The 404,039-nt window shown below is 70.6% G+C and carries 367 protein-coding genes, 10 tRNA genes, 1 other RNA gene, 3 pseudogenes, 1 CRISPR repeat array and 2 riboswitches (1 of these 384 running past the window's edge); of the genes and pseudogenes, 128 read left to right on the top strand and 253 right to left on the bottom strand.

What is annotated here, in order from left to right:
* Nucleotides 1–95: 95 nt before the first annotated feature.
* The 9 genes from B0I28_RS08800 to B0I28_RS08760 all read right to left on the bottom strand — a co-directional run bounded on the left by B0I28_RS08800 (nt 96) and on the right by B0I28_RS08760 (nt 9,308).
* Complete coding sequence (locus B0I28_RS08800; protein ID WP_106363380.1) at nt 96–476, bottom strand: YbaB/EbfC family nucleoid-associated protein; 381 nt, start codon at nt 474–476, stop codon at nt 96–98.
* Nucleotides 473–766 (bottom strand): YbaB/EbfC family nucleoid-associated protein, encoded by a 294-nt coding sequence (locus tag B0I28_RS08795; protein WP_181245707.1) that lies wholly within the window; start codon nt 764–766, stop codon nt 473–475. The genes B0I28_RS08800 and B0I28_RS08795 overlap by 4 nt, the downstream gene beginning before the upstream one ends.
* A gap of 38 nt (nt 767–804) precedes the next feature.
* Complete coding sequence (locus B0I28_RS08790; protein WP_106363378.1) at nt 805–1,980, bottom strand: Ig-like domain repeat protein; 1,176 nt, start codon at nt 1,978–1,980, stop codon at nt 805–807.
* Complete coding sequence (locus tag B0I28_RS08785; RefSeq protein WP_106363377.1) at nt 1,980–3,203, bottom strand: hypothetical protein; 1,224 nt, start codon at nt 3,201–3,203, stop codon at nt 1,980–1,982. Before B0I28_RS08785 ends, B0I28_RS08790 begins: the two co-directional genes overlap by 1 nt.
* 137 nt (nt 3,204–3,340) lie before the next feature.
* Nucleotides 3,341–4,153, bottom strand: a complete 813-nt coding sequence (locus tag B0I28_RS08780) for a sugar phosphate isomerase/epimerase family protein (RefSeq protein WP_106363376.1) — start codon at nt 4,151–4,153, stop codon at nt 3,341–3,343.
* The gene (locus tag B0I28_RS08775) at nt 4,150–5,241 is read right to left on the bottom strand and encodes a dihydrodipicolinate synthase family protein (protein ID WP_106363375.1); all 1,092 of its coding nucleotides are present in this window, start codon (nt 5,239–5,241) and stop codon (nt 4,150–4,152) included. The genes B0I28_RS08780 and B0I28_RS08775 overlap by 4 nt, the downstream gene beginning before the upstream one ends.
* On the bottom strand, nt 5,238–6,395 hold the full coding sequence (locus tag B0I28_RS08770) for a Gfo/Idh/MocA family protein (RefSeq protein ID WP_106363374.1): 1,158 nt from the start codon (nt 6,393–6,395) through the stop codon (nt 5,238–5,240). Before B0I28_RS08770 ends, B0I28_RS08775 begins: the two co-directional genes overlap by 4 nt.
* 178 nt (nt 6,396–6,573) lie before the next feature.
* Nucleotides 6,574–6,939, bottom strand: a complete 366-nt coding sequence (locus B0I28_RS08765) for a hypothetical protein (protein WP_106363373.1) — start codon at nt 6,937–6,939, stop codon at nt 6,574–6,576.
* Complete coding sequence (locus tag B0I28_RS08760) at nt 6,936–9,308, bottom strand: SseB family protein (RefSeq protein WP_146148021.1); 2,373 nt, start codon at nt 9,306–9,308, stop codon at nt 6,936–6,938. Before B0I28_RS08760 ends, B0I28_RS08765 begins: the two co-directional genes overlap by 4 nt.
* 258 nt (nt 9,309–9,566) lie before the next feature.
* On the opposite strand from B0I28_RS08760, the gene B0I28_RS08755 reads away from it, so the two are divergent.
* The 8 genes from B0I28_RS08755 to B0I28_RS08720 all read left to right on the top strand — a co-directional run bounded on the left by B0I28_RS08755 (nt 9,567) and on the right by B0I28_RS08720 (nt 15,851).
* Nucleotides 9,567–10,628, top strand: a complete 1,062-nt coding sequence (locus tag B0I28_RS08755) for a S8 family peptidase (RefSeq protein WP_181245706.1) — start codon at nt 9,567–9,569, stop codon at nt 10,626–10,628.
* Complete coding sequence (gene nth, locus B0I28_RS08750) at nt 10,625–11,389, top strand: endonuclease III (protein WP_106363370.1); 765 nt, start codon at nt 10,625–10,627, stop codon at nt 11,387–11,389. Before B0I28_RS08755 ends, nth begins: the two co-directional genes overlap by 4 nt.
* Complete coding sequence (locus B0I28_RS08745) at nt 11,386–11,943, top strand: TlpA family protein disulfide reductase (RefSeq protein WP_181245704.1); 558 nt, start codon at nt 11,386–11,388, stop codon at nt 11,941–11,943. Before nth ends, B0I28_RS08745 begins: the two co-directional genes overlap by 4 nt.
* The gene (locus tag B0I28_RS08740) at nt 11,940–12,596 is read left to right on the top strand and encodes an NUDIX hydrolase (protein WP_219926633.1); all 657 of its coding nucleotides are present in this window, start codon (nt 11,940–11,942) and stop codon (nt 12,594–12,596) included. Before B0I28_RS08745 ends, B0I28_RS08740 begins: the two co-directional genes overlap by 4 nt.
* Before the next feature lie 24 nt (nt 12,597–12,620).
* Complete coding sequence (locus B0I28_RS08735) at nt 12,621–13,817, top strand: MarP family serine protease (RefSeq protein WP_106363456.1); 1,197 nt, start codon at nt 12,621–12,623, stop codon at nt 13,815–13,817.
* A 305-nt stretch (nt 13,818–14,122) separates the two neighbouring features.
* Nucleotides 14,123–14,800 (top strand): Crp/Fnr family transcriptional regulator, encoded by a 678-nt coding sequence (locus B0I28_RS08730; protein ID WP_026924818.1) that lies wholly within the window; start codon nt 14,123–14,125, stop codon nt 14,798–14,800.
* Between the two features lie 329 nt (nt 14,801–15,129).
* Nucleotides 15,130–15,411: a F0F1 ATP synthase subunit epsilon gene (locus B0I28_RS08725; protein WP_106363368.1), complete on the top strand. Its 282-nt coding sequence runs from the start codon at nt 15,130–15,132 to the stop codon at nt 15,409–15,411.
* 2 nt (nt 15,412–15,413) lie between these two features.
* Entirely contained in the window at nt 15,414–15,851 is a 438-nt protein-coding gene (locus B0I28_RS08720) for a DUF2550 domain-containing protein (protein ID WP_106363367.1), read from the top strand.
* Between the two features lie 43 nt (nt 15,852–15,894).
* Here the strand turns inward: B0I28_RS08720 and B0I28_RS08715 are convergent, their stop codons facing one another.
* The 7 genes from B0I28_RS08715 to B0I28_RS08685 all read right to left on the bottom strand — a co-directional run bounded on the left by B0I28_RS08715 (nt 15,895) and on the right by B0I28_RS08685 (nt 20,956).
* Nucleotides 15,895–17,433, bottom strand: coding sequence for an alkaline phosphatase D family protein (locus tag B0I28_RS08715; protein WP_245888921.1), 1,539 nt, complete (start codon nt 17,431–17,433; stop codon nt 15,895–15,897).
* A 60-nt stretch (nt 17,434–17,493) separates the two neighbouring features.
* The gene (locus tag B0I28_RS08710) at nt 17,494–17,916 is read right to left on the bottom strand and encodes a type II toxin-antitoxin system VapC family toxin (RefSeq protein ID WP_181245703.1); all 423 of its coding nucleotides are present in this window, start codon (nt 17,914–17,916) and stop codon (nt 17,494–17,496) included.
* Nucleotides 17,913–18,137, bottom strand: coding sequence for a ribbon-helix-helix domain-containing protein (locus tag B0I28_RS08705; RefSeq protein WP_106363365.1), 225 nt, complete (start codon nt 18,135–18,137; stop codon nt 17,913–17,915). Before B0I28_RS08705 ends, B0I28_RS08710 begins: the two co-directional genes overlap by 4 nt.
* Nucleotides 18,138–18,240: 103 nt before the next feature.
* Entirely contained in the window at nt 18,241–18,435 is a 195-nt protein-coding gene (locus B0I28_RS08700) for a helix-turn-helix domain-containing protein (RefSeq protein WP_106363454.1), read from the bottom strand.
* Between the two features lie 40 nt (nt 18,436–18,475).
* Nucleotides 18,476–19,327: an ABC transporter permease gene (locus B0I28_RS08695; RefSeq protein ID WP_106363364.1), complete on the bottom strand. Its 852-nt coding sequence runs from the start codon at nt 19,325–19,327 to the stop codon at nt 18,476–18,478.
* Nucleotides 19,324–20,247, bottom strand: coding sequence for an ABC transporter ATP-binding protein (locus B0I28_RS08690; protein ID WP_219926632.1), 924 nt, complete (start codon nt 20,245–20,247; stop codon nt 19,324–19,326). The genes B0I28_RS08695 and B0I28_RS08690 overlap by 4 nt, the downstream gene beginning before the upstream one ends.
* Before the next feature lie 127 nt (nt 20,248–20,374).
* Entirely contained in the window at nt 20,375–20,956 is a 582-nt protein-coding gene (locus B0I28_RS08685; RefSeq protein ID WP_106363363.1) for a cob(I)yrinic acid a,c-diamide adenosyltransferase, read from the bottom strand.
* A 25-nt stretch (nt 20,957–20,981) separates the two neighbouring features.
* Between B0I28_RS08685 and B0I28_RS08680 the strand changes: the two genes are divergently transcribed.
* A complete protein-coding gene (locus B0I28_RS08680) occupies nt 20,982–21,914 on the top strand; it encodes a 3-hydroxyacyl-CoA dehydrogenase family protein (protein WP_106363362.1) in 933 nt (310 codons plus the stop codon).
* Nucleotides 21,915–21,969: 55 nt separating this feature from the next.
* Here the strand turns inward: B0I28_RS08680 and B0I28_RS28230 are convergent.
* From B0I28_RS28230 to B0I28_RS08645, 7 genes and pseudogenes are all read right to left on the bottom strand, one after another.
* Nucleotides 21,970–22,233, bottom strand: a pseudogene (locus tag B0I28_RS28230) (MaoC/PaaZ C-terminal domain-containing protein); the annotation flags it as partial.
* 29 nt (nt 22,234–22,262) lie between these two features.
* Nucleotides 22,263–22,643 (bottom strand): FAS1-like dehydratase domain-containing protein, encoded by a 381-nt coding sequence (locus B0I28_RS27855; RefSeq protein ID WP_245888919.1) that lies wholly within the window; start codon nt 22,641–22,643, stop codon nt 22,263–22,265.
* Between the two features lie 37 nt (nt 22,644–22,680).
* A complete protein-coding gene (gene rpmG, locus B0I28_RS08665; protein WP_181245701.1) occupies nt 22,681–22,848 on the bottom strand; it encodes a 50S ribosomal protein L33 in 168 nt (55 codons plus the stop codon).
* A 98-nt stretch (nt 22,849–22,946) separates the two neighbouring features.
* Nucleotides 22,947–23,018: transfer RNA gene (locus B0I28_RS08660), tRNA-Met, on the bottom strand.
* A gap of 74 nt (nt 23,019–23,092) precedes the next feature.
* Nucleotides 23,093–23,165, bottom strand: a tRNA-Thr gene (locus tag B0I28_RS08655).
* A 97-nt stretch (nt 23,166–23,262) separates the two neighbouring features.
* Nucleotides 23,263–25,788, bottom strand: coding sequence for an EAL domain-containing protein (locus tag B0I28_RS08650; RefSeq protein ID WP_106363359.1), 2,526 nt, complete (start codon nt 25,786–25,788; stop codon nt 23,263–23,265).
* Between the two features lie 23 nt (nt 25,789–25,811).
* Nucleotides 25,812–26,126, bottom strand: a complete 315-nt coding sequence (locus tag B0I28_RS08645; RefSeq protein WP_146148019.1) for a hypothetical protein — start codon at nt 26,124–26,126, stop codon at nt 25,812–25,814.
* 274 nt (nt 26,127–26,400) lie between these two features.
* Between B0I28_RS08645 and B0I28_RS08640 the strand changes: the two genes are divergently transcribed.
* Nucleotides 26,401–27,354, top strand: a complete 954-nt coding sequence (locus B0I28_RS08640; protein ID WP_106363357.1) for a biliverdin-producing heme oxygenase — start codon at nt 26,401–26,403, stop codon at nt 27,352–27,354.
* A 183-nt stretch (nt 27,355–27,537) separates the two neighbouring features.
* On the top strand, nt 27,538–28,326 hold the full coding sequence (locus B0I28_RS26855; RefSeq protein WP_219926631.1) for a M23 family metallopeptidase: 789 nt from the start codon (nt 27,538–27,540) through the stop codon (nt 28,324–28,326).
* On the opposite strand, the gene pcrA is transcribed toward B0I28_RS26855, so the two are convergent.
* The 4 genes from pcrA to B0I28_RS08615 all read right to left on the bottom strand — a co-directional run bounded on the left by pcrA (nt 28,323) and on the right by B0I28_RS08615 (nt 33,755).
* On the bottom strand, nt 28,323–30,548 hold the full coding sequence (gene pcrA / locus B0I28_RS08630) for a DNA helicase PcrA (RefSeq protein WP_106363356.1): 2,226 nt from the start codon (nt 30,546–30,548) through the stop codon (nt 28,323–28,325). The two genes, B0I28_RS26855 and pcrA, sit on opposite strands and share 4 nt — an antisense overlap.
* Before the next feature lie 54 nt (nt 30,549–30,602).
* Nucleotides 30,603–30,866, bottom strand: a complete 264-nt coding sequence (locus B0I28_RS08625; protein WP_106363355.1) for a chorismate mutase — start codon at nt 30,864–30,866, stop codon at nt 30,603–30,605.
* A gap of 253 nt (nt 30,867–31,119) precedes the next feature.
* Complete coding sequence (locus B0I28_RS08620; RefSeq protein ID WP_106363354.1) at nt 31,120–32,232, bottom strand: Cys-Gln thioester bond-forming surface protein; 1,113 nt, start codon at nt 32,230–32,232, stop codon at nt 31,120–31,122.
* Nucleotides 32,233–32,636: 404 nt separating this feature from the next.
* Nucleotides 32,637–33,755, bottom strand: a complete 1,119-nt coding sequence (locus B0I28_RS08615; protein ID WP_106363353.1) for a Cys-Gln thioester bond-forming surface protein — start codon at nt 33,753–33,755, stop codon at nt 32,637–32,639.
* Between the two features lie 222 nt (nt 33,756–33,977).
* Here B0I28_RS08615 and B0I28_RS08610 point away from each other — a divergent pair, with 222 nt between their 5' ends.
* Complete coding sequence (locus B0I28_RS08610; protein ID WP_106363352.1) at nt 33,978–35,228, top strand: phosphatidylserine decarboxylase; 1,251 nt, start codon at nt 33,978–33,980, stop codon at nt 35,226–35,228.
* On the opposite strand, the gene B0I28_RS08605 is transcribed toward B0I28_RS08610, so the two are convergent.
* Nucleotides 35,225–36,145 (bottom strand): NUDIX hydrolase, encoded by a 921-nt coding sequence (locus B0I28_RS08605; RefSeq protein WP_106363351.1) that lies wholly within the window; start codon nt 36,143–36,145, stop codon nt 35,225–35,227. The two genes, B0I28_RS08610 and B0I28_RS08605, sit on opposite strands and share 4 nt — an antisense overlap.
* A 31-nt stretch (nt 36,146–36,176) precedes the next feature.
* Nucleotides 36,177–37,721 carry a glutamine-hydrolyzing GMP synthase gene (gene guaA / locus B0I28_RS08600; RefSeq protein WP_106363350.1) on the bottom strand — a complete coding sequence of 515 codons (1,545 nt, stop codon included), beginning with the start codon at nt 37,719–37,721 and terminating at the stop codon, nt 36,177–36,179.
* Between the two features lie 57 nt (nt 37,722–37,778).
* Between guaA and B0I28_RS08595 the strand changes: the two genes are divergently transcribed.
* On the top strand, nt 37,779–39,860 hold the full coding sequence (locus B0I28_RS08595; RefSeq protein ID WP_106363349.1) for an FUSC family protein: 2,082 nt from the start codon (nt 37,779–37,781) through the stop codon (nt 39,858–39,860).
* Here B0I28_RS08595 and B0I28_RS08590 read toward each other — a convergent pair.
* From B0I28_RS08590 to B0I28_RS08580, 3 genes are all read right to left on the bottom strand, one after another.
* A complete protein-coding gene (locus B0I28_RS08590) occupies nt 39,857–40,156 on the bottom strand; it encodes a hypothetical protein (protein ID WP_106363348.1) in 300 nt (99 codons plus the stop codon). The two genes, B0I28_RS08595 and B0I28_RS08590, sit on opposite strands and share 4 nt — an antisense overlap.
* 5 nt (nt 40,157–40,161) lie before the next feature.
* Nucleotides 40,162–40,950, bottom strand: coding sequence for a Bax inhibitor-1/YccA family protein (locus tag B0I28_RS08585; RefSeq protein ID WP_181245700.1), 789 nt, complete (start codon nt 40,948–40,950; stop codon nt 40,162–40,164).
* 151 nt (nt 40,951–41,101) lie between these two features.
* Nucleotides 41,102–42,820: a bifunctional metallophosphatase/5'-nucleotidase gene (locus B0I28_RS08580; protein WP_219926630.1), complete on the bottom strand. Its 1,719-nt coding sequence runs from the start codon at nt 42,818–42,820 to the stop codon at nt 41,102–41,104.
* A 360-nt stretch (nt 42,821–43,180) separates the two neighbouring features.
* On the opposite strand from B0I28_RS08580, the gene B0I28_RS08575 reads away from it, so the two are divergent.
* Nucleotides 43,181–44,377, top strand: a complete 1,197-nt coding sequence (locus B0I28_RS08575) for an acyl-CoA dehydrogenase family protein (protein ID WP_219926629.1) — start codon at nt 43,181–43,183, stop codon at nt 44,375–44,377.
* A 68-nt stretch (nt 44,378–44,445) separates the two neighbouring features.
* On the opposite strand, the gene B0I28_RS08570 is transcribed toward B0I28_RS08575, so the two are convergent.
* From B0I28_RS08570 to B0I28_RS08545, 6 genes are all read right to left on the bottom strand, one after another.
* Nucleotides 44,446–45,051: a GAF domain-containing protein gene (locus B0I28_RS08570; protein WP_106363345.1), complete on the bottom strand. Its 606-nt coding sequence runs from the start codon at nt 45,049–45,051 to the stop codon at nt 44,446–44,448.
* Between the two features lie 11 nt (nt 45,052–45,062).
* Nucleotides 45,063–45,665: a GTP-binding protein gene (locus B0I28_RS08565; protein WP_106363344.1), complete on the bottom strand. Its 603-nt coding sequence runs from the start codon at nt 45,663–45,665 to the stop codon at nt 45,063–45,065.
* Nucleotides 45,643–46,014, bottom strand: coding sequence for a DUF742 domain-containing protein (locus tag B0I28_RS08560; RefSeq protein WP_106363343.1), 372 nt, complete (start codon nt 46,012–46,014; stop codon nt 45,643–45,645). Before B0I28_RS08560 ends, B0I28_RS08565 begins: the two co-directional genes overlap by 23 nt.
* Entirely contained in the window at nt 46,014–46,436 is a 423-nt protein-coding gene (locus tag B0I28_RS08555) for a roadblock/LC7 domain-containing protein (protein ID WP_106363342.1), read from the bottom strand. Before B0I28_RS08555 ends, B0I28_RS08560 begins: the two co-directional genes overlap by 1 nt.
* Nucleotides 46,436–48,163 carry a sensor histidine kinase gene (locus B0I28_RS08550; protein WP_219926628.1) on the bottom strand — a complete coding sequence of 576 codons (1,728 nt, stop codon included), beginning with the start codon at nt 48,161–48,163 and terminating at the stop codon, nt 46,436–46,438. The genes B0I28_RS08555 and B0I28_RS08550 overlap by 1 nt, the downstream gene beginning before the upstream one ends.
* A gap of 475 nt (nt 48,164–48,638) precedes the next feature.
* Nucleotides 48,639–48,721 (bottom strand) — tRNA-Leu (locus B0I28_RS08545).
* A gap of 359 nt (nt 48,722–49,080) precedes the next feature.
* Here B0I28_RS08545 and B0I28_RS08540 point away from each other — a divergent pair.
* The 4 genes from B0I28_RS08540 (at nt 49,081) to B0I28_RS08525 (ending at nt 52,349) form a co-directional block, all read left to right on the top strand.
* A complete protein-coding gene (locus B0I28_RS08540; RefSeq protein ID WP_106363341.1) occupies nt 49,081–50,871 on the top strand; it encodes an HNH endonuclease signature motif containing protein in 1,791 nt (596 codons plus the stop codon).
* Nucleotides 50,834–51,721, top strand: a complete 888-nt coding sequence (locus B0I28_RS08535; RefSeq protein ID WP_106363340.1) for a Scr1 family TA system antitoxin-like transcriptional regulator — start codon at nt 50,834–50,836, stop codon at nt 51,719–51,721. Before B0I28_RS08540 ends, B0I28_RS08535 begins: the two co-directional genes overlap by 38 nt.
* Nucleotides 51,615–51,881, top strand: a complete 267-nt coding sequence (locus tag B0I28_RS08530; protein ID WP_342761194.1) for a DUF397 domain-containing protein — start codon at nt 51,615–51,617, stop codon at nt 51,879–51,881. Before B0I28_RS08535 ends, B0I28_RS08530 begins: the two co-directional genes overlap by 107 nt.
* Nucleotides 51,882–52,010: 129 nt before the next feature.
* A complete protein-coding gene (locus B0I28_RS08525; RefSeq protein ID WP_146148017.1) occupies nt 52,011–52,349 on the top strand; it encodes a hypothetical protein in 339 nt (112 codons plus the stop codon).
* Between the two features lie 50 nt (nt 52,350–52,399).
* Here the strand turns inward: B0I28_RS08525 and B0I28_RS08520 are convergent, their stop codons facing one another.
* The 18 genes from B0I28_RS08520 to B0I28_RS08440 all read right to left on the bottom strand — a co-directional run bounded on the left by B0I28_RS08520 (nt 52,400) and on the right by B0I28_RS08440 (nt 75,231).
* Nucleotides 52,400–52,861 carry a hypothetical protein gene (locus B0I28_RS08520; protein WP_106363337.1) on the bottom strand — a complete coding sequence of 154 codons (462 nt, stop codon included), beginning with the start codon at nt 52,859–52,861 and terminating at the stop codon, nt 52,400–52,402.
* Between the two features lie 90 nt (nt 52,862–52,951).
* Nucleotides 52,952–53,986: an ABC transporter ATP-binding protein gene (locus B0I28_RS27175; RefSeq protein ID WP_181245714.1), complete on the bottom strand. Its 1,035-nt coding sequence runs from the start codon at nt 53,984–53,986 to the stop codon at nt 52,952–52,954.
* Between the two features lie 5 nt (nt 53,987–53,991).
* Nucleotides 53,992–55,134: an ABC transporter ATP-binding protein gene (locus tag B0I28_RS27170; protein ID WP_181245698.1), complete on the bottom strand. Its 1,143-nt coding sequence runs from the start codon at nt 55,132–55,134 to the stop codon at nt 53,992–53,994.
* Between the two features lie 2 nt (nt 55,135–55,136).
* Nucleotides 55,137–56,048, bottom strand: coding sequence for an ABC transporter permease (locus B0I28_RS08510; protein ID WP_106363336.1), 912 nt, complete (start codon nt 56,046–56,048; stop codon nt 55,137–55,139).
* Nucleotides 56,041–57,066 carry an ABC transporter permease gene (locus B0I28_RS08505; RefSeq protein WP_106363335.1) on the bottom strand — a complete coding sequence of 342 codons (1,026 nt, stop codon included), beginning with the start codon at nt 57,064–57,066 and terminating at the stop codon, nt 56,041–56,043. Before B0I28_RS08505 ends, B0I28_RS08510 begins: the two co-directional genes overlap by 8 nt.
* A 172-nt stretch (nt 57,067–57,238) precedes the next feature.
* Nucleotides 57,239–58,975, bottom strand: a complete 1,737-nt coding sequence (locus tag B0I28_RS08500; RefSeq protein WP_106363334.1) for an ABC transporter family substrate-binding protein — start codon at nt 58,973–58,975, stop codon at nt 57,239–57,241.
* Between the two features lie 418 nt (nt 58,976–59,393).
* Nucleotides 59,394–61,109 carry an ABC transporter family substrate-binding protein gene (locus tag B0I28_RS08495; protein ID WP_106363333.1) on the bottom strand — a complete coding sequence of 572 codons (1,716 nt, stop codon included), beginning with the start codon at nt 61,107–61,109 and terminating at the stop codon, nt 59,394–59,396.
* A 334-nt stretch (nt 61,110–61,443) separates the two neighbouring features.
* A complete protein-coding gene (locus B0I28_RS08490; RefSeq protein ID WP_106363332.1) occupies nt 61,444–63,150 on the bottom strand; it encodes an ABC transporter substrate-binding protein in 1,707 nt (568 codons plus the stop codon).
* A gap of 246 nt (nt 63,151–63,396) precedes the next feature.
* The gene (locus B0I28_RS08485; protein WP_106363331.1) at nt 63,397–65,082 is read right to left on the bottom strand and encodes an ABC transporter family substrate-binding protein; all 1,686 of its coding nucleotides are present in this window, start codon (nt 65,080–65,082) and stop codon (nt 63,397–63,399) included.
* Between the two features lie 145 nt (nt 65,083–65,227).
* Nucleotides 65,228–66,985 carry an ABC transporter family substrate-binding protein gene (locus B0I28_RS08480; RefSeq protein ID WP_106363330.1) on the bottom strand — a complete coding sequence of 586 codons (1,758 nt, stop codon included), beginning with the start codon at nt 66,983–66,985 and terminating at the stop codon, nt 65,228–65,230.
* A gap of 297 nt (nt 66,986–67,282) precedes the next feature.
* Nucleotides 67,283–69,304, bottom strand: a complete 2,022-nt coding sequence (locus B0I28_RS08475) for a HelD family protein (RefSeq protein ID WP_106363329.1) — start codon at nt 69,302–69,304, stop codon at nt 67,283–67,285.
* 116 nt (nt 69,305–69,420) lie between these two features.
* Nucleotides 69,421–69,954, bottom strand: coding sequence for a histidine phosphatase family protein (locus tag B0I28_RS08470; protein WP_146148016.1), 534 nt, complete (start codon nt 69,952–69,954; stop codon nt 69,421–69,423).
* A gap of 84 nt (nt 69,955–70,038) precedes the next feature.
* Complete coding sequence (locus tag B0I28_RS08465; RefSeq protein ID WP_106363327.1) at nt 70,039–70,332, bottom strand: GNAT family N-acetyltransferase; 294 nt, start codon at nt 70,330–70,332, stop codon at nt 70,039–70,041.
* A 38-nt stretch (nt 70,333–70,370) separates the two neighbouring features.
* Nucleotides 70,371–71,843 (bottom strand): MFS transporter, encoded by a 1,473-nt coding sequence (locus B0I28_RS08460; RefSeq protein ID WP_219926626.1) that lies wholly within the window; start codon nt 71,841–71,843, stop codon nt 70,371–70,373.
* Nucleotides 71,830–72,492, bottom strand: coding sequence for an LppX_LprAFG lipoprotein (locus B0I28_RS08455; RefSeq protein ID WP_106363326.1), 663 nt, complete (start codon nt 72,490–72,492; stop codon nt 71,830–71,832). The genes B0I28_RS08460 and B0I28_RS08455 overlap by 14 nt, the downstream gene beginning before the upstream one ends.
* Before the next feature lie 79 nt (nt 72,493–72,571).
* Nucleotides 72,572–73,555, bottom strand: coding sequence for a glycoside hydrolase family 11 protein (locus B0I28_RS08450; RefSeq protein ID WP_106363325.1), 984 nt, complete (start codon nt 73,553–73,555; stop codon nt 72,572–72,574).
* A 232-nt stretch (nt 73,556–73,787) separates the two neighbouring features.
* Nucleotides 73,788–74,993, bottom strand: coding sequence for an MFS transporter (locus B0I28_RS08445; RefSeq protein WP_245888918.1), 1,206 nt, complete (start codon nt 74,991–74,993; stop codon nt 73,788–73,790).
* Between the two features lie 165 nt (nt 74,994–75,158).
* A tRNA-Arg gene (locus tag B0I28_RS08440) sits at nt 75,159–75,231 on the bottom strand.
* Between the two features lie 286 nt (nt 75,232–75,517).
* On the opposite strand from B0I28_RS08440, the gene B0I28_RS08435 reads away from it, so the two are divergent.
* Together B0I28_RS08435 and B0I28_RS08430 are read left to right on the top strand one after the other, a co-directional pair.
* The gene (locus tag B0I28_RS08435; protein WP_219926625.1) at nt 75,518–77,890 is read left to right on the top strand and encodes a ribonucleoside-diphosphate reductase subunit alpha; all 2,373 of its coding nucleotides are present in this window, start codon (nt 75,518–75,520) and stop codon (nt 77,888–77,890) included.
* 94 nt (nt 77,891–77,984) lie between these two features.
* Nucleotides 77,985–78,980 carry a ribonucleotide-diphosphate reductase subunit beta gene (locus tag B0I28_RS08430; protein WP_106363323.1) on the top strand — a complete coding sequence of 332 codons (996 nt, stop codon included), beginning with the start codon at nt 77,985–77,987 and terminating at the stop codon, nt 78,978–78,980.
* Nucleotides 78,981–79,108: 128 nt separating this feature from the next.
* On the opposite strand, the gene B0I28_RS08425 is transcribed toward B0I28_RS08430, so the two are convergent.
* Nucleotides 79,109–80,965, bottom strand: coding sequence for a serine/threonine-protein kinase (locus B0I28_RS08425; protein WP_245888925.1), 1,857 nt, complete (start codon nt 80,963–80,965; stop codon nt 79,109–79,111).
* Between the two features lie 368 nt (nt 80,966–81,333).
* Complete coding sequence (locus B0I28_RS08420; protein WP_181245695.1) at nt 81,334–84,738, bottom strand: adenylate/guanylate cyclase domain-containing protein; 3,405 nt, start codon at nt 84,736–84,738, stop codon at nt 81,334–81,336.
* Nucleotides 84,739–85,006: 268 nt separating this feature from the next.
* Between B0I28_RS08420 and B0I28_RS08415 the strand changes: the two genes are divergently transcribed.
* Entirely contained in the window at nt 85,007–85,903 is an 897-nt protein-coding gene (locus B0I28_RS08415; protein WP_106363320.1) for a hypothetical protein, read from the top strand.
* Nucleotides 85,904–85,956: 53 nt separating this feature from the next.
* Here the strand turns inward: B0I28_RS08415 and B0I28_RS08410 are convergent, their stop codons facing one another.
* From B0I28_RS08410 to B0I28_RS08400, 3 genes are all read right to left on the bottom strand, one after another.
* On the bottom strand, nt 85,957–87,078 hold the full coding sequence (locus B0I28_RS08410; protein ID WP_106363319.1) for a GuaB3 family IMP dehydrogenase-related protein: 1,122 nt from the start codon (nt 87,076–87,078) through the stop codon (nt 85,957–85,959).
* Nucleotides 87,079–87,102: 24 nt separating this feature from the next.
* Entirely contained in the window at nt 87,103–88,593 is a 1,491-nt protein-coding gene (gene guaB, locus B0I28_RS08405; protein ID WP_106363318.1) for an IMP dehydrogenase, read from the bottom strand.
* A gap of 263 nt (nt 88,594–88,856) precedes the next feature.
* Entirely contained in the window at nt 88,857–89,051 is a 195-nt protein-coding gene (locus B0I28_RS08400) for a hypothetical protein (RefSeq protein ID WP_106363317.1), read from the bottom strand.
* Nucleotides 89,052–89,236: 185 nt separating this feature from the next.
* On the opposite strand from B0I28_RS08400, the gene B0I28_RS08395 reads away from it, so the two are divergent.
* Nucleotides 89,237–89,605 (top strand): DUF5319 family protein, encoded by a 369-nt coding sequence (locus B0I28_RS08395; RefSeq protein WP_106363316.1) that lies wholly within the window; start codon nt 89,237–89,239, stop codon nt 89,603–89,605.
* Here B0I28_RS08395 and B0I28_RS08390 read toward each other — a convergent pair.
* From B0I28_RS08390 to B0I28_RS08360, 7 genes are all read right to left on the bottom strand, one after another.
* Nucleotides 89,602–90,930 (bottom strand): amidohydrolase family protein, encoded by a 1,329-nt coding sequence (locus B0I28_RS08390; protein WP_181245693.1) that lies wholly within the window; start codon nt 90,928–90,930, stop codon nt 89,602–89,604. The genes B0I28_RS08395 and B0I28_RS08390 overlap by 4 nt on opposite strands.
* A 110-nt stretch (nt 90,931–91,040) precedes the next feature.
* Nucleotides 91,041–92,183 (bottom strand): nitrate ABC transporter substrate-binding protein, encoded by a 1,143-nt coding sequence (locus B0I28_RS08385; RefSeq protein WP_106363314.1) that lies wholly within the window; start codon nt 92,181–92,183, stop codon nt 91,041–91,043.
* 27 nt (nt 92,184–92,210) lie between these two features.
* Entirely contained in the window at nt 92,211–93,047 is an 837-nt protein-coding gene (locus B0I28_RS08380; RefSeq protein WP_106363313.1) for an ABC transporter permease, read from the bottom strand.
* On the bottom strand, nt 93,044–93,796 hold the full coding sequence (locus B0I28_RS08375; RefSeq protein ID WP_106363312.1) for an ABC transporter ATP-binding protein: 753 nt from the start codon (nt 93,794–93,796) through the stop codon (nt 93,044–93,046). Before B0I28_RS08375 ends, B0I28_RS08380 begins: the two co-directional genes overlap by 4 nt.
* Before the next feature lie 140 nt (nt 93,797–93,936).
* A complete protein-coding gene (locus B0I28_RS08370; RefSeq protein ID WP_106363311.1) occupies nt 93,937–95,133 on the bottom strand; it encodes an amidohydrolase in 1,197 nt (398 codons plus the stop codon).
* 15 nt (nt 95,134–95,148) lie between these two features.
* Nucleotides 95,149–95,895, bottom strand: coding sequence for a sulfite exporter TauE/SafE family protein (locus tag B0I28_RS08365; RefSeq protein ID WP_106363310.1), 747 nt, complete (start codon nt 95,893–95,895; stop codon nt 95,149–95,151).
* Between the two features lie 65 nt (nt 95,896–95,960).
* Nucleotides 95,961–96,614: a GntR family transcriptional regulator gene (locus B0I28_RS08360; RefSeq protein WP_106363309.1), complete on the bottom strand. Its 654-nt coding sequence runs from the start codon at nt 96,612–96,614 to the stop codon at nt 95,961–95,963.
* 70 nt (nt 96,615–96,684) lie between these two features.
* Between B0I28_RS08360 and B0I28_RS08355 the strand changes: the two genes are divergently transcribed.
* Together B0I28_RS08355 and B0I28_RS08350 are read left to right on the top strand one after the other, a co-directional pair.
* The gene (locus B0I28_RS08355) at nt 96,685–97,734 is read left to right on the top strand and encodes an acetamidase/formamidase family protein (RefSeq protein WP_106363308.1); all 1,050 of its coding nucleotides are present in this window, start codon (nt 96,685–96,687) and stop codon (nt 97,732–97,734) included.
* Entirely contained in the window at nt 97,727–98,893 is a 1,167-nt protein-coding gene (locus B0I28_RS08350) for an amidase (protein WP_219926624.1), read from the top strand. The genes B0I28_RS08355 and B0I28_RS08350 overlap by 8 nt, the downstream gene beginning before the upstream one ends.
* A gap of 81 nt (nt 98,894–98,974) precedes the next feature.
* Here the strand turns inward: B0I28_RS08350 and B0I28_RS27850 are convergent, their stop codons facing one another.
* Nucleotides 98,975–99,595: a helix-turn-helix transcriptional regulator gene (locus B0I28_RS27850; RefSeq protein WP_091052314.1), complete on the bottom strand. Its 621-nt coding sequence runs from the start codon at nt 99,593–99,595 to the stop codon at nt 98,975–98,977.
* 190 nt (nt 99,596–99,785) lie between these two features.
* Between B0I28_RS27850 and B0I28_RS08340 the strand changes: the two genes are divergently transcribed.
* On the top strand, nt 99,786–101,519 hold the full coding sequence (locus tag B0I28_RS08340; RefSeq protein ID WP_106363306.1) for an ABC-ATPase domain-containing protein: 1,734 nt from the start codon (nt 99,786–99,788) through the stop codon (nt 101,517–101,519).
* 230 nt (nt 101,520–101,749) lie between these two features.
* Here the strand turns inward: B0I28_RS08340 and groL (B0I28_RS08335) are convergent, their stop codons facing one another.
* Nucleotides 101,750–103,378 carry a chaperonin GroEL gene (gene groL / locus B0I28_RS08335; protein WP_106363305.1) on the bottom strand — a complete coding sequence of 543 codons (1,629 nt, stop codon included), beginning with the start codon at nt 103,376–103,378 and terminating at the stop codon, nt 101,750–101,752.
* A gap of 56 nt (nt 103,379–103,434) precedes the next feature.
* A complete protein-coding gene (gene groES / locus B0I28_RS08330) occupies nt 103,435–103,734 on the bottom strand; it encodes a co-chaperone GroES (RefSeq protein ID WP_106363304.1) in 300 nt (99 codons plus the stop codon).
* A 221-nt stretch (nt 103,735–103,955) separates the two neighbouring features.
* Between groES and B0I28_RS08325 the strand changes: the two genes are divergently transcribed.
* Nucleotides 103,956–105,110: a class I SAM-dependent methyltransferase gene (locus B0I28_RS08325; protein ID WP_106363303.1), complete on the top strand. Its 1,155-nt coding sequence runs from the start codon at nt 103,956–103,958 to the stop codon at nt 105,108–105,110.
* Here the strand turns inward: B0I28_RS08325 and B0I28_RS08320 are convergent.
* The 6 genes from B0I28_RS08320 to B0I28_RS08295 all read right to left on the bottom strand — a co-directional run bounded on the left by B0I28_RS08320 (nt 105,107) and on the right by B0I28_RS08295 (nt 107,860).
* Nucleotides 105,107–105,391: a HigA family addiction module antitoxin gene (locus B0I28_RS08320; protein WP_106363302.1), complete on the bottom strand. Its 285-nt coding sequence runs from the start codon at nt 105,389–105,391 to the stop codon at nt 105,107–105,109. The two genes, B0I28_RS08325 and B0I28_RS08320, sit on opposite strands and share 4 nt — an antisense overlap.
* Before the next feature lie 8 nt (nt 105,392–105,399).
* Nucleotides 105,400–105,603 (bottom strand): type II toxin-antitoxin system HicB family antitoxin, encoded by a 204-nt coding sequence (locus tag B0I28_RS08315; RefSeq protein ID WP_219926623.1) that lies wholly within the window; start codon nt 105,601–105,603, stop codon nt 105,400–105,402.
* Nucleotide 105,604: 1 nt separating this feature from the next.
* Nucleotides 105,605–105,796, bottom strand: coding sequence for a type II toxin-antitoxin system HicA family toxin (locus B0I28_RS28435; RefSeq protein ID WP_106363301.1), 192 nt, complete (start codon nt 105,794–105,796; stop codon nt 105,605–105,607).
* A 99-nt stretch (nt 105,797–105,895) separates the two neighbouring features.
* Nucleotides 105,896–106,408 carry a 5-(carboxyamino)imidazole ribonucleotide mutase gene (purE, locus tag B0I28_RS08305; protein WP_106363300.1) on the bottom strand — a complete coding sequence of 171 codons (513 nt, stop codon included), beginning with the start codon at nt 106,406–106,408 and terminating at the stop codon, nt 105,896–105,898.
* The gene (locus tag B0I28_RS08300) at nt 106,408–107,541 is read right to left on the bottom strand and encodes a 5-(carboxyamino)imidazole ribonucleotide synthase (protein ID WP_106363299.1); all 1,134 of its coding nucleotides are present in this window, start codon (nt 107,539–107,541) and stop codon (nt 106,408–106,410) included. The genes purE and B0I28_RS08300 overlap by 1 nt, the downstream gene beginning before the upstream one ends.
* 64 nt (nt 107,542–107,605) lie before the next feature.
* On the bottom strand, nt 107,606–107,860 hold the full coding sequence (locus B0I28_RS08295; protein ID WP_106363298.1) for a helix-turn-helix domain-containing protein: 255 nt from the start codon (nt 107,858–107,860) through the stop codon (nt 107,606–107,608).
* A gap of 53 nt (nt 107,861–107,913) precedes the next feature.
* On the opposite strand from B0I28_RS08295, the gene map reads away from it, so the two are divergent.
* Complete coding sequence (gene map / locus B0I28_RS08290) at nt 107,914–108,681, top strand: type I methionyl aminopeptidase (protein ID WP_106363297.1); 768 nt, start codon at nt 107,914–107,916, stop codon at nt 108,679–108,681.
* A gap of 6 nt (nt 108,682–108,687) precedes the next feature.
* On the opposite strand, the gene B0I28_RS08285 is transcribed toward map, so the two are convergent.
* From B0I28_RS08285 to B0I28_RS08270, 4 genes are all read right to left on the bottom strand, one after another.
* Nucleotides 108,688–109,323 (bottom strand): GNAT family N-acetyltransferase, encoded by a 636-nt coding sequence (locus B0I28_RS08285; protein WP_106363296.1) that lies wholly within the window; start codon nt 109,321–109,323, stop codon nt 108,688–108,690.
* A 66-nt stretch (nt 109,324–109,389) separates the two neighbouring features.
* Complete coding sequence (locus B0I28_RS08280) at nt 109,390–110,625, bottom strand: molybdopterin molybdotransferase MoeA (protein WP_106363295.1); 1,236 nt, start codon at nt 110,623–110,625, stop codon at nt 109,390–109,392.
* A 58-nt stretch (nt 110,626–110,683) separates the two neighbouring features.
* Nucleotides 110,684–111,574 (bottom strand): UTP--glucose-1-phosphate uridylyltransferase, encoded by an 891-nt coding sequence (locus tag B0I28_RS08275; RefSeq protein WP_106363294.1) that lies wholly within the window; start codon nt 111,572–111,574, stop codon nt 110,684–110,686.
* A 69-nt stretch (nt 111,575–111,643) separates the two neighbouring features.
* Complete coding sequence (locus B0I28_RS08270) at nt 111,644–113,593, bottom strand: diguanylate cyclase (protein ID WP_106363293.1); 1,950 nt, start codon at nt 113,591–113,593, stop codon at nt 111,644–111,646.
* A 158-nt stretch (nt 113,594–113,751) separates the two neighbouring features.
* On the opposite strand from B0I28_RS08270, the gene B0I28_RS08265 reads away from it, so the two are divergent.
* The 4 genes from B0I28_RS08265 (at nt 113,752) to B0I28_RS08250 (ending at nt 115,507) form a co-directional block, all read left to right on the top strand.
* Complete coding sequence (locus B0I28_RS08265) at nt 113,752–114,297, top strand: 5-formyltetrahydrofolate cyclo-ligase (protein WP_106363292.1); 546 nt, start codon at nt 113,752–113,754, stop codon at nt 114,295–114,297.
* Nucleotides 114,298–114,395: 98 nt separating this feature from the next.
* Entirely contained in the window at nt 114,396–114,710 is a 315-nt protein-coding gene (locus B0I28_RS08260; RefSeq protein ID WP_106363291.1) for an FmdB family zinc ribbon protein, read from the top strand.
* 96 nt (nt 114,711–114,806) lie between these two features.
* Nucleotides 114,807–115,073: a ribbon-helix-helix domain-containing protein gene (locus tag B0I28_RS08255; RefSeq protein ID WP_106363290.1), complete on the top strand. Its 267-nt coding sequence runs from the start codon at nt 114,807–114,809 to the stop codon at nt 115,071–115,073.
* Nucleotides 115,070–115,507 (top strand): PIN domain-containing protein, encoded by a 438-nt coding sequence (locus tag B0I28_RS08250; RefSeq protein WP_106363289.1) that lies wholly within the window; start codon nt 115,070–115,072, stop codon nt 115,505–115,507. Before B0I28_RS08255 ends, B0I28_RS08250 begins: the two co-directional genes overlap by 4 nt.
* 3 nt (nt 115,508–115,510) lie before the next feature.
* Here B0I28_RS08250 and B0I28_RS08245 read toward each other — a convergent pair whose 3' ends face one another.
* Genes B0I28_RS08245 through B0I28_RS08230 form a run of 4 tightly spaced genes read right to left on the bottom strand, consistent with a single transcriptional unit; the run spans nt 115,511 to nt 117,876 of the window.
* Complete coding sequence (locus tag B0I28_RS08245; RefSeq protein WP_106363288.1) at nt 115,511–116,464, bottom strand: complex I subunit 1/NuoH family protein; 954 nt, start codon at nt 116,462–116,464, stop codon at nt 115,511–115,513.
* Complete coding sequence (locus B0I28_RS08240) at nt 116,454–116,993, bottom strand: NADH-quinone oxidoreductase subunit C (RefSeq protein ID WP_106363287.1); 540 nt, start codon at nt 116,991–116,993, stop codon at nt 116,454–116,456. The genes B0I28_RS08245 and B0I28_RS08240 overlap by 11 nt, the downstream gene beginning before the upstream one ends.
* Complete coding sequence (locus B0I28_RS08235) at nt 116,990–117,469, bottom strand: NADH-quinone oxidoreductase subunit B (RefSeq protein WP_106363446.1); 480 nt, start codon at nt 117,467–117,469, stop codon at nt 116,990–116,992. Before B0I28_RS08235 ends, B0I28_RS08240 begins: the two co-directional genes overlap by 4 nt.
* Nucleotides 117,470–117,507: 38 nt before the next feature.
* Nucleotides 117,508–117,876 (bottom strand): NADH-quinone oxidoreductase subunit A, encoded by a 369-nt coding sequence (locus B0I28_RS08230; protein ID WP_106363286.1) that lies wholly within the window; start codon nt 117,874–117,876, stop codon nt 117,508–117,510.
* A 465-nt stretch (nt 117,877–118,341) separates the two neighbouring features.
* Here B0I28_RS08230 and B0I28_RS08225 point away from each other — a divergent pair, with 465 nt between their 5' ends.
* From B0I28_RS08225 to B0I28_RS08210, 4 genes are all read left to right on the top strand, one after another.
* Complete coding sequence (locus B0I28_RS08225; protein ID WP_219926621.1) at nt 118,342–118,968, top strand: RNA polymerase sigma factor; 627 nt, start codon at nt 118,342–118,344, stop codon at nt 118,966–118,968.
* Complete coding sequence (locus B0I28_RS08220) at nt 118,965–119,870, top strand: hypothetical protein (RefSeq protein WP_106363285.1); 906 nt, start codon at nt 118,965–118,967, stop codon at nt 119,868–119,870. Before B0I28_RS08225 ends, B0I28_RS08220 begins: the two co-directional genes overlap by 4 nt.
* A gap of 330 nt (nt 119,871–120,200) precedes the next feature.
* Nucleotides 120,201–122,057, top strand: a complete 1,857-nt coding sequence (locus B0I28_RS08215) for a 2-oxoacid:acceptor oxidoreductase subunit alpha (protein WP_106363284.1) — start codon at nt 120,201–120,203, stop codon at nt 122,055–122,057.
* Complete coding sequence (locus B0I28_RS08210; RefSeq protein WP_106363283.1) at nt 122,050–123,072, top strand: 2-oxoacid:ferredoxin oxidoreductase subunit beta; 1,023 nt, start codon at nt 122,050–122,052, stop codon at nt 123,070–123,072. The genes B0I28_RS08215 and B0I28_RS08210 overlap by 8 nt, the downstream gene beginning before the upstream one ends.
* Before the next feature lie 58 nt (nt 123,073–123,130).
* On the opposite strand, the gene B0I28_RS08205 is transcribed toward B0I28_RS08210, so the two are convergent.
* Entirely contained in the window at nt 123,131–123,871 is a 741-nt protein-coding gene (locus B0I28_RS08205; protein ID WP_245888917.1) for an IclR family transcriptional regulator, read from the bottom strand.
* Between the two features lie 556 nt (nt 123,872–124,427).
* Between B0I28_RS08205 and B0I28_RS08200 the strand changes: the two genes are divergently transcribed.
* From B0I28_RS08200 to B0I28_RS08190, 3 genes are all read left to right on the top strand, one after another.
* Nucleotides 124,428–125,600 carry an MFS transporter gene (locus B0I28_RS08200; RefSeq protein WP_146148015.1) on the top strand — a complete coding sequence of 391 codons (1,173 nt, stop codon included), beginning with the start codon at nt 124,428–124,430 and terminating at the stop codon, nt 125,598–125,600.
* Nucleotides 125,601–125,739: 139 nt separating this feature from the next.
* Complete coding sequence (locus B0I28_RS08195; protein ID WP_106363444.1) at nt 125,740–126,672, top strand: polyprenyl synthetase family protein; 933 nt, start codon at nt 125,740–125,742, stop codon at nt 126,670–126,672.
* Between the two features lie 151 nt (nt 126,673–126,823).
* On the top strand, nt 126,824–127,363 hold the full coding sequence (locus B0I28_RS08190; RefSeq protein ID WP_146148014.1) for a hypothetical protein: 540 nt from the start codon (nt 126,824–126,826) through the stop codon (nt 127,361–127,363).
* Nucleotides 127,364–127,399: 36 nt separating this feature from the next.
* Here the strand turns inward: B0I28_RS08190 and B0I28_RS08185 are convergent, their stop codons facing one another.
* The 18 genes from B0I28_RS08185 to B0I28_RS08100 all read right to left on the bottom strand — a co-directional run bounded on the left by B0I28_RS08185 (nt 127,400) and on the right by B0I28_RS08100 (nt 146,411).
* On the bottom strand, nt 127,400–128,005 hold the full coding sequence (locus B0I28_RS08185; protein ID WP_146148013.1) for a hypothetical protein: 606 nt from the start codon (nt 128,003–128,005) through the stop codon (nt 127,400–127,402).
* A gap of 40 nt (nt 128,006–128,045) precedes the next feature.
* Nucleotides 128,046–129,044, bottom strand: coding sequence for a hypothetical protein (locus B0I28_RS08180; RefSeq protein ID WP_106363278.1), 999 nt, complete (start codon nt 129,042–129,044; stop codon nt 128,046–128,048).
* 1 nt (nt 129,045) lies between these two features.
* Nucleotides 129,046–129,522: a hypothetical protein gene (locus tag B0I28_RS08175; RefSeq protein WP_106363277.1), complete on the bottom strand. Its 477-nt coding sequence runs from the start codon at nt 129,520–129,522 to the stop codon at nt 129,046–129,048.
* Nucleotides 129,523–129,651: 129 nt separating this feature from the next.
* Entirely contained in the window at nt 129,652–131,199 is a 1,548-nt protein-coding gene (gene nuoN, locus B0I28_RS08170) for an NADH-quinone oxidoreductase subunit NuoN (RefSeq protein WP_106363276.1), read from the bottom strand.
* Complete coding sequence (locus B0I28_RS08165; RefSeq protein WP_106363275.1) at nt 131,192–132,736, bottom strand: NADH-quinone oxidoreductase subunit M; 1,545 nt, start codon at nt 132,734–132,736, stop codon at nt 131,192–131,194. Before B0I28_RS08165 ends, nuoN begins: the two co-directional genes overlap by 8 nt.
* Nucleotides 132,733–134,634 (bottom strand): NADH-quinone oxidoreductase subunit L, encoded by a 1,902-nt coding sequence (gene nuoL, locus B0I28_RS08160; RefSeq protein WP_106363274.1) that lies wholly within the window; start codon nt 134,632–134,634, stop codon nt 132,733–132,735. Before nuoL ends, B0I28_RS08165 begins: the two co-directional genes overlap by 4 nt.
* 10 nt (nt 134,635–134,644) lie before the next feature.
* The gene (gene nuoK / locus B0I28_RS08155; RefSeq protein WP_106363273.1) at nt 134,645–134,944 is read right to left on the bottom strand and encodes an NADH-quinone oxidoreductase subunit NuoK; all 300 of its coding nucleotides are present in this window, start codon (nt 134,942–134,944) and stop codon (nt 134,645–134,647) included.
* Nucleotides 134,941–135,702, bottom strand: a complete 762-nt coding sequence (locus B0I28_RS08150; RefSeq protein WP_106363272.1) for an NADH-quinone oxidoreductase subunit J — start codon at nt 135,700–135,702, stop codon at nt 134,941–134,943. Before B0I28_RS08150 ends, nuoK begins: the two co-directional genes overlap by 4 nt.
* Nucleotides 135,699–136,265: an NADH-quinone oxidoreductase subunit NuoI gene (gene nuoI, locus B0I28_RS08145; RefSeq protein ID WP_106363271.1), complete on the bottom strand. Its 567-nt coding sequence runs from the start codon at nt 136,263–136,265 to the stop codon at nt 135,699–135,701. Before nuoI ends, B0I28_RS08150 begins: the two co-directional genes overlap by 4 nt.
* Nucleotides 136,265–137,581, bottom strand: coding sequence for an NADH-quinone oxidoreductase subunit NuoH (gene nuoH / locus B0I28_RS08140; protein WP_106363270.1), 1,317 nt, complete (start codon nt 137,579–137,581; stop codon nt 136,265–136,267). The genes nuoI and nuoH overlap by 1 nt, the downstream gene beginning before the upstream one ends.
* A complete protein-coding gene (locus tag B0I28_RS08135; RefSeq protein ID WP_106363269.1) occupies nt 137,578–140,034 on the bottom strand; it encodes an NADH-quinone oxidoreductase subunit G in 2,457 nt (818 codons plus the stop codon). The genes nuoH and B0I28_RS08135 overlap by 4 nt, the downstream gene beginning before the upstream one ends.
* 2 nt (nt 140,035–140,036) lie before the next feature.
* Nucleotides 140,037–141,368, bottom strand: coding sequence for an NADH-quinone oxidoreductase subunit NuoF (gene nuoF, locus B0I28_RS08130; protein ID WP_245888915.1), 1,332 nt, complete (start codon nt 141,366–141,368; stop codon nt 140,037–140,039).
* Nucleotides 141,365–142,063, bottom strand: coding sequence for an NADH-quinone oxidoreductase subunit NuoE (nuoE, locus tag B0I28_RS08125; RefSeq protein WP_106363268.1), 699 nt, complete (start codon nt 142,061–142,063; stop codon nt 141,365–141,367). The genes nuoF and nuoE overlap by 4 nt, the downstream gene beginning before the upstream one ends.
* Nucleotides 142,060–143,397 (bottom strand): NADH-quinone oxidoreductase subunit D, encoded by a 1,338-nt coding sequence (locus B0I28_RS08120; RefSeq protein ID WP_106363267.1) that lies wholly within the window; start codon nt 143,395–143,397, stop codon nt 142,060–142,062. Before B0I28_RS08120 ends, nuoE begins: the two co-directional genes overlap by 4 nt.
* On the bottom strand, nt 143,394–144,086 hold the full coding sequence (locus tag B0I28_RS08115) for an NADH-quinone oxidoreductase subunit C (protein WP_106363266.1): 693 nt from the start codon (nt 144,084–144,086) through the stop codon (nt 143,394–143,396). The genes B0I28_RS08120 and B0I28_RS08115 overlap by 4 nt, the downstream gene beginning before the upstream one ends.
* Nucleotides 144,083–144,718: a NuoB/complex I 20 kDa subunit family protein gene (locus B0I28_RS08110; RefSeq protein WP_106363265.1), complete on the bottom strand. Its 636-nt coding sequence runs from the start codon at nt 144,716–144,718 to the stop codon at nt 144,083–144,085. Before B0I28_RS08110 ends, B0I28_RS08115 begins: the two co-directional genes overlap by 4 nt.
* Before the next feature lie 5 nt (nt 144,719–144,723).
* Entirely contained in the window at nt 144,724–145,083 is a 360-nt protein-coding gene (locus B0I28_RS08105; protein WP_181245692.1) for an NADH-quinone oxidoreductase subunit A, read from the bottom strand.
* A gap of 8 nt (nt 145,084–145,091) precedes the next feature.
* Nucleotides 145,092–146,411, bottom strand: a complete 1,320-nt coding sequence (locus B0I28_RS08100) for a geranylgeranyl reductase family protein (protein ID WP_106363263.1) — start codon at nt 146,409–146,411, stop codon at nt 145,092–145,094.
* 449 nt (nt 146,412–146,860) lie between these two features.
* On the opposite strand from B0I28_RS08100, the gene wrbA reads away from it, so the two are divergent.
* On the top strand, nt 146,861–147,481 hold the full coding sequence (wrbA, locus tag B0I28_RS08095; protein WP_106363262.1) for an NAD(P)H:quinone oxidoreductase: 621 nt from the start codon (nt 146,861–146,863) through the stop codon (nt 147,479–147,481).
* A gap of 87 nt (nt 147,482–147,568) precedes the next feature.
* Here the strand turns inward: wrbA and B0I28_RS08090 are convergent, their stop codons facing one another.
* On the bottom strand, nt 147,569–148,030 hold the full coding sequence (locus B0I28_RS08090) for a MarR family winged helix-turn-helix transcriptional regulator (RefSeq protein ID WP_106363261.1): 462 nt from the start codon (nt 148,028–148,030) through the stop codon (nt 147,569–147,571).
* 83 nt (nt 148,031–148,113) lie between these two features.
* Here B0I28_RS08090 and B0I28_RS08085 point away from each other — a divergent pair, with 83 nt between their 5' ends.
* Nucleotides 148,114–148,974, top strand: coding sequence for a dioxygenase family protein (locus B0I28_RS08085; RefSeq protein WP_106363260.1), 861 nt, complete (start codon nt 148,114–148,116; stop codon nt 148,972–148,974).
* Between the two features lie 57 nt (nt 148,975–149,031).
* Here B0I28_RS08085 and B0I28_RS08080 read toward each other — a convergent pair whose 3' ends face one another.
* From B0I28_RS08080 to B0I28_RS08065, 4 genes are all read right to left on the bottom strand, one after another.
* Nucleotides 149,032–149,670 (bottom strand): ubiquinone/menaquinone biosynthesis methyltransferase, encoded by a 639-nt coding sequence (locus tag B0I28_RS08080; RefSeq protein WP_106363442.1) that lies wholly within the window; start codon nt 149,668–149,670, stop codon nt 149,032–149,034.
* A gap of 660 nt (nt 149,671–150,330) precedes the next feature.
* A complete protein-coding gene (locus B0I28_RS08075; protein WP_106363259.1) occupies nt 150,331–151,569 on the bottom strand; it encodes an amidohydrolase family protein in 1,239 nt (412 codons plus the stop codon).
* A 23-nt stretch (nt 151,570–151,592) separates the two neighbouring features.
* On the bottom strand, nt 151,593–152,678 hold the full coding sequence (locus B0I28_RS08070) for an adenosine deaminase (protein ID WP_106363258.1): 1,086 nt from the start codon (nt 152,676–152,678) through the stop codon (nt 151,593–151,595).
* Between the two features lie 36 nt (nt 152,679–152,714).
* Nucleotides 152,715–153,344 carry a DUF4272 domain-containing protein gene (locus tag B0I28_RS08065; protein ID WP_181245690.1) on the bottom strand — a complete coding sequence of 210 codons (630 nt, stop codon included), beginning with the start codon at nt 153,342–153,344 and terminating at the stop codon, nt 152,715–152,717.
* A gap of 347 nt (nt 153,345–153,691) precedes the next feature.
* On the opposite strand from B0I28_RS08065, the gene B0I28_RS08060 reads away from it, so the two are divergent.
* Together B0I28_RS08060 and B0I28_RS08055 are read left to right on the top strand one after the other, a co-directional pair.
* Nucleotides 153,692–155,131, top strand: coding sequence for a serine/threonine-protein kinase (locus B0I28_RS08060; protein WP_106363256.1), 1,440 nt, complete (start codon nt 153,692–153,694; stop codon nt 155,129–155,131).
* The gene (locus tag B0I28_RS08055; RefSeq protein WP_106363255.1) at nt 155,086–155,838 is read left to right on the top strand and encodes a ComEA family DNA-binding protein; all 753 of its coding nucleotides are present in this window, start codon (nt 155,086–155,088) and stop codon (nt 155,836–155,838) included. The genes B0I28_RS08060 and B0I28_RS08055 overlap by 46 nt, the downstream gene beginning before the upstream one ends.
* Here the strand turns inward: B0I28_RS08055 and B0I28_RS08050 are convergent.
* From B0I28_RS08050 to B0I28_RS08040, 3 genes are all read right to left on the bottom strand, one after another.
* A complete protein-coding gene (locus tag B0I28_RS08050; RefSeq protein WP_106363254.1) occupies nt 155,835–158,540 on the bottom strand; it encodes an AAA domain-containing protein in 2,706 nt (901 codons plus the stop codon). The two genes, B0I28_RS08055 and B0I28_RS08050, sit on opposite strands and share 4 nt — an antisense overlap.
* Nucleotides 158,541–158,643: 103 nt before the next feature.
* Entirely contained in the window at nt 158,644–159,342 is a 699-nt protein-coding gene (locus B0I28_RS08045; protein ID WP_106363253.1) for a hypothetical protein, read from the bottom strand.
* Nucleotides 159,343–159,690: 348 nt separating this feature from the next.
* Nucleotides 159,691–160,302, bottom strand: coding sequence for a hypothetical protein (locus tag B0I28_RS08040; protein ID WP_106363252.1), 612 nt, complete (start codon nt 160,300–160,302; stop codon nt 159,691–159,693).
* A gap of 130 nt (nt 160,303–160,432) precedes the next feature.
* On the opposite strand from B0I28_RS08040, the gene B0I28_RS08035 reads away from it, so the two are divergent.
* Nucleotides 160,433–162,181, top strand: coding sequence for an N-6 DNA methylase (locus B0I28_RS08035; RefSeq protein ID WP_106363251.1), 1,749 nt, complete (start codon nt 160,433–160,435; stop codon nt 162,179–162,181).
* An 86-nt stretch (nt 162,182–162,267) separates the two neighbouring features.
* Here B0I28_RS08035 and B0I28_RS08030 read toward each other — a convergent pair.
* A tRNA-Thr gene (locus B0I28_RS08030) sits at nt 162,268–162,340 on the bottom strand.
* A gap of 172 nt (nt 162,341–162,512) precedes the next feature.
* Between B0I28_RS08030 and B0I28_RS08025 the strand changes: the two genes are divergently transcribed.
* The gene (locus B0I28_RS08025; RefSeq protein ID WP_146148012.1) at nt 162,513–163,337 is read left to right on the top strand and encodes a hypothetical protein; all 825 of its coding nucleotides are present in this window, start codon (nt 162,513–162,515) and stop codon (nt 163,335–163,337) included.
* Nucleotides 163,338–163,377: 40 nt separating this feature from the next.
* On the opposite strand, the gene B0I28_RS08020 is transcribed toward B0I28_RS08025, so the two are convergent.
* The 4 genes from B0I28_RS08020 to B0I28_RS08005 all read right to left on the bottom strand — a co-directional run bounded on the left by B0I28_RS08020 (nt 163,378) and on the right by B0I28_RS08005 (nt 170,327).
* A complete protein-coding gene (locus B0I28_RS08020) occupies nt 163,378–165,957 on the bottom strand; it encodes an Hsp70 family protein (RefSeq protein ID WP_106363249.1) in 2,580 nt (859 codons plus the stop codon).
* A gap of 58 nt (nt 165,958–166,015) precedes the next feature.
* Nucleotides 166,016–167,023: a 23S rRNA (guanosine(2251)-2'-O)-methyltransferase RlmB gene (rlmB, locus tag B0I28_RS08015; RefSeq protein ID WP_106363248.1), complete on the bottom strand. Its 1,008-nt coding sequence runs from the start codon at nt 167,021–167,023 to the stop codon at nt 166,016–166,018.
* A 48-nt stretch (nt 167,024–167,071) separates the two neighbouring features.
* Nucleotides 167,072–168,469, bottom strand: a complete 1,398-nt coding sequence (gene cysS, locus B0I28_RS08010) for a cysteine--tRNA ligase (RefSeq protein ID WP_106363247.1) — start codon at nt 168,467–168,469, stop codon at nt 167,072–167,074.
* A gap of 121 nt (nt 168,470–168,590) precedes the next feature.
* Entirely contained in the window at nt 168,591–170,327 is a 1,737-nt protein-coding gene (locus tag B0I28_RS08005; RefSeq protein WP_106363246.1) for a choice-of-anchor I family protein, read from the bottom strand.
* A 264-nt stretch (nt 170,328–170,591) separates the two neighbouring features.
* Here B0I28_RS08005 and B0I28_RS08000 point away from each other — a divergent pair, with 264 nt between their 5' ends.
* Entirely contained in the window at nt 170,592–171,524 is a 933-nt protein-coding gene (locus B0I28_RS08000; protein WP_106363245.1) for an ATP-binding cassette domain-containing protein, read from the top strand.
* A complete protein-coding gene (locus tag B0I28_RS07995) occupies nt 171,517–172,302 on the top strand; it encodes an ABC-2 family transporter permease (RefSeq protein ID WP_106363244.1) in 786 nt (261 codons plus the stop codon). Before B0I28_RS08000 ends, B0I28_RS07995 begins: the two co-directional genes overlap by 8 nt.
* Nucleotides 172,303–172,435: 133 nt before the next feature.
* On the opposite strand, the gene B0I28_RS07990 is transcribed toward B0I28_RS07995, so the two are convergent.
* Both B0I28_RS07990 and B0I28_RS07985 read right to left on the bottom strand, forming a co-directional pair.
* On the bottom strand, nt 172,436–173,506 hold the full coding sequence (locus B0I28_RS07990; protein WP_106363243.1) for an aspartate-semialdehyde dehydrogenase: 1,071 nt from the start codon (nt 173,504–173,506) through the stop codon (nt 172,436–172,438).
* A gap of 2 nt (nt 173,507–173,508) precedes the next feature.
* A complete protein-coding gene (locus B0I28_RS07985) occupies nt 173,509–174,774 on the bottom strand; it encodes an aspartate kinase (protein WP_106363242.1) in 1,266 nt (421 codons plus the stop codon).
* A gap of 130 nt (nt 174,775–174,904) precedes the next feature.
* On the opposite strand from B0I28_RS07985, the gene B0I28_RS07980 reads away from it, so the two are divergent.
* The 3 genes from B0I28_RS07980 (at nt 174,905) to leuA (ending at nt 178,392) form a co-directional block, all read left to right on the top strand.
* Nucleotides 174,905–175,708: a hypothetical protein gene (locus B0I28_RS07980; RefSeq protein WP_146148011.1), complete on the top strand. Its 804-nt coding sequence runs from the start codon at nt 174,905–174,907 to the stop codon at nt 175,706–175,708.
* A gap of 134 nt (nt 175,709–175,842) precedes the next feature.
* Complete coding sequence (locus B0I28_RS07975; RefSeq protein WP_181245689.1) at nt 175,843–176,421, top strand: nitroreductase family protein; 579 nt, start codon at nt 175,843–175,845, stop codon at nt 176,419–176,421.
* A 192-nt stretch (nt 176,422–176,613) separates the two neighbouring features.
* Nucleotides 176,614–178,392, top strand: a complete 1,779-nt coding sequence (leuA, locus tag B0I28_RS07970) for a 2-isopropylmalate synthase (protein ID WP_106363239.1) — start codon at nt 176,614–176,616, stop codon at nt 178,390–178,392.
* A gap of 553 nt (nt 178,393–178,945) precedes the next feature.
* Here the strand turns inward: leuA and B0I28_RS07965 are convergent.
* On the bottom strand, nt 178,946–179,236 hold the full coding sequence (locus tag B0I28_RS07965) for a DUF1905 domain-containing protein (protein WP_106363238.1): 291 nt from the start codon (nt 179,234–179,236) through the stop codon (nt 178,946–178,948).
* Between the two features lie 144 nt (nt 179,237–179,380).
* Entirely contained in the window at nt 179,381–179,716 is a 336-nt protein-coding gene (locus B0I28_RS07960; RefSeq protein ID WP_146148010.1) for a pirin family protein, read from the bottom strand.
* Nucleotides 179,717–179,786: 70 nt separating this feature from the next.
* Between B0I28_RS07960 and B0I28_RS07955 the strand changes: the two genes are divergently transcribed.
* The 3 genes from B0I28_RS07955 to B0I28_RS07945 are packed head-to-tail and all read left to right on the top strand — an operon-like array spanning nt 179,787 to nt 182,772.
* Nucleotides 179,787–180,761, top strand: a complete 975-nt coding sequence (locus tag B0I28_RS07955; RefSeq protein WP_106363441.1) for a GlxA family transcriptional regulator — start codon at nt 179,787–179,789, stop codon at nt 180,759–180,761.
* Nucleotides 180,762–180,808: 47 nt separating this feature from the next.
* Nucleotides 180,809–181,978 carry a pentapeptide repeat-containing protein gene (locus B0I28_RS07950; RefSeq protein ID WP_146148009.1) on the top strand — a complete coding sequence of 390 codons (1,170 nt, stop codon included), beginning with the start codon at nt 180,809–180,811 and terminating at the stop codon, nt 181,976–181,978.
* Complete coding sequence (locus B0I28_RS07945) at nt 181,975–182,772, top strand: hypothetical protein (RefSeq protein WP_106363235.1); 798 nt, start codon at nt 181,975–181,977, stop codon at nt 182,770–182,772. The genes B0I28_RS07950 and B0I28_RS07945 overlap by 4 nt, the downstream gene beginning before the upstream one ends.
* Nucleotides 182,773–182,785: 13 nt before the next feature.
* Here B0I28_RS07945 and B0I28_RS07940 read toward each other — a convergent pair whose 3' ends face one another.
* The 4 genes from B0I28_RS07940 to B0I28_RS07925 all read right to left on the bottom strand — a co-directional run bounded on the left by B0I28_RS07940 (nt 182,786) and on the right by B0I28_RS07925 (nt 188,513).
* Nucleotides 182,786–183,940, bottom strand: coding sequence for a hypothetical protein (locus B0I28_RS07940; RefSeq protein WP_106363234.1), 1,155 nt, complete (start codon nt 183,938–183,940; stop codon nt 182,786–182,788).
* A gap of 87 nt (nt 183,941–184,027) precedes the next feature.
* Complete coding sequence (locus tag B0I28_RS07935; protein ID WP_106363233.1) at nt 184,028–184,783, bottom strand: hypothetical protein; 756 nt, start codon at nt 184,781–184,783, stop codon at nt 184,028–184,030.
* An 89-nt stretch (nt 184,784–184,872) separates the two neighbouring features.
* Nucleotides 184,873–186,666: an ABC transporter ATP-binding protein gene (locus tag B0I28_RS07930; protein ID WP_106363232.1), complete on the bottom strand. Its 1,794-nt coding sequence runs from the start codon at nt 186,664–186,666 to the stop codon at nt 184,873–184,875.
* Nucleotides 186,663–188,513 carry an ABC transporter ATP-binding protein gene (locus B0I28_RS07925; protein WP_106363231.1) on the bottom strand — a complete coding sequence of 617 codons (1,851 nt, stop codon included), beginning with the start codon at nt 188,511–188,513 and terminating at the stop codon, nt 186,663–186,665. Before B0I28_RS07925 ends, B0I28_RS07930 begins: the two co-directional genes overlap by 4 nt.
* Nucleotides 188,514–188,725: 212 nt before the next feature.
* Between B0I28_RS07925 and B0I28_RS07920 the strand changes: the two genes are divergently transcribed.
* Nucleotides 188,726–190,549 carry an ABC-F family ATP-binding cassette domain-containing protein gene (locus B0I28_RS07920; protein ID WP_106363440.1) on the top strand — a complete coding sequence of 608 codons (1,824 nt, stop codon included), beginning with the start codon at nt 188,726–188,728 and terminating at the stop codon, nt 190,547–190,549.
* A gap of 36 nt (nt 190,550–190,585) precedes the next feature.
* Here the strand turns inward: B0I28_RS07920 and B0I28_RS07915 are convergent, their stop codons facing one another.
* Nucleotides 190,586–191,845, bottom strand: a complete 1,260-nt coding sequence (locus B0I28_RS07915) for an RNA-guided endonuclease InsQ/TnpB family protein (RefSeq protein ID WP_106363230.1) — start codon at nt 191,843–191,845, stop codon at nt 190,586–190,588.
* A gap of 356 nt (nt 191,846–192,201) precedes the next feature.
* On the opposite strand from B0I28_RS07915, the gene B0I28_RS07910 reads away from it, so the two are divergent.
* The 3 genes from B0I28_RS07910 (at nt 192,202) to B0I28_RS07900 (ending at nt 196,834) form a co-directional block, all read left to right on the top strand.
* Entirely contained in the window at nt 192,202–193,755 is a 1,554-nt protein-coding gene (locus B0I28_RS07910) for a S8 family serine peptidase (protein WP_106363229.1), read from the top strand.
* Between the two features lie 276 nt (nt 193,756–194,031).
* Nucleotides 194,032–195,213, top strand: coding sequence for a S8 family peptidase (locus tag B0I28_RS07905; RefSeq protein ID WP_219926620.1), 1,182 nt, complete (start codon nt 194,032–194,034; stop codon nt 195,211–195,213).
* A 403-nt stretch (nt 195,214–195,616) separates the two neighbouring features.
* Nucleotides 195,617–196,834 (top strand): S8 family peptidase, encoded by a 1,218-nt coding sequence (locus B0I28_RS07900; RefSeq protein ID WP_146148008.1) that lies wholly within the window; start codon nt 195,617–195,619, stop codon nt 196,832–196,834.
* A 427-nt stretch (nt 196,835–197,261) separates the two neighbouring features.
* Here B0I28_RS07900 and B0I28_RS07895 read toward each other — a convergent pair whose 3' ends face one another.
* Nucleotides 197,262–198,779, bottom strand: a complete 1,518-nt coding sequence (locus tag B0I28_RS07895) for a serine/threonine protein kinase (protein ID WP_106363226.1) — start codon at nt 198,777–198,779, stop codon at nt 197,262–197,264.
* Between the two features lie 219 nt (nt 198,780–198,998).
* On the opposite strand from B0I28_RS07895, the gene B0I28_RS07890 reads away from it, so the two are divergent.
* Nucleotides 198,999–200,201, top strand: a complete 1,203-nt coding sequence (locus B0I28_RS07890; protein WP_342761198.1) for a M20 metallopeptidase family protein — start codon at nt 198,999–199,001, stop codon at nt 200,199–200,201.
* A 105-nt stretch (nt 200,202–200,306) separates the two neighbouring features.
* Here B0I28_RS07890 and B0I28_RS07885 read toward each other — a convergent pair whose 3' ends face one another.
* The 13 genes from B0I28_RS07885 to B0I28_RS07825 form a co-directional block, all read right to left on the bottom strand.
* Complete coding sequence (locus tag B0I28_RS07885) at nt 200,307–202,964, bottom strand: FG-GAP repeat domain-containing protein (RefSeq protein ID WP_106363224.1); 2,658 nt, start codon at nt 202,962–202,964, stop codon at nt 200,307–200,309.
* Between the two features lie 145 nt (nt 202,965–203,109).
* Nucleotides 203,110–204,777, bottom strand: coding sequence for an FG-GAP repeat domain-containing protein (locus B0I28_RS07880; RefSeq protein ID WP_106363223.1), 1,668 nt, complete (start codon nt 204,775–204,777; stop codon nt 203,110–203,112).
* 132 nt (nt 204,778–204,909) lie between these two features.
* A complete protein-coding gene (locus tag B0I28_RS07875; protein WP_106363222.1) occupies nt 204,910–206,187 on the bottom strand; it encodes a thymidine phosphorylase in 1,278 nt (425 codons plus the stop codon).
* A gap of 27 nt (nt 206,188–206,214) precedes the next feature.
* The gene (locus tag B0I28_RS07870; protein ID WP_106363221.1) at nt 206,215–206,610 is read right to left on the bottom strand and encodes a cytidine deaminase; all 396 of its coding nucleotides are present in this window, start codon (nt 206,608–206,610) and stop codon (nt 206,215–206,217) included.
* A 2-nt stretch (nt 206,611–206,612) separates the two neighbouring features.
* On the bottom strand, nt 206,613–207,875 hold the full coding sequence (locus tag B0I28_RS07865) for an ABC transporter permease (RefSeq protein ID WP_219926619.1): 1,263 nt from the start codon (nt 207,873–207,875) through the stop codon (nt 206,613–206,615).
* Nucleotides 207,876–207,880: 5 nt separating this feature from the next.
* Nucleotides 207,881–209,167, bottom strand: coding sequence for an ABC transporter permease (locus B0I28_RS07860; RefSeq protein WP_106363219.1), 1,287 nt, complete (start codon nt 209,165–209,167; stop codon nt 207,881–207,883).
* The gene (locus B0I28_RS07855) at nt 209,164–210,720 is read right to left on the bottom strand and encodes an ABC transporter ATP-binding protein (RefSeq protein ID WP_106363218.1); all 1,557 of its coding nucleotides are present in this window, start codon (nt 210,718–210,720) and stop codon (nt 209,164–209,166) included. Before B0I28_RS07855 ends, B0I28_RS07860 begins: the two co-directional genes overlap by 4 nt.
* A gap of 37 nt (nt 210,721–210,757) precedes the next feature.
* Nucleotides 210,758–211,837, bottom strand: coding sequence for a BMP family ABC transporter substrate-binding protein (locus B0I28_RS07850; protein WP_181245712.1), 1,080 nt, complete (start codon nt 211,835–211,837; stop codon nt 210,758–210,760).
* Nucleotides 211,838–212,055: 218 nt separating this feature from the next.
* Nucleotides 212,056–212,403 carry a hypothetical protein gene (locus B0I28_RS07845; protein WP_106363216.1) on the bottom strand — a complete coding sequence of 116 codons (348 nt, stop codon included), beginning with the start codon at nt 212,401–212,403 and terminating at the stop codon, nt 212,056–212,058.
* A gap of 803 nt (nt 212,404–213,206) precedes the next feature.
* On the bottom strand, nt 213,207–214,349 hold the full coding sequence (galK, locus tag B0I28_RS07840; RefSeq protein ID WP_106363215.1) for a galactokinase: 1,143 nt from the start codon (nt 214,347–214,349) through the stop codon (nt 213,207–213,209).
* A gap of 42 nt (nt 214,350–214,391) precedes the next feature.
* Nucleotides 214,392–215,417: a UDP-glucose 4-epimerase GalE gene (galE, locus tag B0I28_RS07835; RefSeq protein WP_106363214.1), complete on the bottom strand. Its 1,026-nt coding sequence runs from the start codon at nt 215,415–215,417 to the stop codon at nt 214,392–214,394.
* Nucleotides 215,360–216,454 carry a galactose-1-phosphate uridylyltransferase gene (gene galT, locus B0I28_RS07830; protein WP_106363213.1) on the bottom strand — a complete coding sequence of 365 codons (1,095 nt, stop codon included), beginning with the start codon at nt 216,452–216,454 and terminating at the stop codon, nt 215,360–215,362. Before galT ends, galE begins: the two co-directional genes overlap by 58 nt.
* Nucleotides 216,451–217,242, bottom strand: a complete 792-nt coding sequence (locus B0I28_RS07825) for a DeoR/GlpR family DNA-binding transcription regulator (protein WP_106363212.1) — start codon at nt 217,240–217,242, stop codon at nt 216,451–216,453. The genes galT and B0I28_RS07825 overlap by 4 nt, the downstream gene beginning before the upstream one ends.
* A gap of 104 nt (nt 217,243–217,346) precedes the next feature.
* On the opposite strand from B0I28_RS07825, the gene trpS reads away from it, so the two are divergent.
* From trpS to B0I28_RS07805, 4 genes are read left to right on the top strand one after another with little or no spacing between them, the layout of a single operon-like run.
* Complete coding sequence (gene trpS / locus B0I28_RS07820; RefSeq protein WP_106363211.1) at nt 217,347–218,363, top strand: tryptophan--tRNA ligase; 1,017 nt, start codon at nt 217,347–217,349, stop codon at nt 218,361–218,363.
* A complete protein-coding gene (locus B0I28_RS07815; RefSeq protein ID WP_106363210.1) occupies nt 218,363–218,953 on the top strand; it encodes a 2'-5' RNA ligase family protein in 591 nt (196 codons plus the stop codon). Before trpS ends, B0I28_RS07815 begins: the two co-directional genes overlap by 1 nt.
* Before the next feature lie 12 nt (nt 218,954–218,965).
* A complete protein-coding gene (locus B0I28_RS07810; protein WP_245888910.1) occupies nt 218,966–219,190 on the top strand; it encodes a hypothetical protein in 225 nt (74 codons plus the stop codon).
* Nucleotides 219,187–219,507: a type II toxin-antitoxin system PemK/MazF family toxin gene (locus B0I28_RS07805; RefSeq protein ID WP_106363209.1), complete on the top strand. Its 321-nt coding sequence runs from the start codon at nt 219,187–219,189 to the stop codon at nt 219,505–219,507. The genes B0I28_RS07810 and B0I28_RS07805 overlap by 4 nt, the downstream gene beginning before the upstream one ends.
* Nucleotides 219,508–219,511: 4 nt before the next feature.
* On the opposite strand, the gene B0I28_RS07800 is transcribed toward B0I28_RS07805, so the two are convergent.
* Complete coding sequence (locus B0I28_RS07800) at nt 219,512–219,886, bottom strand: TFIIB-type zinc ribbon-containing protein (RefSeq protein WP_245888909.1); 375 nt, start codon at nt 219,884–219,886, stop codon at nt 219,512–219,514.
* Nucleotides 219,887–220,081: 195 nt separating this feature from the next.
* Here B0I28_RS07800 and B0I28_RS07795 point away from each other — a divergent pair, with 195 nt between their 5' ends.
* On the top strand, nt 220,082–220,408 hold the full coding sequence (locus B0I28_RS07795; RefSeq protein WP_146148007.1) for a hypothetical protein: 327 nt from the start codon (nt 220,082–220,084) through the stop codon (nt 220,406–220,408).
* A 51-nt stretch (nt 220,409–220,459) separates the two neighbouring features.
* On the opposite strand, the gene purH is transcribed toward B0I28_RS07795, so the two are convergent.
* The 4 genes and pseudogenes from purH to B0I28_RS07775 all read right to left on the bottom strand — a co-directional run bounded on the left by purH (nt 220,460) and on the right by B0I28_RS07775 (nt 224,728).
* Nucleotides 220,460–222,001 carry a bifunctional phosphoribosylaminoimidazolecarboxamide formyltransferase/IMP cyclohydrolase gene (purH, locus tag B0I28_RS07790; protein WP_106363207.1) on the bottom strand — a complete coding sequence of 514 codons (1,542 nt, stop codon included), beginning with the start codon at nt 221,999–222,001 and terminating at the stop codon, nt 220,460–220,462.
* Nucleotides 222,002–222,026: 25 nt separating this feature from the next.
* Nucleotides 222,027–222,190: riboswitch (ZMP/ZTP riboswitch) on the bottom strand.
* 78 nt (nt 222,191–222,268) lie between these two features.
* Nucleotides 222,269–222,757: pseudogene (locus tag B0I28_RS07785) on the bottom strand (VanZ family protein); the annotation flags it as partial.
* Nucleotides 222,758–222,767: 10 nt separating this feature from the next.
* A complete protein-coding gene (gene purN / locus B0I28_RS07780) occupies nt 222,768–223,373 on the bottom strand; it encodes a phosphoribosylglycinamide formyltransferase (protein ID WP_106363205.1) in 606 nt (201 codons plus the stop codon).
* Complete coding sequence (locus tag B0I28_RS07775; protein WP_146148006.1) at nt 223,370–224,728, bottom strand: cell division protein PerM; 1,359 nt, start codon at nt 224,726–224,728, stop codon at nt 223,370–223,372. Before B0I28_RS07775 ends, purN begins: the two co-directional genes overlap by 4 nt.
* Before the next feature lie 114 nt (nt 224,729–224,842).
* Here B0I28_RS07775 and B0I28_RS07770 point away from each other — a divergent pair, with 114 nt between their 5' ends.
* Nucleotides 224,843–225,280 carry a thermonuclease family protein gene (locus B0I28_RS07770; protein ID WP_181245687.1) on the top strand — a complete coding sequence of 146 codons (438 nt, stop codon included), beginning with the start codon at nt 224,843–224,845 and terminating at the stop codon, nt 225,278–225,280.
* A 33-nt stretch (nt 225,281–225,313) separates the two neighbouring features.
* Here the strand turns inward: B0I28_RS07770 and B0I28_RS07765 are convergent, their stop codons facing one another.
* The 3 genes from B0I28_RS07765 to B0I28_RS07755 all read right to left on the bottom strand — a co-directional run bounded on the left by B0I28_RS07765 (nt 225,314) and on the right by B0I28_RS07755 (nt 228,073).
* Entirely contained in the window at nt 225,314–226,024 is a 711-nt protein-coding gene (locus tag B0I28_RS07765; protein ID WP_106363202.1) for an MIP/aquaporin family protein, read from the bottom strand.
* 103 nt (nt 226,025–226,127) lie between these two features.
* Nucleotides 226,128–226,775: a response regulator transcription factor gene (locus B0I28_RS07760; protein ID WP_106363201.1), complete on the bottom strand. Its 648-nt coding sequence runs from the start codon at nt 226,773–226,775 to the stop codon at nt 226,128–226,130.
* Entirely contained in the window at nt 226,763–228,073 is a 1,311-nt protein-coding gene (locus tag B0I28_RS07755; protein ID WP_106363200.1) for a sensor histidine kinase, read from the bottom strand. Before B0I28_RS07755 ends, B0I28_RS07760 begins: the two co-directional genes overlap by 13 nt.
* A 212-nt stretch (nt 228,074–228,285) precedes the next feature.
* On the opposite strand from B0I28_RS07755, the gene B0I28_RS07750 reads away from it, so the two are divergent.
* Nucleotides 228,286–229,011: an ABC transporter ATP-binding protein gene (locus tag B0I28_RS07750; RefSeq protein ID WP_106363199.1), complete on the top strand. Its 726-nt coding sequence runs from the start codon at nt 228,286–228,288 to the stop codon at nt 229,009–229,011.
* 104 nt (nt 229,012–229,115) lie between these two features.
* Here B0I28_RS07750 and B0I28_RS07745 read toward each other — a convergent pair whose 3' ends face one another.
* A complete protein-coding gene (locus B0I28_RS07745) occupies nt 229,116–230,570 on the bottom strand; it encodes an MFS transporter (protein WP_106363198.1) in 1,455 nt (484 codons plus the stop codon).
* 86 nt (nt 230,571–230,656) lie between these two features.
* On the opposite strand from B0I28_RS07745, the gene B0I28_RS07740 reads away from it, so the two are divergent.
* The 6 genes from B0I28_RS07740 to B0I28_RS07715 all read left to right on the top strand — a co-directional run bounded on the left by B0I28_RS07740 (nt 230,657) and on the right by B0I28_RS07715 (nt 236,380).
* Nucleotides 230,657–231,043: a MarR family winged helix-turn-helix transcriptional regulator gene (locus B0I28_RS07740; RefSeq protein WP_106363197.1), complete on the top strand. Its 387-nt coding sequence runs from the start codon at nt 230,657–230,659 to the stop codon at nt 231,041–231,043.
* Nucleotides 231,044–231,186: 143 nt separating this feature from the next.
* Nucleotides 231,187–232,254, top strand: a complete 1,068-nt coding sequence (locus tag B0I28_RS07735) for a hypothetical protein (RefSeq protein ID WP_106363196.1) — start codon at nt 231,187–231,189, stop codon at nt 232,252–232,254.
* Between the two features lie 111 nt (nt 232,255–232,365).
* Entirely contained in the window at nt 232,366–232,797 is a 432-nt protein-coding gene (gene icmB / locus B0I28_RS07730; protein WP_106363195.1) for a coenzyme B12-dependent isobutyryl CoA mutase small subunit, read from the top strand.
* A 609-nt stretch (nt 232,798–233,406) separates the two neighbouring features.
* Complete coding sequence (sucC, locus tag B0I28_RS07725) at nt 233,407–234,585, top strand: ADP-forming succinate--CoA ligase subunit beta (RefSeq protein ID WP_106363194.1); 1,179 nt, start codon at nt 233,407–233,409, stop codon at nt 234,583–234,585.
* Between the two features lie 4 nt (nt 234,586–234,589).
* The gene (gene sucD, locus B0I28_RS07720) at nt 234,590–235,477 is read left to right on the top strand and encodes a succinate--CoA ligase subunit alpha (RefSeq protein WP_106363193.1); all 888 of its coding nucleotides are present in this window, start codon (nt 234,590–234,592) and stop codon (nt 235,475–235,477) included.
* Between the two features lie 180 nt (nt 235,478–235,657).
* On the top strand, nt 235,658–236,380 hold the full coding sequence (locus B0I28_RS07715) for a ComEA family DNA-binding protein (protein ID WP_146148005.1): 723 nt from the start codon (nt 235,658–235,660) through the stop codon (nt 236,378–236,380).
* 5 nt (nt 236,381–236,385) lie between these two features.
* Here B0I28_RS07715 and B0I28_RS07710 read toward each other — a convergent pair whose 3' ends face one another.
* Nucleotides 236,386–236,874, bottom strand: coding sequence for a cupin domain-containing protein (locus B0I28_RS07710; RefSeq protein ID WP_106363191.1), 489 nt, complete (start codon nt 236,872–236,874; stop codon nt 236,386–236,388).
* A 110-nt stretch (nt 236,875–236,984) separates the two neighbouring features.
* Between B0I28_RS07710 and B0I28_RS07705 the strand changes: the two genes are divergently transcribed.
* From B0I28_RS07705 to B0I28_RS07680, 6 genes are all read left to right on the top strand, one after another.
* Nucleotides 236,985–238,214 (top strand): metal-dependent hydrolase family protein, encoded by a 1,230-nt coding sequence (locus B0I28_RS07705; protein WP_106363190.1) that lies wholly within the window; start codon nt 236,985–236,987, stop codon nt 238,212–238,214.
* A 75-nt stretch (nt 238,215–238,289) separates the two neighbouring features.
* Entirely contained in the window at nt 238,290–238,712 is a 423-nt protein-coding gene (locus tag B0I28_RS07700; protein WP_106363189.1) for a YbaB/EbfC family nucleoid-associated protein, read from the top strand.
* Entirely contained in the window at nt 238,712–239,044 is a 333-nt protein-coding gene (locus B0I28_RS07695) for a hypothetical protein (RefSeq protein ID WP_106363188.1), read from the top strand. Before B0I28_RS07700 ends, B0I28_RS07695 begins: the two co-directional genes overlap by 1 nt.
* Entirely contained in the window at nt 239,044–239,538 is a 495-nt protein-coding gene (locus B0I28_RS07690) for a WXG100-like domain-containing protein (protein WP_106363187.1), read from the top strand. Before B0I28_RS07695 ends, B0I28_RS07690 begins: the two co-directional genes overlap by 1 nt.
* The gene (locus B0I28_RS07685) at nt 239,538–240,095 is read left to right on the top strand and encodes an EndoU domain-containing protein (protein WP_106363186.1); all 558 of its coding nucleotides are present in this window, start codon (nt 239,538–239,540) and stop codon (nt 240,093–240,095) included. Before B0I28_RS07690 ends, B0I28_RS07685 begins: the two co-directional genes overlap by 1 nt.
* A 10-nt stretch (nt 240,096–240,105) precedes the next feature.
* Nucleotides 240,106–240,567, top strand: coding sequence for a hypothetical protein (locus tag B0I28_RS07680; protein ID WP_106363185.1), 462 nt, complete (start codon nt 240,106–240,108; stop codon nt 240,565–240,567).
* Between the two features lie 44 nt (nt 240,568–240,611).
* On the opposite strand, the gene B0I28_RS07675 is transcribed toward B0I28_RS07680, so the two are convergent.
* The 8 genes from B0I28_RS07675 to B0I28_RS07640 form a co-directional block, all read right to left on the bottom strand.
* Nucleotides 240,612–241,676, bottom strand: a complete 1,065-nt coding sequence (locus tag B0I28_RS07675) for an ABC transporter ATP-binding protein (protein WP_106363184.1) — start codon at nt 241,674–241,676, stop codon at nt 240,612–240,614.
* Nucleotides 241,673–242,758, bottom strand: coding sequence for an ABC transporter ATP-binding protein (locus tag B0I28_RS07670; RefSeq protein WP_219926616.1), 1,086 nt, complete (start codon nt 242,756–242,758; stop codon nt 241,673–241,675). Before B0I28_RS07670 ends, B0I28_RS07675 begins: the two co-directional genes overlap by 4 nt.
* Nucleotides 242,758–243,720 (bottom strand): ABC transporter permease, encoded by a 963-nt coding sequence (locus B0I28_RS07665; protein WP_106363183.1) that lies wholly within the window; start codon nt 243,718–243,720, stop codon nt 242,758–242,760. Before B0I28_RS07665 ends, B0I28_RS07670 begins: the two co-directional genes overlap by 1 nt.
* Nucleotides 243,717–244,724 carry an ABC transporter permease gene (locus tag B0I28_RS07660; RefSeq protein ID WP_106363182.1) on the bottom strand — a complete coding sequence of 336 codons (1,008 nt, stop codon included), beginning with the start codon at nt 244,722–244,724 and terminating at the stop codon, nt 243,717–243,719. Before B0I28_RS07660 ends, B0I28_RS07665 begins: the two co-directional genes overlap by 4 nt.
* Nucleotides 244,725–244,745: 21 nt before the next feature.
* Nucleotides 244,746–246,488 (bottom strand): ABC transporter substrate-binding protein, encoded by a 1,743-nt coding sequence (locus B0I28_RS07655; protein WP_219926615.1) that lies wholly within the window; start codon nt 246,486–246,488, stop codon nt 244,746–244,748.
* Nucleotides 246,489–246,700: 212 nt separating this feature from the next.
* The gene (gene recR / locus B0I28_RS07650; protein WP_106363180.1) at nt 246,701–247,297 is read right to left on the bottom strand and encodes a recombination mediator RecR; all 597 of its coding nucleotides are present in this window, start codon (nt 247,295–247,297) and stop codon (nt 246,701–246,703) included.
* A 39-nt stretch (nt 247,298–247,336) separates the two neighbouring features.
* A complete protein-coding gene (locus B0I28_RS07645; protein ID WP_219926649.1) occupies nt 247,337–247,663 on the bottom strand; it encodes a YbaB/EbfC family nucleoid-associated protein in 327 nt (108 codons plus the stop codon).
* 125 nt (nt 247,664–247,788) lie between these two features.
* Nucleotides 247,789–249,750 carry a DNA polymerase III subunit gamma and tau gene (locus tag B0I28_RS07640; RefSeq protein ID WP_181245686.1) on the bottom strand — a complete coding sequence of 654 codons (1,962 nt, stop codon included), beginning with the start codon at nt 249,748–249,750 and terminating at the stop codon, nt 247,789–247,791.
* Between the two features lie 212 nt (nt 249,751–249,962).
* Between B0I28_RS07640 and B0I28_RS07635 the strand changes: the two genes are divergently transcribed.
* On the top strand, nt 249,963–251,447 hold the full coding sequence (locus B0I28_RS07635) for an RICIN domain-containing protein (RefSeq protein WP_106363177.1): 1,485 nt from the start codon (nt 249,963–249,965) through the stop codon (nt 251,445–251,447).
* A 92-nt stretch (nt 251,448–251,539) separates the two neighbouring features.
* Here B0I28_RS07635 and B0I28_RS07630 read toward each other — a convergent pair whose 3' ends face one another.
* The 4 genes from B0I28_RS07630 to B0I28_RS27165 all read right to left on the bottom strand — a co-directional run bounded on the left by B0I28_RS07630 (nt 251,540) and on the right by B0I28_RS27165 (nt 255,179).
* Nucleotides 251,540–252,718: an ABC transporter permease gene (locus tag B0I28_RS07630; RefSeq protein ID WP_342761197.1), complete on the bottom strand. Its 1,179-nt coding sequence runs from the start codon at nt 252,716–252,718 to the stop codon at nt 251,540–251,542.
* Nucleotides 252,719–252,832: 114 nt separating this feature from the next.
* On the bottom strand, nt 252,833–253,537 hold the full coding sequence (locus B0I28_RS07625; protein ID WP_106363175.1) for an ABC transporter ATP-binding protein: 705 nt from the start codon (nt 253,535–253,537) through the stop codon (nt 252,833–252,835).
* On the bottom strand, nt 253,534–254,613 hold the full coding sequence (locus B0I28_RS07620; RefSeq protein ID WP_106363174.1) for a peptidoglycan-binding protein: 1,080 nt from the start codon (nt 254,611–254,613) through the stop codon (nt 253,534–253,536). Before B0I28_RS07620 ends, B0I28_RS07625 begins: the two co-directional genes overlap by 4 nt.
* Nucleotides 254,613–255,179 (bottom strand): hypothetical protein, encoded by a 567-nt coding sequence (locus B0I28_RS27165; protein ID WP_181245685.1) that lies wholly within the window; start codon nt 255,177–255,179, stop codon nt 254,613–254,615. Before B0I28_RS27165 ends, B0I28_RS07620 begins: the two co-directional genes overlap by 1 nt.
* 143 nt (nt 255,180–255,322) lie before the next feature.
* On the opposite strand from B0I28_RS27165, the gene B0I28_RS07610 reads away from it, so the two are divergent.
* Both B0I28_RS07610 and B0I28_RS07605 read left to right on the top strand, forming a co-directional pair.
* Complete coding sequence (locus tag B0I28_RS07610; RefSeq protein WP_106363436.1) at nt 255,323–255,979, top strand: response regulator transcription factor; 657 nt, start codon at nt 255,323–255,325, stop codon at nt 255,977–255,979.
* Nucleotides 255,976–257,118, top strand: a complete 1,143-nt coding sequence (locus B0I28_RS07605) for a sensor histidine kinase (RefSeq protein ID WP_106363173.1) — start codon at nt 255,976–255,978, stop codon at nt 257,116–257,118. Before B0I28_RS07610 ends, B0I28_RS07605 begins: the two co-directional genes overlap by 4 nt.
* 43 nt (nt 257,119–257,161) lie before the next feature.
* Here B0I28_RS07605 and B0I28_RS07600 read toward each other — a convergent pair.
* Together B0I28_RS07600 and ffs are read right to left on the bottom strand one after the other, a co-directional pair.
* Nucleotides 257,162–257,237, bottom strand: a tRNA-Thr gene (locus B0I28_RS07600).
* Nucleotides 257,235–257,328, bottom strand: an RNA gene (gene ffs, locus B0I28_RS07595) — signal recognition particle sRNA small type. Before ffs ends, B0I28_RS07600 begins: the two co-directional genes overlap by 3 nt.
* A gap of 125 nt (nt 257,329–257,453) precedes the next feature.
* On the opposite strand from ffs, the gene B0I28_RS07590 reads away from it, so the two are divergent.
* Nucleotides 257,454–257,541 (top strand) — tRNA-Ser (locus B0I28_RS07590).
* A gap of 354 nt (nt 257,542–257,895) precedes the next feature.
* On the opposite strand, the pseudogene B0I28_RS07585 reads toward B0I28_RS07590, so the two are convergent.
* The 7 genes and pseudogenes from B0I28_RS07585 to B0I28_RS07555 all read right to left on the bottom strand — a co-directional run.
* Nucleotides 257,896–260,406: pseudogene (locus tag B0I28_RS07585) on the bottom strand (ATP-dependent Clp protease ATP-binding subunit); the annotation flags it as partial.
* A gap of 282 nt (nt 260,407–260,688) precedes the next feature.
* A complete protein-coding gene (locus B0I28_RS07580) occupies nt 260,689–261,048 on the bottom strand; it encodes a histone-like nucleoid-structuring protein Lsr2 (protein WP_106363171.1) in 360 nt (119 codons plus the stop codon).
* Between the two features lie 265 nt (nt 261,049–261,313).
* Complete coding sequence (lysS, locus tag B0I28_RS07575; protein ID WP_106363435.1) at nt 261,314–262,768, bottom strand: lysine--tRNA ligase; 1,455 nt, start codon at nt 262,766–262,768, stop codon at nt 261,314–261,316.
* A gap of 117 nt (nt 262,769–262,885) precedes the next feature.
* The gene (amrB, locus tag B0I28_RS07570) at nt 262,886–263,686 is read right to left on the bottom strand and encodes an AmmeMemoRadiSam system protein B (RefSeq protein WP_106363170.1); all 801 of its coding nucleotides are present in this window, start codon (nt 263,684–263,686) and stop codon (nt 262,886–262,888) included.
* Nucleotides 263,687–263,707: 21 nt separating this feature from the next.
* Complete coding sequence (amrS, locus tag B0I28_RS07565; RefSeq protein WP_106363169.1) at nt 263,708–264,838, bottom strand: AmmeMemoRadiSam system radical SAM enzyme; 1,131 nt, start codon at nt 264,836–264,838, stop codon at nt 263,708–263,710.
* 92 nt (nt 264,839–264,930) lie between these two features.
* Nucleotides 264,931–266,025, bottom strand: coding sequence for an ABC transporter ATP-binding protein (locus tag B0I28_RS07560; RefSeq protein WP_106363434.1), 1,095 nt, complete (start codon nt 266,023–266,025; stop codon nt 264,931–264,933).
* 227 nt (nt 266,026–266,252) lie between these two features.
* Nucleotides 266,253–266,999 carry a hypothetical protein gene (locus tag B0I28_RS07555; RefSeq protein ID WP_106363168.1) on the bottom strand — a complete coding sequence of 249 codons (747 nt, stop codon included), beginning with the start codon at nt 266,997–266,999 and terminating at the stop codon, nt 266,253–266,255.
* A 47-nt stretch (nt 267,000–267,046) separates the two neighbouring features.
* Between B0I28_RS07555 and B0I28_RS07550 the strand changes: the two genes are divergently transcribed.
* From B0I28_RS07550 to B0I28_RS07540, 3 genes are all read left to right on the top strand, one after another.
* Nucleotides 267,047–268,225, top strand: coding sequence for a UDP-N-acetylmuramate dehydrogenase (locus tag B0I28_RS07550; RefSeq protein ID WP_106363167.1), 1,179 nt, complete (start codon nt 267,047–267,049; stop codon nt 268,223–268,225).
* A gap of 97 nt (nt 268,226–268,322) precedes the next feature.
* Nucleotides 268,323–268,562 (top strand): type II toxin-antitoxin system VapB family antitoxin, encoded by a 240-nt coding sequence (locus tag B0I28_RS07545; RefSeq protein WP_181245684.1) that lies wholly within the window; start codon nt 268,323–268,325, stop codon nt 268,560–268,562.
* On the top strand, nt 268,559–268,990 hold the full coding sequence (locus tag B0I28_RS07540) for a PIN domain-containing protein (protein ID WP_106363165.1): 432 nt from the start codon (nt 268,559–268,561) through the stop codon (nt 268,988–268,990). The genes B0I28_RS07545 and B0I28_RS07540 overlap by 4 nt, the downstream gene beginning before the upstream one ends.
* Here B0I28_RS07540 and hemB read toward each other — a convergent pair.
* The 6 genes from hemB to B0I28_RS07510 all read right to left on the bottom strand — a co-directional run bounded on the left by hemB (nt 268,987) and on the right by B0I28_RS07510 (nt 275,199).
* Nucleotides 268,987–269,973: a porphobilinogen synthase gene (gene hemB, locus B0I28_RS07535; RefSeq protein WP_106363164.1), complete on the bottom strand. Its 987-nt coding sequence runs from the start codon at nt 269,971–269,973 to the stop codon at nt 268,987–268,989. The genes B0I28_RS07540 and hemB overlap by 4 nt on opposite strands.
* Nucleotides 269,974–270,005: 32 nt before the next feature.
* Nucleotides 270,006–271,586 carry a bifunctional uroporphyrinogen-III C-methyltransferase/uroporphyrinogen-III synthase gene (locus B0I28_RS07530; RefSeq protein WP_106363163.1) on the bottom strand — a complete coding sequence of 527 codons (1,581 nt, stop codon included), beginning with the start codon at nt 271,584–271,586 and terminating at the stop codon, nt 270,006–270,008.
* Between the two features lie 32 nt (nt 271,587–271,618).
* Complete coding sequence (gene hemC, locus B0I28_RS07525; protein WP_106363162.1) at nt 271,619–272,551, bottom strand: hydroxymethylbilane synthase; 933 nt, start codon at nt 272,549–272,551, stop codon at nt 271,619–271,621.
* A gap of 16 nt (nt 272,552–272,567) precedes the next feature.
* Entirely contained in the window at nt 272,568–273,977 is a 1,410-nt protein-coding gene (locus B0I28_RS07520; protein ID WP_106363161.1) for a glutamyl-tRNA reductase, read from the bottom strand.
* Between the two features lie 16 nt (nt 273,978–273,993).
* Complete coding sequence (locus B0I28_RS07515; protein ID WP_106363160.1) at nt 273,994–274,698, bottom strand: redox-sensing transcriptional repressor Rex; 705 nt, start codon at nt 274,696–274,698, stop codon at nt 273,994–273,996.
* 255 nt (nt 274,699–274,953) lie between these two features.
* Nucleotides 274,954–275,199: a glutaredoxin family protein gene (locus B0I28_RS07510; protein ID WP_219926613.1), complete on the bottom strand. Its 246-nt coding sequence runs from the start codon at nt 275,197–275,199 to the stop codon at nt 274,954–274,956.
* Between the two features lie 387 nt (nt 275,200–275,586).
* Between B0I28_RS07510 and B0I28_RS07505 the strand changes: the two genes are divergently transcribed.
* From B0I28_RS07505 to B0I28_RS07475, 7 genes are all read left to right on the top strand, one after another.
* The gene (locus B0I28_RS07505) at nt 275,587–276,393 is read left to right on the top strand and encodes a sigma-70 family RNA polymerase sigma factor (RefSeq protein ID WP_245888908.1); all 807 of its coding nucleotides are present in this window, start codon (nt 275,587–275,589) and stop codon (nt 276,391–276,393) included.
* Between the two features lie 310 nt (nt 276,394–276,703).
* Nucleotides 276,704–277,852, top strand: a complete 1,149-nt coding sequence (locus B0I28_RS26845; RefSeq protein ID WP_146148004.1) for a DUF5667 domain-containing protein — start codon at nt 276,704–276,706, stop codon at nt 277,850–277,852.
* Nucleotides 277,853–278,144: 292 nt separating this feature from the next.
* On the top strand, nt 278,145–279,050 hold the full coding sequence (locus tag B0I28_RS07495) for an HAD family hydrolase (protein ID WP_219926612.1): 906 nt from the start codon (nt 278,145–278,147) through the stop codon (nt 279,048–279,050).
* Nucleotides 279,051–279,058: 8 nt separating this feature from the next.
* Nucleotides 279,059–280,144, top strand: a complete 1,086-nt coding sequence (locus tag B0I28_RS07490; RefSeq protein WP_106363156.1) for a hypothetical protein — start codon at nt 279,059–279,061, stop codon at nt 280,142–280,144.
* Nucleotides 280,145–280,233: 89 nt separating this feature from the next.
* A complete protein-coding gene (folP, locus tag B0I28_RS07485; protein ID WP_106363433.1) occupies nt 280,234–281,031 on the top strand; it encodes a dihydropteroate synthase in 798 nt (265 codons plus the stop codon).
* Nucleotides 281,032–281,109: 78 nt separating this feature from the next.
* Nucleotides 281,110–281,226, top strand: a riboswitch (SAM riboswitch).
* A gap of 14 nt (nt 281,227–281,240) precedes the next feature.
* A complete protein-coding gene (gene thrC, locus B0I28_RS07480) occupies nt 281,241–282,503 on the top strand; it encodes a threonine synthase (RefSeq protein WP_106363155.1) in 1,263 nt (420 codons plus the stop codon).
* Nucleotides 282,504–282,878: 375 nt separating this feature from the next.
* On the top strand, nt 282,879–283,919 hold the full coding sequence (locus B0I28_RS07475) for a GNAT family N-acetyltransferase (RefSeq protein WP_106363154.1): 1,041 nt from the start codon (nt 282,879–282,881) through the stop codon (nt 283,917–283,919).
* A gap of 9 nt (nt 283,920–283,928) precedes the next feature.
* Here B0I28_RS07475 and B0I28_RS07470 read toward each other — a convergent pair whose 3' ends face one another.
* From B0I28_RS07470 to B0I28_RS07440, 7 genes are all read right to left on the bottom strand, one after another.
* Nucleotides 283,929–284,945 carry a glycosyltransferase gene (locus tag B0I28_RS07470; protein WP_106363153.1) on the bottom strand — a complete coding sequence of 339 codons (1,017 nt, stop codon included), beginning with the start codon at nt 284,943–284,945 and terminating at the stop codon, nt 283,929–283,931.
* 102 nt (nt 284,946–285,047) lie between these two features.
* Nucleotides 285,048–285,989: an NAD-dependent epimerase/dehydratase family protein gene (locus tag B0I28_RS07465; RefSeq protein ID WP_106363152.1), complete on the bottom strand. Its 942-nt coding sequence runs from the start codon at nt 285,987–285,989 to the stop codon at nt 285,048–285,050.
* Nucleotides 285,990–286,165: 176 nt separating this feature from the next.
* A complete protein-coding gene (locus B0I28_RS07460) occupies nt 286,166–288,460 on the bottom strand; it encodes an AAA family ATPase (RefSeq protein WP_106363151.1) in 2,295 nt (764 codons plus the stop codon).
* Between the two features lie 287 nt (nt 288,461–288,747).
* Nucleotides 288,748–288,948, bottom strand: coding sequence for a hypothetical protein (locus B0I28_RS07455; protein WP_106363150.1), 201 nt, complete (start codon nt 288,946–288,948; stop codon nt 288,748–288,750).
* A 71-nt stretch (nt 288,949–289,019) separates the two neighbouring features.
* Nucleotides 289,020–290,918, bottom strand: coding sequence for a right-handed parallel beta-helix repeat-containing protein (locus tag B0I28_RS07450; protein WP_146148003.1), 1,899 nt, complete (start codon nt 290,916–290,918; stop codon nt 289,020–289,022).
* 238 nt (nt 290,919–291,156) lie between these two features.
* The gene (gene groL, locus B0I28_RS07445; protein WP_106363148.1) at nt 291,157–292,782 is read right to left on the bottom strand and encodes a chaperonin GroEL; all 1,626 of its coding nucleotides are present in this window, start codon (nt 292,780–292,782) and stop codon (nt 291,157–291,159) included.
* 234 nt (nt 292,783–293,016) lie between these two features.
* Nucleotides 293,017–293,970: a hypothetical protein gene (locus B0I28_RS07440; protein ID WP_106363147.1), complete on the bottom strand. Its 954-nt coding sequence runs from the start codon at nt 293,968–293,970 to the stop codon at nt 293,017–293,019.
* Between the two features lie 188 nt (nt 293,971–294,158).
* Between B0I28_RS07440 and B0I28_RS07435 the strand changes: the two genes are divergently transcribed.
* On the top strand, nt 294,159–295,700 hold the full coding sequence (locus tag B0I28_RS07435) for a peptide MFS transporter (RefSeq protein ID WP_106363146.1): 1,542 nt from the start codon (nt 294,159–294,161) through the stop codon (nt 295,698–295,700).
* Nucleotide 295,701: 1 nt separating this feature from the next.
* On the opposite strand, the gene B0I28_RS07430 is transcribed toward B0I28_RS07435, so the two are convergent.
* A complete protein-coding gene (locus B0I28_RS07430) occupies nt 295,702–297,381 on the bottom strand; it encodes a metallophosphoesterase family protein (protein ID WP_106363145.1) in 1,680 nt (559 codons plus the stop codon).
* 86 nt (nt 297,382–297,467) lie between these two features.
* Here B0I28_RS07430 and B0I28_RS07425 point away from each other — a divergent pair, with 86 nt between their 5' ends.
* Entirely contained in the window at nt 297,468–297,938 is a 471-nt protein-coding gene (locus tag B0I28_RS07425; protein ID WP_106363144.1) for a GNAT family N-acetyltransferase, read from the top strand.
* Here B0I28_RS07425 and B0I28_RS07420 read toward each other — a convergent pair.
* Nucleotides 297,895–298,200: a hypothetical protein gene (locus B0I28_RS07420; RefSeq protein ID WP_106363143.1), complete on the bottom strand. Its 306-nt coding sequence runs from the start codon at nt 298,198–298,200 to the stop codon at nt 297,895–297,897. The two genes, B0I28_RS07425 and B0I28_RS07420, sit on opposite strands and share 44 nt — an antisense overlap.
* A 1-nt stretch (nt 298,201) precedes the next feature.
* Nucleotides 298,202–298,660 (bottom strand): hypothetical protein, encoded by a 459-nt coding sequence (locus B0I28_RS07415; RefSeq protein WP_146148001.1) that lies wholly within the window; start codon nt 298,658–298,660, stop codon nt 298,202–298,204.
* Between the two features lie 334 nt (nt 298,661–298,994).
* On the opposite strand from B0I28_RS07415, the gene B0I28_RS26840 reads away from it, so the two are divergent.
* Entirely contained in the window at nt 298,995–300,638 is a 1,644-nt protein-coding gene (locus B0I28_RS26840) for a hypothetical protein (protein WP_146148000.1), read from the top strand.
* On the opposite strand, the gene B0I28_RS07410 is transcribed toward B0I28_RS26840, so the two are convergent.
* From B0I28_RS07410 to B0I28_RS07395, 4 genes are all read right to left on the bottom strand, one after another.
* Nucleotides 300,525–302,507: a tetratricopeptide repeat protein gene (locus B0I28_RS07410; RefSeq protein WP_106363141.1), complete on the bottom strand. Its 1,983-nt coding sequence runs from the start codon at nt 302,505–302,507 to the stop codon at nt 300,525–300,527. The genes B0I28_RS26840 and B0I28_RS07410 overlap by 114 nt on opposite strands.
* Before the next feature lie 537 nt (nt 302,508–303,044).
* Nucleotides 303,045–303,440 carry a VOC family protein gene (locus B0I28_RS07405; protein ID WP_106363140.1) on the bottom strand — a complete coding sequence of 132 codons (396 nt, stop codon included), beginning with the start codon at nt 303,438–303,440 and terminating at the stop codon, nt 303,045–303,047.
* A 61-nt stretch (nt 303,441–303,501) separates the two neighbouring features.
* Entirely contained in the window at nt 303,502–303,909 is a 408-nt protein-coding gene (locus B0I28_RS07400) for a hypothetical protein (protein WP_106363139.1), read from the bottom strand.
* 199 nt (nt 303,910–304,108) lie between these two features.
* Entirely contained in the window at nt 304,109–308,350 is a 4,242-nt protein-coding gene (locus B0I28_RS07395) for a putative Ig domain-containing protein (RefSeq protein ID WP_106363138.1), read from the bottom strand.
* A 350-nt stretch (nt 308,351–308,700) separates the two neighbouring features.
* Here B0I28_RS07395 and B0I28_RS07390 point away from each other — a divergent pair, with 350 nt between their 5' ends.
* The 8 genes from B0I28_RS07390 to B0I28_RS27160 all read left to right on the top strand — a co-directional run bounded on the left by B0I28_RS07390 (nt 308,701) and on the right by B0I28_RS27160 (nt 316,292).
* Complete coding sequence (locus B0I28_RS07390) at nt 308,701–309,708, top strand: hydroxyacid dehydrogenase (protein ID WP_106363137.1); 1,008 nt, start codon at nt 308,701–308,703, stop codon at nt 309,706–309,708.
* 146 nt (nt 309,709–309,854) lie between these two features.
* A complete protein-coding gene (locus B0I28_RS07385; protein WP_106363136.1) occupies nt 309,855–311,513 on the top strand; it encodes an extracellular solute-binding protein in 1,659 nt (552 codons plus the stop codon).
* Complete coding sequence (locus tag B0I28_RS07380; protein WP_219926610.1) at nt 311,510–312,490, top strand: ABC transporter permease; 981 nt, start codon at nt 311,510–311,512, stop codon at nt 312,488–312,490. Before B0I28_RS07385 ends, B0I28_RS07380 begins: the two co-directional genes overlap by 4 nt.
* Entirely contained in the window at nt 312,490–313,401 is a 912-nt protein-coding gene (locus B0I28_RS07375; RefSeq protein WP_106363135.1) for a carbohydrate ABC transporter permease, read from the top strand. Before B0I28_RS07380 ends, B0I28_RS07375 begins: the two co-directional genes overlap by 1 nt.
* A 137-nt stretch (nt 313,402–313,538) precedes the next feature.
* The gene (locus B0I28_RS07370) at nt 313,539–313,979 is read left to right on the top strand and encodes a hypothetical protein (protein WP_106363134.1); all 441 of its coding nucleotides are present in this window, start codon (nt 313,539–313,541) and stop codon (nt 313,977–313,979) included.
* A 27-nt stretch (nt 313,980–314,006) separates the two neighbouring features.
* On the top strand, nt 314,007–314,960 hold the full coding sequence (locus B0I28_RS07365) for a hypothetical protein (protein ID WP_106363133.1): 954 nt from the start codon (nt 314,007–314,009) through the stop codon (nt 314,958–314,960).
* A gap of 52 nt (nt 314,961–315,012) precedes the next feature.
* Nucleotides 315,013–315,606 (top strand): hypothetical protein, encoded by a 594-nt coding sequence (locus B0I28_RS07360; protein ID WP_106363132.1) that lies wholly within the window; start codon nt 315,013–315,015, stop codon nt 315,604–315,606.
* A gap of 113 nt (nt 315,607–315,719) precedes the next feature.
* Nucleotides 315,720–316,292, top strand: coding sequence for a hypothetical protein (locus B0I28_RS27160; protein ID WP_181245683.1), 573 nt, complete (start codon nt 315,720–315,722; stop codon nt 316,290–316,292).
* A gap of 80 nt (nt 316,293–316,372) precedes the next feature.
* Here B0I28_RS27160 and B0I28_RS07355 read toward each other — a convergent pair whose 3' ends face one another.
* Nucleotides 316,373–316,855: a hypothetical protein gene (locus tag B0I28_RS07355; RefSeq protein ID WP_106363131.1), complete on the bottom strand. Its 483-nt coding sequence runs from the start codon at nt 316,853–316,855 to the stop codon at nt 316,373–316,375.
* A 164-nt stretch (nt 316,856–317,019) separates the two neighbouring features.
* Complete coding sequence (locus tag B0I28_RS07350; RefSeq protein ID WP_106363431.1) at nt 317,020–317,421, bottom strand: hypothetical protein; 402 nt, start codon at nt 317,419–317,421, stop codon at nt 317,020–317,022.
* Between the two features lie 148 nt (nt 317,422–317,569).
* On the opposite strand from B0I28_RS07350, the gene B0I28_RS07345 reads away from it, so the two are divergent.
* On the top strand, nt 317,570–318,412 hold the full coding sequence (locus B0I28_RS07345; RefSeq protein ID WP_106363130.1) for a hypothetical protein: 843 nt from the start codon (nt 317,570–317,572) through the stop codon (nt 318,410–318,412).
* 50 nt (nt 318,413–318,462) lie between these two features.
* On the top strand, nt 318,463–319,158 hold the full coding sequence (locus B0I28_RS07340; RefSeq protein WP_106363129.1) for a hypothetical protein: 696 nt from the start codon (nt 318,463–318,465) through the stop codon (nt 319,156–319,158).
* Between the two features lie 70 nt (nt 319,159–319,228).
* On the opposite strand, the gene B0I28_RS07335 is transcribed toward B0I28_RS07340, so the two are convergent.
* On the bottom strand, nt 319,229–319,543 hold the full coding sequence (locus tag B0I28_RS07335) for a hypothetical protein (protein ID WP_106363128.1): 315 nt from the start codon (nt 319,541–319,543) through the stop codon (nt 319,229–319,231).
* Nucleotides 319,536–319,826: a hypothetical protein gene (locus B0I28_RS07330; protein ID WP_106363127.1), complete on the bottom strand. Its 291-nt coding sequence runs from the start codon at nt 319,824–319,826 to the stop codon at nt 319,536–319,538. The genes B0I28_RS07335 and B0I28_RS07330 overlap by 8 nt, the downstream gene beginning before the upstream one ends.
* A 354-nt stretch (nt 319,827–320,180) precedes the next feature.
* Here B0I28_RS07330 and B0I28_RS07325 point away from each other — a divergent pair, with 354 nt between their 5' ends.
* From B0I28_RS07325 to B0I28_RS07315, 3 genes are all read left to right on the top strand, one after another.
* Entirely contained in the window at nt 320,181–321,014 is an 834-nt protein-coding gene (locus tag B0I28_RS07325) for a Scr1 family TA system antitoxin-like transcriptional regulator (RefSeq protein ID WP_106363126.1), read from the top strand.
* Nucleotides 320,989–321,177: a DUF397 domain-containing protein gene (locus B0I28_RS07320; protein WP_106363125.1), complete on the top strand. Its 189-nt coding sequence runs from the start codon at nt 320,989–320,991 to the stop codon at nt 321,175–321,177. The genes B0I28_RS07325 and B0I28_RS07320 overlap by 26 nt, the downstream gene beginning before the upstream one ends.
* A gap of 676 nt (nt 321,178–321,853) precedes the next feature.
* Entirely contained in the window at nt 321,854–322,225 is a 372-nt protein-coding gene (locus B0I28_RS07315) for an HXXEE domain-containing protein (RefSeq protein WP_106363124.1), read from the top strand.
* A 127-nt stretch (nt 322,226–322,352) separates the two neighbouring features.
* Nucleotides 322,353–324,332: direct repeats of the CRISPR family, unit length 28 nt; unit sequence GGCTCATCCCCGCGGGTGCGGGGCTTGC.
* Between the two features lie 100 nt (nt 324,333–324,432).
* On the opposite strand, the gene cas2e is transcribed toward B0I28_RS07315, so the two are convergent.
* From cas2e to B0I28_RS07265, 10 genes are all read right to left on the bottom strand, one after another.
* Complete coding sequence (gene cas2e, locus B0I28_RS07310) at nt 324,433–324,789, bottom strand: type I-E CRISPR-associated endoribonuclease Cas2e (RefSeq protein ID WP_106363123.1); 357 nt, start codon at nt 324,787–324,789, stop codon at nt 324,433–324,435.
* The gene (gene cas1e, locus B0I28_RS07305) at nt 324,789–325,781 is read right to left on the bottom strand and encodes a type I-E CRISPR-associated endonuclease Cas1e (RefSeq protein ID WP_106363122.1); all 993 of its coding nucleotides are present in this window, start codon (nt 325,779–325,781) and stop codon (nt 324,789–324,791) included. The genes cas2e and cas1e overlap by 1 nt, the downstream gene beginning before the upstream one ends.
* Nucleotides 325,781–326,458, bottom strand: coding sequence for a type I-E CRISPR-associated protein Cas6/Cse3/CasE (gene cas6e, locus B0I28_RS07300; protein ID WP_106363121.1), 678 nt, complete (start codon nt 326,456–326,458; stop codon nt 325,781–325,783). Before cas6e ends, cas1e begins: the two co-directional genes overlap by 1 nt.
* Nucleotide 326,459: 1 nt before the next feature.
* Nucleotides 326,460–327,158 (bottom strand): type I-E CRISPR-associated protein Cas5/CasD, encoded by a 699-nt coding sequence (gene cas5e / locus B0I28_RS07295; RefSeq protein ID WP_106363120.1) that lies wholly within the window; start codon nt 327,156–327,158, stop codon nt 326,460–326,462.
* Nucleotides 327,158–328,267, bottom strand: a complete 1,110-nt coding sequence (gene cas7e / locus B0I28_RS07290; RefSeq protein ID WP_106363119.1) for a type I-E CRISPR-associated protein Cas7/Cse4/CasC — start codon at nt 328,265–328,267, stop codon at nt 327,158–327,160. Before cas7e ends, cas5e begins: the two co-directional genes overlap by 1 nt.
* A 2-nt stretch (nt 328,268–328,269) precedes the next feature.
* On the bottom strand, nt 328,270–328,971 hold the full coding sequence (gene casB / locus B0I28_RS07285) for a type I-E CRISPR-associated protein Cse2/CasB (RefSeq protein ID WP_181245681.1): 702 nt from the start codon (nt 328,969–328,971) through the stop codon (nt 328,270–328,272).
* Nucleotides 328,968–330,602, bottom strand: coding sequence for a type I-E CRISPR-associated protein Cse1/CasA (gene casA, locus B0I28_RS07280; RefSeq protein ID WP_181245679.1), 1,635 nt, complete (start codon nt 330,600–330,602; stop codon nt 328,968–328,970). Before casA ends, casB begins: the two co-directional genes overlap by 4 nt.
* Nucleotides 330,599–333,478, bottom strand: a complete 2,880-nt coding sequence (gene cas3 / locus B0I28_RS07275; protein WP_425433434.1) for a CRISPR-associated helicase Cas3' — start codon at nt 333,476–333,478, stop codon at nt 330,599–330,601. The genes casA and cas3 overlap by 4 nt, the downstream gene beginning before the upstream one ends.
* 410 nt (nt 333,479–333,888) lie before the next feature.
* A complete protein-coding gene (locus B0I28_RS07270) occupies nt 333,889–334,680 on the bottom strand; it encodes a transglutaminase-like domain-containing protein (RefSeq protein ID WP_106363115.1) in 792 nt (263 codons plus the stop codon).
* Between the two features lie 56 nt (nt 334,681–334,736).
* Complete coding sequence (locus B0I28_RS07265) at nt 334,737–335,369, bottom strand: TetR/AcrR family transcriptional regulator (RefSeq protein ID WP_106363114.1); 633 nt, start codon at nt 335,367–335,369, stop codon at nt 334,737–334,739.
* Nucleotides 335,370–335,455: 86 nt separating this feature from the next.
* Between B0I28_RS07265 and B0I28_RS07260 the strand changes: the two genes are divergently transcribed.
* Nucleotides 335,456–336,205: an SDR family oxidoreductase gene (locus B0I28_RS07260; RefSeq protein ID WP_219926608.1), complete on the top strand. Its 750-nt coding sequence runs from the start codon at nt 335,456–335,458 to the stop codon at nt 336,203–336,205.
* 143 nt (nt 336,206–336,348) lie between these two features.
* Nucleotides 336,349–337,008 (top strand): TMEM175 family protein, encoded by a 660-nt coding sequence (locus B0I28_RS07255; protein ID WP_181245677.1) that lies wholly within the window; start codon nt 336,349–336,351, stop codon nt 337,006–337,008.
* 4 nt (nt 337,009–337,012) lie between these two features.
* On the opposite strand, the gene B0I28_RS07250 is transcribed toward B0I28_RS07255, so the two are convergent.
* From B0I28_RS07250 to B0I28_RS07230, 5 genes are all read right to left on the bottom strand, one after another.
* Entirely contained in the window at nt 337,013–337,753 is a 741-nt protein-coding gene (locus B0I28_RS07250) for an FAD-binding oxidoreductase (protein ID WP_106363430.1), read from the bottom strand.
* Nucleotides 337,720–338,322, bottom strand: coding sequence for a molybdopterin-dependent oxidoreductase (locus B0I28_RS07245; protein ID WP_106363111.1), 603 nt, complete (start codon nt 338,320–338,322; stop codon nt 337,720–337,722). The genes B0I28_RS07250 and B0I28_RS07245 overlap by 34 nt, the downstream gene beginning before the upstream one ends.
* A gap of 50 nt (nt 338,323–338,372) precedes the next feature.
* Nucleotides 338,373–339,575 carry a sulfotransferase family protein gene (locus tag B0I28_RS07240; protein WP_106363110.1) on the bottom strand — a complete coding sequence of 401 codons (1,203 nt, stop codon included), beginning with the start codon at nt 339,573–339,575 and terminating at the stop codon, nt 338,373–338,375.
* A 126-nt stretch (nt 339,576–339,701) separates the two neighbouring features.
* The gene (locus B0I28_RS07235) at nt 339,702–340,496 is read right to left on the bottom strand and encodes an NADPH-dependent oxidoreductase (RefSeq protein ID WP_106363109.1); all 795 of its coding nucleotides are present in this window, start codon (nt 340,494–340,496) and stop codon (nt 339,702–339,704) included.
* Between the two features lies 1 nt (nt 340,497).
* Entirely contained in the window at nt 340,498–341,529 is a 1,032-nt protein-coding gene (locus tag B0I28_RS07230; protein ID WP_106363108.1) for an aldo/keto reductase, read from the bottom strand.
* Between the two features lie 102 nt (nt 341,530–341,631).
* Here B0I28_RS07230 and B0I28_RS07225 point away from each other — a divergent pair, with 102 nt between their 5' ends.
* Entirely contained in the window at nt 341,632–342,696 is a 1,065-nt protein-coding gene (locus B0I28_RS07225; RefSeq protein ID WP_106363107.1) for an LLM class flavin-dependent oxidoreductase, read from the top strand.
* Between the two features lie 54 nt (nt 342,697–342,750).
* Here the strand turns inward: B0I28_RS07225 and B0I28_RS07220 are convergent, their stop codons facing one another.
* The 7 genes from B0I28_RS07220 to B0I28_RS07190 form a co-directional block, all read right to left on the bottom strand.
* Nucleotides 342,751–343,152 (bottom strand): hypothetical protein, encoded by a 402-nt coding sequence (locus B0I28_RS07220; RefSeq protein ID WP_106363106.1) that lies wholly within the window; start codon nt 343,150–343,152, stop codon nt 342,751–342,753.
* 136 nt (nt 343,153–343,288) lie between these two features.
* Complete coding sequence (locus B0I28_RS07215; protein ID WP_106363105.1) at nt 343,289–343,849, bottom strand: hypothetical protein; 561 nt, start codon at nt 343,847–343,849, stop codon at nt 343,289–343,291.
* Nucleotides 343,846–344,928, bottom strand: a complete 1,083-nt coding sequence (locus B0I28_RS07210) for a WXG100 family type VII secretion target (RefSeq protein ID WP_106363104.1) — start codon at nt 344,926–344,928, stop codon at nt 343,846–343,848. The genes B0I28_RS07215 and B0I28_RS07210 overlap by 4 nt, the downstream gene beginning before the upstream one ends.
* Nucleotides 344,928–345,251, bottom strand: coding sequence for a hypothetical protein (locus B0I28_RS07205; protein WP_106363103.1), 324 nt, complete (start codon nt 345,249–345,251; stop codon nt 344,928–344,930). The genes B0I28_RS07210 and B0I28_RS07205 overlap by 1 nt, the downstream gene beginning before the upstream one ends.
* A gap of 2 nt (nt 345,252–345,253) precedes the next feature.
* Nucleotides 345,254–345,604: a YbaB/EbfC family nucleoid-associated protein gene (locus B0I28_RS07200; protein WP_106363102.1), complete on the bottom strand. Its 351-nt coding sequence runs from the start codon at nt 345,602–345,604 to the stop codon at nt 345,254–345,256.
* Between the two features lie 397 nt (nt 345,605–346,001).
* Entirely contained in the window at nt 346,002–346,328 is a 327-nt protein-coding gene (locus B0I28_RS07195) for a nuclear transport factor 2 family protein (protein WP_106363101.1), read from the bottom strand.
* 77 nt (nt 346,329–346,405) lie between these two features.
* On the bottom strand, nt 346,406–347,479 hold the full coding sequence (locus B0I28_RS07190; RefSeq protein WP_106363100.1) for a TetR/AcrR family transcriptional regulator: 1,074 nt from the start codon (nt 347,477–347,479) through the stop codon (nt 346,406–346,408).
* A 131-nt stretch (nt 347,480–347,610) separates the two neighbouring features.
* On the opposite strand from B0I28_RS07190, the gene B0I28_RS07185 reads away from it, so the two are divergent.
* Nucleotides 347,611–347,970, top strand: a complete 360-nt coding sequence (locus B0I28_RS07185; protein ID WP_106363099.1) for a hypothetical protein — start codon at nt 347,611–347,613, stop codon at nt 347,968–347,970.
* A gap of 267 nt (nt 347,971–348,237) precedes the next feature.
* Entirely contained in the window at nt 348,238–348,444 is a 207-nt protein-coding gene (locus B0I28_RS07180; protein WP_106363098.1) for a cold-shock protein, read from the top strand.
* A 59-nt stretch (nt 348,445–348,503) separates the two neighbouring features.
* Here the strand turns inward: B0I28_RS07180 and B0I28_RS07175 are convergent, their stop codons facing one another.
* The 10 genes from B0I28_RS07175 to B0I28_RS27845 form a co-directional block, all read right to left on the bottom strand.
* Nucleotides 348,504–348,908, bottom strand: coding sequence for a hypothetical protein (locus tag B0I28_RS07175; RefSeq protein WP_106363097.1), 405 nt, complete (start codon nt 348,906–348,908; stop codon nt 348,504–348,506).
* 132 nt (nt 348,909–349,040) lie between these two features.
* Nucleotides 349,041–349,841 (bottom strand): SDR family oxidoreductase, encoded by an 801-nt coding sequence (locus tag B0I28_RS07170; RefSeq protein ID WP_106363096.1) that lies wholly within the window; start codon nt 349,839–349,841, stop codon nt 349,041–349,043.
* Nucleotides 349,838–350,494 (bottom strand): TetR/AcrR family transcriptional regulator, encoded by a 657-nt coding sequence (locus tag B0I28_RS07165; RefSeq protein WP_106363095.1) that lies wholly within the window; start codon nt 350,492–350,494, stop codon nt 349,838–349,840. The genes B0I28_RS07170 and B0I28_RS07165 overlap by 4 nt, the downstream gene beginning before the upstream one ends.
* A 58-nt stretch (nt 350,495–350,552) precedes the next feature.
* Nucleotides 350,553–351,227: a dihydrofolate reductase family protein gene (locus tag B0I28_RS07160; RefSeq protein ID WP_106363094.1), complete on the bottom strand. Its 675-nt coding sequence runs from the start codon at nt 351,225–351,227 to the stop codon at nt 350,553–350,555.
* Nucleotides 351,227–351,700 (bottom strand): SRPBCC family protein, encoded by a 474-nt coding sequence (locus tag B0I28_RS07155; protein ID WP_106363093.1) that lies wholly within the window; start codon nt 351,698–351,700, stop codon nt 351,227–351,229. Before B0I28_RS07155 ends, B0I28_RS07160 begins: the two co-directional genes overlap by 1 nt.
* Nucleotides 351,690–352,037, bottom strand: coding sequence for an ArsR/SmtB family transcription factor (locus B0I28_RS07150; protein WP_106363092.1), 348 nt, complete (start codon nt 352,035–352,037; stop codon nt 351,690–351,692). The genes B0I28_RS07155 and B0I28_RS07150 overlap by 11 nt, the downstream gene beginning before the upstream one ends.
* A gap of 44 nt (nt 352,038–352,081) precedes the next feature.
* Nucleotides 352,082–354,001 carry an FtsX-like permease family protein gene (locus B0I28_RS07145; RefSeq protein ID WP_106363091.1) on the bottom strand — a complete coding sequence of 640 codons (1,920 nt, stop codon included), beginning with the start codon at nt 353,999–354,001 and terminating at the stop codon, nt 352,082–352,084.
* Entirely contained in the window at nt 354,001–354,735 is a 735-nt protein-coding gene (locus tag B0I28_RS07140; protein WP_106363090.1) for an ABC transporter ATP-binding protein, read from the bottom strand. Before B0I28_RS07140 ends, B0I28_RS07145 begins: the two co-directional genes overlap by 1 nt.
* A gap of 57 nt (nt 354,736–354,792) precedes the next feature.
* Complete coding sequence (locus tag B0I28_RS07135) at nt 354,793–355,611, bottom strand: alpha/beta hydrolase (RefSeq protein WP_106363089.1); 819 nt, start codon at nt 355,609–355,611, stop codon at nt 354,793–354,795.
* Between the two features lie 44 nt (nt 355,612–355,655).
* Nucleotides 355,656–356,264, bottom strand: a complete 609-nt coding sequence (locus B0I28_RS27845) for a helix-turn-helix transcriptional regulator (protein ID WP_106363088.1) — start codon at nt 356,262–356,264, stop codon at nt 355,656–355,658.
* Between the two features lie 218 nt (nt 356,265–356,482).
* Here B0I28_RS27845 and B0I28_RS07125 point away from each other — a divergent pair, with 218 nt between their 5' ends.
* On the top strand, nt 356,483–357,676 hold the full coding sequence (locus tag B0I28_RS07125) for a PucR family transcriptional regulator (RefSeq protein WP_106363087.1): 1,194 nt from the start codon (nt 356,483–356,485) through the stop codon (nt 357,674–357,676).
* Nucleotides 357,677–357,741: 65 nt separating this feature from the next.
* Here B0I28_RS07125 and B0I28_RS07120 read toward each other — a convergent pair whose 3' ends face one another.
* Both B0I28_RS07120 and B0I28_RS07115 read right to left on the bottom strand, forming a co-directional pair.
* On the bottom strand, nt 357,742–358,701 hold the full coding sequence (locus tag B0I28_RS07120; protein ID WP_106363086.1) for a C40 family peptidase: 960 nt from the start codon (nt 358,699–358,701) through the stop codon (nt 357,742–357,744).
* Between the two features lie 150 nt (nt 358,702–358,851).
* Nucleotides 358,852–360,270: an MFS transporter gene (locus B0I28_RS07115; RefSeq protein ID WP_106363085.1), complete on the bottom strand. Its 1,419-nt coding sequence runs from the start codon at nt 360,268–360,270 to the stop codon at nt 358,852–358,854.
* Between the two features lie 169 nt (nt 360,271–360,439).
* Between B0I28_RS07115 and B0I28_RS07110 the strand changes: the two genes are divergently transcribed.
* Nucleotides 360,440–360,829, top strand: a complete 390-nt coding sequence (locus B0I28_RS07110; RefSeq protein ID WP_146147997.1) for a hypothetical protein — start codon at nt 360,440–360,442, stop codon at nt 360,827–360,829.
* A gap of 74 nt (nt 360,830–360,903) precedes the next feature.
* Complete coding sequence (locus tag B0I28_RS07105; RefSeq protein WP_106363083.1) at nt 360,904–361,512, top strand: DUF305 domain-containing protein; 609 nt, start codon at nt 360,904–360,906, stop codon at nt 361,510–361,512.
* 68 nt (nt 361,513–361,580) lie between these two features.
* On the opposite strand, the gene B0I28_RS07100 is transcribed toward B0I28_RS07105, so the two are convergent.
* The 4 genes from B0I28_RS07100 to B0I28_RS07085 all read right to left on the bottom strand — a co-directional run bounded on the left by B0I28_RS07100 (nt 361,581) and on the right by B0I28_RS07085 (nt 364,626).
* Nucleotides 361,581–362,684, bottom strand: coding sequence for a ricin-type beta-trefoil lectin domain protein (locus B0I28_RS07100; protein WP_106363082.1), 1,104 nt, complete (start codon nt 362,682–362,684; stop codon nt 361,581–361,583).
* Between the two features lie 249 nt (nt 362,685–362,933).
* Nucleotides 362,934–363,428, bottom strand: a complete 495-nt coding sequence (locus B0I28_RS07095) for a hypothetical protein (RefSeq protein WP_106363429.1) — start codon at nt 363,426–363,428, stop codon at nt 362,934–362,936.
* A gap of 253 nt (nt 363,429–363,681) precedes the next feature.
* Nucleotides 363,682–363,772, bottom strand: a tRNA-Ser gene (locus B0I28_RS07090).
* Between the two features lie 74 nt (nt 363,773–363,846).
* A complete protein-coding gene (locus tag B0I28_RS07085) occupies nt 363,847–364,626 on the bottom strand; it encodes a CPBP family intramembrane glutamic endopeptidase (RefSeq protein WP_106363081.1) in 780 nt (259 codons plus the stop codon).
* 261 nt (nt 364,627–364,887) lie between these two features.
* Between B0I28_RS07085 and B0I28_RS07080 the strand changes: the two genes are divergently transcribed.
* The 3 genes from B0I28_RS07080 (at nt 364,888) to mshD (ending at nt 366,885) form a co-directional block, all read left to right on the top strand.
* Entirely contained in the window at nt 364,888–365,721 is an 834-nt protein-coding gene (locus tag B0I28_RS07080) for a (2Fe-2S)-binding protein (RefSeq protein WP_106363080.1), read from the top strand.
* Nucleotides 365,722–365,762: 41 nt separating this feature from the next.
* A tRNA-Ser gene (locus B0I28_RS07075) sits at nt 365,763–365,854 on the top strand.
* 146 nt (nt 365,855–366,000) lie between these two features.
* Nucleotides 366,001–366,885 carry a mycothiol synthase gene (mshD, locus tag B0I28_RS07070; RefSeq protein ID WP_181245675.1) on the top strand — a complete coding sequence of 295 codons (885 nt, stop codon included), beginning with the start codon at nt 366,001–366,003 and terminating at the stop codon, nt 366,883–366,885.
* Here mshD and B0I28_RS07065 read toward each other — a convergent pair.
* The 5 genes from B0I28_RS07065 to B0I28_RS07045 form a co-directional block, all read right to left on the bottom strand.
* Complete coding sequence (locus B0I28_RS07065) at nt 366,822–367,652, bottom strand: NUDIX hydrolase (protein WP_106363078.1); 831 nt, start codon at nt 367,650–367,652, stop codon at nt 366,822–366,824. The genes mshD and B0I28_RS07065 overlap by 64 nt on opposite strands.
* 94 nt (nt 367,653–367,746) lie before the next feature.
* Nucleotides 367,747–368,772 carry an inorganic phosphate transporter gene (locus B0I28_RS07060; protein WP_106363077.1) on the bottom strand — a complete coding sequence of 342 codons (1,026 nt, stop codon included), beginning with the start codon at nt 368,770–368,772 and terminating at the stop codon, nt 367,747–367,749.
* A 2-nt stretch (nt 368,773–368,774) separates the two neighbouring features.
* Nucleotides 368,775–369,404, bottom strand: a complete 630-nt coding sequence (locus tag B0I28_RS07055; protein ID WP_106363076.1) for a DUF47 domain-containing protein — start codon at nt 369,402–369,404, stop codon at nt 368,775–368,777.
* A gap of 192 nt (nt 369,405–369,596) precedes the next feature.
* Nucleotides 369,597–371,546 carry an ATP-dependent DNA helicase gene (locus B0I28_RS07050; protein WP_106363075.1) on the bottom strand — a complete coding sequence of 650 codons (1,950 nt, stop codon included), beginning with the start codon at nt 371,544–371,546 and terminating at the stop codon, nt 369,597–369,599.
* A complete protein-coding gene (locus tag B0I28_RS07045) occupies nt 371,543–372,901 on the bottom strand; it encodes an AI-2E family transporter (RefSeq protein WP_219926605.1) in 1,359 nt (452 codons plus the stop codon). The genes B0I28_RS07050 and B0I28_RS07045 overlap by 4 nt, the downstream gene beginning before the upstream one ends.
* Nucleotides 372,902–373,052: 151 nt before the next feature.
* On the opposite strand from B0I28_RS07045, the gene B0I28_RS27840 reads away from it, so the two are divergent.
* Genes B0I28_RS27840 through B0I28_RS07030 form a run of 3 tightly spaced genes read left to right on the top strand, consistent with a single transcriptional unit; the run spans nt 373,053 to nt 376,020 of the window.
* Nucleotides 373,053–373,391, top strand: coding sequence for a GroES family chaperonin (locus B0I28_RS27840; protein ID WP_245888906.1), 339 nt, complete (start codon nt 373,053–373,055; stop codon nt 373,389–373,391).
* The gene (locus B0I28_RS07035; RefSeq protein WP_106363073.1) at nt 373,391–374,326 is read left to right on the top strand and encodes a prephenate dehydrogenase; all 936 of its coding nucleotides are present in this window, start codon (nt 373,391–373,393) and stop codon (nt 374,324–374,326) included. The genes B0I28_RS27840 and B0I28_RS07035 overlap by 1 nt, the downstream gene beginning before the upstream one ends.
* Nucleotides 374,323–376,020 carry a DUF885 domain-containing protein gene (locus B0I28_RS07030; protein ID WP_106363072.1) on the top strand — a complete coding sequence of 566 codons (1,698 nt, stop codon included), beginning with the start codon at nt 374,323–374,325 and terminating at the stop codon, nt 376,018–376,020. Before B0I28_RS07035 ends, B0I28_RS07030 begins: the two co-directional genes overlap by 4 nt.
* A 27-nt stretch (nt 376,021–376,047) precedes the next feature.
* Here the strand turns inward: B0I28_RS07030 and B0I28_RS07025 are convergent, their stop codons facing one another.
* Nucleotides 376,048–377,190, bottom strand: a complete 1,143-nt coding sequence (locus B0I28_RS07025) for a winged helix DNA-binding domain-containing protein (RefSeq protein WP_106363071.1) — start codon at nt 377,188–377,190, stop codon at nt 376,048–376,050.
* 138 nt (nt 377,191–377,328) lie between these two features.
* Between B0I28_RS07025 and B0I28_RS07020 the strand changes: the two genes are divergently transcribed.
* Nucleotides 377,329–378,000: a hypothetical protein gene (locus B0I28_RS07020; RefSeq protein WP_106363070.1), complete on the top strand. Its 672-nt coding sequence runs from the start codon at nt 377,329–377,331 to the stop codon at nt 377,998–378,000.
* Between the two features lie 94 nt (nt 378,001–378,094).
* Nucleotides 378,095–378,170 (top strand) — tRNA-Arg (locus tag B0I28_RS07015).
* A gap of 72 nt (nt 378,171–378,242) precedes the next feature.
* Here B0I28_RS07015 and B0I28_RS07010 read toward each other — a convergent pair.
* The gene (locus B0I28_RS07010; protein ID WP_106363428.1) at nt 378,243–379,214 is read right to left on the bottom strand and encodes an aldo/keto reductase; all 972 of its coding nucleotides are present in this window, start codon (nt 379,212–379,214) and stop codon (nt 378,243–378,245) included.
* Nucleotides 379,215–379,444: 230 nt separating this feature from the next.
* Here B0I28_RS07010 and B0I28_RS07005 point away from each other — a divergent pair, with 230 nt between their 5' ends.
* A complete protein-coding gene (locus B0I28_RS07005) occupies nt 379,445–380,644 on the top strand; it encodes a chymotrypsin family serine protease (RefSeq protein ID WP_106363069.1) in 1,200 nt (399 codons plus the stop codon).
* Nucleotides 380,645–380,691: 47 nt separating this feature from the next.
* Here the strand turns inward: B0I28_RS07005 and B0I28_RS07000 are convergent, their stop codons facing one another.
* Entirely contained in the window at nt 380,692–382,302 is a 1,611-nt protein-coding gene (locus tag B0I28_RS07000; RefSeq protein ID WP_106363068.1) for a cellulase family glycosylhydrolase, read from the bottom strand.
* Nucleotides 382,303–382,403: 101 nt separating this feature from the next.
* Between B0I28_RS07000 and B0I28_RS06995 the strand changes: the two genes are divergently transcribed.
* Nucleotides 382,404–383,744 carry a cellulose binding domain-containing protein gene (locus B0I28_RS06995; protein ID WP_106363067.1) on the top strand — a complete coding sequence of 447 codons (1,341 nt, stop codon included), beginning with the start codon at nt 382,404–382,406 and terminating at the stop codon, nt 383,742–383,744.
* Here B0I28_RS06995 and B0I28_RS06990 read toward each other — a convergent pair.
* Both B0I28_RS06990 and B0I28_RS06985 read right to left on the bottom strand, forming a co-directional pair.
* Nucleotides 383,723–384,298 carry a DUF4291 domain-containing protein gene (locus tag B0I28_RS06990; protein ID WP_219926604.1) on the bottom strand — a complete coding sequence of 192 codons (576 nt, stop codon included), beginning with the start codon at nt 384,296–384,298 and terminating at the stop codon, nt 383,723–383,725. The two genes, B0I28_RS06995 and B0I28_RS06990, sit on opposite strands and share 22 nt — an antisense overlap.
* A gap of 52 nt (nt 384,299–384,350) precedes the next feature.
* Complete coding sequence (locus tag B0I28_RS06985) at nt 384,351–386,540, bottom strand: DEAD/DEAH box helicase (protein WP_106363065.1); 2,190 nt, start codon at nt 386,538–386,540, stop codon at nt 384,351–384,353.
* 93 nt (nt 386,541–386,633) lie between these two features.
* On the opposite strand from B0I28_RS06985, the gene B0I28_RS06980 reads away from it, so the two are divergent.
* Nucleotides 386,634–387,824, top strand: a complete 1,191-nt coding sequence (locus B0I28_RS06980; RefSeq protein ID WP_106363064.1) for an LppU/SCO3897 family protein — start codon at nt 386,634–386,636, stop codon at nt 387,822–387,824.
* A 19-nt stretch (nt 387,825–387,843) separates the two neighbouring features.
* Here B0I28_RS06980 and B0I28_RS06975 read toward each other — a convergent pair whose 3' ends face one another.
* A complete protein-coding gene (locus tag B0I28_RS06975; RefSeq protein ID WP_146147996.1) occupies nt 387,844–388,362 on the bottom strand; it encodes a hypothetical protein in 519 nt (172 codons plus the stop codon).
* Nucleotides 388,363–388,634: 272 nt separating this feature from the next.
* Between B0I28_RS06975 and B0I28_RS06970 the strand changes: the two genes are divergently transcribed.
* Entirely contained in the window at nt 388,635–389,573 is a 939-nt protein-coding gene (locus B0I28_RS06970; protein WP_106363062.1) for a DUF6528 family protein, read from the top strand.
* Here B0I28_RS06970 and B0I28_RS06965 read toward each other — a convergent pair.
* Nucleotides 389,570–390,319, bottom strand: a complete 750-nt coding sequence (locus B0I28_RS06965) for a TetR/AcrR family transcriptional regulator (RefSeq protein ID WP_181245674.1) — start codon at nt 390,317–390,319, stop codon at nt 389,570–389,572. The genes B0I28_RS06970 and B0I28_RS06965 overlap by 4 nt on opposite strands.
* Before the next feature lie 121 nt (nt 390,320–390,440).
* Here B0I28_RS06965 and B0I28_RS06960 point away from each other — a divergent pair, with 121 nt between their 5' ends.
* Entirely contained in the window at nt 390,441–391,109 is a 669-nt protein-coding gene (locus B0I28_RS06960) for a DUF998 domain-containing protein (protein WP_181245673.1), read from the top strand.
* Between the two features lie 51 nt (nt 391,110–391,160).
* Here B0I28_RS06960 and B0I28_RS06955 read toward each other — a convergent pair whose 3' ends face one another.
* The 7 genes from B0I28_RS06955 to B0I28_RS06925 form a co-directional block, all read right to left on the bottom strand.
* On the bottom strand, nt 391,161–391,976 hold the full coding sequence (locus tag B0I28_RS06955) for an MOSC domain-containing protein (protein ID WP_106363059.1): 816 nt from the start codon (nt 391,974–391,976) through the stop codon (nt 391,161–391,163).
* A 19-nt stretch (nt 391,977–391,995) separates the two neighbouring features.
* Nucleotides 391,996–393,105 carry a transcriptional regulator domain-containing protein gene (locus tag B0I28_RS06950; RefSeq protein ID WP_146147995.1) on the bottom strand — a complete coding sequence of 370 codons (1,110 nt, stop codon included), beginning with the start codon at nt 393,103–393,105 and terminating at the stop codon, nt 391,996–391,998.
* 14 nt (nt 393,106–393,119) lie between these two features.
* The gene (locus tag B0I28_RS06945) at nt 393,120–393,899 is read right to left on the bottom strand and encodes a hypothetical protein (protein ID WP_106363057.1); all 780 of its coding nucleotides are present in this window, start codon (nt 393,897–393,899) and stop codon (nt 393,120–393,122) included.
* A 15-nt stretch (nt 393,900–393,914) separates the two neighbouring features.
* Nucleotides 393,915–394,910, bottom strand: coding sequence for a hypothetical protein (locus B0I28_RS06940; protein ID WP_106363056.1), 996 nt, complete (start codon nt 394,908–394,910; stop codon nt 393,915–393,917).
* Between the two features lie 90 nt (nt 394,911–395,000).
* Nucleotides 395,001–396,230, bottom strand: a complete 1,230-nt coding sequence (locus tag B0I28_RS06935) for an SLC13 family permease (protein WP_219926603.1) — start codon at nt 396,228–396,230, stop codon at nt 395,001–395,003.
* A 365-nt stretch (nt 396,231–396,595) separates the two neighbouring features.
* On the bottom strand, nt 396,596–399,199 hold the full coding sequence (gene clpB, locus B0I28_RS06930; RefSeq protein WP_106363054.1) for an ATP-dependent chaperone ClpB: 2,604 nt from the start codon (nt 399,197–399,199) through the stop codon (nt 396,596–396,598).
* A 140-nt stretch (nt 399,200–399,339) separates the two neighbouring features.
* Entirely contained in the window at nt 399,340–400,068 is a 729-nt protein-coding gene (locus B0I28_RS06925) for a hypothetical protein (protein WP_106363053.1), read from the bottom strand.
* 298 nt (nt 400,069–400,366) lie between these two features.
* Here B0I28_RS06925 and tnpB point away from each other — a divergent pair, with 298 nt between their 5' ends.
* On the top strand, nt 400,367–401,719 hold the full coding sequence (gene tnpB / locus B0I28_RS06920) for an IS607 family element RNA-guided endonuclease TnpB (RefSeq protein WP_181245671.1): 1,353 nt from the start codon (nt 400,367–400,369) through the stop codon (nt 401,717–401,719).
* A gap of 13 nt (nt 401,720–401,732) precedes the next feature.
* Here the strand turns inward: tnpB and B0I28_RS06915 are convergent, their stop codons facing one another.
* Nucleotides 401,733–404,039: the 3' end of a DNA repair ATPase gene (locus B0I28_RS06915; RefSeq protein ID WP_106363051.1), read on the bottom strand. The gene runs 2,661 nt beyond the window's last position; the window shows 2,307 of its 4,968 coding nt (coding positions 2,662–4,968); its start codon lies beyond the right edge, outside the window — the gene reads right to left on this strand; its stop codon occupies nt 401,733–401,735.

The raw sequence follows: 404,039 nt of genomic DNA, 5'->3' as shown, positions 1-404,039 counted from the left end.
GCCCTGATAGGCTCGACACAGAAGCCTCCTATTGAAATCCGTTGCAGCACAACAGATTCAACAGGAGGCTTCCTCAGTTCGTAAACACGACCTAGTCAGCGGGCGTCGGGGCGCTTCGGCGGCAGGTACCGGCCGAGGATCGCATCGACGTCCATGCGGTCGCCGAGCAGGCGGCGGGCCATCTCGGCGGACTTGAGCGCGTACTCGTCGCGGGCCTGGCGGATGAGGGCGACGAGGTTCGGGCCGAGGGACTGCCGGTACCGCATCGCGGCCTCGTTGACGGTGATCTCGTCGACCTTGCCGTTGGCGTCGAGCTTCACGTGCAGGAGCCCGTCGTCGGAGGCGACCTCGACGGCGTCGGCGCCGAACTCGGCGCTGACCTCCTCGTACCTGGCGAGCGTGGCCTCGGCCTCGCTGCGCATCCGCTCGAACTGCTCCATGATCTGCTCGGGGGTGAGGCGCTGCCCGTCGCTCATCGGTCCTTCTCCTGCCGCTCGGCGCTGAACATGCCGGCGAGGGTCTGCCGGATCGCCTCGGACAGCTCGCGGTCGGCCTCGTCGGCGGCGGCCTTGACGAGGGCGGTGACGGTCTCGCCGAGTTCGACGCCGCTGAGGTCGAAGGCGCTCATGCTCAGGTCGATCCGCCTGATGTCGCCTCCGGGTCCGGCGGTGACCCGGACGGTGCCGTCCTCGGACTCGACCTCGGCGGTGACCTCGGCGGCGAGCCGCTGCGCCTCGGCCAGCCTGCTGTGTATGTCGCCGTGCACGACGGCTCTCCTTCCTGTGGCGGGTGCGCGGGCGGCGGTCAGCTCCAGTATTCGAGCCGGCGCGCCGGGTCGCCCATCCATTCGGGGCGGAACTCCTCCGCGTCGAGGACCAGCCGCGGTTCGTCGCTGACGATGCCGCGGTCGTCGCCGCGGCGGGTGTACAGGTGGGCGTCGGCGCGGATCGCGGTGGCCTCGCCTTCGCGCACGTCGAATTCGACGCTGGAGCGCGCCGTCTCGACCTCGACTTCCACGGTGTGCTTCCCGGGCGGCAGCGGGTACCACCAGTTGCCCCAGGTCGCGGGGAGTTCGAGGCCGTCGATGCGGACGGCGGGGGGTGCGGCGCGCCGCGACGCGAGTTCGGCGTCGCGGGGCACGACGCCGTCGCCGCCCTTCCAGAGGTGGCGGTGCCCTCGCGCGCGCAGCAGGAGCGCTCCGCGGCCGGGGGCGAACTCCGGCAGGGCCTCGGGGCGGTCGCCGACGAGCGCGGGCCGGTCGGCGGCGTCGGGGCCGCCCCACGGGTAGTGCACGGGCCGGGCGAGGCCGGGGCCCTCGTTCGCGAGGCGGAGCGCGGCGAGGCGCTCGCGTTCGCGCCGGCGCCACGGTGCGAACGGGAGCAGGGCGAGTGCGAGGACCGCGACGGCGCCGAGGGCGATCCGGCTGCCGGTCTCGTCGAGGCTGAACGCGTTCACCAGCGCCAGCGGCACGCCGCAGACGAGGAGGACGATGACCGCCCACTCGTAGAGGTAGACCTTCGAGCGGGGCGGGAGCGGGTCGACGGCCTTGGGGCCGAAGCGGACCGTGGCGCGGTCGACCTCTTCGCGCCAGACCAGTGCCGCGGTGGCGCCGGCGCTGACGTCGACGACGACGGGGCTCGCGGTCGCCCCGCTCTGGACGTCGACTTCGTGGGGCCCGGCCGGCAGGACCACGTAGACGGTGCCGTCGCCGACGGCCACCGGGGTCCCGTCGACGGCCGCGACCGGCATGGTCGCGGCCGAGTCGAGGACGAGTTCGAGCACGCCCGACCCGTCCGGCGGGACCGGACGGGCCGTGGCCGTCTCGTACGGCGAGGGCAGGACCGCGACCGCGGGATCGCGGTGGAGCAGCGGCTTCGAGCGCAGGGGCCGTCCCAGCGGGTCCGTGTAGTGGCCCGCGTTGTTCCCGTAGGACCGGGCGAGGTCCTTCGGGATGGCCTTGCGGTCGAGGTCGTGCAGCACTACTTGCCTCCGGCCGCCGTGATGTCCTTGGCGGCCTGGATGTCGGCGTCCTCGTAGGCCTGCTTCACCTCGTCGAACCGGGTGGCGTTGCCTTCGAGGGCGGGCGAGATGAGGGCGACGTCGCCGGCGAGTTCGGACCGCTGCTCGTTGTAGCCCTCGACCCAGCCCTGGCAGGCCAGGCCCCAGGTGAAGAAGTCGGTCTCGGTGTCGCTGTTGACGGCCTGCGACAGGGAGTCCGCGTTGGTCTGGAGCCGCCGCAGCTCCGCCGCCGCCACGCCGAACTCCTCGGGGTCGACGCTGGTGTACGTCGCCATGTCGCCCGAGGGGTTCGTGGAGGCGGGCGTGGGGTTGCCCTTGGCGGGGACGCCGGTGCCCTGGATGGCGCCGGCCCAGTTCGAGGCGATGCCGCCGGCCCATTCGAGCATCTCGGCGGAGGACTGCCGGAACGTCGAGTCGAGGACCTCGGTGCCGAGGTGCGCGAGCTGCTTGCCGGTGAACTGCGCGAGCGAGACGCGCAGGAACATCGTCGCGGTGTCGATAGCGCTCTTCTGGGTCGCCCACATCAGGAACGTCGCGATCGAGGACCCGGCGCTGACCCATGCGGTCGCGAGCGCGGTCAGGCCGTAGATGATGAGCTGCTCGATGAGCGCCGACAGGAGGGCCTTGACGAGTTCGTAGACCGCGGTCGACAGCATCTGGGCCATGCCGATGTGCGACTCGATCTGCGCGATCGCGGAGGCGATCCCGGCGATGGCCGCGGCCATGCCGTTGACCTTGTCCTTGGCGGCGTCGGTGGTCGGCGACTGGGAGGTGGCGAGCGAGGACTCCCACGCGGCGTCGACCTCGTCGCGCATGACGATGAGCGCCTCTTTGAACTGGCGCCAGCGGCCCTGGAGGTCGCCCATCGCCCCGGGGTCGCCGGAGAGCCAGGTGAGGAGCTTGTTCGCGGGTTCGACCAGGTTGAGGAGGAAGTCGAGGCCCACGTTCACGAGCATCCCGAGCGGGTTCGTGTACGCGCCCCACGCCTCCAGGCCGATGCTCGCGATGTCGGCGACGACCGTGGCGGCGGCGTTCGAGGCGGTGACCTCGTCGGACTCGATCGCGTCGTAGATCATCTTGCCGCTGTTGAGGACCTGCTTGACGCCGGGAATCGAGCTCCCGACCTTCTCCAACGTGCTGTCGCCAGGCGGCTCGTCATTGGTGATGTCCGAGTCTTCGGCCATGCTCTGGTACTCCCGAGAGGAGGTGCGGAAAGGTTCGAAGACCGAAGATATAAGAGATCCGCCACCGCGTCGACAGCCCCACGCCACTTGAAATACACCGAAAGGCGCCGGGGCCGCCCGGAGGCGGCCCCGGACCGCTAGGCGACGACGCGTTCGAAGGCGGCTCTGGTCTCTTGGAAGACCTCGGCGCCGGGGCGGGCCCAGAGGGCGTCGTTGAAGAGTTCCACTTCGATGGGGCCGGTGAAGCCGGCGGCGTCGACTTCGGCGAGGTAGCGCTTGAAGTCGATGCAGCCGTCGCCGAGCTGGCCGCGGCCGGTGAGGACGCCCGCGGGGAGCGGGGTGATCCAGTCGGCGAACTGGAACGAGGCGATGCGGCCTTCGCGTCCGGCGCGCGCGATTCCTTGCCACACTTGCGGGTCCCACCAGATGTGGTAGGTGTCGACGACGACGCCGACCGCTTCGGGGGCGAAGGGCGCGGCGAGGTCGAGGGCCTCGGCGAGCGTCGTCACGACGCAGCGGTCGCTGGCGAACATCGGGTGCAGCGGCTCGATCGCGAGCGTGACGCCGCGTTCGAGCGCGTAGGGCGCGAGCTGCGCGAGCGCTTCCTTCACGCCTTCGCGGGCCGAGTCGATGGTGCCGTTCTCCGGGATGCCGCCGGAGACGAGGACGAGCGTCGGGGCGCCGACGGCCGCGGCCTCGTCGATCGCCCTGCGGTTGTCCTCCAGCGCTGCGGCGGTCGGGTCGGTGAAGAACCCGGCGCGGCACAGGCTCGTGACCTCGACGCCCGCGTCCTGCACGAGCTTCGCCGTGGCCTCGACGCCCATCTCCTGCAACGGCTCCCGCCACAGGCCGATCCCGGCGCCGGCCCGCGCGCAGGCCTCGACGGCCTCGCGCTGGTCCCAGAACTTCGCGGTGGCGTGGTTGAAGGAGAACCGTGCCGCGGCGCTCACGCGAGGGTCCTCGGGGGCTGGCCCGCGGTCTTGAGCAGGGCGTTGAACCGGTCGATGGCGAGGGCCTCGTCGGGGAACAGCTTCACTTCGAGCGCGAGGTCCACGATCTGTCCGAAGTGCTCGATCGAACGCGCGGATTCGAGGCCGCCGACCATCTTGAAGTGGTCCTGGTACCCCGAGAGCCACGCGAGGAACACCACGCCGGTCTTGTAGTTGAACGTGGGGGCCTCGAAGACCTTGCGCGCCAGAGGCACCGTCGGGTCGAGGATCGCGTGGAACCCGGCCACGTCGCCCTCGTCGAGCCGCTTGACGGCCTGCGAGGCGAGCGGCGCGAGCGGGTCGAAGATCCCCAGGAGCGCGTCGGAGTGCCCGAACTCGTCCCCGGCGATGAGCCGCGGGTAGTTGAAGTCGTCGCCGGTGTAGCAGCGGACCCCCTCGGGGAGCCTGCGGCGCAGCGCGATCTCGGCGTCGGCGTCGAGGAGGCTCATCTTGATGCCGTCCACTTTGGCCGCGTTCTCGGTGATGATCTCGACGAACGTGTCGGCGGCGGCTTCGAGGTCCGTCGACCCCCAGTAGCCTTCGAGCGCCGGGTCGAACATCGGGCCGAGCCAGTGGAGGATCGCCTTGCCGCTCACCTCGCCGAGGAGCTCGGCGTAGAGGGCCTTGTACTCGTCCGGCCCCTTCGCCGAAGCCGCGAGGGCCCTGGAGCACATGAGGATCGTGCCCGCGCCCGCGTCCTCGACGACCCCGAGCTGCTCCAGGTACGTCGCCCGGATCTCGTCCAGCGTGGACGGCCGTGCGCCGAGCTGGTCGGTGCCGACGCCGCACGCCAGGAGGTCGTCGGGCCCGGCGGCCTCCGCAGAGCGCTTGATGAGCTGCTTGGTGGCCTCCCAGTCGAGGCCCATGCCGCGCTGGGCGGTGTCCATGGCGTCGGCGACGCCGAGGCCGAGGTCCCACAGGTGGCGGCGGAACCCGATGGTCGCGTCCCAGTCCACCGTCGCCGGGCGGCCGGGGCCGTTGTCGGCCAAGGGGTCCGCGACGACGTGCGCGGCGGAGTAGATGACGCGGGAGGTGAACTCGCGGGTCACAGGACCAGCTCCTCAAGGTCGATGCGGCGGCCCTCGCGGGCCGAGCGGTAGCCCGCCTCGGCGAGCTGCACGCCGCGGGCGGCGGCGAGGAAGTCATGGTGCCACGGCTCGTCGTCCACCACGTGGCGGAGGAACTCCTCCCACTGGAGTTTGAAGCCGTTGTCGAACACCTCGTTGTCGGGCACCTCGTGCCACTGCTGCCGGAACGGGATCGGCTGGTCGATGTCGGGGTTCCACACGGGCTTGGGGGTGTGCGCGCGGTGCTGCGCGCGGGCCTTGCGGAGCCCGGCGATCGCGGAGCCCTCGGTGCCGTCCACGTGGAACTCCACGAGCTCCTCGCGGTCGACGCGGGTGGCCCACGAGGAGTTCATCTGCACGACGGTGCCGTCGGCGAGCTCGAAGATCGCGTACGCGGCGTCGTCGGCGGTCGCCGCGTAGGCGTTGCCCTGCTCGTCGAAGCGCTCGGGGATGTGGGTCGTGACGTTCGCGATCACGGACTTGATCGGCGAGCCGAACGTGCCTTCGAGCAGGTAGGACCAGTGCGGGAACATGTCGAGGACCATGCCGCCGCCGTCTTCGGCGCGGTAGTTCCAGGAGGGGCGCTGGGCCTCCTGCCAGTCGCCTTCGAAGACCCAGTAGCCGAACTCGCCGCGCACGGACAGGACCCGCCCGAAGAAGCGGGAGTCGACCAGGCGCTTGAGCTTGCGCAGGCCGGGCAGGTAGAGCTTGTCGGCGACCGCGCCGTTCTTGACGCCGGCGTCGCGCGCGGTGCGGGCCAGCGCGAGCGCGTCCTCCAGGCTGGTGGCGATCGGCTTCTCGGTGTACACGTGCTTGCCGGCCTTGACGGCGGCGGTGACGGCCGCGAGGCGGTGCCGCGTCGTCAGCGCGTCGAAGTAGACGCCGATCGAGTCGTCGCTCAGCGCCTCGTCGAGGCTCGTCGTGTACTTGTCGAGGCCGTGGCGCTCGGCGACCGCCTTGAGCTTGTCCTCGCTGCGGCCGACCAGGGTGAGCTCGGGCCAGATGACGCCGCCGTCGGCGCGGGGGACGCCGCCCTGCTCGCGGATCGCCAGGAGCGACCGCACGAGGTGCTGCCGGTAGCCCATGCGTCCGGTCACCCCGTTGAGGGCGATGCCGACGGTGATTCTCTCTGCCATAGGGATCTGCTCCAGACGATTCAGGCAAGCGCTTTCATACAGTCTTGTGAAGCATACAGCAAACACGGTCGCATTTGAAAGCGGTCTCTACACAGATTTACACACGTGAATACGTTGCGTCCAGGTCCGGACACGGCGAAAGCCCCGGCCCGTCCGGACCGGGGCTTTCACATGCGTTCTAGAGGTACTGCTCGCTGATGTCGGTGACCTCTTCGGCGGGCGCCCAGATCTGGTACACGCCGTTGTCGTAGGGCTCCAGGCCCAGCGAGCGCGCCACGTCGGAGCGGCCGCCGGAGTACTCCAGGCGGTACCACTCGCCGGACGCGCCGAGCAGCAGGAACGGCTCCCCGCGCCAGGTGCAGACCGTGCGCACGTAGAAGAAGTCCTCCAGCTCGCCGATCGGCACGCCGCGGCGGTACCGGCCCTCGGCGACCTGCACGAACCCGTCGCCGCCGGTGGGCGAGTAGAGCCGCACGTGGGCCCCGTCGGGGCTGGAGTCGTACTCGGCGCCCTTCCAGCGGGCGATGTAGCCGTCGCGCATCAGGCGTCCTTCCAGTCGCTGGTCCGGTTGTCGAGCACGGACGCGGCCCGGTCCTCAGGAGTCGGCCGCACCAGGTCGTAGTGGCCGTCGGCGTCGCCCCAGGCGTCGCCGAGCGCGCTGTCGTAGCCGCCGGACGCGCCGCCGCCGTAGCCGAACGCCTCGCCCATCGGCCCGGCGGGCGGCGGGCCCGAGGACTCGGGGGCGGACGGCAGGGCCGGGACGGAGGACGCCTCGATCGCGGCGGGGCCGCCGAACGCGCCGTCCACGGGCGCCCATTCGCGGGTGTCCGAGTCGTACTGCGCGATCTCGGTGACCTCGCCGCGGGAGTCGATGCGGAGGATCTTCGCGCCGTGCGGGAGCCGCACCGAGTCGACCTTGTGCTCGGGGATGCGGTCCTCGGGGGACTCCGAGGGCGCGAACCCGTCGCCGCGGAACGGGCCGGGCTCGACGACGGTGCCGCCGCGGGACTGCGCGGTCGGGAAGTCGTTGCCGCCGATGGCCGCCGGGTACAGGTCGGTGCGGTAGCCGGTCCAGCGGAGCACGTGCACCGAGTCGTCGGTGGGGCTGAAGTCCTCGCTGGAGCGGATGAGCCCGAGCGCGAGGTACAGCTGCGCGGGCGTGCGCAGGTGGTCCACGGCCTCGGCCGGGTGCACGAACCCGCCGACGCGGTCGTAGCCGCGCTCCAGGTAGAACGGCACCTGGTGGTGCGGGATGGTCTTCTGCCACAGCACGGGCTGCACGCGGTGCGCGGGCGAGGCCGCGCGCGCGGCGGCGGCGTGGCGCTTCTCCATCTCGCGGGCGAAGACCAGGAGGTCCTTCGCCTCGGCCCACTTCAGGAGCGGTTCGATCTCGGGGCCGGACATGTTCGCCCCGACCTCGGTGCCGGGGTTGACGTACAGCGCGTAGTCCTGGCCCGGCCAGTGCTGGATGAGCCACCCGAACGGGACGGTGGTGTGCGGCGTGCCCTCGCCCGCGCGCTCGGCCATGCGGGCCTCGGTGGTGTACACCGTGATCCCGATGTTGCCGTCGACGATGTCGCTGGCCCACCGGAACGCCGGGTCGCCGACGCGCAGGTGCGCGGCCTCGGGGTCGGCGATCGGGAGGATCACGCTGGCGCACAGCAGGGTCTGGAGGAACCCGGCGGTGTCGCCGGAGGTGGCGGCCTCGGCCAGGAGCGGCTCGGCGGCCTCGCCGGAGAGCTCCACGGGCTGCGGCGCGGCCGCCGCCTGCGGGGCCGGCTCGGGCGCGGCGGGGCGGCGCCCGAAGGCGCTCGACATCGACGCGAACGACTCGGCGGTGCGCGGCGGCTCCTCCTCGTGCGATGCGGGCGTGCCGAACGCGTCGCCGGAGGAGTAGGTCTCGGGGTACGCGACGGGCGCGGGCTCGCGGGTCGGCAGCGCCTGCGACTCGGCCTGCTGGTCGCGCAGCCAGTCCGGCGCGTCGGGCCACTGGTCCTGCGGGGACGGCCGGTGCGGCTCGGCCGGGAAGGCTCCTTCGCGCGGCTGCGACCCGTAACCCTGCGGCTGCGAGAACTGCTGCGGCTGGGACCCGAAGCCCTGGGGCTGGGACGTGTAGTGCTGCGGCTGCGAGCCGAAGCCCTGGGGCTGGGACCCGAAGTCCTGCTGCGGCGTGTACGACTGGTCCTGCTGCGACTGGAACGGGGCTCTGAAGCCCTCGGGCTCGGCGTCCTCGCGCGGCGGCTGGCGCAGCGGCAGGCCCGCCGAGGTGGTCCCGGCGACCGTCGAGCCCGGCTGCCCGGTGCTGCCGTTCAGGTCCGAGGAGCGGCGCGGCGCGGGCGGCACGTCGGGGATCGGCGGCGGCGGGGGCATGAAGCTCTCGCGCTGCGGCGGGGGCGCCTGGGGGGACGCGATCGGGTTCGCGAACGGGTCGGCCTGGCCGTCCCCGAACGGGTCCCGGCGGGTCGCGCCCGCGAAGCGGTCCTCCCGGTACGGCTCCGGCGCGGGCGGCGCCGGGGGCTCGGGGTCGGCGGGGACGGTCGTCATGCCCTGGGCCACTTGGGAGACGAACCACGCGGGCAGGTAGCCCTCGATCGGGAGGCCCGGGTTGACCGCCAGCCACCACTCCTCGTCGGGCCACGCCTCGGCGAGCGACTGGAACGTCACCCTCCGCGACGATCCCGCGTTGTCGCGCAAGCAGACCTGGAGCGCCGATTCCGACGTGAACGCGAGGATATGGGTGCGGTCGTCCGTGGTCCATGTGGCCCACGTGTCGGCGCCCGTGCCGTTCACTCCCTCATAGGACAGTGGGAGCACAAGTTCGATCTGCGCCAGGATCCGGAAGTATCCGTCCTGGTCCTCGGCTCGCAGTGCTTCTCGGAGTCGGTGCTCGATCTCGTTACTGGGTTCCCACATCGATCCCACTCAGCCCTTCCCCCCTACCGGTCTTGGATGGGGCGGTGTCGAGCGAACGCGGCGTCCCCTCGCGATGGTCACCGTAACGCGAGGGCGTTGTCAAGCTTCGTTCAGTAGGCCAAAAATAACGAAATCATAAAGGCGAACGCGTGTCATTCCCACGCTGTGGGCCTGCCGCTGTGTAACGATCCCGCTCTGATGGGGAACCGCGCTGCTCGATACGTGATGGCCTGCGTCTGCTCGACGCTGTTGGCGCTCTTGCTGTCCGCACCCGTCGGGGGCGCCGCGCCGGTCCCCTGGCAGGTCGCCGCGGCCGGAGCGCCCGCGGCGTGGGCCACCGCGACCGGGACCGGGGTCGTCGTGGCCGTGATCGACTCCGGCGTCGACGCCGACCACCCCGACCTCGCCGGGGCGGTCCTCCCGGGCCGCAGCTACGTCGACGTCGACCCCGGCGCCGAACCGCGGCTCCTCGCGTTCGGCTCCGAGGAGTCCCCGGTCTACGAGCGGGCCTTCGGCCAGGCCGACCCGGTCGGCCACGGCACCGCCGTCGCGAGCCTCATCGCCGGGCGCGGCGCCGACGGCCACCCCGGGATGGCCCCGGGCGCGGCGATCCTCCCCGTGCGGGTCCTCGACGACGAGAACAAGTACCACGACTCGGCGATGGTCGGCGCGGCCGTGAAGTGGGCCGTCGACAACGGCGCGAACGTGATCAACCTGTCCCTCGGCGGCCACTACGAGTCCGCGCCGTTCGCCGAGGCCATCGCCTACGCCGAGCGCAACGACGTGGTCGTGGTGGCGTGCACCGGGAACCGCGGACAGGACGACACCGGAGAAGAAGAGGTGTGGTTCCCCGCGCGCATCGACGAGGTCCTCGCGGTCACCGGCACCGACGAGCGCGGCGAGCACTGGCGCACCGCGGTCACCGGCGCGGGCACCGACCTCGCGGCCCCCGGCGCGGACCTGAGCGCCGCCGACGCCTCCGGCGGGCACAAGACCGTCACCGGCACCTCGTTCGCGTCGGCGATCGTCGCGGGCGCCGCAGCGCTCGTGCGCTCGGCCCACCCGGACTGGTCCGCCGACCAGGTCCGGCGGGCGCTCACCTCGACCGCGACCCCCGGGAGCGCGGACCTCGGAGCCGGGATCGTGGACGCGGGCGCGGCCGTCGCCGCCGACGTCGCCCCGGAAGAGGAGTCGGAACCGCTGCCGACGATCTGGAGCGCCGCCGCGACCGCCGCGGGCGGCGGGCTCATCGGCGCGACCGCGCTGCTGCTGCGAGGCCGCAGGCGGCTCACGGTGCGCGCGCGTACCATGGCGGGGTGACCGCCGCCGACGCCAAAAAGGGCAAAGAAACCGAACTGGCCAAGAAGCGCCGGGCCCGCGTGATCGACCGCCTCCTCGCCGCGGCCCACCCCGACGCCCACTGCGAGCTCGACTACTCCAACCCCCTCGAACTCGCGGTCGCCACGATCCTCTCGGCGCAGTGCACCGACGTCCGCGTCAACCTCACCACCCCGGCGCTGTTCGCGCGCTACCGCGACGCCGCGGACTACGCCGACGCGAACCCCGAGGACGTCGAGGAGATCATCCGCCCGACGGGCTTCTACCGCAACAAGACCCGCTCGATCATCGGCCTCGGCAAAGCCCTCGTGGAGCACCACGGCGGCAAGCTCCCCGAAGGCATGGACGACCTCGTGAAGCTCCCCGGGATCGGCCGCAAGACCGCGAACGTCATCCGCGGCAACGCCTTCGGCGTCCCGGGCATCACGGTCGACACCCATATGATCCGGATTACGAACCGCCTGAAGCTCGTGGACGGCAAGGACCCGGTGAAACTGGAGTTCCAACTTCAGAAGCTCGTCGAGCCCCGCGAGTGGACCATGTTCTCCCACCGCATCATCTTCCACGGCCGCCGCGTCTGCATCGCCCGCAAGCCCGCGTGCGGGGCGTGCACGCTCGCCGCGCAGTGCCCCTCCTTCGGCGAGGGCCCCACGGACCCGGCCGAGGCCGCGAAGCTCCTCAAGGGCGACAACGTGGACGAGCTCATCAGGCTCGCGGGCATCGAACACGCGGTGGGCGCGTGAGAAGGCTCCTCGCGGCACTGCCGCTGCTGCTGCTCGCCGCCTGCACCCCGAACACCGCCGACGACGCCGAGACGCCGCGCAGCGCCGACGAGCCGACCTGGTCCGTCGCCTGCTCCTCCGGCACGACGCCCGTGGACGGGATCGGCGACCTCGAACTCGACTGCCTCGGCGACGGGACCGCGACCGCCGTGGGCACCGCGGACAAGCCGCTCGTAGTGGTCCTGTGGGCCAGCTGGTGCGTCCCGTGCCAGCAGGAGGCCCCCGAGATCGAGGCGTTCTTCCAAGCCAACGGCGACCAAGTGGACATCCTCGGCGTCGACACCGCGGACACCGACGACGCCGGACGCTGGTTCGCCGACGACTTCGGCATGACCTTCCCGTCCGTCGCCGACCCCGACGAAGCGGTGCGCATCGGCCTCGGCGTGCCCGCGCTCCCCGGTGTCGCGCTCGTGGACACCGACGGCACGGTCGCCGACCTCATCGTCCAGCCCGGCGTCACCGCCGAGAGCCTCGCCGAAGCCGCGAGCGCCGCGTTCGGCCTGGAGCTGGCGTGACCGCGGCCCCCGAGCCCGACTGGTGGCGCCCGCTGCTCAAAGCGGCCGCAGAGGCCCAGGGCCCCACCGCAGAGCGCGTCATCGAAGGCCACCTGCGGCCCTATAGCGAGGAGCACGCCCGGACCGCGTCGGTCCTGGTCCTCCTCGCCGACACCGACACCGGACCCTCGGTCCTCCTCCAGCAGCGCGCCGCCACCCTGCGCCACCATCCCGGCGAGGTCGCGTTCCCCGGCGGCGCGGCCGACCCCGGCGACGCCGACAGCGCCGCCACGGCCCTGCGCGAAGCCGCCGAAGAACTCGCCGTCGACCCGGCCACCGTGCTCGTCGGCGCGACCCTCCCGCCGCTGTGGATCCCCGTCTCCGGCTTCGCCGTCACACCCGTGCTCGCACTGTGGCGCCGGCCCCACACCGTCGCCCCGCAGGCGGCCTCGGAAGTGGCCGCCGCGCACCAGGTCCCGTTGCAGGTCCTCGCCGATCCGGACGCGCGCGGCACCGTCGGCTACCCCTCGGGGCGCAGCGGCCCGGGGTTCCAGGTCGCTGGCGTGCCGCTGATTTGGGGGTTCACCGCCGGGGTACTGTCGTGGCTACTGGACCTGGGCGGCTGGTCCCGCCCCTGGGACCGCAGCCGCACGATGGAACTCGAAGGGCGCTAGCGCTCAAGCGATTGCGGGGTGGCGATGAGTCCGAGCGGATCCGGCCTCCTGGTCGACGTGATCATCGTGCTCCTCGCCCTCCTGTTCGCGATCAACGGCTACCGGCAGGGCTTCATCCTCTCCGCGGCCACGTTCTTCGGCTTCCTCGGCGGCGCGCTCCTCGGCATCCAGATCGCCCCCTGGGCCGCCGACTTCTACCAGGAGCCCCTCGCGAAACTCGTCGTCGCGCTCGTCGTCGTCTTCGCGCTCGCCCTCGGCGGGCAGGCCCTCATGACCGCGATCGGCTACCGGCTCCGCCGGAAGCTGAAGTCCAACGGCTCCAGGCGCCTCGACCGCTCCCTCGGCCCGGTCATCTCCATCGCCGCGGTCCTCCTCGTCACGTGGATGGCCGCCGCGCCGCTCGCGAGCCTGCCGCTCCCGGCCATCGCGGGCGCCGTCCGCAACTCCTCGATCGTCGGCGGCATCGACGACAACATGCCCGAGGCGGTCCGCGGCGTCTACGACCGGCTCCGCGAGTCCCTGAACACCACCGGCATGCCGAACATCTTCTACGGCATCGACCCGACCCAGGTCCGCGACGTCCCCGCCCCCGACCCCGAGCTCGCCGCGTCCTCCGTCGTCCGCAACGCCGAGGACTCCGTCCTGAAGGTCCACGGCTCGGCCCCCTCCTGCGACCGCCAGATCGAGGGCTCCAGCTTCGTGTACGCGGACGGCCTCGTCGTCACCAACGCGCACGTCGTCGCCGGGACCGAGGACGTGCGCGTCGAGTCCGACGGCGACCTCCTCGACGCCGAGGTGATCGTCTTCGAGCCCGAGAAGGACCTCGCGATCCTCCACGTCCCCGACCTCGACGCCGACCCGCTCCCCGTCGACGAGGACACCGCCGCGTCCGGCGCCGACGCGATCGTCCTCGGCTACCCCGGCGGCGGCCCCTACACCGCGACCGCCGCCCGCGTCCGCGAAGCGCGCGTCGTCACCGGCCCCGACATCTACGACGACGGCACCGTCACCCGCGAGGTCTACCAGCTGTACGCCACGATCATCGGCGGCAACTCCGGCGGCCCGCTCCTCAACCCCGACGGCGAAGTCATCGGCGTCGTCTTCGCCGCCGCCGTCGACGACCCCGAGACCGGATACGCGCTCACCATGGACGAGTCCGCCTCCGTCCTCGACGCCGGGCGCACCGCGAGCGGGTCCGTGGGGACCGGTTCGTGCACGTGAGATGTGCGATCTTGGGGATTCTCTCCATTGCCTGATGTTGGGCTTGACGTCACAATGCGGGTAGGCTGTAGCGGTCGCCGTCGACGCTTTCCGCTCCCCGGAACGAAACCCCTGCTGAGACGGCGCGGCGAGTCTCACGCGGTGACGCTCGGAACGGACGGAGGGCATTCATTCGGATACGAATGTCGATTCCGGCGGCGACGGTGCGCATGTGGATTTACGGGGGTCTCGCTCCCGCAATGCGGACAAGAGGCATAGACTCAGTACTTGCACTAGCGGTGCGTTGAAGAAAGGTGCGAACGGACATGGAAGACGTATTGGCGAGGGCCGCCCTGTTCAAGGGGGTCGACCCCGAAGCTGTCGAGTCGCTCATCAAAGAGATGGAGTACGTCGACGTCAACAAGGGCCAGACCGTCTTCACCGAGAACGAGCCGGGCGACAGTCTGTACATCGTCATGTCCGGCAAGGTGAAGCTCGGGCGCCGCTCCGCCGACGGCCGCCAGAACCTGATCGCCGTGATGGGCCCGTCCGACATGGTCGGCGAGCTCGCGCTCTTCGACCCGGGACCCCGCACCGCCACCGCCACCGCTCTCACCGACACCCGCATGGCCCGCCTGTCCAAGACCGCCCTGCGGCCCTGGCTCGCGAACCGGCCCGAGATCGCCGAGCAGCTGCTCCGGGTGATAGCGCGCCGGCTGCGCCGCACGAACGACTCGATGGCGGACCTCATCTTCACCGACGTCCCCGGCCGCGTCGCCAAGGCCCTGCTGCACATGGCGAGCCGCTTCGGCACCCGCGACGGCGGCGTCCTGCGCGTCACCCACGACCTCACCCAGGAGGAGCTGGCCCAGCTCGTCGGCGCCTCCCGCGAGACCGTGAACAAGGCCCTCGCCGACTTCGCGGGCCGCGGCTGGCTGCGCCTGGACGGCAAGAGCGTCATCATCATGGACCCGGAGCGCCTCGCCCGCCGCGCGCGCGTGTAACACTCCCGGTCGAACTTCGAGGCCCCCGGCGATGCCGGGGGCCTTCGTCGTCCCCCAGGTAGGGGCCCGCCGAACACCCCCTGCGAGTCGATATCCGAGTCCGTCTGTTCGCTCGCAAGGCGGAAGGGCTCCCAGATACCGGGGTTGTATCTGGGAGCCCGACAACGAAGCGAGCGGGCAGACGGGCCGGATAGCGGCCGCTGGGGGTGTTCGGCGGGCCCCTAGGTGCGCCTCATCACCTCCCGTAGCGCCCTTGGCCGCATGGACGCCCGCAGGTCCAGCCGTTTAGACTTCCCGTAACCATCCCGGAGTCCGACAGAAGGAGCGTTGTGGCAGGGCAACTGAACGTCGAAGTCGTGGCAGTCGACTCGAAGGTGTGGTCCGGCACGGCCGAAGCCGTCTACGCCCGCACCACCGAAGGCGAGCTGGGCATTCTGCCCCACCACCAGCCGCTCCTCGGCGAACTCCGCGTCGACAGCACCGTCCGCGTGCAGCCGGTCGGCGGCGGCGAGCTCGCCTGGAAGATCGAAGGCGGCTTCCTGTCGGTCACCACCGACGGCGTGACCATCCTCGCAGAGACCGCCGAAGCGGTCGCCCCCGCTTCGGCCTAGACATGCTGAAGGCACTGCTGATCGTCGCCGCGCTGGCGGCGGCCGTCGCGGTGTTCCTCGTGCTGACCTACGTCCGCCGCTCGATCCTGTCCCGCTCCGGCTCGGTCGCCATGGCCGCCCGCCTGTCGCGGCACATGGAGGGCCGCGGCTGGGCCCCCGGCTTCGGCGTCTACGAGCGGGGCACGCTCCGCTGGTACCGGATGTTCTCCCTCGCGCTCGGGCCGCGCTACTCGCTCTCGCGCCAGGACCTCCAGATCGCCGACCGCCGCGTCCCGGCCGGTCCGGAGGCCCAGATCTTCCCCCCGGAGGTGGCGATCCTCCGCTGCAAGAACGCCGCCGGCGACGTCGAGCTCGCGATGACGACCTCCGCCGTCACCGGCTTCCTCTCCTGGCTCGAAGCCGCTCCCCCGGGAGCGGCTTTCTACTCTGACCGGGACTGAACCACCCGATGCCCGCCTCCTGCCGGAGGCGGGCATCGTCGTTCTACGCGGCCGGTTCGAGGGCCTGGGTGAAGAGGACTTCGCCGTCGAGGTCCTTGAGGGACACGGTGAGGACCTCGGTCTCGGCGTCGATGTGGACTTCGCCGAAGAACTGGTAGCCGACCGCCGGGGAGGTGTTGGCGGCGGGCGGGGCCTTGACGAAGACGGCTTCGGGGCCGAAGGTCGGGTCGAGCTGGTTGGGGCCGAAGGCGCCCGCGTTCAAGGGCCCGGAGACGAACTCCCAGAACGGGTCGAAGTCCTGGAACGCGGCGCGGTCGGGGCTGTAGTGGTGGGCCGCGGTGTAGTGGACGTCGGCGGTGAGCCACACCATGTTCGCGACCTCCTCGCGCTTGCAGTAGGACAGGAGGTCGGCGATCTCGGTCTCGCGGCCCATCGGGGCGCCGCCGGTGCCTTCGGCGATGCCCTCCCAGGCGCCCGCGCCGTCGCCGACGAGGAGGCCGATCGGGAGGTCCGCGGCGATGGCCTTCCATGTCGCGTTCGAGCGGCGCAGTTCGCGCTTGAGCCACGCGAGCTGGCGTTCGCCGAGGATCTGCCCGGTGGGCCCGTCGGCGTCCGGGTTGGCGCTCTTGTAGGTCCGCATGTCGAGGACGAACAGGTCGAGGAGCGGCCCGTACGAGATCTTCCGGTAGATGCGGCCCTCGGCGTCGAAGCCGCCGGGCGTGTACTCGGCGAACGCCCGGCGGGCCCGCGCGGCGAGGACGTCGACGTTCTTCTCGGTGTACTGCGGCAGGTCGAGGATCTCGCCGGGGTACCAGTTGTTGGTGACCTCGTGGTCGTCCCACTGGTTCACCATCGGCACCCGCGCGAGGTACGCCCGCAGGTTCTCGTCGAGCAGGTTGTACTTGAACTGCCCGCGGTACTCGTCGAGCGTCTCGGCGACCTTCGACTTCTCCTCCACGACCGTGTTGCGCCACGTGGTCCCGTCGGGGAGCGCGACGGTCTCCACGAGCGGCCCGTCGGAGTAGACGAAGTCGCCCGAGCACAGGAAGAAGTCCGGCTCCGAGTCGGCCATGGCCTGGAAGATCCGGTACCCGCCGAACTCGGGGTTGATCCCCCAGCCCTGCCCGGCGAGGTCCCCGGACCACTGGAACGTGATGTCGCGGCACTCGTCCGAAGCGGTCGTGAACGAGCCTTCGAGGGCGTCGGAGGCGCGCTCGCCCTCGGCGCGCACCCGGTAGTGGTAGGTCTGCCCGGGCCGCAGGCCGCTGAGCCGCAGCTTCCCGGTGAAGTCCGAGTCCGCGGTGAGCGCGGGACCGCGCAGTTCCCTGGCGTGCTTGAAGTCCGGGCGGGTCGCGAGTTCGACGCGCATCCGGGAGCCGCGGTCGGCGCGGGTCCACAGGACCGCGCCGCGCTCGGTGACGTCCCCGGACTGGACGCCGTGCGTGAGCAAAGGCCGGGACGCGGCGTACGAGATGCCGGGCGTGCCCAGGAGGACGGCGCCTCCGGCTCCGGCGGCGAGCAGTTTCCTACGGTCGATCGGCACGGGGGCCTCCAGTGTCAGCGGGGTGTCGGCGGTCGCCACTCACGCTCGCAGACCCCGGTGGCACCGGAGTGGCCCGAAGGTGAACAGAAGGCCCCGCTCTCAGGCGTCCTTGGGCAGCAGTCGGAACGCCCCGCCTTGGAGCGGGGTGACCGGGCGGAAGTCGCGTTCGTCCCGAGTGAGGAGGTCGACGGTGCCGTACCGGTAGGCGAGGACGACGAGGCTCGCATCGGTGAGGCCGAGGTCGAGTGCCGCGTACTTGGCGTCGATCTTGACCGCTGTGAGCAGATCGGTGTGGGACAGGGCCGGGACTTCGATCATGCGGCCCTGGAGCAGCCGCGCGAGGATCGCCCGGACCGCCTTGGCGCTCTCGATCTTCCGCACGAGGTAGTCGAACTCGGCGAGCACGAGCGGGCTCACGATGAGCGGCTGCGGCTGCGCCACCGCGATCGCGCGGATCGCGGCGTGGTCGGGGTCGGCATCGTTGACGAGGCTGATCAGGCAGTTCGTGTCGCAGACGATCAACGGTCGAAACCGTCCAGCCGCAGGAACTCCTCTTCGTCGTCGATCGCCGCGAGCTCCGGACTGTGGATCACCGGCAGCAGGTCCCACTGCGGGGCCTTCGACGCCAGCCCGGCGTCGATGAACTCGCGGATCAGCTCGGCCTCGGAGATCCCCCGTTCGGCGGCGCTGCGGCGCAGGCCGTCCTTCTCGTCGTCCGTCAGGTAGACCGTCGTCTTGAACATGCCCTCATTGTGCCATACGTATGGCACGGCGCGGCGCAAAAAAGGCCCCGCGCTCCGGACGGCCTGGGGCCGGGGTGTCTCCGGAGCGCGGGGCGGGGAAGCCCTAAGCGCCGAGGCGCGGGAAGGGCTTGGTGGAGAAGACCACTTCTACGGGCACCTCGAAGTACTCGGAGAGCTTCAGCGCCAGGTAGAGGCTGGGGCTGTACTCGCCGCGTTCGAGGTAGCCGACGGTCTGGTAGTGGACGCCGAGGGCCTCCGCGAGCTGGCGGCGCGAGACGCCCCGCTCGGCGCGCAGCATCGCGATCCGGTTGTAGACCTCGTCCCCGGCCACGGCTCGATCACCAGTCCCTCTGCATGTCGGCGCGGCGGGCCGCCACGGCCGAACCCGACTCGCGGCGCGACATCCGCCGCAGGAGCCTGGGCGCCAAGGCCATCGAGACCACCGCCCAGACCGCGAGCACGGCGAACATGGTAACGGTCCGCCATTCGCCGCCGATCTCCACGGCGGCCATGGAGTCCGGGAGCAGCGCGTGCCGCATCCCCAGGCCCATCCAGTACATCGGGAAGACCTGCCCGACGCCCTGGAGCCAGCCGGGGAGCGCGGTGATCGGGTAGAAGATCCCCGAGACCGCGACCAGGCCCATGACCGGGAGCATGACCAGGCCCATGTTGCGGGGGTTGTCGAGGATCGCGCCGAGGACGGCGCCGATCGGGAGGGTCGCGACGACGCCCATGACGAGGACCGCCAGGAACGTCATCCACCGGTCGGGGGTCGCGAACGAGAGGCCGTCGAACAGCGGCAGGCCCACGGCCAGGAGCGCGACCGCGCTGGCGCCGATGAACATCGCGGTGGACGCGAGGTGCCCGACGAGGTAGCCGGTCATGCCGCCGGGCATGGACTTGGCGCGCAGGAGCGTGCCGTTGGTGCGGTCCATGGCGAGCGCGCCGACCATGCCCATGATGCCGCCGAAGACGACGTTCATGCCGATGAGGCTCGGCATGTTCATGGAGCCCAGGGAGACCGGGGCCCCTTCGAAGTCGGCGTTCTGCATGAACAGGAGGACGACGATGGCGATGCCGGTGGGCATGATGAAGCCCATGAGGTCGCCGATGGACGTCAGCGAGACCTTGGTCTCGATGAGGGCCCGCTTCCAGCCGGTGCGGTACTCGTGGAGGGTGTTGGTGCTCATCGGGTCACTTCCTTGAAGGCGTCGACGGCCGTCGCGGCCTCCCCGGCCTCGAACTGGGCGACGAGTTCGAGGTAGGCGTCCTCCAGGCTCGCGCGGTGGATCTCCAGTTCGGTGACCTTGCCGTCGTCGGTGGCGAGGAGCTTGCGCACGAAGTCGGTGGCGTCCTCGGTGGCGTGGATCTGGAGCTTGCCGTCCTGGATCCACTTCACCTCGGCGGTGGTGGACGCGGCGCGGGCGAGCTGGTCGGGCGAGCCGTCGGCGATGATGCGGCCGCCCGCGAGGATGAGGATCCGCTCGGCGAGCTTCTCGGCCTCGTCGAGGTCGTGGGTGGTGAGCAGGATCGTGGTCCCGTCGAGGTCGGTGAGCCGGTGGATGAGCTCGTGGAACTCCCTGCGGGCGTGGGGGTCGAAGCCGGTGGTCGGCTCGTCGAGGAACAGCAGGGCCGGGCGGCCGATGATGCCCAGCGCGACGTCGAGGCGGCGGCGCTGCCCGCCGGAGAGGGTCCGCACGCGCTGCCCGGCCTGCTCGGCGAGGCCGACCATGTCGAGCAGTTCGTCCGCGCCCCAGGGGTTCGTGTACGGCTTGTAGTACTCGGCGAAGTGCGTGACGATGTCGCGCACCTTCCACTTGCCGTTGTCGCGCCACTCCTGGAGGACCACGCCGAGCTGCGCCCGCCACCGCTCGTCGCCGTGCGCGGGGTCGACGCCGAGGACGCTGACGTCTCCGGCGGAGCGGCCGCGGAAGCCTTCGAGGATCTCGATGGTGGTGGTCTTGCCGGCCCCGTTGGGCCCGAGGAGGGCGGTGACGCCTCCCGCTTCGATCTCCAGGTCGAGACCGGTGAGCACGTCCTTGTCGCCGTAGCGCATGCGCAGGTCGGACACCGCGATGGCGGGTCCGGCGTGCGTTCGGGGGTGTCCCATGGATCGCTCCGTTGTATGTTTCCGATCGTTGATAGCACTCATACTACAACTCGCGGGAGAGTTCCGCCAACCCGTATAACACCGAGGGCCGTCCACCAGCGTGAACGGCCCTCGCGAAGCGAAACGGCTACTCCTGCGACCCCCGCGGGGCCCACAGCACGTCGCCGCCGGGGTTCGCCTTGCGCGCCAGCACGAACAGCAGGTCCGAGAGCCGGTTCAGGTACGTCACGGGCACCGCGTGCGTGGTGTCGGGCTCGGCCTCCAGCAGCGCCCACACCGACCGCTCGGCCCGCCGCACCACCGTGCACGCCTGGTGCAGCAGCGCCGCGCCGGGCGTGCCGCCGCGCAGGATGAACGACCGGAGGTTCTCCAGATCGGCGTTGGCCTCGTCGATCCAGCCCTCCAAACGAGTCACATAGGACTCGTCGATGCGCAGCGGCGGGTACTTCGGGTCCGCCGCCACGGGAGTGGAGAGGTCCGCGCCGACGTCGAACATGTCGTTCTGGACCGCGAGCAGCATCTCCCGCTCGCGCTCGCCGATCTCCCCCGTGTGCAGCGCGAGGGCCGTGCCGATCACGGCGCCTGCCTCGTCCACGTCGCCGTACGCGGCGAGCCGGAGGTGGGTCTTGGGGACGCGGGAGAAGTCGGCGAGCCCGGTCGTGCCGTCGTCGCCCGTCTTCGTGTAGATCCTGGTGAGATTGACCGCCATACCCCCGACCATATAGCCTCCCCCCATGACACAAGTCGCGGTAATCGGTTCGGGACTCATGGGTTCCGGGATCGCTCAGGTCACAAGCCTCGGCGGTTCCGACGTCACGCTGATCGACACGGACGAGGGGGCGCTCGACCGGGCGCTGGCGGCGATCCGCTCGTCCCTCGACCGCTTCGTCGCCAAGGAGAAGACCACCCCGGAGGCCGCTGACGCGGCCCTCGCGCGGATCGCGGTCTCCACCGACCTCAAGGCCGCCGCGGGCGCGGACATCGCCGTCGAAGCGGTCTTCGAGCGCCTCCCGGTCAAGCAGGAGGTCTTCCGTCAGCTCTCGGCGATCGTCGCCCCGGAGACCGTGCTCGCCACGAACACCTCGGCGATCCCGATCACGGAGATCGCCGCCGCGGCCACGCACCCGGAGCGCGTGGTCGGCACCCACTTCTTCTCGCCGGTCCCGATGATGAAGCTCTGCGAGCTCGTGCGCGGCCTGCACACCAGCGACGAGGCCCTGGCGACCGCGCGTTCGTTCGCGGAGGCCGCGGGCAAGACCTGCGTGGTCGTGAACCGGGACGTCGCGGGCTTCGCCACGACCCGCCTGATCTGCGCGCTCGTGAACGAGGCGGCGCGGCTCGTGGAGGACGGCGTGATCTCCGCCGAGGACCTCGACACGGCCTGCAGGCTCGGCTTCGGCCACCCGATGGGCCCGCTGGCGACCGCCGACCTCACCGGCATCGACGTGATCACGCACGCCACGGAGAACATCTACGAGGACACCGCGGACCCGCAGTTCTTCCCGCCGGCGCTGCTGCGCCGCATGGTCGCGTCGGGCGCGATCGGCCGCAAGAGCGGCAAGGGGTTCTACGACTACGCGGAGTTATCCACAGGGTTGTGGATAAGTGCTGGATCAATGTGGCGCGGGCGGGTGCCAGCACCCGCTCGCCGCCGCTGGTCGCGGTGATCGCCAGCTCCACGGTGCCGTCCTCGGCCTTGCGGACCTTGCCCTCGACCTCGACGGCCGTCCCGGCCTCGGGCACGACGACGGGCTTGGCGAAGCGGGCGGTGAAGTCGGCGAGGCGGGCGTCGATCCCGTTCGCGGCGGTCCATTCGAGGATCGCGCGGGAGACCAGGCCCATCGTGTACATGCCGTGGGCGATGACGTCGGGGAGCCCGGCGGCCTTCGCGGCGGCCTCGTCCAGGTGGATCGGGTTGTGGTCCCCGGAGGCGTCGGCGTACGCCGCGAGGTTGTCGCGGCCGACAGGGTAGGAGGCGGTGAACACGGTCTCGCCGACCGCGAGGTCCGAGAGGTTCACTGCGGGTCTCCTGCGACGAACAGTGTGGTCCACACCTCGGCGGCGAGGCCCTGGGCGTCGTCGACGGCGGTGCGGAGCGAGAGCAGGTCGTTCCCGGCGACGGTCTTGATCGACTCGACGGTGACGGTGCACGTCACCGCGTCCCCGGCCTTGAGGTCCCGGTGGTACGCGAAACGCTGCTCGCGGTGGAGGACGCGGCCCCAGTCGAGCCCGAAGTCCGGGTCGTCGATGAGGCGGTCCGCCGCGGGCAGCGTCAGCGAGATCAAGTAGGTAGGGGGGACCGCACCGGTGTCGGGGAGGCCGACGGCCTCGGCGAAGCGGGTCACCGACTCGGCGGTGACCACCACCGGCTCGGTGGTCGGCAAGGACCGTCCCACATACGAAGCGTTGAGCATGTACCGGGGGCGGGGAAGACTAGCGGGTCTCTTTGTGGACCTGCGAGGTCTTGCAGCGCGGGCAGTACTTCTTGAGTTCGAGCCGGTCGGGGTCGTTCCGCCGGTTCTTCTTCGTGATGTAGTTGCGCTCCTTGCACTCCGTGCACGCCAAGGTGATCTTGGGGCGGACGTCGGTAGCCTTGGCCACGATGAGTGCCTTCCTCTAGCGGAACCCGCCGCTCGGCGGGCTCTCCCTGCAAAACAAAACGGCGACCAGCGTAACGCAGTGGTCGCCGATTGCCAAAGTAGCGATGGGCAGGATCGAACTGCCGACACAACGATTATGAGTCGTTTGCTCTACCACTGAGCTACACCGCCGTGTGCTCACTGCCGCCAGATGGCTCTGGGTGAGCAGTACAACACCAGTCCGCTTCCGCTTCGAGGTGTCTCCGAGCCCCCTTACGGAATCGAACCGTAGACCTTCTCCTTACCATGGAGACGCTCTGCCGACTGAGCTAAGGGGGCGTTCGCGGGGCTTCCCCCGCGGCCTTGACAAGAGTACATGACCGGGCCCGGACCGCCGAACCGGGGCCCGCCTTGCGGTGCGGGCCACAGGCCCGGTTCAGACCACCCGCAGCCGGGCCTGGCCGCGGTTCCAGCCGCGCCCGTCGAGCCAGGCCGCGAAGCGGTCCGGCGGCAGCGGCCGCGAGAAGTAGTACCCCTGCCCGGCCTCGCAGTGGAGCCCGCGGAGCTGCTCGACGGTCTGGTGCGTCTCGATGCCCTCGGCGACCACGTCGATCGCGAAGTGCCGGGCCAGGCCCAGCACGGCCTCGACGATCGCGCGGTCGTCGTCGTCGGTCGCCATGCCCTGCACGAACCGCAGGTCGATCTTGATCTCCTGCACGGGCAGCCGCCGCAGGTACGCGAGCGAGGAGTACCCGGCCCCGAAGTCGTCCACGGACAGGCGCACGCCCATCTCGTGGAGCCGCTCCAGCGCGGGCGTGAGCCGCGGCTCGCCGGACACCACGTCGTCCTCGGTGATCTCGAACGTGAGCCGGTCCCCGGGGACGCCGTGGCGCTCCAGGAGCGCGGCGACCCGGTCGGGGAACTCGTTGTCCGACAGCGTGCGCGGCGACAGGTTCACCGACATCGGCAGCGGCCCGTCCTCCCCGGCCCACTCGGCCGAGCGGCGCAGCGCCTCGTCCAGGACGGTGTCGGTGAGCCGCCCGAGCTGGCCCGTGGACGCCGCGATCGGGATGAACTCCTCGGGCGCGACGGCCCCGTACGTCGGGTGGGACCAGCGCACGAGCGCTTCGGCGCCGACGACGGCCCCGTCCGCGTCGAGCTCCCGGTCGAGCCGGACCTTCGGCTGGAAGTGGACTTCGAGGCGTCCCCGGTCGAGGGCCTTGCGCAGGTCCGCGGCGAGGCCGATGCGCCGCAGGGACTCCGATTCGAGCCCCGCGTGGTACAGCTGCACGCCGTCCGCGGAGTCCTTCGCCTGCCTGGTGGCGCCGTCGGCGCGCTTGAGGAGCTCGTCGGCGTCGGCCGCGAAGTCCGGGTGCGTGACCACGCCCACGGCCGCCGAGAGGCTCACGGCGACGCCGCCGACCTCGAACGGCCCCTGCACCTCCTCGCGGAGGCGCCGCGCGGTCTCCACGGCCGCGTCGGTGGACGCCAGGCGGGTCTGGAGGATGAACTCGTCGGAGTCGATGCGCCCGATGAACGACGCGGCGGGCGAGTGCTCCTTGAGCCGCCGCGCGAACTCCCGCAGCGCGGTGTCCCCGGCCTCGTGGCCGAGCGCGTCGTTGATCTCGTGCAGCGAGTCCATGTCGAACATGAACACGGCGACCACTTCGCCGGGCACGGTGATCGACAGGGCCTCCTGGAGCGCCGCCAGGGACCGGCGCCGGCTCGGCAGGCCCGTGAGCGGGTCGTGGTAGGCGTCGTAGCGGAGCTGGTCCAGCAGCCGCTCGTTCTGGACCGCGATGCCGACGCTCCCCGCGATCGTCTCCAGCAGTTGCAGGTCCACGGGCACGAAGTGCGAGATCTCCCCGCCGATCCGGTCGGCGACCGACAGGCACCCGTACACCTCGTCGCCCGAGCGCAGCGGCACGAGCATGGCCCCGCGCAGGCCCGCGGCCTCCAGTTCGGCGAGCTGCTCGGCGGTGCCGTGCTTGGGGCTGAGGAGGACGCCGGTCCCCGATTCCATGACCTGGCGCTGGAGCGAGTCGGGGATGGGGTCGAGGTCGGTGAGCCCGGCGTCGTCGACCGCGGAGGTGAGGCGGATCTGCGCGTACCGGCCGGAGGCGGGGACCCAGACGGTCGCGGACTCGGCGGAGAGGATGTCGCGCAGGCGTCCGAGCATGGCGTCGATGAGCCGCTTGGAGCTGACGGAGTCGACCACGAGCTGGGTGAAGTCGTTGAGCTCGCGCAGGACCTGCCGCTGCCGCCGCAGGGTCATGTAGCTGCGGGTGAGGTACACGAGCGCGAGGACGACGAGTCCGATGAGGATTCCGGACCAGAGGGTCGCGTCGAGGAGCACGAGGAAGATGACGCCGACGCACGCGGCGAGGACGGGCCCGACCATGGTGAGCAGGAACCCGCTCCAGGCCCTGACGACGGCGGCCCAGCCCGACAGGAAGTACAGCATCGCCGACATGAAGACGGTGGAGACCACGCCCATGAACAGGATCGCGGAGACCAGGACGAGCCAGGTCCGCGGGTCGGCGGCGGGGCCGAGTCCCATGTACTGCACGTAGAGCGCCGCGAACACGGTCCCGGCGGCGGTCAGGCCGGTGTTGAACGTGGGCTTGAGGAGGCCGATGTCCTCGCGGACGTAGCGGCGTCCGAAGAAGAGGGCCGCGGCGAGGAACTTGGTCGCGACGACCCAGAACGGCGGCAGGTAGAACAGCGCGATGACCATGGGGATGTCGGTGAGGTTGAACGAGATCCCCAGACCGCGCGCGTGGTGCTGGACGAGCAGGCCCTGGCACAGGAAGAACCCGGCGACGAACAGCAGGAGCTGCGCCACCGGGTAGGTGTCGGGCGGGCCGAACAGGAGGAGCCCGGACAGGCCCGTCGCCATCACGATGCCGGTCACGATCCTCGGCATGATCCGGAGCAGTGCGGTCCGGCGCTCCCCTGTCATCGGCGTCTCATCGGGGCCCGGGTCTAGCTGATCTCGCCCGAGCCGCGGGTGGAGGCCAGGCTGATCTCGCCCGAGCCGCCCCCGAGCGCGGAGACGTCGCTGATCTCGCCGGAGCCGGCGGTGCCCTCGTCGTCGCTGATCTCGCCGGAACCGCCGTCGGTGCCGCCGTCGTCGGCGACGGAGCTGATCTCGCCCGAGCCGCCGCCGTCTTCGTGGGCGCTGATCTCGCCGGAGCCGCCGCCGAGCGAGGCGGCGGAGAAACCGGCGACGATGCCGAGCGCGATGAGGCCCGCGGCGACGGCGGCGCCGAGCTTCTTCAAGATTCTGGCCGGTTTCACAGGGCCTCCCGTGAGTGGTGGGTACGTTCAGTCAAGGGGACCAGTTGAGCCCATGGTGCCACAGTCGGATCGCACTAGGGAAGGCTTGCGACCGTGATTCTCGCGCTCTTTCTGGTTCAGCCCTACGAGTGAGTAGGGTCCGTGACCATTGTCGCCGATGACCGCGCGGCGTTCGCCCACGGGTCGGTCGTTCGCCACAATGACACGGACCACGTCAGTAGGTTAGGCTTGCCTTACTCTCGAAGACGGCCACAACTCGACAAGGAATTCGCCCATGTCTGCTGACACCGCTGCCGCGACGTCGTTCTCGGCCCGGATCCGCGAGGCGTCGTGGTCTCGCCACCAGGGCCTCGACCCCTCCGCCGAAGCGACGCGCGAACCGGGCCTGTTCGACCGGCTCTTCGACGGAACGCTCAGTGTGGACGACTACACCCGCTGGCACGCGCAGCAGTTCTTCGTCTACGAGGCCATCGAGGCCGCGGGCGACCGCCTCGCCGACGACCCCGTCGCGAGGCCGTTCGTGTTCGCGGAACTCGCCCGGCGTCACTCGATCGAGGCGGACCTGCGGTTCCTCATGGGCCCCAAGTGGCGCTCGGGCGCCGAGCCCCTCCCCGCGACGCGCGCCTATGTGGACCGCATCACCGAGGCCGCGGCGGAGCCCGCCGGGTACGTGGCGCACGCCTACACCCGCTACCTCGGGGACCTCTCCGGCGGCCAGGCGTTCGGGAAGGCCGCGCGCCGCAACTACGGCTTCGACGGCGAGGGCGCCTCGTTCTACGACTTCACCGGGATCGGCAGCCCGAAGGCGTTCAAAGCGGAGTACCGCTCGCGCCTGGACGCGATCGACCTGGACGAGGACGCGAAGGCCCGCCTCGTCGACGAAGTGCTCCTCGCCTACGACCACAACGGCGCGGTGCTCTCCGAGCTCGGCGCGAACCTGGGCCGCAACCCCTTCGAGCCCAAGGTGGTCGCGGCGATCTGCCACCACATGAACCACGACCACGCCGCCGACACGCTCGTCATCTGCCGCGGCGCGGGCGGCCGGCCGGAGGCGCACGCGGCCCGCATGACCGGCTTCGACGGCGACGGCGCGGACTTCGCGGCGTCCGTCGGCGACGAGGAGGTGCCGCTCCGCGTCGACTGGGCCCGCCCGCTGACCGAGCGCGCGGAGGTCCGGCCCGAGATCGTGCGGCTCTTCACCGAGTCCAAGGAGCAGCTGGGCGGCTGACCTTTACCGGTCGGCGATGTCCTGATTGTCGCGACACGCCGGGCGGTGACGAATCTCCCCCGCCCGGCGCCGTCGGCGCTACCGTGTCCCGGTTGCCAAGCTCACGGACGGCCCCCCGGAGCCCGCACTCGACTGCGGCCCGCCGTCCCGTCCGATGAGTCAGTTCCGGACCCGGAGGAATCGTTGTCCGACACCGGACCGGTAGGCGCCCAAGCGATTCGGCGCCACGCCGCCCGGCCGCACCGCACGAGGGGCCAGCACCGCGCCTCGTGGGCCGCAGAACTCTCCCCGCTGCTGGCGGGGACCCAGCGCCGCTACACCGCCGTCGTCGGCTCGGCAGTGGCGGGCGCTTCCATCGTCGCGATGGCGACCGCCGCGGGGATGCCCTCGGGCGAGGACCCCGCGCCGTCGCGGGCCGTGAGCGACATCGCCGCGCTCGCCGCGGAGGCGAGCGTCCCGGAGGACGCGCTCCCCGCGAACGCGTCCGAAGGCGAGGCCGTCCCGGCCGGATCCGTTCCCGGCGAGACCGTCGCCGCGGCCGAGACCGGGCGGGTCTCGCCGGTGACCGCGCAGGACGCGCAGGTGAAGTGGCGGCCGATGCTCGACCACATCACGATCACGTCGCTGTTCGGCCAGCGCTGGGGCCGCAACCACAACGGCGTCGACTTCGACGCCGAGACCGGCGACCCGGTCTACGCGGCCTACCCGGGCACCGTGAAGCACGCGGGCTGGGAGACGGGGTTCGGGAACCTCGTCGTCATCGACCACGGCGGCGGCATCGAGACCTACTACGCGCACAACTCGAAGATCGTCGTCTCCGAGGGCCAGTGGGTCGACGGCGGCGAGCAGATCTCCGAGGCCGGGAACACCGGCCGCTCCTTCGGCTCCCACTGCCACTTCGAGGTCCACGTGGACGGGGAGCCGGTGGAGCCGCTGAACTACCTGTCGAGTGTGGGCCTGGACCTGCGCTAGAGCTTCGTCACCGGGGCCAGGCGCAGGATCACCCATTTCGGCTCGCCGTCGCCGAAGTCGATGCGCGCCTGGGCCCGCGGGCCCGAGCCTTTGAGTTCGACGACGCGGCCGAGGCCCCACTTGTCGTGCGTGACACGGTCACCCACGTCCAGAACGGGGACATCGCCGGAATTGCGCATGACGATCGGCTGCCCGAACGAGGGCGCCTTCGTCTTCACGACGCGCGGCGGCGGCGCGGACTCGGACCATTCGATGAGGTCCCCGGGGATCTCGGCGAGGAACCGGCTGGCCGCGTAGTACTGCGGCTGCCCGAAGACGTTCCGGGTCCCGGCCCGCGTCAGGTGCAGGTGCTTGCGCGCCCTGGTGAGGCCCACGTACGCGAGGCGCCGCTCCTCCTCCATGTCGCCGGGTTTGCTCATGGACCGCTCGTGCGGGAACAGGCCGTCGTCGAGCCCGGTGAGGAACACCGTGTCGAACTCCAGGCCCTTCGCGGTGTGGAGGGTCATGAGCGTGACGACCCCGCCCTCCTGCGACTCGGGGTCGGGGATCGAGTCGGCGTCGGAGACGAGCGCGACGTGCTCCAGGAACGACGGCACGTCCGCCGCCAGGTCCTGCTCGTCGTCGTCCGTCGTCCCCCGCATCACCGACTCGGTGAACTCGTGCGCCACGGCGACGAGCTCCTGGAGGTTCTCGATGCGCCCCTCGTCCTGCGGGTCCTTGGACTGCTCCAGCCCGTCGAGGTACCCGGTGTCGGCGATGAGCTTGTCGAGGACCTCTTCCGGCGGCGCGGTCTTCGCGAGTTCCGTTGCGGCGTCGATGATCTCGCAGAACCGCTTGATCCCGGGCCTGGCCCGCCCGGAGATCCCGGCGGACTCGTCGGCGCGGTGCAGCGCCTCGGGGAACGACACTTTCAGCCGTGCCGCGAGCGCCTCGACCTCCGCGACGGCCCGGTCGCCGACGCCGCGCTTGGGCGTGTTCACCACGCGCATCGCCGAGACCGTGTCGTCGGGGTTCGCCGTGAGCTTGAGGTACGCGAGCATGTCGCGGACCTCTTTGCGCTCGTAGAAGCGGACGCCGCCGACGACCTTGTACGGGATGCCGCGGCGCACGAACACTTCTTCGAACGCGCGGGACTGGGCGTTGGTGCGGTAGAAGATCGCGGTGTCGCCGAAGCTGGTGTCCCCGGCGTCGACGAGCTCGTCGATGCGCCCGGCGACCCATGCGGCCTCGTCGTGCTCGTTGTCCCCGGTGTGCCCGAGGATGCGGCCGCCGGGGCCCTCGTCGCTCCACAGGCGCTTCTCGCGGCCGCGCTCGGTGTTGTTGCGGATGACGCCGTTGGCGGCGTCGAGGATCGTCTGCGTGGACCGGTAGTTCTGCTCCAGCAGGATCGTCTTCGCGTCGGGGAAGTCCCGCTCGAACTCGATGATGTTGCGGATCGTGGCGCCGCGGAACGCGTAGATCGACTGGTCGGCGTCGCCGACCACGCACAGCTCGGCCCGGTCGTCGCCGGTGCCGACGAGTTCGCGCACGAGCGTGTACTGGGCGTGGTTGGTGTCCTGGTACTCGTCGACCATGACGTGGCGGAAGCGCATCCGGTAGGACTTCGCGACGTCGGGGAACGCCCGGAACAGGTGCACGGTGGACCCGATGATGTCGTCGAAGTCGACGGCCTGCGCGAGGCGCAGCCGCTCGTCGTACTGCGAGTAGACGTCGGCGACGAGCTTCGCGCGGGCGTCGTCGGCGCTGGACGCGGCCTGGTCGGGGCCGACGAGCTCGTTCTTGAGCCGGGAGATCTCGGCGGCGAGCCAGCGCGGCGAGTGCTTCTTGGAGTCGAGGCCGAGGTCCTTGACGATCTGGGTGAGCAGCCGCCGGGCGTCGTCGGTGTCGTAGATCGTGAAGGACTGCTTCCAGCCGAGCCGGTGGGCTTCGCGGCGGAGGATGCGCAGGCACGCGGAGTGGAACGTGAGGACCCACATGGCCCGCGAGCGCGGCCCGATGAGGCCGTCGACGCGTTCGCGCATCTCGGCGGCGGCCTTGTTCGTGAAGGTGATCGCGAGGATCTCGCCCGGGTGGACGCCCCGCTCCCCCAGGAGGTAGGCGATGCGGTGGGTGAGGACGCGGGTCTTGCCCGAGCCCGCGCCCGCCACGATGAGCAGCGGCGATCCGGCGTGCTCGACGGCTTGGCGTTGCGGTTCGTTGAGGCCGGTCAGGAGGTCGTTCATCGCTGCCAATTATGCCGCGCCGGGTACGACACTCGACCGGCGCGGCGTCACCCTTTAGAGCGGTCCGCGGCCGGCTCGCAGGACCAGCATCGCGATCTGGACGCCGTCCTCGCCGAGGGCCGTGCGGTACTTCTCCAGGATGGCGCGCTCGCGGTCGAGGACGAGGCGGGTGCCGCCGTTGGCCATGCGGATCTCGCCGATGCGCTTCGAGACGGCGGCGCGGCGCTGCCAGAGGCGGATGAGCTCGTCGTCGAGCCCGTTGATCTCCTTGCGGAGGCTGTCGAGCTCGTCGGTGGTGACTTCGGTCGTGGCGGCCATCAGGGCTTCTCCTTGCGAACGGATGCGGATCGATGTCCGGGCGGTGGCCCTAGGCGACGAAAAAAGCCCCGGGCGATCCGCCCGGGGCTGTAGGTCTGAGCTCAGCGCGACCTACGGCTCGGGTGGTCCGTGCCGTAGTAAAAGTAAAATCGCGCGCTCTGAGTCACGCCGCAAGTATGCCACACGCCCGCCGGTCGGACCAGCGGGCGTGTGGCGCATAACGCAGTGTTCGCCTGGTGTTCAGGCGTGGCGTCTAGGCGTCCGAGCCCCAGTCGGCGCGGGCGGCGCGGCGGCGCATGAGCACCATCGCGATGACGCCGGCGACCAGGACCGCGCCCCCGATGGAGGCGACGGTGGTCAGGCTGGAGCCGGTGACGGGGAGCTGCGGCTTGGGCGACTCGGAGGGGGTCTCCTCGACGACGATCTCGAATTCGAGCTCGGCGGCGTACTCGGAGGAGTGCTCCTCGGCGAGGATGAGGCGCTGGCCGACGACGTCGGCGCCCTCGGCGTCGACGGGCACGAAGGTGCGCCCGGCGGGGGTGGTCCAGATGATCGAGTCGGTGACGAGCTTGACGCTGGCGGAGACCGCCTCGTCGAACTCGACGTAGAACGTCTGGCCGTCGGCGAAGGAGGTGACCTCGTCGCCGTTCTCGTCGACGACGGTGGCGCCCTCGGGCTGGCTGAAGGTCAGCTCGTCGAAGTTGGTGGAGACGGTGAAGGGGCCGACCTTGGTGCCGTCGGTGACGGCCTCGGAGTCGTCGACCTCGAAGTAGGGCTCGAAGTCGGGCTCGTCGACCGGCTCGGCGATCTCCAGGAGGTAGTCGTGCACGGCCAGGACCGCGGTGTCGACGCCGGCTTCGCCCTCAGTGGGGTCGGAGGCGTTGATCTCGAAGCCGTCGGTGAGCTCCCAGATGGCGGCCTGGGTGCCGGCGTAGGCGACCTCGTCCTGCGAGAACGGGTCGATGGTCTCGCCGTCGACGCCGGCGGCGGCGAGGAGGTCGGCGGCGTTGTTGCCGTTGTAGCCCTCCAGGAGGACGCCGAGCACGAGCGGCAGGGCGTCGGGGTTGTCGAGCTCGATCGAGTCCCAGGGGCGCTCGGCGTGGATCAGGTCGCTTTCGAGGCCCACTTCGATCTGGATGCAGTAGACGGTGCGGGCTTCGCCGTCACCGAGGTCGATGCCCATGACGACGGCCTGCGGGTTCTGGTTGCCGTGCAGGCGGATGCCGTCGGACTCGAAGACGATCGAGCCGGACGCACCCGACGGGGTGGGTTCCTCGTCCTGCGCTTGGGCTGCGGCGACACCGCTGAGGCCGAGCATGACGCCCGCCGCAGCGGCGAACGTCCCTTTCAGGGCTTTGCTCATCATTGGTAGAAGTCCCTTTGCTTTTCCGAGGGATTGACGCGTTGAATCTTCCTTCCGACACGTTAGCGGCCTCCCGCCGGTTGCATCAGGGGGCTCGAATTCCGTGACCTGGGGATCGCTTGCGGGGCAACGAAAGCGGCGCGACCTCGGAGAGGTGCGCCACTATAACGATTCGGTATCGACTCACGCTGTGCGATCAGGACGGTGACGGGGGGCGACCACCGTGGCCGGTGGTGCGCACGCGAGTGGCCGGAACCGGGGCGGATCGCTTGCCCCGGTTCCGGCCGCACCATGCGCCGGGCTGAAGGAGAGCCGAGGAGCGCGCCCGGCCGGACCGGTCGGAGATGGTCCGGATCGCTCCTGCGGCAGCGGGTCCGGCCTGGGGGACCGCCCGCGTCAGTGCCGTCTTAGTACGCCGTCGTCTTGCGGCGCTTGGCGAGCACGGTGACCGTGAGGCCGCCGATGAGCAGCGCCAGGCCCGCCGCGAACGCGACGGTGAGGCTGGTGCCGGTCTTGGGGAGCTGCGCGCCGCCGGCCTCGGAGGGCCGGTCGGTGGGCGCGTCGAGCGCGAAGCGCCACTCGGCGGGGACCTCCCCTTCGCGCGGCTGCGCGAGGATGAGCTTCTGCGAGTCGCCGGAGATGACGCGGTTCGCGGCGCCGCCCGACAGGGACGCCTCGGTGGTCGCCAGGAACACCCGGCCCACCGGCAGGTCGTATGCGGCCGTGCCGGTCACGGTGATCTCGCTGCTGCCGTCGTCGAGGGCGATCCAGAACTCCTCGCCGTCGTCGAGGGACTCCACGATGTCGCCGTTCTCCTTCTCCAGGCGGCCGCCGTCGGCTTCGAGCTCGACGGGGCCGGCGTTGGACCGCACCGTGTACGGGCCGAAGCGCCCGTCGACGTACGCGGCGTCCTCCTCGCCTTCGAGGTCCACGATGTACTCGGAGGGGTCGGGCACGCGCCCGGGCTCCTCGGTGAGGTGCTCGTAGACCGCGAGGACCGCCTCGTCCTCGCCGTTGTTGCCGCCCTTGACCGGGTTGTCCTCCAACAGGTCCCAGTCGTCGGTGAAGTGCCAGACGGCGGCCTGCGTGCCCGCGTAGGCGACCTTCAGGACCTCCTCGTCGGTCCAGTCGGGGTTCACCTCACCGCCGGCGTCCTCGATGAGGTCCTCGGCGCCGACGTTCGGGTACCCGTTGAACAGGACCCACCGCACCGCTTCGAGGTTCGCGACGCCCGACTCCTCCCAGTACCCCTCCTGGTAGGGGGACTCGGTGTCGAGCGGGGTGCGGATGTCGATGCAGTAGACGGTGTAGGTCTCCTCGGCGCCGCGCGGCGTGAGCCCGAGGACGTTGGCCCACACGTCGTACCGGTCGCCGTCGAGGCGGCCGCGCAGCTCCAGGCCCGGCTCGGCGACGGGGTCGCCGGTGATCGGCGCAGGCTCCTCCTGCGCGAAGACGGGCCCGCCGGTGAGGACGGCGGCCATGACCGCGGCGGCGGCGAGCGGAGTGCGGATCGTGTTGCGTCTCATCGTGATTCGGTCCTCCTGGGAGTGGACGTGAGGTGAGCGGCCGCGGCGCCTGTCACTGAGGGAAACGAGGCCCCCGCTCCGGCGGGCGCGGCCACTCCACCGAACGATGTGGAGAATCCTCCGAAAGTACGAGGACGAATCGGGGCAAGGGCCGCTCACGGCACTTCCGCAACACGCAAGCAGGGGCCGGAGCACCCCGCGGCGCGCTCTATAGTCGGAGTCATGCCGATCTCGAAAGCCGCCGCTCGCGGCATCACCGACGAATTCGCCCGGCGGAGGGGCCCCAAGACCGGGCTGGTCGTGGGCGCGTCCTGGGGGAACCCGGTGCTGACGGCCGCGCTCGAAGCGCTCATGCCCGCCGACCGGCTCACCGTCGTCGCCGACCGGACCTCCATTGAGGACCTCAGCGCGTCGCTGGCCGCCGAGGGCTCCTGGACCGCCGGGAACGTCACCGCCGTCGCGGACCTCAGCGAAGCCGAGCCCGCCGAGGAGGTCATGCTCGCCGAGGCCGTCACCGTCGAGGCCGAGGCGTTCATCGACCGCATCGCCCTCCTGCGCGAGAAGGTCGCCCCCGGCGGGGTCCTGTCCTTCGCCGCCACCCTCACCGCGCCCGCGCGCGAGGAGATCGCCGAACTGGTCGCCGACTACGGCATCGGCACCGACCTGATCGTCAGATCCCTCCCGCCCGTCCGCATCCACAAGCTCCGCATCGGCTCCGCGTCCAAGCACGACGGCGAGCCCCGCGCCATCGCCCCCGCCGAGGACCTCGCCCCCGCCTGGCGCGCCTCCTCCGTCGCGATCACCCCGAGCACCCACCTCGACTCCAACGGCGTCATCGCCGCCGGGCTCCTCCTCGGCACCGCCTGGGCCGCCAAGAAGATCCGGCCCTCCTCGAAGGCCTGGCTCCTGCCCGCGCTCGCCGCCGCCCCCGTCGCCGCGTTCTTCCGCGACCCTGTGCGCGAGGCCGATCTCCGCGGCGAAGACGACGAGCCCGAAGCGGTGCTCGCCGCCTCCGACGGCCGCATCATGGCCGTCGAGACCGTCGTCGACGAGCGCTTCGGCGCCGCCACCGGCGCCGCCGGGGCCGAATGGCTCCGCATCGCCGCGTACCTGTCGATCACCGACGTGCACATCAACCGCTCCCCCGTCGCGGGCGAGGTCGTCGACGTGTTCACCGAGCGCGGCGGCTACGCGAAGGTCTCCGCCCCCGAAGCCGAGCACAACGCCGCCTGCTACACCGTCGTCGCGACCCGCCGCGGCCGCGTCGTCGTCGCCCAGCGCACCGGCGCGGTCCTGCGCCGCATCGTCAACCGCACCAAACCCGGCGCGTCCCTCGCCAAGGGCGAGCGCTACGGCCTCATCCGCTTCGGCTCCCGCACCGACGTGTACCTCCCCGCCGGAGCCGCCGAAGCGGCAGTCGTCCCCGGCGACCCGGTCAGAGCAGGGGAAACGGTCATCGCGCGCTGGCGCTAAGCCTGCGCCGCGAGATTCTTCAGGTCCACGACCTGGAGCGCGTCCTCGACGGCCGCCGACAGCGGCAGGTCGTCGAGGGCCTCGGCGTCCCACCAGCGCGACTCGCTCGTCGACCCGCCCGCGGCCTCCACGACCTGCGCGGCCGACGGGTCGGGCACGGTGGCCGAGTAGATCGCGCGCACGCCGTGCCAGTCCAGCGGGTACCCCTCGGGGCCGATCGCGCGGCGGTGCCGGAACGACGTGACGTTCAGCAGCCCGCCGACCAGGGCGTCCTGCCCGGTCTCCTCGTAGATCTCCCGCGCGACCGCGGCCTCCGGGGACTCCCCGAAGTCCACGCCGCCGCCGGGCAGGTGCCAGGTCCCGCCGCCGGGGTAGCCCTCGGCGATCCGGGCCAGGAGGATGCGGCCGTCGACGTCGGCGACGACCCCGTACGCGCCGAAGCGCTGGCCGCGGCGCCTGCGGCCCTTCTTGGCCTTCGCGGGCGGGACGGGCCGGGTCTCCTGCGGGGCCTTGTCGACGCGCCCGGCGAGCCGGTCGTCGGCGAGCCCGAGGGCCGCCGACACGAACGGCGAGTGGGCCTCCCCGGCGGCGCGGGCCGGGTCGATCCACTCAGCGGCCTCACCTGCGAAATCGCCGGCGGGCCCGCTCTTGACGTCGGCGGCGTAGATGATCGCGTTCGTGTGGACGCCGCGGCGGGCGACCGCGACGGCCTCCAGGGGCCGCCCCACGGTCACCTCGTAGCCGGTGTGCTCCCCCACGAGCCGCCCGGCGGCCCGCTTCGGGGGCTCGCCGTGGTCGATGACCCCGCCCGGCAGGTGCCACGGCCCCGCATCTCTCCCCGCGCGCTTCCGGCGCGTCAGCAGGACCAGGCCGTTCTCGTCACGTACCTCCCCGTACGCAGCTATCCGGAATTGCATCCCTCAACTGTACGGCGTGTTCACGTGGCGACTACTCCCATTCGATCGTGCCCGGGGGCTTCGAGGTGACATCGAGCACGACGCGGTTGACGTCGGCGACCTCGTTGGTGATCCGGGTGGAGATCTTCGCGAGCAGCTCGTAGGGCAGGCGCGACCAGTCCGCGGTCATCGCGTCCTCGGACGAGACCGGGCGCAGCACGACCGGGTGGCCGTAGGTGCGGCCGTCGCCCTGGACGCCCACGGACCTGACGTCGGCGAGGAGCACCACCGGGAACTGCCACACGGACCGGTCGAGCCCTGCGGCGGTCAGCTCGGCGCGGGCGATCGCGTCGGCGGCCTTGAGCAGGTCGAGGCGCTCCTTCGTGACCTCACCGACAATGCGGATGCCCAGGCCGGGGCCGGGGAACGGGTGGCGCCAGATCATCGCCTCGGGCAGGCCCAGCTCCAGGCCGATCGCCCGGACCTCGTCCTTGAAGAGGGTCCGCAGCGGCTCGACCAGCGCGAACTGGAGGTCGTCGGGGAGCCCGCCGACGTTGTGGTGGCTCTTGATGTTCGCGGTGCCGGTGCCGCCTCCGGACTCGACCACGTCCGGGTACAGGGTCCCCTGCACGAGGAAGTCGACGCCCTGCTCCTCGGCGAGCCCGCGCGCCGCGGCCTCGAAGGTGCGGATGAACTCGCGGCCGATGATCTTCCGCTTCTCCTCGGGGTCCGTGACGCCCTTCAGGGCGGTGAGGAACTGCTCCGAGGCGTCCACGGTGCGCACGTCGATGCCGGTGAGCTGCGCGTAGTCCTTCTCGACCTGCTCGGCCTCGCCCGCGCGCAGCAGCCCGTGGTCCACGAACACGCACGTGAGCTGGTCGCCGACGGCCCGGTGCACGAGCGCCGCCGCGACCGAGGAGTCCACGCCGCCCGACAGCGCGCACAGGACCCGCTTGTCGCCGACCTGCGCCTTGATGGCCGCGACCTGCTCGTCGATGATCGCCGAGTTCGTCCAGTTCGGCTTGATCCCGGCGATGTCGTGCAGGAAGTGCCGGATCACGGCCTGGCCGTGCGGGGTGTGCGCGACCTCCGGGTGGTACTGGACGCCCGCGAGCCGCGACTCCAGGTTCTCGAACGCCGCCACCGGGGCGCCGCCCGTGCGCGCGACGACCTCGAAGCCCGCGGGGGCCTCGGTCACCGAGTCGCCGTGGCTCATCCACACCGACTGGTGCTCGGGCAGCCCGTCGAGGAGCTTCGACGCGCACAGCACGTCGAGCTCGGTCCCGCCGTACTCCGACAGGCCGGTCTTCGCGACCGTCCCGCCCAGGGCCTTCGCCATCGCCTGGAACCCGTAGCAGATCCCCAGCACCGGCACCCCGGCCGCGAACAGCGCCGGGTCCACCTGCGGGGCGCCCTCGGCGTACACGCTCGAAGGCCCGCCCGACAGGATGATCGCCGCGGGCTCCTTCGCGAGCATCTCCTCCGCGGGCATCGAGGACGGGACGATCTCCGAGTAGACGTGGGCCTCCCGGACGCGGCGAGCGATGAGCTGCGCGTATTGGGCCCCGAAGTCGACCACCAGCACCGTTTGTCGCATGCCACCAGCGTAACCGGTAGCGGTCCTCACACCCGTAGGCGCGGCTACCCTTTTGACGTGCTCAACAACCCGGGCGTCGACGAGTCGGTCCGCCGGGTCGGCGACGACCTGAAGTCGTGGACCCCAGGCGAGGCCGCGCCGGTGCTCGCCGTGCGCGCGGCCTGCGGGATCGCCGTCGCGATGGCCGCCGTCGCGCTCCTCGGGCACCCGGGCTGGGGGCAGGCCGCGATCATGGGCGCATGGCTCGGCGGAGTCGCGCTGCTCACGCCCGGGACGCGGACCGGGCCCTCGCTGCCGCTGCTCGTCGGCTTCGCCGGTGCCCTCGGGGTCGTCCTCGGCGCGATCGACAACCCGGCGCTGCTGGTGGCCGCCGCCGCGGTGTACGCGTTCACGCTGACGTTCACCGGCTCGGTGACGCACGTCGCGGGCGTGACGTTCACCGTCTCCGGCATCATGTTCTTCCTCGCCGAGCACATCACCGTCGGGACGACGCCGCACGTCGCCGCGATCGCGGTCCTCGCCGGCGGGACGCTCCAGGCACTCATGGCGCTGCTGCCGCCGTACTTCCGGTGGGCCGAGGACCGGCGCACCCTCGCCGAGGCGTGGCTCGCGCTCGCCGCCGAAGCGGAGGCGCTCGCCTCGAACCCGGACGCGCCCTTCGACACCGAGGCCCTCCACGAGGCCGCGCGCGAACTCGACCGGCGCCGGGTCCTGCCCGCCGCGATCCTCGACGCGCGCCGCCAGATCTACGCCGTCTCGGCCGCGATCGGCCGCACCGCCTCCGCGCGGGCCCGCGCCGACGCGCAGGACCGCGACACCGTCGCGTTCTACTCCGAGGCGCTGGAGATGGCCGCGCGGCTCCTCACCCACTTCGCGGGCCGGATCACCGCGCGCCGCCCCGCCGAGCTCGACTGGGACGACCTCCTCGCGGGCCTCTCGCAGAACCCGATGGCGACCGCGACGGGCACGATGCCCACCGAGATCGGCGGGCTCCTGCGCACCCTCCACGAGACCGGCGGGTTCGCCGAGCGCATCACCTCCGGCGGCGACTCCGTGGTCGCCGATCCCGCGCTCGCGCATGCCACTTCGACCGTGCGCCAGGCGGCCGGGCAGCTGCGCGCCCGCCTCCACCGGCACGATCCGGTCGTCCACCACGCGCTGCGCCGCGCCGGGGTCATCGCGCTCGCGATGACCATCGGCCTGCTGTGGCCCACCGGCCACGGCTACTGGATCCCCTTGACCGCGTGGCTGGTCCTGCAAGCGGACTTCTCGGGGACGCTCACCCGCGGCGTGACCCGCGCGGCCGGGACGACCGGCGGCGTCGTCCTCGCCTCGCTTCTCGGGCTCCTGATCCCGCAGGGGCAGGTGTGGATCAGCCTGACGATCCTCGTGTGCGCGCTGCTCGCGTACCTGATGCGGCCGGTGTCGATGCTCGTGTTCACCGCGGCGGTCTCGGGGTTCACGGTGTTCCAGATCGACCTCACCGGCGAGAACCCGCTGTCGGCGGCCCTCGACCGGGGCGCCTGCACGCTCGTGGGCGCGGCGCTCGCGATCGGCTTCTACGTGCTGGTCCCGACGTGGCAGACCCGGCGCCTCGGCGACCTCCTCGGGGACCTCGTGGACGCCTACCGCGACTACGCGCGCCTGGTCCTGGACCGCCAGGCCCACCCGGACGACTACGACCGCAAGACGATGCACGCCGCGATCGACCAGGTGCGGGCCCGCCGGGCCGCGCTCACGCAGGCCGCGGACCAGGCGAAGGCGGAGCCGATCGGCGGCCCGGGACCCTTGTCAGGAGACGTGCTCGGCGCGGAGGCGGCTCTGTCGCGGGCCGCTCGGGCCCTGGTCGCGGTGAACGCGACCCTCGGCCGCGAGGAGGACGCGCCGGGCCTGGGCTGCGTCGACGAGTTCGCGGACGCGCTGGACGCGGCCTACATGCGGCTGGCGGCCCTCGCGCGGAACGCGGCGCCGCCGCGCGGCGTGGACCTGAGCGACGCCACCGAGCGGCTCGACAGAGCCCTTGGCGCCATTGAGGACCGCGGGACCCGCACGCGGCGCAACGTGCTCCGCTGGGAGTCGGACAACCTCGTGGACGCCCTCGACGACGCGGCGCACGTCATGACCGGCTGGGTCGACTAGAACAGGGCCGCGCGGGCTTGGGCTATCGCGCGCTCGGCGGCTTCCTGCCGCTGCGGCGCAAGGGGTTCGAGCTCGATGAGGTCGAGCCCGACGACCTGGAGCTGGTCGGGCAGGTGCAGGTCGTTGGGGAGGCGCGGAACGGGACGGCGGGGGCGGTCCTCCGCGTCGGCGGCGAGGTCGGCGATCTCCTGCACGAGGGCGTGCATCGCGTCGGCCCGCGGAGACCAGCGAGCGGGCGACCAGTGGCGCGTGCCTTCGACGACGCGCCCGATCGCCCGCTCGATGTCGGAGCTCAAAACCGTTACTCGCCTTGGAAGTAGGACAGCAGGCGCAGCAGGTTCCAGTACAGGAAGATGAGGCCCGCGGTGAGGCCGAAGGCCCCGGCCCACGCGTACTTCTTCGGGGCGCCGTTGTTCGCCGACCACTCGATCATGTCGAAGTCGAGGATGAAGGAGAACGCGGCCCAGAGGGTGATGCCGATGGCGATGATCCACTGGAGGGCGTTCGGGTCGCCGCCCGCGGGGGCGAACAGGCCGAGGTTGACCCCGAAGAGGCCCGCGACCAGGTTGACCATGAGCAGGCCGAAGATGCCGAAGCCCGCGCCGACCATGACCTTGGTGAACACCGGCGAGTTCTTGAGGATGCGGAACTTGTAGAGCGCGAGCATCCCGAAGAACACGAGGATGGTCGCGACGAGCGCGTTCACGACGATGCCCTCGAACCGGGCCTCGAACACGGCGGAGACGCCGCCGAGGACGAAGCCCTGGCCGATCGCGTACGCGAAGGCCACGAACGGGTTCGTGACCGGCTTGAACATCGAGAAGATGATGACGCCGAGGCTGATGACCGTGCCGACGATGGAGAGCATCGAGGCGGTGCCGAGGGAGGCGCTGTCGCCGGTCTGGATGCCCTCTGCGACGAGGCCGAAGGTGACGAGCGCGGCCACGAAGGTCGCGCCGACGAGGGCGACGGTGCGGACGATGACGTTGTCGATCGTCATGGTCTGGACCTGCGGGGCCTGCGTCATCTGCCCGTAAGGCCCGTAGGCGGCACCCATGTGCTGCTGCTCGCCGTACTGGGTCTTCACCATGTTCCGTAGGGATGAGTTCCTGCTCTGGATTGCCATGACCTGCGGTCCTCCGTCGAATGTTCAGGGTGGTACCAGACTATCCGGTACGGGCTGGGAATACGAGAAGCGGCGGGGGCATTCCGCCCCCGCCGCCTGTGAATGTGCTCAGGAACTACTTGACGACCGTGATGCGACCGAGCTCGGGGGCCTCCAGCGGCGCCGCGCTGGTGCCGAACTCGGTGATGTAGTCCTCGAACGCGTCGACGTCGAGCGCCCCGAAGAGGCGGTTCTCGCCCTCGGCGAACGCGGCGAAGGAGTCGCCGCCGTCGGCGAGGAAGGAGTTGACGGTGACGCGGTAGACCTGGTCGGCGACGATCGGCTCGCCGTTGAGCGACAGCGAGTCGGCGACGATCTGGTCAGTGCCGGTCTTGGTCTTGTCCCAGGTGTAGGTGAAGCCCTCGGAGACCTGGAGGACCAGGGTCGTGGAGCGGCCTTCACTCGGGAGCTGCTGTTGCAGGGCCTGGAGGATCTGCGCGCCCGTCAGGTCGAGGGTCACCACGTAGTTCGCGAAGGGCTGCACGGTGAACACCTCCGCGTAGGTCGCCTCGCCGGGCGTCCCCTGCGCGTACAGCAGGTCGGCTCTGACGCCGCCCGGGTTCATGAACGCGATCTCCGCGCCCCCGGTCTCCGCACTGGAGGTGTCCCACAGCTGCGCGTCGGCGATGAGGCTCCCGAGCGGGAACTCCTCCGCCCTCGTGGCGCCCCGCTTGATGTCCTCGGCGATGTAGCCGACGACGCGGCCCCCGGCCTCGGCCGCGAGGGGCCCGTAATGGTCGAGGATCGCGGTCTGGTCCTCGTCGGGGTCGACGTCGCGGGTGACGACCGTGTTGGAGCCGACGACGGTGGAGCGCACGATGTCCTTGGTGCGCTTGTCGTACGTGGCGTCGATCTCGGTGAAGACGCGGCCGTAGTTGGACGCGGAGGTGACCAGGCGCGGGTTGCCGTTCGGGTCGGGCACCGAGCAGACGTACTCCTGGTGGGTGTGGCCGGTGACGAGCACGTCGACGAGCGGGGTCATGGTCTCGGCGATGTCCACGATCGGGCCGGACATGCCGGTGGCGGTGCCGTCGGCGGACTCGCAGTCGTGGCCGGTGTCCTCGGCGACGGGGACGCCGCCTTCGTGGAGGAGGACCACGATCGCGTTGACGCCCTGGCGCTTGAGCTCGCGGGCGTACTTGTTGGCGGTCTCGACCTCGTCCTTGAAGACGAGGCCCTCGATGCCGGACTTGGAGACGATGTCGCCGGTGCCTTCGAGGGTCATGCCGATGAAGCCGACCTTGACGCCGCCGCCGAAGTTCTTGACCCAGTAGGGGTCGAGGACGGGCTGCCCGGTGGTCTCGTCGACGACGTTCGCGCCGAGGTAGGGGAAGTCGGCGCCTTCGAAGTCCTCGTCGCCGTCGATGATGCGGTTGAGTTCCTCGAAGCCGTCGTCGAACTCGTGATTGCCGACGGAGGAGACCTCGACGCCCATGGCGTTGAGGGACTCGATGGTCGGCTCGTCCTGGAAGACCGCGGACATGAAGGGGCTGGCGCCGATGAGGTCGCCGGCGGCCACGGTGGTGGAGTAGCGCTCGCCTTCGCGGGCCTGCTCCAGGTGGGTGGCGAGGTACTCGGCGCCGCCGACCGGCTCGGTGTGGCCGGGCCAGGTGAGGCTGGAGGCGGCTTCGATGTTGCCGTGGAAGTCGTTGATCGCCAGCAGCTGGAGGTCGACCTCGCGGCCGTGGCCGTTGCCGTGGCCGGGCCCGAAGGACCAGCCGCCGACCGCGAGCGTGGTCGCCGCGAGGGCGAGCGCTCCTGCCGCCGCGACGGCGCGGCGTTTGAAGTTGAACATGGCTCTCCGTACGGATGGGGGGTCGATGGGCAGGGCAGACACCCCAGATCCAATCATGGGACGATTGCCCGCGAGTCAACGCAGCATAACGGCTCGGCGAAGGTGCAGCAACGTAGCACGCGGTCACCGTTCGCACACCCTCACTCCCGGGATTTGGGATTATTTGGTTTCGTTGGGCCCCAACGGTTCGTTACCGCCACGTAACCGGCTTACGTCCACTTTGCTGACGCTTGCCCCATGCGACTCGCGTTGCTACAGTCACTGCGAGAACATTTCGCATATACAGCTTGTCACTTGGTGGGGACCACCGCACCAACGTGCGGACATCGACGAGCGACACGCCCACAGGGGGGTTACCCGTTGACGACCGGCTACTTCACGACCGAACAGCATGACGCCCTCAGAGCCCGGGTGCGGGCCTTCGCCGAAAGCGAAGTGCGCCCGCACATCCCCGAAATGGAATCCACGAAGACCGTCCACACCGGGCTGTCCCGGCGCATCGCAGCGCAGGGCTGGCTCGGCGTCACCGTGCCGACCGAGTACGGCGGCATGGGCATGGGCCACTTGGCGAAGACCATCATCATCGAGGAGCTCGCCCGCGTCTCCGGCGCCATGGGCGCGATGGTCCAGGCCTCCCAGCTCGGGGTCGCCAAGATCCTCCACTTCGGATCCGATGAGCAGAAGAAGACCTGGCTCCCCAAGGTCGCCGACGGGTCCTGCCTCCCCACCATCGCCGTCACCGAGACCGCCTCGGGCGGCCACGTCCTCGGCATGCGCGCCAGGGCCGTCCGCGACGGCGACGACTACATCCTCAACGGCCACAAGGTGTTCGTCGGCAACAGCCACGTCGGCGACCTCCACGGCGTGGTCGTGCGGACCGGCCTGGGCCCCAAGGGGCTCACGGCCTTCCTCGTCGAATCGGACCGGCCCGGGTTCGCCGTCGCCCCGCAGCAGTCCACGATGGGCCTCCACGGCTTCTCCTTCGGGGAGCTGCTCTTCGAGAACTGCCGCATCCCCGCCGCCAACCGCCTCGGCGACGAGGGGGACGGCCTCGCCGTCGCCTACTCCTCGTCGATCCTCTACGGCCGGGCCAACCTCACCGCCGTCGCACTCGGCATCCACCAGGCGATCCTCGACGAGACCGTCAAGTACGCCACGGAGCGCGAGCTGTACGGCAAGCCCATCGCCGAACTCGACAACATCAAGCAGAAAATCGGGCAGATCACCTCGCGGCTCATGACCGCCCGCATCACCGCCTACCACGCCGCGCACCTGCTCGACCAGGGCGTGCCCTGCGACATCGAGCTGATGAACGCCAAGCTCGTCAACGTCGAGTCCTCGCTCGACTCGGCGCGCGAGGCCATGGAGATCCACGCCGGCATCGGCCTCACCACCGAGCGCCCCGTCGAGCGGTTCCTGCGGGACGCGTACCACATATACGCGCCGGCGGGCACCTCCGACGTGCAGCGGCTCCGATTGGCCGAGGCCGCGATGGGACGGACCAAGGGCCAGTGGTCCGAGCGCATCGCGGCCGGGACGGTCACGGCGAGGGGTTAGCGCTCACCTTCCGGAGGGATCGGCCGGATGGTGGAAGAGGAGGCGGCTTCGGCCGCCTCCTCTGCTGTTCACCCCTGAAGAGGGTTGTCGCCCCCGTACGGGTCGCGCTCGGCCTCGTTGCGCTCGCGGATGCGGTCCATCACCTTGGCGGCCATGCCCTTGATGATGTCCAGGCCCGGACGGCCCCAGTCGTGCGTCTCGGTGTCGACCACGCACACCGTCCCGAGGGTGTTGCCGTCGTCGTCGATGAGCGGCGCCCCCAGGTAGGAGCGGATGCCGATCTTGTCGACCACCGGGTTCCCCGCGAACCTCGGGTAGTCGCACACGTCGCCGAGCACGAGCGCCTTGCCGCGGACCACCACGTGCGGGCAGTACCCGTGGTCGCGGTCCATCTCGCGGCCCACCTCGACCGCCTCCCCCGCGCCCACGACGGCCTGGTTCCCGGCGGTCGCGTCCGGGGCCGCCAGCCCTGCGAAGTACTGGCGGTCCTCGTCGATGAAGTTCACCATCGCGTAGGGCGCGCCCGTGAGCTCGGTGAGCTCCTTGGCGAGCGAATCGAACTCGGGGTCCGGCAGGTCGCCGATCCCGAGTTTGCGCAGGCGTTCGACCCGTTCTTTTGCGCCCGGGTCGTCGGGCGTGATCGTGAGACGGAACTCGTTCTCGGACATGGACATTGCAGGCTCCTTTACCGGACGCTCGAAGCAGCGGCCGACATCAGGTGCTTCGTCAGAGTGACCAGCACCAAGGTTGCGGAACGTGGATCGCGTGCGTCGCAGCAGACGATCGGGATATTCGGTTTGAGGTCCAGAGCGGCCCTGACTTCGTCCGGCTCGTAGTGGAACCCGGTCTCGAACTCGTTCACCGCCACGATGAACTGCGTCCCCCGCCGCTCGAAGAAGTCGAGCGCCGGGAAGCAGTCCTCCAGGCGGCGCGTGTCCGCGAGCACCACCGCGCCGAACGCGCCGTCCGACAGCTCGTTCCACATGAACCAGAACCGGTCCTGCCCGGGGGTGCCGAACAGGTACAGGATGTGCTGCGGGTCGAGCGTGATCCGGCCGAAGTCCAGGGCGACCGTGGTGGTCGTCTTGTCCCCGACGCCCGTGAGGTCGTCGGTCCCGATCGAGGCCGTGGTGATGGTCTCCTCGGTGCTCAGCGGCTCGATCTCCGAGACCGCTCCTACGAAGGTGGTCTTGCCGACCCCGAAGCCCCCGGCGACGAGCAGCTTGATGGCGGTGGGCAGGGCTGGTTGTTGTGCGGGCGCTCGGTCAGAGTCGCCGTTGTAGGCCATTGAGGAGTGCCTCCAATACGGTTCGGTCAGTGGGATCGACGGCGGGGTCGGGGGCGTGGGCGGTGACGGCCCCGCAGTCCACGAGATCGGACAGCAGGACCTTGATGACCATGGCGGGCAGCCGCAGATGGGCCGAGACCTCCGCGACCGAGATGGGCTCCCGGCACAGGATCAGCGCCTCGGCGTGCTCGGCCTCCAGCTGCGAGGGACGCATCTGGCCGGTGGAGCGGACCAGCGACAAGAGGTCCAGCTTCGCCGTGGGTGCGGTGCGCCCGTTGCTGACGGTGTACGGCCGGACCAGCGGGCCCGCGTCCTCGTCGAGCAGTGGCCGGTGCTCGAAGTCGGCCATCAACTCACCATTTCGCCGCTCGGTCTCCGGACCGGTGTCTCCAGGTACGGCCGCACGCTCTTCACGAGGATCGACATCTCGTAGCCGAGCACCCCCGCGTCCGCCTCCCGCCCGGCCGCCACGGCCAGGACCGCGCCCTGCCCCGCGGTCGACACGAACAGCAGCGTGTCGTCCAGCTCCGCGACCACCTGCCGGACCCCTCCCTGGGACCCGAACTGGGCCCCGGCGCTGCGCGCCAGCGAGAACATCCCCGACGCGATCGCCGAGAGCTGGTCCGCCTGGTCCGTCCCCATGCCGTGGAACGCCTTCTTGATGCCGTCCGAGGACAGCAGCAGTGCGCTGCGCGTGTGCGGGACCTTCCTGATGAGGCCCGCCAGCAGCCAGCTGAGATCCGTGTGGGCGCCTGCCTCGTCGCCTGCCATTAGAACTCCTCATTCCTGTACGGAGAAGAAACGGAATCGTTGGGGATCTGCGGACTCCCGTCCGCGCGCTGCTGGCCCTGCTGGAACGCCGCCATGAGCCCGGGGTCGTGCCCCGCCTCCGACCCGCGGGCGGGGCGGCCCGGGTCGTCCCGCAGCTGCGGCGCGAGGTGCGTCTGCTTGGTGCGCTTGGGAAGCGCGGGGCGACCGTCCGGGCCGTAGCCGTTCGTCGGGGACTCGACCGCCTGCATTTCGGCGGTCACCGGCAGGGCGCCGGTGTCCACTGCGACGCTCGCAGGGGTGTACGACGGGTTCTCCTGATACGACGCCGCCTCCGCGTACACGGGCGCCGGGGCGGCGTCCATCCGCGGCTGCGGCATCGGTGCGGACCGCGGGGTCGCACCCGCCGAAGGGAGCGGACGGAGCTGGACCGACGGCAGCTGCGGCGGCGTCTGCGAACCCGGCTGGCGCACCGGCATCGCCTGCGGCGCGGCGGGAATCTCCCGCGGGGCCGCCTGCGGCGCGGGCGGCGTGTCGTCGCCGAGGAGCTCCTCGGGGACCACCAGGACCGCCTGCGTGCCGCCGAAGATGTTCGACTGCAACTGGACCGTCAGCGTGTGGCGGCGGGCCAGCGACGAGACCACGTACAGGCCGATGCGGCCGTCCGCGAGCAGCTCGTCCAGGTCGACGCGGTCCGGCGTCGCCAGCATCGTGTTGTACCGGTTCCGCTCGTGGTTCTCCATGCCCAGACCGCGGTCCTCGACCTCGACCGCGAGGCCGGTGCGCACGCGCTGGACCCGGATGAGCACCTGCGTGCCCGGGGCCGAGAACGTCGTCGCGTTCTCCACCAGCTCGGCGACCAGGTGGATGATGTCCGCGACCGCGTGGCCCTTCAGCGTGCCCTCGATGGGGCGCACCAGCTTCACGCGCGCGTACTGCTCCACCTCGGCGACCGCGGAGCGCAGCGCCTCGTAGACGTTGACCGGGCGCGACCACTGCCGGTGCGAGGTCGCCCCGCCGAGGACCGCCAGGTTCTCGGCGTGGCGGCGGATCCGCGTCGCCAGGTGGTCGACCGAGAACAGGCCCTTGAGCAGGTCCGGGTCCTCGACCTGGTTCTCCAGCTCGTCGAGCTGCTCGATCTCCCTGTGCACCAGGGATTGCAGGCGCCGAGCCAGGTTCACGAAGATGCCCACGCGGGCCTGGACGTCCACCGTGTCGATGGGACCGGAGGTGACCATCTGCGGCGGGACCTTGGCCGGGAGCTGCGGCTGCTGCTGGGGCTGCGTCGGGCGGACGCCTCTCGCGGCGACCGCTTCCGCGGCGGCGCGCAGGTGGCGGGCCTCGGAGGCGAGGAGGCGCAGGGCCTCTTCGGTGGAGGCGGCGCTGGCGCCGGGGTTGGGGAGGGGAACGGACCAGCGCTGGTCCTGCGGGAGCTCGCGCTGGAGGTCGTCCAGGATCTGCCAGACCTTGTAGTGGGTTTCCACTGTGGAGCGCCGGACGGTCTGGACCTGGCGGGTGAGATCGGCTTCGGCCTTCGAGGCGGCCGAGGACGCGAAGTACGCGACCACCGCGATCAGCACGACCGCCGAGCCGAGGACCGCCGGGACCATCCACGAAGGACGGCTCGCGGCATCGGTGGCCGCGAACACGACCGCCGCACCCGCGCCGAGGAGCGCCGCCGCCGTCAGGGGCAGCAGCGCGATGCGCATCAATCGGGGTTTGAGTTCCACCGGGGCGCCGGCGTCTTCGCCGGAGAAGCCTTGGGGCGCTGGCCCGGAGGGTTGAAACGTATGAGTTGTGGACCGAGGTGTTTCGGGCATCGCCATCCTCACGACACTGGCCTATCGGCTTCCGCGATACCGGGAAGTGACAAAGTCGTTGCAGCAGAAGGGAAGGCATTAGCCCCCACCGGCTTGCTCGACAGAATGGTATCAGCGCTCGCCTCCCTGGATAGCACGGCGGCCCTGTGCAGTCAACCTGCCGATGCATTTGGCCCCGACCGCGAAACGAGCCGTTCACAGTGGTAGTTGAGCAGCTCAGGGGTCATGCGGTTGCAGAGCGTGAGCACTTGCATAGGAGCAGTGGCGGCTCACCCGTTCGGGCGGAACGTGCAGGATGCGCGCGAATGCGAGGAACGACACCCCGGGACCGGACGGTCCCGTACCGTCCGATCCCGTTGGCCGACAAGACGAGGGCTGTGCCCGGTGCCCGAGACGGGACTTGAACCCGCAAGTCTCCCGACGGCCGGTTTTAAGCCGACTGTGTCTACCAGATTCCACCACTCGGGCCCGTATGCTGCCACGCTATCGGCTTCCAGGGGTGCCACGGGGGCTTGGATTTACGGGTATACCGCTTCTAGCTGCGGAGACGGCGAAGTGTCAGCATCCCGACACAAGACAGGATTTTTCCCGCCCGTTCGTTGGCCTCGTTCGGCATGACTGTCCACAAGGTTCAATCGGCGGCGACAGAGAGGCGAGTGTTTGCCCTTGTCAGACTTGGGCTTTGAGGTCCGCTTTGGTCGGCGCGGGCGGATCTGTTAAGTCTACTTAGCACTAACTTTCACTCGATTGGGTGATGACACCAGCCTCACTACCTGTCACAATTGAACTACCGCAACAGAAGTCACAACAGGAGAGGAGAAGATCAGATGTCCGCAGCCGTTATCGACAGAGACCGCGAAGCCTCCCTTCTCCACTCCGACATCGAATCCCTGGCTTCTCAGGCCCGCGCTCTTGAGGCCGCGGCCCTCCGGGCGGTCATCGCGTACACCTCCGCCGGTCTCCACAAGACCCGCGACGGCTTCTCCGGCATCCGCGACTGGATCATGGAGACCTACTCCTTCAATGCTTCCAGCGCCGGGCAGATGGCCTCGATTGCACGCCTCGCCCCCAAGTTCAAGCACCTGGCGGAGGCGGCCACCTCTGGCACTGCCAGCCTCGATGCCATCGCATATGCCATGCGGCGCATCGAGAGAGAAGGTCTGGCGGTTCACTGCCGGGTCCCCTATCCCGAGCCGGTCGAGTCCCCCTACTCCTCCACCCTTTGTCGGACTCCCGAGGAACTGATCCGGGAGTACTGCATCCATGCGGTCCGATCCGAACTCGCTGAGCACTTCGACCGGATCTGCGCAGAACTCTTCGACCAGCAGTCGATGCTTGACGAGATGAGCCAGCAGTCCCTTGCCTGGCTGGAAGTCAGCGAGCGTCCTGATGGCATGTGGGACTTGGACGGCCGCCTCACCGGTGACACCGGGAAGCTCCTGAGCAACGCACTCCGGACCGCGGTTCCCCCGCCCCGCCAGGACCAGGCCGACGATGACGGCCTCCTCCCCCGGGTGTCCGGTCGGAACGCTGAGGCCCTGCACCAGATGGTGGCGGCCTACGGGACTTCTCCTGACGCCCCGCGGCGGCACGGCCACACGGCCACTCTGAACCTCCTGTGCGACATCGAGACCCTTCGCGGGGCTGCGACTGGCCGCCTCCCGATCCTCGACGGCCGCCCGATCTCGGTCTCCAAGGCCCGCTTCCTCGCCTGCGAGGCCGGGATCCTCCCCTCGGTCTTCGACTTCAAGACCGGCGAAGCCCTCGAACTGGGCCGGGAGAAGCGACTCCCCAACACGGCCCTCCGCCACAAGCTGGAACTCGAACAACCCGACGGTTGCGCCTGGTCCGGTTGCCGAGCCCCGGTCAGTTGGACCGAGGCCCATCACATCACCCACTGGGCAGATGGTGGCAAAACGGACGCAGACAATCTGATCCTCCTTTGCCGATTCCATCACGGGCGCATCCACACTGGGAAGTGGGAAGTGGTGAAGACCGGTCCCGGCAAGGCAAGCATCGTTCACCTCAACGGCGTCACCGACGAGGAATGGGAAGCAGATCCCTTCAAAGACTTGCCAAATGGTCATGATTCGGGCGAATGGTCGCCAGCCTATAAACGGGAGCTGACCGACATCGCACTCTGGTACGCCCAGAAGCAGATGCAGGCCGCCATTGTCAAAGCCCGAGAGCGATTCAAAGTCCCGCCCGGCTTACTCCGGCCCTCCCGGGGAGGGCGTCGCCTCCCCGACCCGGCCTTGCCCGGGTACCCCATCGGGCCCCATGGACCAAGTCCCGGCCCCGCCCGCCCCTCCACCTCTTTGTCGCTGCCTCAAGACCTGCACCGGAATGGACTTGAAGGACTGTCGGATACCCGACTCTTTGCGGCGCTGGTCAGTTCATCCAACCCCCTTTCGGCTTCAGTTCACGCCTGGCAACCTGGAGAGCGTGAGAAATCGGAAGTGGATTTCTCACCCCTTCGGTTCTCCCGCAATGAATTCCACGCAATCAGTGAAGTTGATTTCGTTAGTGCTCATGGGATAGTGGAAATCCACCAAGTACAGCGGTTTGTGGGAGGCATCGATGACCGAGCACCGGCAGGGCGAAGACGGGCAGGATGAGGAACAGCAGGGCGAGAGCCAGATCAATTGGTTCAAGCGCAAGATGATGCACAAGTACCGGACGATGCGGGGACTCACGCAGCAGATGGTCAGCGACGGCGTCTACAAGTCCAAGGACACGATCCGCGCCTACGAGCGCGGACGGTCGCCGATCCCGGCGAGCATCATCAACAACCTCATCGATGTACTGGCGATCCCGCCGGATGTCGCCGACTACCTCAAGATCATCGCTCCGCTCAAGGGAGACGAGCCGCCCATCGAGGCGGACGGGCGATTCAACGCGCTGTACCTGTCGCTCTGCGAGCAGTACATGGGCGAGATCTTCGAGTGGGCACCGGTGTTGATCCCGGCCCCGCTCCAGACGTACTCGTACTACGACGGTCCGGCCTGTGCAGTCGACATCTTGACTACGGATGAGCGCCGGAAGTCTGGCTGGACCTTCAGGTCTGAGCGAGAGAAGGAGCTGGCCGGGCGGAACGGCGAGCCCACGATCCAGTACTTGCTCGGAGAGGCAGCGTTCTTCTTTCTCAGCAAGGAGTCTCGAAAGCTTCAGATCGAGCAGCTCGACTTCCTGAGTGCCCACGATGAGCTTCCGGGCTGGGAGATCCGAGTGCTCCCCGAACCTTGGATCAATGTCATGGGCTCGTTCAGCCACTACGGTCCCGGCGATCCTAAGAAGTTCCCGGATGCCGGGCCGGAAGTCGTGTACACGGCACTCGCGCACACGAGCTGGGTCTTCCAGGATGAAGATCGGATCGCATTCTACGATGGGTGGCGCCACGAGAAGTGGCTCCGCTCGATCCGATTCAAGGAGTACCGCGATGAATACTGGCGTAACCACCTGGCGTAAGAGCTCCCGTAGCGGCGGTTCGGGCAACGACAACAACTGTGTCGAGGTCCGGCGGTCCACGAACGCGGATTTCCATCTCAGGGACTCGAAGCTCAAGTCTGGCTCCCCGGTGTTCGCCCTGTCTGCCGACGACTTTGCCGCCCTCGCCAAGACCCTCTGAACTATCAGGTTTCCGACATTCGCGACTTAAGTCCACTCCGGAGTCGCCAGAGCTGCCAGCATGAGTCGGCAACCCTGGCACTACTCACCAGAAGGTGGACAAATGCGAAGAGTTCTTGCAGCTTCGGCGATGGCACTCATGATCGGCGCAGGATGGGCAGCCCCCGCGATGGCCGAGCAGCAGCCCGAGACCGACCGGATCGCGCCGGACACCGCAGCGGAAAGCGTCTCGTGCGCGGTGAAGTTCATGAACGACACCAAGGTCCGCGAGATCCCCTACGCCGACTCCGCAGTCCTCGGAGTGATCCCGGCCGACACCTGGGCCGACGGCGCCTGGTGCATCCCGCTCACCACAGGCGGCAAGCACACCACCTGTGCGCAGTACTCCAACATCTGGGTGGCCGTCGACGTGGACGACACCTGGGGCTTCGCCCACGTCGGCTGCATGAACGACTACTACCTGCACTAACCGCAGAGGCAGAACGGCCGGGTGGAAGACCACCCGGCCGTTTCCGCGCCTCAGACCAAGGCGCGCAAGGAGGTCACCGCGGGATCGTCGGAGTCGTCGCTCAGCTCCCCCACGAAGACCATGCGAGCCGCAGCCCCCGGGACAAGCGCCTCCCGGACCTCCCGCCAAGTGGCCAAGTTGGGGTGCTCGTACGCCGTGCACGCCTCGGCCGGAGCCAGCAGCCTGATCGCGAGGGCGAGCAGTTCCGAGTCGACCTCGTACGAGGCAGACCCGCCCGAGTGGCCGAGCACCGTCGCCATGACCACCGCCGGAAGCGGATTCACGCCGGCGTTGACACGCGGGAAGTCGAAACCCTCGGGCCCCTCGACGGCAAGCCCATGGGCCGCAGGCAGCGTCCAGCCCGGAATGCGGGCGATCATGGCCGCTCGGGCAGTGGCGATGGCTTCGGGAGTCGGCCACTCGGGGCCGAGCTCGGCCAGCAGCGCTTCAACGGTCGCAAGGGAATCGCTCATGCCGGAAGTCTCCCAGCCACGCCGCTCCCCCGGCAAACGAGAAAGGCCGCCCCACCAGCAGGTGGGACGGCCGATCTCGATCAGCAGCGATTAAACGAGCTGCTTCTTCTTCGCGTAGTGGCACGCCGCGCGGGTCAGGCCGTCGTGGTCGGACCGCAGGAGCGGCTCGACGTCGATGCACTTGGCCTGCTGGTCCTCGGACAGCGTCTTGAACAGCGGGCAGCGCGTGCGGAACCGGCAGCCCGAAGGCGGGTTCGACGGGCTCGGCACGTCGCCCTGGAGGACGATCCGCTCGCGGGTCCGCTCCTTGCGCGGGTCCGGGAGCGGGATCGCGGACATGAGGGCCTGGGTGTACGGGTGGGCCGGACCGGCGAAGAGCTGGTCGGTGGTCCCCTCCTCGACGATCTTGCCCAGGTACATGACCGCGACCTTGTCCGCGATGTGCCGCACCACCGAGAGGTCGTGCGACACGAACAGGTAAGACAGGCCCAACTCGTCCTGAAGGTCCTCAAGCAGGTTGATGACACCCGCCTGAATGGAGACGTCCAGGGCCGACACCGGCTCGTCCAGCATGAGCACGCGCGGCTGGAGCGCCAGGGCCCGGGCGATGCCGATGCGCTGGCGCTGGCCGCCCGAGAACTCGTGCGGGTACCGGTTGCGGTGCTCGGGGTTCAGGCCGACGATCTCGATCAGGCTGTTGACCCGGTCGCGGCCGCCGTTCTTGAACAGGCCGTGCACGCGCAGGGGCTCGGCGATGATCTCGAAGACCGTCATGCGCGGGTCGAGCGAGGCCATCGGGTCCTGGAAGACCAGCTGGATGTCGCGGCGCATCGGGCGCATCTGGGCGCGCGAGAGCTTCGTCAGGTCCTTGCCCTCGTAGAGGACCTGGCCCGAGGTCGGCTCGATGAGGTTCATCATCAGCCGCGCCGTGGTGGACTTGCCGCAGCCGGACTCGCCGACCAGGGCGAGGGTCTCGTTCGCGCCGATCTCCAGGTTCACCCCGGAGACGGCGTGGACCGCGCCCACCTTGCGCCGCAGGATCCCCTTGGAGCGCACGGGGAACTCCTTGACCAGGTCCTTCCCGGCGATGACCGGGTTGGCCGCGGTCTGCGGAGTGTCGAGCATGGCGTTCACTTGTCCTCCTCGTCGGCGGCCGCGGCGCCTTCGGCGTCCATGGCTTCCACCTCGGCCTCGACGGACAGGTCCGTGGCGACGGGCGCGAACACGTCGTCGGGGGCCTTGCCTTCGAGCTGGTCCGAGAAGTGGCAGGCGGCCACGTGGCCGGAGCCGTTGATGGGCAGCAGGTCGGGTTCGACCTCCGCGCAGATGTCCTGGTGCATGGGGCAGCGGGCCCGGAACGGGCAGCCCGGCGCCAGGTTGAGCATCGACGGCGGGGTCCCGTGGATGGGCGTGAGGCGCTGGTCGCGGCTCTCGTCCATGCGCGGGAGCGAGCCGATGAGGCCCAGCGTGTACGGCATGCGCGGCTGGTAGAAGATCTCGTCGACCGAGCCGTGCTCGACGGGGCGCCCGGCGTACATGACCAGGACCTCGTCGGTGTGCCCGGCGATGACGCCCAGGTCGTGCGTGATCAGGATGAGCGCCGCGTTGACCTCTTCGCGGGCCTTCTCCAGGGCTTCGAGGACCTGCGCCTGGACGGTCACGTCGAGGGCCGTGGTGGGCTCGTCGGCGATGATGACGTCCGGGTTGTTCGCCATCGCGATGGCGATGACGACGCGCTGGCGCATGCCGCCCGACAGCTCGTGCGGGTAGGCGTCGACCCGCTGCTGCGGGTTCGGGATGCCGACCGAGTCGAGCAGGTCGATGCAGCGGGCCCGCGCCTCGGACTTGGAGATGTCCGAGTAGTGGGTCCGGATCGCCTCGGCGAGCTGGTAGCCCACCGTGTAGACCGGGTTGAGGCTGGTCAGCGGGTCCTGGAAGATCATGGAGATCTTCTTGCCGCGGATGCGCGACAGTTCGGCGTCGCCGAGGCCGAGGAGCTCCTCGCCTTCGAGCTTCGCCGAGCCGGTGATCTGGGCGGTCTTGGGCAGCAGGCCCATGATCGCCATGGAGGTCACCGACTTGCCCGAGCCCGACTCGCCCACGATGCCGAGGCTCTGGCCGCGGCGCAGCTCGTAGGAGACGCCGCGGACGGCGTTGACGAGGCCGTCGTCGGTCGGGAAGCCGACCGCGAGGTCCTTCACCGCCAGGACGGTGTCGCCCTTGGTGCCCGTGGCGCGGCCCTTGTCGCTGGTGGAGACCGAGATGTTCGCCATGCCTATCGCCTCACCATCGTCTGTCGCGGGTCCATCGCGTCGCGCATGCCGTCGCCGATGAAGTTGATGGTCAGCGCGATCAGGATGATCATGACACCCGGGATGTAGAACAGGTACCAGTGCTCGTTGAAAGCCGACGCGCCCGCCGCGTCGATGAGCAGGCCCAGCGACGTGTCGGGGCTCTGGATGCCCAGGCCGAGGAACGACAGGGTCGTCTCGGACAGGATGGCGAAGGCGATCTGGAGCGTCGCGGACACGATGATGACGCTCATCGTGTTCGGGATCAGGTGCTTGGTGATGATGTGCCAGTCGGAGCCGCCCGCCGAGCGGGCCGCCTCGATGAACTCCTTCTCGCGCAGGGACAGGACTTCGGCGCGCACGGCGCGCGCGATGGAGGTCCAGCCGAACACGGCGAGGATGATGGCCATGTGGTACCAGCGCACGGAGGTGTCGATGGCCCCGGCGAGCGCGCCCGTGATGACCAGGAACGGGATCACGAACATGATGTCGAGGAAGCGCATGAGCACCGAGTCGACCCAGCCGCGGTAGAACCCGGCGACGGCGCCGTAGAGCGCGCCGATGACCGTGGAGCCGATCGCGACGACGAGGGCGACGTTCAGGGACTGCTTCGTCGCCTGCATCATCGCGCCGAGCATGTCGCGGCCGGCCTTGTCGGTGCCGAACGGGTGGGCGAGGCTCGGGGCGGCCCACGAGGGGATCTCCGAGTGGATCTTGTAGTCCCACTTCCACAGGAAGGGCCCGACGTACGCGAACAGGACGACCACCACGAAGATCACGAGGCTGACGACCGCGGCGCGGTGGCGGAAGAAGCGGCGGAACACCAGCTCCCACTGGCCGCGCTCCTTGCTGGTGATGGCCTCGGCGTCGAGGCGCGGGGCAGCGGTGTTACTCATAGCGGATCCTCGGGTCGAGCACGCCGTACAGGATGTCGGAGATCAGGACGCCGATCAGGACGACGACGCCGGAGATGAGCACGTAGGCCATGACGGCGAAGGTGTCGCCCGCGTTGATCGCGTCGAGCGAGTACACGCCCAGGCCCCTCCAGCCGAAGATGGACTCGGTGACCATCGCGCCGCCCATGGCGCCGGACAGGGCCAGGGGCGCGAAGGTCGCGACCGGGATGAGGGCGGTCCGCAGGGCGTGGCGCCGCATGACGGTGCCGTTGCGGACGCCCTTGGCCCGGGCGAGGCGCACGTAGTCGGAGTTCATGACTTCGAGCATGCTGGCGCGCTGGTAGCGGGAGATGGCCGCGTAGCCGCCGAGCATGAGCACCAGGGTGGGCACGATCAGGTAGGGCAGGGAGTCGACGAAGACCGCCCAGCCGTTGCCCTGGAAGCCGGTGGTGCCGGAGCCGTAGGTCTGGAAGACCGTGGAGCCCAGGATCTTGTTGAGCTGGACGGCGCCCTCCTTGAAGAGGGAGCCGAGCCAGAAGATGGGCATGGCGAGGAACAGGAAGCCGAGGAACGTCAGCGTGTAGTCCGTCCTCGAATACTGTTTGACGGCGCTGACGACACCCGCGAGAATGGCGATGCCGATCGACGCGATGGTGGCGAACAGGACCAGCCGGAGCGTGATCCAGAACCTGCTGGAGATCTCAGTGCCGATGTCCATGGCCGAACCCTCGATGGAGGGGCCCCACTTGCCCTGGAGCAGGCCGATGTCGTCGTTGGTGTCGCCCAGCCCGGTGAGCCAGATCCAGTACCGCTCGGGGACCGAGCGGTCGTAGTACCAGGACGCTTCGAGGGCGTCGATGGTGCTCTGGGGGACCGGTTCGCCGGTGGACTGCTCGATCTCGAAGACCCTGTCCTGTACCGGGTCGTTCGACAAGTCGACCAGGGCGAAACACAGGATAGTGGCCCCCAGCAGCACCGGGATCATCATCAGGGTGCGCCGGATTATGAATACAACCATAATGCCTCGTTAACGGTTTCTCTACTGTGGCCCGGTCCGCCTGCCGACCGGCCCCGCCGCGCTGTCGCGCGGCTCCTCATTGGGCTCACTGACTCCCCATTCTGCGGCCTCAAAGCTCCGGCCTCACCAGCGAGCGGGTTCTCGCCCGGAATGGGCGACTCGAAGGTAAAAACTACTCAGTGTCTGCCACACCCCATTCTGCGATGTTGTAGGCCGCTCGTTGCTGGGAAGCCCAATTGTCCCGGACGTTGACCAAGTTATCGGAGACCATCACCGCCACCGGTGAGTCCACGATCGGGAGGACGTAGGCGTCCTCGATGACGCGCTTGACGGCCTCGTTGGCGCGCGCGGCGGCGTCGTCCATGTCCAGGGTGCCGTTGATCTCCTCGATGAGGGCGTCCAGCTCCGGGTCGTTCAGGTTGCCGAAGTTCGAACCCGACGCGGAGGACCAGTACTGGGACGCGGAGCCCACGAACAGCGGGTCCGAGCTCCAGCCGAAGTTGATCATGTCGAAGTCGCTCTCGGCGAGGACCGTGCCCAGGTCCTCGTCGGGGATCGGCTTGAGCTCGACGTCGATGCCGAGGTCGGCGAGGGTCGCCTGGGTGAGCTCGCCGGTGATCTTGCGCGACTCGCGGGACTCGATGTAGCGGAAGTTCAGCTTCACTTCCTCGCCGTCCGGGGTGAGCAGGGCGCCGTCGGCGCTCCACTCGTACCCGGCGTCCACGAGGGTGTCGCGGGCCATCTCGATGTCGCCCGCGCCCTGGCCGGTGGAGGTCAGGTAGTCGGTGAAGTACTCCGAGCCGTTGCGGAAGAGGTGGTTGTTCTTCCGCTCGATGTCGGACTGCACGAACGCGTAGGTGCGGGAGATGATGCTCTCCAGGTCGATGGCCTGGAACACCGCGGTGCGCAGCTTGACGTCGGAGAGGAACTCGTTGTTGGTGTTCAGGTCGATGTGCTCCCACGAGGGGCCGCCCGCGACCGAGTAGGAGAGGCCGTCGGCGCTCTCCAGCTGGGTGATCGCCTCGGCGTTGACCGAGAAGGGGGAGGCGCCGTCGATCTCGCCGTTGCGCAGGGCGGTGACGATGTTGTCGAGGCCCTCGATGACCTGGAAGGTGAGCTTGTCGAGGGTGACCTCGGTGTCGCCGGCCCAGTCGGGGTTCGGCTCGTAGATCACGTACTCGCCCATGGCCGCCGAGGCGACCTTGTAGGGGCCGGTGGTCCAGGTGGGGGTCGTCTCGGAGAAGTACAGCTCGGCCGCGGCCATGGCGGCCGGGTCGTTCTTCCAGTCGAAGCCCTGCTCCTCGGCGATGTGGGCGGGCTCGGAGAGCACTTCCTCGTACTTCCACTCGGCGGAGTGGTACGAGTCGACGTAGGTGACGGTGACGGTGTTCCCGTCGCCCTCGATGCCGGCGACCTGGGAGCCGTAGGTGGTGGTCGCGGGGGTGCACTCGGCGCACAGGTCGTTGTTGCCGGACCTGGCGTACCAGTGGTAGATGAAGTCGTCGACGGTGATGTCGGTGCCGTCGCCCCAGTTCGCGCCCTCTTTGAGGGTGTACTCGACGGTCACGGGGCTCTCGCTCACGAGCTTCGGCTCGGAGGCGAACAGGCCCTCGTTGACGATGAAGTTGTTGTCCTGGTCCCACTGGCCGGTGTACGGCCACATGCCTGCGAGGGCGATGCTCACGTACGCGTTGTTGCCGTCGGCCGTGTTCTGGTTCCAGCTGCTCCATCCGGCGTCGATGGCCCACGTGATCTCGCCGCCGTCCGCGCGCTCGCCGGCGTTGCACCCGGCGGCATCGGTGACGCAGTCGTCCAGGCTGGACGAGCTCGCGTTCCCCTGGCCGCAGCCCGCAAGGGCCAGGGTGGTGCAGGCGAAGGCGGCGACGGCCGCCATGTGGTGTCGCTTCATGGTTCCTCTCGTGGGTTTGCGCCGCCGGACCGGTCGGCGGGGAGGGCACCGTGGTGGGGGCGGTGTGCCTGCCTGGCCGATTCGCCGCCGGGGGCCGCGGGAGGGCCCCGTGTGACGGCGGTCGGGTGACGCGAGGTACAGCCTTCCACGGGAATCGCAGGTTTCGGACAGCCGAACCAGAGATGAGCTTCGTTCGTTACAGTCCCGTGATGTTCATTCCCTGAATGGCTGCGAAAGGTGGGATTTTCACAGTCCACCAGGGGAAACCCGTCGCGACAGTGAGACCGGGCCGGGGTCCGGGCGGGCCGCCCGCGGCGGTGCGTCATCGCCTCGCCACCGGATCGGAACCCGCTCAGAAACCATGCGAGCGGCGGAGCCCCGGAAAGGGGCTCCGCCGCTCGGGCTCAGCGAGCCCTGACTACTTGAGCTTCCACTCGCGGATGTTGAAGAGCGGTCCGGCCTGGGTGTAGCCGTTGACGACCGGGCCCTCCAGGACCTGCGGGTTGTTGTAGAACGCCTGCGGCTCGTCGAAGATCGGCAGGGTGTAGGCGTCCGGGACGACGATCGCGTCGACCTCGTTGGCGGCGGCGGCGGCCTCGTCGATGTCGAAGGTCGCGCGAACCTTCGCGATCGCCTCGTCGGCGGCCGGGTTGTTGTACTTGCCGTAGTTCGAGCCGGAGTCCGACTGGAAGTACTGCGACGGCGCGACGGTGAAGGCGGCCGAGCCGGACCAGCCGAAGATGATCAGGTCGAAGTCGCCCTCGGCGAGCACGTTGCCGAGCTCGCCGTCCGGGATCGCGACGAGTTCGAGCGCGATGCCGATGGAGGCGAGGGAGGCCTGCGCCAGCTCGGCGGCGAGCTTGCGGACCGGGTCCGACTCCGCGTAGCGGATGCGGAAGGTCACGGCCTTGCCGTCGGGCGTGGTCAGGGTGCCGCCCTCTTCGGCGCCGGTGTAGCCGGCGGTGGTGAGGATCTCGGCGGCCTTGGCGACGTCGCCGGAGCCCTGGCCCGTCGGGCCGATGATGTCCTGGAAGTACTCGTTGTCGTTGGAGAAGAAGTGGTTCAGCTTCTGCTGGACGCCGCTCTCCGGGTAGTTCTTGGCCGAGATGTCCGGGATGTTGATGGCGGTGAAGACCGCCTGGCGCAGCGGGACGTCCTTGAGGAACTCGTTCTGCACGTTGGTGTCGAAGTGCAGCCACACCGAGCCCGCGTAGGTCTCGATCTGCATGTTCGGGTCCTCGGCGAGCTTGGCGTTCTCCTCCTCGGAGAACTCGCTCGGCCAGGCGCCGTCGATGGTGCCCTGGCGCATCTCGGTGACGATGTTGGCGGTGCCCTCGACGACCTTGAGCGTGATCTTCTCGATGGTGGGCTTGACGGAGCCCTGGTAGTTCTCGTTGATCTCGTAGACCACGTACTCGCCGAGCTTGGCGTCGACGACCTTGTACGGGCCGGTGCCGAGCACGCCCTGGCCGTCGGCGGTCGGGGCGGTGGTCTCGAAGTACTGGATCGCGTCGCCCATGACCTCGGGGTCGGTCTGCCAGTCGGCGAAGCCGTTGGCCTCGGCGATGTGCGAGGGGAGGTAGATCGTGGAGGCGTAGAGCCACTCGGGGTCGGAGTAGCCCTCGACGTAGGTGACGACGATCGAGCCGTCCTCGGCCTGCTCGATGGAGGCGACCTGGGAGCCCCAGTCGATGGAGGCCGGGAGGGCCTTCTCCTGGTTGGCGTGCTCAGGGTTGCCGGACATCGAGTACCACTGGAAGATGAAGTCCTCGACGCGGACGGGGTTGCCGTCCGACCACTGGGCGTTCTCGTTCAGCGTGTACTTGATGGTCATCGGGGCTTCGGAGACGAGCTCCGGCTCCGAGGCGAAGATGGCGTCGTCGTAGACCCACTTGGCGTTGGGGTCGAAGTCGCCGGAGCCGGCGGCCATCGGCACCATGGCCTGGTGGCCGTAGGAGTTGTTGCCGGCCTGGGTGTTCTCGTTCCAGGAGGCCCAGGCGGAGGAGATCGCCCAGACGACCTCAGTCTTGCCGGAACCGCCGCCGTCGCCGTCGTTGCCGCCGCAGGCAGCGAGCGTGAGGGCGGCGCCGCCGCCGAGGGACAGGCCGCCGAGAGCTCTACGGGTAAGAGCCATTTGTGTTTCTCCTCCAGATATCGATGCCGAGGGGCCTCCGGTCGGCCGCGAAAGCGCCGATGCCTCGCGTCCGGACGAAACGGTTTGGGGGAAGGCGTGCGTCCCTCGGCGGTGTTGTGACAAACACTGGCACAGACGTGAGCGGATTGACACGGCGGAGGGCCCAACTGGAGTTTATTCGTGATGCATTCGTGACTTTGCGCCCTGGAGCGTGTGGTCTGAATGGACCGTGGGGCCGATGTGGCATCGGCCCCACGGGGGAATTCAGTGAATTATCGGGATGCAGTATCGCGAATCGGCGCGCGGATTCCACGCGCCGTTCGGCGCGGGTTCGCTACGGCTTGCTCCACTCGCGGAGGTTCCACGCCATGGCGGCCTGGCTGTTCGGGTTCACCGGCTCGGGGAGGTCGACGAGCTTCGAGTTCCAGATGACCGACAGCGGGCTGGAGTACAGCGGCAGGGTGTAGGCCTGCGCGACCGCCTGGGCGCTGATCTGGTTCGCGAATTCGGCCGCCTCGGCGAGGTCGAACGTGCCGCGGACCTTCGGGAGCAGCTCGTTGATGACCGGGTCGTCGTAGCCGCCGTAGTTGGAGGCCGAGTCCGTCGAGAAGTACTGGTTCGGGCTGCCCGTGAACGCCGGGGAGCCGACCCACGAGAACACGATCATGTCGAAGTCCGCGGACGCGAGCGTCGCCGAGAAGTCCTCGTCGCCGAAGCCCTTCAGCTCCAGGTCGATGCCGAGCGGCTCCAGCTGGGCCTGGATGATCTCGCCGGTGAGCTTGCGGATCTCGTTGGAGGTCGCGAAGCGGAAGTTGAAGACGACCTGCTCGCCGTCCTTCTCCAGCTTGCCCTCGGCGTTCCAGGTGTACCCGGCCGCGGTGAGGATCGCCTTGGCGGCGTCGATGTCGCCGAGGCCGTAGTTCGCCGGGGTCAGGTAGTCCTCGTAGTAGGAGCTCTCCTCGGTGAAGAAGTGGTTGCCGAGCCACGGGACCTCGGTGCCGGGGAACGCCCGCTCCTTGATCTCGTTGATGTCGACCGTCGTGAAGACGGCCTTGCGGAGCTCGACGTCCTTGAGGAAGCCGTTGCGCACGTTGATGTCGAAGTGCGACCAGGTCGCGCCCGCGTACGTCTCGTACTTCCACTCCTCGGGGTTCTCGTCGAGCTCCTGGAGGATCTCCAGCGAGAAGTCGTTCGGCCAGCAGCCCGCGATGGTGCCCTGGCGCAGCTCGGTCACCTCGGCCTCGATGCCCGTCACCGGCTTCATCGTGAGCTTGGTGAACTTGGCCTTCTTCGAGCCCTGGTAGTTCTCGTTGGGCTCGTAGACGATGTACTCGCCGAGCTTGGAGTCCACGGGCTTGTACGGGCCGGAGCCGACCGTCGCCAGGTTCTCGTTGAACCAGGTGATCGCGTCGCCCATGACCTCGGGGTCGGTCGCCCAGTTCGCGAAGCCGCCCTCTTCCTCGGCGTAGTGGCTGGGCAGGTAGACGCCGCCCGTGAAGGTCCACTCCGGGTCGACGTTGCCCTCGGTGAACGTGAAGACGATGACGCCGGGTTCGGTCTCCTCGATCGAGGCGACCGTGGCGCCCCAGGCGGTGGAGGCCGGGAGGGCCTTCTCCTGGTTGGCGTGCTCGGGGTTGCCCGACAGCGAGTACCACTGGAAGATGAAGTCCTCCAGGCGGATCGGCTTGCCGTCCGACCACTGGGCGCCCTCCTTGAGGGTCACCTGGATCTGCATCGGGGCCTCGCTGATGAGCTGCGGCTCGCCCTCGAAGATGGCGTCGTCGTAGAAGACGTTGCCCTCGGGGTCGAAGTCGTAGCCGATGGCGCCCATCGGGTTCTGCGGGGCCATGGCGATGTGCCCGGCGATGTTGTTGCCGGTGCTGGTGTTCTCGTTCCAGGCTTCCCACGGGTACGCGATCGCCCAGACCAGCTCGCCGCTGGGCTCGCCGCCGTCCTCTTCGTTGCCGCCGCAGGCCGCCAGCATGAGTGCAGACGACCCGCCGATGGTCAGTCCGCCGAGTGCTCTACGGGTAAGAGCCATTGCTGTGTCTCCTCCATTGGGTGTGTCGACCGAGGGATCGCCCGTTCGCGGACCGCGGGGATGCGGCGTCGGTGCCGCGCGCGGGCGCAGAGGGGGCGGACGGCCGCCTCGGCAGTACTGGGTCACAGGCTTCCACGGAGCCGGGACGAATGGAATGTCTCGGTACGGATTTGGCGGATCATTGTTACCCGACCGATACGCGGAAGGGGCGGCCCGCTCGGGCCGCCCCTTCCCACTCGCCTGCTGTTAGGCGGGCTTCCAGTTCTGGACGTCCCACAGCGGGCCGGACTGGCTGTTGCCGTTCGCGGTGACCCCGCCGAGGTTGTTCTGGTTGTAGATCGTCGACTGCGGCTCGTCGAACAGCGGCAGCGTGAACGCCGCGGGCATGACCATGGCGTCGACGTCGTTGGCGAACCCGGCGGCCTCGTCGAGCGAGGTCGTCGAGGTGACCTTGGCGATGGCCTCGTCGAGCCCGTCGAGGGCGTAGCCGCCGAAGTTCGAGCCCGAGGTGGAGCCGAAGTACTGGTACGGCGCGGTCGTGAACGCGGGCGTGCCCGACCAGCCGTAGACGATGAGGTCGAAGTCCGCTTCGGACAGGACCGGGCCGAGCTGGCCGTCCGGGATCGCCGTGAGCGTCACGTCGACGCCGATCGCGGCGAGCCGGGACTGGACGACCTCGCCGATGAGCGTGCGGGTCGGGTCCCCGTCGCCGTAGCGGAAGACCAGCGTGACCGGGTCGCCGTCGGGCGTCATGAGCGTGTCGCCGGTGGTGTACCCGGCCGCCTCCAGCGCGGCGTTGGCGGCGTCGGCGTCGCCCGAGCCCTGCTGCGGGTCGGTCGGGCTGAGGTTGTCCTGGAAGTACTGGCTGGTCTGGCTGAAGAAGTGGTTCTGCCGCAGCGCCACCTCGGTGTCGGGGTAGGCGCGGTCGATGAGCTCCTGGTTGTCGATGGCGGTGAACACGGCCTGGCGCAGCACCTCGTCGGACAGGAACTGGTTCTTGGTGTTCGTGTCGATGTGGAGCCAGACGTTGCCCTCGTAGACCTCGGTCTTGATCGCGTCGTCGCCGTCGAGCTTGTCGAGCTCCTCCTGGCTGAACTCGCTGGGCCAGGAGCCGTCGATCTCGCCGTTGCGCAGGGCGGTGACGATCGCGTCGGTGCCCTCGACGACCCTGAGGGTGAGCTTGTCGAGGCCGGGGTCGACGCTGCCCTGGTAGTTCTCGTTGGGCTCGTAGATGACGTACTCGCCGACCTTCGCGTCGGTGGGCTTGTAGGGCCCGGCCGACCAGGTGGGCGCGGTGGTGGAGAGCCAGTCGGCGCTGTTGCCCATGACGGCCGGGTCGCTCTGCCAGTCGGCGAAGCCGTTGTCCTCGATGACGTGGCTGGGCTGGAGGTTCGGGTAGGCGAACTGCCATTCGGGGTTGAGGTAGCCGTCGATGTAGGTGACGGTGACGACGCCGTCGGCCTCGGCGACGGAGGCGACGTTGGCGCCCCAGTCGGTGGTGGCGGGCGCGCACTGCTCCTGGTTGCAGTAGTCGGCGTTGCCCGACATCTGGTACCAGACGTAGATGAAGTCCTCGGCGCGGATCGGCTTGCCGTCGGACCACTGGGCGTTCTCGTTGAGGGTGTACTCCACGGTGAGCGGGGCCTCGGAGGTCAGCTCGGGCGCCTTGGAGAGGACCGCGTCGTTGAACACGAAGTCGCCGTCCGGGTTGAAGTCGCCCAGGGACGCGGCCAGCGGGGTGAGCACCTGGTTGAGGTAGCTGTTGTTGCCTTCGCTGGTGTTCGGGTTCCACGAGTCCCAGCCCGAGCTGATCGCCCAGGTGACGTCGCTGTCGCCGCCGCTCGACGAGCCGCCGCCGCAGGCGCCGAGCGCCCCCGCCGCGAGCGCCGCCGCACCGGCGACCGCCAGCGCGGTTGCCCTTGCAGGTCGCATATGACCACTCCCCCTGTTGCTCCCTTGTGGGCCGCGCCGAGGGGCGCGACTGGAACATCGTTACACCTGGGGGGTCCGTTTTCGGGGAGTTTCCGGCAAAGAACGGGGCCGGAGTCGCGGACTCCGGCCCCGTTGCGCGTGAACATTATTCGGCTCTGATGCCCCATTCGGCGACGTTGTAGAGGGCGCGCTGCTGGGAGGCCCAGTTGTCGCGGACGTTGACGAGTTCGGGGGTGGCGATGATGGCGACGGGGGTGTTCACCAGGGGGAGCTGGTAGGCGTCCTGGACGACGCGCTCGGCGATCTGGTTGCCGATCTCGGCGGCCTCGGCAGGGTCGGGTTCGAGGGCGAGGGCGTCGATGAGGGCGTCGAGTTCGGGGTCGTCGAGGCGGCCGTAGTTGGTGGGCGCGTCGGAGGCCCAGAACTGGCGGGCGGAGTTGACGATGACGGGCTGGGAGGTCCAGCCGAAGGCGACCATGTCGAAGTTCGACTGGTCGAGCGTCGGCCCGAGGTCGGCGGCGGGGAAGGGCTTGAGCTCGACGTCGATGCCGATGTCGGCGAGGTTGAAGGCGACGAGGTCGGCCATGGTCTGGCGGTCGTCGGAGCCGTCGGCGTACCGGTAGTTGAAGGTCACCTGCTCGCCCTCGGGGTCGAGGAGCTTGCCGTCGGAGTTCCAGGAGTAGTCGGCGTCGAGGAGGGCGTCGCGGGCCTGCTCGGTGTCGCCGGCGCCCTGGCCGGTGGCGGTGAGGTGGTCCTGGAAGTTGGCGGAGTCGTTGCGGTACAGGTGGTTGAGTTTGCGGGCGGCGTCGGACTGGACGTTGGCGTAGGTGCGGGCGATGATCTCTTCGACGTCGATGGCCTGGAAGACGGCGGTGCGCAGGACGGGGTCGGAGAGGAACTCGTTGTTGACGTTGATGTCGATGTGGTGCCAGAGGGGGCCGCGGTCGACGTTGAAGTTGATGCCGTCCTCGCTCACGAGCTGGACGACGTTCTCGGCGCTGATGTTGCCGGGGCTGGAGCCGTCGACGGTGCCCTGGCGGATCTCGGTGATGATCGATTCGAGGGAGTCGAAGGACTTGAGGGTGAGCTTGTCGAGGGTGACCTCGGTGGAGCCGGCCCAGTCCTCGTTGGGGGTGAAGATCGCGTAGTCGCCGGTGGCGGCGTCGTCGATCTTGAAGGGGCCGGCCGACCAGGTGGGGACCGTCTGGGAGAAGTAGGTCTCGGCGGCGGCCATGTCGGCGGGGTCGTGCTTCCAGTCGAGGCCCTGCTCGTCGGCGATGTGGGCGGGGTTGGAGAGGACGGGTTCGTACTTCCATTCGGAGGAGGCGTACTCGTCGTTGTAGGTGATGACGATCTTGTCGGCGGTGGCGCCCTCTTCGATGGAGACGACGTCGGCGGCGGTGGCCGCGGCGGGGGTGCAGTCCTTGCAGAGGTCGCCGTTCCCGGAGCGGGCGTACCAGGTGTAGGTGAAGTCGTCGAGGCCGATGGGGTTGCCGTCGCCCCAGTTGGCGTCGGGGTTGAGGGTGTACTCGACCTGCATGGGGGTCTGGTTGATGAGTTCGGGCTCGCCGGCGAATATGGCGTCGTTGACGACGAAGTCGGCGTTCTGGTCGAACTGGCCGACGGCGGGCCAGTAGGGGGCGGTGACCTGGAGGGTGTAGACGGTGTACTCGGCGGACAGGTTGGGGTTCCATCCGGTCCAGGACCCGTCGATGCCCCAGGTGATCTCGCCGCCGTCGGCGCGTTCGCCGGAGTTGCAGGAGACGGGGTCGGTGGCGCAGTCCTCGAAGCCGGGGTCGCCGGCCGCCTGTCCTTGTCCGCAGGCGGTGGTGCCGCCCAGGATCATGACCAGGGCGGCGCCGATGCCGATGGCGCCGGTTGCGGGTCGTCGTGCTCGCAACATCGTTCTCCTCGTATTCCGGGCCGCGCGGGCATATCAGATGTCGCGGCGCTATGGGGAATATGAGCATGCAGTGCCACTGCGCCCCAAGTGTCCTCATTGACCGTCCAATGGGTACTCTTGAGGGGCTTGGGGCGGGCATATCCGCAGGTTGAGGCGATTGTGGAGCGTATCCGTAAAGGACCCGTAGATTTCATCGCTTTCACCGACAATCCCGGCGTTCGCCTCGGCGTCAGCATATTGTGACCAAATCGGTATGAGCCCGGAGGCGGGCGCCACGGCCGACCCGGCCACGTCCGGTCACGAGGCCATCTGGGGCGGCAGGTCCCGGGCGTGGACCACGGTGAGGCGCGAGACGGCGCGGGTGAGCGCGACGTAGAGGTGGCGCAGTCCGACGCCTTCGACGGTCGCTCCTCCGGTGGCCGGGGCCTCGACGATCTCGACGGGTTCGACGACCACCACGTGGTCGTATTCGAGGCCCTTCGCGAGGCTCGCGGCGACGAGCTCGACCCGCTCGGCCCCTTCGAGGACCGGCCGCAGCGCCTCGGCGCGTGCGTCCGCGGCGATGACGCCGACGAGGCCTTCCTCCTGGAGGGCCTTGGCGACCGCTTCACGAACGCCCGCTTCGAGGTCCGCAGTCCTGACGTGGTCGAGGGACCCGTCCGAGCGGATCGACCGGGCGGGGGCGACGCCGACGCCGAGGTGCGGCAGGACCCGGTTGGCGAGCTCGATGATGACGGCGGGCACGCGGAACCCGGTGGTCAGCTCGGTGTGCTCAGCCTGGTCCTTGCCCAAGTGCCGCATCTGGTCCGTCCACGAGGAGGCGGCCCACGGCGTGGTCCCCTGCGCGAGGTCGCCGAGGACGGTGACCGAGCCCTTTCCGGAGCGGCGGGCGATGGCCCTGCACTGCATCGGGGACAGGTCCTGGGCCTCGTCGATCACGATGTGCCCGAAGGACGCCGACGGGTCGCGCAGTTTGAGGTGCGACTCCACCTCGTCGACGATGAGCAGGTCGGCGGCGCTGGGCTTGGCGAGCTTCCCGGTGAGCAGCGCTGCCTCGTCCTCGGAGAGGATGCCGCGGGTCGCGTCCGCGCGGAACGCCGCGTCCGTGTACAGCTTCTTCATGACGGTCTTGGCGTTGAGCCCCGGCCACACCGCGTCCATGAACTGCCGGACCGCGGGGGTCCGCTTGATCCTGGTGCCCCACTTGGCGTCCGGGGAGTGACCGGAGCGGATCTCGGCCTGGCGGCGCACGCCCTGCACGATCGCGTCCTCCAGGGCCTTGCGCCCGGCCGTGTAGGTGCGGGTGTGCTTGCGGGCGTTCGCGAGCGCCTCCTCCAGGAACCCCAGGCCCAGGCGCCAGCGCCATCCGGCGTCGGCGATGAGGAGGCCCTCGTCGGCCGTCACGCCGCCGTCGAGGGCGGTGCCGATGTGGCCCCAGACGGCGCGCTCGCAGACCAGGGCGATGCGCTCGTCGTGCTTGACGAGCGCGGCCTCGTGCGTGTCGGTCCCGGTGGCGGTGTGGGCGCCGGTGAGCTGCTGGACGGTGACCTGCCAGACGGAGGTCTCGCCGAGGGTGGGGAGGACTCCGGCGATGTAGTTGAGGAAGCCCTCGTTGGGGCCGACGACGAGGACGCCGGACTTGTTGAGCTTGTCGGTGTAGTTGTAGAGCAGCCAGGCGGCGCGGTGGAGGCCGACGGCGGTCTTGCCGGTGCCGGGGGCGCCTTGGACGCACAGGTTCGTAGTGGCGTCGCGGCGGATGAGCTCGTCCTGCTCGGGCTGGATGGTGGCGACGATGTCGCGCATCGGGCCGGTGCGGGGGCGCTCGATCTCGGCGGTGAGGATGTCGGAGGCGACTTCTTCACCGAAGACGAGGTTCTCGTCCTCGAAGCCGGTGAGGGTGCCGTTGTTGAAGCCGAAGCGGCGGCGCTTGGCGACGTCGCGGCGGTCGTGGGCGGAGGCGCGGTAGTACTGCTCGGAGAGGGGCGCGCGCCAGTCGAGGACGAGCGGGTCGCGGTTGCCGTCGAGGATGTGGCGGCGGCCGATGTGGAAGTCCTCGCCGTCGTCCATCCAGATGCGGCCGAAGAAGAGTGCGATGCCGCGGTCGGTGAGGTCGGCGAGGCGGGGCACGGTGTAGTTGGCCATGGCCCAGCCGAAGAGGTGGTCGGAGCGGACGTCGCCGAGGCCGAGGTTCCGGGTGGACTCGTCGAAGTCCCCGGAGTAGATGTTGTGGATGCCCTCGGTGAGCTCGCGCATCGCGGCCATGGCGGCGCGGGCGCGCTCGTGGTGGTCGATTTCTGCCTGGAGTTCGGTTTCTGACACAGGAGTCTCCCCGGTGGATTTGTCAGACGATTCTTTCTGACGCGCGGAGCGCGGTGCTGGAGCCTGAAAGGCGAACCGTCGACCCTACCCGGGGTTGACCTGGGACTGCAATCGAATTAGCGCACGCTGAGCGGCTTGACATCGACGAGCCGCCCGTCGTCGCGGTGGAGGACCCAGCCGCCGCCGGGCGCGAGGTCGCCGTCCGGTTCCTGCGCGCGCTCGGCCAGGTCGTGGCCGTCGAGCGCGGCGGCGCCGACCAGGAGCGCGCACAGCACGGGGGCCTCGGCGCACACGACGGCGGTGCGGCGCGGGTCCGGGAGGGCCCGCAGGGCGCGGGCGGCCAGCCAGACGGCGGCGTGCGCGGGGCTGAGCGCGGGCGCGTCCCTCGCCAGGTCCGGGGAGGCGAGCGCCTGGAGGTCGAGGCGGCTCGCGAGCGGCGCGAGCGTGTCGGCGCAGGCGCGGCCGGGCCCCGACAGCAGGGTCGTCGGGTTGTACAGCTGGAGGAAGTCGGCGAGCGCCCAGGCGCGCCGCGACTGCGCGTCGGTGAGCCGGTCGCCGGGGTCGTCGGCGACGTGCCGGAGCAGGATGAGCGCCGAGAGCATCAGCGGCCTCGCAGGGCAGGGGGTCGTCGCATATCGACGATGCTTCATCCCTTGATGAACGGCAGTTGAACCCGCAGTTTGCGCAGAGGTGAACAGTCCGCAGCGGTGCGGCCTAATGCCCCTGAACGGCCGCTACCGCGGCACGTAGCGCAGGTCCTCGTACTCGTCGTGGCGCTGCATCCACCGGTCCACGAACGGGCAGGTCGGGTACGCCTTCGCGCCCTTCTCCCGCAGGTCGTCGAGCGCGAACCTGACGAGCCGGTCCCCCCATCCCTGCCCGCGCAGGGACCGGTCGACCTCCGTGTGCGGCAGCACGATGAAGTCCTCGCCCTGCATGTACTCCAGGTACCCCAGCACCTCGCCGGCGTCGTTGCGCAGCTCGTACCGCTGCTCGCCCGCATTCTCCACAACCGAAAGATCCGCCATGCGGCAACCATATCCGGCCGGGCGGCTCCGAAGCCCGGCTAAACGGCGCTCGTCACTCTCACCCGGCCCGGGAGCGCCGCGGAGGCGACCGCGCCCGCGAGGCAGATGAAGGCGGCGGCGGTGAAGACGTCGGCGTACTGGGCGGCGAGGGCGCGGTCGATCGCCTCCAGGTAGGCCTCCTGGCGGGAGAGGAAGACCGACTCGGAGATGCCGAAGGGGAGGGGCGTGTCGAGGTCGGCCGTGGACTCCTGGAAGCGGTGGAGGCTCCAGGAGGTGAGGGCGGCGACGCCGATGAGCATCCCCATCATGCGGGCGACGACGGCGAGCGCGGCGGCCGTGCCGTGGCGGTCCTCGGGGACGACGCGCAGCGCCGCCGAGGAGAGGGGCGCGACGGTGAGGCCGAGGGCGGCCCCGGCCAGGCCGAGGCCGAGGGCGATGTGCGGGACGGCGTCGGCGATCCACACGTACGCCAAAGCGGCCGTGGCGAACCCGGCGAGGGCCGGGACGCGCTCGCCGTAGCGGGACGCGAGCGCCCCGCCAGCGACCGCGCCGAGCGGCAGGCCGACGAGGAACCACATGAGCAGCAGCGCGCCGCCCGCGGAGTCCAGGCCCAGAAGCGTCTGGGCGAGCAGCTGCGTGTCGACGAGCGTGACCATGAGGACCGCACCCGCGGCGGCGCTCGCGGCGAGCACGGCGGCGTAGGGGCGCCATTTGACGCCGTCGGGTTCGAGGAGGCGCACCGCGGAGCGGCGCTGCTGGAGGACGAACAGGGCGAGGACCACGGCCCCGGCGACGATCGCGACCGGGCCCCACGGCGGCAGCACCGCGTCCTCCGGCTCGGGGTTGTACAGGCCGATCGTGAACAGCCCCAAGGCGACCGCGAGGAGCGCGCCGCCGAGGAAGTCGATGCGGCCTTCTCGGCGCGCCGTGTCGCGCGGGAGCGCGAAGTGGACGGCCAGTGCCGCGAGGACCGCGAGGGGCACGTTGATCCAGAAGATCCCGCGCCAGCCGACGACCGCCGCGATCCCGGCGCCCGCGAGCGGCCCCAGGACCGCGCCGAGCTCCTGCGCGGCGCCGATCCACCCGAGGACCACGGCGCGGCGCTCGGCCGCGAACAGGTCCGCGGCGAGGGCCATCGTCACCGGCAGGAGCGCCCCGCCCGCGAGGCCCTGGAGGGCCCGGCCCGCGACGAGCGGCGCGAGGTCGAGGGAGACGGCCGAGATGACCGAGCCGATCGCGAAGGCCGCCAGGCACACGTGGATGACGATGCGCCGCCCGAACCGGTCCGAGACGCGGCCCAGCAGCGGCATGCCCGCGATGTAGCCGAGGAGGTATCCGGTGACCAGGGGCGTGGCGCGTTCCAGGTGGTTCGCGGGGATGTCGAGGTCGCCGATCATGTCGACCAGGACGCTCACGAGGACGTACGCGTCGATCGAGCCGAGCAGGACGGCTGCGCCCGCGGCGGTCAGGGCCGGGCCGCGGCGGGGGGCCGGCAGGTCAGGGGACCGCAATGTCCACCGGCTCGTTGTAGTCGTCGAGCAGCAGCGTCACGGTCGCGTCCCCTTGGGCGAACTCGGCTTTCACGACCCGGAGGGTCTCCTCGTCGAACCACACCGTCGCCGTGTTCCACTCCCCCGCGGCGGGCAGGAACTCCGCGAACGCCGCCGGGTCGAACACCACCTCGTACCGGTACGTGTCGAACCCGCCGACCGCCTCGGTGTCCTCCGGGGTCGCCGTCTCGACCGCGTTCAGCAGCGCCGCGATCCCCGCGCCCGGGTCGAGCAGCACCGTCGGGTCGTACGGGAGCATCTCGTCCCCCACCGGGATCTCCTGGTAGCCGCCGGTGACGCCCTTGACGTAGGCGCTGTCCCCGACGATCGTGTAGTCCACTTCCAGGTCCATGCCGAGCGCGGTGATCGTGCCCGTGCCCTCGGCCTCGCCGTCGGCGGTGACGACCCCGTCGGCGCTCTTGACCGACAGGCCCTCGACCTCCCCGTCGACCGTCAGTTCGAAGTGGACGGACTCGACCTCGGCCATCACCTCCGACGCGCTGGGCAGCACCTCGTCCGCGGCGGGCACCTCGTCGGCGCCGTCCGAACAGGCCGCGAGGGCCGAGAGCACGAGGGCGGCGGCGCCGATCACGGGGAGTTTCGATCGCATAGGGCGATCCTATGCCCCGCGGTTTCGGGCGGGAAACCGAGAAAGACCGCCCGCTCGCGCGGGCGGTCCTCCAGGGGGGTCAGGCGCAGCCGACGGTCGGCCAGTTCCAGTTCCCGTTGGCCTGGATCGTCAGGCCGAACGTGTTCCCGGCGCCGTTCGGGGTGGCGACGAGCGTCTGCGCGTTGGGGTACGACGCGTTGCAGTTCCACGTCGCGAGGACCTTCGCGGGCGAGGGGATGTTCAGCGTCGTCCGCCAGTCGCTCTTGCCGGAGACGGTGACGTTGAGGTTGTACCGGTCGCCCCAGCTCTGGCCCGCGGACAGGACCGCGGTGCAGGCGCCGCCGCCACCGCCCCCGCCGCCTCCGCCGGAGCTGTCGAGGGTGATGTTGGAGCTGCCGGTGGACTGGTAGCCCTCGGTCGCCATGATCATGTAGTAGCTGAAGGCGCCGAGGTTCATGCCCGCGCGGGCCCAGGCGTCGAAGTGTTCGCCGGTGTTGATGGTCCCCGAGGTGCGGTTGCCCTGGCGGACGCTCCAGTACTGGTTGAAGGTCTTGGTGCCCTCCACCGACGGGGCGTTGTAGCGGGTGGACTGGCCGAGCCAGTAGGTGCCGCCGCTGGTGGTGAGCGTGCCGCGCTGCGAGGCGCCGCTGCTGGGGTTGTAGGGGCCGTGCGACTCGACGATGTAGTACTCGACCAGCGGATTCGACGTCCAGCCGTACAGGGCCAGGTAGCCGTTGCTGCCGTGGTTGACCGAGCCGCTGTAGGTGACGGTCCGGCGCCCGCCGTTGGCCCAGCCCTTGCCGCCGACCCAGTTGTTGGCGCCGTTCCACTGGGAGCTGTAGTTCCCGCCGGTGCCGAGGGTCATCGACGCGCGGCCCTGGGTGTCGGTCCAGAACGAGTAGTAGTAGCCGTTGTGGGTGCCCTCCTGGTTGGTGGTGATGACCTGCTGCGCCAGTGCGGCCTCGGGCAAGACCAGCCCGGAGGCCCCGAGCGCGAGCGCGCCCGCGCCGCCGAGCAGGAGGCTCCTGCGGCTGAAGAGGCTGGGGGGAGGGTTGAACTTCATCCTGTCTCCTCGGAAGGGTGCGAACCGGTCCGCCGAACGCCGACCGTATCGAGAGGCATCTATTTCTCGATAGAGACCATCGTGGACCCCGCCTCCCGACGTGTCAATAACTTCCGGAAAACTATCGGAACTTTCTTGATCCATGCCTCCGAAACTTCCGGAACCAGGGCAGCGAGAAGGCCACCGTCAACCGCCAACACCCCGGCCCGGCCCGGGTGCTCGCGATATTCGGTCAGTCGCCCTCTGCGGCGACGCCGACCGAATCGTCGGAAGGCGTTGCCGCAGGCGAGCGGCGGGTCAGCAGGAGTCCGACCGCTGCTGCGGCGAGACCTGCGATGCCCGCCGCCGCGAAGCCGCCTGCCGGGGCGGTGAGGTCGATCGCGAATCCGGCGAGTGGGGCGCCGAGGGCGAGGCCCGCGCTCTGTGCCGAGGACTGGAGGCCGGTCGCCTCGCCGCGGACGGGGGCCGGTGCCAGCGCGCTCACTGCGTCGGCCACTGTGGAGAGCGTTGGGGCGGTGAGGAGGCCGGCGATGACGGCGGCTGCGGCGAGCCAGCGCCAGTCCGCGGCGAGGCCGAGGGGGATCGTCGCGAGCCCGAGCAGGCCGAGCAGCAGCCAGGTCGGCAGCGACCGGGCCTGCGAGCCGTAGATGAGCCCGCCGGTGACGGACGCGATGCCGAGGACCGCCACGACCAGGGCCGCCCGGGACACCTGGCCGGCTTCTTCGAGGGTGGCGATGACCGCGAGGTCGATGCCGCCGAGCAGCGTCGTGACGCCGACGGCCATCGTCAGGACCGCGATCATGCGCAGGTTCAGCCATTCCCGGCGCGGGGGCCGCGGGCCGGTGTCGGCATCCGCTTCGTCGGCGGTGCGCAGCGGCGGGTTCAGCAGGCCGATCCATGCGCCGCCGACTGCGATGGCGGCGCCGACGCCCCACGCCACCGCTTCGGGAGACGTGTTGGCCGCGAAGAGGATCACGACAGCCGGGCCCACGAGGTACGACAGTTCGCCTTGCACCGCTTCGAGTGCGAACGCCGCCCGGCGCTGCGGCACGGTCGTCATCGCGGCGATCGCCTGCCGCGTCACCGACTGCGCCGGGACCATCAGCAGCCCCGCCGCGAGCGCGGCGACCAGCAGGACGCTGTAGGACATGAGCGGCACGCTCAGCCAGAACACCGCCTGCGCGGCCACAGTCGTCAGCACCACCGTGCGCAGTCCGCGCCAGTCGATGAGGCGGCCGAGCAGCGGCCCGCTCAACGCGACCCCGGCGGTCAGCGCCGCCGCGACGCCGCCCGCCGCCGCGTAGCTCAGGTCGAGGGCCAGCACGACGAACATGATCAGCGCAGTCGCATTGGCGGTGATCGCGGTGCGGGCGAGCAGCGAGGATCCCATGAGCGATGCCATCCCCGGCACCGCGAGCACTTCTCGGTATCGGGTCACCCGAGCGATGCTAGAACACCAATGCGGCTGGTGAACCGCCGCGGCATGGGGAACGCCGGCGGTCGAGTCCATAGGCCCCCTTGTGGCTCCATGGCTACCCGCAGGCAGGCAGGATTCCTTCATGATTTTGAATGGAATGCGCCCTCTAGCTGGGCTGATGCAGAGTGCCCCCGGCAGGATTCGAACCTGCGACACCTGGTCCCGGAAACCAGTGCTCTATCCACTGAGCTACGGAGGCGCGCCCGACGAGTCGGACGGAACGATGCTATCAGCCCCCGGACGGGGGGTCGAACGCGGTTTGGCCGGTGAGGATCACACCTTCGTTTCGTCCTGCGATTCGGCGCGGCGAGTGTCGGAGGGCGGGCATAGGCTGACTCCGCCGAAACCTGTGAGCCTAGCGGACACGCTGCGGTTTCGCCGTGCGAATCACCGGAAAAACACATCATCTTGGGGCGACCCCAAGGGCCGACCACAACATGTATGATTCCCCTCTGTCAGAACCAACAGCACGAGGGGATGCAGAGATGACCGGGCTCGCCACCACGCCATCCGCCACCACCACCGCTCCGCAGCAGCGGGAGCCCGAGCAGGGCCCCGCGGCGCTGATCGCCGAGCGCATTCGCGTCCATGCCGCCGGACTGCCCGACGTGGACGGCGAGAAGGTCATCGCCCAGATCGAGGCGGGCCTGTGGCCCGGCGCGACCGAGAAGGCGCTGCGCGAGCGCGCCGTCGAGATCACCTCGTCGAGCGTCGCCTCCGAGCCGACCTACTCCAAGCTCGCGGCCCGGCTCCTCGCCGAGCACATCGCGGAGGAGACCGCGGGCGAGGGCGTCACCTCGTTCACGACCTCGATCGCCGCGTGCCGCGACAACGGCCTGCTCGCGGACGACCTCGTCGCCTTCGTCGACGCCAACGCCGCCGCGCTCGACGCCGTCATCGACGACGCCGCCGACGACCGCTTCGAGTACTTCGGCCTGCGCACCGTCTACGACCGCTACCTGCTGCGCCACCCCGAGCACCGCACGGTCCTCGAACGGCCCCAGTACTTCATGCTCCGCGTCGCGTGCGGCCTGAGCCAGTCCGTCGAGGAGGCCGCCGAGCTGTACCGGCTCATGTCGGCCCTCGCGTACCTGCCGTCCTCGCCGACCCTGTTCAACTCCGGCACCAAGCGCGCGCAGCTGTCCTCGTGCTTCCTGCTCGACTCCCCGAAGGACGAGCTCGACTCGATCTACGAGCGCTACAGCCAGGTCGCGCGCCTCTCGAAGTACGCGGGCGGCATCGGCATCGCCTGGTCGCGCGTGCGCTCGCGCGGCTCGCTCATCCGCGGCACCAACGGCCACTCGAACGGGATCGTGCCGTGGCTGCGGACCCTCGACTCGTCCGTGGCCGCGGTGAACCAGGGCGGGCGCCGCAAGGGCGCCGCATGCGTGTACCTCGCGACCTGGCACGCCGACATCGAGGAGTTCCTGGAGCTGCGCGACAACACCGGCGACGTCGAGCGCCGCACGCACAACCTGAACCTCGCCAACTGGATCCCCGACGAGTTCATGCGCCGCGTCGAGAACGACGCCACCTGGTCGCTGTTCGACCCCAAGGAGACCCCCGAGCTGGTCGACCTGTGGGGCGAGGAGTTCGACGAGGCGTACAAGGCCGCCGAGAACGCCGGGAAGGCCCGCAAGACCGTGCCGGCCCGCGAGCTGTACGGCCGCATGATGCGCACCCTCGCGCAGACCGGCAACGGCTGGATGACCTTCTCCGACACCGCGAACCGGACCTCGAACCAGACCGCGCGCAAAGAGAACGTCATCCACCTCTCGAACCTGTGCACCGAGATCCTGGAGGTCACGAACGACTCCGAGACCGCCGTGTGCAACCTCGGGTCCGTGAACCTCGCCGAGCACTGCTCGCCCGAGGGCTTCGACTTCGAGCGGCTGGAGACCACGGTCCGCAGCGCCGTCAAGTTCCTCGACCGCACCATCGACCTGGGCTTCTATCCGACCGCCGAGGCCGAGAAGGCCAACCGCAAGTGGCGCCCGATCGGCCTGGGCTGCATGGGCCTCGCCGACGTGTTCTTCAAGCTGAAGCTCGCGTTCGACTCCGAGGAGGCGCTCGCGCTGTCGACGGCGATCGCCGAGCGGATCGCGCTGGTGGCGTTCGAGACCTCCGCGGGCCTCGCGGCCTCCCTCGGGGCGCACCCGAACTTCGCGGAGACCCGCGCCGCCGAGGGCGTGCTCCACCTCGACCACTACCCGAACGCGCGGATCACGCTCACCGAGCGCTGGGACGCCGTCCGCGGGCAGGTCGCCGAGCACGGCCTGCGCAACTCGCTCATGATCGCCATCGCGCCGACCGCCACGATCGCGTCGATCGCCGGGTGCGCCGAGTGCATCGAGCCGGTCGTCTCCAACGTGTTCAAGCGCGAGACGCTGTCGGGCGAGTTCCTCCAGGTCAACCGCCACTTGATCGCCGAGCTCAAGGAGCGCGGCATCTGGAACGAGCAGCTGCGCCAGGCCATCGTCGTCGCCGAGGGCTCCGTCCAGGGCATCGACGCGATCCCGGCCGACCTCCAGGAGCGGTACCGCACCGCCTGGGAGCTGCCGCAGCGCGCCCTGATCGACCTCGCGGCGGCCCGCACGCCGTTCATCGACCAGGCCCAGTCGCTCAACCTGTTCCAGGCCAGCCCGACCATCGGCAAGCTCTCGTCGATGTACCGGTACGCGTGGCAGCAGGGCCTCAAGACCACGTACTACCTGCGCAGCCGCCCGGCGACGCGCATCAACCAGACGACCGTGAGCGCCGCGCCCGCCGCACAGGCGCAGCCGACCGAGCTGGAGGTCATCCCGGCCGACATCGCGTGCTCCCTGGAGAACCCGGAGAGCTGCGAAGCCTGCCAGTAGGACCGCCGGAGGCGGGCCCGGCCGGGCCCGCCTCCCTCTTTGACTTCGAACTGCCGCCCGCCCCTAAGCGAACCGACTACCGAGAGGACGCCCAATGCTGCTCGACCCAGGCATGGACCTGACACTGCGACCGATGAAGTACCCGGACTTCTACGACCAGTACCGGGCCGCCATCAAGAACACCTGGACCGTCGAGGAGGTCGACCTCGCCTCCGACCTGACCGACCTGGCGAAGTTCACGCCGCAGGAGCAGCACCTCATCCACCGCCTCGTGGCCTTCTTCGCCACCGGCGACACGATCGTCGCGAACAACCTGGTGCTCAACCTGTACCAGCACGTCAACTCCCCCGAAGGGCGGCTCTACCTCTCGCGCCAGCTCTTCGAGGAGGCCGTGCACGTGCAGTTCTACCTGACGCTGCTCGACACGTACCTGCCCGACCCCGACGAGCGCGCGAAGGCGTTCGACGCGGTCAACAACATCCCGTCGATCAAGCGCAAGGCCGACTTCTGCTTCAAGTGGATCGACTCGGTCTTCGACATGCAGGAGCTCAAGACCGCCGAGGACCGCCGGACGTTCCTGCTCAACCTCATCTGCTTCGCCGCGTGCATCGAGGGCCTGTTCTTCTACGGCGCCTTCGCGTACGTGTACTGGCTGCGCAGCCGCGGCCTCCTCGACGGCCTCGCCACCGGCACCAACTGGGTGTTCCGCGACGAGTCCTGCCACATGAACTTCGCGTTCAGCGTCGTCGACGTCGTGCGCCAGGAGGAGCCCGAGCTGTTCGACGAGCGGATGCGCCGGCAGGTCACCGACATGCTGGAGGAGGCCGTGGAGGCCGAGCTCCAGTTCGCCGAGGACCTCATCGGCGAGGGCATGCCCGGCATGACCGTCAAGGACATGAAGTCGTACCTGGAGTACGCCGCCGACCAGCGCCTCGTGCGCCTCGGCATGCCGAAGAAGTGGGGCTCGGAGAACCCGTTCCCCTTCATGGCGCTCCAGGACGTGCAGGAGCTGACGAACTTCTTCGAGCGCAGGCCGACCGCCTACCAAGTGGCCGTGGAAGGCAAGGTCGACCTCGACGAGGAGTTCTGATCCCGGGCCGCAGGGTGTCTCCCGCCTGCGGCTGAACGAGGAGGGGCCCGGCGCACCAGCGCCGGGCCCCTCTTTGTCGCTTCTTGTCGCTCGCTCAGGATTCCCGAAGCGGCTCGCTTCGCTTGCCGCTAACCGGCCCTGGCGAACGTCGAGCCCGAAGCCTCGGTGCCGTCGCTGAGCTGGGCGACGCACAGGAACGTGCCGTCGCCGGGGACGTACACGTCCGTGGTCCAGTCGACCGCGTCGCTGGAGACGAGCTGCGAGAGCGGGCCGCCGTCGGCCTGGCCGTTCACGCAGGCCGCGGCCACGGTCGGATCGGCCCTCGCCGCTTCGACGTCGGCGACGCCCTCGGGGAGCTGGCCGGTCGCGTAGGCCTCCCACAGGTGGTTGCCTTCGCAGCCGGTCGCGGCGAACGCGGCGTCGAAGCAGGCCGGTTCGGCGACGCAGCCCGCGCCCTCGACGGTGAGCGTGCATTCGCCGACGTAGTCGTCGGCCATGGACTGGGACGCGAGGTCGGCGGGTTCCTCGCCGCCGCCGAAGAGCCACACGCCGCCCGCGATGAGGAGGCCGAGGATGACCAGGCCGACCGCCCCCATGCCGATGAGGCGGCCGATCTCGGAGCCGCCGCCGCCCTCTTTGAGGCGGCGCTCGCGGCGGGTCAGGCCGGTCTCGTTGCGGGGCACGGGGACCGGGAGGCGGGAGTCGTGGTCGTCGTCGCGTCCGCCGCTGAAGGCCTCCCAGCGGCCCGTCTCGCCCGCGAAGTCCGCGGGGGGAACCGGGGCCGGGGCGGGGCTCACCGGGGGGCTCACGGGCGGGCTGGGCATGCGCGCGGGGCCCGCTGCGGGGGCCGCGGCGCGGCGCATCGGCGCGGTGGCGGGGGCCGGGGGCTCCTCGGCCGCGGGGCCGCGGCGCTTGGCCGGGGCGAGGCGGAGCGTGGACGGCGAGTCGGGCAGGCCGCCGAGCTCGGCGTAGCCGGGGGCCGCGGGCTCGTGGAACTCCGTGGGGGCCGCGTTCAGGGGCGGCGAGGTGTAGGCGCCGTAGAGCCCTTGGGACGCAGGCGAAGGCGCGTGCGGGAGGTCGTCGGTGACGCGCGGGATGATGCCGGTGGACGCCTCGGGGATGCTCGCGAGGAACTCGCGGAACTCGACCGCGGTGGGGCGCCCGTCGGGGTTGTTGATGAGCGCGGTGCGCAGCATCTCCAGGAGCAGGGGCGATATGCCGGGGATCGCCGGGATCGGCTGGTCGAACAGGGCCGCGACCTCGTTGATGTCGAGGCCCCCTTCGGCGGGGAAGCGCGGCGGGTTGCCGCTGAGCATCGCGTAGAGGGTGGCCGCGAGCGAGTAGACGTCGGCGCTCGGGCCGACGTGCTGCATCTGGAAGACCTCAAGGGGCGCGTAGGCGGGGGTCGCCATCATCGAGAACCGCTCCCCCGGGCGGGGGGTCGGGATGAGGCTGGAGAGGCCGAAGTCGGCGAGCACGGCGTGGCCGTGGTGGTCGATGAGGAGGTTCGCGGGCTTGATGTCGCGGTGGACGATCCCGGCCTCGTGGGCCGCGGCGAGCGCGTCGGCGATGCGGATGCCGATCTCGATCGTGCGGTGCGGGGGGATCGTGGTGTGGCGGTCGAGCAGGTCGGCGACGGAGCCGCGGCAGCGCTCCATGACGACGTACGGGTTCGCCTGGTGGGTGAGGCCGGCCGAGAGCATCTTGACGACGCAGGGGTGGTCGGAGAGGCGCCCGGCGGTCTGGACCTCGTGGCGGAAGCGCTCGCGGGAGGCGTCGTCGGTGAGGGGGCGGGCCTCGATCTTCACGGCCACTTCGGCGCCGTCGTCGAAGCGCGTGGCGCTGTAGACGGTGGAGTAGGCGCCGCGGTCGATCTCGGTGAACCCGGTGAGGCGCTCGATGCCGTGCAGGAGCGACTCGGGGTCGGCCTCGGGGCGGGCTCTCGGCGGGGAGAGGGGAGCGGTTGGAGCACCGTAGGACGACATGGTGTCCACTGGAAACTGCCTCCGTTCTCGGCCGACGTGCAAGCCGAAAGGTCGCTCGGTGTCGAGCCTGTTCAGGTCGGGTGCGCGGGTCAGCGCCGGGGTGCGCGCCGCTGCGTTGCGAGAGCGACTCGGGCCTGGGGGATCCGAGTCATGGGACCTATCGGATAACGGTACGGCAACGCGCCCACGATTCTGTATACCCCTAGACGAAAAGCCAGCGAGAACTGGCCGAACGGTTGATATGTCGCTTCCCGAGGGCGAAGTAGCGGTGGCGCATAGTGAACGCATCCCCCGTGTAGCGCGCGGGAGGACGGGTGTTCCGGCGGCCTCCGCGGGGATGCCCGTCCGCCCGCCGCGTCCTCCGATCATCAGGCTCCCGCCACCCGGTCGCCGTCGAGTTCCATCGCGTCGGCGAGGTATCCGGCGGCCCAGGCGGTGGACTCCGGGTCCTCGCCGAAGGACTTGAGCGCGATCCCGGCCCACTTCGCCGCTTCCTCGGGGCGGCCGTCCTCGTCGAGCAGGCGTGCGTAGCGGGCCACGATGGCCCGCCTCGGGCGTCCCAGCGAGGGCTCGTCGTAATGGGCCGCAAGGGGTTCGAGCATCCGCAGCGCTTCGGCGCGGTCGCCCTTGGCGGCGCGCACGTCGGCCAGGAGCGCGGTGTTGGCGGCGCGGCCCGGTTCGAGGACGTCGTCGGTGAGGAGCGCGAGCGCTTCCTCGGCGGCGGTCTCGGCGGTCGCCGGGTCGCCCATCTCGAGCGCGCAGCGGCCTCTCAGGTTGTGCGCCAGGCTGATGAGGAGCGGGTGGCCGGTCTTCGCGCCGTACTCCTCCGCGTGCGCGGCGAGGTCCAGGGCGTGGTCGAGCGCGCCGATCGAGCGGGCCGCGAGCGCCCGCACGTACTTCGCGAAGCCGCGTCCCCAGTCGTCGTCGATCCGCTCGAAATCGCGGAAGGACTTGCGCGCCAAGGCGTCGGCGCCTTCGGGATGGCCGAGGCCGATCTGCGCGGCGGCGCCGATGGCCCGCAGGAGCCCGACGGCGAACACGTCCCCGGAGCGCTCGCCGATCGGCATGAACACGTCGGAGAGGCGCTTGGCCTCGGTGAAGCGCCCGGCCATGAGGAGCGCGAACGCGGACACGCCGCGGACCCACGCCCGGCCGACCAGGTCCATCTGGCGTGCAAAGGCTTTGGCGGCCTCGCGGAGCACTTCGTCGGCGCCGTCGAAGTCGCCGCGGGCGACGAGGACCCACGCCTGGTGCTGGAGGGCCCAGGCCAGGCGCTTGTCGTCGCCGACGCCGAACGCGACGTCGTAGGCGTCCATGAAGCGGGCCTCGGCCTCGGACAGGTGCCCGGCGAGGAAGTCGAGGAGGCCGATGCGGCACTGGGCGTCGCAGCGGGGCCCGGCGAGCCCCTCGCGGCGCGACAGCGCCAGCGCGGCCGTCCAGGCCCCGCGGGCCTCGGCGAGCTCGCCTTTGTAGCGGTGGAGGCGGCCGCGCAGCAGCAGGAGCTGGGCCACGAGTTCGGAGGCGTCCTCGGGGAAGTCGTCGCCGAACAGGCGCGGCGAGGGGTGGTCGTCGTCGCCGTGCGCGTGGTCGTGGTCGTCCTCGGGGATGAGGCCGATGTCGATGGCGAGGCCCTCGATCTCGGCTTCGGCCTCGACGGTGCGGCCGAGGCGGGTGAGGGCGCGGCCGCGCAGGAGCCGGTCGTCGTGGGAGAGGGTGGCGATGCGCTCGACGCCGTTGAGGAGGGCGACGGCGCGCTCGGGCTCGGAGGCGTCCATGGCGCGGTCGGCCTGCTTGCGGACGGCGTCGACGGCGAGCGGGAGGACGTTCCAGACCTCGTCGATCGCCTCGATCTCGACTTCGCGCGCGAGGGTGACGGCCTGCTCGGCGTGGAAGACGACGAGGTCGTCGGCGCTCTGGCCTTCGAGCTCGGTGTCGGCGGCCCAGCGGGCGACCTCGGCGTGCGCGTGCGCGGCGTCGGCTTTCCCGATGGGCGCGTAGGCGGCCTGACGCAGCAGCGGGGTCACGAAGCGGTAGCCGCCGTAGGAGCGGCGGCGGAGCATGCGGCGGTCGAGGAGCTCCTGGAGCGCGAGGTCGAACTCGCCGGGGACTTCCTTTTCGAGCAGCTGCGTGGCCTCGGGCGGGACGGCGTCGCCGAAGATCGAGGCGGCGCGCAGCAGCGCGCGGGCCGCGGGGCTGAGCGCGTCGATGCGGGCGCCGAGGACCTGCGCGAGGTCGCGCGAGAGGACCTTCCCGGTGAGCGAGCCGGCGGCGAGGCGCCACTGGTCGCCGGTGCCGGTGAGGAGGTCCTGCTCGACGAGGAGGGTGACGAGTTCGGCGAGGTAGTACGGGTTGCCTTGCGCGAAGCCGAGGAGGCGGTCCTCGTCGGGCTTGGGCAGGCGCCCGCCGCCGAGGAACTCGCGCAGGAGCCTCGCGGCGTCGGCGCCCGCGAGCGGCGGCAGCGGGTGGACCTCGGCTTCGGAGATGCGGGTGAGGACGCCGGAGGACCTGGTGAGCTCGGGGCGGCCGTAGAGGAGCACGAGCACGGGGCCGTGGATCTTCGCGAGCGCGACGCCGAGGGCGTCGATGCCTGCGGCCGAGGCGGTGTGCAGGTCGTCGATGATGAGGACCATCGGCGTGTTCGTCGACATGTGCGTGATGAGCTCGGCGACGGCCTCGGGGATCGTGTACGCGTCGGACTGCTGCCCGGTGAACCCGCCGACCCGGTCGGCCGCCCCGGGGCGGCCGTGGCCGAGGAGGCCGAGCAGGACGGTGATGTTCAGGCGGCATTCGCCGTGGTCGGCATGGCCGTCGGCGATGCGCCTGAGCTTGGCCTCGGCGGTGGCGCGGTCGTCGTCGAAGCGCAGGCCGGCGGCCTTGCGCACGAGGTCGGCGAGCGGACCGAAGCGGCGGCCCTCGCCGTAGGGAGCGACCCGGACGGTCAGCACTCGTGCGCCGCGCTCCGTGGCGAGTGTTCTGACCTCGCGGGCGAAGCGGGTCTTGCCCATGCCCGCTTCGGCGGTGTGGATCAGGACGAGCGGCTCACCGCGGTCGATGACGGCTTCGAGCCGCCCGGTCACGCGCCCGATCTCGGCGTCCCGGCCGATGAACGGGGCGGTGTCGCCGAGGCTGGCGCGCGTCCCGGGCTCGTCTTCGAGGCCCAGGAGCTGGAACACTTCGACCGGCTCACGCTTTCCCTTGAGGCGCACGGGAGTGAGGCGGCGCCAGGCCGCGGCGTGCTTCGTGGCGCGCATGGTCTCCTCGCCGGCCCAGATGGTGCCGACGGAGGCGATGGCGCAGATGCGCGCGGCGGTGTTCACGGTGTCGCCGATGACGGTGTATTCGAGATTCGCCTGCATGCCGGCCACGACGAGCCCGGACCGCAGCCCGATGCGAAGCCCGATGGGAAGCCCTCCGCCGGACTCGGCCTTGAGCAACCTCCGGACCCGCTTCTGCATGGCCTGAGCGGCCCGAACGGCCCGCTCGGCGTCGTCTTCATGGGAAAGCGGGGCGCCGAAGACGGCCATGATGCCGTCCCCGGTGAGCTTGTCGACGTGCCCGCCGAACTCGTTGACCGCGGAGACGCACTCCGCGAGCAGCCGGTCCGTCACGGACGAGACCCGCTCGGGGTCGAGGCTCTCCGACCAGGTCGTGAAGTCGGAAAGGTCCCCGAAGAGCACCGTGACATAGCGCCGCTCCGTCTGGGGAGCGGTCGCTTCAGGTGACAGGGGCGCGCCGCAGTTGTGGCAGTAGCGCGCGCCCGGCACAGTGGGCACGGAACAGAACGGGCAGGTCACAGCAGCACCAACGCCGGGACGGGGCTGTGTTGTTCCCCACTCCTTGTGGGAACGGGGCCAAACTTGCGATTCACGGTGGCAAGGATACGTGGCCTACCTGACAGATACCTGTGTGCGGAGGCACAAATCCCCGAGGAGGGGACCAACCCTCCCCCGTTATCGCCGACCCCCACCCGAACGGCTGATCCGGTTACGATCATGCCGTTGCGCAGCACCCCTCACCCTCCGCACCCGAAAGACACCCCATATGGCCCACCCCTCCGCCCCCTCGACGCCCCTGATCACGGTTCACTACCGGCGCCGCCTGCTCGTGTGGGTGGTCGCGGTCTGCTGGCCGCTGGCGCTGGCGATGTGCACGCTCGGCACCTACGTCCTGACCGTGTTGGACATCGAGAGCCAGCTCCTCTTCTTCGTGATGTACTTTCCGCCGATGTGGTGCGCGATGATGGGCACCCTCTATCTGGCACAGACGAACTGCCTCACATACGACGTCCACCGGCGGCGGGTCTGGAGCGGGACCGGCCACGTCCAGCGCACGATGGGCAGGTGGAAGGACGGCGACCGGCTCAACTACTCCATCTACCTCGGACGTCTCGAACGGATCCGTCCGAGCGGCAAGCGGCGCGCGATCGTGCGCAACGCGTACGTGGTCGACCAGAGCTCCTGGACCGCGTTCGTCGACGTCTTCCTGACCCATCAGAACGAGACGCGTCGCGGCGAGGACGCCGACGCGGCCGATCAGGGACTGCCCACCGCTGTCGAGGTCGGCATACGCTGGCGATTCTTTACCTGCGTACTACTCGTTGGGCTGGCACTTGGAGCATGGGGTTTTTGGCTCGTCCCGACCGTCGACGGGCCGCTGCCGGTCGTGTCCGCAGCATACTTCCTGTTCGGCGCGGTGCCGCTCGTCCTCAGGCCGGTGCTCAGGTATGAGGACGGCCTGGTCAGCGTCAAGACCGTCGGCCGGGTGCGCGAGTTTCCAAGCCGGGGGTACGAGCGGCTGGAGTACTCGGTGTACTGGGGGTGCCTGTTCGAGGTGCGCGCCGACGGGAAGCGGCGGCGCGTCGCCAGGGGGTGGGCGCGGGACCAGGACTCCTGGAAGGTGTTCGTGGACCGGTTCATGGAAGACCGGTCGTCCGAGTAGACGCCGAGGCCCGGTCCCGCGTGGTGCGGGCCGGGCCTCGTTTGCGGCTTTGCTTAGGCGGTGACCAGGCTGGCCTTCTGGAACTCCTTGACCGAGGTGTAGCCGGTCTTGGCCATGGCCCGGCGCAGGCCCCCGAAGAGGTTCTGGGAGCCGTCGGAGGAGTTGGAGGGGCCGTAGAGGATGGCTTCGAGGTCGGGGACCTCGATGTCGCCGGAGTCTCCCGGGCGGAAGCGGCCGCGGGGCAGCTTCGGGTGGGAGGCGGCGGAGTGCCACCAGGCGCCGGCGGCCGGGGACTCGGCGGCGTCGGCGAGGATCGAGCCGAGCATGACCGCGTCGGCGCCGCAGGCGACGGCCTTCGCGATGGCGCCCGAGTTGGTGATCTCGCCGTCGGCGATGAGGTGGACGTAGCGTCCGCCCGTCTCGTCGAGGTAGTCGCGGCGGGCCGCGGCGGCCTCCACGATCGCCGAGGCCATCGGCACGTCGATGCCGAGGACGGTGTCGGTGGTCGACCAGTCGTCGGAGCCGACCCCGACGATGACGCCCGCCGCGCCCGTGCGCATCAGGTGCATGGCCGTCTTGTAGTTCGTGGCCCCGCCCACGACGACCGGGATGTCCAGGTCGGCGATGAACTGCTTCAGGTTCAGGACGTCGCCGCCGGAGGAGACGTGCTCCGCCGAGACGATGGTGCCCTGGATGACCAGCAGGTCCACGCCCGCCTCGACCGCGAGCGGCGCGAGCTCGGCCGTGTGCTGCGGGCTGAAGCGGATCGCCGTGGTGATCCCGCCCGCGCGGATCTCGGCGATCCGCTCGGCGATGAGCTCGGGCTTCACCGGCTCGGCGTAGATCTCCTGGAGGCGCTCGATGGCGTTCTCCGCGGGCGTGTCCGCGAGCTCCTTGAGCAGCGAGGTCGGGTCGACGTAGCGGCACCACAGCCCCTCGCCGTTCAGGACGCCCAGGCCGCCGAGGCGGCCCATCTCGATCACGGACGCCGGGCTCATCGTCGCATCCGAGGGATGCGCGACGGCCGGGATCTCGAACCGGTAGGCATCGAGCTGCCATTCGGTGGAGACATCGTCGATGTCCCTGGTGCGCCGGGTCGGCACGAGCGCCACTTCGGACAGCCGCCAGCCGCGCGCCACGATCTTGCCGGGGCCGATCTCGACCAATTCCCGCACAGTCTCTCCTCCTACCGGGCCCGACTACCGCGTGTGGTAGTTGGGCGCTTCCACGGTCATCTGGATGTCGTGCGGGTGGCTCTCCTTGAGGCCCGCAGCGGTGATCCGGACCAGACGGCCGCGTTCATGCATCCCCTCGATGGTACCGGCCCCGGTGTACCCCATCGCAATACGCAGACCGCCCACCAGCTGGTAGACCACCTGTGCGAGGGTCCCGCGGTAGGGCACCTGACCTTCGACGCCCTCGGGGACGAGCTTGTCGTTGGAGTCGACCGCGTCCTGGAAGTAGCGGTCCTTGGAGTAGGACTTCGCCTGGCCGCGGGACTGCATGGCGCCCAGGGAGCCCATGCCGCGGTAGGACTTGAACTGCTTGCCGTTCATGTAGATGAGCTCGCCGGGGCTCTCGGCGCAGCCTGCGAACAGCTGTCCCATCATGACGGTGGACGCGCCGGCGACGATGGCCTTCGCGATGTCGCCGGAGTACTGGATGCCGCCGTCGGCGATGACCGGGACGCCGCGCTCGCGGGCGACGCGGACGGTGTCCATGATCGCGGAGACCTGGGGGGCGCCGACGCCCGCGACGACGCGGGTGGTGCAGATCGCGCCGGGGCCGACGCCGACCTTGATGCCGTCGACGCCCGCCTCGATCATCGCGGCCGCGGCCTGCGCGGTGACGATGTTGCCGCCGATGATGTCGACCTTGTGGCCGAAGTCCTTGGAGATCGAGGCGATCATGTCGAGCACGCCGCGGGAGTGCCCGTGGGAGGAGTCGACGACGAGGAGGTCCACGCCCGCCTCGACGAGCTGCCCGGCGCGCGCGTACTGCTCCTCGCCGACGCCGATGGCGCCGCCGACGCGCAGGCGGCCCGAGTCGTCCTTCGACGCGTTCGGGAACTCCTCGCGCTTCGCGAAGTCCTTGACGGTGATGAGGCCGCGCAGGTAGAAGTCGGCGTCGACGATCGGGAGCTTCTCGATCTTGTGCCGCTTCAGCAGTTCGAGGGCCTCCTCCTGGGAGACGCCCTCGGGCGCGGTGATGAGGTTGTCGCGGGTCATGACGGAGGCGACCTTGACGGACAGGTCGGTCTCGAAGCGCATGTCGCGGTTGGTGATGATGCCGACGAGCTTGCCTTTTTCGTCGGTGACCGGGAGGCCGGAGATGCGGTACTTGCCGCAGAGCTTGTCGACCTGGTCGAGGGTGTCCTCGGGCGAGCACGTGACCGGGTCGGCGACCATGCCGGACTCGGAGCGCTTGACGAGGTCCACCTGCTGGGCCTGCTCCTCCGCGGGGAGGTTGCGGTGGAGGATGCCGAGGCCGCCGAGGCGGGCCATGGCGATCGCCATGCGGGCCTCGGTGACGGTGTCCATCGGCGCGGTCAGGAGCGGCACCGAGATGCGGATGTTGCGGGTGAGCTGGGAGGAGGTGTCGACCTCCGCGGGAACCACCTCGGACTCGCCGGGCAGCAGCAGCACGTCGTCATAGGTCAGGCCGAGCGGGATCGCACTCGCCGCGCCCATCGGCACCGTGGTGCCCCCGACACGCTCGCCGGCAGCGCCTTCGAGCCCTTGAATTCCGAAATCCCCTGAGAACGCCATGGGGCAATGGTAGTGCCGTAACGTGCGTCGCCCCGCGTCGCACACGTCCCCCTGGGGTGTGATTCACGGCGGGGAGCTGGGCATCCGGTCATCCTCTGAATCGAGACGGCCCCGGGCGGGCGCCGCGGGGCCGGTCGATGAGTGAACAAGGGTGTGAAGTTGAGGGGGAGGTGAGGTGAGGGGGGTTACTCGAAGAGGTCGCCCGCTTCGTCGGTGAGGCTCTCGACCACGTCGCTGTCGGAGACCGCGTCCCACGCCTCGGTGGCGCCGTCGCTGACGTCCTCCCACACCTCGGTGGCGTCGATGTCGGTGACCGCGTCCGCGACCCCGTCCACGACGTCGTCGAAGATCTCTTCCACGTTCTCGCCGAAACCGTCCATGTGCCCGTCTCCTCGCATCCGTCGGGGTGTCTTGCGGCCCAGCCTAACCAGCGCGCCACGGCGTGTCAGCACCCGATCGCGACGATGGCACGCATCCGGGAGTCCCGCGCCGCGCACCCGCGCTCACCTGGCGTCGTCGCGCCGTGCACAAGTCCGCGGGCGCGGAGTGGCGTTAGGCTGGAACCGTGTATGAGGAGCCTCGCGACCCGTTCGCCGACGATCCCGACCACGCGGAGGCGCTCGCCCCGTTCGAACCCGAGCTGGACGACGACGACCGCGCCGACCTGCTCGAAGACCTCCACGAACTGGAGATGTTCGAGAAGGTGCTGCAACCGCAGGGCTTCCGGGGCGTCGTCGTCGACTGCGCCGACTGCGACGAGCCGCACTACTTCACGTGGGGCCTGCTCATGGCGAACCTCCGCGGACTGCTGGAGGCGAACTGCGCGCAGGTCCACGAGCCCGCCTTCGACCCGGACCCGGCGCACTACGTGACCTGGGACTACGCCCGCGGGTTCTCCGACTGCTGGGTGAAGGTGCACGGCCAGGCCGACTAGGCCGGGCGCTGGAGCAGCGCGCCGTCCTCGACGACGGCCGCGATGCGCGGCGACTGGACGACCACGTCGCCGAGCCGGTCCGCGTCCACGACCACGAGGTCGGCGGCCGCGCCCGGAACCGGGCCGCGCTCGGGCAGCCCGAGCACCGCCGCCGGATTGGCGGTGATCGCGTCGAGCAGCACGCGGCGGTCGGCGGGCGAGACGGCCCGGAAGAGCAGCCCCGCGAGCCACGCCGCCTGGACCTGGCTCCCGTTCCCGTAGGGCGCGAACGGGTTGCAGAGGTTGTTGTTGGCGATCGAGACGCGCACGCCGAGTTCGGCGGCGCGCAGGATGGGCGCGACCGAGCGGGTCGCGAAGCCGCCGGAGGCCGCCCGCGGGTGCCCGGCGAGGTAGAGGTCCGTGGCGGGCATGACCGCGAGCGCGATCCCGGCGTCGGCGAGCGCCGCGAGGGCCTTGTCCGGGTCGTCCATGGCGGCGAGGGTCGTGACGTGGCCGATCGCGACCCGGCCCTGGAATCCGAGGGCGCGGGTGCGCTCGGCGACGAGGCCGATCTGCGACGCGGCCGGGTCGTCGCTGAAGTCGAGGTGCAGGTCGACGGGTGCGCCGGTGGCCTCGGCGAGGCCGAACACGAAGTCGAGGTGGGCGGCGGGGTCGGCGTCGACGTAAGGGCAGCCGCCGACGACGTGCGCGCCTTCGCGCATGGCGGCGCGCATGAGGTCGGTCTGGCCGGGGAGCTCCAGGCCGCGCTGGGGGAACGCGGTGAGCTGGAGGTCGAGGCGGGTGTCGAGGCCGCGGTGGAGTTCGAGGAGGTCGAGGCCCGTGGCGGGGTCGATCTCGACCATGGCGCGGGCGGCGGTGGTGCCGTTGCGCAGGAGCGTGTCGGCGGCGCGCTGCGCGCTCGCGGCGACCGCCCCGGCGGGGAGCCGGTCGCGGAGGCGGGCGACGGTGGCGATGGCGTCGCTGAGGTCGGGGGTGAGGGCGGTCCCCTCGGCGGCGAGGGCGTCCTCGATCGCGGGGAGCAGGAAGGCCTTGTCGAGGTGGACGTGGGCGTCGGTGAAGGCCGGGAGGACGACGCGTCCGGCGGCGTCGAAGACCTCCGGACCGGGATGCGGCATTTCGCCTGGACCTGCGGTCGGGCGAGTCGCGAATCGGTCGCCCCCGGCTTCGATGGTGCCCGGCGGGTCCGACAGCGGCTTCGGATGCGGCGGTTCCGGAAGCAGCGGCTCCGGGAGCGGAGTGACGCTCGCGATGCGGCCGTCCGCGATGTGGAGGTCGGCGAGGCCGTCGGCGGTGCGGGCGTTCGCGATCCGGGCGAGTGGGGTCACGGGGGTCCTTCGATGGTCGCGGGCGGGTCGCTCCACGGGTCGACCTCCGCGGCCGTGCTCCATGGGTCGGGGGCGCCCGGCCGCTGCCGCGGCCGGGCGCCGGGGCGGGGCTACTGGAGGCCGATGGCCGGGTCGATGAACTCGTTGGTGACGATGTCGTCGGAGCTGAGGCCCTCCGGGATCGTCTCGCCGTAGCCTTCGAAGATCGGGAGGACCGCCGCGATGACGCGGTCGACGCGCTCGGTGTCGAAGTTCCCCAGCGTGTCGTCGGGCCCGTTGGCGACGATGCCCTCGGCGAGCTGGACCTCCACCGAGTCGGCGTTGCCCTCCAGGGTGATCGGGGGCCCGTCGGGGATGGTCTCGGCGATGCGGAGGATGGCCTCGTTGACGGGCTCGGGGTCGTTCACGTAGTCGATCTGGGCCTGCTGGAGCATCGGCACCAGCTCGGTCAGGCACGGCGCGAGCTCGTCGAGCTCGCCGGAGCGGACCGACCAGGCGTGCTGGTAGATCTCGTACCCGGCGTCGTCGATCATGAGGTAGTCGGTGGGCTTCATCCAGCCCTCGACGTCGTGCTCCCAGCGGTACGGCTCGTTCGACACGTAGCCCTGCTGCATGACGCGGCCGCCCTCGGCGACGAAGCGGCTGGGGGTGCCGTCGAAGGAGGCGTCGGCCTGCGACGGATCGACGTACCCCTGGGCAATGAGGTAGTCCATGAAGACCTTGCCCTCGGTGTAGACGATCGGAGCGCCGGTGGCCTTCACGTCGTCCCACGAGTCGATGTCGTAGGTGGCGGGGTCGAACATGACGATCTGCGGCGTCCGCTCCAGCGACGCGAACACGCCGGTGACCGGGAACTCCGCGTTCGCGCGCACCGCGTCGTCGGTGGGCACGAACCCGAGGGTGATCGAGGTGTCCTGGTACATCTGCGCGGGCACCGGCTGGCCGCCGAGGAACGGGCCGCCGAGGCGGACCTCGACGTTGACGCCCGTGTCGCCGAGCGGGCCGGTGTAGGCGCCCTGCTCGACGTCGACGGTCCCGTCGGGGCCGACGAGCTGGAACGCGGCGGCGCGCTCGGGCGTGGCGAACCAGTCGGTCTGGATGACGATCGTGGAGGGGCAGATGTCGGCGAGGACGCCTTCGCCGGTCGGGGCGGGCACGTCGGTGGCGGTGGCGGTGCAGGCGGCGAGGAGGCTCGCGCCGGTGAAGGCCGCCGCTGCGGCGGTGAGTCGGCGCCGCATGGGTTCGTGGTGCATGGGTGTCTCCAAAGGGGATGGTGAGGGTTATCGCTTGCCGTGCAGGCGGTCGACGCGTCCGGCGAGGAGGTCGAACGCCCAGAACAGGCACAGGCCGACGAGCGAGGACAGCAGGAGCGCGGTGAGCAGCTCCTCGGTGGCGAGGCGCTGGCGGTAGACGTCGATCATGCGGCCGATGCCCGGGACGCCTTGGCGGAAGAAGAAGTCCGCGACGATCGAGCCGATGATCGCCTGGCCGCCGGAGATCTTGAACCCGGAGATCATCGCGGGCAGGGCGGCCGGGAGCTGGAGCTTCCACAGGCGCTGGAGGCGGGTCGCGCCGTGGAGCGTGAACAGGTCGTGCTCGGCCGGGGCGACGGACTTGAGGCCGAACAGGGTGTTCGTGACGACCGGGAACAGCGAGACCATGACGCAGACGATCACGCGCGACCCGAACTCGTACCCGAACCAGAACCCGAACAGCGGGACCACTGCGAGGATGGGGATCGTCTGGAGGACCACCGCGTAGGGGTAGAGCGAGAACTCGGCCCAGCGGGCCTGGCTCATGACGACGGCGACGAGCACGCCGAGGACGATCGCGATCGCCAGGCCGCAGAGCGCGACCTGGACGGTGTTCCACAGGGCCGTGAGGATCTCGGTGCGCGCCACCGGGTCAAGGAGGCCCTCGGCGACCACGGCCTCGGGGGGCGGCAGGAGGAACCGGGAGGCCTCGGGCACGAGCAGGTGGCTGGAGGCGGCCCACGCGGCGATCACGAGGACGAACACGGCGACCGGCGCGAGGACGCGGAGCGGCGCGGGCCGGCGGCGGGGGCGCTTCGCCTGCGGCGCTTCGGTGCCGGCGGGGGCTTCGAGGACCGCGGTCATGCCGGCACCTCCTGCTCGGCGCCGCGCAGGGCGGCTGAGACCTCGGAGGCGAGGGCCGCGAACTCGGCGGTGTAGCGCAGTTCGGGGTCGCGCGGGAAGGGGAACGGGACGGGGAGGTCGGCGGCGACCTCGCCGGGCTGGCCGCGCAGGACCACCACGCGGGTGGACATGAACACCGACTCGGGCACGGAGTGGGTGACGAACACCCCGGCGAAGCCGTCGCGTGCGAACAGGTTCCCGACCTCGGCGTTCAGGTGCTGGCGGGTGATCTCGTCGAGCGCGCCGAACGGCTCGTCGAACAGGAACAGCTCGGGGCGCATCGTGAGCGCGCGGGCGATGGAGGCGCGCATGCGCATCCCGCCGGACAGCTGTGAGGGGCGGTGCTTCGCGAAGGCGGCCAGGCCGACCCGCTCGATCGCGTCGCGGGCCGCTTCGCGCCGTTCGGCTTTCGGGACGCCGGCGAGTTCGGCGGGGAGCTCGACATTGCGGGCGACGGTGCGCCACGGCAGGAGCGTGGCCTCCTGGAAGACGTAGCCGAGGCGGCCGGCGCCGACCTCGACCGATCCGTCGGTGGCCGTCTCGAACCCGGCGGCGAGCCGGAGCATCGTGGACTTGCCGCAGCCGGAGGGGCCGACGAGCGAGACGAACTCGCCGGGGCGGACCTCCAGGTCGACGTCGTGGAGCGCGCGGGTGCCGTTCGCGAAGGTCAGGGAGGTCCCGCGGAAGGCGAGGGCCGGGTCGATGCTCATCGCGACCGCCTGGAGCGGTCGTATACATGACCCGGCCCGGGCCTTGTTTCGGAGGTGAGCCGTGCGTTCATGGCTCAAGTTCTACCGGTATACCATTGCAGGCTCCGGTCCGGAGGATTACACGGGTATTTCGTATACGATCAGTCGGCGAAGACGCCGTCGTGCGCGACGACCGCGCCGCGCTTGACGACGAGTTTCCGCGGCGGCACGCTGACCACGGCTTCCGCTGGGGCCGAAGCGGTCACGGCGCACAGGTCCGCATTGCATCCGACGGCGAGGCCGTAGCCGTCGAGGCCGAGGACGGCCGCGCCGCCGTGCGTCCCGGCCGCGAGCGCGAGCTCGATCTCCGGGTCGGACATGAGCCGGTCGCGGAAGGACACCTGGTTGATCCGGCGGAGCATGTCGCCGTCGCCGTACGGGGTCCACAGGTCGCGGATGCCGTCGTTGCCGATCGCGAGCCGCGCGCCGGTCTCGGCCATGAGGCGGACCGGGACCACGGGCGCGCCGCCGACGGCGCAGGTGATCATGGCGACCCCGGCGTCGGCGAGGGCCTCGGCGATGCGCCGCTGGTGGTCGGGTTCGAGGCCGCCCATGGCGTACGCGTGGCTGATGGCGACGCGCCCGGCCATGCCGAGGGCCTTGGTGCGCTCGATGATGAGCTCGTACTCCCACGCGCCGAGGAGCCCCTGGTCGTGGAGGTGGACGTCGATCTTCGCGCCGTGGCGCTCGGCGAGGTCGAAGAGGAGGTCGAGCTGGCCCGCGGGGTCGCGGTCGAACCCGGCGGGGTCGAGGCCGCCCACGGTGCCGACGCCGTCGGCGAGCGCGGCCTCCAGGAGCGCGGGCACGCCGGGGCGCGTCAGCAGGCCGCCTTGGGGGAACGCGACGAGTTCGACGTCCACGCGGCCGGCGAGGCGGGCCGCGGCCTCGCGGACCGCCGCGACGCCGCCGAGGCCCACCTCGGGGTCGATGTCGATGTGGCTGCGCACGAAGGAGGTCCCGGCGGCGACCATGGCGCGCAGGAGGTTCGCGGCGTAGTCGGCGCTGGGGATGCCGAGTTCGGCGCGGCGGCCCTCGCCGTTGCGGATGCGGCCTTCGAGCGTGCGGCCGCCGGTGTTGGGGGTCCAGGGGCCGCCGAACATGGTCTTGTCGAGGTGGCAGTGGGCGTCGACGAGGCCGGGGAGGACGATCGCGCCTTCGAGGTCGATCGCTTGCGCGGCTTGGAGGTCCAGGTCGGGGCCGACCGCGGCGATGCGGCCGTCGGTGATCGCGATGTCTGCGAGGTCAAGAGGAAGGCCGGGGGTCCAGGGGCGGCCGTTCCTGAGGAGGAGGTCGGTCATGGGGGGTCCTTTCGGTCAGGTGAGGATCATCGCGGCCCCGGCGGCGGTGCCGAACGCGATGACGACGACGCGGAAGACGACCGGCCGGAGGCGGTCGGCGAGCCGGGCGCCCGCGAAGCCGCCGAGGAGGCAGGCGGGCGCGAGGACGAGGACGGCGAGCCATTCGACCGGGCCGAAGAGGGAGACCGAGAGCATCGCGGCGGTCCCGGTGGTGAGCGCCAGGAGCGCCTTGAGGCCGTTGAGGCGGCCGATGACGGCGTCGATGCCGAGGGCGAGCGCGGTGAGGAACACGATGCCCATGCCGCCGTTGAAGTACGCGCCGTAGACGCCGCCGAGGAAGACGCCCGCGTAGAGCAGGGGCGCGGAGGGGCCGCCGCCGCGGGCGGCGAGGCGCCTGGTGATGAGCGGCTGGGCCGCGAACAGGGCGGTCGCCGACAGGATCAGGTACGGGACGAGCGCGGTGAAGACCTCCGGCGGGGCGGCGAGGAGGGCGACGGTGCCGCCGACCGCGCCGACGGCCGCGATCGCGACGAGGCGCGGGAGGACCGGGCGGAACCCGGAGAGGTGCCCCCGGAGGGCGAAGGCGTTGCCGGCGTAGCCGGGCCACACGGACACGGCGTTGGTGACGGTGGCCGGGACGGGCGGGAGCCCGATCGCGAGCAGCGCCGGGAACGTCAGCAGGCTGCCGCCTCCGGCGATGGCGTTGCACAGGCCCGCGCCGAATCCGGCGGCGACGAGCAGGGCGAGGTGCTGAGGGTCCATGGGTTCCTTCCGGGAGCGGCGGAACCCATCGTATACAACGTTTGGCGGCAGTGCCCGCGAGGCGCTCAGGCCTCCGTGCGGACGCGCCTGCGGTAGGCGGCGGTGGCCCGCACGATGTGCCTGCCGAGGAGGGCCGAGGCGCGGTCGGCGTCCCCGGCGGACAGGGCCGCGAGGATCTCCTCGTGCTCGCGCCAGGAGTCCTCGGCGCGCAGCGTCAGGCCGACCGCGTAGACCCAGGCGATCTTCTGGCTGAGCTGGCGGATCATCTGGCCGAGGACCTCCGAGCCGGAGGCCTCGGCGATCACCTCGTGGAAGCGGGAGTTCAGGCGCGGGACCTCTTCGAGGCGGCCTTCGCGGACCGCGTCCCAGCCGAGGTTCACCAGCTCCTTGAGGCGCCCGAGCTGCTCGGGGGTGCGGTTGCGGGCGGCGCGCGCGGCGCACATCGGCTCGATCACCGAGCGCAGCTCCAGCAGGTCCTCGGCCTCGGCCTCGCTCAGCTCCTTCACGAAGACCCCGACATAGGGCTTGGCCTCGACGAACCCTTCCGCTTCGAGGACGCGCAGGGCCTCGCGGACGGGCACGCGGGAGACGCCGTAGCGCGCCGCGAGGGCCTCCTCGGTGAGCCGCTCGCCGGGGGCGAACACGCCCCGGATGATGTCCTCGCGGACGGCGCGGACCGCCTCCTGCGGCGCGCGGCGCGGCCCCTTGTCCCCAGCCATGAGATCCTCCACTACGATCAGGCCACCATTCTCGTATACATCCCCTCGCCCCTGGAACGCGGTGCCGCCCATGACGCTCCTCCAGCCGCTCGCCGACTACGACGGCGCCGACCACTACCTGCCGTCCCGGCCCGACACGGTCCAGTGGGGGCGGCTCCCGAACGCCGCCGCCGCTCCGGTCCTGAAGGTCCGGTCCGGCGACGCGGTCTGCTTCGACACCGTCAGCCACGAAGGGCTCCTTGAAGACCAGGGCGGGGACCCGGCGGCGTTCTTCGGCGCCAACGGGATCGGCGAAGTGCTCCAGGACGCGGCGCGGATCGCCCGCGAATGCGAGCGGGAGCCGGACGCCGGGCCGCATATCGTCACCGGGCCGGTGCAGGTCGCCGGGGCCGAACCGGGCGACGTCCTCGAAGTGGAAGTGCTGCAACTGGAGCGGCGCGCCCCGTACGGGGTGGTCTCCAACCGGCACGGCCGCGGCGCGCTCCCCGGGGAGTACCCGCAGGCGGAGGGGACCGTCAGCACCGTCGCCACGGTCGACGACCGCGGGCGCGGCGTCATCCCCGTCGGCGACGGCAGGTCGCTGCGGTTCCCGCTCGCGCCGTTCCTGGGGATCATGGGCACCGCGCCCGCCGTCGAGGAGCCGGTCCACTCGGTCCCGCCGGGCCCGCACGGCGGGAACCTCGACATCCGGCTCCTCGGGCCCGGCGCGAAGCTGTATCTGCCAGTGGCCGTGCCCGGCGCCTCGTTCTACTCCGGCGACCCGCACTTCTCGCAGGGCGACGGGGAGGTTGCGCTCACCGCGTTCGAGGCGCCGCTGCGGGCCACGCTGCGGTTGACCGTGCACTCGGACCCGGCGGTGAGGAGACTCGCCGCCTCCCTTGGCGGCCCGTACGCCGAGACCGGGGAACACTGGATCACGACGGGACTCGACGAGGACCTCGACGAAGCGGTCCGCAAAGCCGTGCGCGCGGCCCTGGTGTTCCTGCGGGAGCGCCACGGCGTCCCCGGCCCGGTCGCGCTCGCGTACCTGAGCGCGGCCGTCGACGTGCGGATCTCGCAGGTCGTCGACCTCGTCAAAGGCGCCCACGTCACGCTGCCCAAGGAGTTGGATCTTGACTGACCCGTTCATCGCCCTCGTGGACGACACCGGAGCACCTGGTCCGCTCGAAGGGCTCCGGCTCGCCGTCAAGGACCTGTTCGACCTGGCCGGGACGCCCACGGGCGCAGGCAATCCGCGGTGGCTGGAGACGCACGTGCCGCCGGAGGAGGACGCGGAGGCCGTCGCGCGGCTGCGCGCGGCGGGCGCAAGGGTCGTGGGGAAGACGATCACCGACGAGCTCGCGTGGAGCCTGAACGGCTCGAACTTCCACTACGGGGTCCCCGAGAACCCGGCCGCGCCCGGGCGCGTGCCCGGCGGGTCGTCGTCGGGGTCGGCGTCGGCGGTCGCGCTGGGGCTGGCGGACATCGGGCTCGGCACGGACACCGGCGGGTCGATCCGGGTGCCCGCGTCGTACTGCGGGCTGTGGGGGCTGCGGCCGACGCATGAACGCGTGAGTCTGCAAGGGGCCGTGCCGCTCGCGCCGACGTTCGACACCGCGGGCGTGCTCACGAGGGACGCGCACACGCTGCGCCTGGCGATGCAGGTGCTCCTGGAGGAGCCGGTCGAGGACCACGCGCCGATCCGGAGGCTCCTGGCGCCCAGCGACATCTGGGAGGAGATCGCGCCCGCGACGCGCGCGGCCGTGATGCCAGCGGTCGAGGCGCTCGGGCTCGAAGTGGACACCGCTCCGTTCTTCGACGACCCGCAGTTCGGCCTCGTGCACGAGGCCGCGCCGAAGGTCGCGCCGCTGGAGAGCGCCAGGCGCGCGTACGCCGTGCTCCAGGCGTGGGAGGCGTGGCAGGCCCACGGCGCGTGGATCGAGGCGTCCCGGCCCGAGTTCGGGCCGGGCGTCAAGGCGCGCTTCGCGAACGCGGCGAAGCTCACCAGCGCCGAGGTGACGCGGGCGCAGCGGGTCCGCAGCGGCGTGGTGGCGCTGGTCAGGGACCGGCTCCCCGAGGGCACCGCGCTCGCGATCCCCGCCGCGCCCGGCCCCGCGCCGCGCATCGGGGAGGAGCCCGACCGCGAGGCCATCGTGCGCTTGACGTGCATCGCCGGGCTCGCCGGTGCCCCCGGTCTCGCCCTTCCGGCCGGGCTGGTCGAGGACCTGCCCGTCGGTCTTCAGCTCGTCGCCACTCCGGGAGGCGACGAGGTCCTTCTGGCGCTTGCCGATCGGGACTGAGCCCCGCGGGGGTCCTGCCGGTTCCCCGCTGCGGCGCCGCTCCCGCCGGGGCGCCGCGGTTCAGTCCTCAGTGGATGTCGGCTAGCAGACGAGTCCCGAGCGGAAGGCCTCGGCCACCGCGTGGGCCCGGTCGCGCGCGCCGAGCTTGCGGAACATGCGCCGCGCGTGGGTCTTGACGGTGTCCTCGGAGACGAACAGGTCGCGTCCGATCTCGGCGTTGGACTTGCCCTCCGACATGCCGCGGAGGACCTGGAGCTCGCGCTCGGTCAGCTTCATCCCCTGGAGGGTCGAGCGCTGCCGCGGGACGGTCTCGGTGACGCGCTGGAGGCTCGGGGAGGCGAACATGATCGCCTGCGCGAGGGCGACCAGGAGGTCGTCGGAGTTGTTGGACGGCGTGCGGATGACGCCCCTGGCGCCCGCGGCCACGACCATCGCGGCGGTACGGGGGTCCGCCGCGCCGGACAGGAGGACCCCGGTGCGCGGGGAGCGGGCGCGGACGGTCTTGACGAACTTGACCGGGTCCGGGGCGGCGAGCGCGACGTCCACGAGCACCACGTCCACCTGGCGGCGGCCGAGTTCGAGGAACAGCTCGGGCGATCCCTCGACCGACTTGACCGCCTGCGCCAGGCCCATGCGGGTCGCGCAGGCCGAGATCTTCTGTCCGGCTTGAGGAGTCTTAACACAGACCAGTACGGTTCTCACTTTGTTCTACCTTTCGGTGCGGTAGGCCGTGCGTGTCTCTCTACATCCAGCACGCAGGCGGTCCGCCGCCATGACGCGAGTTCGCGCGAATTTTTCGAGTGACTTTTCGAGGATTCCGGGAAGAGGCGTGGACGCATGGTGTTCGGGTTCGCTGACGCGAATACCTCGACCCTGATGGGAAACTGGGGGCATGACACAGCGAAGAGGCGGACGACAGCACCGGGCCGAGTCCCGCGATTTTGGTGATCATCGTTCACATCCACCTCGCCATGACCTGTCTAACGAACTAACGGCCCTGGAAGGTACGAGTTACGGGCGATATAAATCCCTGCGTGGCAAATGGTGGACAGGTCAGGCGATTCTCGACATTTTGAAAGTCCAGTCGGATCCGTTCGCCCCGCCGAGCCGGGTCGAGCTGTCCTTCGACGCCGAGGCCGCGGACCTCCTGCCTGAGTGGCACGCCACCCCCGAGCGGCGCCGGGCCCTCGCGGTGCTCCTCGCCAAGCGCTTCAAGAAGGCCTGTCCGACAAGGGACCTGCGGATCGACGCGGGCGGCCAGGAGATCCTGCGGCGGGCGTCGTGCCAGGTCGGGGAGGACGGCTCGGTCGTGTTCCGCCTCGGCGCGCAGCTCCCCGGGCACGGGCGCCGCATCGCCGGGCGGCAGGCCGCGCGGCTGCTGTGCGAGGACCTGCCCGACGCGGCGGACGACGCGCTCGCCGTCGGCGAGGAGGAGGCGGGCGTGTGGACGCGTCACGCCGATGACGTTGCGGCCCTGCGGAAGCAGGTGTCGGATTCCGGACTCGTGGCGTTCGTCGCCGACGGGTCGATGCTCGCGCGCCGGTCCGGAGTGGACGACCGGCCGATGGAGGCCGGGGTGCCGTTCCGGTCCCCCGACTCGCTCGCGGTCGAGATGGAGCTGCCGCACGCGGGGACGGTGCGCGGCATGGGGATCGCGCCGGGCGTGACGCTCATCGTCGGCGGCGGCTTCCACGGGAAGTCGACCCTGCTGCGGGCCTTGGAGTCCGGGGTGTGGGACCACATCCCCGGGGACGGGCGCGACCTCGTCGTCGCCGATCAGCGCACCGTGAAGGTCCGGGCCGAGGACGGGCGCGCGGTCACCGGCGTCGACGTCCACGCGTTCGTCGACCACCTGCCTTCGGGGGACGACACGCGGCGCTTCTCGACCGAGAACGCCTCCGGGTCCACCTCGCAGGCCGCCGCGATCGTCGAGTCGCTCGAAGCCGGTGCGCGCGTGCTGCTCATCGACGAGGACACGGCCGCGACGAACCTCATGATCCGCGACGCGCGCATGCAGGAGCTCGTGGCGAAGGACCGCGAGCCGCTCACGCCGCTCGTCGACGTGGTGCGGTCGATGTCCGACGAGCACGGCGTCGCGGTGGTCCTGGTCATGGGCGGGTCCGGCGACTACATGGACGTCGCCGACCGGGTTGTCCTCATGGACGCGTACGTCCCCGAGGACGTCACCGAGCGCGCGAAGGCGCTGGCGGCCAAGCCGACCGGGCGGCGCGTCGAAGCGGAGGGGTTCCGGATGCCGCGCTCGCGCGTGATCGACGCGCGGTCGGTGTCCTCCGAGTCGCGCGGGAAGCAGAAGATCCGCGCCGACGACACCGACGGGCTCCGGTTCGGGGAGTCCGAGATCGACGTGCGCGCCGTCGAGCAGATCACCGACCACTCGATGACCGCCGGGATCGGGTACGCGATCGAGGCCGCGGTGCGGCAGGGCTGGATCGACGGGAAGGCCACCGTGGCGGAGGCGCTGGACCGCCTGGAGGCCGCGCTCGACGCGGAAGGCCAGGAGGTGCTGCTGCGGGTGCGGGACGCGGACTTCGCGGTGCCCAGGCGGTTCGAGGTGGCCGCGGCGCTCAACCGGATGCGGGAGCTGCGGGTGCGGCAGGACCTGTAACGCCTTGAAACAGGCGTAAAAGTGCCTTCGCGGCTCCGATCCCCAAAGGCCGCGAAGGCTCTTGAACTCTATCGGTTTCCCGACAGCGGCGCGACAAACTGTCGGGATGTTGACACTTGCGGTTCCACGGGCGTCCAGAACTCCAGGCGCTGCCCCGGGGCACGCGGAAGGGCCGCCGACGATGTCGGCGGCCCTTGTCGTATTCGCTTGTCGCTCAGGCGAAGCCCGGACTAGTGCGAGTGCCCGTGGCCGTGGGAGTGGCCGTGCCCGGCCTCCTCCTGCTCCTCCTCGGGCTTGTCCACGATCGTCACCTCGGTGGTGAGCGCGAGGCCCACGATCGAGGCGGCGTTCAGGACCGCGTTGCGGGTGACCTTCACCGGGTCGGGGATGCCGGCCGAGACCAGGTCCTCGTAGGTGTCGGTGGCTGCGTTCCAGCCCTCGCGCCAGCCCTTGCCCGCGACCGCGTTGACGACCACGTCGCCCGACTCGCCCGCGTTCGCGGCGATCTGGCGCAGCGGCTCCGACAGGGCCGCCTCGACGATCTTGATGCCGATGCGGGCCTCCGGGTCGGCCAGCTCGACCTTGTCGAGGGCCGCGATCGCGTGGACCAGGGCCGCGCCGCCGCCGGCGACGATGCCCTCTTCAACGGCGGCCTTGGTCGCGTTGACGGCGTCCTCGATGCGGTGCTTGCGCTCCTTCAGCTCGACCTCGGTGGCCGCGCCGACCTGGATGACGGCGACGCCGCCGGAGAGCTTCGCGAGGCGCTCCTCCAGCTTCTCGCGGTCCCAGGACGACTCGGTCGTGGAGGCCTGCTGCTTGATCTGCGCGATCCGGGCGTCGACCTCGTCGCGCTCCCCGGCGCCGTCCACGATCGTGGTGGCGTCCTTGGAGACGGTGACGCGGCGCGCGCGGCCCAGGTGCGACAGGTCGGCCTGCTTGAGGTCGAGGCCGATCTCCGAGGAGATCACCTCGGCGCCCGTCAGGGCCGCGATGTCGCCCAGGATCGCCTTGCGGCGGTCGCCGAAGGCCGGGGCCTTGACGGCGCACACGCGCAGCGTCCCGCGCAGGGCGTTCACCGTCAGGGTCGCGAGGGCCTGGCCCTCGACGTCCTCGGCGATGATGAGCAGCGGCTTCGAGGTCTCGATGACCTTCTCCAGCACCGGCAGGAGCTCCTCGATCGAGGAGACCTTCGCGTTGGTGATGAGGATGTACGGGTCCTCGAAGACCGTCTGGCGCGAGTCCTGGTCGTTGATGAAGTTCGGGGAGATGAAGCCCTTGTCGAACTGCATGCCCTCGGTGACTTCGAGGACCGTCTCCAGGCTGGAGCCGTCCTCGACCGAGATGACGCCCTCGGCGCCGACGACGTCCATCGCCTTCGCGATGAGCTCGCCGATCTCCGGGTCCTGCGCCGACACGGCCGCGACCTGCGCGATGTGCTCGTGGTCGGAGATCTCGATGGCCTGGCGCAGCAGCTCCTCGGACACGGCGTTCGCCGCGGCCTCGATGCCCTTGCGGATCGCGATCGGGTTGCCCCCGGCCGTGACCGCCTTGATGCCCGCGCGGCTCATCTTCTGCGCCAGCACGGTCGCGGTGGTCGTGCCGTCGCCCGCGACGTCGTTCGTCTTCGTGGCGACTTCCTTGACCAGCTGCGCGCCGAGGTTGGCGTACGGGTCCGCGAGCTCGATCTCCTTGGCGATCGTCACGCCGTCGTTGGTGATCAGCGGCGCACCGAAGGAGCGCTGGAGGACCACGTTGCGGCCCTTCGGGCCCAGCGTGACCTTCACGGTGTCGGCGAGCTGGTCGATGCCGTGCAGCAGGTTCTGCCGCGCGTCCTCGGCGAAGTTGAGAATCTTCGGCATTGGTTCCCTTTCCTAGGAACGCGGACGGGCCCTCTGGCGAGGGCCCGGGGCGCGTTCTACTGCTCGACGACCGCGAGGACGTCGCGCGAGGACAGGACGAGGTACTCCTCGCCGTTGTACTTGACCTCGGTGCCGCCGTACTTGGAGTAGATGACCACGTCGCCGACCTTGACGTCGATCGGGAGGCGGTTGCCCTTGTCGTCGAAGGCGCCCGGGCCCACGGCGAGGACGGTGCCCTCCTGGGGCTTCTCCTTGGCCGTGTCCGGGATGACGATGCCGGAAGCGGTGGTGGTCTCGGCCTCGTTCGCCTGGACCACGATGCGGTCGCCCAGCGGCTTGATGGCAGCCTTGCTCACTTGGTTTCTCCAAACGCGTGTTCACTACGGATGTCCGCCACGACAGCGCGGGTCTCGTCGTCGCGGGTGCCGAGGCACCGGCCCGTGGCTGGCACTCTCTCGGCGAGAGTGCCAAAGCGATCATAGCGCTTAGCAATCTCGCCCTGCGAGTGCTAAGGCCGACGTTAGTTCGTGCAGGTGGGGGCGTCAAGACCGGGTCTCGCACGTCATACCATTGACCTGTGGAACCGAGCCTGCCCGAAGCCCTCCTGACCGACCCCGGGCTCCAGGCCCGCGCCGCCGAGGTCCTCGCGCACGACGGCGACCGCGCCCCGCTCGCCCTCCGCAAAGCCGGCGTCGAACCCGCCCTCGCCGCCGCGGCCCTGACCCTCGCCGACCTCCGCCGCCACGCCCGCCCCAAGTTCGGCGACCTCGCGGACCGCCTCTACTTCACGCGGGCGGGCCTGGAGCAGGCCACGCGCTGGCCGGTGGCGGTGCGCCGCGCGTCCCGCTTCGCGGCGTCCGCCGGTGAGGTCACCGACCTGTGCTGCGGCCTGGGCACGGAGGCCCTGGCGTTCGCACAGGCGGGCTTGGAGGTCGAAGCGGTCGAGATGAACGAGGCGACCGCAGGCTTCGCGAAGGCGAACGCCGCGGCCCTGGATCTGCCGGTCCGGGTGACCGTGGCCGACGCCCTCCAAACCCCCCTCGCCGAATCCGCCTTCGCCGACCCGGCCCGCCGCTCCGGCGGCACCCGCAACTTCAACCCCGCCGACTACTCGCCGTCGCTCGACCCCCTCCTCACCCGCCTCCGCACCACCCGCTTCGCCGCCGTGAAACTCGGCCCCGGCATCTCCCACGACTGGATCCCCGAAGGCGCCGAAGCCGAATGGGTCTCGGTCGACCGCGACGTCGTCGAGGCCTGCCTCTGGCTGGGAGAAGCCGCCCAGACCCCCCGCCGGGCGAGCCTCCTGAAATCCGGGACGTGGCACGAACTGACCGGCACCGGCGAAGAACGAGCCGAGGTAGGCGAAGTGGCCGACTACCTCTACGAGCCCGACGGAGCCGTCATCCGGGCGGGCCTGATAGCCGAACTGGCGGAAGACCTCAACGCCCACATGGGAAGCGAGGACATCGCCTACCTCTACGGCGACACGCTCACCGAAACCGCGTTCGCGAGGGCCTGGAAAGTGGAGGAAGTCTGGCCCCTCCACCCCAAGAAACTCAAGCCCCTCCTCGCCGAACGGGGAATAGGCCGCCTCACCATCAAGCAACGGGGCACCGGCATCGACCCGGCAACCCTCAGAAAGCAACTCAAACTCAAAGGCCCCGAAGAAGCCACCCTCGTAGCAACCCGCCTCGCAGGCGCCCACGTGGCAATCCTCTGCTCCGAGGCCTAGGCGGCGGCGAACGGCTTGATCTGGCGGAGGTCGTTGGCGAGGCGGTCGCGTTCGATTTCGAGGTCGTAGCGGTTCTGGAGGTTCATCCAGAACCGGTCCGAGGTGCCGAAGTATCGCGCCAGCCGCAAGGCCGTGTCAGCGCTGATGCGGCGCTTGCCGTGCACGATCTCGTTGATCCGCCTCGCCGGGACCGAGATCGCGAGCGCAAGCCGGTACTGGGACACCCCCAGCGGCTCCAAGAACTCCTCGGCCAGGATCTCACCTGGATGTATCAGTGGCACCAGGAATGCTAGGCGGCCTGGTAGCGGTGGTCTTCGATGCGGATGGCGACTTCGGCGATCGGGATGTCGGTCATGAGCGAGACTGCTTCGCGCGCCATCTCCTCGACCTCGGCGAGGTCGCGGCCCTGGGTGAAGACGCCAGGCACTTCGGGGACCTCGACCGGGAACCACTCCCCGTCCTTGGGACCGACTATCGCGGTGTAAGCCTTCACCTCAGGCTCCCTTCGCCGTTCGAATGATGCCCCGGGCGGTGTACTCGGGTATCTCCCGATGCCGCGGCACGATCAGCCTGGTTCCTCGTATCCGGTAGTGGTCGTGGTTGCCGCCGTGTCTGACCAGCTCCAGCGTAGCGCCCTTTTCCCAGGCGATCTCCCGTAGCTCTTTGAGCAGCTGCCCCTGTTTCATTGTCTCCGCTTCCGTCCGGGGAGGGTGTCACCCACAAGAACGAGGCGGGCGCACAACGGACGTGCGTCTGTCGCGTATGCGACAGCAGGGGCGCTCGGGCTATTCGGGGTGGTCGAGTTTGTAGCGGAGGTTGGCGTCTTTTTGGGCGACCATTCGTTCGAGGTCGACTTGGAAGGTCTCCATCTTGGTGCGGAGGGCGGGGTCGGCGGCGGCGAGGATTCTGATGGCGAGGAGGCCGGCGTTGCGGGCTCCGGCGATGGAGACGGTGGCGACGGGGATGCCCGCGGGCATCTGGACGATCGAGAGGAGGGAGTCCATGCCGTCGAGGTGCTTGAGGGGCACGGGGACGCCGATGACCGGCAGAGGCGTCGCGGAGGCGACCATGCCGGGGAGGTGGGCGGCGCCGCCAGCGCCCGCGATGATCGCTTGGAGGCCGCGCCCGGCCGCGGAGTCGGCGTAGCTGAGCATGCCGTGGGGAGTGCGGTGGGCGGAGACCACGCGGACCTCGTAGGGGACGCCGAACTCGTCGAGGACGGCGGCGGCCGCTTCCATGACGGGCCAGTCGGAGTCCGACCCCATGATGACGCCGACGCGGGGCTGCTGTTCAGTCATTACTCGCCTTCCTGGAGCCGTTTGGCGGCGCGCAGGGCGCGGCGCCGCAGGAGGTCGGGGTCGTCGCCGCGGACGGTGACGTGGCCGATCTTGCGGCCGGGCCGGACCGCCTTGCCGTAGAGGTGGACGTGCGCGCCCGGGTCGTCGGCGAGGAGGTGCTGGAGCCGCTCGTCGAGGCGCGGGCCGCCGGGGGCGCCGCCGAGGACGTTCGCCATCACCGTGTACGGCGCGACTGCAGCGGTGGAGCCGAGCGGGTAGTCGAGGACGGCGCGCAGGTGCTGCTCGAACTGGCTGGTCTCGGCGCCTTCGATCGTCCAGTGGCCGGAGTTGTGGGCGCGCATCGCGAGCTCGTTGATGAACAGGCCCCTGGAGGTCTGGAAGAGCTCGACGGCGAGCATCCCGACCACGCCGAGCTCGCGGGCGACCGTCTCGCCGATCTCCTTGGCCTGCGCCGCGACGGCGGGGTCGAGGTGCGGCGCCGGGGCGATGACCTCGGTGCAGATGCCGCCGGTCTGGACGGTCTCGACGACGGGGTAGGCGGCGGTCTCGCCGCGCGGGGAGCGGGCGACCTGGATCGCGAGTTCGCGCTGGAGGGGCATGCGCTCCTCGGCGATGAGGCGGATGCCGGAGGCGAGAACGGCCTGCGCGTCGCTGGGCGCCTCGATCATCCACACGCCCTTGCCGTCGTAGCCGCCGGTCGCGGCCTTGAGGACGCAGGGCAGGCCGAAGGCCTCGACGTCGGAGATGGAGTCGACGGGGGCCCAGCGCGGCTGCGGGAGGCCGAGTTCGGCCATGCGGGTGCGCATGGCGTGCTTGTCCTGCGCGTAGAGGAGGGCCTCGGGGCGGGGCTGGACGTCAACGCCTTCGGCGGTCAGCGCGCGGAGGGCCTCCTGCGGGACGTGCTCGTGGTCGAAGGTGACCACGGTGCAGCCCTTGGCGAAGCCGCGGAGGTCCTCGACGTCGCGGTAGTCGCCGAGCACGGTCGCGGGCGAGACGACGGCGGCGCTCTCGGCCGGGTCGCCCGCGAGGACCTTGAGGGTCTGGCCGAGGGCGATGGCGGCCTGGTGGGTCATGCGCGCCAGCTGGCCGGCTCCGATCATGCCCACGGTCGGGAGTTGGGTCGCTGCATCCACGGCGAGAGCCTATCCCGTACCCAAAACCGAGGGTTGCAGGTTCAAATCCGGCGTGACCTGGTCATCAACCGGTCATGGGATGTTCTGCGACTTCGAGGAGTTGGTCAGGGGCCACGCCGAGCGCGTCGCAGAGCGCCATGATGGTGAAGAACGCCGGTGTGGCGATGCGGCCGGTCTCGATCTTGCGCAGCGTCTCCGGGGAGATCCCGGCCTCGGCGGCGACGTCGGGGAGGCTGCGCGGGCCGCGGGCCGCGCGCAGCGCCCGGCCGAGGGCGCGGCCGCGGTCGTGCTCTTCGGGCCTCAGCGGCGGTCGGATCATACCGGTATTATAGTACCGGTATACAAATACCGGAACCCTATGGAAGGCCGACGATGATCGAGCTGTACTCCCCCGCCGAGATCGAAGCGATGCGCCCGGCGGGCCGCTTCGTGGCCGCCACGCTCTCGGAACTGGCGCGCACCGCCGAAGTCGGCATGAACCTCCTGGACCTCGACGACCTCGTGGCCCGCCGGATCAAGGAGGCCGGGGCGGTCTCCTGCTACGTGGACTACCACCCCTCCTTCGGCGGCAGCCCGTTCGGGAAGGTCCTGTGCACCTCCGTCAACGACGCGGTCCTGCACGGCCTCCCCCACGACTACAAGCTCAAGGACGGCGACCTGGTGAGCTTCGACTTCGCCGCGGAAGTCGAGGGCTGGGTGGCGGACTCGGCGCTGTCGGTCGTGGTCGGCAAGGCGAGGGAAGAGGACCTGCGGCTCATCGACACCACCACCCGCGCGCTCGAAGCGGGCATCGGCGCCGCGGTCGCCGGGAACAAGATCGGGGACATCGGCCACGCCATCGCCACCGTGGCGCGCGGCGACGGCCTCGGCGTGAACACCCAGTTCGGCGGGCACGGCGTGGGCCGGACCATGCACGGCGACCCGCACGTGCCCAACGACGGCCGCCCGGGCCGGGGCATGAAGCTGCGGCCGGGCCTGGTCATCGCGATCGAGCCGTGGTTCCTCCAGACCACCGACGAGATCGTCTACGACCCCGACGGGTGGACGCTGCGCAGCGCCGACGGCTCCCGCGGCGCGCACATGGAGCACACCGTGGCGATCACCGAGGACGGGCCGGTCATCCTCACCGCCCGCGACTAGGCGCGATCACGAAGGGCGCTCGGCCTCGGCGCGCTTGAGGCGCTCCATGCGGTCGATCATGCGCTCCGAGACGACCTCCTCGGCGGTGACGGCGTACCCGTAGTGGTCGCGCCAGTCGCCGTCGATGTACAGGTACCGCTTGTGGAGGCCCTCGCGGCGCAGGCCGAGCTTCTCGGCGACGCGGTTCGACGGCCCGTTCTCCGGGCGGATGTTCACTTCGATGCGGTGCAGGCGGCCCACGGTGAGCGCGTGGTCGACGACGAGCGCGAGCGCGGTCGCGGTGATGTTGCGCCCGGCGTGGCCGCGGTCGATCCAGTAGCCCGCGTAAGCGGAGCCGAAGGCGCGGCGCACGATGTTGCCGACGGTGAGGCCGCCGACGAGCTTGCCGTCCCAGCAGACCGCGAGGGGCCAGCTGGTGCCGTCCTTGATCGAGCGTTTCAGGCCGCGGAGCATCGCGCGGAACGCGGCGGGCGAGTGGGCTTCGTGCCAGGTGGTGCCGGTGCCGGGCTCCCAGGGGGCGAGCCAGGCCTCGTTGGCGCGGCGCAGTTCGGACCAGCGGTTCGCGTCAGAGCGGCGGAAGGGCCTGACGCTCACCTGCTCGTGTTCGAGGTGCACCGGCCATCCGGGGTTGGAAAGGGTCATCGGTCTTGGTCCAACTGCGTTCGTGGGACGGTCATCGGGGGCCGTCCGGCTGGATGTCGGTGTGGGTCATCGGTTCCTGTCGAGCAGGAGCACGTCCACCGTGGACCCGGCGGGCACCCGGGTCGCGTTCTCGCCGATCGTCATCAGGCCGGTGGCCTCGGCGAGACCGGAGAGCGTGTATGAAGCGGCACCGAGCGGTGCGACGGTGTAGCCGCCGCCGCGGCGCTCGGCGACGCGGACGGGGCGGAATTCCCTGAGTCCGCTCGGTGAGGATACGGGCTCGGTCAGGTTGGCGCGCACGCTGGGCCGGAAAACCGGCTCCGCGCCCGCGAGCCGCTGGATGAGCGGGCGGGCGACGACCTCGAACGCGATGGTCGCGGCGACCGGGTCGCCGGGGAGGCACACGACGGGGACCTCCTCGGGGCCGATCGTCCCGAACCCCATGGTCTCGCAGAGGTACACGGCGATCGGCGTGAAGTCGACGGCGCCGTCGCGCGAGAACGTGCGCCGGACCATGTCGCCGGGGCCGGTGCCGGTGCCGCCGGTGGTGATGACGAGGTCGGCGCGGAGGATCTGGTCGTCGAGGACCGAGCGGAGCGCGTCGGGCTCGTCGTCGCAGATGCCGACGCGGTAGGCGTGGGCGCCCGCTTCGGAGGCGGCGGCGGTGACGAGGTGGGAGTTGACGTCGATGAGCTGGCCGGGCTGGGAGGGGCGGCCGGTGTCGACGAGCTCGTCGCCGGTGGCGATGACGACGACGCGCGGCGTGGGCCGCACGACGACGTCGGCGATCCCGGCGGCGGCGAGGAGGCCCACGAGCTGCGGGGTGACGCGGCGGCCCTCGTGGGCGAGGATCTCGCCCGAGGAGCGCTCGGATCCCATGCGGCGCACGCCGTGCCCGCGCCGGGGCGCCTGGCGGACGTCGACGGTGGCCATGCCCTCGTCGGTCCACGCGAGCGGGACCACGATGTCGGCGCCCACCGGGAGCGCCGCGCCCGCGGCGACCGAGAAGCACGTGCCCGCGACCAGGCGCACCGGGCGCCACGAGGACGCGGCGAGGTCGCCGAGGACCTTCAGGCCGACCCCGCGCTCGGGGCTGGCTCCGGCGATGTCGTCGGCCGCGCAGGCGTAGCCGTCGATCGCGGCGTAGTCGAAGGCGGGGAGCGGCCCGGGGTTGACCGCGTTCTCGGCGAGGACCGACCCGGTCGACTGGGTCATGTCGATGTCGACCGGGGGCAGGGGTCGGACGAGCGCCAGCGCCTTCGACAGGAAGTCGGCCAATGGCGTCGCGTCGCCGGTCCCCATCTCTCCTCATCCCCCCGTCGGTCAGAAACTCGAAATGCGCCGCCTGGCGGCGGTGCGGTCAGTCCAGTGTCGCACTGAATTCGCGCAGCCAGGCGTTGAAGCCGGGCAAGTCGTCCCGTCGGCTGGCGAGCTCGACGAGGGTCTGGAGGTACTCGACGGGCTGGCCGGTGTCGTAGCGGCGGCCGCGGAGGATGACGGCGTGGACGGGGGTTCCGTTGGCGCGCATGGCGTCCATGGCGTCGGTGAGTTGGATTTCGCCGCCGCTGCCGGGCTCGGTGCGGTCGAGTTCGGCGAAGATCGCGCCGGGCAGGACGTAGCGTCCGATGAGGATGAGATTCGACGGCGCGTCCTCGCGGGCGGGCTTCTCGACCATTCCGGTGACTTCGACGATGTCGGGCGTGTCGGTGGTGCGGACCGAGGCGACGCCGTACCGGGAGACCTCGGACTCGGGGACTTCGAGGAGCGCGAGGACGATGCCGCCGGTGTCGGACTGGAGGTCGATCATGCGCGGGAGGAGCTTGTCGTCGACGTCGTAGAACTCGTCGCCGAGGAGGACCGCGAACGGCTCGTCGCCGACGTGGGCGGCGGCGCGGCCGACGGCGTGGCCGAGGCCCTTGGCGCGGCCCTGGCGGATGGCGTGGACCTCGGCGATCCGCTCGGGGGCCTTGACGGCGTCGATGAGGTCGTGCTTGCCCTTGGCGGCGAGGGCCTCTTCGAGGTCGGGGCGCACGTCGAAGTAGTCGGTGATGGCGTCCTTGCCGCGGGCGGTGACCATGGCGATGTCGTCGAGGCCGGCGGCGGCGGCCTCCTCCACGATGTACTGGAGGACCGGCGTGTCGACGATCGGCAGCAGCTCCTTGGGAACCGCCTTCGTCACCGGCAGGAAGCGGGTGGCGTTGCCCGCCACGGGAATGACGGCTTTCGTGGCGCGGGGCGCAGATTCTGGCATATGGCGAGGGTATCGCGGGCACGCTCCGTCAGGTTCCGGCCACCCTGGAGAACAGCGGGTGAACGGTCCTCATACCGCCGCCACGCGCCACGTATCCCTTCCGGCGGCTTTCGCGGCGTAGAGGGCCTCGTCGGCTGCCGCGAGGACCTCGCCGGCGGTGTCGGCGTGCTCGCCGAGGACGGCGACGCCGATGGAGACGGTGACGCGCAGTTCGCGTCCGCCGGAGGCGTCGTTGACCTTGAAGGGGCGGGCGGCGACGGAGCGGCCGAGGCGCTCGGCGACCGCGGTCGCGCCCGCCGCGTCGGTCTCGGGGAGCAGGACCATGAACTCCTCGCCGCCGTGGCGGAACGCGAGGTCAACTTCGCGGATCTGGCCGGTGATGCGGCGCGCGAGCTCGGTGAGGACCTGGTCGCCGACGGGGTGCCCGTACGTGTCGTTGACGGTCTTGAACCGGTCGAGGTCGATCGCCAGGAGCGCGGAGGGCCGGTGGTAGCGGCGCGAGCGCTCCGCTTCGCGGCGCAGCGAGGTCTGCATGAACCGGTAGTTCCACAGGCCCGTGAGCGGGTCCGTGAGGCTGAGGCGCTGGGCCTGGCGGTGCAGGAGCACGTTCTCGACGGCGACGGAGGCCTGCCCGGCGAAGGTGCGGAGCGTGTCGACGTCGCCGGGCTCGAAGTCGTCCCCGGCGATCCGGTTGTAGAGGACGAGGACGCCGAGGACTCCGGACTCGGTGCGCGGGGCGCCCGGGTCGTCGGACTCGGCGGGGGCGCGGCCCTCGAAGGGGACGGCGACGATCGAGCGCGCGTCGGGTTCGGTGTCGGCGCGGCGGCGGCCCTCGAAGCGGCCGTCGGTGATGCGCCCGTGCGCGGGCGCGCCGGAGGCCGCGATGGACCCGATGATGCCTTCGCCGAGGCGGATCGTCGCGGGCTGGTCGATGCCGAGGTCCCCTTCGCCCGCGCGCTGGCGCAACTGGTCGGCGTCGTCGACGTCCACGAGCATGACGACCCCGGCCTCGGCGCCCGCGGTGACCATCGCGGTGTCGAGGATGACCTCCAGGATGCGGTCGAGGTCGAGGGTCGCGGTGAGGGTCTGGCCGAGGCGGCCGAGCTGGCCGCGCATCTGGTCGCGGGAGGCGGTCAGGGCGTTCACGTACGCCTGGGTCTGCGCGGTCATGCGGTTGAACGCGAGCGCGAGGTGGGCGACCTCGTCGCGGCCGTGGACGGGCACGCGCACGTCGAGGTCGCCTTCGGAGACGCGCTCGGCGGCGTCGGCGAGCTCGTGGAGGGGCCGGGTCGTGGAGCGGGCGAGCCATGCGGCCAGGCCCACTGCGCACAGGCCGGAGGCGGCGACCATCGCGGCGAGGGTCCAGTACATGGGGGTGACGCTCGTGGCGACCGTGCCGATGCTGAGCGGCAGGAACAGGTCGGTGTCGTCCCAGCGGCCCGCGTCGACGCCGCCGACGCGCATCGGGTCGGCGCGGCCGTCGAGGAGGACCAGCTCGGCGTCGGCGACGCGCGCGATGCGGGAGAGGAACTCCTGGTCGACGATGCGGAAGGCGCTGAAGACCGCGGTGGTGCCGTCGGCGTTCTGGACTTCCGCCTGGGCGCCGAGGGCCACGATCGGGCCGGTCCCGGCGTAGGCGGCGGCCTCGCCGCAGTCGACCCAGGCGCCGTCGGGGGCGGGCGCGCCGATGTCGGGGCCCGCGGTGGAGCCGGCGTCCTGGAGGCCGGTGAAGACGACGCCGTCGACCACTTTGCGGTCGACCACGAGCTGGGCCATTTCCATCGCGTCGTCGTTGCCGCCGCTACTGTGGCTGAGGGCCACGACCGCGGCCGAGGCCTGGATGCGCTCGCAGATCGTGCCGAGGGTGGAGTCGACCGACGTCACCGCCGAGGAGGCCAGGGCCTCGCCGCGGGAGTCCGCCAGGTGGGACATGACGGCAGCGACGAAGACGGCCCCCACCAGGACCGGCCCGAGCACGACGACGAGGAACGCCGTGGTGAGCCGTGAGCGCAGCGACACCGAAGCCCCCTCAAGTTCACTCCCTTAGAAGACTACCTAGAGCTACCGACCGGACACGACAAGGCATCCGGTTTATCGTCACTCTGGCTGAATGGACGAGTGTGATCGCCTGTTCGGGGGAATCCTTCCAGGTGACATATGACGACGGAGGGAAACGCATGCAAGAGAGCAAGCAGAACGCGCGCCGCGCGCTCCTGGCCGCGCGCACGGCGATGCCGGGCGCGGTCCGCGCCGCCGCCGATGTCGCGACGTGGAAGGCGTTGCGGGACTTCCTCATCGAGGCGGTCGACGAGGGCGCGACGGTCGCCGCGTACCGGCCGTTCGGCGCCGAGCCGGGCTGCACGCTCGAACCCGAACTGCCCGAACGGCTCGCGGTGGCCTACCGCGTGATGCTGCCGGTGCTGCTGCCGGACAAGGACCTCGACTGGGCCGTGGTCGGCGGCGAGGGGACGCCGCAGGAGCCCGGGCGCATCGAGGACGCCGCGGCCGTCATCGTCCCCGGCGTCGCCGTCTCACTGGACGGGACGCGGCTCGGCCGCGGCGGCGGCTCGTACGACCGGGCCCTGGCGAAGGTCGGCCCCGACGTGCCGGTGGTGGCGCTGCTGCGCGACGGCGAGTTCGGGCCGCAGGTCCCCGCCGAGCCGCACGACCGGCCCGTCACGGGCGTGGTGACGCCCGCGAGGGGATTCGTGTCACTGCGGTAGTGGCTGGCGCCTCACGGGCGAGAGGGATGGAATTAGCAGTCTCCTGCGTTGACTGCTAATGTCGATCGGGTCCCGTGTGAAGTCCCTGGAGGTTGGACGTGCCTGTCTACGAATACCGCTGCAAGGAGTGCGGTTACGAGTTCGACAAACACCAGTCGTTCTCCGAAGCGCGGCTGACGGACTGTCCGAGCTGCGAGGCCAAGGGCGCGCTGCGCAAGGTCTTCGGGAACGTCGGCGTCACCTTCAAGGGCAGCGGTTTCTACCGGACCGACTCGCGGTCCACGGACTCCTCGTCGCTCGGCTCGAACGGGTCGAAGAACGGCGCGAAGAAGAGCGAGTCGAAGTCCGAGGGGACGGCCAAGAAGGCCGAGTCGAAGCCCGCGAAGAAGTCGGACTCCGCCAAAGCCGCGTAGGCCCCACAGTCTTCAGCCGGTTCCTGCTTCGCGGGGACCGGCTTCTTCGTGCCCGAAGTGAGTCGTTTTCACGTATGCCGGTGGTAGCATATGAACATGGCTAAAAAGCGCACCATGGTCTACGCGGACGAGGAAGACCTCGCGATCATCAAGGAGGCCGCGAAGCGGCACGGCGTGTCCGAAGCGGAGATCATCCGCAACGCGATCCACCGAGCGGCGATGTCGAGCCGAATCTGGGAGGAGCCGTTCTTCACCAGGACGTCCAAGCGGCTGGTGGAGCGCGACGAAACACCTCGCGAAGCCAAGAAAGTGGTCTGGGACGAGCAGTACGAGAAGTACCGGCAGATGCGGGACGAGCGTTGATCGTCGTCGTAGCGGACACCTCCGGTCTGATCGCGGCGCGAAGCGCCGACGACCCGGAGGGCCCTGGGGCGCGGGAAGCGCTCCGCCAAGCGGGCCATCTGGTGATCTCGCCGCTGCTGCTCTCGGAATTCGACCACCTCGCCACTCGCGAGTTCGGTCGGCCCGAAGCGATGCACGCGATCGACGACCTCCGGGCCCGCCTGGACGACCGGCGCGCCGAGATGCCGATCATCACCTCGCGGATGCTGGGACTCGCTCATGACATCCGGCGGCAGTACCGCGACCTCGACCTCGATCTGACCGATGCGGTCAACGTCGTCATCGCGGCCGAATACGAGACCGACGCCATCCTGACACTCGACCGCCGGGACTTCCGGGCCATCCGGCCGCTGGCGCAGTTCAAGGCGTTCCGGCTGCTCCCCGACGACCTATAGCGTTCAGAGCGCGAGCGCCACGGCGGTCGTGAGGACCAGCTGGGCCAGCGCGATCGGCACGAGGCCCTTCCAGCAGAGGGCCTGGATCTGGTCGACGCGCAGGCGGGGCCAGGCGACGCGGAGCCAGATGACGACGGCGGCGAGCGCGCCGGTCTTCAGGAGCGTCCAGAGCCAGCCGAGGGAGTCGGGGCCGGGGCCCTTCCAGCCGCCGAGGAACAGCACCGCGGTGAGCGCGGAGATGACGACGATGCCGACGTACTCGGCGAGGAGCAGCAGCGCGAAGCGGAGCCCGGCGTACTCGGTGAGGTAGCCGAAGACGAGTTCGGAGTCGGCGACGGGCGCGTCGAACGGGGGGCGGCGGATCTCGGCGAGGCCGGCGGTGAAGAACACGAGCGCCGCGGGGGCCTGCCACAGGAGCCACCAGGGGTTCCAGGCGTCGACGATCGCGGGGAGGCTGAGGGTCCCGGCGGCGACGGCGACCGAGGCGGCGGCGAGGACCAGCGGGAGCTCGTAGGCCATGAGCTGCGCGGCGCCGCGGAGCGCGCCCACGAGCGTGTACTTGTTCGCGGAGGACCACCCGGCCATGAGGACCGCGAGGACGCCGACGCCGACGAGCGCCACGACCACGAAGAGCCCCATGTCGAGCGAGGAGCCGACGAGGTCGCCGGGGCCGAGCGGGATGAACAGGATGACCAGGAGGTAGGGCAGGAGGGCGACGGCGGGCGCGAGCTTGAAGACGGGCTTGTCGGCGGCGTCGGGGACGAGGTCCTCCTTCTGCGCGAACTTGACGCCGTCGGCGATGAGCTGGGCCCAGCCGTGGAAGCGCCCGGCGTGCATGGGCCCGAGGCGGCCCTGCATGTGCGCCATGAGCTTGTGCTCGGTCTGGCCGACCACGAGCGGCAGGACGAGGAACGCGGCGAGGACCGCGACGACTTTCACCGCGATCTCAAGCGCCATCTTGGATCCAGTCGTCGGGGACGCCGGGGGGCTTCTTCAGGGCGCGCTTGCGAGCCGTCCCGTGGCCTTCGCCGGGTTCCTTCGCGCCGGGCCAGGGCTTGACGACGCGGGCGGCGAGCACGAAGTCCTTGCGGAGCGGGTGGCCCTCGAACTCGGGGGCGAGGAGCAGCGGGGCCGGGTTGGGGTGGCCGGGGAAGTCGAGGCCGAACATCTCGCGGGTCTCGCGCTCGTGCCAGTCCGCGCCGGGGTAGAGGTCGGTGACCGTGGGCGCGGACGGTTCGGTGAGGAGCGCGCGGAGGAGGACGCCGCGCTTCTCGGCGATGGACCAGAGGTGGGCGACGAGGCGGAAGCCTTCGGGGCCTTCATCGACGGCCGAGAGCCAGTCGAAGAAGTCGCAGCCGAGGACGTCGCGGCAGATGCGGACCGACTCGTGCCAGTCGCCGGGGGCGACGTCGGCGACGGCGCGGGCCCCGTCAGCGCTGGTCTCGGCGACGCCGAGGGCCTCGCGCACGCGGTCGTCCCAGGTCATTCGGGCCTCCGCAGCAGCGGGCGGAGGCTGGGCTTGCGGAGGGGCGCGGCGCCGATCTGCTTCTGGAGCTCGCCGATGCCGTGCAGGAGCGCTTCGGGGCGGGGCGGGCAGCCGGGGATGTAGACGTCGACCGGGATGATCTGGTCGACGCCCTTGGTGACGCAGTAGGAGTCCCAGTAGGGGCCGCCGGAGTTCGAGCACGCGCCGAAGGAGATGACGTACTTCGGTTCGGGCATCTGGTCGTAGAGGCGCTTGATCGCCGGGGCCATCTTGTCGGTGACGGTGCCGGAGACGACCATGAGGTCCGCTTGGCGCGGCGAGTGCGCGAAGGGGATCACGCCGAGGCGCATGAAGTCGTGGCGGCTCATCGACGCGGCGATGAACTCGATCGCGCAGCACGCGAGGCCGAAGTTGAAGACCCACAGGGAATAGCGGCGGCCCCAGTTGAGGACGAACCGGATCGGCTCGCCGACGATCCCGGCGCCGTCGCCCGGTTTCGAAGGGAACGGGAGCTTCACCGCCACCGCAGGACCCCCTTCCGCCAGGCGTAGGCGAGGCCGAGGGCGAGGACGCCGACGAACACGCCCATCTCGACGGCCGCCGCGGCCCCGAAGGCGCGGAAGACCGCGGCCCACGGGAACAGGAACACGGCCTCGACCGCGAAGAGCACGAACAGGAACGCGTACACGTAGTACCGGATCTGGACCTGCGCCCAGTCCTTCCCGACCGGGTCCACGCCGCACTCGTACGTGGAGCCCTTGGCCTTGGACGGGGCGCTCGGGCGCAGGACCGCGTTCGCCGCCATCGCCGCGGCCACGAACGCGAAGCCGGCCAGCAGCAGGACGCCGAAGACGGCGTAGTCGCCCAGGCGCGAGGTGTCCATAGCCACACCCTAATGCCGCGAAGGGGTCCGGCGATACCCATGCGGGGCGGGTTTGGAGGAGGAACAGCGCTGGGCGATGGCGCGGACGGAGCGCGGCCTCCGCGGATATCCGATGTGCACGCCGCAACCGAGCGGCACTCACACACGTGTTGAAGCTGTACACCCGCGAAAGCAAGAAGAAGCTGACACTTCGGAAGGGGGTCACGGCCCGTGACCGCTGCCGGCGCACCGACGATCCGCCCCGCACTCGACGTCGGCACCCTCGACGCCGAGTTCGCTGAGGTCGTCGGCGGACTCGCGCACAGCGTCCGCCGGGGACCCCGCGGAACCGCCGCCGACAGTATTGTCGACATGGCGACCCCCCCTCGTGTCTCCGAGCGCGCCAAAGCGACAATGGTTGCCGCCGGGCACGAGCATCAGGGCCCGTTGAATGCCCTAGTTTCCCCAACCTGCGCAGGAGCGGATGTGCGAACGGAGGCGGAGTTCACCGACCTCTACGAGAGCCACTTCTCGGAGCTCGCCGCACAGGTGTGCGCTTATCTCGGGGACGCCACCGAGGCGCAGGACCTCGTCCAGGAGGCGTTCCTGCGGGCGTGGCAGCGCTGGGACAAGGTCGGCGGGTACGAGGAGCCGGTCGCGTGGGTGCGCCGCGTCGCGTGGAACCTCGCCACCAGCCGCCACCGCCGCAACCAGGTGGCGCGCAAGTTCCTCCAGAAGTCGCAGGCCCCCGAGCCCGCGCCCGCCGCGAGCCCCGACCACGTCGCGCTCGTCGCCGCGCTCAAGCAGGTCCCGGCCAAGCGCCGCCAGGCCCTCGTCATGCACTACATGGCCGACATGACGATCAGCGCGATCGCCGCGGAGACCGGCGCCCGCGAAGGCACCGTCAAGTCCTGGCTCCACCGCGGCCGCAAGGAGCTCGCCGCGCTCCTCGCCGACCGCAGCGACGACACCGCCGCCATCCGGACCACTGCCCTCAAGTCCGGGGCCGACAACGGGACCGACCCCGACACCATGCCGATCCGCATCCGCCGCGGCGCCCGGGTGCCCCGCCCCGCCGCCCGCCGATCTTCCGTGAAGGAGGACCGCTCATGAGTTCCGATTTCGATCGCGACCACGAGACGGTCGCGGCGGCGTTCCGGAGCCTCAAGGCGGAGTCCGCCGCGCAGTTCCCGCCCCCGCCGGTCGACGAGCTCATCATGCGCGGCCCCGCCGCCCTGCGGCGCAGGCGCCTCGTGTCGCTCGCCGCGGTCGTCGGCGCGTGCACCGCGGTCACCGCGGGCGGCTTCGCCGTCGCGCAGACCCTCGGGCCGCTCAAGGACGAACCGGACACCACCGGGTCCGCGAACGGGCCCGTCTCGAACACCGAGTCCGACGAGGACCCCTCGGCGTCCCCGGGCGGGCCCGCCAGCGGCGGCGTCGACGACGGCGAGGCGACCACGTTCGCGCCGTCCCCGCCCGCCGACGACATCGAGGCGCTCCTGATCCAGGGGCCCTTCACCGGCGACTGGGCCGAGGAGTGCGGGCCGGGCCTCCAGGACGCGGACTTCGAGTCCTGGGAGATCACCGGGGACGCCGGCTGGAGCATCGCGTTCGCCGCCGAAGGGGACGTGGACCTCGACGGCGAGAAGGACACGCTCCTCGCGCTCACGTGCGGCGAGCAGACCGGCGTCGCCGCGTTCGCCGCCGCCGAGGACGAGGAGGGCGCTCCGGTGCTCGCGTCCTTCGGATGGGTCTGGCAGCCCGACGGCGAGCACCAGCCGGAATCGGTCGCCGTCGCCGAGAACGGCGTCGTCACCGTCACCGGCGTGGACGCCGAGGACGCGCCGCTGACCGTGTCGTTCGCGTGGGACCCCGAGGAGCTGGTGTTCGCGCCCGTCGACGACGGCGACAGCGACGAGCCGACCGAGGACGCCGGCTCGACCTCCTCGACCCCGACCGAGACGCCCACGAGCGACGCCGCGACGTCCGGGACGACGGGCGCGAGCGGGTCCTGAAAGGCCCTTCCGCGAGGCCCCTTCGCGACCCCCGGCGTGTCGCCTGCGCCCAGCATCCGGGACGGCGTCCGTCGATGGGATCTCCGCCGCGGACAGCCGAAACGAGAGGTCCAGGTCACTGAAACGGGCCACGGTTCCCATACAGTGAGAGGTATCGCACCGAGTGGTGTCGCCTACATCGCGCCCGCCGCGCTGGGTTGGCACCGCCGCCGCGCGCCCGCGTAGCATCGCAAGTAAGACATGGCGGGGAACCGCCGTTGCAGCGGCGGAGCCCGTCTCCGCCGGGACCGAAGCCGCAGCCCCTGCGCGCCCCAGCAAGAGGAGAACTAGGTGAACACCGTCCGGCAGCTCGACCGGGTCGTCATCCGCTTCGCTGGGGACTCCGGCGACGGCATGCAGCTCACCGGCGACCGCTTCACCGCGGAGACCGCCAAGCTCGGCAACGACCTGTCGACCCTCCCGAACTACCCCGCCGAGATCCGGGCGCCCGCCGGGACCCTCCCGGGCGTGTCGAGCTTCCAGATCCACTTCGCGGACACCGACATCCTCACCCCGGGCGACCAGCCCGAGGTGCTCATCGCGATGAACCCGGCCGCGCTCAAGGCGAACCTGCGGGACCTCAAGCCCGGCGGCACCATCGTCGTCAACACCGACGAGTTCACCAAGCGGAACCTCACCAAGGTCGGCTACGACGAGAACCCGCTCGAAGACGGGTCCCTCGACGACTACCAGGTGTACCCGGTGGCCCTCGCGACCCTCACGATCGGCGCGCTCGCCGAGCACGAGGTGTCGAAGAAGGACGCCGAGCGGTCCAAGAACATGTTCGCGCTGGGCCTGGTGTCGTGGATGTACTCGCGGCCCACCGAGGCCACCGAGGAGTTCCTCCGCGGCAAGTTCAAGGCCAAGCCCGTGATCGCCGAGGCGAACATCGCGGCCCTCAAGGCCGGGTGGAACTACGGCGAGACCGCCGAGGCGTTCGCCGTCAGGTTCGAGATCCCGCCGGCGAAGCTCGCCGCCGGGACCTACCGGAACATCACCGGGAACACCGCGCTCGCGTGGGGCATCACCGCCTCCGGCGTCGCGTCGGGCCTGCCGGTGTTCCTCGGCGCGTACCCGATCACGCCCGCCAGCGACATCCTCCACGAGCTGTCGAAGCACAAGCGGTTCGGCGTGACCACCGTGCAGGCCGAGGACGAGATCGCCGCGGTCGGCGCGGCCCTGGGCGCGTCCTACGGCGGGGCGCTCGGCGTCACCACGTCCTCGGGCCCCGGCATCGCGCTCAAGTCCGAGACGATCTCGCTCGCGGTGTCCCTGGAGCTGCCGCTCGTCGTCGTCGACGTGCAGCGCGCCGGGCCCTCGACGGGCATGCCGACCAAGACCGAGCAGGCCGACCTCGTGATGGCCATGTTCGGCCGCCACGGCGAGGCCCCCATCGCGGTCCTCGCGCCGCAGTCCCCGTCGGACTGCTTCGACATCATGCTGGAGGCGGCGCGGATCGCGCTGACCTACCGGACGCCCGTCATGGTCCTCTCGGACGGGTACATCGCCAACGGCGCCGAGCCGTGGAAGCTGCCGGAGCTCGCGGACCTGCCCGACCTGTCGGTGGAGTTCGCGACCGAGCCGAACGCCGTGGACGCCAAGGGCGAGGAGATCTTCCTTCCGTTCCAGCGCGACCCCGAGACGCTCGCGCGGCCGTGGGCCGTGCCCGGCACGCCCGGCCTCCAGCACCGCATCGGCGGCATCGAGAAGGCCGACGGCACCGGCGACATCTCGTACGACCCGATCAACCACGACCACATGGTGCGCACCCGCGCCGCGAAGATCGCGGGCGTCGAGGTCCCGGACCTGGAAGTGGACGACCCCACGGGCGACGCGAACGTGCTCGTCCTCGGATGGGGCTCCACGTGGGGCCCGATCGGGGCGGCCGTGCGGTCCCTGCGCGAGAAGGGCGTCTCCATCGCCCGCGCGCACCTGCGCTACCTGAACCCGATGCCGCGCAACACGGCCCGCGTGCTCGAACAGTACGACAAGGTCGTCGTCCCGGAGATGAACCTCGGGCAGCTCGCGCTGCTGCTGCGCGGCAACTTCCCCGGAACCGACGTGGTCGGCTACAACAAGGTGCGCGGCCTGCCGTTCACCTCCAACGAACTGACGGACGCCCTGGAGGAGGTCATCAAGAATGGCTGACGCGGTGAAGCTGGACGCCCCCAAGCTGAAGGCCAAGGACTTCAAGTCGAGCCAGGAGGTGCGCTGGTGCCCCGGGTGCGGCGACTACGCCATCCTGGCCGCGGTCCAGTCGTTCCTGCCCGAGCTGGGCCTGGAGCGCGAGAACATCGCGTTCGTGTCCGGCATCGGGTGCTCCTCGCGGTTCCCGTACTACCTGAACACGTACGGCGTCCACTCGATCCACGGCCGCGCCCCGGCCATCGCCACGGGCCTGGCGGTCTCCCGCCCGGACCTGTCGGTGTGGGTCGTCACCGGCGACGGCGACGCGCTGTCGATCGGCGGCAACCACCTCATCCACGCGCTGCGCCGCAACGTGAACCTGAAGATCCTGCTGTTCAACAACCGGATCTACGGACTCACCAAGGGCCAGTACTCCCCCACGTCGGAGCCGGGCAAGCTCACGAAGTCGAGCCCGATGGGCTCGGTCGACGCGCCGTTCAACCCGCTGTCGCTGGCGCTGGGCTCCGAGGCGACGTTCGTGGCCCGGACCCTGGACTCGGACCGGGCGCACCTGCACGAGGTGCTGCGCGCCGCCGCCGAGCACGAGGGGTCGGCGTTCGTGGAGATCTACCAGAACTGCCCGATCTTCAACGACAACGCGTTCGAGATCCTGAAGAACCCGGAGACCCGCGACGAGGCGATCATCCGCCTCAAGGACGGCGAGCCGATCTGCTTCGGCGACAAGGTCGTCGTGCAATCCGGGTACGGACTCCAGGTGAAGGACGCGGCCGAGGTCGACGAGTCCGAGGTCGTGGTGCACAAGGCCGACGTGGAGGACCCGGCGTACGCGTTCGCGCTGTCGCGCCTGTCCGGCATCGCGCTCGACCACACCCCGATCGGCGTGTTCCGCTCCGTCAAGCGGCCCACGTACGACAAGGGCGTGCGCACGCAGGTCGACGAGGCCGCGGCCGGCGTCGACCGCAAGGAGGCCCTGGACCGGCTGCTGCACGGCGGGGACACCTGGACCGTGCTGTAAGGCGTACATGGGAACGGCCGGGCCTGCGGGCCCGGCCGTTTCGCGTTCCCAGGGGTCGTCAGACGAGGGGCTGGAGTTCGGCGGCGGCCTCGCGCAGGCGCGCGGACATGGGCGTCCAGGACTCGCTGATGTCGCTGAGCGGCATGGCGACCGCGAAGACCACGCGCTCGGAGGGGCTGCCGTCGCGGCGGACCACGACCCCGGCGCAGGCGACGTCGGCCTTGAACTGGCCGAGTTCGGCGTAGACGCCGGACTCGTCGCCGACGGCGAGGTCGTGCTCGAAGGCGTCGGGTTCGACGAGGGTGCGGCCGGTGAAGCGGCGCATGCCCGCGGCGCGCAGGAAGCGGGCGCGGTCGTCGGGGCGCAAAGTCGCGAGGAGGGCCTTGCCGAGGGCGGTGGCGTGGGCGCCGTCGTCGAAGCCGACGATGAGGTCCTCCACGTGGGGGCTGCGGTTGCCCTCGATGACCTCGGTGACCGCCGGGCGGTCCTCCACGAAGCGGGCCACGAACGTCGAGTAGCCGGTCTCCGCGGAGACCTTCCGCATGTAGTCGCCGCAGGTCTTCGGGCCCGCGATGGCGCGCGTCAGCTCGGAGTAGCGGTCGGAGACCTCCAGGCCGAGCGAGTAGCGGCCCTCGCCGTCGCGGCGCAGGTAGCCCTCGTAGACGAGGGTCCGCAGGAGGTTGTAGGCGGTGGCGCGGTTGAGGCCGCACTCGAAGGCGATGCGCGGGGCCGAGACGCCGTCGGCGTGGCGGCCCACCAGCTCCATGATGCGCAGTGCGCGCTGGACGCTCTGGATCAATTTGGTCGGTTCCTGGCGCGCGGCCAGGCCGGGGTCGGTTCCTCGCGCTTCCTGCGAAGAAATCCCTGGTCGCTGCCGGTCCACCATACCGTCGCTCCAATTGCACACCGTGATCCGGAGGCCGTGGCGCCGCGGGGCGCCCACCGGATCGGCCGTGATCTAACTATATAAACAACAGCCGGTTGCGTCTCCGTCGCATACAGGGCAGTATCGATGTGTCAGCACCGTTCGCGAATCGGCTCCGGCCGACCGCGGACAAACCGCGGCGCCGGCGTCGAGTCCCCACCAAACTTCCTCGTCGGAGCCGCGGACATACGAATAACCGAAACGCGGCGGCTCCCTCCCACCAGGGCCGCCGCGTTTCGTATGCCCTTGCGGGGCAGGGCGATCCGCTTGAAGTCCCGGCCGGCGCCAACCCGTGACACCGGGTTCAACCGTCGCACACGCTCAGTGTGCGAGTCAAGACAAGTCACCCGAATCCGTGAACGCACACCGCGTTTCCCTCGATGTGAGCACATTCTGGGCACGTCTTTCACGTCGGAGTACGGTTGCCAGCGTGCCCCCAGCCGTCCTGACGCCCTCCAGACCCAAGACCTCCGTGACGGTCACCGCCGCCATGAGCGTGCAGGTCGCGGCCGTGCTGCCGCTGTTCCTGTTCGGCGGGCTCGCGGTCCAGATCGCCGACGAGCTCGGCATGGGCGTCAGCGCGATCGGCCTCATCTCCGGGCTGTACTTCGCGGTCTCCGCGGTCACCACCGTCCCCTCCGGACGGCTCGTCGACCGCTTCGGGGCGCTCGTGACCGCCCGTGCGGCCGTGGGGCTCTCGGCGACGGCGCTGCTGGGGATCGCGGGCTTCGCGCACCACCCGGCGGTGCTCACGGCGTTCCTGGTGCTGTGCGCGCCCGCGAACGGGCTCGGGCAGCTCGCGTCGAACACGGTCCTCACCGAGTGGGCCCCGGAGGGCCGCAAGGGGCTCCTGTTCGGCGCCAAGCAGGCGTCGGTGCCGCTGTGCATCATGCTCGGCGGGCTCAGCGTCCCCGTCGTGGCGCTGACGCTCGGATGGCGGTGGGCGTTCGTGTTCGGCGCGCTCCTGGTGCTCGCGGCGCTGATCCCGCTCGCGGGTCTCGGGCGGCCCGCGACGCGGCCGAAGGTGCCCGGCGCGAAGGCGTTCGACTCGCAGCTGCTCGTGTTCGCGGTGGCGACGTTCCTCGGCGCGACCGCGGCGACGCCGATCGGGTCGTTCCTGACGACGTACACCGTGGACATCGGCGGGTCCGAGAGCTATGCGGGCCTGGTCCTGATGATCGGCGGCATCGCCGGGGTCGTGGGGCGCACCGCGTTCGGCGCGGTCGGCGACCGCGGGACCGGCCGCGAGTTCCTCGTCATCACGGTCATGCTGCTCACCGGGGCCGCGGGGGTGGCGACGTTCCTGTTCGAGCTGCCGTGGCTGCTGCCGCTGGGGACGGTGGCGGCGTATGCGTTCGGGTGGGCGTGGCCGGGGCTCATGAACCACGCGGTGACCAGCCGGTACCCCGACGCGCCCGCGGTGGCGACGTCGGTGACGCAGACGGGGATCTTCCTCGGCGGCGCCGTCGGGCCCATCAGCTTCGGCCTCGTGGCGGACCACTTCGGCTGGGGCGCCGGATGGATCGCCGTCGCCGCGTCGATGGCGCTGTCGGCCCTGTTCATCGTCGCGGGCAGCACGCTCTTCGCACGGCCCCGGCATTGACGTTCCTCATTGCGGTGCGGGCGACTCCGGTTCCCGCCCCGTCCCGCTTCGGACCGCCACACGATAAGGTGAGGCTGTGGTGACCACCCGACGTGCGCAGACCGCGCTGACCTTTACCGACGACGCGTTCGCCGAGGCGATGCAGGCTTCGCTCGACCTCGTCGAGGAGCGACTGCTCAAAGCCGTCGACACCGAGCAGCCGCTGCTGCGCCAGTCCGGGTCGCACCTCATCCGCGCCGGCGGGAAGCGCTTCCGCCCCATGCTCACCCTCACGTGCGCGCACCTGGGCGACCCCGACCGCCCGAACATCCTGGAGGCGGCCGTCGCCCTGGAGCTGACCCACCTGGCGACGCTCTACCACGACGACGTCATGGACGAGGCCCCCGTGCGCCGCGGCGCCCCCAGCGCCAACGCCCGCTGGGACAACTCCGTCGCGATCCTCACCGGCGACTGGGTGTTCAGCCAGGCCGCCCAGATCATGGCCGACCTCGGCACCGAGGCCGTGCGCCTCCAGGCCGCCACGTTCGCGCGCCTCGTGCGCGGCCAGATCAACGAGACCATGCCGCGGCCCGAAGGCATCGACGCCGTCGAATGGCACCTCGGCATCCTCTCCGAGAAGACCGGGTCCCTGATCGCCACCTGCGCGAAGTTCGGCGCCTGGTTCAGCGGCGCCGACGAGTCCGTGACCGCCATCGCGGAGGAGTACGGCGAGGTCATCGGCGTCGCGTTCCAGATCGCCGACGACATCATCGACATCACCTCCGACGCCTCCGGCAAGACCCCCGGCACCGACCTCCTCGAAGGCGTCCCGACCCTCCCGGTCCTCTACGCCCTCGCCGACGACGACCCCGCCGGCGCCCGCCTCCGCGCCCTCGTCTCCGGCCCCGTCGCCGAAGAGGACCTGGAGGAGACCCTCACCCTCCTCCGCGCCTCCAAGGCCCTTGAGCAGGCGAAAGACACCCTCCACCAGTACCAGGCCCGCGCCCGGGCCCTCGCCGGGGCCCTCCCCGAGGGTCCCGCCCGCGACGCCCTCGTCGACATCTGCGACTACATGATCGAACGCGACGCCTAGTAGTCCTCGCGAAACCGGGTGTGTTCTGCCGCGCACCCGTTGCCTGGTCGTTGCCCTGGTTCGCTATGGTTCAAGGCGCCGCCCTCGTGAGGGCGTCCTCCCAGGTTCCGACACCTCCGGCGTGCACTGTTCCCGCCGAGAAGGGGGCGCTGTGCGACCCTCAACCAGGCCGAAGGCCGTACTCGCCGCCCAGGGCGTGCTCTGGCTCCAGTTCCTCGCGATCATGCTGCTGTACGCGACAGGGCTGCGGTTCCTGTTCGACGCGACCAGGTCGTCGTCGAGCCACGACTCGATGCTCGACGTCATCGGATCGATCAGCGCCGAGAACCTCGTGACGATCACCCTCAGCGTCGCGATCACGGTGTCGATGCCGTTCATCGCCGCCGGGATCGGCCGCCGCCGCGCCAAGGTCGTCACGATCGCCTGGTGGTCCCTGGTGATCGTCCCCGCCGCGATGTACCTGTGGATCCTCGGCCGCGCCTACTTCGCGACCTTCCCCGACTCGGCCCCGTTCTTCATGAGCGCCGCCGCCATGCTCGTCGTCTGCGGGTCGTTCCCCGCGGTCGTCGTCTCCCTGCTCCACACCCGCGCCGCCAAGGCCTGGTTCGCCGCGGGCGAGCTCTTCGACGACCTCGACCGCGAACTCGCCGACACCTCGGAATTCGAGGCCGCGCAGACCCGGCGGGCCTGAGCGGCCGACGAAGCGGCCGATACGGATCGATCGCCATCAGGAACCGGTGCCGACCGCCTCTCGCACCTGCTCACCGATGGCGACGAGTTCCTCGGCCACCTCGTCTGGTGCGAGCGCCCCGTCCGCGGTCTCCAGATGCTCGAAGAAGATCTGCACCCGAAGGTCGCCGTCCGCCAAGCGCAGCTCGTAGGCAGTGCCGGTGCGATCCGCCCCCGTGGTCTGGAGTGCCCCGACCCCGTCCGAGACGACCAGGCCTGCGGCGTCCCAATCCTCGGCCCCGGTGAGTGGGTGAACCGATTCGGCCGTGTCGATCCAGTTTTCGATGCCACCGCTCCAGTCCTGTTCGCGGCCGACCTCCCCGGTGACCTTCAGCCAGGCTCCTTCGACATCCGTCACCGTGTACCAGAAGTCGCAGTCGAACCTCAGATCGGCTTCGTCGGCGAAGTAGTCGCGGTCGGGGTCGCGTTCGCCCGCAAGGCGGTCGATGCCGCTGAGATCGATCCGATCGCACATGGCCTCCGGCAGCTCAGGTTCTGCGATCGCCGTGCTCGCCTCGTCTCCGGGAGTACCGGACCGGGAGGCGAACCACAGCGACACGGCGGCGACGACACCGACCATGAGCACCAGCAGGACGCTGGTCAAGACGGCGCGAATCGACATTCGCATGTCGCATCAGCCCCGTTCACGCCTGATATCCGTTGATGTTCGGGATCACGGTGCTGCTCACCGTCGGATCGCCGTTGAGCTTGGATTTGTACTGCTCTTCGAACGCGTCGCGCATGCCCCCGACCGCCTCTCCGCGTTCGTCTTCGAGCATCGACGAGAGGTCGTCGAAGGTGGCGTGGATTTCTTGGACGAGCTGGACGCCGTCCACATCGCTGAACTGGTGCTCGCTGTGGGTGCCCATGGAGACCAGCGCCCCGGCCGTCGAGCCGGCCGCCGAGACGCCCGCCCATAGGAACGCAGCGAGCGGGGTTCCGGCCCCGGCCGACACGAGGCCTGCGATGCCCGTGAAGATCGTCAGCACCAGGACCGCGGTCGCGTCGCCGGGCTGGGACTGCGTGCCGCCCGGAAGCGATGCGGCGGCCTGGTCGACGATCTCCTTCGCGTAGAGCTGGCCCTTCTTCAGGAGGGCGAGGTCGAGCGCAGCAGCGTTGGAAAGCTCCTTCAGCATGTCGCGGTGGTTCTCGTACGCGATGCCGAGGGGATCGGCGAAGTTCTGCCTGACGAGGTCGCCGGCCTCTCCTTCCCATGCCTGGAGCGAGATCTTCACTGTGTCCTGGTGGGTCGAGGAGTAGGAGTCCTGGAGCGCCTCGGCGGACCTCCAGTAGCGGTCCGAGAGGTCCTTGAGCGCGGACTGGCTCCGGGTGAAATGCGCGGCGACCCGTTCCTTGATGCCGGCGAGTGCCTCGGCTGCGGGTCCGACGTAAGCGTCGTAGAGCATCTGCTGCTCTTGCGCGTTCAGTGTCGTGTCCATGTCGAGCAGGTCCGAATGCTGGTTGTGGGGCGCCTGCTGGACGCCGCCTTGGGCGCGGTAGTCCGCGACCCATTCATCGTGGTAGTGCTGCGCGAACTTGACCGTCAGCCCGTGCTGCATCTCGTCGAGGACGGCGTTGATCGCCTCGGGCCGCGGGTCGGGCTTCGCTATGGCGTCCTGGACGCTCTCGAACGTTAACGCCATCTCACTCGCTCCCCAGCTGGTCGGAGTAGTACTCGGTCATGTCGGCACCGCGGCGCTCGTCGGCGGTACCGGTGACCTCGTACTCCTCGAAGTCGGTGGGCGCCGGCTGCCCGGAGGTGTAGTTGCCTGAGTCGACCTCCGACTCCTGGGCCGTGAAGGCGGCGCTGACCTCCTCGTCGGTCGACTCGTAGTCGATCTTGGCCTCGGTGATCATCCGCCCGGCGGCGCGGATTCCGTCGGCGCTCTCCTCCAGGACCTGGTAGACGAACTGATGCCAGTTGAGGAGCTCTTCGGCGAGGGCGTTCCCGCCCGCCGCGGCCCCGGACGTGAAGAGCCCGGCATTGCAGCTCTTCGCGGCCAGGCCGACGGCCGTGGTCTGCTGGTCGTAGAAGTCGGCGATTCCGGCGAGATACTCAGCGACGGTTTCGAGATCGGCGGTCTCGACTTGGAATCCGCCGCTAGACGATTCGGTCTCCATCGGTACCTTTCGGGCGCGGGGTGAAACCCTATGGTATCGAGCGACGACTGTCGGTTGGGTACATCGCTTGCCGACACGAACGAGAAAGAGGCCGCAGGGTTTCCCCTGCGGCCTCTCTTCTTGTGCGCGTTAGGTGTTCAGGAAGGTGCTCGCCTGGTCGACGATGTCGAGCAGGAAGCCGGGGGCGATGCCGAGGATGAGCGTGGCGGCGACGCCTGCGGCGACGACGGTGCCGGCCATCGGGCTGGGGAGGTTGACCGTGGGGGCGTCCGGGGCGGGCTCGTTGAGCCACAGGAGGACGACCACGCGGAGGTACGGGAAGGCGAGGATCGCGGAGGAGACGACGCCGACGATCACCAGGCCCAGCTCGTCGGCCTGGAGGGCCGCCGAGAAGAGCGAGAACTTCGCCGTGAAGCCCGAGGTGAACGGGAGCCCGGCGAGGGCGAGCATGAGGATCGTGAAGACCACGGCGGTGCCCGGAGAGTTCTTGCCCAGGCCCGCCCAGCGGGCGAGGTGGGTCGCCTCCTCGTCGCCGTCGCGCACGAGCGAGACGACCGCGAAGGCCGCGATCACCGTGAAGCCGTAGGCCGCGAGGTAGAACATCGTCTGGCCGACGGCCTCGCCGAGGGCGATCACGCCGATGAGCAGGTACCCGGCGTTCGCGATGGAGCTGTACGCCAGGAGCCGCTTGATGTTCCGCTGCGTGACCGCGAAGATCGCGCCGCCGATCATCGTCGCCACGGCGATCACCGTGAGGATCAGGTGCCAGTCCCACGCCGAGGACGAGAGCCCCGTGTTGAACACGCGCAGCAGGCCGCCGAAGGCCGCCACCTTGACGCACGCGGCCATCAGGGCGGTCACCGGCGTCGGGGCGCCCGTGTACACGTCGGGGGTCCACATGTGGAACGGGACGGCCGCGGCCTTGAAGAGCAGGGCCACGGCGATCATCGCGACGCCGATGTACAGGAGCATGCGCGGCTGCCCGGAGGAGACGCCCGCCTGGTTGATCCCGGCGAGGTCGACGGTCCCGGCGAAGCCGTAGAGCATCGCCATGCCGTACACGTAGAACGCGGAGGCGAAGGCGCCCAGCAGGAAGTACTTGAGCGCGGCCTCCTGGCTGATGAGGCGGCGGCGCTTCGCGAGGCCGCACAGCAGGTACAGCGGGAGCGAGAGCATCTCCAGGGCGACGAACATGGTGAGCAGGTCGCCCGCGGTCACGAACATCATCATGCCGGTGACGGCGAAGAGCGTGAGCGGGAAGATCTCCGTCGCGCCGTCCTCGCGGCGCTGCTCGACGTCGGCGGCCGAATCGGCGACGACCGCGGCCTCGGCGACGAAGTCGCCGCCGCGGACGGTGCGGCGCTCGGCGAGGAGCAGGACCGCGATGATCGAGAGGATCGCGATGGTGCCCTGGAGGAACAGCCCGGGGCCGTCGACGATGACCGAGCCGAGGCCGGTGCCGCCGAGGTTGAAGACCGCGCCGCTCTTGTCGGCGTTGAGGACCACCGCGACGAACGCGCCCGCGAGCGCGGCCACCGCGAGGGCGACCTGGACGGGGAGGCGCCGGGCCTTGGGCACGGCGGCCTCGACCAGGAGCCCCGCGAAGGCCGCGACGAACACGATCACCATGGGGGCCAGGCCGGCCCAGTCGATCGTGAGCTCTGTGGACTCACTCATTACCGGCTCCTTCGGCAGCGGGGAGGTCGACGGGCTCGTCGGAGACGAACCCGAGCGTGTGGTCGACGGCCGGCTCGATCATGTCGATGAGCGGCTGCGGGAAGAACCCGAACCCGAGGATCGCGACCACGAGCGGCGCCACGAGGGCCTTCTCGCGGAACGTGAGGTCGCGCTTCATCGCGGGCACCTCGTCGAGCTGCGGGTTCCGCTCGCCCTGCATGGTGCGCTGGTACATCCAGAGCACGTACGCGGCGGCGAGGATGATCCCGAGCGTCGCCAGGACCGCGACCGGCTCGTTGTGCGTGAACGCCCCGAACAGGACCAGGAACTCCGAGATGAACGGCGCGGTCCCCGGCAGCGAGAGCGACGCGAGGCCGGCGAACAGGAAGATCCCGGCGAGCAGCGGCAGGGTCTTGGCGGCCCCGCCGTAGTCCTTGATCTGGGCCGAGCCGCGGCGCAGCGTCAGGAAGCCCACGACGATGAACAGCAGGCCCGTCGCGAGGCCGTGGTTGAACATGTAGAGCACTGCGCCCGTGGCGGACTCGGACGTGAACGCGAAGATCCCCAGGCCGATGAAGCCGAAGTGCGCGATCGACGTGTAGGCGACGAGGCGCTTGAGGTCGGTCTGCCCGATCGCGACGAACGCCGCGTAGATGACGCCGATGACGCTCATGCCGATGACCCACGGCGCGAACGTCCGCGTCGCGTCGGGGAACAGCGGGATGCAGTAGCGCAGGATCGCGAACGTGCCGATCTTGTCCATGACGCCGACGAGGAGCGCCGCGACGGCCGCGGGGGCGGCGCCGCCCGCGTCCGGGAGCCACGTGTGGAACGGGAAGAACGGGGCCTTGATCGCGAAGGCGACGAAGAACCCGAGGAACAGCCAGTTCTGGAGGGTTCCGGACTCCAGCGGGTCGGACTCGACGAGCGTCTGCCAGTCGAAGACCCCGCCGTTGTTCACCCACAGGGCGATCACCGCGACGAGCATGAGGAGCCCGCCGAGGAGCGAGTACAGGAAGAACTTCACCGCCGCGTACTGCTTCTTCGGGCCGGTGCCGTAGGAGCCGATGAGGAAGTACATCGGGACGAGCATGGCTTCGAAGAAGAAGTAGAACAGCAGCACGTTCGAGGCGAGGAACGTCGCGAGCATCGCCGCTTCGAGCGCGAGCACCAGCGCGAAGAACGCCGGGACGCTCCGGGTCACCGCGTCGAGGTCGCGCCAGGCCGCGAGCATCGCGATCGGAGTGAGGCCCGCGGTCAGCGCGACGAGGAGCAGCGCGATCCCGTCGACGCCCCAGGACAGGTTGAGGTCCCACGCGGAGATCCACGTGTACGACTCCGTGAACTGGAGCCACGGCGCGCCCTCGGCGTAGTCGAAGCCGACCGCGACGAGCGCCGTGATGACGGCGACCGCGCCCGCGAAGCCGAGCGCGGTCCAGCGGGCCGCGTCGGCGTTCTCGCGCTTGATCGACGCGACCACGACCGCCCCGATCAAGGGGACGGCGACGAGCGCCGACAGCAACGGGAGTTCGTTCATTGGGTGACCACCACCATGAGCGCGGCCACCACGATGACCGCCCCGGACAGAATGGACAGGGCATAGGAGCGGACGAAGCCGGTCTGGAGCGTCAGCAGGCGCCGCGAGGAGCCGCCGATCGCCGCCGAGAGGCCGTTGACGGCGCCGTCGACGACGCGGCCGTCCATGGCGACCGACGCGGAGGCCGCGAGGCGGCTGGGCCGCTCGAAGACGCCGCGGTTGACGGCCTCGCCGCCGAGGTCGGCGCGGGCGAGCCGCACGGGCCAGGCGGCGGCGCGCGGCACTTCGTCGGTGCCGTTGCGGAACAGGACCCAGGCGAGGGCCGCGCCGAGGACGACGGCGACGGTGGTCGCGACCGTGACTTGGAGGTGGGTCAGGTGGCCGTGGGCCTCGTGGTGCTCGCCGAACACGGGCGTGAGCCACTCGGTCACGGGCGAGGCCATGAGGCCGCCCGCGGCGAGGGAGCCGATGCCGAGGAGCACGAGCGGGCCGGTCATGATCGCCGGGGACTCGTGCGGGTGGACGTCCTCGGTCCAGCGCTTGGGGCCGTGGAAGGTGAGGACGAACAGGCGAGTCATGTAGAAGGCGGTGAGCGCGGCGCCCAGGAGCGCGGCGCCGCCGACGACCCAGCCCTGCCAGCCTTCGCGGGTGAACGCGGCGGCGATGATCGGGTCCTTGGTGAAGTAGCCCGAGAACGGGAACAGGCCGATGATGGCGAGCCATCCGGCGGCGAACGTCGCGTACGTGAGCGGCATCTTGCGCCACAGGCCGCCGAAGCGGCGGATGTCGGTCTGGTCGTTCATGGCGTGCATGACCGAGCCGGAGCCGAGGAACAGCCCGGCCTTGAAGAAGCCGTGGGCGAGCAGGTGGATGATGCCGAGCGCGAACGCGCCGCCGCCGAGGCCCACGGCCAGGAACATGTAGCCGATCTGGGAGACGGTGGACCAGGCGAGGACCCGCTTGATGTCGTCCTTCGCGCAGCCGACGATCGAGCCGAACAGGAGCGTCAGGGCGCCCACGACGACGACGGCGGTCTGCACGTCGGGGTTCAGGCTGAAGATGACGTTCGAGCGGGCGATGAGGTACACGCCCGCGGTGACCATGGTGGCGGCGTGGATGAGCGCCGACACGGGGGTCGGGCCCTCCATGGCGTCCGGGAGCCAGGTCTGGAACGGCCACTGGCCGGACTTGCCGCACGCGGCGGCGAGCAGCAGCAGGCCGAGCGCGAGGCTCGTGGTGGTCGAGAGTTCGGCGGCGCCGTTGAAGACTCCGGCGAAGTCGACGGTGCCGAGCGTGCCGAGCATGAGGAACATCGCGAGGAGGAACCCGACGTCGGCGACCCGGTTGGTGAGGAACGCCTTCTTGCCGGCGGTCGCGGCGGCGGGCTTGAGCTGCCAGAACGCGATGAGGAGGTAGGACGCGAGGCCCACGCCTTCCCAGCCGACGAAGGTCATGAAGTAGTTGCCGCCGAGCACGAGGATGAGCATCGCGGCGGCGAACAGGTTGAAGTACGCGAAGAACTTCCGGCGCCCGGGGTCGTGGGCCATGTAGCCGACGGCGTAGACGTGGATGAGGAAGCCGACGCCGGTGATGAGCAGGCAGAAGACCGCGCTCAGCGGGTCGAAGAGGAGGCTCGCGTCGATCTTGACGGAGCCGACCTCGATGACGGTGAACAGGTCGAGCTGCGCGCTCTTGTCCTCAAGGCCCGCAAGGGAGCCGAAGAGGCCGAGCGCGAGCGCGAAGGCCGCGCCGATCGTCGTGACGCCGACCCAGTGGCCCCACTTGTCGGCACGGCGGCCGGCGAGCAGGAGGATCGCGGCGCCCAGGGCGGGCAGGGCGATGAGCACCCAGGTGAAGGACAGCAGTCCCTCGGCGGGCGCGTACGAGATTTCGTCCACAGTGTCCCCTCTAGGCCTTCAGGAGGTTGGCGTCGTCGACGGAGGCGGAGCGCCGGGACCGGTAGATCGACATGATGATCGCCAGGCCCACGACCACTTCGGCCGCGGCGACGGCCATGACGAAGAACGCCATGACCTGCCCGTCGACCGTGCCGGTGGTGCGCGCGAACGTCACGAGCGTCAGGTTCCCGGCGTTGAGCATCAGCTCCACGCACATGAACACGACGATCGAGTTGCGCCGCACCAGGACGCCGACCGCGCCGATGCAGAACAGGGCCGCGGCGAGGATCAGGTAGTACTCGGGATTCACGACTCCCGCCCTTCCGTGTGCTTCGGGGCCGCCTCGGCGGGGGTGAGCTGGCGCGGCGGCACGTACTCGGACAGCGACGCGGGCTCGATCGAGCCGTCGGGCCGCAGCGCCGGGGTCGCGGTCGAGTCCGAGGTGGCGAACACGCCGGGCCCGGGCTTGGGGCCGGGGTAGTTCCCGGGGGCGAACCGCTCGCGGCTGTGCTCCTTCTGCCCGCGGTGCGGGCCCTTCTTCGCGACGTGCGCGAACATGAGCGCGCCGACCGCGGCGACGGTGAGGACGCCGGAGACGATCTCGAACGGGAACAGGTAGGTCGAGAACAGGGCCTCGGCGATCCGCTCCACGTTCCCCTGGCCCGCAGAGGCGGCGGGCTCGGCGATCACCAGGCCGGAGACGGCGCGGGCGAGGCCGGAGGACAGGAGCGCGGCCATGCCGATGCCGAGGACGACCGCGAGGAGCCGCTGGCCCCTGAGCGTCTCGAACATCGAGTCCCTGGAGTCGCGCCCGAACAGCATGAGCACGAACAGGAACAGCATCATGATCGCGCCCGTGTAGACCATGATCTGCACGAAGCCGAGGAACGGCGCGGACTGCATGATGTAGAAGACCGCGAGGCACATCATGGTGACCGCGAGCGAGAGCGCGGCGTGGATGGCCGAGCGGGCCAGGACGAGGCCGATCGCCCCGCCGAGCGCGATCGGCGCGAGGATCCAGAAGAAGACCGACTCGCCTGCGGACGCGGACTGCGCGAGCTCGATCACGACTGCCCGCCCTTCTTCTGCGCGAGCATCTCGGTGAGCGAGAACTCGGCGCCCTCGCTCGCGCCCGGGTTGACCGGGCCCGACTCGTAGTAGGCCTTCTCGCTGTCGCCCAGGCGCATCGGGTGCGGCGGCTGCTCCATGCCCTCGATGAGCGGCGCGAGCAGCTCCTCCTTGGTGAAGATGAGGTCCCGCCGGTCGTCGCGGGCGAGCTCGTACTCGTTGCTCATGGTGAGCGAGCGGGTCGGGCACGCCTCGATGCACAGGCCGCAGAAGATGCAGCGCGCGTAGTTGATCTGGTAGGTCTTCGCGTACCGCTCGCCGGGCGAGAACCGCTCGGCCTCGGTGTTCTCGGCGCCCTCCACGAAGATCGCGTCGGCCGGGCAGGCCCACGCGCACAGCTCGCAGCCGATGCACTTCTCCAGGCCGTCCGGGTGCCGGTTGAGCACGTGGCGGCCGTGGTAGCGCGGTTCGAGCTTGGAGGGCTTCTCCGGGTACTCGACGGTGACCTTCGGCTTGAACATGTGCGCGAAGGTGACGCCGAAGCCTTTGGCGAAACCGGACATTACTCCTCCTCCCCTTCAGTGGACTGGCGGGAGCCGTTGATGGGCACCGTTGACGTGTTGGCGGGTTCCAGCTGCTTGAGCGAGCGCGGGTTCGGCGGGACCGCGAGGTCCAGCGGCGGCACGGGGAACCCGCCCAGGCCCGTGTCGGGCTCGGCCGGGTTCTCGTAGGGCTTGCGGCTGGGCCAGAAGAAGATCAGCGCCATGACGACGATCGCGGCGCCCCCGGCGAACGCGATCCGCGTCGGCAGCTCGTTGCCCGTGTCCAGGCCGATGTTCATGGCAGCCAGGACCATGAGCCACACCAGCGAGACCGGCACGAGGACCTTCCAGCCCAGGTTCATGAACTGGTCGTAGCGCAGCCGCGGGAGCGTCCCGCGCAGCCACACGTAGAAGAACAGGAACGCCAGGACCTTCCCGAAGAACCACACGAGCGGCATGAAGCCCTCGTTCGCGCCCGGCCACCACGCGTCCGGGAACGGCGCGGCCCAGCCGCCGAGGAACAGCGTCACCGCCAGGGCCGACATCGTCACCATGTTCACGTACTCGGCGAGGAAGAACGACGCGTACTTCAGGCTGGAGTACTCGGTCGCGAAGCCCGCCACGAGTTCCGATTCGGCCTCTGGGAGGTCGAACGGGGCGCGGTTCGTCTCGCCGACCATCGCGATCACGAAGATCACGAACGACGGCGCCAGGACGATGAAGTACCAGCCCGGCAGCGTGATCTCCGCGCCGCCGATCGACAGCGGCAGGCCCTCGGCCTGCGCCTCCACGATCGCGCCCGTCGACATCAGCTTCGACTGGAAGAACACCGCCAGCACCGCGAGGCCCAGCGCGATCTCGTACGAGATCACCTGCGCCGCAGCGCGGAGCGCGCCCAGGAGCGAGTACGCGGAGCCGGAGGACCAGCCCGCGAGCACGATACCGTACACCCCGAGCGCCGAGCACGCGAGGATCACCAGCACCGAGACCTCGAAGTCGGTGAGCTGGAGCTCGGTCTCCAGGCCGAACACGCTCACCTCTGGCCCGAAGGGCACCACCGAGAACGCCGTGAACGCGCACGCGACGGCGATGACCGGCGCGGCGATGAACACGACCCGGTCCGCGGTCCGCGGCATCGTGTCCTCTTTGAACGCCAGCTTCAGGCCGTCGGCGAGCGACTGGAGGAGCCCGAAGGGCCCGTTGCGGTTCGGGCCCGGCCGCACCTGCATGACCGCCACGACGCGCCGCTCGTACCAGATGGTGAACAGCACCAGCAGGACCAGCACGATGAAGACGAGGACGCCCTTGATCAGCATCAGCCAGATCGGATCGTTCATGAGTTGACCGCCTCCACTTGGTCTCCCTCAGCGGGTCGGGGCACGTTCGGGTAGGCGCGGATGGTCACGACGTCGCCCGATCCCGCGCCCAGGTGCCGGTAGATCCCGCGACCGGGGGCGTTCTGCGGCAGCCACACCACGCCCTCGGGCATCGCGGTCACCTTGAGCGGCAGCGTGATCCCGCCGATCGCCGTCGACACCGTCACGCCCGAGCCCTCGGACGCGCCGATCGCCTTCGCCGTCGCGGCGCTCAAGCGCACCACCGGGTCCGGCGCGCAGCCCGCGAGCTGCGGGTTGTTCTCCTGGAGCGAGCCGCCGTCGAGCAGCTGCCGCCAGGTCGCCAGGACCGCCTTGCCGTCTTCCGACGGGTGCGCGGGCCGGTCGGCCGTCCAGTCCGGGGCGGGCTGGCGGGTGATCGGGTCCGGGAGCCCCGCGAGCTCGGCGCGCACGGTCCGCGTGTCCGCGAGACCGAGCTTCACGCCCATGACGTCCGCGAGCGCGTCGAGCACCGCGTGGTCGCTCATCAGGTCCGACTCGATGACCGTGTCGAAGGTCCGCAGGCGGCCCTCCCAGTCGAAGAACGCCCCGGCCTTGCCGGTCACCGGCGCCACCGGGAGGATCACGTCCGCCACGCGCGTCACCGCGGAGTGCCGGATCTCAAGGGAGACCACGAAACGGGCCGCGTAGAGCGCGGCCTCGACGGCGGGCGCGTCCGCGAAGTCGTACGGGTCGACGCCGCCGACCAGCAGCGCGTCGATCTCGCCGTCGGCGGCGGCCTGGAGGATCTGCCAGGCCCCGCGCCCGTCCGCGCCGGGCAGGGAGTCGACGCCCCAGTACTCGGCGAGCTGGTCGCGGTCGGCCGCATAGGAGGCGAGGCCGCCGCCGGGCAGCAGGCCCGGCAGGCACCCGGCCTCGACCGCGCCCCGGTCGCCCGCGCGGCGCGGGATCCAGGCGAGGCGGGCCCCGGTCGCGCGGGCCAGCCGCACCGCCGCGGAGAACGCGCCTTCGACCGTGGCGAGGCGCTCGCCCAGGAGGATCACGGCGCCGTCCTCGGCGAGGGCGTCGCGCACGTAGCCGCCGCGCGTCCAGCCGTCGAGGAGTTCCGCCTCCTCGCCGGGGAGGGCCTCGATGAGGTTCGCGCCGAGCTTCTCGGTGCCGCGGGTCGCGAACGGGGCGACCACGTGGACTCGTTGTGCTCCTTGGCGGACGGCTTTGCGCATGCGCAGGAACGCGATCGGGCATTCCTCTTCGACTTCGAGGCCCGCGGTGAGGACCACGGGGGCCTGTTCGAGGTCCTCGTAGGTGACGGCGCCGCTGGAGGGGTAGACCCCGGCGACGGCGTGCGCGAGGAACTCGGACTCCTCGGTGGAGTGCGGGCGGGAGCGGAAGTCGATGTCGTTGGTGGCGAGGGCGATCCGCGAGAACTTCGAGTACGCGTAGGCGTCCTCGACGGTAAGGCGCCCGCCGGTGAGGACGCCGACGCGGCCGGAGGTGTTGTCCCCGGCCTTGCCGAGTCCGGCGGCGGCGCGGCGCAGGGCCTCGGGCCACGAGGCCTCGCGCAGGGACCCGTCCTCTTCGCGCACCAGCGGTTTCGTGATGCGGTCGGCCGCGTCGATGTAGGACATCGCCCAGCGGCCCTTGTCGCAGTTCCACTCCTCGTTCACCGCGGGGTCGTCCCCGGCGAGGCGCCGGAGGACCTTGCCGCGGCGGTGGTCCGAGCGCTGCGAGCACCCGGCGGAGCAGTGCTCGCACACGCTGGGGCTGGAGACGAGGTCGAACGGCCTTGAGCGGAACCGGTACTGGGTGCCGGTGAGGGCCCCGACCGGGCAGATCTGGACGGTGTTGCCCGAGAAGTAGGACTCGAACGGCTCGTCCTCGTAGACGCCGACCTGTTCGAGGGCCGAGCGCTCCATGAGCTCGATGAACGGGTCGCCCGCGATCTGGTCGGAGAAGCGGGTGCAGCGCGCGCACAGGACGCAGCGCTCGCGGTCGAGGAGGACCTGCGAGGAGATCGGCAGCGCCTTCTTGTACTTGCGCTTGTCCTTGGCCTCCATGCGGGTCTCGGTGCGGCCGGTGCTCATCGCCTGGTTCTGGAGCGGGCACTCGCCGCCCTTGTCGCAGACGGGGCAGTCCAGGGGGTGGTTGATCAGGAGGAACTCCATGATCCCCTCCTGGGCGTCCTTCGCGACCTCGCTGGTGTGCTGGGTCTTGACGACCATGCCCTCCATGGCGGTGGTCGTGCAGGACGCGGCGGGCTTGGGCATCCCGCGCCCGTTGCCCATGTCGGGGACGTCGACGAGGCACTGGCGGCAGGCCCCGGCGGGTTCGAGCAGCGGGTGGTCGCAGAACCGGGGGATCTCGATGCCGAGCTGCTCGGCGGCGCGGATGATCAGGGTGCCCTTGGGGACCGTGACCTCGACGCCGTCGATGGTGAACGTGACTTGATCGGTCATGTCTAGTGGGCTCCGATCTTCTCGGCATCGAAGAGGGGCTGCTTGTGGCCCTCGATGTAGTCGAGGTAGTCCTGCCGGAAGAACTTCAGGGACGACGTGACGCAGGAGGTGGCGCCGTCGCCGAGGCCGCAGAAGGAGCGGCCCAGGAGGTTCTTGCAGGCGCTCTCCAGGAGCTTCAGGTCGGACAGCTGGCCGCGTCCGGAGAGGATCCGCTCGTAGACGCGGACCATCCAGTAGTTGCCCTCGCGGCAGGGGGTGCACTTGCCGCAGGACTCGTGCGCGTAGAACTTGATCCAGCGCCAGCAGGAGACCACGGGGCAGTCCTGGTCGGAGAAGATCATGACCGCGGTGGTGCCGAGGATGGACCCGGCCTTGGAGACGGAGTCGAAGTCGAGCGGCACGTCGATGGAGTCGGCCGAGAGCATCGGGGTGGAGGACCCGCCGGGGGTGAAGTACCGCAGCTCGTGGCCTTCGGACATGCCTCCGGCGAGCTCGATGAGCTCGCGGAGGGTGGTCCCCATGCTGCACTCGTACTGGCCGGGGCGCTTGACGCGGCCGGACAGCGAGTAGATCATCGTGCCCGCGGCGGTCTCGGTGCCGAGGTCCTTCCACCACTGGGCGCCGCCGAGCACGATGTGCGGGACGGCGGCGATGGTGCCGACGTTGTTGATGCACGTGGGCTTGTTGTAGAGCCCGTGCGTGGCCGGGAACGGGGGCCGCAGCCGCGGCTGGCCGCGCTTGCCCTCCAGCGAGTCGAGGAGCGCGGTCTCCTCGCCGCAGATGTACGCCCCTGCGCCGGAGTGGATCACGACGTCGAGGTCGAAGCCGGAGCCGAGGATGTCCTTGCCGAGGTACCCGGCCTCCTTGGCCTCGCGCACGGCGTTGCGCAGGCGCCGGGCGGCGTGGATCGCCTCGCCGCGGACGTAGACGAAGGCCCGCGACGCCTTGATCGCGTACGAGGCGATGATGATGCCCTCGATCACGGCGTGCGGGTCGTTCATCATGAGCGGCAGGTCCTTGCAGGTGCCCGGCTCGCCCTCGTCGGCGTTGACGACCAGGTAGTGGTCCTGGCCGTCGTCGGGCACGAACTGCCACTTCATGCCGACGGGGAAGCCCGCGCCGCCGCGTCCGCGGTGGCCGGACTCCTTCATGAAGGCGATGAGGTCGGCCTCGGAGTGCTTGAGGGCCTTGCGGAGCGCCTTGTAGCCGTCGAGCTGCTCGTAGACGTCGAGGCGCCAGGCGCCCGGCGAGAGCCAGCGCTTGGTGACGACCGGCTTGAGCTTGTCGAGGACCGCTTCACGGGGACGCCGGGGACCGGGCACGGATACGCTCACTTCGCTTCCTCGGGTTCTTTGACCAGCAGTGGGGCGTTCGGGTCGTAGGCGGGGGCGGCGATCCCGGCCTCGGCGGCGAGGCGGGCTCCGGCGAGCGTGGCGTCGCCCTGGGCGTTGCCTTCGAGTCCGGCGGTGCGCTCCTCCTCGAACCCGGCGAGCTGCACGGAGAGTTCGCGGAGGGTGCAGAGGGGGGCGCCGCGGCTGGGGATGGGGCGGCGGCCTTCCTTGAGCTCGTTCACGAGTTCGAGGGCCTTGGCCTCGTCCATGTCGTCGTAGAACTCGTAGTTGACGGTGACGACGGGCGCGTAGTCGCAGGCGGCGAGGCACTCGGCGTGTTCGAGCGTGATCTTGCCGTCGGCGGTGGTCTCGTCGTGGCCGACGTCGAGGTCGTCGGAGAGCGCGTCGAAGACCTTCTGCCCGCCCTTGGCGTGGCAGAGGGTGTTGGTGCACACCGAGACGAGCCAGTCGCCGGCCGGTTCGCGCTTGTACATGGTGTAGAAGGTCGAGACCGCCTGCACCTGGGCCTTGGTGATGCCGAGGACGTCGGCGCAGAACGTGATCCCGTCGTCGGAGACGTAGCCGTCGTGCGACTGCACGAGGTGCAGGAGCGGCAGGAGCGCCGAGCGCTCGCGGCCCTCGGGGTAGCGGACGAGGATGGCCTCGGCCTGCTCGCGGATCTTCTCCGGGTAGTTCACCTGTCGCAACCTCCCATGACCGGGTCGAGCGAGGCCCCGCCCGCGATGACGTCAGCGAGCAGTCCGCCCTCGGCGAGCGCCGGGATGGACTGGAGGTTGACGAAGGAGGGCTCTCGCATGTGGACGCGGAACGGCCGGGTGCCGCCGTCGGAGACGGCGTGGATCCCGAGCTCGCCGCGGGGCGCCTCGATGGCGGTGTACACCTGCCCGGCCGGGACGCGGAAGCCCTCGGTGACGAGCTTGAAGTGGTGGATCAGCGCTTCCATCGACTGGCTCATGATGTGGCGGATGTGGTTGAGGCTGTTGCCGGAGCCGTCGGCGCCGAGGGCGAGCTGGGCGGGCCAGGCGATCTTCTTGTCCTCGACCATGACCGGTCCGGGTTCGAGCTTGTCGAGCCCTTGGCTGATGATCTTGAGGCTCTCGCGGATCTCTTCGAGGCGCACGAGGTAGCGGGCCCAGGCGTCGGCGCCGTTGTGGGTCGGGACCTCGAAGTCGTACTCCTCGTACCCGCAGTAGGGCATGGTCTTGCGCAGGTCCCAGGCGAGTCCGGCGGAGCGCAGGACGGGGCCGGTGACGCCGAGGGCGAGGCAGCCGGAGACGTCGAGGTAGCCGACGCCCTGGGTGCGCTCCTGCCAGATGGCGTTGCCGGTGAGCAGGCCCTCGTAGTCGTCGAGGCCCTTGGGCATGTACTCGACGAAGTCGCGGATCATCTGGACGCCGTTGGCCGGGAGGTCCTGGGCGACGCCGCCGGGGCGCACGTAGGCCATGTTCATGCGCAGGCCGCAGACGGCCTCGAAGATGTCGAGGATCTTCTCGCGGTCGCGGAAGCCGTAGATCATCATCGAGAGCGCGCCGAGCTCCATGCCGGTGGTCGCGAGGGCCACGAGGTGGGAGCTGATGCGGTTGAGCTCCATCATGATGACGCGGATGACGTCAGCGCGCCTGGGCACCTTGACGTCGAGGAGCTTCTCGACGGCGAGGCAGTAGGCGGTCTCGTTGAAGATCGGCGCGAGGTAGTCGGCGCGGGTGACGAACGTGGTGCCCTGGACCCAGGTCCGGTACTCCATGTTCTTCTCGATGCCGGTGTGCAGGTATCCGACGATGGGGCGGACCGAGCGGACGGTCTCGCCTTCGAGCTCGCACACGAGCCGGAGCACGCCGTGCGTGGACGGGTGCTGCGGGCCGAGGTTGACGATGAGGCGCTCTTCGCTGACGGGGTCGACGGAGGCGACGAGCTCGTCCCAGTCGCCGCCGGTGACGGTGTAGACGCGGCCCTCGGTGGTGTCGCGTTCGGCCGCATAGGCGTCGGCGCTGCTGTGATCGGTGGTGGTCACTTGTAGGCCCTCCGTTCGTCGGGCGGCGGGATGTGCGCCCCGTCCTTGTACTCGACCGAGATGCCCCCGAGCGGGTAGTCCTTGCGCTGCGGGTGGCCCTCCCAGTCGTCGGGCATGAGGATGCGGGTGAGGTGCGGGTGGCCCTCGAAGACGACGCCGAACATGTCGTACGCCTCCCGCTCCTGCCAGTCGGCGGTCGGGTAGACCTCGGCGACGGACTGGACCACGGGGTGGTCGAGGCCGACGGCGGTCTCCAGGCGCACGCGGCGGCGGTAGGTCATGGAGGTGAGGTGGTAGACGACGTGGAGGCGGTTGCGCTGGTCGGGGTAGTCGACGCCGGAGACGGAGTCGCACAGCTCGAAGCGCAGGCCCTCGTCGTCGCGCATGGCCTTGCAGACCTCGGCGGTCCGGTCGGGCGCGATGTAGATGGTCAGCTCGCCGCGGTCGACGACGACCGCGCGCACGGCCTCCTCGCCGAGGAGTTCGCGGAGGGCGTCCACGATCTCGTCGAAGTAGCCGCCGAGCGGGGCCGGGGTGGAGACGATCTCGCCCGCGGTGGGGGCGGCCTGCACGAGGCCGCCGAAGCCGGAGGTGTCGCCGGTGCCCTTGGCGCCGAACAGGCCCTTGCGCTCGATGCCGACGGGCTGGACGCTGTCGGCCCGGCCGGTGCCGGTGGTCTCGTCGCTCATCGCTTCGCCACCGCCTTCCTGATGCGCAGCTGCTCCTCGGTGCCGGCCTTGACGGCCTCGGTCCACTCCTTCTTGCGCTGCTTGTCGAAGCGGTAGGAGGAGGGCATCGCGCCGGGCTTGACGACCGGCTCGGGGAGGTCGGCGAGGGCCTGCTTCCGCTTCTCGCCCAAGGGCTCGTGCTGGACCTTCTCGTGGAGCTTGAGGATCGCGTCGAGGAGCATCTCGGGGCGGGGCGGGCAGCCGGGGAGGTACATGTCCACGGGGACGACGTGGTCGACGCCCTGGACGATCGCGTAGTTGTTGAACATGCCGCCGGAGGTGGCGCACACGCCCATCGACAGGACCCACTTGGGCTCGGCCATCTGGTCGTAGATCTGGCGGAGGACGGGCGCCATCTTCTGGCTGACGCGCCCGGCGACGATCATGAGGTCGGCCTGGCGCGGGCTGGCGCGGAAGACCTCCATGCCGAAGCGGCCGGTGTCGTAGCGGGCGGCGCCGGTCGCCATCATCTCGATCGCGCAGCAGGCGAGGCCGAACGTCGCGGGCCACATGGAGGCCCGCCGCGTCCAGTTCACGAGGGCTTCGACGGAGGTGAGGATGATGCCCTGCGGGAGTTTCTCTTCGATACCCATTTTGGCTAGTCCCAGTCCAGTCCGCCGCGGCGCCATTCGTAGGCGTAGGCGACGAACAGCGCGGCGATGAACATGAGGACGGCCCAGAACCCGAAGATCCCGAGCACGTCGTGGTGGACCGCCCACGGCACGAGGAAGATGATCTCGATGTCGAAGACGATGAACAGCATGGCGGTGAGGTAGAACTTCACCGGGAACTTCGTGGGGCCCGACGTCGTGGGCGCGGGCTCGATGCCGCACTCGTACGGGTCCTCCTTGGCGCGGTTCTTCCGGCGGGGACCGGCGATCCGCGAGGCGATGACCGAGACGACGCCGAAGCCGCCTCCGATCGCGAGCATGATGACGACCGGTACGTAGACTTCCATCCCCATCCTCAGAACCTCCTTTCGGTGAAGCTTGCGAGCCGAACATGTGCACGGCCGAGTGTTGGCGTGACGAACCGCATCCCGTTGACGATCCGGTCGGCGGCGTCCCGCCCGGGCCGGTCGGTGAGGTTCGCGAGCAGTTTCAATACGACGCGCATGAGCGCCGGACGCTTCAGGCCGTGCTCGGTGCACAGCTTCATGACGGCGGGCCTGCCGATGAGGTGGACGAAGATCCCGCCCATCCGGTAGTAGGAGCCCCAGAGGTCGTCCATCCGGTCGGCGTAGGTCCGCAGGACCGCTTCCCTCCGAGGCACGTTCGGCGCCTTCAGGGCTTCGGCGACCACGTTCGCGGCGACTTCCCCGGCCTCGATGGCGTAGGCGATGCCCTCGCCGTTGAAGGGGTTGACCATGCCGCCGGAGTCGCCGACGAGCATGAGGCCGCGGCTGTAGTGCGGGACCCGGTTGAAGCCCATGGGGAGCGCGGCGCCGCGGACCGGGCCGTCGGCGTTCGCCTCGTCGGCGAGGCCCCATTCCTCGGGGGTGTTCGCGAGCCAGTCGCGCAGCAGCGCGCGGTAGTCGGTCTTCCCGTAGCCCTCGGAGGAGTTGAGGACGCCGAGGCCGACGTTGACGCGGCCGTCGCCGAGGCCGAAGATCCAGCCGTAGCCCGGTTGCAGCACATCTGGTTCGGCGGCGGTGCGCAGCGACAGCCACGACTCCAGGTAGTCGTCGTCGTGCTTGGCCGCGGACTTGTAGTACTGGCGGACCGCGACGCCCATGGGGCGCTTCTCGTCCCGTTTGAGGCCGAGGGAGAGGGCGAGGCGCCCGGAGACGCCGTCGGCGGCGATCACCAAGGGGGCCTTGAACTCGACGGGCTCGCCGTCGCGCGTTGCCGTGACGCCGCAGACGCGCCCGGCGAGGTCGAAGACCGGCGCGGTGACCTTGACGCCGGTGAGCAGGCGGGCCCCGGCTTCGACGGCCTTGTCGGCGAGGAGCTGGTCGAAGTCGTAGCGGGTGCGGGTGAGGCCGTAGTTCGGGAAGTCGTCGAGGACGGGCCAGTCGAGTTCGATGGCGAGGTCGTCGGCGACGACGCGCAGGCCCTTGTTGCGGATCCACCCGGCGGACTCGGAGGTGTCGACGCCCATCTTGAGCAGCTGCGCGACCGCGCGCGGGGTGAGCCCGTCGCCGCAGACCTTCTCGCGCGGGAAGCGGGTCTTCTCCAGCAGCAGCACGTCGAGGCCCCGGGCGGCGAGGTGATGGGCTGCGGCCGAACCCCCGGGCCCGGCGCCGACGACGATGACATCGGCATCCGGGGCTGCGTGAGTGGTCACGGGCGTCCTCTCAGGCGGATGGGGTGGTGATCCTTTACACGACTCACCCGCTTGTGAAGCTCTTCACAAGCGTTTGCAGCCAGTCTAGAACTTCGATATCCACGCGCTGTCACTTAGGTCCGCCTAAGTTGTCATTAATCGAGGTCACGAGCCGTACGCGCGTACTTGAACCAGAGTTGCGGGTGCGATTGGAGCGGCTGCGGTGGCGACCCCGAAGCAAGTGATAAAGCCGACAGTTGTGGTCACAGACAACTGTCGATGCCCCGAAACACTCTCGTAACACGAGCGGGGATCGCGATCACTCCCCCGCGGGGCTGGTTCGCAAAAGGGGCAGTACGTGGCGAGCGCCACATCGTTCGAATTTGAACTTCCACTGGCGCGCCGCTATGGTCGATGGGTAATTCAAATCTGAACTACCTGAGACGCATCACTTGGAAGAGGCAGCGCATATGTCCGTCGAACCCGTCAAGGTCTCCGTGATCTTCTACTCCGCCACCGGCAACGTCACCGCCCTCGCGAAGCAGATCGCCGAGTCCGCCGAGAAGGCCGGCGCCGAGGTGCGCCTGCGCCGCGTGGCCGAGCTGGCCCCGCAGGCCGCGATCGACTCGAACCCGGCGTGGGCCCAGAACTACGCGGCGATCCAGGAGATCCCCGAGGCCACCGCGGACGACATCCTCTGGGCCGACGCGGTCATCATGGGCTCCCCGACCCGCTACGGCAACGTCGCGGCCCAGCTGAAGCAGTTCATCGACACCCTCGGCCCGCAGTGGTTCCAGGGCCTGCTCGCCGACAAGGTCTACTCCGGCTTCGCCGCGGCCTCCGGCAAGCACGGCGGCAACGAGTCGACGCTGCTCGCGCTCTACAACTCGTTCCACCACTTCGGCGGCATCATCGTGGCCCCCGGCTACGCGAACGAGACCCTGTTCGCGAACGCCTCGCCGTACGGCGTGTCGCACTGGAACGGCTACGACATCGACGAGCAGACCCTCGCCGGGGCCACCGCCCAGGCCGAGCGCGTCGTCGCCACCGCCGCGGCCCTCAAGGCCGGCCGCGCCGCGGTCGCCGCGTAAGCACACCGAACGCCCGGTCCGATTCCCAAGGGCACCTGCGGGAACGGGCCGGGCGTCGCCGTTTCCTATATCCTATAGGATATAGGCTCACTGGGCCTGAATGCGGGCGATGATGCGGCGGCACATGTCCCCCAGGAGCCGGATCTCGTCGCGGGAGAACTCGTCGAAGATGAGGTCGCGGACGGTCTGGACGTGGCCGGGGGCGGCCTTCTTGAGGACTTCGCGGCCGCCGTCGGTGAGCGTCGCGAGGGTCGAGCGCCCGTCCGTGGGGCAGGCGTAGCGGCGCAGGAGGCCGTCGCCTTCGAGGCGGCGGGCGACGTGCGAGAGGCGCGAGAGCGAGCCGTTGCAGAGGTAGGCGAGGTCGCTCATGCGCATGGTCTGGTCCTCGGCCTGCTCCAGGACGGCGAGGACGCCGTACTCGAAGTGGCTCAGGCCCACGTCGCGGCGCAGGGACTGGTCGAGGGCGCCCGGGAGGCGCATGACCAGGCCGATCAGCGGCAGCCATGCCGACATCTCCTCGTCGTCAAGCCACGGCGCCGCATCACTCATGCCCCAAGCTTAACTTCACTACTTGATGCATCAAGCAACCCGAGTACCATTTTCATTGAAGGTTCAAGAGACTGGAGTTCCCGATGCCCACTCGTCCCGGCGCCGCGTTCGACGCCTTCCTCGACACCACCGCGCCCCGCGCGGCCGAGCGCCGCGACTGGACCCCCGAGGACGGGGCCCTCCCGGCGCTGTACCTCTCCCACGGCGCCCCGCCGCTGTTCGACGAGGCCGAGTGGATGGACCGGCTGTTCGCGTGGGCGCAGGGCCTGCCGAGGCCGAAGGGCGTCCTGATCGTCTCGGCGCACTGGGAGGCCGCGCCGCTGATGATCTCCAGCCCGAACCCGGGGACGCCGCTGGTCTACGACTTTGGGGGCTTCCCGCAGCGGTACTTCGAGATGCAGTACGCGACGCCGGACGCGAGCGCGATGGCCTCGCGCGTGGCCGCCGCGATGCCGGACGCCGAACCGCTGCACCAGCACGCGAGCCGCGGGCTCGACCACGGCGCGTGGGTGCCGCTCAAGGTCATGTACCCGTACGGCGACGTCCCGGTCCTCCAGCTGTCGATCCCGACCCACGACCCGGACCGCCTCATCGACCTCGGCCGCCGCCTCCGCCCGCTCCGCGAGGAGGGCTACCTCGTCGTCGGCTCCGGCTTCATGACCCACGGCCTCCCGTTCGTCGACTTCCACCACCCCGACCGCATCCCCGGCTGGTCCGAGGACTTCGACCTCTGGGCCTCCGAGGCCCTGGCCCGCGGCGACATCGACTCCCTCGCCCGCTACCGCTCCCAGGCCCCCGGCATGCCGTACGCGCACCCGACGGTGGACCACTACGTGCCGCTGTTCGTCACCTACGGCGCCGCCTCCGACCAGGAGCAGCCCGCCCAGACGGTGATCGACGGCTACTGGTTCGGCCTCTCGAAGCGCAGCTTCCAGCTCGCGTGAGCGAAGCGCGAAAGGGGCGCCCCGGCATCGAGCCGGGGCGCCCCTTTCGCGTTCGGACTATTTGAACCCGCGGTGCATGGCGACGGCGCCGCCGGCGAGGTTGCGCCAGGCGACCTTGCGGTAGCCGGCCTTGACGATGCGGTCGGCGAAGGCGGCCTGGTCGGGCCATTCGAGGGTGGATTCGGAGAGGTAGCGGTAGGCGTCGGGGTCGGAGCCGACGCGGCCGGCGACCTTGGGGAGGACGTGCTTGACGAAGACGCCGTGGGCCTTGCGGTAGGGCTTCCAGACGGGGGTGGAGACCTCGCAGAGGACCATGCGGCCGCCGGGGGCGAGGACGCGGAGGATCTCGGTGAGGCAAGCGTCGAGGTCGTCGACGTTGCGGATGAAGAAGGACCCGGTGACGGCGTTGAAGGTGTTGTCGTCGAAGGGCAGGTGCAGGGCGTCGGCGTTCACGAGCGGGACCTGGCGGTCCCGGTGGGCCTGGAGCATGCCGAGGGAGAAGTCGGCGCCGATGACGTCGGCGCCGGACTTGGCGAGCTCGACGGTGGAGACGCCGGTGCCCGCGCCGAGGTCGAGGCAGCGCTCGCCGGGCTGGAGGCTGAGGGCCTCGCGCACGGCGCGGCGCCAGCGCTTGTCCTGCCCGGCGACCATGACGGTGTTGGCGCGGTCGTAGTTCGGCGCGACGCGGTCGAACATCGCCGCGATGCGGCCGGGTTCTTTACGCGGGGTATTCGCTTCGTTCGCCTCGATCACCCCGACAGCCTCGCACACCCCGCAGAGAAAATCCGCCGGAGCCCTGTCGGTGTGGGCCCCGGCGGATCAAGGGGTTATATCGGGCGCGCGCGGGGTCACGCGTCGCGTGCGGCCTTGAGGGAGCAGGGAAGGGCCGCGCGCTCGCCCGGGAAGGGAGCTGTGCTGGGGTCCGCTTGGGGCGCACGGGGAGTCGTTGTGGTGGGTGAACCGTTCACTGCGCCTCCTCGTGGTCTCGGACCCGGCGCGGACGCCCGGGGTCCCAGTCTGGGATGACGCTGAGAGATCCCCCGAGTGCGGTCTGCGCTACACGATGAGCTTGACGCATGGACGCTGTGATGTCGATCTATGAAACCGAACCGTTATCGCGCGTAACCCATCCGATAACTAGTCGGTGGGCGCGGTCACAGGCGTTTCGGGGGCAAATGCGGCGGCGGGGCGCGCAATGCGCGCCCCGCCTTCTCCAGGGGATACAACAGAGAGGTGGGGCCTCTCCGATGAATCGAGACTTAAGACACCGTGTACAACAGGGTGCTCATTCAGCATTGCGGATTACTGGCCGTGCGGCAAGTCTCGAAATCGAAGTGTTATCCACTGGGACGTGTATTACCGGTCCGTGAGACGGCCGCGGAGGACGGTGGCGGTGCATTTCCCCGCGGCCCCGGCGACGAGCGCGGCGTAGGGGTCGCCGTCGGTGGGGACGTCGAAGACGGCGAGGTCGGCGCGGTTCCCTTCCTTGAGGGCGCCGATGTCGTCGCGGCCGAGGGCCTTGGCGCCGCCTTCGGTGGCGGCGCGCACGAGCCACTCGTCGAGGCCGTCGCCCGCGTCGCCCTGGGAGAGGGCGATCCTGCGGAGGACGGGCCATTCGGCGGCGACGTCGAGGTCGGGCGAGGACGCGCGGGAGTCGGTGCCGACGGCGACGGCGTTGCCTTCGGCGCGCAGGGCCGCGACGGGGGGCTCGCCCGCTTCGAGGCGGGCGTTGGAGCGGGCGCAGACGGCGACCGCGGTGCCCTTGTCGCGCAGGAGCTCCCGGTCGGCCTTGTCGAGGTGGACGCCGTGGGCGACGTGGGAGTCGGCGCCGAGCCAGCCGACCTTGTCCATCTGGACGGCCGGGGAGTGCCCGGCGCCGCCGTCGGCGATCTCCAGGTCGAGGCCGGCACGGCGGTTCATGAACGCGAACGGGCCGGAGCCGCGGCGCACGAACATGTCCTCGTGGGCGGTCTCGGCGAGGTGGGGGTGGAGGCGGATGTCGAGGGTGCGGGCGAGTTCGGCGATGCTCTTGCCGACGTTCGTGCCGAGCGTGTAGAGGGTGTGGGGGCTGACCCCGACGGCGAGGTCGGAGTTGTTGACCGCGCGGGTGTCGGTGACGACCTCGCGCCAGGGGCCGCGGCGCACCTCCCAGGCGGCCTCGTCGATGAAGACGGCCTCCCAGTAGGCGACCCCGGCGAGGTCGGAGGCGAGGAGCGGCGCGAACCCGGCCGCGGCGGTGACGATGTCGGCGACGGCAGTGACACCGTGGCGGATCGACTCGTCGATGCCTTCTTGGGTGGAGGCCTTCCAGGCTTCGTCGGCGGTCGCGGGGTTGCGGCGCGCGAACTCCTGGATCCACTCGAAGAATTCCTTCTCGTTGCCGTACATGTCGGCGAACGAGGTGTAGCACAGGTGGGTGTGGGCGTTGACCAGGCCGGGCGTCATGACCCCGGTGAACGCGGTGGTCTCGTCGGCTTCGGGGGCGTCGGCGGCGGGGCCGACGTAGGCGATGCGCCCGCCGTCGACCCCGACCGCGCCCTCCCGGATCGGGTCGCCCGCGACCGGGACGACGACAGGGGCGGTGTAAACGTGCATGCGCCCGAGCGTACTCGGGACTCCTATGCGGATTCCAGCGCCGCGTAGGCGGGTCGGACGACCGCTTCGAGCAGCTCGCGGCGCTCCGGGTAGTGCAGGAACGAGGCCTTGACGGCGTTCTCGGTGCACTTGCGGACCTCGGCCCAGCCCCACCCGAAGGTCTCCGACAGGAGCTGGAACTCGCGGGAGGTGTGGGTGCGGCTCATGAGGCGGTTGTCGTTGTTGACGGTGACGCGGAAGCCGAGGTCGAAGAGGTCCTTGATCGGGTGCGTCTCGATGGACTCGGCGCCCTCGGTCTGGAGGTTCGAGGACGGGCACACTTCGAGCGCGATGCGGCGGTCGCGGATGTAGTGCGCGAGGTTCGAGAGCTTCGCGTCGTCGCCGGTGAGGTCGATGTCCTTGATGAGCTGCACGCCGTGGCCGATGCGGTTCGCGCCGCAGACCGAGACGGCGCCCCAGATCGACTCGGGGCCTGCGGACTCGCCCGCGTGGATCGTGAACGGCATGTTCTCGCGGCGCAGGTAGTCGAAGGCCTCGACGTGGGCCTCGGCGGGGTTGCCGATCTCGCCTCCGGCGATGTCGAAGCCGACGACGCCCTTGTCGCGGTAGGCGGTCGCGAGCTTCGCGATCTCCAGGGTGCGGTTCGCGTGGCGCATCCCGCAGAGGATCGTGCGGGCCTTGATCGGGTTCCCGGCCTTCTCGGCGAGGCGCTCGCCCTCCTCGAACCCGGCGAGGGTGGCCTCGACGACCGCTTCGAGTGAGAGGCCGCCGGTGAGCTGCTGCTCGGGGGCGTACCGGATCTCGGCGTAGACGACGCCGTCGGCGGCGAGGTCCTGCGCGGCCTCGGAGGCGATGCGGAAGCAGTGCTCGGCGGTCTGGGACACGGCGATCGTGTGGTCGAAGGTCTCCAGATACCGCGCGAGCGTGCCGGAGTCGGCGGCCTCGAAGAACCAGTCGCCGAGCGCCCCGGCCTCGGTCGCGGGCAGCTCGTGGCCGATCTCGTCGGCGATCTCGATGAGCGTCTGGGGGCGCACGCCGCCGTCGAGGTGCTCGTGGAGCACGACCTTGGGGGCCGCGCGCAGTTCGTCGTGGGAGAGAGCTTGATTCATCCCATGAATATAGTCAGCCGCGTTCGCGGGCCCGCCTCACAGGCGAACTTCGTCCCAGTGGACGGGGCGCTCGCCGTCGAGGACCAGGGCCCATTCGAGGGCCCAGCGGCGGTGCCACACCAGGTTGTCGTCGACGCCGCGGGGCATCGGCTGGCCGGAGCGGCGGGCCTGGTCGCAGACCCAGTCGAGGCAGTAGTAGAAGTCGAGCATCTCGGCCACGACGCCCGGATCCCTGGTGGGCGTGAGCTGCCGGTCGCGCCACGCGCCGAAGGACTCGGGGCGGCGCAGGTCCGGGAGCAGCTCGGGGAGCTCCTCGGAGCAGGGGACGCCCGGGTCGAGGTGGTCGACGAGGCCGAGCAGCCACGAGACCGTGTACAGGCTCTCCAGCTGGTCGGCGTACCGGGCGCGGTCGCCCCGGCCGCAGGCGATGAACCCCCACTCGTCGGGGGCGAGGTGGTCGAGGACGTGCGCGTCGAGCAGCCAGCGCATCGCGAGCTCCTCGGGCATGTCGAAGACCCTGGCCTGCACGATGTTCAGGATCGCGGCGCGGGCCTCCACGTGGCCCCGCGGCCGCAGCCGCGGGAGCCGCCCCTCGGGGAACGGGAGCGGGAACTGCGCGGGCGGCGCGGGTATGCCGAGGGCACTGAAGCCGTCCACAGTGCGCATACGAAGGGTCCGGGGATCTGAGGTCACCGTCGGCATGGGGCTCCCTACCACGTTGGGGTTCACCTGTGGGGGTGAGTGCGCATTCACTCGGTGGGGGTGGTTGTGAAGAACTGTAGCGTCCGACACACGCCCGAGTCAACGTGGGCCACGGAATTAGTACAGGTTCCATACACGTGTTACGCAGGTGTTTCACTCGCCCCGCCGCGAGTCGCAAGTGTCCGGTGGGGCGCTTTGAACGCCATGTGACAGCTACCATCTGACACCTGTACGAACCAGGGCTACTCGCGGGTAGGGCCTGGGGACGGCCCGGCCTCCATGTAACGCCCGTCGCCGGGCAGACTTGGAACGTGAGCAGCCTCCAAGTCGTCGCGGACCGGTACCAACTGGTCCGCCCCATCGGCGCGGGCGGCATGGGCCGCGTATGGCAGGCCGTCGACCAGCGGCTCGACCGCGAGATCGCCGTCAAGCTCGTCAAACCCGACCTCCTGGACGGCCCCCAGCGGTACGAGGCCGCCGCCCGCTTCCGCCGCGAAGCCCGCGTCACCGCCCAGATCGGGCACCCCGGCGTCCCCGCGATCTTCGACGCAGGCCTCGACGAGGACTCCGGCGAGCTGTTCCTCGCCATGGCCTACCTGCCCGGCCTCAACCTCCGCGACCTCCTCGACGAGGCCGGGCCCCTCCCCGCCGACTGGACCCTCGCCGTCGGCGCCCAGCTCGCCTCCGTCCTCGAAGCCGCCCACGCCAAGCAGGTCATCCACCGCGACCTCAAGCCCGCCAACATCATCGTCGGACCCCAGGGCCTCGTCCACGTCGTCGACTTCGGCATCGCCGCCGTCCTCGACGCGGGCGCCGCCCGCCTCACCGCCACCGGCGACAAGCCCGGCACCCTCAACTACATGGCCCCCGAGCAGATCCGCGCCCAGCCCGCCGGGCCCGCCGCCGACCTGTACGCCCTCGGCGCGCTCCTCTACGAGATGTCCACGGGCGAACGGCTGTTCGCCGACCGCGGCTCCGCCTACGAGGTCCAGACCGCGCACCTGAAGGAACTGCCCGAACCCGTCAGGCGCCGGCGCCCCGACATGCCGACCGGGCTCGACGGCCTCGTCTCCCGGCTCCTGTCGAAGGAGCCCGCCGACCGCGGCTCCGACGCCGCCGCCGTGTACCTGCGGCTCGCCGAACTCCTTGCGACGGCACCGGTCTCGGAGGCCCCGATCCGCGACTGCGGCGACCCGACCTGGCCGTTCCGGGCCCCGCTCGCGCCCGCGCGCGTCGCCGCGGAGGCCGCGAAGCTCGCGGCCGCCCCCGCGCCCGACCGGAGCGCCGAGCGCATCGCCGAAGCCGACCTGGCCTACGGCGCAGGCGACTACAACACGGCGCTTCGCGTGTTCCGTTCCCTCGCAAAGGATTCCGAGACACCCGACCCGGCGCTGGCGCTGCACTGCCAGGTGCGGGCCGCGCAGTGCCTTGCGGCCATGGGGAACGCGGCCAGCGCGCTGGCGGGCCTGTCCAGCGTCATCGAGCGGCAGCGGCGGCTCCTGGGCGAGCGGGCCCGGCCGGTGCTCAGGTCGCGGCGGGTCGAGGTCGACATGCTCGCGGCGGTCGGCTCGGGTCCGGAGGCGCACCGGCGCCTGGCCGGGCTCGTCCCGGAGATGGCGGCGGCGCTCGGCCCGGACGATGCCGATACCATCGAAGCCGAACGGCTGCTGCGGGCCTGGTCCGTGCCGCCCCAGGCGGGTCCGGGGTGGCCGTCGCAGCCCTCCGCCTCGCCTGGGAGTCCTCCTCGATGACCGCCCCCGGTCCCTACGCTCCGCCGATCGACCACAGGAAGCAGCAGACCCGGTACCGCCTCGGGCGGGTCGGGACGTACCTGTGGGCGTTCGCGCCCCTGCTCACGTGCGGGTTCGCCGCACCGGTGTCGTTCGGCATCGCGATGGGCCGGCGCCGCGACAACCTGACGGTGGCCGCGCTGATCCTCTACTCCGCGTTGATCATCGCGGGCTGCGGAGTGCTCGGCGCGTACGAGTACCCGGCCCCGGACTGGGTGAACACGCTGTTCACCGTGTCGATCTGCATCACCTCGATCGGCGCGACCGCGCAGCTGCTGGTGATCCGCTCGAAGGTGTGGGCCGCGCCCGCGCGCCCGCAGGTCCCGGTTGCGCACTTGTCGAACGCGGAGGTGCTGGACCGGACCCGGAAGCTGCGGGAGCAGGCGCGGCGGACGGCGCAGGCGGACCCGATGCTCGCGAAGCGGCTGGCGATCGGGCGGCCGGACCTGCCGCGGCAGTTCGACGACGGGGGCCTGGTGGACGTGAACCACGCGCCGCTGCACGTGCTCACGTCGCTGCCGGGGGTGACCGAGCGCAGCGCCCGCCAGATCCTGGAGTGGGTGGAGCGCTCAGGGCCGTTCGCGAGCCTCGGCGAGGTGATGCTGGTGATCGAGATCAGCCCGACGTTCGAGCATCACCTGCGCGAGTACTGCGTCTTCATTCCCTAGGAGCGGCCGAGTTCCGCGAGGACCGCGACGGCGGCGCGCGAGGCGTCGTCGGCGTACGTGGACGGGAACGCGTCGACGAGGCGCCATCCGGCGCGTCTCAGGGCGCGGTGGCGGTCGAGGTGGGCGCGGGGGCCGTCGGGGTGGACGGCGCAGACGACGCCGAACGCGGCGTCCCCTTCGCCGACGACGAGGTCGATCTTCCAGTGCCCCACGGGGTATCCGGCCCTGACGGCGGCGTCGGCGCCGGAGAGCGCGTCGGCGAGTTTGACGGGCCACTCGCTTCCGTCGCCTTTGGGGGCGCCGTCGCCGATGACGGGGCTGGGGGCGCGGTCGGCGTAGTCGAGGAACTCCCCTACGAGGCCGCCGGGGTCGGCGAGGGCGGTGACGACGTGGAGGTGCTCGCGGGCGCGGGTGACCATGACGTTGAACAGGTTCGCGCCGGAGAGGAAGCGTTTGCGCCCGGCGGGGTCGCCGGGGGCGACGCCGAGGGAGGCGATGACGGTCTCGGACTCGGAGCCTTGGAAGGCGTGGACGGTGCCGGTGCGGATGCGGTGCGCGCGGATGGCTTCGAGGTCGAAGCGCTTCATGATGGCGGCCTCGATGACCTCCGCTTGGGCGCGGAACGGGGAGAGGACGGCGAGGCCGCGGTCCCCCGCGGCGACGAGTTCGGCGAGGAGTTCAACGGCGCGTTCGGCTTCGGCGGCGACCACGCCGTGCTCGTCTGCGGCGTCGGCGGGCGTGTGGTGGACGGTGATGGCGTCGGTCTCCTGGACGCGCGGGTGGGCGGTCATGGGGCGCACGCGGCCGCCGTAGAACTTGGCGGAGGAGAACCCGATGAGGTGGGGGACGCTGCGGTGGTGCTCGGTGAGCTCGATGACGGGCCCGGCGCCGCAGGCGAGGTCGTAGAGGCTGACGCGGCCGGTGTCGAGGCGGGCCTGGAGGTCGGTGAGGCCGTGGCGTTCGAGGACTTCGTGGAGGCGCGCGTCGGAGGCGAAGGACACGAACTTGAGCTGGCGGGGGTCCCCGGCGACGACGGCGCGGCGGGCGCGGGCCAGGACCGGGGCGGCGCGCAGCTGGTTGACGTGGCTCGCTTCGTCGATGATGACGAGGTCGAACATGGCGGCTTCGGGCGGCAGGAGCGCTTCGACGTCGGCGACGGTGCCGATCCACAGGGGCGCGGCTTTGAGGAGCGGGGCGAGGTGCTCCATGGCGCCGCGGCGCCTCGACCGGTCGCCTTGGGAGGCTTGGAGTTCGGCGATGCGGCGGGCGGCGCCGGAGCGATGCCCGGCGGGGGCGGCGGCGCGCAGGGCGTTCCCGGCGGCGTCGGCGGCGTCGCGGTCGGCCTGTTCGAGGCTGCGCCACAGGGGTTCGAGGCGCAGGCCGCCTTCGGCGGCGAGGCGGGTCATGGCTTGGACGTCGCGGACGACTTCGAGGGCCTGCTGGAGTGCGGCCGAGTCGGTGTCGGTGCCGGTGAGGCGCTGGAGTTCCTTGCGGGCCTTGCGTCTGCGCCAGCGGGTCCAGGGCCAGCCGCCTTGGCCGCGGGTGCCCGCGGCGGCGGCCGCGACGGCGTCGGGGTCGGCTTCGCGCAGGCCCGGGTAGTCGTCGAGGAGGAACACGGGGGCGTCGAGGCCGCGGAGGCGGCGGCGCTCCATGTCGAGGCGGATCGAGATGGCGTGCTCGACGCGTTCGAGCATCTGGAGGGTCTCGTCGGCGCGGCGGCGGGCGAGGGCGGCTTCGGCTTTGAGGACGGGCTTGCGGTCGGCGAACGCGGCCGTGCCGCTGCGTTCGGTGTCGCCGAACATGACCGGGTCGGGCCCCGGGTGGCGGGCGAGGAGTCCGGCGAGGACGTCGGCGGCGAACACGGACTGGGTGGCGATGAGGACGGACTGGCCGCGGGCGACGGCGTCGAGGGCGATGGCGGCGAGGGTGTGGCTCTTGCCGCAGCCGGGGGCGCCGGCGACGACGGTGACAGGGGCGGTGCGGGAGCTGCGGACCGCGGCGGCCTGTTCGAGGTTGAGCGGCAGGGGGGAGCGGACCTCGCCGGTCTCGGGTTCGGGGGCGTCGGTCGCGGCGTACACGGCGGCGAGCGCGGTCGCTTCGAGGCCGGGGCGTTCGGACCAGTCGAGGAGGGCCTGGCCGATGGGGCCGGACTCGGTGCGGGGGCCGGAGACGTAGACGACGGACCGGGCGAGGACGACCGGTTGGGCGCCTTCGGGGTCGGGCCGGTGGGTGACGGCGTTGACGGCGTACCCGGCGGCGGTGGCGGCGGCGAGGAGCCAGCTGGGGTCGGCGAGGTCGCCGCCGGCGCGCTCGGGGCTGAGGACGGCGGCGAGGCGCGCGGCGTGCTCGGTGCCGGCGAGCTTGGGGTGGACGGCGATGTCGCCCGCGGGGACGATCTTGTGGTCGAAGGGCTCGGTCTGGGCGACTTCGAGGCGCACGGGCCGGGTGACGAGGGGGACGGCGACGCGGCGGCGCTTCCCGTCGACGCGGTGCATCCCGGTGACGATGCCCCAGCCCTGCCGCAGGAGGCGCTCGTCGCGGTGGAGCTCGTCGTGCGCGGCGAGGTCGGCGGCGCCCGCGACGGTGGTGAGGCTGCCGGTCCAGGCGGACTTCTGGCCGATCTCGTCGGAGTCGGCGGCGGCGGTGGCCTTGTTGACGGGCGCGAGGGCGGAGAGCGCGGTGAGGATGCGGGCAGGGCTCATGGCGGCAGTGTACGGCCGTGCGGCCGGTGGGGCGCAGCGAAAGGCCCCGGGGCGGGAGGCGCCCCGGGGCCGGTTCAGGCCCTGCTATCGAACGACGTGCTTGCTACTCGACGCAGAGGACCGCGGTGGTGCGGACTCCGGCGAGGTCGGTGACCTCGTAGTAGCTGCCCGGGCAGGAGGCGATGGCCGAGTCGACGTCGGGGGCGGCCCAGTCGGCGGCGTCGAACGCGATCGCTTCGGTGACAGTGGTGTCGGCGGCGGCGTCGGCGCAGTCGAGCGTGAACCACTCGACGTCGCTGCTGGACATGCAGTCGCCGGTGTTCGGGGTGACCGGGGTCTTGCCCTCGGCGTTGGGCTTGTCGATGGCCTCGATGCAGAAGAGGTAGTCGACGTTGCCGGTGGTCTGGTCGTAGATCATGTTCCAGTCGGTCCACGGCTGGCCGGGGATGAACGCGCCGTTCTCCTCGCCGCAGGCGTCGTAGACGGCCTGGGTGTCGGTGAGGTCGCCGCCGGTGGCCGTCAGGCCCGGGTCGGCGGTGATCGAGGTGATGGTCCAGAACGCGTCCTCGCCCGAGCAGTCGATCGCGAAGGTCGAGGCGTCGTCGCTGAGAACCTCGTAGGGCAGGCAGTCGCCCGCGGCCGCGTCGGCGGCGGCGTCGAACTGCTCGCCGCTGACGTCGGTGCCCTCGGAGTCGTCGGAGGCGGCGTCGAGGATGCCGCAGCCGGTCAGGGCGATGGCGCCGGCGAAGGCGACGCCGCCGACGGCGAGGAGGCGGCGGAAGGGACCGAAGTTCGTGTTCATTGGCTGCTTTCTGTGCGGCACCGCGTCTCGGGTCGAACGGTGCTCCTGAGTTCAGCGTGAAGATATGCGGCGGCGGCGACTACTGTTGCGGCGCAGCCGGTGACCGAGTGCATTCACACGTCCGTGACCTGCGCTTTCACAGTTCCGCAGGAAGCGTGGGCCGGGTCGCATGACCGGGATCACCAGGTTGCGATTCGATCAAGCTCGAACGCCCGATTGGAAGGGTTCTTCCCCGTATCGCCCGATCCGGTTGCGTCCCTTGAGGATCGAAAAGGAGGACGCGGGTTCCGCCCAATGGTCTCCGCGCCCTCCGGTCCGTGGGTCCCCGGCGCGGGGCCGGGGAGGGTGCTAGCCGATCTCGATGTAGTAGACCGTGCCGTCGAGGGACCAGACGTCCTCGACGTAGATGAGGGTCTGCTCGGCGTCGGCCGGGATCTCGGCGCAGGTCGCGCCGCTCGACGTGCCGCCCGCGGTGACCTCGGTGGCGTCGATGATGTCGTTGGGCACGACGTTGGTGCAGGTCTCGGACATGACGCCGTCGGCCCAGATGCCGACGGTCGCGTCGAGCCACAGCGTGCCGGTCTCGGCGCCGTTGTAGGTGCCGTCGACGGTGAACATGGCGAGCGCGTTGCCGTCCGCCGGGGGCGTGTTGAACTCGTTCTCGGCCATGATCGCGTCGGTCGCGTCCAGCTGGACGTCGCCGACGGAGAGGGTCCAGTCGCCGATCTCGACGGTGGAGCCCGCGGGGAGCGGGGCCTCGGGGCTGAGGCCGTCGCCGGTGGCGGTGTCCTCTTCCGCGGCCTCTTCGGCGGCGGTGGTCGTGTCCGAGCCGGTGTCGTCGCTGCCGCCGCCGGTGGTGTCGTCCCCGGTGCCGCACGCGGACAGGGCCGCGAGGCCGATCAGGGTCGCGCCGCTGAGGGCGAGGAGGCGCTTCGAGATCTCGGGGAATTCGATGTTCATGGGAAAACCTTCCGTGGGGTGTCGATCGTTGATGGAAGCTTGTGAAGTTACTTCACGAGACTAGTAGACTGTGTCGAGCCTCCGCAACGCGGGGTGGGTTACGATTCGATAAATCAAGACAGGAGCCCGCATGACCTCCCGTGACGCCGGCCCAGGCGAGACCATCACGTTGACCGATCTGGCCCGCCTGGCCTCGGTCGGACGCAACGCCGTCAGCAACTGGCGGCGCCGAGAGCCCGACTTCCCCGCGCCCGTGGACGACTCCGCCCGCCGCCCCCGCTTCTCCTTGTCCGCCTTGGAGTCCTGGGCCCTGGCCCACGGCCGGGAACTCCAGGTCACCGGCGCCGACCGCCTCTGGTTCCGCCTCGCCGCGGCCCACCCGACCGCGGAGGCCGCGCTCGAAGCGGTCGCCGCGGCCTTCGGCGGCGACGGCGAACCCGCCGCCGAAGTCAAGGCCCTCACCGCCGACGCCCCCGCCTCCGACCTCTTCGAGTTCTTCATCGAGCGCGCCCGCGAGGCCGCCGGGATCGGCGTCCCCCCGGGGATCGCGCCGCTCGCCGACATCGCCGCGGCCGTCAGCGGCGAGCACACGCACGAGCGCATCGGGAAGACCGTCTACGACCCGGCGTGCGACGAAGGCGACCTCCTCGCCGCCGTCGCCGCGAAGATCGGCCCGTGCAGAGCGCTCGACGGCCAGGACCTCTCCGGCCCCCGCGCCGCCATCGCCGCCAAGCGCCTGCGCCTCCTCGACGGCAAGTTCCGCACCGGCGGCGACGAAGGCGCCCGGATCGGCACGCGCACCGGCGACTCGCTGCTCTCCGCGCTCCCCGAGGACCGCTACGACCTGGTCGTGTGCGACCCGCCGTTCAACGTCAAGGACTGGGGCTACGACCGCCTCCCCGACGGCGACGACCCCCGCCTGGCCTACGGCACCCCGCCGCGCACCGAACCCGAGCTCGCGTGGGCGCTCCACTGCACCGCGCTCCTCGCGCCCGGCGGACACGCGGTCGTGCGCATGCCCGCGCAGGTCGCCCACCGCCGCTCGGGCAGGCGCATCCGCTCCGAGCTGCTGCGCTGGGGTGCGCTCCGCGCCGTCGTCGACTCTCCCGAAGCCAAGGCGCACATCTGGATCCTCACCCCCCGCGGCGAGACCACCCAGCTCCTCGTCTCCAACGGCCGCGACTTCCGCGAAGCCTGGCTGAACTTCACCGCCGCCCCCGACGCGCCGATCGCCACCCCCGACTCGGTCACCGTCCCCCTCATGCGCCTGTGGGACGAGGACGTCGACGTCTCCCCCGCGGTCTACCTCGCCAGCACCCCCGGCGGCGCCGACGACCTCGCCGACGCGGTCGCGCGCATGGCGTCGCGGCTGCAGGCCGTCGCCGGGCAGGAACTCCCCCGGTTCACCGGCGGCGCAGAGGAATCGGCCCCCGAGACGAGCCTCGGCGACCTCGAACGCGACGGCCACCTGGTCGTCGCCCCGGGCACGCTGGTCCCCGGCGAGGAGCCGGCCGGCCCGCGCTGCGTCATCGTCGACCCGGTCGGCGAGCCGCCGGTGCGCATCGGCCTGCGCGGCGAGGCGACCGAGATCCAGTGGACCGTCTCGTGCGAGCCCACAGTCGACTTGGCGTGGATCGCCGCGGCCCTGTCGGCGCGGCTCCCCGCGGCGTCGAAGCGCACCGCCACGGGCGCCAAGCGCCGCATCCTGTCCGTGAAGATCCCCCGCCTCACGCTCGCGGAGCAGCAGCGGCGGGGGGCCGCGTTCGCGCGCCTCGAAGCGCTCCGCTCGGCGCTCGCCGAGGCCGGGCAGCAGGCCGAAACCCTCGCCGCCGAAGCCGCGGCGGGACTCGTGTCGGGCGCAGTGAAAGTCGAGGATTGAGGGCGATGAATGCGCAACGGCCGGGCGAATACCCGGCCGTTGCCATGTCTGCATGCCTTGCCACCTGCGGTCTTGCCGCATCGTTGAGCCGCTGACAGGATTCGAACCCGCAACCTACTGTTTACAAGACAGTTGCTCTACCGTTAAAGCTACAGCGGCCTGCCTGCGCCGTTCTCCCAGCGAGACGGTTCGATTCTAACCGACCGGTATACCGGCCCGGGACCCCCGGAGCCGCAGCGGTCCCACCGGCCGCACCCGGCCCACGCGGCGCCAGGAGTGCAGCGTTCCGTCTATGTCCGGCGAACCGACGACCGGCGCATAAACTGGGCAAATGGCTACCCCTGAGCAATCCTCCATTTCGGCCCGCCCCCGCGCGCCCCTACCCGTGACGGCGGCGGTCGTCCTGCTGTGGTTCATGGTCGCGGCCATGGGATGGCTGGTGGCCGTCTCGGCCGTGATGACGGCGTTCCGGGTCTCGACCCGGTTCAGCGGCTCGGCGAGTGCGCTGGCGTTCGTCGAGCCGCTCCTGTTCCTGGTGGTCGCGTTCGCGATCGGGCTTGCGGCCGTGAAGGTCTGGACCGGCCGGGACTGGGCGCGGCGGTCGGTGGTGATCGTGAGCGCGACGCTCCTGGCGACGGCGCTGGCGACCCGCGCGGGGCTGACGTTCGGGACGGGCCTGGCGGGGACGTTCGTGCTCGCGGCGCTGCTGGTCCTGCTGGCGCTGCCGCCGTCGCAGCGGTGGTGCGACCGGGAGTCCGGCTGCCACAGCCCGCGGATCGGCGAGCGGGAGGAGCCGCCGTTCCTGGTGGTCGCGGAGCTCGTGATGCTGTGGGCCGCAGTCGTGTTCGCGTTGCAGACGGGGACCCGCGCCGTCCTCGCCGAAGAGGGCGCGGACCGGCTCGGCCTGGTGCTGGTCGCGGCGGCGGTCGTCCACGCCGTGCTGAACGCCGGGATGACCGGCCGCCGCAGGTGGGGATGGCTCGGGACCGTCGGGCTGTCGGGGATCTACGTCCTGTGGCTCGCCGCCGCCGCGGTGGCGTCCGCGGTCGGCGGCGGGCCGTGGGCGCTTCCGGCCGTGCTGGCACTGCTCCCGCTGGTGTTCCTGTGGGCGCTGCTGAAGCCCGAGACGAAGTCCTGGTGCCGCCCCGCTACCTGAGCCCGAAGGCGCGGACGGCGGTGTGGGTGCGGCGGCGGCGCTAGTCGCGGAAGGAGAACACCTGGAGGCCGTCGGGGAGGATGCACGCGAGGCGCGTATCCGTTGCGTCGCAGGCGTACAGCTCCAGATCGGTGCTCAGCTCCGCGCGCGAGCCGTCGCGGCCCAGGCCGGTGACGCCGCCGGTGACCGTGCCGAACGTCGACCGGGCGGGCCAGGCGAGGGCCGAGCCGCCGTCGATCGGGGCGAAAGTCTCCTCAAGGGAGTTGTTGACCGTGTCGAATCCCTTGTCGTAGATCTGGGTCCGCTTCGAGTCGCCCGCGTAGTACTCCACGAGGAGCCGGTCCCCGAGCGGCTCGATCCAGCCGTACTCCTGGTCGTCGAACTCGTGGGCGATCTCCTCGGCGTCGGCGTCGTAGACCCGCCAGTGGTAGACGTCGGTCTGGTCCTCGACCGCTTCGGCCACGCACACGAGGGCCTCGCCGCAGTCGGTCATGTCGGCGGGGCCGACGTCGCCGGACTCGATGAACTGCGAATCGAGCTGCTTGAGGTCGTCGAGGCCGTACACGTTCAGCTCGTAGCCGGTCTCCTTGTCGGCGGCCACGTACAGCTTCCCGTCCCACGCGTAGTACAGGTCCTCGGCGGTCTCGATCTCGCGCTGCACGATCACCTCGCCGGACTCGGCGTCGTAGACGTGCAGCACGTTGTCGCTCGTGACCGCCCACAGGCGGCCGTCGCCGTTCGACGGCTCGGTCGGGTTCGCGATGTCCTCGGGGACCCAGTTGAGGCTCCAGTCGGCGACCGTCGCGTCCTCGGTGCCCGCGGTCCACTCGGCGACGCGCTCGCCGTCGCCGTCGAAGACCTTGAAGCCGGCGCCCGCGTCGGCCTCCGGGCCGATGACGAGGAGGTCGCCGGAGCGGGCGGCGTTGCGGCTCGCGCTGGTCTGGGTGTTGCGCACCTCCCCGGTGCCGGGGTCGAGGAACACGAACTTGTACTCCCCGGTCTCGACCTCCTGGGAGAACGCCAGGAGCTCGTCCGAGAGGAAGTACGAGTTGTTCCAGCCGTCGCCCTCCAACACCTGGTCCTGGGACCACACGGCGTCGCCGGTCTCGTTGGAGAGCGCCCGGACGTGCAGCTCCTGCCCGGACTCGTCGTCGGACGCGGTGGTGTAGAAGAACACCGAGCGGTCGCCGCGGGAGCGGACCTCGTAGACGCCGTCGTCGAGCTCGCCGCTGATCGCGGTCGCGGGCGCGACCTCGGTGAGGGCGTCGGCGAACGGGCGCTGCTTGTACGGGTTCAGCAGCCACCACGCGCCGATCGCCACGGCCGCGACGAGCACCACCGCCGCGACGCCGATGGCGATCCACTTCGGAGGGACACGGCGGGCGGTGTGGACGGTGCCGCGCCGCGGCGGCGGCAGCGGCGCGCCCCCGTTGCGGCGCAGCAGGACCGTCTCGTCAGAGGCGGGGGTCATGGGCGGCAGGCCCAGCGACGGGGCCGTCGGGTTCGCGGGCGGCGACGTCACCGCCGCCGGCGGCGTGACCGGGACGGTCGCGGTCAGCGCGAGGGCCGCGCCCTCCGAGACGGGCAGCTCCGGCTGCTCCAGGACCGTCGGCGCGATCCCGAGTCCCTCATGGAGCATCTTGGACACCATGGGCATCCGCGAGGACCCGCCGACCAGGAACAGGCCCGCCAGCTGCTCGGGGCGCCGCCCCGTCAGAGCGAGGACCCGCTGGGTCTCGCCGACCGCGCGCGACAGCAGCGGCCGCGAGATCTGGTCGAGCTCGCCGCGCGTCAGGTGCAGCGACTGCGCCATGTCCGGCACCGTCACCGGCGCCACGGAGGACCGCGACAGCATCTCCTTCGCGCCGCGCACCTCCTCCCACAGCTCGCGCCGGTTGCGCAGCTCGCTGGCGCCGTTCGGGTTCTCCAGGCGCTTCCAGATCTCCGGCTCGCGCTGCTTCACCGTCTCGCCGATGTGCGCCACGAGGGCCGCGTCGAAGTCGAGGCCGCCCAGGTCGGGCAGGCCGCCGTCGGCGAGCACCCCGAACGAGCCGTCGGGGCGGCGCTCCAGGACCGCGATGTCGAGCGTCCCGCCGCCGAAGTCGAACACCGCGAGGGGCTGCCCGGCCTGCACCTGGTGCGACAGGCGCGACGTGTAGTAGTGCGCGGCCGCGACGGGCTCGGTGAGGATCTTCACCGGCCGGTACCCGGCCTGCGCGGCCGCGTCGTGCAGGGCCCCGCGCCGCTGCTCCGACCACGCCGCCGGGCACGTCAGCACCGCGTCGGGGAGCCGCCCCACCGACTCGATCGCGGCGCGCGCGACCCGCGACAGGATCGCCGCGAACGCCGCCGTCACCGGGATCTCCCTGTCCCCCAGCAGGAGCGTCCCGTCCGAGATCCGCTGCTTCGGGTTCGGCTCGAACCGCTCGGGCGCGGTGAGCGCGAGCCGCTCGGCGTCCTTCCCGGTGTGGAGCGTCCCGGCGGGGTCGAGGAACACCGCCGAGGGCATCACCGGGGAGCCGTCGAACAGGAGCGGGCGGGTGCGGCCGTCGGGCCACACCACCACGGCCACGGTGTGGGACGTACCGAGGTCGACGCTGAGCAGGTAATCGGCCGGCATGGTCGTGCAGCTCCGGGGGCTAGGGCGTGCGGGAGGGTTTCAGGTTAGTGCGCGGTCACTACCGGCGCTGGCGCTGGACCTCGGCGAGTGCGATGGACGCGGCGACGGAGGCGTTCAGGGACTCCACCTCGCCGCTGATGGGGATGCCCGCGCGGTGGTCGCAGGTCTCGGCGACCAGGCGGGAGACGCCCTTGCCCTCGTCGCCGACGACGATGAGGAGCGGGTCGGTCGCGACGGGCAGGTCGAAGACGTCGACGTCGCCGCCGCCGTCGAGGGCGACGGTCATGAACCCGGCCTGCTGGCAGGCCTGGATGGTGCGGGTGAGGTTGACGACCTTCGCGACCGGGAGGCGCGCGGCGGCGCCCGCGGAGGTGCGCCAGGCGACGGCCGTGACGGAGGCGGCGCGCTTGGACGGGATGATGAGGCCGTGGCCGCCGAACGCGGCGGTGGAGCGGATGATCGCGCCGAGGTTGCGCGGGTCGGTGACGCCGTCGAGGGCGACCAGGAGCGGCGCGGTCCCGGAGGTCTTGGCGATCTCCAGGAGGTCGTCGAACTCGGCGTACTCGTAGGGTTCGATCTGGAGGCCGATGCCCTGGTGGAGGGCGTTGTTGGTGCGGCGGTCGAGGTCGCGGCGGGCGAGCTCCTTGATGGGGAGGTCGCGGTTGCCGGCGAGGCGCACGGACTCGGCGACGCGGTCGTCGAGCTCGGTGCCGAACGCCACGTAGAGGGCGGTCGCGGGGACCTTCGCGCGGAGCGCTTCGAGGACGGGGTTGCGGCCGAGGATGAGCTCGGGCTCGTCGTCGCGGCGCCTCGTCTGGGTGCGGGGTCGGGCCTTCCCGATGTTGGTGGTGCGGCCCTCGGCGGCGGCCTTGGCGCGCTCGGCGGACTGCTTCCGCTGGGTCTTCTGGGGCTTGTCGTCCCCGGTGTACTCCTTGTGCCAGGGGCGGTCGGCGGCCTTGAGGGTGCGGCCCTTCCCGGCCAGGCCCTTCTTCTGGCCGCCGGAGCCCTTCTGCGGGCCGGCCTTGCTGGTCTTGCGACGGTTCGGGTGCCCGCCCTTGGTGCTCATCGGTTCAAGTTCCCCAGTGGTGTCGGTCGTCTGCGGACGGGCGGTCGCCTAGTCCACGGTCCACACGGGACCGCGAGGGGTGTCCTTGACGGTGATGCCGGCGTGCGCGAGGTCGTCGCGGATGCGGTCGGCAGCCGCGTAGTCCTTGCGGGCCCTGGCGTCGGCGCGCTGTTCGAGTGCGAGCTTCACGAGCGCGTCGACGGCGCCGGTGAGCTTCGCGTCACCCGGGTCGTCCCATTGCGGGTCGAGCGGGTCGAGGCCGAGCTGGTCGAGCATAGCTCGGACGGCGGCTCCGATGCGGGCCGCGGCGGCGTCGTCGCCGGCGTCGAGGGCGGCGTTGCCCTCGCGGGCGGCGTCGTGGACCACGGCGACGGCGGCGGGCGTGTTCAGGTCGTCGTCCATCGCGGCGGTGAACTCGGGGGCGAGGGCGCCGCCGATGACGGCGTCGCGGCCGAGGGCCTCGGCGGCGCGGTGCACGAAGTTGGAGAGCCGCTCCCAGGCGCTCTGGGCTTCGGCGAGGGCGTCCTCGGAGAAGTCGACGGCGGACCGGTACTGGACGCCGGTGAGGTAGTAGCGGATCGCGGCGGGGGCGAAGCCCTTCTCGCCGAGCGCGGCGACGGACAGGGTGTTGCCCAGGGACTTCGACATCTTCGTGCCGGAGAGGTTGAGCATCCCGTTGTGCACCCAGTACTTCGCGAAGCCGAGCCCGGCGGCGCGGGACTGGGCGAGCTCGTTCTCGTGGTGGGGGAACATGATGTCGGTGCCGCCGCCGTGGATGTCGAAGGCGTCGCCGAGGTAGCGGCGGGCCATCGCGGAGCACTCGATGTGCCAGCCGGGGCGCCCGGGGCCCCACGGGGACGTCCAGGCGGCGTCGGCGGGCTCGCCCGCCTTGTGGGCCTTCCACAGGCCGAAGTCGCGGGAGTCGCGCTTGAGGCCGCTCTCGGGGCTGGAGAGCATGTCCTCGGGGCGGCGGTGGGAGAGCTGGCCGTACTCGGGCCAGGAGGACACGGAGAACCAGACGTCGCCGCTGTCGGTGGCGTAGGCGTGGCCGCGCTCGATGAGCTCCGAGATGAGGTCGATCATCTGCGTGACGTGGCCGGTGGCGCGCGGCTCGTACGTGGGCGCCTCGACGTTCAGGGCGGCGTAGGCGGCGGCGAGCTTGCGCTCGTTCTCGTAGGCGATGGCCCACCAGGGGCGGCCCTGCTCCTCGCCGCGCACGAGGATCTTGTCGTCGACGTCCGTGACGTTGCGCACGTACGTGACGTCGTAGCCGGAGCGGCGCAGCCAGCGGATGAGCACGTCGTAGGAGACGCCCGAGCGGAGGTGCCCGATGTGCGGCGGGCCCTGGACGGTGAGGCCGCACAGGTATACGCCGACGCGGCCGGGATTCCGGGGCTGGAATTCGCGGATCGAACGGGTGCCGGTGTCGTACAGTCGCAGGCTCACCCGTCAAGTCTAGACAACGCGGGCGTGCGCCTAGCGCCCCGAGGGCCGCGTGTCAAGGGCGTGAACGGGACGGCCCCCGGCTGGTGCCGGGGGCCGTCATCGGGAGGCGGTCGATGGAGGGTTATGCGGCCCTGCGGCGCATGGCGACCAGGACGCCGCCGCCGACGGCGAGGGCCGCGGCGAGGCCGAGCAGGAGCCCGGTCGCGCCGGTGCCGGTCCTGGGGAGCGCCCCGGCGCCGTCGCCGGTCGGGTGCTCGGACGGGTCGCCGCCGCCGGGGACGCCGTCGCCGGTGATGTCCCACAGGGTCGTGGTGCCGGAGACCTCGTTGCCGACCGCGAGCATGGGGCGGCCGGTCGGGGAGTCGGCGGCCGCGACGAACGCGATCGACTCGGGCCCGGAGTCGCCCCCGGCGCCCGCGGCGGGCTCGGCGGTGAAGTCGCGGTTCGACACGTAGTCGACGAACACGGCGTTCACCGGGTCGGTGACGTCGTAGACCATGACGCCGCCCTGGCGCTCCAGGCCGATGAACGCGTACACGGCGTCGCCGACCTGGCCGACGGCGACGGCCTCGGGCTCGGGGCCCTTGTCGTCGGAGCGGTCGTCGAAGTCGTTGGCCTCGTTGTCGGCGTTGAAGTTCGCGGACTCGGCCTCGGCGACGACCGCCTCGAACTCGGCGCCGGAGTCGAAGACGAGCTCCCCGTCGGCGGACCAGATGGAGAAGGACCGGCCGCCGAAGGAGTACAGGCCGTCGTAGCAGCCGTCCTCGGTCCGCCCGAGCGTGGAGGTGACCTTGAGGCGGCCGAGGGCCTCGTCGGCCTGGAGGGCGTCGAGGTCGGCGCCGTCGAACGCGCCGTCGCACAGCTCCAGGTCCTTGACGCGGGCCTCCTCGGAGTAGTCGCCCCACTCGCGCACGTCGCCCTCGTTGGCGGTCACGAGATAGGTCTCGCCGCCGGTGGCGAAGCTGTCGATCCCGTCGGGCAGGTACATGCCCTGCACGGGCCACGCCGTGATGTCCACCTCGTCGTCCTTGTCGGAGGCGTCGAGGCCGTTCCCTTCGGCGGCGTGGTCCTTGAACCCGAGCGGCAGCAGCTCCGCGACCTCGCCCGCGGCGAGGTCGACGACGGCGATCGCGTTGTTCTCCTGGAGCGTCACGTACGCGGTCGCGTCGTCGGCCACGGTGACGTACTCGGGCTCGATCGCGCGCTGCACGGCGTCGTCCCCGGTGAGGTCGGGCCCGAACACCCGGAAGCCCTCGGGGAGGGACGCCTCGTCCCAGGCGGTGAAGTCCGCGGTGGCGACGTCGTACGTGGCGGCGTCGACGATCGAGACCGTGCCGGCCGGGTCGACGGCGTAGTCGTCGTCGGGTTCGCCCTCGTCGGCGGTGACGGCCTTCGACCCGTCGGGGGTGAACGCGATCGAGTCGGGCTGGGCGCCGACCTGCGCCGCGTCCTTGAAGGCGCCGTCGGCGTCGAAGAACGCGACCCAGCCCGGGTCGGTCTTCACGGGCGCCTCGACGGCGACCGCGACGGTCCCGCCGCTGACCGCCACGGAGTTGACCGTGGCGCCGTCCTGGCCGAGCGCGGCGGCGGCGTCGAGCTCCGCGTGCTTCACGGGGTTCGCGGGGTCGGACACGTCGATGACGTCGACCACGCCGGCCTCGGCGTTCACCGCGAACACGCGCTTCGTGGAGGGGTCGTAGGTGACGATCTCGGACCCGCCCGCGGCGAACGCGCCGGTCGAATAGGTGCCCAGGACCGACAGGTCGAGGGCCGGGCCCTCCTGGGCCAGCGCGGGGACGGGCACGGCGAGCGCCGCCAGCCCGACCGCCAGCGCGGGTACGAGCAGTCGCTTCTGCACAGCTGGTTCCTGACTTCTCGGGGGAACGGGGGTGACGGCCCCAGTCCACCGAGGCAAGGGGACCCGGGGCCCAGCGGAAGGGAAACGGGGCGTGAACAGCGAGTCGCGAATCGGCGCGCGCGTAGTACCCCGGTACCGGTCGCGGCCCGTTTGTCCTCCCCTGGCAGGAACCCGAAATCGGTCCGCGCGCCCATGCGCGCGGGGCGATCCGGCTCATAGACTGGGCGCGTCCCTGACCCGCGATCCCCATTGGAGGGGAGCCCCATGATCTCCGCGAAGGGTCTGTACAAGCGGTACCGGAAGACGGTCGCCGTAGACCACCTCTCATTCGACGTCCGCCCCGGCGTCGTCACCGGATTCCTCGGACCCAACGGGTCCGGGAAGTCCACGACCATGCGCCTCATGCTCGGCCTCGACCACGGCGAGGGCGAGACCCTCTTCGACGGGCAGCGGTTCGGCACGATCCGCCGCCCCATGAACGAGGTCGGCGCGCTCCTTGAGGCGAAGCCGTTCCACCCCACCAGGTCCGCCCGCAACCACCTGCGGATGCTCGCCGCCGGGAACCGGATCGCCGACTCCCGCGTCGACGAGGTGATGGAGTTCGTCGGCCTCGGCGACGTCAAGCGCAAGAAGCCGAAGGGCTACTCGCTGGGCATGGCGCAGCGCCTCGGCCTCGCGCAGGCGCTCCTCGGCGACCCGCGGACGCTGCTGCTCGACGAGCCGACGAACGGCCTCGACCCGCACGGCATCCACTGGATGCGCGACGTCCTCAAGACCCTCGCGTCGGAGGGCCGCACCATCTTCGTCTCCAGCCACCTCCTGTCGGAGATGCAGCTGATGGCCGACGAGCTCGTCGTCATCGGCCGCGGCACGATGATCTTCAACGGCGACGTCGACACGTTCGTCCGCGAGTTCACCCAGTCGCAGGTCGTCGTCCGCGGCCCCGACACGGCCTCCCTCGCCGAGGCGCTGAAAGCCGAAGGGGCCGAAGTGATCCCGGAGGCCGACGCGCTGGTCGTCTCCGGTCTGGAGATCGGGAAGGTCGGGCACCTGGCCTTCACGTCGGGCGTCGAGCTGCACGAGCTGTCGACGCGCCGGGCCTCCCTGGAGGAGGCGTTCATGTCCGCGACGGGCGCTTCGGAGCAGTTCGTCGCCCAGACCCCCGTCGCCGCCGCTGGAGGGAACCCCGATGCTTGACGCACTCCGCTTCGAGTGGAAGCGCCTGACGACGCTCCGCTCCACCTACTGGCTCATCGGCATGGGCCTGCTCGTGTCCACGGGCGTCGCCGTCCTCGTCGGCGTCGCGGCCCGCAACGAACCGGTCAGCACCGACATCATGTGGATCGCCCTCAACGGCGGGGCCGGGTTCGGGCTGCCGTTCCTGGCCGTGTTCATGGCGATCATCGGGATCTTCGCGTGCGGCCACGAGTACCGCCACGGCACGATCCAGCCGACCCTCACGTCCCTGCCGCAGCGCAACCGGCTCATCATCGCGAAGCTCGCGGTGGTCCTGTCGACCACGCTGGTGGTGACGCTCGTGTCGATGGCGGTCAACCTCGGCGTGGTCTACACGGTGTGGGGCGAGGCGCCCGGCCTGTTCGAGGACCCGCTCGGGACCTCGCTCATCGGGTACGTCGTCTACATGCTCCTGTACGTCCTCGTCGGCTTCGGCCTGGGCCTGCTGTTCCGCGGCGTCCCTTCGGCGCTGGTCGTCATCTTCCTGATGCCGCTCATCATCGAGAACATGATCGCGGGCCTGTCGACGATCCCCCAGCTCGACTGGCTCGTCCCCGTCGTCAAGTTCCTGCCGTTCTCCGACGGCGCCCGCCTGCTGGAGCTCTCGGCCCCCGATTTCGGACCCGGGACCCCCGACTACGACCTGTTCTCCCGCTGGGCCGCCGGAGGTGTCTTCGCCCTCTTCGCCGCCCTCATCCTCGCCTCGGCGTGGACCCTCTTCAAGAAACGCGACGCGTAAACACGAACGAGGTGCGGCCCGTGGCTTCCGCCACGGGCCGCTCCTCGTTCCCGCTGAGTTGTCGGACCCCCGAGCAAGGGTTGTTGTCCGGGGGCCCGAAATCCCCGAAACCCCCGCTGCTCGGGTTGCCCTTTTACTGCTGCGCCGCTTCGAGTTCGCGGCGCACGAGGTCCGCGGTCTCGATCGAGTTGAGGGCGGCGCCCTTCATGAGGTTGTCGGCGACGACGAAGAACTCCAGGGAGTTCGGGAAGTCGATCGACTGGCGGATGCGCCCGACCTGCGTGCCCTCCCGGCCGACCGAGTCGATCGGCATGGGGAACACCATGTTCTCCGGGTCGTCCACCAGGTCCACGCCCTCGGCGGCCGCGAGCACCCGGTGCGCCTCGGCCACGGTGACCTCGCGCTCGAACGTCGCGTGCACGACCTGCGAGTGCCCGACCGCGACCGGCACGCGCACGCACGTCGACGCGACCTTCAGGTCCGGCAGGCCCAGGATCTTGCGGGACTCGTTGCGGACCTTCAGCTCCTCGCTCGTCCACCCGTCCTCGCGCCACCCGCCGACCTTCGGCACCACGTTCAGCGCCAGCGGCGCCCCGAACGGCGCGTTGAACTCCTCGCCGAGCACCAGCCGCAGGTCGTTCCCCGCCGTGCCGGCGCCGTCGGCGCCGCCGACCTTCTGGAGCTGCGCGTACAGCGCCTCCAGGCCCTCCTTGCCCGAACCGGACGCGGCCTGGTACGACGCCACCGACATCGACACCAGCCCGAACTCCGCGTTCAACGCCGCGAGCGTCGGGATCAGCGCCAGGGTCGTGCAGTTCGCGTTCGCGATGATCCCCTTCGGACGGTTCGCGGCGTCGCCGGGGTTCGCCTCCCGGCACACCAGCGGCACCTCCGGGTCCATCCGGAAGTACGCCGACTTGTCGATGACGACGACGCCCTTCGCGGCCGCCACCGGCACCCACTCCGCCGACACGTCGTCGGGCAGGTCGAAGTGCGCGATGTCGATCCCGTCGAACACGTCGGGGCCGATCGCCTGCACCGTCAGCAGCTCGTCGCCGACCTCCAACCGCTTCCCCGCCGACCGCGCCGACGCGATGAGGCGCACCTCGCCCCAGTTGCCGCGCTCCTTCGCGATGAGGCGGCGCATGATCGACCCGACGACGCCCGTGGCGCCGACGATTGCGACGTTCAGCTTGCGCGCCATGCCTACCGCCCCGTCCCCGCGTACACGACGGCCGCCTCGTCGCCGCCGAGCTCGAACTTGTCGTGGACCGCGCGCACCGCCGCGTCCAGGTCCGTGTCCCGGCACACCACCGAGATCCGGATCTCCGACGTCGAGATGATCTCGATGTTCACGCCCGAGTCGGCCAGCGCCTGGCAGAAGTTCGCCGTCACGCCCGGGTGCGACCGCATCCCCGCGCCGATCAGCGACACCTTCCCGATGTTCTCGTCGTAGATGAGCTTCTCGAACCCGATGGCGCCCTGGTGCTTCTTCAGCGCCTCCGTGGCCTTCGGCCCCGACTCCTTCGGGAGCGTGAACGAGATGTCGGTGTGGCCGTTCCCGGCGGTCGACACGTTCTGCACGATCATGTCGATGTCGATCTCGGCGTCGGCGATCACCTGGAAGATCGACGCCGCCGCGCCCGGCTTGTCGGGCACGCGGGTCACGGTGATCTTCGCTTCGGAGCGGTCGTGCGCGACGCCGCTGATGAGTGCTTGCTCCACGGGAAGCTCCTCCATGTAACCCGACACCATCGTGCCGGTCTTGGTCGAGTACGACGAACGGACGTGCAGCGGGAGCCCGTACCGGCGGGCGTACTCCACCGCCCGCAGGTGCAGGATCTTCGCGCCCGAGGCGGCCATCTCCAGCATCTCCTCGAACGTGATCGCATCGAGCTTCTTCGCGTTCGGGACGATCCGCGGGTCCGCGGAGAACACCCCGTCGACGTCCGAGTAGATCTCGCACACGTCCGCTTCCAGCGCCGCGGCGAGGGCGACCGCGGTCGTGTCCGAACCGCCGCGGCCGAGCGTCGTGATGTCCTTCGTGTCCTGGCTGACGCCCTGGAACCCCGCGACGATCGTGATGAACCCCTCGTCGAGCGAGGAGCGGATCCGCCCCGGCGTGACGTCGATGATCCGGGCCACGCCGTGCGCGGCCGTCGTGATCATCCCCGCCTGCGAACCGGTGAACGACCGGGCCTGGAAGCCCAGGTTGTTGATCGCCATCGCCAACAGGGCCATGGAGATCCGCTCACCCGCGGTCAGCAGCATGTCGAGCTCGCGCGGCTCGGGCACCGGCGACACCTGGGCGGCGAGGTCGAGCAGTTCGTCCGTGGTGTCCCCCATGGCGGAGACGACGACGACCACGTCGTCCCCCCGCTTTCGCGTCGCGACCACTCGCTCGGCGACGCGCTTGACGCGCTCGGCATTCTCGACCGATGAACCGCCGTACTTCTGCACGACTAGCGCCACGGGTTTCACCTCACTCGCTCATGTCTCGCGTGACATCCTCGGCGCCCCCGGAGGGGCGGCCATGCCACCTTAGCTGTGCGTATCGGTGTGTCGCCAGGTCGTTCCGGGTGCCGGGACAGAGAATCGGCCGGTGGGAACGAGATGGACGAAGCGGACAGTGGCGGCGCTCACGGCGGCGGCGGTGATCGCGGCAGCCGGGTGCGGCACCGCGACCGCCGAACCCGAACCGCAGGAGGCGCCGCCCCGGCACAGCGCCCAGGCGACCCTCATCGGGCGCGTCACCAGGGCGCTCGACGCGTCCTTCACCGCCGAGTACGCCTGGTCGGAGGGCGGCACGGTCACCATGTGGGCCGCCGAGGACGGCACCTGGCGCGTCGACGTCCCCGACTGGGCCCTCGGCGGCACCGTCGACGTGACCGTCGCCTGGACCACCGGCGGGTTCTTCCAGTGCGCCGCCGGCCGGTGCGTCAAGCTCGCCGGGATCACCGGCGAGATCCCCCGCACCTACGACCCCCGCGTGCAGCGGCCCTTCATCGAATGGCTCCCGCTGCTCCTCGACCGCCACCTCCCCTTCTCCGTCTCGCAAGAAGGCGACTGCTTCACCCTCACCCCGAACACCGTCGTCGTCGACACCCCCATCCCCGGCGGCGAATGGTGCCTCGACCAGGACGGCACGATCCTCTCCGTCGAGAGCAGCGACTTCGGCACCCTCGAACTCGACGGCGAACCCGCCGACGCCGCCGCCACCGTCGAGCTCCCCGGCGACATCGTCGAGGAGGAACCCTTGAGCGCCAAGGCGCCCGAAGCACCCACCCCCACCCCCGACCCGTCCGCGACCCCCTCTGCAAACCCCTCGGGAACCCCGACCGCGGACCCCTCAGCCACGCCGTCCGCGCCGCGCAGTCCGTCCCCCGATGAGGCGACCCGACAGTAAGGAAAGCGACAGGACGTGCCGTTTCGACTGCTGAGCGTGGCACCATGAACGATGGCGACCACGCCGACCGGCCCGGCCCGGCGGCCCCGCCAGGGGCACCCGCGGCGGGCTCCGCTGCAACCGAAGGACCGCGCATGAACGCACCCACCGACCGCCACGCGACCACGGCGGTCCCCATCCACCCGCTCCTCGCCACCCGCCACTCCACCCGCGCCCTCGCCCCCGACACCGGCCTGACCGACGCCCAGGTCGCCGCCCTCCTCGAAGCCGCCCGCTGGGCCCCCAGCGCCGGCAACACCCAGCCGTGGCGGTTCCTCCTCGCCAGGCGCGGCACCGGCGAGTTCAAACGCGTCCTCGACTGCCTCGACCCCGGCAACCGCGACTGGGCCGGCCACGCCTCCGCGCTCCTCGTCGCCGTCCGCACCGACGCGAACGCGAAGGGCCCGCTGTCCCACGCGATGTACGACCTCGGGCAGGCCATGGCGCATCTCACGTTCCAGGCGCTCGCCGAGGGGCTCACGGTCCGCCAGATGGGCGGCTTCGACGCAGCCGCGCTGGCCTCGGAGTTCGACCTGGAGGCGCCGCTGGTGCCGACCACGGTCGCGGCGATCGGCCTCGCCGGGGACCCGGCGGACCTGCCGGAGTCGGTGGCGGGCCCGGACCGCAAGCGCCGCGAGCGCCTGCCGGTGGAGGACCTGCTCCTCAACCCGTAGGCGGCCGTCCCGCCGCGCCCGGCGGCCGGGGGGCCGCGTCCCGTGAACGCGCCGCGCCGTCCCACGATCCGGGCGCCGGTGTCGACCGGCGCCGGTTCCGCGGTGTACGCTCACGTCGTCATGCGGTATTCGATGCTCCTTATCTGCCGCGGCGGGGCCAACTAGGTCGGCCTCCTCGCCGCGGGTTCTCGCATGCCGGCTGGATCAGTCCAAGGCTCAAGACAACCAGCGTCATTCTTCAGGAGCATTCCCGTGACTTCCACGTCTTCTTTCGCGCCGTTCGCCGAACGCGTGAAGCGCTACCAGCCGTACCACTCCCAGTTCAAGGTCGCCCTCCCCGACCGCACCTGGCCCGACAAGACGGTCGACACCTCCCCGATCTGGTGCGCAGTGGACCTGCGCGACGGCAACCAGGCCCTCATCGACCCGATGACGCCCGACCGCAAGAAGAAGATGTTCCAGCTGCTGGTAGCCATGGGCTACAAGGAGATCGAGGTCGGCTTCCCCTCCGCTTCGCAGACCGACTTCGACTTCGTGCGCCAGCTGATCGAGCAGGACCTCATCCCCGACGACGTCACCATCCAGGTCCTGACCCAGTGCCGCGAGCACCTGATCGACCGGACCTTCGAGAGCCTGCGCGGCGCGAAGCAGGCGATCGTCCACTTCTACAACTCGACGTCGGTGCTCCAGCGGCGCGTCGTCTTCGGCCTGGACCGCGACGGCATCACCGACATCGCCACGCAGGGCGCGCGGATGTGTCTGAAGTACCAGGAGATCCACACCCCCGACACGGCGATCCGCTACGAGTACTCCCCCGAGTCGTACACCGGCACCGAGCTGGACTACGCGGTCGAGGTGTGCGCGAAGGTCGCCGAGGTCATCCAGCCGACCCCCGACTGGCCGCTGATCGTGAACCTGCCCGCCACCGTCGAGATGGCCACCCCCAACGTCTACGCGGACTCCATCGAGTGGATGCACCGCAACCTCCCGAACCGCGAGTCCCTGATCCTGTCGGTCCACCCCCACAACGACCGCGGCACCGGCGTCGCCGCCGCCGAGCTGGCCGTGCAGGCCGGCGCGGACCGCGTCGAGGGCTGCCTGTTCGGCAACGGCGAGCGCACCGGCAACGTGTGCCTGGTGACCCTCGGCATGAACCTGTTCAGCCAGGGCGTCGACCCCGGCATCGACTTCTCCAACATCGACGAGATCAAGCGCGCCGTCGAGTACTGCAACCAGCTGCCCGTCCACGAGCGGCACCCGTACGCGGGCGACCTCGTGTACACGGCGTTCTCCGGCTCCCACCAGGACGCCATCAAGAAGGGCTTCGCGCACCTGGAGGCCGACGCGGACGCCGCGGGCGTCGCGATCGACGACTTCACGTGGGGCGTCCCGTACCTGCCGATCGACCCGAAGGACGTGGGCCGCACGTACGAGGCGGTCATCCGCGTCAACTCGCAGTCCGGGAAGGGCGGCGTCGCGTACGTCATGCAGAGCGAGTACGGCTTCGACCTGCCGCGCCGCATGCAGATCGAGTTCAGCCAGGCGATCCAGCGGGCCACCGACGCGTCCGGCAAGGAGATCTCCACCGAGGAGATCCACGAGGTGTTCCGCAGCGAGTACCACCCGGACTACCAGCCGCGCACGCGCCTGGTCGTGGAGGACCACGACACCTCCTACGCGGACGAGAAGCTGAACCTCGACGCCACGATCGTCCTGGACGGCGTGGAGCAGAAGATCTCCGGCACCGGCAACGGCCCGCTCTCGGCGTTCACCGACGCGCTGTCGACCGTGGGCGTCCACGTCGAGGTCCTCGACTACGCCGAGCACGCCCTGTCCGCGGGCCAGCACGCCCAGGCGGCCTCCTATGTCGAGTGCGCCATCGACGGCCGCACCGTCTGGGGCGCGGGCGTCCACCCGAACATCGTCCTCGCCACCATGCGCGCGGTCGCCAGCGCCTACAACCGCGCCTGAGACTCCGCCGGGCCCTCGGCCCGGCGAGGTCGCGAACGGACCGCGAACCGGTCCCCGTTGAGCTGCACCCGGGACGCCCCAAAGACCGTCCCGCCCGTACCGCGCGCCCGAACCAGGGAGGCCGGACCCGGACAAGCCACAAGCCGACCGGACGAGCACGACGAACGCAGCAGCGACCGAACCGCTAAGAACCCGCCGGGGCGGGCCGCGATGCGGCCCGCCCCGGCGCTGCACCCGAAGATATCCACAGGCCTGTGGATAAGGGCCCGATGACCAGCGGAACCGTCACCCTCCACAAAGTTATCCACAAGTAGCTTCTTCACATTCGACACTCGGCAACCCCACCTGTTGTAGTAGATGGCAAAAACGCCATCCGGTATCGGCGGGATGGCGGCGACAGAGGGGGAATTCGCGAACGTCGCCATACCGAGACCGGGCGCGGGAAACCGCCCGCGAGCCGGTCCCCGCCGGAACCGCACTCCGCGGAGCACACCGCGGGCGGCCGACCACACCAGGTCGGCCGCCCGCAACAACCGCACAAGGGAACCCCGGGTCACACATCGACCTCCAGCCGCACCGTCACCGTGTCGCCCTCGTCGACGCCCCCGGCCCGCTTCCGGATATCGGCCTTCAGCGGCACGATGTACCCGCCGTCCTTGGGCCACAACGAGGTCTCCCAGGTGACCTCGCCGATCGCGGCCGTCACCGGGACCATGCCCCACCCGTAGCTGACCACCGCCGACGCGGCCGCCAACTCCCGGCACCCGTCCTCGGGCACCGACACGAAGAACCAGGGCGCGGGCCCGCGCCAATGCCAGATCTCGCCGCTGAACTCCAGCTCCATGCCCCGAGCATACGAACCCGCCCCGACACCGGAGCCCAGATGGGGGCCGGGCCGACCCGTCAAGCTGGGCGGGCCGGGCCAGGCGCGCCCCCGGGACACGCCCGCGGGGCGCCGGGGCGGCCCGGGCCCGTGAGGTGGGCGGGGTCAGCCCGGGAGGCTGGTGCCGAGGAGGCGGGCGCCCGTGGTGGTGCTGGGGCGGAAGGGGTCGCCGGGGGCGAGGACGAGGTAGGCGCCGGGGCCGAGGTGGTGGTCGTCGACGGTGATCTCGCCGAAGAGGACGTAGTAGGCGCGGGCGAGGCCCGGGTGGAGGTCGGATTCGGGCCATTCGACGCCGGGCACGAGGTCGTAGAGCCAGCCGTCGGAGCGGCCCGCGCCGGGGAGGTGGCGGCGGATGACGCCCGGGGCGACCTCGACGGGTTTGACCGCGTCGACTTGGACGGCCTGGATGTCGGTGCGCGCCTTGCTCATGGTCCCGTTCATGGGTCGAGTCTGCCCAGGCGCGGGCGGTCGTGACAGTGACAGGATCGTCATCTTGGGGTACTTTCATGCCATGGAGCTTCACCGGGTCGTCGCGCTCGTTCGGCCGCCGCAGGCCGAGTTCGAGCTGGCCAGCGCCGCCGAGGTGTTCGGGCTGGACCGGCCGCATCTGCCGAGCCGGTATGCGTTCACGGTGTGCACCGAACGGCCGGGGATCGTGCCGACGAAGGCGGGCGGGTGCGCGCTCGCGGTGACCGAGGGCCTGGAGGCGCTGGAAAGGGCCGACACCGTGCTCGTCCCAGCGTGGGCGGGGAAGGATTCGGAGGCGAGTCCGGCAGTGCTGGAGGCGGTGCGGGCGGCGCATGCGCGCGGGGCCAGGATGGTCGCGATCTGCACCGGGGCGTTCCTGCTCGCGGAGGCGGGGCTGCTGGAGGGGCGGCGGGCGACGACGCACTGGCGGTACGCGGACGAGCTGGCCGCGCGGTATCCGGGCGTCGAGGTGGATTGCGATGCGCTGTACGTGGACCTGGGCGACATCGCGACGAGCGCTGGGACGGCGGCGGGGATCGACCTGTGCCTGCACCTGGTGCGGCGCGATCACGGCGCCGGGCTGGCGGGGCGGATCGCCCGGCACATGGTGATGCCGCCGCACCGCGAGGGCGGGCAGCGGCAGTACGCGGTCGGAGCGGCCGGGGAGCCGTCGGAGTCGCTTGGGGCCGTGCTGGAGTGGGCGGCGGAGCGGTTGCATGAGCCGCTGGCCGTTGAGGATCTGGCGGAGCGGGGCCGGGTGTCGGTGCGGACGCTCGCGCGGCGGTTCGACGAGCAGTTGGGCGTCAGTCCCGGCAAGTGGCTGCTGTCGCAGCGGATCTCGGCCGCGCAGGCGCTGCTGGAGGACACGGACCTGCCGATCGAGGCCATCGCGGTCCGGGTCGGCTTGTCGTCGGCGCTCAACCTGCGCAGGCGGTTCCGGGACCGGCTCGGCACGACGCCCGCGGCGTACCGGCGGGCGTTCGGCAGGACCGCCGGCGGCGCTGCGGCCGGGGGCTGAGCCGTTCGGCATCCCGAACTGTCGCCAGCGTCTGGTACAACCGAACGATGCCGAACCCTCGCGACCCCATGAGCGCCTTCCGCACCGCGTTCAAACGCAGCGGTGTCGAGCGGCCCACCTTCCCGCTCTCCGTGCACGTCCTGCTCATGGTCGTCCTGGCGTCGGCACTCCTGTCCGGTCTACTGTGGCTGTTCACCAGCGACCAGACGTCTCCGCTCAGCCCGGACCCCGACGACCGCACCACCCTTGAGGTCATCCGCCTGTCCCTCTATGCGATCGCGGGCGTCGGCGGCGTCATCGCCCTCACCGTCTCCTACCGGAAGCAGCGGATCACGGAGGCCACGGAGGTCCGCGAGGCCACGAAGCTGTTCAACGAGCGCTTCGCCTCGGCCGCCGACCAGCTCTCCTCCGACCACGCCGCGAACCGGCTCGCCGGGGTGTACGCGATGGCCGCGCTCGCCGACGACTGGGACGCCGGGCGCCAGACCTGCATCAACGTCCTCTGCGCGTACGTGCGGATGCCGTACGAGACGCCGCCGTTCCGCCACGAGCGCGAAGCGCTCAACGACCCGCCGCGGTTCCGGGCGGTCCTGGAGGAGCGGCTCATCCGCCACACCGTCATCAACGTCGTCGGCGGCCGCCTGCGCCGCGAGCCCGTGCCGGGCCGCACTTGGCACGAGCACGACTTCGACTTCACCGGAACGAATCTCGACGGCGGGAACCTCAACGACGCCCTGTTCCTCGGCCGCGTCTCCTTCGCGTTCGGGCGGTTCACGGCGGGCACCATCGACTTCTCCCGCGTCCGCTTCGAGGGCCCGGTGGACTTCACGCGGGCGCGGTTCCTCGGCGCCCGGCTGCGGTTCACGGAGACGCTGTTCGCGGGCCCGGTCCTGTTGTCGGAGATGACGATCGCGGCGGGACTCCTCGACTTCAGCTCCGCGCACTTCGCCCGCGACGTGGCGTTCGACGGCACCGCGTTCACCGGCGGCCAGGTCCATTTCACGAAGACGATCTGCGCTTCCCCGGCGGTCGGTGCCGCGCCGCTGCTGGACTTCAACGGCGCCAGCTTCACCGGCACGTCGGTCATCTTCGACCGGCCGCAGATCGACGCCGCGACCCTCGACTTCTCCCGCGTCGCCGACTGGTCCCACCCGCCGGTGTTCAACCTCGCCGACGCGCGCGACGCCGTCCGCCTCCCCGAAACCGAGGACCGGTGACCCGCACGACCCCGCCGCGGCCCCACGACCTCCTCGCGCTCTTCCCGCAGCTCGATGCACAGGCGCGCAACGCGATCCGCCTCCATCCCCGTCACGGCGAGCCGACCGCGGCGGAGAGTTCCGTCGGCGGGCCGCTCCTGTGGCCCTCCGATGAGCCCTGGCCGGTGTGCGGACTGGAGCACGAGGACCTGTTCGACGAGCCCTTCCCTGAATCGGTCCCGGGCCGGCGCGTGCCCGAGGCGCTGATCCCGGTGGCGCAGTTGTACTACCGGGACGTGCCGGGTCTGCCCTGGCCGGACCGGTACGACCTCCTCCAGGTCCTGTGGTGCCCGCGCGACCACCCCGAGGGCGAGGCGCCGTACAACCCGGAGTTCCAGGTGCGTTGGCGCACGGCCGGTTCGGTGGCGTCGCCGCTTGCGGCCGCGCCGGTTCCGTTGACCTGCAACGAGAACTACGTGCTGGAGCGGTGCGTCCTGCACCCGGAGGCGATCACCGAGTACCCGCACCGGGACGCCCAGGCCCCGGGCTGGAAGGTCCTCGGGCACGGCGGCGTCTGGGGCATCGTCGACCCGTTCCCGGTGGCGTGCGATTGCGGCGTGTTGCAGCTGCCGCTGCTCACCGCCGGGTCGGGCGAGTTCGACGGCGGCACCGGGAGCTGGCGGCCCGTCGAGGAAGCGGGCACCGGCTGGGAGTTCGCCGACCCGGTCGGCGTGACCATCGGCCGCGGGTACTCGTTGCAGCTCTACTACTGCCCCGCAAGCGAAGATCACCCGAACCGGGCCGTGATGTTCTGAGCCGCGGCCGGTCTCAGGCCCGCAATTCTTTGAGGATGCGCGGGTGCAGCCCGGGACGGTTCTGACACTGGGACACGGGGGTCTGCGTGATGGTCCGGTCCACGAGCAGGTAGGTGAGGTACAGCGCCAGCGGGACCACGGCCCACATGTAGGGCCGGTCGAGCAGGACGGCGGTCCATGCTGCGAGCGACGCGGTCAGCAGGTAGCCGATCGTCGACCAGACCACGACGTACATTGGCGCGCGGTGCAGGTGCGGTCCCGCTGAGGCGGCTTGGTAGGCGAGGTTGTTCAGCACTGCGAGGACGGCGAGGACCACGAACGGGACCAACGCGACGCCTTCCAGCTCCGGTATCCCTAGGCGGTCGTCGTTGACGACGAGTGCGGTTCCGGTGGCGACCGCGCCGAGCAGGTACACGACCTGAGCGGCGTTGGCGAAGAGCGCATGGATCTGCGCCCGTCGCCGCACCTGCCGCCACCAGGTCGTGTGGGGGCATTCCCAGGAGTCGAAACCGTCGGCGACCACTCTGGGCCCGTAGGTGAACGTGCGCTCCTCGTCGGTGTCGGGCTCGGGCAGGACGCCGCGGCGCGACCGCCGGAGCATCAGCGGCAGGCCCGGGTCGGCGGCGCAGTCGGTTCGTTCGGTGAGCTGGAGTCGGAGTGCGCCGAGGATCTGCATCATCAGCAGTGCCGGGACGAGCGCGAACACGAGCCATTCCCGGCCCGGCAGCATGTTGAGCACGAAGCCGGCCAGGACCAACAGGCCGACGTTGTGCAGGATGAACACGCGGCGGTTCGGCCGGTGGGCGCTGCGGAGGGTGCGGAAGTATTCGACCGGGCCGGCCGCGAGACTGATCGCGGCGAACATGGCGAGCACGCCGAGGAACATGCCGAAACGGGTGCGGAAGTCGACGTCGTCGCCGAAGCCCGCGCGTAGGGCCTGGGATCCTTCGACCATGCAGGCCGGGGCGACGGCAAGCGCGGCCACGGCGATGAGGGCGTACCGGGCGGTGGCGTACTTCGACAGGAACGACCGGTCGGCCCAGCGCAGCCGATGGGGGCAGGCGCGGGGGCGGGCGGCGTGCGATGCGGCGGCCGGTGCCTGGGGTTCGGCGGATTCGACGGTTATGGGCAGGTCGATTCGCGCCGATTCCGGCGTTTGGTTATCCATTTTGGGGCTTTCAGTGACGCAAAGGGCAAGGTCCCGGCCGTGGGGCGGGTGGGGTGAGGGAATTCTAGGGGCCGGTTCGCGGGGGCGTCAAGGGCGGCGGAGGTAGCGGGAGCGGGTGGGGAGGGCGGGGTGGGTGTCGCAGGTGTCGCGGGGGTCGAGGACGGTGCGGAGGTAGGCGAGGAGGGCGGCGACGGCGAGGTTGGGGGCGGCGACGGCGGCCGCCCAGGGGAGGGCCGCGGGGCCGGCGAGGAGGGCGAGCGCGGTGGTGGTGAGGGCGATCCCGGCGGCGGCGAGCCAGAGGATCGGGGCTTCGGGGCGGTGGAGGCGGCGCCAGGTGCCGGGGAGGGCGAACACGCCGATGAGGCCGAACATGGAGCCGAGGATGAACAGGACGCCTTCGATGAGGGCGCGCTCGGCGAACTCGGTGCCGATCGAGACGAGGAACCCGCCGACGAAGAGGGCCGCGATCTGGACGAGTCCGGCGGCGGCGACCGCGAGGAGGCCGAGGGCGTAGAGGGCGCGGCCGCCGGGGGTGAGGTCGCGCAGGCGGGCGCGGTGGGGGCAGCCGTCGGGGCCCGGTCGGGGCTCGGGGTAGGCGGCTTCGGTGCCGGGGCGGGGGACGCCGGGTTCGACGGTGATCTCCCCGACCGTGCCCTCGGCGGTCGTCGCTTCGGCGGCCGCCGCCTCGACCGCCGCCTTCTCGGCTACTGCGCGCTCAAGCGCCGCCGTCTCGACCGCGGCCTGCTCTGCCACCGCCGTCTCACTCGCCGCGATCTCGTCGGCCGCGGTCTCGGGAGTGGCGTCGGCGGGTTCGCCGCGCGGTACGTCGGGTTCGTGTTCCATTGGGGCGCATCCGGTTTCGGAGAGGTGGGGTCCCGGCCCGGGCGGGCCGGGACCTTGCGCATTCTAAGGACACGCCCCGGAGGGGTCGGTCAGCGGTAGGCGGACGACTGGAGCGCGTACAGCTCCGCATAGGCGCCGCCGCGGGCCATGAGCTCGTCGTGGGTGCCGGACTCGGCGACGCGGCCGCCGTCGAGGACGACGATGAGGTCGGCCATCGACACGGTCGAGAACCGGTGGGAGACCAGGACGGTGACGGTGCCGCGGGCGCGCCCGGCGCGGACCTCGTCGGCGAAGCGCTCGAACAGGGCGTGCTCGGTCTGCGGGTCGAGGGCGGCGGTCGGCTCGTCGAAGACGACCAGGAGCGGGTCGCGGCGCATCCGGCCGCGGCCGATGGCGAGTTTCTGCCACTGGCCGCCGGAGAGGTCGGTGCCGTCGTCCCAGCGGGCGCCCAGGCGCGTGTCGAGGCCGGAGGGGAGGTCGTCGATGACGTCGTCGGCTCCGGCGCGGGCCATGGCGGCGCGGACCGCGGCGTCGTCGTAGCCGCTCTTCAAGTCGCCGATGCCGACGGTCTCGCGGGCGGTGAACTCGAAGTGCGTGAAGTCCTGGTAGGTCGCGCCGATGCGCTCGCGCCACTCGTCGGTCTCGAAGTCCGCGAGGTTCGCGCCGTCGACGGTGATCGCGCCCGCGGTCGGCTGGTAGAAACCGGACAGGAGCTTGACGAGCGTGGTCTTTCCGGCGCCGTTCTCGCCGACGAGCGCGACCACTTTGCCCGCGGGGAGGGTGAGCGTGACGTCGTCGAGGGAGGGCCGTTCGGCCTCGGGGTAGGCGAAGGTGACGCCGTCGAGGCGGATGCCGTCGTCGAGGCGGGCCGGGACGGGCAGGGGGACGGCGGGCCCGCTGGACTGGGACGCGTAGGCGCGCAGCCACATCAGGCGGGAGCCGAGCTTCGCGGTGCGGACCAGGAGCGCCGACTGGATTGCGATGCCGCCCGCGGCGTTCGCGACCATGCCGATGAGCGACACGAGCAGGACCACGTCGCCCGCGGTGGCCTGCCCGCGGATCGCCAGGTACAGGACGATGCCGATCGCGGCGGCCATGCCGAGCGCGGACAGGACGCCCTCGCCGGTGGCGATGCGCGCGGCCTTCCACTGGCCCCGGTTGCGTTCGGCCACGACGGCGGCGCCGGTCTCGTGGTGGCGGCGGCCGATCTCGGCGGCGGACCCGAAGACCCGCAGCTCCTTCCCGGACTCGGCGAGCGTGGCGACCTCGAACAGGTGGCGGCGGCGCCGCTCCGGTTCGCTCGTGGCCTCCTGGACCTGCACCTCGACGTCCCCGGAGCGCTTCGCGATCGCCATCGCCCCGAGGGCGATCAGCGGGAACACCAGCAGCAGCGGGTGGACGGCGGCCAGGAGCGCGCCGCCGACGACGATCGTCACGAACGCGCGCACGCACTGCGCGAGCCAGTTGACGGCCCCCGAGAGCAGCCACCGGTCCTCGCGGATGCGCTGCACCTGGTCGAGGTGGTCGGGCCGCTCGTGGTGGTCGAGCCCGGGCGGGGTGCCCATGAGCTCCATGATCTCCCGGTCGGAGGCGCGCGCGGTGTGGTCGAGGACGAGGAACACGAGCTTGACGTAGACGAAGACCACGGCCCAGATGAGCGCCACCCCGAGGCCGAGCCCGGCCCCGGCGAGCCACGCCTCGCGGGTCTGCCCGTGCTGGACGGCGTCGATGATGACCTTGGTGAGGTACACGGTGGCCGGCATGAGCACGGCCTGGGCGACGCCGAGGACGAGCTGCGCGACGGTGGCCTTCGGGTGCGAGCGGAAGCCCACGGCCAGTGCGTACTTCAGGCCGAGGAGGCCCTTGCGGATGCGGGTGGTCATTCGGACTCCAGGGGCGCGGTGCGGGCGAGGCGGTTGGCCTGCAGGGTGAACGCTTCGGCGTAGCGGCCGCCGAGGGCCATGAGCTCGGGGTGGGAGCCGTCCTCGACGACGCGGCCGCCGTCGAGGACGACGATCCGGTCGGCGCGGCGCACGGTCGAGAACCGGTGGGAGATCACGATCGTCGTGAGCCCCGCGGTGATGTCGAGGAACTGCTCGTACAGCTCGGCCTCGGCGCGCACGTCGAGCGCCGCGGCGGGCTCGTCGAGGATGAGGACCTTCGCGCCCGCCTGGACGGCGAACAGTGCGCGGGCCAGCGCGATCCGCTGCCACTGGCCGCCGGAGAGGTCGGTGCCGCCGCCGTACTCGCTCGACAGGACCGTCTCCAGTCCTTTGGGGAGCGATTCGATGAGGGCGCGGATGCCCATGGGCTCGCAGGCTTTCCAGATGAGGTCGGTGTCGGCGGCGAGGTGCGGCGCGCCGAAGGCGATGTTGTCGCGGACGGTGAGCTGGTAGCGGGTGAAGTCCTGGAAGAGCGCGGAGAGGCGGGTGCGCCAGGCGGCGGGGTCGACGTCGGCGAGGTCGGTGCCGTCGGCGGTGATGCGGCCGCCGGTGGGTTCGTAGAGGCCGGCGAGGAGTTTGACGAGGCTGGTCTTGCCGGCGCCGTTGTGGCCGACGATCGCGAGGGACGTGCCGGCTTCGATCTCCAGGTCGAGTCCTTCGATGACCGGGCGGTCGGCGCCGGGGTAGGCGAAGTCGACGTGTTCGAAGCGGATGGCGTGTTCCGGCGCGGCGGCGGGGAGTTCGGCGGTGGGGGCCGTCTCGGCGCCGGTGAGGCGGTCGTCGAGGGCGAGGACCTTGGGGACGGGGAGGGAGCCGAGGCTGAGGAACGCGGCGGTGTCGTCGAACGCGGAGAAGCTGAACATGGTGGTGAGGGCGACGAGGTAGACGGCGAGGGCGGCGAAGGTGACGGCGCCGGTGAGTCCGGCGTCGGCGAGCGCGAGGGCGGTGGCGGTGGTGAGGGCGAGGAGGGTGGCGATGACGCCGACGGCGGTGCGGGGGCTGAGGCGCTGGTGGCGTGCGGAGTACTCCATGCGGTCGGTCCACTGGCGGTCGTAGCGGTCGAGGAGCCAGCCCATGAGGCCCCAGACGCGGATCTCCTTGGCGGGTTCGGCGGTGATGGCGAGGTCGCGGAGGTATTCGGTCTCGCGCATCTCGGTGGAGCGGAGGTAGGCGGTCTTGCCGACACGGGTGTAGTCGGCCTGCATGGCGATGAAGATCGCGGGCCAGGCGAGGAGCCAGGCGAGGCCGATCCAGAGGTTGAAGAAGCAGAGGACGACGGAGGCGCCTGCGGCGGCGAGGAATTCGGGGGCGATGGCGGCGAGGCCGCGGATGGCGCGTTCGGGGCGGATGAAGTCGGCGCCGAGCTGGCGGGCGATGCGCAGGAGGGCGAGGACTTCGTCGTCTTCGAGGTGGCTGATGCCGACGGGGCGGGCGACGGCGGCGAGGAGGCGGTCTTGGAGGAGGAGTTCGAGGTCGCGGCCGAGGTTGGCGGCGACGGCGTTGTGGAGGTGGGAGGCGAGGCGGCCGAGGAGGAGTGCGGCGGCGCCCGCGGCGAGGAGGAGGTAGGCGGTGCGGGCTTCGGGGGAGCCGGTTCCGGCCGCTGCGGCGGCGGGGACGGCGCCTATGAGGAGGCCGGTGGCGATGGTCATGGCGAGGGGGAGGGCGGCGGTGAGGACGGTGGTGGCGGTGAAGAGCGCGGTGCGGGGGCGGCTGATGCGGGGCAGGAGCCGGACAACGGTGAGGATCGCGCGGGCGGCCTCGAAGCGCGGGTTCAGCGGGGGTGCCATATGAATCCATTCATGATGTCATGATGACTGTGCGATGACACCATATCAGAGTCGCGGTGAGGGCGCATCTCCGTCGGCCGTCCCGAGCCCCCACCCGCCCGAGGGGAAAGAGTAGGTGCGATCGTTCCCGCCGGGTCCGACGAAAACGGGCCCCGGCGGCCCACTTGTCACCCGATCGGGTGCGGCCGGGCGCCCGGGTAGGCTTGTCCCTCGTGTCAGCGCCCAATCTCGTCAACCTCGAAACCGTCTCGAAGGCCTACCCCGACCAGGTCGTCCTCGACGCGGTCTCCCTCGGCATCGCCGCGTCCCAGCGCGTGGGCGTCGTCGGCCGCAACGGCGACGGGAAGTCCACGCTGCTGCGGCTCATCGCCCGCGCCGACGAGCCCGACTCGGGCCGCGTCGTGCACACCGGCGGCACCCGCGTGGCCGTGCTCGGCCAGACCGACGGCCTCGACGGCGCCGCCACGGTGCGCGAGTCCCTGTTCGGCGGCCTCGACGCGCACGAGTGGGCCTCGGACCCGAAGGTCCGCGAGATCCTCACCGGCCTCTTCGGCGGCCTGGACGCGCCCGCGCTCCCCGAGGGCCTCGACTCATCGATCGGCGTCCTCTCCGGCGGCGAGCGCCGCCGCACCGACCTCGCGCGGGTCCTCACGTCGGACGCGGACCTGCTCCTGCTCGACGAGCCCACGAACCACCTCGACATCGAGGGGATCGCCTGGCTCGCAAGGTATGTGAACACGATGCGGGCGGCGGTCGTGGTCGTCACGCACGACCGGTGGTTCCTCGACGAGATCTGCGACCGGATCTGGGACGTGCAGCGCGGCAGCGTGTTCGAGTACGACGGCGGCTATTCGGCGTACGTGCTCGCGCGGGCCGAGCGCGAGCGGCAGGCGAACGTCGCCGAGGAGAAGCGCCAGAACCTCATGCGCAAGGAGCTGGCGTGGCTGCGCCGGGGCGCCAAGGCGCGCACGGGGAAGGCGAAGTTCCGCGTCGACGCGGCGAACGAGCTCATCGCGAACGAGCCGCCCGCGCGCGACACCGCCGAGCTCGTGTCGTTCGCGACCGGGCGGCTCGGCAAGACCGTGTTCGAGGCCGAGGGCGTCACCGTCAAGGCCGGGGACCAGACGCTCCTGGAGCACCTCGACTGGATCCTGGGCCCGGGCAAGCGGATCGGGCTGCTCGGCGTCAACGGCGCCGGGAAGACCTCGCTGCTGCGGACCCTCGCGCAGGCCGCCGACTGGGACGGCACCGGCGAGAAGCAGCCCGCGGCCGGGCGAGTCAAGGTGGGCCGCACGGTGAAACTGGCGTGGCTGACCCAGCACATGGAGGACCTCGACGGGTCCTGGCGGGTGCTCGAAGCGATCGAGCTGGTGGCCAAGCGGGTCCAGTTCGGGAAGAAGGAGATGAGCGCCGGGCAGCTCGCCGAGCGGCTCGGGTTCGTCGGCGGGCGCCAGCGCACGCTCGTGCGCGACCTGTCGGGCGGGCAGCGGCGGCGGCTCCAGCTGGCGCGGCTGCTCATGGCCGAGCCGAACGTGCTGTTCCTCGACGAGCCGACGAACGACCTCGACATCGAGACGCTGACGCAGCTGGAGGACCTGCTCGACGACTGGGCGGGGACGATGGTCGTGGTGAGCCACGACCGGTACTTCACCGAGCGGGTCGCCGACGAGACGTGGGCCCTGCTGGGCGACAGGCGCCTTCGGATGCTGCCGCGGGGCGTGGAGGAGTACCTGGAGCGGCGCGGCGAGGCGCCCAAGGGCGCGGTCAAGAGCGCGGGCGGGCAGACCCAGGCGGCGCCCGCCGCCGCGGCGCCGGCGGCGAAGACGTCGGGGGCGCAGGACCGGGCCGTCCAGAAGGAGCTGTCCAAACTGGAGCGGCGGCTGGAGAAGGCGGAGTCGGGGATCGCGGACGTGCACGCGGAGATGGCCGAGTTCGCGACCGACCCGGGCAAGCTGTCTGAGCTGCAAGGGAAGCTGACGGCCCTGGAGGCGGAGCGGGACGCGATCGAGGAGCGGTGGATGGAGCTCGCGGATTGACATCCTCGTCACCTCTTTCGAGGCGACAATTTCCGGCTAACGGCTCGTGGGTACGAGTCGGGTACGGGTGGGTTCCTCATTCTGTCCCGCATCGCGGGGGTTGCGGGCGGTGCCAGGTGTCCCTGGTCTTACCTGCCCTCCAGAGGCGTTTACGGTCTCCGCCTGCCCGGCGGCGACCAAACGCTGACCTTCACGAAGGATATTGGCAGCAGCATTGCGGTCCCGGTCATGGACCGCACCGCACCCGCACTCCCACTCGCGAACCTTGAGTCCCTCCATGCCTTTCGGACCCGCGAGCACACCGCACACCGAGCACAATTGCGTGGATTGGAAGAACCGGTCGACCTTCGCAAACGTCCGCCCGGCTCGGGCCGCCTTCGACCCCAGCCGGGTAGTGAACAGTCCGAGCGCGGCGTCATGGATCGACTTCGCTCCCGGGCCGCGCGCCAGACCGCGCACCGACAGGTCTTCGACATAGACGCCTTGGTTCTCGGCGACTACCTCCGCGACCTGCTTGTTGATCCAATCATCCCGTTGATGTCTGATCTTCTCGTGCACCCGCGCGACCGCGAGACGGGCTTTGGCTCTGTTCGCTGAGCCCTTCACCTTACGAGAGAGCACCCGCTGCGCCTTCTTCAGCTTCCGTTCAAGCTTGCGAAAGAATTTGGGGTTCTCAATCACTCTCCCGTTCGAGAGCACCGCGAAGTCCTTGAGCCCCAGGTCGATCCCGACTTCAGTCTCGACCGGAGGCAAGGCTTCGTCATGGTTGAGGCTCACTACGAAGCTCGCATAATACTTGCCCGTGGCCGTCTTCAGGATCGTGACCGAAGTCGGCTCGACAGGCAGCTGCCGCGACCATGCCACCTCAACATCGCCGATCTTCGGCAGCCTGAGCCTGCCGTTCTCAAGGACACGGAATCGAGCGTTGCGCGTCAAGCGAATCGCTTGCGCCCCCATGCGTTTCTTGAACCTGGGCGGCCCCATCCGCGCTCCGGCCCGCCTCCCTTTGAGCGAGTCGAAAAAGTTCCGCCAGGCCCGGTCGCAGTCCGAAAGGGCCTGCTGCAACACCACCGCTGACACTTCCGCAAGCCAAGCCCGTTCGGGAGTGCGCTTCGCCTCGGTGATGAGCGCCTTCGACAATGCCGCTGTGGTCGGGTACGGATCTCCCGCCGCGAACGCGGCCTTCCTGGCCGCAACCGCGTCATTGAAAACGACCCGGGCACACCCGAAGCTCCTCGACAGCGCCGCCCGTTGCGGGCCTGTCGGGTAGAGGCGGAACCGGTACCTGAGAAGCACAACCGGACACTACCGCTCAGGTACGACATGCCCGTTGACGTGGGACCGTCGAGCAGGCGACCTACTACACTCACCACACACTGAGCGGCGGCGAACCTTCCGGATTCACTCCTTGTCCTGTGCGGACGAACCAAACATCCTACCAGCTTCAGGACCGCTCATACCGGTTGGTAACCGACTCTTCATTCAGTGATTTATGGGGGTCTTCCAGGGTCTTCACTTTATGTTGTGACTTCCCTAACCTCGGTGTGAAAGCCCAAAAAGGCCGGTTCCACCGAACTGCGCCTTCCGCGCGGATGCATCCCATTGTTTCGCTTCGCGCGGTGAACAACTGAACCGAGAGGGAGTACCCCCCTATGACCGTCTCGCACCGTTCCGTCCGCCGAATATCCGCCGCCGCCATCGCAGGCGCGGCGGCCGTCGGCTCGCTCACCTTCGGCGGCCTCGCCGCCAACGCCGCACCGCTCGGCGAGATCCTGAACGCCGCCTCCCCCGACGTCATCGACGGCGAGTACCTCGTCGTCCTCGACGACGACGCCTCGTTCTCCGCGCAGAACAAGAGCATCGAGGGCGGCGGCGCCGACGTCGTCGCCGCGTACGGCGAGGTCGGCGCCTTCCTCGTGGAGTCCACCGAGGAGCAGGCCCGGGAGATCGCCGCGCAGGACGGCGTCGCGTTCGTCGAGCAGAACGCGGTCGTCTCCATCGCCGACGTGCAGCCGAACGCGACGTGGGGCATCGACCGGATCGACCAGCTCGACCTGCCGCTCGACGGGAGCTACGAGTACCTCGGCGACGGGACGGGCGTCCACGCGTACATCGTGGACACCGGCATCAACGCCTCGCACAGCGAGTTCACCGGGCGCGTCGGCGCCGGGTACGACTTCATCCAGAACGACTCGACCCCGCAGGACGGCAACGGCCACGGCACGCACGTCGCCGGGACCGTCGGCGGCACCACGTACGGCGTCGCGAAGAACGTGACCCTCCACGCGGTCCGCGTCCTCGACAACTCCGGGTCGGGCACCACCGCCGGCGTCGTCAACGGCATCAACTGGGTGGCGGCCAACGCGGTCGAGCCCGCCGTGGCGAACATGAGCCTGGGCGGCGGCTACTCCGCGTCGCTCAACAACGCCGTCGAGGCCGCCGTGGACGCCGGGGTGACCTTCGCGGTCGCCGCCGGGAACGAGGACCAGGACGCGTGCAACGTGTCCCCGGCCTCCGCGCCGTCGGCGATCACCGTCGCCGCCTCCGACGACACCGACACCCGCGCCTACTTCTCCAACTTCGGGTCCTGTGTGGACGTGTTCGCGCCGGGCGTGGACATCACCTCCGCGTGGTACTCCTCCAACTCCGCCACCAACACCATCTCCGGCACCTCCATGGCCTCCCCGCACGTCGCGGGCGCCGCCGCGGTCTACCTGGGCCTCAACCCGAGTGCGACCACCGACGACGTGGCCGCGTGGATCACCGGCAACGCCGGGACCGGCCGCGTCTCCGACGTCCAGGGCAGCCCGAACCTGCTGCTGTACACCGGCGACGAGGACGGCGGCGGCGACCCCGAGCCGAGCGACTGCGCCGCCACGAACTCCACCGCGACCGCCATCGCCGACCGCGCCACCGTCAACTCGACCCTGACGCTCGCCTGCGACGGCACCGCCCGCTCCAACTCGACCGTGGCCGTGAACATCACGCACACCTACCGCGGCGACCTCGCCATCAGCCTGATCGCCCCCGACGGCACCAGCTACGCGCTGAAGTCGTCCTCCGCGAGCGACTCGGCCGACAACGTGATCGCCACGTACACCGTGAACCTCGCCAACGAGACCGCCGCCGGGACCTGGACGCTGCGCATCGTCGACGCCTACTCCGGGGACTCCGGGCGCCTCAACTCCTGGACCCTCGAACTCTGATCCGCCCCCCTCACAACTGAATAGCGGGTGACCGGGGCGGACCCTCCCCGTCGGCCGCAGCCGCCGCGCACCGCGACCTGGAGCCGTCGCAGCGGCGGACGCGCGACCGGGGCCGCCCGGCACCCGTACGATGCACGAGGCCCGGTGCCCATCCGTCCACCGCGGACGGACGGGCGCCGTCCCGATCCCCTGCAATACCCCGCAGTACCCGCGGTACCCCGAAAACCCCCGTCCCGGCGCTGGACTCGCCGGGACCACCCGAAGGGACCAATGTCCATGTCACCCACCAGAACCAGGCTGAGCGCCGCCGCGGCGCTCGCCGCCGCAGCAGTCACCGCGCTCGCGTTCACCGCGACCGCCGCCGAGGCCGCGCCCGAGTACGGCGCCATCCTCGGCGAGGACGCCGCCGGGGCCATCGCCGGCGAGTACATCGTCGTCCTCGAAGACGACGCGTCGTTCTCGACGCAGGTCAAGAGCGTCGAAGGCGGCGGCGCCGACGTCGTCGAGACCTACCGGGGCGTCGACGCGTTCCTCGTGGAGTCGACCGAGCTCGAAGCCCGGGAGATCGCCGCGCAGGACGGCGTCGCGTTCGTCGAGCAGAACGCCGCGTTCACCACCCAGGCCACGCAGACCGGCGCGACCTGGGGCATCGACCGCATCGACCAGCGCAACCGGCCCCTGTCGGGCACGTACACCTACAACTACACCGGCGCGGGCGTCCACGCCTACATCGTCGACACCGGCATCAACGCGTCCCACTCGCAGTTCAGCGGGCGCGTCGGCGCGGGCTACGACTTCATCCAGAACGACTCGACCCCGCAGGACGGCAACGGCCACGGCACCCACGTGGCGGGCACCATCGGCGGGACCACCTACGGCGTCGCCAAGAACGTGACCCTCCACGCCGTGCGCGTCCTCGACAACTCCGGGTCCGGCACCACCGCCGGGGTCATCAACGGCATCAACTGGGTGCGCACCAACGCCATCAAGCCCGCCGTCGCCAACATGAGCCTCGGCGGCGGCTACTCCGCGTCCCTGAACAACGCGGTCACCCAGGCGGTCTCCTCCGGCGTCACCTTCGTGGTCGCCGCCGGCAACGAGTCCACCAACGCGTGCAACCGCTCCCCCGCCTCCACGCCCACGGCCATCACCGTCGGCGCCACCACCTCCACCGACGCCCGCGCCTCCTACTCGAACTACGGGAGCTGCGTGGACCTCTTCGCGCCGGGCTCGTCGATCACCTCGGCGTGGTACTCGTCCAACTCCGCGACCAACACCATCTCGGGCACCTCGATGGCCTCCCCGCACGTCGCGGGCGTCGCCGCCCTGTACCTCCAGGCGAACCCGAGCGCGTCCCCGTCCGCGGTGTCCAGCTGGATCACCTCCAACGCCACCACCGGCGTCGTGACCAGCCCCGGCACCGGCAGCCCCAACCGGCTGCTCTACACCTACCTGTAAACCGGTGAGCGGCCCCGCGACAGGCCGCTGACCAGGCGGGCTGAGGCCCTGCGTACCAGCGGTACGCAGCGCTTCAGCCCGTTCGTCTGTTTCGGACAGTTGGCGGTGGTTGCCCATTCACTGATCTATTCATCCGGTACGGACCCTTTACACGATTTGTTCTCTCGTTTAGGCTCACTGCCAGGGTCTGACGGCCCGTCGCACGGCCGCAGCGCCCGGACGGGTGACGCGGACCGGGCCGAGGGGGCCCGGTCCGCGCTTCGGCCGGCAGCACGACGCCGCCGGACCCCGGGGTCCTCCCCCGCTCCCCCCAGAGCACCGGGCCCCACCCGAAAACCCTCCCCCCCGAGGCGGGCGCGGCCCAAGCACCGCGCCCCGCCGGGGACAACCGAAGGAGTTCCTCTTGTCTACGGCAGGAACCAGAAAGCCCCAGCGCCGACACGTGCGCACCGCCGCGGCCATCGCCGCCGCGGCGGTCGCCGCAGGCGGGTCCGCCATCGCCGCCACCTCGTTCGCGAACGCCGAGGAGCCCGCGCAGGCCCACATCATCGGCGCCGACTCCCCCGACGCCATCGACGGCTCCTACATCGTCGTCCTCGAAGACCAGGCCCCCGGCCTGACCGCCCTCGCCGACGACCTCGGCGTGGACGTGGACATCGAGCACACGCTCGGCACCGTCAACGGCTACGTCGCCGAACTGACCGAGTCCGAGGCCCTCGAACTCGCCGCCGACGACTCCGTCGCCTACGTCGAGCAGGACCAGCTCGCCCACGTCTCCGAGGTCCAGGCCGACCCGCCGTCGTGGGGCCTCGACCGCGTCGACCAGGACGCGCTCCCGCTCGACGCCTCCTACGAGTACACGCAGACCGGCTCCGGCGTCGAGGCGTTCGTGCTCGACACCGGCCTGAACGCGACCCACACCGAGTTCGAAGGGCGCGTCGGCGAAGGCTACGACTTCATCGACGACGACACCGACCCCGCCGACGGCCACGGCCACGGCACCCACGTCGCCGGGACCATCGGCGGCACCACCTACGGCCTCGCCAAGGACGTCACCATCCGCGCCGTCCGCGTCCTCGACGACAACGGCTCGGGCTCCTACTCCGCCATCATCTCCGGCATCGACTGGGTCGCCCAGAACGCCACCGGCCCGGCCGTCGCCAACATGAGCCTCGGCGGGGGCTTCAGCCAGGCCCTCAACGACGCCATCGCCGCCGCCGTCGACTCCGGCGTCACCTTCGCGATCGCCGCGGGCAACGAGGGCCAGGACGCGTGCAACGTGTCCCCCGGCTCCGAGCCCTCCGCGATCACCGTGGGCGCCACCGACGAGGACGACGCCGCCGCCTCCTTCTCCAACTTCGGCGAGTGCGTCGACATCCTCGCCCCCGGCGTGGGCATCACCTCGTCGTGGATCGACGGCGACGACGCCGAGAACACCATCTCCGGCACCTCCATGGCCACCCCGCACGTCGCGGGCGTCGCCGCCCTGTTCCTGGAATCCAACCCGGACGCCACCCCCGACGAGGTCGCGGCCGCCCTCACCGAAGGCGCCGTCCCCGACGCCGTCGACGGCGTCAACGGCAGCCCGAACCTGCTGCTGAACACCGGTTTCCTCCAGTAGCACCGCCGCCAGCAGCCGTCGCCGGCAGCACTGCCTCGGCCGACAACCTCCTGTTGGGATGAGATGGCCGGGGCCCGCGCCTCACGGCGCGGGCCCCGCCGTCGTATTGGTGCGGGCGCATCGGCTGGGTGCCGGTGCGCCCGCGATTCGTACCTCGCGAGGTGGTGTTCCGGTAGGAGCCGCGCGGGAGTGCACTCCCGCGCGGTCTTCGGGGGCGGCCCCCGGGGATTCCCACATTCACCGCCAGTCCTACCGGAACCAGCTCCACCTGCCTCCTCTCCACCACCACCGGAGACAGGTGTTTTTTCTCTACTAACTCTCACAGGTCGGGTCGAGTTTGCACAGAACTCATTTCCAGCCTGTGGATAACTCTGTGGAAGTGCTGTTCAGAAGGCGTGTCGTGGATCTGCGCCGACGACGATGCGGGTCAGCAGGCTCCGGGGAAGGACTCCCAGTAGGTCAGCGTGACCGTGGTGTCGTAGTGGGTCGGGGTGCCGCCTGAGGGGTTCTGGTAGACGACCGAGCACTCGGTCTGGCCGGTGCCGGGATCGTCGGTGACGGTGTCGTAGGCGACCGATTCCCAACCGGCGGAGACGAGTTCATCGCGGGCGTCGGTGTACCAGATGCCTGTGACATCGGGAATGGATGCGGCCCCCGGTTCGACCTGGCCTCCCTCATCTTCGCCTCCGTCTTCGGGTTCGGTCGGATCCGGGTTGTCGTCGTCATCGGTGCCGCCGGGGTTTCCCTCGGTGTCGTCCGCCGCCGTTGCTGTTTCCTCTGCGGCGGATTCCGTCGCGGAGGTCGACGGTGCTGCGGACGGTGAGCCTGTGCCGGTCGCGGCCTGAGTCTCGTTGTCGGTTGCGGCGCTGCGCGTCTCGATCACGCCGGTCGCGCCGTCGCCGTTGTCGTCGGCCCGGCTCCATGGGGACAGGGCCACCACGACCGCGGCGGCGCAGACCGCCATCGCAGCCGAGGAGGCGATGAGCAGGCGGCGGCCGCGGCGCCGCAGGATCGGGGTCGCAGCAGTGACCGGTTCGAAGGGCCGGGCGCCCGCGGGCGGCGTCCACGGCCGGGCCGCGCCCGGGATCGCGAGGACCGGTGAGACCGCCTGGGGCGTCAGCGGATCGGCGACCGCGTCGCGGCAGACGCGCGCGAAGTCCTCGGCCGTGGGCCAGCGCCGGCCCGGATCCTTCGCGAGGGCCTGGAGGATCGCGGCGGCCGGGGCGGGCGGGATGTCGGGGGCGAGCGGCGGGGGCGGGTGGTGGAGGTGGCCGTTGAGGATGGTGCCGGCGGTGTCGCCGGTGAACGGCGGTGTGCCGGAGAGGCATTCGTAGGCGACGGCGCCGAGGGAGTAGACGTCGGTGGCGCCGGTGAGCGGGCGGCCTTCGAGTTGTTCGGGCGAGGCGTAGTAGAGGGTGCCCATGAGCATCCCGGATTCGGTGATGGTGCCGCGGCCGGGTGAGAGGGCGATGCCGAAGTCGACGAGGACGGCTTGGCCGCGGGCGTCGATGATGATGTTGGCGGGCTTGATGTCGCGGTGGACGATGCCGTGCTCGTGGGCGTGGTGGAGGGCGGCGGCGACTTCGGCGGTGAGGCGCATGGTGTCGGGGTGCGGGAGGGGGCCGTCGAGGAGGCGGGCGGTGAGGGTGCGGCCTTCGATGAGTTCCATGACGAGGTAGGCGAGGGTGCCGCCGTCGCCGTCGTCGGTCTCGCCGTAGTCGTGGAGGGCGGCGATGCCGGGGTGGCGGAGGGAGGCGACGGCCTGGGCCTCGTGCTGGAAGCGGGCGCGTGCGGTGTCGTCGTGTTCCAGATCGGACTTGAGGATTTTGACGGCGACGGCGCGTTCGAGCCTGGTGTCGCGGGCGTTCCAGACCGCGCCCATGCCGCCGGAGGCGATCGGGGCGTCGAGGCGGTAGCGGTCGGCGATCATCGATCCGGTGTGCACGGCGATCCTCGCAAGCGGTGGTGCGGTAGTGGGTCCGGTGATCGTGGCACCGGCCGCCACGTATCGCTCACGCGAACGTCATGACGGGTCTGCCTGACCGCGGTTCCGGGGGTCTGCATGACTGCGGAAGGGGCCGTGGCGGATCGAGAATCGGGGCATCGACTTCCGTTCGGAGGAAACCATGAATGCACCCGTCTCTCCCGTCTCAGCCGCCGCGTGCTGCTCGGCTCCGCGGCCGTCGCCGCCGCGGTCGGGCTCCCGACTCACGCCGTTGCGGCGTTGCGGCGCAACATGATCGAAGCGGAGGTGGACCGGCTCGAAGGCGATCTGATCGCGTTCCGCCGGGACCTGCACGCGAACCCGGAGGGTCCCGGCGAGGAGTCGCGCACCGCGGCCAGAGTCGCCGAGCGGCTGACGGCCGCAGGGCTGTCGGTCACGACCGGCGTTGGCGGGCACGGCGTCGTCGCGGTCGTGCGCGGGCGCCATCGCGGCCGCACGGTCGCCTACCGCGCCGACATGGACGCGGTCCCGGCCGGGGACCAGATCGGCGGCGGGACGGCGCCGCTGCACCTGTGCGGGCACGACATCCACACGACGGTGGGTGTCGGTGCGGCGCTGGTGCTCTCGCGGCTGCGGCACCGGCTGCACGGCACGGTCGTGTTCGTGTTCCAGCCCGCGGAGGAGACGCTCACCGGGGCCCGCGCGATGCTCGATGCGGGGGTGTTCGGGATCGCCCGGCCGGAGGAGATCCATGCGCTGCACTGCGGTCTGCTCCCGGTCGGCATGTTCGGCATCAATCCCGGCTCGGGCCTGCCGGGGCAGGACCGGGGGACGGTCGTCCTCGACGGGGAGGGTGCGGCCGAGCGCGCCGAGCGGCTGTCGGCCGATATCGCCGCGCTCGCGACGGTGTCGGTGCCGAAGGACGCGGCGGACCTGGAGCGGCTGGTCGAGGATCTCCAAGTCGAGGACGGTCCGCTCGCCGAGTTCGTGTACACGCGGGCCTCGGCCGAGGAGGGCACGGTGTCGTTCGCGTCGCGCTGCTGGCCGGAGGACCGCTACACGGAGGTGCGCGCCGACATCGACGCGCTCGCCCGGTCGTACGGCGGGTCCGCGGTGTTCCCGCAGGACCCGTTCCCGGCCATGGTCTGCCCGGCCCCGGAGGCGTACGGGCTCAAGCGGTTCCTGGACCGGAGCGGGTTCGGCACCGGGGTCGTCCATGCCCCGATCCCGTTCAGCGGCGAGGACTTCGCGCTGTTCCTCGACGAGCTTCCCGGGACGTACACGTATCTCGGGGTCCGGTCGCCGGGCGCGGACGTCACGACGTCGTACCCGCACTTCCCGACGTTCGATCCCGACGAGGCCGCGATCGGGCACGGCGTGCGGGCGATGTCGGCGTGGCTTTCCGAGCGCACTGCTTGCTGAGGCACCGCCTGTTGAGTCGACTCCCGCTGCATCATCGACTGCCGCATGCGCGGAACGGGCGGCGGCTCCGATGTGGAGCCGCCGCCCGTCGTCCGTCCATGGCCGTCAGGCGATGATGTTCATGCCGCCCCAGCCGGAGCCGACCTTGACCAGCGCCGAGTAAGTGCCGGCGCCGTTGCCCTTGTAGAGGTAGAGGCTGCCGTTGGTGTGGCGGGCGACCCAGTCGGGGTGGCCGTCGCCGTTGAAGTCGCCGGTTGCGGCGACGGCGTTCATGACGTCCCAGCCGCAGCCGATCTTGACGCCGTTCTTCAGGCCGCCGGCGGGTTTCCCGGCGTAGAAGTACATGCAGTTGTCGGAGTTCTTCTTGGCGATGACGTCGGCGGTGCCGTCGTGGTTGAGGTCGCCGACCGCGGTGATGAGCGACATCGAGTTCCAGCCGGTGCCGATGAGGACGCGGGCGGCGTGGGAGCCGGTGCCGGTGCCCGGGTAGAGCCAGAGGTTCCCGTTGGACGCTTCGCGGGCGATGATGTCGGTCTTGCCGTCGTCGTTGTAGTCGTAGCCGGAGACGATGGCGCTCATGGAGTTCCAGCCGCCGCCGACCTTGATGCGCTGGTCGACGTAGGAGCCGGTGCCGTTGCCGGGGTACACGTAGAGCGTGCCGCCGGAGGTGCGGGCGAGCAGGTCGGGGCGGTTGTCGCCGTCGAGGTCGCCGGCGGTCTCCAGGAGGTTCATGCCGCTGAAGGCCGTGCCCCAGGTGTACAGGCCGCTGTAGAAGCTGCCGGTGCCGGTGCCGTAGTAGATGAGGAGGTGGCCGTCGGCGCTGCGGCGGGCGAGGATGTCGGAGGCGCCGTCCTCGTCGTAGTCGTGGGCCCGGTCGAGGGTGACCATCGGGAGGCTGGCGCCGGCCCAGCCGGAGGACTGGACGGTCCGGTAGGAGTTCACCCAGCCGGTCAGCCCGAAGCTCTGCCGGTAGAGGCCGCTGGTGCGGGTGTCGAGCGAGAGCAGGTCGAGGAGGCCGTCGCGGTCGAGGTCGCCCGCGCCGACGAGCTGGCGGAGGCGGCGGCCCTCGGGTTCGCCGAGGGTCGGGGAGAGCTCCACGGGCTCGGTCGCGGTGCTGGCGAACACCCAGTACTGCTGGGTCTGGCTGAGCCGGAACATGACGTCCTCGACGCCGTCCTTGTCGACGTCGCCGATCGAGATCATCGCGTCGATGTAGTTGTACCCGGTGGCGAGGAGGACCCCGTTGGCGAAGGTGCCGTCGCCGTTGCCGGAGTAGTAGTACAGGCCGCCGTCGGACTTGCGGACCGCCATGATGTCGGTCATGCCGTCGCCGTCGACGTCGAGGGTCGTGAAGACCCCCATGGTGTTCCAGCTCGAACCGGAGCGGATGCGCGGCTTGAGGCCGCCCGCGCCGTCGCCGGGGTAGGTGTACAGGGTGCCGGTCGCGTTGTCCCGCACCAGGAGGTCGGCGTGGCCGTCGCTGTTGACCTCGCCGGCCATGACGACGTCGAACCCGGCCCAGCCGGAGGAGGCCATCGTGGTGGCCGCGTCGAGGGTGCCGTCGCCGTTGCCGGTGTTCAGGCGCAGGGCGCCGTCGGACCGGCGCACGGACACCAGGTCTTCGAGGCCGTCGTTGTTGAAGTCGTTGCGGGCCAGGGGGATGCCGGGGCGGCCGTTGAGGACGACCCAGACGTCGTTCCACGGCGTCGAGTCCAGGTTCTCGCTGTACTCGGTGGTGTAGGTCGGGGCGACCTCGAACCGGCCGGGCTCGGTGGCGCCCTCGGTGATCCTGGTGTGCATCTGGAGGCCCGCGTACTTGGTGCCCGCGAGGACGGACTCGAAGTAGCAGACGAAGTCGAACCGGTCGAGCGCCGTGGTCTCGGTCCGCTCGTACTCCGCGGCGAGCTCGGACTCGTCGAGGCAGGTCCAGCGGGAGCTGTCGTCCGAGTTGACCTCGACGAGCTCCACGCCGTCGGGCATGCGCCCGCGGAAGACGTAGGAGCCGGGGCCCTCGTCGGACATGTCGAAGGCGGTGGCCGGGCCCGCGTTGTTGACGCTGAGGACCTGCGAGGGCTGGTCGCCGATGCTTCCCGACCACGATTCGAGGCCGCTGACGTAGAGGTCGAACTGCTGCTCGGTGGTCACCACCGTGACCGCGCCGGAGGGCGCGGCCGCTGCGGTGTCGGCCGGTGCGCTCCATGCCTGGTCGGCGGCGGGGGTCAGGCTGAGGCGGTTCGCGGATTCGGGGTCGTCGGTGATCGACCCGTATTCGGCGGCGAGGGTGGCCGCGTCGACCGTGGTGACGGTGTACGCGCAGCCGCAGATGTCGATCGGGCCGGGGGCCTTCGCGTCGATCGCGTAGCCGATCGGGCCGGTCAGGGTGAACGGGGCGCCGGTCTGGCCGGTGAATCCGGTGATGACGCAGGCGATGCCGCCGCCTGCGGTGTCGCCGCAGTTGTCGTAGGTCTCGGCGGCCTGCGCGGCGGGGCTGCCGAGGCGGTCGGCGACCGAGTCGGAGAACTCGACGACGACGGCCGCGGTGTCCGCGGCGAGGTCCTGCTGCTGGAAGAACACGGGGGTGACGTTCACGGTGGTGCCGGGTGCGGCCTCAGTGATCGTGACGTCGCCGTGGAGGAACGGCTCGTAGGCGGGTTCCTCGTCCTGGGCGGCGGCCGGGGCCGCGAAAGCGGCGGCGGCCAGCAGGCCTGCCGCGGCGCCCGCGATCAGGCGCGCGCCGACGCGCCCGGGGGAATCGGGGTTCATTGAGCTCCTTGTTCAGTTTGCATGGGGGTTCTCGTGGGGTGTCGTAAGTCCGACCTGGACTACACGCCTTGTTGGCGAAACCGGTTGCACCCCGAATGCGCTGAGGGCGGCCCCGCGATCAGCGGGGCCGCCCTCGGCGGCCGGGTCAGGCGATGTCGAACCCGCTCCAGCCGGTGCCGACCACGGTCGAGGCCGTGTAGGTGCCGGCGCCGTTGCCCTTGTAGAGGTACAGGTTGCCGTTGGTGTGGCGGCCGATCCAGTCCGCGTGGCCGTCGGCGTTGAAGTCGCCGACGGAGACGATGGTGTTCATGACGTTCCAGCCGCAGCCGATCTGGACGCCGTTGTTCAGGCCCCCGGCGAGTTTGCCGCCGTAGAAGTACAGGCAGGTGTCGGAGTTCCGGCGCGCCAGGAGGTCGGCGGCGCCGTCGTGGTCGAGGTCGCCGACCGCGGTGATGAGCGACATCGCGTTCCAGCCGGTGCCGATGCGCGTACGGGGGCCGACGGCGCCCTCGGCGGTGCCCGGGTACAGCCACAGGTAGCCGGTCGCGGCCTCGCGGGCGATGATGTCGTTCAGGCCGTCGCCGCTGTGGTCGGCGCCGGAGACGATGGCGCTCATGGTGTTCCAGCCGGTGCCGATCCGGTTGGTGAGCATGACCTGCGCACCGGAGGTGCCCCAGCCGGGGGCGACGTACAGTTCGCCGCCGGTGGTCCGCGCGAGGTGGTCGGGGAGGTGGTTGCCGTCGAGGTCGCCGGAGGTCTCGATGGAGTCGACGTCGGCGTCGAAGGAGCCCATGGAGACCCGCGACCCGATCGAGCCGGAGGCGGTGCCCGGGTAGTGGAAGACCTCTCCGGCGGCGTTGCGGGCGTACAGGTCCGAGGTGCCGTCCATGTCGAAGTCGTGGTCGCGGTCGGTGTTCGACTCGGCGAGGCGGAGGCGGTTCCAGCCGGTGCCGATGACGGTGTGGTCGTGGATGTAGGAGACGAGGTTCGAGCTCACCGACATGCGGTAGAGCGCGCCGGTCCGCTCGTCGACGCTGACGAGTTCGGTGTCGTCGTCGCCGTCGGTGTTCCCGAGGAACGCGACCTGGTCCATGTAGGGGTGGTCGACGCTGCCCTCGCCCAGCGTGGTGAGCTCCCAGGCGCCGTCGCCGCCGCTGAGGTGGTAGCGGTAGATCTGGAAGCCGACCTCCTCGTCGTCGACGCGGACCATGAAGTCGTCCTCGCCGTCGAAGTCGAGGTCGCCGGTGCCGACGATGAGGTCGGCGCGGTTGTAGTCGCCCGCGTAGGCGACGGCGCCGTCGAAGGTGCCGTTCCCGTTGCCCGCGTACACGAACAGGCGGCTGTCGTGCTTGCGGGTGGCGAGGATGTCGGTGAGCCCGTCGCCGTCGTAGTCGATGTTCGAGGCGAACACCTCGACGGGGCCCCACCCGGTCCCGGACTGGACGCGGGCGCCGAGGCCGCCCGCGCCGTCGCCGGGGTAGGTGGAGAGGACGCCGGTCCGGCCGTCGCGGGCGAGGAGGTCCGCGTTGCCGTCGGAAGTGAGGTCCCCGGCCATGACGACGTCCATGCCGGCCCAGCCGGAGGCGGCGAGGACGGTCGGGGCGGTGTCGAAGGTCCCCTCGGCGCTGCCCGGGTAGAGCAGGAGCGCGCCGTCGGCGTTGCGGACGGCGACGAGGTCGGCATGGCCGTCGCCGGTGAAGTCGTTGCGGGGCGCGTTCTCCTGGGCCGCGGCGGGGGCGGCGAACGCCCCGGCGGACATGAGGCCGGTCGCGGCGAACGCCGCCAGCCGGAGGGCGGTGCTGCGGGTTTCCATGTGGCTCCTGTCAATTGGGGATAGAGGAGTCGGGGTTCCGATATGGAATATACGGGATTTCGCGGCGAACGCTTGCCCCCGAAAATCGAAGGGCGGCCCCGCATCGCGGGGCCGCCCTTCCTGTGGATCGGGTTATGCGGTGACGCGGTCGAGGATGATCGGGCCGCGGTCGGCCGGGCGGGCGCCGACGGCCCAGTGGCCCGCGAGGGCCTCCTTGGCGGCGGGGAAGCGGTCCGGGGTGTCGGTGTGGAGGCGCAGGACCGGCTCTCCGGCCTTGACGGGTTCGCCCACGGTCTTGAGGATCTCGATCCCTGCGCCGAACTGGACGGGCTGGCCCTGGCGCTCGCGGCCCGCGCCGAGGCGCCAGGCGGCGACGCCGACGGCGTAGGCGTCCATTGCCGAGACGAAGCCGTCGGCGTCGGCGGTGAGCTCCTCGGTCTCGCGGGCGATCGGGAGCGGCGCGTCGACCTCGCCGCCCTGCGCGGTGATCATCTTGCGCCAGACGTCCATCGCGCGTCCGTCCTTGAGCGCGGCGGCCGGGTCGGCATCGGGTCGGCCTGCGGCGGCGAGCATCTCCTTGGCGAGGGCCACGGTGAGCTCGACGACGTCGGCGGGGCCGCCGCCCGCGAGGACCTCGACGGACTCGCGAACTTCGAGGGCGTTGCCCGCGGTGCGGCCCAACGGGATCGACATGTCGGTGAGGAGGGCGCGGGTGTCGACGCCGTGGTCGGTGCCGAGGCGGACCATCGTCTCGGCGAGCTCCTTGGCGCGTCCGAAGTCCTTCATGAACGCGCCCGAGCCGACCTTGACGTCGAGGACGATCGCGTCAGCGCCTTCGGCGATCTTCTTGCACATGATGGAGGACGCGATCAGCGGGATCGATTCCACAGTGGAGGTGATGTCACGGAGGGCGTAGAGCTTCTTGTCGGCGGGCGCGAGGTCGCCGGTGGCGGCGCAGATGACCGCGCCGATCTCCTTGAGCTGCTCGACCACCTGGGCCTCGGTCATGTCGACCTGGAAGCCGGGGATGGACTCCAGCTTGTCGAGCGTGCCGCCGGTGTGGCCGAGGCCGCGGCCCGACAGCTGCGGGACGGCCACGTCGAAGACCGCGACGAGCGGCGCGAGCGGGAGGGTGATCTTGTCGCCGACGCCGCCCGTGGAGTGCTTGTCGACGCACTTCTTCCCCACAGCCGCAAGGTCGAGCGTGATCCCGGAGCGGATCATCGCGGCGGTCCAGTCGGCGATCTCGCGGGGCTGCGCTCCATTGAGGAAGATCGCCATCGCGAGCGCCGACATCTGCTCGTCGGCGACGTCGCCCTTCGTGTAGGCGTCGATGACCCAGTCGATCTGCGCGGACGAGAGCTCGCCGCCGTCCCTTTTGGTGCGGATGACGTCGACGGCGGTGATCATTGGCTTTCCCTCACTACAAGAATGGATTCAGTTAGCGGACAGGTGGTCCGGGCCGAACGCGCCGGGGAGCAGGGCCCCCACGGTCGTCGGCGCGGACCCCTCGTCCACGAGGCAGTCCGGGCCGCCGTGCTCGAACAGGAGCTGGCGGCACCGGCCGCAGGGGGTGAGGGGTTCCCCTGCGCCGTCCACACATGCGACCGCGACCAGCCGTCCGCCGCCAGTGGCGGCGAGCTGGGAGATCATGCCGCACTCGGCGCACAGGGTCAGGCCGTACGAGGCGTTCTCGACGTTGCAGCCGGAGACGATCCGGCCGTCGTCCACGAGCCCGGCGACGCCGACCGGGTACTTCGAGTACGGGACGTACGCGTGCGCCATGGCCTCGCGGGCCTTGCCGCGCAGCAGCTCCCAGTCGACGTCGGCCACGGCTACTTGTCCCCCGGGTTGTACGGTACGCCGTCGGCCGCGGGGGCCTTGGCCTTGCCGATGAGGCCCGCCACGACCACGAGGGTGACCGCGTACGGGAGCATCTGGAGGAACTCGCCGGGCACGGACGACCCGGCGGCGGAGAGGTCGCGGGCGATCTGGGTGGTGAACCCGAAGATCAGGGCCCCGGCGAGGACGCCGAGGGGGTTCCAGCGGCCCACGATCATGACGGCGAGCGCGACGAAGCCGAGCCCGGCGGTCATGTTCTTGTTGAACGCCAAGGAGTTCCCGAGCGTGAACCACGCGCCGCCGAAGCCCGCGAGGAGGCCCGCGGCGACGACGTTCCAGTAGCGGAGGCGGTTCACGTTGACGCCCATGGAGTCCGCGGCGGCCGGGTGCTCGCCGACGGCGCGGGTGCGCAGGCCCCAGCGGGTCCGGTACAGCAGGAACCAGACGACGGCGACCATGACGAGGCCGGCGTACACGAACAGCTTCTGCTGGAACAGGACCGGGCCGATCACGGGGATGTCGGCGAGCGGGCCCCAGGTGATGACCGGGACGGAGAACGCGTCGTTGAAGCCCTCGGCCTTCTTCAGCTGGTCGTACATGAAGCTGGTGAAGCCGAGCGCGAGGAGGTTGAGGATGACGCCGACGACGACCTGGTTGACCTGGTACTTCGTGGCGAGCAGCGCGAGGAGCATCGTCGAGAGCGACCCGGCGATCATCGCGCCCGCGAGCCCGGCGTAGATGCTGCCGGTGATGTTCGCGACGAGCACGCCGGTGAACGCGCCCATGAGGAACTGGCCCTCGATGCCGATGTTGATGACGCCGGAGCGCTCGCAGACGACGCCCGAGAGCGCGCCGAAGATGTACGGCATCGACAGGAACAGGGCCCCGGCGAGGATCGACTCGGCCCGGAAGACCGTGCCCTCCTGGGAGTAGGCCCAGAACAGCAGCGACAGCACGAGCGCGGCGACGCCCACGGTGGACGCGAGCCTGAAGCGGCGCTGCGGGAGGCCGACGAGCATCCAGGCGCCCGCGGCGGCGCACAGGGCGCCGAGGACGAGCACGATCGCGAAGGTCGGTGCGGCCCAGGAGGCGTCGGTGAGGGTCTTGTCGAACGCGATCACGGTGGTCTTGCCGCCGAGCCACGTGAACGCGGCCGCGATGAGCAGGAGCCCCAGGACCGCGTAGACGGTTCCGGCCCTGGCGTGGCGGGCCGGGGCGCGGTCGTCGACCAGCGCGGGCGCGGTGTCCACTGCCATGGGGCTCACCAGCCTTTCGCTTCGAGAGTGACGAGGCCGCCGCGCGGGGTGCGCAGGTGGAGGATCGCCTTGACCAGGGCCGGTGCGGCGATGAACAGCACGATGGTGGCCTGGAGCAGGGTCGAGATGTCGACGGGCACGTCGGGCTGCGCCGAGAGCGCGCCGGCCTTCAAGGCGCCGAAGAGGAGCGCGGAGGCGACGATGCCGCCGGGGTTGGCGCGGCCCAGGAGCGCGACGGTGATGCCGCTGAAGCCGTAGTCGAGCGCGGTGTTGGTGGTGATGCCGCCGGAGGAGACGCCGAGCGCGAGCGCGGCGCCGCCGAGTCCGGCGAGGGCGCCCGCGGCGGCCATCGTGGTCGTGTAGGTGGAGCCGATGCGCATGCCCGCGGTGGCGGCGGCGTGCTCGTTGAAGCCGACGGCGCGGATGCGGAACCCGAACGTGGACTTGGAGAGCAGCCACCAGGTGAAGACCGCGGCGGCGAAGCCGATGACGAGCGCGAGGTTGACGCGCAGGGACGGGTTGAGCGAGGACAGGAGCCCCGGAAGGACCGCCGAGTCGTCGACGGGCTTGGAGACCAGGTCGGACTTGGTCTCGGAGTGGAGGAAGCTCGTGCCGAGGGCCCAGACGAGGAACAGCGCGGCGATGTTGTTGAGCATGATCGAGGAGATGACCTCGTGCGCACCGGTGCTGGCTTTGAGGACGCCGGGGACGGCGCCGAGCGCGGCTCCGGCGAGGCCGCCCGCGATGATCGCGATGGGCAGGTGGAGCCAGATCGGCAGGTCGAGGCTGAAGCCGACGATGAGCGCGCCCATCATGCCGAAGATGAGCTGGCCCTGGGCGCCGATGTTGAACAGCCCGGCGCGGAACGCGAGGCCCACGGCGAGGCCGGTGAAGATGAGCGGTGTCGCGTAGGTGAGGGTCTCGGACAGGGGCCGCAGGAGGTTCCCGAAGTCGGCCTGCCCGGCCTGGTAGGACTCCAGGGTGTTCAGGTTGAGGATGGCGCCTTCGAAGAGCGACAGGTAGGAGTCGCGCACGAGGTACCAGGAGGCTTGGAGGGCGTCCTGGGGGCGGGCGAAGAAGTACGAGAACGTGGAGCGGGTGTACTCGTCGGAGACGATGAGGAGGATCGCGCCGATGAGGAACGCCAGCAGCAGCGAGTAGACGGTGACCATGACCGAGTTGGCCTCGGTGAGGTAGCGGCCGAAGACGCGCATGAAGTTCGGCTTCTGCTCCGGTTCTTCAACCGGCGCGGGCGGTTCGGCCGGGGCCTCGGTGGTGGTGCTGTCGCTCATCGGTCACCTCCGTCGGCGTCCTCGTCGGTGCTGGTCTCGGGGGTCTCGGGGGTCGCGGAGGCGCCGACCATGAGGCGGCCGATGACTTCGCGGGGCGTGTCGGGGGCGACTTCGCCGACGATGCGGCCGTTGTAGATGACGGCGATGCGGTCGGCGAGGGCGTAGATCTCGTCGAGTTCGGACGAGATGAGCAGGACCCCGGTCCCGGTGTCGCGCTCGGCGATCAGGCGGGAGTGGATGAACTCGGTGGCGCCGACGTCGACGCCGCGGGTCGGCTGCGCCGCGACGAGGAACCGGCGGGGCCGGGAGAACTCGCGGGCGATGATGACCTTCTGCTGGTTGCCGCCGGACAGGGACGAGGCGGTCTCGTCCGGGGACTGGGTGCGGATGTCGAACTCGGCGATGGAGTCGACGGCCCGCTTGTGGACGGCGGCGGCGTCGACGACGCCGCCTTTCGCGTAGGGGGCGTCGCGGTACTGGTTGAGCACGATGTTCTCGGCGACGGAGAACTCGGAGACGAGGCCGTCGCGGCCGCGGTCCTCGGGGATGTAGCCGAGGCCGTCGGCGATGCGGCGGGCCGGGGGGCGGCCGTGGACGTCGGCGCCGTCCACGGAGATGTGGCCCTCGTCGGGTTTGACGAGGCCGAGGATCGCGCGGGCGAGCTCGGTCTGGCCGTTACCCTCGACGCCCGCCAGGCCCACGATCTCTCCTGAGTGGACGGTGAGTTCGAGGCCGTCGAGGACCTTGACGCCCGCGTCGGAGACGACGGTGAGGTCCTTGACCTCCAGGCGGGGCTCGCCGGGCCGCGCGGGGGTCTTGTCGACCTGGAGCGACACGGCGCGGCCGACCATGGCCGAGGCCATCTCCGACTCCGACGCGGTCGGCTCCAGCTCGGCGACCACTTTGCCTCGCCGGATCACGGTGATGTGGTCGGCGACGGCCTGGACCTCTTTGAGCTTGTGCGAGATGAACAGGATCGACGTCCCCGCCTCGGCGAGGTTGCGCATGATCTGGAGCAGCTCGGTGATCTCGGCGGGCGTGAGCACCGCCGTCGGCTCGTCGAGGATGAGCAGTTCGGTCTTGGGGCCCGAGAGGGCCTTGACGATCTCGACGCGCTGCTGGACGCCCACCGGCAGGTCCTCGCAGACCGCGTCGGGGTCCAGGCGGAGCCCGTACTGCTCCGACACGTCCAGGACGGCTTTCCGTGCGGCCCTGGCCGAGAGCACCCCCGCACCGCGGGTGTGCTCCCGGCCGAGCTGCACGTTGTCTGCGACGCTGAAGGGACCGACGAGCTTGAAGTGCTGGTGGACCATCCCGATCCCGGCGGCGATGGCGTCGCCCGGACCGGAGAAGGCCACCGGCTCCCCGTCGATGAGGATCTCCCCGCTGGTCGGCTGGAGGATCCCGTAGAGCATGTTCATGAGCGTCGACTTGCCCGCGCCGTTCTCACCGAGAACCGCGTGAATCTGGCCGGGCTCGACCACCAGGTCGATGTCGTCGTCAGCAGTGAACGAGCCGAACTTCTTCGTCAGGCCCTTCAGTTCGAGTCGCAATGCACGTCCCTCGTGATCGAAACCGGTGTGCGGACCGCTAGGAGGCGGCCGGGCTGGCCGGGGACTCGACCACGAGCGTGCCGTCGATGATCTGCTGCGTCAGCGCCTCGACCTCGGCCTTAGTCTCGTCGGAGACCGCGGCGTCGAAGTCGTGGAACGGGGCGAGCGCGACGCCGCCGTTCGCGAGGGTTCCGACGTAGGTGCCGTTGCCGGCCTTGTCATCGTAGGCGGCCTGGACGGCGTCCTGGACGGCCTGGGCGAGGCCCTTCTCGGCGGAGGTGATGAGCTTCGAGCCGTACTCGGTGGACTCGTAGCCGTCGGTGTCGACCCAGATCGCGTTGACCGCGTCGCCCGCCTCCTCGGCGGCGGTGAGCGCGCCGATGCCGGCGGGGCCGGCGACCGGGAAGAGGATGTCGGCGCCCTGGCTGATGAACGTGTCCGAAGTGGACTTGCCGGCGGCGGCGTCCTCGAAGCTGTTCAGGAACGTGCCGGTCTGCGCGGCCTCGTCCCAGCCGAGGAGCTGCACGTCGGTGCCCTTGTCCTCGTTGTGCTTGGCGATGCCCTCGGCGAAGCCGTCCATGAAGATGGTCACCGGCGGGATCTGCATGCCGCCCCAGGTGGCGACGGTGCCGGTCTGGGTCTGCGCGGCCGCGACGTAGCCCGCGAGGAACGCGGACTGGGCGGTGTCGAACTGGATGGAGTACACGTTCGAGGTCTCGACCGGGTTGCCCTCGGCGTCGGACGGCGAGCCGTCGACGATCGCGAAGCCGATGCCCTCGTTCGCCTGCGCGGCGGTGGTGACGTTCGCGGCCATGAGCCCGCCGACGCCGACGATGAAGTCGCAGCCGTCGTCGACCGAGGCCTGGAGGTTCGGGTCGTAGTCGTCGGTGTTCGAGGACTCCTTGTACTTCACGTCGATGTCGTCGTTCTCGGCCTTCGCGGCTTCCATGCCGGCCCAAGCGGACTCGTTGAACGACTTGTCATCGATGCCGCCTGAGTCGGTCACCATGCAGGCCAAGAACGAGGCGTTAGCGTTGTCGCTCCCGCTGTCAGTGGGCGCGTCGCCGCAAGCGGCAAGGGCGGCAAGGCCAACGGCGGAAAGGCCCGCCACGACCAGCTTGAACGGCTTCACAGCCATCACGGTCTCCTTCGAAAGTTCAAGGGGTACGTCGATACCCGCCTAATCATGGCCGCACTTGATGGCCTCTGACACTCTCCTTGATGATTTCGTTACCGAAACATCCTATGACCGAGACCGGGGTGAACTGGTGTTTCGCCCCTAATACGGCCGCATTGCCGCAGTCCGCGTTACAGGCCGGTGAACCTGTGCGGCGGCTACTGCCAGAAGACCGCGACGCCCGCGGTCACCGCGATGAGCGCGCCCGTGGCCCAGAAGTGCCCGGCCGCGACCTTCTCGCGCTTCTTCCACACCGGAATCGCGATCATGACGGCGAGCAGCAGCGCGAGGAGGAACTTGACGCCGAGCTTCGCGTGGTTCGCGTCGCCCTCGGCGGCTACGATCCCGTAGAGCACGATGCCCGTCGCGAGCTGGACCGCGATCCCGTAGAGCATCGCGGTGTTGAAGTTGAACTTGCGCGACAGCCACGACACCACCCAGCCGCCGAAGACCGCGGCGAAGCCGAGCAGGTGGAGGTAGCGCAGCACGAGGTGTATGAAATCCATGCCCCGGAGTATCCCAGAGATTCATTCCCTCAGCCCACTTGCATCAGGGGGCCATCAAAAACGGGCGAGTCTCATATGAGGCTCGCCCGCTACAACCGATTCTCCGAAATAGAGCAAAATTTATGCAATTCCGTCTACCCAGGTTGAACACTTTTGAGACACAGTGTCTCCGTCAGCGCACACCTGGAATGTAATGTCGGAACCTTCCGGAATATCGCCGCTCCCATCGGGCGTTCCAAGATTGTGTTCATCTACACTGTACGAACTCGAATAACTGCCTCGAAAGGTAATGGTGTCCTCATCATCGGAAACACCGCTGCCACTCGGAGGGTAAACGTACATATGCACCCAGATCGCGTTGTACCCCTCTCCCAGGGCATTGCCGCTCGTGATAGTCAAGGTCTCGCCATAGGCATTGAAACTAGCACCGAAGATAATGCCACTACACGCAGAATTCCGATAAAAGCTTGCATACGCGTCCCGCCCACCGGGGTCTGAAGGAGAGGGACTTTGGTTGGAGCCCGCACACCAAACGGCAGCCTGAGCAGGGGAAGCAAAAACAAGTGATCCCGCAACAGCGAGGACTCCAAGGGATATTGAGGTGATGAAGCGTCGTAGCATCTGGTCATCCTACTATGAATTCACTTCACCTTCAAATATCATGAAAATATGATATATACGATTCATGCAATTTTGAACATAAATGTCCTATATGCCCTATCGAGGGCAGAAGAAGGGCTACCTGGCGCTCGGGCTAGGTTTACGGGCCAGCCAGTCACACTCTGGGCCGCCGTCTCGTCCTCTTATCGCACGCGGTGCGCTCCGGCGGCCGCGCGGGCCGTGAAGACCCGCGGAGTCGGCAGACCGGCCTGGGCCGCCGCGTCGACCACGGCCGCTTCCACCTTCTGCGCCGAGGCGGCCTCCACCAGGGCGATGGCGCTGCCCCCGAAACCGCCGCCGGTCATGCGCGCGCCGAGCGCTCCGGCGCCCAGCGCGGCGTCGACGGCGGAGTCGAGCTCCACCGAGGAGACCTCGTAGTCGTAGCGGAGGGAGGTGTGCGAGGCGGTCAGCAGGCCGCCGATCTCGGCGGTCCGGCCCTCCTTGAGCAGCGCGGCCGTCTGGAGGACCCGCTCGTTCTCCGTGATGATGTGGCGCATGCGCCGGTTCAGGCGCTCGTCGTCGAGCTTCGCGTGCTTCGGCGCGTCGCGCAGGAAGGGCACGCCGAGCTGGCGGGCGGCCTCCTCGCAGTCGGCGCGGCGGGCCGCGTACTCGCCGTCGGCGTGCCGGTGCGGGGCCTGCGTGTCGATGACGAGCATCGTCAGGTCAGCGGCGGCGAGGTCGAACGGGACCTGCTCGCGCGAGAGGTCGCGGCAGTCCATGAACATGACGTGCCCGGCTTCGCACAGCAGCGACGCCGACTGGTCGAGGACGCCCGTGGGCGCGCCGACGTACTCGTTCTCGCCCTTCTGCGCGATCCGCGCGGCCTCCGCGCGGTCGATGTCGTGGCCGTACAGGTCCGCCAGCGCGATGAGCACCGCGCACTCGATGGCGGCCGAGGACGACAGGCCGCCGCCGACGGGCACATCGGAGTGCAGGGCGAAGCGGGTCGGACCGACCGGGTAGCCGGACTCGTTCAGGGCCCATGCGGTCCCGGCGAGGTAGGCGGCCCAGCCGTCGAAGCCGTCGAGGGTGGCGCCGCCGAGGGTCGCGCCGTCGCCGTAGGTGGAGTGGAAGGCCCACTCGTCGGCTTTGGAGGCGGCGACGACGGCGTAGAACGGCAGCGCGAAGGGCATCACGAAGCCGTCGTTGTAGTCGGTGTGCTCGCCGATGAGGTTGACGCGGCCGGGCGCGGCCCACAGGCCCTCGGGTTCGGTGCCGAACGTGCTGCGGAAGGCGGCCGCGGCGGTCTCGGCGAGGGCGGCGGCGTGCGTGTCGGTGTTCGTCATGGTCGTTTCCGGTTCGGGTGGCGGTGGTCGGCGGTCGGGCGGCTAGCCGCGGGCATGCTGGTAGTAGGCCCAGGCGTCGGCGACCATGCGGTCGAGGGCGTCGCGGCTGGGCTTCCAGCCGAGTTCGGTCCTCGCGCGCTCGGAGGAGGCGACGAGCTCGGCGGGGTCCCCGGCGCGGCGGGGCCCGACGACGACCGGGAAGTCGGTGCCGGTGACCTGCTTGACGGTGGCGACGACCTCCTTGTTGGAGAAGCCGTTGCCATTGCCGAGGTTGTAGATCTTGTGCTCCCCGGCCGCGGCGGCGCCGAGCGCGAGGAGGTGGGCCTCGGCGAGGTCGGCGACGTGGATGTAGTCGCGGACGCAGGTCCCGTCGGGGGTCGGGTAGTCGTCGCCGAAGATCGCGAAGGACTCGCGGCGCCCGGAGGCGGCGTCGAAGGCGATCGGGATGATGTGGGTCTCCGGGTCGTGGTTCTCGCCGTGCCATACGCCGGACTGGTCCTGGTAGGCGCCGACGACGTTGAAGTAGCGCAGGGAGACCGCGGCGAGGCCGTGGGCGGTGGCCTCGGACTGGATGGCCATGTCGCTGGAGAGCTTCGTGGCGCCGTACGTGGAGGTGGGGGCCTTGACGGCCTCCTCCTTGATGGGCACCTCGGTCGGGTTGCCGTAGACGGCGGCGGTGGAGGAGAACACGAGGGTGCGGACCCCGGCCTCGCGCATCGCGGCGAGGAGCGCGAACGTGCCGTTGGTGTTGGCCTCCCAGTAGATCTCGGGCTTCTCCATGGACTCGCCCGCGGCGATGAGCCCGGCGAAGTGGAGGACGCCGTCGAAGGAGCCGTCGAGGACCTCGGCGACCTGCTGCACGCTCTTGCGCACGAGTTCGGCCCCGGCGGGGACGCGCTCGGCGGCGCCGGTCGAGCAGTCGTCGAGGACGACGACCTCGTGGCCCGCTTCGAGGAGCATGGTGGCGACGATCGAGCCGATGTAGCCGGCGCCGCCGGTCACGAGGTATTTCACAGTGCCTCCTTGAGAATGGTGGCCGAGGTCTCGGGGCCGAGGTCGTGGACCCATCCGCCCATGACGGACTCCGAGGAGGCCAGGAATTTCACGCGCCCGGGGCCGCGGCGGATCGAGACGAGCTCGAAGCGCAGCCGCCCGAGGTCGCGGTCCTCGCCGAACGGGGCCTGGTGCCAGCCGGCCATGTACGGCATCTGCTCGCCAGGGTAGGCGTTGTCGCAGCGTTTGAGGACGTCCAGGTAGAGCGGCGCGAACGCGTCGATGTACTCGTCGGGCAGTTCGGTGAGGTCCGCGAACCGCTCGCCGCGCGGGTAGAGGTGGACCTCGAAGGGCCAGCGGGCGGCGTAGGGGGTGAACGCGGTCCAGTGGTCGTTCTCGGCGATGACGCGGGGGCCGCGGCGCTCGGATTCGAGGATGTCGTCGAACAGGTCGCGGCCGGTGGCGGCCCGGTGGCGGCGGTTGGCGTCGAGGTGCCTGCGGGTCTGCGGGGTGGTGTACGGGTAGCCGTAGATCTGGCCGTGCGGGTGGTGGAGGGTCACGCCGATCTCGACGCCGCGGTTCTCGAAGCAGAAGACCTGCGCGACGTCGCCGCGCTCCCGGAGGGCGGCGGTGCGGTGGGCCTGGGCGCGGACGATGAGCGCGACCCGCTCGGGGCTGAGGTCCACGAGGGAGGAGTTGTGGTCGTCGGAGAAGACGACGACCTCGCAGCGGCCCGAGGCGGGCGCGGAGGTCTCCATGCCGGTGGCCTCAGTCGGCGGGAGGGGCCCGGGCTCGCCGAAGCCGCCGAAGGAGGGGAAGCGGTTCTCGAAGACCGCGACCTCGTAGTCGGGGGCGGGGACCTCGGTCAGCTCCTGGCCGTCGGAGGGGCACAGCGGGCAGGCGACGGGCAGGTTGGGGCGGCCCGAGCGCCCGGCCGAGACGGCGACCCACTCGTCGCGGAGCACGTCGTACCGGATCTCCCCGGCGCTGACGCGGTCGCCGAGGTCGCGCTTGTCGGCGAACGAGGCGCGCCCGGCGTCCGGGGCGGTGTTGAAGTACAGGATCTGGCGGCCGTCGGCGAGGCCGCCGGTCTCCACGTGGTACGAGGTCATGGTCTCTTCTCGATGTGGACTGGCGCGAGCACGACCTGGTCGACGTGCTCGCCGAGCGTGCGGCGGGCCTCCTCGTCGAGGAGGGAATCGGTGACGACGACGTCGGCGCTGTCGAGGGACGCGACGGTGGCGATGCCGACGACGTCGAACTTGGTGTGGTCGGCGACGACCACGAGGCGGCGGCCCTTCGACGCGAGGGTCGCGACGGTCTCGGCTTCGAGGAGGTTCGGGGTGGTGAACCCGGCCCGCGCGGACATGCCGTGGACGCCGAGGAACACGGTGTCGACGTTGACCTTCTCCAGGGACGCGACGGCGAACGGCCCGACGAGCGCGTCGGAGGGGGTGCGCACGCCGCCGGTGAGGATCACGGTCTGGTCGGGGCGCCCGGCCCGGTAGAACACGTCGGCGACCGGGACCGAGTTGGTGACGACGGTGAGGTCGGGGACGTCGGTGAGGCGGTGCGCGAGGGTCCACGTGGTGGTCCCGGCGGAGAGGGCGATGGCCTGGCCGGGCCCGACGAGGGTCGCGGCGGCGTCGGCGATGGCCTGCTTCTCGGGTTCCTGCCGGACCTGCTTGACGGCGAACCCGGGCTCGGAGGTGGAGCCGAAGTCGACGGCCGTGGCGCCGCCGTGGACCTTGGCGACGAGGCCCCGGTCGGCGAGGGTTTCGAGGTCGCGGCGGATGGTCATGTCCGAGACGCCGAACTCCTCGACCAGCTCGGCCACGCGGACCGCGCCGGTCCGGTGCACGCGTTCGGCGATCCGGCTCTGTCGCTGCTGCGCCAGCATCGGCGACTCCCCTTCCCTCAAGATCCAACACAATTAAACATCAAGATCGGCGGGGCCGCAATACCGGGTGGCCGCGGTCTCGGCCCGGATGTCAGAATCGGTCCATGACCACTGCCGACCGCAAGCCCCGCGTCTTCTCCGGGATCCAGCCGACCTCGGACTCGTTCCACCTCGGGAACTACCTGGGGGCGCTGCGGCAGTGGGTGGCGATGCAGGACACCACGGACGCGCTCTACTGCGTCGTCGACCAGCACGCGATCACCGTCGATCACGATCCAAAGGTATTGCACGAGCGCTCGCGCGTGAGCGCCGCTCAGCTCCTGGCCCTGGGCCTCGACCCCGAGCGGTGCACGCTGTTCGTGCAGTCCCAGGTCCCCGAGCACACGATGCTCGCGTGGATCCTCGGCTCCGAGACCGGGTTCGGCGAGGCCAGCCGCATGACCCAGTTCAAGGACAAGTCGGCCAAACAAGAACGCACAACGGTGGGCCTGTTCACCTACCCGATCCTCATGGCCGCCGACATCCTCCTGTACCGGACCGACCAGGTCCCCGTCGGCGAGGACCAGCGACAGCACCTGGAGCTCACCCGCGACCTCGCGATCCGCTTCAACGGCACCTTCGGCGAGACGTTCACCGTCCCCGAGCCCTACATCGTCAAGGAGACCGCGACGATCAAGGACCTCGCCGAGCCCGAGAAGAAGATGTCGAAGTCCTCGACCTCCCCGCGCGGGTGCCTGTACTTGCTCGACGAGCCGAACCAGATGCGCAAGAAGATCAAGAGCGCCGTCACCGACTCCGAGGCCGAGGTCCGGTTCGACCCCGAGCGCAAGCCGGGCGTGTCGAACCTGATGAACATCTACACGGCCCTGGGCAACACCACGGTCGAGAAGCTCGAAGCGGAGTACGCCGGGCGCGGCTACGGCGACTTCAAGGGCGACCTCGCCGACGTCGTCGCCGACACGCTCGGGCCGGTCGCCCTGCGCACCAAGGAGATCCTCGCCGACAAGGCCGAGCTGGACCGGATCCTCACGATGGGCGCCGAGAAGGCCAGGCACCTCGCGTCCCGCACGATCGCCAAGACGTACAAGAAGATCGGCTTCTACCCGCCGGTAGCGCTTTAGTGGCCGACACCGGCGGGAGGACCGTCACGGTGGGGGTGGCGATCCCGGTGCCCCCGCCGTGGGGAGAGATCCTGGACCGCGCCCGCATCGCCTCCGGCGACGCGCTCGGCGGGATCGTCCCCGCGCACCTGACGCTCCTGGGGCCCACCGAGATCCCCGCGGCATCGCTCGACGCGTTCCGGGCCCACCTCGCGGCCGTCGCCGCCGCCTGCCCGCGCTTCGACCTGCACCTGCGCGGCACCGGCTCGTTCCGGCCGGTCACCGAGGTCGTGTTCGTGGCCGTCGCCGACGGCATCGCCATCTGCGAGCAGCTCGAAGCGGCGATCCGCACCGGCCCGGCCGAACGCGAGCGCACCTTCCCGTACCACCCGCACGTCACCGTCGCGCAGAACGTCGGCACCGCCGCGCTCGACCACGCCTTCGCGGCCCTCGCGGGCTTCGAGGCGAAGTTCCGCGTCGAGTCCTTCACGCTCTACACCCACCCGAGCCCCGGCGCCTGGACCTTCGAGACCCTGGCCGGAGCCCCGGTCCCCTGGACCCCGAGAGCAGTCTTCCCGCTTCATGAAGGAAAATCGCAATACAATTTGTGATACAATCGCCGCATGAGCATGTTGAACGTACGCACCGACGAGGCGATGGAAAAAGCCATCGCAGCGCTGACCGAGTCAGGGCGCACCCGCTCCGAGGCAGTTCGCTATGCGCTGCTCCACACCTATCGCGATGAACTCATCAAGCAGGCCCAGGCTGATGCCGAGCGGCTTGCCAACGATCCGGACGACCGCGCCGAGATGCTTGCCATTCAGCGTTACTTGGGCCTGGTCGAGTGATCTTCCGAGGCGCCATCTACGAGGTCCGCGCCATCGGCAACAAGCAGAGCCACGAGCAGTACGGCAGGCGATACTGCATCGTCATTCAGTCGAACCAGTTCTCGTGCAGCACTGTCACCGTCGCCATGACCTCCACAAGTGCAGGTGCAGCAGTCTACCGGCCCGAGGTCGAGTTCCTCGGCTCCAAGACCCGGATCCTCACCGACCAGATCCAGTCACTGGACCACGGCCGGTTCGGAGAGTTCATGGGCGTGCTCGAAGCGAGCGAGCTTGAAGCACTCGATCGGGCGCTCCTGATCAAGCTCGCTCTGCTCTAGCGATCTAGAAGTCGAAGAGGTCCTCGAAGACGCTCTTGCGCTTCTTCTTCTTGTAGTGGTAGTCGTCGCCGTGGTGGCGGCGGTCGTCGTAGTGGTCGTCGCGGCGGCGGTCGTCGTACCGGCGGTCATCGCGCCGGTCGTCGTAGCGGCGGTCGTCACGGCGGTCGTCGTACCGGGGCGGGGGGCCGGCGGGGGCGACGGGGGCGCCGGGGGCGCCGGGGGCGCCGCGCTGGAAGGACGCCTCGGCGGTCATGAGGTGTTCGAGCTCCCCGCGGTCGAGGAAGATGCCCTTGCATTCGGAGCACTGCTCGACGACCACGCCGTTCCGCTCGTACTGGTGCATCGGGTTCTGACATTTCGGACAGAGCATCTGCATCATGACATCAACCTATCGTGAATCGGCCATGGATGCCCAACCGGAAGCGGGCCTCCCACCTGTGAGTTCTCTCAGCTAGAACGCCTTCGGTAAGAAACCTGACCATTCCCGTTCGGGCCTCGACTGGGACGCCGCATCCGTGAAAGCGTCATCGTGGCGCGGGCAATCCCCGCGAACCATGACGAAATGGAGTGGAACGTGAAGCGATTGATGACGGCTGCGGCGGCCCTGGCGGCCGCGGCGGCGTTCACGGCCGGATTCGCGACCTCGGCGAACGCCTCCGAGGCGGACGCGGTGTGCCAGGCCGTGGCCGACGAGAACCGCGCGGTCTGGGCCGAGCCGGGCACCGCGGGCGGCACGGTCGGCGCGGTGACCGCCGGGAGCACCTACGACGCGGACTGCGCGCTCGTCCCGGGCGCCTCCTACACCGCGTGCGGCGGGACCACCGACCAGTGGGCCCGCGTCAACTACGCCGGGGACGACTGGGGCTACCTCCCGAGCACCTGCGTCACCTGGGCTTCGTAAGCACGACGAAGGGCTGCACGGATTCCCGTGCAGCCCTTCGGTGTACGTATCTTAGTGAGTGAAGTGCCGGGTCCCGGTGAGGTACATGGTGATCCCGGCTTCCTTGGCCGCGCTGATCACTTCCTCGTCGCGGACCGAGCCGCCCGGCTGGACGACGGCCTTGACGCCCGCGTCGATGAGGATCTGGAGGCCGTCGGGGAACGGGAAGAACGCGTCGGAGGACGCGACCGAGCCCGCGGCCCGCTCGGCGCCCGCGCGCTCGACGGCGAGCTTCGCGGAGTCGACGCGGTTGACCTGGCCCATGCCGACGCCCACGGAGGCGCCGCCGGAAGCGAGGAGGATCGCGTTCGACTTCACCGAACGCACCGCGCGCCAAGCGAATTCGAGGTCCGCGAGGGTCGCCTCGTCGGAGGGCTCGCCGGTCGCGAGGGTCCAGTTCGCGGGCGCATCGCCGTCCGCGTCGACCCGGTCGGGGCGCTGCGCGAGCACGCCGCCGGAGATCGGCTTGAGCTCGACCGCGGCGGGCGTCCACTCGGGGGCCTTGAGCAGCCGCAGGTTCTTCTTCGCGGTGAGGATCGCGACGGCCTCGTCGGTGAACGACGGCGCCACGACGACCTCGGTGAAGATCTCCGCGATCTGCGCGGCAGCCTCGGCGTCGACCTCGGCGTTCGCGGCGATCACGCCGCCGAAGGCGCTCAGCGGGTCGCACGCGTGGGCCTTGCGGTGGGCCTCGGCGATCGAAGCGCCCGTGGCGATCCCGCACGGGTTGGCGTGCTTGATGATCGCGACCGTGGGCGCGGTGAAGTCGTGCGCGGCGCGCCAGGCGGCGTCGGCGTCGGTGTAGTTGTTGAAGCTCATGGCCTTGCCGTGGAGCTGCTCGGCCTGCGCGAGGCCCGGCGCGCCCGGAACGGCGTACACGGCCGCGTCCTGATGCGGGTTCTCGCCGTAGCGCAGGTCCGCGAGCTTCGTCGCGGGCAGCGCCAGGAAGTCCCCCAGGCCCTCCGCGGACTGCTCGGCGAGCCAGGTCGCGACGGCGGAGTCGTAGGTCGCGAGGTGCGCGAACGCCTTGGCGGCCAGGCGGAGCCGCTGCTCCGCGGTGGTGCCCTCCTTGACGGCGTCGCGGATCCACGAGTAGTCGGCGGGGTCGACGACGACCGCGACGTTCGCGTGGTTCTTGGAGGCGCCGCGGACCATCGAGGGCCCGCCGACGTCGATCTTCTCGACGATGTCGTCGAAGCCCGCGCCCGTCGCGACGGTCTCCTGGAACGGGTACAGGTTGCTCACGAGGAGGTCGAACGCCTCGATGCCCAGCTCGGCGAGCTGCTCGCGGTGGGACTCGCGGCGCACGTCGGCGAGCATCCCGGCGTGGACCTTCGGGTGGAGGGTCTTCACGCGGTCGTCGAGGATCTCGGGGAACCCGGTCAGGTCCTCGACCTTCGTGACGGGGATGCCGGCCTCGGCGATGCGCGCCGCGGTGGAGCCGGTGGAGACGAGCTCGACGCCTGCGGCGTGGAGGTCGCGGGCGAGGTCGATGACGCCGGTCTTGTCGAAGACAGAGACGAGGGCCCGCTTGATGAGCTTCCGCTCGGACATGAATGCACTGCTCCTGATCGAAGATGACTGCGGCCCAGGCGTTCGACCGCAGTAACAGGTTCAGCAGCGCCGCTCCCCGGTGGTACTCCACCCGTGGCGTCTTCTGAAGGTCCCCCCTCAACAACGAGCTGCCCGGTCCGTGCCACGGGAAACCTCGAAAGACGTCACTCGCCAGTCGCGACCAGCCGAGCGTAACACGGCCTTCCGGGGCTCCCGGCCGGCCGCGTCGCGTGACGCCCGCCACCACGGCCGGGACGCCAGCGCCGCGAGCACGGCCCCCGCCGCGTTCATGAGCGCGTCGTCCGCGGACACGACCCGGCCGGTCAGGAACGTGTACTGGAGGGCCTCAAGGAGGACGGCGGCCGCGGCGGCGCCGAGCGCGACCGCGCCGAGGCCGATGCGGAACCGGACGGGCAGGAAGAACCCGGCGGCGGCGAACACGAAGAGGTTCCCGGCGAGCTGCTCGACGATCCGGCGCGGCGAGGCCCCGGCCAGGTCGGCGAGGTCCACGAGCGGGACGAGCTGGAGCGCGTTTGCGCCCTCGCGGGAGGTGAGGCCGAGGAACAGCAGCGGCACCGAGCCGACGACCGCGCCGACCTCGGCGAGCGAGTGGAGCCAGGCGTCGCGGCGCGGCCGGCCGCGGCGGATGCGCCGTGCGGCGAGCGCCCATGCGGCGGCGAACGCCAAGGGCAGCAGGGCGAAGGCGACGTAGAGGGTGTTCGCTTCGAGGGAGTTGACGGCGAGGGGTGCGTGCATTCGGGCGATGCTAGCCGAGGATGACCCGGCGGCCCTCGACCTTCCAGCCGTCGCGCATCATGCGGCCCACGGACTCGACGAGCTGGGCGCGCTCGGCCTCCTTGATGCGCTCGGTGAGGGTCTCGGCGGTGTCGTCGTCCTCGACGGGGACGGCGCACTGGGCGATGATCGGGCCGGTGTCGACGCCGGAGTCGCAGATGAAGAGGGTCGCGCCCGCGATCTTGACGCCCGCGGCGAGGGCCTCGCCGGGGCCGTTCATGCCCGGGAACGCGGGGAGGAGCGAGTTGTGGGTGTTGACGTAGCGGCCGGGGAACGCGTCGAGGAACCGCGGCCCGCAGAGTTTGAGGAACCCGGCGGAGACGACGAGGTCGGGCTCGTAGGAGGCGACTTCGGCGGTGAGCGCGGCGTCCCACTCGTCGCGGGTGGCGTAGTCCTTGACCTTGTGCACGAAGGTCGGCACGCCGAGCTTCGCGGCGCGCTCGGCCCCGTAGGTGCCGTCGCGGTCGGCGCCGACGGCGACGACCTTCGCGCCGTAGGCGGGGTCGGCGCTCGCGTCGAGGAGGGCCTGGAGGTTCGAGCCCGAGCCGGAGACGAGCACGACGAGTTTGGCGGTCACGGGTGAAACGGTAACCCGTCCTCGCGGCTCGGCGCCGGATCGGGGATGACCACCGTGTCCCTGCGCACGAGCTCGGCTTCGGCGGCGCGGCGGTGGACGGCGAACAGGCGGGCGACGAGCGCGGCGCCGACGAGACCGATGAGGAACTGGACCCCGGCGATCCCGGCGACCGCGACAGGGTCGGGCCCGAGCTCGGCGAGGAGGTCCTGCCCGGCGGCGCCGCCGGAGAGGTACGACAGGAGCGCGAGCGAGGCGGCCCCGGTGGCGGCGGCGACGATCGACGCGGTCGTGACGCGGGGCAGCCGCAGGTCCGGGGACCGGTAGGTGAGGATCACGCCGAACACGGCGGCGAGCATGAGCGGCAGCCCGACGAGGACCGTCGCGTAGTCGGGCAGCGGCGCGTTCGGGACCGCTGCGAACACCGGGAACGCGGGGAGCGGCCCGAGTTCGACGAGCTCGGTCTGGACGGCGGTGCCCGCGCCGACGGCGAAGCCGGGACCGGCGAGGTACGCGGCGGCCCACACGGCGAGGTTCGGCAGGTACAGCAGGCTCATGAGCGCGACGATCCACGACGCGTTCCCGTACAGCCCCAGGGTGTCGGCGACGACGGGCCCGCGGACGGCGAACGCCGCGCCCGTGGCGGCGGCGCCGAACGCGAGGAGCGCCCCGGCGGTGATGAGCCCGGTGCGCAGGCCGCGGCGCAGCCACACGGAGGCGGTGCCCCACGGGAGGACCCCGGCTTCGCGGGCGGCGCCGAACGCGGTGGCCGCGACGATGAGCGGGACGGCGTGCAGGAGCGCGGGGAGCATGTCGATGCCGAAGGGCCCGCGGGCGCTGAGCGCGGCGGCCCCGGCGACGAGTCCGGTGTAGAGGATCGAGACGAGCCCGGCGGCGGCCCGGACGGCGGCGGCGTCGCGGCCGCCGATCGCGCGGGTCGTCCCGGCGGCGGCCTTCGCGAGCCGCCAGGCGATGAGGACGGTGAGGGCGAGCGGGGTGACGCTCAGGTGCACCGGTCCGATGTCGACGGGCACGCCGTGCCCGGAGAGCCAGGCCGTGCCGGCGGCGGCCACGACCACGGAGACCGGGCCTTGGGCCCCGGCCTGCCACCAGCCGATGATGACGCACACCAGGATCGGCGTGAACACCACCGTCGCGCACCACACGGTCGTCGCCAGCGCGGACGCGAGCAGCGCGCGCGGGCGCTTCGCGCGGGGCCGGGCGCCGGTGTCGAGGACCTCGGTCTCGCGTTCGTTCTCGCTGCGGGACTGGCGGGGCGGCGCCGAGGCGTCGATGCGCACGGTGTGGCGCTGCGCGGACCCTGTGCTGCCAGGGCGTCGGTTCGGTCGTCGCTCCACGCCGACCAGTCTGTCACAAGGGGGCACGCGGAGCACGGTTCCCATGACGGGCGGGCGAATGCGAGGATGGGTCGGCGGCGGTCCCGCGGGGGTCCGCCTGGAGGAGGCAGCAGTATGGAAGGTCCGGGCGACTTCTACGCCACGGTGGACGTCGAGGAGGTCGTGGACGGTGACACGTTCCGCGCCTACATCGACGGCGAGAAGATCCGGGTGCGGATCATGGGCATCAACTCCCCCGAGTCCGGCGGGTTCCGCGAGGAGGAGGACTGGGGCGCGGAGGCGAAGGTCTACGCGAAGTCGAAGCTCGAAGGCCGCACGGTGAACCTGTTCACCGATCCGGGTGACCCGGCGTTCGACCAGTACGACCGGCTGCTGGCGCACGTGGTGATGGAGAACGGCATGAACTACGCCGTTCTGGCCGTCGCCGAGGGGATGGCGCACTGCTACATCCTGGGGCACCAGGAGCTGACGATCGGCGACACGCTGCGCAAGGCGGAGCGGCTCGCGAAGGCGGAGAAGCGCGGCATGTGGGGGTCCCTGAACGACGAATAGCCCTCCCTGGGGGGAGGGCCGTCCGATGCCGCGCTACAGCGCCGACGAGGTCTGGACGTCGGTGTCCTCGGGTTCGGGCTCGCGGCCGTACAGCCAGAGCTGGACGGCCGCGCCGAGCGCGCCGCCGACGAGCGGCGCGACGATGAAGACCCACACGTGCTCCAGCGGTGCGCCCCCGGCGAACAGGGCCGGGCCGAGCGAGCGGGCCGGGTTGACTGAGGTGCCCGTGAGCGGGAGCCCGACGAGGTGGATGATCACCAGGACCAGGCCGATGGCGGCGCCCGCGGCCGGGGTGGCGCCCTTCTTGCCGGTGACGGCGAGGACGGTGAAGACGAGCAGGAACGTCAGGAGCGCCTCGATGACGAGGGCGCCGGCGAGGTTCACGGTGGCGCCGTAGTCGTTGGCGCCGAGGGCGCCGGTCTGGTCGGTGACGTCGCCGCCGGTGGTCATGAACTTCAGGAGCGCGGCGGCGGCGATGCCGCCGGCGAACTGGGCGATCCAGTAGCCGACGGCGGTGCCGGCGTCGACGCGGCGGGCCAGGAGTGCGCCGAGCGTGACGGCGGGGTTGACGTGGGCGCCGGAGACCGGGCCGATCGCGTAGGCGAGTGCGAAGAGGACGAGGCCGAACGCGAAGGCGACGCCGACGAATCCGATCGCCTCGGGGCCGATGCCGTACACGGCGGCGCCGACCGCGAAGAAGACCAGGCAGAAGGTGCCGAGCAGCTCGGCCCAGATCGCGCGCATGACGTCCTCCTTGAAACCGTTTCCTACGTCTGTCCCAGAGGATGGCAGGACTGGGGCGGCTTCGTGAGCGTTTTGCGCTATTTGGACGGTAGTGGGGCGCGGTTCAGGCGCGGTCGAGGTAGTGGAGGACGGCCGCGACGCGGCGGTCGGTCTCGTCGTCGGGGGCGAGCCCGAACTTGAGGAAGATGTTGCGGATGTGCTTGTGGACGGCGTTCTCGGTGATGAACAGCCGCTGCGCGATCGCGCCGTTGCCCAGGCCCTCGGCCATGACCGACAGGACCTCCTTCTCGCGGGGCGTGAGGCGCTCGACGGGGTCGTCGGCGCGGCGCTGCGCGAACAGCTGGGCGACGACCTCGGGGTCGATGGCGGTGCCGCCCTTCGCGACGCGGTGGAGGGCCTCCACGAACGCGTCGACGCGGCCGACGCGCTCCTTCAGGAGGTAGCCAACGCTGCGGGCGCCGTCCGCGAGGAGGTCGGTCGCGAACGACTGCTCCACATAGGCCGAGAGGACGAGGACGGCGAGCCCCGGGTGGGCGCGGCGGGCCGCGACGGCGGCCTTGATGCCCTCGTCGGTGTGCGTGGGGGGCATGCGCACGTCGACCACGGCGACGTCGGGGCGGTGCTCCTCGACGGCGGCCAGGAATGAGGCCGGGTCCCCCACGGAGGCCACGACCTCGAATCCCTCCCCTTGCAGCACCAGGTTGAGGCCCTCGCGCAGGAGGGTGTCGTCCTCGGCGATCACGATCCGCACGGCAGCTCCACTCTGATCTCGGTCGGCCCACCGGGTGGGCTGGTCACGGTCGCGGTCCCGTCGAGCGCCTCGACGCGCCGCGTGATGCCCGCCAGGCCCGATCCGGCCCCGGCGTCGGCGCCGCCGCGGCCGTCGTCGACCACGGCCACAGTGAGGGTATTCCCCCGCCTGGTCACCTCCACCGACGCGCTGGTAGCACGGGAGTGCTTGGCCACGTTGGTGAGCGACTCGGCGACCACGAAGTAGGCGGTGGCTTCGACGCTCGCCGGGCACCGGCCCGGCACGTCCACGGCCACCGTGCACGGCACGGGGCAGTCGGAGGCCAGCGCGTTCAGGGCCCCGGCGAGCCCGCGGTCCTCCAGGACCGGCGGGAGGATCGACCGCACGACCGCGCGCAGCTCGGCGAGCGCGTCCTCCACGGTGTCCTGGGCGCGGCCGAGGATCTCCACGGCCTTGTCCGGGTCGCGCGGGACCTCGCGCTTGGCGGCGCCGACGAGGACGGCGACGGCGACGATCCGGTTCTGGGCCCCGTCGTGCAGGGCCCGCTCGATGCGGCGCAGCTCGACGGCGTGCGCGTCGAGCGCGGCGGCGCGGGTCGCCGTCAACCGGGCGACGCGCTCGGACAGGTCGATGTCGGGGTCGGGCCCGAGGAGGTTGGCGCCGGGCCGGGCCTGGAGGTCGAGGAGCTTGGGGCCGAAGAGGAGCCACAGCGCGCACACGGCGATGCCGGTGGCGAAGCCGAGGGCCGCGGCGGGCGCGGTCTGCGCCTCGATCATCCCCGAGAGGATCTGCTGCTCCGAGGACGGCGCGAACGCCCACCACAGCGGGTAGGTCGCGTCGCGGACGGCCACGAACGGCATGTTGATGAGGATCGCCCCGATGATGAGGCCCCACGTGCCGTGCAGGAACACCCACTGGAGGTCGCGGCGCGCGGACGGGTCGGCGCGCACCTCCCGCAGACTCCGCGGCAGTTCCGCGTCGGGGCCCGCGTACGGGGACTCGACGTCGTGGCCGAGGCGCAGCAGGCGGCGGCGCTCCAGGCCCGCGAGCATCCGCACCCACTGCATCGTCGGGTGGACGAGGAACCTCCCGGCGCCGAGCAGCGAGAGGAAGCCGACGAGGACCGCGATCGGGATCGTGTAGAGCGCGAGGATGCCGAACCCGGCGCCGACCGCGCCGTAGCCGGAGGCGCGCAGGGCCGCGGCGAGCACCGAGCCCAGCCCGGTCCTGCCCTCGCCGTCCGGGCGCAGCTGCGCGTCGAACCACGCCCGCACCCGCTCGCGCCTGCCGATCGCCATCGCTTCCTCCAAGAACTCGCTTGGAAACGTACCCGCGGCGGGGCCGCACCGTCGCTACAGCCTGCTGTACAAGCCCGAAAGCGGCGGCACTACAGCTGGCTGTACCCGCCCGCCTCCGGTTGTCCCCACCCCCTTTCCGGCAGCTGACCGCATTGGAAACGGACACGGATTCCCATAGCGTCTTGGGTACCAAGGAAACCCGGAGGCACCCGATGACCACCACCCTCGCCGCTCCCCCGAGCAGGCGCCCCGCGGCCGCCGCGCCCGCGCTCGCCCTGAGGGAGATCACGAAGACCTACGACGGCGCGCACACCGTCCTCGACCGCGTCAGCCTCGACGTCCCCGGCGGCGCGCTCATCGCCGTCATGGGCGGGCCCGGGGCCGGGAAGTCCACGCTCGTGCACTGCGCTGCCGGACTCGACGACCCCTCCCGCGGGGAGGTCCGCATCGCCGACCGGCGCATCACCGGCCTCGACGAGGCCAAGCGGACCCTCCTGCGGCAGGGCCGCATCGGCTTCGTGTTCCAGTCGTTCAACCTGCTGCCCTCGCTCACGATCGAGGAGAACCTCGCGATGCCGCTGCGCCTCGCGGGCGAGGCCGAGGACCGCGACTGGCTGCGCCACCTCGCCGAGCGCACCGGCGTCGACCGGCTCCTCGCGCGCCGCCCCGGGGACCTCGCGCCCGTGCTCCAGCAGCGCGCCGCCGTCGCGCGGGCCTTCGCGTCCCGCCCCGACGTCGTCGTCGCCGACGAGCCGACCGGCGCGCTCGCGCCCGCCGACGCCGCCGACGTCCTCGACCTCATGCGGTCCCTCGTGGACGAGTGGGCGCCGGGCCTGCTCATGGTCACGCGCGACCCCGCGGCCGCCTCCCGCGCCCACGCCACGTTCGCCCTCGAAGGGGCGCGGCTGCGCCCCGTCCTGACGACTTCCGTTCGGTAGCAAGGAGAGACAGCAGGGCCCGCCGTCCGGGGGACGGCGGGCACTCTTGGCGACGCTTGCGAGCCATAAATTTGTTCAGTTGTGCGGGTGTTGGCGAGCAGCTTCTAAGCGGCTTCGACGACCTCGGCGGTGCGGCGCCCCATCAGCGCGGTGGCGCTGGCGAGGAGGCCGACCGCGGCGACCGCGGTCACCAGGTACAGGCCGGGCCGGTACTGGGCGATCGAGGTGGCCGCGCCCCCGGCGATGAGGCCGGTGACGACCGCGAGGACCACGGCGCCGCCGATCTGCCCGGAGGTCTGGACCAGGCCGGAGGCCAGGCCCTGCTCGTCGTCCGAGATGCCCTCGGTGGCCTGGACCATGACCGACGAGAAGCCGATCGCGAAGCCGAGGCCCAGCAGCAGGAACGCGGGCAGGTAGTCCGCGAAGTAGTTCGGCTGGGCCGAGCCGCCGCGGAGGATGAACCACAGGTAGCCGAGGACGAACGCGGCCATCGAGGCGATGATCATCGACTTCGTGCCGTAGCGGTCGATGAACTTGCCCGCGATCGGCGACAGGATCGCCACGATGATCCCGGCGGGGGCCAGGGCCAGCGCCATCTGGATCGGCTCCCACTGGAGCGTGTTCTGGAGGTACAGGGACACGATCGTCTGGAAGCTGATGTAGGACCCGAAGATCGCGAGCGCGGCCAGGTTGGCGCGGACGATCGACTTGACCTTGAAGATGCTCAGGCGCACCAGCGGGTGGGCGACCTTGTTCTCGATGACGAAGAACGCCCCGAGGAGGATCACCGCGGCCGCGGTGGTGGCGGTGACCAGCGGCGTGAAGCCGGCCTCGGGCACCGTGACGATGGTGTAGACCGCGGCGAGCATGCCGCCGGTGAGCGTGGCGGAGCCGAGGAAGTCGATGTGCCCCTTCTCGCGCTCGGCGGTCTTGGGGACCACGATGAACGCGGCGATGAGGACGCCGGCCACGACGACCACGGGCGCGAAGAACGTCAGGCGCCAGTCGACGCTGGTGAGCAGGCCGGAGGCGATGAGCCCCGAGGCGTACCCGGTGGCGCCGAAGACGGTGAAGATCGACAGGGCCTTGTTGCGGTCGTGGCCCTCCTTGAAGGTGGTCGTGATGATCGAGAGCGCGGCCGGGGCGGTGAACGCGGCGGCGACGCCCTTCACGATGCGCGAGGCGATGAGCAGGCCCTCGTGCTCGACGAGCCCGCCGACGAGCGAGGCGGCGCCGAAGACGACGAGCGCGGTGAGGAAGACCTGGCGGCGTCCCAGCAGGTCGGCCATGCGTCCGCCCAGGAGGAGGAGGCCGCCGTAGCCGAGGATGTAGCCGTTGACGATCCACTGGAGCGAGGCCGTTTCGAGGCCCAGCTCGGCGCCGATGGACGGGAGCGCGACGCCGACCATGGAGACGTCGAGGGCGTCCAGGAACATCGCGAGGCCGGCCACGAAGAGGACGGCCCACAGCTTTGGTCCCCATCGGCTCGGGGCATGTGCGGGCGTATCGATGCTGGTCGAAGTGGTGGTGGGGAGGGGTTTCGGTTCGGTGATCGTCATGGGGAGAAACTTACATGCACGTGCATTGGATGTCAACACATCAAATGCGTGGACATTAAATGTCTTGACATGGTAATCTCCTGGTCATGGAGGCCGTAGTATCCGAAGACGTGTGCACGAAGTGGTCTGAAACACTCCGCGTGTACCACACCACATCGTGCGAGCTGGAGAGCGAGCTCCAGGAGCGGCACGAGCTGGGCCTGAGCGAGTTCGAGGTCCTCAAGATCCTGTCCCGCAGCTGCTCCAAGGGCGGCGGGAAGGCGAAGATGAAGGAGCTGGAGGCCGAGATGTACCTCAGCCAGAGCGCCCTCTCCCGCACCGTCACGCGCCTGGAGAAGGACGGCCTCGTCACCCGCGCGACCTGCGACTTCGACCGCCGCGCCATGTTCCTCATGCTCACCCCCGCCGGGCAGGAGCGCTACGAGGCCGCGCAGCCCACGTACATGGGCGTGCTCCGGGCCCACTTCGCCTGAGCCGGTTGGCGATCCGCCGCTGACGCCGGTGCGGCGCCCTCCCCGCGCGCCCCTGTTCGGACGGCATACCCCCTTGCGGCGTGACGGTCGGTAAGGTGAGGTGGAGAGCAGTCACAACCGATCCGGCATGGAGAGTGGATGTCATGACTCCCCCAGAGAACGACCGACCCGACGACGAGGACGGCGGCACCTTCAAGCTCAAGCCCGGCGCGCAGCCGCCCGCCGCGGCCCCTGAAGGAGGGGAGGAGGCCGGACTCGACCGCACCATGAAGATCAACCGGGTCGAGGCCCAGCAGGGCACCCCGCCCCCGCCGCCCTCCCCGCTCGGCAACCCGACCGGCCCGTCGAACCCGCCGCACGCGGAGTACGCCGAGACCACGGTCATGCCGCAGACCGGCTCCCAGACCGGGTTCAACCCGGCCGGGACCCCGCAGCCGCCGCAGCCGAACCCGCTCGGCTCCGGCCAGCTCCCCCAGACCGGCCAGCAGCCGTACGGCCAGCCGGGCCAGCCCCAGCAGCCCGGCTACCCGCCGCCCCCGCCGCAGGCGGGCTTCCCGCAGCCGCAGGCCACCGGGCCGCAGGGCGCGGTCCCGGAGGGCATCAAGCGCATCGGCCTGATGGTGCTCATCGCCGCGGGCGTCGGCGTCCTCGGCAACCTCGTCCAGGTCTTCACCTTCGGCGGCTTCTACGTCGGCTCGGCCGTCTTCGGCATCCTCATCTGCGGCGCCTTCGGCTGGTACGGCTGGGCGCTGCCGCAGGGCAAGGTCAATCCCGCGGGCCTGCGCCTGACCGGCATCATCCTCATCATGATCGGCGCGGGGTTCTCGATCCTGTCAATCTTCGGCTCGTTCTCGGCCTTCGCGCTGTTCGGCGGCCTCGGGGCGGTCCTGCTCCTCCAGAGCCTGGCCCTCGCCGGCACGCTCGGCTACGCCAGCTTCATCTACTTCAAGGACGAGGCCGTCAAGGCGTTCATCCGGGGCCCGCAGGCCGCCGCGCCCGCGGGCTACCCGCAGCCCGGGTACGGGCAGCAGCCCGGCGCGTACCAGCAGCCGGGCGGCTACCCGCAGCCCGGCCAGCCGCAGCAGCCCCCGCAGGGCTACGGCCCGCCGCAGGGCCAGCCGGGGCAGCAGCCCGGCGGGTACCCGCCGCCGCCTCCCGGCTACGGGCAGCCGGGCCAGCAGCAGCCGCAGCAGCCGCCCTACGGCCAGTAGGACTTCCAACCCGCACCGGTCGCGACTAAGCTCACTCGTATGAACTGGCCGCGGCGCCGACGATCGCCACGAGCGACGCAGGCGCCGCGGCCTCCGTACGAGGAGGTACAGATGACTGCAACCGGGGCGCCCATACGCGTCGTCGTCGCCAAGGTCGGGCTCGACGGCCACGACCGCGGAGCGAAGGTCGTGGCCCGCGCGCTGCGCGACGCGGGCATGGAGGTCGTCTACACGGGCCTCCACAACTCCCCCGAGCAGGTCGTCGCGACCGCCCTCGCCGAGGACGCCGACGCGATCGGGCTGAGCATCCTCTCCGGCGCCCATATGACGCTCTTCCCGCGGGTGCTGAAACTCCTCGACGAGAACGACGCGCGCGACATCGTCGTATTCGGCGGCGGCATCATTCCCGACGAGGACGCGGCCCAGTTGCGCGAAGCCGGAGTAGCGCAGATATTCGGCCCCGGCGCCTCGACCCAGGCCATCGCCGAATGGGTCCGCGGCCATGTGCCCTCACCCGATCAGGGCAGCCCTGCGGCCGTCTGATCGGCCCTGGCCTGCGGATACGCCCGCTGCAAAAAATTCTTCGAAGAGACCGTAACCGCGCCTGGCGGCCCTCGTTCTTATAAGTGTCGGACGCGGAAGCAAAGCCGCGGAAGACGCATCAGCAGTCGGCCGAAAGGCCGCCGGACAATAGCGCAGAGGCTTCACCGGGGGTTCACTTCCGAAGCGTCGTGCAATTGAGCTGTGCCACAAGCTGCCGATGCCCTGTCGATTGAGGGGTGGCGATAGGGCATCGTGCCTAAGGGAATCAAGCCTTTGAGGGGTGGGCTTGGTTCCCGCTGAGGGGACCGGACGCCTGAGGGGTGCGTCCGGTCCCCGCCTCTTTCCCCGCGGACCCCGCACAACCGCCCCGCCGGACCGTGAATCGCCTGCAAGGGCCCGGCAAACGGCATCCCAAGCCTGACTCGTCACACCGGCCGCCCGCCCGGACCCGGGGCGGCTCGCCGCGCGTTACCCTGCGATAACGGGCACCTGTAGCTTTCCCCCGCCTGACCGGACCCGGTTCGCCGAGGCCGCGGCCCGCACCGGGCCCGGGCGGGGAGGCCCAGGCAGTCCGGTCAAAGAAGACTAGCTAGTGGAGCGGACTCTACAGTGGATCTGTACGAATACCAGGGCCGCGCACTGTTCGCCCGGCACGGAGTGCCGGTTCTGGACGGCGGCGTCGCCACCACCACACAGGAGGCCGTTGCGCTCGCCGAGCGCCTCGGCGACCGGGTGGTCGTCAAAGCGCAGGTGAAGGTCGGCGGCCGCGGCAAAGCCGGCGGGGTCAAGCTGGCCGACACCGTGGACGAGGTCAACACCCACGCCACGAACATCCTCGGCATGGACATCAAGGGCCACACCGTCGAGAAGGTCATGCTCACCGTGACCGCCGACATCGACGAGGAGTACTACTTCTCGTACCTCCTCGACCGCGCGAACCGCACGTTCCTGTGCATCGCGTCGACCGCGGGCGGCATGGAGATCGAAGAGGTCGCCCACACCGCCCCCGAGAAGGTCGTGAAGCTCCCGATCGACGCCGGCACCGGCGTCACCGCGGAGATCGCCGACGGCATCGTCACCAAGGCCGGCTTCCCCGAGGACCTCCGCGACCAGCTCGTGGACGTCTTCGTGAAGCTCTGGGACGCCTTCGTCGCCGAGGACGCGACCCTCGTCGAGGTCAACCCGCTCGTGCGCACGCCCGAGGGCAAGGTCCTCGCGCTCGACGCGAAGGTCACCCTCGACGAGAACGCGGACTTCCGCCACCCCGACAACGCCGAGTTCGAGGACAAGTCCTCGGTCGACCCGCTGGAGCAGCGCGCCAAGGACTCCGGCCTCAACTACGTGAAGCTCGACGGCTCCGTCGGCATCATCGGCAACGGCGCCGGCCTCGTCATGTCCACCCTCGACGTCGTGTCGTACGCCGGTGAGGGCCACGGGGGCGTCAAGCCCGCGAACTTCCTCGACATCGGCGGCGGCGCCTCCGCGGCCGTCATGGCCAACGGCCTTGAAGTGGTCCTGTCGGACCCGCAGGTCAAGGCCGTGTTCGTGAACATCTTCGGCGGGATCACCGCCTGCGACGAGGTCGCCCGCGGCATCCTCGGCGCGCTCCAGACGCTCGCCGACCGCGGCGAGGACGTCACCAAGCCGCTCGTCGCCCGCATCGACGGCAACAACGCCGAAGAGGGTCGCAAGATCCTCGCCGACGCCAACCACCCGCTCATCACCGTGGTCGAGACCATGGACGCCGCGGCCGACAAGGCCGCCGAGCTCGCGAACAAGGGGGCCTAGTCCAATGGCGATCTTCCTCAACGAGAACTCCAAGGTCATCGTCCAGGGCATGACCGGCTCCGAGGGCATGAAGCACACCCGCCGCATGCTCAAGGCCGGCACCGAGATCGTCGGCGGCGTGAACCCGCGCAAGGCCGGCACCAAGGTCGACGTCGACGGCGTGAGCCTCCCGGTGTTCGCCTCCGTGCAGGAGGCCATCGCCGAGACCGGCGCGAACACCTCCGTCGTGTTCGTGCCCCCGGCGTTTTCCAAGGCCGCCGTGGTCGAGGCGATCGACGCCGAGATCGAGCTGGTCATCGTCATCACCGAGGGCATCCCGGTGCACGACTCGGTGACCTTCTGGAACTACGCCGAGTCCAAGGGCAACAAGACCCGCATCGTGGGCCCGAACTGCCCCGGCATCGCGTCCCCCGGCAAGTCGAACGCGGGCATCACCCCCGCCGACATCACCGGCTCGGGGCCGATCGGCCTCGTCTCCAAGTCGGGCACGCTGACCTACCAGCTCATGTACGAGCTGCGCGACATCGGCTTCTCGACCTCCGTCGGCATCGGCGGCGACCCGGTCATCGGGACCACCCACATCGACTGCCTCAAGGCGTTCGAGGAGGACCCCGAGACCAAGGCGATCGTCATGATCGGCGAGATCGGCGGCGACGCCGAGGAGCGCGCGGCCGAGTACATCAAGAACCACGTGACGAAGCCGGTCGTCGGCTACATCGCCGGGTTCACCGCGCCCGAGGGCAAGACGATGGGCCACGCCGGCGCCATCATCTCCGGTTCGGCCGGCACCGCCGAGTCGAAGAAGGAGGCCCTGGAGGCCGCGGGCGTCAAGGTCGGGAAGACCCCGAGCGAGACCGCCCGCCTCATGCGCGAGGTCATCGAGAACCTCTAAGCGGCGCAAAGCGAAAGGGCCGGGCGGCGGTGCCGCCCGGCCCTTCGTCGTGCGACGGCGGTCCCAGAGCGGTCGGGCCGGACCCGTTCGGCCGCGCGGCGGCCCGTTCCGCCGGTCCCGGCCCGTTGCGGCCGGATCCGCTCCCCGGTCGCCCGCGCACCCGGTCGATACGATCGGGGCATGCCCTCGACGCCCCCGTCCCCGCATCCGAGTCCGCCCGAGATCCCGACCCGCGGCCCGGGCGCGGCAACGGCCGGGTGGGCGCTGCTGCCGCTGCTGGTGCCCGGAGCCGGTGCGCCCCTGGCGTTCGGGATCGCCGCCGGGCGGCGGCCCTCAGCGCGGACAGTGGCGCCGCTGATCGCCTACACCGCCGCGTTCCTGGGGTTCTTCGCGCTCATCCTCCCGTTCGACGTGGGCGAGACCCCCGGCTGGGCGCTGTGGAGCGCGTTCCTCGTCATGCTGGCCTCCACGTTCGGCGCCGCGATCCACTCCTTCGCGATCCGCCGGTACGTCTGGGCCCCAGTGCGAGCCGCCGAACCGGCGCCGCCGCCGAAGCCCGTCCCGGCCGGCGACTGGGTCGCCCCGGCCCTCGACCAGGCCGCGCGGCTGCGCGAGGACGCCCGGCGGCTCGCCGACGGCGACCCGTCGCTGGCGAAGCGCAGCGGCGTCGGCCGCCCCGACCAGCCGCGGCACCTCGACGACGGCGGGCTGGTCGACCTCAACCATGCGCCCGCCGACGTGCTGCGCGACCTCCCCGGCTTCAACGCGGCGCTCGCCGAGCAGGTCCGCGAGCGCGTCGAGCGCATCGGGCCGTTCCAGAGCCTCGACGAGGTGATCGTCGAGATCGGCGTCGCGCCCGGGTTCGAGCGGCACCTGCGCGAGTACGCGGTGCTGATCCCCTAGCGCCCTTAGGACTCCTCGATCCAGAAGTTGTCGTGGAGGGCGAAGAACTCCTTGCGCTCCTCGTCCGACAGCTCCCCGAGGGTCAGCAGGCCCTCGAAGTAGTCCTCGCGGGGCGCGCCCGGGTGGAACATGAGCAGCATCGAGGCGGGCTCGCCGGACTCGTTGCGGAAGCCGTGGACGCCGCCTTCGGGGACGTGCACGAAGTCGCCCGGCACGTGGTCGACCCACTTGGCGCCGTTGTAGATCCGGATCGTGCCGGTGAGGATGTAGAAGGACTCCGAGATGGTGCGGTGGAAGTGCGGGTCGGGCCCGGACCGGGCGCCGCTCATGTTCCACTGGTAGAGGCCGAACTGGCCGTTCGTGGTCGCGCCGGTCGCCAGGTAGTCGGCCGTGCCGCCGTTCGGGTACTCGATGTCGGGCGCCTGGCCGGCAGGCCGGAAGTACGCGCTGATCTCGCCTTCGTCGCCGAAGTACCGCGGTTCGGGATAGGACATGTCGCTCGCTTTCTCTCTGGGGCGGGGCCCGTGTCAGACGCTACCGGTCGGTCCGGCATATTGGTAGCGTTCCTAGCCGAGCGGCTAGCCCTGATCGTGAGGAGACGCCGATGCCCGAGACCGTGCTCTTTGTGAACGCCGCCGTGCTCGACACCGCCGCGGGGGTGCTCGTGCCGGGGCAGCGGGTGCTGGTGCGGGACGGGGAGATCGCGGCCGTCGGGGCCGATGTCGAGGCGGCCGACGCGAAGACGGTGGACCTGGGCGGGAAGACGCTCATGCCGGGGCTGATCGACTGCCACGTGCACGTCAACGCCCACACCGCGGAGCTGTCGGGGCTGGGCGACGAGTCGCCCGCCTATGTCGCCGTCAAGGCCGCGATCGAGCTGCGGGAGATGCTCCACCGCGGGTTCACGACAGTGCGCGACCCCGGCGGGGCCGACTTCGGCATCCACGACGCCGTCGCCGAGGGCCTCATCGACGGGCCGCGGATCTTCTTCGGCGGCAAGGCGCTCTCGCAGACCGGCGGGCACGTGGACATGCGCCCGCGCGGGCGCTCGGTGAGCGACGACCACCAGTGCTGCCCGGGCCTGGGGCTCGTGTGCGACGGCGTCGACGGCGTGCGCAAGGCCGCCCGCGAGCAGCTGCGCACCGGCGCGCACCACGTCAAGATCATGCTGTCGGGCGGCGTCGCCTCCCCCACCGACCGGATCGACTCGACGCAGTTCTCCCTCGACGAGATCCGCGCGATCGTCGAGGAGGCGCAGGCCGCCAACCGCTACGTCGCCGGGCACGCCTACACCGCGCGGGCCATCAACCGCGGCCTGGAGGCGGGCGTGCGGTCCATCGAGCACGGCAACCTCCTCGACGAGTCCAGTGTGGAGCTGTTCCTGGAGCACGACGCGTTCCTGGTGCCCACCTTGGTGACCTACCGGCGCATGTCGATCGAAGGCGCCGAATACGGGCTGTCCCAAGCGAACCTCGCCAAGAACGAGCTCGTCCTCGACGCCGGGCTCCGGGCCCTCGAACTCGCGCACAACGCGGGCGTCAACCTCTGCTACGGCTCGGACCTCCTGGGCGGCATGCGCAGGCACCAGCTCGACGAGTTCACGATCCGCGGCGCGGTCGTCCCCGCCGCCGACGTCATCCGCTCCGCCACCGTCACCGCCGCAAGGCTCCTCGGCGAAGAGGACCGCATCGGCCGCATCGTCCCCGGCGCCCGCGCCGACCTCCTCGTGGTCGACGGCGACCCCCTCGCGGACCTCGCCGTGCTCACCGACCCCGAAGCGCACCTGAAGCTGGTCATGCAGGGCGGCAAGGTGAAAGCGGGAGCACTCGACTAGCGGCGAACCCCACGGGTTGCACCCGCTTGCTAACTTCAATGGGCTCCGAACACTCCGGAAAACCAGGGAGCCCCCTTGAACACTGAATCGAACGGCATCGCCGACGCGCTCGCGAAGGCCGTGCAGGTCGTCAACGACGGCAGGCAGGCGCAAGAGGCGGCCGGGAACCAGACCGTCGAAGTCGAAGCGGCCGAAGGCATGATCCGCGTCTCCGCGACCCTCGCGGGCAAGGTCAAGGTCGACCTCGTCGACCCCCGCGCGGTGCGCCTCAGCAAGGAGTACCTGAGCGAGGAGATCACCAACGGCGTCAACGCCGCCCTCGACGCGGCCCGCGAGCAGGCGGGCATGCCCGGCGCGGTCGACCTCGCCGCCCTGTCGGAGAAGGTCGAGGAGATCCAGCAGCAGTCGGTGCGCCAGCTCGGCTCGTTCATGAACTCGCTCGCCGAGTCCCACACCAAGATCGTCCAGGCCGCCGCCCAGGCGAAAGGCCTCGACTGATGGCGGGCCTCCAGATCGACCCTGAAGGCCTCGACAGCGCCGGACAGGGCATGGAAGCGACCTCCGAGCGGTTCTTCACCGCCCTTGAGACGTTCACCGAGAAGATCGCGAGCCACAGCGACGCCGCGGGCGGCGACGAGATCGGCGGCATCATCGGCGAAGCGCATCAGGCGATCTTCGAATGGGCGATGGAGTGCTTCCAGGAAGCCGCCCAGTCGATCGCGGACGCGGGCTTCGACATCCGGGACTTCGCCGCGCAGCACCTCGCCGCCGACGAGGAGATCGCCCAGATCTTCAAGAGCATCAGCGGCGACATGGGAGGCGGTTCCTGATGGCGATCACGCTGCCTTCGGAGCTGATGGCCGTGCTCAGCGCCATCGGACACGATTTCCCGGAGTCCAACGAGGACGCACTCATGGACATCGGCCAGGCGTGGATGGACTTCGGCGGCGAGCTCGCCGACATCCTCGGCGAGTCCGGCGCCAGCGCCGCGCAGGCATGGACCGACCAGGTCGGCCAGGACATCGACGCGTTCAAGGCCTGGTGGGAGAGCGAAGACGGCCCCTCCGAGATCCTCAGCTCCGGGGCGACCGGCGCCATGGTCGGCGGCGCGGGCATGATGATCGCCTCGATCATCGTGCTCTGCTTGAAGATCATGGTGATCGTGCAGGTCGTGATCCTGGCCGTGCAGATCGCCCTGGCGATCGCCGAAGCGGCCGTCACCTTCGGCGCCTCCCTGCTCCAGATCCCGATCTTCCGGCAGATCACCAAGGAGATCGTCAGCAACCTCATCCAAGAGGCGATCTTCAAGCTGGTGGCGGGCTGATGGCCAAGGGCAAGGCGGGCGGCGGCCTCATCAAGGTCGCCATGAAGTTCCTGAAGAAGGCCGACTTCCAGCGGGCGAAGCGGGCGGCGCCGCACCGCCTCGAACCGCACCAGCTCAAACACATGCTCCAGGGCAGCGCGGGCACGACGCACTGGAACGGCCTGCGCTCCGGGCCAGGCAAGTACGGGCCGCGAACCGGGTACCACTACCGTCCTGGCGGGCAGGACATCCCCGGTCGGCGCATCCTCCCGCCGCCCAACAAGACCCACCCCAGCGGCGCCTACGACGTGCGCACCCAGTTCGAGGTCGACCAGAGCAAGGCCAAGGACGGCTCGAAGATGGTCTGGTCGGACAAGAAGGGCCCCGGCGGCAGCAGTACCTTCTTCCCCGACCACTGGACCCCGCAGCAGATCGACGGGGCCGTCTCCGGCGCGTTCAAGAACGGCACCAAGAACGCCGACGGCACCTGGACGGGCATGGGCCCCGACGGGCTCACGATCTCGGGCAGGTACGACACGAACAACGGCGGTATCGTGACCGCCTTCCCTGTGATCTAGTAAGGGCATCATGGCGATCACCAAGTTCTTCAACGACGCCTACGGGCGACCCGGCTACGAGGCGGACGACGAGCGGTACTGGAAGCTCGGCATCTGGCTCACCATGGAGATCGGCACGAATTTCGCCGCCGCGCTCGACGCGCTCGACTCCGTGGCCGAGGCGCTCGCCGGGGCCGCGGACGCCGGGGACTGGGAAGGCGAGAGCATGGAGGCGACCTTCACGCCCACCGAGCTCGTCCTCGTCGACTACGACGGCACCCAGGCCCGCTACCCGATGGCCGAAGTGCAGGCCGAGCTCGAACGCTACTGGCGCTTCCTGCTCACCCGCTCTCCCTCACCCGACACGGTCCGCATCCTGCGGCCCGACCTCCCGGAGCACGAGGCGTACCTGCTCCAGTGGGAGGAGACCTGGAAGAAGCGCCATCCCTACCGGGGCCGGATCGAGGGAATCCCCGCCACCGGGCCCGAGTAGCGCGAAGGCGCGGACCGCAGCTGCGGTCCGCGCCTTGCTTCTTGCTAGAGGTCGAAGTGGCAGGCGACCTTGTGGCCGCTCGCCGCTTCGCGCCATTCGGGTTCCTGTTCGGCGCAGATGTCCTGGGCCCAGGGGCAGCGGGTGCGGAAACGGCAGCCCGAGGGCGGGTTGGCCGGGGAGGGGAGGTCGCCTTTGAGGATGATGCGCTCGCGGGTGGCCTCCTTCTCGGGGTCCGGCTGGGGGACGGCGGAGAGCAGGGCCTTGGTGTACGGGTGGCGGGGGTGCTCGTAGATCGACTCGGAGTCGGCCTCCTCGACGAGCTTGCCGAGGTACATGACGCCGACGCGGTCCGAGAGGTGCCGGACCACGGCGAGGTCGTGGGCGATCACCAGGTAGGTGAGGCCGAACTCGCCCTGGAGCTCGTCGAGCAGGTTCATGACCTGGGCCTGGATCGAGACGTCGAGCGCGGAGACCGGCTCGTCGCAGACGATCAGGTCGGGCCGGAGCATGAGGGCCCGCGCGATGCCGAGGCGCTGGCGCTGGCCGCCCGAGAACTCGTGCGGGAAGCGCTCCAGCACGGTCTTGGGCAGGCCGACCGCGTCGAGGGTCTCGACGGCGAGCTTGCGTCGCTCCTCCTTCGAGCCGACGCCGTGGACCTTGAGCGGCTCCGACAGGAGCATGTCCACGTTGTGGCGCGGGTTGAGCGAGCCGAGCGGGTCCTGGAAGACCATCTGCATGCGGGAGCGGAACTTCCGCAGCCGCTCGCCCTTGAGGGACGTCACCTCGTCGTCGCCGAGGCGCACGCGCCCGCCCGTGGGCTCCTCCAGCCGCAGCACGGCCCGCCCGAAGGTGGTCTTGCCGCAGCCGGACTCGCCCACCAGGCCGTACGTGCCGCCCTGGGCCACTTGGAGACTCACGCCGTCGACCGCGCGGACGTGGCCGACGGTGCGCTCCACGACCACGCCGCGGCGGATCGGGAAGTGGACCTTCAGGTCCTCGACCTCCAGCAGCGCCGGGTCGGCGGAGGCGGCGGGAAGCTCGGGCTCCGCGGTCCGCTGCACCGGCACCTGCGGCGACTCGTCTTGCAGTGCATGGTCTTCGGTGCTCATGCGACCTCCTCGGCCATGACGCAGCGGTGGGCGTGCGCGGACCCGACGAGCGCGGGCTCGCCCGCGACGCACGCGTCGGCGACGCGGTCGCAGCGGGGCGCGAACGCGCAGCCGTCCTTCCAGCGGATGACGTCGGCGATCGAGCCGCGGATCGGCGTCAACGGCTCGTGCAGCGGCAGGTCCAGGCGCGGGATCGACCCGAGCAGTCCCACCGTGTACGGGTGCGTGGGCCGCGCGAACAGCTCGCGCACCGGCGCCGACTCGACCACGCGCCCCGAGTAGAGCACGTTCACCTCGTCGCACATGCCCGCCACGACCCCGAGGTCGTGCGTGATCATGAGCAGCGCGGTGCCCTCGTGGTCGACGAGGTCCTTGAGCAGCTCCAGGATCTGCGCCTGGATCGTGACGTCGAGCGCGGTCGTCGGCTCGTCGGCGATGAGCAGGCGCGGGGCGCACGCGACGGCGATCGCGATGAGCACGCGCTGGCGCATGCCGCCCGAGAGCTGGTGCGGGTACTCCTTGAGGCGGCGCACCGGGTCGGGGATGCCGACGCGGTCGAGGAGGCTCGCGGCCTCCTTGTTCGCCTTGTCGCCCTTGAGGCCCCGGTGCCGTTCGAGGACCTCGGTGATCTGCCGTCCGATGGGGACGACCGGGTTGAGGCTCGACAGGGGGTCCTGGAAGACCATGGCGAGGTCCTTGCCGCGGCGGCGGCGCATCGCGGCGGGCGGGAGCGACAGGAGGTCGGTGCCGTCGAAGACGGCCCGGCCGCTGACGTCCGCGCCGCCGCCCCTGCGGCGCCCGCCCCCGGCCGGGACGGCCTGGGGCGCGGCGACGGCGGCCTTCACCGAGCCGCCCGCGACCTCTTCGGCCGCGGCCTGGACCGGCTGGTCCCCCTTGCGTCCCTTCGCGGCCCGGCCGCGCGGGAGGAGGCCCATGACGGCGAGGCTGGTGACGGACTTGCCGCACCCGGACTCGCCGACGAGGCCGACGATCTTCCCCTGCTCCACGGCGAAGGAGACGCCGTCGACGGCGGTGGACGCGCCGAACGCGACCCGCAGGTCCTCTACTTCGAGCAGTGCCACTACTCCTGACTCCTCAGCCTCGGGTCGAGCGATTCGCGCATGGCCTCGCCGAGGAGGGTGAACCCGAGCGCGGTCACGATGATGGCGACCGCCGGGTAGATGGCGAGCTGCGGCGCCCCCGAAAGGAACCGCTGCGCGTCGGCGAGCATGGTGCCCCATTCGGCGCTGCCGGGGTCGGGGTTGCCCAGGCCCAGGTACGACAGGGCCGCGGCCTCGATGATCGCGGTCGCGAGCACCAGGGTCGCCTGGACGATGACGGGCCCGAGCGAGTTGGGCAGGATGTGCGAGACCACGATCCGTCCCTTGGGGACGCCCAGGGAGACCGCGGCGAGCACGTAGTCCGAGTGCGCCTGCGCCAGCATCGATCCGCGCAGCAGCCGCGCGAAGATCGGGATCTGCGCGACCCCGACGGCGACCATGACGGTGCTCAGCGACGGGCCCATGAGGGCCGCGACGCTCAAGGCGAGCAGGAGCATCGGGATGGCGAGGGCGACGTCGACGGTGCGCATGAGGACGGCCTCGACGCGCTCGCCCCAGCGGCCCCCGAAGGTGCCCGCGGCGGCGGCCACGCCGCCGATGACGGCGCCCGCGACGAAGCCGATGAGCGTCGCCACGACGCCCACCAGGAGCGTCTGGCGGGCCCCGACGATCATGCGGGAGAACATGTCCCGGCCCAGGTGGTCCAGGCCGAACCAGTTCTCGGCGCGCGGCCCGGGGAAGATGTTCCGGTTGAGGAACACCTCGCGGCCCCACGTCTGCGCGGTCGGGTCGTACGGCGCGATCCACGGCCCGAGGATCGCCACGACGACGAACAGGCCGACGATGACGGCGCCCGTGACGGCCATCGGGGAGCGCCGGAGCCTGCGGTACGACTGGCGCAGCAGCGAACCGGTCTGCGCCTCGCGGGCGGAGACGCTCGCCTCGATGAGCCGGTCGAGCTTCTCGATCTTCGCGATGGTCATGACCGCACCCGCACTCTCGGGTCGAGGAGCCCGTACGACAGGTCCACGATCAGGTTGATGGCGACGTAGAACATGGCGATCACCAGGATGAAGCCCATGAGCGCCGGGTAGTCGCGCTCGGTCGTCGCCTGGTACACGAAGGACCCGATGCCGCCGAAGGAGAACACCGACTCGGTGAGCACGGCGCCCGCGAACAGGCTGCCCAGGAGCAGGCCGATGATCGTGGCGATCGGGAGCATCGCGTTGCGCATGACGTGGCGGCCGCGGATCACGGAGGGCTTGAGGCCCTTGGCGTCCGCGGTGCGCACGTAGTCCTCGCCGACGACGTCGAGGACGCTGGCGCGGGTGATGCGCACGATGACCGCGAGCGGGATCGACGAGAGCGCGATAGCGGGCAGCACCAGGTGCAGCACCGCGTCCCAGGCGATGTCGAACTCGCCGGTGATCAGCCCGTCGAGCACGCGCAGGCCCGTGACCTCCGTGTAGTCGGCCCCGGCGGAGAGCCGGAACGTCGTGGGCAGCCACCCGAGCTCCTGCGCGAACACCACTTTCAGCATGGCGGCGAGGAAGAAGATCGGGATGCACGTGCCCAGGAGGGACCCGGAGACGGCGGTGAAGTCCAGCCACGTCCCGCGGCGCCGGGCCGCGAGGTAGCCGAGCGGAATGCCCACGCCGACGGCGATGATCATCGCGGCGAGGGACAGTTCGATGGTGGCGGGCAGCCGGTCGGCGAGCTCCGTGGCGACGGGCCGCCCGCTCGACAGCGAACTGCCGAAGTCGAAGCGGACGACCCGTCCGAGGAAGTCCCCGTACTGCACCCAGACGGGCTCGTCGAGCCCCAGGGCGGCCCGCAGCGCCTCCCGCTGCTGGTCCGTGGCGTTCTCGGGGAGCAGCCGGTTCTCGGGTCCGCCCGGGAGGGCCTTGAACCACGCGAACAGCAGCAGCGAGAGTCCCAAGAGGGCCACGGCCAGTTGCAGGAGGCGCTTGACGGTGTAGCGCAGCATGTTGTGCTAGCTGGGTTTCAGTTACGAGCCGGTGGTGAAGTAGACCTGCGCGAAGTTCTCCTGCGTCAGCGGGGAGACGTCCGGCGGGTACACGTTGGCGGCGAAGGCGATCGACGGCGGCGAGGACGACAGCGGCAGGCCCGGGAGCTCCTCCATCACGGCCTCGTTGGCGGCCTTCCACAGGTCGACGCGGGTCGCCTCGTCGGGCTCGGTGTTGGCGGCCGCGATCGAGTCGAAGACCTCCTGGTTGTCGAAGCCCCACTCGGTGGACTCGGCGGCGAACCAGGTGCCGAGGAAGTTGTACGGGTCGCTGAAGTCGCCGGTCCAGCCGAGCAGGTACAGCGGGCACTCGCCGGAGCGGGTGGTCGGGATGTACTCGACCCACGTGATCGGGCGGGCCTCGACGGTGACGCCGGCCGCTTCGAGGTCGGAGGCGATCATGTCAAAGATGTCCTTCGGCGCGGGCATGTACGGGCGCGACACGTCGGTCGGGTAGCAGAACGTCAGCGTCAGGTCCTCCTGGCCGGCCTCGGCGAGCAGGTCCTTGGCCTTGTCGACGTCGTAGTCGTACGTCTTGACGTCCTCGGAGTAGCCCTCCAGGCTCGGCGGGATGAACTGCGTGGCGACCAGGCCGCCCGGCGGGAGCACGTTGTTGACGATGCGCTCGCGGTCGACCGCGTACGACAGGGCCTCGCGGACCGCGTGGTCCTCAAGGGGCGCCTGGCCCTGCGTGTACGCGAGGTACAGCAGGTTGAACACGCCGCGGACGGGGACCTGGAAGCCCGCGTCGATGAGCGGCTGCACGTCGGCGGGGGCGGCGAGGTCGTAGCCCTGGATGTCGCCGGCTTCGAGGGCCTGGCGGCGGGCGGTCTCGTCGGAGATGGTGCGGAAGATCAGGGTCTTGACCTTCGCGGCGTCGCCCCAGTAGTTCTCGTTGCGCGTCAGGGTCACCTGCTGCTCGCCGTGGTCCCACTCGGTGAGGACGTACGGGCCGGTGCCCGCGAGGGTCCCGGCGGTCTGCGAGTACTCCGGCAGCGGCGAGTCGGCGGCGGGCAGCTCGACGTCGGCGATCGCCTCAAGGGAGGCGGGGCTGATGATCGAGAAGGAGCTGAGCGAGAACGCGCCCGGGAAGCTGGAGGTGTACTTGCTGAGCGAGATCGTCGCGTCCAGCCCGTCGGCCTCGCAGCCCTGGTAGATCGACTCGGCCTCGATGCCCATGGCCGGGTCGTTCTCGGTGAAGCCGCCGAAGATCGCGGAGTAGTAGTAGGTGAAGTTCGGGGACTGGAAGCCGCCCTTGAAGTTCGCCCAGCGCTCGAAGTTGGTGCAGACCGCGGCGCCGTCGAGGGCGGTGCCGTCGGAGAAGGTCACGCCTTCACGCAGGTGGAAGGTCCACTCGGTGCCCTCCGGGTTCTGGTCCCACGACTCGGCGAGGCCCGGCACGTTGTCGGTGCAGTCGGTGTCGACGAGGGTCTCGTAGATCTGGCGCGTGACGCGGAAGGTCTCGCCGTCGGAGGCGAGGACCGGGTCCATGCTGGTCGGGTCGCCCGGGGAGCCGAAGACGAACGGCTGCGACTCGTTGGCGGCGGTGTCCGCCTCGGGGGTCCCGTCCGTGCGCTCGGGGCAGGAGAAGTCGAAGTCCTCGGCGGAGTCGGCGTCGCCGCCGGTGTCGCCGTCGGAGCCGCAGGCGGCGAGGATGCCCACTGCCATCGCGGCGCTCGCCGCGGCGGCCAGGACGCGCCTGACTGGGGTTGGGGACGTGCGCATAGGTTGTCTCACCCGTCGGTCGTTGGGTATTCGGAGGTACCTGACAGACTAGAACACGGTGAGTTACACCACTGTTAAGCGTTATGTGATCGTGACCGTTCCGCGGGCTATTGTTACCGAATCCGGATCAACCATGCACAAGCGAAAAACGTTGTACGACAACGCCTTTCAAATCGGTGCAAGCGCGGCGCGGAACGGCGCGGGCGGTCCACTCAGTCCATGGTCCGGCGGCCCGAGAAGGCCCGCCCGAGAGTCACTTCGTCGGCGTACTCCAGGTCGCCGCCCACGGGCAGGCCGCTGGCCAGCCGCGTCACCTTGAGCCCCATGGGTTTCAGCAGCATCGCCAGATACGTGGCGGTGGCCTCGCCCTCGGTGTTCGGGTCGGTGGCGATGATGAGCTCGGTGGTCTCGCCGGCCTGGAGCCGCACCATGAGCTGGCGGATGCGCAGGTCGTCGGGGCCGATGCCCTCCAAGGGGTTGATGGCTCCGCCGAGCACGTGGTACCGGCCGCGGAACTCGCCGGTCCGCTCGATGGCGAGCACGTCCTTCGGCTCCTCGACGACGCAGATGAGCGCCTCCGAGCGGCGCGGGTCGCGGCAGATGCCGCACTGCTCGCCTTCGGTGACGTTGCCGCACGTCTCGCAGAACCGGACCTGGGCCTTCACCCGCTCCAGCGCCGAGGTGAGCCGCTCGACGTCCGCGCTCTCCGACGCCAGCAGGTGGAAGGCCAGCCGCTGCGCACTCTTCGGGCCGATCCCGGGCAGCTGCCCGAGCTCTTCGATGAGGTCGCCCAAAGCCCCGTCGTACAAGGAATCTCCTCCGTGGTTCCGCGTGTGGGTGGGGACGGGCTACATGCCCGGGAGGCCCATGCCGCCGAGGGCGTCGCCGAGCGGGCCCATCTTCTCGGCGGCGAGGCGCTTGGCGTTGTCGTTCGCGGCCTGGACGGCGGCGATGATGAGGTCTTCGAGGGTCTCGACGTCCTCGGGGTCGACCGCCTGCGGGTCGATCTTGACGGCCTTGAGCTCGCCGTCGCCGGTGACGGTGGCGGTGACGAGCCCGCCGCCCGCCGCGGCGCTGACCTCGGTCTCGGCCAGTTCGGCCTGGGCCTTCAGCATGTCGGTCTGCATCTGCTGCGCCTGCTGGAGCAGCTTCTGCATGTCTCCGCCCGGGAACATGTCCATGTTTCGTCCTCGCGTTCGGTCTTCCGGTTCCTTGGTCTGGCGGCAAGCCTAGCCGCACGGGGCGACGGCGGCGGGGCGCGCACGCCCGGCCGCGGGGCCGACTGCGCCCCGGAACCGGGTCAGCGGGCGATCTGCTTGGCGCCGAACGCCGTGGTGATGAGCTTGATCGCCTGCTCCTCACTGGTGCCGAACCCGCCCGGGGCGACCGGGTCGTCGGGGCTGGGCTCGTCGTAGTCGTCCGGCGGGGGCTCCTCGACGGCTTCGGCTGCGGGCGCGGCGGCCTGGCGGCCGGGGGCCGCGGCGGGCCGCGACGCGGGCGCGGCCGATCTAGGCGCCGGGGCCGGCGCCGCTCCCGCCGGGGCTTTTGGGAGGGTCCCCGCCTCCCCCACTTCGCACCGGATCTTCCAGGTGCCGCCGAGGACCTCGCCGAGGACGCCCACGACGATGCCGTAGGCGGGCTCCTTCTGGAGGTTCTCGGCGTGGAACGCGTGCTTGAACGCGAGCACCAGTTCGCCCTCGCCCGCGTCGGCGATGGTGGCGTCCTGGAGGAGCGCGGCGGTGGTGCGCTTGCGGTCCTTGACGGCCATCATGATGCGGTCCCACTGACGGCGCACGGACGCGGCCGACGTGCCGCCTCCGGCGGGCTCGGGCGCGGGCTCGTAGACGGGGGCCGGTTCGGGCTCGGACCACTCCTCGGCCGGGGGTTCCGGCGCGGGCGCGGCGGCCGCGGGTTCGGGCGCTTTCTCCTGCGGCGCTTCGGTTTCCTCCCACGGCGGGACCGCGGTCTTCGGTTCGGCGGCGGGAGCCGGGGCGGGCGCTTCGGCGGGCTTCGCGAGCGCGGACCGGACCGCGGCGGGGCCGGTCTCGGCGGGCGCGGGGGCCGGGGCCGCGGCGGGCCGCACGGGGGCGGCGAGGGCCGCTCCGGCGGCGCGCTGCTCCAGGGTTTCGAGGCGCTGCATGAGCCCGGCCATCGACTCGTCGGAGCCGGGGAGGATCGCGCGCACGCAGGCGAGTTCGAGGAGCAGTCGCGGCGCGGTGGCGCCGCGCATCCCCGCGAGCCCGGCGGCGACGACCTCGGCCATGCGCGCGAGCGTCGAGGTGCCCATGCGGGTGGCCTGGCTGGTCATCTTGGCGAGCTGGTCGGCGGGGGCGTCGACGAGGCCGTTCGCGCCCGCGTCGGGGACCTGCGTGAGGACGATGAGGTCGCGGAGGCGTTCGAGGAGGTCCCCGGCGAAGCGGCGCGGGTCGTGGCCGCCTTCGACGACGCGCTCGACCACTTCCATGACGGCCGCGCCGTCAGCCGCGGCGAACGCCTCGCACATCTCGTCGAGGAGCCCGGCGTCGGTGACCCCGAGGAGCCCGGCGGCCCGCTCGTAGGTGACCCCTTCGGGTCCGGCTCCGGCGATGAGCTGGTCGAGGACCGAGAGCGTGTCGCGCGCGGAGCCGCCCCCGGCGCGGACCACGAGCGGGAGCACGTCGTCGGCGACGACCGCCCCCTCCTCGTCGCAGAGCTTGCGGCACAGCTCGCGCATCGCGGGCGGCGGGATCAGCCGGAAGGGGTAGTGGTGCGTGCGGGAGCGGATGGTCGGGAGGACCTTGTCCGGCTCGGTGGTGGCGAAGATGAAGAGCACGTAGTCCGGCGGCTCCTCGACGAGCTTGAGCAGCGCGTTGAAACCGGCGGCGGTGACCATGTGCGCTTCGTCGATGATGTAGATCTTGAAGCGGGAGTCCACGGGCGCGAAGACGGCGCGTTCGCGCAGCTCGCGGGCGTCGTCCACGCCGCCGTGGCTGGCGGCGTCGATCTCGATCACGTCGACCGAGCCGTGCCCGTCGGCGGCCAGCGCGCGGCAGGAGCGGCACTCGCCGCAGGGCTCGGGCGTGGGGCCCTGGGCGCAGTTGAGGGAGCGGGCGAGGATGCGGGCGGAGGAGGTCTTGCCGCAGCCGCGCGGGCCGGAGAAGAGGTAGGCGTGGTTGAGGCGTCCGGCGCGGATGGCGTTGATGAGGGGTTCGGTGACGTGCTCCTGGCCGACCACTTCCGCGAAGGTCTGCGGCCGGTATTTGCGGTAGAGCGCGAGTGCCACGTCGTCCTCCTGTTGCCGTTCGCCCCACACGCCGGTTCGCGGCGCGCCTGAAGCCAGGGTACGGCCTGGGTCCGACGTTCTGCGGCTGACCGGGGGTCTTGGTGCGGCGGTCATACGACGGTGGATTCGGGGGGTGGCTCAGAACGGATGAAAGCGGTATCCTCTTAAAACCACAAGACATTTAAACGTTTCAATGTAAAGGAGCTCCCCCCTTGCGCACTCCCGCTCCGACCCGCCGCGCGCGGCTCGCCCGGTGGCTGGCCGCCGCCGTCGTGGCCGTCTGCACCGCGGCCGGGTTCACCGCCCTCGGCTCGGCCCCGGCCGCCGCCGTGGAGACCGGTACCTGGTACCGGATCGTCAACGACTTCTCCGGCCTCGCCGTCAGCATCCAGGACGGCTCCACGGCGACCGGCGCGGCCGCCGTGCTCGCCGCGCAGTCCTCGGCCACCAGCCAGCAGTTCCGATTCGTCGACTCCGGCAGCGGCTACTACCGGATCCAGGCCCGGCACTCGAATCAGGTACTCGACGTCTACGCCAAGTCCACCGAGAACGGCGCGGACCTCGTGCAGTGGACCGACAACAACGGCACGAACCAGCAGTGGCAGGTGAACACCCAGTCCGACGGCTCCGTCGAACTCGTGAACCGCAACTCCGGCAAGGCCCTCGACAACTGGGAGTGGGCCACGAGCGCCGGCTCGCGCGTCTCCCAGTACGACCGCAACAACCTCGAATCCCAGCACTGGAAGCTCGTCCCCGTGGCCGCCGCCGGGAACGGCGCGGTCAACGACCCGAACCTCCAGTACTACGGGCGCTGGAACACCGCCGACGCGTCGTTCTACACGATGGGCTGGGCGGGCGGCTACGTCGAGGCGGCCTTCACCGGCTCCTCGATCGGCGTGAAGCTGCGCAACACGATCGACATGTACTACTCGGTCGACGGCGGCGCCGAGACCTGGATGCGGGCCGTCTCCGGGAACGTCACGATCCGGACCGGACTCTCCTCGGGGACCCACACGATCCGCATCGGCTTCCGCGAGAAGGCCGGGTCGTACACCGGCGACCCGGCGTTCGGCGGGCTCATCCTCGCCTCCGGGGGCGCGACCAGCGCGATCGGCCGCCCGGCGAACTTCGTGGAGTTCATCGGCGACTCCATCACCGTGGGCCAGCCGAACGGGAACCGGCCGTTCACTGCGTATCCGTACCTGGTGGGCGACAACCTGAACGCGGGCCACACGCAGGTCGCGCAGGGCGGCGCATGCCTGGTCAGCACCTCCGACGGATGCTGGGGGATGATGGACTGGTTCCGCCGCACCTCCATGGCGTCCACTTCGGACGACTGGAACTTCTCGCGGTACCAGGCCACGGCCGTGGTGATCAACCTGGGCACCAACGACGTCGGGCACGGGGTCTCCACGACCGCGTTCCAGGCGAACTACATCACCATGCTGGAGCGGGTGCGCCAGGCCTACCCGAACGCGCACATCTTCGCCATGGAGACGTTCCGGAACCGGTACAGCCCCGAGACGCAGAACGCCGTCAACGCGCGGGTCAGCGCCGGTGACAGCAAGGTCCACTTCGTCGACACGACCGGGTGGCTGCCCGACGCGGGCGACCTCGTCGACTCGGTGCACCCGAGCGACGCGGGCCACCTCAAGATCGCCGACCGGCTGACCTCGATCATCGACCAGTACATCTGACTCTGGACGAGCGGTGCCCGCCCTGGTCGGGGCGGGCACCACTAATCCACTGGGGACGAATCCTATAGGATATACGATATAGGATATAGGGTTTATTGCGCCGTAAGGGCCTCAGTCGGCGAGAGCCGCGAGGCCCGCACCGCCGGGTACAGCCCCGCGACCGCGCCGATGAACAGCGTCGCGGCCACGCCGCCGACGCTCGCCCAGTACGGGACGACCGTCGGCCACTCCCGCACCGCCGCGAACACCGCGGTCACCGCCGTCCCCAGCAGCACCCCGCCGACGCCGCCGAGAGCGCTCAGCAGCAGCGACTCCGCGAGGAACTGCACGCGGATCTGCCCCTTCGTGGCGCCGAGGGACCGGCGCAGGCCGATCTCGCTGCGCCGCTCCAGGACCGAGATGACCATCGTGTTCGCGACGCCGACGCCGCCGACGAGGAGCGCCACGCCGCCCAGGCCCAGCAGCATCCCCGTGAACGCCGTGTCGACGGCGTTCTTCGCGGCGAGCGCGTCGGAGGGCCGCGACACCGAGGTCTCGTCGGGCGCTTCGGGGTTCGCGGTCGCCGCGAGGACGCCCGCGACGTCCTCCACGTACTGCTCCTCGGCACGGGTGTACACCGTGGTGGGGTGCCCGTCGAAGCCGAGGTAGGTCGCGGCGGCGTCCCAGCCGACGAGGACCGCGAGGTCCAGTTCCGACGCGAGCGCGACGGGTTCGAGGATGCCGACCACGGTGAACCATTGCCCGCCGATGTACACCTCGACGCCGTCGCCGACCGAGGTGATGCCGAGCTGCTCGGCGGCGGCAGAGCCGAGGACCGCCGTCGGGTACTGCGCGGTGGCCGCGTTGAGCCACACGCCGTCCGCGAGCTCCGCGCCGACCGTGTCGAACAGGTCGAGCTCGGCGGCCTTCACGGTCATGCCGCCGGACTGGCCCTCGGGGATGTGGTCGGAGCGGTAGACGTTCGCGTCCGAGACGTTCCCGGTCGCCGCGACGGCGTAGACCGGTTCGATGCGGGCGACCATCGCGGTCGCCTCGTACGGCAGGACGCCCTCCTCGCCCGAGAGCATCGAGGTGCCCGGTTCGACCCTGAGCAGGTTCGTGCCGAGTTCGGCGAGCTGCCGGTCGAGTTCGGCGCGGCTCGACGAGGAGATCCCGACGACCGCGATCATCGCCGCGATGCCGATCGCGATGCCCAGCGCCGACAGCCACGCCCGCAGGGGCCTGGTCCGCAGGCCGGTGGCGCCGACGCGGAGGACGTCCCCGGTGTGCATCCGCGCGGGCCGCAGGAGCTTCGCCGACGGCGGCGGCTCGGCGGCGGGCGGCGCGGGCGGAGGCGGGCTCCCGGGCGGCCCGCCGGGGCCGGTTCCCGTTGTCGCCGTTGCCATTCAGACCACCTCTCCGTCGCGCATCGCGACCTGCCGGGGCAGCGAGCGGGCGATGTCCTGGTCGTGGGTGATGACCACGACCGTGGTCCCGGCCTCGTGCAGTTCGTGCAGGAGCGCCATCACGCCCGCCCCGGAGACGGAGTCGAGGTTGCCCGTGGGCTCGTCGGCGAGGAGGACCGCGGGGCCGCCGACGATCGCGCGCGCCACGGCGACCCGCTGCCGCTCGCCGCCGGACAGCTCGTTGGGGAGGTGGTCGAGGCGGTGGCCGAGGCCCACCCGCTCCAGCGCCTCCGCGGCGCGGGCGCGCCGGTCGGGGCCGCGCCGGCCCGAATAGAGGAGCCCGTCGGCGACGTTGTCGAGCACCTGCTGCCCCACGGCGAGGTGGAACTGCTGGAACACGAACCCGATCCTGGTGGCCCGCAGCGCCGAGAGCTGCTTGTCGCGCAGCGCCGCCACGTCGAACCCGTCGATGCGCACCGACCCCTCGCTGGGCCGGTCGAGCGTCCCGATGAGGTGGAGCATCGTCGACTTGCCCGAACCGGACGGGCCGACGATCGCGCACATCTCCCCGGCCTCGATCCGCAGGGACACACCGCGCAGGGCGCGGACCCCGCCGGGGTAGGTCTTCGAGACCCCGTCGAGCTCGACGACCGGCCGGGGCCGCGTGTGCGGCTGCGCCGCTTCGGCTTCCGCGACCACCGTCATGAGGGCACCACTACGGACTGGCCCGCTTCCAGGCCCTCGCCGCTGACCTCGACGTACCCGTCCGCGAACAGGCCGGTGTCGACCGCGACGATCTCGGTGGTGTCGCCGTTCACGACCTCGACGCCGTAGCCGCCTTCGGCGAGCCCGAGGAGGGCCTCCACGGGGACGGTGAGCACGTCGGCGGCGCTGTCGCCCGCGAAGCCGACGTCCACGGACGCCTGGTCGAGCGCGTCGAACACGGCCGCGTCGTCGGCGGCCACGGTCACTTCGAGGTACGTGACGTCCTCGTTCTCGCCGCCGTTCTGCTCCTCGGTGACCGCGGTCTCCGAATCGGTGACGGTCCCGGTGGCCTCGGTCCCGTCGGGGAGGGTGATGGTGACGGGGTCGCCGACGACCACCAGCTCCTGGTCGTCGAGCTCGACCTCGACGGTGACGACCTTGTCGAGGCCCGTGTAGGTGAACACGGTCCCCTGGGCCATCGCGCCGAGCTGCGGGTCGACGGTGTCGACGCGGATCTGGTCGGGCGCGAAGACGACCCGGCCGAGGTCCACGCGGCCGGTCTCCTCGATGCCGAGGTCCTCCTGCCACGCCTCGACGGCTTCGGCGGTCGCGTCGGTGAACTCGTCGTCGACGGTGAAGCCGTCGTAGCCGAGCTGTTCGAGGTTCTTCTCCAGCTGCTCCACGTCGGCGCCCTCGGCGCCGACCGCGAGGGCGCGGTAGGCCGGGAGCGAGCCGTACATGAGGACCACCGGCTGGTCGTCCACGGAGTAGAGCACGTCGCCGCGCCCGAGCACGTCGCCCGCGGACGGCAGCCCGGTGAGGGTGCCGTTGAGCAGGCACGCCATGTCGAGCGCGTCGCCGTAGCCGAGGTCCCCGGAGACCGAGACGGTCTCGGTGAGGGTCTGCACGGCGACCTCGGCGGTCGCCGGAGTCTCCTGGGTCGCCTCGGCCTCCGACTCCTTGAAGAACGTGCGGGGGTCGAAGCCGAGTGCGGCGGCCACGGCGCCCGCCGCAGCGAGGGCGATCGCGGCGCCCGCGACGGCCTTCCCGGCGCGGCCCTTGCGTCGGCGCGCCATCACTCGTCACCGCTGTCGGTCGAGCCGCCGGGGCCTTCGGGACGCAGGTCGGCGCAGGCGGCCTCGGCGTCCTGGAACTCCTGGCTCTGCGGGTCGAAGCCCATGTCGGGGCCGACCATGATGCCGCCGCCCGGCTCGGGGTCCGGGAAGTTCTCGACGCCGTTCTCGCGCATGCACTCCGAGTACTCGACGAGCTTCTCGTAGATCTCCGGGTCGATGTCCTCGCCCCCGTTGGGCTGGGGACGGAGGTCCTCGCACGCCGCTTCGGCGTCCTTGAACTCCTGGCTCTCGGGGTCCATCCCTTCGGGCAGGCCGAGGCTGACGCCGCCCTCGCCCTGCTGCTCGGGGTCGGGGAACTCGGGGACGCCGTTGTCGCGCATGCACTGCGAGTACGCGAGCGCTTGCTCGAAGCCGCTCAGGTCCTCGCCGTCGCCGTCGCCGTCGGAGGCGGACTCGGTGGCGTCGCCGTCCGCGGAGGCCACGCCCCCGTCGTCGGCGTCGTCGCCGCAGGCCGCCGCCGTCAAGGCGGTCAGGCACAGGAGGAGTGCGATGAGGTATCGCCGCATGATGCTGCCTTTCGTGTGTCGTTGGCGCGGCCGGGGGCGGGAGGCACCCCGGCCGCGCAGTCAGTACAGCGGCCGGGGCGTTGCGCGGCCGTAATCCGGAACGGCAATGCCGCGGCAACACCGGAAGCGCCAAGATGGGAGGCATGAGGATCCTGGTGGTGGAGGACGAGCCCCTCCTGGCCGACGCGGTCGCCGAATGGCTGCGCGGCGACGCGCACGCCGTCGACGTCGCGGCCGACGGCGGCGCGGCCCTGGAGCGGTTCGGCGTCAACGAGTACGACGTGGTGGTCCTCGACCGGGACCTGCCCGTCGTCCACGGCGACCAGGTGTGCCGTGAGATCGCCGCCGCCGGTGGCGACACGCGGGTCCTCATGCTCACGGCCGCATCCGACATCGACGACCGCGTCGCGGGCCTGTCGCTCGGCGCCGACGACTACCTGCCGAAGCCGTTCGCGTTCCGCGAGCTCGCCGCCCGGGTAGCGGCCCTGGGCCGGCGCACCCGCCGCGCCGCGCCGCCGGTCCTGGAGCGCGCCGGGATCTCCCTCGACGTGCACCTCCACCAGGTGTTCCGCGACGGCCGCTACGTCCCGTTGTCCCGCAAGGAGTTCGCGGTCCTCGCCGAGCTGCTGCGCGCCGACGGCGCGCCCGTCTCCGCCGAGCAGCTCCTGGAGAAGGCGTGGGACGAGCACACCGACCCGTTCACGCAGGCCGTGCGCATGACGATCCTGAAGCTGCGCCGCAAGCTCGGGGACCCGCCGGTGGTCCTGACCGAACCCGGAGTGGGGTACCGCATCCGATGACGCTCACCTTGCGCAACCGCTTGACGCTCGTCTACGGCGGCCTGTTCCTCCTCGGCGGGATCCTCCTGCTCGTCCTCACCTACAGCCTGGTCGCGAACACCACCCCGAGCGGGGGCACGATCCAGGGCGCGTACCAGGAGGCTCCCCCGGTCGGGCCCGGGGACGACGTGTACAACGCGGAGCAGTTCCGGGTCCTGCTCACCAAGGACGTCTGGGACGACGCCCTCGGGGCCATCAGCGCCCAGGGCTCGCTGGCCCTCGGCCTGGTCTCGGTCGGCACGATCGCCCTCGGCTGGCTCATCGCCGGCCGGATGCTCCGGCCCCTCTCGCGTGTCACCGAGACCGCCGCCCGCATCGCCGAGGCCCCCGCGGCCGGGCAGGGCCTCCACGAGCGCATCCACATCGAAGGTCCCCAGGACGAGCTGCGCGAGCTCGCCGAGACGTTCAACCGCATGCTGGAGCGCCTCGACCACTCCTTCGACGGCCAGCGCTCCTTCATCTCCAACGCCTCCCACGAGCTGCGCACGCCCCTGACGGTGACCCGCGCGCTCCTGGAGGTCGCGGTCAACCGCAAGGGGGCTTCCGCGGACGTGCAGCAGCTCGGCGAGACCCTCCTCGAAGTGAACGCCCGCCACGAGCGCCTCATCGACGGCCTGCTCCTGCTCATGCGCTCCGACCGCGAACTCGGCGAGCGCTCCTACCTCGACCTCGCCGATATCGCCGCCCACGTCGCCGCCCAGACCCCCGCCCCGGGCGTCGCGGTCACCGCCGACTGCGCCGAGGCGCCCGCCCGCGGCGAGCCGGTCCTGCTGGAGCGCATGGTCCAGAACCTCGTCGAGAACGCGGTCCGCTACAACCTCCCCGAGGACGGCTGGGTCACCGTGACCACCCGCACGGAGAACAGCCGCTCGGTCGTCGAGGTCGCCAACTCCGGGCCCATCGTCCCCGCCTTCGAAGTCCCCGGCCTCTTCACCCCGTTCCGCCGCCTCGGCACCGAACGCCTCGCCACCGCCTCCAAGGGCGCGGGCCTGGGCCTCTCGATCGTCCGCGCGGTCGCCGAGGCCCACGGCGGCGAGGCCACTGCGAAGGCGGGGACGGAAGGCGGCCTGGTGGTCACGGTGTCGCTCCCGGCCGCGTAGCGCAGACGCGGAAAGGCCCCGGCGTTCGCCGGGGCCTTTCCGTTGGAGCCGCCTGTCGGAATCGAACCGACGACCTATTCATTACGAGTGAATCGCTCTGCCGACTGAGCTAAGGCGGCGGGGTCTCCCACACACCCGCCAGAGCCCGCTTATCCTTGCTGCCTTCCGGCCCTGGGGAGGTTCACAAGATGACGCCGCGTGGGAGACGGGCGAAAGTCTACCGCACGCCTCCCGCCCCGCCGAACCCGGAGCGCCCGCCGCGGTCCCGATGCAACGCAGGTCACCTCGATCAACCCGGTTGGAGGCCGCTCCCGGCGTCGGGTAAGGTACTCCGCGGAGGATTCGCATAGTGGCCTAGTGCGCACGCTTGGAAAGCGTGTTGAGTGAAAGCTCTCAGGGGTTCGAATCCCCTATCCTCCGCCACGAAGTGGCGAGGTTCGGAAAGCAGAGCCTCCGCCACTCACACCGGAGCATCAGCTCCGGTTTTTTCTTGCCCGCATCACCACGCTTTCCAAGCGTGCGCACCGGGCGCTCAGCAGCCGAGGCGGCGTTCTTGTCGCACCCTCCGGGCATCGTTGCAACCGGGGGCGCATCGATTCCGACACACCCGACCCCGGGGTACACGAAACGGGGCGGGACCTTGCGGTCCCGCCCCGTTCTCACTGCCTCAGACGCTTAGCCCGCGCCCTCGCCGGCCATGCCGCCGCGCGGGCCCGCTCCGGGGCTCTTGGGCGGCAAGGTGCCGGTTCCGGCGCCGGGGCTCTTCGGGGCGCGCTCGCCGGCCAGTTCGGCCGGAGGCGTGTCCGGGATGCCCGCGGGCTTGTCGGCGCCCCTGAAGGTCAGGTTCGTCTTCTCGATGTCCTTCGGGTCGCCGTCGACGTCGACGATGACGATCTGGCCGGGCACGAACTCGTTGAAGAGGATCTTCTCCGAGAGCGTGTCCTCGATCTCGCGCTGGATCGTCCGGCGCAGCGGCCGCGCGCCGAGCACCGGGTCGTAGCCCTTGTGCCCGAGGTACAGCTTCGCGTTGTCGGTCAGCTCCAGGGCCATGTCGCGGTTCGCGAGCTGGTCCTCGATGCGCTTCACCATCAGGTCGACGATCGAGACGATCGCCTCCTGCGTGTGCTTCGGGAACACGATCGTGTCGTCGATGCGGTTCAGGAACTCGGGGCGGAAGTGGTTCTTCAGCTCCTCGTTGACCTTCTCCTTCATCCGCTCGTAGTCGCCGCCCTCGGACGAGTCCGCCTGGAAGCCCAGCGACACGGCCTTGCCGACGTCCCTCGTGCCGAGGTTCGTGGTCAGGATCAGCACCGTGTTCTTGAAGTCGACGATGCGGCCCTGGCCGTCGGTCAGGCGGCCGTCCTCCAGGATCTGGAGGAGCGTGTTGAACACGTCCGGGTGGGCCTTCTCGATCTCGTCGAACAGGACCACCGAGAACGGCTTGCGGCGCACCTTCTCGGTGAGCTGCCCGCCCTCGTCGTACCCGACGTACCCGGGAGGCGCACCGACCAGGCGCGACACCGTGTACCGGTCGTGGAACTCGGACATGTCGAGCTGGATGAGCGCGTCCTCGGAGCCGAACAGGAACTCCGCGAGCGCCTTCGCCAGCTCGGTCTTGCCCACGCCGGACGGGCCGGCGAAGATGAACGAGCCGGACGGGCGCTTGGGGTCCTTGAGCCCGGCGCGGGTGCGGCGGATCGCCTTCGAGACGGCCTTGACGGCGTCCTCCTGGCCGATGATCCGCTTGTGGAGCTCCTCCTCCATCTTGAGCAGGCGGGAGGTCTCCTCCTCGGTCAGCTTGTAGACCGGGATGCCCGTCCAGTTCGCGAGGACCTCGGAGATCATCTCCTCGTCGACCTCGGTGACCTGGTCGAGGTCGCCGGCCTTCCACTCCTGCTCGCGCTTGGCGCGCTTCTCGTGCAGGCGCTTCTCGGTGTCGCGCAGGCGCGCGGCGGCCTCGAAGTCCTGCGCGTCGATCGCGGACTCCTTCTGGCGGCGGGTCTCTGCGATCTCCTCGTCGATCTCGCGGAGGTCCGGCGGCGCGGTCATCCGGCGGATGCGCATGCGCGCGCCCGCCTCGTCGATGAGGTCGATCGCCTTGTCCGGCAGGAACCGGTCGGAGATGTAGCGGTCGGCGAGCGTCGCGGCCTGCACCAGGGCGCCGTCCGTGATGGACACGCGGTGGTGCGCCTCGTAGCGGTCGCGCAGGCCCTTGAGGATCTCGATGGTGTGCGCGAGCGACGGCTCGGCCACCTGGATCGGCTGGAAGCGGCGCTCCAGGGCCGCGTCCTTCTCGAGGTACTTGCGGTACTCGTCGAGCGTGGTCGCGCCGATGGTCTGGAGCTCGCCGCGGGCGAGCATCGGCTTGAGGATCGAGGCCGCGTCGATCGCGCCCTCGGCGGCCCCCGCGCCGACGAGCGTGTGGATCTCGTCGATGAACAGGATGATGTCGCCGCGGGTCTTGATCTCCTTGAGGACCTTCTTCAGCCGCTCCTCGAAGTCGCCGCGGTACCGCGACCCGGCGACGAGCGCGCCGAGGTCGAGCGTGTACAGCTGCTTGTCCTTGAGGGTCTCGGGGACCTCGCCCTTGGTGATCGCCTGCGCGAGGCCCTCGACGGCGGCGGTCTTGCCGACGCCGGGCTCGCCGATGAGCACCGGGTTGTTCTTGGTGCGCCGCGACAGGACCTGCATGACGCGCTCGATCTCGCGCTGGCGCCCGATGACCGGGTCCAGCTTGCCGTCGCGCGCGGCCTGCGTCAGGTTGCGGCCGAACTGGTCCAGCACGAGCGACCCGGACTGCTGCGACTCCTGGGAGGTGCCGCCGGCGGTCGCGCCCGCGGGCTCCTTGCCCTGGTAGCCGGAGAGCAGCTGGAGGACCTGCTGGCGGACCCGGTTGAGGTCCGCGCCGAGCTTGATGAGGACCTGGGCGGCGACGCCCTCGCCCTCGCGGATCAGGCCCAGCAGGATGTGCTCCGTGCCGATGTAGTTGTGGCCCAGCTGGAGCGCTTCGCGCAGGCTCAGCTCCAGGACCTTCTTCGCCCGGGGGGTGAAGGGGATGTGCCCGGAGGGGGCCTGCTGCCCCTGTCCGATGATCTCCTCGACCTGCTGGCGCACGCCTTCCAGGGAGATCCCCAGGCTCTCCAGGGCCTTCGCCGCCACGCCCTCGCCCTCGTGGATGAGGCCGAGCAGGATGTGCTCCGTGCCGATGTAGTTGTGGTTGAGCATCCTGGCCTCTTCTTGAGCCAGGACGACCACGCGTCGGGCACGGTCCGTAAACCGTTCAAACATGCGCTTCTGCTCCTCGCGTCCGCCGCTACTTCGTCGTCGTTACTGGTCGTGGCTTGCAAAACCCTGTGGGTACACCTTATCCCCCGGGTCCGCGGACGGCGGGTGCCACGTGGGTGACAACAAGCGTGCACCCTAAGCCATTCCCCGTGATAACAGGTTCGCTCTGAGCGCAATACCCGCCGGGCCGGGTCCCAATCAATGGGGAGGCCGCACCGTTCCGGTACATGAGAAAACGCCCGCCTCCCGAGCGGGAAGCGGGCGGTGCGTTCAGGCGCCGGACTACTAGTTGTGCGCGGCGTTGTATTCCTCGACGATGGCCTGCGGAATGCGGCCGCGGGGCGACACGTTCTTGCCGGAGCGGGAGGCCCACTCGCGGATGGCCTTGTTCTGCTCGCGGTCCACGGACTGGCGGCGCGGGGCCGAGACGGCGCCGCGGACCGGCCCGCGCGGGGAGCCGAGCGTGTAGCGGCCCAGTCGGGTGCCCGCCTCCTGGAATTTCTCCAGTGCGTCGCGCAGTTCTTTCGCGTGCGACGCCGACAGGTCGATCTCGTAGGCCTGCCCGTCGATGGCGAATTTGACCGTCTCCTCAGCGGTGCTGCCGTCGATATCGTCGATCAGGATGACCTGTGTCTTCTTCGCCATGGCAAATTCCCCTCGGACCCGGCCCAACAGTGCCTTTTGCTCTTACTAGTGCCAGAGCATATACGAGTCCCTAAGAGAAAGGAAAGAGGGTGGAGCGAAAGATTTGTGAATGGATCGCTACCGCGCCGCTCGCGGCGTGGCAAACCGCTCGGCAAACATCATCCGGAAATGGGCCGCCGGGGTAGGCAGAAAGGGACCGCATCGGATTGTCCGCAGTCGGCCGCGCAAGCGGCGCCGCGGGTCCCGATGCGGTCCCTTTGCTTTGCTATTCGGGTTTCACCAGCGGGAAGAGGATCGTCTCGCGGATGCCGAGTCCGGTGAGCGCCATAAGGAGCCGGTCGATTCCCATGCCCATGCCGCACAGCGGCGGCATCCCGTACTCCATCGCCCGCAGGAAGTCCTCGTCGACGCCCATGGCCTCGTCGTCGCCCTTCGCGGCCTGCCTGGCCTGGGCCTCCATGCGCTCGCGCTGGATCACCGGGTCGATCAGCTCGGAATAGCCGGTCGCCAGCTCGAAGCCGCGCACGTACAGGTCCCATTTCTCGGTGAGGCCCGGAGTGGTGCGGTGGCCGCGCACGAGCGGGGACGTCTCCTCGGGGTAGTCGAGGACGAACGTCGGCGCGTGCAGGCCGTCGACGACGAGGTGCTCGAACAATTCCTCGGCGAGTTTCCCGGGTCCCCACTTCGGGTCGACGCCGAGTCCGACTTTGTCCGCGTACGCGACGAGGACGTCGTACGGGGTGTCGACGGTCACGGTTTCTCCGAGCGCTTCGGAAAGGGACCCGAAGAGCGTGATCTCGGCCCACTCGCCGCCGAGGTCGTACTCCGAGCCGTCCGCGAGAACGACGGTCTCGGACCCGAACACCGATCGCGCCGCGCCTTGAATGAGCGACTTCGTGAGCGCCCCGATCGTGCGGTAGTCGCCGTACGAGCGATAGGCCTCCAGCATCGCGAACTCCGGCGAATGCGACGAGTCGGCGCCCTCGTTCCGGAAGTTGCGGTTGATCTCGAATACGCGGTCGATGCCGCCGACGACGCACCTTTTCAGATAGAGCTCCGGCGCGATCCGCAGGTACAGGTCGATGTCGTACGCGTTCATGTGCGTCACGAACGGCCGCGCGGTCGCCCCGCCCGGCTGGACCTGCATCATCGGGGTCTCGACCTCGATGAACGACTCCGCGTCGAGCTGGTCGCGCAGCGACTTGACGACCCGCGCGCGATTGCGCACCGTGTCGCGGGCCTCGGGCCGCACGATGAGGTCGACGTAGCGCTGGCGCACCCGCGTCTCCTCGGCGAGCGCCTTGTGCGCCACGGGAAGCGGGCGCAGGGCCTTGCCGGTGATCTGGAACGAGTCGGCCATGACCGACAGCTCGCCGCGCTTGGACGAGACGACCTCGCCGGTGACGCCGATGTGGTCGCCGATGTCGGCGAGGCGCTTCCACTCGGCGAGGGCTTCCTCGCCGACCTTCCCCTGGGAGAGCATCACCTGGAACTCGGTCCCGTCGCCGTCGCGCAGCCGCGCGAAGGCGAGCTTCCCGGCCAGGCGCACGAAGATCACCCGTCCGGTGGTGGAGACGGTGACTCCCGAGGACTCGCCGTCGGCCAGCCCGCCGAACAGCCCGCGGAGCTCCGCGAGCGAGTGGGTGCGCGGGTAGCCGAGCGCGTACGGCTCCTTGCCTTCCGCGAGGAGGGCGGCGCGCTTCTCGCGCCGGATCTTCATCTGCTCGGGAAGGTCGTCGCCGGTCTCAGTGCTGTCTTGCTCGTGCTCGGTCACGTCTTACAGGGTAAACGCCGCCCTTCGCGGCGGTCGTGCGAGTTTCGCCCCCGCGAGCGCAGGTCACAGCCCGGGGCGCTCGATCGCGAACGCCGGGTAGCCGACGACCCGGTCGGGCGAGCCGGCCGCGTCCGCGGAGGTCGCGAGCGCGAGCTGGCGGGGGCGCCTGCCGGTGGCGTCGGCCCAGGCGAGCGTGCCGCGCAGGGCGAACACGCCGCACGCGTGCTGCGGGGCGATCTCGCGGGGCCGCAGGCTCTTGATGGCCTCGGCGGTCGCGGCGTCGATGCGCTGGGCCGTGGCGAGGTCGTGGTAGTGCGACAGGTCGGTGGAGCAGATGAGGACGGCGTCCTCCCCGGCCTCCTCCAGGAGCGCGGCGATGATCCGCGCGGTGTCGGGGGTCTGGCTCATGCCGCAGGCGACGGGCGTGACCTCGATGTCGTCGCCGAGGGCGACCTGGAGGAACGGCAGCTGCACTTCGAGCGAGTGCTCGGCCTCGTGCGGGAGGCGCGAGGAGCCGACGGCGTTCGTGGCGGCGGCGCGGACCTCCCCGAGCGGGGTCTGCCACGCGGTGTACGGCGCGGCGGCGGTGCCGCGCAGCGGGTAGTGGTGGGACGGTCCGACGAGGACCACGCGCTTGACGCGGCCGCGGTGGGCGGCGAGGCGCGCGTACACCTGGGCCGCGACGTGCCCGGAGTAGCGGTATCCGGCGTGGGGCACGATGTAGGCGGCCGCGAGCGGTTCGCTCACGGGCCCTGCCGCGTCGATGAGGCGCTGGACGTCGCGGCGGAGCAGCCCGGGGTCGGCCGGGTAGAAGCGTCCGGCGACGGCCGGGGGCCGCACGGTTTCGGATTTCGTCGAAGGCATCGCAGGTCTTCCGGTGGTGGGTTATCGCTGACTGACTGACGGTGCGGCGATGCGGATCGGTTGCCGCTTGGGACCCCAGTCTCCCGCCGGTCCCTCGAAGATGCCGGGAACGCGCGCCCCGCAACGTACGCACTGTCCGCTATCCGACACTGCATACCGGTCAATCCGGTACCAATCACGCACTATGAGGGCTTCGCCACAGTCGGTGCAGACGGTGGTCTGCCCTTCCGGGTCGTGCACGTTGCCGGTGTACACGTACCGCAGGCCCGCGTCGAGCGCGATCCGGCGCGCGCGCCGGAGGGTCGCGGGGGGCGTGGGCGGCACGTCCCGCATCTTGAAGTCCGGGTGGAAGGCCGTGAAGTGCAGGGGCACTTCGGGGCCCAGGTGCTCGGCGATCCACGCCGACTCGGCCGCGATCTCCGCGTCCGAGTCGTTGTGGCCCGGGATCAGCAGCGTCGTGATCTCGGTCCACACGTCGGTCTCGTGCACCAGGTATTCGAGTGTGTCCAGGACCGTCCTCAGTGAGGCGAAGGCGATCCGCTTGTAGAAGTCCTCGGTGAAGGCCTTCAGGTCGATGTTGGCGGCGTCCATATGGGAGTACAGCTCCCGGCGGGCCGGGGCGTTGATGTACCCGGCGGACACCGCGATCGCCTTGAGCCCCGCGTCGCGGGCGGCGTCGGCGCAGTCGGCCGCGTACTCCAGGAACACCGTCGGGTCATTGTAGGTGAACGCTATGGAGTTGCACCCCAGGCGTTTCGCGGTGGCGGCGAGCGTCACGGCATCCGCTTGCGAGGAGAGGGTGTCGATCTCACGCGATTTGGAGATGTCCCAGTTCTGGCAGAACCGGCACGCGAGGTTGCACCCGGCCGTGCCGAAGGAGAGCACCGGCGTGCCGGGCAGGAAGTGGTTCAGCGGCTTCTTCTCGACGGGGTCGATGCAGAACCCCGAGGAGCGGCCGTAGGAGGTGAGGACGATCTGGTCGCCCATGCGGGCCCGCACGAAGCACAGGCCGCGCTGGCCTTCGCGCAGGCGGCAGGCCCGCGGGCAGACGGTGCACTCGATGCGGCCGTCGTCCAGGGCGCGGTGGAACCCGGTGCCGACGGTGAACGCGTCGGCGCCTTCCACTCTCGGCCTGGGGGTGAGGGCGGCCATGCCCCAACCGTAGCTCTCTGTGAGTTGCCTTCGCGTTACGGGCAGCGAAAAAGGGCCGCGCAGCCAGTGCGCGGCCCCCTGTTCGTACGGCCTTAGTTCAGGCGCTCGCCGGTGGCGGCGTGGAAGACGTGCTCGTGGCCCGGCTCGGGCACCACGTACACGGTCTCGGCCAGGCGCGGGACGTTGACCGACTCGGTGCGGACGACGAACCGCTCCGAGGAGCCGTTGTAGGCGGCGTGGCCGTAGACGTACGCCTCGGAGCCGAGCTCCTCGACGAGGTCGACCTCGATCGGGATGCCGCCGGAGGACTCCGTGCCGAGCTTGCAGTGCTCGGGGCGGATGCCGACGGTGACCTGCTGGTCGCCGCCCTCGGCGGACGCGGCGTCGCGGACCTCGCGCGCGAGCGGGAGGGTCACGTCGCCGAACAGGGCGCCGGCCTCGGTCAGGGACACGGTCTTGAGGTTCATCGCCGGGGAGCCGATGAAGCCCGCGACGAAGGTGTTGCCGGGCTTCTCGTACAGGGTGCGCGGGGTGTCGCACTGCTGGAGGAGGCCGTCCTTCATGACCGCGATCCGGTGGCCCATGGTCATGGCCTCGATCTGGTCGTGGGTGACGTACACGGTCGTGATGCCCAGGCGCTTCTGGAGCGAGGCGATCTGCGAACGGGTCTGCACGCGGAGCTTCGCGTCCAGGTTCGAGAGCGGCTCGTCCATGAGGAACACCTGCGGCTCGCGCACGATCGCGCGGCCCATGGCGACGCGCTGGCGCTGGCCGCCGGAGAGGGCCTTCGGCTTGCGGCCGAGGTAGTCGGTGAGGTCGAGGAGCTTCGCGGCCTCTTCCACGCGCTGCTTGATCTCGGCCTTCGGCATGCGGCGCAGCTTGAGCGCGAACGCCATGTTGTCGAAGACGGACATGTGCGGGTAGAGCGCGTAGTTCTGGAAGACCATCGCGATGTCGCGGGACTTCGGGGGGAGGTTCGACACGTCGGTGTCGTTGATGAAGATCGAGCCCTCGTCGACCTCTTCGAGGCCGGCGAGCATCCGGAGGGAGGTGGACTTCCCGCAGCCCGAGGGGCCGACGAGGACGAGGAATTCGCCGTCCTGGATCTCGATGTTCAGCTTGTCCACCGCGGGCTTCTCGGTGCCCGGGTAGATGCGGGTGGCGCCCGCGTACGTCACTGTAGCCATGATGTTCCCTTTCACTGGCAGGCACGTGCCAGACGATCCGTGGTAAAAGGCGGTTGTCCGCCGCAGGACGGGAACACCAGGTCCCCGCGCTGGGACGCGCGCAGCGCGGTGCGAGCACCGCGGAGCGTGGTGTGAGCCTAGCCTCGGGTGAATGCCTTTGCCAAGTGGGCTCCGAACGTTTGTCCGGTTTATCGGCGGCCTTTACCGAACCGTTATCCGCTTCGCGCCTACTCCACGCGCAGCGCCTGGAGCAGCCGCTCGTCCCCCACGACGTCGCAGATCCCGAACGGCAGCCGCCCCCACAGCGCCAGCGCGATGTCGGAGGCCGACCCGGCGGCGCGGGCCTGGAGCTCGGTGCGCGCGTCGGGCTGGTCCAGCAGGGCGACCCGGCCTTCGCGCAGGCGCACGAACCACGTCGAGTCGGCGTCCTGCGCGAACAGCTGCACGAGCCCCGTCGCGTCGGGGTGGGCGCCGCGGCGGGCCCCCACGGGGATGAACGCCTCGAACGCCTCGGTCACGGCGTCGGCGGCGAGCGCGACCTGCACGGGCGCGGTCGCCCCGACGGCCATCTGGAGGTCCCAGCGGGCCAGCCCGGTGGCGACGGTGGCGCGCCGGTGCCAGAACTCGGCCCGCCACTCAACGGGCGCCCACGTCCACGCGGGCGACTCGGGGCCGCGGGCCTCGAACGCGTCGAGGACGGCCGCGAGGGACTGGTCGAACAGGTCGAGCACGGCTTTGCCGCTCGCCTCGGGCCGGGGCGGCTCCGCGACGTCGCGGTCCTCGGAGGGCGCCGCGAACAGGGCGTCCACGGTCCACCGGTACAGCCGCACCAGGTCCAGCAGGATCCCGGCCACGGTCGTGTCCGGCCGCGAGGGCGCCACGCGGTCGAGCACCCCGGGCTCGCAGACCGACCGCAGGCCCGCGGCCTCCGTCTTCAGTTCCGTGAGGTAGTCGGTGATGCGCAGCTTAGCCATGGTGACCGCCGTTCCTCGTAGCCTGCGAAAAGTCTAGGCTTTCGGGCGTGACACACGCCAGTCCAACGCCTCACGCCGCCGACCGGAATCTCCTCAGCGCGTACACGACCCTGCGCCTGGGCGGGCCCGCGAAGGAGCTCGTCGAGGTCGATTCGTCCGAGGAGGCGGTGGAGGTCCTGCGCGCGGCGCAGGGCCCGACGCTGGTCCTCGCCGGGGGGAGCAACGTCGTGATCGGCGACGCGGGCTTCGACGGCACGGTCGTGGTCCTGCGGGGCGGCGGCGTCGAGGAGTTCGGCGAGCGGACCGTGCGGGTGCAGGCGGGCCAGGTGTGGGACGACTTCGTAGCGTGGACCGTGGTCAACGAACGCTCCGGCGTGGAATGCCTCAGCGGCATCCCCGGCTCGGTCGGAGCGACCCCGATCCAGAACGTCGGCGCCTACGGCCAGGAGGTCGCCCAGACAATCGAGTCGGTCCGCGTCTGGGACCGCGAGAAGGACGAGATCCGCGACTGGACCCCCGCCGAATGCGGCTTCGCCTACCGGCACAGCGTGTTCAAGCACTCCGACCGCTACCTGGTGCTGAGCGTCGACTTCGCCCTGGAGGCATCCGCGCTGTCGCAGCCGATCGCCTACGCCGAGCTCGCGAAGCGCCTCGGCGTCGACATCGGCGACCGCGCGCCCCTCGCCGAGACCCGCGCGGCCGTCATCGAGCTGCGCCGGGGCAAGGGCATGGTCCTCGACGAGGCCGACCACGACACCTGGAGCGCGGGCTCGTTCTTCACCAACCCGATCGTCGGCGCGCACGTCCTCCACGACATCGCCGAGAAGGCCGGAGGCGAACCCCCGCACTGGAAGACCGACGACCGCCAGGTGAAGATCTCCGCCGCCTGGCTCATCGGCGCCGCCGGTTTCGAAAAGGGCTACGGCCACGGAAACGTCAGCCTCTCAACGAAACACACCCTCGCCCTGACCAACCGAGGCGGCGCCACGACAGCAGAACTCCTCGCCCTCTCCTCCGAGGTAGCCGACAAGGTCGAGACTGACTTCGGTATCCGCCTCCACCCCGAACCGGTCATGGTGAACGCCGAACGCTCGGCGAAACGCACAGGTCCCACGACCGACGAGATCGTGGCCGCCATTCACGAAGCCCGCGAAGAACGCATGCGCTCAATCGAGGAAGCGCTGGGATGGTCCGACGACTCTCGACGGCACGACCCGAATGCTTAGGCAGGGCGAGACACGCCGAGGGCTCCTTTCGTTCGCCGAATCCCGCTAACTTGGATATACTCCGACCTACATGCGATATCAAAGTGTGGAGGCGGTCATGACCAAGACTCTCGTAGACGTGGACGATGAGCTGCTGGCCGATGTGATGGCCCAGAGCGGCGCGAGGACCAAGAAGCAGGCCATCAACGAAGCACTTGAGTACTACCGCGAGGCGCAGCGTACCGGCCCTCAGACCGCTTGGAAGAACCTGCGTCGCATGGCGGCCGATGGCACCCTCAACCTGGACGAAGTCGAGAGGCTCAGCAACGCCCACAAGGGCGACCGTTCCAGCGAATGATCGACTACCTCATCGACACCAGTGCACTCATCCGAATCATCCGCGGACAGGCCGACCCGGCTTGGATCCGGTATGCAGACGAAGGCCGGTTCGCGATCTGCGAGCCAGTGATCTTCGAGTTCGTGCATGGTTCGGGGGCACGAGAAGCCCAGGCGATCGAAGCCGAACTGCTGGCGGGTCACGAATGGATACCGTTGCCGGACAAGGTCGGCTCTTACATGCGCGACTTGCGCCGCGACCTCACCAGCCGCAGCATGCACACCATGTTCAGCCTTCCCGACTACCTCATCGCGGCTACCGCGATGCAGTTGGGTTTGACCGTGCTGCATGAGGACAAGGACTTCACTGCCGCCGCCCGGTACCACCCGTCGCTCCTGGAACAGCGCATCAGCAAGACTCTGCCCAGGCCGCCAAGAGCTGAGGGCTAGCGGAGGAGGGCCGCCGCTTCCAGGGCCGTGTAGGTGGCGATGATCTTTGCCCCCGCTCGCTTGATCGAGGTGAGGGACTCCAGGATGGCGGCGTCGCGGTCGATCCAGCCGCGTTCCGCCGCTGCCACGAGCTGGGCGTATTCGCCGGAGATGTGGTAGGCCGCAACGGGAACGGGCGAGCGTTCGGCGGCGGCGCGGACCACGTCGAGGTACGGGAGGGCGGGCTTGACCATGACGATGTCGGCGCCCTGCTCGATGTCGAGGTCGATCTCCAGGAGCGCTTCGGTGGCGTTCGCGGTGTCCTGCTGGTAGGTGCGGCGGTCGCCTTGGAGCTGCGACTCGACGGCCTCGCGGAACGGGCCGTAGAAGGCGCTGGCGTACTTGGCGGCGTAGGCGAGGACGCCCGTGTCGGTGTGCCCGGCCTCATCGAGGGCCGAGCGCACGAAGCCGACCTGGCCGTCCATCATGCCGGAGGCGCCGAGGAGGTCGGCGCCGGATTCGGCGAGCGCGAGGCCCATCTCGGCGTAGCGGTCGAGGGTCGCGTCGTTGTCGACCGAGCCGTCGGCGCGCAGGACGCCGCAGTGGCCGTGGTCGGTGAACTCGTCGAGGCACAGGTCCGGGATGACGACGAGGTCGTCGCCGATCTCCTCGCGGATCGCGCGCGTGGTGCGGTTGAGGATGCCGTCGGGGTCGGTCGCGGCGGAGCCGACGGCGTCGCGCACGGCGGGGACGCCGAAGGGCATGAGCCCGCCGAGCCCGGCGCGCGCGGCCTCGACCGCGAGCTTGCGCACGGAGTCGACGGTGTGCTGGTAGACGCCCGGCATCGTCGCGATCTCGACCGGCTCGTGCAGGCCCTCCTTGACGAACACGGGCAGGACGAGGTCGCTCGGATGGACGCGGGTCTCGGCGACGAGACGGCGAAGGGCCGCAGTGCGGCGCAGCCTCCGGGGCCGGATGACGGGGTATTCGGAGCTGTGCGGCACTGCGGCCACTTCCCTTCTTGCGTAACAACTCTCTAGCGGAACCGAAGCGCGGTCGGGCCCTGGACCTTCTGGCCGCGGCGGGTCTTGATCGGGCCCTCGGCCAGGCGCTGCTTGAGCTCCGTGGCGTACTCGGCGAGCGCCTCGATGAGGTCGGGCACCGAGGCGTTCTCGGGCTTGGCGTCCACGCGCAGGCCGAACTCGGTCGCGGTGTCCGCGGTCGCCGGGCCGATGCACGCGACGACGGTGCGCTGGTGCGGCTTCCCGGCGATGCCCACCAGGTTGCGGACCGTGGAGGACGAGGTGAACAGGACCGCGTCGAAGCCGCCGGACTTGATGGCGTCGCGGATGTCCGCGGCGGGCGGCGAGGCGCGCACGGTGCGGTAGGCGGTCACGTCGTCGACCTCCCAGCCGCGCTCCGAGAGGCCCTGGACGAGCGTCTCGGTGGCGATGTCGGCGCGGGGCAGGAGCACCCGGCCGACCATGTCGAGGATCGGGTCGTGCGGCGGGAAGACCTCCAGGAGGCCCTCCGAGGACTGCTGCCCGGTCGGCAGGAGCTCGGGCTCGATGCCGAACTCGCGCACCGCGTTCGCGGTGGCCTCGCCGATGCAGGCGATGCGCAGGCCGCCGAAGGCGCGGGCGTCGAGGCCGTGCTCCTTGAACTTCTCCCAGATGGCCTTCACGGAGTTCTGGCTGGTGAAGACGATCCACGCGTAGCGGCCGTCGACGAGGCCCTTGATGGCCCGCTCCATCTGGGCGGGCGTGCGCGGCGGCTCGACGGCGATGGTCGGGACCTCGCACGGGATGGCGCCGTAGGCGCGCAGGCGCTCGGACATGACGCCGGCCTGCTCCTTGGTGCGCGGGATGAGGACCTTCCAGCCGTACAGCGGGCGCCCCTCCCACCACGCGAGCTCGTGGCGGTCGTCGACGCCGGGGCCGATGGTGAGCACGACCTGCCCGGCGTAGCCGAGCGCGGCCTCCACGAACGTGTCCACAGAGGAGGTGGTGGTGTACTCGGTCTCGCCGGTCGCGTCGCCGGTGACGGCCACGGCGGTCTCGCCGGAGACGCCGCCCGCGAGGAGGATGTCCCGCAGGGAGGAGAGGTCGGAGACGTCGGCGGTGACGGTGAGCGAGCCGCGCTTGATCGCGTCGGCGATGACGAGCGGCTCCACGGACGCGATGTCGTCGATGTCGATGACGGTGCGGATCTCCCCGGGGGGCATCCCTGCGTACACCGCGACGGCCTGCGCGTGGCTCATGCCCGGGATGACCTCGAAGCGGGCCTGCTCGGCCGAGGCGGCCTTGATCTCGGCCTTGGCGAGGCGGTTCGGGTAGGCGTCGCCGACGATGAGGCGGGCGATGTTCTCGCCCTCGCGCGCGGCGGCGGCCATGAGCTTGCCCTGGTCGGACGGGGAGGACTCGATCAGCTTGAGCTTCGCGTCGTCGCCGTTGATCTCCTTCGCGGCCTCCACGAGCGACTGCGGCAGCGACCGGTCGTAGTAGACGCGGTCGGCCTCGCGGATCGCGTCGAGGGCGCGCTTGGTCAGCAGTCCCGGGTCGCCTGGGCCGGTCCCGACGAAACGCACGCGGCCCACCGGCTTACGGGCACTGGTCATGTTCTCTCCATCAGCAATCGTCTGAGATACGTCTACTTCAACAGTTGTGCGGCACCCGCGTCGAGCAGTTCCTCGGCGAGCCGCCTGCCCGCGGCCGCGGCCTGCTCGGCCAGCTCCGGGCCGCCGTTGTCGGCGAGCGCGGCGGTGGTCGAGAGCCGTTCGATGACGGAGCCGTCCACGGCGCCGACGGCGCCTCGCAGATACAGGTCGACTTCGCCGGGATCGGCGCCTTCGGCGACGTCGGCGAGTGAGGCGACGGGAGCGCTGCATCCGGCTTCGAGCCGTTGCAGCAGCGCGCGCTCGGCGGCGACGGCGGCCTGGGAGTACCGGTCGTTGAGCTTAGCCGAGATCAGCGCAGATGTCATGTCGGCTTTGCGGCATTCGACCGCCAATGCCCCTTGTGCCGGAGCGGGAAGCATCACCAACGGGTCCAGGTACTCCGTCACTTCCGCCTGGCGGCCGACCCGCTTGAGGCCGGCGGCCGCGAGGATCACTCCGTCGAGGTCCTTGCCGACGCGGCCGATGCGGGTGTCGACGTTCCCGCGGATGGGCACGCACTCGAAGCCGCGCCCCAGGGCGTTCAGCTGAGCGATGCGCCGGGGCGACCCGGTGCCGATCCGGGCGCCGGGGCCCAGGTCGGCGAGGGTGCGGCCGTCCGCGGCGACGAGCACGTCGCGCGGGTCCTCGCGCGGCGGGACGCCGATGACGAGGTGCTCGGGCTGGGCCGTGGGCAGGTCCTTGTACGAGTGGACCGCGATGTCGATCTCCTCGCGCTCCAGGGCCTCGCGGAGCTGGTTGACGAAGACGCCGACCCCGAGCTCCGCGACGGGGACCGTGGTCCCGTCCCCTGTGGTCTTGATCTCCACGAGTTCGACGTGCTCGCCGGTCAGGCGGCCGATCGCGTCCGCGACCATGCCGCTCTGCGCGAGAGCGAGCTTCGATCCCCTGGTCCCGACTCGGATCACGGGCGTGCTTCCCTTCTCAAGACTGCTGCGTCGCAGCCGTTCCGGTTTCGGACGGGGCGGAGGGGATCGTCCCGAGGGCGTCGGCCACGGGGGCCGTCGCGGGGCTGATCTTCAGGGCCTCGACGAGGTGGTCGCCTTCGGCGGCGGTGAGGACGGCCGCGTCGAGGGCGAAGAGGTCGCGCAGGGCGCGCGCGTAGTCGGGGGCGCCGGGCTGCCCGGCGAGCTCGCGCACGCGCACGGTGGGCTCGTGGAGGAGCCGCTGCACGACGCGGTGGACGGTGCGGGCGACCTCGGCGCGCTGGTCGTCGGTGAAGTCGCCGCGGCGGGCCACGCGGGCCAGCTCCGCGTCGACGATGTCGGCGGCCGCCGAGCGCAGGGCCGCGACGGTGGGGGTGACGGCGTCGGCGCGCAGGCTCTCGTTGAACGCGGCGATCTCCTCGGCGAGGAGCCGTTCGACTTCGGCGAGGGTGTCGGCGGCGGCGCCCGCGGCGTCGGCCTTCTGGATCTCGGCGATGTCGACCACGGTGACGCCGGGCAGGAGCGCGACGTCCTCGGCGACGTCCTTGGGCAGGGCCAGGTCGCAGACGACGAGCGGGCGGTCGCGACCGGCGAGGTCGGCGGCGCGCAGCACCGGCTCGGGCGAGGAGGTGGCGCACACGAGCAGGTCGACGCCGGCGGCGAGGCCGGCGAGGTCGGCGTAGTCGGCGGGCGCGGCGTCCCAGACCTCGGCGAGGCGCTCGGCCTTGGCGCGGTCGCGGTTGGCGACGGCGAGGGACTTGACGCCGGAGCGAGCGAGGGTCGCGGTGGCGAGCGAGCCCATGGACCCTGCGCCGACGACGGCGGCGCGGGTCTCGGTGAGGCCGTTGGCGAACCCGGCCTCGGCGAGCGCGCGCTCGGCGAGGTCGAGGGCGGCGGTGACGATGGAGGGCGCGGCGGCGTCGACGTCGGTCTCGGCGTGGATGCGCTTCCCGACGCGCAGGGCCTGCTGGAACAGCTCGTGCAGGTGGCGGCCGACCTGGTCGGCCTCGCGGGCGGTGTCGTAGGCGTCGCGGAGCTGGCCGAGGATCTGCGGCTCGCCCGCGACCATGGAGTCGAGCCCGGCGGCGACGCGGAAGGCGTGGGCGACGGCGTCGGCGCCGTGGCGCACGTATCCGCAGGAGGCGAAGTCGAGGTCGGCCTGGAGCTCGGTGAGGCCCCAGATGCGGTGGAGCTCGTCGACGATCGCGGAGAGCCCGCCGTGGAAGGAGGCGGCGACGGCGTAGACCTCGACCCGGTTGCACGTGGAGAGGACGACCGCCTCGCGGACCTCGCCGCCGCGCAGGAGGGCGCGCGCGAGGTCGGCGGCGGCCTCGGGGCCGACCGCGAGCCGTTCCAGGGTCTCGACCGCTGCGCTGCGGTGCGAGATGCCGACAACCAGGAGGTTCACTGCACCGTTCCCGTCTCTAGACGTCTGTTTCCGGCCTGCTGAGCGTCTTGTGGTGTTCGTGGAATGAGAGGATCTGGAGCTCGACGGCCAGGTCGACCTTGCGGACCGCCACTCCCTGGGGGACGGCGAGGACGCACGGCGCGAAGTTGAGAATGCTTGTGACACCAGCATCTACGAGGAGGTCGGCCACGTGTTGGGCGGCCGCGCCGGGTGTGGCGATCACCCCTATGTTGATGCCTTCGTCACGCACGGCCCGGGCGAGGAGCGCCACGTCGCGCACCTGGAGGCCGTCGAGGTCCTTGCCAATGATGCCCGCGTCGGCGTCGAAGAGGCCAACGATGTCGAACCCGCGTTCGGAGAATCCGGGGTAGCGGGCGAGCGCCTGCCCCAGGTGGCCGAGGCCGATGATGGCGACCCGGGAGTCCTTCGTGAGTCCGAGCACACCGGCGATGTGGGTGGCGAGGTTGGCGACGGAGTAGCCGACGCCGCGCATCCCGGACGCGCCGAGCTGGGAGAGGTCCTTGCGGAGCATCGCGGAGTTGACGCCCGTGGCGGCCGCGAGGGTCTCGGAGGAGACGGTGTCGACGCCGGACTCGGAGAGCGTGCCGAGGGCGCGGAGGTATTCGGGCAGGCGCCTGACGGTGGCGGCGGGGAGGTCGGCCGCCGCCGCAGGCGGGACCGCGGCGGCCCGCTGGCCTGTGCCTTCACCGGTGGTCGTCAATGCTGGAGCTCCAGGTCCGATCCGCGCCGCCGTTCACCGGCGCGCCACTCAGCTTAAGAAGTGGATGTCGCGGCGGGAACGCAGGGGTGAACGGACTCGGCGGCTCGCGGTCGCCTGCGCGGTACACCCCCGTATCACCGGGCGAGGCCCGGCTGTACCGAAATTGCAGACGTCCCGGCGAGCCGCCGTCTGCCAGAATTTTGCCCTAAAAGACCGTTGTGTATTGGTATTTCAGATATTCATCGGTGTGTCGCTTCACGCCGGAGGGACTTGGAGGTCCTTGAGCAGGCGCGGGACGTCGACGTCCCAGTAGCCGTGCTCCTTCCCGTCGAGCAGCAGCACGGGGAGGCGGTCGCCGTAGTCGCGCGCCAACTTAGCGTCGTCGGCGACGTCGACCTCCGTCCACGGCTCGCCCGTCTCCGCCGCCACCCGGTCGAGCGCCTCGCGCGCCGCACCGCAGAGATGGCACTCCCTTGTAGTCAGCAGCGTCAGCCTGTTCACCCTGCTCCCTCCGTCATTCCAAGAAGTCGGGCCGGATCGCACAGCTTGTGCGACACCCTCCGTCATTCCTCGCTCACTATTGAGGCACAACCGGTCCGCGGCCGCGGACCACCGAACGTTTGGGGAGGTAATGGTGGGATTCCGCCCCCGCAACGAAGGGTACGCCGGCGCATCGGGCGCGCGCCGACATCGCCCCCCGCACACCCGTCACCGAGCGCGACACGCCGATCGCAAATACGCGTCGCCGACCCCGCGGATTTCTAGACTCAGGCGGGTCAGTCCCTGCGGGATCCGTTCACTCGACTCGGCCCGACGACCCCTCACACGAGGAGGCCACTAGTGCCCGGTATTGCACCGACCTTGGCTGTGGCAAGCCACGACTCGGCAGTGCTCACAGCAGACATCGCCCCCTTCTTCAACCCCGGATCGCTCGGCTCGCTGCTCGCGCAGCACCCGGCCCCGACCTTCGCGCGGCTCAAGCAGGCCGTGTGGACGGTCCTCAGCCTGGACACCGGCACCGCCGAACAGCACCAGGTGCGGCCCGGCCGCGGCACCGGTCCCGGCTCCGCCGGCGGCGCCACAGGAGGCGCTGCCGAGCCGCGCGGCACCGACCACCACGAGGACCAGGTCGACGGCGACGAGGTCGCCGACCTCGTCGCGCGCGCCCAGGACGGCGACCCGGGGGCCTTCGGGGAGATCTACGACCGCTACAACGAGACGGTCTACAGGTACATCTACTTCCGCGTCAACAACGCCCAGCTCGCCGAGGACCTCGCGTCCGAGACGTTCCTGCGCGCGCTGCGGCGCATCTCCAGCTTCTCCTGGCAGGGCCGGGCGTTCGGCGCGTGGCTGGTGACCATCGCGCGGAACCTCGTGGTCGACCACTTCAAGTCCGGCCGGTACCGGCTGGAGATCGTCAAGCCCGACGTCCTCGGCGCCGACGAGAAGGACTCCGACCCGAGCACCTCGCCCGAGACCGCCGCGCTGGAGAAGCTGACGAACGCGACCCTCCTCACGGCCGTCAAGAAGCTCAACCCCGACCAGCAGGAGTGCATCGTGCTCCGCTTCCTCCAGGGGTTCACCGTCGCCGAGACCGCCCGCACCATGGGCAAGAACGAGGGCGCGGTCAAAGCGCTCCAGTACCGGGCGGTGCGGACCCTCGCGCGGCTCCTCCCCGACGGCTTCCGAGGCTGAGAGGCCCTCCGATCCCCGCAACTCCCCTCCCGGCCGCATGCGTCGGGAACCCGACACCACCCGTTCCCAAGGGCCTCGGCCCGCTATCCCGTAATCGACGATCCGCCTCCTCACGGCGGACCGGAACTGCCAGGTCAGGGCCCTTTACCGGCCCGATACCGCCGCGAGACCCTTCTGCGACGAGGACGATGTGGTCTGAAACGCAAGGTTCGCGGCGAACCGTAACCTCAGGGGCTACTCGTGCGTTGTTCTCAGTACAGGAGCAGGATCCATGCAGTGAGAGGGGGTGTGCCCGGTGACATTGAACCCTATGGAGCGCCGACGCGCGGAGGAATTCGCGCGGCTGCTTGACTTCGAAGGACCCACCCTCCCTCACTCGCGCCGCAGCGCGGACGCATCGGGTGCGTCGGCAGAAGCACTCGCCGAACTCGTCGGCGTCACCGAACGGCTCGGCGGGCTGGGCGACCAGCTCGTCAACACCGCGCGACCGTCAAGGGACTGGCAGGACGCCACCCGCAGGCGGCTCATGGCCGTCGCCACCGAAGAGGGCATCGGCGTCACCGCCAGGCACCGCGCCAGCGCCGCCGTCCCCGAGACGAAGCGCGCGCCCGTCCTCGACGAGATGTTCCCGCGCCGCCCCCGCGGCGGCAGGCGCATCGCGATCGTCGCGGCGCTGCTCACCGGCACCGTCGCCATCTCCGGGGTCTCCGCGGCCTCCGGCGACGCCCTCCCCGGCGAGACGCTCTACAACGTCAAGCGGTCCACCGAGCGGGCGCAGCTGGCCCTCGCCGGCAACGACCTCGGCCGCGCGCAGCTCTACCTGGAGTTCGCGCGCACCCGCATCCAGGAGGCCCAGCTCGTCGCCGACGACGACGAGGCCGCGGCGGCCGCGCTCACCGACGCCACATCGGAGCTGAAGAGCGCCAGCGCCCTCCTCGGCGAGCTCGCCGTCGCGAACGGCGATCCTGCGCCGCTCGACTACCTCGACCTGTTCGCCAACGAGCACCGCTGGGTCCTCGACGACCTCGTGGGCGACCTCGGCGGCGACGCCAGGGACGCGGGCGAGGAGCTCGCGTCGGTCCTGGAGGCCGCGGCCGTCAGGTCCGTCGAGCTGCGCGAGTCGCTCGACTGCACCGAGCCCGGCGCCGGCGCCGACGAGCTCGGCCCGATCCCCGGCGCGTGCGCGCAGAACAACGTCGACGCCACCGAGCCGGCGGCCCCCGGGGCGACCGGCGGCACCGGGGAGAGCGGCAGCGCCGAGCCCGAGGAGGGCGAGGCCACCGGGTCCGACGGCGGGGCGACCGCCGGGGCCGACTCGGACGAGCAGACCGACGCGCCCGCGTCCGATCCCGCGAGCGGCGGGGCCTCCAGCCCCGCGTCCGACCCGACCACCGGGGCGGAAGAAGAGGACGACGTCCTCGGAGAGCTCACCGGGATCATCTCGGACCTGTTCGATTGATCACCCGCCGCGGGAACGCGGCGGGAAGGAAAAAGGTGCGGAGCAGGGCCGGGGAGCCGCGAGGCGACCCGGCCCTTCCGCGTCCCGTGCGCACGAGCCGAAGGCGACCGATGCGGGCGGCGGCCTCGGGGCGGCCTGCGTCCCCGAGTGCACGGAGCGAAAGCCGCAATTGCGCCCACCCGTACCAGAGGCACGCGACCGGGGCCATACATGAACAAGGCCACACTGGAAATTCACCGGGCTCGCGTCCTCGCGTTACAGGCCGTCTGCCTTGGGCTTGTAGGCTTTCAGAGTGTCAGAGATCGAGGCTTCCTCCAGCGCCTCCGCCACACCCCGTTCCATGACCGTGCGGGGCGGCGGCGTCGCTCGCACCCAGTCCAACGCCCACTCCGTCGTCGTCGAGCCCGGTGCGCCCGGCGAGGACGAGCTCGCCCACATCCCCTCCGCGGCGTTCTTCGACGTCGACAACACCCTCATGCACGGCGCCTCCACGTACTACCTCGCCCGCGCGCTGGCCCGCCACGGCGTCCTCTCCGGGCGCGACATCCTCGGCTTCGCGTGGAAGCAGGCCCGCTTCAAGTTCCAGGGCGTCGAGCACCACGGGCACATCTCGCAGATCAAGTCGTCGGCGCTCGAACTCGTCGCCGGGTTCCCCGTGGACGAGATGCGCGCTCTGTGCGAGGAGGTCGTGGACCGCGACATCTCCCCGCGCATCCTCGCGCCCGTGCGGCGCCTCGCCGAACGCCACCTCGAAGCCGAGCAGGAGGTCTGGCTCGTGACCGCCAGCCCCGTCGAGCTCGCCGGGGTGCTCGCCACGCGGCTGGGCCTGACCGGCGCGCTCGGGACGATCGCCGAGATCGAGAACGGCTGCTACACCGGCCGCCTCGTCGGCGACCTCATGCACGGCCCCGCGAAGGCCGAGGGCATCGCCCAGCTCGCGGCCGAGCGCGGCCTCGACCTGGCCATGTGCACCGCCTACTCCGACTCGGCGAACGACCTGCCGATGCTGCGGAAAGTCGGCCGCGCCATCGCCGTCAACCCGGACACGCGGCTCGCCCGCCAGGCCCGCCACCACGGCTGGCCGGTCCTCGACTACCGGCGCGGCCGCCGCGCCGCGAAGCTCGCGCTGCCCGCCGCCACGGCCGCGGGCGTCGGCGCGGGCCTGCTGTACCTGTACAAGTCCCGCGAACGCGACTAGGGGCGCGATTGGACGGCGCGCAGCGGTTCGCACTCGCCGGGACGGCGGTGCTCGCGCTCGCCTGGCTCGCGTGGCCCTCCCCCGACCGGCCCGAGGCCGCTTCCCTGCCCGCTCCCGTGCCGACGGTGTGGCAGACGTGGGACGCCGAACCGGTCGACTGGCCCGGCACGACCGCTGACGGCCGGGCGTGGACCCCGCTGAAGGTCCTCGACGACGGCCAGGCGCTCGCCACCGACGGGGCCGGGAGCCTGCTCTATGTGGAGCTCACCGAGGACGGCGACGCTGTCGCGACGCCGCTGGCCGAGCCCGGGGCCGTCCCCGGGGTCGTGGCCGCGGCGGCCACCGACGAGCGGCTCGCGTGGATCACGTCGGTCCCTGACGCGCAGGGCCGCGTCGCCTCCGAGCTGTGGACCGCGCCGCGCGGCGAGGACGGGAAACCCGGCGAGGCCTCACTGCTGACGGCCGACACCGGGGACGTCATCGCGTCCGGTTCGGCCTACGACCTCCAGTTCGCGGCCGAGGGACTCCACTGGCTCGCCACGGCCCGCTCCGAGACGCTCGTGACCGAGCACCGGTCGATCCCCGTCGAGGGCGGCGAGGTCGCGGTGACCGGCCACCTTGGCGCGTGGCAGGCGGCCGCGTGGCCGTGGCTCGCCAGCGCCGGGTCCGATTCGCTGGGCGGGGCGCAGCTGGTGCGCACCGACACCGGTGCGGGCGTGAAGGTCTTCTCCGGCGCGGAGGAGCTGACGCTGTGCTCGGCGACGTGGTGCCGGCTGATCGTGAACGCCGAGGACGGGGCGCGCACCGACCTCGTCCGTCCAGACGGGACCGGAAGGGTCACCGTCGCGGAGGGGTTCACCTCCGCGGTGTCCCCCGATGTGGGACTGATCGACCGGTTCGAGCCGCTCGCCGAACGGGCGGTCGCCGCGGGCGACGCGACGGAGGTGACGCTGTTCGACCTCGAAGCGGGAGAGGCGTTCCTGGTCGCGTCCAGTGCGGGAGCGACAGGTGCCGATGCGCGGCGCCTGTGGTGGTCGACGGGCACGGGCGAGCTCCTGGTGTGGCACGTGCTCGACCTCACGGACCTGGCTTAATGCGAGGCGTTCCCGCGCCCGGCGCGGGTAACGTCGGTTCCGTGACCACACCGCACAGCGCCGGGACCGGGCCGGCCCGCCCGCAGATCATGGGGATCCTCAACATCACCCCCGACTCGTTCTCCGACGGCGGGCGCTACCTCGACTTCACTGATGCGGTCGCGCACGGCGAGCAGATGGCGGCCGACGGCGCCGACCTCATCGACGTGGGCGGCGAGTCGACGCGGCCGGGCGCGGATCGGGTGGACGCGGCGACCGAGACCGCGCGGGTGGTCGACGTGATCGCGGCGCTCGCCGAACGGGGCCTTGCGGTCTCGATCGACACGACCCGCGCGGCGGTCGCGGCGGCGGCGATCGGGGCGGGCGCGAGCGTCGTCAACGACGTGTCGGGCGGGCTCGCGGACCCGGACATGGCGCGGGTCGTCGCGGACACGGGCGTGCGGTGGGTGCTCATGCACTGGCGCGGGCACTCGGCTGACATGCAGCAGCTCGCGAAGTACGAGAACGTGGTCGCGGACGTGAAGGCCGAGCTGGAGGACCGGGCCGAGGCGGCACTGGACAACGGCGTGGAGCGGGACAAGTTGATCCTGGACCCGGGGCTGGGGTTCGCGAAGACCGCGGAGCACAACTGGAAGCTGTCGGCGCACCTGGACGAGTTCGTGGCGCTGGGGTACCCGGTGCTGTTCGGGTCGTCGCGGAAGTCGTACCTGGGGCGGCTCCTGGGCGACGAGAGCGGGAAGCCGCGGCCGGTGGGGCAGCGGGAGGCCGCGACGCTGGCGACGTCGGTGCTGGCGTTCGAGGCGGGCGCGTGGGGCGTGCGGGTCCACGACGTGGCCGGGACGGCGGACGCGCGCGCGGTGTGGGAGGCGACCCGGGCGGGCCGTTAGACGGCTCCGCGCGTCTCGTCTCGGAAGTTGGAACGGTTGTTGCCGATTCCGGTGACACACCCGTAGCATTTCGCTCGTACTTCATCCAGAGCAGCCGAGGGGTCCGGCCCTGCGACGCTGCGGCAACCACCGGCACGCCTAACGGCGTTGCGGCAGGTGCCAAATCCGGCCCGCCACGAGCGGGAAAGATGAGGGAGGAGCCTTCTCGCATGTCCAATGCTCTCTTTGAAGACAGCCCCGCCAAGGGCCTGGTCTGCCGCAACTGCAACGCCACCTACGACCTGGTCGCCCAGCACGCCTGTTGGCAGTGTTTCGGGCCGCTCGAAGTGGACTACGACCTCGACGAGCTGGCGAAGGTGACGCGGGAGCAGATCGAGGCGGGCCCGCAGAACATCTGGCGGTACGCGCCGCTGCTGCCGGTCGGCGTCCACCCCGAGGACCGGGTGAGCCTGAACCCGGGCCTGACCCCGCTCATCGACGCGAAGCACCTGGCGAAGGCCCTCGGCATGAGGAAGCTGTGGGTCAAGGACGACAGCGCGAATCCGACCCACTCGTTCAAGGACCGGGTCGTGTCGACCGCGGTGTCGGCGGCCGTGAAGCTCGGGTTCGACCGGTTCGCGTGCGCGTCCACGGGGAACCTCGCGAACTCGGTGGCGGCGCACGCGGCGCGCGCGGGCGTCCCGTCGATCGTGTTCATCCCCTCGGACCTGGAGCCGGGGAAGGTCGTGCAGTCGGCGATCTACGGCGGCACGCTCGTGGCCGTGCAGGGCTCGTACGACGACGTGAACCGGCTGTGCTCGGAGCTGACCGAGACCGACGACTTCGAGTCGACGGCGTTCGTCAACGTGAACATCCGCCCGTACTACGCGGAGGGCTCGAAGACCCTCGGGTACGAGGTGGCCGAGCAGCTCGGGTGGCGGCTGCCGGAGCAGGTCGTGGTGCCGATGGCCTCGGGCGAGCTGCTGACCAAGATCCACAAGGCGTTCGAGGAGTCCGCGGAGATCGGCCTGACGGCCCCGGGGAAGGTCCGGGTGTTCGGGGCGCAGTCGGCCGGGTGCAGCCCGATCGCCGACGCGTTCAGCGCGGGCACCGACGTGATCACGCCCGTGAAGCCCACGGGGATCGCGAAGAGCCTCAACATCGGCGACCCGGCGGCTGGGCCGTACGCGATCGAGGCGTGCCGCTCGACGGGCGGCGGGATGGCGAAGGTCTCCGACGACGAGATCCGCGAAGGAGTGAAGCTTCTCGCCGCGACCACCGGCGTGTTCGCTGAAACGGCCGGCGGGGTCGTCGTCGCTACGCTCCGTAAGCTTCTGGAGGCGGGGAGCCTCGACCCGGAGGCCGAGACCGTCATCTACAACACCGGTGAGGGACTGAAGACACTGGACGCGGTGTCGTCCCTGGTGGGGCCGACGCATACTGTGAAGCCGTCGCTGAAAGCGGCGAAGGACGCGGGGATTCTAGTTTCCTGAGTGGAGTGAGGAGTTCGGAATCCGTGCTCGTAAAACGCTTTCCGAACTCCTGAAATTATCACTCTCAGTGACCGATGTGAAGTGAAGTGTCGGGTACCCGACAAAAACAAGAGAAGTTCGGGTCTTGACCGTATTCACTGAATGAGCAAGAATTCTTCTTGCGGGAGGCCGCAGACGTCCTGTCGCCACTCACCCGGTTGACTGCGAGTCCTGGGGCTAGAACGTGTCGAGCAGCGCCAGCCGGTGTCAGGAACTGCGGTCTCCCGACCAAGCCCCCGGTGTTCGCATTCCCGGTTCCCTGCTCCCCCAAACCTTTTCGCCTTGAGCCGCGGCTATCCGCTTGCCCCCGTCGCACCCCTCTGCCAGGCTCAGGCCATGACGCATTTCGACATCGTCCCGGTGGACCCCTCGAACCACGCGCTCGTCGAGTCCTGGCTCGCCACGCACCAGGCCGTGGAGGCCCACGACTTCCAGGGACTGCGCCCGCAGCACCCGCTGCGGCGGCTGACCTCCCTCGTCGTCGCCGGCCGGGACCAGCGCGACGAGTTCTGGGCGGCCGTCTGCGACGGGGTGGTCCTCGGCAGTCTGCGCCTGTCCCTCTCGGACCGCGACAACACCCACCTCGCCATGTTCTCCCTCAGCGTGCACCCCGACCACCGCGGCCGCGGGGTCGCCACGGCGCTGCTGCGGCACGCCGAGGAGCGCGCCGCCGAAGACGGGCGGACCACGATCTCCAGCTGGCTCGACGAGCCGAGCGAGGCGTCGCCGCTGGTCCGCGGCGACGGCGGGCCGTTCCTGGTCCACAAGGGCTACCAGCGGTCGCTTCAGGGCCTCGTGCGCCGCTGCGACCTCGACGCGGTCGACGAGGAGGCCCTTGAGCGGCTGTGGCGCGAGGCGCGCGAGCGGTCGGCGGACTTCGAGGTGATCGCCTACGAGAACACCGCGCCCGACGACCTCGTCGACGGGGTCGCGTACATGCAGGCCCGCATGTACACCGACATGCCGCTGGGCGACTGGGACCTCCAGGAGGCCGTGATCGACCGCGGCCACGTGCGCGAGACGGAGCGCCTCCAGCGACTCAAGGGCGACCTGCGCCTCCACGTCGTCGTGCGGCACAAGGAGAGCGGTGAGATCGCCGGGCACACCGAGATCCTCGTCGAGGGCGGCGAGGAGGAGCACTGCACGCAGGGCGACACGATCGTCGACCCGCGCTTCCGCGGCCACCGGCTCGGCCTCGTCCTCAAGATCGCCAACCAGCGGCGCGTGCGCGAATGGCGCCCGCGGATGCGCTACGTGTGGACCGGGAACGCGGAGTCGAACTCGCACATGATCGCCATCAACGAAGCGGTCGGATACCGCCTCGCGGGCCGCGACGCCGTTTATCAGAAGAAGCTGAGCCAGAAGAAGCTCGGTTAGGAAGCGCGCCTAGCGGATCAGGTCCTCGTGCATCGCGCGGCGCTTCGCGTGGAGTTCGGCGATCCGCTCGCGGGCGGCCTCGTCCCCTCCGCGGGCGGCGTCGCGCAGCGCGTGGATCTCGTCCTCCAGGTCGAGGCCGCGGCGGTTGAGCTCGAACAGCGTGCCGCCGACCTCCGGCTCGGGGGTCTCGCGGATGATCCTGGCCCCTTCGGCGGTGACGCCGAACGGGGCCAGTCGTGCTGCGTCGAGTTTGAACGCGCGGCGGTGGCCGGCGACCTTGTCCATGCGGTCCGAGCCCTCGCTCTGCATGTGGGACAGGCCGGTGTGGGCGTAGAGCCACCACATGGTCTCGCCGTCGAGGTGGCGCACGTTGTAGTTCCACGGGGCGAGGACCTGCGCGAGCGTGCGGTGGTTGTTGCGGTAGACCGTGCCCGGGTCCGAGGCGTGCTCCAGGAGGCTCAGTCCGATCGAGGGGCTGTGGTGGTAGGCGCGGTGCCCGGCGGCCTTCGACGGGACCCAGTTGCAGCCCAGGACGGGAGAGAGGATCGCGGGCGCCTTGTTGCCCGCGGCGAGGTACGCGGCGGCCTCCGCGTGGAGCCGGCCGGTGAGGTCGCGGTGGATCGCGTCGTCGTCGTCGAGGCGGGTGGTGAGGACCCAGCCCCGCTTGCGGGCCTTGGCCTCCGCGCGGACCCAGGCCGCGAGGTCGGGCACGAAGTCGCGCTTGAGCTCGGTCTCGGCGATCCGGATCCAGGGTCGGCCCTCGGCCATGCCGTCGAGGCGCTTGCGGGCCTCGGGCGGCATGTCGCGGTCGACCCCGATCACCCAGACGAAGTCGCGGTCGGCCTGGGCGTCGAGCGAGGCGAGCGTCAGGTGCTCCATCATGAGCTGCCGGTAGGCGAACCACTGCTCGTCGAACACGCCGATCCCGTGGCGGGTGGCGATGACGTGCAGGAACTCCTTGGACCGCGGGGCGGCGCGGCGCAGGCGGCGCTTGATCGAAGCCGGGACGAGAGGCGACAGGCGCATGGGCTCACTTCCTCTGGGCGGGAGCGTGACTATGCCGTGAGAACGCCCCGGGGCCGTGGCCGGTTGCTTGCCCCCGGGTGAACTGTCCACGAACAGCGGACGTCAGGCGGCGAGGCGGCGGCGCCACCACTCCAGGGTCTCGGCCAGCGCGGTGTCGGTGTCGGTCGGCTTGTCGCCGAACGTGTCGGTGAAGTCCTGCGACTCCATGACGTACGGCCCGTCCCACTGGTGGCGGGTCTCGGCCATGCCCTTCATCGCGGGCGCGGCGATGCCGACGACGTGGATGAGGAACCACCAGGGCATCCTGCCGACGCGGACGGGGCCGCGGCCGAGGAGGCGGGCCATGGCGTCGATCATCTCGCGCTGGGAGGCGGCCGGGGCGGTGGGGACGTGCCAGGGGCGGCCCCAGGCGCGGTCGTCGCCGCCGAGGCGGATGAGGGCGCGGGCGACGTCGGGGATGTAGGTGAAGGAGTGGGGCGCGTCGGGGTCGCCGAGGACGCTGACGCCCTTGCCTTCGACGACGGGGCGGACGATGCGCTCGCCGAGCATGGCGTCGGCGAGGGCGCCGGGGCCGAAGTAGTCGGAGCCGCGGGCCTCGGTGAAGCGGAGGTCGCCGCTGTCGTGGAGGGCCATGGCGTCGTTCCACATCTTGATGCGGATCTGGCCCTTGTGGCCGGGGGACTTGAGCGGGGTGCGCTCGGTCATGGGGGCGGTGACGGGGCCGTAGACGTACAGGTTGCCGGTGTTGACGAGGCCGGCGCCGTGGGCTTTGGCGGCGGCGAGGATCGCGGCGAACATGGGCGGCCACTCGTCGGCCCACTGGTGGTACCCGGCGGGGTTGGCGCAGTTGTAGATGACGTCGGCACCCTTGGTGGCGGCGGTGAGGGCGGCGGCGTCGCGGGCGTCGACCTTGACGTGCTCGATGCCGGGCTGCGAGGGCCCGCCGGAGCGGCTGAGGACGCGCACGCGCTCGCCGCGCTCGGCGAGGAGGCCCGCGACGGTGGAGCCGATCTGGCCTTTGCCGAGGATGACGTGGTCGGTCATTGGGAGATCCCTTCTCACATTCGAGAGCAGTGCTCTCTGTTGAGATCAACGATCGCACACTCCTGCCGGAAATGCAAGAGCAGTGCTCTCGAATTTTGACGGGTGCTCTCGCTGTGCCGCTCGCAGACGCGACGGACGGCCGCACCGAGCCGGTGCGGCCGTCCGTCCTCGGGTCGCTATCCCTCGCGGTTCTGGGCGTAGTTCTCCAGGTACTCCAGCTGCTCGGGGTCGAGGCTGGGCCGGACCCGCTCCATGGCCTGCTCGACGTGACCGGCGGTGACGATGCTCGCGTCGAGGGACTCGCGCATGGCCGTGAGGGCGGCCTCCCGGACGAGGGCGGCGCAGTCGGCGGCGGAGTAGAGCCACAGCTCGTCGGCGACGGCGTCGAGGTCGACGTCCTCGGCGAAGGGCACGTTCTTCGCGTTGGCGCGCAAGATGTCCGCGCGCCCGCGCGCGTCGGGCGGCGGCACGTAGACGAGGCGCTCCAGGCGGCCGGGGCGCAGGAGCGCCGGGTCGATCATGTCGGGGCGGTTGGTGGCGCCGACGACCACGACGTCGCGCAGGGCCTCGGCGCCGTCGAGCTCGGTGAGGAGCGCGGCGACCACGCGGTCGGCGGTGCCGCCGTCGGTCCCGGCCCCGCGGACCGGCGCGAGGGCGTCGAGCTCGTCGAAGAACATGAGGGTGGGGCTGGCCTGGCGGGCGCGGCGGAAGAGCTCGCGCACGTTCTTCTCGGACTCGCCGACCCACTTGTTCAGCAGCTCGGACCCCTTGACGCTCATGACGTTCGCATGGCCTTCGCCTGCGACCGCGCGCACGATGTAGGTCTTCCCGCAGCCGGGCGGGCCGTACAGGAGGATGCCGCGCGGGGCCTCGATGCCCAGGCGCGTGAACGCGTCCGGGTACGTGAGGGGCCACAGGACGGTCTCGGTGAGGGTCTGCTTCAGGTCCTCCATGCCGCCGACGTCGGCGAGGGTGAGCCCGCCGAGCTCGACCGAGTCCCCGGCGAGGCTGGTGGGCCGCACCGATTCGAGGGCGCCGTCGAAGTCGGCGATCTGAAGCGCGGTGGCCCCGCCGTCCTTGGCGCGCAGGGCGGCCCGCACCCCGGCCTCGCGGACCATGACCGCGAGGTCGGAGGCGACGTAGCCGGGGGCGCGGTGGGCGACCGCTTCGAGCTTGACGTCCTCGGCCACCTTCATCGAGCGGGTGAAGTACACGAGGAGGTCGCGGCGGGCCTCGGCGTCGGGCATGGGCACGACGACCTCGTGCTCCAGACGCGAGCGCAGTGTCGGGTCCACATCCTCGACGCGCGCGGTCGTGCAGACCACGGCGTGCTCGCCCGGCTCGGCGAGGACCTCCTCGACGAGGCGGGCGAACATGGTGCCCAACGGCGTCCGGCGCCCGGCGGGCGCGAGGTGCTCGACGCCGCGGACGAGCAGCACCCCGGGGACCGCGAGCGCGGCGACGGCCGAGCGGAGCCGGTCGGCCGCGGCGTTCGCCTCCAGGGCCGCGAGGTCGGAGCCGGAGACCTCGCTGACGCGCGCGCCGACCGCCTCGGCGACCGAGCGGACGACCGTGGCCTTCCCGGCGCCCGACGGGCCCGAGACGAGCACGCCCAGGGCCATGTCGGTGCCGACGACCTTGAGGACTTCGCGGTGGTTGAAGCCCAGGTCGAGGAGTTCGCGCAGCTCCTCGGCGGGGATCTTCGCGCCCGCGAGCTCGTCGTACGGGATCGGGGCGACGCCCGGGACGGCTTGCGGCGCAGGCGTATTCGACAGCGGCGCCTGCGACTCGGTGCGCGGCCGGGCCGCGCTCGCGGTGCCGCCGTAGGAGGCCGGCATGCGTTCGCCGGGGGTGCGGCCGGCGGGCAGCGGCAGGTCCGAGGGGAGGTCCGCCGCGGCGCGCGTGGCGCCGACCCACTCGACCCGGGTGTCGGAGGTGATCATCGCGCCGCGGGCCGGGTCGGCCTCGACCACGTTGAGCACCATGGTGGTCCAGCCCATGCCGAGAGTGTTGTTGAGCGTGCGGCGGGTCGCGGTGACCGCGTCGCGCGCGGAGGAGCCGAGCTCGATCGGCAGCAGCGACACGTCGTCGCCCTCGCACACGACCTTCGACAGCAGCGCGAGCCGCAGCGTGTCCGGGTCGACCACGGCGACCGCGGACGCCGGGCCCGACAGGACCACCCGGTCGGCGGCGGTGAGGGCGACCGGCGCGAGGCGCACGGGGTCGCCGTCGCGGGCGCCGATGTTGCCGAGCGTCAGGTCGTCGGCGTAGAGGGCGCGGCGGGACGCGTACCGGTCGGCTTCGAGGGCGATCGCGGCGGTCGTGCGCCTCCCGGTGATCCCGACGGCGTCGCCGGGGCGCAGGCCCAGGGCGGTGAGGGCCTCGGGGTGGAGGCGGACGATGCCGCGCCGCGCGTCGAGCGCGGCGCGGGCGCGGGTGGCGGTCAGAGTGAGGGTACCGGCGGTGGTCACGCGGCCCAGCCTATTACGGCCCGGCGCCGATCGGCGACGCTCGCCTCCGGCCCCCGAGGTCGGGGGTGTCGGTTCACGGACGCCCCGGCTTCAAAGGTGCCAGCGGGGTGCGACAGCGGAGCACGGCTGCGGTGTGCGGCGGCCGACCGGCCCGGCCGCCGGGTCGCCGCCCGGCACGGGGTGCGGTCGGCGGGCGCGGGCCCTGGGCCCGTGCCCGCCCGGGGGGCTACGAAGGGCCGCCGCGTTCCCGCTGGCGGGCTCCGCCTGGACCCGTGCCCGCCCGGGGGCTACTCCTCGGCGGGGGTGAGGTCCATGCGGTAGACCGTGGCGCCGTCCTCGACGAGGATCGCGACCGCGGCCCCCTGGTCGGCGAACTCGCGCCACCGCTCGCCCAGCCACGACTCCGCGTCGCCCTGGCTGCCCAGGTCGCTGTCGGGGGTTTCGATGGCGTTGCCGTCGGCGTCTTCGAGCTTCCAGGTCCAAGTCATGGGGCAACAGTACGCGATCGGGCGGTGCGCCGGTTCCGTGAATCCGCTCGGGTTTGTAGCAGTCGGGGCGCTCACCAGTCCCAGCGGTCGTTCACCGGGGCGGTCACCGGGGTGCGCTCGACCTGCACCGGCTCCTCCGCGCGGCGGCGGGGCCCGAAGGCCGCGCCGAGCGCGAACAGCGTCCACAAGGGCAGGAGTCCGAGCCACAGCCACGCCGGGGACACCGGCATCGGCGCGAGCGTCACCACCCCGCGGTCGATCGCGTCGAGCACCGCGATCCCGCCCACGATCACCGTGAACCCGCCGAGGAACCGCACCCCCGACCGGAACCACGACCGCCCCGCCAGCAGCCACCCGCCGCCCCACAGCGCCACCGCGAGCGCCTCGTAGTCGGCGCGGCCCGACCAGACGGCGAGCACGAACAGCAGCGCCCCGCAGCCGGTCGCGATGGCCGAGAACGTCATCGCCCCGGCCCGCGGCGGGTTCGGCGACCGCGCGGCGCCGAGCCACCCCGCGCCCGCGAGGAACAGCAGCACCGCGGCGAACGCCACGGCCGTCTGGAATTCGAGCCGGTCGGTGAACCGCGCCCCGAGCCAGTCGCAGGTCGCCGACAGGTCACCCGAGTCCCCGAGCCCGCACTCCCACACCTTCAAGGTGCGCAGCGGGTCTCCGGCGATGCGCGCGACGTCGCCGCCGCAGGCGGGGAGCACCGAGGGGGTGGTGCGGTGCGTCCCGGACTCGTCGAAGCAGGTGGCGGCGCCGGTGCCGTCCCACCACACGTCGAGGCGGTTGCGGTGCTTCGCGCCGTCCTCGCGGAAGCCGTAGACGTTGCCGCTGAACGTGTTCCGGTCCCCGCCGAGCCCCGCCTCCTGGCCCGGCCGGCCCCAGGCGGCGACGCCCGCGGTCTGCTGGTTCCAGATCCGGTTCTCGGCGACGGCGGTGCCGGTGCCGTTCGCGACGAGGACGCCGACCCCGACGGGGTAGGTGCGGTCGGGGCACAGGACCCCGCCGGTCCAGTCGCGCTGCGCCGCATCGGCCTCGCAGGCGGCGGTGCCGAGGAGGCTGTAGTGGTCGGCGTTGTTGCCGTAGACGACGTTGTCGCTGACGTCGATCTCGGCGGCGGGCCCGGAGTCGGCGATGACGAGCCCGGTCGTGTTGCCGTGCAGGCGGTTCCCGACGGCGCTGGCGGTGGTGTCGGTGCCGCGGATCTCGATCCCCGCGGCGTTCCCGGTGGCCTCGCAGCCGATGACGTGGGCGCTGGAGTTCTCGATGAGGACCCCGGCGGTGTCGGCGGCCTCGGCGCGGCAGTCGCGGACCTCGACGCCGGAGGAGTCGGCGACGTGGAGGCCTGCGCCGTCGCTCTGGAACGCGCCGACCTCGTCGAGCATCGCGCTTTCGACGGCGGTGAGCCGCAGGGCGGCGCCGCGGGCCTGGCCGAAGGCGACGCCTTTGATGTAGAGGCCGGAGGCGGCGTGTGCGGTGAGGACGGCGTCGGCGGCGAAGTGCGCGGAGACCTGCACGTCGTCGGGGCTGTCGCCGACGCCCTCGATCTGGAGGCCGGCGGTCTCGACGACGATCGTGGCGTCGACGGTGTAGTGGCCGGGGAGGATCTGGATGCGCGCGTCGGGTTCCGCGGCGGCGATGGCGGCGGGCAGGTCGCGGTAGCCGTCGGCGAGGCAGTCCTCCTGGAGGCGCTCGTTGGCGATGCGCTCGCTGTAGGCGACGCCTTCGTTGCGCTCGGCGAAGTCCTCGGCGTCGTCGGTGCACACGAGGAGGAGGGGGCCGTCCTCGCGGTAGGCGGGCGCGTCGGGCTCGGGGACCGCGGGGAACGGGTCGGGCTCGGCGAGGCGCGACTCGGTGGCGGTGCCGCCGACGTAGCAGGTGAAGACGAGCACGGCGAGCACGCCGGTCATGAACGCCAGCGCGGCGAGGCGCCGATCGGAGCGGTGCGGGCGGGGTGCGGGGGACACGTGCAAAGGTTAGCCCGCGTCGCACACGGTGTGAAGAGCCGCGAATCGGCTGGGCCGCAAACATTTCGGGCGTCGCGGCATACCGCCCGTGGTTGGGGCGGTATGCCGCTTGCGCAGCGGCTGCGCCGTCTGCACTGGAGGCCAGTACAGAGAAAGGGAGAACCACTCACTTTACAGTGAGGGGTCCTCCCTTGCAGTACTCAGTCGGCCTGAGCAGGCAGTCCCGAAGGGCCGCTTGCTACATCATGCCGCCCATGTCGCCCATGCCGCCGCCGGCGGCGCCGGCGCCTTCCTTCTCCGGGGCGTCGGCGACGACGGCCTCGGTGGTGAGGAACAGCGCGGCGATCGACGCGGCGTTCTGGAGCGCCGAGCGGGTCACCTTGGCCGGGTCGGGGATGCCCGCGGCGAGCATGTCGACGTACTCGCCGGAGTCGGCGTTGAGGCCGTGGCCCGCAGGCAGGCCCTTGACCTTCTCCACCACGACGCCGCCTTCGAGGCCGGCGTTCTCGGCGATCGCGCGGAGCGGCGCGCCGAGCGAGCGGCGGACGATCTCCACACCGGTGGCCTCGTCGCCCTCGGCCTCGACCTTCTCGAACGCCGAGTCGGCCTGGGCGAGCGCGGTGCCGCCGCCGGGGAGGATGCCCTCTTCCACGGCCGCCTTGGCGTTGCGCACGGCGTCCTCGACGCGGTGCTTGCGCTCCTTCAGCTCGACCTCGGTGGCCGCGCCGACCTTGATGACGGCGACGCCGCCGGCCAGGCGCGCGAGGCGCTCCTGGAGCTTCTCGCGGTCGTAGTCGGAGTCGGAGTTCTCGATCTCGGCGCGGATCTGGTTGATCCGGCCCTGGATCGCGTCCTCGTCGCCGCCGCCGTCGACGATGATGGTGTCGTCCTTGGTGATGACGACCTTGCGGGCCTGGCCCAGCAGGGACAGGTCGGTGTTCTCCAGCTTGAGGCCGAGCTCCTCGGAGATGACCTGGCCGCCGGTGAGGATGGCGATGTCGCCGAGCATGGCCTTGCGGCGGTCGCCGAAGCCGGGGGCCTTGACGGCGGCCGACTTGAAGATGCCGCGGATCTTGTTGACCACCAGGGTCGGGAGGGCCTCGCCGTCCACGTCCTCGGCGATGATCAGGAGCGGCTTGCCGGTCTGGGTGACCTTCTCCAGGGTCGGCAGGAGGTCCTTGACCGCGGAGATCTTCTGGTTCGCGACGAGGATGTACGGCTCTTCGAGCACGGCCTCCATGCGGTCCTGGTCGGTCACGAAGTAACCGGACAGGTAGCCCTTGTCGAAGCGCATGCCCTCGGTCAGTTCGAGGTCGAGGCCGAAGGTGTTCGACTCCTCGACGGTGATGACGCCTTCCTTGCCGACCTTCTCCATCGCCTCGGCGATGATGGCGCCGACGGTGGCGTCGCCCGCGGAGATGGACGCGGTGTTCGCGATCTGCTCCTCGGTGTCGACCTCCTTGGCGCTGGCCTGGAGGTGCTCGACGACGGCCGCGACGGCCTTCTCGATGCCCTTCTTGATGCCGATCGGGTTGGCGCCGGCGGCGACCGCGCGGAGGCCTTCCTTCACGAGGGCCTGCGCGAGCACGGTGGCGGTGGTGGTGCCGTCGCCCGCGACGTCGTCGGTCTTCTTGGCGACCTCCTTGACGAGCTCGGCGCCGATCTTCTCGTAGGGGTCCTCCAGCTCGATCTCCTTGGCGACGGACACGCCGTCGTTGGTGATCGTGGGGGCGCCCCACTTCTTGTCCAGCACGACGTTGCGGCCCTTCGGGCCGAGGGTCACCTTGACGGCCTCCGCGAGGGTGTTCAAGCCCCGCTCCAGCCCGCGGCGAGCCTCCTCGTCGAATGCGATCATCTTCGCCATGTGGATGGCTTCCTTTCGGATAACGTTCGTCGGTCGACGGTGAGGCGGCATACCCGCGACGGTAGGCCCAGAGGACCCGACCACCTCATCGCGTGTTTAGCACTCCCCAGCGGCGAGTGCCAAATCAGTTGTAGCACTCTCGCCGTGAGAGTGCCAATCCGGGGCACGGAACCAGTGGTGGAAAGCGCGGACGCCGGGGCGAGCGCCCCGGCGTCCACTGCACGGCATCGATCCTTACGGGGTCGGCGAGGGCGATCCGGGGTGGCCGGGCTCGCCGGGGCCGGTGTAGCCGCCGGGGGCCGCCGCGCCCGAGGCCTCCGCGGACAGGGACGTGGCCGAGAGCGGCTCGGTGCGGCCGCGCAGCCACGCGTACGTGCACAGGGACGCCGCCAGGACCCAGATCATCGGGGCCAGGAGCAGCAGCGCCATGACCGCCTCGGTGACGACGGTGAGGATCGCGGCGAGCCAGCCCGCGAAGACCGCGTGCCACACGCCCGCCAGGAGCAGGCCGATGATCGCGATGAGGAGGTTCGCGGCGATCGCGACGAGCACCACGATGCACAGGCGCCCGAGCGCGGGCCAGAACGCCGAGTGCGTCAGCTGGATCGACCGCGCGTAGGGGCTGCGGCGGGCCTCGAAGACCGCCGCGGGGGCCATGAGGCTGAGCGCGAAGATCGCCCACAGGCCGGGCAGGACGCACAGGACCAGGCCGACGACGATGGTGGCCCAGGCGAGCAGCAGCCACAGGAAGAACTTCCCGCCGCGCTTGAACCCGAACGAGAACGCCTCCCCGAGGGAGAGGAAGCCCCCGGCGGCCTCCGCCGCGGCGGTGCGCACGGCGCCGAGGACCGCCGAGCCCGAGACGTACAGGACCGCGAGGCCGAGGACCAGGCCGATGAACCCGGCGAGGACGCCGGGCGAGTACTCGCGCACGAACGTCCCCCAATCGGTGACGGCCACGTCCGTGTCGGGGGTGCGCACGTTGTTGTTGTAGGCGCCGAGGATCCAGCGCGGCAGGACCACGCCGATCAAAAGAATGAGGCCGACCGAGCGCCAGGAGCGCTGGACGACGTCGAGCGAGGCGTGCCACCAGCCCTCGAACGTGTCGGTGACGAGCGGGTCGCCGCCGGAGAAGCGGCCGGACGGCTCGTCGGTCGGGCCGGGGTTCCAGTAAGGATCGTCGCTCATAGGCCGGATCGTAGTCCAGGCAACCGTGCATATCAGACAAATGACCGCACCGCATCCGTTCGGTGACGCCCGTTTCGTCCGTTCCCGCCGCCTGCGCGCCCGCGAGCGGTTAGCGTCGGCAGGTGTCGGCGCCGGTCGCGCCGGGTACCAGAGTGCGCAGTGCAGCGCCGAGACACGGGAGGACCGAGATGTCCCATCGCGAGTACCCGGCCGCCGGCCGCGAGAAGACCTTCTTCGGGCATCCGCGCGGCCTCGCGGTCCTGTTCGGCACCGAGATGTGGGAGCGGTTCAGCTTCTACGGGCTCCAGGGCATCCTGCTGACGTTCCTCACCGCGTCCGTGCTCCAGAACGGCCTGGGCCTGTCCGACACGGTCGCCGTCCCGATCGCGTCGCTGTACTCGGGCGCGGTGTACCTGACGTCGCTGCCGGGCGGGTGGCTCGCCGACCGCATCCTGGGCGCGCGGCGCGCGGTCCTCATCGGCGGCGTCATCATCATGTGCGGCCACATCTCGATGGCGATCCCGGTGAGCGGCCCGGCCCTGGTGTTCCTCGGCCTGTTCCTGGTCGTGCTCGGCTCGGGCCTGCTGAAGCCGAACATCTCCGTCATGGTCGGGCGCCTCTACGACGGCGACACCGACGCGCGCCGCGACTCGGGCTTCTCCGTGTTCTACATGGGCATCAACCTCGGCGGGTTCCTCGGCATCCTCGTCACGCCCTACCTCGCGGGGGACGACCGCTGGCACCTCGGCTTCGGCGCCGCCGCGGTCGGGATGGCGCTCGGCCTGCTCTGGTACGTGCGCGGCTGGTCGCGCCTGACGGGCACCGGCATCGGGCCCTCGCGGCCGCTCGCCGACGAGGAGCGCGGCAAGGTCGTGCGGATCATCGTGATCTCGCTCGTGGTCGCGGCGGTGGCGATCGCGATCTGGGCGGCGACCGGGACGCTGACGCTCTCGACGGTGCCCACGGTCGTGACGATCCTGTCGATCGCGGCCGCGGTCTGGTACTTCATCTACATCTTCGGCGAGGCGAAGGACGTGACGCCCGCGGAGAAGGCGGGCCTGCGCGCGTACGTCGGCCTGTTCATCGCGTCGGTCGTGTTCTGGATGCTGTACCTCCAGATGGGGTCGATCCTCACCGCGTTCGCGGCGAACTCCGTGGACCTCGACTCGTGGGGCTTCCACCTGCCCGCGGGCGGGGTGCAGAACTTCAACTCGATCTTCATCCTGATCTTCTCGCCGATCTTCGGCGCGATCTGGCTCAAGGCCGGGACGGGCTTCGGCACGGCGTACAAGTTCGCGCTCGGCGTGGGCCTGACGGGCCTGTCGTGGGTGTTCCTGGGGTGGCTGCAAGGCCGCGCCGACTCGGGCATCCTCGTCGCGCTCGGGTGGATGGTCGTGGTGTACCTGCTGCTGACGTGGGGCGAGCTGTGCGTCTCGCCGGTGGGCCTGTCGGTGACGACGCAGCTGGCGCCCGCGAACCTCAAGGGCCAGTTGATGGGCGTGTGGTTCCTCGGCCCGGCCGTGGGCACGCCGCTCGGCGGGCAGGCGTACGCGTTCCTGGTGCCGAAGGTCGGCGAGCAGGCGTTCTTCTACATCCTCGCGGGCCTCGCGATCCTCACCGCGGTGATCCTGGCGGTGTTCAGCCCGGGGCTGCACCGGCTCATGGGCCGCGGCGGGCACGGGCCCGACGCAGGTCTCCTTGAGACCCCGGCCGAGCCGCGGCCGCAGTAGGTCAGCGGCTGGAGAACCACTCCCCCGCCTGGGCCATGAAGCGCCGCACCGGGTTCTGCCGCGGCAGCGACGCCGCGCTGGGGCCGGGGTGGGACGCGGCGAAGCCCGGCTCGATGAGCCGCGGCTTCAGCGGGGTGACCGGCTTGATCCACGAGTCCGTCTCGCCCCCTTCGGGATCGGCGGCCCACTGGCGGCCGACCCGGTCGAGGCCGATCGGGTAGACCGTGGCGCCGTTCGCGTCGACGCGGATGCGCAGGAAGCACTTCTGGTCGATCACCGACATGCCCGCGAACAGCTCGTTCGCGTTGACGCCCAGGCGGTTCGCGACCACGAGGTAGAGGCCCACGAGCCAGGTCCCGGCGAGCCCGGCGAGCGGCAGGTACACCAGGTACGTCCACAGTGACACGTCGTCGAACTGCTTGATGATCTGCGCGCCCGTCCACGACAGCGCTACTTGCGCGAGGCCGTGCAGGCCGCCGAGTATGTAGTGCCTGCTCGTGCGGCGGCCCTGGCCGGGGTGCGCGAAGCCGACGCCCGCGCCGAGGAGCACGGCCGCGACGGCGACCGTCGTCCCGGTTCCCTCCAGGATGGACACGGTGGCGATGAGGGAGACGACCGCCATGAGCGCCACGAAGCCCTTGTTCAGCCACGGCAGCCGCGCGAAGATCCCGAACGCGTAGCCCATCGACTTCGCCTTCGACGGGTACGTCTGCGTGAGCCGGTACTCCCGTTCGGGCGCATCGGGTTCGGGGACCGACTTGCGCGGGGCCGTCAGTTCCTCGGGGAGCGTGTGGGTCGGCGACAGGTACGCGCCGCCGCCCCCGGCGCCCACGAGGTGCCGCACCCCGTCTACTTCGGAGTAGTGGGCGTAGTGGTGGCGGTCGCCGGTGAGGATGAGGGGCACGCGGCCGCCGCGCGCGGCGATGACGTCGCGGATGAAGTGGTCGATCCGGTCGAACGAGCGCGGGTCCTCGGCCGTCCACAGCCACGACGGCTGCGCGACGCACAGGATCACCTGGTCGCCGGGCTGCATCTGCTCGGCCGCGCGCCGGAAGTACTCGATCTGGTTCTGGTCCAGGTGGGTGTCGAACTGCGCGTCGAGCGCGAACAGCCACCAGCGGTGCGGCAGGTTCAGCGCGTAGTAGGACCGCTTCTGGAAGGTCCGGTACCCGCCGATCGTGCGGCCCTCGGTGAACTGCCGCGCGAACGCGGTCAGGCCGTCGAACCAGTCGTGGTTCCCCGGGATCGCGTACAGCGCAACGGGACAGCCCGGGTTCGCGGCCTCGTACGGGCCCTTCATGCGCTGCTCGTACTCGACCCAGTCCCCCGCCGGGTACACCTCGTCGCCGCCCATGACGAGCACCGAGCCGCGCGGCAGCCGCTCGCCGCCGACGTCGAGTTCGTCCTGCGCCATGAGGTACGCGATCGAGTAGGTGGCGTTGAAGCCGTCGCCGATGTCGGCGACGTAGTCGATCCACAGCTCCTCGGCGCCGGAGTGGTCGTAGACCGGCTGCGGGCGGTTGCCGATGATCTCGCGCTTGTCGACGTAACCGCCGAACACGCGGGCGAGGCCGAAGCGCATGCTCGTGTCGATGAGCGTGCGCGGCGAGAGCCAGCGCACGGGCTTCTGGGGGACGAAGCGGAGCTGCTCGGGGGTGAGGTCCTTGGGGCGGCGGGACATAGGTCCCATCATGGCACGGTCTGGGGCGCAACGGTACCCGCGCAAACCGTTTCGGGTGACGCCCGGTGTCGGCCTAGACTCGCGCCATGATCGCAACGCGCAGCGCCGGCCCCGGCGACATCGAGGAGCTCGTCCGGTTCCGGGCGCTCCTGCTCTCGGAGTGGTTCGACACCTCGGACCCGCAGTGGCGGGCCGTGACCGCCGAGGCCCTGTCGCGCCGCCTCGCCGAGCCCTCCCCGACGCTGCACGCCGTGGTCGTCGACGCGCCCGACGGGTCGGGGCGGCTCGCGGCCTGCGCGGTCGGGACGGTGAGCGAGCGGCTGCCGACCCCGGGGAACCCGTCCGGCCTGTACGGGTGGGTGTTCAACGTGGTGACCGACGCGGAGTGGCGGCGGCGCGGGTACAGCCGGGCGTGCATGGTCGCGCTCGTGGAGTGGTTCCGCGACAACCGCGTCGGAACGGTGGAGCTGCTCGCGACGGACAAGGGGCTCGGCATGTACGAGCAGATCGGCTTCAAGGTCTCCGCGGAGCCCGCGATGCGGCTGTCGACCGCCTGACCCGCTGCCACACGGCGAGTACGACCGCCCCGAACGCGACGGGCGCCGCGGCCGGCCCCCACCACGCCCAGTTCGCGGCGGCGAGGGGGCCGGTGAGCGCCGGTTCGGGGGCGTCGGCGCAGGTGCCGATGTCGCCGGTGGCGTCGACGTGGAAGCAGTCGACGGCCGGGACCCCTTGGGGCCCAACGGTGCCGACTCCGGCGGCGATCCCGTAGGCGAGGACCGCGAGGAGCAGCGCAGTGAGGGCGAGGGCGAACCGCACGTCAGTCCCGGACGTTGATCGACGGCGGCTTGAACCAGCCCGCGGCGCCGAGCGCGAGGAGCAGGAGCACGGCGAACGCGAGCGCCGCGAGCACGAGCGCGGGCAGCACGACCCCGATGAGCGCGACGACCGCGAGGCCCGCGAGGGCGCCGATCCGGGAGCGCGAGACGCGGCCGGTGTCCGCGCGCACCGCGAGCAGGTTCCCGACGAGGTAGACCGCGGGCCCGCCGACGACGGCGAGCACCGTCATGGCCCCGGCGGTCCCGAACGGGTCGGCGACGACCAGCGCGGCCCCGACGACCGCGGCCGCGGCCCCGATCCCCATGAGCGCGAGCGGCGCGCCCCTGGTCCCGCTCCGGTACAGCCGCCACAGGACGACGACCGTGGCGAGCCCGAGCAGCACCGCGACGACCGCGGGCACCACCGCCCCGCCGTCCGCCCGCACTGTGGACCCCGCCATCAGCCGATGCTATCCCGGGCGGTGCGATGCGCGCGCCTCAAAAGAGCAGGCGGGAATGGTGACGGTCAGAACCCAGGAGCTGCTTGAACGCTCCGACCTCTGTGGTCTTCGGATTCCATGCCTCAAATACTTGCAGATGCAGCTCGGATATGCATCCGATCAGGTGGCAGTTCCGAAGTCGCACAAGGTGTCCGTCGCCCGGAGTCTCTCGCGCCGGTATTGTCGAAAGGGCACTGAATTCGCGAGGAGACCTTGTGATCACAGGGCTATGTCTCGGTATATCTGCGCCGCAGTGCAACCCGCTCATCTGATGAACCGGCGGTGCCCAGTCCCCATGAGCATCAGTCCATCTGATCCGACCTACCGCGATTTTCGCCGCGTCCTCTTCTGCGGAAAGAATCCGCAGGCGCTGATCAGGCTCTACTTCGACCTGCTCCCGCTGTTGGAGCGCGACCCGCGACTGCGCTTCGACTTCGCCGTCGTCCCCGGATCCGACCCCAAGCACGAGATCGCGGCGCACCGGTTCCTTCGGAAGCTGGAACTGGGCGGCAGAGCCACCGTCGTCCAGTGGACCGAGGTCGGGAAGAGCTACCACCCTGAACTTGTGGTCTCCGCCAGCCCGACGCCTGAAGTCATCAAGCTGGGCGTCCCGGCTATGTTCATCACCCACGGTGCCGGCAACAATCGGTTGCGCACCGACCTCACCGGCCCCTACGGCCTCGCCCGTGAACAGCTCGTCTGGAACGGGAACGTCGTGCGGTGGCTTCCGCTCGCTGGCCGGGCCGCTTGGAGAGACCTCCGCCGCTGGTGCCCCGAGGCGGTTCCGAACGCTGAGGTGGTCGGCGACCTGCGGTACGAGCGCATCTGCGAAAGCCGCGCACTTAGGCGAGAATACCGCCGCAAGCTCGGCGTCAAGACCGACGAGCGGCTTGTCGTCGTCTCGTCCACGTGGGGCGATCTCTCCCTCGCCGGGGAAGGCAGGATGAACCTGGCGACAATGTTCCTCAATGCACTGCCGATGGACGAGTTCAAGGTCGCGGTGATCCCGCACCCGAACATCGAGCACGGCGCCGGCCCTTCGGTCGCCGCAGAGCTTGGGCGCTGGCTGGGGAACGGACTTCTGATGCCGCCGATCGAGGAGGGTTGGGCTGCAACCATCATCGCAGCCGACCTGGTGGTAGGTGACAGCGGCTCGGTAACGCAGTACGCGGCCGCCATCCGCAGGGCGGTCCTGCTGTCCGCGTTCGGATATGATCAGATGCCGCCGGACGGCGCACTAGCCGGGTTCGGCCGGGCGACCTCCTGGCTCAACCTGGACAAGCCCTTCGCGCCGCAGTTCCACGAGGCGATCGCGCGAGGGCAGGGATTCGATTTCGGGGACATCCTTGCGAACGACCGCAGCCCCAGCGGCATCATCCACGCGAAGGTGTACGAGTTGCTCGGCATCCAGCCACCAGAGTTCCCGGGACCGACGACGCTCCCGGTGCCTGAGCTCCACTACCGCTGCGCCCCCACGTGGGCGTGGGATGTCAAGGTCGAGTTCGGGCGGGGGTTCGCACAGGTCACCCGACGGCCGGTCCAGTCGCACAAGGACGTCGAAGGCCTGCTGGTCGTGCGCCATGAGGACTGCGACGACAACCGCATTCGCACCCGTGCGAACGTACTGCTGCACCATAGCGACCCGCTGCCCCGGGACGAAGCGATCGAGGAGCTCGTGGGTCTGCATGAAGACTGGCCCCACTGGGATCTGGCCAGCGCCCGCACCTGCGAGGGCGAGCTGCTGATGCTCACTCGCCAGCGGCTGCTGATCCGGGTTCAGCCGGGTGGGAACGCCGATATCATCGCATCTGCGCTCGCGAGTTGGCTAGCCGAGCAACCGGCGAACGCGGCGCGCCTCTGCCGTGCTGATGCGTTCGTAGACTTCGAGCGCGGCTTCGAGCCGGCGCCGACGATCCTCTCCGTGGAAACCCTCGGCTAGCCGCTCCTGGGCTTCGGCTTCGTGCCGGGCCAGGCCCGCCCGGCGCAGCCACATGATCGCCTCGTCCGCTTCGTCTTCGGCACCAGGCACCCCGAGCCCCGCCTTGAGCACCGCGAGATCCGTTTCGACGAGCAGCACGTGCCGCCCGTCTTCGATCCGCACGAACACGTCCAAGGCCTGGGCGAGGTACTCAACTGCGCGCTCCGGTCTCCCCGCGTCACGGTGGGCCCTCCCGAGGTACATCAACTGGATGCCCTCGGCGCGGCTTCGCCCTCCCTCCAGGGCATTGAACAGCGCCTGCTCGTAGAGTGCGATCGCCTCGTCGTAATGACCCTGCCAGTGTTTTGCCCTGCCGAGAAGTTCCACCGCCGAACCCTCCAGTTCGCGGTCGCCCACGGCCAGCGCGATGTTCCGGGCGGAGTGGAGCGAATCCTCAGCGCTCGCGTACTCGGCGAGATCGAGCTGCACACGTCCGAGGAAGAGCAGCATCCTGGCGCGGTCCACCGGCTTCTTGGTCGATTCGACGGCGGTCTGATAGCACCGTCGGGCCTCGTCCGGGTACGCCACATTGTTGTAGAGCGCCCACATGGCCTCCGCGAGCCCCCATGCCTCGTCGTGCCAACCGTGGAATGCCGCCATGCCGACGGCCGCCGCGAGCGAGGTGTGGTTGGACTGGAGCCATGTCAGGGCCTCGGCGGCGTCGTCGAACCCAGGGCACTCGACATCCTCTGGGACGGGCGCCCGGCGTAGGCGGTCGCCCATGACCGCCCGGTCCGCCAACTGCGCTCGTTTGAGGTACCACCTGAGACTGGAGCGCATCGCCGACACCAGCTCGACCGGGAGCATCGTGCCCTGTGCTCTCCTCGCCGCGTCGCGGCTGATCGAGGGCTCCACCAGATACCAACCCGGCCTGGACGTGGTCACGAGCTGCGCGTTGACGAGTTCCTGGAAAGCGCTCGCGCTCGACGTGCCTTGCGAGTCGAAGATCTTGAGGATCGAGTTCTCGAACTCGGCACTGGGGAGCACGCTGAGGAGCCGGTATAGCCAGGCCGCCGATTCGCTCAGCGTACGGTAGGTCGATTCGAGGAGGTCGCGGGTGGGGAACTCAAGAAGGTCGGTGAGGATCTCGCCGTAGTCGCCCCGCTCGGTGAGTTTTCGCGCCCGGATGAGACCTGCCAGGCGGCGGATGGCGCTTGGGCGGGTGCCGTATTCGCGCAGGAGGTCGGACCAGGGGAGCTCGGGGGAGGCGGACCCGCCGTCGGCGGACAGCTTCAGGAGCAGGCGCGCGGCGTCCTCGATACCAAGGTCGTCGAGGGCCATGTGGCGCACCGATGGGTCGGGCGCGGCGTTGAGGGCGAACACGAGCAGCCCGGAGAGGACCGAGCCGGGCCGGAAATGCAAGCCCTCTGCGGCGTTGTCGGCTCCGTCGACGACGACTAGGACCGTCTTGTCCCGAGTCACCGACCGGAAGTGGGCGAGCAGGCCCCCGAACGAGTCGGAGAGCTGGTCTTTCGCGATTCCGAGGCGCAGCAGTGCGGACCGGGTAGCCGACAGCATGTCGTCGGCGTCGAGATCGATGTAGATCTGGCCGTCGGGGTAGAACTCAGTCATCTGGGTGGCGATCCGGGCGGCGAGGGCGGATTTGCCTGAACCCGCGGGGCCGTGGACCACGAGCGGTGATGTGTCGTCGCCGGTGAGATGGCGGCGGATTTCTTCCAGGTGCTTTTCGCGATCGACCCAGTGCCGCGGAGGCGAGGGCACCTCCATCGGCTTCGGCGGTTCGGGGGCTCGCATCTGGATCACATGAGCTTGGATGAGATTCGTGATCTCAGAGTGGAAGGTGTTGCGGAAGTACGACTCGTCTGCCACGGGGGTGCTCCTCCTTCCGGTTCAAGGCATTCCGACACATCAGCGACACTATGGTCACACACGACGAACCTGAGGCCTGCCCAAGACAGCCTCTGGTGTGGGTCGCAATATGTCGTTCGAAGGTGGGGTTCCTCATGTCTCGGAGCGGGGATTGGTGGGGAAAACATGATTCACGATCAAGGTACCCGGAGCCCGTGCCGACTGTCCATAGATCCCAGCTGATGGATCACCGCGCGGACGAGTTGAAACTCCTTGGGCCGCAGACGACTCCAACCTCAAGTCTCCGTGGGGTTATCACCCGGCAGAGGCCATCCGAATCCGCCCGGTACGTCTGCCCGGTGTCGTAAATACGACGACCAGGACAGACACAGGCATTGCGCCCGAAAGGGCGTCAATCACCCAGCGTTCTGCCGGTCTAAGCCATCTCGCGCCGCTCGATCTCACTCCGTCCATTGAGGATGATTTCTTCAGGCGACGAAGGCCGTCGGCGACCGGCCGCACGGGCTTTGCGCCGCGCGCGGGCGTAAAGCCCGTGCCTCAGAGGAACAGGCAGAAGGGGTGGCCGGCGGGGTCGAAGAGGACTCTCACGTCTGCTTGGGGTTGGAAGTCGGCGAGGCGGGCGCCTTGTTCGGCGGCGTGGGCGACCGCGGTGTCGAGGTCGTCGACGTGGATGTCGAGGTGCTGGGTGGCGTGGGGGCGGCCGTCCTGGGCGGGCCAGACGGGGGCCTGCCAGTGCGCTTCGTACTCGAAGTTGAGGGTGAGGCCGTCGCCGGTGCGGACCTGGGCCCACCCGGCGCTGTCGGGTTCGCCGGGGCGGGGCGGTTCGCTGACGGCGACGGGGACGCCGAGGAGGCGCGCGTAGAAGTCGGCGAGGAGCCGCGGGTCAGGCGCGGTGACGGTGATGGAGGTCAGCGTGAGTCGGGTCCCGGTCATCTGGTGAGGGTAACGCCGAAGGCCCCGGCGCAAACGCGTTCGGGGCCTTCGCACGGGGCGGTCACGCGGCGTCGAGGGCTTCGGTGATCTTGCGGGTCATGTCGGCCATGGTGGGGCTGGGTTCGCCGCGGTGGGCGCGGTTGGCGGCGGCGATGGCGACAGTGATGGTGCGGCGGAAGTTCTCGGCCTCGGCGGGGTCCTGGGCTTCGAGGAGCTTCACCGAATCGGTCAGGGCGGGCAGGACCTGGTCGGCGAGGGCGGCGGAGGACTTCGCCTGGAGTTTGAAGTCGCGCTTCTTCTCGGCGAGGACGTGGCCGACCGCGCCGGTGGCGGCCGTGAGCGCCAGCGTGCCGTCGGTGGCGACCTTGTGGGCCGAGCCCGCGATGCCCGCGTAGGACATGAGGGTGACGGCGCCGTAGGCGGCGGTGCGGATGGTGGTCTTGTCGTGGGCGGTCAGTTCGACGGTCATGGCGGTGCTCCTGGTTGCGGTGTTCGGTTTCGGGCGGTGGTCTCGACGATAAGCCGACCGTGGTCGGTATCGGTCGCGATCCGCTCATGTCCGCAACTATCGGCGGGGCCGCTGACAGGGCGCTGACATGCCGCTGAGCGCGGAGAACGGGAGGGCCCCGGCCGCTGTCAGCGGCCGGGGCTCTCCTCATCGGGCGGCGTTATGCCTGTTCAAGGCCGTCGGCCGCGGCGGCGAGGGCGTCGGCCGCGGCGTCGACGTCCGCTTGGGCGGCGTCGGCGCCGATCGCGGCGGCCGCGTCGCGGGCCGCGGTCAGGGCGTCCCAGGTCGCGGGCGTCCAGTCGGCTTCGGCGAGGTCCGCGGTCTCGTCGAGGAGCAGCTGGAGGCCGGTGCGGTCGGCGACGGTGGTGAGGAACTCGACCTCGGCGAGGTTGGTGTTCCCGGACGGAGCGTTCACGCGCAGCGCCCCGTACTCGGCGGCCTCGGGGAGCTCGATCGTGTTCCAGCTGCCGTTCGCGGCGGTGACGGTGGCGAAGGTCGTCCAGGTGGCGCCGCCGTCGTTCGAGCCCTGGAACTGGACGCCGACCGCCCGCGACACGTGGGTCGAGCGCGGGTGGAACCGCACGGTCTCCACGGTGAACGCGGTGTCGCCGCCGGGCAGGACCCGCACCCAGCCGCTCGCGGTCGTGGTGTCGGTGTAGGTGGCGGTGTCGCCGTCGAAGAGGGCCCGGCCGTTGGCGGCGGCGTCCTTCGTGCCGTCCCAGGACGCGCTGCTCGCGGTCACCCAGTCGGCGTCCACCACGGCCGCTTGGGCGGTCGCGGGGTCTTCGAGGAGGCCCCAGGCGTCGAGGAGGCGGCGCGCGAGCGCGGTCCCGTCGGCGTCCGGCTCCTCGGCGGCGGCCTTGACGGCGTCGAGTTCGCGGGTGAACAGGATCGCCGAGGCCCGCGAGTGCGCGTCGAGGTCGACCGCTTCGGCGCGGGCGACGACGGTGTCCAGGTCGAGGTCGAGGCTGCCGAAGACGCGCAGCTCCGCGATGTCGATGAGCGCGCCGTTCGACACCCGCAGGTACCGGTAGCCTTCGGCGCCTTCGGCATCGAGGCCCTGCCAGGACAGGGTCTTCACCGTGGGGTCGGTGAGCCGCGTCCAGGTGTCGAGGTCGTTCGAGCCCTCCAGGACGAGGTCGTCCATGCGGATCATGCCGTTGTTGTCCTGCCGCGCGAGGAAGTCGGCGCGGTCGAGCACGAGGCTCGCGCCCTCGCCGAAGTCCCAGATCAGCGTCGACTGCCCGTCGACGACGGGCACGTCGCTGAACGTCGCGGCGTTCCCGTCGAGCATCGCCGCCGCGTGGGCGGCCTTCGCCGGGTCAGGTTCGCCTGCGGCCGTGACGACTTCGGCGGCGGACAGGTCCACGAGGTTCCGCTCGTCGGAGCCGTACAGGGCGGTCCCGTCGGTGGAGCCGTGGATCGTGGCGGCGGTGTCACCGTCGGCGGTGGTGTGGTCGATCGCCAGGTCGAGCCGCTGCCCGCCGTCGAGGTCGCCGAGAACGCCCGTCGCCGTCCAGTGCAGACCGTCCTCAGAGGCCACAGTGAGCGGCTGGCCCGCGATCGACGCCGAGACGCCGGTGATCGCGGTCGAGCTGGTGAACGCGACGTTCACGGTGTCGCCCGCGGTCACCCTGCCCGCCAACGCGTCCGGGGACGCGACGGTGGCGGTGGTGATATCCCCGGGGACCTCGCTGCGCTCGCCGTCGATGCGGAACTCGCCGATCGACCAGATGCCCGGGTAGGCCGGGTCGGTCGGGATGCCCGGCTCGTCGAGCTGGACCTTCAGGTACCGGTACGCCTCGCCGGCGTGCTCGGCGGCGACCGGGAGGGTCTCCCAGCGGCTCGTCTCCGTGGTCGGGCGCTCGGTGAGGAGGTCCCAGGAAATGTCGTCGTCGGAGCCGTACACGTTGGTGCCCTGCGAGCGGTTCGGGAACAGCGCGCGGGCCTGGAACGCGAACGCCTCGGCCGTGATCCGGTACTGCGTCCCGAAGTCGAGCGTGAACGAGTCCGACCGCAGGTCGCCGTGGCTGGAGGTGTTGTCGGCGTCGGCGAGCGCGTCGAGCGCGCCCGCGCTGAGGCCGACGGGCACCGCCGTGTCCGCGTAGTCGAGCGTGTCGTCGGCGAGCTGCGGGTTGAGCGGCGCGAGGGCGCCGATCGCGTCGACGAGGGCGGCGAGCGCCTCGTCGAACTCCGCCTCGGTGCCGCTGCGGGCGGCGTCCTTCGCGGCGTCGCGGGCGGCCTCGAACGGCTCGTACGTCACCGTCGTGTAGGTCGTGCGCCGGTCGGTGCCGTTCCTGACGGCGGCCTCGACGGTCTGGGTCCGGTTGGGGGACACGATGAGATCGACGGTGCGGGCGGCGACGGACTCGCCGTCGTCGGCCACGACCTGGACCTCGTAGCGGCGGGTCTCGCGCTTGGCGGGCTCCCAGGTGAGGATGCCGGTGGCGGTGTCGAACTCGGCGCCGCGCGGCAGGCCGTCGACCGAGTAGGCCACGGTCCCTTCGGTGTCGGCGGCGGACAGGTCGATCTGCGACTCGTCGAGCGCCGTCAGGAAATAGGCGTCCTCAGTGGAGTTGAACGCGGGCGCGGTGAGGTCGGCGGCACCCGAGAGGATCACCGAGTCGAGGTCGACCGTGGTGCCGTCGGCGCCGGTGAGGCGGTAGAAGTTGACGTTCTGGCCGCCCGCGGGATACGTGACGTACCGCCACTCGCCGCCGGTGTCCGGGAGTTCAAGCGACGCAAGGGTTCGCGTCGGCTGCTCGTCGGGGTTGACCCCGGTGGCCTCCTCCTTGTAGAGGACCTCCAGGTCGGCGGGGCCGTCGCTGCGGAACTTCAGTCCGATGCGGGCGTTCGCGCCGTACATCATGCGCCCGACGACGCTGGTCGTCCCGTCCTCGGACAGCGAAGCGCGCGCGAAGGTCGCGCCGTCCTCGGTGACCAGCTCGGTGCCCTCGTCGAGGACCATCCCGGCGTCGGCGAACGACAGCGCCGGGGTCTCGGGGAGCGGCGCCGGCTCGGTCCCGGCGAGGGACTCGGGGAAGGCCACCCAGTACTCGGGGTTCTTGTCGCCGGGGGCCCAGAAGTTCGCGACGCCGGTGCCGTACCAGTAGTACGGGCCGGTCATGCGGTCGGAGAGCTCGGCGAGGTAGGGGGCCTCGGCGGCGACGTCGACGCCGCGTTCGAGCGCGTACTCGTAGTAGAGCTCGTTGACGGGGTTGAACAGGCGGCCGCGGTACGCCTGGGCGATGGTGACGCCCTGGCCGGTCTCGTCGACCCACGGCGTGGGCGCGCCCATCATGAAGCCGTAGAACGCGTCGGCGCCGTCGAGGAGCCGCCGGTCGAGGAAGTCGTACGCGGACACCGCATCGGAGGCGGTGGAGACGGTCCCGGCTGCCGGATCGACCTTGGTCCCTTGGACTTCGAGCATCCGGGCGAGGCCGGTGAAGTTGTCGATGTTGCACTCGCCGTGGGCCTGGTCGCGGCCCATCTCGCGCATCTGCACGAAGTCGGTGCCGTAGGGGTTGATCGGGTCGTCGGCGTCGATGAGCGGCAGCAGCGGCGCGAGCGCGCCGTTGTCGTACGCGGTGTCGCCGGAGTTGACGGTGAACCACTCGACGCCCGTGGCGTAGCCCTCGGCGTCGTCGGCGTAGATCGCGGTCGCGATGCGCCCGAACAGACCGAAGTTGTGCTGGTTCATCCAGCGCTCGTTGGAGAACAGGAACGTCTCCACCACGGGGTTCGCGAAGTTCCCGAGCAGGTCGGCGTCGTCCTCATCGGACCAGACCACGTCGTAGCCGCCGTACTCGCCGGGCGTGTCGTCGTCCACCGGGTCGGTGGCCCGGATGATCTCGGCGGCCATGAGGAACTGGTACAGCGGGTGACCGGTGTGGATGTGCGCGTCGGCGAAGTACGTGTACTTCGTGGGGTCCATGTTCGCCCAGGTGCGCAGCGCCTGGATCGCGTTGCGGCGGTAAACCTCGTCGCCGGTGATCGTCCACATGAGCGCTTGAGTGAGGGCGCCGAAGGAGTCGTTGGTCTCGCGGTTGCGCATGCCCACCTGGGTGAAGGTGGGGTCGAGCGGTACGTCCGGCTCGGCGGCGGACTTGGAGTTCGACGCCCGGTACGTGGTGGAGGCGAAGCCCGTGTCGGTCATCGCGGCGAAGTAGGAGGCCCAGGGCTCCTGGCCCGCGCGGGCCATCTCCTGGGCGTTGCGCAGGTCGTCGGCGGTCAGGCCCACGCCGGGGTGGACGAACCCGGCGTCGGACACCGTCTCGTTGATCGCCACCACGTGGTCGGTGAGGAGGTCGCCGTACTGCGCCGCCTGGGACTCCGCCGCCTGCGCCTGGGCGGGCAGCGCGACCATGCCGAGGCCGGTGGCGAGGGCGGCGCCCATCGCCATGAGCCGCAGGCGCTTTCGGTGAGGGACATGCCCCGTCGCACGTCGTTCCAATGCACTGTCCTTCCGGATATCAGCATCCATCTATGCGGACGATAGCGGTTTCTGCTCCTCGAATCAAGGACGGGACAGATAACGGTCTCTGCACAATCCGGCGTTTCCGGGAGATGCCGCTCGCGAGGTTACCGAATCGTTATGTTACTCGAATCGCTTGTCTAGCTGGAAAGTCATGTCCTAACTACAGATCGACCACGCCAGGGCATGGGGATTCATCGATGACAGAGGCTCGACAAGCTGTCAGGTGATCCCTAATCTAGAAACCGATATCTATTCGGCTGATCGAAGGACCCCGCGTGGCTGACCGACCGAGGGCGCTGCTCGCCATGAGCCCCGAGTTCCTCCCCCTCCTCTTCCCCGACCCGCTCATGCGGCGCCTGCGCGACGCGCTCGACGTCGACCCCGGTCTGGTCGCCCAGGACTTCGCCGACCCGGCCGTGCAGCCGGTCTGGGCCGAGGCCGAGGTGCTCGTCTCCAGCTGGGGCGTGCCGCGGCTCGACGCCGAGGCGCTCGCGAAGGCGCCGCGGCTGCGGGCCGTGCTGCACGCGGCCGGGACGGTGAAGTCGATCGTCGCCCAGGAGGGCTGGGAGCGGGGCCTGGCGGTCTCCTCGTCCTCCGGCGCGAACGCGCTGCCGGTCGCCGAGTACACGCTCGCCTCGATCCTCATGGCGGGCAAGGGGATCTTCAACCTGCGCGAGGACTTCCGCGCGCAGCGGTCGTTCACGCTCGGATACGTCCACCCCGAGGTCGGGAACTTCGGGCGCACCATCGGCATCGTCGGCGCCTCCAAGATCGGCCGCCGCGTGATCGAGCTGCTGCGGCCCTTCGACTTCGACGTCCTCGTCGCCGACCCGTACCTGGACGAGGCCGAGGCCGCCGAGCTCGGCGCCGAACTCGTGGACCTCGACTCGCTCATCGCCCAGTGCGACATCGTCAGCGTCCACGCCCCCGACCTCCCCGAGACCGCGAAGCTCATCAGCGCAGAGCGCCTGGCCGCCATGAAGGACGGCACCGTCGTCGTCAACACCGCCCGCGGACGCCTGGTCGACACCGACGCGCTCACCGCCGAGGTCGCCGCCGGACGCCTCTCCGCGGTCATCGACGTGACCCACCCCGAGCCGCTCCCCGCCGACTCGGCGCTCTACGACCTGCCGAACGCGTTCGTCACCCCGCACGTCGCGGGCTCGCACGGCAACGAGCTGTCCCGCATGGGGCTGTTCATGGTCGAGGAGGCCGAGCGGTGGGTCCGCGGCGAGGACCTGGCCCACCGGGTCGACCCGACGACGCTGTGGAGGCAGGCATGACCGAATAGAAATCGTTCTCTCACTTGAACATCCAGCAAGGAGCGACATCTAATTGACTGATCTCCATATTTACTGATACCGTTCTCTGTCCCGTGACCAGCAAGTTATCCCTCACCAGCATCAACGTTGATCAAAGGAGGCCCCTCATGGCCGAATTCACCCGCCGCCGGCTTCTCGGCGCGGTCGGCGCCGCCGCCGCGGCCGCCACCGTCGGCTCCACCGCCGCCTGCTCCGGCAGCGCCGGAGGCGCCGCGGGCGGCGACTACGACATCCCCACGTTCCAGCCCGCGCCCGAACTCGACGTGCAGCCGTACTTCACCAGCGACACACCGGGAATGGAGTCGGTCTACACCGAGCAGGTGACGACCTTCTTCAAGTCCGTCGAGCGCGAGCCAGGCTCGGGCGGCAAGGTCACGACGTTCCAGTTGACGTGGGGCGACCCGGCGACACCGCTTGAGGACAACCCGTACTGGCAGGAGCTGAACGAGCGCCTCGGCGTCTCCTTCGAACCGCAGTTCGTGCCGCAGCCGGTGTTCTACGAGAAGTTCGCGACGATGCTCGCCTCCGGCGAAGTGCCGGACCTGGTGTTCGTCGACGACCAGAACGCCGTGAACCTCCAGGGCATCCGCGACGGCGCGTTCGCCGACCTCTCCGAGACCCTCTCTGGCGACAACATCCTGAAGTGGCCCAACCTGGCCGCGCGCAAGGAGGAGATCTGGAAGGCGAGCCTGAAGGACGGCCGCATCTACCAGATCCCCTCGATCGTCTGGGCGCTCACCAACGTCCCCACGATGCGCACCGACCTGGTCGACCAGACCTCGATCGGCCGCGCCCCGTCCGACGCCGACCAGCTGTTCACGATGCTCAAGGAGGTCTCGGCCCTCGGCTCCGGGCCCGGCGGCCAGCAGGTGTACGGGCTCAACAAGTACGACCCGGCCACGGCCCTGATGTTCCAGCGCCTGTTCAAGACCGGCCCCGAGTGGCAGCAGAACGGCGATGGCGACCTCGTGCACATGATCGAGACCGAGAACTACAAGGCCATGCTCGAATGGCTCGCCCGCGCCTGGTCTGAAGGGATCTTCGACCCGGTCTCCATGTCCCCCACCGCGACCGACATCGTCTCGGGCGCTGCGCTGCGCTACGACGCCGTGGGCGCCTCCATCGGCAGCACCGGCCTGCCGCAGTGGGAGAAGGACCTGCCGGGCGCCACGTTCGACTTCTTCGACATGCCCGGCTTCGACGGCTCCGCCCAGCTCGCCGTCCGCAACGTCCCGTACGGCCGCTCCACCTGTGTCTCGGCCGCCGCGGCCGAGGACGAGGACCGGCTCACCGAGATCCTCAACGTGCTCGACTACCTCTCGGCCCCGTACGGCTCCGAGGAGCAGATGTTCATCGCCAACGGCATCGAGGGACGCCACTACAGCCTCGACGAGCACGGCATCCCGATCCCCATCCCCGACAACCAGATCGAGAAGGGCGTCCAGTACGTCGGCGTCGTCTCCGGCGACAACTCGTACCGGTTCCACCCCGACGCGGCCCCGTGGGTCGACTCCTTCACCACCGTCATGGAGTCGCTGGCGCAGAACTCGATCGTGCGCCCGCTCGAAGGGCTCGAAGGCGCGTCGCAGACCTTCGTCACCAAGGGCGCGCAGCTGAAGCAGCTCGTCACGGACTTCGAGAACGGCGTCATCACCGGCCGCGACTCGATCGACAGCCTCGACTCGTTCGTCTCCAACTACATGTCGCAGGGCGGCACCCAGGTCCGCGACGAATACGCCCAGGCGCTCAAGGACGCGGGCAAGTGAGCGTGAACATCGCCGAAAGCCCCGAGGCCCGCACCGCGCGGGCCCCGGGGCCGCCAGCACCGCCGAAGCCGCGCAAGCCCTCACTGCGCCAGCGCATCTGGCGCGAGCGCTGGGCCTATACATTCATCGTCCCGGGCGCGCTGTTCTTCCTGGTGTTCGCGTACGTTCCCATGCTGGGCAACGTGGTCGCATTCCAGGACTACTCGCCGTTCCGCGGCATCGAGGGCTCGCCGTGGGTCGGCTTCGCGAACTTCACCGCGATCTGGACCGACCCCGAAGTGCTCACGGCCCTGCGCAACACGCTCATCATCGCGGTGCTGCAACTGGTCTTCGCCTTCACTGCCCCGATCGCCCTCGCGCTGCTGCTCAACTCGCTGATCTCCGAACGGGCCAAGCGCTTCGTCCAGACCGTGGTCTACCTGCCGCACTTCCTGTCGTGGGTCATCGTCATCTCGGTGTGGCAGCAGGTGCTCGGCGGCGGCGGACTCGTGGCCGGCCTCCTCGACGGCATGGGGATGCCCGGGTTCGACGCGATGACGAACGCGGACACCTTCAAGCTCCTCGTTGTCGCCCAAGGCATGTGGAAGGACGTCGGCTGGGGGACGATCATCTTCTTCGCCGCCATCGCCGGAATCCCGCACGACCGCTACGAGGCCGCCGCGATCGACGGCGCCACCCCGTGGCAGCGGACCTGGCACATCACCCTCCCGGCCCTCGTCCCGGTCGCGACCCTGCTCCTGATCCTCAACATCGGGTCGATCCTGACGGTCGGCTTCGAGCAGCTCCTGTTGCAGCAGCCCATGGTCGGCGCCGACGCCGCTCAGGTGCTCGACACGTTCGTCTACTTCCGCGGCGTGATGGGCGGCCAATGGGGCATCGCCACCGCGGCGGGCCTGCTCAAGGGGATCATCGGCACCATTCTCGTCCTGTCGGCCAACCGGCTCGCCAAGCGCCTCGGCGGAGAGGGGATCTTCTGATGACCGCAGCGACACTGTCCCGCCAGGGCAAGAACAGCCTCCCGCCGTGGATGAGCCCGCCGTCCGTTTGGGTCAGAGCGGTGAAGGCGCTGGTGATCGTCCTGATCGTGATCACCATGATCTACCCGCTCGTCTACGTGATCGCGATGAGCTTCGCCTCGCCCTCCCAAGCCCGCGCGGGCGTGGTCTTCCCGACCGAGTTCTCCCTCGACGCCTACCGCGCGATCTTCAACGGCGGCACGGTGACCCAAGGTCTCACCAACTCGCTGTTCATCACGGTGGTCGGCACCATCCTCTCGCTCGCGGCGACCTCGATGCTGGCATGGGGCCTGGCCCGCACCCGCCAAGTGCCCGGCGCGAAGGCGGTGCTGATCCTGGTACTGGCGACGATGTTCTTCAGCGCCGGGATCATCCCCAACTTCATGCTCGTCAAGTACCTCGGCCTCCTGGACTCCACCTGGTCCCTGATCATCCCGGGCCTCATCTCGGCCTTCAACATGATCGTCATCAGGAACTTCTTCCAAGGACTCCCCGAAGAACTCATCGAGGCGGCGAGGATCGACGGCGCAGGCGAATGGAGGATCTTCCTCCGCATCGTCCTCCCGCTCTCCAAACCCGTTCTGGCCGTGATGGGCCTGTTCTACGCCGTCGGCTACTGGAACACCTACTTCAACGCCCTCCTCTACATCAACGACTCCGAGAAGTGGCCCATCCAAGTGGTCCTCCAGCAGTACGTCCTCGCCGGAGTCCAAATCCCCGGAGCCGTCGTCTCCCCCGACGCCCCGCCCCCACCGGGCGTCACCCTCCAAATGGCGGTCATCGTCCTGGCGACCGTCCCCATCCTGGTGGTCTACCCGTTCCTCCAGCGCTACTTCACTTCAGGCGTCCTCACCGGAGCCATCAAAGGCTGAACACACCCAAGGGGCCGAACGCTGTTCGGCCCCTTTCGCCATGCCCTCTCTAAGTACCGCATCATCGACATTCCCGTAGTAACCTCATGTAGTCCCGCAACGACGCCTCCTTCCCCACCTTCCCCAGGAGCACCCGCATGCCCGACTCCCCCGGCTCCGGCGGCCAATTCGCCGCCGACCTCTACGAGCTCTACGAAGTAGCCCAGAACGACCTCCGCCCCCTCGCGGAGTTGTACAGCGGATTCTCCTCACAGATCGACGAAACCGGGGCCTACAGCCTCGACCCGCCACCCGCTTCGGGCATCGTCGCCCGCGGCCAAAGCGCGCTCAGATCCGGATCGGCCCTAGTCTCGCTCCGTGATGACGTCCAGTACGTCTTCGCGATGAGCAGCCAGAACATCGAAGCAGCCGCGGCGACGCTGATCACCGTCTCGGAGACCTACGCCGACGCAGACGACGAGACCCGCGCTGACTTCGACGCGTCCAAAGCGGACGACTTCCCCAACGGCAACACACCCGCGCCGCCACCGCCACCGACATACCCCGCCGGTAGCGGCGCACCCATCCCAAAGGATTGACTGATCCGACCTTGAAAGGCCGCAACCTTGACTGAAGGCGACCTGTACACCCTCGAACAGCTCGACGGGGATCTCTACGACCTTGCACTGAAGCTCTACGACATGAAGGCGCTTGAGCAGGCTATCGACGAGTTCTGGGCGAGCGTCGCCGTCGATGCCATCCCTCTCGTGGGCCCTTGGCTCAACGCGCTATACGACAAGTACCGCTCCGCACAGGATCCAGTGATCATCGGCAGCGATGCCGCGGTGCTCGCAGACCTCCCCGACCGCTGCCGGTACCTGGTCGGCATCGACCCGGTCCCGTACCAGGAAGCGACAGTCCACTTCGAGGCAACAGCGCTCGACATGGTCGGTATCGAAGGAGCACCGGGAAACATTCTCGGCAAGATCGGCAACTGGTATGGCGATGCCGCGGAGGCCTTCGAGGAGTATTTCGCCGGCTATTCTCCCGCGCAGGCGCGCCAGGCGGAACTCTTCGCAGCGACGATCAATGCGAGCGCTTCGCTAGAGGCGACTGTGCGCGGAGGCCAGCAGGCAGTCCGAGACCTCTTGACGCAGGCACTTTCGCTGGCCGACCAGATGATCGACAAGTACAAGGAGACGCAGAAGGCGCTGGAGGTCAACCTGGCGATCGGAGTCGCCGGGATTGCTGCCGCAGGCTTCGGCATCGCCGCGGCTGGTGGGGCGGCAGCCGCGCTCGGCGGTGCGGTCTCCAGCGGCGCAGGCTCGCTGGTTTCGAGTATCTACGCGTTCAACCAGACGTACTCGGAACTTTCTGCCTCGGACTCAGATGAGCTGGTCGAATCGATGAGTGTGCTGCTCGTGGGGATCGAGTCTGCGGTTCACGATGCCGACGAGGGTATCGCAACGGAGATCGAGACCATACGGAGCGAATGGACCATGCGTGAGATGGCTATTCCGGCTCCCCCCGGAGCCGATGAAGTCAACACCGAGAGCTTTCACCATGAATCCGCAGTCTGAGCCGGTCCCGCGATGGCAGCGACCGAAACGCGGCGAGCGCCTGAGGTTTTTCATGTTGCTCGCAGCGTTTCTGGCGGTAGTGGCGGTCCTGGCGGTCACGCTCCCGTACCTCACCGGCCCGAGAGTCCAGTACCAGTTCTCGGCACCTGATCCTTGGGCCGAGACCTGTTTCGGCGACGAAGGCGTTACGCAGAATGTCATGGGGTTGGATAACTCATCGAACCCCGCTCCGCAAGTCAACGGATCCGAGGGGTCGTACGCTTCCTACGATTGCGAATGGGAGTGGGATCCGGCCGCAGACGGGCTCACCGGGCAGCGACTCTTGATAATGATCGCCGTCTTCGAGGACAGTGAGCCGAAGGGATACGACTATCTCTTCGATCAGACGCCTGCGCAGCGGGACTGGGTCCTCGAAGCCGATACCCTCGATGGATTCGAGCACGGTGTGTGCATCGACCACTCGCTGCTTGCGTCCCCCTATTCGGAATGCTTGGCCTCCGACAGCAATCTCAAGATCACCGTCCAGCTCCGGCCTCTCACCGCCCAGGGGGAGTACCCAAGCACCGAGTTCGGCCCGGAAGCCGTCCCGATCAAGAACCTGACGGTCGAGCTGGGAGCGCTGGTGCGGGAGACGTTCAAGAAGTGACTGAGCATCTCCACCGAGCAGCTGTCGAGGCCGGTCGGGAAGCGGCCAAGTGGGCTCCCGGGTCACGATTGCGGACCGTCCTCTTCTCGGTCGGGATTGTCGTTGCCGTCATCATGATGCCCAGTCTTGTCATGTACCTGGCCCAGTTGGGTCCGGACTTCCGCTTCACCCTCCAAGACGACTGGATTTCCATGTGCCTCGGCGACGAGGAGGCTGTGGCGTCGCTCCTCGCCTGGGACGAAGCCGAAGTGGCCGAGCCCGAGATCCTTCGCGACGACCTGCATGACGCCTCGGTCTACACCTGCGACTGGGTGTGGCATTCCGCTTCCAACCAGGGACAGCTCCTGACGATCTCCGTCGAGGTCCGGGACTGGAGTTCGTTCGAGCCCTATGAGAAGCCCGGTTCGGGCACAGTCGACATCGACAACTGGCCGTCAAGCGGTTGGAGCTCCGACTACGAAGTGCTCGACGGGTGGGAGAACGGCATCTGCATCCAGCACTGGGGGACTTCCAGCGACGAGTACAGGTGCGTCGCCTCCGAGGAGAATCTGCGGTTGACCGTGAAGTCCGAACCCAAGACGTACGACACCCCGCACGACTCCAAGTACTTCGGCCCTGGCGGGAAGTCAGTGGAGGACCTGACCGTCGAGCTCGGCGAGTTGGTGCGGGAGACGTTCGCTCGTTGATGGAAGAGGGGCCGGACGCCGGTGCGTCCGGCCCCTCGGTTTCCAGGGGCGCCGTCCTGGGGGGAGGTGATGCCCTTGGTCTATTCCTCCTTGAAGGCGTCGCCGATGCCGGTCGGGTTCGCTCTGCGGAGGCGGCTGATCAAGAAGATGGGCAGGGCGATCACGGCGAGTCCGGCGGCCACGAGGGCGATGATCTGCCAGGTCGTGAAGAGCGGCGTCTTGGCGGGGACGGTTTCGAAGTCGGCTTCGGAGTCGATGGCGGGGAAGTCGGCGGTGACGATCATCTTGTCGCCTTCCTCGAAGAGCTCGTTGTTGCGCTGGAAGTCTTCAAGGCTGGTGTAGCCGTCGCCGTTCTCGTCGACGATGGCGACCGTGCGCTCTTCCGTGCAGAAGAGGAAGACCACCGACTCCTCCCATTCCTCCGAGTCTGCGAGGTCGATCAGCAGCACCTGCGAGTACGTCGCGCCGGGCTCGTCGCAGGAGGTCTCTTCTTCCAACGCGCCGCAGCCTGCCACGAAGGACAGCGCGAGCAGCGCGGCGGCGGCGTACGGGAAGGCGGGCATCGGTGTCTCCGTTCCTGGGGCACTTCGACTCTCCCAGAATGCAATACGGATGCCGGGACCCCTCCCGCGAAAGCGTGAATACGCGTTTCGCCGCCGTGCCAGGAGGACCCGGGGGGATCCTGCGGCACGGCGGCGGATGGCGCGATGCGTTGCGGTGCAGATCGTTACGCGGCGAGCGCCTCGTTGATCTTGCGGGCCATCTCGGCGAGGGTGGGGCTCGGCGCGCCCTTGTGGGCCCGCTCGGCCGCGTCGATGACGACGCCGATCGTGCTGCGGAAGTTCTCGGCCTCGGCCGGGTCCTGCGCTTCCAGGAGCTTCACCGACGCGGTGAGCGCGGGGAAGACCTCGTCGGCGAGGGCCGCGGTCGACTTGCCCTTGAGCTTCGCGCCCTTGGCGGAGGCGACCACGTGGCCGACGGCGCCGGTCGCAGCGCTCAGCGCCAGACCCGCGTCGGTGGCGACCTTGTGGGCCGACCCGGCGATGCCGGCGGCGGTCAGCAGGGAGACGGTTCCGTAGGCGGCGGTGCGGATGGTGATCTCGTCCTGGGCGGTGATGTTGACGGTCATGTCGTGCTCCTTCAAGCGGTTCGTTTCTCGGCGGTTCGCCTTGATGAGAGAACTATCGGCGGACGGCCTGACACGCCGCTGACACCGCACTGACAACCCACACGACCTGCGTTTACACCCCTTGCACCGATTTCATAGACTCCCACCCATGGGACTTCCGGGACCGCTCGCGAAATGGACACGCAAGGCAGAGCGCGCCGAGCACGAATGGGGACGCCGGGAAGTCGACTCCTGGGCCCGCACCGCCGAGTTCGGCCAGCCCTTCAGCTGGGGCGAGGCCGAGGCCGCCGTGCTCGCACGCGACTACGACCGGCTGCCCGGCTCGTCCGTGGCGCGGATGCTCGGCGTCGTCGGTTGGACTGCGGTGGTGATCGCCGCGATCCCGCTGGCAGGGGCGTCGCTGATCGGGCTCGTCCTGGTCGCGCTCGGCTGCAACGAGACCGGCGCCGACGCCGCCCAGGACTGGTTCTCCCTGGCGACCACCGCGTTCGTGGTCGCGACCGTCGCCGCGGTCGTCGCCTTCACCATCTGGTGGGAGACGCGGCGCCGCAGCGTCGCACTCCTGATCATCAACGCGCTCAACCTGATCGGCTCGGCCGCCGCGTACACCGTGCTCGCGGTCTCCACCGCCACGGCCGAGTCCTGGCTCCCGGTCCTGATGCTCGCTTCGGGCCTGGTCAGCGCCGCCACGCTGGGGCTCGGGCTCTTCTCGAAGCCCGAAGGCCGCACGAACAACCGCAGGAAGTCCCTCAAGCCGCCCCGCCGCGGCCCGCGCGGCGACAAGCGGGCCCGCGCGCTGCGGGCGCGCAAGCGCCTGCTGGAGGTCGTCGTCCACCGCGGCCTGGTCAAGCTCGACGAAGCCGACCTGATCCGCGTCGGCGAGTTCCCCCTCGGATACTGGTCCGAGCTCGACGGCCTCGACGAACGCGAATGGCGCCGAGTCCTCGAACGCCGCCACACCGGCTGGCGCGACTTCACTTCCGAGCCCTGACGACCGCCCGACACCAAGCGCGACAAAGACAACCAGAGAGAAGCCCTGCAATGCCGAGAGCCGCGGCGATCCAGCCCAACGAGTGGGCGACCACCCACCCCAACTTCGAGGGATTCGACCTCGGGAGCCTGAACCGCGTCGTTATCGACTACGCCTTCATCGAACTGACGATGGCGAAGCGCTGGCACCGCCGCACCGGCCTGGGCCGGGCGTGCGCCGTGATCGGGCGGATCTTCACGATCATCGGGCTCATGGCCGGGGTCGCGATGGCGGCCTTCATGCTCGTCGGGACCGATTCCGAAGCGCTGCTTCCGGTCGTGTGGAGCGGTTCGGCCCTGGCCTGCGTCGCGGTGCTCGGATTCCTCGTGCCGTGGGCGCTGACGCCCTACCGGCAGTGGGACCGCACGCTGTGCGGCATCTCAGTGATGATGGGCGTGGTCGCGCTGCTGTCGCTCGGCTCGGCTCTCTTCCGAGGCGTCACGATCGCCCCGCTGTGGTCGGTGGTGGTGCCGCTCGTCGTGCTGCTCCTCGTCGCGGTCGGCGCCATCGTCGCCGACGTCAGGCTCCGCACCACCGATTTGCCGCCCGCGGTCGATCTGAACTCGTTGTCCCCGAACGAGATCGAAGTGCTCCTGAAGGTGCGCCGACGCGCCCTGACGATCCTGCGATCGCGCAACATCGTCTCCTACGCCGACTTCCGCGGATTCGACGAGTCCCCGCTTGACCCGTCGCCGGCCCCCTCCTGAACGACCTCCCGACGAAGTGGCCCGGCCGGGAGCCCACCTGCTCCCGACCGGGCCGTTGGGGAGGGCAAGGTCAGTCCGTATCGGGGTTGTCGATGAGGGCGTTGCAACGCTCCAGGATCCACCCGCACCACGGGTCGCCGAGCCAGGTCGGGGACCATTCCGCGACGTCGTCGGGGTCGTCGGTGAACCGGCAGCACTCCCGCGGCCCGGCGCCGTCCTCTACGTCGAGGAGGTACTCGATGACGCGAGGCGACTGGGCCGGTTGGGAGCCTAGCGAGTAGAGCGTGAACACTGCGGGCCCGCGCTGGAAGTCCCCCAGGTACCCGTCGACGCCGGGCTTCCCGTCGGACCGGAGGTTGTAGGGGCCCTCATCCGCTTTACCCATTACAAAACCGCGCCCCGCCCAGGATGTGCCTGCCGCGGTAGAAGACCCGGAACGCCTGCTCCTCCAACCAGATCTTGTCCTGCGGCTTCAGCCGCGACCAGTACTGGCCCCAGGTCGCCTTCAGGTCGCCCGAGTTCAGCCCGGAGATGACCAGCACGATGTCCTCGCGCCCTCCCGCGATCACCTGGAACGAATCGGGCGCCTCCGCACTCGACGCGCGGACCGTATAGCTCCGATAGTCGTCGCGGAACGAGCCCCGCACCAATTCGGCCTTGTCAGCCATGCTCGTACTCCATTCGGGAGTGTCGGATATCCGATCGAGCGGCGCCGGAAGGCCGCCGCCCGCAAGAGCGTTGACCCGGCCTCCCGGCTTTCCCACCAGACAGGAGCCGCATTTTGCGACCCCCGTGACTCCAAGGTAGGCGACGTTTTCGCAGGTAGCAACCCGACACGACCTGCTACTTCTTCTTGGAGGACACCCCCGTAAATTTTTCCCGTAAATTTTTTGGGGCTCCTTATGGGCCAAATTCTTTGCGCCGCAATCCCTTACCGCAAAGGCTTCGGTTTCGCAATTGGACCTCATATGCCATCATGATTGGCCAGCAGCGCTTTTCCCACCAATTGCGGGGTACATCTCATGGTCAAACCGACGCTCTCCAAGTGGTACGGCCCCCGCGACCTCGCCGACTGCATCATCGACAGCGAGAAGTCGGATGCCGAGGTCGCTCAGGCACTGGACTACAGCACACAGACGATCAGCAACTGGAAGAAGGGCAAGGGCCAGCCCTCGGTCGGCGATGTCCGCGAGATCATCACCCTGTTCGGAGGCGCCGACGAGGAGCGAATCCTGTACGTGCAGAAGGTGGTCCGCACCAAGAAGGCCGACCAGGCAGGTCTGGAGTTCGACCCTCGCTTCAACGCAATCCTCCTTCAGAAGGGGGAGCGCCACTACAACTACATATTCACGTGGGAGCCCGATACGATCCCAGGACCGTTCCAGACGGATGCCTTCCACTACAAGGTTCTGCAACCGCTCGAAGAAACCAGCGATGAAGTAGCCGAGTTCGGACATGAATTCAAGCAGCGTCGCGCCAGGATGCTGGAACTCCGCGGGACCCCCTTCCAATCACAGACCGTTATCGGTGAGTCGGCACTGCTCTGGTTGCGCGAGCTCGAAGCAGGCGACCGACGCGAGCAACTGGAACTCCTACGCGAATGGAATGCTCGGCCGAACTTCGAGCTTCGGATCATGGCGAAACCACACACCTTGCGCGGGCATTTTGTGCTGTTCCTCCCCGAAGGGAGCCCGACCGCTGGGCCTGGATTCGTGTTCACCGAGATCCGGGACCGCACTACATGCATCGAGGAACCAGAGCGGGTCAAGTTGTACACTGAGCCGATCGAGCCGAATTGGCATCGTGCAACACCACTGGAGGAGTACCTCGATGCAGAGCGCGAGCGCTTGGCGTAAGAGCAGCCGCAGCAGCGGCACCAACAACTCCAACTGCGTGGAGGCCCGTTCGACCGTTGGCGCGTTCCAGGTCCGCGACTCAAAGCTCGGCCAGGTTTCACCGGTGTTCAACCTCCCGGCAGCCGACTTCGCCGGCCTCCTCGACGCCGCCCGCCGCGGGTAGCGCGTCCCCAAGTCCACGAGTAAGGGGCCCATCCATTCCGGATGGGCCCCTTACTCGTGCCTGCTAGATGGCGGTGTCCATATAAGACTTGGTGACACGCCGCGACTTGGGGTTGACAAAACCAAGAACTACTCCTCATGCTTGCACCGACACGTTCAGTGAACATGTCGCACCAACTTCACACAAGGCGTTCATCAGAAGCGCCGCCCAGTGGCCCAGAGCTACCAACTTTGTCCACCGGGCGGCATGACACAGAAGGTTGAGTTCAATGTCGTTCACGACAGTACCGCAGTCGACGCTACCCAAAAACTGCCCGACACCCACCCGGGCGACCCTTTCGGGCTACCAGTTCCGAACCGCCCCGTACGACGCATACGACCCCGGTCCGTGGCTCTGGCGCGCCGACCCCACCTACCAGCGCGACCTCCGCACAGGCCGCCACCGCCGAGACGAAGCCCCGGACCCGCTCCCCAGCACCCCCAACCACCAGGTCGTCGTGATCCGCGACCTCGCATGGGCCCGCTTCCTCGAATCCTCGGCCCCACTCGCCCAAGCCCACATCACCACCCGCCCAACCCGCCCCCCACTCCGCAAACGCCTCACCCGAGCCCTCCGCATAGCGATCACAATCCTCCGGGGAGCCCCGTCCCCCACCCCTCCCAGCTAGCCTTGCCCCATGCGAAAAGGCTGGGCGTGGACGGTATTCGGCGCCTTCGCGCTCCACAACCTCGAAGAAGCCCTCACCGCCCCCGCCTTCTTCGACGACCTCCCGCCCAGCCTCCCCATCCCCTGGCCCTCCACGGCGGCCTTCCAAGCCGCGACCGCCGTAGTCACCATCCTCGGCCTCGCCCTGGTCCTCTTCGCCATCCACCGAGACCGCACCTGGCCCGTGACCACCCTCGCCACGATCATGCTGATAAACATCGCCATCCCCCACCTCCCCCTCGCAATCCTCAACAACGGCTACGCCCCCGGCGTAGCAACCGCCCTCCTACTCAACCTCCCAATAGACCTCCTCTGGCTCACCAAATTCCGCAAACCCAAATAACCCCAACAAATCCCCGCGGCTGCGGGGCTTGCGTGTCGCGGGCTTCTTCGCGGTAGACGTTGTTGGGCTCATCCCCCGCGGGTGCGGGGCTTGCTTCGGCACCGAGCACACCAGGCTCCCGCCGACCGGCTCATCCCCGCGGGTGCGGGGCTTGCGAGCCGCCCCGGACCGTCTGCCAGAACAGCTGAGGCTCATCCCCGCGGATGCGGGGCTTGCCGAGCTGCCGGTGCGAGCCGTGTCCCTCGGTAGGGCTCATCCCCGCGGGTGCGGGGCTTGCATGTACAGCGGCAGGAGCTGGTGCCGGGCGTCGGGCTCATCCCCGCGGGTGCGGGGCTTGCAACCTGACCGTCCTGGGAATCGCCCTCGCCATCGGCTCATCCCCGCGGGTGTGGGGCTTGCGCTTGCCCTGGGGGGCTCTCGGCTTCTACGCTGGGCTCATCCCCGCGGGTGCGGGGCTTGCGGGCCTGGTCCGGCCGTACGTGAACACGGGCGGGGCTCATCCCCGCGGGTGCGGGGCTTGCAGCGTAAGCAGTTGTTGAGCTGGCGCCCAAGAAAGCTCATCCCCGCGGGTGCGGGGCTTGCATATCGCCTGCATTTTTCAGGTCAGCATTTCTGGGCTCATCCCCGCGGGTGCGGGGCTTGCATCAACCGCCGCTACGACAACCCCCAGGGCGTGGGCTCATCCCCGCGGGTGCGGGGCTTGCGCCGCTGATGGTCCGGCGGACATTGTGAGCCTGGGCTCATCCCCGCGGGTGCGGGGCTTGCGGGCCTGGTCCGGCCGTACGTGAACACGGGCGGGGCTCATCCCCGCGGGTGCGGGGCTTGCAGCGTAAGCAGTTGTTGAGCTGGCGCCCAAGAAAGCTCATCCCCGCGGGTGCGGGGCTTGCATATCGCCTGCATTTTTCAGGTCAGCATTTCTGGGCTCATCCCCGCGGGTGCGGGGCTTGCGCCGCTGATGGTCCGGCGGACATTGTGAGCCTGGGCTCATCCCCGCGGGTGCGGGGCTTGCCGGCCGCTTAGACCATTCCCCGCCGGTGACCGAGGCTCATCCCCGCGGGTGCGGGGCTTGCCCCGTAGGCGGCGACCGTGAGGTGCGGCTCGACGGCTCATCCCCGCGGGTGCGGGGCTTGCGACGGCCAACTTGACGGTGGGGGTGCCGCCGACGGCTCATCCCCGCGGGTGCGGGGCTTGCTACTCGTCGTCGCCGGGGCGGCCGGGGATGTCCGGCTCATCCCCGCGGGTGCGGGGCTTGCGCTGACGACGGCGCCCCGATGACCAGCCCCGGGGGCTCATCCCCGCGGGTGCGGGGCTTGCGCCTCAGCGGCGGGCTGCTTGGGCAGGGCGACCGGCTCATCCCCGCGGGTGCGGGGCTTGCTGCACGTGGAGGTGAAACACCGTCTGGGTCGCGGGCTCATCCCCGCGGGTGCGGGGCTTGCCTCTCCGACATCACCCGACGCCGCTAACCCGAAGGCTCATCCCCGCGGGTGCGGGGCTTGCCGCGCCCTACCGGACCGGGTGGTGCTGATGCCGGGCTCATCCCCGCGGGTGCGGGGCTTGCGGGCAGTCCGCCGGCGGAGTGATCCACTCGTTCGGCTCATCCCCGCGGGTGCGGGGCTTGCAAGCGCTCGCCCCACAGCTCATCGAAGGCGATGGGCTCATCCCCGCGGGTGCGGGGCTTGCCTGGAGTCGAGGAGCTTGACGGGGTCGCCGCCGGGCTCATCCCCGCGGGTGCGGGGCTTGCGACGAGACCCCGCTGATCACCGTCGAGTCGCCGGGCTCATCCCCGCGGGTGCGGGGCTTGCCGAGAACGGCGCGTGGACCATGTGGGCGGTCGAGGCTCATCCCCGCGGGTGCGGGGCTTGCCGGCGGGACCGGCTTGCCGGCTCGGCGCAGCACGGCTCATCCCCGCGGGTGCGGGGCTTGCGACGGTCGACCCGTTCTCCTTCGGCCGTTCCGGGGCTCATCCCCGCGGGTGCGGGGCTTGCCTGCGTCGGCTCCGCCTGCGCGGTCGTCCACACGGCTCATCCCCGCGGGTGCGGGGCTTGCACGCTGGAGAGGTCGGCGCCCGCGGCGGCGGCCGGCTCATCCCCGCGGGTGCGGGGCTTGCACTTCCTCATCTGGGCCCCTAGAGGCGCTGACTGCCCAGACTAGTCACTGACCATTGTGGCTCAAAATGATCCTCGCGAGCTTCACCGGTCGCGTTGCCGTCAGCGGCCACCTCTGCCTCCATATTTTCGGCGCTTTGAGGCCTTGCTCCAGCCCGGCTTGAGTTTGCCGCTAGCACCTACTGCTCCACTGGGCCGCCGCATGAGGGTGATGCCGTCGAAGTCGACTGGCTCCCAATGGTGGTCGTGCGTCTCGAAGGTGTATCCCTGTTCGCTCCTGTTCTGGTAGACCATCAGGGCCCGACCCCCGGCCGACAGATCGCAGACCTTGGCCCACAAGCGCTCGCGCACTCGTCGGCTCAGCTTCCCGACGAACACTCCGGCGGCGATCTCCTGCATCCACTGAGTCAGATGACCGCGGAGGCCCGCAGGGCAAGCGGTCAGCACGATCACCGTCATCAGAATGGAACCTCGGGCTCATGAGCAGGCGCAGAGTCGTCGTGGTTCGCACCGCCCGCGACGTCCTCGCCCTCCTCGTCCCACAACCGCACCTCAGCCGTCTGCATCCAATAGTCCTCGCGCCCATCGCCATCGACTTCGATGTCCTCCGCGGCCAGCATGTCCCGGATGTCCTTGACGCACCGCGCCAGGATCTTCCCTGAGCGGAGGGCATCGCGGACCGCATGGCGGGTCGCCGCCGAGACGTCGTTCGGGGTCGCGGCGACGACGTCGAAGGCGACAGGGATCGTCACCTCGGCCTTGTAAAGATCGGCGATGTCGTAGACGAACGCCCGCGAGTGCCCCGAGTGGATGAAACCAAGGGCCGGAGAAGCGCCCAGAGCCACGGTCACCGCATGGACCACCCCGTACAAGCAAGAATGCGCCACCGACAAGGCCCGGTTGACCGGGTCGCCCGAGTCGAAGTCCGCCGGGTCGTACTTCCTTGACCCCCAAGGAACCCCAGTGCGCTTCGAGTGCTCGCGGTAGCAGGCTCGCACACGAGCACCTTCTCGCCCGCGGAGCTGCTGCATGGTCAGCCCGTACACCTCGTCGTCGTCAGGGAACCGCATCGCGTACATGCGGCGGGCGACCCCGAGGCGCAGCGAGCGGTCGCTCACCAGGCGGGCCTGGGCCTCGATCAGGCGGCTCGTCTCGGCGAGCGCCCGGCCGTGGGCGTAGTAGCGGACCCCGAACTCGCCCACCCAGATCACGGTCGATCCGTTCTCCGCAAGAAGGAGCATCGCCTGATGGGTGACGCGAGTACCCGGCCCCAGCATCAGGACGCCGAGCGACGCCGCGGGCACATGCACCACGCCCGACGCGTCGCTGATCGTGACCGCGTTCGAGTCGCGGCCGAGCGTGCTCCTCTCCGTGTACAGGAACGACATGCGGTCCTCGACGCGGACCAGGTCGGGCAGTTCCGGAGGAGGGACGCCGGGAATCGAAGCCATCAGCCGCCGCCGAGCGGGGCGAGGGTCAGCAGGCCGCAGCCGTACGCCTTGGCCTTGCCGATGCCGTGGACGAGCGAGTGCCGCAGTGCCTCGACGTCGCCGATCTCCAGCGCGCCTTCATATGTGACCACGCGGATCGTCACTTCCCGCCGATCCTGCGACTTCGTGAACCGCAGCCAGGTTCGGTCGTGGACCGTAACGTTGGGGCTCCCGTCAGCCTTGGCCGGGATGGTGAACCCCCGGCCCTTGCAGCGATCGAGCAGCCATTCCAACTGCTGGTCCGGGGTCACATGCGGCAGCCACCGCTTGGGGCCGTCGGGCGTCGTGCGCGCGAAGTGCACCGGGTTGGCGGTCAGGCGGAACGCCCAGCGCTGCCCCGTGTCGAGCGAGGCGAGCAGCTTCCCGTACGGCCGTGTGTCCCAACCGGTGCCGCGGGCGGGCCAGCCCGCCTCCTCGACCAAGTGGGTGAGGTCGGGCTCCTCGGGACTGGCGATGTACAGGACCGCGTCGTGCCGGGCGGCCTGGTCGAGCCGCCAGAGGATGCGGCCGCTCTCTCCTTGGAGCCGTTCGGGTTCGGGGAAGCCGTGGAGCACGGCCGCATGCAGCCGGTTCGGGCCGGAGAGCAAGCCGCGGGCGCCGCGGCGGGCGGTGTTGAAGCGGAAGCGGGTCAGGTACATGTCAGACCTCGAAGGCGGCGAAAGGATCATGGTGCGGGAGACGCGACTCGGGATTGTCGACGACGATGCGGTCGTGGACGACCTGTCTCCACTCGTACCGGCGGTGCCGCGGGTCGAAGCTGACCGGCACGTCCTGGACGGCGTCCCCCTGCTCGCCGGTGCCCGCGTCCCGCACGATCTCCAGGTCCACGCGCCGCGGGCTCCGGCGGCGGTGGTGGGCTCTCGCCAGCCAGGGCTGGCCCGCGATCGCCTCTTCCAGCGGGAGCGCGACGGCGTCGAGGAGGACCTTGTCCGAAGGCGGGCAGGAGCGGCGTCCCAGGAACAGCTGGAACCTGGGGCGGCGCAACGCATCGGCGAGGCCGTCGATTAGGTCGGCGTCGCCTTCGACCGCGGCGAGGAAGATCGCGTCGGACAGGTAGAAGCGCTCGGCAAGGGTCGCGTTGGCGGCGGGATCGTCGAGCGGGCGCGTGGTCTGGAAGTCCCGCAGGAGCGTGCCCGGCTGGTCGGTCCGCACACCGAAGCGCACGTCGAGCAGCTCGGTGAGCGGCTCGGTGCGCCGCACGCCCTTGGCGGCCGCGAGCATCCCGAGGACGCCGCTCTTCGACGGCACCGCGTCGGTGGCGCGGCGGGTGAAGCGGCTGGAGGTGCCCCAGGACTGCATGGGCCCCGCCAGCCGCAGCCGGAGGGTCTTGCGGCCCATCAGGACGCGCCGACCCGCGCGGCGACCGTGGCCTCGACGCCCTCCAGGAGCCCTTGCAGGTCCACCTGCTCGCCGGTGTCGGCGAGCGCCTTGGTACGCCCGCCGAGACGCACTGTCCAGATGTGCAGCGGCGCTTCGTTGTAGGTGCTGTTGACGGCTTCGAGCTGGTTCTTCAGCTCCTCGCAGGCGCGCTCGATGCGGCCGTTGGCCTCGGTGATCGGCTGCTCGAACGCGCCGACGAGGTTGACCGCCTGCGAGTCGCGGAGGGTCACCAGGACCGCGTCGGGGAGGGTGCGGTTCGCGAACGTGTTCATCTTCCCCGAGGGCATCGAGCGGATGAAGCTGCGCACGAACGCGCTCGCGGCGCGGGCGGTGGCGGCGTCGTCGCCCAGGTTCTCGCGGAGGAGGTCGACGTCCAGGTTCGCGTACCGGTAGAGCGTCGCGGAGTTGAACTCCACGGTGGCGATCATGCCGGCGCCGGTCTCGTCCTGGTCGTCCTTCTCGTCGTCCACCGCGGTGAAGTAGTCGAACTCGGTCTCGACGGGGTGGACGCTGATCGCATGGGCCACTTGGCAGGCGGCGTCCACGTTGAGGGAGGCGTCGTCGGCGATCATCCGGCCGAAGAGCGCGACGTCGATGGAGTGGCGGTCGTTCAGGATCGCCTTGACGGCCTTCTTGTCGAGCTTCTCGCCACTCTGATGTGCAGTGACGATCGCGGCGGCGAGGTTCGCGATCTGGTTGCGGCTGAGGAAGACCAGGTACCCGGACTCCTCGAACTCGTCGCCCTTCTTCTGGATCTTGACCTTGACGCCGCCTTCGTTGAACGCCTTCACGGTCAGGTCGCGGGCCTCCTCCTTGCCGATCGCAGAGGTCGCCTCGACCTGCTCGGCGACGAGCTTCACGATCTGCTTGGTCCGCCAGCCGAGGTCGGCGTCATCGAGCGTGTCGCGGAAGTCGAGCCGGATCGCGCGCTTCCAGGACTGGCTGGAGACCCGTGAACGCCGCATTCCGCCGAAAATGGCAGTTTTCGGCGAACCGGTGTCGTCGCGGTTCAAGTTCGCGGGGGGCACGGTCTGGAGGGCGTGCAGTTCGATGATGGTGCGGGGCATGGCTACTCCTGGGTGGTCGAGGGGTCGGCGGTGTCGGGGTCGGTTGCGGCGGGACGAGTCGGCCCCGCGCTGGCGCGCCAGTACTCGCGGCCCCAGAGGGCGCGCACATGGTCGGCGCCCGTCAGGCCGCTGTTCAGCGCGCGGCCCTGCTGGAAGAGGCAGAGGTCGTCGGCGAACACCCCGTAGTCGAATCCGATCTTCGCGGCGCGCAGCTGGGTGACGAGGTTGCGGACGTGGTAGACGAGTTCGGCGTAAGTCGCGGCGGTGCCCACGGCAGCGAAGCGGCGGTGGACCGTCTCATCGTTGCCCCGGACGGCGGCCAGCCACTGGCAGGCGACGGCGAACGTCGTACCCGGGGTGTGCATCCGCTGCTCACGCTGGGACTGCTGGTGGATCGCGAAGAGCGTCACGGCGGTGTGGAGCGCCCGCTCCGACGGCGTCGCCCGCGGAGGTTCGGCGCGGTCATAGCGGAGCTCGCGCTCGATCAAGGCGTCGGGCAGCCAGACCGCGGCGAGCCCGGCGGTGCCGGGCTCGGCGTTGACGGCCTGGCGGAGCTGCGCGAGGGTGGCGATCGCGGCGGACTCCTGCCGGAGGTAGCGCCGCTGGAGGTCGTCGACGACGGACGCGACGTGCTCGCCGAGCGCTTCGGGCTTTCGCGGCTGCTTGGGCCGCTTTCGGGCCGCGGGTTCGAGGGTGTCGGTCATCGATCCGTTGCTCCAATGGGGACTTTGAAGGCGAGTTCGAGGTCTTTGAAGGCCTTGCGGCGGAAGCGGGTCTCGGCGATGGCGCTGTTGATCCGGTCGGCCCCGGTGCCGCGCCCCTTCCATGCGGCTTCTCCAGCGGACCGGACGAGGCGTGCGGCGGCGTTACGCACTTCAGCCCACACGGTCGCCTGCCATGCGGCTCGGGCCGCGTCGGTGTCGGCGTCCGCGCCGAGCTCGGCAAGCCAGGTCCGGTAGCGGGCGCCGAGCGCGGCGTATCCGGCGCTGGCGGCCGAGGTGCCGGCGCCGTCCACGCCGTCGCGGCCGCCTGCGGCGCGGGCCAGGTCGCGGGCGAGAGCCGCGAGCGCGCGGACGGCCTTGTCGGCGTCGTTCACCGCTTCTGCGACGGTGGCGGCGAGTTCAGGATGGGCGGTGTCGAAGACGGCGGCGGCCATGGTCAGGCGGTCGTCGACGAGGTCGGTGACGACGGCTTCCTGAGTTCCGTAGGCGAGGCCGACGGCGTGGTAGTGGAAGGCCCGGTGGTGTTCGAGGAGCCCGCTGGCGTGGGCGTGGCCGATCCACCGCGCGATCAGGGGAGGCTCCGATCGCGCCCCCGCGGTGGTACCCGCGGAGAGGGCGGGGAGGCTCGCGGCGATGCCGCGCCAGAAGGCGCGGTCGGGGTCGTGCCTGCGGGGCAGGTAGACCCGTTCGAGCTTGAGCAGCTTCTCCTGGTTCTCACTGCGGCGCCACGCGGTCATCGGCTCGACGGCCCATTGGTCGCGCAGTTCGAGGCGGTCGCCCTGGCAGATGACCGCGCCGGTGACGGACTGCCCGTCGGTGGCGAGTCGGAGTCTGCGGGACTGCCAGGTGTAGAGGTCCAGCAGCCCTTTGGGTGCGCCTTCGGGTTCGCGGCGCTCGGGCGCGGGGCTTTGCGGCTCGCGTTCCCAGACGGGGAGGTCGCCTTCGATCGGGGTTCCAGCGGATTCGAGGAAGTCGAGGGGCATGAGGTTGAGGAGGATTGTCTCGGCGAGGTCGTCGCCTTCGGCGTAGACGCCGCCGAGCCTGCCGAGGGACCCGGGTCCGATGGGGTAGCTCTTGCCGCCCTTGGCGCGGGGGTCCCCGTCGGCGGCTCCTTTGATCCCTGAGAGATCGAAGGCTTGGCAGTGGACGAGCCAGCGTGCGGCCTCGGCGAACCCGATGCGTTCGAGGCCTTCGGCGGTGCGGGTAGCGTACTTCGGGTTGCCGGTCGGGACGTCGGCGATGAAGGCGTTCAGGCCCGTTTCGGCCTTCTTGGTGACGAGGTCGGCGACCTGGTAGAAGGGCGTCTCGGGATGGAAGAGCTCGAATCGGTCGGATTGCGCGGCAAGATATTCGGTGATGTCGTCGGCGGGGAGGCGCTTCGACTCCCACAGTCGGCGCCACTCCTCGCCGTCGGCGGGGCCGTCGGTCGCCGCGTGGACGATCGCGAGGAGCAGGCGCAGGACCGGAAGCGCCTGGGTCGGGAGGTCGCCGGTGATCCTGGCGTATTCCGCGGCGCTGCCGAGGCAGTCGGTGAGGGAGACGGTTGCGGACGTCCCGTCGAGTCGTTGGACCGTGATCCAGGGGTCGTGGACGAGGTTGAAGCGTGGGGTCACAGTCGGCGCACTCGCAATCCGTCGTGTCGGTCGTAGTCGAGGTGGAAGCCCGCGAGGTCGGTGCCCGTGGCGGGGTCGATGTCGAGGACAAGCTGCCCTTCGAGGTCCCTCGATGACTGCCAGGCGTCGAGCCAGGGGTGGCGGCGTTCGAGCGCGTCAATGACGTCGGGCGTGGACATCTCGACGGGCAGGTTGAGCGTCGTCGCCGCGACGGCCTTCGCGAGGTCGTCGTCCGGGCAGGAGTTGGTCGGGAGGACGACGCGGCGGTGGCGTTTGAGCCAGGGCAAGGTCGTGTACTGGTCGCCGTCGCGGGCGATGAGGAGGACTTCGAGGGTGTCGACGGGGATGTCGCGGACCATGGCGCGGCCTTCGGGGGATTCTTCGTCTTGGAGGGGGTCGCCGCCGTGCAGCCAGCCGAGTATGGGACTGCCTGCGGCCGAAGGCGATTGGATCCTGTAGGTCTTCGCCCGGTGAAGTTGGTCGGCCCGCTTCGCCTGCGCCTGAGCCTCGGCGGCCGCGAAGGCGGGGAGCCAGGACGCGGGTCCAATGTCGATGGTCCCATATGCCGCTTGAACGAGGGGCGCGATGTCACCCGGAAGGATGACCATGCGGCCGCCGTCGAGATACGGGTGCAGCACGGCGGCGGACCGGAGGAGCGCCCACGCGCCGTACACGCGGACCGACCCCGGCACCGGCACGGCTGTCTCGGCCTCCCAGTCGGCTCCGGTGAGGTAGCAGCGGGCCGGTCGCGTGCGTTCGGGGCGCTCGTGCCGGTGAAGGCGGCCCATGCGCTGGAGGACGAGGTCGGCGGGGGCCAGGTCGGTGACGAGCAGGTCGAAGTCGATGTCGAGGCTCTGCTCGGCGACCTGGCTCGCGACGACGATGTGCTTCGCGGGCCGCTCGTGGCCGTTGCCCGGCGGGCCGAAAAGGTTGCGTAGCAGCTCGTCCTTGTCGGCCCGGTCGGGTGCGGTGAACCGGGAGTGGGCGACGGTGACGAGTTCGGGGCCGAACGCGTCCCGGAGGGCCTTGGCGGTCTCCTGGACGCGCTTGACCGTGTTGCGGAGGACGAGCGCGCAGCCGCCGCCGTCGAGTTCCCTTTGCAGCACGTCGATCAGGGACTTTGGGTCGTCCTTGAGGGTGCGGACTTCGACAGCGGTAACCCGACCAGAGGGCTGAACGGGTCGGATGCGAACGGGGCCTTCGGTTCCGGCGGTGATCACCGCCGGGTATCCGATGTCGTCGATAAGCTCCGGATACAGCTCCGCAGCCGTCGGCGCGGGGCGCCTGCGCCGCCCTACCGCCGGGCGGGGTCCGTTGCGGCCCTTCTCGTATGCGGCGACGAGTTCGCAGCGGCGCTGCGCGGGAAGGGTGGCGGAGAGAATCACGACCGGGACGTCGTACGAGGCCAGCCACTCCAGGGCGGTGTCGAGATACACGCCCATGTAGACGTCGTAGGCGTGGGCCTCGTCGATGATGACGACCTTGCCCGCGAGACCGAGGTGACGCAGAGCGAGGTGCTTCGCCTTGAGCGCGGCGAACAGGAGCTGGTCGATCGTGCCGACGACGAAGCTGTTGAACATGTTCTTCTTGCGCCCGGCCATCCACCAGTGCGCGATGAGTTGGGCGTTCGGGCCGTGCCCGGCCTCGTCCTGTGCCACGGCGCTCACGGCTCCGCGATGGAAGAGCCTGGTGAACCTGGTGTTGGAGAACGCCTTCGCGTGGGCGAGCGCGATGCTGTGGTCGCCGCGGTCGCCACGCCGGTCGGGCAGACGGCGTGCCCATTCGAGGGCCCTGTCGAACATGGCGTCTGAGGTCGCACGGGTCGGCAGCGCGATATAGCAGCCCCCGGCGCCCGACTTCGCCGCGAACGCCTCGGCGGCGAGCAGAGCGGCCTCGGTCTTGCCCTCCCCCATCGGAGCCTCGATGATCATCAGGCCCGCAACAGGAGCGGAGACGGCTTCGGCGAGCGCGGCGCGTTGGACCGGCCTGAGCTGGTAGTGCACGGGGAGGCCGAATCTGGTGCTGAGCAGATCTTCGTCGAGCTCGGGCGCAACCGCGCTCCATGGGGTTGTGAGATCAAGCTCGGCGAGCCCGGACCTGATGCGGCTCTGGTCGAAAGCGGTGTCGGTGCGGTACGGGAAGAGCGCCGGGTTGCTCGCGATCCAGTCGGCCATGATGACGAGCCCGGTAAGGAGGACCTGCACCGGCTGCGGGAGCTTCAGCTGACGCCAGTCGCCGAGGCGCCCTGCCGCCCCGCTCGACTCGGCGGCCCAGTCGAGCAGCGCGAACTGGGTGCGCAGCCAATGCGGATGGTCCTGCCGAGACCAGCCGAGCAGGTAAGGACGAGAAAGGGCCGCTTCGCACTGCAAGCCGTCGGGCGGCAACCCGTGATGGCCGCCCACGACGACGCTGATCTGCTTGGTGCGCTGCGGGTCCCAATTGTGCCGCTGCTCCAGCCACCGGTCGAGGATCAGCATCCCGGCGGTGGCGTGCGGGGCCTGGCGCCGGTCGACCGTCACCTGAGCTCTCGCGGTGAGCCCTTCAGCCTCCATGGAAGCGAACAACCACGGCACCTGCATCGCGAAAGCTGGAGTGGCCTTCCCGATGTCATGAACGGCGGCGAGCCAAGTGCAGAGCACGGCGGCATCACCCTCACCGCCGGGCAACGCCGCGGCCAGGGTCCGCCGCACCGAGTCCGGCAGGAACCGATGGAACAGGTGGCGGGCAACCGCCGCGGTATCGGAGATATGCCGATGCAACGGCATCCAGGCACCGTCATCGGAATGTGACGACTTGCCCCAGCAGGTCAGTGCGGCGGTGTCAAAACGGGACGCATCCCAAGAAAGCTCCAAGGCACACTCCAGTGGTGTGATCACTCGCCAACGCCTCCCGAGCCCATTACAGCACGACCGCCGTCTTAACCCTGCCCCGATGCCGCCGTAAGAAAGACACGTTATAGATTCTTGAGATCTCTTGTAAGCCAACATGACACGGGGGTCAAGAAAGGACAACGAAGTCTTGAGCGCTCGATCTGCACTCCTCCTCGTCCTCGGATGCCTCGCCCTCGTCGGAAGCACCGGGTTCGTGACGCTCGTGATCGCGATGATCCTGCTGCGCCAGTGAGGCTCGCATCCCTAGCCGTTAGCATGACACGTTGATAAGCCCGTCAAAACGGGCATGAGCCGGTGTCTTGCTTTCGGCAATAGTGAGCCCCGCCTCCGCGGGGATGAGATCCGGTGGAATCCGGGTGGGCCACCCAAAGTGACTCACCCGGATTCGTCTTCGCTCAAGCGTCTAGGTCTACCAACTCGGTTGAACCCCTCAGGAAGTTGAAGACCTTCTCCGGGACTTTCACGGATTCGGTCGGGTAGAGGGTGCGGGAGTCAGCGGCGGTTTCGGGGTTGGTGGTGAGGGTGGCGAGGTTGTCGAGGAGGGTCGTCAGGTCTTCGGTGATCGGGTCGGTGGGGCCGGGCATGGCTCCCCATACGTCCCAGGGGAGGAGTTCGAGTTTGGAGAGGGCGGCGGTGTCGCGGATGAGGTTGCTTGCGATCCACCAGGGGCCGTGGGTGTCGGGTCCTTCGATGCCGCAGCGGTGTGGGTCGAGGTCGCCTGAGCGGTATTGGAGCCAGGTGGTTCCGGCGACGTGGAAGCCGGTGCGGGGGACGTCGACCGGGTCGAAGTCGATGCCGAGGTCGGCGATCAGCGAGGGGTGGAGTTGAGCGTCGGCGAGGCGCCAGGCGCCGTCGTGCCAGTACTCGGCGACCCAGTGGTCGATGTGCCAGCCGGGGACGAAGTAGGTCGCGAAGCCGCAGCGGGCGCGGGCGGGGATGCCGTGGGCGCGTAGGGCGACGACCACGAGGAGGGTGAAGTGGCGGCAGGAGCCGAGCAGGGGTCGGTCCGGATGGGCGAGGATCTCTTCGGCGCGGCGGAGGTGGCCGGTCGGGTGGTCCGGGTGGCCCGGTTCGTGGACGAGACGGTCTTGGACGGCTGCCAGGAGTTCGCGGATGTCGGAGGGGAGCTCCTTGGCGCCCTTGGTGAGCGGGCCGGGTTCGGCGTAGTAGGCGAGGTCGTCGTTCATCGCGTAGCTCCGTTCTCAGGGTGAAGACGGAGGCTAGCGAAATTTTGGTCTATATTTCAACATTTCCCTGGTCGGGGCGTTCGCTCCGAGGCGGGCCAGGGTAAGGCCCGGGTCTGCGCGAGCAGGGCCTCGGCGAGTTCCCTTGCAGCAGAGGGCGTCAACGGTCCGTTGCCGAGCAGGATGCGGTACCACAGCACCCCGAAGACCTGGTCGACGAGGAGATCGGCCCCGCCGGGGCCGAGGGGCTCGCCGCGGGCCTCGGCGCGTTCCAGGACCTCCCGGAGCACCGCGCGTCGGCGGCCGGTGAACTCGACCATGAGCCGGTGCACCTGCGGGTCGCGCTGGGCCTCCCCCATGACCACCCGCAGCAGCGAGATGGTCGGCTCCTTCACCGCACTGAAGGTCGCGGTCACGAACGCCTCCAGGTCCGCGGCGAGCGACCCCGAGTCCGGCACCGCCACCACCGCCCGGCCCAGTTCTGTCATGGCCTCCAGCAGGATCGCGAACTTCGTGGGCCACCAGCGGTAGATCGTCTGGCGCCCCACGCCGGCCTCGGCGGCGATCGTGGCGACGGTGACTTCAGCGGCCGGGCGCTCGGCGAACTGGTGCACCGCCGCGTCGAGGATGGCGCGGCGGGCCTCCTCGTTGCGCTGGCGTCCGGTGTGCTGGCGGTCGGCGGTCCTCGGCATGTGACCAACCTACCATTGACGAGGCGTGGCGTCTCGGCATACATTTATCGAGACATCAAGTCTCGACAAATTTGGAGGCGGTCCGAATGACGGACCTTCGGCAGTTCCAAGGACAACGGGCCCTCGTCATGGGCGGCAGCTCAGGCATCGGCGAGGCGACCGCCGCCCGGTTCGCCGCCCTCGGCGCGGCCGTCACCATCACCGGCCGCCGCGAGACGGCCCTCAAGGAGGCGGCCGACCGCATCCAGGCCGCGACCGGCACCGCCGTCGACGCCGTTCGGCTCGACGCAGCCGAGACCGCCGCACTCGCCGCGTTCTTCGCACCCGAGACCGGCTACGACCACCTCGTCCTCGCACTCAGCGGATCCAACGGCGCCGGCCCCATCGCCACCCTCGACCTCGACGACCTCGCCGCCGGCTTCGAAGGAAAGTTCTGGCCGCACCTCCGCACCCTCCAGGCCGCGCTGCCCCGGCTCAACCCGGGCGCCTCGGTCACGTTCATCTCCGCGGTCTCGGCCCGCGCCGCGATGCCCGGCACCGCAGGGCTCGCCGCCGTCAACGGCGCCATCGAGGCCATGGTGGCCCCGCTCGCCGCCGAACTGGCCCCGATCCGGGTCAACGCCGTCTCCCCCGGCGTGGTCGACACGCCATGGTGGTCCGGGGTCCCCGAAGCGCAGCGCAAGGCCCTGTTCGACCAGTACGCCTCCGTCCTGCCGGTCGGCCGCGTCGGCAACCCCGCCGAGGTCGGCGAGGCCGTGGCCTTCCTGGCGGGCAACGGCTACACGACCGGCACCGTGCTCGAAGTCGCCGGGGGCGCGCAGCTCGCCAAGGGCTGAGCACACCGCAGGACCGCGCAGGCGCACCGGACGCGTACGCGCGGCGACGCTTCATAATTGCCGGGACCGGGTCGGTGGACCCGGCCCCGGCTTCGCCGTGGAGGCCGTCAGCATCCCCTCCCCTGCAACGAAAGCGGAAACCCGTGACGACGCCGATCAAGAGCGAGGCCGACACCCCCGTGCGCGGCGAAGCGATCAGCCCCGCGCGCCTCGAAGCGCTCAGCGACGGCGTGCTCGCCATCGCCGCAACCCTGCTCATCATCGAAGTGCACGCCCCCGAATCCGGGGAACCGGTGTGGGCCTCGCTGCTGGAATCCTGGCCGGCACTGGCCGCCTACGCGGTGAGCTTCCTGGTCATCGGGATCGTGTGGGTCAATCACCACACGCTGTTCCGCCGCGTCGCGCACGCCAACCGTGCACTGCTGTTCATGAACCTCGGACTGCTGGCGACCATCGCGTTCCTGCCGCTGCCGACCGCGACGATCGGCACCCACCTCACCGGCGGGCAAGCCGTCCCCGCCGCGATCTTCTACTCCCTCACGATGATGGCGAGCGCATCCTGGTTCACGGTCCTGTGGGGGTACCTGGCGCGGCATCCGCACCTCATGCACCCGGAGGCGCGGCACGAGGCCCAGCCCGCCGTCGTGCGATCCCTCATGGGCCCCTTGCTGTTCGGGACCGCTGCCTTGGTGGCGCTCGTCAGTCCCGTGGTCTCGCTCCTGGTGTGCGCGTCCGCGTCGGCGTACTTCGTGGTCGGCCACGAACGCTGGGCGGCGCGCTGGCACCGCCGCAAGCGGCGGTAGCGGCTCAGCCGAAGCGTTCGGTCTTGATGCGGTGGGAGTCGTGGCCCATCGCGACGAGGGCCCTGGCGGCGGTCTCCACGAAGCCGGTCGGGCCGCAGATGAAGCAGGCCGGGTCGAAGCCCGGGGTCCAGCCGTGCTCCTTCAGGTCGGCGAGGCTGATGCGGGCCGGCGGGCGGCCGGAACCGGCTGGGGTGGTCCTCGTGTAGAGGATCGTGGTTTCGACTCCGTCGGCGGCGTCGCCCAGTTCGTCCCTGTAGATGATGTCCGCCGGGGTTCGCACCGAGTAGATCAGGCGGAAGGGAACGTCGGAGCCCGACTCTCGGCGCTGGCGGATCATTGCTTGCAGCGGAACGATTCCCGACCCGCCTGCTACCAGCAGTACTGGGCGCGTTTCGGTCTCGCGCCAGATGAACCAGCCTCCGATGGGGCCCTTGAGTTCCACGTCGGCGCCCACCGGGAGGTCGTCGCACAGGTACGTGGAGACCTCGCCGTCGTTCACCCGCTGAACGGTGAACTCCACCAGGCCGTCACGCACCGGGGCGGCCATCGAGTAGGAGCGGACCGCCGTGTAGCCGTCGTCGGCGGTCAGGCGGATGTCCGCGTGCTGGCCGGCCAGGTGGCCCGGCCAGTTCTCGGGCCGGAAGACCAGGGTCACGGCCGTGGCGGTCTCGGGGCGGCGCTCGACGAGGCGGGCGCGCTGCCAGAGGCCGGTCACCAGCCCTCCTGGTAGCGCTGTTCGAGCCAGGGGTCGCCGTAGTCGTGGTACCCGGCGCGCTCCCAGAAGCCCGGCTGGTCGTCGGTGTGGAGGGTGAGGGCCGAGACCCACTTCGCGGACTTCCAGAAGTAGAGGTGCGGGACGAGGAGGCGCGCGGGGCCGCCGTGCTCGGCGGGGAGCGGCTTGCCCTCGTACTCGGTGACGACCCAGGCCTGGCCGTTCCGGATGTCCTGCAACGGCATGTTCGTCGTGTAGCCGTCGAAGGAGTGGGCCACTGCGAAGACCGCGTCAGTTTCCAGACCTGACAGCAGGGTATCGACGGAGACGCCCCTCCACGTCGTGTCGAGTTTTGACCATCTCGTGACGCAGTGGATGTCGACCACCGGCGTCTCGTGCGGCAGCGCCGCGAACTGCGCGCGGTCCCATTCCCGGCGCTCGCCGGTCTCCGTGACCACCGTGAACGTCCAGGTGTCGAGCGCGACCGAGGGGGTCGGGCCGGCGCTCAGGACCGGGAAGTCCTCCGTCAGGTACTGGCCCGGGGGGACCCGGTCGTCGACCGTGCGCCGCCGTCCGCGGAACCCGGGTGTCAATGCGTTCATGCCGCCTCCCGCCGCAATCCTAGGCCGCGGCGGGAGGCGGCGGCGCGCGATCAGCGCATGGCGTGGACCATGCGGGTGTAGTCGCCGAACGCCTTGTCGATCATGTCGGGGTCGAGGCCGTAGTGGCGGAGGCTGTACTCGTGGCCGCGCTTCATGCCGGGGCGGGCGAGGACGTCGGCGAGGTTCTGCTCGTCGCGGGGCGTGAAGGCCATGCCGAGGCGGCGGAAGATCTCGGGCAGCTCCTCGTAGGGATTGGCGGTGAGCTGGTGGTACGAGACGTCGACGACGCGGTCGCGGGCGAGGGTGGTGCGCACGTTGCGACCGATCTCGACCATGCGGGAGAGCATCTGGAGCCAGTCCTCGCCGATCTGGTGCGGGTCGTACTCGCGGTTGCAGATCGCCACGCCGGTCTCCATGAGCGAGCACCAGGACCCCATGACGGTGTTCGGGTCGCGGTGCGTCCACACGATCTGCGCGTCGGGGAAGACCTTCATGAGGACCCCGAGGTGCTCAAGGTGGTACGGGGACTTGAGGACCCAGCGGCGGCGGGGCGCGCCGAACTGGAGGACCTGGAGCACGGTCTTGTAGTACTCGTAGTCGGGGAGGAAGTCGTGCTCGTCGAGCCAGTTGCGGTAGCCGGGCATGCGGAACGTCACGAGCTGGTTGCGGCCGTGGGGGATCGCGAACACGCACTCCTCGGGCGACTCCGGCTCCATCGCGTGGATGTCGGGCAGCACGGGCGAGAAGAAGTGGCCGAATCGGGCCGAGGCGCGGGCGACGTTGATGCGGCGCTTGCGGATCTTCGGGTCGATGTCGGCGCGGTCGGTGGCCTGGAGCTCCCACATGAGGGGCGCGCGGTTGCCCTCGGGGAAGGCGAGGATCTTGTGCGCCAACGTGGTCGCCGTGCGGGGCATGCCCGTGACGACGATGGGGCGCTCGATCGGCTCGTCGAGGATCTCCGGGTACTCGGCCACCAGGCGGCGCACGCGGAAGCGGTTCGTCATGCGGCACTTCAGGTCCGCGGTGAAGCCGGTCCAGCCGAGGGGCGAGATGGTGCGGACCTTGGCGACCTGGCGGAGCAGGTACCGGTAGCCCTCCAGGAACTCGTCGTCGCCCGCGGCGCTGCCGCCGGAGGCCGCCTCGGCCTGGCGGACGAGCTTGTCGAAGAAGCCGTCGACGTCGGCGGTCTGGCGCCGCATCTGGGACTGCATGGCGGCGTTGACGGGGACGACCAGGCGGGATACGCGTCGCACGGGACGGTCCTTCCGGGGAGGGGACAAGGGGGTCTCGCGCGAATCCTCGCACGCCGAGCGAAGTTGATCAAGGGCGACGATCCATTGAGGCCGTTCTCACCCCGGCGCGGGAACGGCCTCTCCCCTTCAGCGCGAGGGCAGTCCGAACGATTCGAGGACCGCGCGGAGCTTGTGCCTCCCACCCATGGACTCCGGTCCGCGCAGGCGCGCCAGGACCCGGTCGGTCCAGTTCCCCTTAAGGCCGAACCGGGCGTTGTAGGCGGCGAGGCGCTCGTCGTAGACGTCGAGGTGCGCGTCCGATGCGTCGCTGTACTGCTCGCGGTGGAGCACCGCCGCCTGCGGCAGGCGCGGCTTCACGCCCGCGCGCTCAGCAGGGTCCGGCTCCCCCACGGCCAGGCCGAACGCGGCCACGGTGTGCGGCGGGAGCTTCAGCTCCGCGGCCACCTCCTCGGGACGGTTCCTGATGGCGCCCACGAAGACCGAGCCGAGTCCCAGGGACTCGGCGGCGGTCACCGCGTTCTGCGCCGCCAAGGCGGTGTCGATGAAGCCGATGAGGGTCGTCTCCAGGTAGTCCGCGGCGTGCACGTCGGTGCCGCGGCGGGCCGCGAGGCGCCGCGCGCGGCCGAGGTCGGCGACCCAGACGAGGAACAGCGGCGCCTGCGCGATGAACGCCTGCTCCCCCGCGAGGTGCGCGAGCCGGGCCCTGCGCTCGGGGTCGCGCACCGCGATCACGCTCCACGGCTGGAGGTTCGAGGACGTCGGCGCGGACTGCGCGGCGGCCACGAGCGTCGTCAGCTCGTCATCGGTCACGTCGCGCGGCCCGAACCGGCGCACCGAGCGGTGCGCGAGCTGGATCCGCACGGTGTCGTTGACGGCCTCCAGCCGGGCCTCCGGGTCGCCGTAGCGTTCGGTGACCGACATGTCAGCGGGCCAGGCCGGTGCCGTGGACGCCGTGCTCGTCGATGACGGCGAGCTCCTCGTCCGTGAGGTCGGGGAAGTCGAGGGCCTGCACATTGTGGTCGAGCTGCCAGGTCGAGCTGGCGCCGATGAGCGCGGAGGTGACCTCGGGGCGCCGCAGGACCCACTGGAGGGCGAGCTGCGCGAGCGACTGGCCGCGCTGCTTCGCCAGGTCGTTCAGGGCGGCGGCGCGGGTGCGGTAGACGTCGTCGATGACGTCGGGCTTGAGGAACGCGCTGTTCTCGGCGCGCGCGCCCGACGGGATGTCCTGGAGGTACTTGTCCGTGAGGAGGCCCTGCGCGAGCGGCGAGTAGACGACGAGCCCGAAGCCGTCGGCCGCGGCGGTGTCGAGGAGGCCGTTCTGCTCGGGGCTGCGGTCGAAGATCGAGTAGCGGGGCTGGTGGACCAGGAGCGGGACGCCTTGCGCGCGAAGGAGCTCCCCGATCTCGTGGGCCTGCTCGGGGCTGTAGTTCGAGACGCCCACGTACAGGGCCTTGCCTTGGCGCACGGCGTCGGCGAGGGCCCCGGCGGTCTCCTCCAGGGGCGTCGAGGGGTCGGCGCGGTGGTGGTAGAAGACGTCGACGTAGTCGGTGCCGAGGTCGCGCAGGCTGTGTTCGAGGGAGTTCAGCAGCGACTTGCGGGAACCGCCCTTGAGGTACGGACTCGGGCCGATCGGGTTGCCCGCCTTGGTGGAGAGCACGAGCTCGTCGCGGTACGGCGCGAGGTCCTTGGCGAGGACGCGGCCGAAGACCTGCTGGGCGGCGCGGTGCGGGGGCCCGTAGCGGTCGGCGTTGTCGATGTGGGTGATGCCGAGGTCGAAGGCGTGCAGGATGATCGCGCGCTGCGTCTCGTACGGGTGGTCGGTGCCGAACTTCTGCCAGAGGCCGAGCGAGAACGCCGGGAGGTCGAGGCCGGAGCGGCCAGCGCGGCGGTAGGCGAGGCGCTCGTAGCGGTCCTCGGCGGCGGCGTGGGTCGTCTCGAATGCGCCGTATGACACGGGATACGCCCTTTCAATCGGGAGCGGTGATGGGTGGATGGTAGCCCTCTCCGAAACTATACTAGCTTGATAGGAGAACTAGAATTCCCTGCGAGGAGACACATGAGCGCCGAATTCCTCTGGTACATCCCCAACCAGGCCCGGCCCGGGCACCGCGGCGACGACGCCGTCGAGGGGCACAACAGCCTGGAGACCCTCACCAGCCACGCCAAGGCCCTGGAGGACCACGGCTGGGGCGGCGCGCTCCTCGGCACGAGCTGGGGCCGGCCCGACACGTACACCGTCGCCACCGCGCTCGCCGCCCGGACCACGACCTTCAAGCCCCTCATCGCGATCCGCCCCGGCTACTGGCGCCCCGCGAACTTCGCGTCCGCCGCCGCGACCCTCGACCACCTCACCGGCGGGCGGGTCCTCGTCAACATCGTCTCCGGGCAGGACAACCTGGCCGCGTACGGCGACAGCGAGGGCGACCAGGCGCACCGCTACGCCCGCACCAAGGAGTTCATGCAGATCGTGCGGCGCCTCTGGACCGAGGAGCGCGTCACCTACGCGGGCGAGCACTTCTCCGTCACCGACTCGGCCCTGGAGCTGCGGCCGGTCGTCAAGGGCGAGCGGACCCACCCGAAGCTGTACTTCGGAGGCGCTTCCGAAGCGGCCGAACGGGTCGCGGCCGCCGAGGCGGACGTGCAGCTGTTCTGGGGCGAGCCCCTCGACGGCGTGCGCGAGCGCATCGAGCGGCTCAAGAAGCTCAGCGAGGAGGTCGGCCGCGAGCACAAGCCGCTGGAGTTCGGGCTGCGCATCACCACATTCGTGCGCGACACGACCGAGGAGGCGTGGGCCGACGCCGAGGCGAAGGTGGCGACCATGGCCGCCGGGAACCAGGAGTACCTGCGCGACGCCCACCGCCGCACCGCGGTCGGGCAGCAGCGCCTCCTCGACCTCGCCGAGCGCGGCGAGGTCCTCGACGACAACCTCTACACGGCCCCGGGGAAGTTCGGGGGCGGCGGCGCGGGCACCACGTGGCTCGTCGGCTCCGCCGCCGATGTGGCCGCGTCGCTGCGCAAGTACGCGGAGCTGGGCATCACGCACTTCGTGCTCTCCGACACCCCGTACCTGCCGGAGATCAAGCGGCAGGGCGACCAGCTGCTGCCGCTTCTGCGGGACTGAACGCAGCGAGGCCGCCGGGCGCGGGTGCGCCTGGCGGCCTTCGGTTCGCGTCGCCTACTGCTCGGCGCGGCGCTCGCGCGCCTCCTCCACGAGGCGGCGCGCGAGTTCGCGCGCGCGGGCCGACTCGTCGACGAAGCCCGCGACGATGTCGTGGGTGCGGTCGCGCGCCGCGTCGGCGGCCCGCTCGTACGTCTCGATGACGAGACCGGCCTGCTCGATCGGCGACAGGGCCGCCGCGGGAGGCAGGAACTCGACGTCGACGAGCGCGCCCGCGATGTTCGCGGTCACCGCGACCTCGCCGCCGTCGGAGACGAGCCGGACGCTGGTCGCGTCGACCAGGTGCCGGACGGGCGCCGCTTCCCCGCGCAGCACGCCCATCCGCTTCTCGAAGTCCCGCATGAACGCCGCGAGGTCGAACTCCTCGGCCGGTTCCGCATGCTCGGGGGTCTCGCTCACTTGCTCTCCTTGCTCTCACGCGGCCCTTCGGGAGCGGTGACCGCTCCCCCGCGACGTGGTCGGACAATGCTATTGCGTTGCGGGTTAACAAGAGTGGTAATCCGGGTGGCCGCGGCGCCTCTGCAGCGTTCCGGTTTCACAAAACCTTCGCCTTCCGGCGCCGGGCCGCGGTCTTCCACGCCTCCATCACCAGCAGGGCGACGAAGGCGATCCACAGTGGTACGACGAGCACCCAGACGGCCGCCAGGACCCCGATCTGCTCCGGCACGAGCGCGTCCCGCAGCGGCGACGCCAGGAACACCGCGTCCCAGACGCCGCCGAGCAGCAGCGCGATCCAGGTGTGGTGCCGCGGGTAGAACGCGTGGAAGCGCCGCATGACCTCGGCCTTGTAGTCCGGGTCGCGCCGCCAGGCGTCCCAGACGGCGAACTCGCGCTCCTTCCCCGTCGAAGAAGCGAACAGCCCCACCTCGTTGCGGGCGATGCGTTCGCGGAGCTCGGCCTCGGTCCGGGGCGTGTCGTCGGGCGGGACCTGCGTGAACAGGCCCCGCCGCTCGGCGACCTCCTCCTTGAGGTCGACCAGCTTCGCCCCGGGGATGACAATCCCGCGGAAGAACACCGCGGCCACACCCGCCAGCCAGAACACGATCCCGCCGACGATCACCCCGAGCTCGACGGCGCCGGCCTGGGCGGCGGTCACCCGCCGTCCTGCACCGCCCCCGGCGTGCCGCCGAGGAGGCTCTTCAGCCCGGTCATCGGGTACCCGGTCAGGAGGTCGCCCAAGGGGTTCCCGAACACGTCGAGGTTGTAGGCGCCCGTCATGCCGGGGACGTTGAGCTTGCCCGAGCCCCACAGGTTCCCCATGACGTCGTACGCGTCCTTGGCGATGTCGCTCTGGTAGCCCGATCTGTAGCCGTTGCCCGGCAGCGGTATGTCGTTCTTGATGGCCGAGGACAGCTGGTCGAACTTCAGGTTCGTGCCCTGCTTGAGGGCGTCGAAGCCGAGGTCGATCTGCTTGTGGGCGGCGAACTTCGAGAGCACGCGGCCGAGGTCGCCGACGATCTCGTTGAGCTTCGTGAAGCGGGTGTTGAGCATCTGCATGGCGTCGCCGAGCTTCGTCAGGTGCTTCATGATCTTCGCGCCGACGCCCATGGCGTCGACGATGATCCCGCCGATCATCGCCGCGAACGACCCGCCCAGCGTGATCCACGAGGAGGCAAGGGCCGCAAGGGCGTACATGATCGCGCGCGACACGAAGTCGCAGATCAGCTCCAGAATCAGGCCGCGGGTGACGGCAGTCCAGATCCCCATGACCATCATGTAGCCGCCCATGACGCTCGACGCGGTGCCCGCGCCCTGGATGGCGCTGCCGAAGTCGGCGGTCAGGGTCCGGTACGACTCGGCGGCGTCGCCCTGCCACTCCGAGAGCGAGGCGACCTCGGCCTGGAGGTCGGCGCCCGCCTGGTCGAGCGCGGCGGCGATGTTGTTCCAGGTGTCCTTGGTGGCGTTGATGGCACCGGGGTCTCCCGCGACCCATTCCAAAGGCTCCCTAAGGAAGTCGACGTGCTCGATGAGGAACCCGACGCCCGCCATGATGAACTCCTTGAAGGGGTTCGCCGCGAACGCCAGGAGGTCGAGCGCGGCCACGGTCCCGTTGAGCGCGTATTCAAGCCCGGAGTCGGAGTTGAGGAGGTCCTGCGCGCTCGCGGCGGCCCGGGCGCCGTCGAGCTCGCCCCACGGCGGCGCGTCGGCGGTGTCGTTGACGATCAGGTCGTTCACTAGTTCCCCCTGATGTAGACGTTGAAGGTCTCGGCGACCGAGGAGTCGCACTCCTCGTAGGCGTCGCAGGTCGCCTTGACCCGGTTGGTGGTCTCCTGGGCCGCCTCGCGGGCGGTCTCGATGAGGTTGGTCGCGATCTCGGAGATCGCCATCGCCACGCCCGCGAACTGGATGTTGACGAGCCCGAAGTCGAGCACCGAACCGAAGCCCTTGGCCTCGGCGGCCGCGTAGCACTGCGCCACAGGCCCGATCACCTTCGAGTCCACATTGTCCACATGTGTCTGGAACGCGGCCGGGTCCGGGACGTTGAAGCCGTCTCCCACGGTCAGTCCTCCCCCTGCGTGCGGGCGCGCGCCTGGCGCACGAGGTCGTTGTCCTCGCCGAACACGTCGGCCAGCGCGCCGGTGGCGTTGCGCCCGGCGTCCTCGGCGGCCTCGCGGTAGACGGCCTTGATCATCTCCGCGAGGGACTGGGCGGACATCTGCTTGATCGCGGGGGTCAGGCGCAGCTCCTGGAGGGACCCGCCGACGGCCACGGTCACCTCGACCTCGCCGTCGGGCGACGCCGCCGTCGCGGAGGCGGTCGCCATCGCTTCGTTCAGGGACGAGGCGCGCTCGACCATCGCGGCCATGCGGCCCTGGAAGTCGCGCATATAGCCTTCGGGGTCTTCGAACACGGAGGGCAAGGTTCAGTGCCTTTCGCTCTGGGGGAGGCGGATCCGGCGACCAACGTACTGCGGTCGGGGGCCCGTTTCTGACCTGTTGACATCTCCTTGGCGACTCTCTGACGGCCCCTTCACGGCAGTCGGGGGCCTGATCTTCAAGACGCCCGGGACAGCGGGTGGGCGATGCCCCGGGTGGCTCGATTCACACAAGTTTCACCATCATTACGTCGAGGTGAAACCTGATTTTGTTGATTTGCGTCAAGAGGGTGTCAAGACGCGTCAAGACTACCTACGCCGCGCCAGTGCCGCAATCCGTTCCAGGGCAGGGGTATCGAACGGATCGGGAGGTGAGGGCCGCGGCCCTCACCTCCCGATCTCGGATGTTGTGGTCATCTGGATGTGGTGAACACTAAGGTTCGATGACGAGGCTCGCGATCTTCCCGTCCTGCAAGCGGAACCGGAGCGGGCCGGTCCCGTTGAACCGGTTCCCGGTGACCTTGAGGGTGACGGTCCAGCCGTCGCCCGCGCCTTCGGCGTCGAGGACCTCGAAGCGGCTCTCCATGCCGATGTTGTCCGTGCGGTTCCACTGCGCGGCGCCTTCGACGCCGTGGAACTCGCGGCCCCAGTCGCTCAGGAAGGCGTCCTCGGTGAACACCTTGAGGAAGCGCTCGGTGTCCCCGGCGTTGGTCGCGTTGATGAACTCCTGGATCGGCGGCGGCAGTTCGGTGTCTGGCATGGTGTTCCTCCGCGGTCGTGGTGCCCTCCGACGCTACCGCCGCCGCACGGGTGGCCGCCGGGAATCGCCGATCCCGGCTAGGGCCCGCCCTGTGCCACGGCGCGGCCCGCGCCGGCGCCGATCGCGCGGGCGGTGATGATGCCGTCGCTGATGCGCAGGGCCGCTTCGGTTCCGTCGCCGGTGTTCGCGAATCCGATTGCGGCCGCGAGGGTGCCGCTGTCGAGGACGACGCGCAGGCGCCGCCCGGTCGGGAAGGCCGGGCGCAGGCAGGCGGCGAGGTCGGTGAGCCTGAGCCGCACCAGGTCCGCGGTCTCGCCGTCGGCGGGGACGACCACAGTGGCCTGCTCGCCGGGACCGGCGGCGCGGAAGGCGTCCTCGGCAGCGGCGAGGCGCGAGACGCCGAGGACCGCGATGACGCCGTCGGCGCCGAGGTCGACGCGGCCGCCGAGGAGGTCCGCGGGCGCGTCGAGGGGCGCGAGGATCTCGCGGGACGCGGCCGCGGGCGCGGCGGGGCTGGCGGGGGTCCAGGCGTCGGCGAGGTCGAGGCGGGCGAGGTGCCCGCAGGCGCGGGCCCGGTCGGCCGGGTCGCCGAAGCCGGGGACGGCCTCCGCGAGGAGCCCCGAGCCGTGCAGGAGCGTGAGGGCGAGTTCGGCGAGGCGCACGCGGCGCGCGGTGCCGTCGCAGGCTTCGAGGGCGGCGGCGAGCAGCAGGGCCTCCAGGCGGGCGATCTGGGCGAGCGCGTCGCGTCCGCTCTCGTCGAGGACCCCGGCGAGGGATCGCAGCCGCAGGCGGCCTCCAGGGGCGCTGTCGGCCGCGGGCGGGAGGCGTGTGAGCCAGGCGCGGGCGAAGCGTGTGAGGGCGTCCTCAGCGGTCCGCGGAGGCGCGCCCGCCGAGGCAGGGGATCCCGCGTCCTCACCGATCGGGCCGTCTCCCACCGCGCCCTCCTCCACGAGCGCGACGAGCACCGCCAGGTAGAGCGCCCGCTTGCCCGGGAAGTTCGAGTAGACCGCGCCGCGGGTGAGGTCGGCGCGGTCGGCGATCCGGTCGACCTTCGCGGCCGCGAACCCGTGCTCGGTGAACTCCGCCCTAGCGGCGGCCAGGACCGCCGCGCGGGTGCGGGCCTGCTGCTCGACTCGTGTGAGTCTCGCCATGTTCACTCCTCCGCTCGACGGGCGTTCAGGATACGGCGGCATCCCGATGACGTCGCCATTTAGAGTGCCTGGGAGAGGTTTCCCAGGTCGTCGCCCGGGGAATCCTCTCGCACCGAGGAGGAGGCGAGCATATGAGCGCACAGAGGGACCTGCCGGCCGAGGCAGGAGCGGAGGCGGACGCGATCCGCATGGCCGATCTGACGGCGAACGAGGGCGCCGACATCGGCGAGCTGCACGGGAAAGAGATGCTCGACCCCGACGACTGGGAGCCGCGCCGCGGCGTGAACCCGGTGGTCGTGGCGCTCGTCGCGGCGGGCGTCGCCGCGGTCGCCGTCGTCGGGCTCAAGATCGCGTACGACCGCCGCAAGTCGGCCAGCGTCTACCGGCGGGCGCTCGACCAGCTGGAGGACGCCCGGGACGCGCTGATATCAGCGGCCTCTGAGCTGCCGGAGCGCGGCCGCGAGGTGCTGCACAAGGTGGCCCGCCACTAGTTGGTGTAAGGTCGGGCAAGCTTCTCGACGCCGCCGGCACGTTGGCAGAGCGGCGTTTCATCACTTCGAACGAATCAAGGCGACCATCTCTTCGAACACCAGGTCCCAAGTCGCATCACCGAACCGGATCACTCTGCGGCACGCGGTCTCCCGACCGCGGCCGGTCGCCGCATGCCCCGACCACCCCTACACCGACTTCCGCGCCGGCGTCATCGGCGCGGGACAAGGGCCGCCCCGGCGGCCCGCCGAACAACAGGAGGAACACCAATGGCTACCGGCACCGTGAAATGGTTCAACGGCGACAAGGGCTTCGGCTTCATCGCCCCCGACGACGGCTCCGCGGACGTGTTCGCGCACTTCTCCGCCATCCAGGGGACGGGTCGCCGTGACCTCGAAGAGAACCAGCAGGTCGAGTTCGACATCGAGCAGGGCCAGAAGGGCCCGCAGGCCGCGAACATCCGTATCCTCCGCTAAGAGGCATACACGAAGGCGGGGCGGCGGCACTTGTGCCGCCGCCCCGCTCCGCTTCCCGCTCACACGGCCTGCGGCGTCTTGCGCGCCGTGCGGGCCCGGAGGGTGAGCACGCCGCCGACGATGGCGGTGACGGCGCCGATCTGCTGCACGAGCTGGCCGATCTGGGCGCCGAGCCCGGCGTCCCCGGCGAGGTTCGCGAAGCCGGTGCCGCTGGCGATCCCCTCGATCATGAACCCGGCCTGGATGAACGCGCCGAGGACGATGGGGAGGGCCGCGGCCCAGCGGACGCGGGTCCGCATGGCCGCGAAGGCGACCGCGCCGGTCCCGAGCAGGATGATGCCGGGCGGCGGGTAGACGGGGAACTCGATGCCGGCGGCCCAGAGGGTCGCGATGCCCGCGGCGCTCACGAGCAGGCCGGTGACGGCGGTGGTCTCGGTGCGGGTCCAGTGCTGCTTGACGTTCATTTTCAGGGGCTCCTCTGCGAGGTGTTGGATATCTCCATGCTCGCGGCGCGGGCCCCGGCCGGACATCGTCGCGGCGGCGTAAACCCGCCTCAGCGCCGCGGCGTAGCCCGTTGAGGAGCCCCTGACGACCGATCAGCGGAAGTCGGCGGCGTGGTCGACGGTCCACTGCTCGTATGTGCGGGCGGGGCGGCCGGTGACGGCCTCCGCGGTGGGCCCGTAGGCGACCGGCTCCGCGGCCGCGAGCATGTCGAGCAGCGACGCGGGCAGGAACCGCTCGGCGGCTTCGCGCGGCAGCTCCTCGACCGCGAGGTCGCGGCCGATCGCCTTGCCGATCAAGGCGACCTGCTCGCGCTGGGCCAGGTGGCCCGGCCCGTCGACGATGTACTTCTTGCCTTCATGGCCGCCGCCGAGGAGCGCGGTCACCGCGACGTCGGCGATGTCCCTCTCGTGGATCGGGTTGACCGGCGCGTCCGGGTACGGCAGGCGCACAACGCCTTCGGACTTGATCGATTCGGCCCACCACAGCGAGTTGGTGGCGAACATGGCGGGGCGCACGAACGTCCACGACAGGCCCGACGCTTCGAGCGGGCGCTCGACGGCCAAGTGGACCTGCGCGATCGGGTTGCTCTCGGGGCCGATGACGGCGGCCGAGGACAGCAGGACCACGTGCTTGACGCCCGCGGCCTCCGCGGCGGGCACGAAGTGCTCGATGCCCTCGTGGGCGGCGTACAGGAAGACCTTCTCGACGCCTTCCAGTGCGGGCGCGAGGGTCTCGGGGGCGGTGAGGTCGAAGCGGGCGGGCAGCGCGCCGCCCGGCAGCTCGACGTCGACGGGGTTGCGGCTGGCCGCGCGCACCGGGGTGCCCGCGAGGATCAGCTGCGCGATGACGTTGCGCGCGATGGAACCTCGCGCGCCGGTGACCAGGACGGTCATGGGTGGTCTCCTTCGGTTTCCGTGGTGCTTTCGGTGGTGGTGTCCGCGGCGAGCCGCGCGAGGATGCGCGACAGGGTGTCGCCGTAGCGGGTTTCGAACTCGGGATCGTCGATGTCGACGCCGAACAGGCGCCGGGCCGTGGAACGGAAGACCGCGGGCGCGAAGACCATGCCCATCATGGCGAGCTGCACGGCGGCGGTGTCGAGGTCGGGCGCGAACTCGCCCTGGTCGCGGCGCTCGCGCACCCGCTCCTGCTCGGCGTCGATGTCCGCCTGGGTCTCCTCGTCCGGGGCGTCCTCGGCGAGCGCGCGCCACAGGGTGAGCCGCACGAGCCGCACGTCGGCGAGGTTCTTGCGCAGGTACCAGCGCATGAGCTCCGCGGGCGGGACGCCGGCGTCGGCGTGGTCGCGCTCGCTGTCGAGCCATTCGCGCTGGAGGGCCCGGTACAGGCCCTCCTTGCCGCCGAAGTAGTAGCTGACGAGCTGCTTGTTCACGCCCGCGCGCTCGGCGATGGCGCCGACGCGGGCGCCGTCGAAGCCGTGCGCGGCGAACTCGGTCAGCGCCGCGTCGAGCAGCTTCGCCTTGGTGCGCTCCGCATCGCGCACCCGTTCGCCGGGCTCGGGGGCCCGCTGCCGGTTCGTCCTGGGTTCCACAGGACGAACCTTACCACGTAATTATCCGTCTGGTTGATTGGGCCAACTCGATGGTTGATTAACTGGCCGCGAGGTCGCGCACCCGGTACGTCAGGTGCGTGCCGGACTCGGTCGCCACCGAGGAGACGGGTTCGAGCTTGATCCGGGCGTGGTCGATGCCGCCGAACAGGGCGTCGCCCGCGCCGAAGAGCACCGGGCGCAGCGTCACCGAGAACTCGTCGACGAGCCCGGCGTTGAGGTACTGGAGGATCGTCGTCGCGCCGCCGCCGATGCGCACGTCGCGGTCCCCGGCGGCCTTGCGGGCCTGTTCGAGCGCGCTCTCGATCCCGTCGTTGACGAAGTGGAAGACGGTGCCGCCCGGGCGCTCCCAGGGCTCGCGGACCTCGTGGGTGAGCACGAAGACGGGCGTGTGGAACGGCGCCTCCTCGGGCCAGCCGCCCTCGCCGCCGTCGAACATGCGCTTGCCGAGGACGGTGGCGCCGGTCCGGTCGAACACCGCCTTGAGGGCGTCGTTGTCGGGGCCGGTCTTGCCGCCGGACCCCATCTTGAGGTTCTCGCGGAAGAACGCCTGCCCCATGGCCCAGCCCTGGAGTTCGGCCCACTGCGACATCCACTGCTTGTACTCGGGCGCATGGGTGCGGCCCTCGTTCATCGCCTGCATCGCGCCGCCGTCGACGGGTGCGATGTACCCGTCGAGGGTCATCGTCACGCTGAAGAACACCTTGCCCGCCATCAGATCTCGCCTTCCTTCTCGATGTAGGCCGCGAGGCGGCCGAGTGTCTGCCTGCCGCCTTCGACGGCGCCGTACTGCTCGACGACGAGGTCCTTGTGCGCCTTCGTCGGGAAGACCGTCCGCATTTCGAGGTCGGTCCGCTCGCCGAGGTCGGTGAAGGTGATGACCTGGTCGAAGCGCTCGGGGTCGTCCTTGAACGTGCCGTGGACGAGGCGGATGCGCTCGGGCGCGACGATCTCCCGGAACGTGATCCAGTTCGGGAAGTCGGTGCCGTCGGGCCCGTGCATGGTGAAGTCCCAGTCGCCGCCCTCGCGGAACGCGAAGGCCCGCGTCGTGGTCGTGAACCCGTCGGGGCCCCACCACTGCGCGAGGTGCCGCACCTCGGTGAACGCCTTGAACACGAGGCGCCTGGGGCCGTTGACGATCCGGGAGAGCACGATCTCCCGGTCGGCCGTCTGCTCGTCAGTCGTCATCTCGCCCTTCCTCTTCCTTCAGTTCCTGCACGTACTCGTCGAGCCGGTCGAAGCTCGCCTCCCAGAACTGCGCGAACCCGCCGATCCACTCCTGGACCGGCCGCAGGGCCTGCACGTTCAGGCAGTAGAGGCGCTGCTTGCCGTCGCTGCGCACCCGCACCAGCTCGACCTCCCGCAGCACCCGCAGGTGCTTCGACACCCCCGGCTGCGGCAGGTCGAGCTCGCCCGCGAGCTCTGACACGCCCATTTCCCGCCCCCTGAGCAGGTCGAGGATGCGCCGGCGCTGGGGCTCGGCGATCGCGTTGAACGCGTCGGAGGTGGTCGCGGCTCGTGCCATGCACCAATCATATACCCATAACGGAATATGTCAAGCGAGTCCCGTCATTCACGGGCGGCGACGAGTCGGATCGGGGGCGTGCGGGTCGCCGACAGGGCCGTGACCAGGCTCGTCGCGCCGACGACGGCGGCCGCGCCGAGAGCGAGGCCGAAAAGGAGGGGCCACTGGACGGCGACGACGGTCGTCCCCGTGATGACGCGGAGCGCCGCGGCGGCGCCGAGGACGGACGCGGCGGCGGCGAGGGCGCCCAGGAGCAGGCCGATGAGCACGACGGCCTGGGACTCCAGGAACGCGAGGGCGACGACCTGGCCGCGGGCGAGGCCGGTGACGCGGGCGGCCGCGAACTCGCGGCGGCGGTTGGAGGCGGCGATGACGACGGCGTTGACGATCGCGATCACGGTGTACAGCATGGTCATCCCGAGCAGGACGATCATCGTGTCGCGGGTGAACCGCTCGTCCTCGGCGGCGGCCGCGTCGACCGACTCCTCCGCAGTGGTCACCGAGCCGAAGGCGGCCAGGTGCGCGGCCGCCGCTGCGGGGTCGGCGCCCTCGTCGAGACGGACCACGTGCTCCCACGGGCCGGTGCCCTCGGGTGCGAGGCCGATCGGCAGGAGGTACTCCGGACCGGCGACCGAGGGCGGCAGGATCGCGGCGATCCGCACCTCGGACTCCTCGCCGCCGAGGCGGACGCGCAGGGTGTCGCCGACCTTCCACTCCCGTTCGCGCCCTTCGGCGGGGCTCACGGCGACGGCGTTCCCGGCCAGGTCGGCGAGGTCGCCCGCGACGGGCTCCACGCGATGGGTCGCGGCGTAGGCGGCGGGGTCGACGGCGAGGCCGTAGTGCGCCTCGTACCAGGAGGCCCCGGACTCCGCGAAGGCCAGCTCGAAGAGCACCTCCGCCTGCGCGGACACCACTGCGACGCCCTCGGCGTCCGCGATCCCGGCCTCGGGGCCGTCGGCGGCCACCAGCAGCTCGCCGTCCACAGTGCGCAGTGACTCCTGGCGTCCGGCCTCGCCGACGGTGGCGAGGGTGCCGCCGATGGCCGCGGTGAGCGCGAACAGGACCATGACCGGCGCGGCCGTCGCGGCGCTGCGGCGGGCGTCCGACCGCAGGTTCGACAGCGCGAGTTCCCCGGTGACGCCGCGGAACACGAGGGCGAGGAGCCCGGCGGCGAGCGGGACGGCGAGCGGCGCGAGCGCGCTGCAACCGACGACCAGCGGCACCGTGACGAGGAACGGCGTGAGCTGGATGAACCAGACCGGCAGCGGCGCACCGCCTCCGGGGAACAGCACGTACAGGACCGCGGCCCCGGCGAGGCACACGAGGCCGATCGCCCAGCGCGAGAACGTCATGACCTGCGCGGCCCCCGCGCCTTCGCGCAGCGCCTCCTGCGGGCGGATGCGGGCGGCCCGCCGCGAGGCGGCGAGGACGCCGAGGACCGCGATGAGCACACCGGTCCCGAGCGACACCGCGACGGCCCACGGCCGCCACTCGGCCGCGAATCCCGTCGGGGCGAAGTCGAACCGCTCCAGGATCCACGTCTGGGCGCGCATGACCGGCAGGCCCAGGACGGTCCCGAGCGCGGACCCGGCGAGCCCGAGCAGGACCGCCTCCCCCACCAGGAGCGAGCGGACCTGGCCGCGGCTCGCGCCGGTGAGCCGCAGCAGCGCCAGCTCCCGGCGGCGCTGGGCCACGGTGAACCCGAACGTCGAGGCGACGATGAAGACGGCGGTGAACGCCGCCAGCGCGAGCACCATCGACAGCAGCGTCACGGCCCCGTCGTAGGCGCCCTGGAGCGCGAGCGCGTCCTCCGGGGCGAGATGGTCGGGGACCGGCGCGGTCGCGGCGGCGACGAGCGCGAGGAGCGAGGACTGGACGAGGGCGGTGCCGAGGCAGACGGTGAGGACGGCTCCGGCGAAGACCTGCCAGCGGTCGCGGAAGGAGTTCCAGGCGAGGAGCAGCATCAGTCCTCCAGGGCCGCGAGGCGTGCGGCGACCTCGCGGGTCGTGGGCCGTTCGAGGCGGTCGACGATGCGGCCGTCGCAGAGGAACAGGGTGCGGTCGGCGGCCGCGGCGGCGGCCGGGTCGTGGGTGACCATGATCGTGGTCTGGCCCCGTTCGTCCACCATGGACCTCATGAGGGCGGTGACGGCGCGGGCGGCCTTCGTGTCGAGGGCGCCGGTCGGCTCGTCGGCGAACAGCACCGCGGGCCGGGTGACCATGGCGCGGGCGATCGCGACGCGCTGCTGCTGGCCGCCGGAGAGCTCCCGGGGCCGGTGCCTGCGGCGGTCGGCGAGGCCCACGGCGTCGAGCACGGCGCGCACGTCGCGGCGGTCGGGCCGGCGTCCGGCCAGGCGCAGCGGCATCGCCACGTTCTGCTCGGCGGTGAGCGAGGCGATGAGGTTGAACGTCTGGAACGCAAAGCCGATCTCAGTGCGGCGCAGGCGGGTCAGTTCGGCGTCGGTGGCGTTCGTAATGTCGCCGCCGACGACGCGCACGGTCCCGGCGGTGACGCGCTCCAGCCCCGCGGCGCAGTGCAGGAGCGTGGACTTGCCGGACCCGGAAGGGCCCATGACAGCCGTCCACGAACCCGCGGGGAATGCGATGTCGACGCCGTCGAGGGCGCGCACGGCGGCGTCGCCCTTGCCGTAGACGCGGGTGACGCCCGCGAGCTCGACCGGGGATTCGGTGGTGTGCATGCGCCCAAGGGTGCGGGCGGCCCCTGACACGCCGCTGACACGGCGCGGACCACCCCGTCAGAGCAGCGCGCGGATGTCGGCGAAGACGCGCTCGTGCGCGGCGGCCGCGGCTGGCGAGGTGAGGTCCATGCCCTGGATGAACCCGTGGACGAGGCCGGGTTCGCAGCGGTAGCGGACGTCGTTCCCGGCCTCGCGGAGGCGGTCGGCGAAGACCGCGCCCTCGTCGCGGAGGGCGTCGTCCTCGGCGGTGACGACGACGGCCCGCGGCAGGCCGCGCAGGTCGGGGACGAGCATGGGGCTGTTCGCGGGGTCGGCGCGGCGCGCCGGGTCGGGCTCCCACTGCGCGACGGCCCACGCGAGGAAGTCCGCGTCGAGCCCGAAGCCGGCGCCCTTCTCCGCGACGCTCGGCTGCGAGAGCGTCAGGTCCGTGTTGGGGCACAGCAGGATCTGCGCCTCCGGGAGCCGCTCCCCGCCGTCGCGCAGCCGGATGCAGGCCATCGCGGCGAGGAACCCGCCCGCCGAGTCCCCGGCGACGGCCCACGGCTCGGCCCAGCGGAGCACCGCGGCGACGTCGTCGATCCCGGCGGGGTTCGGATGCTCGGGCGCGAGCCGGTAGTCCACGGCGAGGACCTCGACGCCGCAGGCCGCGGCGATGCGGCGGCACGTGCGGTCGTGCGTGTCGAGGTCGCAGATGACCCACGCGCCGCCGTGGACGAACACCACGACCGGCCGCGGCTCCCCGTGCCCGTACCGGCGCAGCCGCAGCCCGCCGGGGCCGGTGAGGTCCTCGACGTGCGGCAGCTCGGGGCCGCGGGTTCGCTGCCCTTTCCGGGCGGTGATGGAGGCGCGCAGTTCGTCCAGGTCGGGGATCGTCATGCGAGCCATTCTCACACCATGCGCCCCGCGCGCCGCACCCGTCCCTACGAGAGCAGGCCGATGCGGAACCCGGCGGCGACGGCGTGCGCGCGGTCGCGGGCCCCGAGCTTGCGGTACAGGTGCCGCGCATGGGTCTTGACGGTGTCCTCGCTGAGGAACAGGAGCCGCCCGATCTCGGCGTTGCTGTGCCCTTCGCTCATCCCCCGCAGGACCTCCAGCTCCCGCTCGGTCGGGGCGGCGCCGAACGTCGGGGCGGCCCGCCGCTGCGCCGGGACGCCGGGACGGGGCCAGTTCGCCAGCATCGAGCACGTCAGCGCCGACACGAGCTCGTCGGCGTCGGCGCCGGAGCCGAACACGCCGCGGGCGCCGAGGGTCACCGCCTCGGCGGCGGTCTGCGGCGCGGTCACGCCGACGACGATCGCCGCGGTGCGCGGCCAGGTCCGCCGCACCCGGGTCAGGAACGCCGCCCCGTACGAGAGCGCCACGGCCGCATCGAGGATCGCCACCTCCGCGGGGCGCTGCGCCTGCATGGCGAGGGCGTCGTCGCCGGTGCCCGCGGTGCGCACGGCGTGGTCGATGCCGTGCCGGGCGGCGACGGCGGCGAGGCGCCGCGTCCCGGCGAACGTGCGGGAGCAGATGAGTACCGAAAGCATGTTTTTCCTGTCGGCCGTGGACTCGCAGGGCGGGCCCGTGTGGTGATCGAGCTGGTCGGCACGGGCCGGGACCGTCCCATGCGGTCTGCGACTGTGGTTCGTGCCATATAGATTGACGCGTGAGCGCGCTTCCGGTCATTGGCAGGCGGGACAGCGTTTCGGCCGGCGCGTTGTTCCCCGATACAGCCCGCGCACCGGCGATCCCGGCGGAGGTGACGGTGGAGACCATCGAATCGACAAGCAGGACAGCGGAAGAGGTCATCCGGCGCATCGGCGGCGGCGTCCCGGCGCTGGCCGAGCGCATCACGGCCCGGATCTTCACGGAGATCCCGGTCTACGCGGCCGGAGCGGTGCCGCGGGAGGCGGTGCTCGCGTCGGTCGTCGGCAACGTCGAGGACGCGTTCGACCGCTTGGCGGGCCGCAAGTTCGACCTGGCCGCGGCCGTGAAGACCGGCCGCGAGCGGGCGCAGCAGGGCATGCCGCTCGCGGACCTGCTGTCCTCGTTCCGGATGGGCTACGACGAGACCTGGGACGCGATCATCGCGGCGGCCCGGCTCGCGCCCGCGATCCCCTCGGACGACGTCGTCGACCTCTCGCGCAGCTGGTTCCACCTGCACAACCTGGTCGGCGACACCATCATCCACGCGTACCGGGAGGAGGCCCAGCATCTGCTGCTCACCCGCGAGCGCGAGCGGGCGGCCCTCGTGAACGTGCTGCTGACCGGCGACATCGGCCTGGCGACCGTGGTCGAGGTCGCGGGGAAGCTGCGGCTGCCCGTGGAGGGCGTGTTCGTGGTGGTCGCCGCGGCCACCGGGCTCGGCGAGGACCCGATCCCGCGGGTCGGGTCGAGCCTGTCGGCGATCGACGTGGGCTCGGTGTGGCACCTCGCGCAGGACGCCCTGGTCGGCGTCCTGTCCCTGGAGAAGGCGTCCCGCATGCCGTCGGTCATGGAGGTCCTGGAGCGCCACGCGTCCGGGTCGATCGGCGTCAGCCCGGTGTTCGCGCCCCTGCGGCGGGCCGCGTGGGCGCTGGGGCTCGCGCAGCTCGTGCTGCGCCGCCAGCCCGGGACGGCCGCGGTCGAGCAGTTCCGCGACGACCCGATGAACGTGCTCGTCGCGTCGGCCCCCGATGCGGCGCAGGAGACCTCGCGGACGGTCCTCGGCGGCCTCCTCGACCTCGCCCCCGACCGCCGCGACCTGCTCCTGTCGACGTTCAACGCCTGGATCGAGGCGGGCGGCTCCGCGCGGGCCACGGGCGAGGCGCTCACCTGCCACCCCAACACGATCCGGCACCGCCTGCGCCGCATCGAGCTCGTCACCGGGCGGAACCTCGCCCGCCCGGGCGACATCGCCGAACTCGTCGCGGCCTGCCACGCCTGGACCCAGCTCCCGCCCCAGTCCTGGGACCGCTGATGCGGCTGCGGGACCGGCCTCGGCCATGCTGACGCCGGGCAGGTCCGCGCCGAGCGCTTGCAGCGCTAGTGGAGGACGGTGGTCGCGCCGTACCAGACGTTGCCGTGGTCGAGCTCGACGACCTTGACGACGGTGCGGGAGTTGGGGGCGTGGACGATCAGGCCGTTGCCGATGTACATCCCCATGTGGGAGAGGTCGTTGTAGAAGACCAGGTCGCCCGGTTGCAGCTCGTCGCGGCTGATGGTCGCGGTCTGGTTGTACTGGGCGGCGGCGTTGTGCGGCAGGTCGATGCCGATCTGCGCATAGGCGCGCAGGACGAGCCCTGAGCAGTCGTAGGAGTCGGGCCCGGCGGTGCCCCACACGTAGGGCTTGCCGACCTGGTCGAGCGCGAACGAGACGACCGCGTACTCGTCGTCGGTCATGTAGGGCAGGTCGTAGTCGGTGATCGCGTCGCCCGCGGCGGCCTGCCACTCCTCTTCGAGGTCGTCCATGCGCGCGTTCAGCTCGTCCTGCTGCTGCTCCAGCTCCGCCTCCTGCTCGTCGAGGTCGGTCTGGAGGTCGTTGAGGAGGTCGAGCTGGACGGTGTACTCCTCCGACGCGGCCTTGAGCTCGTCCATGAGGTCGAAGCTGTAGAGGTTCGCGGAGTTCAGCCGGTCGAGGCGCTCGACGAACGCGTCTGGCGAGCCGGACTCCAGCAGCAGGGCCGCGTCCCCGATGCCTTGGTCCACATAGGTCGCAGTGATGTAGTCGGCGAGCTGATCGCGCAGGGCGTTCAGGTCGGTCTCGGCCGCGGCGAGGGACTCCTCGGTCTGCGCGACCATCTCGCGGTTGTCCTGCGCCTCCTGCGCGAGCCGGTTGTACTCCTCAACGGCCGCAGTGAGATCCGCGTCGGTCTGGTCGATCTCGTCGTTGATCTCGTCGGTGCCGCGCTGGCCCCACGCGGGGGCCGAGCCGACCGCGGAGACGAGGAGGCCGCCCGCGACGGCGACGGAGGTCCATTTGCGATGGAGAGAGGACGACTTCACGAGCGGCGTGCTCCTTCGGGGAGGTCGGGGATGCCGCGGCGACGGGAGGCGGCGGTCGAACACGCCTACAAACTACTATCATGGTTAGTAGATGACAAGGGGCGGGGCCGGGCGACGAGTCGTCCGGCCCCGCGGGTTTCCCGAGTCGGGTCAGGCGGCGGTGGTCACCTCGGCCTTCGTGCGGCGGACCGTCGCGACGGCGAGCACGACGCCCGCGACCGCGATGGCCGCGGCGGCGGTGAACGCGGCCGAGAAGCCGTCGGTCAGCGCCTCGGGGTTGCCGAGTTCGTTGGCGCCGAAGGGCACCGCGATGGCGGTGACCACGGCGAGGCCGAGTGCGGAGCCGATCTGGTAGCTCGTGTTGACGATGCCGGAGGCCAGGCCGCCCTGTTCGGGCGCGGTGCTGGAGATCGCCATCTGGAGCGACGGGATGAACGCGAGCGACATGCCGAGCGCGGCGACGAGCGAGGCCGGGAGCACGTCCGCCGCGAACGTCCCGTCAGGACGGACGAGCGAGAGCCAGCCCAGGCCCGCGGCCAGCAGGAGCAGGCCGGTGGCGATCATGGCCTTCGAACCGAACTTCGCCGTCAGGCGCGGGGCGATGACGACCATGCCGAGCATGATGAGCGCGGTCATCGGCAGCAGCGCCGCCCCCGAGGGGAAGGCCGAGTAGCCGAGCACCTGCTGCAGGTACAGGTTCAGGAAGAACCACATGGGGATCCACGCCGCGCCGAGCAGGGCCTGGGCGAGGTTGGCCGCGCCGAGGTTCGCGGCGCGGAAGACCGCCAGCGGCATGAGCGGCTCGCGGCGCTTGGCCTGCACGACGAGGAACAGCGCGAGCAGCACCGCGGCGCCGGCCAGGACGCCCCAGGTCTGGACCGAGGCCCAGCCGGTCTCGGGGGCCCGCACGATCGAGAAGACCGCGCCGCCGAGGCCGAGCGTGGCGAGGACCGCGCCGAGCACGTCGATCGAGCCGCGGGCGCCCGCGCCGCCGGGCAGCAGCGCCGGGGCGGCGGCCACGGCGAGCACCGCGATCGGCACGTTGATGTAGAAGACCCAGGGCCACGAGGCGTACTCGGTGATGAGCCCGCCGAGGAAGACTCCGGCGGTGCCGCCCGCGGGGGCCGCCGCGCCGTACACCGCGAACGCCTTCATGAGCTCTTTCGGGTTGGCGCCGAACAGCATCATGAGCAGCGTCAGCGCCGAGGGCGCGATGAGCGCGGCGCCGACGCCCTGGACGGCGCGCCCGGCCAGCTCGACCGCCGCGTTCCCGGCAGCCCCGGCCAGGAGCGAGCCCGCGCCGAGGACGATCCAGCCGAGGCTGAAGACCCGGCGCGCGCCGAGCAGGTCGGAGAGCCGCCCGCCGAGGAGCAGCAGTCCGCCGAAGACGACGACGTAGGCGTTGAAGACCCACGACAGGTTCTCCTGCGTGAACCCGAGTTCGGCCTGCATCTCGGGCAGGGCGACTCCGATGATCGAGGTGTCCATGATGACCATGAACTGGGCGAGGGCGATGAGCCCGAGGGCGGTCCAGCGCCGCGAGGCGGGCGGTGTCGATGTCCGTGACATGACTGCTCCTAAATACCGGTAGGGGGTATGTGCAGCAGTAGTTCTAACATACCCCCCGGGGGTATTGCAACCGCGGTGTCGCGGATCGCATGGCCGCCCCGGCTCAGCCCTGCCGGTCGGCTACCATGGGCGCGTCTACCCCCTCGGGGTATCGGGAAAGGCGGGTGCGTTGGCCGGATTGCAGGCGCTCTGGAAGGCCGCGCTCATCGTGCTGGCCATCGGGGTCGCGCTGATGCACTCGACCGGCCACGCCTGCGCCGGGGACGCCTGCCCGCCGGAGTCGGCGACCGTGGCCGTGCTCGACCCGCACGCGTCGATGGCGGACGACCACGGCCGCGAGGAGGCGCCCGGCACGGGCATGAGCCCCATGCAGGTCTGCATGGCGATCCTCACCGGCCTCGCACTCGCGGTGTCGCTGTGGGCGATCCGGCGACTCGCGCGGACGATCGCCGACGGCGACGCGCTGATGCAGCTGCGCCGGATCGTCGAGGGCGCGCCGCCGTCACTGCCTCCCGGAGGCAGACTGTCCTATAGAGAACTCTCGGTGTTCCGCATATAGGCCGAACCGCTGGTCCGCAGGACCGCTTCGACCCGTATACGCGACAACACCTTCGACAGGAGAGTTCTCACACCATGAGCAAGACCTTCACGCTGCGCCGCGCGCTGTCCGCCGGCCTCGCCGTCTTCGCCGCACTGTCCATCGCCGCCTGCTCCGACAGCGGCGACGACGGCGGCCACGACATGAACTCCATGGAATCGGAGTCCGAGTCCGCGACCGACGCCGACTTCAACGACGCCGACGTCTCGTTCCTCCAGATGATGATCCCCCACCACGAACAGGCCGTCGCCATGTCGGACCTGGCCGCTGCCCAGGCCGAGGACCCCGAGGTCGTCGACCTGGCCGCCCAGATCGCGGCCGCGCAGCAGCCCGAGATCGACGAGATGACCGGTCTCCTCGACGAGTGGGGCCAGTCCGCCGAGATGGAGGGCCACGATGGCATGTCCATGAGCGGCATGGCGACCGACGCGCAGATGACCGAGCTCGAAGCGGCCCACGGCGCCGACTTCGACCGCCTCTTCGTCGACCTCATGATCGCCCACCACCAGGGCGCGGTCGACATGGCCGAGGAGGAGCAGACCGAAGGACAGAACGCCGAGGCCATCGCCCTGGCCGACGCGATCATCACCGCCCAGACCGCCGAGATCGAGACCCTGGAAGCGATCCGGACCAGGCTCGGGTAACCGCAGACGGGGGCCCTGCCGGACCGGCAGGGCCCCCACAGCGCGCCGAAGCGGCGTGCACGCCTTGGTTACCGCCTGGTCCACTGCTGATTGGCCTGCCCGCTGCCGCAGGCCCAGAGCTGGACCTTCGTGCCGTTGCCGGTGCCCCAGCCCGACGCGTCCAGGCACAGGCCGGACTGCACCCCGGTGATGGTGCCGTTCGCGTTGACGTTCCACTGCTGGTTGGCTTGTCCGTTGCAGTCCCAGATCACCACCGCGGTGCCGTTGCTCGTGCCCTGGCCGGAGGCGTCCAGGCACTTGTTCCCGTACACCTTGAGCTGCTTGCCTGCGGTGTAGGTCCACTGCTGGTTGGCGCCGCCCCAGCAGTCCCACAGCTGCACGCCGCTCCCGTTGGCGGTGCCGGCACCGGCGACCTCAAGGCAGCGGCCGGACTGGGCGCCCACGATCTCGGTGCCGTCCGCCGAGCCGATGCTCCCGGGAACCGATTGCAGTGCGGCGTACCAGACCGCGGCCATCTTGTCGTATCCGGCGGCGGTGGGGTGGACGCCGTCGTCCAGGTCGGCGGCGGTCAGGGCGCTGTGCATGTCGACCATGTGCACGTGCTTGCCGGCGTTCACCTTGCTCTGCACGATGCCGGGGATCGCCGCGTTGAAGCTGTTCACCGCCGCATCCCCCTCAGCCCACCCGAGCGGGGTGATCTGCGCGACGAACACCTCGGCGTTCGGCGCGGCCGCGGTGATGTGGTCGATCAGTGCGGACAGCCGGTTCGGGGCGCCGGCGACGTCGTAGTTCTGGAGGATGTCGTTGGTGCCGATGTGCAGCAGCACGGTCTGCGGCTGGTAGGTGTTCAGCCAGCCGACGATGTTCGCGTCGATCTGGTCGATGCGCCAGCCGGGGTGGCCTTCGTGGTCGTGGTCGCCGAGGCTTCCCGGCCCGTTGAACTGCGACCCGACGAAGTCCGTGGTGTACCCGCCGCCCGCGAGGCGCTGCCACAGGCCGATCCGGTACCCGCCCGGCGTGGCCGTGCCCTCGGTGATGGAGTCCCCCAGCGGCATGACCCGCACTCCGCCGTTCGACTCCGCGCTGGCGGTGCCGATCGGCGTCGCCGCCAGGCCCACCGCCAAGAGTCCGAGCGCCACGATCCGGCCGAGCCACCTTGCCCTTGTTCGCATCTCTTGCTCCTCGAATTCGTAAGACCGTTTCCGTTCCAGCTGGTCGTGGGGACTCGACCGGCGGCGCGGTTATCGCTCACATACCGCACCTTTGGCCATGAAACATCTGATGATTTCTCCGGCTATCCAAACTATAGAGAGATATCTATGTGTAAGTCAACGGCTCGACCGGGGCTCGCTGGAGTTCGTCCCATCGAGACGACAGTGGGGGCCCTGCCGAATCGGCAGGGCCCCCATATGAGTCGCATCTCAGGCAGAGCGGAAGCTCCCCAGGGCTTCCAGAGCGGGGGCCCGGCGGCGAAGCAGGAGCGCCTGCGCGCTCAGGCCGAAGGCGATGTAGGCGTACAGCGACGCAGTACCCAGCAGGCCGGTCCCGTCGGCATGGTCGATCCACAGCCCGAACGCCCAGTGGACGCCGAACGAGAGCACCCAGCATCCCGTGGTGAATGCGGTCCCCTTGCGCAGCAGACGGCCCGAGCCATCCCGCCAGAGTCTCACCGTCCCCGCCCGCAGGGCCCCCAGCACTACTGCGGCCACGAAGCTCGCCGCCAAGAGCACGATCGACAGGACGGTGAGCGGATGGACCTTCACGACCGAGGCCACCCCGAACGCCAGGCCGGCGATCCCGAGAAGCCCGAACACCGCCGGTGTGATCAGTGCGGCGACAGGCCGGAAGGGGCGGGCGCGAAGCTGCCGGAACACCACGAACCCGACGACGAGGGCGGCAAAGGCAACGGCACTCATGCTCTCCACAGCGACCTCCGAAGTTACGGCTCGTGAGCGAAGCACCGGCGATCATAAGACACCTTCCGGCACCGCTCGCGCCCGTACGCACGACTGTGGCAAACCGCGTTCTGGCAGGTACCTCGAAACCGGCGCACTATTAGCTTCGGCACCGCCTCGTCGGCGGGGGATGCCGACGGGTGCGTGAACATGGCTGCGGGGACGCCGTCATGAGACGGCGTCCCCGCAGGTGAGTACATCGACATGCGATGAGTGGCGGAGGATATGGGATTTGAACCCATGATCGGGTATCACCCGAAACCCGCTTAGCAGGCGGGCGCACTAGGCCACTATGCGAATCCTCCAGGATTCGCATGAAGACGTACGAGCATCGAGCATACCGGTAGGGCGCAGGCGGGGCCAAGCGGGTTCGGGTCGGTCAGAGCCAGCTCACGTGGGGTGCGACCAGGAGGTATCCGACGAAGGCGGCGATGTCGAGGAGGGTGTGGGCGACGACGAGGGGGCCGGTGCGCTTCCACTTGAGGAAGCAGAGGGCGAAGGCCGCGCCCATGACGGCGTTGCCGATGAAGCCGCCGAAACCCTGGTAGAGGTGGTAGGTGCCGCGCAGCAGCGAATGCGCGGCGACGATCGCGACGGGGCGCCAGGCGAGCTGCTGGAGGCGGGTGACGAGGTAGCCGACGCCGACGACCTCCTCGACGATCGCGTTCTTGAAGGCGGCGAGGACGAGGACCGGGACGGCCCACCAGACGTCGTTGAGGTTCGCGGCCGCGATGGTCGCGTTCAGGCCGAGGGCGCGTGCGGTGAAGTAGAGGGCGAGGCCGGGGATGCCGATGCACGCCGCGAGGGCGGCGCCGCCGAGGAGGTCGAAGGCGGGGCGGCGGGCGTCGAAGCCGATGGCGCGGAACGGGTTCCCGCGGTCGAGGCTGAGGAAGTGGAGCGCCAGCGCGACCGGGGCCATCGCGAGGGCGAGGCTGACGAGCTGCTGGGCGAGGTCGTACCAGGGCCGCTCGGCCTCGGCGCGCGCCGAGTTCATGGACTGGACGGAGTCGGCGAGGCCGCCGGGCTCGGTGAGGGTGCCGACGATGGAGACGAGCGACCAGATCGCGGAGGCGCCCAGGGAGAGCAGGAGCACGATGACGACCTCGCGGCGGATCACGCGGGGGGCGAGGAGGGGCGCGGCCTCGGTGCGGTTCGACATGCGACCAGCGTGCCAGAGCCCCGAACGGGGACGCCGCGACGGGACCGGTCGCACCTCGTGTGCGACGCGTCGCCGCAAGTCAGGGGCATGATCGAAGGCGTTAGGCGAGGTGCTGTGAATCTCATCCCACTCGGCGACGCTCACCCTCACGGCACCTCGCCTGCCTACACCCCGTCGCCGCGCCGCCTCTGTCGGTTTATTGATACTCCGCCGTTCGCATCGGGTAAGGTTAGCCAGTCCTTACCTGAGAGGGGTATCCTGATGCGGCTCGCGACTGCGGAAGCCTTCACCGGCGCCCCCGTGCTCGCGGCGATGCCGCTCCCCCACCCGATGCACGCGCTTCGCGCCGTCGCAGCCCGGGTCGAGCACGAGGTCAGCCCCCATCCGATCGCCGGGATCAGGTCCTGGCTCTACGGGGACGAGGCCGCCGACGCGGTCGAGTTCCCCGCGATCGAGCTCGCTGCGGGCGAGCGCGTCGAGGAGCTCATGGCCGCGGCCGGGGACCTGTGGGGCGGCTCCGCCCACGCGAACGCGGCGCTGGCGTGGAAGACCTACTGCTACTGGACCCTCGCGCCCGCCGTCCTCGGCTACGTCGCGGCCCGCCGCGTCCCGGTCATGGACGCCGCGAACACCGTCTTCCGCGTGAGCGCCGACGCCCCGATGTTCTCGGTGCGCCAGGTCCGCCCGCGGTTCCTCGCGCTCCCGCACGACCCGTGCGCGGACCACCCGGACGTGGAGGTCGTCGCGAACGAGGAGGTCCTGCTCGACCGCTTGCGCGCCACGGCCTTCGACGGGCACCTCGGCCCGGTCCTCGACGCGTTCCTGGCCCGGGTGCGGGTCGGGCGCCGCACGCTCATGGGGTCGCTGGCCTCGGGCCTGTCGTACGCGGTGGCGTCGATGGCGGCGGTCGTGCCCGATGCCGACGAGGTGATCGCGAAGACCCTGCTCGACGCGTTCGACGTCGCACACCTGGTGGACGTCTCCACCGGCGAGGACGGCCGCCTGGCCTACCGGCGCCGCACCTGCTGCCTGGCGCTCACCATCGAGGGCGGGCGCACCTGCTCGACCTGCTGCGTCCAGACCGATCGGTGCTAGCGGCCGCGTTTGATAGATTGACGCGTGCCTTCACGGGCGCTGGAGAAGTCGCATAGTGGACTAGTGCACCGGTCTTGAAAACCGGCGTGGGTGTCACAGCCCACCGTGGGTTCGAATCCCACCTTCTCCGCCACACCCGCCGCCCCGGCGCTTCAGGGGCATGGCCGAGGGCATGAAAAAGGACTCAGCACCCCGGCACGGTGCTGAGTCCAGGAATAGAGTAACCCCATGGCGCAACATGCTTCACTTCCGGGTCGGGATATTCACAGAATCGTTACCATGGCGCGCCGCTGCGAGGAGGCCGACGGCATCGCCCCCTTCAACGAGCAGACCACCCTCGCCATGTCGATGAACCCCGACAAGCACCGCAGGCATTTCGTTGTGCCCCTGAATGATTCGGTGGTCGCGTACGCGGGCGCGCAGGTCGTCGGAGACGTCGCCGAAGCGGAGCTGGCGGTCGATCCGGCCCATCGGCGCAAGGGCGTCGGGGGCCGGCTGCTGGACTCGGTCCTGGACTGGATCGGCCCGTCGGCGACCGAGCTCCGCATCTGGGGCCACGGCGACCTGGCGTCCTCGCGGGGGTTCGCGGCGTCCCGGGGCTTCGACCGCTCGCGGGTGCTGTTCCAGTTCTCGCGGAGCCTCGAAGGGTTCCCGTGGCCCGCAGGCTGGCCCGCGGGCGCGGGGCGGAACTGGCCGGTCGGGGACGCCCCGGCGGCGTCGCTCGCGGAGGGCGTCCGCCTGCGGCCGTTCAGGACCGGGCGGGACGAGGCCGAGTGGCTGCGGGTGAACGCGGCCGCGTTCGCCGACCACCCCGAGCAGGGCCGCTGGACGGCGGCGGATCTGCGTGCGCGCGAGGAGGAGTCCTGGTTCGACCCGGACGGCCTGCTGGTCGCCGAGGACGACGAGGGGATGCTCGGGTTCCATTGGACCAAAGTGGAGGGCGGCGTCGGCGAGGTGTACGTGCTGGGCGTCGACCCGCGCGCTCAGGGGACGGGTCTGGGCCGGACGCTGACGCTCGCGGGGCTCGCCCATCTTGCGGCGCACGGCATCCGGCAGGTGGACCTGTACGCGGACGAGTCGAACACGCGGGCCGTGGGCCTCTACCGCAAGCAGGGCTTCGAGGTCGTGCGCACGGACGTGCAGTGGTCGAAGGCGCTCCGCTGACGCCTTAACGCGCGGGTGAGCGCCCCGGCGGGGTAGTCCTCTTCGCCGGGCAGGACCAGGCGGGCCTCGCCCTCCCGGAGGCTGACGCGCGGCAGGATCGGCGCCATCTCGCGCTGCTCGGCGGCGGCGAAGACCTCGCCGACGGTGGAGTAGCGGGAGAGCTCGGCGAGGACCGTCGCCTCGGGCATGGACATCTGGCCGCCGTACTGGCAGACGGCCTGCTCGGGGCCGATCCAGGTGGCGTACTCGGGTTCGCGCACGCGGATGCGCGGCTGGAAGCCCTCGGCGAGGGTCGCGACGTAGATCCACGTGTCGAAGCGGACCGGCTCGTACTCGGGGGTGACCCACCGGGCCCAGGCCCGCTGGAGGGCGACCATCGCGCCGGTCTCCTCCTCGACGGCCCGCACGCCGGTCATGGCGACGTCGGGGTCGTCGGGCTTGTGGCGCCCGCCGGGGAACCCGTACAGGGACCCGCGCGGGCCCGTGCCGGAGCGCTCGAAGGAGGCGTCCACGTCCAGGTGCGCCCAGCGCTCGCGGGCGGTGGCCCCGGGCAGGTCGGCGCGGCCGATCGCGGGGAGCCCGAACGGCTCCTTTGCGGCGTGCCGCAGCAGGAACACGCGCAGCGGGGCCTCGCGCAGGAGGACGACGACGGCGGCGCGCTCGGGTTCGGCGGGGGCGCCCTGCTCCTTGAGTCGGGCGAGCGCCCGGGCGGCCGACTCGGAGTCGACCGCCCTGAAGTCCCACTTCCCGAAGCGCTGTACGGACATGCACTTCACGCTAGTGCAATCGCGGGCGGCGCCGGTGCGCAACGGGGAAACGGACGCGGCCCGGTCCCTCGGACCGGGCCGCGTCGCGAGAGCGTTAGCCGAGGAACTGGATGGGCAGGTAGAAGAGCGCGCCCACCAGCGCGGCGATCGGGAACGTGATGATCCAGGCGATGACGATGGAGCGGGCTACGCCCCACCGGACCGCGCGCCTGCCGCCGGTCGAGCCGACGCCCATGATCGCGGAGGTGATCGTGTGGGTGGTGGAGATCGGGGCGCCGAGCAGCCACGTGTTCGCGTACAGGACCGCGGAGGCCACGGTCTCGGCCGCGAAGCCCTGGGGCGGGCCGAGGTCGATGATGCGGCGCCCGAGGGTCTTGATGATCCGCCAGCCGCCCGCGTAGGTGCCCGCGGCCATGACGGCGGCGGCGACCCAGTAGACCCACTGGGGGATGTGCTCGGCGTTGTCCTGCATGCCGCCGACGTAGAGGGCGAGGACGATGACGCCGATGATCTTCGCGGCGTCCTGCATGCCGTGGCCGAGGGCCATCGCGGCCGCGGAGACGGTCTGCGCGTGGCGGAAGCCGCGGTTGAGCTTGTCGGGGCGCCCGCGACGGAACAGCCAGTAGACGGCGATCATGACCAGGAAGCCGAGGACGAAGCCGACGACTGGCGAGATGATCGTGGGCAGCACGATCTTGTCGACGATGCCGTGCCACAGCACCCAGTCGTTCGCGTTGCCGGTGATGATGAGGCCGCCGGCCATGGTCGCGCCGACGATGCCGCCGAACAGCGAGTGCGACGAGGACGTCGGCAGCCCGAAGTACCAGGTGGTGAAGTTCCACGCGATGGCGCCGAGGAGGCCGGCCATCACGATGAGGAGCCCTTCGATGCCGGTGGGCAGGACCACGAGACCCTCGGCGACGGTCTTGGCGACCTTCGCGCCGAGGTGCGCGCCGATGAAGTTGCCGATCGCGGCCATGCCGAGTGCGACCCGGGGCCGCAGCGCCCGGGTCGAGATCGAGGTGGCGATTGCGTTCGCCGAGTCGTGGAAGCCGTTCGTGTAGCCGAAGAGGAGCGCCGCGGCGATGCAGAGGAATACCGCGATGGTCACTGTGTCCACGGTCAGGATTCCTTGACGTAGACGGACTCGACCACGTTGGAGACCGACTCGAACGAGTCGCACGCGGCTTCGAGCTCGTCGCCGACCTCTTTGAGCTTCATGACCGTCAGGGCCTCGTACTCGCCGGAGTAGAGGCGGACCAGGAGCATCCGGTAGGCGCGGTCGCCGTCGTTCTCCAGGCGGTTGCACTCGACCCAGAAGTCCTGCATGGAGGAGTTGAGGCCCTTGAGCTTCGGCATGTACTCCACGAGCAGGTCGGCCTGCTGGGCGAGGACGGTGATCTGCTCGATCATCTCGCGCGGCAGGGCGGGGAGGTCGGAGAGGCCGTACAGGTAGACCAGGTTCGCGGCGGCCTCGATGTGGTCGAGGATGTCGTCGAGCTTCCCGGCCAGGTGGTACATGTCGGTGCGGTCCATCGGGGTGACGAACGTGGAGTTCACCTTGTTGAACAGGCGGTGCGTCAGCTGGTCGTTGTCGTGCTCGACGTCGACGAGGCGCTCGGAGATCTTCTGGAAGTCGGGCGCGTCGTCGCCCAGCTCCGAAAGGATCCCCACGCCGCGGCGGATGTTGTCCGCGGCGTCGTTGAAGAAGGCGTAGAACGCGTCGTCCTGAGGCTTCAGCGAGAACCGCACCGGGCACCCCTGCTTTCGGTCGCTTTGACTGTCCTCACTGTACCGAGAAGGCAAGGGGACGGCTGGAAATCGTCACGCCGAAGTTAACATCCAGGTGAACGTGACACAAGCTTGCGAAGTTCCCTGTGTGAGACTCCACGAAACCGCTCCAAGCTGGGGTTATGCAAATGTTCGAGTGAAGTTCATGAATTGTTAACCTTCGGTCGCGGCGGCGTCCGCGAGGCGGCTCAGCGCCCCCGCCACCGAATCCGACTTCGTCGTGTACCAGAACGGCGGCAGCGAGTCCCGCATGAACTTCCCGTACGAGCGGTTCGTCTGGAGCCGCGAGTCGAGGATCGCCACCACCCCGCGGTCAGTGGTCCGCCGGATCAGCCGCCCGGCCCCCTGCGCGAGCCGGATCGCCGCCGCGGGCACCGACACCTCCGCGAAGCCCGAGCGGCCCGCCGCGTCCGCAGCCTCCGACCTCGCCGCCGTCAGCGGCTCCGTCGGCCGCGGGAACGGGATGCGGTCCACCACGACCAGGCGGCACGTCATGCCCGGCACGTCCACGCCCTGCCACAGCGACATGACCCCGAGCAGGCACGTCGAGTCCTCCTCCTTGAACCGCTTCACGAGCGACCCGAGGGTCTCCTCCCCCTGGAGCAGGATCGAGTAGTCGGTCTTGGCGCGCAGCAGCTCCGCCGCGGCCTCCGCGGCCCGCTTGGACGAGAACAGGCCCAGGGTCGCGCCGCGGCTGGCCTCCACCAGGCGCAGCAGCTCCTTGCCCGCGTCGTCCGACAGGCCCGACGCGGTCGGGCGCGGCAGCGCCGCCGCCACGTACAGGATGCCCTGCTTCGCATAGTCGAACGGCGAGCCGACGTCGAGCGAGGTCCAGCCGTGCCCGTCCGCGGGCAGGCCGATGTTCCGCGCGACCGTGTCGAACTTCCCGCCGAGCGTCAGCGTCGCCGACGCCGCGATCACCGTCCGGTCCTCGTACAGCATCGCCGAGAGCAGGCCCCCGACCGACAGCGGCGCCGCGACCAGCGTGGGGCCGTTCGGCTCCGCCCAGATCACGTCGTCCCCGGCCGGGCCGATGCACCGGCCCGCCGTCTCCACCGCCTCCACCAGGCCGGCCTTGAGCTGCTGCGCGCTCAGCTGCTTCTTCGTCTCCGCGTCCAGCGCGCCCAGATGGGTCGTGGCCTTGACGCAGGAGGCGTTGACGAGGTTGAGCGCCTCCGTCAGCGGCGCGGGCAGCTCCCCGGAGAACCGCTGCTCCCCCGCCATGTTCAGCGCGTTCTCCAGCGAGTCGGCGGCCTCCCGGATCTGGTCGGCCGCATCGGTGTCGATGAGGCGCCGGCCCCGCTGCGCGAGCCACCGCAGCCGCGCCGGGTGCAGCTCCGCGCGCGCCGCGTTCGTGACCCGGTCGACCAGCTCGTGCGCCTCGTCGATGATGAGCACCTGGTGCTCGGGCAGCACCGACCGCTCGTTCATCATGTCGATCGACAGCAGCGCGTGGTTCGTGACGACGATGTCCGCCTCGTGCGCGCGGGCGCGCGCGAGCTCCGCGAAGCAGTCGGGGCCCTGCGCGCAGTCCTTCGCGCCCGGGCACTCGCTCGACGTGGTCGACCCCTGCTTCCACGCCCGGTCGCTCACGCCCGGGTCGAGGTCGTCGCGGTCCCCGGTGTCGGTGTCGTTCGCCCAGTCGTACAGGCGCTGCACCTGCTTCGCGAACGACGCCTGCTGCCCGGCCCACTTGAGCTGCTCGGTCCCTTCGAGCATCCCCTCGTCCTCTTCCTCGTCGCCCGCGATCTTGCGCTTGCAGAGGTAGTTGTGGCGCCCCTTGAGGAGCGCGAACGAGGGCTTGCGGCCCAGGACCGGCGCCACGGCCTCCACCAGGCGCGGCAGGTCCACGGCCACCAGCTGGTGCTGGAGCGCGAGCGTCGCGGTCGACACGACCACGGTCTTGCCCGTGGCGAGCGCCGCGCACAGGTACGCGAGGGACTTCCCCGTCCCGGTGCCCGCCTGCACGAGCAGGTGCTTCCCGGAGTCGACCGCTGTGGCGACGGCCGCGCACATCTCGCGCTGGCCGTCGCGGGACGCGCCGCCGGGGGTGGCCGCGACGGCGGCGTCGAGGATCTTCAGGGCTTCGGCGTCGGCGCTCATCCTTCCCGGGCCGCCCGCTCGCCGGCGTCGATCGGGTCGCCGTCGGCATGGGCGGCCTCGACGGTCGCCTCGCCCTCGCCCAGGCCGCGGGCCTGGGCTTCGCGGCGCGCGTCGCGGAAGCGGTTGAGCGCCCGGACGGTGCCGTTGACGATCGCGAGGAGCGGCACGGCGACGAGCGCGCCCACGATGCCCCACACGAAGCCGCCCGCGGTGACCGCGAGGACGATCGCGAGCGGGTGGAGCTTCACGGCGCGGCTCATCAGGAACGGCTGGAGCAGGTTCGATTCGAGCTGCTGCACGGCCAGGACGATGCCGAGGACGATGAGCGCGTTGACGAGCCCGTTCTCGGTGCCCACGAGCGCGACGACGACGGCGACCGCGCCCGAGACGGTGGCGCCGATGATCGGGATGAACGCGCCGAGGAACACGAGCGTCGTCAGCGGCAGCCACAGCGGGATGTCGAGGAGCCGCAGGCCCAGGCCGATGAAGATCGCGTCGACCGCGGCGACGACCACGACGGTGCGCATGTACTGCACGAGCGTCGACCAGCCCGCGCCGCCCGCGTAGCGGAGCGACTCGGTGGCGGGGCGCGGGAGCCAGCCGGTGAGGAACGTCCAGATGCGGCGGCCGTCGCGGATGAAGAAGTAGGTGGTGAACAGGACCAGGAACAGGCCGGTGACGAAGTTCCCCAGGCCCGAGGCCGTCGAGCCCGCGACGTCGAGTCCGGTCTGGACGATCGTCTGCTGGTTCTCGCTGTACCAGTTGGTGATGTTGTCCTGGACGTCGGCGAGGACTTCGGCGACCTGCGCGCCGTCGAGGCCCCACGGGCCGGATTCGAGCCAGGCCTGGGCGTCGCGCAGGCCCTTGACGATCGAGTCGTAGAAGTCGGGGACGCCCGCGATGAACTGCTGGATCACGAACGTGATCACCGCGGAGACGACCGCGAGCCCGGCGACGAGCATGAGGATCGAGGCGAGGGACTTGTTCCAGCCGTGGCGGATCAGCCACGCCGCGGGCGGCTGGAGCATCGCGGCGAGCAGGAACGAGATGACGACGGGGATGACGACCGTGGTGACCTGGCTGAGCAGGTACAGGACCACGGCGAGCAGCGCCCCGATGACGAGCAGCCGCCACGACCACGCGGCGCCGACGACCAGTCCCGTGGGGACGTACCGGCGCTCCGGGTCGCCCCCGACCGCGGCCGCGGGCTCCTCGGGCGGCAGGTCCGCCCCGCCCCCGCCGACGTCCGGCTCCTCGTCGGCGCGCCCGGCGACGGCGCGCTCGGCGACCGGGTTGAGGCGCATGCCGATCCACAGCTGTCTGGCCCGGGCGGTCGTGCGGCGGAATCGGCTCACGGTGTCTCCAAGGACGGTTCCTCCGAAAGGAGGCGGGTGCAACGTCACCACGTACCGTACCGGTTCGGTGCGACCATCCCCATCCAGCCAGCACCACCGAGACCGGTCTTGCAGGCGCCACCACCCGGGGCCCGCGGTAGGCTCGGGCGCTGTGACCGAAACACCGTTGGACTCGACGACCGGCCTGCCCGTGCGGCTCCTCCACGACCGCCTGCTCGTACGCGAGGACGCCGATGCGGAGCGCCGCTCGGCCGCCGGGATCGTCATCCCCGCGACCGCCCAGATGGGCCGCCGCCTGCACTGGGCCGCGGCCGTCGGCGTCGGGCCGCTCGTGCGCTCCGTCGAGAACGGCGACCGCGTCCTGTTCGACCCCGAGGACAAGGCCGAGGTCGAGATCCAGGGCCGCACCTACATCCTCCTGCGCGAGCGCGACATCCACGCCGTCGCCGCCAAGCGCGTCGACAACGACGGCACCGGGCTCTACCTCTGATGCGCGTCGCGGTCACCGGCCTCGGCCTCATCGGCGGGTCGGCCGCCTTCGCGCTCGCCGACGCCGGGCACGAGGTCGTCGGCCACGACCCCGACCCCGCGGTCCGCGAAGCCGCCGCCGCGCACTTCCCCGTCACCGCCGACCCGGCCGGCCTCCTCGACGCCGACGTCGCGGTCGTCGCCGCCCCCGTCAAGCACCTCGCCGCCGTCGCCGCGACCCTCGCGGGCTTCCGCGGCCTGGTCACCGACACCGCCTCCGTCAAGGCCGACGCCGCCCGCGCCTTCGCCGCCCAGCCGCGCTTCGTCGGCGGACACCCCATGGCGGGCAAGGAGACCGCGGGCTTCGCCAGCGCCGAGCCGGGCCTGTTCCGCGGCCGCGTCTGGGTCCTGTGCCTCGAAGCCGACACGAACCTGGACGACTGGCTGCTGCTCGCGCGCCTGTGGACCTCGATCGGCGCCCGCGTCGTCCCGGCCCGCGCCGACGACCACGACGCCGCGGCCGCCCGCATCTCGCACCTGGAGCACCTCGTCGCGGCCGCGCTGGTCCTCGTCGCCGACGACCCGCTGTCGCGCACGCTCGCGGCCGGGTCGTTCCGCGACGGCACGCGCGTCGCGGCCAGCCCGACGGCGCTGTTCGCAGGGATGGTCGAGGGCAACCGCGGGATGCTGGAGCTCGCGCTCGACGACCTCGGCGAAGAGCTCGGGACCGCCCACCAGCACCTCGCCGAGTACCGGCAGGACCCCGAGCGGATCGCCGCGTGGTTCGACCGGGCGCGGGCGAAGCGCGCGGCGTGGCCGCCCGAGCCCGGGGACGCCGAGCGCGTGCCCCTGACGCGCGAGGCGCTGCTGGAGCTGGGGGCCGCCGGCGGCTGGGTCGAGGCCGTGGAAAGTGAGGTCGCGATCGGGCGGCGACCTCGCGTACAGTCCACTCCATGAGAAAAATCGATCAGATTGCCGATCAGTACGTCGAGGACGCCATCGCCCTCAGCCCGATGAACGCCACCGCGATGGGCGTCCCGGGCCACGATCACGAACTCGATGACCTCTCACCCGCCGGCCTGGCCGCCTTCGCCGACCTGGAGCGGCGCACGATCGCGGCGCTGGAGGCCGCGGAGCCGGTCGACGAGCGCGAGCGCGTCGCCAAGGACGCCATCCTGGAGCGGCTGCGGCTGAGCCTGGAGCGGTACGAGGCCGGGGACGCCTACCTGGAGCTGAACGTCCTGTCGTCGAGCGTCCACAACGTGCGCCAGATCTTCGACCTGATGCCGAAGGACGGGAAGGTCGCGGCCGAGAACATCGCGGCCCGCCTGGCCGCCGTCACCGAGGCGTTCAAGCAGTACACCGAGACGCTGCGCGCCGAGGCCGCCGCGGGCCGGGTCGCGGCCAAGCGGCAGGTCCTGGAGGTCGCCACCCACTGCGACAACTGGAACGGCGCCAAGGGGCCCGGCACCGACTTCTGGGCGAACCTGATCAGCTCGGTGACGATCGACGGCGAGCCGATCACCTCCGGTCCGCTGAAGATCGCCCTGGGCAACAGCGCGGCCTGGGCCCGCGCGGCGACCCACAACTTCGCGCGCTTCCTGCGCGAGGAGCTGGCCCCGCAGGCGCCGGAGAAGGACGCGGTCGGGCGCGACCGCTACTCGCGGGCGTCGCGCTACTTCATCGGCGCGGCGATCGACTTGGAGGAGACGTACGCGTGGGGCTGGCAGGAGCTGGCCCGCATCGAGGCGGACATGCGCGCGACGTGCGAGCGGATCAAGCCGGGCGCGTCGATCGAGGAGGTCGTGGCGTTCCTCGACCAGGACGCCGACGAGAACTTCACCGACAAGAACCTGTTCCGCGACTGGATGCAGGAGCTCGCCGACTCCACGATCGCCGACCTCGCCGACAAGCACTTCGACATCCCCGAGCAGATCCGCACGATCGACTGCAAGATCGCGCCGACCGAGGACGGGGCGATCTACTACACCGGCCCGAGCGAGGACTTCACGCGTCCGGGCGCGATGTGGTGGTCGGTGCCTGAGGGCCAGAAGCTGTTCGGCAAGTGGCGCGAGAAGTCCACGGTGTACCACGAGGGCGTCCCCGGCCACCACCTCCAGGTGGGGCAGACGATGGCCCGCACGGAGCTGCTCAACCGGTTCCAGCGCCAGATGATGTGGTGCTCGGGCCACGGCGAGGGCTGGGCCCTGTACTCCGAGCGGCTCATGGACGAGCTCGGGTACTACGACGACGACCCGGCCGGGCGCCTGGGCATGCTCGACGCGCAGTCGTTCCGCGCCGCCCGCGTCATCGTCGACATCGGCCTCCACTGCGAGTTCACCATCCCCGAGGACAACCCGTTCGGCTGGCGGCCGGGCGAGGAGTGGGACGGCGAGAAGATGTTCGAGTTCATGAAGGCGCACACCCGCACCATCGAGGACGACATGCTGTCCTTCGAGCGCAACCGCTACCTCGGCTGGGCCGGCCAGGCCCCGTCCTACAAGGTCGGCGAGCGCCTGTGGATGCAGGCGCGCGAGGACTACAAGGCCCGCAAGGGCGCCGACTTCTCGCTCAAGCAGTTCCACACCGACGCCCTCAACCTCGGCTCGATGGGCCTCACCCCGTTCGCCGAGGCGCTGGCGCGCCTCTAGGCACCCGTTCTCGGCCTCGACCGCTGCTCACGCGTGGTCGAGGCCGAGTTCCATCTCCGGGCTGCCGAACCAGGCGCGGAGCCGGTCGGCGCCGCGGCGCATCGCGGCGATCTCGGCGGCGGTGAAGCCGCGCACCCGCCATGTCTCGATGACCACGCGGTCCTTCTTCACTGCGGCCTTCCAGTTCCCGACCACCTGGCCGTCCAGGAGGATCGCCGAGGTGAACCGCGGCCGGTCGGGGAACAGCGCGCGCGGCACCGAGTGGTGCAGGACCAGGTCCTTGGAGTCGGTGTAGGAGCACAGCATCTCGTCGTAGCCCTGCACGAAGTCCACGACGGGCCCGCCGTCCTCCGGCTCGGGCCGCTCGCCCTCGTAGTAGAAGACGCGGTCGTCGTAGCGCAGCTCGCGCAGGCCCGACCCGCCGAGCAACAGCTCGTCGACGGCGGCTTTCGCATCGGCCACCTTCAGGGTCGCCCAGCGGGTGAAGTCCTTCACGGTGGCGGGTCCGCGGGAGGCGAAGAACCGGCGCGCGAGCTCCCGGATCGCCTCGTCCTTGCCGATCGCCCCAGTCGGGACGCGCTCGTCGAAGCTCGCGTACGTCTGCTTGCCGTCCTTCGGGTCCCCCGAGCAGATCACCGCCGACACCTCGGCGTGCATGAGCAGGTGCCCCAGCCGCTGCCCGGACGCTCCGGCGATCCCGGCCGCTTCGAGGGCCTCTCCGGCCTCCTCCCGCGTCAGGTGCCTCCCGCCCGCGGTCGCGGCCGCGAGCGCCTCGGTGGCGCGCTCGTGCGTGCGCAGGTCGATGCCGATCCCGCGGCTGCCGTTCACGATGACCTGCATGACCCGGTCGCCGCTGGCGGCGATGAGCATCCGCAGGTCCGCCGCGGGGACGGTGTGCCAGGTGGTCCGCAGGACGTGCGTGCGCAGGACGCGGCCCTGCTCGATGAGCGCGTCGACGCCGCCGGCGCCCGCGTACGCGAGGCCGTCCCCGTCCGGTTTCGCGCGCATCGCGGGCGTGAGCTTCGAGGGCTGGTACTCCTGCGACTGGACGGCGGCGAGGTGCTCGAACGCGTCCCACGGCGTCGCGAGGCGCTCGCCCCACAGCCGCTGCGAACGGGCGCGCCAAGCGGCGACGGCCGCCGGGGTGAGGTCTCGGGTGGGTGTCGGCATTCGCTCATGCTAGCGGGAGAAGGCGACATGAGCCCTCCGCCGAACCACCCGCCCCAGGGGCTCCGATGGCCGGAATCACGGGTGGTTCCTCTGCTCAGACGGGTGGACGCGGTTGCGAGGAGCAAGCACAATTGCGGCATGTCCCTTCCGAACGCGGTCCTCAGGCTCTCCACCGACGTCCTCGCCGACCTCAACGACGACGAACGCCTCGCCTTCGCGTACGCGCACGGCCCGGCCCTGTCCGGCTTCGGTGAAGACGCCGAGCTGGTGTGCGTGTGGGAGACCGCCGAGGTCCCGGAGGACGCGACCGGCGAAGCGGCGCACCTCACGGTCGCCCGCTTCCAGGAGCTCCTCGACGCGCTCGGCCGCGGCGAGGGCTGGGAGCGCCCCTCCTCCGAAGCCCTCAAGGTCATCGGCGCGTTCGCGGAGGGCACCCTCCTCGCCGACGACTCCGAACTCGGCTCCAAGGCCCGCGCCGAGGTAACCGAGTTCCCGCAGGCCCTCGCCGACGCGTCCCGCGAGACCGTCGCCGCCGAGGCCGAGACCCTCGCCACCCGCCTCGCCGAATCCACCGACCCCTGGGCCACCGCCGAGACGCTCACCTCCGGCCTCCACCGCGCCTACGTCGCCCTCTTCGCCGCAGCCGGCTACTTCTTCCCCGGCCACCCCAACCGCGCCGACTTCGTGGCCCGCTACCTCCTCGGAGACGAGGTCCCCGAAGCCGAAACCGCAGTCTGGGCGGCCGTCGGCACCGACACCCTCCCCGAAGCCTGGCGCACCTTCGCGAAGACGGTCCTGGACAACTGCTGACCCGGACGAATGACCCACAGCACACCACCGAACCCGGTTGCAGGCGCGATCCCGGGCCAGGTAAGGTTATGCCCGGCCTGCTCAACCGGGCCAGGCGCCGCTAGCTCAACGGATAGAGCATCTGACTACGGATCAGAAGGTTGGGGGTTCGAATCCCTCGCGGCGCACCACCACAGAAAAAGCCGGGTCATCGACCCGGCTTTCCTGCTGTCCGGGGTCAGGCAAGAGCCGACCCCGCGCGGCTAGCTGAAGGCGGTGGGAAGGCGCGGCGTGTACGGCTCCTCCAGGGCCGCGACCTCGTCGTCGGTGAGTTCGAGGTCGACGGCCGCCGCCGCATCGGCGAGGTGGTGGAGCTTCGTGGGGCCCACGATCGGAGCGGTCACCGGGGACTTCCCGAGCACCCAGGAGAGGGCGATCTGCGCCATGGGCACGCCGCGCTCTTCCGCGATCCGGGCCACGGCCTCCACGATCGGACGGTCGCGCTCGCCGTCATAGCGGGCGGCCGCCGGGTCGCGCTCGGACCGGGCCGTTCGCTCGCCCCAAGGGCGGGCCAAGCGGCCCTTGGCGAGCGGGCTCCACGGGAGGCTGCCGACCCCCTGATCGGCGAGCAGGCCGAACATCTCGCGCTCCTCCTCGCGCTGCATCAGGTTGTACTGGTCCTGCATGGAGATGAACCGGGTCCAGCCGTTCACCTCGGCCACGTGCTGCATCTTCGCGAACTGCCAGGCCCACATCGAGGACGCGCCGATGTAGCGGACCTTCCCCGCTCGCACCACGTCGTGCAGTGCCTCCATGGTCTCTTCGACCGGCGTCTCGGGGTCGAAGCGGTGGATCTGGTACAGGTCGACGTAGTCGGTTCCCAACCGCCCCAAGGAGGCGTCGATCTGTTCGAGGATCGCCCTGCGCGACAGACCCGAGCCGCCTGGACCGTCGTGCATCTTGAAGAACACCTTCGTGGCGAGGACCACGTCCTCGCGGCGGGTGTACTCCTTGATCGCTTTGCCGACCAGCTCCTCCGAGCTGCCGGCCCAGTACATGTTCGCGGTGTCCCAGAAGGTGATCCCCAGTTCGACCGCCTGGCGGAACAGCGGCGCCGACTCCTCGGGGCCGAGCGCCCATGCGTCCGAGTCCCCGGGCATCTGCCCGAAGCTCATGCACCCCAACGCGATCCGGCTGACCTTGAGGCCCGACCCTCCCACACGCGTGTACTCCATGAACCGTCCCCTCTCCCGGGCCGCACCGACCCGATCGGGCCGCACCAGCACGATACCGACCCGCGCCTCGACGTACTGGGGGTGGCCGTCGGCGGGCGGCGAGTCGCTGGTTCGTGCCATGCCTCCACTCGGGACCCCATGATCGCGCTCCGAATCGGTAGTGTCACTTGGAGTCCAGGGCGGTGAACCTGGGCCACCCCCGCCCGGCACTGACCAGATCGGACACCCCCATGAACAAGCCCTTCGCGGCGCGCCTCGTCGCCGCGCTCGCGATCCCCTCGCTGCTGCTCGCACCGCCCGCCGCCTTCGCCCAGGACGATGCCGATCCCGGCTACCAGACCGCTGAGGAGAGCCTGCGCGAAGACCTCGCGCTCACCGCCGAAGCCCTCGGGTGGACGTTCGAGGAGGCGGAGGCCCAGCACCGGGTCGCCCAGGCACTCGACGGCATCACTTCGGCCATCGCCGCCGAACGCCTCGATGCGCTCGTGGGCACGGCCTTGTCGGAGCGTCCCGGCGGCATCCCGACGCTGTACATCAAGGGCGAGGCCGACGAGGTCGTCCTGGAGGCCGTCCGCGCCAGCGGGCAGGAGGTCGTCATCGCCGACGGTCAGCGGTTCTCGTTCCTCGAACTGAGGGAGCGCAACCGGCAGTTGAACCGCGAGCTGGTCGCGCTCGGATACGCGGACCTGTCCAGCGGCGTCGACATCACCACCGGCACGATCAGCGCCGAGGTCGCCGCCCAACCGGGCCTGCCGACCGATCCGGAGGCGATCGTCCGCGAGCTCTCCGGCGGACTCCAGGACGGCGTCGCACTCGACGTCGTCGGCGACCTCGGCAACACCGTGCAGTACACGTACGGCGGCCTGCCCGCGTACGCCGGCGTCAACTTCACCTGCACCACCGGGTGGAGCGTGGTCGACGAGAACGGCGTCGGCGGCACGACCTCGGCCGGGCACTGCCAGGGGCTCACCGGGACCTGGACGTCCGAGACCGGCACCGTCAGCCTCGACTTCCAGGCCCAGCACCGCGGCACCTGGGGCGACGTGGAGTGGCACACCACGACCGCCCAGATCGACCGGCCGGAGTTCTACTCCTCCGCGAACAAGCGCCGCGACACGCTCTCCATCGAACGGTGGTGGGAGGTCTCGGTCGGCGAGTCCATCTGCGTCTTCGGACGCAAGACCGACGTCCGGCGCTGCTCGATCGGCGTCCAGAACGTCTTCTACTCGTGCACCTTGGAGGGCTACCTCACCGAGAGCATGATCCGCATGAAGGACGCCTACACCGTGAAGGGCGACTCGGGCGGCGGCTGGTCCTACCAGAACCGCGCCTTCGGGTCCCACGTCGGCCTCTGCGGCGGCAAGAGCGTCTTCACCCTGGCGGACGACCTCGACCACGCGCTCGGCGTGACGGTGCTGCTCAAGGAATAGGCGGCAGCGAGGCCGGCCGCGGGCCCGATGCCCGCGGCCGGTTGTTCTCAGGCTGTGCAGGTGAGTTGCGGGGTTCCAGCCGTTCCCGTGTAGGTGCCTTGGAGGCCGAAGGTTGTCTGCTGGCCTGCCGCGAGGGTGGCGTTCGAGGCGGGGGCCTTGGCGGTGACGGTCTTGCCTGATTGGGTGAGTTGGGTGCTCCAGGAGTTGTAGATCGTCTCGTCGCCTGCGTAGGTCCACTTGACGGTCCAGCCGTTCAACGAGGTCGAGCCGGTGTTCTTGACGGTGACGTTCGCCTGGAAGTTGCCGGGCCAGCCGCCGGTGATCGCGTAGGCGGCGGTGCAGGCGCCGGTGGGCTGGGTGGGCGGGGAGGTGGTTTCGCCGGAGCCGTTGCCGTCGGGGACGGGCGGGTTGAGGTGGGGTTCGAGGATGTTGTACTTGGTCTGGTTGACGGTCCACCAGTCGTTGTCGACGAGGCCGCCGGTGTCGCCGGAGTTGGGGTTCCAGGCCCAGAAGGTGAAGGACATGCCGTTGTCGGTCATGTAGTCCATGAGCGCGTTGAGCCACTGCGTGTCGAGCGGGTTCGCGAGGGTGCTGCCGAACTCGCCCACCAGGACCGGCGCGACGTCCTGCTTGTGGAGGTCGCCCCAGAAGTGGTCCCAGACCTCGGGGAGGTTGTTCGGGAAGTCGGGGTCCTCGAACCAGGGCTGGCGGTCGTAGACCGAGATCGCGTAGTCGTGGGCGGAGTAGACGAGCTTGTGGGGGACGTCGAGGCGGACCGGGTTCGCGAAGGCGGCGCTGAGATTGCCGCCCCACCAGGTGCTCTCGTCGTCGGTGGCGGGGTCGTTGTCCCACTGGTTCGTGAGGCCGCCGGAGACGGTGCTGACGCCTTCGACGAGGATCAGCCAGTCGGGGTTGACGTCGAGGATGGCGTTGCCGATGCGCTCGGCCGCCAGGCGCCAGTCGCGCGACTGGACGCCGCAGCCCCAGCAGGAGCCGGTCGCGTTCGGAAGGGTCCCTTCGGCGTGCGGCTCGTTGAACAGGTCCGCGCCGATCACGGTGGGATTGCCCGCGTAGCGCTCGGCGAGCATCGTCCAGTCGTCGATGATGCTCTGCTCGGAGACCTGCGGGGTGTACCAGAGGGCGGTCTGCCCGGCGGCGCTGGGACGGTGGCGGTCGAGGATGACGCGCATGCCGAGGTCTCCGGCGTGGTCGATGACCTTGTCGAGGATCTCCAAGGGGTGCAGGCCGACCAGGTCCGGATTGGTGTAGTCGTTGACGCTCGTGGCCTCGGCGTCAGGGCGCAGCGAGTCGCCGGTGTAGGGGATGCGCAGGGTGTTGAAGCCGAGCTCGGCCATGCGGTCGAGCTGGCCGCTCCAGGTCGCGGGGGCGTTGGCCCACAGGCCGTGGAACGTGTGGTTGTCGGTCTCCATGCCGAACCAGTTGATCCCGGTGAGCCGCACCTCGGCGCCGGTCTCGTCGACGATGCGGCTGCCGTCGGTGCTGAGGAAGCCGGTGCCGGTGCCCTGCGTCTGGGCGCTGGCGGGCGCGGAGGGGAGCCCCAGTACGAAGAGGCCGGCCGCGACGAACACGGCGAGTGCCCTGAGCACCGCTGCTGTTGCGGCTCTGTGGAACTGGCGAATACTTCGCGCGGGTGCCATGCCGGGGCTCCTGACGTGAGACTGGACTGGGAGCGATCCCAAGGGTATCGTCCCTACATATTGATGTATCTGGATACATCTGTCAAGGAGGAGGACGGGCCATGGAAGTCCAAGGAGCGCGGCGGCGCAGGCGGCGGCTCAGTGCCGTCGCCGTCGCGGCAGGAGCGCTGATCGCCGCGACGGCGGCGATCGTGGCGGCGAACCCGGCACACGCCGCCGCGTGCGAATCCGTGCAGTACAACGTGGTCAGCAGCTGGAGCGGCGGCCACCAGGCGAACGTCTCGCTCACCGCGGGCTCGGAGCGCGTCGACGGCTGGAGGATCGGGTTCGACCTGTCCGGCACGGTCCAGAGTGCCTGGAACGTCGACTGGACCCAGTCCGGCGCGAGGTTCACCGGTTCGGACGCCGGATGGAACGCGACCATCTCGGCGGGGCAGACGCGGGAGCTGTTCGGGCTCATCGTGAGCGGGCCCGCCGCTGTGCCGACTTCCTTCACGGTCAACGGCGTCGCCTGCGGCGGCGTCCAGGAGACCGACTCCCCCACCGGCTCGACCACGCCGCCGGAGGAGACCACGCCTCCCGAGGAGACCACGCCGCCGCCGAGCGGCGAAGGCGACACCGGCAACGCGACCCACTTCAGCGGCCTCGGATCACCCTACGGCGGTTGCGGACTGCCGCAGTCCGAACTGGAGACGCAGGACTTCGTGGCGCTCAACGTCTACGACACCCCGGGCGACTACGCGTTCTACCCGCGGCCGATCCCGCCCGACATGGCCGACAAGATCGGGCTGTGGGACAACGGCGCCAACTGCGGCCGGTGGGTGCGCGTCGACATCGGCGACTACTGCACCGGCGTCAACGACGGCGCGCAGAGCCAGCCGTTCTGCCGCAACGGCTCCTGGACCGCCGACGAGTACAACGGCGCCACCCTCGACCTGATCGTCGCCGACAGCTGCGGCGACGCCAACGCCTGGTGCCGCGACGACCCGTTCCACCTCGACCTGGTCACGTCCTCGATCAACCGGTTCGAGCAGGACGGCGCACCGGTCGGCGACCTCCTCGACCACTGGAACAACCGCCAGGTGTCCTGGTCGTTCATCCCCGCGCCGGACTACAGCGGCGACATCAAGATCGGCTTCCTCCAAGGCGCCCAGAAGTACTGGGGCGCGATCGCGGTCTCGCAGCTCGCGAACGGCATCCACGGCGTGGAGTACTTCGCCGACGGCGCATGGCATGACGCCGAGATGAACGGCGACATGGGACAGTCCTACATCCTCGAACCGACCGCCGAGGCCGGCACGGACTTCCAGATCCGCGTCACCGACGTGAACGACCAGCTCATCAACGACGGCCGGGTCTACGCGTTCTCCCTGCCCTCGACCTGCAACCCGCAGTGCAGCACGGCCTACACGGAGGTCGCCTACACGGCCTCGAACGGGTAAGGGCGCTCCGCGGGGAGCAGGTCGCGGGCGCGGTCCTGCTCCCCGGCGCCGAGGTGCGCGGCGATGCGCCGCGCCAGCGGCGTGACGTCCTCGATCGCCGTGATCCACTCCCCCACATAGCGATCGACGGCCTCCGGGCCGAGACCGATCTGGATCGAGCGGTGGTCGAGGCGGCCCAGGCGGAGGTCCCTCTCGGGGTCCCACTGGACGCGCACCGGGGAGGCCTTCAGGCGGCGCTTCCAGTCGTCGTGCGTCTCGCCGGGGGCCGGGGTGCTGCCGCACGAGTTGGCGAGGGCCCAGGCGAAGCCGCCGCGGGTGATCGAGACGGCGAGGACGCGGGCCTGGCCGGGCTTGGTCGCCCAGCCGCAGCGGTACATCATCCACAGGAACGAGGGCTTGATCCACGTCATGCGCTCGCGCTTGAACGGCGGGACGAACGTCTGCGCGGCGAGCGCCGGGTCGGCGATGTGCGGGTCGTACGCCTGGTAGACGGTGATCGTGTCGGCGTCGTAGACCGCGCGGATCTGGCGGTCGGGGGTTCGGGGTGTTTCCATACGCTGCATGGTCGCCGCCGCGGGGGCGGCGGCGCAACCGCAATAACCCGGGTCAGCCGAGGCCGAGCCTGGCGCGCTCGGCGGTGATGATGCGCTGCTCCAACGGGATCGAGTCGTCTTCGAGGGTGGCGACGGCGGTCGCGGTCGCCATCGGGCCGGTGCCCTTGGCGTCGCTGTGCCGGGCGTAGTGCTCGAACAGGAGCTCCTTGTGCTCCTGCACTTCCCGGATGCGGTCGTCGACGCCGTCCTTGGCGAGCAGGCGGTGCACCTGGACGCGGCGGGTCTGGCCCATGCGGTGCGCCCGCGCGACGGCCTGCTGCTCGATGCTCGGCTTCCATTGCGGCTCAGCGAGGACCACCACCGACGCCGACTGGATGTTCAGGCCGACGCCGCCCGCCTCGATCTGCGCGAGGATCACCGCGGGGCCTTCGCGGCGCGTGAACGCGTCGACCATCGCCTGGCGCTTCGGGGCGGCGGCCTTCCCGGTGATCGGCCCGATCGCGCGGTCCCCCAACCGCTCTCCCACGGCCTTGAGCACGTCGAGGAAGTACGAGAACACGATGACCTTCTGGCCCTCGTCCCCGGCGTCGTCGACGAGTTCGGCGAGGCGCTCCAGCTTCGCGGAGCCCGGCATCGCGGAGGAGGCGCGGCGCATGCCCATGAGGTTGCGGCGGCGCACCTGCTCGCGGTACTCGTCCTCGTCCTGCGCGCTGAACCGGACCCACTCCTCGACCTCGATCTTCTCGGGGAGCTCGGTGAGCACGTCCTCCTGGTTGCGCCGCAGGTAGACCGGGGCGACGACCTGCCGGAACTCGGTCGCGCCGACCACGTCGTCGCCCTCGCCGACGCGGTCGGCGATGTCGGGCCGCAGGTGCCCGACGAGGGCCTTGAACTCCTGGACGCGGTTCTCCATGGGCGTGCCGGACAGGAGGACGGCCCGCTTCGAGCGCCTGATGACGTCGCCGACGGCCTTGCTGCGCTTCGCGTCCGGGTTCTTGATGTAGTGGGCCTCGTCGACGATGACGAGGGCGAACCTCGACCGCTGCGGGAGCACGTCGAGCCGGTCGATCGTGTTGAAGGTGGTGACCGCGACGCCGCCGCGGCGCAGCCACCTGCGGGCCTCGTCCTCCCGGTCGGGGCCGTGGAGGCTGAACGCGTCGAGGCGCGTGTGCTTGCGGATCTCGTTGAGCCAGTTGGGGACGACGCTGGCGGGGCAGACGACGAGGGTGCGTCGCTGGCCGTTCGCGGCCAGGTGCGCCGCGACGGCGAGGGCCTGGATGGTCTTGCCGAGGCCCATCTCGTCGCCGATGATCGCCTTGCGCTGGTGGGCCGCGTACTTCGCGCCGAACAGCTGGTAGTAGCGGAGGTCGGTGCGCAGGAGCGACCGGTCGAACGGGAGGGTCTCGATCTCGTGCCGCAGGTCGGCGCCGACGAAGTCCTCGGCGCGCCCGGCGTCCTCGACGTCGCTGCCGGTGAGCTTGGCGAGCTGGGTGTTGACGCTGGCGGCGCGGCGCTCGTAGTCGCGCCACAGCTCGTCGGAGGTCCAGCGCTCGGGGCGGGCGCGGTCGAGGGCGGCGGCGAGGTCGCGTTCCAGTGCAAGGGTTTCGGGGGCGGCGTTGACCGCTTCGAGGACTTCGAGGCGGGCGAGCGTCTCGGCCTTGCGCTTGCGACTTGAGAAGAGCATCGCGAGCCGGCTGCCGGCGCGGTCGGCCGCGGCGAAGTACGGCATGGCGCGCTCGCGGAAGCGGTGGACGGTCTCGCGCAGGTCGCCGACGGCCGCGGAGGCGGTCTGCTCGGCCCGCAGGTGCGCGAGGATGCGGGTGTGGCGGGGATCGCGGCGCTGCGGGTCGAAGCGGGGCCTGGTGTCGGCGCGGGAGCGCTCGGCGAAGTGCTCGGCGGCGGCCTTGACCTCGTCGACGGTCTGCGCGCCGACGCCCGGGATCGCGAGGAGCTGCTCGCGGGAGTTCGCGAGGACGTCGGCGACCGTGGTGATCCCCGCCGCTTCGAGCTTCGCCAGGCGCAGGCCCTTGGCGACCTGCTTCAGCTCGGTGACCCGCATCGTCACGAGCCGCCCGGCGACCTCCTCGTGCGCGATGGCCGCGACATGGCCGCGCAGGGACTTCCGCAGCTGCGCGGGCGCGGAGGCGAGGACCTCCCACTGCCGCAACGTCTCTCGGGCGCGCGAGACCTGCGAGCGCGCATGCTCGCGGAGCTTCCGCTTGTCGAGCGGGGTGCCGGCCATGGGGACTCCTGGGGTGGGGAGGGGGTCAATTGTAAGGGCCCGGGCGGGCCGCGGCACTGCCGAGCGGTTGCATCGACCTGCCAGAATCGCCGCATGGACCCCTACCACTTCGACCCCGTGCCCGACCCCTCCGCGAACCCCGGCCCGAACGGTTCGCCCTCGAATCCCGGCCCGGGGTACACGCCCGGCTCCGCGCCCGGTCCCGGCTACATGCCGGGCCCGGAGACGAGCCGCAACATCGGGTATCCGCCGCCGGGCGCCCAGGTCCCGCCCGCGCAAGGGCCCTACCCGCCCGGGCCGGGGGCCTATCCGCCCGGGCCGAGCCCGTACCCGGCCGGTGATCCGTACCAGGGCGGCTATGCCGGGATGCCGCCGCAGTACGCGCCGGTGCCGCCGCCGAGTTCCGGGATGCCGGTCGCGGGGTGGATCGGCATCGCGCTCGGCGTGGTGCTGCTGCTCGGCTTGGGCATCACCGGGATCGTGCTCACCTCCGACGATGATGACGATCCCGGGACCACGACTGCGGACCCCGGCGGCGATGGGGGCGGCGGCGGCTCGGACGCCACCTCGAACGCCGATCCGACCGAGGACGTGGTGGCGGATCCGGTGGCGGAGGCGGTGATCGGCGACTGCTTCTACAACTACGGCGACGAGACCACCCCGGAGCTGGAGACGGCCGTGTGCGGGGCCGGGGCCTTCGAGGCGGTCGACATCATCGAGGGCACCAGCGACCTGACGTCGTGCGACAGCAACCCGGTCGTCAACCTCTCGGTCACCTCCACCGGGACCGACCGGGTGCTGTGCTTGAGCTACACCGTGATCGACGGCGACGACGCGTACCACGCGCAGGTCGGCGAGTGCGTCTACGGCACTTCCACGGCGGGCAGCGCGTGGTACGTCCTCGACTGCCAGGACGGGGCGTTCAAGGTCATCGAGCGGATCGACGGCGAGTCGAGCACGAGCTCGTGCACCGACTCGACGTACTACATCTACGGCGTGGGCTACTCCACCGGCGAGACCTATCTGGACACCACGCTGTGCCTGCAAATGCTGTACGCCAGCGGGGACACCGGGTACGCCGAGGTCGACGACTGCCTGTCGATGAACTCCGACTACACGTACGCCGAGTTCGTGTCCGATTGCGACGACGGCAACGCCTACGTCACGGGGCGCACCAACGAGATCGTCGACGGCGAGAGCTGGTGCAACGGCTGGGGCTGGGCGTACGAGGAGGTCCCGGACTTCCCCGAGCTCTCCTTCACGGTCTGCTGGGGGTGGCTGTAGGACGGCTTGCGGGCGACCGTCAGCCGAGGGTCGCCGCCACGGTCGCGTCGTCGCCGTCGAGTGCCGTCAACTGCACCACGATGCCTCCGGCGTCGGGCGCGGCGGGCTCCTCGTCGCAGGCGAGGCCGCCGCTGCCGTCGGCGCGGAACGTCAGCGCGCACGACGGGTGGTCGAGGAAGCCGCCGCCTCCGCCGAGGCCGCTCGGCTTGGTCAGGCTCACTTGGACGCCGCCGTCCTCGACGACCGCGTCCACCGTCCACTGGCCGTCGCCTCCGGTGAGCGGGAACTGGACCGAGCCCGAGAAGGGCACTTCGCACGCGCCGTCGCCGCAGTCCTCGTAGCCCGCATCGTCCGCGGCCGCCTCGTCCGCTTCCGCTGCAAGCTCGCTGGACTCGGCCTCTGACGGCGAGGCGGACGGCCGCCCGGAGGGGTCGGCGATCCCGGAAGTCGCCTCGGCGGCAGCGGCACCCGACTCGGAGACGTCCGCCCCCGGCTCCCCTCCGCCGCCGCAACCGGCGGCAGCCAGCGTCGCGAGCACCACACCTGTTGCCGCGCAACGTTTCAGGAAAGTTTGCGAAGAGATCATCAGCCGATTCTATGGCCCCCGACTGGAATCGCTCCCAGCCGGTCGGACCGCCTCGGACCAGTGAGCATGCACCTGAGGAGACGTGTCCGAAGTGTAGTGAATCCGTGCCGGTGAGTCGGGAGGCTTTGGGGGCTTTCGCGGCTGGTTGGCATGGGGCACACTGGGGGCGGTTCGCGGCCCGGATCGGGTCGGGGCCCTCTCCCTACCCCCTAGAGGAGTTCTTCGTGAAGAGACGCAACTTGCTGCGGGCGCTCGCGATCGGTGCGCCGCTGGCGACGGCCGGGGCCGTCGGCGCCGGGATCGCGGCGGCGGACACGGCCAACTTCAAGATCATGGTGACCGAGCAGGTCCAGAACAAGGTCATGGTGTTCGACAAGAACGCCGCGTTCAGCGATGCCAACCGGTACAAGTCGTGGAGCCCGGGCACGGGCGGATGGTCGAACCTCTCCGACTGCCGCATCCGCGACACAGCGCAGTTCGGCGCCATCGGGCTCGCGGCCGCCTCGGGCGGCAAGGTCGGGATCTGGAACATCACCGACGAGAAGGACCAGGAGCTGAACGACGTCCTCTGGAGCGCCACGCCGGGCGGTAATCCCCATGCGCTGGAGCGGATTCCCAACATCGGGGCGTTCGTCTCCGCCTCGTCCGACGGGTTCCTCACGGTGTACGGGCCCACCAAGATCTCGGACCCCTCGACGCTCGCCAAGGTCCAGACCGTGTCCCTGGCAGGCGCGCACGGCGTCATCTGGGACCCCAACAACAGCCTGCTCTGGGCCGCGGGCGACAAGATCGTCCAGGCGTACACCGTCTCCGGGACGTACCGGAACGTGCGGCTCGCCAAGTCCAGCAAGAAGGTCGCCCTCTCCGGGCTCGGGCACGACCTCCAGGCGGACTTCTCCAACTCGTCCCTGCTTCAGGTCTCGGACTCGTACGGCGTCTACTCGATCAACAAGTCGACCCTCGCCAAGACCACCCTGCACACCACGACGCGCATCAAGGCGTACGTGAAGATGAAGACCGGCGAGTACTTCTACATGCGCGCCGACAACACCGGCTCCCGCACCTGGGGCAGCCCCACCATCGTCTTCTCGCAGTCCGCCGACCGGACGCGCTCCGGCGCCGAGTTCTACAAGGCCCGGTACTACACGACCGCCTACAACTAGCGGACCCGGCGGCCGGTCCGCTCGCGGTCCGGCCGCGCCTCCATCCGGGCGGCCATGCCGGCGACCAGCATCTCCAGGGCCGACCGCAAGGGCGCGAACGGATCGGCGTCCGGACCGAACCGGGGCAGGACCGCCCGCAGGTGCGGCAGGGCCGACTCGGGGAGGACCGCGAGGTACTCGCCGATCCGCGCGGACTGCACCCGGAGCCGCTCCGACTCCGCCCCGGGCGGGCCGGTCGGGCTCAGCTCGTAGGCGGCCGCGGTCACTTGCAGGGCGTAGACGTCGGCCCATGCCACGGCGAGGTCGGGCGGCACCTCGCCTGCGGCGAGCACCGCGAACACCCGGTCGATGATCTGGAGCGCGCGGGGGGTGGCCGGGATCGGCGTGTCGAGGGCGACGCGGGCGGTCCCCGGACGGGCCGCCATCGCCCTGGCCATGTCGACGCCCAGATCCACCAGCTGCTGCCGCCAGCGCCGGGGGTCCGGCTCGGGCAGCGGGACCGCTTCGAGCGCCCGGTCGTAGAGCAGCTGGTCGAGGTCGGCCTTGCTGTCGACGTGCGCGTAGAGCGAGGCCGGGCCGGTGCCGATCTCCTGAGCGATGCGCCGCATCGTCACCGAGTCCCAGCCCTCGCGCTCGCTGAGCCGTTCGGCGGCTTCGAGGATGAGCTCCAGGCTGAGCTGGCGGCGCGGGGCGCGTCCCGCGTTCTTGATCCACGGAGGGTTCGGCATCCGAGTGCTCTCGTCCATGGGAACAGTGTACTTGACACGAACAGCGTTCGTTGATAGAACTGGACTCATAGAACGAACAGTGTTCGCTTCCGCGGATCCGCTGTCGGTTCACCTCTCCCGCAACGAAAGGAACGCCTCGATGTCCACCCCCGCATCGCCCGCCCGCACCGCACGTACCGGACTGCTCGCACTCGGCGCGGTCGCCGCGCCCGTCCTGTTCACCCTCGCCTGGGTCATCCTGAGCCTGGTCAGCGACGGCTACACGATCGGCGGCGACCGCATCTCCCCGTACTCGAACCTCACGCAGCCGATCAGCGGCCTCGGGCTGGGAACGACCGCGCCCTACATGAACACCGCGTTCGTCCTCAGCGGAGTCCTGCTCGCGGCCGGCCTGGTCGGATTCTTCCGCATCGTCCGGGGCGGCCGCGCCGTGTGGCGCAGGATCTCCCTGGTCGGGCTCGGCCTCGCCCCGGTCGGTCTCGTCCTCATCGGCCTGTTCGACCTGGAGTCCCCCGGTCTGCACTTCCTCGGGGTCGTCCTCGCGTTCCAGCTGCCGTTCCTGGTGTTCATCGCCACGGGCCTGCACCTGCGCGGAGTCGACGGGTTCCGGCGCCTGGGCACGGTCCTGCTGACGGTGGCGGTGCCGCTGACGCTCATCGGCGTCGTCCTGTTCCAGCTGACGTTCGACGAGGCCGCGACCGCCGACGGCGAGGGCGTCGCGGGCCTCACGCAGCGACTGTGGCTGACTGAGGTGTGGTGCTGGTTCGCGGTCCTCGGCTGGGCGGCCTGGCGCGCACCGAAGCGGTAGGTGCCGCGGCGACGACGGACGGCCGGGCTTCCATTCGCCCGACCGTTTCGCTCATCCCGGAACGACTTCGTCGCCCACCTGCACCACGCCTTCAGCGAGGATCTCCGCGTAGAAGCCGAAGCACGTGGCGCGGCCGAAGTTCGGGACGTCGCGGCGGTGGTGCTTGGCGAGGGTCTTCAGGAGCGAGGGGTCGTTCGGGCTGCCGCGGTGGGCGATCGAGGGGATGACGCAGCGGGGCGTGGGGACGAGGACCTCGACGGGGACCTCGCCGATGGTGAGACGCGTGCCGGGCTCGGGGTCGTCGGGGAGGTCCAGGACCAGGTTGGGGCGGAAGCGGACCGAATCGACGGGGGCGCCGTGCTCGGCGCTGAGGCGGTCGAGGGCGCCGGTGGTGACGAGGTGGAGGGCGCCGAAGTCGAAGAAGCGGCCGTCGGAGGCGTCGTGGCGGACGTCGACGATCGCGTCGCCGCCGGGCTCGGCGTCGGCGGCCCATTCGGGGATCATGCCGGGCTCGTCGGGCCACCAATGGTGGCGTCTGAGCTGCTGGGGCGCGGTGCGGGTGAGTCGGACGGGGCGGCCGAGCCACTCGGAGACCGCCGCGTCGGCCTCGGGGGTCCCGGCGGTGCCGCTCAGGCCGTTCGGGGTCGTGACGAGGACGTCGTCCCGGTCGGGGTCGTAGGCGGCGTCGACGTCGAGGAGCGCGCCCCACAGCCGCGGCTGCTTGGCGCTGCCGATGGTGCCGTCGGCGTCGACGCAGACCCAGGTGCGGTCGCCGTCGAGGCCGTGCTTGCCGACGCGGGTGCGGTCGAGGTGCTCGGCGGCGGCGGATTTGAGCGGGTGGCGGCGGATGCCCAGGACGCGGTTCACCGTCGCATTCTATGCGGCCCTAGTCCTGGCTGTTCGGGTAGAAGAACAGGACCGGCGACTCCTTGATCGCCTCGGGCAGCTCCACCGACCACTTCGCGGTCCCGTCGTAGCCGATGAACGCCGCGGTCGCGCCGTCGCGGGAGACGTAGCCGTCGTCGTGGAGCGAGGTGCACAAGGACGCGTCTTCGTCGCCGGCCGCCTCGCCCGTGTCGAGGTCGATGACGCGGGTGCCCGACTCGGCGCGGATCGTGAAGCCGCCCTTGAAGGCCCCGTAAGGGCCGTAGCCGTCGACGACGCACGCGTACCGTCCCGAGGGGTCGGTGCCGACGAAGCCGATCGTGAGCGGCTCGGTGCCGGTGAGATCAGGGATCTCGATGGTGTCGAGGACCGTGCCGTCGGTGTCGATCCGGTAGAACCGCGTGACCTGGAGGTCGTGGTAGAGCGCCTGCGCCGAGCCGTCTTCGGCGGTGTACCAGCGCAGGCGGCAGCCCTGCTCAGCGAGGTCCACTGTGGTCGGCAGCTGTCCGGCGTCGGGCGAGTACCACTCGGTGTCGCCCCAGGATTCGACCGGGAGCGGGGTCGCGTCGCCTGCGGCCGCCCCGTCGCCCCAGACGGCGGCGCGGTGGGCGAGGAGCGCGGAGCCGTCGGGGAGCCAGGTCGGGTCGATGCAGGCGTGGTCGAGCGGGTAGCTTGCGGCCGTGGTGATCTCGCCGGAGTCGAGGTCGCCGAACCTGAGCACGGCGTCGGGGCTGCCGCCCTCGATCCAGGCGGCGGTGCGCTGGCGGGGGTCGATGCTCAGGGACGAGCGGAGGACGGTGCCGACGTCGCCTTCGCCGTCCCAGACGCCGCTGAGGTCGAGGACGGGTTCGGCCTCGTCGGTGCTCGCGTCCCAGCGGTAGAGCCGGTGGTCGTCGCCGAGGCCGTAGAAGACGCCGTCGTGGGCGGCGGCGTCGCGGCCGGTGACCGAGTCGGCGTCGCAGGCGGTGAGGGCCAGGAGGGCGAGGGCCCCGAGGGCGCCCGCGGCGGCCGCGAGGGCCCTGACCCGGCGAGGGGCAGTGCGGCGGCGGAGCATTCGGCGGGGCGTGTCCTGTCGGCGCGCGCTGCGGCGGAGCCTGCTGCGGCGGGTCATGTCGTCCTCCTTCGTCATCCGGACTTGTACGTCCCGGCGTCCTTGTCGGCCATGCCGTGTCGGCTGATGAGGTCGAGCCAGGCGAGGAAGTTCGCGGAGGACGCGGTCGGGTCGACCTTCTCGGCGCCGAAGCGCTTGCGGAGGGTCGCCAGTCCCTGGCGGGTCTGGGGGCCGAAGTCGCCGTCGATCGCCATGTCGGTGATGCCCGCGAGATCCCTTGCGGCCCATTGGATGATCGTGGTGTCGGTCTGGTAGTCCCAGTCGGCGGCGACGGCCTTGCGGCCGCGGTCGGCGTGGATGTGGTTCCAGTGGGAGCCGTCGGGGTCGTTGTAGCAGTGGAGGACCGTGCCGAAGTGCTTGCGGCAGACCGCGATCACCGCGAGGTAGCGGCGGCGCAGGTAGCGGCGCTTCTCCTTGCCGTGGACGGCGGTGTCGACGTAATGGCCTGAGCCCCAGTCGAACCTGGTGAAGTCGATGGCGGCCCCGTAGCGGTGGTACCCGGGTTTGCAGACCTTCGTCCCGGCGACGCCGGTCCACTGGTAGTCCCAGGGGCCCTCGCTGCGGGCGTAGGTCTGGCCGAGGGCGTTGAGGTCGCGCATGACCTTCCCGGCCTGCGTGTGGGTCTCCTGGTGCATCGTGAAGGAGGTGACCTTGGGGTGGACGCCGAATCCGCTCTCGCTGAAGGCGGTCCGGTAGCGCATCTTCCAGGCGGTGCTGTAGAGCCAGTCGCGCGTGATGTCGGGGAGCTCGCAGGTCGAGCGGGCGAACGCCTTGCTGCTGCTGGGGAAGGTCATCGGTCCTCCTTATCGCTACCTGATTCCTCTGATGTGGATGGTGCTGCCGTCGGTCTCCAGCCACATGCCGCGGCGGCCGGGGACGGCGAGGATCTCCCCGCGGCAGGCGCAGTCGGCGGCGGCCCCGCCGTAGGCGGCCTCGGTGCGCTCGTCGTCGGTGAAGCGGGTCTCGGTGACCTCGCCGTCCCGGTCGGAGAAGAGGCTGACGTGCGTATCGGCGGCGACCGCGGCCATGGGGCGGCCCGCGCCCGGGTAGGTCCCGGCGGGGGTGAGGACGAGCTGCGGCGTCCCCGCTTCGGCGAGGCGGGCGCTGAGGGCGGTCTGGGTGCCCGCGCCGTCGGCGACGGCGGCGAAGACGCCGCGGTCGGTCTCGGCGAGCACGGTGCCGTAGCCCTCGCCGAGGCCGTCGGCGAGTTCGCCTGCGGCCCAGGTGCTCCCGCCGTCGGTGGTGACGGCGAGGCGGCTGCGGGAGAGCGCGGTCAGGTGCTCGTCGGCGCCGCCTTCGATGGCGACGGCGATGCCGTCGGCGCCGAGGGGCGCGATGGCGGTGGCGAGCCCGGCGCCGATGTCCTTCGGCACGGGCAGGTCGGCGTAGCCGCTGTCGGCGTCCTCGATGCGCACGAGCGCGGGCCGGACCCTGCCGGGCGCGGATTCCCTTGCGCCGGTGAGCCACAGGACCGCACCGGTGGCGGCCATGGAGTGGGGCGTGAAGTCGCCGGGCAGGGGCAGCGGGAGGGGCGGGCCGAGGACGCCCGTGACGTCGGCGCCGGGCTCGGTGGCCTCGCCGGGTTCGAGGATGCGCAGCGCGTACTCGGCGTCCGAGGCGGTGAGGACGAGCAGTTCGCCGTTGCGGCCGGTCCAGCCGGTGGCGGCGGCGCGGATCTGCGGCGCGTCGGCGGCGCGGGCGGGACGGGCGGGCGCGAGGCCCGCGGCCCCGGCGAGCAGGGCGCTGGTGAGGAGGGCGCGGCGGGACAGGCGTGGTGTGGCGCCCGAGGGACCGGTGAATGCCATGGATGCACTATGACCAATGATGCTGCGGTATTCGGTGGAATCGCGAACTTTCATTCCATAGTGGTATTGCTTTCGGGGTCGCGACCTGGTTCAGAGCCAGATGAGCGCGGCGAGTCCCGCGGTGGTGGCGGTGACGGCGAGGACGGCGCCGGTGGCCGTGAACCGCGCGAGGGGGACTCGGATCCGCTGGCCTTCGGGGACGCCGGGGCGGCGGCCGGTGACGAGGTCGAACCACAGGAGCGTCGCCATGGAGGCCCACGGGAGGACCAGCGGGCCGGTGTTGGTGCCGATGAGGACCCCGAGGAGGGCGTCCTGGTTCCCATGCGGGATCACCGATTCGACGGCGGCGTAGGCGGGCAGGTTGTTGGCGAGGTTCGACAGGGCCGCGGCGGCGAGGCCCGCGCGGAGGACGCCCGCGTCGCCGTCGCCGGTGCCCGCGAGGGCCGAGACGAGGGCGTCGCCGCCGTGGGCCATGAGGGTGGGGACGACGAGGAACAGCCCGGCGGTGAGGGCGAGGAGGCGCCACGGGATGAGCTCCCAGGAGAGCAGGTCGCGGCGGCGGCGCAGGCAGTAGGCGAGGAGGACGGCCGCGGCGGCGGTGGAGGCGAGCGCGATCGGGAGCTCGGCGACGACGGCGAGGACGAAGGCGGCGCAGACCGCGGCGGCGGTCCAGAACAGGCGGCGGTCGGCGATGGGGAGGGGCTCGGCGGGGATCGCGTAGCGGTCGAGGTCGCGGTGGCGGCGGCGCCAGTAGCCGAGCCAGAGGCAGAGCGCCGTGACGGCGATGACCGCGAGCTGCGGGGCCCACATGCGGGCGGCGAAGGCGAGGGGGTCGAGGCCGATGCGGTCGGCCGCGAGGAGGTTCGTCAGGTTCGAGACGGGGAGGAGCAGGCTCGCGGTGTTCGCGAGCCAGACGGTGGTCATGGCGAGCGCGAGGGCCGGGGCGCGGGTGGCGGCGGCGAGGGCGAGCATGACGGGGGTGAGCAGGACGATCGTGGTGTCGAGGTTGAGGAAGATCGTGGTCGCGGAGGCGAGGAGGACGCATGCGGCGAACAGCGCGGCGTGGCTGCCGCGCGCGAAGCGGGCGAGACCGCGCGCGGCGGCGTCGAAGAGCTGCGAGGCCTGCACGATCGCGACCATGACCATGACGGTGCCGAGGAACAGCACGAGCGGCGCCACGCGCGCGAGGCTCGCGAGCGCGTCGCCGTTCGGCAGCGCCCCGCTCGCCCAGCACGCCAGCCCGACGCCGAGCACGCCGAGAACGCCGAGGTCGAGCCAGTCGAGGCGGACGCGCCGCACGCGCGTCGGGGTTTCGGTCACGGAGCTAATGGTAGGAAGCGTTCGGCGGGGCGGCCACGTTCAGTGACCGGGTCGTGGGGCGGCGCGCCCGGGCGGGGAGTCGGGAGTGTCGCGGCGCGCCCGGGACGAATCGGGCGGCGCGAGCCGCCCCCGGCTTCGATGGTGCCCGGCGGGTACGACAGCGTGGCGAGTCGCGACACGCGCTGGCGGGGAGTCGGGCGGGTCGCGGCGGTTCCGCCGCAAATCGGGCGCTCGGAGCCGCCCCCGGCTTCGATGGTGCCCGGCGGGTACGACAGGCCGGGGGTTGCGGGCGGGAGACCGCGGATCGGATGCGGCGAACGCCCGGGGCGGCGGTGCCGTCCCGGGCGTTCGTGGTGGTCGCGGGCTCAGCCCTTCGTGACCGTGAGCTTGTCTCCGAGGTCGGTGGTGGCGACCTTGACGGTGTCGCCGTCGGTGATCTTGCCTTCCAGGAGCTCGCGGGAGAGGGGGTCGCCGATGGAGGTCTGGATGAGGCGGCGCAGCGGCCGGGCGCCGTAGACCGGGTCGAAGCCGCGGTCGGCGAGCCAGGACTTGGCGGCGTCGTTGACGTCGAGGCGCAGGCGCCGGGCCTCCATGCGGCGCTCCAAGTGGCCGAGCTGGACCGTGACGATCGCCTTCAGGTGCTCGTGTTCGAGCGCGTGGAAGATGACGATGTCGTCGAGGCGGTTGAGGAACTCGGGCTTGAAGTGCGAGCGGATCGCCGCGAGGACCTGGTCGCGCTTGGCCGTGTCCTCCAGGAGCGGGTCGACCAGGGCCGACGAGCCGAGGTTGGAGGTCATGATGAGGATGACGTTGCGGAAGTCGACGGTGCGGCCCTGGCCGTCGGTCAGGCGACCGTCGTCCAGCACTTGCAGCAGCGTGTCGAAGACGCGCGGGTGGGCCTTCTCGACCTCGTCGAGGAGCACGACCGAGTACGGGCGGCGGCGCACGGGCTCGGTGAGCTGGCCGCCCTCCTCGTAGCCGACGTACCCGGGCGGGGCCCCGATGAGGCGGGCCACGGAGTGCTGCTCGGTGTACTCGCCCATGTCGATGCGGATCATGGCGCGGTCGTCGTCGAACATGAACTCGGCGAGGGCCTTCGCGAGCTCGGTCTTGCCGACGCCCGTGGGTCCCGCGAAGATGAACGAGCCGGTGGGCCGGTTGGGGTCCGAAAGGCCGGCGCGGGCGCGGCGCAGCGCGTCGGCGACGACGGTGACCGCTTCGAGCTGGCCCACGACGCGCTCGCCGAGCACCTCCTCGGCGTGGAGGAGCTTGTGGGTCTCGGACTCCTGGAGGCGCCCGGCGGGGATGCCGGTCCAGGACGAGACGACGTCGGCGATCTCGTCGGCGTCGATCTCCTCTTTCAGCATCGGCTGGTGGGCGGGGTCGGTGTCGGCGGTGGCGAGCTCGGACTCGGCGTCCTGGAGCTGCTGCTCCAGCTCGGGGATGCGCCCGTAGCGCAGCTGCGCGGCCTTCTCCAGGTCGTATTCGCGCTCGGCGCGCTCGGCCTGGGTCTTGAGGTCGTCGAGCTCCTCCTTCAGCTCGGAGACCTTGCCGATGCGGCCCTTCTCGGACTCCCACTGGCGCGAGAGCGCGGCGAGCTTCTCGCGGTCGTCGGCGAGTTCGCGCTGGAGGGACGCGAGGCGCTCGGCCGAGGCCGGGTCGTCGGTCTCGTTCTGGAGGGCGGTCTCCTCGATCTCCAGGCGGCGCACGGCCCGCTCGACCTGGTCGATCTCCTCGGGGCGCGAGTCGATCTCGATGCGCAGGCGGGAGGCGGCCTCGTCGACGAGGTCGATGGCCTTGTCGGGGAGCTGGCGGTCCTGGATGTACCGGGCCGAGAGCTGCGCGGCGGCGACCAGCGCGGAGTCGGTGATGCGCACGCCGTGGTGGACCTCGTAGCGCTCCTTGAGGCCGCGGAGGATCGCGACGGTGTCCTCGATGGACGGCTCGCCGACGTACACCTGCTGGAAGCGGCGCTCCAGGGCGGCGTCCTTCTCGATGTGCTCGCGGTACTCGTTGAGGGTGGTGGCGCCGATCATGTGGAGCTCGCCGCGCGCGAGGGCGGGCTTGAGCATGTTCCCGGCGTCGAGGGAGCCCTCGGACTTCCCGGCGCCGACCATGGTGTGGAGCTCGTCGATGAACGGGATGATCTCGCCGTCGGAGGACTTGATCTCCTCCATGACGGACTTGAACCGCTCCTCGAACTGGCCGCGGTACTGGGCCCCGGCGATCATGCTGGCGAGGTCGAGGAGGATGACGCGGCGGTCGCGCAGCGACTCGGGGACGTCCCCGGCGACGATGCGCTGGGCGAGGCCCTCGACGATCGCGGTCTTGCCGACGCCGGGCTCGCCGATGAGGACCGGGTTGTTCTTGGTGCGGCGGGACAGGACCTGGACGACGCGGCGGATCTCGGTGTCGCGGCCGATGACGGGGTCCACTTTGCCGGAGCGGGCGGTCTCGGTGAGGTCGACGCCGTACTTCTCCAGGGCCTTGTAGCCCTGCTCGGGGTCGGAGGAGGAGATCTTGCGGTCGCCGCCGCGCAGCGTGGGGAACGCGCTGATGAGCTTCTTGTCGGTGGCGCCGAGCTCGGTGAGGTGGCGGCCGGTGTCGCCGCCCGCCTGCGCGAGCCCCGCGAGGAGGTGCTCGGTGGAGACGTACTCGTCGCCGTAGTCGGTGGCGATCTTGTCGGCGGCGTTGATGGCGCGCAGGGCGTCGCGGGCCATGGACGGCTCGGAGACCGAGGGCCCGGAGGCGGACGGGAGCTCGTCGATGCGGCGCTCGGTCTCGGCCGAGACGGTGCCGGGCGTGACGCCGACGAGCTGGAGCAGGCCGGGCGCGGTGGATCCGTCGACGGTGAGCAGCGCGTCGAGCACGTGCCAGGGCTCGACGGCGGGATTGCCGTTGGCGGCGGCGGTGCGCGCGGCCTGGGAGATGACTTCGCGGCTCTTGGTGGTCAGGCGGTTGACGTCCACTGCGGATGCCTTCCTCTCGTCGGGTGCCGAGTTGAGTCTATCCGGCTCAAGTTTTCGCGACGGAATCCAACGCGTTCGCCCTTAGCGAACCACAGAAAAGCCCCGAGCCCGGCGGGCTCGGGGCTTTCGGGTCGCGGGCGCTACTTGCGGGCGCCGGTGAGCCCGAAGATCGACTTGATCTTGGCGAGCAGGCCGGGCTTGGCCTTCTCGGGCTCGTCGGATTCGATGGCGGGCGCCTCGGCCTGGGACGGGACGGCCTTCTCGGGGTCGGCCGCGGCCTCCTCCGGCTCCTCGATCGCCTCGGCGACCGGCTCGTCGGACTTGGTCTCGGTCTCGACGTCGGTGTCGACAGCGGTGTCGACGGTGTCGGTCGGCGCCGCCTCCGAAGGCTTCTCGGACTCGGCGACCGGCTCCAGCTCCTCGACCGGCTCTTCGGCGGGCGCGGTCACGGGCTCGGGTTCGACTGCGGCGACGGGCTCGGGCTCGACGTCCGCGGTCGCGGCGGCGGTCTCGTCCTCGGGCTCGTCGACGACCTCCGGGCCCGCGTCCGGGGCCTCGTCCTCGACGGTCTCCTCGACCTCGGCGATGGGGGCCTCGGTCTCGGCTTCGGTCTCGTCCTCGGCGCCGGCGGTGAGCAGCGCGCGGAACTCGGCGACGGTGAGGACCGGGACGCCGGCCTCCTCGGCCTTCTTCACACGGGCTTCGGTCGCCTTGACGGTGTCGTCGACGACCAGGTGGGTCACGGTCTTGGTGAACTGTTTGGCGAGCGCGACATCAGCGTCGGACTCGGCGATGGCACGGGCGGTGTCGGCGTCGGGGCCGGTGCCCAGCACGATGATCCGGACCTTATCTCCCGTCTTCGTCGGCACGGGGACCTCCCTTATTCGATGGTCGGCGGCTACAGGGCTCGAATGCCGCCTCGTGGCTTTTTGGTTGTAGACGTTTTTGAGTGCTGCCATGCACCAGTGTTCAAGGAGCGGGCGAGGTCTACCGTACCGTGCCTCGCCGGTCCCGCTCCAGAACGCTTCGGGTTGCGACCAGTCCGATCTCGAACGCCGCGCGCGGATCCGGCGTGGAAGAAATCTTGCGTATCGCCGTCACCTTCGGGAGCGGCGGTCGTTAGATCTGTTGTCCGAATTTCAGCGTTCTGGTCGGGGAGGTGCACGGATGAAGGTAGTGAAGGCATATCGCTTCGCGCTCGACCCGCGCTCGGACCAGGTTGTGGCCTTCTTGTCGCACTGCGGCGGTCGCCGCTTCGCCTACAACCACATGCTCGCCCTGGTCAAGGCGAACCTTGACCAACGAGAAGCCGAGCGGTCGTACGGCATCGCTGGACCGGAGCTGACCCCGTACCTGGACTGGTCCGCGTACGGACTCCGGCGGACCTGGAATGCTCGCAAGGACTCCGCCGCGCCCTGGTGGAAGGAGAACTCGAAGGAGGCGTACTCCTCCGGCTGCGCCGACCTCGCCGCCGCGTTGAAGAACTGGCGAGGCTCCATGCAACGCGAGCGGGCCGGGAGACCGATGGGGTTCCCGCGCTTCAAGTCGCGTCGTTCCCGCCTTTCATGTTCTTTCACCACCGGAGCGATTCGCGTCGAAGACGACCGCCGACACATCACGCTTCCCCGCATCGGAACGATCCGCACATGCGAGAACACTGCGAAGCTTCACAGGCACCTTCGCCGCGGGACCGGCCGAATCCTGTCGGCAATACTCTCTCGACGCGGGGACCGATGGTTCGTGTCCTTCACCTGCGAGATCGAGCATCGTGAACGGGCACCTGAGCGCCCGACCGCCGTGGTCGGCGTCGACCTCGGCATCAAACACCTTGCGGTGCTGTCCACCGGTGAGTTCATCCCCAATCCACAGCACCTTGACAAGGCCCTCACCAGGCTCCGAAAGGCCGGACGCCAACTCGCGCGACGGCGAGGCCCCGCCCCGGGTTCTGCACCATCGGCCCGCTGGCTTCGGGCGCGGGCGGGACTCAACAAAGCGCACGCCCGCATCGCTCAACAGCGCAGCGACGCGTTGCACAAACTCACCACGAACCTCGCCAGGACCTACGGCACCATCGTGATCGAAGACCTCAACGTCGCCGGGATGGTCACGAACCACAGGCTCGCCCGCAGGATCTCGGACGCCGGCTGGGGCGAACTCAGAAGACAGATCACGTACAAGTCCGCATGGAACGGCGGCAGCACGGTCGTCGCCAACCGGTGGCTGCCCACTTCGAAGACCTGCTCAAACTGCGGGACGGCGAAAGCCAAGCTGTCCTTGTCCGAACGGGTCTTTCGGTGCCAGCACTGCGGAATGGTGCTCGACCGCGATCTCAATGCCGCCCGCAACCTGGCGAACCGGGTGCGTACGGCCGTCGACCTGGAGTTGCCGGGCGACGCTAAAACAGCCCGACAGAAACCGCACAAGACCAGCCCGGCTGGCAGCGGTACCGCTGCGGGAAGACGGGCCGCCAGAGCCCGTCAAGCCGAAGAGGCTCAGGTTTCGGTGCGATCCGAAGTCTGAACGGCACTGCGGGCTACGCGCCGTTTCGCTGTTGAAGAGCAGACTCGATTCCGGCGACGCGGTCCGACAGCAGCGTGATGGCGCCGACGGCCCTCGACATTGGATCGTCGCTCGCGCCGCCAAGCGTCTGCTCGCGGCGGAAGGCGTCCTTGACGGCCTCCCAGCGGGCCTCGCGGTCGGGGTCGAGGCGCCCCCGCAGTTCCGCGAGTTTGAGCAGATTCGCCTCCGCGCCGGAGGCGAGGGTCTGCGCCTCGCCCGCGTAGTGGTCGTCGATAACGGCTTCGAGCTCGTCGTCGTTCATGACCGGGACGACCCGCTCGGCGAGCCGGTTCATGTTCCGGTACGAGCCCTGGAGCAGGAACGGCGGCTCGGTGCGCGCCGCGTTGTCGGTCGCGGCCGAGGCGATGTACGCGAGGTTGTTGCGCAGCACGGTCTCCTGGATGCGCAGGAGCTTGCGCAGCACGGACAGGACCTGGTCGAGCTCGCCCGCCGAGTACGGGTGGGCGAGCGCGTCGGGCGCCGCGGTCGGGTCGTCCTTGGCGAGGCGGATGAGGACCTGCACGTCGGCGCGGCCGCGCCCGGCGAGCGGCGCGGTGACCTTGTTGGAGGTGAGCGCGTTCTCGATGTACGACTGGGCGAAGACCTGGTCGCGTCCGGAGAGGACGTCGCCGAGGTTCCACACGTCGGCGCGGTTGGCGAGCATGTCGGGGATGCGGAACCGCTGCCCGGCCTCGGTGTACGGGTTGCCCGCCATGCACACGGCGAACCGCTTGCCGCGCAGGTCGTACGTGCGGGTGCGGCCGTTCCAGACGCCCTCCATCTTCCGCTGCGCGTCGCACAGGGAGATGAACTTCTGGAGCAGCTCGGGGTTGGTGTGCTGGATGTCGTCGAGGTACAGCAGCACGTTCGAGCCGCATTCGAGCGCGAAGTTGATCTTCTGGACCTCGGCGCGGGCGGTCGCGTTCGGCGCGTCGGCCGGGTCGACGGAGGTCGTCTCGTGCCCGAGCGCGGGGCCGTTCACCTTGACCAGGAGCATCCCGAGCCGGTCGGCCACATATTCCATGAGGGTCGTCTTGCCGTACCCGGGCGGGGAGATGAGCATGAGCATCCCCGACTGGTCGGTGCGCCGGCCCTCGCCCGAGCCCGCGCCGATCTGCTTGGCGAGGTTCGCGCCGATGAGCGGCAGGTACACGTCGTCGATGAGCTGGTTGCGCACGAACCCGGCCATCGTCTTGGGCTTGAACTCCTCGATGCGCAGGCCGGAGCGGTGCGACTCGATGAGGTCGGCGCGGCGGCGCTGGTAGGCGCGGTAGCCGGGGAGGACGGTGCGGCGGAAGCGGCCGGTGCGGGCGAGGAACTCGTCGAGGCGGATCGGCAGGACGCGGTTCTCGATGCGCGCGTGGGTGCCGAGGAGGCCCGGGACTTCGGTGGTGAGTTCGGCTTCGAGGGCGGCGGCGTCGCCTGGGGCGACGAGCAGCGCGAGGGCTTCGGGGAGGTCGGCGGGGTCGAAGCGGTCGCTGTCGGCCTGGGCGGTGAAGGCGTCGAGCCAGTTCCAGGCGAGGTCCCAGGTGAGGCCGAGGTCGCCGAGTGCGGCGAGGTCGGTTGCGAGCGCGGCCCAGGCGGTCGGGCCGATGTGGTTCTCGAACGCGGCGAGGAGCGCGCGGGCGCGGCCGGAGGCGGCGAACGCGGTGCCGGAGGCGAGCTGCTCGGCGAGGTACTCGGCGGCGAGGCGCGGATCGGGGTTGAACGGGGACCGCGGGCGGGCGGCGAGTCCGGCGGCGGTGAGGAACCCGGTGAGGGCGGCTTCGAGTTCGCCGACGAGTCCGTCCATGACGTCGGCGCGGCCGAATGCCTCGCGGGCGCGGGCGAGCGAGCGGGCCTGGGCGGCCCAGGCCCTCTGGCGCGCTTCGGTGTCGCGGAACCGGACCGCCCCGTCGTCGCCGACCGCTTGCGGCGCCTGGTCCTTCGGCGCGTGCCAGAACAGGCGGGCGAGGGCGCGTTCGGCGGCGGGGTAGCGCAGGAGTCCCGCGGCGCCGTGGAGGCGGAGCACTTCGGCGAGGATCGCGGCGGCGTCGGCGTCGTGGACGCCGCGCTCGTAGCCCTCGTCGTAGCGTTCGGCCGCGGCGGCGGCCACGAACTTCGGCAGGTCCGGTTCGCTCAGGAGCGCGGCGGCGCCGTGCTCGGCGAGGAGCGCCGCGGCGAGGTGCTCGGAGCGGTACACGTCGGCGTTCTCGGAGGGCAGGAACTGCTGCCAGTACGGCTTCGTGTCCGCGAAGCCGGGGTCGTCGACGACGTGCCGGTAGTCGGTACCGGTGAGGGA

This window comes from Glycomyces artemisiae (genome assembly GCF_003002955.1).
In the GTDB taxonomy this organism is placed as follows: Bacteria; Actinomycetota; Actinomycetes; order Mycobacteriales; family Micromonosporaceae; genus Glycomyces; species Glycomyces artemisiae.
The sequence above is the reverse complement of the archived record's forward strand: the minus strand, read 5'-3'. Positions and strand labels throughout refer to the sequence as shown.

Excerpts from the sequence above, each read along its gene's own strand:
- B0I28_RS08800 (WP_106363380.1), bottom strand. The coding sequence starts at position 476 with ATGAGCGACGGGCAGCGCCTCACCCCCGAGCAGATCATGGAGCAGTTC.
- B0I28_RS08785 (WP_106363377.1), bottom strand. The coding sequence starts at position 3,203 with ATGGCCGAAGACTCGGACATCACCAATGACGAGCCGCCTGGCGACAGC.
- B0I28_RS08770 (WP_106363374.1), bottom strand. The coding sequence starts at position 6,395 with ATGGCAGAGAGAATCACCGTCGGCATCGCCCTCAACGGGGTGACCGGA.
- B0I28_RS08760 (WP_146148021.1), bottom strand. The coding sequence starts at position 9,308 with ATGTGGGAACCCAGTAACGAGATCGAGCACCGACTCCGAGAAGCACTG.
- B0I28_RS08735 (WP_106363456.1), top strand. The coding sequence starts at position 12,621 with ATGAGTCCGAGCGGATCCGGCCTCCTGGTCGACGTGATCATCGTGCTC.
- B0I28_RS08730 (WP_026924818.1), top strand. The coding sequence starts at position 14,123 with ATGGAAGACGTATTGGCGAGGGCCGCCCTGTTCAAGGGGGTCGACCCC.
- B0I28_RS08720 (WP_106363367.1), top strand. The coding sequence starts at position 15,414 with ATGCTGAAGGCACTGCTGATCGTCGCCGCGCTGGCGGCGGCCGTCGCG.
- B0I28_RS08705 (WP_106363365.1), bottom strand. The coding sequence starts at position 18,137 with ATGTTCAAGACGACGGTCTACCTGACGGACGACGAGAAGGACGGCCTG.
- B0I28_RS08700 (WP_106363454.1), bottom strand. The coding sequence starts at position 18,435 with ATGCTGCGCGCCGAGCGGGGCGTCTCGCGCCGCCAGCTCGCGGAGGCC.
- B0I28_RS08695 (WP_106363364.1), bottom strand. The coding sequence starts at position 19,327 with ATGAGCACCAACACCCTCCACGAGTACCGCACCGGCTGGAAGCGGGCC.
- B0I28_RS08690 (WP_219926632.1), bottom strand. The coding sequence starts at position 20,247 with ATGGGACACCCCCGAACGCACGCCGGACCCGCCATCGCGGTGTCCGAC.
- B0I28_RS08685 (WP_106363363.1), bottom strand. The coding sequence starts at position 20,956 with ATGGCGGTCAATCTCACCAGGATCTACACGAAGACGGGCGACGACGGC.
- B0I28_RS08680 (WP_106363362.1), top strand. The coding sequence starts at position 20,982 with ATGACACAAGTCGCGGTAATCGGTTCGGGACTCATGGGTTCCGGGATC.
- B0I28_RS08650 (WP_106363359.1), bottom strand. The coding sequence starts at position 25,788 with ATGACAGGGGAGCGCCGGACCGCACTGCTCCGGATCATGCCGAGGATC.
- B0I28_RS08640 (WP_106363357.1), top strand. The coding sequence starts at position 26,401 with ATGTCTGCTGACACCGCTGCCGCGACGTCGTTCTCGGCCCGGATCCGC.
- pcrA (WP_106363356.1), bottom strand. The coding sequence starts at position 30,548 with ATGAACGACCTCCTGACCGGCCTCAACGAACCGCAACGCCAAGCCGTC.
- B0I28_RS08625 (WP_106363355.1), bottom strand. The coding sequence starts at position 30,866 with ATGGCCGCCACGACCGAAGTCACCACCGACGAGCTCGACAGCCTCCGC.
- B0I28_RS08620 (WP_106363354.1), bottom strand. The coding sequence starts at position 32,232 with ATGATGAGCAAAGCCCTGAAAGGGACGTTCGCCGCTGCGGCGGGCGTC.
- B0I28_RS08615 (WP_106363353.1), bottom strand. The coding sequence starts at position 33,755 with ATGAGACGCAACACGATCCGCACTCCGCTCGCCGCCGCCGCGGTCATG.
- B0I28_RS08610 (WP_106363352.1), top strand. The coding sequence starts at position 33,978 with ATGCCGATCTCGAAAGCCGCCGCTCGCGGCATCACCGACGAATTCGCC.
- B0I28_RS08605 (WP_106363351.1), bottom strand. The coding sequence starts at position 36,145 with ATGCAATTCCGGATAGCTGCGTACGGGGAGGTACGTGACGAGAACGGC.
- guaA (WP_106363350.1), bottom strand. The coding sequence starts at position 37,721 with ATGCGACAAACGGTGCTGGTGGTCGACTTCGGGGCCCAATACGCGCAG.
- B0I28_RS08585 (WP_181245700.1), bottom strand. The coding sequence starts at position 40,950 with ATGGTGAAGACCCAGTACGGCGAGCAGCAGCACATGGGTGCCGCCTAC.
- B0I28_RS08580 (WP_219926630.1), bottom strand. The coding sequence starts at position 42,820 with ATGTTCAACTTCAAACGCCGCGCCGTCGCGGCGGCAGGAGCGCTCGCC.
- B0I28_RS08570 (WP_106363345.1), bottom strand. The coding sequence starts at position 45,051 with ATGTCCATGTCCGAGAACGAGTTCCGTCTCACGATCACGCCCGACGAC.
- B0I28_RS08565 (WP_106363344.1), bottom strand. The coding sequence starts at position 45,665 with ATGGCCTACAACGGCGACTCTGACCGAGCGCCCGCACAACAACCAGCC.
- B0I28_RS08560 (WP_106363343.1), bottom strand. The coding sequence starts at position 46,014 with ATGGCCGACTTCGAGCACCGGCCACTGCTCGACGAGGACGCGGGCCCG.
- B0I28_RS08555 (WP_106363342.1), bottom strand. The coding sequence starts at position 46,436 with ATGGCAGGCGACGAGGCAGGCGCCCACACGGATCTCAGCTGGCTGCTG.
- B0I28_RS08540 (WP_106363341.1), top strand. The coding sequence starts at position 49,081 with ATGTCCGCAGCCGTTATCGACAGAGACCGCGAAGCCTCCCTTCTCCAC.
- B0I28_RS08535 (WP_106363340.1), top strand. The coding sequence starts at position 50,834 with ATGACCGAGCACCGGCAGGGCGAAGACGGGCAGGATGAGGAACAGCAG.
- B0I28_RS08530 (WP_342761194.1), top strand. The coding sequence starts at position 51,615 with ATGAAGATCGGATCGCATTCTACGATGGGTGGCGCCACGAGAAGTGGC.
- B0I28_RS08525 (WP_146148017.1), top strand. The coding sequence starts at position 52,011 with ATGGCACTCATGATCGGCGCAGGATGGGCAGCCCCCGCGATGGCCGAG.
- B0I28_RS08520 (WP_106363337.1), bottom strand. The coding sequence starts at position 52,861 with ATGAGCGATTCCCTTGCGACCGTTGAAGCGCTGCTGGCCGAGCTCGGC.
- B0I28_RS27175 (WP_181245714.1), bottom strand. The coding sequence starts at position 53,986 with ATGCTCGACACTCCGCAGACCGCGGCCAACCCGGTCATCGCCGGGAAG.
- B0I28_RS27170 (WP_181245698.1), bottom strand. The coding sequence starts at position 55,134 with ATGGCGAACATCTCGGTCTCCACCAGCGACAAGGGCCGCGCCACGGGC.
- B0I28_RS08510 (WP_106363336.1), bottom strand. The coding sequence starts at position 56,048 with ATGAGTAACACCGCTGCCCCGCGCCTCGACGCCGAGGCCATCACCAGC.
- B0I28_RS08505 (WP_106363335.1), bottom strand. The coding sequence starts at position 57,066 with ATGGTTGTATTCATAATCCGGCGCACCCTGATGATGATCCCGGTGCTG.
- B0I28_RS08500 (WP_106363334.1), bottom strand. The coding sequence starts at position 58,975 with ATGAAGCGACACCACATGGCGGCCGTCGCCGCCTTCGCCTGCACCACC.
- B0I28_RS08495 (WP_106363333.1), bottom strand. The coding sequence starts at position 61,109 with ATGGCTCTTACCCGTAGAGCTCTCGGCGGCCTGTCCCTCGGCGGCGGC.
- B0I28_RS08490 (WP_106363332.1), bottom strand. The coding sequence starts at position 63,150 with ATGGCTCTTACCCGTAGAGCACTCGGCGGACTGACCATCGGCGGGTCG.
- B0I28_RS08485 (WP_106363331.1), bottom strand. The coding sequence starts at position 65,082 with ATGCGACCTGCAAGGGCAACCGCGCTGGCGGTCGCCGGTGCGGCGGCG.
- B0I28_RS08480 (WP_106363330.1), bottom strand. The coding sequence starts at position 66,985 with ATGTTGCGAGCACGACGACCCGCAACCGGCGCCATCGGCATCGGCGCC.
- B0I28_RS08470 (WP_146148016.1), bottom strand. The coding sequence starts at position 69,954 with ATGAAGCATCGTCGATATGCGACGACCCCCTGCCCTGCGAGGCCGCTG.
- B0I28_RS08465 (WP_106363327.1), bottom strand. The coding sequence starts at position 70,332 with ATGGCGGATCTTTCGGTTGTGGAGAATGCGGGCGAGCAGCGGTACGAG.
- B0I28_RS08455 (WP_106363326.1), bottom strand. The coding sequence starts at position 72,492 with ATGCGATCGAAACTCCCCGTGATCGGCGCCGCCGCCCTCGTGCTCTCG.
- B0I28_RS08450 (WP_106363325.1), bottom strand. The coding sequence starts at position 73,555 with ATGAAGTTCAACCCTCCCCCCAGCCTCTTCAGCCGCAGGAGCCTCCTG.
- B0I28_RS08435 (WP_219926625.1), top strand. The coding sequence starts at position 75,518 with ATGACCGGGCTCGCCACCACGCCATCCGCCACCACCACCGCTCCGCAG.
- B0I28_RS08430 (WP_106363323.1), top strand. The coding sequence starts at position 77,985 with ATGCTGCTCGACCCAGGCATGGACCTGACACTGCGACCGATGAAGTAC.
- B0I28_RS08425 (WP_245888925.1), bottom strand. The coding sequence starts at position 80,965 with ATGTCGTCCTACGGTGCTCCAACCGCTCCCCTCTCCCCGCCGAGAGCC.
- B0I28_RS08415 (WP_106363320.1), top strand. The coding sequence starts at position 85,007 with ATGGCCCACCCCTCCGCCCCCTCGACGCCCCTGATCACGGTTCACTAC.
- guaB (WP_106363318.1), bottom strand. The coding sequence starts at position 88,593 with ATGGGCGCGGCGAGTGCGATCCCGCTCGGCCTGACCTATGACGACGTG.
- B0I28_RS08400 (WP_106363317.1), bottom strand. The coding sequence starts at position 89,051 with ATGGACGGTTTCGGCGAGAACGTGGAAGAGATCTTCGACGACGTCGTG.
- B0I28_RS08385 (WP_106363314.1), bottom strand. The coding sequence starts at position 92,183 with ATGCACCACGAACCCATGCGGCGCCGACTCACCGCCGCAGCGGCGGCC.
- B0I28_RS08380 (WP_106363313.1), bottom strand. The coding sequence starts at position 93,047 with ATGACCGCGGTCCTCGAAGCCCCCGCCGGCACCGAAGCGCCGCAGGCG.
- B0I28_RS08375 (WP_106363312.1), bottom strand. The coding sequence starts at position 93,796 with ATGAGCATCGACCCGGCCCTCGCCTTCCGCGGGACCTCCCTGACCTTC.
- B0I28_RS08370 (WP_106363311.1), bottom strand. The coding sequence starts at position 95,133 with ATGACCGACCTCCTCCTCAGGAACGGCCGCCCCTGGACCCCCGGCCTT.
- B0I28_RS08365 (WP_106363310.1), bottom strand. The coding sequence starts at position 95,895 with ATGGACCCTCAGCACCTCGCCCTGCTCGTCGCCGCCGGATTCGGCGCG.
- B0I28_RS08360 (WP_106363309.1), bottom strand. The coding sequence starts at position 96,614 with ATGGCTGGGGACAAGGGGCCGCGCCGCGCGCCGCAGGAGGCGGTCCGC.
- B0I28_RS08355 (WP_106363308.1), top strand. The coding sequence starts at position 96,685 with ATGACGCTCCTCCAGCCGCTCGCCGACTACGACGGCGCCGACCACTAC.
- B0I28_RS08340 (WP_106363306.1), top strand. The coding sequence starts at position 99,786 with ATGACACAGCGAAGAGGCGGACGACAGCACCGGGCCGAGTCCCGCGAT.
- groL (WP_106363305.1), bottom strand. The coding sequence starts at position 103,378 with ATGCCGAAGATTCTCAACTTCGCCGAGGACGCGCGGCAGAACCTGCTG.
- B0I28_RS28435 (WP_106363301.1), bottom strand. The coding sequence starts at position 105,796 with ATGAAACAGGGGCAGCTGCTCAAAGAGCTACGGGAGATCGCCTGGGAA.
- purE (WP_106363300.1), bottom strand. The coding sequence starts at position 106,408 with ATGACTGAACAGCAGCCCCGCGTCGGCGTCATCATGGGGTCGGACTCC.
- B0I28_RS08295 (WP_106363298.1), bottom strand. The coding sequence starts at position 107,860 with ATGATCCGACCGCCGCTGAGGCCCGAAGAGCACGACCGCGGCCGCGCC.
- map (WP_106363297.1), top strand. The coding sequence starts at position 107,914 with ATGATCGAGCTGTACTCCCCCGCCGAGATCGAAGCGATGCGCCCGGCG.
- B0I28_RS08285 (WP_106363296.1), bottom strand. The coding sequence starts at position 109,323 with ATGACCCTTTCCAACCCCGGATGGCCGGTGCACCTCGAACACGAGCAG.
- B0I28_RS08280 (WP_106363295.1), bottom strand. The coding sequence starts at position 110,625 with ATGGGGACCGGCGACGCGACGCCATTGGCCGACTTCCTGTCGAAGGCG.
- B0I28_RS08275 (WP_106363294.1), bottom strand. The coding sequence starts at position 111,574 with ATGCCAGAATCTGCGCCCCGCGCCACGAAAGCCGTCATTCCCGTGGCG.
- B0I28_RS08265 (WP_106363292.1), top strand. The coding sequence starts at position 113,752 with ATGCAAGAGAGCAAGCAGAACGCGCGCCGCGCGCTCCTGGCCGCGCGC.
- B0I28_RS08255 (WP_106363290.1), top strand. The coding sequence starts at position 114,807 with ATGGCTAAAAAGCGCACCATGGTCTACGCGGACGAGGAAGACCTCGCG.
- B0I28_RS08245 (WP_106363288.1), bottom strand. The coding sequence starts at position 116,464 with ATGGCGCTTGAGATCGCGGTGAAAGTCGTCGCGGTCCTCGCCGCGTTC.
- B0I28_RS08240 (WP_106363287.1), bottom strand. The coding sequence starts at position 116,993 with ATGACCTGGGACGACCGCGTGCGCGAGGCCCTCGGCGTCGCCGAGACC.
- B0I28_RS08230 (WP_106363286.1), bottom strand. The coding sequence starts at position 117,876 with ATGGACACCTCGCGCCTGGGCGACTACGCCGTCTTCGGCGTCCTGCTG.
- B0I28_RS08220 (WP_106363285.1), top strand. The coding sequence starts at position 118,965 with ATGAGTTCCGATTTCGATCGCGACCACGAGACGGTCGCGGCGGCGTTC.
- B0I28_RS08210 (WP_106363283.1), top strand. The coding sequence starts at position 122,050 with ATGGCTGACGCGGTGAAGCTGGACGCCCCCAAGCTGAAGGCCAAGGAC.
- B0I28_RS08195 (WP_106363444.1), top strand. The coding sequence starts at position 125,740 with ATGCAGGCTTCGCTCGACCTCGTCGAGGAGCGACTGCTCAAAGCCGTC.
- B0I28_RS08180 (WP_106363278.1), bottom strand. The coding sequence starts at position 129,044 with ATGGCGTTAACGTTCGAGAGCGTCCAGGACGCCATAGCGAAGCCCGAC.
- B0I28_RS08175 (WP_106363277.1), bottom strand. The coding sequence starts at position 129,522 with ATGGAGACCGAATCGTCTAGCGGCGGATTCCAAGTCGAGACCGCCGAT.
- nuoN (WP_106363276.1), bottom strand. The coding sequence starts at position 131,199 with ATGAGTGAGTCCACAGAGCTCACGATCGACTGGGCCGGCCTGGCCCCC.
- B0I28_RS08165 (WP_106363275.1), bottom strand. The coding sequence starts at position 132,736 with ATGAACGAACTCCCGTTGCTGTCGGCGCTCGTCGCCGTCCCCTTGATC.
- nuoI (WP_106363271.1), bottom strand. The coding sequence starts at position 136,265 with ATGTCCGGTTTCGCCAAAGGCTTCGGCGTCACCTTCGCGCACATGTTC.
- nuoH (WP_106363270.1), bottom strand. The coding sequence starts at position 137,581 with ATGAACGATCCGATCTGGCTGATGCTGATCAAGGGCGTCCTCGTCTTC.
- B0I28_RS08135 (WP_106363269.1), bottom strand. The coding sequence starts at position 140,034 with ATGACCGATCAAGTCACGTTCACCATCGACGGCGTCGAGGTCACGGTC.
- B0I28_RS08115 (WP_106363266.1), bottom strand. The coding sequence starts at position 144,086 with ATGAGCGACGAGACCACCGGCACCGGCCGGGCCGACAGCGTCCAGCCC.
- B0I28_RS08110 (WP_106363265.1), bottom strand. The coding sequence starts at position 144,718 with ATGGGTATCGAAGAGAAACTCCCGCAGGGCATCATCCTCACCTCCGTC.
- B0I28_RS08105 (WP_181245692.1), bottom strand. The coding sequence starts at position 145,083 with ATGGAAGTCTACGTACCGGTCGTCATCATGCTCGCGATCGGAGGCGGC.
- wrbA (WP_106363262.1), top strand. The coding sequence starts at position 146,861 with ATGTCCGTCGAACCCGTCAAGGTCTCCGTGATCTTCTACTCCGCCACC.
- B0I28_RS08090 (WP_106363261.1), bottom strand. The coding sequence starts at position 148,030 with ATGAGTGATGCGGCGCCGTGGCTTGACGACGAGGAGATGTCGGCATGG.
- B0I28_RS08085 (WP_106363260.1), top strand. The coding sequence starts at position 148,114 with ATGCCCACTCGTCCCGGCGCCGCGTTCGACGCCTTCCTCGACACCACC.
- B0I28_RS08080 (WP_106363442.1), bottom strand. The coding sequence starts at position 149,670 with ATGTTCGACCGCGTCGCGCCGAACTACGACCGCGCCAACACCGTCATG.
- B0I28_RS08075 (WP_106363259.1), bottom strand. The coding sequence starts at position 151,569 with ATGCACGTTTACACCGCCCCTGTCGTCGTCCCGGTCGCGGGCGACCCG.
- B0I28_RS08070 (WP_106363258.1), bottom strand. The coding sequence starts at position 152,678 with ATGAATCAAGCTCTCTCCCACGACGAACTGCGCGCGGCCCCCAAGGTC.
- B0I28_RS08065 (WP_181245690.1), bottom strand. The coding sequence starts at position 153,344 with ATGCGCACTGTGGACGGCTTCAGTGCCCTCGGCATACCCGCGCCGCCC.
- B0I28_RS08050 (WP_106363254.1), bottom strand. The coding sequence starts at position 158,540 with ATGAGCCCTGCCCGCATCCTCACCGCGCTCTCCGCCCTCGCGCCCGTC.
- B0I28_RS08045 (WP_106363253.1), bottom strand. The coding sequence starts at position 159,342 with ATGAACACGAACTTCGGTCCCTTCCGCCGCCTCCTCGCCGTCGGCGGC.
- B0I28_RS08040 (WP_106363252.1), bottom strand. The coding sequence starts at position 160,302 with ATGAACATCGAATTCCCCGAGATCTCGAAGCGCCTCCTCGCCCTCAGC.
- B0I28_RS08035 (WP_106363251.1), top strand. The coding sequence starts at position 160,433 with ATGACCTCCCGTGACGCCGGCCCAGGCGAGACCATCACGTTGACCGAT.
- B0I28_RS08025 (WP_146148012.1), top strand. The coding sequence starts at position 162,513 with ATGGCTACCCCTGAGCAATCCTCCATTTCGGCCCGCCCCCGCGCGCCC.
- B0I28_RS08020 (WP_106363249.1), bottom strand. The coding sequence starts at position 165,957 with ATGCCGGCCGATTACCTGCTCAGCGTCGACCTCGGTACGTCCCACACC.
- rlmB (WP_106363248.1), bottom strand. The coding sequence starts at position 167,023 with ATGAGCACCAAGGGCGGGCACCCGAACCGTCGCAAGACCAGCAAGGCC.
- B0I28_RS08000 (WP_106363245.1), top strand. The coding sequence starts at position 170,592 with ATGATCTCCGCGAAGGGTCTGTACAAGCGGTACCGGAAGACGGTCGCC.
- B0I28_RS07995 (WP_106363244.1), top strand. The coding sequence starts at position 171,517 with ATGCTTGACGCACTCCGCTTCGAGTGGAAGCGCCTGACGACGCTCCGC.
- B0I28_RS07990 (WP_106363243.1), bottom strand. The coding sequence starts at position 173,506 with ATGGCGCGCAAGCTGAACGTCGCAATCGTCGGCGCCACGGGCGTCGTC.
- B0I28_RS07975 (WP_181245689.1), top strand. The coding sequence starts at position 175,843 with ATGAACGCACCCACCGACCGCCACGCGACCACGGCGGTCCCCATCCAC.
- leuA (WP_106363239.1), top strand. The coding sequence starts at position 176,614 with ATGCCGGCTGGATCAGTCCAAGGCTCAAGACAACCAGCGTCATTCTTC.
- B0I28_RS07965 (WP_106363238.1), bottom strand. The coding sequence starts at position 179,236 with ATGGAGCTGGAGTTCAGCGGCGAGATCTGGCATTGGCGCGGGCCCGCG.
- B0I28_RS07960 (WP_146148010.1), bottom strand. The coding sequence starts at position 179,716 with ATGAACGGGACCATGAGCAAGGCGCGCACCGACATCCAGGCCGTCCAA.
- B0I28_RS07955 (WP_106363441.1), top strand. The coding sequence starts at position 179,787 with ATGGAGCTTCACCGGGTCGTCGCGCTCGTTCGGCCGCCGCAGGCCGAG.
- B0I28_RS07950 (WP_146148009.1), top strand. The coding sequence starts at position 180,809 with ATGCCGAACCCTCGCGACCCCATGAGCGCCTTCCGCACCGCGTTCAAA.
- B0I28_RS07940 (WP_106363234.1), bottom strand. The coding sequence starts at position 183,940 with ATGGATAACCAAACGCCGGAATCGGCGCGAATCGACCTGCCCATAACC.
- B0I28_RS07935 (WP_106363233.1), bottom strand. The coding sequence starts at position 184,783 with ATGGAACACGAACCCGACGTACCGCGCGGCGAACCCGCCGACGCCACT.
- B0I28_RS07930 (WP_106363232.1), bottom strand. The coding sequence starts at position 186,666 with ATGACCACCCGCATCCGCAAGGGCCTCCTCGGCCTGAAGTACGCACTG.
- B0I28_RS07925 (WP_106363231.1), bottom strand. The coding sequence starts at position 188,513 with ATGGCACCCCCGCTGAACCCGCGCTTCGAGGCCGCCCGCGCGATCCTC.
- B0I28_RS07910 (WP_106363229.1), top strand. The coding sequence starts at position 192,202 with ATGACCGTCTCGCACCGTTCCGTCCGCCGAATATCCGCCGCCGCCATC.
- B0I28_RS07905 (WP_219926620.1), top strand. The coding sequence starts at position 194,032 with ATGTCACCCACCAGAACCAGGCTGAGCGCCGCCGCGGCGCTCGCCGCC.
- B0I28_RS07885 (WP_106363224.1), bottom strand. The coding sequence starts at position 202,964 with ATGAACCCCGATTCCCCCGGGCGCGTCGGCGCGCGCCTGATCGCGGGC.
- B0I28_RS07880 (WP_106363223.1), bottom strand. The coding sequence starts at position 204,777 with ATGGAAACCCGCAGCACCGCCCTCCGGCTGGCGGCGTTCGCCGCGACC.
- B0I28_RS07875 (WP_106363222.1), bottom strand. The coding sequence starts at position 206,187 with ATGATCACCGCCGTCGACGTCATCCGCACCAAAAGGGACGGCGGCGAG.
- B0I28_RS07865 (WP_219926619.1), bottom strand. The coding sequence starts at position 207,875 with ATGGCAGTGGACACCGCGCCCGCGCTGGTCGACGACCGCGCCCCGGCC.
- B0I28_RS07860 (WP_106363219.1), bottom strand. The coding sequence starts at position 209,167 with ATGAGCGACAGCACCACCACCGAGGCCCCGGCCGAACCGCCCGCGCCG.
- B0I28_RS07845 (WP_106363216.1), bottom strand. The coding sequence starts at position 212,403 with ATGGATTTCATACACCTCGTGCTGCGCTACCTCCACCTGCTCGGCTTC.
- galK (WP_106363215.1), bottom strand. The coding sequence starts at position 214,349 with ATGACGAACACCGACACGCACGCCGCCGCCCTCGCCGAGACCGCCGCG.
- galE (WP_106363214.1), bottom strand. The coding sequence starts at position 215,417 with ATGGGTCCACGACCTCGGCCCCGAGACCTCGGCCACCATTCTCAAGGA.
- galT (WP_106363213.1), bottom strand. The coding sequence starts at position 216,454 with ATGACCTCGTACCACGTGGAGACCGGCGGCCTCGCCGACGGCCGCCAG.
- B0I28_RS07825 (WP_106363212.1), bottom strand. The coding sequence starts at position 217,242 with ATGCTGGCGCAGCAGCGACAGAGCCGGATCGCCGAACGCGTGCACCGG.
- trpS (WP_106363211.1), top strand. The coding sequence starts at position 217,347 with ATGACCACTGCCGACCGCAAGCCCCGCGTCTTCTCCGGGATCCAGCCG.
- B0I28_RS07810 (WP_245888910.1), top strand. The coding sequence starts at position 218,966 with ATGAGCATGTTGAACGTACGCACCGACGAGGCGATGGAAAAAGCCATC.
- B0I28_RS07800 (WP_245888909.1), bottom strand. The coding sequence starts at position 219,886 with ATGATGCAGATGCTCTGTCCGAAATGTCAGAACCCGATGCACCAGTAC.
- purH (WP_106363207.1), bottom strand. The coding sequence starts at position 222,001 with ATGTCCGAGCGGAAGCTCATCAAGCGGGCCCTCGTCTCTGTCTTCGAC.
- B0I28_RS07770 (WP_181245687.1), top strand. The coding sequence starts at position 224,843 with ATGGAAGGTCCGGGCGACTTCTACGCCACGGTGGACGTCGAGGAGGTC.
- B0I28_RS07765 (WP_106363202.1), bottom strand. The coding sequence starts at position 226,024 with ATGCGCGCGATCTGGGCCGAGCTGCTCGGCACCTTCTGCCTGGTCTTC.
- B0I28_RS07755 (WP_106363200.1), bottom strand. The coding sequence starts at position 228,073 with ATGGCGATCGGCAGGCGCGAGCGGGTGCGGGCGTGGTTCGACGCGCAG.
- B0I28_RS07750 (WP_106363199.1), top strand. The coding sequence starts at position 228,286 with ATGACCACCACCCTCGCCGCTCCCCCGAGCAGGCGCCCCGCGGCCGCC.
- B0I28_RS07745 (WP_106363198.1), bottom strand. The coding sequence starts at position 230,570 with ATGACGATCACCGAACCGAAACCCCTCCCCACCACCACTTCGACCAGC.
- B0I28_RS07740 (WP_106363197.1), top strand. The coding sequence starts at position 230,657 with ATGGAGGCCGTAGTATCCGAAGACGTGTGCACGAAGTGGTCTGAAACA.
- B0I28_RS07735 (WP_106363196.1), top strand. The coding sequence starts at position 231,187 with ATGACTCCCCCAGAGAACGACCGACCCGACGACGAGGACGGCGGCACC.
- icmB (WP_106363195.1), top strand. The coding sequence starts at position 232,366 with ATGACTGCAACCGGGGCGCCCATACGCGTCGTCGTCGCCAAGGTCGGG.
- sucD (WP_106363193.1), top strand. The coding sequence starts at position 234,590 with ATGGCGATCTTCCTCAACGAGAACTCCAAGGTCATCGTCCAGGGCATG.
- B0I28_RS07715 (WP_146148005.1), top strand. The coding sequence starts at position 235,658 with ATGCCCTCGACGCCCCCGTCCCCGCATCCGAGTCCGCCCGAGATCCCG.
- B0I28_RS07710 (WP_106363191.1), bottom strand. The coding sequence starts at position 236,874 with ATGTCCTATCCCGAACCGCGGTACTTCGGCGACGAAGGCGAGATCAGC.
- B0I28_RS07705 (WP_106363190.1), top strand. The coding sequence starts at position 236,985 with ATGCCCGAGACCGTGCTCTTTGTGAACGCCGCCGTGCTCGACACCGCC.
- B0I28_RS07695 (WP_106363188.1), top strand. The coding sequence starts at position 238,712 with ATGGCGGGCCTCCAGATCGACCCTGAAGGCCTCGACAGCGCCGGACAG.
- B0I28_RS07690 (WP_106363187.1), top strand. The coding sequence starts at position 239,044 with ATGGCGATCACGCTGCCTTCGGAGCTGATGGCCGTGCTCAGCGCCATC.
- B0I28_RS07685 (WP_106363186.1), top strand. The coding sequence starts at position 239,538 with ATGGCCAAGGGCAAGGCGGGCGGCGGCCTCATCAAGGTCGCCATGAAG.
- B0I28_RS07680 (WP_106363185.1), top strand. The coding sequence starts at position 240,106 with ATGGCGATCACCAAGTTCTTCAACGACGCCTACGGGCGACCCGGCTAC.
- B0I28_RS07675 (WP_106363184.1), bottom strand. The coding sequence starts at position 241,676 with ATGAGCACCGAAGACCATGCACTGCAAGACGAGTCGCCGCAGGTGCCG.
- B0I28_RS07665 (WP_106363183.1), bottom strand. The coding sequence starts at position 243,720 with ATGACCATCGCGAAGATCGAGAAGCTCGACCGGCTCATCGAGGCGAGC.
- B0I28_RS07660 (WP_106363182.1), bottom strand. The coding sequence starts at position 244,724 with ATGCTGCGCTACACCGTCAAGCGCCTCCTGCAACTGGCCGTGGCCCTC.
- B0I28_RS07655 (WP_219926615.1), bottom strand. The coding sequence starts at position 246,488 with ATGCGCACGTCCCCAACCCCAGTCAGGCGCGTCCTGGCCGCCGCGGCG.
- B0I28_RS07645 (WP_219926649.1), bottom strand. The coding sequence starts at position 247,663 with ATGTTCCCGGGCGGAGACATGCAGAAGCTGCTCCAGCAGGCGCAGCAG.
- B0I28_RS07630 (WP_342761197.1), bottom strand. The coding sequence starts at position 252,718 with ATGCACACCGGGGACGTCCTCCGCGTCGGCGCCACCGGCCTGCGGACC.
- B0I28_RS07625 (WP_106363175.1), bottom strand. The coding sequence starts at position 253,537 with ATGACGGTGGTCGCGGAAGCCGAAGCGGCGCAGCCGCACACGCGGCCC.
- B0I28_RS07620 (WP_106363174.1), bottom strand. The coding sequence starts at position 254,613 with ATGGCGCGCCGACGCAAGGGCCGCGCCGGGAAGGCCGTCGCGGGCGCC.
- B0I28_RS27165 (WP_181245685.1), bottom strand. The coding sequence starts at position 255,179 with ATGCGGCGATACCTCATCGCACTCCTCCTGTGCCTGACCGCCTTGACG.
- B0I28_RS07610 (WP_106363436.1), top strand. The coding sequence starts at position 255,323 with ATGAGGATCCTGGTGGTGGAGGACGAGCCCCTCCTGGCCGACGCGGTC.
- B0I28_RS07605 (WP_106363173.1), top strand. The coding sequence starts at position 255,976 with ATGACGCTCACCTTGCGCAACCGCTTGACGCTCGTCTACGGCGGCCTG.
- B0I28_RS07580 (WP_106363171.1), bottom strand. The coding sequence starts at position 261,048 with ATGGCGAAGAAGACACAGGTCATCCTGATCGACGATATCGACGGCAGC.
- lysS (WP_106363435.1), bottom strand. The coding sequence starts at position 262,768 with ATGAAGATCCGGCGCGAGAAGCGCGCCGCCCTCCTCGCGGAAGGCAAG.
- amrB (WP_106363170.1), bottom strand. The coding sequence starts at position 263,686 with ATGCCTTCGACGAAATCCGAAACCGTGCGGCCCCCGGCCGTCGCCGGA.
- amrS (WP_106363169.1), bottom strand. The coding sequence starts at position 264,838 with ATGGCCGCCCTCACCCCCAGGCCGAGAGTGGAAGGCGCCGACGCGTTC.
- B0I28_RS07560 (WP_106363434.1), bottom strand. The coding sequence starts at position 266,025 with ATGGCTACAGTGACGTACGCGGGCGCCACCCGCATCTACCCGGGCACC.
- B0I28_RS07555 (WP_106363168.1), bottom strand. The coding sequence starts at position 266,999 with ATGGCTAAGCTGCGCATCACCGACTACCTCACGGAACTGAAGACGGAG.
- B0I28_RS07545 (WP_181245684.1), top strand. The coding sequence starts at position 268,323 with ATGACCAAGACTCTCGTAGACGTGGACGATGAGCTGCTGGCCGATGTG.
- B0I28_RS07540 (WP_106363165.1), top strand. The coding sequence starts at position 268,559 with ATGATCGACTACCTCATCGACACCAGTGCACTCATCCGAATCATCCGC.
- B0I28_RS07530 (WP_106363163.1), bottom strand. The coding sequence starts at position 271,586 with ATGACCAGTGCCCGTAAGCCGGTGGGCCGCGTGCGTTTCGTCGGGACC.
- B0I28_RS26845 (WP_146148004.1), top strand. The coding sequence starts at position 276,704 with ATGGAGCGCCGACGCGCGGAGGAATTCGCGCGGCTGCTTGACTTCGAA.
- folP (WP_106363433.1), top strand. The coding sequence starts at position 280,234 with ATGGGGATCCTCAACATCACCCCCGACTCGTTCTCCGACGGCGGGCGC.
- thrC (WP_106363155.1), top strand. The coding sequence starts at position 281,241 with ATGTCCAATGCTCTCTTTGAAGACAGCCCCGCCAAGGGCCTGGTCTGC.
- B0I28_RS07475 (WP_106363154.1), top strand. The coding sequence starts at position 282,879 with ATGACGCATTTCGACATCGTCCCGGTGGACCCCTCGAACCACGCGCTC.
- B0I28_RS07470 (WP_106363153.1), bottom strand. The coding sequence starts at position 284,945 with ATGCGCCTGTCGCCTCTCGTCCCGGCTTCGATCAAGCGCCGCCTGCGC.
- B0I28_RS07465 (WP_106363152.1), bottom strand. The coding sequence starts at position 285,989 with ATGACCGACCACGTCATCCTCGGCAAAGGCCAGATCGGCTCCACCGTC.
- B0I28_RS07455 (WP_106363150.1), bottom strand. The coding sequence starts at position 288,948 with ATGACTTGGACCTGGAAGCTCGAAGACGCCGACGGCAACGCCATCGAA.
- groL (WP_106363148.1), bottom strand. The coding sequence starts at position 292,782 with ATGGCGAAGATGATCGCATTCGACGAGGAGGCTCGCCGCGGGCTGGAG.
- B0I28_RS07440 (WP_106363147.1), bottom strand. The coding sequence starts at position 293,970 with ATGAGCGACGATCCTTACTGGAACCCCGGCCCGACCGACGAGCCGTCC.
- B0I28_RS07435 (WP_106363146.1), top strand. The coding sequence starts at position 294,159 with ATGTCCCATCGCGAGTACCCGGCCGCCGGCCGCGAGAAGACCTTCTTC.
- B0I28_RS07430 (WP_106363145.1), bottom strand. The coding sequence starts at position 297,381 with ATGTCCCGCCGCCCCAAGGACCTCACCCCCGAGCAGCTCCGCTTCGTC.
- B0I28_RS07425 (WP_106363144.1), top strand. The coding sequence starts at position 297,468 with ATGATCGCAACGCGCAGCGCCGGCCCCGGCGACATCGAGGAGCTCGTC.
- B0I28_RS07415 (WP_146148001.1), bottom strand. The coding sequence starts at position 298,660 with ATGGCGGGGTCCACAGTGCGGGCGGACGGCGGGGCGGTGGTGCCCGCG.
- B0I28_RS26840 (WP_146148000.1), top strand. The coding sequence starts at position 298,995 with ATGAGCATCAGTCCATCTGATCCGACCTACCGCGATTTTCGCCGCGTC.
- B0I28_RS07405 (WP_106363140.1), bottom strand. The coding sequence starts at position 303,440 with ATGACCGGGACCCGACTCACGCTGACCTCCATCACCGTCACCGCGCCT.
- B0I28_RS07400 (WP_106363139.1), bottom strand. The coding sequence starts at position 303,909 with ATGACCGTCGAACTGACCGCCCACGACAAGACCACCATCCGCACCGCC.
- B0I28_RS07395 (WP_106363138.1), bottom strand. The coding sequence starts at position 308,350 with ATGGCGATGGGCGCCGCCCTCGCCACCGGCCTCGGCATGGTCGCGCTG.
- B0I28_RS07385 (WP_106363136.1), top strand. The coding sequence starts at position 309,855 with ATGGCCGAATTCACCCGCCGCCGGCTTCTCGGCGCGGTCGGCGCCGCC.
- B0I28_RS07375 (WP_106363135.1), top strand. The coding sequence starts at position 312,490 with ATGACCGCAGCGACACTGTCCCGCCAGGGCAAGAACAGCCTCCCGCCG.
- B0I28_RS07370 (WP_106363134.1), top strand. The coding sequence starts at position 313,539 with ATGCCCGACTCCCCCGGCTCCGGCGGCCAATTCGCCGCCGACCTCTAC.
- B0I28_RS07360 (WP_106363132.1), top strand. The coding sequence starts at position 315,013 with ATGTTGCTCGCAGCGTTTCTGGCGGTAGTGGCGGTCCTGGCGGTCACG.
- B0I28_RS27160 (WP_181245683.1), top strand. The coding sequence starts at position 315,720 with ATGATGCCCAGTCTTGTCATGTACCTGGCCCAGTTGGGTCCGGACTTC.
- B0I28_RS07355 (WP_106363131.1), bottom strand. The coding sequence starts at position 316,855 with ATGCCCGCCTTCCCGTACGCCGCCGCCGCGCTGCTCGCGCTGTCCTTC.
- B0I28_RS07350 (WP_106363431.1), bottom strand. The coding sequence starts at position 317,421 with ATGACCGTCAACATCACCGCCCAGGACGAGATCACCATCCGCACCGCC.
- B0I28_RS07345 (WP_106363130.1), top strand. The coding sequence starts at position 317,570 with ATGGGACTTCCGGGACCGCTCGCGAAATGGACACGCAAGGCAGAGCGC.
- B0I28_RS07340 (WP_106363129.1), top strand. The coding sequence starts at position 318,463 with ATGCCGAGAGCCGCGGCGATCCAGCCCAACGAGTGGGCGACCACCCAC.
- B0I28_RS07335 (WP_106363128.1), bottom strand. The coding sequence starts at position 319,543 with ATGGGTAAAGCGGATGAGGGCCCCTACAACCTCCGGTCCGACGGGAAG.
- B0I28_RS07330 (WP_106363127.1), bottom strand. The coding sequence starts at position 319,826 with ATGGCTGACAAGGCCGAATTGGTGCGGGGCTCGTTCCGCGACGACTAT.
- B0I28_RS07325 (WP_106363126.1), top strand. The coding sequence starts at position 320,181 with ATGGTCAAACCGACGCTCTCCAAGTGGTACGGCCCCCGCGACCTCGCC.
- B0I28_RS07320 (WP_106363125.1), top strand. The coding sequence starts at position 320,989 with ATGCAGAGCGCGAGCGCTTGGCGTAAGAGCAGCCGCAGCAGCGGCACC.
- B0I28_RS07315 (WP_106363124.1), top strand. The coding sequence starts at position 321,854 with ATGCGAAAAGGCTGGGCGTGGACGGTATTCGGCGCCTTCGCGCTCCAC.
- cas2e (WP_106363123.1), bottom strand. The coding sequence starts at position 324,789 with ATGACGGTGATCGTGCTGACCGCTTGCCCTGCGGGCCTCCGCGGTCAT.
- cas1e (WP_106363122.1), bottom strand. The coding sequence starts at position 325,781 with ATGGCTTCGATTCCCGGCGTCCCTCCTCCGGAACTGCCCGACCTGGTC.
- cas6e (WP_106363121.1), bottom strand. The coding sequence starts at position 326,458 with ATGTACCTGACCCGCTTCCGCTTCAACACCGCCCGCCGCGGCGCCCGC.
- cas5e (WP_106363120.1), bottom strand. The coding sequence starts at position 327,158 with ATGGGCCGCAAGACCCTCCGGCTGCGGCTGGCGGGGCCCATGCAGTCC.
- cas7e (WP_106363119.1), bottom strand. The coding sequence starts at position 328,267 with ATGCCCCGCACCATCATCGAACTGCACGCCCTCCAGACCGTGCCCCCC.
- casB (WP_181245681.1), bottom strand. The coding sequence starts at position 328,971 with ATGACCGACACCCTCGAACCCGCGGCCCGAAAGCGGCCCAAGCAGCCG.
- B0I28_RS07270 (WP_106363115.1), bottom strand. The coding sequence starts at position 334,680 with ATGAACGACGACCTCGCCTACTACGCCGAACCCGGCCCGCTCACCAAG.
- B0I28_RS07265 (WP_106363114.1), bottom strand. The coding sequence starts at position 335,369 with ATGCCGAGGACCGCCGACCGCCAGCACACCGGACGCCAGCGCAACGAG.
- B0I28_RS07260 (WP_219926608.1), top strand. The coding sequence starts at position 335,456 with ATGACGGACCTTCGGCAGTTCCAAGGACAACGGGCCCTCGTCATGGGC.
- B0I28_RS07245 (WP_106363111.1), bottom strand. The coding sequence starts at position 338,322 with ATGAACGCATTGACACCCGGGTTCCGCGGACGGCGGCGCACGGTCGAC.
- B0I28_RS07235 (WP_106363109.1), bottom strand. The coding sequence starts at position 340,496 with ATGTCGGTCACCGAACGCTACGGCGACCCGGAGGCCCGGCTGGAGGCC.
- B0I28_RS07225 (WP_106363107.1), top strand. The coding sequence starts at position 341,632 with ATGAGCGCCGAATTCCTCTGGTACATCCCCAACCAGGCCCGGCCCGGG.
- B0I28_RS07195 (WP_106363101.1), bottom strand. The coding sequence starts at position 346,328 with ATGCCAGACACCGAACTGCCGCCGCCGATCCAGGAGTTCATCAACGCG.
- B0I28_RS07190 (WP_106363100.1), bottom strand. The coding sequence starts at position 347,479 with ATGGCGAGACTCACACGAGTCGAGCAGCAGGCCCGCACCCGCGCGGCG.
- B0I28_RS07185 (WP_106363099.1), top strand. The coding sequence starts at position 347,611 with ATGAGCGCACAGAGGGACCTGCCGGCCGAGGCAGGAGCGGAGGCGGAC.
- B0I28_RS07180 (WP_106363098.1), top strand. The coding sequence starts at position 348,238 with ATGGCTACCGGCACCGTGAAATGGTTCAACGGCGACAAGGGCTTCGGC.
- B0I28_RS07175 (WP_106363097.1), bottom strand. The coding sequence starts at position 348,908 with ATGAACGTCAAGCAGCACTGGACCCGCACCGAGACCACCGCCGTCACC.
- B0I28_RS07170 (WP_106363096.1), bottom strand. The coding sequence starts at position 349,841 with ATGACCGTCCTGGTCACCGGCGCGCGAGGTTCCATCGCGCGCAACGTC.
- B0I28_RS07160 (WP_106363094.1), bottom strand. The coding sequence starts at position 351,227 with ATGGCGGGCAAGGTGTTCTTCAGCGTGACGATGACCCTCGACGGGTAC.
- B0I28_RS07155 (WP_106363093.1), bottom strand. The coding sequence starts at position 351,700 with ATGACGACTGACGAGCAGACGGCCGACCGGGAGATCGTGCTCTCCCGG.
- B0I28_RS07150 (WP_106363092.1), bottom strand. The coding sequence starts at position 352,037 with ATGGCACGAGCCGCGACCACCTCCGACGCGTTCAACGCGATCGCCGAG.
- B0I28_RS07145 (WP_106363091.1), bottom strand. The coding sequence starts at position 354,001 with ATGCTGCTCCTCGCCTGGAACTCCTTCCGCGACCGCTGGCAGGTCTTC.
- B0I28_RS07140 (WP_106363090.1), bottom strand. The coding sequence starts at position 354,735 with ATGCACACCACCGAATCCCCGGTCGAGCTCGCGGGCGTCACCCGCGTC.
- B0I28_RS07135 (WP_106363089.1), bottom strand. The coding sequence starts at position 355,611 with ATGACGATCCCCGACCTGGACGAACTGCGCGCCTCCATCACCGCCCGG.
- B0I28_RS27845 (WP_106363088.1), bottom strand. The coding sequence starts at position 356,264 with ATGCTTTCGGTACTCATCTGCTCCCGCACGTTCGCCGGGACGCGGCGC.
- B0I28_RS07115 (WP_106363085.1), bottom strand. The coding sequence starts at position 360,270 with ATGTCACGGACATCGACACCGCCCGCCTCGCGGCGCTGGACCGCCCTC.
- B0I28_RS07105 (WP_106363083.1), top strand. The coding sequence starts at position 360,904 with ATGAGCAAGACCTTCACGCTGCGCCGCGCGCTGTCCGCCGGCCTCGCC.
- B0I28_RS07100 (WP_106363082.1), bottom strand. The coding sequence starts at position 362,684 with ATGCGAACAAGGGCAAGGTGGCTCGGCCGGATCGTGGCGCTCGGACTC.
- B0I28_RS07095 (WP_106363429.1), bottom strand. The coding sequence starts at position 363,428 with ATGAGTGCCGTTGCCTTTGCCGCCCTCGTCGTCGGGTTCGTGGTGTTC.
- B0I28_RS07085 (WP_106363081.1), bottom strand. The coding sequence starts at position 364,626 with ATGTCGAACCGCACCGAGGCCGCGCCCCTCCTCGCCCCCCGCGTGATC.
- B0I28_RS07080 (WP_106363080.1), top strand. The coding sequence starts at position 364,888 with ATGCGGCTCGCGACTGCGGAAGCCTTCACCGGCGCCCCCGTGCTCGCG.
- mshD (WP_181245675.1), top strand. The coding sequence starts at position 366,001 with ATGGCGCGCCGCTGCGAGGAGGCCGACGGCATCGCCCCCTTCAACGAG.
- B0I28_RS07065 (WP_106363078.1), bottom strand. The coding sequence starts at position 367,652 with ATGTCCGTACAGCGCTTCGGGAAGTGGGACTTCAGGGCGGTCGACTCC.
- B0I28_RS07050 (WP_106363075.1), bottom strand. The coding sequence starts at position 371,546 with ATGAGCGCCGACGCCGAAGCCCTGAAGATCCTCGACGCCGCCGTCGCG.
- B0I28_RS07035 (WP_106363073.1), top strand. The coding sequence starts at position 373,391 with ATGCGCGTCGCGGTCACCGGCCTCGGCCTCATCGGCGGGTCGGCCGCC.
- B0I28_RS07030 (WP_106363072.1), top strand. The coding sequence starts at position 374,323 with ATGAGAAAAATCGATCAGATTGCCGATCAGTACGTCGAGGACGCCATC.
- B0I28_RS07025 (WP_106363071.1), bottom strand. The coding sequence starts at position 377,190 with ATGCCGACACCCACCCGAGACCTCACCCCGGCGGCCGTCGCCGCTTGG.
- B0I28_RS07020 (WP_106363070.1), top strand. The coding sequence starts at position 377,329 with ATGTCCCTTCCGAACGCGGTCCTCAGGCTCTCCACCGACGTCCTCGCC.
- B0I28_RS07010 (WP_106363428.1), bottom strand. The coding sequence starts at position 379,214 with ATGGAGTACACGCGTGTGGGAGGGTCGGGCCTCAAGGTCAGCCGGATC.
- B0I28_RS07005 (WP_106363069.1), top strand. The coding sequence starts at position 379,445 with ATGAACAAGCCCTTCGCGGCGCGCCTCGTCGCCGCGCTCGCGATCCCC.
- B0I28_RS07000 (WP_106363068.1), bottom strand. The coding sequence starts at position 382,302 with ATGGCACCCGCGCGAAGTATTCGCCAGTTCCACAGAGCCGCAACAGCA.
- B0I28_RS06995 (WP_106363067.1), top strand. The coding sequence starts at position 382,404 with ATGGAAGTCCAAGGAGCGCGGCGGCGCAGGCGGCGGCTCAGTGCCGTC.
- B0I28_RS06990 (WP_219926604.1), bottom strand. The coding sequence starts at position 384,298 with ATGGAAACACCCCGAACCCCCGACCGCCAGATCCGCGCGGTCTACGAC.
- B0I28_RS06985 (WP_106363065.1), bottom strand. The coding sequence starts at position 386,540 with ATGGCCGGCACCCCGCTCGACAAGCGGAAGCTCCGCGAGCATGCGCGC.
- B0I28_RS06980 (WP_106363064.1), top strand. The coding sequence starts at position 386,634 with ATGGACCCCTACCACTTCGACCCCGTGCCCGACCCCTCCGCGAACCCC.
- B0I28_RS06965 (WP_181245674.1), bottom strand. The coding sequence starts at position 390,319 with ATGGACGAGAGCACTCGGATGCCGAACCCTCCGTGGATCAAGAACGCG.
- B0I28_RS06960 (WP_181245673.1), top strand. The coding sequence starts at position 390,441 with ATGTCCACCCCCGCATCGCCCGCCCGCACCGCACGTACCGGACTGCTC.
- B0I28_RS06950 (WP_146147995.1), bottom strand. The coding sequence starts at position 393,105 with ATGACCCGCCGCAGCAGGCTCCGCCGCAGCGCGCGCCGACAGGACACG.
- B0I28_RS06945 (WP_106363057.1), bottom strand. The coding sequence starts at position 393,899 with ATGACCTTCCCCAGCAGCAGCAAGGCGTTCGCCCGCTCGACCTGCGAG.
- B0I28_RS06940 (WP_106363056.1), bottom strand. The coding sequence starts at position 394,910 with ATGGCATTCACCGGTCCCTCGGGCGCCACACCACGCCTGTCCCGCCGC.
- tnpB (WP_181245671.1), top strand. The coding sequence starts at position 400,367 with ATGAAGGTAGTGAAGGCATATCGCTTCGCGCTCGACCCGCGCTCGGAC.